Raw genomic sequence first — 451,871 nt, 5'->3', positions numbered from 1 at the left:
GCTGTGCAGCGACCTGATCGAGGCGTTGCCCGCCCAGTTCGGACGGCACCTCGGCGCTGAGTTGGATGACCTGCTTGATAATTGGGGACATGCTCGGAAACGGCGGGGGCGCAGCCTTTGGTTTCGGCCACGCGCTTGTGGTTAAATACGGCGTCTTTGTCCTGGGGGAGCCCAGGGCGCCCATCATAACAGGACGGCTCCGCCCAAGACAGCCAGCCGTCACAGGGACGCAAGCCGCTATGCAAGTGAAACACCTGCTGCTGATCGCTATTCTCGCCCTAACCGCCGCCTGCTCCTCCAAAGAGGTGGTAGACGAGAACCTGAGCGAGTCCGAGCTGTACCAGCAGGCTCAGGCCGATCTGGACAACAAGAGCTATACCAGCGCCGTATCCAAGCTCAAGGCCCTCGAGTCCCGCTATCCGTTCGGTCGTTATGCCGAGCAAGCCCAGCTGGAACTGATCTACGCCTACTACAAGAACGTCGAGCCCGAAGCCTCCAAGTCCGCCGCCGAGCGCTTCATCCGCCTGCACCCACAGCACGCCAACGTCGACTACGCCTATTACCTGAAGGGCCTGGCCTCCTTCGATCAGGACCGTGGCCTGCTCGCCCGCTTCCTGCCGCTGGACATGACCAAGCGCGACCCGGGCGCTGCCCGCGACTCCTATAACGAGTTCGCCCAGCTGACCACCCGCTACCCGCACAGCCGCTACGCACCGGACGCCAAGCAGCGCATGATCTACCTGCGCAATCTGCTGGCTGCTTACGAGATTCACGTCGCCCACTACTACCTGACCCGTCAGGCCTATGTCGCCGCCGCCAACCGTGGCCGCTACGTGGTGGAAAACTTCCAGGAAACCCCTGCCGTCGGCGATGGCCTGGCCGTGATGGTCGAGGCTTACCAGCGCCTGAGTCTGAACGACCTGGCAGCCACCAGCCTGGAAACCCTGAAGCTCAACTACCCGGACCACCCGAACCTGGTCGACGGCCAGTTCGTACCCCGCGAAGAAGAAGCAGACAACCGCTCCTGGCTGGCCAAGGCCACCCTCGGCCTGATCGAGAGCGAGCCGCCGCTGCCGCCGGGCGAAACCCGCGCCAACCAGGACGTGATCAAGCAGTACGAAGACGCCCAGGAAGAAATCCCGGACGAGCTCAAGCCCGAGAACCAGCAGGAAGTGCAGGAAGAACAGCACGAAGCCGAAGCCAACAGCAGCGGCGACCGCTCCTGGTTCAGCTACATGACCTTTGGCGTTTTCGACTGAGAACGACCGCGATGTAAAGAAGAGGCCTGCGGGCCTCTTTTTTTATCCGCACGAAACGTGCTCTTCCCTGTTTTTGCGCCTGGCCAGGGGACCTGATGCACAGCTCGCGCCCTCCCCGCTGGGCGCCGACCATCGGCTTGGCTAAACTGCGCTCCTTTCAACGACAAGTGAGCTCGACTGGGATGGTCCGCCTGCTGTTCTGGATTGTTGTGATCTTCGCCGCCGTCTGGGTCTGGCGCCGCATGAAGACGCCACCGGCGCCGCGCCCGCAGAAGCCCGTGGACGAAACCGCCAGCCCGATGGTGCGCTGCACCCAGTGCGGCGTGCACGTGCCCCAGGCCAACGCGCTGGCCAACGGCGAGCGCTGGTACTGCAGCCGCGCGCACCTGGAACAGGACACCTCCAGCGGTGAGCGCTGAAGCCCCCGCGCTGGGCAGCCAGCCGGCACGCCGCATCTTCCGCCTCTACAACATCTACCGCCTGCTCATCGGCCTGGCACTGGTGGGACTGATCTCCAGCGAGCTGGACAGCGAACTGCTCGACCTGGCCCGCGCCCAGCTGTTCCGCAATGCGTGCTGGTTCTACCTGCTGCTGAACATCCTCATCGCGCTGATGGTCCGCCATCCGAAACACATGCTGCAGGTCTTCAGCCTGGCGCTGGTGGACGTGATCCTGCTGTCCTGCCTGTTCTATGCGGCGGGCGGCACGCCGAGCGGTATCGGCAACCTGGTGATAGTTGCGGTGGCGATCGCCAACATCCTGCTGCGCGGCCGGGTCGGCTTGCTGATCGCTGCCGTCGCCGCCATCGGCATGATCTACCTGACCTTCTACCTCAGCCTCAGCCGCCCGGAAGCCGCCAGCCAGTACGTGCAGGCCGGCGCCCTGGGTGCCTTGTGCTTCGCCGCCGCCCTCTTCGTCCAGGGCATCAGCAAGCGCCTGCAACTGAGCGAGACCCTGGCCGAAAAACGTGCCGCCGACGTCGCCAACCTGGAAGCGCTCAACGCCCTGATCCTGCAGCGCATGCGCACCGGCATCCTGGTGCTCGACCCCCAGCACCGCGTAATCCTGGCCAACCAGGGTGCGCTGACGCTGCTGGGCCGCGAGGACCTGGCCGGCAAGGTCCTCGACCCGCAAAGCCCGGAGCTGGTGAAACGCCTTCAGCAGTGGCTGGACAACCCCACGCTGCGTCCCCAGAGCCTGCAGGCGGTGGCCGAAGGCCCGGTGCTGCAACCGAGCTTCGTCTCCCTGCAGCGGGGCGAGCAGCGGGACACCCTGATCTTCCTCGACGACATCTCGCAGATCGCCCAACAGGCCCAGCAACTCAAGCTCGCCTCCCTGGGTCGCCTGACCGCCGGCATCGCCCACGAGATACGCAACCCACTGGGTGCCATCAGCCACGCGGCGCAGTTGCTGCAGGAATCCGATGAGCTGACCGGCCCGGACCAGCGCCTGGCGCAGATCATCCAGGACCAGTCGCGGCGTATGAACCTGGTGATCGAGAACGTCCTGCAGCTCTCCCGCCGCCGCCAGGCGGAGCCGCAATTGCTCGACCTGAAGTACTGGCTGCACCGCTTCGCCAGCGAATTCCGCAACGCATCCGGCCCGGGCCAGACGCTGCACATCGAGACCAACAGCGGCACCATCCAGACCCGCATGGACCCGCACCAGCTCACCCAGGTACTGACCAACCTGGTACAGAACGGCCTGCGCTACAGTTCACAGAAGAACAAGGTAGGACAGGTCTGGCTGAAGCTGTTCCGCGACCCGGAAAGCGACCTGCCCGTTCTGGAAGTGATGGATGACGGCGCCGGCGTACCCGCCGAGCAGGTGCAGCACATCTTCGAGCCCTTCTACACCACCGAAAACAAGGGCACCGGGCTTGGCCTGTACATCTCACGGGAGCTGTGCGAGAGCAACCAGGCCCGTCTCGACTACAGGCCCCGCGAAACCGGAGGCAGCTGCTTTCGCATAACCTTTGCCCACCCGCGCAAATTGAGCTGACCATGACCAGACAGAAAGCACTCATCGTCGATGACGAGCCCGATATCCGCGAACTGCTGGAGATCACCCTCGGCCGGATGAAGCTGGATACCCGCAGCGCCCGCAACGTGAAAGAGGCCCGCGAGCTCCTGGCCGCCGAACCCTTCGACCTGTGCCTCACCGACATGCGCCTGCCCGACGGCACCGGCCTCGACCTCGTTCAGCACATCCAGCAACGCCACCCTCAAGTGCCCGTTGCCATGATTACCGCCTACGGCAGCCTGGACACGGCCGTCAACGCCCTGAAAGCCGGCGCCTTCGACTTCCTCACCAAACCGGTGGACCTCGGCCGGCTTCGCGAGCTGGTGGCTGCGGCCTTGCGCCTGCGCACCAGCAGCAACGGCGACACGCCGATGGACAACCGCCTGCTCGGCGACTCCCCGCCGATGAAGTCTCTGCGTAACCAGATCCAGAAGCTCGCCCGCAGCCAGGCCCCCGTGTACATCAGCGGCGAATCCGGCAGCGGCAAGGAGCTGGTGGCCCGCATGATCCACGAGCAGGGCCCGCGCCATGAAGACCCCTTCGTACCGGTCAACTGCGGCGCCATCCCGTCGGAGCTGATGGAAAGCGAGTTCTTCGGCCACAAGAAAGGCAGCTTCACCGGCGCCATCGAAGACAAGATCGGCCTGTTCCAGGCCGCCCACGGCGGCACCCTGTTCCTCGATGAAGTGGCCGACCTGCCCCTGCCCATGCAGGTGAAACTGCTGCGCGCCATCCAGGAAAAAGCCGTCCGCACCATCGGCGGACAGCAGGAAGTGGTAGTGGACGTGCGCATCCTCAGCGCCACCCACAAGGACCTGGCCGCAGAAGTGGCTGCAGGACGCTTCCGCCAGGACCTCTATTACCGCCTGAACGTCATCGAACTCAGCGTCCCTCCGCTGCGCGAGCGCCGCGAGGACATCCCGCAACTGGCCGACGTCATGCTCAAGCGCCTGGCGGCGGACAGCAGCGCCGCGGCCAGCATCACCCGCGATGCGATGGAGAAGCTCAAGAGCTACCGCTTCCCCGGCAACGTCCGCGAGCTGGAAAACATGCTGGAACGGGCCTACACGCTGTGTGAGAACGACCAGATCCAGCCTGAAGACCTGCGCCTGACGGATGCACCGGCGGCTTCCGAAAACGGCGAAGCCGACCTCGCGCAGATCGACAATCTCGAGGACTACCTGGAAGAGGTGGAGCGCAAGCTGATCATGCAGGCGCTCGAGGAAACCCGCTGGAACCGCACCGCCGCAGCCCAACGCCTGGGCCTGACCTTCCGCTCGATGCGCTACCGCCTGAAGAAACTGGGGATCGACTGATCCCCAGGCCGATCAGGCCAGCGGCTTCAAGCGCGCCGATGGCGCGTAGGGCGCCGGGTCGACGATAGGCTCACGCCCGAGCATCAGGTCGGTCAGCAGCCGACAGGACGCAGGCGCCAACACCAGGCCGTTGCGGTAATGGCCGCAGTTCAACCAGAGCCCATCGAACCCCGGGACCGGCCCTATAAAGGGAATGCCATCCGGCGAGCCCGGACGTAGCCCCGCCCAATGCCCCACCACCTCGGCATCCGCCAGGGCTGGCAGCATCTCGATCGCCGATGCCCTCAGGCTCTCCAGCGCCGACTCGGTCGGCGTCTTGTCGAATCCCTCGTGCTCCAGGGTGCTGCCCACCAGGATGTGGCCATCACGTCGCGGAATCGCATAGCGCCCCTTGGCCAGCACCATGCTCGGCAGGAAATCCTCTGCGCACTTGAACAGGATCATCTGCCCCTTCACCGGCTCCACCGGCAGGTCGAGCCCCAGCGTCGCCAGCAACTCCCCGCTCCAGGCCCCCGCGCAGAGTACAACGCGATCGGCACGGATATCGCCCTGCGCCGTGCGAACACCAACGACCTGCCCTTCCTCGTGAATGAAGCCATCGACGGCGCAATCTTCCCGAAGCGTGACGTTAGGCAGTTGAAGCAGGGCTTCGCGTAGGGCGCGAGTCAGGCGAGGGTTGCGGACGTTGGCGACGTCGGCCATGTGGATGGCGGTGGAGTAGCCCTCGGCCAATGTAGGAACAGCAACCTTGACCGAGCTGATCGCCACGCGAGAAACCGGGCGATTGCGCTCTGCGGCCCACGCCAGAGCCTGCACCTCATCGTCCAGATCGAGCCAATACAGACCCGTTACGTGAACCTCGGGATCGGTTCCGGTTTTCTGCAGCAACTCCTGACCGAGGGGCGGGTAAAAGTCCTGCGACCAATGAGCCAGGGCCGTCACGGCATCGCTGTAACGCCATGGATAGAGCGGCGATACAATTCCACCGCCCGCCCACGAGGACTCTCGACCAGCGCGCTGGCGCTCCAAAAGCACGACATGCTCTGTTTCAGCAAGCTCAAGGGCAGTCAGTAACCCTATCGCCCCCCCACCAACAATCAGGACAGACACCACAACCTCCTCTTAGAACTCCAGGGAAATGGAGAACAACACATGGACGTACACAAGCATCAGGGCCTGACCCTGCTCGAACTGCTGATAGGCCTGGCCTGCCTAGCAATACTGCTAGGCCTGGGAACACCCGCCATCACGCACATGCATGATCAGCACAAGCTTTCATCTTTCAGCAGCGAACTCTCCCACTCCATCCAACTTGCTCGGCATCAGGCGTTGGCACACAACGCGCGGACCACGCTGTGCCCGCTGGACGACGACAATCGCTGCTCCAGAGACTGGAGCGGCATCTTGAGCATTTTCGAAGACTGGGAAGGCGAGCGATTGCTCCGCAGCGAGCACAACCTCATAAGGGTTCTTGAATTGCCCGATGGACTGGAGCTCACCTGGCGAGGCATGGGAGGCGGCCATGCCCTCCACTTCAACGCTCAGGGACATACGTTCGTGAGCAACGGCACATTTCTCGTGAAATCAAAGATTTCTGGCACAAGCCGGCGAATCGTTGTCAATCGTCAAGGCAGGTCGTTTCTCAAGGAAGCAGAAGAATAGTCTGAATGAACGGCCAGGAATACCGCTCGTGCCCAACTCAATGCCGACCATCCTCGGGTGTTTGAGGTTGCCTCTCCGGCTCGCTAGCTTACAGGCTGAGCAGAGGAGCTTTCATGGAACGTACACGCGGGTTCAGTTTGATTGAATTGATGGTGACCGTCATCATCCTGGGGATAGTGGCCGCTATCGCACTCCCTAACCTTGCGGGCTTCGTCATCCGCCAGCGCGTGGGGGGGCAGGCCAGCGAGCTGATGAACGCACTAGTATTCGCTCGTGTGGAGGCCACCAAACTGAATGCCAATGTGGTCGTCCTCCCAGCGGCTAACAATGAAGACGGGTGGACCAATGGCTGGTGTGTCGGCACCACCGCCATCAACGATTGCAGCGACGCGGCCGTGATCCGTAACTTCCAGGGGTCACCGAGTGACGTCCAGATCAACTCCCCCTACCTGCAAGCCACCAACCGGCTGACATTCCGCCGCGACGGCACCTTGTTGTCCGGCATCAGCGCCCAGGCCTTCAAGGTCACCTCCAGCAAACTCAAGGCAGACGACGCCACTGCACGCTGCGTGTACGTGAACGCCATGGGCAAAGCCTCCATCAAGAAGGTCAATCGCGATGCAGATTGCTAATTTCACCCGCCAGCAACTGGGCGCTTCACTGATCGAGGTATTGATCGCCCTGGTGATCTTCGCGGTCGGACTGCTCGGCTTCGCGGCCTTGCAGCTCAATGCACTGCAAAGCTCCGGTGATAGCAGCCAGCGTACCCAGGCGACCTGGGTAGTACAGGAACTCGCGGAGCGCGTTCGTGCCAATCCAGAGGCCGCGCTGGCCAGTTACGCCAGCGCGCCCAACTGCAGCAACCTCCCGGCCCAGCGCTGCGCTGACTATTACAACCCCATCAGTGGTGCCAAGGTCAACGCGACCAACTGCACAGCTGCACAGATGGCGGCGTTCGACCGCTGGGAAGCCCAGTGTCCCTACAGCGGCAACAACACCTACTTGGCTGACGCTACCGCTCGTGAAGGCCGCTACAACAGCCGGGACTTCATGGCTCTAGCCGCGAGCGGCACTCCTCCCCTGGCCGTCGTCGCCTCTGGCACTCAGCTCACGATCACGGCGAACTGGCAGAGCAAGGCAGAGAAGAACTCCAACGGACAGAACCTGTCCGGAAGCGTGCAGGTGCAACGATGAATCACAAGTACCCCTACCACCTGTCCAAGCGCCAGGCTGGCCTGAGCCTGGTCGAACTGATGATCGGCCTGACCCTTGGGTTGATCCTGCTACTTGGTGTGATCCAGGTATTCATCGCCAGTAAACAGACGTTCGCCACCAACGACGCCATGTCCAAGCTTCAGGAGAATGGACGCTTCGGGCTGGAGTTCATCAGCCAGAGCGCCAGGCTGGGCGGCTACCTGTCTCCAGGTGCCCCGCTGGATCGCCCCCTGCCCATCGAGAAAGAGGGCTGTGGCGTCGGCGATTCCAGTAACAATCCCTGCGCTGTAAACGGTAGCGGCAGCAACTCAGATGTTGTCAGTTTCACGTTCGAGCCCCCTATCATCGACGGGGTAAAGCGCGACTGTGCGGGCGCTACCGTTCCCGATAATAACTTAGTGACTAATACTTATTTCATACTGGAGCCGGACGCCAACAACCCTCTCCCAGCGCTCGCCTGCAAATCATTCAATCGGACCACTGCATCAGTACTCACCTCGCAGCAACGACTCATCGACGGCATCGATGCCCTGCAGGTGCAGTACGGCGTGGATACCGCCGGGGACTCCAAAAGCGTCAATCAATTCGTGTCCTCGGACCGCGTAACCAACTGGACCAAGGTCATTGCCGTTCGCATCGCCTTGCTAGCCAACTCGGTCGATGTCCTGAATCCGGCACCGCCGCAGCGAAACTTCTACCTGCTGGATGGGGCTCCGCTCTCATTCAACGATGGGCGGGCGCGGCAAGTGTTCACCACCACCATCCAGTTCAAGAACAACTACTGAGGCCTGACGATGAAAGCAGTCCCCCCGCTCGCCTCTCAGGCCGGCGCCACCCTGATTGTCGCGCTGGTGTTTCTGGTAGTACTGACCGCTGCCGGCATCACGGCCGTTCGCTTTGCCACGAACGATGAACGCATGGCCAGCAGCAATCAGTTCCGCAATACGGCCTTCCAGGCAAGCCAGACGGAAATCCGCGCCCAACTTTTGCGCTTCAACGTCGTAGCCAATCGTCAACCCTTGATGTCCGCGATGGAGGCAACCGCTGTCACCAGTCCCTCCAGCGCGCCCAATGGCGAGTCTAACGCGACCATCATCGCGCGCTTCCCCAATCTTCGTGAGCTGCAGACCCTGACGACGCGGACCGCTACGAGCGCGATACCTCAAACGCCCAAGCTACGCAGCATGGGTGATCTGGATTGCGCCAGTTTCGGCCAGGGCTATTCCTTCGGTAACTACACCTGCCGCCAGTATGAAGTGAGAAACGTCGCGACCATCGGTACCAGCGGCGCCTATTCCGACCAGACCCAGGGCCTGGTCTTCTTCAACCTCAAATAAGCTTCGGAGCCAGATATGAACCTGTACACAAAGCTGAGCGCCGTTGCCTTATTGGCAGCCACTTTCGCTGCCTCGACTTCGGCGGATGAAACCCAAGAAGCGCCTCCCAAGTATGTCGAAAGCGCCATCATCATTCTCAACCTGACCAACAAGGCTGATGAAGGAGCCTCGGGCTATCTCCTCGCCACCCCTTGCACCGGGTGCGAACCACTGAAGATGCAAGTGACAAAACAGACCACTCTTTACCTTCAAGGCAAACCCAGCAGCTTTTCCGAGCTGGGAATGAAAATCGACTGGCAAGGCTCGGTGTTCTACGAACCTGGCACACCGCCAACCGTCACCGAACTTTTCCTGAATTAAATCCGAGGGACCATCATGAGCATCAAGAGACAACTCGCCATAGGCGCCTCGGCCTTCGCGTACCTGAGCCTTTCGCTAAGCACTGCACTGGCTGATGACACGGAAATCTACACGACACGTGAACTGCCTGCGGATCAGCGTGTACGCCCCAACATCCTGTTCGTGATCGATACATCCGGCTCCATGCAGAGTGGTGTCCCTGGCACCAACTGCAACTCCCTGACCCCTATCGATAGAACCTCGGACGGTATTCCTCGAGACTGGTGTACCAGCACCGAAGCCAGGACCAACCGCACCAACAACGGCCAATTGACCCGCATCCAGGTGGTCAAGGAAGTGGTCAATCAACTGGTCGATGAGTTGGCTCTCTCCAACGACTCCAATATCGGCCTCGTCCGTTTCAGCTCGGACGACGAAGGAGGATTCGTCAACGTACCGGTCCAACAGGCCGGCACCGTCGCCAATACCTTCAAGACCCAGTTGAACAGTTACTATGCCAGCGGCTCCACGCCGCTGCTGGAGACCTACCACGAGGCGGCGCAATACATGCGGGGCGCAGCCTTGGTGTATGGCAATAGTTCTCGAGGCGTAATCGAGAACGGCAAAAACACTACTACACGCAATCCTTGGAACAGTGCAACAGCATCCTATTCGGGCTCCAGCTACCTGTCGCCCATCCAGAACTCCTGCCAGAAATCCAACATTATCGTGCTGACCGACGGTCTGCCGAACAATGACAGTGGCAGCAACACAGCTATCCAGAACTTGACTCGTACCGGCACCGCCAACACCAATTACACCTCCTGTAACCGCGGCTATCCCACAGACGGTGAAGCCAACGCCGGTTGCTGGATGCCGGGCCTGGCCGAGTGGCTGGCCAATAACGACAACGGCCCCGCCTCGGTCAATGGCAAGCAGACCATTTCGACCTACACCATCGGCTTCGGCAACATCAGTGACACCCGCCTGCTGAGCGATACTGCGGCCCTGGGCCAAGGCAAGTTCTTCACCACCAATGACACATCGGGCCTGGTGACCTCGCTGAAGTCGATCATCGTCGACATTCTTGCCGAAAACACCACCTTCACGACACCAACGGTTTCGGTGAGCGCCTATAGCAACTTCGGCTACCGCAACGATCTCTACTACGCATTGTTCCGCCCTGCAAAGGGCGCCCGGTGGTTGGGCAATATCAAGAAATACAAGGCGACGTCGGACAGCAGCGGCAACCTAGTGGTGACGGATGCCAACAGCAACAACGCGGTCGACTCCGCTACCGGCTTCTTCGCGGACAGCGCACAGAGCTACTGGAGCGCCTCGCCTGACGGCAAGAATGCCGGCCTGGGTGGCGCTGCCAGCCGTTTGACGGACCCGGCCAACCGCAAGCTCTACACCTATACCGGCAGCAACCTCGAGCCGCGCACCAATGCCGGTACCACTTCGGTCAACCTGACCGGGTCCGCTCACCTGCTCCTCAACAGCAATACAGCCTTGACCAAGGCAATGCTGGGTGATGCGAGCATGACCGACGCCTACAAAGGCAACCTCCTCACCTGGGCACGCGGCACCAACCCGGCAGATAGCAGCATTCGCGCGCAGATCGCGGACGTATTGCACAACGCCCCCAAGGTCGTTGCATACACCAGCGATGAAGACATCGCGCGTATCTCCGCTGGCACGACACAGGACAAGCTCGCCCTGTTCTATGGCACCAACGAAGGCTTCATCGGCGCGATCAATCCCGCCAATGGCAACGAACTCTTTTCGTTCATCCCCAAGGAACTGCTAGGCAACCTGAAGTCCTATTACGACGATCCCCAGGGGAGCATCAACAAGAAGTACGGGATCGATGGCCAGTTCGACCTCAAGGTGGCCTACGGCACTCGCAACCCCACCACCAACCTTCGCGCAGTCAGCGGCGTCACCCTATATGCAGGCATGGGGCGTGGCGGTCGCAACTACTATTCGCTGGATATGACGCCGACCACTGCAGGCGATCCGGCAACCATCCAGCCCAAGCTGAATTGGGTCATTCGCGGCGGCTCGGGCGGCAGCACCGGTTTCTCGCGCCTCGGGCAGACCTGGTCGACCCCCAAGGTAGCCAAGGTCAAGTGGAACGGCACAGTAACCGACGTACTGATATTCACCGGTGGCTACGATACCAACCAGGATAACGATGCGACGCCGGACAACCCGAAAAACGACTCCTATGGCAACGCCCTCTATGTGGTGAACGCAAACACGGGCCAAAAACTGTGGATGGCGGGCCCAAGTGGCGATACCGATGCAAACCTCACGCTTTCCAGCATGACCAACAGCATGCCGGCAGACCCGGCGCTGGTCGACCTGGGCGGCGACGGGCTGATCGACACCATTTTCACCTCTGATACACGCGGGCAGATTTTCCGCTTTGACATCAATCAGAGCAACACCAGCGCCAGCAACTTCGCGACTGGCAACCGTATCGCCAACATCGGCGGCACTGACGCGACAAACAACCGCCGCTTCTACAATCAACCTGACGTTGCGCTGATCAAGGAGCGCGGCGGCCAGTCGTACTACACCATCAGCATCGGCTCCGGTTATCGTGGGCACCCGCTGAGCGAGGCTGCACTGGATCGTTTCTATGTAATCAGGGACAAGAACGTCTACTCGGCCCCCACCTATTGCTCCGCAACGGTGACCACCAACTGCACCGCGTCGATCACCGAAAGCAATCTGGTCGATGTGAGCAGCGTCAACCTGACCAGCGCGCAAGCCCAAGACATCCAGAACCAGATAAATACCAAGCGTGCGGAGATCGACACACTCACAGCAGCGGAAACCAACGCGCGCAATGCATTGACCGCCTACCAGACCAGTATTGGCTATACCGCTAAGCTCAACACCCTGGTGGAAACCAATACGACGATCAATCAGAAGCAAAGCGCGATCGACACCATTCTCCGAAACGACCCCTACGTGAAGGCTCATGCGGCTGAAACCGACAGCCGTACGCAGTCCCACAGCCTGGTGGTATCCGCTCAGAGCGCTCTGGCCCAGCTCAATGCACAGACTCCGACGACCCCTGCCGCCAGCAGCTTCCAGGCTGCGGAACTGGACAACGCCCAGGGAACGGATGTCGGCGCGCTTCAGGCCAGGATCACCGCCGCACTGAACGACAGCAACCTTTCCAGCCAATATGCAGCCATCATCGCCAAGCAGAACCAGATCACGGCAACCAAGGCAGCAGGGGGCGACGCCAGTGCCCAGGAAAGCGACCTGAGTACCCTGACGGAGGCCTACGAATCTTCGGCGGCCTATCAGACTCGGCAGACTCTGATAACAAACCTGAGCGGCATCAATGACAAGGTCACTCAGATCGCAGCACTGCAGGCGCAGATCATCGCCGCCTACAACCTGGGCACTCCTGCAGGAGATAGCGATGCCGCAAGCAAGCTGACACAGCTCGACGCAGCCAAAACATCGCTTACGAGCCTCCTACCCGGTGGGCTCCCGGCGGTTCCTGCCGGCACCACCAACGGTGATCTGATCGCTCGTACCGAAACCCAGAACCAGACCAACCTCGAGGCGATCAGCTCCCCGCTCGTGACCCAGGCCAATCTCCTGACCAGCCTCGAGGGCGAACGCCTGACCTTGGCTGGCCAGGCATCGACCCTGCAATCCGAGCTGCAGGCACTGGCCAACCAGGCTTACAGCGCCAGCAGCAACCTGCTGAACGCAACCCAACTCGCAGAGGCCACGGCGCAGGATCCAACGCCACCGCTCACCCAGTTCGACGCCTACAACTATCTGATCAGCAAGGCCCAGGCTGCAGCCGTTGCCGGCATTCCGACCAAGCGTCAGGAAATCAACACGTTGTATGCGCAACTGACACCGGGTGATAGCTACACGCCCAACCCGACCCTGTTGGCGAACAGCAGTGGCTGGTTCATCCGATTCCCCACGGGCGAGAAAGTCCTGTCCAGCTCGACCAGCTTCGCGGGGTCCGTACTCTTCACCACGTTCCGCCCCAGCGGCCAGCAAACGACCACCTGTGGTCCGGACGTAGGGCGCGGCCGCTTCTACGCACTGAACCTGATCGATGCCAGCGCAGTGTTCACACAGACGGTTAGTGGCACCAAAACCCCGGTACGCAGCTTCGACCTGGCCCACGGCGGCATTCCGCCCAAACCGGCGACCATCCTGCGCGACGACAATCGTGTAGGCTTGCTCTGCGGTGCCGAAGGCTGCACACCGCCTGATACAACGTGCGTGGACGGCGCGCAGATATGCGAAACCAATAAAGCGATACGCGACCTCTACTGGAGAGAAAACTGATGGTCAAACAGAAGGGGTTTACCCTGGTAGAGCTGCTTATAGTCGTAGCGATCATCGGCATTCTTGCCGGGATTGCTTACCCCAGCTATCAGAACTACGTGATGCGCACCGGGCGCAGCGATGGACAGACCTGGCTGATGCAGATCATGCAAGCCCAGGAGCGCTACTATTCGCAGAATCAGAGTTACACGACCAACCTGGGTACGGGCGGGCTCGCCTATCGCAATGCTGCAGGCATCGCCATTGCAGCGAACGGTGCAGTCATCTCGGAAAACGCGCGCTACAGCATCAACGCAAACGCCTGCACCGGCACCACCATCGATAAGTGCGTAATTCTCACCGCTACCCGCCAGGGACCACAAACCGCAGACTCCTGCGGCAACCTGACCCTGGATAGCCGCGGAACCAAAGGCGCTGCGACAACAGGCTGCTGGTAAGACAACAGAAACAAAAAAGGGCCCAACAGGGCCCTTTTTTCATTCCAGCAGGAATCACACCACCTTCAGCCGCAACTCCTTCGGCATCGAGAAGGTGACATTCTCCGGCCGACCATCCAGCTCGACAGCAACCTCGGCGCCCCAGGCGCGGAGTTGCTCGATCACGCCTTGCACCAGCACTTCCGGTGCAGAGGCGCCGGCGGTGATGCCAACGCGGGTCACGCCCTCGAACCATTCCGGCTTCATGTCCTCGGCGCCGTCGATCAGGTAGGCCGGGGTACCGATGCGTTCGGCGAGTTCGCGCAGACGGTTGGAGTTGGAGCTGTTGGGGCTGCCGACCACCAGGACCACTTCACTCTCGTCGGCGAGCTGCTTGACCGCGTCCTGGCGGTTCTGGGTGGCGTAGCAGATGTCGTCCTTGCGCGGGCCGCCGATGCTGGGGAACTTGCTGCGCAGGGCGTCGATGACGCGGCTGGTGTCGTCCATGGACAGGGTGGTCTGGGTGACGAAGGACAGCGCCTCGGGGTTGCGCACCACCAGGTTTTCGACGTCGGTTTCATTTTCCACCAGGTAGATGGCGCCGCCGTTGCTGCCGTCGTACTGGCCCATGGTGCCTTCGACTTCCGGGTGCCCGGCATGGCCGATGAGCACGCATTCGCGGCCGTCACGGCTGTAGCGCGCGACCTCCATGTGCACCTTGGTCACCAGCGGGCAGGTGGCGTCGAAGACCTTCAGGCCACGGCGGTCGGCTTCCTGGCGTACGGCCTGGGAGACGCCGTGGGCGCTGAAGATAACGATGACATTGTCCGGCACCTGGTCCAGTTCCTCGACGAACACCGCACCGCGGGCGCGCAGGTCCTCGACCACGAACTTGTTGTGTACCACTTCGTGACGCACGTAGATCGGCGGGCCGAAGACTTCCAGCGCGCGGTTGACGATCTCGATGGCGCGATCGACGCCAGCGCAGAAGCCGCGGGGGTTGGCGAGTTTGATTTGCATGCTGTCTACCTCTTGGCCTTGCGGCCGCCCTCCCCTGCGGGAGCTGAAATCACGCCGGCTCGACTGCCAGAATCTCCACCTCGAAGCGCAGCGATTTGCCGGACAGCGGGTGGTTGAAGTCGATGGTCACATGGCTGTCGTCGAAGCGCTTCACCACGCCAGGCAACTCGGTGTTGGCGGCGTCATTGAAGATGATCAGCAGGCCTTCGGAGAGTTCCATGTCCTGAAACTGGCTGCGCGGCATCACCTGCACGTTCTGCGAGTTCGGCTGGCCGAAGCCCTGCTCCGGCTCGATCGGCAGCACCCGTTTGTCACCGGCCTTGAGACCGAACAGTGCGCCCTCGAAACCCGGCAGCAGGTTGCCATCGCCGACCTTGAAGGTGGCCGGCTGGCGGTCGAAGGTGCTGTCGACGACATCACCGTTCTCCAGCTTGATGGCGAAATGCAGGGTGACCCGAGCATCCGGACCGATGCGCGACTCAGTGGCGAGAGACTCAGTCATGAGCGGGTTCTCCGGACTTCTTCGACTTGAACATATCCAGCGCCAGTATGATGGCGCCCAGGGTGATGGCGCTGTCGGCCAGGTTGAATGCCGGGAAGTACCAGCGATCCTGCCAATGCACCAGGATGAAGTCGACCACGTGGCCAAGCACCACGCGGTCATAGAGGTTGCCCAGTGCGCCACCGAGGACCATGGCCAGCGCAATGGCCAGCCAGGTTTCGTCGGCCTTCAGGCGCTTGAGCCAGACCACCAGCACGCCGCTGACCACCAGGGCGATCAGGGCGAAGAACCAACGCTGCCAGCCGGAGCTGTCGGCGAGGAAGCTGAAGGCGGCACCGGTGTTGTAGACGTGAATCCAATCGAACCAACCGGGGATGACGGTGATCCGTTCGCGGAACGGAATCACATCCAGCACCACCCACTTGGAACCCTGGTCCAGCACGAAAACCAGCACGCTCAGCAGCAGCCAGCCGAGACGGCCAAAACGGGCCTCAGGCATAGTGGCGAACCTCACCAGCACCTTCGATGTTCTCGACGCAACGGCCGCACAGCTCGGGGTGCGCGGCGTTCACGCCGACATCCGCGCGGTGGTGCCAGCAACGGCCGCACTTGGCGTGGACGGACTTGAGGATCTTCAGCTTCAGGCCCGGCACCTCGGTTTCCACTGCATCCGCCGGTGCGGCCGCCAGGGGCTGCACGTCGGCGGTGGAGGTGATCAGCACGAAGCGCAGTTCGTTGCCCAGCTTGGCCAGCTTGGTAGCCAGGGATTCCTCGGCGAAGACGGTGACCTCGGCCTGCAGGCTGCCGCCGATGGCCTTGGCGGTACGCAGGTTCTCCAGCTCCTTGTTCACCGACGCCTTGACCGCGACCACGTCCTCCCAGAAGGCGTTGCTCATCTCGAAGCCTTCCGGCAGCTCGCTCAGGCCCTGGTACCAGGTGTTGAGCATCACCGACTCACCACGCTCGCCCGGCATGAACTGCCAGACTTCCTCGGCGGTGAAGGCCAGGATCGGCGCGACCCAGCGCACCAGCGCCTCGACGATATGGAACAGCGCGGACTGGCAGGAACGACGCGCCAGGCTGTCGGCCTGGGTGGTGTACTGGCGGTCCTTGATGATGTCGAGGTAGAAGCCGCCCAGTTCCTGCACGCAGAAGTTGTGCACGCGGGAGTAAACGTTCCAGAAGCGGTACTCGCCGTAGGCCTCTTCCAGCTCGCGTTGCAGCTGCAGGGTACGGTCCACGGCCCAGCGATCCAGGGCCAGCATGTCTTCCACCGGCACCAGGTGCTGCGCCGGGTCGAAGCCCGAGAGGTTGGAAAGCATGAAGCGCGTGGTGTTGCGGATGCGGCGGTAGGCATCGGCGCTGCGCTGCAGGATCTGCTGGGAAACGGCGATCTCGCCGGAGTAGTCGGTGGACGCAACCCACAGGCGCAGGATGTCGGCACCCAGGGTGTCGATCACCGTCTGCGGCACCACGGTGTTGCCCAGGGACTTGGACATCTTGCGGCCGGACTCGTCGACGGTGAAGCCGTGGGTCAGCAGCGCGCGGTACGGCGGGTGGTTGTCGATGGCGCAACCGGTCAGCAGGGACGAATGGAACCAGCCGCGGTGCTGGTCCGAGCCTTCCAGGTACAGGTCGGCACGCGGGCCGGTGGCATGGCCCAGCGGGTGCGAGCCGCGCAGCACGTGCCAGTGGGTGGTGCCGGAGTCGAACCACACGTCCAGGGTGTCGCTGATCTTGTCGTATTGCGGGGCCTCATCGCCCAGCAGCTCGGCGGCGTCCAGCTTGAACCAGGCTTCGATGCCCTCCTGCTCGACGCGCTTGGCCACTTCTTCCATCAGCTCGACGGTGCGCGGGTGCAGCTCACCGGTGGCCTTGTGCAGGAAGAACGGGATCGGCACACCCCAGTTGCGCTGGCGCGAGATGCACCAGTCCGGACGGCCGGCGATCATGTTGTGCAGGCGCGCCTGGCCCCAGGCGGGCACGAACTCGGTCTGCTCGATGCCGGCCAGCGCGCGCTCGCGCAGGGTGGCGCCTTCGTTGGGCTGCTTGTCCATGCCGACGAACCACTGCGCGGTGGCGCGGTAGATCAGCGGGGTCTTGTGGCGCCAGCAGTGCATGTAGCTGTGGTTGATGCTCTCGTGCTTGAGCAGCGCACCGACTTCTTCCAGCTTGGCGACGATGGCCGGGTTGGCCTTCCAGATGAACTGGCCGCCGAAGAAGGGCAGGTCCTGGACATAGACGCCATTGCTCTGCACCGGGCTGAGGATGTCGTCGTTGCTCATGCCGTAGTGTTTGCAGGAACGGAAGTCGTCCTCGCCATAGGCCGGCGCGGAGTGGACCACACCGGTGCCGGCACCCAGCTCGACGTACTCGGCCAGGTAGACCGGCGACAGGCGCTCGTAGAACGGGTGGCGGAAGCGGATGTTCTCTAGCGCTTCGCCCTTGGCGGTGGCGATCACCTGGCCTTCGAGGCCGAAGCGCGCCAGGCAGGACTCCACCAGCTCTTCGGCCAGCAACAGCAGGCGCGCGCCGGTATCGACCAGGGCGTAGTTGAACTCGGGGTGGACGTTCAGCGCCTGGTTGGCCGGGATGGTCCAGGGAGTGGTGGTCCAGATGACGATGGCGGCCGGCTTGGCCAGGCTCGACAGGCCGAATGCCGCGGCCAGCTTGTCGGCGTCCTCGACCAGGAAGGCGACGTCGATGGCGTCGGACTTCTTGTCCTGGTACTCCACCTCGGCCTCGGCCAGGGCGGAACCGCAATCGAAGCACCAGTTGACCGGCTTCAGGCCCTTGAACACGAAGCCCTGCTTGACCATCTCGGCCAGGGCGCGGATCTCACCGGCCTCGTTGGCGAAGGCCATGGTCTTGTAGGGGTTGTCCCATTCGCCCAATACACCCAGGCGGATGAAATCGGCCTTCTGCCCTTCGATCTGCTCGGCGGCATAGGCACGGCAGAGTTCGCGGGTCTTGTCGGCGGGCAGGTTCTTGCCGTGGGTGGTCTCGACCTTGTGCTCGATCGGCAGGCCGTGGCAATCCCAACCCGGCACGTACGGGGCATCGAAGCCCGCCAGGGTCTTGGAGCGGACGATGATGTCCTTGAGGATCTTGTTGACCGCGTGACCGATGTGGATGCTGCCGTTGGCATAGGGCGGGCCATCGTGCAGGACGAACTTCGGGCGGCCCTCACCGATCTGGCGCAGCTTCTGATAGAGCCCAATGGAGTCCCAGCGCTGCAGGGTCTCCGGCTCACGCTGGGGAAGACCGGCCTTCATCGGAAATGCCGTTTCCGGCAGGTTGAGGGTCGCTTTGTAATCGGTCATGTCAGTCCAGGCTCATCATTGAATTGGGATGCCTTGCCAGTAGGCACGGGCTGCGGCGACGTCCGCGTCGATCGCCGACTTCAACGCCTCGAGGGAGGCGAAACGCTGCTCTTCACGCAGCTTGTGGTGGAAGGTCACGCTGATGCGCCGGTCATACAGATCGGCGGAGTAATCCAGCAGGTGCACTTCCAGGTGGGCCTTGCCATCCCCCTTCACGGTGGGACGCACGCCGATGTTGGCAACGCCGGGGCGGCGCTTGCCGTCCAGTTCGACGCTGACCAGAAAGACCCCGGAAAGGGGAACGCGCCGACGCTTGAGCTGCACGTTGGCCGTGGGCGTACCCAGTTGGCGCGCCAGCTTCTGCCCGTGCAGCACCCGCCCGGTGATGGAAAAAGGCCGGCCCAGCAGGCGCTCGGCCAGGGCGAAGTCGGCAGCGGCCAGGGCCTGGCGCACGCGCGTACTGCTCACCCGTACATCATCCAGCTCGACGGTGGCGGCAGCTTCCACGCTGAAGCCTTCGGCCGCACCGGCCATCTGCAGGAATGCGAAGTCGCCGGCGCGATCACAGCCGAAACGGAAGTCATCGCCCACTTCCAAATGCTTGACCCCAAGCCCCTCGACCAGCACCGCATGCACGAACTCGGCGGCGCTGAGTTCGCGCAGCCGGCGGTTGAAGGCCAGGCACAGCACGCGGTCGACGCCTTCGGCAGCCAGCAACTCCAGCTTGTCGCGCAGGCGGGTCAGCCGCACAGGGGCGGTATCGGGGCCGAAGAACTCGCGGGGCTGCGGCTCGAAAATCACCACGCAGCTGGGCACGCCCAACTCGGCTGCGCGCTCGCGCAAGCGTTTGAGAATGGCTTGATGGCCACGGTGTACGCCGTCGAAATTGCCGATGGTGGCAACGCAACCCCCAAGTTGGGGCCGCAGGTTATGGAGGCCTCGGACCAGCTGCATAGCACACGTCTTGTTCACAAAGTGGCCGAATTATACGCACACCCGCAGCCAGACAACAGGCGCCGCTGACGGGCCGCGCCGATGCCCGATCAGGCGGCCCCGGGAAGCTCAGATCGCACGTCGGGCGAAGTGTCGCAGGCGGAAGCCAAGCAACGCCAAGGTAGCGAAATAGCTCAGCACCCCTGCCGTGACCAACCCACCCAGGCGCAACAGGCGCACCAGCATGTCGCCCTGGTCCCAAGCCGGTAGCAGCCACATGCCGCCCACCAGCACCGCCGCCATCAAGGCCACCGCCACCAGCAGCTTGGTCAGGAACATCGGCCAACCGGGCTGCGGCTCGAACAGCTTCTGCCGGCGCAATTGCCAGAACAGCAGCGCGGCATTGAGGCAAGCGGCCAGGCCAATGGCCAATGCCAGCCCGGCGTGCTGCAGCGGACCAATGAAGACCAGGTTCATCAGTTGCGTCGCAACCAGGGTAAACAGGGCGATGCGAACCGGCGTGCGCAGGTTCTGCCGGGCGTAGAAGCCAGGCGCCAGCACCTTGACCAGGATGATCCCCAGCAGCCCCGCCGAGTAGGCGATCAGCGCACGCTGGGTCATCTCGGCGTCATGGGCGCTGAACTTGCCGTACTGGAACAGCGACACCGTCAGCGGCTCGGCGATCAGCGCCAGGGCCAGGGCACAGGGCAGCACCAGCAGGAAGCACAGGCGCAGCCCCCAGTCCAGCAGTTGCGAATAGGCCTGGCGATCATCACTGGCATAAGTCTTGGCCAGCGACGGCAGGAGAATGGTGCCCAGGGCCACGCCCAGCACACCGGACGGCAACTCCATCAGGCGATCGGCGTAATACATCCACGACACCGAGCCGGCCGCCAGGAAGGACGCGAAGATGGTGTTGATGATCAGCGAGATCTGGCTCACCGAAACGCCGAAGATCGCCGGCCCCATCTGCTTCATCACCCGCCATACGCCGCTGTCCCGCAGGTTCAGGCGCGGCAGCACGAGCATGCCGATGCGTTTCAGGTGCGGCAGCTGGTACAGCAACTGCGCCAGGCCGCCGGCCAGGGTCGCCCAGCCCAGGGCCATCACCGGCGGGTCGAAATAAGGTGTCAGGAACAGCGCGAAGATGATCATCGCCACGTTCAGCAGGGTCGGCACGAAGGCCGGCACGGCGAAACGGTTCCAGGTATTGAGCACAGCCCCGGCCAGGGACGAGAGAGAGATAAGGAAGATGTAGGGGAAAGTCACCCGCAGCAGCGAGGTGGTCAGCTCGAATTTTTCCGGCGTATCGGTGAAGCCCGGCGCCGTGGCCCAGATCACCCAGGGCGCGGCGAGCATGCCGATGGCCGTGACAATCGCCAGCACCAGCGTCAGCAAGCCGGATACATACGCCAGGAAGGTGCGGGTCGCTTCCTCCCCCTGCTGGCTCTTGTACTCCGCCAGGATCGGCACGAAGGCCTGGGAGAACGCGCCTTCGGCGAAAATCCGCCGCAGCAGGTTGGGCAGCTTGAAGGCAACGAAGAAGGCGTCGGTCGCCACGCCGGCACCGAAGATGCGCGCCACGATGGTGTCGCGAACGAACCCGAGGACCCGAGAAAGCATGGTGATGGAACTGACGGCCGCCAGCGATTTGAGCAGGTTCATAAGGTCAGGCTGCTTGCATTCCGGGGTGAACATGAAGGGTTTGCGCCCGGCGGGCGGGGCCGCAACCAGGCCAACGCGCTGGTTTTCGGAGGCCGCGAGTGTAGAGCCGGTGCAGAAATAAATCACGCTGCCCGCCGATCTGAGGTACGCTCGTCGCCCCTTTGTAGGGAAGCCGTACCTGCCCTTGACATTGCTTCATCGCATCGGCATGATTCGCGGCCTTATTTGTTTGTATCCCCCCAGTTTTCGAGGAGCTTGACGGTGGCCAATACACCTTCTGCCAAAAAACGCGCAAAACAGGCTGAGAAGCGTCGTAGCCATAACGCCAGCCTGCGCTCCATGGTCCGTACCTACATCAAGAACGTCGTCAAGGCGATCGATGCCAAGGACCTGCCCAAGGCCCAGAACGCCTACACCCTGGCTGTTCCGGTAATCGACCGCATGGCCGACAAGGGCATCATCCACAAGAACAAAGCTGCTCGTCACAAGAGCCGCCTGAACGCCCACATCAAGGCGCTCGGCCAGGCTGCTGCCTAAGCTTTGCTTCCGATGAAAGACCGGCCCCAGGGCCGGTTTTTTATTGCCCACGAAAAAGCATCGCCGAAGCGCGACCACAAAAAAGCCCGGCGAACCGGGCTTTTGATCTTCAGCGCGACTCGGCCCAAGGCAGGATCGGGATCGCCGTGACCGCATTCTGCGGACTGCCCTCGATCACCCGATCGCTGTACACCAGGTACACCAGCGTATTGCGCTTCTGGTCGAAGAAACGCACCACCTGCATGGTCTTGAACACCAGCGAGGTGCGCTCTTTAAACACCTCCTCGCCATCCTTCAATTCACCCTTGAAGTGAATCGCCCCCACCTGACGGCACGCGATGGAAGCCTCGGCACGATCCTCGGCCAGGCCGAGCCCACCCTTCACTCCGCCGGTCTTGGCGCGCGACAGGTAGCAGGTCACGCCATCCACCTTGGGGTCATCGAAAGCCTCGACGACGATCTTGTCGTTCGGCCCCACCCACTTGAACACGGTGGAGACCGAACCGATCTCCTCCGCAGCGGCCAGCAAAGGCATGCACAACACCAATGCCGACAATCCCTTGATCACGCGCATCCGAACGCTCCTTCAGACCAGAACCAGATTGTCCCGATGCACCAGCTCGGGCTCATCGACATAACCCAGCAGCTTCTCCACCTGTTCGGAGGACTGCCCGATGATCTTCTGCGCCTCCAGGGCACTGTAGTTGACCAGGCCGCGCGCCACCTCGCGCCCATCCGGCCCGACACAGACCACCATCTCGCCACGACGGAAGCTGCCCTGCACGGCCTTCACGCCCACCGGCAGCAAGCTCTTGCGATCGTCACGCAGGGCCTTCACGGCACCCGCGTCCAGCACCAGGGTGCCACGGGTCTGCAGATGGCCAGCCAGCCACTGCTTGCGTGCCGCCAGCATGCCGCGCTCGGGCGCCAGCAGGGTACCCAGGCGCTCGCCCGCCTTGAGGCGATCCAGCACCCGCTCGATGCGCCCACCAACGATCACCGTATGCGCGCCGGAACGGGCCGCCAGGCGCGCCGCACGCAGCTTGGTCTGCATGCCGCCACGCCCCAGTGCACCACCGGTGCCGCCCGCGACGGCGTCCAGCGCCGGGTCATCGGCACGGGCCTCGAAAATCAGCTGGGCATCGGGATTGTGGCGCGGATCGGCATCGAACATACCGTCGCGATCGGTGAGGATCACCAGCAGGTCGGCCTCGACCAGGTTGGCCACCAGGGCCGCGAGGGTGTCGTTGTCGCCGAAACGGATTTCGTCGGTCACCACCGTATCGTTCTCGTTGATCACCGGAATGGTACCGAGCTCGACCAGGGTGCGCAGGGTGCTGCGCGCATTGAGGTAGCGCTTGCGATCGGAGAGGTCGTCATGGGTCAGGAGAATCTGCGCGGTGTGCCGGCCATGCTCGCCAAAACTCGACTCCCAGGCCTGCACCAACCCCATCTGCCCCACCGCAGCCGCAGCCTGCAATTCATGCATGGCTTTCGGCCGAGCATTCCAGCCCAGGCGACTCATGCCCGCCGCCACAGCGCCAGAGGAAACCAGCACCAGCTCGACCCCGGCATTGCGCAGGGCCACCATCTGCTCGACCCAGACCGCCATGGCATCACGGTCGAGACCACGACCATCCGCCGTCAGCAGCGCACTGCCGATCTTGACCACCCAGCGCTGCGCGCCCGTCACCTTGTCCCGCATATCTTCCAACCTTAGCTAGAAAGCCGTGCGACCCATGGCGCACAGCCTATGGCGATCATTTGCGCCGAGCGGCGCATTCATCAGGGAACGTAGAAGATTTCCGGACCGTCGCCGTCGTCTTCGTCATCATCGAAGTCATCGTCGTCATCGTCCGCACCGGCGCTCTTCAGCCCGGCACGGCGCAGGGCACGCTGATCGTCCAGCGCCTGCAGACGGGCACGCGCCTCGTCCTCGATGCGCTGATCTAGCTCGGCGAGCTCCTCGGCGTACTCGGGCTCCTCGCTCATGCGCAGGGTGCGCTCGTCGAGGTAGCGCATGATGTCCTGGGACAGGGCTTCGGTGCCTTCGCGCTCCAGGGCGGAGATAACATAGACCGGACCCTCCCACTCCAGGCGCTCGATCACCGCCTTCAGGCGAGCCTCGCGATCCTCGTCGAGAAGCTGGTCGGCCTTGTTCAGTACCAGCCAACGGTCACGCTCGGTGAGCGCGGGACTGAATCGACCCAGCTCCTCGATGATGGTGGCAGCCGCTTCAGCCGGATCACTCTCGTCCAGCGGCGCCATATCGACGATATGCAGCAGCAGGCGGGTACGCGCCAGGTGCTTGAGGAAACGGATACCCAGGCCCGCGCCTTCGGCAGCGCCCTCGATCAGGCCAGGAATGTCGGCCACGACGAAGCTCTTGTAGCGCCCCACGCTAACCACGCCCAGGTTCGGCACCAAGGTGGTGAAGGGGTAATCGGCAACCTTCGGCTTGGCCGCGGAAACGGCACGGATGAAGGTGCTCTTGCCCGCGTTCGGCAGGCCCAGCAGGCCGACGTCGGCCAGCACCTTCAGCTCCAGCTTGAGGTCACGGGAATCGCCCGGCTTGCCGTTGGTGGTCTGGCGCGGAGCACGGTTGGTGCTCGACTTGAAACGGGCGTTGCCCAGGCCATGCCAGCCGCCCTGGGCGACCATCAGCCGCTGACCGGGCTTGGTCAGGTCGCCGATGATTTCCTGGGTGCCGGCATCGATGATGGTGGTCCCGACCGGAACGGGCAGGACCAGATCCTCACCCTTGCGCCCGGTGCAGTCCTTGCTGCCGCCGTTCTCGCCACGCTGGGCGTCGAAACGACGGGTGTAGCGATAGTCGACCAGGGTGTTCAGGTTCGGGTCGGCCTCCATGAACACGGAGCCGCCGTCACCGCCATCGCCGCCGTTGGGGCCGCCCTTCTCAATGAATTTTTCGCGACGGAAACTCATCAGGCCGTTGCCGCCGTCACCCGCTTTTACAAAGATCGATACTTCATCGACGAATTTCATCAGGACGCCTCCCGCCACGCGGGACGGGTTGAAAGAAAAAAGAACACAAGGATACAGGGAAGCCCGCGCAAATCGGAGTTTCCATCTATCAGAAACAAAAAAGCCCCGTCGCGAGACAGGGCTTTTGCAGCGGAGTCGCGATTAGGCCGCGACGACGCTCACGTACTTGCGACCGAAAGCGCCTTTGACCTCGAACTTGACCACGCCGTCCACTTTCGCGAACAGGGTGTGGTCTTTGCCCAGGCCAACGCCGTAACCGGCGTGGAACTTGGTGCCGCGCTGACGCACGATGATGTTGCCGGCCTTGATGACCTGGCCGCCGTACAGTTTCACGCCAAGGCGTTTACTTTCTGAGTCGCGGCCGTTGCGGGTAGAACCGCCAGCTTTTTTGTGTGCCATGAGTCAAATCCTCCAAAAAAGGAAATTAGGCCTGGATGCCGGTGATTTTGATTTCAGTGAACCACTGGCGGTGGCCCTGGCGCTTCATGTGGTGCTTACGACGGCGGAACTTGATGATGCGCACTTTGTCGTGACGGCCTTGAGCGACCACTTCAGCGACTACTTTGGCGCCATCAACGACCGGAGCGCCGATTTTCACGTCGTCGCCATTGCCGATCAGCAGAACGCGATCGAAGGTCACGGATTCGCCGGTAGCGATCTCGAGCTTCTCGATCTTGAGGAATTCACCTTCAGCGACTTTGTATTGCTTGCCGCCGGTAACGATAACTGCGTACATGGATTTTCTCCGTTAAACCTGCTCACCCGACGCTTTATAGAAATAAGTAGGGGTCGGCATGGCTGCATGGGGCCGGAACTGGAACCCGTGCAATTGCGTAAGGCAGGAAAATGCCCAAGGAAGTTCAGGGGCCGCGATTGTACGCAAGCCATGATTGCCGCGCAAGCACCGCTGGTACTCGCCTTGACAGCCCCCACCCTGCCCCCTAGCATGCCGCGCAACCTCAAAGGAGCACCCCTCGCTGATGCAACCCCAGGCCTTCTACCGCGTGGTGGCGGACGATTTTACCGCAGTCGACGACATCATCCGTCGGCAACTCACCTCCCGCGTTCCCCTGGTGGAAAAGATCGGCGACTACATCGTGTCCGCCGGCGGCAAGCGCCTGCGTCCGCTCCTGGTCCTGCTCAGCGGCAACGCCCTGGGCTTTGGCGGTGAGCAACTGCGCCTGCTCGCCGCCACCATCGAATTCCTGCACACCTCCACCCTGCTGCACGACGACGTGGTCGATGCCTCCGGCCTGCGCCGTGGCCGTTCCACCGCCAACGCGCTGTGGGGCAACGCGCCGAGCGTGCTGGTGGGCGACTTCCTCTATGCGCGCTCCTTCGAAATGATGGTGGAACTGGGCTCGATGCCGGTGATGCGCATCATCTCCCAGGCCACCCGCGTGATCGCCGAAGGCGAAGTGCTGCAGCTGTCGAAGATCCGCGACGCCAGCACCACCGAAGAAACCTATATGGAAGTCATCCGCGGCAAGACCGCGATGCTCTTCGAGGCCTCGACCCACAGTGCCGCCGCACTGGCCCAGGCCCCGGCCGAACAGGTCGAAGCCCTGCGCACCTTCGGTGACTACCTGGGCATCGCCTTCCAGTTGGTGGACGACCTGCTCGACTACCGCGGCGATGCCGCCACCCTGGGCAAGAACGTCGGCGACGACCTCGCCGAAGGCAAGCCCACCCTGCCGCTGATCGCCACCATGCGTGACGGCACCGCCGAGCAGGCCGCCGTGGTCCGCCAGGCCATCCAGCAGGGCGGCAGCCAGGACCTGGAAGGCGTCCGCGCAGCCGTCGAAGCCGCCGGCGCCCTGGACTACACCGCCCGCCTCGCCCGCGACTACGCCGAACGCGCCATCGCCTGCCTGGAAGTGCTGCCGAGCAACGAATACCGCGACGCCCTGATCGAGCTCACTCGCTTCGCCGTGGCACGCACGCACTGATCCAACCCCGCATCACCAGAAGCCCGTCCTCGCGACGGGCTTTTTATTGCGCCATCGCCAACTCCTTCCGAACCAGCTCACAACGCAGTGGATACGGGACGCGGGAGAAGACTCGGGCGCACCCTCCAGCGTGACCTGGATCAAGCAGACGACGAAAGGCTGCAAATCGCGCTTGCCATTTTGATAATAGGAATTATTCTCATCTCACTGCTTTTCAAGGAGATGAGCCATGACCTACCTGATCGATGCCTGGCTGGATCGCCCGCACCCCTACCTGCGCATCCTCCACCGTGAAACCGGCGAAGTGTGCGCCATCCTCGAAGAGGAAGCCCTCGACGAACTACGGGACCAGGGGGATCTCGACCTCGCCGGCCTGACGTCCAGCGAGCCCTTGATACTCAAGGAGCTGGTGCGCAGCCTGTTCCTCTTCTGCTATGCACGGGCACTGCGTCCGCATAACGAAATCCAGCTGCACTGAGAGGGGTTCAGATGACGCAGGACGCGTCATCCGCATGGTTGGTGCCCCGGGGCACCAGCCGTGCGAGCGGAGGCAAAGGCGCCTCCACCGGTTCCCGGGCCGTCAGGGACGACGCGCCCGGCAATCACCCCGAGAAGGCTCAGAGGATTTCCAGCAGCTCCACGTCGAACACCAGCACGCTGTGCGGCGGGATGCTGCCAACGCCCTGGGCGCCATAGGCCAACTCGCTGGGCACGTGCAGGCGCCACTTGCTGCCGGCGTTCATCAGTTGCAGGGCCTCGACCCAACCGGCGATCACGCCACCCACCGGGAATTCGGCCGGCTCGCCACGGTTGTAGGAGCTGTCGAACACGGTGCCGTCGATCAGGGTGCCGTGGTAGTGAGTGCGCACGGTGTCTTCGGCGGAAGGCTTGGCGCCCTCGCCCGCGACCAGTACTTCGTACTGCAGGCCGGACGGCAGCTGGGTCACGCCTTCACGCTTGGCGTTCTCCACCAGGTAGGCACGACCTTCGCCAGCGGCGGCATCGGCTTTCTCCTGGGCTTCAGCCTGCATACGCTCGCGGATCACCTTGAAGGCGGCGGACAGGGCATTGCCATCCACACGGCTCTCGATGCCGGCGAAGGCATCGCGCAGGCCGGCGACAACGGCGTCGATGCTCACGCCGGGCGGGGGATTGTCACGGATCTGGTCGCCCAGCTGGCGGCCGATGCCATAGCTGACACGGGTTTCATCGGTGGAAAATTCGAGTTCGGACATGGCCGGGGCTCCGCTCTGGAAAAAAGGTCGGCCAGACTAGCACAGCCCCCCTTCCGCGCCCTATCCCCGCATCGCACCCCGCCCGTTCAGCGGCAGGAGCCCATCGACAGCGGCACCCGCAACGCGCTGCGCCCATCGGGGGCGATGCCGCACATCTCGTCGTGCACCGACGCATGCACCAGATAGAAAGGCAGGCGCGGCAGCTCGTGCAACAGCCCCCGCGCATGCTCCACCGAGCGCAGTTGCATCGCGTGGCCACGGCCATCGTCCAGGGTGTGGCAGCGCCCATCGATATGCGCCTGCAACAGGTAGATGCCCCCTTCCATGGAGATGAGGTCGAGCCCCTCGATATGCCCGGCACGGGCTTCGCTGGAAAGGGTCTGCAGGTTCATGGCGTCACCTCGCGGTCTGTACAGGAAAAAGTTAAATACAGTTTCTGTACAGGATCAAAACCGCCGGGCAGAAACACGACCGCCCGCGAGCAGGACGCTGACGGGCGGTCATGGTGGAGCAGGAAGGCGATCAGTGATCGTGCTTGGTCATCTTGTCCAGGTAACCCATGGCGAACGCCGAGATCACGAAGGTCATGTGCAGGATCACGTACCACATGATCTTGGCGTTATCGATGTTCTGCGCATCCATGAACACTCGCAGCAGGTGGATCGACGAGATCGCCACGATGGACGCGGCCACCTTCATCTTCAGCGAGCCGGAATCCATCTTGCCCAGCCAGCTGAGCTTCTCCTTGCCTTCATCGATATCCAGCTGGGAGACGAAATTCTCGTAGCCCGAGATCATCACCATCACCAGCAGGCCGCCCACCAGCGACATGTCGATCAGCGACAGCAGCACCAGGATCAGTTCGGCTTCGGTTTTCTCGAAAACATGCGGGAGGACGTGATAGACCTCCTGGAAGAACTTCAGCGACAGCGCCAACAGCGCCAGGGACAGGCCGAAGTAGATGGGCGCCAGCAGCCAGCGCGCCGCGTACATCGTGTTTTCCAATAAGCGTTCCATGAAGCCTCGCATCCAGAATCAAAACTGGCGGCGAGTATAACGAGCACATTCCTACAGAAAAACAGGCAAGTAATGCCTCGAAATATCCCCAACAGCTGTGGATAACCCTGTGAACAGTCTTGGGAACGATGGCCCGGAGCAGGCGTAGTCGGGGCTTGTCGGGCGCTGCGCAAAAGCTGCTCAACGCGACGGCCGTCAGGTCTCCGGGCTGAACAGGAAGCTGCCCAGGCTGTGACGCCGCTCGCCGTTCAGCCGGCGCAACTCACCCTGCACATGGATACGCCAGATCATCGGGTCCGCGCATTCGCAGTAGCCCAGCTCGGCCAGGCAAGAGGCAATCGCAGACAGTACCGATTCAGCGACGAAAGGCCCGTGGAATGGGCCCTGCGCCTTGAGCGCGGAGGGCTGCGCCCCGGAGATGCCGGCCGCGCAGATAAGCGTCCAGAGTCCCTTCTCTCCAGCCAGTGGCAGGATCACGCACTCGATGCGCGTAACCAACCCCAGGCATTGACGGGTAAGGCAGAGGTTGCGGGACATAACGGCGTTCCTCGCGTAGACCTGCGGCCAGCCTACACCCGCATGCAACCGTGAGGAAGTGAGGAAACCTTATCCACGCCAGCTGTGGATAAGCCTGTGGATGGAGTGGTGAAAAGTCTGTCGGACCGGCAGCCGCGCTGGGCCGGCCCTTATCGCTCAATGACTGACCAGCCACGACGCCCGCAAGCGCCGTGACCGGTCATCGCCTGGTCAGGCCGGCCCCTGGATCTTGTCCTCGGGCGGGGTCTTCTTGCCGGGCTCCTTCTTCGGTCCCTTGCGCGGAGGCTTGGCCGGCGCCGGCGCTTTCTCCAGCGCGGCGACGGCTTCCTTGGCCGCATCGGGTTTCTCTTCCTCCTCCATGCCCATCTCGGCGATCTCGCGCAGGCGCTCCACCACCCGGGCGTTGACGCTGCCCTTGGGGAAACGGCCCTTGTCGTCCGGGCTGCCCGCCGCCTCGCCCACCAGCAGGCTCAGCGCCTCGTCGGCCTGGCGCACCGCGTAGACATGGAAGCGTCCGGCACGCACCGCCTGCAACACGCGCTCGTCGAGCATCAGGGTGGCGACGTTGGCCTGGGGGATGATCACGCCTTGTTCGCCCGTCAGGCCACGCGCCTCGCAGAGGCGGAAGAAGCCCTCGATCTTCTCGTTGACCCCGCCGACTGCCTGCACCTCGCCGAACTGGTTGATCGAGCCGGTGATGGCGAAGCACTGTTTCAGCGGCGTGCGCGACAGGGCAGAGATCAGGGTGCAGACCTCGCCCAGGGAAGCGCTGTCGCCATCGACGTAGCCGTAGGACTGCTCCAGGGCGATGCTCGCGGAAATCTCCAGCGGGAACTCCTGTGCATAACGGCTGCCCAGGTAACCGGTGAGGATCATCACGCCCTTGGAGTGGATGGGCTGGCCAAGGTTGACCTCGCGCTCGATGTCGACGATGCCCGAGCCGCCCGGGTACACCGTGGCGGAAATCCGGGCGGGAACACCGAAGGCCGAGTCGCCCACCTCCAGCACCGTGAGGCCGTTGCACTTGCCCACCGCCGCGCCATCGGTGTCGATCAAGATGATGCCCGCCAGCATGTCATCGAGGATGCGCGCCGAAACGCGCCCGGTGCGGGTCGCCTTGGATTTCAGCGCACGCTCGATGTGCTCGGCATCGGTCACCTTCTCGCCGGCCAGCTGGCGCACGAAGTCCGCCTCGCTGAGCAGCTGGAACAGGTCGCCAATCTTCGCCGAGAGGCGCTTCTGGTTCTCCGCCAGGCGCGCGCTGTAGGTGGCCAGGCGCGCCACCGCGGCAGCGCTCAACGGCGCCATGCCCTCCTCCGAGGTACGGGTCTTGAGCAGTTGGGCGAACTGTTCGAGGGTCTCTTCAGACAGCGGGATCTCCTCGTCGAAGTCCACCAGCACGCGGAACATCTCCTGGAAGTCCGGATCCAGGTCCTGCAGCGTGTAATACAGCTGGCGCGAACCGATGATCACCACCTTCAGCTGCAGCGGGATCACCTGGGGCGTCAGGGTCACCGTGGCCAGCCGGCCCAACTCGGCCAGGGGCGACTCCATCTTCAGTTGGCGCGAGTGCAGGGCGCGCTTGAGCGCGTCCCAGACGAAGGGCTCGCTCAGCAGCTTCTCCGCCTCCAGCACCAGGAAGCCGCCGTTGGCGCGGTGCAGGGCACCCGGGCGCAACTGCCGGTAGCTGGTATAGAGGGCGCCCTGGTCGGTGCCGTACTCGATGCGGCCGAACAGGTTGTCGTAGGTCGGGTGCGACTCGAACACCACCGGCGCGCCGCCGCTGGCCGGATGGCCCACCACCAGGCTCGGGCAGTACTGCTCCTCGAGCATCTCGCGGCGCTGCAGGTCCGGCTTGTCGTCGAGCATCTGGTCGACCACGGTCTTCAGCAGGTTCACCTGCATGGCCTGCAGGTAGGCGACCACGCCAGCGTTCTCCGCGTACTTCTCGGAGAGCACGCACAGCAGCGGCTGCAGGGCCTGGGTGATGGTCTCGTCGTTGAGCTGGCGCAGTTGGTTGCTGGACTCGCGCTTCCACTGCGGCAGGCTGGCCAGCTCCTCGTTGAGGCGCTCCTCCAGGCTGGAGATATCCTCGTGGAAGCGTTCGCGCTCGGCTTCCGGCAGTTGGGCGAACTCGGCCTCGTCCAGCGCCTTGCCATCCTTCATCGGGGTGAAGGCGATATTGGCACTGTCGCGGTAGAGCGCCACGTCCCTCTCCAGCGCCAGGCGCTCGATCACATCCAGGGCACGGTCGTAACGCTGGTTGAAGGCGCGGTCGATCGCGCTCTTCTTCTGCTGGAACGTGGGCGTCTCGAACACCGCCGGGAAGGTCGCCAGCAGGTTATCCACAAGCTGGCCGATGTCGGTGATGAAGGCGTTCGCCTCACCCGGTGGCAACTGCACGGCGCGGGGCTCGCGCGGCTCCTCGAAGTTGTTGACGTAGACCCAGTCCATCGGCGTTTCCAGGCGCTTGCCTTCAGCCTTGAGGTAGCGCTGCACGAAGGAGAAACGACCGGTACCCGGCTCGCCCATCACATAAACGTTGTAACCCGGGCGCGGCATGGCGACGCCGAACTGCAGGGCTTCCACTGCGCGCTCCTGGCCGAGCACGCCGCGGAAAGGTTCGAGGTCGTCGGTGGTGGCGAAGGCGAACTGCTTGGAGTCGAAGGGGCGGGTGAGCGCATCGGGCGCCAGGCGCAGGGAAGCGGCGAGGGGATCGGGCATCGGAAATCCTTATGGGTGACGCGGAAGCAATGGCCGCATTCTGGCGCCGCCTTCGTCCGCGTTGCAAGGCGTTCCGACCTCAGCGGAGCGCAGCGCGAGGCGCTTCGCAAATGCATCGGAAGGCTTGCGCAATCGTGCATTCTGGCCTTGCTTGACACCCACCCCGGGCATCGCCAAAGCTCGCCCATCCCCTCCCCAGGCGAAAGCGAGCAGTGCAGTTGAAACGGATCTTCTCCCTCCTGGCGCTCTGCACCTGTACACACCTGATGGCGGCCCCCGCCATTCCCCAGCAAACCCTGCAGCGCCTGGCGCAAGACCCCTACTGGATCGCCCTCGGCCATTACGAAACCGGCAAGCTCGGCGGCTGGCGCAGCTACGTCGACGACGAACGCTTCTTCCTCGCCGAAAACGGCGACAGCGACCCCGCCGCCGAACTCGCCGCCACGGTGAACGCCCTCTACCAGGACGCCAGCCTCGGCGATCGCCACCCGCAATGCCTCTACCCGGCGCGCACCCGCTGGCTGCGCGAACGCCTGCAGCTGACCGGGCTGTCGGCGCCGGCCTGCAGCGAATTCGCCAACTGGTACCGCGACATCAACCCCCACAGCACGGTGCTGATCTTCCCTGCGGCCTACCTCAACAGCCCCTCGTCCATGTTCGGCCACACCCTGCTGCGCATCGACCAGCCCGACGTGCAGGAGAACAACTCTGCCCTGCTCAGCTACGCGCTCAACTTCGGTGCCTTCATCGAAGGCGCGGACAACAGCATCCTCTACGCCTGGAAGGGCCTGATGGGGGCTACCCCGGCCTCTTCGCCCTGGTGCCCTACCGCGACAAGCTCAAGGAATACAGCCGCCTGGAAAACCGCGACCTGTGGGAGTACCGACTCAATCTCACCGCCGAGGAAACCGGGCGCATGGTCGAGCACGTGTGGGAGCTGCGCCAGGTGCGCTTCGACTACTTCTTCTTCGACGAGAACTGCTCCTACCGCCTGCTGGAGCTGCTGGAGATCGCCCGCCCCGGCATCGAGCTCACCGAGCAGTTCCCGCTCACCGCCATCCCCACCGACACCGTGCGCGCCATCAAGGACGCCGGGCTGGTGGAGCAGATCGACTACCGCCCCTCGCGGGAAAAGGAACTGATGGCCCGTGCCGCGCCACTGGATGGCGACGAGCAGGACTGGGTCCTGCGCCTGGCGGAAGATGAAGGCCTGCTGGACGACCCGGCCTTCCGCGCCCTGCCCGCCCCGCGCCGCGCGCTGATCCAGGACGCCGCCTTCCGCCTCGAGCGCTACCGCTCCACCGGCGAGGAACGCAGCGGCGCCCGTGCGCAACGCAGCTTCCAGCTGCTGCGGGCGATCAACCAGAACCCGCCGCCCCCGCTGCAGGCCGAACGCCCGGCGCTGCCCGAGGAAGGCCACGAGTCGCGCACCTGGCAACTGGGCGTAGGCAGCCGTGAAGACCGCGCCTACGCCGAGTACGGCCTGCGCATGGCCTACCACGACCTCAACGACAACCTCGCCGGCTTCCCCTCGGTGCGCAGATCGAAATCCTCCAGCTCAAGCTGCGCCAGTACGAGCAGAACCACTGGCAGCTGCAACAACTGGACTTCGCCACCATCCGCTCGCTGACCCCGCGCACCCAGTTGCTGCAGCCCTGGTCCTGGCAGGTGGCCGGCGGCCTGGAACGGGTGCCCGGCAAGGACGGTGACGAAACCCTGGTGAGCCACCTCAACGGCGGCGTGGGCGGCAGCTGGCAACTGGGGGACGACGCCCTCTACTACGCCCTGGCCACCGCCCGGGTGGAGCACAACCCGGATTTCGGCGCCTTCGTCGCCGGGGCCGGCGGCTTCGATACCGGGCTGCTCTGGCGCAACCCCCTGGGCACCCTCAGCCTGGAAGCGGCCGGCGACTACTTCCACAACGGCGAGGTGCGCCGGCGCCTGTCACTCAACCAGCAATGGGAGCTGGGCCCAGACCTGGGCCTGCGCCTCTCCGCCGAGCGCTCCTTCAGCCAGCTCGGCGGCAATGACAACGAAGTGATGCTGCAGCTGCGCTGGTACCACTACTGATCGAGGTAGCGCTCGGCGATGCCGCGTCCAGCGAACCAGGCCACCACGGCCTCGCGCTTGAGCAGGCGGGCGTATACCGGCGCATTCGCCCCACCGCGGATCAGCTGCCCGAGGTCCACACCCGCATCGGCCAGACGCGTCAGCAGTGCTTCGTCACCGGCCTCCACGGCGTGTTCCAGAGCGAGGCGCTGCAAGGCCGGCGCGGCCAGTAGCCGGCCGTCCTCCAGCGCACCGCGCCAGTCCTGCACCTGGGCGCTCATCCCAGCCCGCAGCCGCTGCGCCAACCCGGCATCCTCGGCGGCCAGCGGGTCCAGCGCCTCGTCCAGCTCCAGGCCGGTACCGTCGGCGCCCTCGGCAAAGGGGTCGCTGTAATACACCAGTTGGGCGAACAGCCCTTCCAGATCGTCCGCCACCCGGGCGAAGGAATCCTCGTGCAGGCGCATGGGCCAGGCCGGCGGCAGCCCCTTGCTCCAGGCATAGACAGCGCCGAAATTGTCACCCGGCTCGATGCGGACATAGATGCGCTCCAGGTACTCGAAGCCGCCCACGGGCAGGAACGCCAGGCGCCCATCCCACTCACGGCCGTCGTCCTCGGCGAACTCCCGAGCGCCCTCCTCCTCGTGCTCGACCCAGCCCCACAGGTCGTGGTAGCCGTCACTGCCGGGGAAGAACAGCTCGCTCAGGGAGAAGGGATGCAGATGGCCCTGGTAGTCCACCTGGACGTCGTAATCGAGGCGGCCACCGAAGGCGACACGCCACAGCCGCACCAGGGTCGGCGGCAGCGGGCGCCCCAGGCGCTGCTCCACCTCGGCCAGCTCGGCATCGGTGATCGGCGGCCGGGCCTCGTGAATGATGCGCCCGGCGAAAGGCACCAATCCGTGCCGGCGCAGGCGTTGCAGTTCGTCGTCGGTGAACATCAGGCCTGCCCTCCCAATCGCTCACGCACCTGCATCAAGGCGAAGCCCAGCAGGTTGAGGCCACGCCAGGTGGCAGGCTCACGCGCCGCCGCGTCCGCCTCGGCCAGGCCGATGCCCCAGACCGGGTCCACCGGGCTGGCCTCCACCAGCACCTTGGTGCCGGTGCCCAGCAGCACCCGTTGCATGTCGGGGTTCTGCTCGAACTTGCCGAGATTGCCCTCTACCACCAGGTCGAAGCTGTGGGTCCGCCAGCGGGCGTCATCGAAACCACGGACCTCGCGACCGAGCGCCTTGGCATCGGCCGGCGTACGGGCGGCGAGGATGCGCTCCAGCGCCTGCTCATCCCCGAACAGGCGTGCCTTGCCGGCCATCATCCAGTGCTCGGCGGTGGCGTAGCGCACGCCATCCAGGGTGAAGGGCGACTTGAACCACTGGCTGAAACAGGCCTTGCCCAGCGGCGCGCCGGGGGCGCTGCTGTGGCCCCAGAAGTACAGGTAATCGAAGGATTCTCCCGCCGCGCAGCGCTCGCGCAGTTGCTCGACGGAGTGAGGGAGGTTCATGGGCGGTCCTTGCTCGGCCTGTTCGAAAGGCGCACAGGATAGCCGAGCCCGGCGGCCTGGGCTGCCACCCGGCTCACGCCACGGCCGCTACCCGGCGGCCAGGTCCTTCCACTCCAGGCCGAACCGCGCCAGGTACTTGCGCAGCCGGTCGGCATCATTGGGCTGCGCCTTGGCCTGGCGCGAGACGTCATAGAGCAGCCGCCCCGCCTCGGACAGGCTGCTCGCCTCGCGGCACACCGCGACCACCGCCGCCAGCTGCAGGCGGTCGAAGCGGTCCAGCTCCACCACCCGCTCGCCGAGCAGCGCCGCCAGGCCATCATCCGCCTGCCCCTGGGCGCCCCAGGCGTAGCGCAGGCGGTCGATCTCCTCCTGCACCAACACCTCGTCGATGCGGCCGCTGTCGGCCAGGGTCGCCATGCGCGTGATCGAGGCCGACAGCTCGCGGAAGTTGCCCGCCCAGCGCGCTTCCCCCGAACAGGCGAAGGCCAGGTAGCGGCGCCGCGCCTCGACGTTGAAGCGCACCATGCGCCCCTGCTCGCGGGCGTGGCGTTCCAGTTCGAAATCGATGTTCGGCTCGATGTCCTCGCGGCGCCCGGCCAGGCCCGGCAGTTCGAAGGTCCAGAGGTTGATACGGGCATAGAGGTCTTCGCGGAACAGCCCCTCGGTCACCCGCGTGCGCAGGTCGCGGTGGGTGCCGGCGATCAGCAGGAAATCGCTTTCCACCTCACGGTCCGAGCCCATGGGGAAGAAGCGCTTCTCCTCGATGGCCTTGAGCAACATGGCCTGCTCGTCGAGGCCCAGCTCGCCGATCTCGTCGAGGAACAGCATGCCGCCGTCCGCCGCGCGCAGCAGGCCATCGCGGGCGTTCTGCGCGCCGGTGAAGGCGCCCTTGATATGGCCGAACAGCGCCGACATCGCGCCGTCGCCGCGCAGGGTCGCGCAGTTCACCTCGACGAAGCGGCCCTTGATCTGGTGGCGCGCATCCTTCAGCTCGAAGATGCGCCGCGCCAGGAACGACTTGCCCGCCCCGGTCGGCCCCACCAGCAGCATGGGCGCGCGGGAACGCAGCGCCACCCGCTCGATCTGCTCGATGCTGCGGTTGAACGCCGCGTTGCGCGTGGCGATGCCGGACTTCAGCAGCGCCAGGCTCTCCAGCATCTCGCGCTGAAAGCGCGAGGCGATATGGTCGTAGCGCGACAGGTCGAGGTCGATCAGCGAGTGGGTACCGATGGCGTGGCGATCCTCGTCGCGGCGGCGGGCCGGCGAGGTCTGCACCAGGCGCGCCGGCAGGTAACGCGCCTCGGTGAGCAGGAACCAGCAGATCTGCGCTACGTGGGTCCCGGTGGTGATGTGCACCAGGTAGTCCTCGCGCTCGGTATCGAAGCGGTAGGCACTGGCGAAGTCGTGCAGCGCCGCATACACCTCCTCGAAGTCCCAGGGGTTGTGCAGCGGCATCTCGTGCAGCACCACCTCGGTCTGCGGCGACACCTGCTCCACATCGCCCTTGATGCGCTGGGCCAGCCCTAGGTCGCGGGCATCGCTGCCGTGGATCAGCTCCAGGCGGTCCAGCAGCAGATCCGGCTGCTGGCACAGGCCGACGCTGGGGCGCCACTTGTTCCAGCGCTCGGCGCCCTTGCCCATGCGGTCCAGGGTGGCGCCGATAAAGCCGATGGCGACGGTCTTGCGCGCCATGCTCAGTGCTGCGCCACGGTGATCAGCAGGGGCGACTCGAAGATCGCCACCGGCGATACCACGGTCTCGTCCAGCGGGATGGCCTGGCCGTAGCGCTCGCGCATCTTCGCCTTTACCACCGGCGAACTCAGGTCGAAATCGCGGATGCGCTGCAGCTCGCCCAGGCGCAGGCCGAGGCTGCGCTCGTAGAGCTTCCACACCAGCTCCGAGCAATACAGGCGCTGGTCATTCCACTCGAAGGCCAGGTCATAGCGACGCCCGCGCATGCCCTCCGCCAACTGGCGCATCTGCACCAGCACGTCAGGGGTCAGCAGCTCATCGGCACGGGCCAGCCGCTTGATCACGTAGTGCCCACCCTCGCCCCGGGCGATCCAGTGCTGCAGCGGCACGTACTGCACCTTCGCCCCCGCCTCGAACACCTGCAGCGTGCCGTTGCGCGCCAGCACCAGCCCCATGTGGCTGTAGCGCGAGTGGGTGGCCTGCTGCACCGCCAGGCTCTGCGCCGAGCGCGATTGGTGGAAGATGATGTCGCCCTCGTGCACCTCGGGCAGCGGCACCGCCTGGGCCAGGCCGGCAAACAGGCTGAAGACGAGAAAAAGTGAAAAGCGCATTGGCATGTCCTTGTCGAGGGCGCGTCAGTGACGGCGATTTTATCCAAAAAGATAAATCCGTATATCAAAGAATATGAATATCCATGACGACTGCCGCCATGGAGATCCTTGGATTCAGCGGGCATAAAAATTAAATACTTATAAATCAATGAGTTAAAAATTAATTCGACCCACGAAAACGAAACTGGCACGCCGCTCGCTATATCCCTGTCAACGAAAGGACAACAGAGCGAGACGCCACCATGGCCAACACCGCACTCTTCAACACCCAGGCAGCAGGCCTGCCGCAGGTGGATGCACTGAACCACAGCCAGGCCGGCGCCTACGCCCTGCAGCCGAAGCACAAGCTGGCGCAACTGGCGATGACCGGTTGCCTGAACCAGACCTTCTACGCCGACGCTCCCGAGCAACTGGCCGAGGTCCTGGCCCTGGTGGCTCAACTGGACGCGGCCTTCGTGGCCAAGACCGCCGTGTACGCCCGTCGTGCCGGCCACATGAAGGACATGCCGGCCCTGCTGGTGGCCGCTCTGGCGGCGCAACGCTCCTCCCTGCTGCCGGCAGTTTTCGGCCAGGTGGTGGATAACGGCAAGATGCTGCGCAACGTCGTGCAGATCCTGCGCAGCGGTGTGACCGGCCGTAAATCGCTCGGTTCACAACCCAAGCGACTGGTACAGGAGTGGCTGAACACCGCCAGCGAGCGACAACTGCTGCAAACCGCGATCGGCAACCAACCGTCCCTGGCGGACGTGCTGAAGATGGTTCACCCGAAACCGAGCGAAGCCTGGCGTGAAGCCTTCTTCGCCTGGGTACTCGGCAAGCCGGCGGACGCCGACGCGCTGCCGCCGCTGACCCGCGCCCTGCTGGCTTACCGCAGCGGCGCCAGCGACGAGCTGCCGGACGTGCCCTTCCAATTGCTGGGTGACCGTCAGCTGAGCGCTGAACAGTGGCTGGTACAGGCACAGCGAATGGGCTGGCAGGCACTGCGGATGAACCTCAACACCCTGGCACGCCACGGTGTGTTCCAGTTGCGCGGCGCGGCCTACACGGTTGCCGCGCGGCTGGCGGACCGGGAAGCGGTGGCCAAGGCACGGGTCTACCCGTACCAGTTGCTGACTGCCTACAAGATGGCCGGCAGCGAAGTACCGGAGCCGGTGCGCGAGGCGCTGCAGGACGCGCTGGAAATGTCGCTGGCCAATGTGCCGGCGCTGCGGGGCAACGTGGTGGTGTGCCCGGACGTGTCCGGCTCCATGCAGAGCCCGGCCACCGGCTACCGCCCGGGCGCCACCAGCACCGTGCGCTGCATCGACGTGGCGGCGCTGATGGCCGCAGCGGTACTGCGCAAGCAGCCGATGGCGCGAGTGATGCCGTTCGAGAACCACGTGGTGAACGTGCGACTCAACCCGCGTGACAGCGTGATGAGCAACGCGCAGAAGCTGGCCTCGATCGGCGGCGGTGGTACCAACTGCTCGGCACCGCTGGCGCAGCTGGTGAAGGAGAAGGCCAAGGTGGATACGCTGATCCTGGTTTCCGACAACGAATCCTGGATCGACGCCAAGCGTCGCGGCGCCACCGAAACCATGCTCCAGTGGCAGCAGCTGAAGCGGCTGAACCCGAAGGCGAAGATGGTCTGCATCGACATCCAGCCCTACGGCACCACCCAGGCGCAGGAGAGGGCTGACATCCTCAACGTCGGCGGTTTCGGCGATGCGGTATTCGATGTGGTCGCCCAGTTCGCCAGCGGCGAATACGGCGCGCGGCACTGGGTCGAGCTGATCGAGGCGACCGAGCTGTAGCGAAAAGATGAAGGGCCCCGCAATGGGGCGGGGCCCGCAACGAGTTGAAGCGCGAGACGGCGAATGCAGCCGGGACTACATCACCGATGTCCCTGCACACCTTTGTCACCGTAGCGCGCGGCACGAATGCAGGTGGCTGTACATCGGTTGAGCCGGTTCGATTCCGGCCCGCGGCAACGCGGAACAGTCGCCTTCCATTGTCGTGCCACCTTGAGTTTTGCGACGAATGCCGGTGGAACTACACCCTTCCACGGTCGAGATGCGGGTTCGAATCCCGTCGGCTCCAATACTGCGGGGCCGTAGTTCAACGGTAGAACACGAAAACGTTTCACCACCTTTTGTCGTCGCACCTGTTTCACCACGGCCCGCATGGGCCGGCAGCGAATGCAGCGGACATTACATTGGTCGCGGGTTCGAACCCCGCCCCGGCAACGGGTAGCTCAGTGGGTAGAGCAGTCTCATGTCCGCGTCACCTCGTCGCTGCACCAGGGCCATCGAATGGCCAAAGGATCGACCCGGCGAATGCCGGTGGAACTACAGGACGTCGTGGTTGCGGGTTCGACTCCCGCCGGCTCTTCGGGGCCGTAGCTCAACGGATAGAGCGCGATGCACGTTTCACCTCAGTTGTCGCCGTTTTGAAATTGAAAGGAACGAGAACATGGAAAAGCACTACAACCTGCTGGAAGTCGCCAACGGCAAACCGATCAAGCTCTGGACCCAGGGCGTACCGGTGGAGGACGACGCGCGCAAGCAGCTGATGAACACCGCGCAGATGCCCTTCATCTTCAAGCACCTGGCCGTGATGCCGGACGTGCACCTGGGTAAGGGGTCGACCATCGGCAGCGTGATCCCCACCGTCGGCGCCATCATCCCGGCCGCCGTGGGCGTGGACATCGGTTGCGGAATGATCGCCGCGCGCACCTCGCTGACCGCCTCCGACCTGCCGGATAACCTGGCCGGCCTGCGAAGCGCCATCGAAAGAGCCGTGCCCCACGGGCGTAGCGTTTCCCGCGGTGGCCGAGACAAAGGCGCCTGGGAAGACGTGCCGGAGCTGGCGGACCACGCCTGGTCGGCCCTGGCCGGGCGCTTCAAGGTGATCACCGATAAGTACCCGCGCCTGGAGAAGACCAACAACCGCAAGCACCTGGGAACCCTGGGAACCGGTAACCACTTCATCGAGGTCTGCCTGGACGAAGCACAGCGCGTCTGGTTCATGCTCCACAGCGGATCGCGCGGCGTAGGTAACGCCATCGGCAACCTGTTCATCGAACTGGCCCAGGCCGATATGCGCCAGCACATCGCCAACCTGCCGGACCGCGACCTGGCCTACTTCGAAGAAGGCAGCGAGCACTTCGACGACTACGTGGAAGCCGTGAGCTGGGCCCAGGACTTCGCCAAGCAGAACCGAGCGATGATGATGCATGCCGTGATCGCTGCAGCACGCCAGGTGATCACCAAGCCCTTCGAGGCCAACCTGGAGGCAGTGAACTGCCACCACAACTACGTGCAGAAGGAGCAGCACTTCGGCCAGGAGGTCCTGGTAACCCGCAAAGGTGCGGTATCGGCGCAGAAGGGCCAGCTGGGGATCATCCCGGGCTCCATGGGCGCGCGCAGCTTCATCGTGCGCGGCCTGGGTAACGAGGAGGCGTTTTGCTCCTGCAGCCACGGTGCCGGTCGCACCATGAGCCGTACCAAGGCGAAGAAACTGTTCACCGTGGAAGACCAGATCCGCGCCACCGCCCATGTGGAATGCCGCAAGGACGAAGACGTGATCGACGAAATCCCCATGGCCTACAAGGATATCGACGCCGTGATGCATGCCCAGCGCGAGCTGGTGGAAGTGGTGCATACCCTGCGCCAGGTGGTGTGCGTAAAAGGTTGAAAAGCTATCTGCGCTGACTGCCTCGCCAACGTTTTTCAACATTCATGAAGGGGCGACTCATGCTGCAGAAACTGGAAAACCGCCGGGTGACGGAGCTCCAGGCCCGCCTCGACGAAGCCGGCAGCGTCTTCGACTTCGTCGTGCTGGGCCTGGATGCCACCGCCCGCCCCGGCGAGGCCGAGCACAAGGATGCGCTGCGGGTGCTGTTCGAAGGCATTCGCGAACGCTCCCAGGCATGGCGCCGCAAGCTGCTGGAAGAACACCCGCAGTACGCCAATAAACCCTGGCCGGAGCTGATCCCCGACCTGGACCGGGCCCGCCCGCAGGCCCTGGATGCCGCGCGCATCGAGGACCTGGCGCGGGACGATGGGCCGCTGTACCGGGCCCTGGTCGGCCCGCCCTATGGCAGCACGCTGCAGGTGGAGGATTTCCGCGAATGGCGCGAGGTCCTGCGGCTGCATGCCGGCGAAGGGCTGCAGGTGCTGGACTGGGTGGGCAACGCCGACGACGAACCCCAGCGCAGCGCCTGGAGCAGCTACTTCGATGACGGCAAGGAATGGTGGGGCATCTGGTGCCTCACCCTGTACAACCCGAGACGACGAACACTCAGCGCGCTGGCCGCCAGCGCCACCGATTGAAGCAGTAAAGGAACCAACGAAATGACCAGCGACCACCGCCATCCCCTCCCCGCCGCCATGCGCGAGCGGGTGCTGGAGGAACTGCACCGGGTCGAACGCGAGCGCAACGTCACCGTGCTCTACGCCTGCGAATCCGGCAGCCGCGCCTGGGGCTTCGCCTCCAGCGACAGCGACTACGACGTGCGCTTCGTCTACGTCGAGCAACCCGACTGGTACCTGCAGGTGCGTGAGCCGCGCGACGTGATCGAGCGCCCGCTGGACGACGAGCTGGACGTCAGCGGCTGGGAACTGCGCAAGGCCCTGCGCCTGCTGCGCAACTCCAACCCCACGCTGCTGGAATGGCTCGACTCGCCTCTGGTGTACCGCCAGGACGAGGCCGCCAGCGCACGCCTGCGTGAACTGGCCGAAGCCTTCTGGTCGCCCCGTGCCGTGCGTCACCACTACCTGTCCATGGCCAAGAAGAACTTCCGGGGCTATCTGCAAGACGAGACCGTGCGTTTCAAGAAGTACCTCTACGTCCTGCGCCCGCTCCTGGCGGTACGCTGGCTCGACCAAGGCCGCGGCCGCCCGCCGATGCCCTTCGAGGACCTGCTGGTGACCCTGGATGACGCTGCACTGCTGGAGGAAATACACGCGCTGCTGCAACTCAAGCGTGCGGGGACCGAAGCCACCTACGGCCCTCGCCGCGAGGTGTTGCACGCCTTCATCGAAACCCAGCTGGCCAGCGCCGGTGAAGCGCCACAGCTGCCACGGGGCGAGGGCGATGACGCCCTGCTGGATGAATTCATGCGCCACTGCGTGCGGACCCACGCCGCCTGACGCCAACGAGTAAAGGGAGAACACGGGAAATGGACTTCAAACTGCTTATCACCCTGCCGGCGCTCCTCGGCCTGGCCGCCCAGGAGCGCCAGCGGCTGGAAACCGTCGCCCTGGACGCTACAACGGCCTTCGAACTGTCGCTGCCCGCCTGCACCCAGGCGCCCTGCCCCTTCGAGCTGCGCCTGTTGCGTGGCGGCCAGCCGGTGGGCGCCCCGGCGGCGCTGGCCTGGTCGGCGACGGCTGCACCGGCCCAGCCAGCGGAGCCCGATCCCCTGTACGGCACCAGTACGCCCCTGGCGAGCGCTTCGGCCCAACCAAGGGTGTGGATAACCGGCGAGGAGGAAGGGCAGGTCAGCGCTTCGGCACGCCCGCTGCCGCTGGCGGATGGCGAGCCGGCGCTGCTGGTCACCCAGATGGCAGGCTTCGAGCATCCCAAGCGCCGCCACGCCCTCTACCTGGCAACGGCCCAGGGCCCGCGCCTGGCCTGGTCCCACGACGAAGCCCCGGGGCCGAACCAGAGTTGGGTGCTGGCCGCCACCGGTGAAAATCCGGTGCTGCTGGTGCGCTACCACGCCACGGAGAACAACGCGCCAGACCGCCTGGAAACCCGCAACCTGAAGTGGAATGGCGACCACTCGGCCCTGGCCGAAGCCGCCACTCCGCCGCCAGCGCCGCTGCTCGCGGTAATCGCCGAGCGCCACGCCAGCATCACCGCTGCCCATGCCTCACGCACCCGGCAGCCCGAGTGCCTGGGGCCCTATGCGGTCATCGACACCGGCACCCCGGGCACTACCCGCTACGCCCTGATGCAGGTGGCGGAAAGCACCTCCCAGGCCCAGGCGGAAACCACCCGCCTGGGCCACTGCGCAGCGACCCTGCGCCCACAGAGCGTGCCACTGGCACCGCTATTGAATACACCCGCCCCGACGCCATAAGCCGGCGGGACAGGGATTGGGCCTGATCCCCATCCAAGGAGAGCTCCAATGAACACAACGCAATGGCTCGCCCATTGGCGGGACCAGCTACGCGTGAAACAGGCTGCCGGCGAATACACCGACTGGCTGCGATACCGGCTGGACGAAGCCGAAACCGCCCTGGCCAACGGCGTCGCCCTCAGCGCCCGCGAGCTGCCCCGGCAGCACAACGGTTTCATCCGCGAGGGCGTGCTGCGCCGGCACCTCGAACGGGGCGACGAATCCGCTTTGGCCTATTGCCTCGTCTGCCTGAACGATTCAGTAGCGAGCCTGCGCGAGCTGGCACGGGGTGCCCTGGAACAACGTCTGGTCGCAGCGTCTGCCGAGAGCCTGCTGGCCAACCTCGACCTGCTGCTGGACCTGCAGCGCAAGATGCGCGCCGACCACAGCGTGGCCCTGGCCAGCATCCAGGAACGCCTGCGAGAGCCCGCGCTGCGCCCGACCTTGCTTCAGGCGCTGCCAGGCCTGAGCGGGCGGGAGGCACGCTTCGTCTTCAGCACCTTGATGGCGGAGGGCAACCTCGACGCCGAACTGCTCGGGACCGCCCTGGCACACCCCGATCCAACCCTGCGCACCCAGGCCATGGACGCGCTGGGCAAGGCGCCGTCCGAATTGGCCGGCCCGCTCTGGCGCCGAGCCTTGATGGACCGCAGCGGCCGCCTGCGCGCCAAGGCCCTGTATGCGCTGCTCAAGGGTGAACCCGACGCAGCAGAACTGCACAGCTGGCTGGAAACGGCCCTGCTGGACAGCTCGCCCGCCGTTCGCGACCTGGCGCGCTGGGCTGCGCCTCGCCACGGCGTCGACGCCCCGGCCGTGGTGCGACGTGCCCTGGAGCAGTTGCCGGAGGACAGGGCGCACTGGCACGGCGTGCTCGGTCAGGCCGCTGAGCTGCGCATGGAGGAATCCGTTCCGCTGGCCCACCAGGCGCTCGCCACGCCACTGCCCTCCGTACGCCGCAAGGGCCTGCAGGTGCTGATGGAGCTCGCCCCTGAACACGCAAGCGAGGCGAGCCTCGTCCTGCTGGACGACGCCGCACCGGGCGTGATCGTGGCGGCACTCCTGGCCTTGAAGCGCCTGCGCCACCCGGCATTCGAGCCGGCACTGCAGGCAGAGATCGCCCGTCGTGCCGTGGAGGACATACCGGGCAGCCTGCACCTCATCCTGATGCTGCCCTCCGGCGCTCAGTCGGAAAGCCTGCTGGACGGCCTGTGCAACGCTGCTGAAGACCAGCGCGAGCTCTGGCTACAGGCGTTCCAGTCCTGGCGTCAGCGCTGGCGACCGAACAGATACTGGGCGTCTGCCGCGCCACTCAAGGCCCGCCTGGAAGGCCTGCGCGACAGGCAACTGATACCCGAAGAAGAACTGACGGCCCTGATACGGCTGCTGTGAAAGCGCCCAAGCGGAAGCAATTGATCGGAACACTGAAGACATGAACAAGGATTTTCTCGAACTCGACGGCGCCATCGGTGGCGGCCAGATACTGCGCAGCGCGCTGAGCCTGTCGATGATCAGCGGGCGCGCGTTCCGCATCCGCAATATCCGTGCGAAGCGCAGCCGACCGGGCCTGTTGCGCCAGCACCTGACGGCGGTACTGGCGGCAGCGCAGGTGTCCGGGGCAGTGGTCGAGGGCGCGGAGCTGGGCTCGCAGACGCTGTGCTTCACGCCCGGGCCGATACGCGGCGGCGACTACCGTTTCGCCATTGGCAGCGGGGGCAGTTGCACCCTGGTGCTGCAGACCCTGCTGCCGGCGCTGCTGTTCGCCGACGGGCCTAGCACCCTGGACGTCAGCGGCGGCACCCACAACCCGCTGGCGCCGCCGGTGGACTTTCTCCAGTGCGCCTGGCTGCCGCTGCTGCGCCGCATGGGCGCCGAGGTGGAGCTGGAGCTGCTGCGCCACGGCTTCATGATGGCCGGTGGCGGCGTGGTGCGGTTGCGCATGGCACCCGGCGAACTGCAGCCGCTGCACCTGGAGGCACCGGGCGCGGTGTTGAAGCGCCAGGCACGCGCGCTGGTCGCCGGGGTTCCCGGCCATGTCGGCGAACGCGAGCTGCAACGGGTGGGCAAGCGCCTGGGCTGGAGTGAGGACGAGCTGCACCTGCAGTTCATCGACAATGACCAGGGGCCGGGCAATGCCCTGCTGCTGGAGATCGGCTGCGCGACCCTGACCGAGGTGTTCAGCGCCTTCGGCCAGCCCCGCCTGGGTGCGGAGCGAGTCGCCGACCTGGCGGTGGACGAGGCCCGTGCCTGGCTGGCTTCTGGCACCGCGGTGGGCGAGCACCTGTCGGACCAGCTGCTGCTGCCCATGGCCCTGGCCGGCGGTGGCAGCTTCAGCACCCTGGTGCTCAGCGACCACCTGGTGAGCAATATCGAGGTGATCCAGCAATTCCTGCCCGTCCGCTGTCAGATACAGAGTAAGCGGCAGGATTTCCACGACATCGCCATCACGGCGGTTTGACGAAACCACGACATCCTCCCGCCGATACTTGCGCCAGGCCGCCCCTCCCGGGGTGGCCGCCGCAATGAAATCAGCGCATGTACGCCCGGGTAACGGGCGTACGGGAGTCGAACATGGCGTCATTCCGCGCCGCCCTTGCCATCCCCCTCCTACTCGGCTGCGCCCTGCTGGCCGGCTGCGAGAGCACCCACCAACACCTGATCGCCGAAGGCTACCCACCGGCCTTCGCCGACGGCTTCCGCGACGGCTGCAGCAGTGGCCGCCAGGCGGCAGGCGTGATCACCGGCGCCTTCCGCAAGGACGTGCCGCGCTACCTCAAGGAGCGCACCTACGCCGAAGGCTGGGGCGACGGCTTCGAGCAGTGCAAGGAGCAGGTGCGCAGCGAAGAGCTACGGGAGTTCCACGAGCAGGTATCCAAGGATCGCGACGAGGACTGGGAGCGTGACAAGCGCCGCGCCATGGACCGCGCCCTGACCGGCCATTGAGCGGCCGGGCACAACCGTCGCGCAAACGAAAAGGGCAGCCATTCGGCTGCCCTTTTTCGTCGCGGATGAATCCGCTCCCACCAGGGGATGTCGCGACTCAGACCACGCCTTGCGCCAGCATGGCGTCGGCCACCTTGACGAAGCCGGCGATGTTGGCGCCCTTCACGTAGTTGATCCGGCCGTGCTCTTCGCCGTGGGCGACACAGGCATGGTGGATGTTCTGCATGATGCCGTGCAGGCGCTGGTCCACCTCACCGGCGCTCCAGTGCAGGCGCATGGCGTTCTGGCTCATCTCCAGGCCGCTGGTGGCGACGCCGCCGGCGTTGGAGGCCTTGCCCGGGGCGTAGAGGATGCCGGCCTCGACGAAGATATCCACAGCCTCCAGGGTCGAGGGCATGTTGGCGCCTTCGGCGACGCAGATGCAGCCGTTGGCCAGCAGGGTGCGGGCGTCGTTGGCGTCCAGCTCGTTCTGGGTCGCGCAGGGCAGCGCGATGTCGCAAGCCAGGCTCCAGGGGCGCTGGCCGGCGAGGAAGCGCAGGCCGGGCGCCTGCAGCTCGCTGAGGCGGCCACGGCGCACGTTCTTCAGCTCCATCACCGCTTCCCACTGCTCCTGGGTCAGGCCGCCTTCGGCGAACAGGGTGCCTTCGGAATCGGACAGCGAGATCACCTTGCCGCCCAGCTCCATGACTTTCTGCGCCGCGTACTGGGCGACGTTGCCGGAGCCGGAGATGGCCACGCGCTGGCCGTCGAAGCCGCTCTCGCGGCCCTTGAGCATTTCCTGGGCAAAGTACACGCAGCCGTAGCCGGTGGCTTCCGGGCGGATCAGGCTGCCGCCGTAGGACAGGCCCTTGCCGGTGAGCACCGAGGTGAACTCGTTGGACAGGCGCTTGTACTGGCCGAACAGGAAGCCGATCTCGCGGGCGCCGACGCCGATGTCACCGGCGGGCACGTCGAGGTCGGCGCCGATGTGGCGGTACAGCTCGCTCATGAAGGACTGGCAGAAGCGCATGACTTCGGCATCGCTCTTGCCCTTGGGGTCGAAGTCCGAGCCGCCCTTGCCGCCGCCCATGGGCAGCGAGGTCAGGGAATTCTTGAACACCTGCTCGAAGGCCAGGAACTTGAGCACGCCGAGGTTCACCGAAGGGTGGAAACGCAAGCCGCCCTTGTACGGGCCGATGGCGCTGCTCATCTGCACGCGGTAGCCGCGGTTGACCCGCACGCGGCCGGCGTCGTCGACCCAGGGCACGCGGAACAGGATGGCGCGTTCGGGCTCGACGAGGCGCTCGAGGATGCCGCCCTGCAGGTAGCGCGGGTTGGCCTCGAGGAAGGGCCAGAGGCTGCGCAGCACTTCTTCCACGGCCTGGTGGAATTCGGGCTGGTCGGGGTCACGCCGTTTCAGGCGGGCAAGATAGTTGTCGACGGATTCGGTCATGGCGTCCTGGCCTGCTCGTTCTGTTCAAAAGGGCGCTGACTCTAGCAAGGAAAATGCGCCCTACAAAAGTGCAAGATGACGCTTTATTGAATCTTTTTGGTGCAAATCTATAAAAGACGCCGCAATCGAAGGGAATAAACCCCTATGAAACGGGGATTTCGTCGAGCAAAGCTTGCACCTTGTCGGCGCAATCCAGGCTCTCAAATAGCGCATTCGCGCGAGCACCGAGCGAGCGGGGCGCTGCCGCCTGGCCTTTGTATCCACCCATTTCCACGGGAGAACTCGGCACATTCGCGCCAGTCATAGCGATGTGCCATTTCGGCACTCACTCCCAGGAGTCCATCCATGTACCGCTCGCGCATGCGTCCTTCCCTCCTCGCCGCCACCACGCTCACCGCCCTGCTGCTCGCCGGCATCGGCCAGGCCCGAGCAGGTGTCGAGATGGCAGGCTCGGCCAGCAGCTATGACAACCTCGCCGCTGTGGATAGCACCTCCCACGGGGGCCAACTGACGGAGAGCAACATCAGCGTCGGCGATCTCAAGGAGATGCAGAAGCACATCAACAAGCTGAATCAGCTGAGCAGCGATCAGGCCGACACCATCAGCGCCCTGAGGCGCCAGGTGGACGACCTCAAGCGCGACAGCGGCTCGGCCAACGACATCTCCGGCATCCAGCGCGGGCTGGATGAGCAGGCACGCAAGACCGACCAGTTGCAACGCAGCCTGGACGACCTGGCCCGCAAGGTGAAGTAAGCCGGGAGCGGAAACGAAAACGGAGCCTTTCGGCTCCGTTTTCTTTTGCGGCCCACCCGGCATCAACCGGGGGCTGACCTCAGGTCACTGGGCCAGCTTCTTGTGACGCACGCGGTGCGGCTGGGCAGCGGCATCGCCCAGGCGTTTCTTGCGATCGGCTTCGTACTCGGTGTAGTTGCCTTCGAAGAACACCGCTTGCGAGTCGTCTTCGTACGCCAGGATGTGGGTGGCGACGCGGTCCAGGAACCACCGATCGTGGGAAATCACGATGGCGGCGCCGGGGAAGTCCAGCAGGGCTTCTTCCAGGGAGCGCAGGGTTTCGACGTCGAGGTCGTTGGACGGTTCGTCGAGCAGGAGGACGTTGCCACCCTCCTTCAGGGTCAGGGCCAGGTGCAGGCGGCCACGCTCACCACCGGACAGGTCCTTGACGAACTTCTGCTGGTCGCCGCCCTTGAAGTTGAAGCGACCGACGTAGGTGCGCGACGGGATCTCGTAGTTGCCGATGCGGATCTGGTCGGAGCCGTCGGAAATCTGCTGGAACACGGTCTTGCTGCCATCCAGGTCGTCGCGGCTCTGGTCCACGCAGGCCAGTTGCACGGTCTCGCCGATCTCGATGCTGCCCGAGTCCGGCTGCTCCTTGCCCATGAGCATGCGGAACAGAGTCGACTTACCGGCACCGTTACCGCCGATCACGCCGACGATGGCGCCCTTGGGCATGGAGAACGACAGGTTGTCGATCAGCACGCGGTCGCCGTAGCCCTTGGTGACGTTCTTGAACTCGATGACCTTGTCGCCCAGGCGCGGACCGGCCGGGATGTAGATCTCGTTGGTCTCGCTGCGCTTCTGGAATTCCTGGGATTGCATTTCCTCGAAGCGCTGCAGGCGGGCCTTGGATTTCGACTGGCGGGCCTTGGCGCCTTTGCGCACCCACTCCAGTTCTTCCTTCATGGCCTTTTCATGGGCCGACTGCTGCTTGGATTCCTGGGCCAGACGGGCCGACTTGGTCTCCAGCCAACCGGAGTAGTTGCCCTCGTAGGGGATGCCCGCGCCACGGTCGAGTTCGAGGATCCAGCCGGCGACGTTATCGAGGAAGTAACGGTCGTGGGTAATGGCTACCACGGTGCCCGGGAAGTCGTGGAGGAAGTGCTCCAGCCAGGCGACGGAGTCGGCGTCCAGGTGGTTGGTCGGTTCGTCCAGCAGCAGCATGTCGGGGGCGGACAGCAGCAGGCGGCACAGGGCCACGCGGCGCTTCTCACCACCGGACAGGTGCTCGACGCGGGCGTCCCAGGCCGGCAGGCGCAGCGCATCGGCGGCGACTTCCAGCTGGCGCTCCAGGTTGTGGCCATCGCTGGCCTGGAGGATGGCTTCGAGCTTGGCCTGCTCGGCGGCCAGCTTGTCGAAGTCGGCGTCCGGGTCGGCGTAGGCGGCGTAGACCTCGTCCAGGCGAGCCTGGGCGTCCTTCACCACGCTGACCGCTTCCTCGACCACTTCGCGCACGCTCTTGTTCGGGTCCAGCTGCGGCTCCTGGGGCAGGTAGCCGATGTTCAGCTCGGGCATCGGGCGCGCTTCGCCGTCGAACTCGGTGTCCACGCCGGCCATGATCTTCAGCAGAGTCGATTTACCCGAGCCGTTGAGGCCCAGCACACCGATCTTGGCGCCGGGGAAGAACGACAGGGAGATGTTTTTAAGGATTTCCCGCTTCGGCGGAACAACCTTGCTCAGCCGATGCATGGTGAAGACGTATTGAGCCATGGGTGACCTTGGTTCTGTGATCAGGGGTGTAGGGCGGGGCGCAGGCGCTCCCGCGCGCGTGCGGCAAAGCTACCGGAATGGGCGAAACAGGGCAAACGACGCTCGTCGGCCATGCTGGCACTTCGCCTCACTTCAAGGCATGCTAGCCGGCTTGCATCAGCCGGACTACAGTCAGTCGGCAAGCACCACCCTGCCTTTTTCGTCGTCACCGCAGGATTTCGCCCAGTGCCCAAGCTTCGCCCTTCCACTACACCGCGTGCGCCCGGAGAGCCGTACGGCCCGCCGATGCATCGCTCGGTGAAGGGCCTGCTCGTGATCCTCGTGCTGTCGATGCTCGGCCTGCTCCTCTGGCAGCTGCAACAGGAGTACCACCAGCTCCAGGACAGCCAGCGACAACGCAGCCAGGAGCTGGCGCGGGAAATGTCCAGCCACCTGGAAGGCAGCATGGAGTTCAAGGCCCAGGCCGGCCTCGCCTTCCTCTCCCAGAGCGCCCGCCAGCCGTCCACCCAGCCCGAGCTGATGGACAACCTGCGGCGCATCTACCCGGCCATGCGCAGCATCGCCTGGCTCACCCCCCGTGGCGGCATCGCCGCCGACAGCGCGGAAGGCGCCGACGACGCCCTGTTCGTCGCCAGCCTCTACCAGCGCTCCGCCGGCCAGCCCGTGCACTTCGCCTTCAGCGCCCAGGCCGGCGGCCAGCTGTACCTGATCCTGCGGGACGTGCAGGCCAACGACGCCTGGCTCCTGCGCCTGGCGCCGCGTGCGCTGCACAACTGGATCCGCGAGCAGGAGCGCGCCCAGTCCGGCTGGCTGCTGGAGGACCGCTTCAGCGCCCGCGTGCTGCTGCACAGCGGCAAGCTCGACAAGGACAGCCCCATCGTCATGCCGGTGACCGCCGAGGAAGAGTCGCAGACGCTGTTCCTCGCCCCCCTCGCCCACAGTGACTGGCAGCTGCGCGCGCTCTACGACGAACGCCAGGTGCAGGCCCAGTTGCTGCCCGGGCTCATCGGCCGCTTCGCGCTGTTCCTGATCTGCGCCACCCTGGCCACCATCGCCCTGTTCGTCCTGCAGCGCGAACAGCGCAACCTGCGCGAGATCAACGACGCCTCGCGGCGCTCTCTGCGCCAGGCGGCCAGCGCCCTGGGGGTGATCGAAGAGCGCGTGGTGGTGACCTGGACCGACGGCGTGGTGTGCTACCTCAACGCCCGCGCCGAGGCGTTGTTCGGCATGAGCAGCGAAGAATCCCAGGAGTACCACCTGCTGGCCCTGCTGCCGGGGCTGGACCCGCTGCTGCTGCACGCCACCACCTTCCCCAACGACCTCGGCCCGGACCTGGTGCCCGCCGGCGTCGACGGCGAGCAGCGCCTGTTCGCCGTGACCCGCAACGACCTCAACGATGGCGCCAAGCTGATCGGCTACGTCTGGGTGCTGCGCGACGTCACCGAAGAGCAGCAGGCCCTGCGCGTGCTGCAGGAAACCCGTCGGCGCTACCAGGACATCTTCGAAGGCACCGGGGTCGCGCTCTGCGTGCTGAACCTTTCCGGCCTGCGCGAATACCTGTTCCAGCTGGGCCTGCGCGACACCCAGGCCCTTGGCCAGTGGATCACCGCGCACCCCGAGCAGCACATGGAGCTGCAGCAGCGCCTGCGCATCACCGAGGTCAACCAGTTCGCCCTGCGCCTGCTGGGCGTCGCCAGCACCGAGCAGGCCTGGCAGCAGTTGGTCGGCCACGGCCCGCTGCGCGATGGCGGCATCCGCGCCCAGCTGATCGGCGCCGTGCTCGGCAGCCAATCGCAGATCGAGCTGGAAACCCGCCTCGTCACGCCCCAGGGCACCGAGCGCCACCTGTGGGTGGTGCTACGCCTGCCGGAAATGATCCAGGACCTGCACGCCGTCACCCTGAGCATCAGCGACATCACCAGCCGCAAACGCATCGAGCTGTCGCTGATCGAGCGCGAGCGCTTCTGGTCCGACGTGGTGCTGGCCGTGCCGGACACCCTCTACGTGCACGACATCGGCAACCGCAAGGTCATGCTCAGCAACAACCGCCTCGGCCAGCAGCTCGGCTACAGCCGCAGCGAGCTCAAGGAGATGGGCGAGCGCTTCTGGGAGCAGGTGCTGCACCCGGACGACGAGGAACAGTACTGGCGCATGCGCAACCTGCAACAGGTGGTCGGCGACGGCCTGCTGCTGCAATGCCAGTTGCGCTGGCGCCATCGCGACGGCAACTGGCACTGGTTCGACATCCGCGAGCAATCCCTGACCCGCGACGAGCAGGGCCGGGTCAGCCGCCTGATAGGCGTGGCCAAGGACATCACCGAGCAGATCGAAGCCAGCGAACTGATGCGCGACAGCGAGCGGCGCTACCGCCTGCTGGCCGAAAGCATCAGCGACGTGATCTTCACCAGCGACCGCCAGCTGCAGCTCAACTACGTCAGCCCCTCGGTGCAGCCGGTGCTCGGCCTCAGCGCCGAATCGGTGGTCGCCAACGGCTTCAACACCGCCGTCGCCGACCCACGGCAGATGGCCCCGCTCTACGTGCTGCTGGACCAGGTCAGCAACGCCCTGGGCAACCCCCAGCGCCTGGCCGAACTGCGCGCCCGCCTGCCGGCCCAGCTGTTCCTCTTCGACTGCCTGCGCGCCGATGGCCGCAAGATTCCCGTGGAACTGCGCATCATGCTGATGTGGGACGAACACGGGCAGTTCGAAGGGCTGCTCGGCGTCGGCCGCGACATCAGCCAGCAACGCCGCGCCGAAAAAGACCTGCGCATGGCGGCGACGGTGTTCGAGCACTCCACCTCGGCCATCCTGGTCACCGACCCGGCCGGCTATATCGTCCAGGTCAACGAAGCCTTCAGCCGCATCACCGGCTACTCCTCGGCCGAAGTGCTCGACCAGCTGCCCTCGGTGCTCACCGCCGACCGCCAGCAGGCCACCCAGCTCAACTACATCCTCGGCCAGCTCAACCAGCGCGGCAGCTGGGAGGGCGAGGTCTGGCTCAAGCGCCGCCAGGGCGATGCCTACCCCTCGTGGATCGGCATCACTGCAGTGCACGACGAAGAAGGCGACCTGGTCAGCTACGTGTGCTTCTTCAGCGACATCAGCGAGCGCAAGGCCAGCGAACAGCGCATCCACCGCCTGGCCTACTACGACGCCCTCACCCACCTGCCCAACCGCACCCTGTTCCAGGACCGCCTGCACACCGCGCTGCAGCACGCCGAGCGGCACCAGGAGTGGGTGGTGCTGATGTTCCTCGACCTCGACCGCTTCAAGCCGATCAACGACTCCCTCGGCCATGCCGCCGGCGACCGCATGCTCAAGGACGTGGCCATCCGTCTGGCCGCCTGCGTCGACGACGACGACACCGTGGCGCGCATGGGTGGCGACGAATTCACCCTGCTGCTGCAACCTCGCGCCACCCGCGAAGGCGCGCTGAACCGCGCCATCAGCGTCGCCGAGCAGATACTCGCCAGCCTGGCCCGCCCCTTCGTGCTGGAAGGCCGCGAGTTCTTCGTCACCGCCAGCATCGGCATCGCCCTCAGCCCCCAGGACGGCCGCGAGCTGAGCCAGCTGATGAAGAACGCCGACACCGCGATGTACCACGCCAAGGAACGCGGCAAGAACAACTTCCAGTTCTACCAGGCCGAGATGAACGCCCGCGCCCTGGAGCGCCTGGAGCTGGAGGGCGACCTGCGCCACGCCCTGGAGCAGCGCGAGTTCATCCTCTATTACCAGCCGCAGTTCTCCGGCGACGGCAAGCGCCTCACCGGCGTCGAGGCGCTGCTGCGCTGGCAGCACCCCAAGCGTGGCCTGGTGCCGCCCAACGACTTCATCCCGGTGCTCGAAGAGCTCGGCCTGGTGGTGGACGTCGGCGACTGGGTGGTGCGCGAGGCCTGCCGCCAGCTCAAGCACTGGCACCAGCAGAAGATGCGCCTGCCGAAGATCTCGGTGAACATCTCCGCCCGCCAGTTCGCCGACGGCCAGTTGGTGGAACGCATCTCCGGAATCCTCGCCGACAGCGGCCTGCCGCCCGCCTGCCTGGAGCTGGAGCTGACCGAATCCATCCTCATGCGCGATGTCAGCGAAGCGATGCAGATTCTCGCCAGCCTCAAGCGCCTGGGCCTGTGCATCGCGGTGGACGACTTCGGCACCGGCTACTCCTCGCTCAACTACCTCAAGCAGTTCCCCATCGATGTGCTGAAGATCGACCGCAGCTTCGTCGACGGCCTGCCCGACGGTGAGCGCGATGCGCAGATCGCCCGCGCCATCATCGCCATGTCCCACAGCCTCAACCTCGCGGTGATCGCCGAAGGCGTCGAGACCCACGCCCAGCTGGAGTTCCTCCGCGAACACGGCTGCGACGAAGTGCAGGGTTACCTCTTCGGCCGCCCCATGAGCCCCGAGCAGTTCGAGGCCCAGTTCGGCGGTGCTGCGCTGTTCATGCTCAGTTGAGCGGCACACCAGGCCAGCATCGACCGCCTCACCAGCCGCTGTGACGGGCGTCTGGTTGCCATACGAATGAAGTTGAATATTTCCTACAGCCCTGCCAGATTTCGCTTCGCTATTTAAGTGTTGCAAAGGATTGCAAGTACGAAGCGACACCTAGACACCCTCGCCAGTATCTGCAAAGCCCCCCTGAACGCCGCTGACCCTGCCGCCAAGTCGTGGCTTTTTTTCGTGACCGGCAATCAGCGTCCCGGAGTGGCAGCCCCTCGGGTCCATCCCGCTTCGGCCGCTCTCACAGGTAGCCAGGCGCTCCACGCCCAACCGCGCACTAGGATGATTGCGCCATGACCGCTTCCCGCGCCCCGAAACACCGCGCCCCTATTGCCAGCCTGATCCGCTGCGCGGTCGCAGTGGTGCTCGCGACCCTTCTCGGCGGCTGCAACTCCACCGAATCCGAAGTCCAGAAGGTCGTCATCGACAACCTGCAGGGCAAGGCCTCGTACAGGTTCGGCACCCTCACCGAAGTCAACGGTCTCGCTGCCTGCCAGACCGTCAACACCGCCACGGCCGACGGCCGCGAAACCGGCGACATGCAGGCCTTCGTCGTCAAGAAGGGCGACACCTGGTACTTCCTGAGATTCATCCAGGCCCCCCACGAAGAATGCGTGCAGGCGGCTGCAGAAGTGGTAGCCGCCAGGTCCGGCAAGGGCTGAGCAATACCCTGAATTCCCCCAACGAAAGGAGTCATCGAATGCGTACCCAATTCCTGCAAGTCGGCCTCATCGCCGCCATGGGCCTGCTGACCGCCTGCGGCTCTTCGCCGCGTGCCCCGCAACAGCAGATCGTCGGCCAGATCCCGGCAGGCAGCCCCTTTGCCAAGGTGCAGCCCGGCATGTCCATGAAACAGGTGCATGACCTGATCGGCCAACCCACCGACAGCTACAACAACATGACCGGCAAGATGTTCATCCCCTTCTACTTCGGCAGCGACGCCATGCGCATGGAAGAGCTGTACAAGGGCCAGGGCCGTCTCACCTACACCGGCGTGGGTGCGGGCGGCGCCAACTTCAACGTCTACCAGATCACCTACGACCCGAGCGAAGACGGCTACAACAACCGTTGATACGTCACCTCAAACAAAAGCCCCGCTAGATGCGGGGCTTTTGTTTTACAGCGCGACTCCAAGCATGCGGCATCAATCCGAAACCGGCTTGACCACCAGGAAGTGCCGCACGCTGTAGTACGCCTGCGAATCCTGCCAGCCGAGGCGCGAGAGGCTGTCCATGCCGGCCTGCCAGGCGTCGTTGTCGAACAGCGCCTCTACCGTGCGCTGGTTGCTGAAGGCGCAGAAGAAGTGGCGGAACCAGTGGATGCGCGCGTCCAGCGGCTGGGCGCGGATCTGCGCCTCGATGCTGGGGAACAGCTCGGCGGGCAGCTCCGGCACCTTGCCATCGGCGCCCCGCAGGCCGAGGTTGCCCAGGTGCGCCTCGAAGCGCTGCTCGCCCACCTGCCAGGTCTCCACCATCACCTGCTCCTCGTCGACATGGCCCCACAACGCCGAGAGCAACACGTGGAAGCTGTTGCGGCAGAAGTTCCGCCAGGCGTCCTGCAGACCCGACTCGCCCTCGCCCAGGCCGACGAAGGCTTCCTGGAACTGGCGGTTGTCGTCTTCCAGCAGCACATCCACGTTCAGCCGCCCGGTCTGCTCGCCGGGGTACCAGTTGGCACGGATGGCCGGCAGCCGACCACCGGGAGCGACCCAATCGTCGTGCACGACGAACTCGACGCCATGGGACTCAAACAGTGCAGCCAGGCGCTGCGTAACGAATACCGGTTCCATCTTCGATCCTTGTGCAATAAGGCACGCCCGAGGCGGCATAGACGGGGCCCGGGAATGCCAGGCCGAAACGCCGCGTAGATTACCGCGCTTGAGCGGTCGAAGCGGCAAGCCCGTCGAGCAGGACGCACTCGCCTGGCTGCGCCGCAGGTATTCTGCGCACCCGTCCGCACACGCGGGCGCCAGGGCGTGGGATCTTCTCCACCGCTGCTGCACAGAGGGAGAACCACCGACCATGAACCGACACTTCGCCAGGCTTGCCCTGCTGCTGGCCCTGCCCGCGCTCCACGCCGAGGCCGCCGCCCCGATGGACCACCCGCTCTTCGATGCCGCCTTCAGCGAGGGCTACCAGGTGCAGGTGGAGGGCCAGGACTACCGCCTCCATACACAGGCCATCGGCGAGCTGGAGCTGCCCACCGGGCAACTGGTGGCCTGCGACCCGCTGGTGAGTTGCGACGGCCCCTTCACCCAGGCCGTGCCCAAGGGCCGCTATCCGTTGCAGCTGGCCATCGCGCGAATCGGCGATGACGAACGCGTGGCCTTCGCCCGCATCGTCTTCGCCCCCGGCCCGGCGACCCGCTGGGAGATGGCCCTGGTGAAAGGCCAGGACCCGAACACCCTGGGCCCGGACGAGTTCTTCGGCTACGGGGTGGACAGCGGCACCGGCGGCTTCATGGACGCCGCCGCCCTGCGCAGCTACGAAGCCCGCCGAGACCAGGAGGGCGAGGCCTTCGACGAGCGCCTGTTCGCCGAACTGGACAAGACCTACCAGCACACCCGCAGCTGGTACCTGCTGCCGACCGACGCCGGCAACGTGGCGTTCTTCTCCAGCGGCTACGGCGACGGCGCCTACCCCAGCTACTTCGGCTACGACGCCGACGGCCGGCTGGTAGCCGTGGTGACCGATTTCTTGTTGCTGCCTGAGCGCTGACAGCGAGCTGGAAGCTGGAAGCTGGAAGCTGGAAGCTGGAAGCTGGAAGCTGGAAGCTGGAAGCTGGAAGCTGGAAGCTGGAAGAGCCTGGGGATCGGCGGAAGCTGTCAAACCCCGGGCTTATTTTTTCGCACTCCGAACGTAGCCCGGGCTTCAGCCCGGGAAAGCCCGGCACCGGCTCGAGCGAATGGTGGACCACGCTTCACCGGTCCACCATTCGAGGTCATGCCGAACACCGCTCCACAATCGCCGCGAAACCGGTTTCGTGATCCCCGACAGGCCCGCACCGGGGGCCTTGCCGTAAGATCGCGCCATCACGGCCCAGCGCCCCGCCCGACCAGCCCGCCATTGACCGGCGACGACGAGACAAGGAGCCCGCCATGTCCTGGTGGAAACGCTTTACCCGCAACGCCGATACCCGCCAGACCACCCCAGCTGCCCCGACCGCCGACGCGCAGGCCGCCCCCGAACAAACCAGCATCGAGCTGCGCCAGGGCACCGCCGAGTTCGAGCGTTTCATCACCGAGGCCGAGCTGGAGCAGGGCAACCTCGCCCATGGCGCCGAGCACCTGGCCGAGCTGCTGAAGTTCGCCCCGGGCAACCCCGAATGGCTGGCCCTGGCCGATCGCTACTTGCAACGCGCCGGCACCCCGGCTGAAGCCGTGCTGCTGCCGCCGAGCGATCAGCGCTACGCCGCCACCGAGGCCCTGCGTTGCTGGATCATGGCCCGCGAAGGGCGGGTCGCCGACGCGATGGACCTGCTCCTGCACGTCATCGACGCCGCCCCCGAAAGCGACTACCTCGACGCCTGGGCCCTCGACTGGCTGGAGCCGGCCGGCGCCCTGGAGCAGCTGGATGCCGACCTGCAGATGCGCGTCTACGGCCGCGTCATCCAGCGCACCCCGGAAGCCCGCGAAGCCACCGCCCACGACCTCGCCAACACCCGCCGCTGGGCCGCACTGGCCAGTCGCATCCGGCCTTCGGACGATTTCGTCGCCCAATGGGCCATGCTGCACATCGGCCTGCTGCGCCGCGCCGCCCTGTTCGACCAGGCCCTGGAACTGGCCGGCCCGGTGCAGCAACAGGACTGGCACCAGGCGACCGCACGGGGCCTGGTGCTGCGCCAGCAGGGCCGCCCGGCGGAGGCCGACCTGGCCTTCAGCCAGGCCATGCAGCAGCAACCGGAAGAACTCAGCACCTACCTGGAGGCCGGCGACACCTGGCTGGAGAACCAGGGCTGGGCCCAGGCCATCAACTGGTACGACCAGGCCCTGGCGCTGCACCCGGAACATGCCTGGGCCGCCCCCTCGCGGGACTACTGCCAGTGGCGCGCCACGGGCGACGACGCCCTGCTGCAGCGGGTGATCGACGCCGCCAAGGCCGATAACGAGCGCGCCTACCAGCTGTGGTTCCTCGCCAGCGGCGCCCCGCCCCAACCCAACGACGCCAGCGCCAACGTCCTGCGCAAGATCCGCGACAGCCTGCTCGATGGCAGCTACAACGGCTCGCCCGGCGACAGCATCACCCTGCGCACCAGCTCCCTGGAGGCGCCGAGCAACGTCCTCGCCATCACCCTGGAACTCGCCGCCCATGGCCTGGCCGGTTGCAAGGTGGAGGTAACCGCCGAATCGATCGCCCAGCCCGACCCGCGCCAGCCTCTGGGCCCGGTCGCCCACCTGCTCTGGCGCTACGAGGGCGACCAGGCGCAGCCGGCCATGCCGCCGCCGGGGGAAAAGGTCAGCGCGCTGATCGCCGCGCTCGCCGCCAAGCCCTATGCCCGCGCCAACTGGGCCCAGGCCAGCCATGTGGCCACCGGCCTCACAGGTGACGAGCCGCTGCAGGTACTGGCGACCCTGGTGCACCCGCCGGCGGTGCCCGACCGCTCGATTCCCGCGCTGCTCTGGCTCACCCGTGTGCAAAGCGCCGCCGCCCAGGTACTGGCCCATCTCGACAGCGGCTGGGAAGGTTCGCGGCGCCGCGAACTGCTGCTCTGCGCCCTGTTCGGGCCCAGTGACTGGACCACGGTGGCGGCCATCCGCGTGATGGCGGCCATCGCCCACGACCAGCCGGCCCACGCGCTGGACATCCACACCTGCTTCGAACAGCTGGAAAGCCAGCGCCCCGACGACGGCTACTGCTGCTGGCTGGAGCCGCTCTACGAGAGCTGGCAGCAGCTGCCGCTGCTGTTCGACCATGAGCGCGAGACCCTGCGCCAGAAGCTCGCCCAATTGCAGGAAGACGACAGTGATTCCGCGTGAATGCCACTTGTCTGTCGTATGACCGACCTTCATGTGTCAGCCAACGACCTATGAGTTAGAATGCGCGCCTTTCCACGTACCGATCCCTGAGAGGACCGCCATGTTCAGCCGTGATTTGACCCTCGCCCGCTACGATGCAGACCTCTTCGCCGCGATGGAGCAGGAAGCCCAGCGCCAGGAAGAGCACATCGAACTCATCGCCTCCGAGAACTACACCAGCCCGGCGGTGATGGAAGCCCAGGGTTCGGTACTGACCAACAAGTACGCCGAGGGTTACCCGGGCAAGCGCTACTACGGCGGTTGCGAGTACGTCGACGTTGTCGAGCAACTGGCCATCGACCGTGCCAAGGAACTGTTCGGTGCCGACTACGCCAACGTCCAGCCCCACGCCGGTTCCCAGGCCAACGCCGCTGTCTACCTGGCCCTGCTGTCGGCCGGTGACACCATCCTCGGCATGAGCCTGGCCCACGGCGGTCACCTGACCCACGGTGCTTCCGTCTCCTCCTCCGGCAAGCTGTACAACGCCGTGCAGTACGGCATCACCGACGCCGGCCTGATCGACTACGACGAAGTCGAGCGCCTGGCCGTCGAGCACAAGCCGAAGATGATCGTCGCAGGCTTCTCCGCCTATTCGCAGATCCTCGACTTCCCGCGCTTCCGCGCCATCGCCGACAAGGTAGGTGCCTACCTGTTCGTCGATATGGCCCACGTGGCCGGCCTGGTCGCCGCTGGCGTGTACCCGAACCCGGTGCCCTTCGCCGACGTGGTCACCACCACCACCCACAAGACCCTGCGCGGCCCGCGCGGCGGCCTGATCCTCGCTCGCAAGAACGAAGAGATCGAGAAGAAGCTGAACTCCGCCGTCTTCCCCGGCGCCCAGGGTGGCCCGCTGGAGCACGTCATCGCCGCCAAGGCCGTGTGCTTCAAGGAAGCCCTGCAGCCCGAGTTCAAGACCTACCAGCAGCAAGTGGTGAAAAACGCCCAGGCCATGGCCCAGGTGTTCATCGACCGCGGCTTCGACGTGGTCTCCGGCGGTACCCAGAACCACCTGTTCCTGCTGTCCCTGATCAAGCAGGACATCACCGGTAAGGACGCCGACGCCGCCCTGGGTCGCGCCTTCATCACCGTGAACAAGAACTCGGTACCCAACGACCCGCGCTCGCCCTTCGTCACCTCCGGCCTGCGCATCGGCACCCCGGCCGTCACCACCCGTGGCTTCAAGGAAGTCGAGTGCCGCGAGCTGGCCACCTGGATCTGCGACATCCTCGAGAACATGGGCGACGAGTCCGTGGTCGACCGCGTTCGCGAACAGGTCAAGGCCATCTGCGCCAAGCTGCCGGTCTACGGCAACTAAGCGTCAGCGCTGACGAAAAAGCCCGGCTCATGCCGGGCTTTTTTATGCCTGTCGCACAGGCCGTGGGAGCGCTGCGTGGCCCTTGGCGAATGAGTTCCCCCCTACAGGCACGGGGTATCTCGGGGGTGGATGGCGCTCTTTTCATCCACCACCGGTGTTGAACCGGGCTCCGCTGCGGTGGACCGGTGAAGCGTGGTCCACCCTACACTTGCCGGACACAACGTGCCGGCGGCCCTTGGCGAATGAGTTCGCCCCTACCGGCACGGGGTACGTCGGGGTGTAGGGTGGATGGCGCTTTTTCCATCCACCAGGGGGGTTGCCGGCAGCTCCGATGGTGGGCTGAAGCCCACCCTACGCTCTAAGAATACCGGCCGTAGCCCGGGCTTCAGCCCGGGAAGGCGGCCATCAGAACCCCAGGGTCGCCGACACCAGCCAGGTGCGTGGGGTGGAGAGGGTGAGGCCGGTGGCGGTGCCGTCGGGGACGTTGGCGGAGGCCCAGTAGGCCTTGTCCATGACGTTCTCCACGCTGGCACGCAGGGTCACGTCCGTCTCGCCCACGGCGAAGGCGTAGCGCGCGCCCAGGTCGTAGCGCTGCCAGGCGTCGGCCTTCTGGGTGTTGGCCTGGTCCAGGTACTGGGCGCCGGTGTGGATGGCCCGCGCGGTGAGGGTCAGCCCCTGCACCTGGGGCAGGTCCCATTCCAGGCCGAGGTTGGCATTGAGGATGGGCGCGCCGATGGCGCGGTTGCCGTCGTTGGTGCCATTGGCGGTGCGGGTCAGTTCGGCGTCCAGCAGCATGGCGCCGCCCAGTACGCGCACGCCTTCCAGCGGTTCGCCGAATAGGTTCAGCTCCAGGCCCTGGTTGCGTTGCTCGCCATCGGGGCGCAGGTAGCCGTTCTCGGTGTAGTAGGCGGGCTTCTCGATGCGGAACAGGCTGAGGGTGGTGACGAGGCTGCCCATGTCGTACTTGATGCCTGCCTCCACCTGCTTGCTGCGGTAGGGCGCGAATACCTGGCCGGCGTTGTTGGCCGTCTCCGGGGCGGTCTGGCCCTGGGTCAGGCCTTCCATGTAGTTGGCGTAGAGCGACAGTGCCTCGGTGGTGCGCCAGACCACGCCCAAGGCCGGCGAGGTGGCGCTTTCGTCATAACGCTGGTCGGGCTCGCCCGGCTCGGAGCTGTCCACTTCAACCCGCTGCAGACGCGCGCCCAGGGTCAGCAGCACCTGGTCGTCGGCGAAGCTCAGGGTGTCGGCCAGCGCCAGGCTGGAGAGCACGCTCTCGGTGTGGGTCGGGTTGTCGGCGGCCGTGGGCGTGAGCGGCACCGGCAGGGTCACCGGGTCGAACAGGTTGCTCACGCCATTGGCGTAGCGCGCGCCGCTGTTGTCGAAGGTCATGTCGAAACGGTTGAGGCTGAGGTTGAGGGTGTGCCCCACCGAGCCCGTGGAGAACCAGTTGCGCAGGCCCACCGTGGCGGTGCGCACCTCCTCCTCACGCTGGAAGGCCCGCGGGCTGACCACGAAGCGCCCGGCGTCATTGGTCAGCTGCACCGCATGGCGGAGGAAGTCGTAGTCGCCCCGGCGCGCACCGGCGGCGGCGTAGAGCATCAGCGACTCGCTCAAATCGTATTCGCCCCGCAGGGCGCCGAAGGTGTCCTTGGCCCGGGAGTAGGTCCAGGGCTGGGCGAAGTTGTGGTGGATGTCTTCGGCGTCCGGCACCTTGACCCCGGCGTTGAGGCCGACCCGTTCCATGGGTCCGTCGACATCGCGCTCCTGGCGGCCCAGGTCGAGGGACAGGCGCACCCGCTCGGCGCGCAGGTCCAGCCCCAGCACGGCGGAATCACGCTCCAGGCTCTGGTGGTCCCACTCGGTGTCGCCGGATTGCTTCACGCCGTTGAAGCGCAGGCCGAAGCGCTGGTCGTCGCCGAAGCGCCGGCCGATGTCCACGTGCCCGCCCAACTGGCCGGAAGACGCGTGCAGGGCGGTGAACTCGGTGGTCGGTTCGTCACCCGCGCGCTTGGGTTCGATATTCACGCTGCCGCCGACGCTGCCGTTGGGTGCCAGGCCGCCGAGCAGCGCGCCCGGGCCCTTGAGGATGTCGACCCGCTCGACCATCTCCATGTCGATGGAATAGGTGGGCAATACGCCGTAGAGGCCGCCATAGGCAACGTCACTGTTGTACAGGCTGTAGCCCCGGATGGAGAACTGCTCGAAGCGCCCGGCGGAGGGGTTGGTGCTGCGCACCGAGGGGTCGCTGGCGACCACGTCGGCGAGGGTGCGGGCCTGCTGGTTCTTTACCGCCTCGCTGGTGTAGGAGGTGAGGTTGAAGGGCGTCTCCATGAAATCCCGCTCGCCCAGCATGCCCAGCCCGCCGCGACGGGAAACCTGGCCGCCGGCGTAGTGATCGGCGCTGGCGCCGCTGCCCTGCCCGGTGATGGCGATCGGCTGCAGTTGCTGCACGTTGCCGCCCTGGTCGGGCACCGGCAGCAGGGTGTAGCTGCCCTCGCCGGCCGGCTGCAGCATCAAGCCGGAGCCCTGGAGCAGACGGGCGAAGCCCTCCTCCACGGCGAAGTCGCCGTTCAAGCCGGCACTGCTGCGCCCGGAGACCAGGGACGGGTCGACGGACAGGCTGACGCCCGCCTCGCCGGCGAAACGGGTCAGCGCTGCGCCGAGGCTGCCGGCGGGGATCTGGTAGCTGCGGCGCGCACCGTCGTCGGCCCAGCTGGCGGCAGACAGGCCGGCACAGCCCAGGGCCAGAAGCAGAGGCATCGCGCAGGGACGGAAGGAAAGGACTGCAGACATCGAAAGGCTCTCTTTTTCGTTCTATTGCCAGTGATGACAGGCGAGCCGAAAAAAAGGGACAGCCCTCATGCAGGCGATTGCCGTGGCACCAGCGACACCCAGTAGCGGGTGCGGTAGTGCAGCTCGATGGGCAGGCTGGCGGCCAGCAGGGCCAGGGCCTTGTCGGTGTCTTCCAGGCGGAAGGTGCCGGTCACGGCGAGGGTTTCCAGCGCCGGGTCCCAGCGCAGCACGCCGGGTCGGTAGCGATCCAGCTCGCGCAGCACTGCACCCAGGCCACGGTTCTCGACGATCAGCACACCCTGCTGCCAGTCGGGCTGGCGGGTATCGAAGGCTTCCACCCGGCCCACAGCGGAAGCGCCCAGGCCGGCACGCTGGCCCGCCTGCAGGGTGACCGGCATGCCCTGGACAGGCTCCAGCCGCACCGTGCCGCGCGCCACCGACACCAGGCAGCCGTGGTCGAACTGGCGCACGCAGAAGCGCGCGCCCGAGGCCTGCAGGCGACCATCGCGGGTCTGCACCTGCAACTCGCTGGCGCCGTCCAGGGCGATTTCGCCGTCGACCAGGGCGAGTTGGTGGCGACCGTCGGTGAAATCCAGGTTCACCGCGCTGGCGGTGTTGAGCTGCAGGCGCGTGCCGTCGGGCAGCTCCAGCGAACGACGCTCGCCGGTGGCGGTGCGCAGGTCGGCGCTCCAGTTGGCGATGGGCATCTGCCGCCAGGCGAGCCAGCCGGCGGGTGCCAGGGCGCCGAGAGCGAGCATGCGCTTGAGAGTGGTGCGCCGCCCCAGGTCCGGGCGGTCGAGGCTGGCCAACGCCAGGGCGCCGGGTAATTGGGCGAAGCGCTGGCGCAACGCCTGGGCCTTCTGCCAGGCCTGTTCGTGGTCGCCGCTGCGGGCCCGCCAGCGTTGCAATTCGGCATGGTCGGCCTCGCGGGCGCCGCCGGACTCCAGCAGCGTCAGCCAGTGCGCCGCTTCCCGCGCCACCTGGCGCGCCTGGGCCGAGGGTTGGGCACTCACAGGTCCACCAGCAGGCAGTGCTCGTAGGCCTTGGCCATGTAGCGCTTTACCGTGCGTTCGGATACCTCCAGGCGCAGGGCGATGCTGGCGTAGTCGAGGCCTTCGAGCTGCGACCAGAGGAAGGCGCGGCGCACCGCCAGCGGCAGGCCGTCGAGCAGTTCGTCCAGCGCCTGCAGGGTTTCCAGCAGCAGCCAGCGCTGTTCGGGCGAAGGCGCTTGCGCCTCCGGCAGGCTGGCCAGGGCGTCCAGGTAGGCGCGTTCCAGGCTGCGGCGCTGGTGGTGGTTGATCAGCAGGCGCTTGCCGACGGTGAGCAGGTAGGCCCGTGGCTCCTGCAGGCGCGGCAGCGGTTTGTCCTGGTGGGCGGCGAGCACGCGGACGAAGGTGTCCTGGGTCAGGTCCGCAGCATCCCAGGCGTTGCCCAGGCGCCGCCGCAGCCAGCTTTCCAGCCAGCTGCGGTGTTCGCGGTAGAGGGTATTGAGACAGGGTTCGGGTGCCGCGACTGCATCGTTCATGGGTGGCACGCCGGAGGGGTAAATGGAATCAAATGCGAGTGATTCTATTTACTTTTCATCTGCATTCCAACCCTGCGAGTCACCCTTTCAGGCCTGCACCTCGGCGAAACCGGCGCGGATGCGCTCCTCCGGCAAGCCATCGCCAATGAACACGATCACGCTCTCGCGCGACTCGCCCTCCGCCCACTCGCTGTCCCAGTCGAAGCCGTAGAGGCGCAGCACCCCCTGGAACACCATGCGCCGGTCCTCGCCGGCGATATCCAGCACGCCCTTGTAGCGCAGCAGTGCATTGCCGTGCTCTTCCAGCAGGCCTTCCATGAAGGTGCTGAGCTTGTCGAGGTCCAGCGCCTTGTCGCTCTTCAGCACCAGGGTGGAAATTCGGTCGGTGGAGCCGGCCGGGGTCAGCGGGCGCAGGCTCAGGCCGGAGCCGATGTCGGCGTTGAGGTTGAAGCCGCGCACGTCGAGCAGCTCGGCCAAGTCGATGCGGCCGTGGTCGACCACACGGATCGGCGCACGGCGGTTGATCCGCGACAGCCGCTGGCTGAGGGCCTCGAAGTGAGCGTCGTCCACCAGGTCGCGCTTGCTCACCAGGATGCGATCGGCGAAACCGACCTGGGCCTGGGCGATGGTCTCGGCCAGGTGGCGCTCGGCGTTGGCGGCGTCCACCAGGGTGATGATGCCGTCCAGCACGTAGCGCTCGCAGAGCTCCTCGTCGGCGAAGAAGGTCTGCGCCACGGGTGCCGGGTCGGCCAGGCCGGTGCACTCGATCACCAGCCGGTCGAAGGCCAGCTCGCCGGCGTCCAGGCGCTCCAGCAACAGGTACAGGGCCTTCTCCAGCTCGACGTGGATGGAGCAGCAGACGCAGCCGTTGGCCAGGGTCATCACCTGCACCGGCTCGCTGCCGAGCAGTTGGCCGTCGATGGGCGTCTCGCTGAATTCGTTTTCGATCACCGCGATCTTCAGGCCGTGCTCGGCCTTGAGGATGTGCTTGAGCAGCGTGGTCTTGCCGGCGCCGAGAAAGCCGCTGAGCACGGTGACGGGGATGGGTGTCGGGTACATCGTGGTCTCCAAAAGACACGCGCCACGACGAGTCGTGGCGCGTGGGTAACTGTCAACCTGTCTCGCCAGGCGTCGCGAGCGCAGCAGCCTGGCGAAGCACGTTTAACAGCAGCGGATGGGTCGTCCTTTGCCGCCTCCGTAACGCGCTTCCTGGCGCTCGCGGAAGAACTCCTCGTAGCTCATCACCGGCTTGTCCGGGTGCTTGCCCCGCATGTGCTCGACGTAGTTGTCGTAGTCGGGCATGCCGACCAGCATGCGCGCGGCCTGCCCCAGGTACTTACCCATGCGGCTCAGGTCATTGAACATGCGCGTTCACTCCTCAGGCATCCGGGATCGGCTGGAAGGGCGATTCCTTGTCGGTGCGCTCCGGCTTGGCCCAGGCACTGCGTCCCACCTTGATGGCATAGAACAGGATGCTGAGGACCACGAAGAGGAAGAGCACGGTCAGGGTCGAGTTGGTGTAGGCGTTGAAGATCACGTGCTGCATCTGCGCCATGTCCTTGGCCGGGGCCAGGATCTGGCCGGCGTCGGCGGCGTCGCTGTACTTCTTGGCCAGGGCCAGGAAGCCCACCGCCGGGTTCGGGTCGAGCAGCTTGATCAGGCCCGCGGTGGTGGTGCAGATCAGCAGCCAGGTGGCCGGCACCAGAGTGACCCAGACGTAGCGCTGGCGCTTCATCTTGATCAGCACCACGCAGCCGAGCATCAGGGCGATACCGGCGAGCATCTGGTTGGAGATGCCGAACAGCGGCCACAGGGTGTTGATGCCGCCCAATGGGTCGATCACGCCCTGGTACAGCAGCCAGCCCCACATGGCCACGCAGCCGGCGGTGGCGATGACGTTGGCGGTCCAGGACTCGGTGCGCTTCAGCGCCGGCACGAAGTTGCCCAGCAGGTCCTGCAGCATGAAGCGCCCGGCACGGGTACCGGCGTCCACCGCGGTGAGGATGAACAGCGCCTCGAAGAGGATCGCGAAGTGGTACCAGAACGCCATGGTGTTCTCGCCCGGCAACACCTGGTGGAGGATCTGCGCGATGCCCACGGCCAGGGTCGGCGCACCACCGGCACGGGCCAGGATGGTGTGCTCGCCGATGTCACGGGCGGTGGCCTCCAGCACTTCCGGGGTGATGGTGAAGCCCCAGTTGCTGACGGTGGCCGCCACGCTGGCGACGTCGGTGCCGACTACGGCCGGCGGGCTGTTCATGGCGAAGTACACGCCCGGCTCGATCACCGAGGCGGCGACCATGGCCATGATGGCGACGAAGGATTCCATCAGCATGCCGCCGTAGCCGATATAACGGGCATGGGATTCGTTGGCCAGCAGCTTGGGCGTAGTGCCGGAGCTGATCAGCGCATGGAAGCCGGAAACCGCGCCACAGGCGATGGTGATGAACAGGAAGGGGAACAGGCCGCCCTTCCACACCGGGCCGGTGCCGTCGACGAACTGGGTCAGCGCCGGCATTTTCAGCTCGGGCATGGTCACCAGGATGCCGATGGCCAGGGCGATGATGGTGCCGATCTTGAGGAAGGTCGACAGGTAGTCACGGGGCGCCAGCACCAGCCACACGGGCAGCACGGCGGCGACGAAACCGTAGCCGATCAGCATCCAGGTGATCTGCACGCCGGTGAAGGTGAAGGCCGGGCCCCAGACCGGGTCGGCGGCCACCTGGCCACCGAGCCAGATCGACAGCAGCAACAGCACCACGCCCACCAGCGAAATCTCGCCGATACGGCCCGGGCGGATGTAGCGCATGTAGATGCCCATGAACATCGCGATGGGGATGGTCGCCATCACCGTGAACATGCCCCAGGGGCTCTCGGCCAGGGCCTTGACCACGATCAGCGAGAGCACCGCGAGGATGATGATCATGATCAGGAAGGCGCCGAACAGCGCGATGGTGCCGGGTATCTGGCCCATCTCCTCACGCACCAGCTCGCCCAGGGAGCGGCCGTTGCGACGGGTGGAGATGAACAGGACCATGAAGTCCTGCACCGCACCGGCGAGCACCACGCCGGCAATCAGCCAGAGCGTGCCGGGCAGGTAGCCCATCTGCGCCGCAAGTACCGGGCCCACCAGCGGGCCGGCGCCGGCGATGGCGGCGAAGTGGTGACCGAAGAGGATGTGCTTGTTGGTCGGGACGTAGTCCAGGCCGTCGTTGTTGAGCAGCGCGGGGGTCGCGCGGGTCGGGTCCAGCTGCATCACCTTGGTGGCGATGAACAGGCTGTAGTAGCGGTAAGCGACAAGGTAAAGGGCAACGGCTGCGACCACGATCCACAAGGCGTTGATCGCCTCGCCGCGGCGTAGTGCGACCACACCCAAGGCACATGCGCCGACCACCGCCAGCACTGCCCAGGGCAGGTGGCGCGTGACGCTATTGTTATTGTTCATAGGGAACTCCGAATGGATAGACAGACAAGCTGCCGCACAAGCTTAGCCGCTCCCCGGCGAAACTGAAGTCAGACCTTGGTCTAGAGCCTTCGGCCACTGTCGCCGGGGTGGTCGGACGGGGTCTATCCGGGGCATGGAGTGTGCCCTGCCAGCCCCCGTGCATGGGCATGACCGCTGAGTGGGATGCAGGTCGCTTTTTACCTCCACCAGGCGGAGTGGAGGACAGGGAAAGCGGTGGGCTGAAGCGGAGCGCCGCCCGGCCCACCCTACGCCCACCTGCGCCCACCTGCGCCCGCACAGGTCCACCTGCGCCCTGGGTCCAATATATGGGTAGGTCGGGTGCAACCCGACATTTCGGCCAAGCCGCCTGATCACCGGGCATGAAAAAGCCGGGCATCGCCCGGCTTCTTCTTTACTGCGGCCGATCAGGCCGGCTGTTTGGCGTAGCGCGCCAGTTGCTGGTCGCGGCTCATCACTTCCAGGGTGTTGGCCAGCACCTGCTCGCCGGTTACGTCCGGGGCGGAGAAGATGGTGGAGAAGTTCTCCTGGGCGATCTTGGCGAAGTGGGCGCGGTCGCCCTGCTCCACACCCAGCAGGGTGGCGTAGGCGTCCAGCGCTTCGCCCTGGCCCTGGGCCATGTCTTCGGCAATGTTGTCGAGCATGCCGTTCATGGCCAGCATCGAGCGGCCGCCGTAGCCGATCTTGGCGCCGACATCGCAGCCGTTGGTACCGGAGGTCATGCCGAAGGTGGCGTTACCCGAGGTGCCGTTGGTGGTAGTGGCCAGGAAGTGCGGTGCGAAGCCGCGCTGACCTTCGAACAGCATGTTGCCCCAGCCGCAGCCGTTACCACCGGCAGCGTCGGCATGTGCCGCCACGCTACCCACGCTCAGAAGTCCCACAATCACGCCTTTGACCAGCAGTCGGTTGTCCATTAGCTGCACTCCACAATCATCAATAGGGGTAAATCCGCCTAAGCAGCTTTGGCGACACTTGGCGAACTGTCAAACCAGGCGGCCCTGCCGTGCGCCCAATGACCATGCCGCTTGCGGGGATGTGACGAAGTTGGCGGGCAGCCCTTGCCGGCCTTGCGGATTGGGCGTCTAATCCGCCGCGAACGGGCCTCGCGCCCGGGCCACGTCACGATGAAGACCATGTACGGCCTCCCCCGCCGCTGGATCGCGGCCCTCTTCTTTCTACTCGCATTGACCGGCGGCTGCCGCGAAGAGGCGTCCCTGCCCTTCGACCAGCAACTCTACGTCTGGCAGCGCCAATGGCTGCCCGCCCACGCCGAAGCGCTCGCCGCCAGCCACGCCGACTTCTCCACCCTGCGCGTGCTCGCCCTGCAGGCCCACCCCGGTGCCGGCTGGTCGCGCATCCGCGTCGACGCCCCGCTGCTGCGCGCCGATGGTCGGCCACTGGTAGCGGTGGTACGCCTCGACGGCCAGCTGCCGCAACTGGACGCGCAACGGGCACGGGAAGAAATCACCGCGCTGCTGGCCGACTGGCAGGCCGCCGGCCTCACCCCCCAGGCGCTGGAGATCGACCACGACTGCGCCAGCGCGCGCCTGCCCGGCTACACCCGCTTCCTCGCCGAGCTGCGCCAGGCCCTGCCACCGGGCCTGCGCCTGGGCATCACCGCCCTGCCCGCCTGGCTGTCCAGCCCGGAGCTTGACGCACTGCTGGCCCAGGTGGACGGCAGCGTGCTGCAGGTCCACGGCGTCAGCGCTCCGGAGCAGGGGCTGTTCGATGCCGACAAGGCGTTCGCCTGGGCACAGCGCTGGGCCGAACGCAGCGAGCGCCCCTTCCTGCTCGCCTTGCCCGCCTACGGTGCCGGCCTCATCAGCAGTGCCAGCGGCGCCCAGGTGGAAAGCGAAGCGCCGCTGAACCTGGCCGGCGAGCGCCGCGAACTCAGCGCCGACCCGCAGCAGGTCGCCGCCGTGGTACAACGCCTGCGGGATGAACGCCCCGCCCACCTCGCCGGGCTCATCTGGTTCCGCCTGCCCCTGCCGGGCGACCGCCGCGCCTGGCCCCTGGCGACCTTGCGCGCCGTGGCCCGGGGCGAGCCCCTGGCGGCGGCACTGGCCGTCCAGGTGGAACGCCCACGGGACGATGACCTGCGCGAACTCAGCCTCACCAATACCGGCAATGCCCCCGGCCCGCTGCCGCAGCGGCTGGACATCGCCGCCCGGGACTGCCAGGCCTTCGACGCCCTGCCCGGCTACCGCATGCAACGCAGCGACACGGGCCTGGTGCTGGAGCGCCAGGCCGCCGCCGACCTCGCCGCCGGCCAGCGCCGTGCGCTGGGCTGGGCCCGCTGCTCCGAACTCGATCAAGGAGGAATCCATGTACGCCCCTGAGCGTCGCCCTGCCCGTCTCGCCCTGGCCATCGCCCTCGCCCTGCCGCTCGGCAGCGCCCTGGCCTGCGGCCCGGACTTCTCCATGCGCCTGCTGGACGACCGCGCCAACAGCCTGGCCGAACTGCCCGAAGGCAACTTCGCCTTCGAGATCAGCCGCCTGGCACCGCCCATCCCCGGGCTCAAGCAGGTCACCGAGGCCAGCCTGGTACCGCGCTGGGAGGAGGACAACGGCGCCTACCTGCAGCAGCGTGACGAGCGTGAGAAAAGCGAGCTGGGCGAAGCGATGTGGCAGCGCGTGCAGGCCCTGCGCGGCCTCGATGACGCCCAGCGGGCCGAAGCGGAAGGCCAGGACCTGCCCGCCGAAATCCGCCTCTACACCGCCGGCGCCGTAGCCTTCCAGGGCGACCCGGCGCTGGCCGTCGACTACTTCCGCCGCGTCCTCGCGCTGCCGGACGCCGAGCGTCGCACCCGCAGCACCTGGGCCGCCTACTCCATGGGCCGCACCCTGGCCGCCAGCAGCCGCTTCCTGCCTGCCAGCAACGAAGTGCTCAGCGACGAGGGAATCACCCAGCGCCTGCACGCCAATGCCGAAGCCGCCAGGGAGGCCTTCCGCCTCACCCGCACACTGGCCATCGAGGGCTTCGACGACCCGCTGGAGCTGGCCGCCGCCAGCCTGGGCGAGGAAGCCCTGCTGGCCAAGGAGGCCGGCGACTGGGGCGAGGCCATCCGCCTCTACGCCAACCAGGCGACGCTGCACTCCAACACCGGCTACAGCTCCCTGCGCCAGCTGAGCGGGGAGCTGGCGCGCATGCCCGACGAGCAACTGGTGCCGCTGCTGGCGGTGCCCGAGGTGCAACAACTGCTGACGGTGCGCCTGCTCACCCGGATCGGCTGGTTCTACGACGAACAGCCCAACGGCGAGCAGCACCTGGCCGAACTGCTGATGGCCCTCGACGCCGCCGAACTGCCCAACGCCGACCGCCTCGCCGCGCTCGCCTACCGTGTCGGTCGCTACGACGATGCCGAGCGTTTCCTGGCCAAGGCCGGGGACAGCGGCCTCGCCTGGTGGTTGCGGGCCAAGCTGGCCCTGCGTGCCGGCGACACCCCGCGCGCCGCCGAAGCCTACGCCCGGGCCGCCAAGGCCTTCCCCGAAGACGAGAAATGGGGCGCCCGGCGCACCGCCGGCTGGGAGTGGGAAACCATCACGCCGCGTTGCCGGGTGGAAGGCGAAAGCGCCATCCTCGCGCTGCAGCGCGGCGACTACCTGGAGGCTTTCGACAACCTCTACCGCAGCGGCGAGATCTACTGGATGGATGCCGCCGCCGTGGCCGAGCGGGTGCTCACCCTCGACGAGCTGAAGGGCTACGTGGACGCCAAGGTCGTCGCGCCGCCCCCTCAAACCCAGGAAGACCGCGACGCCTATCGCCCGCAACCGGTGGCCGCCTCCCTGCGCGAGCTGCTGGGCCGCCGCCTGCTGCGCGAAGGCCGCTACGACGAAGCCCCGGCCTATTTCGAGAGCGACGAGCTGCGCGCCGCCGCCCTTGAATACGGCCAGGCCCGCGAACAGGCGCAAAGCCGCTGGACCGGCATCGGTCGCGCCGAGGCCTACTACACCGCCGCCCGCCTGGCCCGCCGGCAGGGCATGGAGCTGCTGGGCTACGAGATGTCCCCGGACTTCCACGTTCTGGGCGGCAACTTCGCCTTCACCCAGGTGAACCCGCTGCAGGCCGGCGGGCTGCTTTCCGCGGACGAAGTGCAGCGGCAGAACGCCAACCTGGCCCAGCCCAATCTGCGCTACCACTACCGCTGGATCGCCGCCGACCTCACCGAGCGCGCCGCCGACGACCTGCCCCATACCAGCCAGGCCTTCGCCGCCGTGCTGTGCAAGGGCAGCGGCTGGGTGCAGTACAGCGACCTCCCCCGCGCCCAGGCCATCTACCGGCGGTACGTCGAGCACGGCCCTTTCGTGGAATGGGCCGGCAATTTCGGCATGAACTGCGAGGAGCCGGACTTCGAAAGCGCCCACGGCCGCCTGTGGGAAGAACGTGAACAGGCCATGCGCGATGGGTTCTACTCCATCAGATACGGCCTCGCTGCCGGCGCCGCGCTGTTGCTGGGTGCCGCCGGCGCCTGGCTGTGGCGACGTCGCTCCCGATGAGCGGCAGCCCCGAGCCTTGTCTATAGTTGTGTGAATTGAGCAGGAGCCATGCCATGAGTGACACAGACAACGAGCGCCGACGCTTTCACCGCATCGCGTTCGATGCCGCCACCGAGATCGCCCAGGACGAGCGTCGCTGGAACGTCGAGCTGCAGGACATCTCCCTGAAGGGCCTGCTGGTGGAGCGCCCGAGCAACTGGAACGGCGACCCCGACCAGCCGTTCCTGGCCACCGTCCGCCTCAGCGGCGACACCCAGGTGCGCATGGAGGTGGTGCTGACCCGCGTGCAGAAAGACCAGCTGGGCTTCGTCTGCCAGCACATCGACCTGGATTCCATCGCCCACCTGCGCCGCCTGGTGGAACTCAACCTCGGCGACGAGGACCTGCTGGAACGTGACCTCGCCGCCCTGGTAGAGAAGTAGGGGTCACTCGAACAGGGCATCCAGCGCCTGTTCCAGGCGCGTCACCGCAATCACCCGCAGCCCCGGGGGCGCCTCCTTCGGGGCGTTGCCCTTGGGCACGATGGCGCGCTTGAAGCCGTGCTTGCCCGCCTCCTTCAGGCGCTCCTGGCCGCTCGGTACCGGGCGCACCTCGCCCGACAGGCCCACCTCGCCGAACACCAACAGGTCATGCTCCAGCGGGCGGTTGCGCAGGCTCGACATGATCGCCGCGATCAGCGCCAGGTCGGACGCCGTCTCCAGCACCTTGACCCCGCCCACCACGTTGAGGAACACATCCTGGTCGTGAGTGGGAATGCCGCCGTGGCGGTGCAATACCGCCAGCAGCATGGCCAGGCGGTTCTGGTCCAGGCCCAGGGTGACCCGGCGCGGGTTGGCCAGGTGGCTGGTGTCCACCAGGGCCTGCACCTCCACCAGCATCGGCCGCGAACCTTCCCAGGTGGCCATGACCACGCTGCCGGGCACCGCTTCCTGGGCACGGGTGAGGAAGATCGCCGACGGGTTGGAAACCTCCTTCAGGCCCTTGTCGGTCATGCCGAACACGCCCAGCTCGTTGACCGCACCGAAACGGTTCTTCACCGCCCGCAGCAGGCGCAGGCGGCCATCGGACTCGCCCTCGAAATACAGCACGGTGTCGACCATGTGCTCCAGCACGCGCGGGCCCGCCAGGGCGCCTTCCTTGGTCACGTGGCCGACGAGGAAGATCGCCGTGCCGCTCTGCTTGGCATAGCGCACCAGCAGCGCCGCGCTCTCGCGCACCTGGGCCACGCCGCCAGGGGCGGACTGCAATTGCTCGGTGAAGATGGTCTGGATGGAGTCGATCACCATCACCTTGGGCTTCTCCACCCGGGCGGTGGCGATGATGCTTTCGATGCAGGTCTCGGTCATCACCTTGAGCTTGTCTTCCGGCAGCCCGAGGCGGCGAGCGCGCATGGCGACCTGCTGCTGGGATTCCTCACCGGTGACATAGAGCGCGGGGAAGCGCGAGGCGATGTTGCACAGGGTCTGCAACAGGATGGTGGACTTGCCGATGCCGGGGTCGCCGCCGATCAGCACCACCGAGCCGTCCACCAGGCCACCACCGAGCACGCGGTCGAGCTCGGCGGAGGCGGTGGAAAAGCGCGGCATTTCCTCGACGCTGACTTCGGCCAGGGTCTTGATCTGCGCCTGGCCACCGGCCCAGCCGGCGCGCCCGCTGGGGGCGCAGCGCCGTCGATGACGGTTTCAACCAGGGTGTTCCAGGCCCCGCAATCGCCGCACTGGCCGGCCCATTTGGGGAAGGTCGAGCCGCACTCGGTGCAGCCGTACATGCGCTTGGCCTTGGCCATCAGCGGACTCCGTCAGACGAAAGCCCGCATGATAGCGGATCAACCCTTGCAGGCGCGCCCGCAGCCGCAGCAGCCTTCCTTGCGCTCCGGTGCCTTGAGCGCCTGCAGGTTCTGTAGCAGGCCATCGCGGCGCATGCGCAGGGCCTGGAGGCTGGAACCGTCCAGCGGCTCGCTGCCCTGCTCGATGCGGCCGATGCGCTTTTCCAGCAGCTCGTACTGTTCACGCAGACGCGCCGTGCGCTCTTCGGCGCGGCGCGCCTCGTACAGGGCCTTGCGGTCACGCTCGGGGGCGGCATTGGGAAGGGTGTCGTAGACGGTCATGGCGACGGCTCCGGAAGGGGAAATGGGCGCCAGACTACCCAGCGCGCCCCCCGCCGTTTTGACGCCGATCAACGCCTCAATGGCTCTTCAGCAGCTGGGCGATCTCGTCCTTCAGGGCCACCCGCTGCATTTTCAGGCTGTGCAGGGCGAGGTCATCGAGGGCGTGCTTGCCGTCCTCCACTTCATAGATGCGGGCGTCGAGGCGCTGGTACTCCTGCGCCAGACGGGAAAAATGCACGTTGTGCTGGAGCATTTCGCGCATCGTGTCGCGATGTTCGGGGAACTCGCGGTCCAGGGGGTGATGTTCGAGCGGCATGGTCGGGCTCCTCACTGGCGAAAACTCCCTTGAGGCTAGACCAAGCAGCCGCGATGTCGCCGGCCGATGCACCACCGGGAGGTTTTCAGTGAACAGTCGTGGCTGTGCGCCGGCCCCTGGAAGCACTAGGATGGTCCGCCTGACCGAGGAGAACCCCCGATGCTGGAGCTGCGCCCTAGCTGTGAAGCCTGTTCCCGCCCCCTGCCGCCATCGAGCACCGATGCACGCATCTGCTCCTTCGAGTGCACCTTCTGCGCCGCCTGTGCCGAGCGCCTGGAGAACGTCTGCCCCAACTGCGGCGGCGGTTTCTACCCGCGCCCGGTGCGGCCGAAGGTATTGCTGAACCGCTACCCCGCCACCGGCGTGAGGGTGGAAAAACCGGTGGACAGCCGCGTCCACGCCGATTTCTGCAGCCTGTACCGGCACATGGAACCGCAACATCGCTGAGATGGCAGGGTCAGAACACTCGGTTACACTTTCAGCCCATAACCAGACCCAGGGGAGCGGTACATGAGCCTATTGAACGAATTCAAAGCCTTCGCGGTGAAAGGCAACGTGGTCGACATGGCGGTGGGCATCATCGTCGGTGCGGCCTTCGGCAAGATCGTCTCGTCCTTCGTCGGCGACGTGGTCATGCCCCCCATCGGCCTGCTGATCGGCGGCGTCGACTTCACTGACCTGGCCATCACCCTCAAGGCCGCCCAGGGCGATATCCCGGCGGTGGTGCTGAGCTACGGCAAGTTCATCCAGACCGTGCTCGACTTCGTCATCGTCGCCTTCGCCATCTTCATGGGCGTGAAGGCCATCAACAAACTCAAGCGCGAAGAAGCCGTAGCCCCCTCCGCCCCGCCGGTCCCCACCCCGGAGGAAGTGCTGCTGACCGAAATCCGCGACCTGCTCAAATCGCAGCAGCAGGACAAGCAGCAACCCTGAGCGGATTGCAGCGATGAAGAACGGCGCCCACGGGCGCCGTTCTTGTTTCATGCCCCCGTAGCCCGGGCTTCAGCCCGGGACCTCCGGCCACTCCGCTCCCCGCGCTGAAGCACGGGCTACCAACGGGGAACGCCCTTCGTAGGGCGGGTGAAACCCGCGAAGCTCATATGAAAACGGCGCCTCGCGGCGCCGTTTTCGTTTCAGGCTCAGCCCGTCTCGTCGACCGGCCTCAGCAGCAGGCGGTTGACCCGGCGCTCGCGCACCTCGGTCACCTGCAGTTCCCAGCCTTCCACCTCGAGGCGGTCGCCCACCATGGGCAGGCGGTCCAGCAGGCTCATGGCCAGGCCCGCCAGGGTCTGGTAGTCGTCCGTGGGACGGGCGCGGAAGCCCAGGCGCTCACGCAACACAGCGAGGTTCACCGCACCGCTGACCTTGTAGCCCCCCGCGCTCGGCTCGATGTCCGGGCCTTCGCTCTCACTGGCGTCGGGCAACTGGCCGGCGATGGACTCGAGGATGTCGGTCATGGTCACCAGGCCCTCGAAGCCGCCGAACTCGTTGACCACGAAGGCGATGTGGGTGGAGGCCTCGCGCATCTGCTCCAGGGCCCCCAGCACCGACACGCTCTCGGGCAGGTTGACCGGCGCGCGCAGCAGGGATTCCAGGTCCGGCTCCTCGCCACGCAGCAGCTCCTTGAACAGCTCCTTCTTGTGCAGGTAGCCCAGGGGCTCGTCCACCGCGCCATCGCGGATCACCACCAGGCGCGAGTGGGGCGCCTGCAGCAGGGCCTGGTGGATCTGCTCGCGGGTCTCGCCCAGGTCGATGCGGTTGACCCGTGCGCGGTCGGTCATCACGGTGCGGATCGAACGCTCGGCCAGGTGCAGCACGCCGCTGATCATCACCCGCTCGCGGCGGTCGAACACCGCGGTGTCGCCCTCGCCGTCCTTGAGCATGTCGGCGATGTCGTCGCCCACCTCGCCAGCGTCCACGCCACGGCCGCCGAGCAGGCGCAGCACCGCGTGGGCGGTGCGCTCACGCAGGCCACGGCTGCCCTGCAGCTTGCGCTTGCGTCGCCAGCGCACCGTCTGGTTGGCCATCTCGATGAGGATCGAAAAACCGATGGCCGCATACAGGTAGCCCTTGGGAATATGGAAACCCAGGCCTTCGGCGGTGAGGCTGAAGCCGATCATCATCAGGAAGCCCAGGCACAGCATGATCACCGTGGGGTGGGCGTTGACGAAGGCGGTCAGCGGCTTGCTGGCGACGATCATCAGGCCGATGGAGATGATCACGGCGATCATCATCACTTCCAGGTGCTCGACCATGCCGACGGCGGTGATAACCGCGTCCAGGGAGAACACCGCGTCGAGCACGACGATCTGCGCCACCACCGGCCAGAACATGGCGTAGGTGCGGCTGCCGCCCTGGTGGTGGGTATGGCCCTCGATGCGCTCGTGCAACTCCATGGTGGCCTTGAACAACAGGAACACACCGCCGAACAGCATGATCAGGTCACGGCCGGAGAAGGCCTGGCCGAACACCTCGAACAGCGGTTCGGTCAGGGTCACCAGCCAGGAGATACTGGCCAGCAGGCCCAGGCGCATGATCAACGCCAGCGACAGGCCGATCAGGCGTGCGCGGTCACGCTGCTCGGGGGCAGCTTGTCAGCGAGGATGGCGATGAACACCAGGTTGTCGATGCCGAGGACGATCTCCAGCACGATCAGCGTCAGCAGGCCCAGCCAGGCGGTGGGGTCGGCTATCCATTCCATGCTCAGGCACTCCCGGGCGAAAGACGGGCAGGCGCGAAGGCTGCATCGGCGCTAACGGGGCGCGGCAGGCGGTTCGGCATGCGGGAAGATCGCGCGGCACGCTGCCACGCTCGGGTCGGGCGCGCGCTGGCGCCAGGGGAGGAAGGGGCCACGCCCGGGGTACTCGGGGGTGGTTTACAACTGTCGCTGTCCATTGGGTTCCGGATCAAAAAAACGGACGTGCATCCTAGGACATGAATGCACGCCGTTTAATCCGGGAATTTTTACCAATCGTGTACGAAGTCGCTTAGCGCCGCCGGAACAAGGGCCTCGGCTCGATCACCGAACGCCCGTAGAGCACGCTGACCCCGGCCAGCCCCTTGAGCGCGTCGACCACGGACTTGTCCGCGCGCACGGCGAAGGCATCGAAGCCGCACTGGCGCATGTGCGCGAGCTGGTCGCGCAGCACATCGCCCACCGCGCGCAGCTCGCCGTGCCAGCCCAGGCGGCTGCGCAGCAGGTAGGCCTGGCTGTAGCCGCGGCCGTCGCGGAAGCTGGGGAAGTCCACGGCGATCAGCGGCAGCGCATCGGTCAGCAGCGGCCCCAGCGCCTCCACCTCGTCGTCCGGTTGCAGCAGCAGGCCGTCCCGGCCATCACGCTCGCGCCACAGGGCCAGCGGCAGGATCAGCCGCCCGTCGGGCAGCGCCTCGCCCGCCTCGCGCACCAGGGTCCAGGGGTCGTCCGCGATCAGCTGCGGTTCATCGTCGAGCAGGCGGATGAGGTTGTTCATGCCGGCACCTGCTCACGCACGTAGACCCGTTCCTTGAAAGGCTCGATGCCGATGCGCCCGACGGTGTCGACAAAGCGCTCCTCCAGCTCGCGGTAATCCACATAGGTGGCGACAATGCGCTCGATCACCTCCGGGACCTCGGCGGCGCTGAACGAGGGGCCGATCACCTTGCCCAGCGCGGCGGCCATGCCCTGGGCGCCGCCGAGGGTGATCTGGTACCACTCGCTGCCGCCCTTATCCACACCGAGGATGCCGATGTTGCCGATGTGGTGGTGGCCACAGGCGTTCATGCAGCCGGAGATGTTCAGGCTCAGCTCGCCCAGGTCGTGCAGGTAGTCGAGGTCTTCGAAACGCTGCTGGATGGCCTGGGCGATGGGGATCGACTTGGCGTTGGCCAGGGCGCAGTAGTCGCCGCCAGGGCAGGCGATGATGTCGGTCAGCAGGCCGATGTTCGGCGTGGCCAGGCCAACGGCCACCGCCCGCGACCAGAGCGCGTGCAGGTCGCGCTTGCGCACATCGGGCAGCACCAGGTTCTGTTCATGGGCGATGCGTATCTCGCCGAAGCCGAACGCGTCCGCCCAATCGGCCACGGCCTCCATCTGCGCGGCGGTGACGTCACCCGGCGGCGCGTCGACCCCGGGCTTGGTGGAGAGCACCACGGCGGAATACCCGGGCACCTTGTGCGGCTGCAGGTTGCGCGAGCACCAGCGGGCGAAGGCCGGGTCGCTGGCCAGTTGGCTGCCGAAGCTCAGGTCGACGTCGTCGAGGGTTTCGTACACCGGCGCATCGAAGGCCGCGGCCACCCGCTGGTACTCGTCGGCGGTGAGCTGGGCCGGGCCGTCGCGCAGGTGCTGCCACTCGGCCTCCACTTCGCGGGAGAAGGCCTCGATACCCAGCGCCTTGACCAGGATCTTGATCCGCGCCTTGTACTTGTTGTCGCGCCGGCCGTGGCGGTTGTACACCCGCAGGATGGCCTCGACGTAGGACAGCAGGTGCTGCCAGGGCAGGCCATCGCGGATCTGCAACCCGAGGATCGGCGTGCGCCCCAGGCCGCCCCCCACCAGCACCCGCAGGCACATCTCGCCCGCCGCGTCGCGGTACAGGTAGAGCCCGATGTCGTGCATCTGGATGGCCGCGCGGTCTTCCCCGGAGGCGGAGATGGCGATCTTGAACTTGCGCGGCAGGAAGAGGAATTCGGGGTTGATGGTGGACCACTGGCGAAGGATTTCCGCCAGCGGGCGCGGGTCCAGCAGCTCGTCGGCGGCCACCCCGGCGAAGGCTTCGGTGGTGATGTTGCGCACACAGTTGCCGGAGGTCTGGATGGCGTGCATCTCCACTTCCGCCAGGCGTTCGAGGATGTCCGGCACCTCGGCCAGCTCGATCCAGTTGAACTGGATGTTCTGCCGCGTGGTGAAGTGGCCGTAGCCGCGGTCGTGGTCGCGGGCGATGCCGGCCAGGGTGCGCAGCTGGCCCGACGCCAGGGTGCCGTAGGGGATGGCCACGCGCAGCATGTAGGCGTGCTTCTGCATGTACAGGCCGTTCTGCAGGCGTAGCGGGAGGAACTCCTCCTCGCTCAGCTCATCGCTCATGCGCCGCGCCACCTGGTCGCGGAACTGCGCCACGCGCTCACGCACGAGCGCGTGGTCGTAGTCGTCGTATCGATACATGCAAGGCTCCTCGGGTCAGGCATCCGCCCCTGCACCGGGGGCGGAACAACGAGGTGCAACTATGGGCGGACCCGCGCAGCAGAAACAGCCGCAGATGCGCGATCTAAAACCGGATCAGATGAGCATCGCCTGGCGGCCTTGTTCCATCTGTCAGCCATCCGATCGGCCCTGATCTGATACCCAAAAACCTCAATTATCTGAGCCTGTTTTGTTTTGGCTCGCCTTCCTAGAGTGACGACCCTGCCAGCCCCCGTACTGGCACCCCCTTCCTTGCAATCGAAAGGTTTCGCCATGAGCACTGCAACACAGGAGCCCACCTACAACTACCGGGTGGTTCGTCAGTTCGCGATCATGACCGTCGTCTGGGGCGTAGTCGGCATGGGCCTGGGCGTGTTCATCGCCGCCCAACTGGTCTGGCCGCAGCTCAATCTCGACCTGCCCTGGACCAGCTTCGGCCGCCTGCGCCCGCTGCACACCAACCTGGTGATCTTCGCCTTCGGCGGCAGCGCGCTGTTCGCCACCAGCTACTACACCGTGCAGCGCACCTGCCAGGCGCGGCTGTTCGGCGACGGCCTGGCGGCCTTCACCTTCTGGGGCTGGCAGGCGCTGATCGTCTGCCTGCTGGTCACCCTGCCCCAGGGCCTGACCACCACCAAGGAATACGCCGAGGTGGAATTCACCGGCGCCGTGTGGATGGGCATCGTCTGGGTCGCCTACGCGGTGGTGTTCTTCGGCACGGTGATGAAGCGCAGCACCCCGCACATCTATGTGGGCAACTGGTTCTTCGGCGCCTTCATCCTGGTCACCACCATGCTCCACGTGGTCAACCACATGGCCATCCCGGTGAGCTGGTTCAAGTCCTACCCGCTGTACAGCGGCGCCACCGATGCCATGGTGCAGTGGTGGTACGGGCACAACGCGGTGGGCTTCTTCCTCACCACCGGCTTCCTCGGGATGATGTATTACTTCATCCCCAAACAGGCCGGGCGCCCGGTCTACTCCTACCGCCTGTCCATCGTTCACTTCTGGGCGCTGATCACCCTGTACATCTGGGCCGGCCCGCACCACCTGCACTACACCGCCCTGCCGGACTGGGCCCAGAGCCTGGGCATGGCGATGTCGATCATCCTCCTGGCGCCCAGCTGGGGCGGCATGATCAACGGCATGATGACCCTCTCCGGCGCCTGGCATAAGTTGCGCGACGACCCGATCCTGCGCTTCCTCATCGTCTCGCTGGCCTTCTACGGCATGTCCACCTTCGAGGGGCCGATGATGGCGATCAAAACGGTCAACGCCCTCTCCCACTACACCGACTGGACCATCGGCCACGTGCACGCCGGAGCCCTCGGCTGGGTGGCGATGATCACCTTCGGCTCGCTCTACCACCTGATCCCGAAGATCTTCGGTCGCGAGCGCATGTACAGCGTCGGCCTGATCAACACGCACTTCTGGCTGGCCACCATCGGCACCGTGCTCTACATCGCCTCGATGTGGGTCAACGGCATCACCCAGGGCCTGATGTGGCGCGCCATCAACGACGACGGCACCCTCACCTACTCCTTCGTCGAATCCCTGGAGGCCAGCCACTCGGGCTTCCTGGTGCGCTTCATCGGCGGGGTGTTCTTCCTCAGCGGCATGCTGCTGATGGCCTACAACACCTGGCGCACCCTGAAGGCGCCCCAGGCCGAACGGCACGCGCTCGGCGCCACGGCCTGAGGAGACGGGCATGGACACGGATACCTTCTACGGCCTGCTGTCCCTGGGCACCCTGGTGTTCTTCTACGTCGCCACCCAGTTCAGCCTGGGTGGCAAGAGCCAGCGGCAAATCGACGAAGCCACCATGCTGCCCTTCGCCGACGACGACCCCGTGGCCCGGCGCATGGAACGCGCCACCGGGCGCAGCAGCACCGGCTGCAGCTGCCCCGGCCGTTGCGACGGCGGCTGTGCGAATCGAGGGGATGTGGAGATGTGAAGCCCGCGCCGAGCAAAAGCGCCGCCGTAGGATGGGTAGAGCGAAGCGAAACCCATCGATACGAAGTACGGCACGACTTAGGTGCCGGGCTGCCAGCATGGGTTTCGCACGGCTCTACCCATCCTACGAACGCTCGCTGGGCCAACGTCTTCTACCAATAATTCTCCACCGCCACCTGCCCGGGCTTGCGGGTCAGGGCCAGGTTCATGTCGCGGGCCTTCAGCACGGCGCGGGTGTCTTCGATCATCTGCGGGTTGCCGCAGAGCATCACCCGCGAATGCTCGGGGGTCAGCGCCAGGCCGGCGGCACGCTCCAGTTCACCGTTCTCGATCAGCGTGGTGATGCGCCCGTTCAGCGCACCCGGCACCTGCTCGCGGGTGACCACGGGGATATAGGTCAGCTTGTCGGCGACGCCTTCCAGGTGCTCCAGCTCCTTGAGCCCGGCGATCAGCGGCTGGTAGGCCAGCTCGCTTTCGTGCCGTGCGCTGTACACCAGCAGGATGCGCTCGAAGCGCTGCCACACCTCCAGGTCCTGGAGGATCGACAGGAAGGGCGCGACACCGGTGCCGGTGGCCAGCAGCCAGAGGTCACGGCCGTCGATGAAGCGGTCGAGGGTGAGGAAGCCGAAGGCCTGCTTGTCGATCAGCAGGGTGTCGCCCTCGGCGAGGCGGCTCAGCTCGCTGGTGAACTCGCCGCCGGGCACCACGATGGAGAAGAACTCCAGGTGCTCGTCATGGGGCGCAGACACCATGGAATAGGCGCGCCACACGGTGCTGCCATCGGCCTTGGTCACGCCCAGGCGGGCGAACTGGCCGGCGCGGAAGCGGAAGCCGGGGTCACGGGTGGTGCGCAGGGTGAACAGGCTCGGCGTCAGGGTCTGGACGTCGAGCAGGGTCTGGCGGGTAAACTTCTCTTCGCTGGCGCTCATTGCGGGCTCCTTGTCGCTGGAACCCTGCCAGTGTCCCGCAAAGCGCGCGCGGGAAACACCCGCGCGCGTTGTGGCTATAGACCGATCAGCGCTTGCGGTTGACGGTCTGGGCGGCGCGCAGCACGTCGGCGCCGATCTCCGCTTCGTAGGTTTTCCACAGCGGCATCAGGGCCTGGCGCCAGGCATCGCGCTCCTCGGGGGTGAGGGTGACGACCTTGGTCTTGCCGGCGGCGATGACGCGCTCGCGGTCCTTCAGGTTCATCGCCTCGGCATCCTTGTTCACCGCGAAGGTGACTTCCTCGATGATGGCTTCCAGCTCGGTGCGGGTCTCGTAGGGAATGCTGATCCAGAACTTGTGGCTGGTGATCAGCATGTAGTTCAGCGAGCCATGGTTGGTTTCCATGATGAACGGCTGAACGGTGTCGACCTTCTGGCTGGCGATGTTCGACCAGGGGCCTTCGGTGCCCTGGATGGTGCCCGCCTGCAGGGCCTTGAAGGCATCGGCGAAGGGCATTTTCACGGTCTTGGCGCCGAGCAGGCCGAACTGTGCGTCGAGCACGGAGGACGGCTGGATACGGAAGGCCAGGCCCTTGGCGTCTTCAGGCTTGCGCAGCTCGCGGTTGGAGGTCAGCACCTTCATGCCGTTGTTCCAGTAGCCCAGGCCATAGATGCCCTGCTTGGACATGGAGCGCAGCAGCTCACGGCTCTTGTCACGCTTCTGGAAGCGCTTAACGGCTTCGAGGTCGTCGAACAGGAAGGGCAGGTCGAACACCTGCAGCTGCTTGGTATAGGCCTCGAACTTGGACAGCGAGGGCGCCAGCATCTGCACCTCGCCCTTCTGCAGCGCCTGGATCTCGTCGGCGTCGCCGTACAGGCTGGAGTTCGGGAAGACCTCGACCTTCACCTTGCCGGGCAGGCGCTCCTCCACCAGCTTCTTGAACAGCAGCGCGCCCTTGCCCTTGGGCGTGTCCTCGGCCACCACGTGGGAGAACTTGATGAGGATCGGCTCCTCGGCCAGTGCGGAGCTGGAAAGGACCATGAGCGAAGCGAAGAGCGCCCCGAACAGAGACTTGTACATGTATACACCTGTGCAAATGGCAACGGCGAAGCCCGCGCCATGCGCGTCGGCTCCGTCTGGAATAAGGTTTTTTCGGTGGAACGCCCGCTCCCAACCAGCGGGTACGCACCGTTTTTTACGGCGTACCAGGTCGTTCAGGGCAGAGAAATGCCAGATGCCTGGTTATTATTGGAGCTGTTCCGGCGGAGAGAATCGCCATGGGATGGCGGGCCGAAATCAGCGGCGTGGATTGTTAGTCAAAACTGATCAATAAACAAGCACCGCTAATCCAAACCAGCTCTCACTTCCAGCAGAATCTTCGCCTTCATCCGAGTCCAGAGTTCCCGATGCCCCAACTGCTCACCCCCTTCGGCCAGCTCGACCTGGTCCGTGTTCCCGACCAGCCGAACGACCCGCTGCAGGCGTTCGACGCCGCCGACGAATACCTGCTCGCCCACCTGCATGAGCAGGCGCCCGACGCCGCCACCCGGGTGCTGGTGCTCAACGACAGCTTCGGCGCCCTGGCCGCAAGCCTCGCGCCCCATGTGCAGGTCACCAGCAGCGGCGACTCGCACCTGGGCTTCCTCGGCCTGCAGCGCAACCTGGCGCGTAACGGCCTGGCCGCCGACGCGCAGCGCTTCGTGCCGGCAAATGAAATAGTCGAGGGGCCATTCGACCGGGTGCTGATCCGCGTGCCCAAGACCCTGGCCCTGATGGAAGAACAGCTGATCCGCCTGCAAGGCCAGCTGGCGCCCGGCGCCACGGTGGTGGCCGCCGGCATGGTCAAGCACCTGCCCCACGCCGCCGGCGACCTGCTGGAGAAATACATCGGCCCGATGCAGGCCTCGCTGGCGGTGAAAAAGGCCCGCCTGCTGGTGGCCACACAGGCGGACCGACCGCGCGCCCGCTCGCCCTACCCCACCCGCTACCTGCTGGAAAAGCCGCGCATCGAACTGCTCAACCACGCCAACGTGTTCTGCCGCGAGGGCCTGGACATCGGCACCCGCGCCTTCCTCCCGCACCTGCCCAAGCGCCTGGACGCCACCCGCGTAGCCGACCTGGGGTGCGGCAACGGCGTGCTCGGCATCGCCTACGCCCTGGCCAACCCGGCGGCGCAGTTGACCCTGGTGGACGAGTCCTACATGGCGGTGCAATCGGCTGTGGATAACTGGCGCGCGGCCCTGGGCGAGCGCGCGGTGGAGGTGCGTCCCGGCGATGGCCTGGCCGAGCAGCCGGCGGATTCGCTGGACCTGGTGCTGTGCAACCCGCCCTTCCACCAGCAGCAGGTGGTGGGCGACTTCCTCGCCTGGCGCATGTTCGTGCAGGCGCGCGATGCGCTGGTCACTGGAGGCGAACTGTGGATAGTCGGCAACCGCCACCTGGGCTACCACGCCAAGCTCAAGCGCCTGTACCGTGGCGTCGAGCAGGTCGCCGCCACGCCCAAGTTCGTGATCCTCAAGGCCACCAAGTAGAGGCGCGATTCAATCGGGCGCCGATGTAGGTCGGGTGCAACCCGATATCGCCGTCACAGGGATTCGCGGGTTCCACCGCCCTGCACGAGCCGACCGTCGCGTAGGGTGGACCCCGCTTCACCGGTCCACCATCGGAGCCAGACCGGGCATCGCTGGTGGATGTAAAAAGCGACATCCACCCTACCGTCCTGCGCTCCCTGGTACCGCGGGGAGTCGCTTAACCGTAGGTCGGGTGCAACCCGACATCACCGTCACAGGGATTCACGGGTTCCACCCGCCCTGCACGAGCCGACCGTCGCGTAGATACCGTCTTGATCCCTAGTGAGCAAGGGCCAGTTTTACGTCGTACGGCTGGCCCGATTTCAAGACGCCATAAGCGATGTTCAGCAGCTTACGCATCGCTGCGCAGATGATCTGCATGCCGGTCTTGCCCTTGGCTCTGAGGCGTTCTCTCATCGCTTTGATCGCCCCGTTGTGCTGCAGGGCGCAAACGGCAGGCATGTACAGCCCAGCACGCAGCCGCGATGAGCCCATCTTGGAAATGCGGGTCTGCCCCCGGTACTTACCAGACTCCTGCAAACGCGGATTGAGCCCGGCAAAGGCGGTAATCGCGCGGCTGCTGGTGAAGCGATGAGGGTCGCCCAGCTCCGCCAGGATCAGGGCGGCTGTCTTGTCCGCGATGCCATCGATGCTGGTCAACAGATCACGTTTGCCGCGCAGATCCGGGTCATTGTCGATGTGGTTGTTGATGGCCTTGAGGGTTTCCTCGATCTGTTGCTCGATGTGCCGCAACACTGAGCGGATCGACTCCTGCACGCTGGTATCGGCCACCTCCAGGCGATTGCTCTCCATCTGCTGGATTTCCTGCAGATCCGCCAGGCGCCGCATCAGTGCTTTCAGGCGCCGTATGGCGCGAGGTTCAGGCTGCCAGGGCCGTAGCTCATCTTGGTGGCGCTCGCCGTATTCGGCGATCAGCTTGGCGTCGACCTTGTCAGTTTTCACGCGCTGCAGCTGACTGCGGGCGTAGTGAGCGATTTGCGCTGGGTTGAGGACGCAGACCCGATAGTTCTGCTCCAGCAGCCATTCGGCCAGGGCTTCATGGTGGATGCCGGTGGCTTCCATCACGACCCAGGCACCCGCCTCGCTGTGCTTGTTCAGCCACTCCTGCAGCGTGCGAAAGCCCGCCTCGCTGTTGGCCAACTTGGCCTTGGTGCGGTACTTGCCGTTCGCCTGCAGGGTGGCGATATCAAACGTGTGCTTCGCAATGTCGACACCAATGACACTGGGCATGTGTGCTCCTCCTGATCGTTCCAAATGCGATCATCACTGCACCCGGCCCAACCTTGTGAATGCGAGCTCTGGGCTCAAGATACCGTTCGGGCTGTTCGAGTGAGTGTGGAGGGGCGGAGCACTATCTACGTCGCAGGCTCAGGGCCTAAGGGTGGACACGACTTCCAGCCCCTCCCCCGATGATCAGTCGGGAACTATTACCCCTGAAGGGGTAGTTAGTCGAGATACAAGGGTGGACCCCGCCTCACCGGTCCACCATCGGAGCCAAACCGGGCATCGCCGGTGGATGTAAAAAGCGACATCCACCCTACCGTCCCGCGCTCCCTGGTACCGCAGGGAGTCGCTCAACCGTAGGTCGGATGCAACCCGATATCGCCGTCACAGGGATCGCGGGTTCCACCCGCCCTGCACGAGCCGACCGTCGCGTAGGGTGGACCCCGCTTCACCGGTCCACCATCGGAGCCGAGCCAGGCACCTTGCTCCCGCAACGTGCATCGCGAGCAGAGCTCGCTCCTACGGGAGCGAGCCCGGACCCGGCTCAGGGCGTGCTCAGCCCCGCCGCATTCATGAACAGCCGCAGCAGGTAGGACACGGCGCCCAGCGCCAGGACGCTGCCGGTCCAGATCGCCAGCAGCCAGCCCAGGCGTTGCCACAGGGGCTTCTTCTCGGGGTTATCCACAGCCATGGTCGCTCTCCTGTCCACTAGTGGTAGCCCTGGTCCGGGGTGACCTTGCCGCGGAACACGTAGTAGCTCCAGGCGGTGTACACGAGGATGAAGGGGATGATGAACAGAGCCCCCACCAGCGCGAAACCCTGGCTCTGCGGCGGCGCGGCGGCCTGCCAGATGCTCAGCGAGCCCGGCACGATGTTCGGCCACAGGCTGATGCCCAGGCCGCTGTAGCCGAGGAAGATGAGGATCAGGGTCAGCACGAAGGGCTTGATGTTGTCGTAGTTCGCCACCGAGCGCAGCAGGTAGAAGAAGGTCACCAACACCAGCAGCGGCACCGGCATGAACCAGAACAGGTTGGGCAGGCTGAACCAGCGCTGGGCGATCTCGCCATGGGACAGCGGGGTCCAGATGCTGACGATGCCGATCACCGCCAGCAGCACCAAGGCCAGCGGGCGGGCCATGTCGTGCATCTGCTCCTGCAGGCGGCCTTCGGTCTTCATGATCAGCCAGGTGCAGCCGAGCAGCGCATAGGCCGCCACCAGCCCCAGGCCGCTGAAGATCGGGAAGGGTGCCAGCCAGTCCAGGCCACCGCCGGCGAACTGGCGGTTCTCCACCGGGATGCCTTCGATGAAGGCCCCCAGGGCCACGCCCTGGAAGAAGGTCGCCGCCAGGGAGCCGCCGATGAAGGCCTTGTCCCAGATGTGGCGCTTGTGCTCCTTGGCCTTGAAGCGGAACTCGAAGGCCACGCCCCGGAACACCAGGCCGATGAGCATGAACATCAGCGGCAGGTAGAGGGCGCTGAGCACCACCGAGTAGGCCAGCGGGAAGGCCGCGAACAGCCCCGCCCCGCCCAGCACCAGCCAGGTCTCGTTACCGTCCCACACCGGCGCCACGGTGTTCATCATCACGTCGCGCTCGGAGTCGTCCTTGACGAAGGGGAAGAGGATGCCGATGCCCAGGTCGAAGCCGTCCATCACCACGTACATCATCACGCCGAAGACGATGATGATTGCCCAGATCAGAGAAAGGTCGATGCCCATGTTCAATTCCTCGCGCCCAGGTCGTCGCCACTGGCGTCATCGTCGTCCATGTTCTCGTCGGCGGCCGAGATCGGCCGTGCCGGCGTGCGTTTCTGGCCAGGGCCACCGATGCCCTGCTCCTTGCCCTCGTCGGTCTTCGGTCCTTTGCGCACCAGGCGCAGCAGGTAGCTGAAGCCGGCGCCGAACACGGCGAAATAGACCACCACGAACATGATCAGGGTGAGGCTCATCTGCGCGAAGCTGTGGTTCGACGAGGCGTCGGCGGTGCGCATCAGCCCATACACGACCCAGGGCTGGCGGCCGATCTCGGTGGTGAACCAGCCGGCGAGGATGGCGATCAACCCGGACGGCCCCATCCACAGGCACAGGTAGAGGAACGGCCGCGAAGTGAACAGCCCGCCGCGCCAGCGCAACCACAGGCTCCAGACGCCGGCCAGGATCATCAGCAGGCCCAGGGCGACCATGATGCGGAACGACCAGAAGACGATGGTGGAGTTGGGCCGGTCTTCCTTGGGGAAGTCCTTCAGCGCCGGCACCTGCTTGTCCAGGCTGTGGGTGAGGATCAGGCTGCCGAGGTAGGGAATCTCCACCTTGAAGCGGGTTTCCTCGCGCTCCATGTCCGGCCAGCCGAAGAGGATCAACGGGGTCGCCTCGCCACTGCTGTTGTCCCAGTGCCCTTCCATCGCGGCGATCTTCGCCGGCTGGTGCTTGAGGGTGTTGAGGCCGTGCAGGTCACCGATGAACGCCTGGATCGGCGCCACCAGCAGGGCCATCCACATGGCCATGGAGAGCATCTGGCGGATCGCCGGGTTGTCACGCCCGCGCAGCAGGTGCCAGGCCGCCGAGGAGCCGACGAAGAAGGCCGTGGCGAGGAAGGCCGCGGTGGCCATGTGCGCCAGGCGATAGGGGAAGGACGGGTTGAAGATCACCGCGAACCAGTCGGTGGGGATCACCCGGCCGTCGATGATCTCGAAGCCCTGGGGCGTCTGCATCCAGCTGTTGGAGGCGAGGATCCAGAAGGTGGAGATCAGCGTGCCGATGGCCACCATCACCGTGGAGAAGAAGTGCAGGCCCGGCCCGACGCGGTTCCAGCCGAACAGCATCACGCCGAGGAAGCCGGCCTCGAGGAAGAATGCGGTGAGCACCTCGTAGGTCAGCAGCGGCCCGGTGACCGAGCCGGCGAAGTCGGAGAAGGCGCTCCAGTTGGTGCCGAACTGATAGGCCATCACCAGGCCGGACACCACGCCCATGCCGAAGTTGACGGCGAAAATCTTCGACCAGAAGTGATAGAGGTCGCGATAGACCTCCCGGTTGGTCTTCAGCCACAAGCCTTCCAATACCGCCAGGTAACTCGCCAGGCCAATGGTGATGGCCGGAAAGATGATGTGGAAGGAAATGGTGAAGGCGAACTGGATTCGGGCGAGATCAAGAGCCTCCAATCCGAACATTACGGCGTCCTCATAGCTGGTTTCACGGGCACGGCCCTGGGCAGGTCACTCCGGCAATTGGAGCGCTGCTCATGGGAATTCGTTCTTTTTATGTGGAGTTTCAGGGAGATGGCGGCCCAAACGGCCGCAAGCGCAAACCCAAAGGTCGGGCATTGACGCAGATCAATCAGCAGCTAAAGAGTAGCGCTTCGCTTGAAGAAAAATGCTGTGGTCGATTGCCACGCGGCAGGTTGCCGCAGCGAGTGGATAGCTCTGGACAAACACGGAGCCGGACCGGAGCTCCGCTACAAGGTCACTGGACAGTCCTGAGCAGCCCGCTAACCCGCCTGGTGGATGGATGAAGCGTCATCCACCCTACACCCCTGGAAGCCGGTGCACGCCTACGGCCGTGGCGCGTGCCCCGAATCAAGGGCCTTGGGCGTGTCCACGTCCAGCACCACGCCGGGGTCGTCCACCTCCAGCGCCAACCAGGCCTCGCGATGGGCGGCGAGCACCGCACGGGCACCTTCGTCGCCCTGGAGGCGTTCGAGCTCGGGCCAGAAATCGCGCCCGAAGATCACCGGATGGCCGCGCAGGCCGTGGTGCAGCGGGAACAGGATGTGCTGCGCATCGGCCTGGGCCACCAACTGGCGCAGCGTCGCCTCGGCCAGCCAGGGCATGTCCCCCAGCATCACCGCCACGGCCCTGCCCCGGGCTGTGGATAACCCGCGCACGCCGGCCGCCAGGCTGTGGCCCATGCCCAGGTCGGCGTCCGCGCAGCGGATTACGGGGCAATCGTCGGGCAGGCCCAGCGCCGCCGGGTCGTCCTCAGGGCGCAGCACCACATGCACCTCATCGAACACCGCCCGCGCCCGCGCCACGCTGGCCGCCAGCAGGGTGCGCCCATCGGCCAGGCGCGCCTGGCGCTTGTCGCTGCCGAAGCGTGTGCCACGGCCAGCGGCGAGGATCAGGGCGATGACGGGGGCATGACAACTCCTGGGATCTCACAGAATGGGTGGGAGCGAATTCATTCGCGAAAGGACCGCGCAGCGGTCCCAGCAGCAAACCGATACAAAGCAGCAGCCTGTCGGCTGCCATCGCGAATGAATTCGCTCCTACAGGGTTTCCCCAGCGTTCCGTCCAGGGAATCAAACCCGCTCGCGCGGTATCGCATTGCGCACCCGCAGGATGTCGGCAAGCACCGCCAGGGCGATCTCCGCCGGGGTCTTGCTGCCCAGGTTCAGGCCGATGGGGGCGATGATGCGGTCGATCTCGGTTTCGCTCAGGCCGCCCACGCGGCGCAGGCGCTCCCGGCGCTTGGTGCTGGTGGCCATCGAGCCCATCACGCCGATGTAGAAGGCTTCGGTGCGCACCGCCTCGATCATCGCCAGGTCGTCGATGCGCGGGTCGTGGGTCAGGGCCACCACGGCGGTGTCGGCGTGGCAACCACCGTTGCGGATCACTTCGGAGGGCAGCTCGCGGCGCACCTCGACGCCCGGCAGCTCGACGCCCTCGAGCACCTCCTCGCGGGGGTCGCAGAGCACCACCTCGAAGCCCAGCGGCTGGGCGAATTCGGCGCACACCTGGGCCACCGAGGAATAGCCCGCCAGCAGCAGGCGCTGGGCAGCACCGACGCGCAGGCGGATCACCTGTTCGTTACGCTCCACCCGGGCGCCCTGCTCGCGGTCCTCCAGCAGGGTGCGGGTGCCGCCGTCGATGCGGATCTCCCGCAGCAGCCGGCGCTGGCCGGCCAGGGCGCTTTCCAGCTCGCGCAGGTGCGCCTGCACCTCGCAATCGGCCGGCAGGTTCTCCACCAGCACGTCCAGCACCCCGCCGCAGGGCAGGCTGATCTTCGAACGCTCATCGCTGCCGTCGCCGTAGCGCACCAGCGCCAGCGGCTCGGGGAATGCGCCTTCGGCGACACGTTCGAGGAAGTCATCCTCGACGCAACCACCGGACAACGACCCCACCCACTGCCCCGCCTCGTTGGCGGCCAGCAGCGAGCCCGGCGCACGGGGCGCCGAGCCGTAGGTGGAAAGCACGGTACAGAGCCAGACACGCTGGCCGGCCCTGGACCATTCGAGGGCCTTGCGCACGACGATGAGGTCGAGGTGTTGCATGGTCAGTGAACCTTTTCGCTTCGCAGTTGGGAGACGCTCTCCATACCGATGTCCCCGGGCGATCCTCCCCAGGTCTGGCGCAGGTAGTTGAGCAGATCGCGCATCCGCGCGTCATCAAGATCATGCAGGAATCCCGGCATAGGCTGCATGCGTTCGAAGCCGGTGAACTGCTGCTCGCGGATGCCATCGTCGATCACCCGCAGCAGGTTGCGCGAATCCTCCTGGCGCAGGGTGGTGTTGCCGGCCATGGCCACCGCCACGTGGGGGATGCCCTGCCCCTCAGCACCATGGCAGCCGGCGCAGAGGTTCAGGTACTCCTGGCGACCGGCCTGGCCGCTGGCGGTGAGCTCGGCCAGCGGGCGGGTGGCGATGGTCGCCGGCGCCGGCGGCTGGTCACCCATGAGGAACACCGCCATGGCCTGGTGATCCACCTCCGGCAGGTATTGCAGGCTGTGGTGCAGCACCGGGTACATCTCGTTGAACACCGAGCCCTGGCCGCTGATGCCGTGCTTGAGGAAGGTCGCCAGGTCGTCGGTGGTCCAGCCACGGGCGGCCAGCGCCTCGGCCTTCAGGCTCGGCGCCAGGTAGCCCAGGAGCACACCGCCTTCCATGCGCTGGTCCTGCTGCAGGGCACCGAGCGCGTTGCGCGGGGTGTGGCATTCGCCGCAGTGGCCGAGGGCTTCCACCAGGTACTGGCCACGCTGCCAGGCCTCGCTCTTGCCTTCCGCCGGCTGCATCTGCACGCGGTTCTTGTAGAGCATGTTCCAGAAGGCCAGGCCGAAGCGCAGGTTGAACGGGAAGGTCAGGCTGGTCTGCGGGCTCGCCTTGGGGATCGGCTCGCGGCTCATCAGGTAGGCGTAGAGGGCATCGGAGTCCTCCCGGGTGATGAGGTGGTAGGAGGTGTAGGGCATCGCCGGGTAGAGCTTGCTGCCGTCGGGCTTCTCGCCCTGGGTCAGCGCGCGGTAGAGGTCATCGGCGGTGTAGTTGCCGATGCCGTGCTCCTTGTCCGGGCTGATGTTGGTGCCATAGATGGTGCCGAACGGCGACTCCAGGGGCAGGCCGCCGGCATAGGGGGCGCTGCCCTCGATGCTGTGGCAGGCCACGCAGTCGGCGGCGCGGGAGATGTAGCGGCCGCGCTCGATCAGGGCCTTGTCGGCGGGCGCTTCGGGCGCGGCGGTGGCGGCCAGGGGCAGGAGCAGCCCGGCGGCGATCAGCAGTGCTTTCATCATCAGCCTTCCTTCACCAGACCCAGTTCCTCGACCACATCGCGCGCGGCGTTGTAGTAGCGGACGTAACCGGTGCAACGGCAGATGTGCTTGCCCAGGGCGTTGTCGATCTCACCCTCCAGCTCGCTGCGCTTGATCGGCTGGCGCTGCAGCTTCTCCACCAGCACGGTGGCGGCGTTGACGTAGCCGGGGGTGCAGTAGCTGCACTGGAAGGCGAACTGGTCGACGAACTTCTGCTGGATGGGGTTGAGGCTCTTCACCTCGCCCTTGTCGTCGAGCTGGGCGTGGCCCTCCACCGTGCGCACCTTCTTGCCGGCGAAGAAATGCGCGCCGGTGATGCAGGTGCGGATTTCCTCGCTGGTGCCGTCGGGCTTGTCGAGGATGGCCACGCAGGCGTGGCACACGCCCTGGCCGCAGCCCAGGCGCGAGCCGGTGAGGTTCAGGTACTCGTGGAGGAAGTCGATCATCATCAGGTCGTCCGCCACCTCGATGGGGCCGACGGCCTGGCCGTTGATGTTCATGCTGAGCGCGCGGTTAGCCATGGAGGGCCTCCTTGATGCGGGCCGGAGTCAGGGGAAGGTCGCGCAGGCGCTTGCCGGTGGCGTGGGCCACGGCGTTCACGATGGCGCCGACCACGGGGATCATCACCACTTCGGCGATGCCCTTGGCCGGGTCGCTGGGCGACAGCGGCGGCAAGATCTCCGCCGTCTGCGACCACACGGCGACGTCCTTCGCCCGGGGCAGCTGGTAGCGGTTGAAGTTCCAGGTGCCCTCGCCCGGGCCCCCTTCGTAGAGCGGCATTTCCTCCATCAGCGCGTGGCCGATGCCCATGGCGATGCCGCCTTCCAGCTGGCCGAGCACCAGCTCGGGGACGATCACCCGGCCGCACTCCATCCAGGAATGGTGGTTGATCACGGTGGCCTGGCCGCTGCCTTTGTTGACCTTGATCTCCACCAGGGTGGCCACCGGGCTGTAGTAGGTGACCATGGCGTTATTGAGCTGGGTTTCCGGGTAGCTGACCGAGACGCGGTCCAGCAGGTGGTAGCCGTTGCGGGTCATCAGGGCGCGCTTGCCGGCGTCGGCACCGGCGCCGTACTTCACCGCCACCGCGTCCAGCGGCAGGCTCTCGCGCACGCCGTTGATCTCGAACTCGGCCGAGGCCCACTTCCAGCGGTTGAAGCCGTGCACGCTGGCACCGGTGACCAGGCCCAGGTCATGGGCCTTCTTCGCCAGCAGCTCGAAGGGGATCGGCGGCATGCCGCCGGCGCTCAGGGCGCCATCCTTCCAGTGGGCGTCTTCGCGGCGCACCACGTAGGGGTTGAGCGAGCCGTTGTACTCGCCACGGCCCCAGATGCTCAGCGCCGCCGGCCACAGGCCGAAGTTGAAGAGGATGCGCGCCGCCTCGCGGGTGGCGTGGCCGGAGTAGTAGGCGGAGTTGGTGGCCGAGGACGGCGACGCCAGCTTGCCCACCCAGCGCGGGTTCTTCAGCGCGGCGTCCTGGTCGGCCTGGCTGATGATGTAGGGGTTACCGCTGGTGACCAGGCCCAGCTCGTGCCAGTCGGTCTCCCCGGTCTTGATCTCGTGGGCCGGCTGGCCCAGGTGGTCGGCAGCCAGCAGTGCCTGGGAGGTGGCCATGCCGGTGCCCATGTCGATGGCCACGTGGCGCAGCAGCACGCGCCCGTCGGCGGTGATCTCCAGGCTCGCCAGGGGCGCCTCGGAGCCGGTGCCGAAGTCCTTCTGGCACATGGCGAAGCCGACGCCGTAGAGGTTGTCCGGGTCCTCGGCGTCGAAGCGCTGCTTGCGCTCCGCGCGGGTGCGCCAGATTTCATGCTGGGCGGCCTTGTCGAGGATCTCGTCGAGGCGCAGGGCACCGGCGGGAATCGCACCCTGGGTGTTCTTCATGCCGGTCTTGAACACGTTCTTCCTGCGCAGCTCGATGGCGTCCAGGCCCAGGCGGCCGGCCACCTCGTCCACCATCATCTCGGTGGCGGCCATGGTCTGCAGGGTGCCGTAGCCGCGCATGGAGCCGGCCTCGACGCCGCGCGAATGGTACGCGGTGGCGGCCAGGTCGCTCTGCGGCAGGTAGTAGATGGACTGCGCCGCCGTGGCGCCGACCGCCGCCACCGAGGAGCTGTAGTTGGCGCGGCCGCCGCCGTCGACGTCCATGTGCGCGCGGAAGATCTGGAAGCTGTGGTCCTGCTTGTTCACCGCCAGTTGGTAATGCATGTCGAAGGGGTGGCGCTTGATGCCGCTCTGGAACTGCTCGTAGCGGTCGTTGGCCAGGCGCACCGGCACGCCTTCGCCGTACATCGCGGCGAGCGCGGCGTAGAAGACGAAGATGTTGTTGTCCTTGGAGCCGTAGCCCACGGTGTAGCCCGGGTGCAGGTTGAGCTTGGCCACCTTGAAGCGCGACGGCGCCAGCATGTGCGCGGTCTGCTCGGCCACCTCGAAGGGGCACTGGGTGGCGACCACGAAGTGCAGGGTGCCGCTCTCGGCGTCATACCAGCCATTGCCGTTGTCGGCTTCCAGGGCCGCCGGTTCGATGGACTGGGTGGTGAAGCGCTCGTCGAACACCAGCCAGTCTTCCGGCGGCGCCTTGAGCTGCTGCTCCATGCGTTCGGCGTAATAGAGGCCCTGCTGGGTCAGGTCGCCGTTGATCTTGGCCTGCTGGCTCCACACCGGTTTGCGCTGGCGGATGATGGGGAACAGCATGCTGTCCTTGAGGCTGGAGAACACGTCCGGCTCGAAAGCCGTCTCGCCGCCCACCCGCACGAAGCGGAAGCTGCCGTAGGGGTCGGCCTGGTACAGCTCGGCCTTGGCGCCGTAGCGCACCACCTTCTCGTTGAACTTGAGGATGTTCTTGGCCCGGCGGTAGCGGTCGAAGTCGGTCCAGATGGCCATCGCCACCGGGTGGCCGATGAACATCGGCACCTGGCCTTCCGGCAGGAAGGGATCGAGGTTGTGGCCTTCGGGGAAGCCGATGCCGTCACGGGCGAGGTCCGCCGCGGTGACCAGGCGATCGGGCTGCAGCTCGTCGCCGAGCATGGACAGGTCGAGGCCGGCGTAGAGCTGGTCGGCGCGGGTCGCCTTGATCAGCAGCGCATGGCCCTGGCGCTGGGGCCAGCCGGGCATGTCCTTGGCGCGAATGTCACGGGCGAAGACCTTGGCCCCGCAGGCCTTGGAAACGCCGTCGATGCGCGCTCGTGCCTGGCCACCGGGCGTATACCAGGGCTGCGGCGAGGCGGTGACCTTGTCCTCGAACAATGCAGCAAAGGCCTTGCTGCCCAGTGGTGCCAGCGTGATGCCGATACCTGCGATGACACTGCCCTGCAAGAAGGCGCGTCGGGATAACTCACGGTTGGACATACCCGATCCTTGGGGCGCGATCTGTGCCGGCCCCTGTTTCCTGTGCGTAGTAATCCGTCGGCCCCGAGGCTCGGGGTCGATGAGAATGGTCGAGAGGGTTTCTGACTCGAAGGTCAGATTCTAATGGAACCGAATCGGCAGACAAGAAAAAATTGGCCGCTCGGTCAGAATAAATTCCTGGTACGAAGGTGCACGCCTCGGGTGCCGGGTCGTCGCGCCGATTTTCGGCGCCGGGGCAAGGTGCTAATCTGCGCATCCGATAGCCTCCTAAGCATTTTCCCGACCTATGTCCCAGGCCCTCTTGCTGCGTCACCACCGCCCGTTCATGGCGTTCTGGTTCGCTCGCGTGTGCACCGCCAGCGGCTTCCAGATGCTCACCGTGGCCATCGGCTGGCACATCTACGAACTCACCGGCAACGTGCTCGACCTGGGCCTGGTGGGCCTGGCGGAGTTCCTCCCGCGCGTGCTGTTCATGCTGCATACCGGGCACGTGGCCGACCGCTACGACCGCCGCCACGTGGCCGCACTGTGCCAGACGGTCCAGGGGCTGATCGCCGTCGCGCTGGTACTGGGCAGCGCCACCGACAACATCAGCCGCGAGATGATCTTCCTCCTCGCCTTCGCCCTCGGCGCGGCACGCTCCTTCGAGATGCCGGCGACCCAGGCGCTGCTGCCCAACATCGTCCCGACGGAGCTGTTCCCACGTGCCGTGGCCGCGGCCGCCTCGGCGATGCAGGCGGCGACCATCGTCGCGCCGGCGGTGGGCGGCCTGCTCTACGCCTTGGGCAGCCTCTGGGTGTATGGCCCGGTGGCGGTGCTCTACGCCATCGCCTGCTGCCTGATGCTGAGCCTGTCCAGCCGCCAGCAGGTGCTGCGCAAGGAGCGCGCCTCCCTGGACTCGCTGCTGGCCGGCATCCGCTTCATCCGCAGCCGCCGCGACATCCTCGGCGCCATCTCCCTCGATCTGTTCGCCGTGCTCCTCGGCGGCGCCACCGCGCTGCTGCCGGTGTTCGCCAAGGACATCCTGCTCACCGGGCCCTGGGGCCTCGGCCTGCTGCGCTCGGCACCGGCGGTGGGCGCGCTGGCCATGTCGTTCTGGCTGGCGCGCTTCCCCATCGAACGCCAGGTGGGGCGCATCATGTTCACTGCCGTGGGCGTGTTCGGCGTGGCCACCATCGCCTTCGGCCTGTCCACCTCGTTCTGGTTCTCCCTCGCGGTGCTGGCGGTGCTGGGCGCGGCGGACATGATCAGTATGGTCATCCGTGGCGCTTTCGTGCAGTTGCACACGCCGGACGAGATGCGCGGTAGGGTCAGCGCCGTCAACGGCCTGTTCATCGGCGCCTCCAACCAACTCGGCGAGTTCGAGTCCGGCGTCACCGCCGCCTGGTTCGGCACCGTGCCGGCGGTGGTCATGGGCGGGGTCGGCACCCTGCTCATCACCGGCCTGTGGATAAGGCTCTTCCCCACCCTGGCCAACCGCGACCGCCTGCACGGCGGCGATTGATCAGAGCAGCTTGTCGGGGGTGATCGGCAGGTCGCGGATGCGCTTACCGGTGGCGTGCCAGATGGCGTTGGCCACCGCCGCCGCGACCCCGACTATGCCGATCTCGCCGACGCCCTTGGAGCCCAGGGCGTTGACCACCTCGTCCTCTTCCTCGACGAAGATCACCTCGATCTCGCCGATATCCGCGTGCACCGGGATGTGGTACTCGGCCAGGTTGTGGTTCATGTGCCGGCCCAGCGCATGGTCGGTCTGGGTCTCCTCCTGCAGGGCCATGCCGATGCCCCAGACCACGCCGCCGAGAATCTGGCTGCGCGCCATCTTCGGGTTGACCACGCGACCGGCGGCGATGGCGCTGACCACCCGGCTAACCCGCACCACGCCCAGCACCTCGTCCACCCGCACCTCGACGAAGACCGCCGAGTGGCTGGCCGTGGAATAGGCCTCGCGCTTGTCGTCCGGCTTGGCGTCCACCCGGGCTTCCAGGGCCGCGCCGCCAGCGGCACGGACGATCTCGCCATAGCCCAGCGCCAGCTCCGGCGCGCCGATGACCCGCAGTTCGCCGTCGACGAACTCCACCTGCTCCCGCGTCAGCCCCTCGAAGGGCGAGTCCTCCAGCTCCACGGCGGTCTTCAGCAGCCGGTCCTGCAGCGCCACGCAGGCCTGCTGCACCGCGCTGCCCACCGAGGAGACGGTGAAGGAACCGCCCTGCAGCGGCGCCTTCGGCAAGTGCGAGTCGCCCAGGCTGAAGGTCACCCGCGCCATGTCCAGCCCCAGGCTGGCGGCGGCGATCTGGGTCATCACCGTGTAGGTGCCGGTGCCGATATCGGTGGTGGCGCTGCTCAGGTGCAGGTGGCCGTCGCCATCGATCACCGCGCGGGCGCTGGCCGGGCTCTGCATGGCCTCCCACACGCCGGTGGCCATGCCCCAGCCGAGCAGCTCGTGGCCCTCGCGCATGCTGCGCGGCTGCGGGTCACGCGCCGCCCAGCCGAAGCGCTCGGCGCCCTGGGCGTAGCACTCGCGCAGGGCCTTGCTGGAGAAGGGCTTGCCCTCGTTCTGGTTGCGCTCGGCGTAGTTGGTCAGGCGCAGCTGCAGCGGGTCGATGGCCACGGCGGCGGCCATCTCGTCCATGGCGCACTCCAGGGCGAAGACCCCGAGGGTGGCGCCGGGGGCGCGCATGTCCAGCGGCGTGTAGACGTCCAGCGGCGCCAGGCGGTAGCCCAGTTCGACGTTGTCGCACTGGTAAAGCATCCCGGACCACTCCACCACGTGCTCGGTGAAGTCCTCGAAGCGCGAGGTCTGCCCCACCGCTTCGTGGCGCAGGGCGCGCAGCTCGCCATTGGCGGCGGCGCCCAGGCTCAGGCGCTGCAGGGTGCGCGGGCGATAGCCGAAGCTGAACATCTGCTGCCGGGTCAGGGTCACCCGTACCGAGCGCTGCAGCTTGAGCGCCGCCATCACCGCCAGCACCAGCTGGTACTGCGGACGCAGACCGGAGCCGAAAGCGCCGCCGACGAAGGGCGCCATCACCCGCACCAGGCCCGGCTCCAGGCCGAACACCCGCTCGATGTACTGCTGACTGTTCTGCGTGCCCTGGGTCTTGTCGTAGACCAGCAGCGCACCGTCGGGCTGCATGACCACCGTGGCGGCGTGGGGCTCCATGGGGTTGTGCTGCTCGATGGGCGAGCTGTAGCTCACGTCGATGCGCAGGGCCGCGCCGGCCAGGGCGCCGGCGCAATCGCCCCGGGGCTCGGGCAGCGACGCCGGGGCCAGGTGGGCGTCGTCGAGGGCGGCCAGCAGGTCGGTCTGGTGCGGCTCGGCCTGGTAGTCCACCGTCACCAGGCGCGCGGCGTGGCGTGCCTGCTCCAGGGTCTCGGCCACCACCAGTGCCACCGGCTGGCTGCTATAGAGGATGCGATCGTTGTACAGCGGGCGGAACGGCGAGCCGTCGGCGGCGTCGGCGTCCTCGTAGGGTTCGTCATAACTGGCGATGGGCGGGCGGTTGGCGTGGGTCAGCACCAGTTGCACACCGGGCACCGCCTCGGCCGCGCGGCTGTCGATGGCGAGGATGCGCCCACGGGGGATGCCGGCGTTGACCACCCAGCCATGCAACAGGCCGGGTACGGCGAAGTCGGCAGCGTAGCGGGCGCGGCCGGTGACCTTGTCACGGCCGTCCACCCGGTCATGGGCCTTGCCCAGTGGCGATGCACTCATGCCCGGGGCCCTCCCTTGGCGGCATCGGCCAGGGCGCGGACCACCGCGCGGCGAGCCAGCTCCACCTTGAAGGTGTTGCGCCCCAGGCCCTCGGCCCCCTGCAGCAGCAGGTCGGCGGCGACACGGAAGGCCGCCGGTGTGCAGGGGCGCCCCACCAGTGCCGCCTCGGCGTCCGGCAGGCGCCAGGGTTTGTGCGCCACACCGCCCAGGGCGATGCGCGCCTCGGCCACGGTGCCCTGCTCCACGCGCAGCGCCGCCGCCACCGAAACCAGGGCGAAGGCGTAGGACGCGCGGTCGCGGATCTTCAGGTAGGCGCTGTGGCGGGCGAAAGGCGACGGCGGCAGCTCGACCTCGGTGATCAGCTCGTCCGCCGCCAACAGGTTGTCGCGCTGCGGTTCGTCGCCGGGCAGGCGGTGGAAGTCGGCGAAGGCGATCACCCGGGTGCCGCCGGGGCCGGCGACGTGCACCTTGGCCTCCAGTGCCGCCAGGGCCACGCACATGTCGGAAGGGTGGGTGGCCACGCAGTGTTCGCTGGCGCCGAGTATCGCGTGGTTGCGGTTGAGCCCCACCCGCGCCGGGCAGCCGCTGCCGGGCTCGCGCTTGTTGCAGGGCGTGGCCACGTCATAGAAGTACTGGCAGCGGGTGCGTTGCAGCAGGTTGCCGCCGACCGTGGCCATGTTGCGCAACTGCGGCGAAGCCCCGGCCAGCAGCGCCTCGGCCAGCAATGGGAAATGGCTCTGCACGCGCGGGTGCCAGGCCAGGTCGGCGTTGCTCACCAGGGCGCCGATGCGCAGCCCGCCGTCCTCGCCGACCAGCACGCCGTGCAGCGGCAGCGCGGTGATGTCGATCAGCCGTTCGGGGCGCTCGACGTTCTCCTTCATCAGGTCCACCAGGTTGGTGCCCCCGGCGATGAAGCGCGCGTGGGGGCCGGCCAGCTTCAGGGCCTGGTCCAGTTCCTCGGGGCGTTCGTAGCTGAAGGGCGTCATGCGGCGTTCCCCTTGGCAGCGCCCTGGCAGGCGGGCAGCGCCTCCTCGATGGCGTCGAGGATGTTGGCGTAGGCGCCGCAGCGGCACAGGTTGCCGCTCATCTGCTCGCGGATGCCGTCGCGGTCGTGGGCGTGGTTCTCGCTGGCCAGGGCCACCGCCGAGCACAGCTGCCCCGGTGTGCAGTAGCCGCACTGGAAGGCGTCGTGGCGGATGAACGCGGCCTGCATGGGGTGCAACTCGCCGTTGCGCTCCAGGCCTTCCACCGTGGTGATCTCGGCGCCGTCCTGCATCACCGCCAGGGCCAGGCAGGCATTGATCCGCACGCCATTGCGCAGCACGGTGCAAGCGCCGCACTGGCCGTGGTCGCAGCCCTTCTTGGTGCCCACCAGGTCGAGGCGCTCGCGCAGCAGGTCGAGCAGGGTGGTCCAGGGCTCCACCTGCAGCCGATGGGGTTCGCCGTTGATGACCAGTTGGATCGGATGGCCGACGGCGGTTTGGCCACGGCGCAGGCTGGGTAGGGAACTCATGTTGACCTCAGGCTCGTCTCGTCCGGCCCCGAAGGGCGGTGCGCGGGTGTGGATACCCGCATCTTTCAGGTGGACTGGCCGGTCTTCGCCGAGGTTCAGGGTTTCTGCCCGGGCGGGCCGCACGACGAAACCCGAGCTGCCCGTCTGGTCATAAATTCACCGCCCCCAGGGGAGCTGGTATGATGCGCGCCTTTTTTGCCGGGCTGGCAGAAACGGCGCCCAACCGCAGGCGCTGTGCTTGACTGCTATCCAGTCCGGGCCAACAGACGCGAAGACGTCACGGGGAGCGAAAATGCTGGAAAAACTGTTCCAACTCAAAGCGCACGACACCAACGTACGCACCGAGGTCCTGGCGGGCCTGACCACCTTCCTGACGATGGCCTACATCCTCTTCGTCAACCCGGCCATCCTCGGTGAAACCGGCATGGACAAGGGCGCGGTGTTCGTCGCCACCTGCCTGGCCGCCGCCATCGGCTCCACCGTCATGGGCCTGATCGCCAACTACCCCATCGCCCTCGCCCCCGGCATGGGCCTGAACGCCTTCTTCACCTACACCGTGGTGCTGCACATGGGCCACACCTGGCAGGTGGCCCTGGGCGCGGTGTTCATCTCGGCGTGCATGTTCTTCGTGCTGTCGATCTTCCGCATCCGTGAATGGATCATCAACAGCATCCCCCTGGAGCTGCGCTCGGCCATCGCCGCCGGCATCGGCCTGTTCCTCGCGCTGATCGCCCTGCAGAAGGCCGGCATCGTCGCCGCCCACCCGGTGACCATGGTCACCCTGGGCGACCTGACCAAGCCCGAGCCGATCCTCGCCGTGCTCGGCTTCTTCCTGATCATCGCCCTGGAAGCCCGCAAGGTGACCGGCGCCGTGTTGATCGGCATCCTCGCCGTCACCCTCGCCGGCATCGGCCTGGGCGTTTCCAAGTTCGGTGGCATCGTCTCCATGCCGCCGTCCCTGGCGCCCACCTTCCTGCAGCTGGACATCAAGGGCGCGCTGGAAATCGGCCTGGTCAGCGTGATCTTCGCCTTCCTCTTCGTCGACCTGTTCGACAACTCCGGCACCCTCATCGCCGTGGCCAAGAAGGCCGGCCTGATGCGCGCCGACGGCCACATGCCGAAGATGGGCCGCGCCCTGATCGCCGACTCCACCGCCGCCATGGGCGGTTCGCTGCTGGGCACCTCGACCACCACCAGCTACATCGAATCCGCAGCCGGCGTCAGCGCCGGTGGCCGCACCGGCCTCACCGCCGTCGTGGTCGCCGTGCTGTTCCTCCTGGCCCTGTTCCTCTCGCCCCTGGCCGGCAGCGTGCCCGCCTTCGCCACCGCGCCGGCGCTGTTCTTCGTCGCCGTGCTGATGGCCTCGGGCCTGGCAGAAATCGAATGGAGCGACCTGACCACCGCCGCCCCGGTGCTGATCACCGCCCTGGCCATGCCCTTCACCTACTCCATCGCCGACGGCATCGCCTTCGGCTTCATCGCCTGGGCCGCCATCAAGACCCTGGCCGGCCGCTACAGCGAGCTGAGCCCGGCGCTGGTGATCCTCGCCGTGCTGTTCGTGATCAAGATGGGGTTCTTCCACTGATGAGCCGCCCGCAGTTCGATCCCACAGGCTACGCCGCGCAGCTCGCCGACAAGGCCGAGCGCCTGAAGGCACTGCTGGCGCCCTTCGACGCACCGCAACCGGACGTCTTCGACTCGCCCCGCGAGCATTACCGCCTGCGCGCCGAGTTCCGCCTGTGGCGCGAGACCGGCAGTGAGACCCGTCACTACGCCATGTTCGAAGCCGGGGACAAGTTCACCCCCGTGCTGATCGAGGACTTCCCCATCGCCAGCCGCCGCATCAACGAGCTGATGCCGCGCCTGAAAGCCGGCTGGCAGGCGAGCCAGGTGCTGTCGTTCAAGCTGTTCCAGGTGGAGTTCCTCACCACCCTGTCCGGAGACGCGCTGATCACCCTCTGCTACCACCGCCCCCTGGACGATGCCTGGAAGGCCGAGGCCGAGAAGCTCGCCGCCGACCTGGGCGTGAGCCTGGTGGGCCGCTCCAAGGGCAAGCGCATCGTCATCGGCCGCGACTACGTGGAAGAAGAGCTGACCGTCGCCGGCCGTGCCTTCCGCTACCGCCAGCCCGAAGGCGCCTTCACCCAGCCCAACGGCGAGGTGTGCCAGAAGATGCTGGCCTGGGCCTTCGAAGCCATGGGCGAGCGCGAGGACGACCTGCTGGAGCTGTACTGCGGCAACGGCAACTTCACCCTGCCCCTGGCCACCCGCGCGCGCAAGGCGCTGGCCACCGAGATCAGCAAGACCTCGGTCAACGCCGCCCTGGCCAACCTCGCCGACAACGGCGTGGACAACGTCACCCTGGTGCGCCTCTCCGCCGAAGAGCTGACCGAAGCCCTCAACGAAGTGCGCCCCTTCCGCCGCCTCGCCGGCATCGACCTCAAGGCCTACGAGTTCGGCACCGTGTTCGTCGACCCGCCCCGCGCCGGCATGGACCCGGACACCTGCGAGCTGACCCGCCGCTTCGAGCGCATCCTCTACATCTCCTGCAACCCGGAGACCCTGGCCGCCAACATCGCCCAGCTGCACGACACCCACCGCATCGAGCGCTGCGCCCTGTTCGACCAGTTCCCCTACACCCACCACATGGAATCGGGTGTGTTGCTGGTGCGTCGCTGATCCCGGCCGGGGTTACCGCCTGGTACCCCGATCGCGAATGAATTCGCTCCCACAAAAAGCCTGCCACCGCGCGGGCATGACCGCTGCGTAGATACCGTCTTGATCCCTAGTGAGCAAGGGCCAGTTTTACGTCGTACGGCTGGCCCGATTTCAAGACGCCATAAGCGATGTTCAGCAGCTTACGCATCGCTGCGCAGATGATCTGCATGCCGGTCTTGCCCTTGGCTCTGAGGCGTTCTCTCATCGCTTTGATCGCCCCGTTGTGCTGCAGGGCGCAAACGGCAGGCATGTACAGCCCAGCACGCAGCCGCGATGAGCCCATCTTGGAAATGCGGGTCTGCCCCCGGTACTTACCAGACTCCTGCAAACGCGGATTGAGCCCGGCAAAGGCGGTAATCGCGCGGCTGCTGGTGAAGCGATGAGGGTCGCCCAGCTCCGCCAGGATCAGGGCGGCTGTCTTGTCCGCGATGCCATCGATGCTGGTCAACAGATCACGTTTGCCGCGCAGATCCGGGTCATTGTCGATGTGGTTGTTGATGGCCTTGAGGGTTTCCTCGATCTGTTGCTCGATGTGCCGCAACACTGAGCGGATCGACTCCTGCACGCTGGTATCGGCCACCTCCAGGCGATTGCTCTCCATCTGCTGGATTTCCTGCAGATCCGCCAGGCGCCGCATCAGTGCTTTCAGGCGCCGTATGGCGCGAGGTTCAGGCTGCCAGGGCCGTAGCTCATCTTGGTGGCGCTCGCCGTATTCGGCGATCAGCTTGGCGTCGACCTTGTCAGTTTTCACGCGCTGCAGCTGACTGCGGGCGTAGTGAGCGATTTGCGCTGGGTTGAGGACGCAGACCCGATAGTTCTGCTCCAGCAGCCATTCGGCCAGGGCTTCATGGTGGATGCCGGTGGCTTCCATCACGACCCAGGCACCCGCCTCGCTGTGCTTGTTCAGCCACTCCTGCAGCGTGCGAAAGCCCGCCTCGCTGTTGGCCAACTTGGCCTTGGTGCGGTACTTGCCGTTCGCCTGCAGGGTGGCGATATCAAACGTGTGCTTCGCAATGTCGACACCAATGACACTGGGCATGTGTGCTCCTCCTGATCGTTCCAAATGCGATCATCACTGCACCCGGCCCAACCTTGTGAATGCGAGCTCTGGGCTCAAGATACCGTTCGGGCTGTTCGAGTGAGTGTGGAGGGGCGGAGCACTATCTACGTCGCAGGCTCAGGGCCTAAGGGTGGACACGACTTCCAGCCCCTCCCCCGATGATCAGTCGGGAACTATTACCCCTGAAGGGGTAGTTAGTCGAGATACAAGGGTGGAGGTCGCTTTTTACCTCCACCAATGCAGAGGTGAGGCGCGCTCGGAAACGGGCCGAGGTGACCGCCTGGCGCCCCGATCGCGAATGAATTCGCTCCCACAAGGGCGCGGCGTCGCCCCACACCTCCCGTAGGATGGGTCGGGCGGCGTTCCGCGAGCGCAGCGAAACCCATGCTGCTACACACGGTAATGAGCCTGCCGGGGAACAGCGGCGGCGCTGCGCGCCGCTTGGCGACTGAAGTCGCCCCTACAGAAAGCCGCTCCAAACCCACCCGCGTGCATCCTACGGAAAGTGCATGTCGCCCCCACAAAGTGGCGATTCATCACGCCCATCACCCCACGAACAGGCGATAGGCCGGGTTGTCGCTTTCGTCCCACCAGGGGTAGCCGATGGCGTCCAGCGCCCCGGGCAGCAGGTGCAGCTCGTGGTCGGGCACCTGCAGGCCGGCCAGTACGCGGCCGTCGGCGGCGCCGTGGTTGCGGTAGTGGAACAGGCTGATGTTCCAGCGCCCGCCCAACTGGTTGAGGAAGTTCAGCAGCGCGCCGGGCCGCTCGGGGAATTCGAAGCGCAGCAGGCGCTCGTGCAGGGCGCCGTCGGCACGGCCGCCGACCATGTGGCGGATGTGCAGCTTGGCCAGCTCGTTGTCGGTCAGGTCCAGCACCGGGAAGCCCTGGGCCTGCAGGCCGCTCACCAGCGCGTCGCGCGGGTCGTTCTCCGGGTGGGTCTGCACGCCGACGAAGATGTGCGCCTCGGCTTCGCTGTGGAAGCGGTAGTTGAATTCGGTGATCTGCCGCCGCCCCAGGGCCTCGCAGAAGGCGCGGAAGCTGCCCGGGCGCTCGGGAATGGTCACGGCGATGATCGCTTCGCGCTGCTCGCCCAGCTCGGCGCGCTCGGCCACGTGGCGCAGGCGGTCGAAGTTGACGTTGGCGCCCGAGTCGATGGCCACCAGGGTGCGGCCCTCGCAGCGCTCGCGGGCCACGTACTTCTTGATCCCGGCCACGGCCAGGGCGCCGGCCGGCTCGGTGATGGAGCGGGTGTCGTCGTAGATGTCCTTGATCGCCGCGCAGATTTCGTCGGCGCTGACAGTGAGCACCTCGTCCACATACTGGCGGCAGACCTCGAAGTTGTGCGCGCCGATCTGCGCCACGGCCACGCCGTCGGCGAACAGCCCCACCTGCTCCAGCACCACGCGCTCGCCAGCGGCCATGGCGGCCTGCAGGCAGTTGGAATCCTCCGGCTCGACGCCGATGACCTTCACCTCGGGACGCAGGTATTTCACATAGGCGGCGATGCCGGCGATCAGCGAACCACCGCCCACCGGCACGAAGATGGCATCCAGCTCGCCCGGCTGCTGGCGCAGGATCTCCATGGCCACGGTGCCCTGGCCGGCGATCACGTCGGGGTCGTCGTAGGGCGGCACGAAGGTCAGGCCCTGCTCCTCGGCCAGGCGCAACGCATGGGCCAGGGCCTCGGGGAAGGCGTCGCCGTGGAGCACCGCCTTGCCGCCCCGGGCCAGCACGCCCTGGACCTTGAGCTCCGGTGTGGTGCGCGGCATGACGATGGTCGCCTCGATGCCCAGCTGGCGCGCCGCCAGGGCCAGGCCCTGGGCGTGGTTGCCGGCGGAGGCGGCGATCACGCCCCGTGCGCGTTGCTCGGCGCTGAGCTGGGACACGCGGTTGTAGGCGCCGCGGATCTTGAAGGAGAACACCGGCTGCAGGTCCTCGCGCTTGAGCAGCACGGCGTTGCCGAGGCGTTGGGACAGGCGCGGCGCCGGTTGCAGGGGCGTCTGGATGGCGACGTCGTAGACCGGCGCGCGGAGGATCTTCTGCACATAGCCCTTGAGCAGTGAGTCGGTCATGCCACGGCCTCCCCGGTGACGGCATCGAGCAGGTCGGTGCCATAGGAGTTGTCCACGGCGCAGCGCCAGCTGTCGTCGGCCTGGCGGCGGAACACGTAGGTGGCCTTGCGTTCGAGGAACGACAGGAAGCCGTCGCTGGAGCGCCACTGGATGCGCGCACGGCCCATCACCAGGGCGGTGTCGCCGGTCTCCACCACCTGCAGGTCGCGCTGGCTGACCCAGAGGCTGTGCTGGAAATGCGCGGCGATGGCATCGAAGGCGCGGCGGATGCCGTCGCGGCCCTGGACGTTGAGGCCCGGGCGCACCACCAGCACGGCGTCGTCGGTGTAGAAATCCATCAGCGCATCGAAACGCCCGGCATTGATCAGCTGGTCCGCCTGTTGCACGGCCTGGACGAGGGGGGAAGGTTGCATGGCGTCTCCTGCGGTTCGCTTGGGGCCCAGGAGACAGAAAGAAGAAACCCGCCTCGAGGGCGGGTTTCTTTGTAGGTACTGGTCAACCCGCCAAGTATGTAATGGCGGTAATAATCTGTTGGCGCAGCATCAGGGAGGTCGATTTCATGGGTCTGGAAATTATTCCTGCCGCTGCGCCAAGTCAAGCGTCGGTTTTCAGGTGAGCAGTTCGGCGAAGGCCTTGTCCGCCTCCAGCACCGCCGGCAACGCCGCGAACAGCGCGTCCAGGTCCACGCCTTCCACCAGCGGGCCTTCCAGGGATTGCCGCGCCTCCTCGGTGGCGCCGCCATGGGCCTGCAGCGCCTCGCTGACCAGCACCGCCTGGGCGAGGATGCGCGGCAGCAAGGCATCGGCCGGCGCCTGCATCGGGCGCGCCTGGTAGGCGATGGCCTGCTGGATCACCGCCGGCAGCTGCCAGCGCCGCGCCAGCTCTGCCCCCACTTCCGGGTAGCCGAACCCCAGTTGCAGCGTTTCGCTGGCGGCACGCCCGGTGGCCCCGCCCTTGCCGCTGTTGAGCTTCTCGGCGAACTCGGGGGCGCCGGTCTGGATCAGCAGTTCGCCGATGTCATGCATCATCCCGCAGGTGAACGCCGTGTCCGGGTCCACGCCCTTCTGCTTGGCCAGCAGGCGGCTGATGCTCGCCACCTGGAAGCTGTGCAGCCAGAAGCCCTTGAGGTCGAAATTGGGCGAGGCCTTGAAGGCGCCGGTCACGGCCGAAGCCATCACCAGGGTGCGCAGGGTGTTGAAGCCCAGGCGCATGGCCGCATCCTCGATGCTGGTGGACTCCCGCGCCCCGCGAAAGCGCGCGGAGTTGGCCAGGCGCAGCACCTTGGCGGCGATCACCGGGTCGAGGGCGATATTGCGCGCCACGCCATCCAGGCTGGAGGTCGGGCTATCGAATTGCTGGATCAGGTCCTGCGCCACCTTGGGAATGCTGGGCAAGGTGTGCAGGTTGGAAAATAGGGCTTCTATATCCATGGGACCGCCTCCGTCATCGGCTTGAAAACCAAAGGATAGGCAAGTTTCCCAAGCCTGCCCGGCAGGCCGTCGCCCCGTGTGCGACGGCTCTGTATCAGGGCCTTTCCGGCGGCAGCGGTGCCGCTTCGTCGATGCGTTCCACCAACCCTTCGCGGATGCCGCCCCGGCGCAGCGGCTCGCTGACCTCGTCGTCCAGGTCGCCGATCAGCGCGGTGTCCGCCACCGGTTCCTGGTAGCGCGCCAGCTGCACCAGGGCCACGCCGGCCAGCAGCGCAGTGGCCACCTTGTAGGCCAGGGAGCTGATGTCGAAGTTCTGCAGGGTGCCGTCGTCCAGCCATAGGGAACCGATGCGCGCCAGGGCCAGGGCGGACTGCACCAGCAACAGCATCATCAGCGCCGCGCGCATCAGCTCGCGGCCGCGCAGGGCCCAGAGCAGGAACAGCGCCAGGCCGATCTGCAGGCCGCCGTAGTAGACGCGCACGTTGCTTACCGAGGTGGTTTCCATCAGCAGCATGCCGCTGAGGTTGGCCATCTCGTAGGGGCGGAACCAGTAGGCCAGGCCGAAACCCGCGAACACCAGGATCTGGACCACCAGAATCAGCCGGGCAAGTAGCATCGCCTTTCTCCTCCCGATCGGCAGCGATCTGCAAAAGACCCGCCGCAGCGGGTTTCGTTCGCCCAACCCATCGCAAGGTCGGGGCCGCCGGGCCAGGGCCACGGCTAGGCTCTAGCCAGGACCATTCCAAGGAGTCACCCATGCTGCCGCCCCGCCTCAGCCTGCCGCTGCTCGCCATGCTGCTGGGCGCCTGCGCCGCGCCCCCCGACGACGGCGTCACCGTCGCCCCGGCCGCGCGCACCAGCCACTACATGACCTTCAGCATCCAGCCGGTGCGTGCCCCGGGGCACCGCCAGGACCTGGAAGAACGCTTCGACAACGCCCTGCACAAGGCCCTGGAAGCCAAAGGCTACCGCTACCAGGAGCACGGCAGCGACCTGACCATCATCTACGCCCTGGGCCTGGCGCCGGAGCCAGGCGTGACCATGCGACCGGTGGTCACCCCCGGCGGCGCCCTCTACAACCAGACCGAGCTGACCCAGGACGAACGCGCCCGCCTCGCCCTGCGCATCCTCGACGGCTTCGACGAGCGGGTGCTGTTCGAAGCGCAGATCAGCCGCCAGCTGCACGACCCCAAGCTCACCCAGCAAGGCTTCGACCGGGCCGTGGCCGAGCTGCTGAAGGACTTCCCCGCACGGCCGGCGCCTTGAGGCCGCCCAGCCAACACGCGGACAGGGTCGGTACGGGTGGAGGTCGCTTTTTACCTCCACCAGGCGGAGCCGGGATCGGCACGCCGTTTTCCCTGGCGCGCCCCATTGATGGGTTTCGCTCCGCTCTACCCATCCTACGAGGGCAACGCACGCGTCCCCGGAAACGGGGAAAACTGACCCATATCAACCGGCGTACATCCCGTAACAGCCGCGGCGCGCAGCGCAGCGGCGACAGGCATAAGCTGTCGCCCATTCCACGTTCAGGAGCTTTCCCATGCGCCGCGCCCTTCTCGCCTCCCTGCTCTTCGCCCCCCTCTTCGCCCAGGCGGCGGAGACCGTTTCCATGGACGTCTACCGCGACCCCAACTGCGGCTGCTGCAAGGCCTGGATCAGCCACCTGCGGGACAACGGCATCCAGGTCAACGACCACGTCGAGCGCGACATGGCCTCGGTCAAGACCCGCCTCGGCGTGCCCCACAGCCTGGGCTCGTGCCACACCGGCGTGGTCGACGGCAAGTTCGTCGAAGGCCATGTGCCGGCCAGCGACGTGCTCAAGCTGCGGGAGCGCAAGGACCTGATCGGCGCCGCCGTGCCGGGCATGCCCATGGGCTCGCCGGGCATGGAGATGGACGGCATGCAGGACGCCTACCAGGTGATCGGCGTATCGGCGCAAGGTCAGCAGAACGTGCTGGCCGAGTATCCGGCACACTAGCGCTCCCCTACCCCACACAGCGCGGCCGCCCCTGGGCGGCCGCGCGCGTTTCCGAGGAGCAGCAATGGATTACTGGCAAGTCGATGTATTCGCCGAACGCGTGCTGGCCGGCAACGGCCTGGCGGTGTTCCCCGACGCCCGGGGCCTGTCGCCCGCTGCCATGCAGGCGCTGACCCAGGAGCTGCGCCAGTTCGAGTCGATCTTCCTAGAGCCGGGTGCCCAGCCCGGGGAGTTCGCCGCGCGGGTGTTCACCGTGGAAGAGGAGCTGCCCTTCGCCGGCCACCCGATCCTCGGCGCCGCCGCCCTGCTGCACCACCTGCACGCCCCGGGCGAGCACGCCGAATGGGCCCTGCAACTGCGCGACAAGCGCGTCACCCTGGCCACCCGCCGCCAGGGCCACGGCTTCTACGCGGAGATGGACCAGGGCATCGCCGAGTTCGGCGTCGAGCTGGACGCCCGCGCCGCCCAAGGCTTCGCCGCCGCGTTCGGCAGCGAATGGGACAGCCGCCACCCGCCGCAGGTGGTCAGCACCGGCCTGCCCTACCTGCTGCTGCCGGTGACCGGCGCCGGGCTGGCCAATGCCCGCCAGCAACGTCCGCTGGATGACGACCTGGCGGCCATAGGCGCGGCCTTCGTCTTCCTCCTCGACATCGACGCCCGCGAAGGCCGCACCTGGGACCCCCTCGGCGTGGTCGAAGACATCGCCACCGGCAGCGCCGCCGGCCCGGTCGCCGCCTGGCTGGTACAGCGGGGCCTGGAGCGCCGCGAGCAGGGCTTCGCCCTCAACCAGGGGCGCTTCCTCGGCCGCCCCAGCCGGCTGGATGTACAGGTCACCGGTGAGGGCCGCGTGCAGGTCGGCGGCGCCGTGCAACTGCTGGCCCAAGCGCGCCTGCTGCCGGAGCCGGGCCGCCTCGGCTGACGACCGGGCTGGCGCACCCCGCCGCCAGCTACGACACTCAATGCCTCGACAAGAACAAGGATCGGCACATGCGCTGGCAACGGGCGAGACGCAGCGACAACGTGGTGGATGCGCGCGGCAGCGGCAGTGGCGGCATGCGCCTCGGCGGCGGCAAGAGCATCGGGCTGGGCGGCATCGCCCTGGTGGTGGTGGTCGGCCTGCTCATGGGTGAAGACCCGCTGACCATCCTCGGCCAGCTCGCCGGCCAGGCCAGCCTCTCCACCGCGCCCCCTCATAGCGGCGCGCCACCGGGGGACGACCAGGAAGCGGAGTTCGTGCGCGCTGTGCTCGGCGATACCGAAGACACCTGGCAGGCCATCTTCCAGCAGGGCGGCCGCCAGTATCAGGACCCGAAACTGATGCTGTTCAACGGCGGCGTGCAATCGGCCTGCGGCTTCGCCTCCTCGGCGGTCGGCCCCTTCTACTGCCCCGGCGATCGCCAGGTGTACCTGGACCTGGACTTCTTCCGCGAAATGGCCCAGCGCTTCTCCGCCGCCGGCGACTTCGCCCAGGCCTATGTCATCGCCCACGAGGTGGGCCACCACGTACAGACGCTGCTCGGCGTCTCCGCCAAGGTCAATGCCGCGCGCCAGCGCGGCCAGAAGATGGAAGGCGCCAGCGGCCTGCTGGTGCGCCAGGAACTCCAGGCCGACTGCCTCGCCGGCGTCTGGGCCTTCCACGCGCAGAAACGCCTGGACTGGCTGGAGCCGGGTGACCTGGAAGAAGCCCTCAACGCCGCCAACGCCATCGGCGACGACCGCCTGCAGAAACAGGCACGCGGCCAGGTGGTGCCCGACTCTTTCACCCACGGCACCTCGGCCCAGCGGGTGCGCTGGTTCAAGACCGGCTTCGAGCGCGGCGACATCAACCGTTGCGACACCTTCACCGCACGGGACCTTTAGCCCGTTCATCACCGCGGGTTTCACCCGCCCTACGGCATGCAATCACCTGTAGGGCGGGTGCAACCCGCGAGGCAGCGCACGATACGACCCGGACCTACCGCGCCAACAGCAACAGCTGCGCGCAATCCTCGGCGTACCAATCGGTAAGCTCGGGCCAGGGGTTTTCCGGCAGGTTGACCAGCACCGTGGCGCTGCCGGCGGCGCGGCCGCAGTCGAGGTCGAAGCGGTAGTCGCCCACCATCACCATCTCGTCCGGCGCCACGGCCCAGCGCTCGGCCAGGTGCAGCAAGCCACCCGGGTGCGGCTTGGGTGGCGCCTCGTCGCGGCCGAGGATGTCGGCCGGGGCGAAGCAATCGTCCACGCCGATGGCCTGCAGCGTCAGCAGCGCCAGATCGCGGGCGTTGCGGGTGAGGATGCCCAGGCGCACGCCGCATGCGTGCAGGTGGCGCACCAGCTCCACGGCACCGGCCGCCGGGCGTGCATTCAGCGCCAGCTCGCGCTCGTGCTCCAGCAGCCAGGCGTGCTTGGCGCGGGCCTCTTCCGCCGGCAGCGCGGCGAGGTGATGGAGGATGTCATCCTCCGGGGGAATCGCCAGCTCGCGGCGGATCGCGGCGAAATCGTGAACGGCAATCGTCAGGGTGCCATCCATGTCGAACACCCAATGGCGGAACTGCGCCAGGCCCATGTCTCTACTCCGGACGGTTCGGGAAACAGCGCGCCAGGGTACACCGTCCCGTCAGTAGTTGATGATCAGGGTCACGTTGTCGATGTAGGTACCCACCGGCACGTTGGCCTGCGTGGGGTCGACGGTCACCTGGAAGTTCACCGTCTGCAGCAATCCCGTGCCTTTCTGCGACAGGTTCTGCGTGGTGGTCCACACCGTCGTCGTATTGGGGAAGTAGATGTTGTAGCCCAGGCGGTTGGCGCCGCTGGCCATGCGTCGCCAGGGCGCCTGGTAGTTCTGGCCGTTGTCGAAGCTGACCAGGTAACCCTCGTCGCTGGTGCAGGTCAGGGTGATGGCGCGGGTCACCGAGGCGAACTGGCTGACCAGCGCCTGGCTACCGAGGTCGACGTTCTGGTAGCTGTTCAGCGCACAGGCCTTGGTCACTACGATGGTCACGGTGCTGGTGGCGGTCACCCCGGTGCCCCAGTTGGTGGGCGCGCCGCAGAGGCCGAGCGGGCAGTTCTGGGTGACGCCGGGGCTGCGCTGCCAGGAGCAGGAGTTGAGCACCCCGGATTCGCAGATGGCGTAGCGCCAGGTGAACACCACATTGGTGGTGTAGGTGCCGGCGGGAATATTGGCCGCCTGGGCCTGGAAGTACAGGTTGATGCCAGTGCTGGCGTTGGTCAGCAGCGCCAGCACCGCCAGGCTGCTCAGCTGCACCGTGGAGCCGGGGGTGATCTCGGCGCCGCCGTTGGTGACGAACACCTTCAGCGGAATGCTGTTGCCGTTGCCATCGCTGAGCACCGGCGCAGTGGACTGCAGCGTCACCTGTACATAGTTGGCCGCCAGCAGGGACAGGAAGGTCGCGCAGGTCAGCCCGGCGCCCCCCAGGTTGCCCTGGGCCGAGGCGTTCATGGTGAAGGAGCTGACGCTGCCCAGGCTCACCGCCGGGTTCACCGTGGTGCAGGCCGCCCACGCGCGCCCCGCACCCAGCCAGAGCAGCGCCAGTAGCAGCAGGGAGAGGATATTGCGCTTCGCATCCATGACTCGTTCCTCGTTCGTGCAGGTCAGCGACAGGTCAGCGGGCCGATCTGCGCCAGTTCCTCGTCCAGGCTCTTCAGCTCCACCGTCACCGCACAGTGGCTGCCGTCGGGCAGCTCCACGCGCAACGCGTTACGCAGCTCCAGCCCCTCGAAATACACCAGCCCGTCCCAGCCCACATAGGCCTCCAGGTCGCGCCCCTCGACCCGGGCGATGGCGCCGCGCGGCAGCACCTCGCCACGCACGTCGATCAGCAGGATGCTCGCCGCCACCACCCGCGCCATGGGGAACTCCAGCAGGGCGCCGCTGCCTTGGTGCACGGCAATCTCCTGGGAGACATCCGGGATACGCACGTTGCCCGGCAGGCCCAGGGGGTCGATTTCGTAATTGGCGCGGTAGTAGGACGGCACCCAGGGCACCAGCAGGTGACCGCGGCTGTCGGTGTGGCCCAGCAGCTGGTGCTCGAAGTTCACCGGCACGTCGGCGAAGCCCGAGGTGCTGACCAGCACGAAGGCGTCGTTGATGCGGTTGCTGGGGAACACCCCGCCGTCCATCCACACCAGCGAGCCGCTGATATCGCCCCACTGGGTGCGCTCGCCATCGTTGTCGTACACGCCCAGCTGCATCTGCGTATAAGGCGTGCGCCAGGTGACGTCGGCCTGCGTGTAGCGGCCGCCACCGGCGGCGTAGCTGAGGTTGTAGCCGACGCCGCCCTGGCTCGGTGCGGTGCGCCCGTAGTTGACCCGCTCGCGGTACTTGCCGTTGGTGTCGCGCTCGACGCTGGCGCTGAAGGTGGAGAGCATGTCGAACGGCATGATCAGCTGCACCAGGGCTGAATAGCCCGAGGTGCCCAGCTCGCGGTTCATCGACACGTACAGGCTGCTGTTGGCCCACAGGCTGCGCGACCAGGAGAAGTTCAGCACGCGGGTGCGCTCGCCGCTGCGGGTCTCGCTGGCGAAGTAGCCGATGCCGAGGCTGCCGATCTCCTCCGGGCTCACCGAGAAGGTCACCTGGTCGGTGCGCCGCGCCAGGCCCAGTTCCTCGCGGCCCAGCTCCAGGGCGCTCACCTGGCTGACGTCGACGAAGCCCGAGCTGCGCTGCACACGCTGGAAGGCGAAGCCGAACAGCGGCGAGTAATAGCTGTAGCCGAGGCTGGCCTGATGGCCGCGCAGGCCCTCATAGGTGCTTTGGGAAAACGAGGTGCCGAGGGTGCCCCAGTTGCCCAGGCCGAAGGTGCCGCCGAGCCCGCCCAGGCGCAGTTCCTCGCCCAGCTCGGCGTGGCTCTCCAGGGTGAAGGCGTCGCTGATGCCGTAGCGGAAGGTGCCGCTGCTCACCGTGCTGCCATAGGCGAAGCTCTTCACGCCGTAGTCTTCGCGCAGCTTGCCCACACCCAGGGAGTAGTCGTACAGGCCCTTCTGCAACAGCGTGTTGGTCACGTAGAAGGGCACGTCGGTGGACACCTGGCGCCCCAGGGCGTCGGTGGTCACCACCGTGGCGGTGCCCGCGCCGCTGATGTAGGGCACGTTGCTCACGGTGAAGGGGCCGGGCTGCAGGTCGTCGCTGCTGACCCGCGCATTGTTGATGAACAGGTCCACCGTGCTCGGCACCGCGGCATCGCCGCTGAAGCGCGGCAGGGGGTAGGTGACCAGGTCCGGGCGCAGGCCGAAGTTACGCGACACCTGCACGCCGCCCACCCGCACCGCGCTGTTCCAGGTCAGCGCCCCGGTGACCAGGTCGCCCACCTGCAAGGTGCGCAGGCTCTCCTGGTCGTTGAGGGTCCACAGGGTGTCGTAGCGCACGTAGCCGTCCCCCTCGCCCTCGCTGTCGCCGAAGCTCTTGCGGTACACGCCCGTATTGCCCAGGGTGCCGCGGCTGCCGAACAGGCGCTGCTCCAGCCAGGTGCTGGCGTAGCGCTGCCCGGCATCGCTGTCGGTGTAGTAGAGGTCGTAGTTGAACAGCGCGCCGAAGTCGGCGCGGGCCGGGGTGCGCGCATACACGCTGGTATCACCCACCTCCTGGCGCGGCAGCCACTCGCTGGGCAGCGTCAGCTTCAGGCGTTGCAGCTCCTGGTCGTACTCGCTGCCCAGGCCCTCGATGGCATCCAGCGCCTGGGGCCCGCTGGCGCCCTCGGGCAGGCGCACGCCAGCGCCACGCAGGTCCTCGGCCTCGACCCAATAGCGGCCAGCACGGACGATCACCGGCACCACCTTGTCGGTAGGCATCTCGTTGACCACCAGCTCCAGGTAGAGGGTGTACTCCCCCGGCGCCGCGCCAGGGTCGGTGGCCGCCGGCTCGCCCGGGCCCGGTCCTGGGCTGGAGTCGACGGGCGCAGCTGCGGCGGCCTCGGCGGGCGGCGGGTTGGGCTCGGCCGCCCAGGGCGCGCCGCCCAGCAGCAGAACGAGCAGCAGCCCGCCCCACAGGCGCCATGCCCATGCCGTTGTGTTGCGCCCGTTGCCCCCAATATGCGCCATCCTTCGGCAGTCGCCCGGCCGCTGTTCAATGGGCCGGTATCGGCTGGGGCTCGGCCTGCTCGTTGATCCGCGCCTCCAGCACGAAATTGCCGCTCGGCGCCCGCTCCGGCAGTTGCCAGCGCATCTGCGCGCCGGGCAGCACGTAGCCCAGCAGGCCATCGGCGATCAGTGTGCTGGCGCCCCCCTGGCGCAGCGATACCTTGGACAGCCGGGCATGGGCCGGCCCCTGGTTGCTGAGGAACAGGTAGCGCCGGCCTCCTTCCTGGCGCACCTGATAGCTGAGCCTGGGCTGCAGGATCTGCACCCCCTCGCGGGGCTTGGCGCCGCTCACCGGCTCCGGCCCCGCGCCACCGCCGAACACGAACAGCGGCACCGAATAGCGCATCTGGAATTTCACCCCCAGCTGCGGGTCGACCTGGGCATCGGGGCGCAGCATCTCGTCCACCAGCACCCGGTAGGCCTGCTCGGTGCCGGCCGGCGCCGGCTGGGTGGCGATCAGGCGGATCATCTGTCGCTTGCCCGGGGCGATGGTCACCACCGGCGGGCTGCCGATGATGGTGCGCTGGGCGTCGAGCTGGTCGTCGAAGTTGCCCTGGCGCCAGGTCATCACCCGCACCTGCAGGTCGACGGGTTGCTGGCCACGGTTCTCCAGCCACAGCGCGGCGGCCTTCTGTTCGGCCTCGATGGTCGGGTTGATCGGCCAGATCAGCACCGAGCTCGCCGCCATGGCCGTGTTCGCCGCCGTCAGGCCCAGCCCCAGCAAGGCGGCGATGACGCCGGTGCGCAGGCCATGTCCTAGGGCGGTTCGGTGCATGGGCTTCCCCTTCTCAATAGGTCACGGTGACGGTCACCGTGTCGTTGTAGATCCCGGCGCTGGGCATGGTCGCCACCGCGAACAGCCGCGCATACACCGGGTAGGACTGGGTGCCGCTGGTGGCGCTGTAGGTCAGGCTCATGGCCGTGGCGCCGTTGCTGCCATCCCCCCAGACGGCGCTGTAGCCGGCGTCCTTGTACAACTGGTAACGCAGGGTCTCGGCGCCCTTGATCATGTAACGGCCGCCGGTGACGCTGGCGGTGTTGAGCCCGGCGTTGAGGGCGATGCTCAGCGAGGTGCCGGGCGTGCACTGCAGCTGGATTGAGCCGTTGCCCACCGTGCTGACCCGCGTCACGTCGCTGGGCAGGGTGCTGACCTGGCCGAAGTTGATGCTGCCGTAGGTGGTCACGTCGCTGCTGCCGCTGCCCAGGATGCAGCCGGCGGTCACCGCCGCCTTGATCTCGAACAGCTGGGTGATCTGCAGCTCGTTGAGGCCCGTGTCGGCGAAGCAGCCCAGGCCCGGCAGCAGGGCCAGGCTGGCGACCAGGGGCCGGCGCAACATCACCAGCTCACCGTCACGGTGACGGTGTCGGTGTAGGTGCCCGACAGCGGCGCGGCCTGCACCGGCACGCGGCCGTAAACCGGCAGCAGTTGGTCCTGGCCGTTGCCGGTGCCGGTGACGCCGATGCTGTTGTCCCACACGGTGGCGTAGGTGGCGGAGGTGTAGAGGTTGTAGCTGACCTGGGCCGCCGAGGGCCCGGTCATGCGGCGGGCATTGACGTTGCCGCTGCCGCCGGCGCTGATCAGTACGCGATAGGGGGTGCTGGTCAGGCAGTTGACCCGCAGTGCACCGGCTCCCGCCGTGCCGACCACGGTGACCTGCGCGGCGAGGTTGAAGTGGGTGCCAAAATCCAGGGTGCCGAACTGGCCGAGGGTCGCCGGTACCGTGCTGCCGGCGCTGCAGGCCGGCAGGACTTCAGCGGCTATTCCGATGGTGGCGCTCTTGCTGGCGGCATGGATCGACGGACAGACCGTCGTCGAAACCATCAGCACCAGCCACATCCACTTGCTGTCGCAATGGCAGACCATGGCGGTTCCTGGCTGTGAGTCTTACTTCCGTGTCGCAGTGGTCATTGCCGGGCGCCGGGCCCGGTCACAACGCTTACCAGGTGATGGTCACCTGGACGGTATCGGTGTAGGTGCCGGTGGCGGGTGTCGTCTGCGGCGGTACGCGGCCATACACCACCAGCTCCTGGTTGGCGCCGGTGCCGGTGGCGGCCAGGGCCGTGCCGCCGTTGCTGCCGTTGCCCCAGAGCGTGGTGCGCGCCGCCTCCTTGTAGAGGTTGTAGGCGATCACATCGGTGGCGCCGGCACTCATGTTGCGCTGGTTGCCGGTGGCATGCAGGCCCGAATCCAGCGCCACCGAATAGTTGGTGCCGGTGGTGCAGGTCACGCCGAACGAACTGCCCGCCGAAGCCCCCACGGACTGGGCCTCGATGATGCTGTTCAAGCTCGGGTAGGTACCGAAGGCGATGCTGCCGAATGTGTTCGCACTGCCGTTGTTGCTGCCGTTGTTCACGGTGCAGCCGGCGCCGATGACGAGTTGCACACCCAACTGCCCCTGGACCGTCCCGGCGGCCTCCAGAGTGGTGGAAAGAGGCAGAAGCACGAGGGACGAAATCAAAAACTGAGCGCGGTTCATTATGAAAACTCCTACAACACCCAAGACTCCACGAGCACTTGCGTACCAATGAATGGGACCGTAGTAGAAATTCGGCGGCGTTCAAAAAGCTGAAGGTGCCAGCACGCTGGCGCAACGTGCCATCACAGGGCCTACATGGCTTCAAACCTATGTATTGGCGCGGCTTTCAGGGCCTTGTAGGAAATAAGAGGAAGAATAAATAGCGTTTTACTTACGAAATAAAGAGCAAATAGCCAGTATGCGTTTTTAAACGCATTAGCACTGTTCGGACGGGTTTAAATTGCGATTGGCAATAAAGACTTGAGCGGATTCTCCTACAGCAAATCGCCTAATAACATCGACTCGTTGGAAATATTTCACTCAGGGTCTTACAGCGGGATAAACAAATGACGGGGAGTGGACTGCAGGCCGATCCCTACATGACAACTGCATTGCCGTCCTACAAAGCCGCTGGGTAGCTTCTCGCCCCGTCATGGCCTTGGTCATGACCGGGAGTAGAGCCCCGTACTTGCTGGTGCAGCACACACGCCATAGCAGCCCACGAGCCTGAAAATCGTCGGGCTGGCAGTCTATGGCGGACTGTGCGAGGTGGGTGCAAACCCTCCGGTTCACGCACAAGCAGACCGGGCTCTACCCTCGCACGGTCCGCCACCCTTCCCCTCGGTGGCGGCTCCACGTCCAGCACAGGAGTTCTGGAACATGCGAGCCATCCAGTCGCAACAGCGCATCACCTGCCGCCCCTCCACCCCGGAGGCGCGCCATGACTGACTACCGCATCGCCACGCGCTTCATCCGCTACCGCCGCCCCCTCAACGTCGTGCTGATCGACGGCCTGCCCTGGTTCTGCTGCCGCGACCTCGCCCGCCTCACCAACAGCCGCCTGGACATGCGCCTCACCGCCAAGCTCGACGCCGACCAGTGGCGCCAGGAAACCCTGCGCCACGAGGCCGGGCAATTCACCGACGAGCTGCTGGTGAACGAAAGCGGCCTGCACAGCCTGCTGCTGGTGAACTTCTACCACCCGGAAAACCGCAGCTTGCGCCAGTGGATCACCCAGGAAGTGCTCCCCGCCCTCCTCGACGGCCAACGCACGCCCGACCACCAGCCCCGTCGCCGCCTGCTGAAATGGCAGGGCCACCACCAGGTCAACCTCATGGAATGGCAAGGCCAATGGTGGATCCGCTACGAAGACATGCCCCGCGTCCTCGGCCAGAGCGAGGCATTGAAGCAGCAGTTGTCCTGAGGCCGGCCTTGGGGACGCCTGGGATACCGAGGTGATGGGTTTCGCACGGCTCTACCCATCCTACGAAGCACCTGCAAGGCACACGTAGGATGGGTAGAGCGCAGCGAAACCCATGCGGTGCAAAACTCGCCCAGGGTGCAGGCCGGGAACACCGATTGGTGGATGAGAAGAGCGTCATCCACCCTACCCGGGCCCGGTCGTCGTGGGGCACCGGGGCATTTCGGGCGGGTGGACATCGCTTTTTATGTCCACCAGCGGAGTCGGGCGCTACGCCATGGCCCACTCGGCGGAGCGCTTCGCGAGCAGAGCTCGCTCCTACGGGGTGGGCGCGGGGGTTATTTCCAGTCTTCGCGCACGCGGGTCAGGCCTTCCTGGGCCACCGAGGCCACCAGTTGGCCGGCGCGGTTGAAGATGCTGCCGCGGGAGAAGCCGCGGGCGTTGCCGGACCAGGGGCTGTCCATGGAGTACAGCAGCCAGTCGTCCGCGCGCAGGTCGCGGTGGAACCACAGCGAGTGGTCGAGGCTGGCCACCTGCATGAACTTCTGCCACACCGAAACCCCGTGGGGCAGCATGGCGGTGGTCAGCAGGCCGAAGTCCGAGGCATAGGCCAACACGTATTTGTGCAGGGCGCGGATGTCCGGGAGGTTGCCGTCGGCGCGGAACCAGACGTACTTGATCGGCTCGCCGGGCTTGGGGTCGTAGGGGTTGTTGGCGGTGACCGGGCGGATTTCGATGGGCTTGTCGCAGAGGAACTTGTCGCGCATGCGCTCGGAAATCAGGTGGGCGTTCTGCCGGGTGAGCTCCAGCTCCGAGGGCAGGTTCTCCGGCCCAGGCACCTGGGGCATGGTGATCTGGTGCTCGAAGCCGTTCTCGTCGGCCTGGAACGAGGCGCTGCAGGTGAAGATCGGCTGGCCCTTCTGGATCGCCGTCACCCGCCGGGTGCTGAAGCTGCCGCCGTCGCGCACCCGGTCCACGGTGTAGACCACCGGCAGGGTGGCGTCGCCCGGGCGCAGGAAGTAGCCGTGCATGGAGTGCACGTGGCGCTCCTCTTCCATCGTCTGGCTGGCCGCCGACAGCGACTGACCGAGCACCTGGCCGCCGAACAGCTGGCGGAAGCCCAGGTCCTGGCTGGTGCCACGGAAGAGGTTCTCCTCGATGGATTCGAGGCTCAGCAAGGCGACCAGATCATCCAGCACCTGGGTCATGTGGGGTATCTCCTCTGCAAGGCGGCTGCCCCGTTCAGGGTCGGGGTCGAGTTCATTCAGGATAGGCCGGTGCCGTCGTCAGGCGCTCATCCCAGCGGGCGCGGCCAAGGGTGAAATGGTAAAGACTTTGCCAGCGGCTGTCGGCAAGTCCGAGCAGTTCATGCACCGCATCGTCGAAATAACAGCCGATGCCGGTGCCGGAAAGCCCCGCCGCCTCGGCTTCCAGGTACAGCAGTTGGCCGAGCAGGCCGCATTCCCAGAACAGCCTCGGGTAGCGCCAGGCGCCCTGCTCCAGGGCCTGGTCGAAGCGCGCCAGCATGGCCAGGGCGACGCAGCCGTCGGCGGCGATGTCCTGCCCGCAGGAGAGGAAGCCCGCCAGACCCCGTGCATCACCTTCCAGCAGGCGGTACAGCGGCAGTTCGCCGGGCACCCGTCGCCAGAGGAAATCCTCCCGCAGCCCCTGCGCCAGCTCGGCCTCCGGCGCGGCGCCACGGGCCAGCCAGTAGAGGCCGGGCTCCAGGCCCTGCACGCGGTGCACGAACAGCAGCAGGTCCACCTGCGGTGCCCCCGCCAGGGCCAGGGGCACCGGCGAGTTTTCCGGCATCAGCCGGCGCAGCCAGGCCAGCAGCAAGTCGGCATGAATGCCGGTGCGCCCGTCCATGGCCTGGGCGCTGCGGCGCCGGTGCAACAGCGGACGCAACGGCAGTCCGGGGTTGTCGTCGGTCTGCCGGCCGGGGGTGAAGGCGTCGTCGCCATCGACCTGCGCCGGGGCGCGGCATAGCTGCAGCACCCGCTCCAGCTCCGGCCAGTGGCGCTGCTCGCGGGACAGACGATTGGGCGTGCCGTCCAGCTCCAGCGCGGCCAGGCCGTCGAGCAAGGTGCCCGGCAGCCGGGGCAGCGGCGCGTCCGGCGCACTTATCCACAGCAGTGCGTCGGCCCGTTCGGCCTCCTCGAAGCCGGGCCGGTCCAGCCCCAGCAGTGCATCCAGCCGCGCATCGGGCACCTGGCCCAGCAGACGCACCCGCCAGCCCAGGGCGGAGGCGGCGATGGCGATGGCCGCCAGGGCGTGGCCGAGGTCGTGCTGGCAGTAGCGGTAGGCGCGCTCGCCGTACTTCCAGGCCTCGCGCCAGTGAATGCTGGAAAGCCCCAGCAGCAAGCCGCCTGCCGGCAGCGCCAGGGCAGCGGGCAACTCGGCGCGCACCTCCAGGCCGTGCAGGTCCGGTGCGTAGTGGGCCAGCACGGCCGGGCCCTCCAGGCTGCCGGCCGGCGCCAGCAGGTAGGCTTCGGTGGGGTGCAGGTTGCCGGAGGACGGGTTGACCCGCAGCGCCCAGCGGTTGCCGCCGTCCTCCTTCCAGGCCGAGAGGGCCAGGCTGTCGTAGAGCAGCTGGCCGATGCTGGCGGCATCGAAGGGCCCGGGGGCGCCGACGGGCCCGGCGAAGGGCTGGTCGTAGCGCGGCGTCTCCTCCAGCGGCCGGCGCGGCAGGGCGATGCAACGGGCGCCCGCGTAACGGCGGAACGGCGCCGGCTGGGTCGACCACTCCAGGTGCCCGGGACCGGGGGCCCAGGCATCCGGGCGGTGCTTGCTCAGGGCGTGGTAGGCGCGAACCTCATCGCTCATGGCCGCTCCAGCCAATCCTGGCGGTGGATGCGGTAGAGGATGTGGCTGCGCAGCGGGTGACCGACTTCCACCTTCGGGTGCTCGAAGTCGCCGGCCTCGTCACGGGTCATGCCGATGCGTTCCATCACCGCGCTGGAGGCAGTGTTGGCCGGGGTGGTGAAGGCCACCACCTGGGCCAGCTGCAGGGTGTCGAAGGCGCAGGCCAGGGCTGCGCGCGCCGCCTCGCTGGCGTAACCCTGGCCCCAGTGGGCGCGGGCCAGGCGCCAGCCGATCTCGGTGGCCGGGGTGAAGGGCGCCTCGAAGCCGACCTTGCCCAGCCCGGTGAAGCCGATGAATTCGCCGTTGTCCTTGCGCTCCAGGGCCCAGAGGCCGAAGCCGTGTTCGGCGGCGTGGGCGCGGGCGCGCTGGATCAGCGCGGCGGCCTCCTCGCGGCTCTGGGTGCCGGGGAAGTAGCGCATCACCTCGGGGTCGGCGCAGAGCGCGGCCAAGGGATCGAGGTCGTCGTCGCGCCAGGCGCGCAGCAACAGGCGTGGGCTCTGCGTTTCGAGGGGCATGGTCGGTTCCTCCAAGCGTGGTGGTGCTTACGGCATGGACAGCCAGCGGGGTACTCTTGCGCCCCGGCCGATGAAAAATAGCTCCGCATTATGCCTTTGCCGCTGGTCTACCACGACGACTACAGCCCGCCCTTCCCCGACGGGCACCGCTTCCCCATGGAGAAGTTCCGCCTGCTGCGCGACCACCTGGTGGACAGCGGGCTGGTCCGCGACGAGCAGTTGCTGCGCCCCGAGCTGTGCCCGGCCGACATCCTCGCCCTCGCCCACTGCCCCGACTACATCGCCCGCTACCTGCAGGGCGAGCTGGCCCACGAGGACCAGCGCCGCCTCGGCCTGCCCTGGAGCGAGGCCCTGGCCCGGCGCACCATCCGCGCCGTCGGCGGCTCGGTGCTGGCCGCCGAGCTGGCCCTGGAGCACGGCCTCGCCTGCCACCTGGCTGGCGGCACCCACCACGCCCATTACGACTTCCCGGCGGGCTTCTGCATCTTCAACGACCTGGCGGTGATCAGCCGCTACCTGCTGGCGGCCGGCCGGGTCGGACGCGTGCTGATCTTCGACTGCGACGTACACCAGGGCGACGGCACGGCGTGCATCCTCGCCGACACACCCGAGGCCATCACCGTGTCCCTGCACTGCGAGAAGAACTTCCCCGTGCGCAAGGCCGAGAGCGACTGGGACATCCCCCTGCCGATGGGCATGGGCGACGCCGACTACCTCAGGGTGGTGGACGACGCGTTGAACTACCTGCTGCCGCTCTACCAGCCCGACCTGGTGCTCTACGACGCCGGCGTGGACGTGCACCAGGACGATGCCCTGGGCTACCTGAAGCTCACCGATGCCGGCGTCGCCGCCCGCGACGAAGCGGTGATGCGCCACTGCCTGGGCCGCGACATCCCCGTGGTCGGCGTCATCGGCGGCGGCTACAGCAAGGACCGCCACGCCCTCGCCCGCCGCCACGGCATCCTCCACCACAGCGCCGCCCGCGTCTGGCACAGCCAGGGCCTCGCCTAACCCGCCACAACGCCGGCGTAAGACGGGGCACAGGATGGCCGTAGAGCGCGGCGTAGAGCGAGGTGTGGGGGAGCGTAGGGTGGGCCGGGCGGCGCTCCGCTTCTGCCCACCGAATACACCTAATCCCAACCCCCCACTCGCAACTCCCCCAACCCCCCCACCATTCCCCCAAACACCCACAACCCCCAATCCCCGCCGCCTTCACAGAATCATGGCCACCTGCTAGCAGCCGCTCCTGCCCACTGCTAGAGTCGCCGCTTCCCCCTCACAAGGATGTCTCCATGGAAGTCCATGCCTACCAGGCACCCAGCGCCAACCTCGAAGCGGAAAGCGTGTTCTGCCGCAACTGCGGCGCCGCCATCGCGCCCACCGCGCAGGCCTGCCCGCGCTGCCATGCCGACCAGAACCTGAATTCCAAGAGCAAGATCACCGCCGGCGTACTCGCGTTCTTCCTTGGCGGCCTCGGCTTCCACCGCTTCTACCTGGGCCAGTGGTGGGGGCTGTTCTACCTGCTGTTCTGGGGCACCGGCATCCCCAGCCTGATCTCGCTGATCGAGGCCATCGTGTTCTTCTGCACCAGCGACCAGACCTGGAACGCCAAGTACGGCCGCACCAAGGGCAGTGCCTGGCTGATCGGCCTGGCAGGCGGCTTCGCCCTGCTGTTCGTGATCGGCATCCTGGCCTCCATCGCCATCCCCGCCTACCAGAAGTACGTGGAGCGGGCCAAGGCTGCCCAGGCCCGTATCGAGCAGCAATACCAGCAACAACCGCAGGCCGAGCCGCAACTGCGCCAGCAGCAGTGAGCCCGCCGGGCGCCGCCCCGCGCGGCGCCCATGCCCGCTGGCGAGGCCTGCGCTAGAATGCGCGCCAGCCCAACCTCGCCAAGCCCGCCATGACCCAGAATTCCCTCCCCGTCGCCATCATCGGCGGTGGCCCCGCCGGCCTGATGGCCGCCGAAACGCTGGCGCTCGCCGGCGTGCGGGTCGACCTCTACGACGCCATGCCCTCGGTGGGCCGCAAGTTCCTCCTGGCCGGTGTCGGCGGGATGAACATCACCCACTCCGAGCCCAGCGACGCCTTCCTCTCCCGCTATGCCGAACGTCGCGACGATGTGGCCGCGCTGCTGCACGGCTTCGGCGCCGAGGAGCTGCGCGCGTGGATCCACGGCCTGGGCATCGACACCTTCGTCGGTACCTCCGGCCGCGTGTTCCCCACCGACATGAAGGCCGCGCCGCTGCTGCGCGCCTGGCTCAAGCGCCTGCGCGAAGCGGGCGTGGCCATCCACACCCGCCACCGCTGGCTGGGCTGGGACGCACAGGGCGACCTGCGCATCGCCACGGCGGAGGGCGAACGCAGCGTCGCAGCCCGCGCCACCCTGCTCGCCCTGGGCGGCGGCAGCTGGGCGCGCCTGGGTTCCGACGGCGCCTGGGTGCCGCTGCTGGAAGGCCGTGGCGTCGCCATCGCCCCGCTGCAACCGGCCAACTGCGGCTTCGAGGTGGAAGGCTGGAGCCAACTTCTGAAGGACAAGTTCGCCGGTGCGCCGCTGAAGACCGTGGCCCTGCGCCTGGACGACGAGCCACCCCGCCCGGGCGAGTTCGTGCTCACCGCCGGCGGCATCGAGGGCAGCCTGGTCTATGCGCTGTCGGCACGCATCCGCCAGCGCATCGCCCGCGACGGCAGCGCCACGGTGCACCTGGACCTGCTGCCCAACCACCCGCTGGAGAAGGTCATCAAGGCCCTGGCCAAGCCGCGCGGCGCGCGCTCCATGGCCAAGCACCTGCACAGCCAGCTGGGCATCGACGGGGTCAAGGCCGGGCTGCTGCGCGAGCTCACCCCGGCCGAGGTGTTCACCGACCCGGCGCGCCTGGCCGCCGCCATCAAGGCATTGCCCATCACCCTGGTGCGCCCGCGCCCGCTGGATGAGGCCATCAGCTCCGCCGGCGGCGTGCCCTTCGAAGCCCTCGATGACAAGCTGATGCTCAAGGCCCTGCCCGGCCTGTTCTGCGCCGGCGAGATGCTGGACTGGGAAGCCCCCACCGGCGGCTACCTGCTCACCGCCTGCTTCGCCAGCGGCCGCCGCGCCGGGCTGGGCATGCTGGAGTGGCTGGCCCGTTAGACGTCAGGCCGGCAACGGCAGCTCGGTGGCGCTCTGTTCGCGCAGGGTTTCGAGGAAGCGCTGCAGCACCGCCGAGTCATCCCCCGCCCGGTAGATGGCGTACAGCGGCACTTCCGGCAGCGGCGGCTGCAGGCGGCGGAACACCACACCGGCCGGCGCCAGCTGCTCCAGCGAAGCCGGGAGCAGCGCCACGCCGAACCCCGCCTGGACCAGCCCGAGCAGCGTCTGCACCTCGATCACCTGCTGCAGGATCAGCGGGCTGAAGCCCACCTGCACGCAGCACTGCACGAGGAAGTTGGCGAAGCTCGACTGGTTCAGCTCCAGGGTCACGAAGAACTCCCCCGCCAGGTCGACGGGCGCCAAGGTCGCGCGCTGGGCCAGCGGGTGCTCCGCCGGCAGCACCGCGCGCAGGGGTTCGTAGAGCAGCAGCTCGTTGCGCAGGCCGGGGTCATCATGGCCGACGCGGAACACGCAGACGTCGATGCGGTGCTCCTTCAGCGCCACCAGCTGCGCCGCCGGGGTCATCTCGTGCAGGCGCCAGCGCACGTCCGGGTAGCGGGTGCGGAAGCGGTGCAACGCCTTGGGCAGCACGCCGACCATCACCGAGCTGATCATGCCGATCTCCAGTTCGCCCAGCTGGCCACGGGCGGTCTGGCGGGTGAGGTCGAGCGCGCGGTTCAGCTGCTCGAACACCAGCGGCACCTGCTGCTTGAGGGTACGGCCGGCTTCGGTCAGTTCCACCCGGTGGTGGCTGCGCTCGAACAGGCGCGTGCCCAGGGCTTCCTCCAGCAGGCGTATCTGCTGGCTCAGGGGCGGTTGCGACATGTGCAGCCGGGTGGCTGCACGGCCGAAGTGCAGTTCATCGGCGAGCACCGAGAAATAGCGCAGCAGTCGTAAGTCCATGCAGCCTCCGCAAGCCGTTCAGTTCACCCCGTTCAGCCCAGGCCATCCAGCGCCAGCGGCGTGTCCCGCAGGCGCTTGCCGGTGAGCCGGAACACCGCGTTGGCGATGGCCGGCGCCACCGCCGGGCTGGCCAGCTCGCCGATGCCGCCGGGCGTGTCCCGCGCGCCTTCGAGCACCTGGATGTCCAGCGCCGGCATGTCCGACATGCGCGCCACCCGGTAGTCGTGGAAGTTGCTCTGCACCACCTGGCCCTGGCGGATGTCGAGGCGGTCGAACAGCGCATGGCCGAGCCCCCACATCAGCCCGCCCTGGAGTTGCTCCTCCACCCCGCCGGGGGACACCGCCAGGCCGCAATCCACCACGCAGGTGAGGCGCTCCACCTGCACCGTGCCGTTGCGCCGGGCCACCTGGGCGATCACCGCGATGAAGCTGCCGTAGCCCTGGTTGGTGGCGATGCCCAGGGCCGAGTCCGCCCCCGCCGCGTGGCCCCAGCCGGCGCGCTTCGCCGCGGTGCGCAGCACCTCCACATGGCGCGGCCGTTCGTGCATGTGCGTCAGGCGGAAATCCAGCGGATCGCGGCCGCCGGCCTGGGCCAGCTCGTCCATGAAGCTCTCCACCGCGAAGACGTTGGGGATGAAGCTCACCGAGCGGTACCAGCCGCTGGGCACGCCGCTTTCGTGGCGCAGCCAGGCCAGGTCCAGGTGCGGCGCGCGGTAGGCGAAGTCGAAGGCGGAGATGGCCTCGGTGGTGCTGTAGTCCATGTGGTCCGGGCGCTCGAAGTAGCCCGGCTCCCACATTTCCGGCGAGGCCGGGGACACCGCGCGCAGCCTGAGCGCCTGCAGGGCGCCCTCGCCATCCAGGGCCCCTTCCAGGCGGTGCAAGGTGGCGGGGTGGCCGTAGAGGGCACGCATCTCGTCCTCGCGGCTGTTCATCAGCTTCACCGGCACCTTGGCCTGGGCGGCCAGGTAGGCGACCTCGAACAGCCAGTACTTGGCCTCCCGCGCGCCGAAGCTGCCGCCGGAGACCATCTCGTCGATGTGCACTTTTTCCGGCGGCAGGCCGCAGATCACCTCGGCCGCCTCCATGGCGAAGGACGGCACCTGCACGCCGCCCTTGAAGGTGATCCCGCCCGCGTCGAGCCAGGCGATGATGCACACCGGCTCCAGGGGGTTCTGCATCTTGCCGGGCATGCGGTAGTCGGCCTTGATCACCCGCCCGGCGCCGCCCAGGGCCGCAGCGGCGTCACCGGCCTGCAGCGTCGGCACCGGCGCGGCGCTGGCGGCTTCCAGCGCCTTGGCCTGGGTTGCGGCCAGGTGCTCGCTGTCGAAATCCGCCAGGCCGCCCTGCCACTCCACCACCAGCGCGGCGCGCCCCAGCTTGGCGGCCCAGTAGTCGTCGGCGAGCACCGCCACGCCTTCCTGGTTGCCGCCGAGCACCTTGTCCTGCGCGGGGATGCGGATGACCCGGTGCACGCCGGGCACCTTCAGCGCCGCGCTGTCGTCGATCCTCGCCACCCGGCCGTTGACCACCGGGCTGCGCTGCACCACCGCCACCCACATGCCCGGCACCCGGGCGTCGATGCCGTACTCGAAGCGCCCACGCACCTTGTCCGCCGCGTGGCGCTTGTGGCGCAGCTTGCCGATGTAGCGGAACTGCGCCGGGTCCTTGAGCTTCACCTCTTTGGGCGCCGGCAATTGTGCGGCGGCGTCGGCCAGCTCGCCGTAGCCCACGCGGCGGCCGCTGGCGGCATGCAGCACCTGCCCGCCACGGGTGGTGCAATCACTGGGCGCCACGCCCCAGCGCAGCGCCGCGGCCTCCACCAGCAGGGTGCGCGCGGTGGCGCCGGCCTCGCGCAGGCGCCCGTATTCCAGGGAAACGCTGGTGCTGCCGCCGGTGGAAAACACTTTCCACAGCGGGTGCCGGTAGGCCTCGAAGAAGGGGTTCTCGGGGGTGATCACCTGCACCTCCAGCGGGTCCAGGTCCAGTTCCTCGGCGACGCAGGCGGCCAGCGCGGTGTGGGTGCCGGTGCCGGAGTCGTGCTTGTGCACCACGATCCTCACCGTGCCGTCGGCCAGCACCCGCACCCAGGCGTTGGGCTCGAAGGGCGCCGTGGCCCCGGCGGCCGTGCCGAGTTCGCGCCCGGCCTGGGCGCCGCCCAGGTGGAAGCCGATGGCCAGGCCCGAGGCCAGGGTCGCCGAATGCTTGAGGAAGGTGCGCCGCGCCAGCGGCCGGGCCAGGCTCATGTGGCGTCCCCCTGTGCCGCGGCGGCACGCTTGATGGCCTTGCTGATACGCGGGTAGGTGCCGCAGCGGCAGATGTTGCCGGCCATGGCCGAGCGGATGGTGTCGTCGTCGATGGCGGTGCCGGAGGCCAGCAATGCCGCCGCCGACATCAACTGGCCGGATTGGCAGTAGCCGCACTGGGGCACGTCCTCCTCGACCCAGGCGAGTTGCAGCGGGTGGTCGCCCTCGGCGGACAGCCCTTCGATGGTGGTGATCGCATGCCCCGCCGCAGCCGCCAGGGGGAACTGGCAGGAGCGGATCGGCGTGCCGTCCAGGTGCACCGTGCAGGCGCCGCAGAAACCACCGCCGCAACCGAACTTGGTGCCGGTCAGGTACAGGCGGTCGCGCAGGACCCAGAGCAAGGGCGTGGACGCCAGCGTGTCTTCCAACTGATGGCCTGTACCGTTCACCACGATCTCGATCATGCCGGGCGCTCCTTGAACTGAGGCGAGAATTCGCGTGTAGTCGTGCCGCCCCATAGTGGGTGGGAGCTGCGGCGCCAGCCAGCGACGATTTCCGCCAACCCGTGTAAGCAGGACTTACAGCCATGTACAAGCGATACCCGTCGCTGCAGTCGATGAGCGCGTTTCTCCAGGCCGCCCGTACCGGCAGCTTCTCCCAGGCCGCCCGCGACCTGGACCTCAGCCACAGCGCCGTGAGCCAGCAGATCCGCACGCTGGAAGAATTCGTCGGGCAGCCGCTGTTCCTTCGCGAGAAGGGCCGCAGCAGCCTCACCGATGCCGGCCAGCTGTTCGCCGGGATGCTCGCCGACGGCCTGATGCAGATCGACAAGGCACTGTCCTCGGTGAGCCACCGCGAACTGCCCCGGCGCCTGACCCTGGATGTGGATGCCGAGCTGGCGCAGAGCTGGCTCAACGCCCGCCTGCCGGCGCTGCTGGAGCTGTTCCCCGGCCGCGAGATCCTCTTCCTGTCCATGCCGCGCCTGGAGCGCCAGGCGTTCGAGCGCGTCGACCTGAGCCTGCGTTACGGCTACGGCGAGTGGCAGGACTGCGAGTTCGCGCCCCTCTGCGACGACCGCGTCACCCCCGTCGTCTCCCCGGCGCTGCTGCAACGCCATGGCTTGGTGGCCCCCATCGAGCCGGCCGAGGTGCTGAAGCTGCCGCTGCTGGGCTACTCGCGGCGCTCGTGGATCCCCTGGCTCGACGCCGCCGGCCTGGAGCCCACCGAGCCTGCGGCGGTGATGGTGTTCGACAACGTCGCCAACCTGCTGGCCGCCGCCGAGGCCGGCACCGGCGTGGGGCTGGTGCGCGGCCTGCTGGCCGCCGATGCCCTGCGCGAAGGCCGCCTGGTGCGCCTGACCCGCACCAGCATTCCCGCGCACTACAACCTCTACGCCCTCTGGCCCCACGGCGGTGGCGAGAAGGTTGCGCCGATGATCGCCGCCATCCGCGACATGGCGGCGAGGACGTTCGCGGCGATCGGGTGAGCACCTGGAAGCCCGATCGCGACCGATCCTACGGCGGAGCAATGCACTCGTAGGATGGGTAGAGCGAAGCGAAACCCATGCTGGCGGAGCGAGCACCGAGCCACGGGAAAAGCGGCAACACACAGGCAGAGACATGACCGCTGTGTAGGGTGGATGGCGCTTTTTCATCCACCAGGCGGAGTCGGACCGGGCACGCCGTTATGCCTGAGGCGCCGCATTGATGGGTTTCGCGTAGCTCTACCCATCCTACAGAGGCCACTTGCGCGGTGAATTCGTGCCCAACGCGGGCATGGCGCTGTGGATAACCCCTTGCAAATCATCCTCTTGCGGGGCCGATATCCAGCGCATATCAACCCAGCGGCCAAATAGTATTGGTCGCGCTCCAAGGCCCCTCCCAATACTGCGGACCAAGCGACAGCTCAGGTCCTGTGCGCCCTGCAAGAGGCGCGGGAAGGTGCTGCGAGGCACCTAGCAATGGCCATTGCACAGGTCGATCTGTTGCGAACCGGAAGGTCTTCCTTCCCCGCACTATCAGGAGATCGAACTGTGATCATCGATATCAGTTGCTACCCCACCGATCTGGTGGACCTCGCCTGGAGGCACGACGGTGACCCCTTCACCGGCGAGCGCCTGCTGGAGATGATGGATGGCCCCTATCTGGTCAACGGCAAACCGCGCCGCATCGACAAGGCCTTCATCCAGCCGCCCCAGGGCAACACCATCTACACCTGGACCGACGGCGAGCTGTCGGGCCGCGAATCCATCGACGCCTACATGGCCTACACCCTGAAGATGGTCCAGACCTACCCGGACCGCTTCATCGGCTGCTTCGTCTACAACCCCCGCTGCGGCGTGCAGAACGGCGTCGAGGCCATCGAACGCTACGTCACCGAGCACGGCTTCAAGATGGTCCAGATGCAGGCCAACATGCATGCCTACCGCCCGGACCGCGCCCTGGACTGGGTCCGCCCGGCCTTCGAGAAATGCGCCGAGCTGGGCGTGCCGGTGAAGCTGCACACCGGTGACGGCCCCTACAGCATCCCTTCCGAGTGGGTGCCGATGATCAAGGAGTTCCCCAACGTCGACTTCATCATGGCGCACTTCGGCGTGCAGACCGGTGGCGTCTACGTGTTCGAGCCCATGCAGTGGGCCATGGAGCTGCCCAACGTCTACTGCGAGTCCGGCTGGTGCCTGCAATCGCGCATCGTCGAGTTCGCCAAGGTCCTGCCGACCCACAAGATCCTCTTCGGCACCGACACCCCGCCCAACGAGCCGGGCATGTGGCTGCGCCTGCTGGAGGTGCTGTGCATGGAGCCGCCCCAGGGGCTGGACCTGGACGAGGACACCCTCGAGGAATACCTCGGCAACAACACCGCCCGGATGATCGGCCTGGAGCCGACCCCGCCGCCGCGCAGCCTCGCCGAAGCCGAGGCGCTGCTGAAGAGCCCCGTCACCACGCAACTGGCCAGGAGCTGATGCGATGATCATCGACACCCACCTGCACCCCACCAACCTGGTCGACGAGGCCTGGCGCCACACCGGCACGCCCTTCACCGGCGAGCGCATGCTCAAGCTGATGGACGGCCCCTACATGATCAACGGCAAGCCGCGCCGCATCGACATGGGCTTCATCCAGCCGCCGCCGGGCAACACCGGCTACCGCGACGGCAACCGCCGTGGCCGCGAAGGCGTGCGCGACTACATGTCGTACATCGCCGAGCTGTGCGTGAACTACCCCGACCGCTTCATCGGCAACTTCACCTTCAACCCGCGCTGGGGCCCGGAAAACGGTGCGGCGGAGCTGGAATTCCACGTCAAGGAATACGGTTTCAAGATGCTCAAGCTGCACGCCAACATGCACGGCTACCGCCCGGACCGCGCCCTGGACTGGCTGCGCCCGGCGATGAAGGTCTGCGCCAAGTACAACATCGTGGTGCTGATCCACACCGGTGACGGGCCCTACACCATCCCGACCATGTTCTACCCGATCATCCGCGAGTTCCCGATGGTGAACTTCATCATCGGCCACTTCGGCATCCAGACCGGCGGCAACTACTCCTTCGAGGCCTTCTGGATGGCGATGGACACGCCCAACGTGTACTGCGAGTCGGGCTGGTGCTTCCAGTCGCGCATCGTCGAGTTCGCCAAGGAGCTGCCGCGCCACAAGATCGTCTTCGGCACCGACTCGCCGCCGAACGAACCGGGCATGTGGTTGCGCGAGCTGGAGGTGCTCTGCTCGCCCGCCCCGCAAGGGCTGGGCATCGACGAGGACCACCTCGAGGACTACCTGGGCAACAACATCGCCCGCCTGGTGGGCATCGACCCGACGCCGCCGCCCAAGGACCTGACGGAGGCGGAGATCCGCCTGACCACCACCTACCTCTAGGGATTCCACTGCGGTACTTACAGGCGTCCCGGGGACCGCACGCGGTCGGCCATCGGCCGGCCGCGTGCAGGGACTCGGACACCCCGCGCCCCGGGACCGCCTGCTTTTCGAGAGGTGCACCATGACCCTGCCGAGCTTTGCCACGACCCAGGATTTCCACGCGTTCATCGAGGCCTACCGCGAGCGCTTCGCCGACGACGTGCTGACCATCAAGGAACCCCTTTCCGCCGACCAGGACGTCACCGCCCTGGTCGACGCCCTGGCCGCCCGGGGCCAGCACCCGCTGCTGATCTGCGAGCGGGTGGGCAGCCTCGGCGTGCCGGTGATGACCAACCTGTTCGCCTCGCGAACCCGCATCGCCCGGCTCTTCGGCACCACCCCGGCGAAGCTCCACGAGGTGTTCCAGGCCCGCGCCAACGCCCCCGTTCCGCCGGTCTACCTGGCCACCGGCCCGGTGCTCGACGAGGTGATCGAGGGCGAGGCCCTGGACCTGGCGCTGCTGCCGATGCTCAAGCACTTCGACAGCGACCGCGGGCCCTACATCACCAACGCCATCATCGTCGCCCAGGACCCGGTCACGGACGTGGCCAACATGAGCTACCACCGCTCCATGCGCCATGCCCGCCAGGCCCTGGCCACCAGCCTGCATTCCCGCGGCCACCTGTGGCGCATGCTGCAGGCCGCCCGCGAACGCGGCGAGGAGCTGCCGGTGGCCATGGTGGTGGGCGCTCACCCGCTGTTCATGCTGGCCGCCGCCGCGCGCCTGCCCTATGGCGCCGACGAGCGCGCGGTGGCCGGCGGCCTGTTCGGCGCGCCCCTGGAGCTGGTGAAGACGCCGCGCTACGGCATCGGCGTGCCGGCCCACGCCGAGTTCGTGCTGGAGGGCGCCATCGACCCCACCGCCTATGCCGAGGAAGGCCCCTTCGGCGAGTTCAGCGGCTACTCCTCCGACCGCTCCACCAACAACGTGCTGCGCGTCGACACCCTGCTGCGCCGGCGCGATGCCTGGCTGGTGGACGTGGTGGGCGGGCGCTACGCCGAGCACCTGACCCTGGCGCGGCTGCCCCGCGAGGCGGAGATGAGCGAGAAGCTCAAGGCGCGCTTCCCGGCGGTGACCGCCGTGCACTACCCCAACTCCGGCACCCACTTCCATTGCTACGTGGCGCTGGACCAGAGCCGCGACGGCGAGGCGCGGCAGATCATGCTGGCCCTGCTCGGCTGGGACCCGTACCTGAAGACGGTGATCGCGGTGGACAGCGACATCGACATCAGCGACGACAGCCAGGTGCTCTGGGCGCTGGCCACGCACTTCCAGCCACACCAGGACCTGTTCACCATCGACGGCCTGCCGGGCAGCCCGCTGGACCCGTCCTCCTCGGCCAACGGCACCACCTCGCGCATGGGCCTGGACGCCACCCGCAACAGCGGCTTCGACGGCATCCGCGCGCAGCTCGACCCGCGCATCCAGGGGCGCATGCGTCAGCTATTGAAGGGCTACCTGCCGGGGGGCGCGTCATGACGGCCCCCCGTCGCCTGGTGGTGGGCATCAGCGGCGCCTCGGGCTTCATCTACGGCGTGCGCCTGCTGGAGCTGCTGGAACAGCTGGGGATCGAGAGCCACCTGGTGCTGAGCCGCGCGGCACAGCTGACCATGGCCCACGAGACCGACTACAAGCTGGCCGACGTCATCGCCCGCGCCAGCCACCACCACCGCGCCGACGACGTGGCCGCCGGCATCGCCAGCGGCTCGTTCCGCTGCCTGGGCATGGTGGTGGCGCCCTGCTCCATGCGCACCCTGGCGGAGATCGCCAGCGGCGCCTCCTCGAGCCTGCTGACCCGCGCCGCCGACGTGACCCTCAAGGAACGCCGGCCGCTGGTGCTGATGGCGCGGGAAACGCCGCTGACCCTGGCGCACCTGCGCAACATGACGGCGGTCACCGAGATGGGCGGGATCATCGCCCCGCCGGTGCCGGCCTTCTACGCCCGCCCGCAATCGCTTTCACAGATGGTCGACCACAGCCTCGGCCGGGTGCTCGACCTGTTCGGCCTCGACGCCGGCACCGCGCTGCGCTGGGGCGAACCCGCCCCGCAAGCCGGCGCCGACGGCGGCCATTCCGCAACCCCGAAGGAGCTCGCATGAACAGTCCATTCAACGCCCCGACGCCCAACCGCAAGATCCCGGTGACCATCCTCACCGGCTTCCTCGGGGCCGGCAAAACCACCCTGCTCAACTACATCCTCAAGGAGAACCACGGCCACAAGATCGCCGTGATCGAAAACGAGTTCGGCGAAGTCGGCATCGACGGCGACCTGGTGCTCAGCTCCGAGAGCGAGGAGATCTACGAGATGGTCAACGGCTGCGTGTGCTGCACCGCCGAGGTCCGCGAGGACCTGGTGCGCATCATCCGCGAGCTGGTGGCGCGCCCGGTGCGCCTGGACCGCATCCTCATCGAGACCAGCGGCCTGGCCGACCCCTACCCGGTGGCACAGAGCTTCTTCATCGACGACCCGATCGCCGCCGAGGTGGAGCTGGACGCCATCGTCACCCTGGTGGACGCCAAGCACGTCGCCCAGCACCTGGAGGACCTGCAGCTCGACGGCGTGGACAACCAGGCGGTGGACCAGATCGTCTGTGCCGACCGCATCATCATCAACAAGGTGGACCTGGTGAACGGCGAGGAACTGGCCGACCTGCAAGGCAAGGTGCGCAGCCTCAACGCCACCGCCGAGCTGGTGACCTCCAGTTACGCCCGCATCGACCTGGACGGCATCCTCGGCGTCGGCGCCTTCGAGGCCACCCGCAAGCTGATGGAGATCGGCGCGGAGCATCACGACCACGGCCATGACCATGACCATGACCATGACCATGACCATGACCATGACCACCCCGAGCCTGCTGCGGACACCGGCCACGAGCACGACCCCAGCGTCAGCTCGGTGGGCATCGCCGTGACCCAGGACATCGACCTGATGGCCTTCCACCGCTGGATCACCGACCTGCGCCAGCGCCAGGCCGACACCCTCTACCGCATGAAGGGCGTGCTCGCCGTGCAGGGCGAGGACCAGCGCTACGTGCTGCAGGGCGTGCACAGCCTGGTGGAATTCCGCGCCTCCACGCCCTGGGGCAACGAGCCGCGCACCAGCAAGATCGTGTTCATCGGCCGCGACCTCGATCGCGCCGCCCTCAACCAGGGGTTCGCCGCCTGCCTCGCAGGCTGACCACGCTCCGGGCTGCCGCTACGCCCGTGAGCCGGGCGACGGCCCTGGGCACACTGAACGGGTTCCCTCAGCAACAAGAACAATTCGCCAGAGGACTTACACCATGAATTCAGCCGTGCACCCGGTAGACCAGATTCTGCCGCTCCGTCAGATGCTCACCCTCGGCCTGCAACACATGGCCGTCTCGTACATCGGCGCCATCGCCGTCCCCCTGATCGTCGCCAGCGCCCTGAAGATGTCCCAGCCGGACACCGTGCTGCTGATCAGCACCACGCTGTTCTGCTGCGGCATCGCCACCCTGATGCAGACCCTGGGCTTCTGGAAGTTCGGCGTGCGCCTGCCGATCCTCCAGGGCGCCGCCTTCAGCAGCGTGGGGCCGGTGATCGCCATCGGCAGCAACCCCGACATCGGCGTCGCCGGTATCTGCGGCGCGGTGATCGGCGCCGGCCTCTTCACCATGCTGGTGGCGCCCTGGGTGGGGCGCCTGCGACGGCTGTTCCCGCCGGTGGTCACCGGCTGCATCGTCACGGTGATCGGCCTGCAGCTGTTCCCCATCGCCTACGAATGGGCCGGCGGCGGGCGCAACCACAGCGACTTCGGCGCCCCCGGCTTCCTGCTGGTGACGGTGGTGGTGCTGGCGGTGATCCTGCTGGTGACCCGCTACGGCAGCCCGCTGCTGCGCAACATGTCGGTGCTGATCGGCATGCTGGTGGGTGGCGGCCTGGCCTATGGGCTGGGCATGGGCAACTTCCACGGCGTGGAAGAGGCGCCCTGGCTGACGGTGCCGGTGCCCTTCCACTTCGGCGTGCCCACCTTCGCGCTGATCCCCATCGCCACCATGGTGGTGGTGATGATCGTGCAGATGGTCGAGTCCATGGGCCTGTTCGTGGCCATCGGCGACATCGTCGAGCGCCCGGTGGAAGACCGCCAGGTGGTCGCCGGGCTGCGCGCCAACGGCCTGTCCAGCGCCATCGCCGGGATGTTCGCCGGCTTCCCCTTCATCGCCTTCATGGAGAACGTCGGCCTGGTGATCCTCACCGGCGTGCGCAGCCGCTGGGTGGTGGCCGTCAGCGGGCTGATGATGTGCGCCGTGGCGCTGATCCCCAAGGCCGGCGCCGTCATCGCCTCGATGCCCACCGCCGCCCTGGGGGGCGCTGCCGTGGCCATGTTCGGCGTGGTCGCCGCCGCCGGCATCCAGACCCTGGCCAAGGTCGACTACGAGCGCAACCGCTACAACGTGCTGATCGTCGGCTTCACCATCGCCGCCGCGCTGGTGCCGGTGCTCTCCCCCGCCCTGTTCCATCAACTGCCCGAGTGGAGCCAGCCCTTCCTGCACAGCAGCGTGGTGATCGCCTGCCTGGTGTCGGTGGGCCTCAACGCCGCCCTCAATGGCGTCGGCGTGCCGGACACCGCGAACGGCAAGACCCTCCACGACGTGCTCTGACCGCAACCACGGGAACCTTCCATGAACGACATCCTGATCAAGAATCCCCAGGCGGTGATGACCGGCCTGCGCGGCGACCGCGCCCGCGCCGGTGGCGTCGACATCCGCATCCGCAACGGGCGCATCGCCGAGATGGTCAACGACCTGCAGCCGGTCGCCGGCGAGCGGGTGATCGACGCGCGCAACTGCCTGGTCTACCCGGGCTGGGTGAACACCCACCACCACCTGGCGCAGAACCTGCTCAAGGCCGTACCCGCCGGCCTCAACCAGGACCTGCAAGGCTGGCTGGCCAGCGTGCCCTACCCGCGCCTGTCGCGCTTCACCACCGAGCTGGTGCGCATCGCCGCGCGCCTGGGCATGGCCGAGCTGCTGCTGTCGGGCGTCACCACCTGCGCCGACCACCATTACCTCTACCACGCCCATGGCAGCACCGAGAGCGGCGACGCGCTGTTCGACATCGCCGAAGAATTCGGCATGCGCTTCGTGCTCTGCCGGGGCGGCGCATTGGAGTCGGCCAACGCCCACCCGGGCTTCTCCAAGACCGCGCTGCAGCCGGAGAGCCTGGAACAGATGCTCGGCGACATCGAGCGGCTCAAGGCGCGCTACCACCAGAACACCCCCGACGCCCTGCGCCGGGTGGTGGTCGCCCCCACCACGCCGACCTTCTCGCTGCCGCCGACGCTGCTCCGCGAGCTGGCGCAGAGCGCCCGGCGCATGGGCCTGCGCCTGCACACGCACCTGTCGGAGACGCAGAACTACGTGAACTTCTGCCGCGAGAAGTACAACTGCCTGCCGGTGGAGTTCGTCGCCGAGCACGAGTGGCTGGGGCCGGACGTGTGGTTCGCCCATATGGTCCATGCCCAGCCGTCGGAGATCCGCATGCTGGCGCAGACCGGCACCGGCATCTCCCACTGCCCGGTGAGCAATGCGCGCCTGGGCAGCGGCATCGCCCCGGTGCCGCAGATGGCGGCGGCCGGCGTGCCCATCTCCCTGGGGGTGGACGGCGTCGCCTCCAACGAGTCCGGGAGCATGGTCGGCGAGGCCAACACCGCGTGGCTGATCCACCGCGCCAACCAGGGTGCCTCGGCCACCCTGGCCGAGGACGTCATCCACTGGGGCACCGCCGGCGGCGCCACGGTGCTGGGCCTGGGCGCGGTGGGCACCCTGGAAGTGGGCCAGGCCGCCGACCTGGTGCTCTACGGCCTCGACCACCCGCGCTTCTTCGGCTTCCACGACCCGGCCCTGGCGCCGGTGCTGGCCGGCGAGCCGATGGCGGTGCGCTACAGCCTGGTGGGTGGGCGCCTGGTGGTGGATGACGGGGTGATCCCGGGGCTCGATATCGAGCGCCTGCGCCGCGAAGCCCTGGACGGCGTGCAGCAGCTGCTGCAGGGCGACTGAAGCCGGAAAGCCGCGCGGCCCTGGGCTCAGGGCGGCGCGGTGGGCGGCTCGGCGGGGCACTCGCGAAACATGGTACGAAAGTGCTAATTTTCGCATTCCCCTGCCCTTCCGAGCCCCCGCCATGGCCCTGACCTTCCGCCCCGCGACACCGGCCGATGCCCCGGCCATCGCCCCGCTGGTGTACCGCTCCGGCCCCGCCGCCTTCGACCACGCCTTCGCCCGTGGCGGGCGCAGCGCGGTGGACTTCCTGCGCTGGACCCTGGCGCGGGAGGCGGGCGAGTTCGGCTACCGCCTGCATTGGGTGGGCGAGCAGGACGGCCGCATCGTCGCCACCGGCACCGCCTTCAGCGGCGAGGCCAACCTGCGCAACAGCCTGGCGGCGCTGGGGCAGATCGTCGGCTTCTACGGCTTCGGCGCCGCCGCGGTGATCCGCCGCGGCCTGCAGCTGGAGCGCATCATCCAGCCGCCACCCGCCGCCACCTGCTACCTCGCCCACCTGGGCGTGGCAGAGGGCCTCACCGGCCAGGGCATCGGCCAGCGGCTGATCGACCACCTGCTGCACCTGGGCCGTCATGACGGCCTGCAACGCGCCGCCCTCGACGTTTCCGCCGCCAACCCCCGCGCCCAGGCGCTCTACGAACGTCTGGGCTTCGTGGTCGAGCACGAGCGCCCCTCCCCTATCCCCGGCATCGCCGCCCATCGGTTCATGACCCGGGGGATTTGAGGGGGGTCGCGGACCGTAGGATGGCGTAGAGCGAAGCGAAACCCATGCTGTGCCGTGCATGGCCTGATCATCCCATCGCGAATGAATTCGCTCCTACCAGGGCGGCGGCGCTGCGCGCCGCTTGGCGACTGAAGTCGCCCCTGCATCGATCATGCGGAGACGCGACCGTCGTGCTCCTGACGGGCTACCGGAGCGGGTATTCCTGGGTTTAGGATGCGCCTGCAGGCGTCCGCAGAGGCGCCCACCTGACCGCGACGGCCTGTTCACCGACCACAGGGATAGCCCATGAGCACGCTGGAAACCGTTGAAATGAAGGCCTTCGTCCCCGCGAAGGACTACGAACAGAGCAAGGCCTTTTACCTGGACCTGGGCTTCAAGCCCGGCGGCGTCTCCGAGGAGATCGCCTATTTCAGCCATGGCGACTGCGCCTTCCTGCTGCAGAACTTCTACGAGCAGGCCCTGGCCGAGAACCTGATGATGCACCTGCTGGTGAAGGACGTTGAGGCCTGGTGGCAGCACGTGCAGGCCAGCGGCGTGATCGAGCGCTACGGCGTGCGCGCCATCCCGCCCGAGGACCAGCCCTGGCGCATCCGCGACTTCATTCTTTTCGACCCCAGCGGCGTGCTCTGGCGTATCGGCCAGAACATCTGAGCGTAATCCCGCCGGCGCCCGTGCCGGCGAGCCCCGGGCCAGCGTCTATGCTTGCTCTGACCTGAAGTGACGGCGGTGCCGCTAAGTGATTCCCCTCCTCGTCTGCGATGACTCGATGATGGCGCGCAAGCAACTGATCCGCGCGCTGCCCCAGGATTGGCCGGTGACCATCACCCAGGCCACCCAGGGTGAAGAAGCCATGGCCGCCATTCGCCAGGGTTTGGGCCAGGTGGTGCTGCTGGACCTGACCATGCCGGTGATGGATGGCTACCAGGTGCTGGCCCAGCTGCAGGCCGAGGGCCTGGTGGCCCAGGTGGTGGTGGTTTCCGGCGACATCCAGGAAGAGGCCCAGCGCCGGGTGCTGGAGCTGGGCGCCCTGGCCTTCATCAAGAAGCCCGCCGACCCCGCCGAGCTGCGCGCCGTGCTGGTACGCCTGGGCCTGCTCAAGGTGTCGGCACCGGGTGTGCCCGCCGAGCCGGTGCCCTCCCGCGAGGACCTGGTCCTCAAGGTCAACTTCCGCGATGCCCTGCGCGAGGTGAGCAACGTCGCCATGGGCCGCGCCGCCGCGCTGCTGGCCAAGGTGCTGAATGTGTTCGTGCAGCTGCCGGTGCCCCAGGTGAACATCTTCGAGGTCAGCGAGCTGCACATGACCCTGGCCGACGCCCAGAGCGGCGAGCGGCTCAGCGCGCTGTGCCAGGGCTTCATCGGCGACGCCATCGCCGGCGAGGCGCTGCTGCTGTTCCACGACTCCGAAATCGCCGACATGGCCAACCTGCTGGGCTGGCACCCGGCCGACGACAAGGAAACCTCGGAGATGCTGCTGGACCTGGCCAGCATCATCATCGGCGCCTGCCTGGCGGGCATCGCCGAGCAGATCGACGTGCGCTTCTCCCAGGGCCACCCGCAGCTGCTCGGCCAGCATGCATCCATCGAGCGGCTGATCCACCTCAACCGCACCCGCTGGAAGAAGACCCTGGCGGTGGAGATCAGCTACAGCGTCGAGGGCCACAACGTGCACTTCGACCTGCTGCTGCTGTTCACCGAGGACTCGATCCCGCGCCTGACCCACAAGATCCGCTACCTGATGGACTGACCATGCCGGCACAGATCGATATCAAAGAGGTTCACTGGCTGCTCGACATCGTGCAGTGCATCGACGTCGGCGTGATCGTTCTCGACCGCCAGTACAAGGTGGAGGTGTGGAACAGCTTCATGGAGAACCACTCCGGCATGGGCCCGGACGAGGTCCACGGCAAGGTGCTGTTCGAGCTGTTCGACGAGATCGACGAGACCTGGCTGCGACGCAAGGTGGACAGCGTGGTGCAACTCGGCACCCGCGCCTTCAGCCTGTGGGAGCAGCGGCCCTACCTGGTGCGCTTCAAGAACTACCAGCCGATCACCGGGGAGGAGGACCTCATGTACCAGAACGTCACCCTGCTGCCGCTGATGGGCGCCAGCGGCAGCGTCGAGCACCTCTGCGTGGTGATCTACGACGTCACCGAGGTGGCGCGCTACAAGAAGCAGGTCGCCGCCCTCCGCGCCGGCGACGGCGGCCCGGCGTAACGCCCACCGATCCGTTCGTTGTGCACACGGCGAACCCTGCGTGGAGGCCTCGTAGGATGGGTAGAGCTCCGCGAAACCCATCGATGTGGAGCCTCAGGCATGACGCTGTACCGGGGCTCGACTCCGCCTGGTGGAGGTAAAAAGCGACCTCCACCCGCATGGGTCGAGCCCATCCGCCGCCCTGTGGGAATTCATTCGCGATCAACCGATCCGGTCATGCACAGACACAGGGTGGGCGTAGGGTGGGCCGGTCGGCGCTCCGCTTCAGCCCACCGTTTCTCCTCTACCTGCTCGGAGTTTCCGCGTGACGAGGTGCCGATCCTGACTCTGCGTGGGGCGTCGTCGTAGGATGGGTAGAGCTCCGCGAAACCCATCGATGCGAAGCCTCAGGCATGATGCCGTGCCGGGGCCCGACTCCGCCTGGTGGAGGTAAAGAACGACCTCCACCCTACGCAGCGGTCACGCTTGTGCGGCGGGGGCCGGCTGCTTTTGTAGGAGCGAGTTCATTGGCTATGTCTGCGTTAGCTGTTGTGGTTTTAATGCAGGCGCTCAAGCACGGTATTTTCCGGGCGCCCAAGGGTTCGTGCCGCCTCCACCGCATGGGTTTCGCTTCGCTCTACACCATCCTACGAAAGCCTGTGCGCACCACGTGGTGATGCGCTGGACGAAGAAAGTTGGAGCAGCCGCCAACGCCCCTCCAGGAGGCCGAACGCAGTCGTTGCGCCGGGGGACGAGCGGCATGGATGCCGCGAGAGGCGCGCCAGGCCATGGATGGCCCATCGCGCCGGCCCCCAGAGCGGCGATGGAGTGAGGGAACCCGACGCAGTCGGGCCGGATGATGGGGCAAGCCCTTTTGGTTCCTTTTCTGTGGTTCGGCATCCCGACGACTGAGAAAAGGGACTCGCCCGGAGGGGCGAAACCAGAAACATCACCAGAGCTCGGCAATCAGCTGGGCTCAATTCTTCTAGCAACACTTAACGCAGACAGAGCGAATTCATTCGCGATGGGGCGATCCAGCCATGCACACCACAACCACAGCATGGGTTTCGCTTCGCTCAACCCATGCTACGGGCTGTCCCAACACCTTCGCGCATCGGCATTCGGTGGGCTGAAGCCCACCCTACGGGAGGTCACTTGAGGTACCACCCCCAGGGTTCCTGGCTGCGGTACTCGGTGACCTGCTTGACCTCCAGGTAGTTGTCCAGCCCCCAGCGGCCGAGCTCGCGGCCGATGCCGCTGTGTTTCATGCCGCCCCAGGGCGCCTGGGTGAAGGTGGGTTGCGAGCAGTTGACCCAGACGATGCCGGCGCGCAGGCCGTTGGCCACCCGGGCGGCGCGGTCGAGGTCGGCGCTCATCACCGCGGCGGCGAGGCCGAAGCGGCTGTCGTTGGCCAGGCGCAGGGCGTCGGCTTCTGTCTTGAAGCGCTTGACGCAGAGCACCGGGCCGAAGATTTCGTCGCGCCAGATGCTGGCGTTGTCCGCCGGCTCGTCGAAGATGGTCGGCTCCAGGAAGTAGCCGTGGGACAGGTGCGCGGGGCGCTTGCCGCCGCTGATCAGGGTCGCCTCGCGGGTGCCCTGCTCGATCATCCCCATGACCTTCTGGTACTGCCCGGCGCTGACCAGCGGGCCCAGCAGCACGCCGCGCTCCAAGCCCGGGCCGATGGTGATGCGTCGCGCCTCGGCGACCAGGCGTTCGAGCAGGCGCGGGGCGATGCCCTCCTGCACCAGCAGCCGCGAGGTGGCGCTGCACACCTGGCCCTGGTTCCAGAAGATGCCGAACATGATCCACTCCACCGCCGCTTCGATATCCGCGTCGTCGAAGACGATGAAGGCCGACTTGCCGCCCAGCTCCAGGCTGATGTTCTTGATGTCGGCCGCCGCCGCCGACATGATTTTCGCCCCCGTGGGCACGCTGCCGGTGAAGGCCAGCTTGTCCACGCCCGGGTGCTGGCTGAGGGGCCCGCCGGCATCACCGCCGAGGCCGGTGACCACGTTGAGCACGCCCGAGGGCAGGCCGATGCGGTCCGCCGCGCTGGCCAGCTCCAGGGCGGTGAGCGGGGTCAGCTCCGAGGGCTTGAGCACGCAGGTGGCGCCGGCGGCCAGGGCCGGGGCGACCTTCCAGGCGGCCATCAGCAGCGGGTAGTTCCAGGGGATGATCTGCCCGGCCACGCCCACCGGCTCGTGGCGGATGCGGCAACTGAAGCGCGCATCCGGCAGTTCCAGCGCCTCGTCCTGGCGGCCGTCCAGTTCCCGCGCCAGCTCGGCGTAGTAGCGGAAGCAGCCGATGGCGTCGGCGATGTCCCATTGCGCCTCGGGCAGCGGCTTGCCGTTGTCGCGCACCTCCAGCACCGCGAGGGCGTCCTGGCGGCCTTCCAGCTCGCTGGCCAGGGCCTCCAGCCAGCCGGCACGCTCGGCGCCGGTGGTCTGCCCCCAGCCGCGATTGAAAGCCTGGCGCGCGGCGCGCACGGCGTGGTCGATGTCTTCCTCGGTGGCCGCCGGCACGCGCTGGATCAGGTCGCCGCTGCTCGGGTCGATCACGTCGAAATGGCCACCCAGGTCCGGGCGGACCCATTGCCCGTTGATATACAGCTGGTCACGCATGGTGTTCTCCAGGTGGTCGTCAGGCGCCGGTACGGCGGTTCTGCAGGTAGCGGGAGGTGAACAGCAACGCCAGGGAGGCGCAGATGATCACGGTCGAGATGGCGTTGATCTCCGGGGTGATGCCCCGGCGAATGGACGAGAAGATGTAGATCGGCAGCGTGGTTTCCGAGCCGGCGACGAAGAAGGCGATGATGAAATCGTCGAAGCTGAAGGTGAACGCCAGGAGGAAGCCGGCCATGATCGCCGGGACGATCTGCGGCAGCACCACGCGGCGGAAGGTCTCCAGCGGCGGCGCGTAGAGGTCGGCGGAGGCTTCCAGCAGGGCCTTGTCCAGGGACTCGACGCGGGTGCGGACGATGACCATCACCAGCGCCATGGTGAACAGCGAATGGGCGGCCACCACCGTGACGAAGCCCATGCGCAGGCGCGGCAGGCCGGTGCCGAGGATCACATCCAGCAGCGGGTTGAGCACCTCGAACAGGCTGATGAAGGCGATCAGCGTGGCGATGCCGATGACGATGCCGGGGATGATGATCGCGCAGTAGGTCAGGGCGTCGAAGAACATCCGCACGCGCCGCCCCACCCGCTGCAGGCCGAACACCGCGAGGGTGCCGAACAGGGTGGCGATCAGCGCCGAGCACAGGGCGATCAGCGCGCTGTTGCCCAGGGCCTCCATGATGAAGGGGTTGCCGAAGGCGCGGCCGAACCACTGCACCGAGCAGCATTCGAAGGACAGCCCGCTGCGCCCGGCGTTGAAGCTGAACAGGATGATCAGCGCGATGGGCGCGTAGAGGAACAGGTACAGCGAGGTGGAATAGCTGCGCAGCCACATGTCAGAGCATCCCGTCGGTGGAGCGCTTGCCGTAGCGCGCCACGAGCTTGAGGTAGAGGAAGATGATCACCAGCATCATCGCCACCAGGGTCATGGCCACCGCGCTGCCGAAGGGCCAGTTGCGCGATTGCAGGAACAGGTCGACCAGGGCGTTGCCGACGAAGAACACCTTGCCGCCGCCGAGGATGGCGGGGATGAGGAACTCGCCCATGAGCAGGATGAACACCAGCATGGCGCCGGTGATCACCCCCGGCGCGGAGAGCGGCAGGGTGACCCGGCGGAAGGTTTCGAAGGCGCTGGCGCCGAGGTCGGAAGAGGCCTCCAGCAGGCGCTTGTCGAGCTTCTCCAGGCTGACGTAGATGGGGAACACCATCAGCGGCAGGTAGCCGTAGACGATGCCGATCAGCACCGCCGTGGGGGTGTTGATCAGGCGCACGTCCTCCAGGCCGACGCTGGCCAGCAGCGCGGGAATGCCCTTGCCGCCGAGGATGAAGATCCAGGCGTAGGTGCGGATCAGGAAGCTGGTCCAGAACGGCACGATCACCAGGGTCAGCAGCAGCGAGCGGTTGCGCTGCACCTTCACCGCGAGGAAGTAGGCCAGCGGGTAGGCCGCCAGCAGGCACACCAGGGTGCCCAGCGGGGCGAGGAACAGGGTGTTGGCGAAGGCCTTGGCCCGCGAGCCGAGGTTGAGGTAGTTGTCCAGGGTCAGCGCGGCGGCGTAGCCCCCCACCGGGCTGCGCTCGCCTAGGCTGAAGACCAGGATGATCACCAGCGGCATCAGCAGCATCAGCAGGAACCACAGGGTGGAAGGCAGCAGCAGGAGCAGCGTGACGCGGCGGCCGAGGCTGCGGCTTTCGACCGGCGCGGCCTGGCCCGCATCGACCGCTGCGGGAGCGCTGAGAGCGACGTTCATGGAAGAGTCCCTACGATTCATGGAGGCGACCTGGGAGCGAGCTCTGCTCGCGAATGCGGCGTCGCGATTCACGGGTGGAGCTCGCCCCTACGACGGCAGCGACGGTCAGGCAGCCTTGAAACGCGCCATCAGTTCGGCACGCTCCGGGCTGGTGAGGGTGGCGGCGGCGCCGAATTCCAGGGCGCTGAGTAGTTCGGCGGCCGGGTACATGATCGGGTCGTCGAGCATCGCCTTGGGCAGCAGCGCATCCACGCGCTTGTCGCCGCTGGGGTAGCCGTGGGCCTCCACTTCCAGCTTGTTCACCTGCGGGTCGAGGAGGAAGTTGATCAGCGCGTAGGCGGCATCCGGGCGCTCGGCGCCCTTGGGGATGGCGAAGAAATCGCTCCACAGCTCGCCGCCTTCCTTGCCCAGGGTGAACTGCATGTTCGGCAGGTCGCGGTGCAGCTGCGAGCCGTCGCCGGTCCAGCACATGGACATCCAGGCATCACCGTTGCGCATCGAGGGCTGGTAGTCGGAGTTGATGGCGAACAGGTGCGGCTTGACCTCCAGCAGCAGCTTCTCGGCGTCGGCCAGCTCCTTCGGGTCCAGCGAGTTGAAGCTGTAGCCGAAGGACTTCAGCGCATTGCCGATGGCGGTGAGCTGGTAGTCGTGGACCATCACCCGGCCGGAGGCGTCGCCCTTGGCCAGTTCCCAGAACTCCTTCCAGCTGCTGGGTTTGGATTTGATCTTGTCGCTGTCGTAGACGAGGCCGGTGGTGCCCCAGTTCTTCGGCACGGCGTAGAGCTTGCCGTCGACGATGCCCTGCTCCATGAAGCGCTTCTCGTAGCTGGCGGCATCGAAGTTGGGCAGGCGCGCCAGGTCCAGCGGCTCGATCAGGCCCAGCTCGACGTAGGTGCTGATGGTGTAGTTGGTGGGCACGAAGAGGTCCCAGCCGCTGCCGCCGGCCTGGAGCTTGGCGAGCATCTCCTCGTTGGAGCCGAAGACGTTCATCTGCACGTGGGCGCCGGTCTTCTCGGCGAAGGCGGCGAAGTTCTCGGCGTTGTGGTAGTTCGGCCAGGTGGCCAGCACCACACGGTCGCCGATGGCCTTGTCGGCGCCATAGGCCTTGCTGGTGAGCAGCCCGGGCATGTGGGTGGCGACCACCGCGGCGGCCAGCCCGAGGCCGGTGCGGCCGAGGAATTCGCGTCGGGTGATGGAGCCGTTCTGCCAGCTGCGCATCTGTTTGATGAAGTCTTTACGGTCCATTGCCTGATACCCCGCCAGTTCGTCTGTGGTTTTTATTCACTGCAGAAGCCCCCGCGATGCCTTGCAGGGGGGGTTGAAACCTAGAGCGCCATGGCCAGGCCGGCGGCCTGGTCCCAGCCGATGCGCACCGGCGCGCCATGCTCGAAGGCCGCCTTGTCGCGCCCCGTGTGGCCCGGCACACGCACGCAGACGATGCCGAAGGGCTCGGTGCGCACGCGGTATTCGGTGAGGTTGCCCAGGTAGATGCGGTCCACCACTTCGCCGGCCAGGCTGATCTCCCGGGCCAGGGCGTCGGCGGCATTGCCGATGGCGATCTGCTCCGGGCGCACGGCGATGCAGCCGGGGTCGCTGGCGGCCAGGCGCGGGCCGGTGGGGGTGGCCGGGCTGGCCAGTTGCAGGCCCTGGGGCATGTCCAGCAGCACACGGTCGCCGTCCACCTGGCGCACGGTGCCGGTGAACAGGTTGGATTCGCCGATGAAGTCCGCCACGTAGCGGCTGGCGGGGGTTTCGTAGAGCTGCTCGGGGGTGGCGGTCTGGATGATGCCGCCGTCCTGCATGACGCTGATGCTGTCGCTCATGGACAGCGCCTCTTCCTGGTCATGGGTGACCAGCACGAAGGTGATGCCGACCTCGCGCTGCAGGCGCAGCAGTTCGGATTGCATCTCCTTGCGCAGCTTGCGGTCCAGCGCCGCCAGGGGTTCGTCCAGCAGCAGTACCGTGGGCTTGTTGACCAGGGCGCGGGCCAGGGCCACGCGCTGCTGCTGGCCGCCGGAGAGTTCGTGGGGCTTGCGCTGGCCGAAGCCCGTGAGGCGCACCATCTCCAGGGCTTCGTCGGCGCGGCGGCGCTGTTCGTCGCGATCCGGCCGCGGGTTGAGGTAGCGCAGGCCGTAGGCGATGTTCTCCGCCACCGTGAGGTGGGGGAACAGCGCGTAGCTCTGGAACACCATGTTCACCGGCCGCTGGTGCGCCGGGATGCCCGCTACGGGCCGGCCGCCGAGCCAGACCTCACCGGCGCTGGGCTGCTCGAAGCCGGCGATCATGCGCAGGGTGGTGGTCTTGCCGCAGCCCGAGCTGCCGAGGAAGGAGTGGAAGGCGCCGCGACGGACCTTGAAGCTCAGCCCGCTGACCGCGCGCACCGAGCCGTAGCTCTTTTCCACGTTGCGGAATTCGATATCGAAGACAGCCTCTGCATCGCTCACGACCAGCCCCTTTTCCAGGTGTTCCTGCTTGTGGAGCCACGCTAGCAACCGCCGTTTCGGGCTGTATATATCCCTCCGGGGATAGGGCTGGCCGGCCGCAACCAGCGCCCTGCCGGTCGCCGCAGCTATGCACAGAAGCTGTGGATAACTTTGTGGACAGAGGGTGGATGGGCGCGTGTGCACCACTCCCGGCAGGGGCCACCGCCAGCTGCTCAAAAAACGATCAATCGCTCTACCCCGGAGTGCGCCGGTGGCTAGCAGATCGAACCCTGCCGGGCAAGGGTACGAGTGCCCACAGAAACGGTGGATGAAGCTGTGGATAACTCGTCTATAACCTTCTGTAGCCCACTGGATACGGGCACCTTGCGAATATGTACAAAAAATGAACAGCGGTGCAAAACTGCGATTTCAGGTCGCAGCGGCGACGAAAAGCGCCTGCCACCCAGGCCCCGCGAAGGCAAGCTTTTTTTCTGCATAAAAAGGCTTGCCGCACAGGCCGAAATGCCGCAGGGGGTGTGGTTTTCTGCTCACATTATCTGTGGAACGGATTGTGGATAACTCGTGGACAGGCGGCCCGGGGCCAAGCGCCGCGCGGCTTCCAGCATGATGGATGGTTATTGATCAGCGCCGCTAAATTCCACTTGGCGATAAGCGAAATGCCTCAGATCGCCGCACGCAATACTGCTTCGCTGACCGCCTCGCGCTGGCCGGCGAGGTCGCGCACCAAAAGCCCGAGCAACTCCGATTGGCTGCCGATACCGAGCTTGGCGTAGATGTTCTTGCGGTGGATCTTCACCGTGCCGGGGCTGATGGCCAGGTGCTCCGCCACCGAGGCGCTGGAGTGCCCGCGCAGGAGCATCTGCACCACTTCCTGTTCGCGGGCGGTGAGCAGGTGGGCGCCGAACTGCTCGAAGGTTTCGCGGATCTTGTAGTCCAGGTCCTGGGCCGGGCGCGGCTGGTGGGCGCGGCGCTGTTCCCAGGCCTCCCCCACCACCTGCTCGACCACCGCCTGGGCGCAGTCGAGCAGTTGCATCTCGTCGCGGCTGTAGGCCGGGCTGCAGGCGCTGCGCATCAGCGAGAGCACCGCCTTGGCGCCGTCGGCCAGGTCGATGAAGAAGGCGATCTCCTCGGTGAGGCCGGTCTGCTGGTAGTAGGTGACGTAGTACTCGCCCAGGTAGAAGTGGTCCGGGGCGAACTGGCGCAGGCGCCACAGGCCGGGGGCCTGGTTGCGGGTGCAGGCGAGGTAGAAGGGGTCGAGCAGGTAGGGGCCGACCTGGTAGTCCTCGACGTAGACGTGGCGCTTGTCCGCCGGGAAGGTGTCGAACAGCGCCAGCGGCCGGTGGTTGCCTTCGTAGACGAAGAGCACGAAGTGGTCGACGTGGCAGATCTGCTGCAGCCACTGGGCGAGGCCGAGCAGGCGCGCACGGCCGGCGGGCTGTGACAGCAGGTAGGCGACACCGGTGGTCCAGTGCTTGAGTTCCTTGGGGCGCATCATGGAATCGTCTGACGTGGGACGGCGCTTCGAACGCTCTAGGCGTTCATCATTTCGCACAGAAATGCACGATTTGCGCCAATATCCCGAACTCTGGCCAATCCCGCGCCAGGCTGCGCGCCGCCTCGCTCAACGGCCTGCGCAGTGCACCTCGATGGTTCGCCGCGCCCCGCGTTGCGTCACCCGACGCTACACCGGGCGGTAGCAGTCAGCCCTTTTTCGCCTTGCCGAACCCCGGGCCCTTGCGCACGGCCTTGGCCTTCGGTGCCTCGCTGTCGATCCAGTTGCCCAGGCGCGCGCTGCCCGGCTTGCCCTGGGACTCCTTGGGTTTCTTCGGCTTCTTGGGCTTTTTCAGGATGGCGCCGGTGGCGTCGGTCTGCGGCACCCGGTGATCGGGGACGAAGCCGGGCTCGTCGCGGCGCTGCAGGGTCTGCTTGATCAGCACTTCGATGGCCGAGAGCAGCTGGACCTCATCGGCGCAGACCAGGGAGATGGCCTCCCCCGTGGCGCCGGCACGGCCCGTGCGGCCGATGCGGTGCACGTAGTCCTCGGCGACGATGGGCAGGTCGAAGTTGACCACCAGGGGCAGGTCGTCGATGTCCAGGCCACGGGCGGCGACATCGGTGGCGACGAGGATCTGCACCTCGCCAGCCTTGAAGCGCTCCAGGGCAAGCAGGCGCGAGGGCTGCGGCTTGTCGCCATGGATGGCGTCGGCGGACACGCCGGTGCGTTGCAGCTCGTCCACCAGTTCATCGACGCCCTTGCGGGTTTTGACGAAGACCAGCACCTGGCCCCAGCGGCGCTCCTGCAGCAGGTGCAGGAACAGCTCGGACTTGCGCTTCTTGTCCACGGTGGTCACCCACTGCTTGACGCTGCGGGCGGCGGCGTTGCGCGGGCTGACCTCGATGGACAGCGGGTCGCGCAGCAGCTCGCGGGCCATCTGGCGGATGGCGTCGGAGAAGGTGGCGGAGAACAGCAGGGTCTGGCGACGGCGCGGCAGCGCGGAGAAGACATCGTCCAGCTCGCGGGAGAAGCCGAGGTCGAGCATGCGGTCGGCCTCGTCCAGCACCAGCGTCTGCACCTGGTTGAACTTGACCGCGTTCTGCCGGTACAGGTCGAGCAGGCGGCCGGGGGTGGCCACCAGCACGTCGATGCCCTTGCGCAGCTTCATCATCTGCGGGTTGATGCTGACCCCGCCGTACACCGCATAGGTGCGCAGCGGCAGGTTCTGCCCGTAGACGCGGAAGCTCTCGTGAACCTGCTCGGCCAGCTCGCGGGTGGGCACCAGCACCAGGGCGCGCACCGAGTTGGCGGCCACCTGCGGGCCTTCCAGGGTCAGGCGCTGCAGCAGCGGCAGGGCGAAACCGGCGGTCTTGCCGGTGCCGGTCTGCGCCGCGGCCATCAGGTCGCGGCCCTTGAGCACGGCGGGGATCGCCTCGGCCTGCACCGGCGATGGGGTCTGGTAGCCGAGCGTGTCGAGCGCGCGCAGCAGAGGGTCGATCAGGCCAAGGGAAGCGAAGGTCATGGAGGTAACAGCCAGGGAACGGAAAGGCGCAATTCTATCAGGCCGTTGGAAAACTACCTGCGTTCCTTGGCCGGATTCCGGCCTCCCGTCAGCTCGCCTGCTGCAGCACCGGCTCCTTGGTCTTGCGCCACTGCGGCAGGCCGATCAGCACCACGGCGCTGATGATCACCAGCATCGCCAGGCCCTCCTCGCCGCCGATGTGTTCGCCGGCGAAGAGCACGCCGAGCAGCACCGCCACCGCCGGGTTGACGTAGGCGTAGCTGGTGGCCGCCGCCGGGCGCACGTTCTTCAGCAGGTAGAGGTAGGAGCTGAAGGCGATGATCGAGCCGAACACCACCAGGTAGGCCAGGGCCGCCCAGCCGGCGGGGGTGGGCAGGGTTTCCATGCGTTCGCCGCTCAGCGCACTGCCCAGCAGCAGCGCAGCGCCGCCGGCGAGCATTTCCACCGCGCTGGCCATGGGGCCGGCGGGCAGCGGCAGGTGCTTGCTCCACATGGAGCCGAAGGACCAGCTGGCGGCGGCGAAGAGGATCAGCGCGGCGCCCAGGGGGCTGGCCTGGAGGTTGGAACCGAGGTTGAGCAGGGCGATGCCGATCAGCCCGAGGACGATGCCGGCCCATTCCAGGCGCGTGGTGCGCTGGCCCCAGATAAGCCCGAACACCAGGGCGAACAGCGGCACCGTGGCCACCGCCAGGGCGGCGACGCCGGAGGCCACGCCCAGGTGCTCGGCGAGGGTGACGCCGCCATTGCCGCAACTGAGCAGCAGCACGCCGATCACCGCACCGGCCTTCCATTCACGCAGTGTGGGCATGGGCGCGCCGCGCCAGCGCAGCCAGGCGAACATCAGGCTGCCGGCGATGACGAAACGCACGCCGGCCATGAGCAGCGGCGGCCAGGATTCGACGCCGATGCGGATCGCCAGGTAGGTGGACCCCCAGATGATGTAGAGGGCGATGAAGGCGCCGATCAGCAGGAGGGGAAAACGTTGCGCAGGCATGGGAGGCTCGACGATCCGGTTGGCAGGGTGTTTATTCTATGCAAGGCCATATGGGGAAAATAAGCGACGAAACCTGCTTCAATGGCCCCTTAACTTTCGAATCAACGCCAATAAACGCTGTTTGCCTTTTTTCCTAAAAACAGCGCGTGGAGACCAACGATGGACAAGTATGATCGCCTGCTGCTCTCGGCGCTGATGGAGAACGGACGCGCCTCGTTCGCCGACCTGGCGCGCCGGGTCAACCTCTCGCCCCCGGCCGTGGCCGACCGCGTGGCCAAGCTGGAGGCCAGCGGGGTGATCACCGGCTACCACGCCGCCGTGGACCCGGCGAAGATCGGCCTGCCCATCGAGTGCGTGATCGAATTGCGCCTCGCCGACCACGACTCCAAGCGCGCCCTGGAGGCCCTGGAGAAGATCCCGCAGATTTCCCTCTGCCACCGCATCACCGGCGACGCCTGCGTATTGATGAAAGCCGCCGTGGCCACCATGCCGGAGCTGCAGGACCTGATCGACCGCCTCAGCCAGTACGGCGCCAGCAAGACCTCGCTGATCCTCTCCACCCCCTTCGAACGCCGCATCCCGGCGGAACTGCAGGTGCACACCGGCAAGGTGGAGGCGTTGCGCAAGGTGTGAGTGGCGGGTAGCCCATCGCGAATGAATTCGCTCCCACGGGGATACGCTTCGTAGGTTGGTGCCGAGCGCAGCGAGGCCCAACGCAGCGATATTCGGCCTCGCTGCGGGCAATCCTGTGGGAGCGGCTTCAGCCGCGAAAGACCCGCCGCCGGTACTGAGCTAAGGGTGGCCGGGCACTCCATCGCGAATGAATTCGCACCAGGCGGTGTGGGACTCGACATCGCCTGGTGGATGAAAAGAGCGCCATCCACCCTACGCAAAGCACCTCGCTGTGCGGGAATCCGAGCGCACCTACAACCGCTTCAGCACATCGAGGATCTTGGCGGCGGGGACTTTCTGCAGGCTGCAGAACAGCTCGTGGGAGATCCGTTGCACGCCGTGGCGGTCGCGCAGGCGCTCGGCGATGAAGAGGGTGAGGTTGGCCGCCATCTCGGCATCGGCCAGCGCCCGGTGGGCCTGGCCGGTGTGGGGCAGGCGCGCCCAGCTGTTGAGGGTGCCGAGCTTGTGGTTGGGCGCCTCCGGCAGCAGGCGACGCGACAGCAGCAGGGAGCAGGCGAAGGCCTGTCGGCGACGGCGGCCGAGGCGCGCCAGCTCGGCGTCCCAGAACTTCTGGTCGAAGGAGGCGTTGTGCGCCAGCAGCGGGATGTCGCCGACGAAATCCGCCACCTCGCCCATCACCTGGGCCGCCGGCGGTGCGGCACGGACCATGGCGTTGCTGATGCCGGTGAGGCTCTCGATGAAGGGCGGCACCCAGACGCCGGCGTTCATCAGGCTCTGGTAGCGGTCGACGATGCGGCCCTGGTCGAGGATGACCACGCCTATCTCGGTGGCGCGGCAGTTGTCCCCCGGCGTGACGCCGGTGGTTTCGAAGTCGATGACGGCTATGGGGTCCACGGGGTTTCCAGTGTTTCGCGGGGGCGGCGCGCTGTCACTTGAGCAGCAGGCCGCCCTCGATGGGTACGTAACGGCTGGCGGCACGCACCAGCGATTGAGCGGTGAGGCCGGGCACGCCATAGGCGACGGCTTCGACACCATGGTCGCGAACGCGGTCCAGCAGCAGGTCGAAGTCGCCATCGCCGGAGGCCAGGACGATCTCGTCCACCCGCGCGGCGGCGTCGAGGATATCGATGGTGATGCCCACGTCCCAGTCGCCCTTGGCCGAGCCGTCGGCACGCTGGATGAAGGGCTTGAGCTTCACGGTGAAGCCGAGGTTGCGCAGGATCTGCTGGAACTGCTGCTGGCGGGCGTCGCCCCGGTCGATGGCGTAGGCATAGGCTTCGACGATCTCGCCACGGGCGGCGATGTCCTTCCACAGCGTGGTGTAGTTGAAGTGACAACCATAGGCCTGGCGCACCGTGTAGTAGAGGTTCTGGACATCGGCGAACACTGCGATCTTCTTCACCGGTTTTCCTCGGGTGGCGGGCGTGGGTTTAAAGCAGCGAAAAAAACGTAAACGAGGCAGCGCAGTCAGTTTTTTCAACGGTCTGCTAGAGTCGGCGCACAGTATGCCAGCACCGAGGAAAGGACACCCGATATGCCGCTGAACGACCCTCTCCACGCGCCGCCCGCCCTGATCATCATCGATATGCAGCAGGGCATCGCCCGCGTCACCACGCCACGCAACAACCCCCAGGCCGAAGCCCACATCGCCGCCCTGCTCGCCCACTGGCGCGAGCACGGCTGGCCGCTGGTGCACGTGCGCCACATGTCCCGCGAGCCGGGCTCGGTGTTCGCCCCGGGGCAGGACGGCGCGCTGTTCCAGCCGGCGCTGGCGCCGGCACCCGGCGAACAGGTGCTGGAGAAGAACGTCACCGATGCCTTTACCCACAGCGCCCTGGAACGCTGGCTGCATGTGCGCGGCATCCGCCGCGTGGTGATCACCGGGGTCGCCAGCGAGAACTCGGTGGAGGCCACCGCGCGCAGCGCCAGCAACCTGGGCTTCGCTACCACTGTGGTGGCCGACGCCTGCTACACCTTCGCCAAGGCCGACTGGGCCGGCCGACCGCGCAGCGCCGAGGAAGTGCACGACATGGCCATGGCCAACCTCGCCGGCGAGTACGCCGAGGTGCTGAACAGCGAGGCCCTGCTGGCCGGACTGGTTTCGTGATCGTCGCCCACCTGCCCACGGGCTACCTGATCGGCGCCCTGCTGGAACGTCGCTTCCGCCCCGCCGCCTGCAGCCCGCGCCTGTGGCTGGCGGTGGCGCTGCTCGGGGCCTTCGCCCCGGACCTGGACATGCTCTATTTCCACCTGGTGGATGGCCGCCAGCATCACCACCACAGCTACTGGAGCCACTGGCCTGTGGTGTGGTTCGGCGCCCTGGCGCTGGCCCTCGCCTGGCAGCGGCTGGCGCAGCAAACGTGGGTGCCGACGCTGCTCGTGCTGTTCACGCTCAACGGTTGCGTGCACCTGCTGCTGGACAGCGTGGTGGGCGATATCTGGTGGCTGGCGCCCTGGGTCGACCAGGCCTTCTCCCTGGCCACCGTGACGCCGCGCTACCAGCCCTGGTGGCTGAACTTCATCCTGCATTGGTCGTTCCTGCTGGAGCTCAGCCTGCTGGGGGCGGCGCTCTGGCTGGCGCGCCTCAGGTGGCGAGGCGGATCGACGCAGGCCGCCCTCTAGCGCGTGCGGCGCCTTGGAGATGGTGCGAGGCATCGACTAGAGTTGCCTCATTGCCCTGCATTCCTATGGCGCCGTCGATGAACCCCCTGCTGCTGCTGCGCGACTCCTGGTATTTCTTCAGCCGTCACTTCGGCATGATCGCCTCGCTCTGCCTGCCGGTGATCTTGCTGGAGGCACTGGCCCTGCAACTGGCTTCCGCCTGGCTGGGCGAGACGCCTTCGGCGGCTTCCGACCTGCTCATCCGCCTGGTGTTCTACCCCCTCTACACCGGCGCGCTGATCGTTTTCCTCGACAGCCGCAGCAGCCGGGTGAGCCTGAAGAAGAAACAGATATGGGGCCTGGCGCTGCTGCGCTGGCCGTCCTTCGCGGTGCTGGCGGCCTTCAGCACGCTGCTGATCATGCTCGGCGCCTCGCTGCTGATCCTGCCGGGGCTGTGGGTCATGAGCCGGCTGGCGTTCGCCGAGTACCTGCTGGTGCTGGACGGCATGTCGCCGATGGACGCCATGAAGCAGAGCTTCCGCATGAGCGACGGGCACTTCCTCACCATCCTCTGCTGCATCCTCCTGGCGATGGGGCCGGTGTGGCTCTTCGAGTGGTGGGCCTATGGCGAGCTGGGCGAACGCCCGGACACCATCGCCAGCATCTTCGTCGACTGCCTGGATGGCTTCCTGCAACTGTTCACCAGCGTGCTGATCTTCCGCCTGTTCAGCCTGCTGGGGGAGCCGGCAGCGGAACACTGAAAGCCGGCTAGTCTTGTCGGGGCCATCGCACAGGGAGATTCATTCCATGGCCGAAAACCCCAGCATCCTTTCCCATATCTCGCTCGGCACCAACGACTTCGACCGCGCCCTCGCCTTCTACGACAAGGTGCTGCCGACCCTCGGCTGCCGCCGCGTACTGGAGCACCCCGCCGCCGTGGCCTATGGCCGCGAGTACCCGGAGTTCTGGGTGCAGAAGCCCATCGACGGCAAGCCCGCCAGTACCGGCAACGGCACCCACATCGGTTTCTTCGCAGCGGACAAGGACGCGGTGCAGGCCTTCTACCAGGCGGCCCTGGCTGGCGGCGGCAGTTCCGATGGCGAACCGGGGCCCCGCGCGGAATATGGCGCGCCCTACTTCGGCTGCTTCGTGCGGGACCCGGACGGGCACAAGATCGAGGCGGCGTTCTGGGACACCAGCCTGGACTACGAACTGGTGGTCGAACCCCACGCTCACTGAGTGGCGGGCTGGTAGCGCTTGGCGGCCTCGGCCACCCAACCCTCGTCGAGCATCTGCTGCAGGGCGGTGGCGATCCGCTTCTTTTCCTCGGTGAGCGGGTGCTGCTGGGTGAAGCCGATGAACAGCTCGGTGCGGGTCTGCGGCTGGTAGCCGGTCTTGACGATGCGCCCGGCCAGGCGCGGGTCGCGCAGCTCGTAGTCCACCTGGCAGTCGGTGCCGATCACCAGTTGCAGGCGCCCGCGCATGAGCATCTCCAGCAATTGCTGCTCGTTGTTGACCCCGGATTTGTGCAGGCCGGCATCGGAATCGAAGGGCTGGAAATACACCGACTCCAGCACGTAGCCGATGGTGGGGCCACGCAGCTGTTCGTAGCGGGTGATGCTCGCCGCCAGCTCCGGCGTGCCATACAGGCGCGGCGCGCAGGCGTAATAGGGGATGGGCAGGTAGTCGATGTAGCGCTCCCGCTCGGGGGTGCGCGCCAGGCCCGTCATCAGGTCCGCCGAGCCGCTCTGCAAGGCGGCCAGGCCACGGGCCCAAGGCGCGCGCTGCACGTCGAAACGCAGCCCGGTGCGACGCTCCAGTTCGGCCAGCAGGTCGATGTCCAGGCCATGCAGGGCACCGCGCTCGCCTTCCATGCGGAAGGGCGGCCAATAATCGGTCATCACCCGCAACGGCGCGCGCTCCTCGGCCAGCGCCGCCGTGGCGCCGAGCAACCACCCCAGCACCACGAACAGCCACGGGCCACCCCGGCGAAGGGCCGGCGGCTCGGCGGGACTGACCACTATCTGGCGATGCATGCCTGCTCCTGGAAGTCGGGACTGTCGGGTTGATCCTGCAAGACCCTTGCCTACGGGGCCGGGAATGGTAGGGCAACCCGAGGAATGCGCAAACCGGCTTTACCGGACTGCTCTGCGATCCATCGCGACAAGACAAGAATAGCGTCGCTCACGCGCCCTGACCGCTTCGCTCGGCCCTGGGTTTTGGCCAGGCCGCCTGCTCGGGTATGCTCGGCAATTCCCGGTTCCAGCCAAGCCCAGCTCCCAGCCGATGCCCCCTTACTGCGCCGCCTCCTGCTTTGCCTGCTGATCCTCGCCGTCGCCCTGGCTGCGCTGGTCTACAGCCTGACCTGGCACCCCGCCGCGCGTGAGGAGGAACGGGTGAGCTGCGTGACCGAGGCGCCGCTGCTGCAGCCCGGCCAGGCCTTGAAGGTGATGACCTGGAACCTGCAGTACCTGGCCGGCAAGCGCTACGTCTTCTACTACGACCTGCCTGACCGCGAAGGCCCGGACGAACGCCCGACCGCCGCCGACGTGGCCTACAGCCTGGACGAGGTGGTGCGCGTGCTGCGCGACGAACAACCGGACCTGGTGTTCCTCCAGGAGCTGGACGAAGGCGCCCGCGCCACCGACTACCAGGACCAGCTGGCCCTGCTGCGCGAGCGCCTCGCCGACGTCTATCCCTGCAGCACCCAGGCCTTCTACCGGAAGGCCGCCTTCGTGCCGCAGCCACACATCCTCGGCAGCGTCGGCATGAAGCTGGCGACCCTCAGCCGCCTGCGCATGGACAGCGCCGAACGCCTGCAATTGCCCCTCGCCGAAGGCGACCTGCTGCAGCGCCCCTTCGAACGCAAGCCGGCGCTGCTGGTGAGCTACCTGCCGGTGCGCGAGGGCGGGCGCCTAGCGGCGATCAACACCCACCTGGATCCCTGGGTGCCAGGCCAGGACACCGCACAACGCCAGTTGGCGATGACCCGCAGCCTGCTCGACGAACTGGAACGCGACCGCACGCCCTGGGTGCTGGGTGGCGACTTCAACCAGTTGCCGCCCGGCCAGTACCTACGCCTGGACGCCGTGCAGCGCAGCCGCTTCGCCCCGGACAGCGAGCTGGACGCGCTGAAGGCCTACCCGAGGGTGCCCGCCGCCGAGGAAACCGACGGCGCCGAGCGCCAACGCTGGTTCACCCAGTTCCCCAACGACCCGCGCGTGACGGGGCCGGACCGCACCGTCGACTATGTGTTCCACAGCCCCCGCCTGACCCGCATCGACGCACGCGTGCGCCAGCTCGATACCCTGCGCATCTCCGACCACCTGCCCCTGATCGCACGCTTTCTGCTGCCGCCGGTGCATTGAAACCGGGCGCACGCTGCACCGATGGACGCCTCGCCGCCTCACCCACAGCTGACCCAGGTCAGGGCGCGCTTGGCGGTACGCGGCATGATCGGCAACGGGCTTAGTGCCCGCCGCCATCCGCCGTTCGGGAGCCCGCCATGCATTACCTGCTGCTCAAGTTCATCCACCTGACCGCCGCTGCCTTTTTCATCGGCGGGGTGTTCTTCGAGGTGATGATTCTCAGCCGTGCCACCCCGGTGCTGGAGCAGGAACCCCGCGAGCGCTTCTCCAAGGCCCTGGGGCAACGCGCACGCAAGGTGATGCACTGGGTGGTGCTGGCACTGTTCGGTGCCGGGCTGGGGCTGGCCATGCACTATCGCGCGGCGCTGCATGCACCGCTGTCCAGCAGCTTCGGCACCTTGCTGACGCTGAAGATCATCCTGGCGCTGAGCATCCTCGGGCACTTCCTGCTGGTGGTGGTGCTGATGCGCCGTGGGCAGATGACGCCGCAGCGTTCGCGGCGCATCCACATCAGCGTGCTGGTGCACATGCTGGGGGTGATCTTCCTGGCCAAGGCGATGTTCCTCCTCAGCTGGTAAGCCGCCCCCTCACTTGCGCGGCTTGGCCCGGGCGGTGGGCTCGGCGATCAGCGGGTCGTCCGGCCAGTAGTGCTTTGGGTAGCGGCCCTTGAGGTCCTTCTTCACCTCGATATAGGTGTTGGCCCAGAAGCTGGCCAGGTCCTGGGTGACCTGCACGGGCCGGCGCGCGGGGGACAGCAGGTGCAGCTTGACCACCTGGCGGCCCTCGGCGATGCGCGGCGTGTCGGCCAGGCCGAACAGCTCCTGCAGGCGCACCGCCAGCACGGGCGTGTCTTCGCTGTAGTCGAGGCGGATGGCCGAGCCCGACGGCACGGTGATCGCGCGCGGCGCCAGCTCGTCGAGGCGCTGGGGCAGCGGCCAGGGCAGCAGGCCGGCGAGGATGCCCGGCAGCTCCAGGGCGGAGAAATGGCTGAGACGGCTGACCTTGCCCAGCCAGGGCGCGAGCCAGTCCTCCAGGGAATCGAGCAGCGCGGCATCGGAGAGGTCCGGCCAATCGCTGCTGCCCTGTCGGGCCAGGTCGAGGCGCCGCAGCAGCGCCACGCGGGCCTGCCACTGGCGCAGGTCCGGCGTCCAGTTCAACAGCTCCAGGCCCTTGCGCCGCACCAGCCCCACCAGGGCGCGGGTGCGCGCGGCTTCGTCCAGGCTGGCCAGGGGTTCGCGGTCCAGCACCAGCTCGCCGATGCGCCGCTGGCGTTCGGCCCGCAGCACACCTTCGCGCTCGTCCCAGTCCAACAGCTCCTGGGCGCTGACCTGTTCGGCGAGGGGGCCTTCGAACAGCGTCGGGTCGAGGTCGGTGGCGAGGTAGATGCGCTCCTCGCGCTGGCCCTGGCGGCTGCCGAGGTCGGCGATCACCAGCCAGGGCTCCTTCATCAGCGCATCGGGTTCGGCGAACAGCGCGGCACGGCCGTTGGCCAGGCGGTATTCGGCGCCCCCGGGGCGGCGTTGCTGGGCGATGCGGTCGGGGTAGGCGAAGGCCAGCAGGCAGCCGAGCCAGCGCGGGTGGTCCGGGTCGGCCACGGCTTCGCTGGCGGCGCCACGCAGGTAGGAGCGGAACTGCCGCGCCAGCTGGCGGGCACGCTGCACGCCGCCCTTGGCGCCACGGGCGGCACCCGCCTCGCCGGCGAGCACGGCGATGCGGCTGTGCAGGTCGGCGCCGCCACCCCGGAGGATGTCGCGCTCGCCGAGCAGCGCAGCGAGGTCGCAAGCCAGGCTGCCGAGCCCCAGCGCCTGCCCGCGCAGCAACAGGTGGGCGATGCGCGGGTGCGCCGGCAGCTCGGCCATGGCCTGGCCGTGAGTGGTGAGCGTCAGGCCGCCGCTTTCGCGCGGGGCCAGGGCGCCCAGGCGGCGCAGCAGGTCACGGGCCTGGCCGTGGGCGGCGGCGGGCGGCGGGTCGAGCCAGGCCAGTTCGCCGGGCTCCACGCCCCAGCGCGCCAGTTGCAGGGCCAGGCCGGCGAGGTCGGCCTGGAGGATTTCAGCACTGCCGTGGGCAGCCAGCTGCTGGTGCTGGGCCTCGGACCAGAGGCGGTAGCAGGCGCCCGGCTCCAGGCGCCCGGCGCGGCCGGCACGCTGGATGGCGGAGGCGCGGGAGATGCGCTGGGTGTCGAGGCGGGTCATGCCGCTGGCCGGGTCGAAACAGGGCACCCGCTCCAGGCCGGCGTCCACCACCACGCGCACGCCGTCGATGGTCAGGCTGGTTTCGGCAATATTGGTGGCCAGCACCACCTTGCGCGTGCCGGCCGGCGCGGGCTCGATGGCGGCGCGCTGGGCGGCCAGGTCGAGCTCGCCGTGCAGCGGGCAGAGCAGGACGTCGCTGCGCCCCTGCAGCTGTTCGCCGAGCTGCTCGGCGACGCGGCGGATCTCGGCCTGGCCGGGGAGGAACACGAGGATGCTACCCGGCTGGTCGGCCAGGGCCAGGAGCACCGTCTGCAGCACCCGCGGCTCGATGTATTCGCCAGCCTGGAAGGGCCGCCCCCAGTAGATATCCACAGGGAACATGCGCCCCTCGCTGCGCACCACGGGCGCCGCGTCCAGCAGGCTGGAAAGGCGCTCGCCCTCCAGGGTGGCGGACATCAGCAGCACCTTCAGCGGCGGCTCGTCACGCAGCAGCGCGCGGCCGTTGAGGGTCAGCGCCAGGGCCAGGTCGGCGTCGAGGCTGCGCTCATGGAATTCGTCGAAGATCACCAGGCCGACGCCTTCCAGCGCCGGGTCGTCCTGCAGGCGGCGGGCGAGGATGCCTTCGGTGACCACTTCGATGCGCGTGCGCGGGCCGACCTTCGACTCCAGGCGGATGCGGTAGCCCACGGTCTCGCCGACCTTCTCGCCCAGCTCGTCGGCCAGGCGCTCGGCGGCGGCCCGGGCAGCCAGGCGGCGGGGTTCGAGCATGAGGATGGACTGCCCGGCGAGCCAGGGTTCGCCCAGCAGCGCCAGGGGCACGCGGGTGGTCTTGCCGGCGCCGGGGGGCGCTTCGAGCACCGCTTCATGGCGCTGCGCAAGGGCCTCGCGCAGGGCGGGCAGGACGGCATCGATGGGTAGCGGATTCATGGGGGCTCCAACGCGGGGTGGCGATTATAGCGGCGAACTGCCAGCCCTTTCGTGTGGTCTCAACACTGCCGTGCGTTTTGCAATGAACGCCTTGGTATAGTGACGCCATTTTCTCGCCTGGAGCCGCATATGCGCATGTCTTCCCGTTTGATCGGTGGCGCCGTCGCCGCCGCCCTGCTGACCCAGCTGACCGCTTGCGGCACGCTGTTCTTCCCTGACCGCCGTGGCCAGATCGAAGGCAAGATCGACCCCGTGGTCGCCGCCCTCAACGCCGTCGGCATCCTCTTCTATGTGATCCCCGGCCTGATCGCCTTCGGCGTCGACTTCGCCACCGGTGCCATCTACCTGCCGGACAACGAGACCGCCCAGGTCGACCCGGCGCTGCTGAAAGACGCCATCGGCACCGACGGCAAGATCGACAACGCCCGCCTCAAGGCGATCATCGAGCGTGAAACCGGCCGCAACCTGCCGCTGGACGACCCGCGCCTGATCCAGCACAGCGGCAGCCTCGAGCAACTGGCCGCCTATGGCCTGAAACCGGCCGCCTGATGCGTGCGCTCGCCGGCCATTTCGACAGACTCCTGGCCTACCACGGCTGGGCCTACCGGCAATTGCTGGCGAGCCTCGCGCCCCTCGACGAAACCCGCTACCGGGCCGATCGCGGCCTGTTCTTCGGCTCCATCCACGGCACCCTGAACCACCTGGCCGTGGTGGACCGCATCTGGTTCTCCCGCCTGCTGCACCTGCCCCGCCCCTTCGAGCGGCTGGACGCAGAGGCCGCGCCGGACCGCGCTGCCCTGGCCGCAGTGCTGGCCGAAGGCATCGGCCTGTGGCGCGCCTGGCTGGCCGGGCAGGACGACGCTGCCCTGACCGCCCCGCTGGAGTACCAGAACATGAAGGGCGAGCCCTTCCGCCGCCCCCATGCGGAAATCATCACCCACCTGGTGAACCACGGCACCCACCACCGGGGCCAGGTGACCGCGGCGATGACGGCGATGGGCCTGGAAAGCCCGCCGCTGGATTTCATCTACTACCAGCCCAGCCGTTCATGAGCACTTCAGCGCAGCACGCACGCCTGTTACGCCTGGCCACCAGCGCCTCGCTGAGTGTCGCCCTGACCCTGGTGCTGGCCAAGGCAGTCGCCTGGTGGCTGAGCGGCTCGGTCAGCCTGCTGGCGGGCCTGACCGACTCGCTGCTGGACAGCGCCGCCTCCCTGCTCAACCTGCTGGCCGTGCGTTTCGCCCTGAAGCCGGCGGACGATGACCACCGCTTCGGCCACGGCAAGGCGGAATCCCTCGCCGGGCTGGCCCAGGCCATGTTCATCGCCGCCAGCGCCGTGCTGGTGGGCGTGCAGGCGGTCGAGCACCTGCGCCAGCCGGAGCCCTTGGGCAGCCAGGGCCTGGGCATGGCGGTGATGGTGCTGTCCCTGGTGCTGACCCTCGCCCTGCTGGCCTTCCAGCGCCATGTGGTGCAGGTCACCCACTCCACCGCGGTGCGGGCCGATTCCCTGCACTACCGCTCGGACCTGCTGCTCAACACCAGCATCCTCATCGCCCTGGCGCTGGCCAGCCAGGGCTGGGACCGGGTGGACGGCCTCTTCGGCCTGGGCATTGCCGCCTACATCCTCTGGAGCGCCATCAGCATCGCCCGGGAATCGGTGGCAGTGCTGATGGACGAGGAAGTCTCCGCAGAAGTGGGCGAGCGCATGCACCAGCTTGCCTGCGCGGTGCCCGGCGTGCTGGGCGCCCACGACCTGCGCACGCGCATTTCCGGCAGCCACTGGTATGTGCAACTGCACCTGGAGCTGCCGGGCGAGCTGCCGCTGTCCCAGGCCCATGCGCTGTGCGAGCGGGTGGAACAGGCGATCATCGCGGCCTACCCACGGGCCGAGGTGCTGGTGCACGCCGACCCCATCGAGGTGGTCCAGGCCGCCCGCCGCTGAGACTGCCCTCCCGGTATTCCTCCCCATTGTTGGTTGGCTTCGCAGATTTAGAGCTTTTGCTCTATATTCGCCGCGCGTCATCCCACAACAACAATTCGAGGAGCCTTTCCCATGTCGCAATCCCCCACTGCCATAGCGTTGCTCGGCCTGGTCGCCTGGAGCCTTCTGCTGGTCTTTTTACTGGTAAATCAGCGCGGCCTGCTGGTGCTCGGCGGGCGGATGAAGGTCAACGCCTTCGCCCCCGATGGCAGCAACACGCCCGGTGCACTCGGCCAGCGCCTGGTGCGCGCCCACGCCAATTGCCTGGAAAACCTGCCGATGCAGGCGGCGGTGCTGCTGTTCGCCCTGGCCACCGCACAAACCGCCATCACCGACCCGCTGGCCCTGGTGCTGCTGGGTGCGCGCATCTTCCAAAGCGTCATCCACCTGATCAGCACCAGCGCGCTGTTCGTCTGGCTGCGCTTCGCCGGCTTCTTCGTGCAGCTGGCGGTGCTGGCCTGGTGGCTGCTGCGCCTGGCCGGCCTCGTTTAAGGCCTCTCGCAAACACCCATGCTGATCCGTGCTCGGGCTCGATGGGTTTCGCCGAGCTCGCGGAACGCCGCCCGACCCATCCTACGGATTGAGCCTGTGCATCAGGTTTCTCGCGGGCAATAAAAAAGGGGGGCCCCTATTTCGGGCCCCCTTTGGGGAATCTGTCCTGTGCTGGCAATTGTGTCGCCGCTTTCATCGCCTGCCTGATTGGGCAGCGCGGACCCGGGGGCCGACTCGAACCGGTGGGTTCGGCGGCGCCGACGCGCCTGATTGGGCGGGTCGGGTGGACATGCTGTCCGGGCCGTGAAACTGAGAAGAATCTTAAGCTGCCGGGCACGACAGATGATTGCAAAGATTGCTCTGAAGATTGCCACTTGCGCAATTTTTCACTAATCACGCATCATTCCTGGCAATCCACATGGAATCCGGGTGCACAGATGGAAAAACTCGACCGCTACGACCTGAAGATCCTCGCCGAACTGCAGCGCGATGCGCGCATCTCCAACCAGGAGCTGGCCGAGCGCATCGGCCTGTCGCCCTCGCCCTGCTCGCGGCGGGTGAAGCAGCTGGAGGACGACGGCTACATCGTGCGCCAGGTGGCCCTGCTCGACCGCAAGAAGCTGGGGCTGAGCCTGACCGCCTATGTGCTGATCGGTATGGACCGCCACACCCCGGAGCGCTTCGAGCACTTCCAGTCGGTGATCGGCCAGTGCCCGGAGGTGCTGGAGTGCTGCCTGGTGACCGGCATGGAGGCGGACTACCAGCTCAAGGTGGTGGTGCCGGACATGGACCATTACCAGCAGTTCCTGCTGGGCCAGCTGACCCGCATCGAAGGCGTTACCAGCGTGCGTTCGAGCTTCGTGCTCAACCAGGTGCTGAGCACCACGGAACTGCCGCTGACCCACCTGCGCGGCTAATACGTAGGTGGTACTGGCGAGCACCGGAGCGCGGCGTATAATCGCCGCGCCTTTGCTGTGCCCCGCGTGGTTTCGCCAATAAGAGCCCCAGGCTCGCAGAACAACAACCGCAGCCCCCGCCCTCACGGCATCACTGCCCGGCGCATTCCCGCGCCGGGTCTGATTCGTTTCGCTGCTAGAGGTTGAGAATGAGCCCCGAGAAATTCGAAGAGTGGATGATGACCGCGATGATCGCCGGTCTCGTGCTGTTCATGGCGTTCATCGTCTGGGACCTCGCGAAGAAGTCCAAGGCCGGTCGCTTCGGCACCTTCATCCTGTTCCTCGCCCTGGGTCTCGGTGTGCTCGGCTTCGTCATCAAGTCCCTGGTGATCGGCGGCCTCGAAGGCATGTAAAAAACCTCCCCCGCGCTCCCCGCACAGGCAAGGTCGCCTGCGTGGGCGGCTTCGTTTTTTCTGCCTGGAGACAACATGAACGCCACTGATCGCGTCATGCAGAGCTATGGACGCTGCTGTGCCAACCCCGATTTCTTCGATGCCTTCTATCGCCGCTTTCTCGACAGCTCGCCGCAGATCCGCGCCAAGTTCACCGAGACCGATATGCCGGCGCAGAAGGCACTGCTGCGCCAGGGCATCCTCAACCTGGTGATGTTCGCCCGCGGCATGCCCGACACCAAGTTGCGCGCACTCGGCGCCACCCATTCCCGCGAGGGCTTCGACATCCGCCCCGAGATGTACGACCTGTGGGTGGAATCGCTGCTGCTGACCATCGCCGAGCACGACAAGGATCACAGCACCGAGGTACGCAGCGCCTGGTGCGAGGTGCTGAACAAGGGCATCGAAGTGATCAAGTCCTTCTACTGATCAGTTCCTGATCCAGCCGCCGGCGCTCAGTCCAGACGCGCCGGCACGTCCTTCCACTGACCGAGCCCCAGCCCGTCCAGGGCGAAGGGGCCGATGCGCACGCGCACCAGGCGCAGGGTCGGCAGGCCGACGGCGGCCGTCATGCGCCGCACCTGGCGGTTGCGCCCCTCGCGGATCACCAGTTCCAGCCAGGCCGTGGGTACGCTCTTGCGGAAGCGCACGGGCGGGTCGCGTTCCCACAGTTGCGGCGCCTCCAGCAGGCGCGCCTCGGCCGGCAGGGTCGGGCCGTCGTTGAGTTCGACGCCGTCACGCAGGCGCTGCAGCTGTTCTTCGTTGGGCTCCCCTTCCACCTGCACCCAGTAGGTCTTGGCCAGCTTGTGCTTGGGATCGGCGATGCGCGACTGCAAGCGGCCGTCATTGGTCAGCAGCAGCAGGCCCTCACTGTCACGGTCGAGACGCCCCGCGGGGTAGATGCCGGGGATGTCGATGAAATCCTTGAGGGTGGCGCGCCCTTCCCCATCGCTGAACTGGGTGAGCACGTCGAACGGCTTGTTGAACAGCACCAGGCGCGGTTCGGCCGGCGGCGCCTTGGCCACGCGGCGGGGAGCGGCAGGCTGGGGGCGGCGGGAAGAAGGGCGTGGAGAGCGCGGCGGGCGGGACGACATGGCTGGTTACGAGCGGCAGTGGACAGGGTATCGGAAGCGCATGCTAGGTTGAGCGCCCCACCACCGCAAGAGCGAGGACCACCATGCCCCGTGCGTTACGCCCCACCTGGCTGATCAGCCTGATGACCCTGGCCGGCTGTGCGGGCACGCCCTACCAGGGGCCGACCTCGGACCACTTCGACGGCCAGCGTTTCCACAACATCGAACCCAAGCCGCACAAGGACCTGTGGTCGGTGCTGAAGTGGCAGTTCAACCGCGAGAAGCAGGCGCCCTGGGTGGAAGAGCCCGCCGTCGCCGCCCCCGAGGTCGTCGAGCGGGTGCAGGGCGACGAGCTGCGCATCACCTACATCAACCACGCCACCGTGCTGATCCAGCACCGCGGCCTGAACATCGTCACCGACCCTGTGTGGTCCCAGCGCGTCAGCCCCTTCAGCTTCATCGGCCCGCGCCGCCATCAGCAGCCGGGCCTGAGCCTCAACCAGCTACCGCCCATCGACCTGATCCTGGTCAGCCACAACCATTACGACCACCTGGACCTGGAAAGCCTGCGTGGCCTGGCCGAGCGCTTCCCCCTGGCCACCGTGGCCACCGGGCTGGGCAACGGCCCGCTGATCCGCGAGACCGGTTTCGCCCGCGTGGTGGAGCTGGACTGGTGGCAGGAGCTGCCGCTGAACGACGAACTCACCCTGCACTCGGTGCCGGTGCAGCACTGGTCGGCGCGCACCCGCGGCGACACCAACCGGACCCTGTGGATGGGCTTCGTGGTCACCTCGCCGGACGGCCCGCTGCTGTTCCCCGGCGATACCGGGCTGGGGCCGGAGTTCCGCCTGATCCACGAGCGCTTCGGGCCCATGCGCTTCGCCGCCCTGCCCATCGGCGCCTATGCGCCACGCTGGTTCATGCGCGACAACCACATGAACCCGGACGATGCCGTGCAGGCCCACAAGCAGCTGGATTCGCGCAACAGCCTGGCCATCCACTTCGGCACCTTCAACCTCACCGATGAAGGCCAGTACACCCCGCCCAAGGACCTGGCCAAGGCGCTGGCGGACTGGAACGTCGAGGCCGACAACTTCCGCGTGCCGACGCCGGGCTACCAGTGGCAGGTGCCCGCCTTGGACGGCGACGCCGCAACCGGCCTCGCCGAGGCCAGCGGCAACTGAGCCACCGCCCGTAACAAACGGGCCGCATCACGCGGCCCGTTTGTTACGGAGCCCCCAGTGCGACCGGCTCCGCCAGGGCGGCGGACGGGATCTGGCGGAGCCAGCGTGAAACACCCCACTCCCCGGCGATTAAAACCAGGAGCAGGCCGAGCTGCAGCAGCAGCGCGATGTAAAACGGCTTGAACACATGGCCGACCTGGCGCTTCAGCAGGTCCAGCAGGAACTCGGCCTGGAACAGTTGCTCCACCCGCGCATCGAGCACCCCGGCCAGCACCTTCTTGTTGAGCCCGCTGTAGCTCGCCGCCTCGCTCACCGCCACCTCGCCCAAGGCCTTGCCAAGCAGGCTCGCTCGCAGACGATCGAGCAGGTCGAAGGCCACGCGCTCGGCCAGCGACGCCTCGGCTCGCGCGTCGGCCTCCTGCTGCCGCTCGCCGCGCAGGTAATCCAGCGCCAGTTGATTGAGTGCCGCTTGCACGCTGGCGCCGCGCAAGGCCTGCAGTCGCTGCTCGTCCTGAGCTTGGACATAAGCCTGGAAGTCCTGCCAGGTGTCATCGGCCAGCCGCTGCACGGCCGGCGCGTAGCTGTCCAGGTGCCGATTGATCTGTTGCTGTCCGCTGTACAGCATCCCGCCCTGGAATCCCAGCACACCTCCGGCCAGCGGCAGCAGCAGGAAATACAGCTTGAGCGTCCAGTGATGCCAGCGCTTGCTGCGGGCCAGCCAACCGCCACGGTGCAACTGGATGGCCAGCACCAGGCCGGCGATCGTGCCTAACAGCAGTGCGCCGCTGATCCAGGCGAAAAGGTTCAGGAAGCTGAACGGTTCCCAGAATGCCGTGAGTAAGTGGCGGGCCTGCTCCATCGATGTCACCTCGTTCGTCCTTGGGGTGCGGCAGCTTAAATGCAAACCTGAGCGTATTGTTGGCGAGCAACTCACCAAAGGACGTCAGACTTTTCAGTCCAGACAGAAGAAGGGCCGCATCATGCGGCCCTTGTCGTTATCCACAGCCGATCAACGGAACGGCGGCTCGTCGAAGCTGCGCAGCTTGCGCGAGTGCAGCGAGTTGAGCTGGGTGCGCAGCAGGTCCAGCGCGGCGATGCCGATGCGCAGGTGCTGGCTGACAGCACGTTGGTAGAAGGCGCTGGCCGAGCCCGGCAGCTTGATCTCGCTGTGCAGCGGCTTGTCGGAGACACACAGCAGCGTGCCGTAGGGCACCCGCAGGCGATAACCCTGGGCGGCGATGGTGCCGCTTTCCATGTCCACCGCCACCGCCCGCGACAGGTTGATCAGCGGGCGCTCCTGGGCCCAGCGCAGCTCCCAGTTGCGGTCGTCGTAGGTGAGCACGGTGCCGGTGCGCAGGCGCCGCTTGAGGTCTTCGCCATGTTCACCGGTAACCAGTGCCGCCGCGTCCTGCAGGGCCTGCTGCACTTCGGCTAGGGCCGGCAGCGGAATGTGCGGCGGCAGCACCCGGTCGAGGATGCCGTCGCGGCGCATGTAGGCGTGGGCCAGCACGTAGTCGCCGATGGTCTGCGACTGCCGCAGCCCGCCGCAGTGGCCGATCATCAGCCAGCAGTGGGGGCGCAGCACCGCCAGGTGGTCGGTGATGTTCTTGGCGTTGGACGGGCCGACGCCGATGTTGACCAGGGTGACGCCATGGCCGTCGGCAGCGATCAGGTGATAAGCCGGCATCTGGTAGCGGTGCCAGACCACGCTGTCGATCACCGCCTGCATGGTCTCCTCGTTCATGTCCCGCTCCACCAGCACGTTGCCGGGCAGGACCATGCGCACGAAGCGCGGGTCTTCGCGCAGCTGGGTGAGGCCGTGCTGGATGAACTGGTCGACGTAGCGATGGTAGTTGGTCAGCAGGATCCAGGGCTGCACATGGCGCCAGTCGCTGCCGGTGTAGTGCACCAGGCGACGCAGGGAGAAATCCACCCGCGCCGCGTCGAACAGTGCCAGGGGCAGCGGGTCGGCCTGCTCCCAGTCATAGAGCCCGTCGGCGACACCATCGGTGGCGGCGGACAGGTCGGTGCTGGGGAACACCCGCGCCAGGGCGGCGGCGGTCACGTCGGTGCCGGCCAGCTCATCGCCCTGCTCGACCACGTAGGGGTAGGGGATGTTCTGCTGGCTCACGCCCACCTCCACCTGCACGGTGAAGTCGCTCATCAGCGGGCGCAGCTGCTCCAGCAGGTATTTGCGGAAGGCCGCGGGGTGGGTGACGGTGACGCTGTAGGTGCCCGGCACCTGCATCTTGGCGTAGGCGCGGACGGTGGACGGCACCTCGCCCTGGCAGCGATAGGTGATGCGCAACTCCGGGTAGCGGAACTGCGCGCGCTGGGCGGCGTCCGGCTCGGCCCGTTCCTTGAGGTAGAGCTTGAGGGCCTGGCTCAGCGCTGAGGTGGCGCGGCCATGCAGCTCGGCCAGACGGTCGACCGCCTCTTCGGCGGTGCTGGCGATGAGAAACTCGGGGGTATCCTGGGTCACGATCGGCATCCTGTCTGTGCGAACAGGTTCTATCTTGCCGCTGTCCGGGCCCGCGGCATAGAGCCTTCGGTGCATTGCGCGACGATTGTCCCGGCAATGGCAGCCTGCACGGCCTGCGACTAGGCTTGGGCGACCCCAACGACGAGTCCTCCGCCATGGCCCGCCTTCTCTGCCTGCTGCTACCCGCCTTCTACTGCTGCTCCCTGCTGGCCGGCGAACTCGACGGCCGCTACCAGGCCAACCTCGACGGCCAGCCCACCGAACTGGTGCTGCGCCAGGACGGCCAGGCGGTAAGCGGCCAGTACGTGGAGAACGGCAGCCTGCGCCTCGACCTCAAGGGCAGCTTCGACGGCCAGGTGCTGCGGGCGGAAATCAGCGTGCCGCAATCCGGCCAGGTGGTCGCCACCCTCGCCGCCCGCTACGCCGACGCCCAGCTCGCCACCCGCATCGCCGCCCGCGACCCGCGCAACGGCCAGGTACTGGAGCGCCAGGCACTGTTCCTGCGCGCCGACCAGGCGAACGCACAGGCACAGCCCCAAAGCACGGGCGGCGGCCTGGACCCGGCCCTGGTGGGCAACTGGGTGCACGAGAAGATCATCAACAGCAGCGGCGGCACCGGCTTCGCCTCCTTCAACACCGTGATGACCCTGCGCCTCGGCGCCGACGGCAGCGTGGCGCAATGGACCCGCTCCGCCGGCGGTGGCGGCGACTGGAGTTACGACAGCCCCGGCCAGTTGCAATACAGCGGCCAATGGCGCAGCGACAACGGCGTGCTGCTGGTACGCCAGCAAGGCGCCGCCGACTACCAGCCCGCCGCCCGCTACCGCTTCAGCGACCCCTACCTGGTCACCGAGGGCACGGGCGGGAAGATGATCTGGCAGCGGCGCTGAACCGCTGGCCAGAAAGATCGCCGGGTTTCACCCGACCTACGACGCCACACGCCGAGCGTTACACCAGATGCGGCGTGCTGCGCGCCATCAGCGCTTCGACATCCACGCCGCGCGGCAGGGTGCCGTAGACGCGGCCGCCGTGGCCGAGGCGGCTGGCGATGAAGGCGTCGGAGACGGTGGCGTTGCCGGCTTCCAGCAGCAGCTTGGCCTGCAGCCCCACGGCGACGTCTTCGGTGAGCTGGCGGGCGCGGTACTGGATGTCGGCGGTGTCATGGAAGGCAGCCTTGAGGTTGCCGATGTGGGCGGCCAGGCGGGCGTCGCCGTGGCCGTCTCCCAGTTCGGCGAACAGAGCGTCGAGCACGCCGGGCTCCTTGGACAGGGCGCGCAGCACGTCCAGGCACTGGACGTTGCCGGAGCCTTCCCAGATGGAGTTGACCGGCGCTTCGCGGTAGAGGCGCGGGAGGATGGTTTCCTCGACGTAGCCGGCGCCGCCCATGCATTCCTGGGCCTCGTTGATCATCGCGGGGGCGCGCTTGCAGATCCAGTACTTGCCCACGGCTGTGACCAGGCGGGCGAACTTGTCTTCCTGCTCGTCGTGGGCGTGATCCAGGGCGCGGCCCATGCGCATGGTCAGGGCCAGCGCGGCTTCGCTTTCCAGGGCCAGGTCGGCCAGTACGTTCTGCATCAGCGGCTGGTCGGCCAGCACGCGCCCGCCGACCTTGCGGTGGGCGCAGTGGTGCGCGGCCTGGGTCAGCGCCTGACGCATCAGCGAGCTGGAACCGATCATGCAGTCGAAGCGGGTCAGGGAGACCATTTCGATGATGGTGGGCACGCCGCGCCCTTCCTCGCCGATCATCCAGGCCAGGGCGCCACGGTATTCCACCTCGCTGGAGGCGTTGGCCCAGTTGCCCAGCTTGTTCTTCAAGCGCTGGATGTAGAACTGGTTGCGGGTGCCGTCCGGGCGGTGGCGCGGCAGCAGGAAGCAGGACAGGCCCTTGTCGGTGTAGGCCAGGGCGAGGAAGGCGTCGCACATGGGCGCCGAGCAGAACCACTTGTGGCCGACCAGCTCGTAGGCCTGGCCCGGGCCGGGGATGCCGACGGGGTGGGCGCGGGTGGTGTTGGCGCGTACGTCGGTGCCACCCTGCTTCTCGGTCATGGCCATGCCGATGGTGACGCCGCTCTTCTGCTCCATGGGCAGGTTGCGCGGGTCGTACTGGGTGGAGAGGATCTTCGGCAGCCACTTTTCGGCGATATCCGGCTGCAGCTTGAGGGCCGGGACGCTGGCGTAGGTCATGGTCAGCGGGCAGGCGTTGCCGGCCTCGGGCTGGTTGTGCAGGTAGTTGAGGGCCGCGCGCGCCACCTGGGCGCCGGGACGCGGGTCGGTCCAGGGCAGCGAGGGGATGCCGGCGGCGATGGCCGAGGCCATCAGCTCGTGGTAGGCGGGGTGGAACTCCACCAGGTCGATGCGGTTGCCGTAGCGGTCATGGCTCTTGAATACCGGCTTGTTCTCGTTGGCGAGGAAACCCGCCGCCATCAACGCGCCGCCGGCCGCAGCACCGTAGTGGTCGAGCTGCGCCTCGGCCCAGCCGCCGTCGTAGCGGCGGGTCCATTCCTGCAGGGGCAGGTCGACGCGGTAGAGGTTGGCGCCGTCCAGGGACGGCACCTGGTTGAGCACGTCATGGGTCTCGGCGAACTGGTGCAGGTTCATGGCGGTTCTCCTAGGCAGGGATGGCGGCGCCAACGGCGCGCAGGCAGAAGAAAACGAGGTTGCGGCTGACCAGTTCGAGGTCGGCCTGGGATTGCCCGGGCTCACGGGCGGCGCGGGCGGGCGGCGACAAGGGGCCGACCAGGGCTTCGGCGATGGCCCCCACCAGGCAGGCAGCGGTGAGGGGCGTGGAGAGGAGGTCGAATTCGCCGCTGGCGCGCCCTTCCTCCAGCAACTCGATGAACAGCTCGGCGTAGGACTCACGATAGAGCAGGCGCTGCTCGTCCACTTCCTGGTCCACCGGCTCGGCGATCAAGGCGAAGGCCAGCCGGCGGCTGCTCCAGGCGCGGGCGGCGAACTGGTTCAGGCCTTCGGCCAGGCGCCAGGTGGGGGTGCCTGGGCCGCGCAGCAACTGGGCCAGGGTGTCCACTTCCACCTGGCTGGCACGGGCGAAGACTTCGGCCGCGAGCTCACCCTTGTTGCGGAAGTGCCGGTACAGGCTGCCGGTGGCGACGCCGGCGTCCTCGGCCAGGGCCTGCATGGTGAGTGCGGCGAAACCGCCCTCGGCCACGCGGGCCAGCGCGCAATCGAGAATACGCCGGCGCAGTTCCTGGTCACGGTCGATTCGGGTGGCGGTGACTCGGTAGGACATGGTCTGAATCCTGATTCATCTTTTTTCAGTGAATCAGGATTCAGACTTTGCAGAAAGCGGGATTAACGCCGTCGGAAAGGGGAAAAACGCCGCCTGCCGGGACTGTTCAGGCGCTGGTTTCCACCGGCCGGCAGAGCAGCCAGTCGTGCAGCAGGGTGCGCAGCTCTTCGAACTTGACCGGCTTGGCCAGGTAGTCGCTCATGCCCGCCGCCAGGCAGCGCTCGCGGTCGCCACTGTGGCTGTGGGCGGTGATCGCCAGCACCGGCAGGTCGGCATAGGTGGGCATGCCGCGCAGGGCACGGCAGGTGGCGAAGCCGTCCATCACCGGCATCTGGCAATCCAGCAGGACGCCGTCCACCGGTTCGCGGCGCAGCAGCTCCAGGGCCTCGGCGCCGTTGTCGGCGGTGCGCACGCGGTAGCCGAGCTTGAGCAGCATGCCGCGGGTCACCAACTGGTTGATGGCGTTGTCCTCCACCACCAGCACGGTGCATTGCTCGGGCCGACGCTGGGCCTGGCCGGCGGCGCGGCGCGGGGGCGTGGCCGGCAACTGCGGCTGGGCGGGCCGGGTCAGCTGCACGTCGAGACGGAAGCAGCTGCCCTGGCCGGGCTCGGATTCATGGGTGAGGCCGCCACCCAGCAGCTCCACCAGCTGCCGCGCCAGGGCCAGGCCGATGCCCAGGCCGCCATATTCGCGGGTCATGGAGCCGTCGATCTGGCGGAAGCGGCGGTAGAGCGAGCCATCGGCCGGGGTCTGGAAGCCGATGCCGGTGTCTTCCACTTCCACGCGCAGGCCCAGGTCGTCGCCGCTGGACTCCAGGCGCAACACGCGCAGGGTGACGCTGCCCCGGGGGGTGAACTTGATGGCGTTGTCCAGCAGATAGCCAAGGGACTGGGAGAGCTTGCCGGCGTCGCCTTCGAGCATGTCGGGCAGGCTTTCATCCAGCTCCAGGGAGAAGCGCAGGCCCTTGTCTTCGGCACGCGGGGCGTACTGGGCGCGCAGGCTGTCGAACAGGCCACGCAGGCTGAAGGGTTCGCGCCGGGGGTAGAGCTTGCCGGCCTGGAGTTCGGTCATGGCGAGGATGTCGTTGACCAGGCGCATCATGTCCCGCGCCGAGCTGGCGGCGGTCTTCTGGTACTGCTCCAGCTCGACGTCGAGCTTGACCGTCTGCATCAGTTCCAGGGAGCCAATCACGCCGTTCATCGGAGTGCGCAGCTCGTGGGTGACAGTGGCGAGGAATTCGTCCTTCAGGCGGTTGCTGTTGGCCAGTTCCTGGTTGAGCGTCTCCAACTTGCGCCCGGCTTCCTGGAGGATGCGCGTGCGCTCTTCCTTCATGGCGTTGATGCGGTCGGCCAGGGCCAGGGACAGCAGCCCGACCTCCAGCGCGGAACCGATCTGGCTGGCGTACATGGTGAGGAAGACATTGGGCAGGTAGCCCAGCACCATCAGGGTGTTGATGGCGCCGCCGATGAGGAAGGTGGTCCAGGCGAAGATGAAGTAGCGCGCCACCCGCATGCCCCGCAGCCAGGCGAGAACGCCTGCGGTGAAGATCACCACCGTGAAGATCAGCGCCAGGGAGGTGGCCAGGCGCAGGGCCACGCCGTAACTGGCGGCCAGCGACAGCACCATCACCAGGCCGCCCATGGCCATCAGCCCGAGCAGGGTGCGGTCCATCCACGGGCTGTGCTCGGCGGTGTGCAGGAAGCTGCGGGCGAACTGGCTGCCGAACAGCGAGGCCGAGCCGATCAGGAAGGGCGTCGCGGCGTTGGCCCACCAGGGGCTGTCGGGCCAGAAAAATTCGATGCCGGCGCCGTTCACCGAGATCTGGTAGAGCCCGAACGAGGCGATATAGAGGATGTAGTAGAGGTAACTGGTGTCGCGGACGCTGAGGAAGATGAACAGGTTGTAGATCAGCATCACCAGCAGCACGCCGTAGATGATGCCGAGCACGTAGATGCGCCCGGGCTGCTCTTCCAGGTAGGCCTGCGGCGACCACAGGGCCAGCGGCGCCTGGATCGAGCCCTGGCTCTGCAGCCTCAGGTAGAGGCGCTGGGGCTGGTTGGGCTGCAGGTTGAGGCTGAACAGGTAGTTGTTCTGCTTGATCTCGCGGCTGGAGAAGGGCAAGGCGTCGCCGGTGCGCTGGGCCAGGCGGTAGCCGCCCAGGCCGTCGGGCAGGTAGAGCTCGAGGTGATCCAGCGGCGGGTAGGCGAGCTCCAGCAACCAGGGCTGCTGGCCGCCCAGCGTGCGCGGGCGGTAGTCGAGGTCCACCCGCAGCCAGAACACCGAGCGCGAGTAGCCGGCATTGAGCACGGGTTTGTCGTGGCGACGGAAGCTGCTTTCCAGGGCGGGCGAGGTGATATCGGCCAGGCTGGCGTCGCCGCGTACGTCTTCGAATACGTCCATGTGCCGCCCGAGGGGCAGTTGGCGGGTCTGTTCGTCGAATTCGACCGCCAGCACGGACGTGGAAACCAGAAGGAGAAGAAGCAGAAGGACGCGCCGCATGAGGCCCCGCAAAGGCCTGTTGTGCGCGTCGGGAAGTCCCTTCTTCCCCTGCTGACGCGCCACACGGGGCCTGATTGTTCGAATTCGCTCACTTTAGCACAGCCCAAGGCCGCACGAAGAGGCACATTGCCATAAGCCACCAGCCGCTCTAGAACGGCACTTACAAGGTATGACACGGGAAGACGCAAGGGCGTGTTCCTGCCCCACCCTGGGGCAGGTTGTCGCAGAGACCTTTTGTCCGACAATGCGCACGGGCCGGCCGGGCTCCGGGCGTTGGAAAAGTGATAAGCTCGCGCACCATGAAAAAGCCCATCTCCCGCCCCATCGTCCTCTGTCTTTCCGGCCACGACCCCAGTGGCGGCGCCGGTCTCCAGGCGGACATCGAAGCCCTGATCGCCCAGGGTTGCCATGCCGCCCCTGCCGTGACCGCCCTCACTGTGCAGGACACCGTCAACGTTTCCGACTTCCGCGTGCTCGACCGCGAGTGGGTGCTGGCCCAGGCCCATGCGGTGATCGCCGACCTGCCGGTCTCCGCCGTCAAGCTGGGCATGCTTGGCTCGGTGGAAATGGTCGAGACGGTCCTGGAAATCATGCAGTCCCTGCCGGGCGTGCCGCTGGTCTGCGACCCGGTGCTGCGCGCGGGCGGCGGTGGCGCCCTGGGCAAGGACGAAGTCGGCTTCGCCATGCGCGAGCGCCTGCTGCCGGTCGCCACCCTGGCCACCCCCAACCTGCCGGAAGCACGCATCCTCGCCGAACTGCCCGAAGGCACCGCCGACCAGTGCGCCGAGAAGCTGTTGCCGTTCGTCCGCCACCTGCTGATCACCGGCGGCCATGGCGACGAGACCGAAGTGCACAACCGCCTTTATTCCCGCGATGGCAGCCAGCACACCTTCACCTGCCAGCGCCTGCCGGGCAGCTATCACGGCTCCGGCTGCACCCTGGCCAGCACCCTCGCCGGCCGCCTGGCCCTCGGCCAGGACCTGGTCAGCGCCGTGGAAACCGCCCTCGATTACACCTGGCGCACCCTGCGTGACGCCGAGCAGCCCGGTCAGGGCCAGTTCGTGCCGCGCCGCCTGCCCCTGGACTTCTGCTCATGAAGCTGCGCGGTCTCTATGCCATCACCGACAGCGCCCTGCTCGCTGACGGCCGCTTGCTGCCCTACGTCGAGGCGGCGCTCAAGGGCGGCACCCGACTGCTGCAGTACCGCGACAAATCCGGTGACGACGCCCGCCGCCTGCGCGAAGCCGACGCCCTGCGCGAGCTGTGCGCGCGCCATGGTGCGCAGTTGATCATCAATGACGATGCCGAACTGGCCGCGCGCCTGAGCGTCGGCGTGCACCTCGGCCAGGGCGACGGCTCCCTCGCCGCCGCCCGTGCCCTGCTCGGCCGCAACGCCATCATCGGCGGCACCTGCCACGCCAACCTGGAATTCGCCGAGGCCGCGGTGCGCGAAGGTGCCAGCTACATCGCCTTCGGTCGCTTCTTCAACTCCAACACCAAGCCCGGCGCCCCTGCCGCCACGCCCGAGTTGCTGGACGAAGCCAAACGTCGCTTCGCCCTGCCGCTGGTGGCCATTGGCGGCGTGACCCAGGACAACGCCCCCGAGCTGATCGCCCGTGGCGCCGACCTGATCGCCGTGATCCACGCCCTGTTCGCCGCCGACAGCCCCGCCGAAGTGGAGCGCCGCGCGCGCGCCTTCAGCGCCCTGTTCGATCCGGCCTGAGCCCCGTACACCCGTTTTCAGAGAGAGCCTGACATGTCCCGTTCCGAAACCCTGTTCGCCAACGCCCAGAAACACATCCCCGGTGGCGTCAACTCGCCGGTCCGCGCCTTCAAGAGCGTCGGCGGCACGCCGCTGTTCTTCAAGCACGCTGCGGGCGCCTACGTAACGGACGAGGACGACAAGCGCTACGTGGACTACGTCGGCTCCTGGGGCCCGATGATCCTCGGCCACAGCCACCCCGACGTGCTCGACGCCGTGCGCCGCCAGCTGGAGCACGGTCTCTCCTACGGCGCCCCGACCGCCATGGAAACCGAGATGGCCGACCTGGTCTGCTCCCTGGTGCCGTCCATGGAGATGGTGCGCATGGTCAGCTCCGGCACCGAGGCGACCATGAGCGCCATCCGCCTGGCCCGTGGCTACACCGGCCGCGACAGCATCATCAAGTTCGAAGGCTGCTACCACGGCCACTCCGACAGCCTGCTGGTGAAGGCCGGCTCCGGCCTGCTGACCCAGGGCGTGCCAAGCTCCGCCGGCGTGCCCGCAGCCTTCGCCAAGCACACCCTGACGCTGCCCTTCAACGACATCGACGCCGTCGAGAAGATGCTCGGCGAAGTGGGCCAGGACGTGGCCTGCATCATCGTCGAGCCGGTGGCCGGCAACATGAACTGCGTCCCCCCGGCCCCGGGCTTCCTCGAAGGCCTGCGCCGCCTGTGCGACCAGCACGGCGTGGTGCTGATCTTCGACGAGGTGATGACCGGCTTCCGCGTCGCCCTCGGCGGTGCCCAGGGCTACTACGACGTGACCCCGGACCTGTCCACCTTCGGCAAGATCGTCGGTGGCGGCATGCCCGTGGGCTGCTTCGGCGGCAAGCGCGAAATCATGTCGCAGATCGCTCCGCTGGGCCCGGTCTACCAGGCCGGCACCCTATCGGGTAACCCGCTGGCCATGGCCGCCGGCCTGACCACCCTGAAGCTGATCAGCCGCCCCGGCTTCCACGCCGAGCTGAGCGACTACACCAGCCGCATGCTCGACGGCCTGCAACAGCGTGCCGATGCCGCCGGCATTCCCTTCGTCACCACCCAGGCGGGCGGCATGTTCGGCCTCTACTTCAGCGGTGCCGACGACATCGTCACCTTCGACGACGTGATGGCCAGCGACGCCGAGCGCTTCAAGCGCTTCTTCCACCTGATGCTGCAGGGTGGCGTGTACCTGGCGCCCAGCGCTTTCGAGGCCGGCTTCACCTCCATCGCCCACGGCAATGCCGAGCTGGCCATCACCCTGGACGCCGCCGAGCGCGCGTTCGCCGAGCTGAAAAAGGCCTGACCGGCTTTACGCGGACGTTGCATCCGGGAGCCGCGCCTACGGGCCAGCGCCCGGATGCAAGGAAATCCGCGCAAAGACTTTGTAAGAAGCGCCTTGCTTATTTCATAATGTGACGGTCGGCGCGTTTCGCCGGCCGGGCCCGTCGCCCGCACTGCTTTTCGAGGCGCTGTGATTTCATGAACCGCACCGGCCGCATCCTGACCCTGGGCAGCCTGTTGCTCCTCTCCCCACTGCTGGCCGAAGCCGGCGGTAACTCCCTGCTGATCTCGGCCACCGGGCGCTGCAGCCTGAATACGCAACCCGAAGACCAGCAGGAAGCCCTCTCCAACTGCCAGCAGGCCGCCAAGGCCGGCGACACCGAGGCGCAGTACGAGCTGGGCGAGTTCTACTACGACGGCAAGCGCACCCCCCGCGACCTGCACCAGGCGCTCAACTGGTTCGAGCAAGCCTCCCTGAAGGGCAACGCCCAGGCACAGTTCCGCCTCGGCAACATGTTCTTCCGTGGCGAAGGCGTGCCGGCCAGCAACGTGCAGGCCTATATCGTGCTGAAGATGGCCGCAGTGAACGGCTCGGACGAGGCGATGGACACCGCCGACATGGTCTCCGGCCAGATGCGCGCCGACGAACTCGAGATCGCTACCCAGGTGCTAGGGCAGATCTTCCGCAACTACCTGATCGAACTGCAGACCGCCGACGGCGGCTCGCCTTTCTCGCCGTTGCCTTAGGAGCAGCTGGAAGCTGGAAGCTGGAAGCTGGAAGCTGGAAGCTGGAAGCTGGAAGCTGGAAGCTGGAAGCTGGAAGCTGGAAGCTGGAAGCTGGAAGAGCCTGGGGGATCGACGATGGTCGTCAACTCCAGGCTTTCTTGTTTTCGCAACCTGGACGTAGGGTGGACCACGCTTTATCGGTCCACCGCTCGGAGTCATGCCGAACACCGCTCCGCATGGGTTTCGCTACGCTCGCGGAACGCCGCCCGACCCACCCTACACACGACACTTCCAGCTTCAGGCTTCAGGCTTTCAGCTGCTCTTATCCGGCATCGGCATGGGGAACGGCATGACGTTGCCGGTGACCTTGGCTTCGCTGATCTTCGGGGTGCCGAGGCGTTCGACCTCGTCGATGCGGATGATGGCGTGCATGGGTACGAAGCTGCGCACCACGCCTTCGAACTGGGCCTTGAGCTTTTCTTCGCTGGGGTCGACCACCACCTGGGTGCGCTCGCCGAAGACGAATTCCTCTACCTCCAGAAAGCCCCACAGATCGCTCTGGTAGATCTGCTTGGCGTACATCTCGTACACCTGGCCCTGGTTGAGGAAGATCACCTTGTAGATCGGGTCGCGCTTGGTCATGGAGGAGGCGGCAGGAGGGGGAAGTTCGAGGGGCGCGAAGCATAGCACGGCTCCGGACGGTGGACGCTAGGAAGCCAGGCGCCTGCCGACTATAATGCGCGGTTCTTCGAACCACCCGACGAACGTGCATGGCCAAGAAGCTTTACATCGAGACCCACGGTTGCCAGATGAACGAGTACGACTCCTCGCGCATGGTCGACCTGCTGGGCGAACACCAGGCGCTGGAAGTGACCGAGCGCGCCGAAGACGCCGATGTCATCCTGCTCAACACCTGTTCCATCCGCGAAAAGGCGCAGGACAAGGTGTTCTCGCAACTGGGCCGCTGGCGTGACCTGAAGCAGCAGAACCCGCAGCTGGTGATCGGCGTCGGTGGTTGCGTGGCCAGCCAGGAAGGGGCGGCGATCCGTGATCGTGCCCCTTATGTCGACGTGGTCTTCGGCCCGCAGACCTTGCACCGGCTGCCGGAAATGATCGACGCGGCACGCAGCACCCGCGTGCCCCAGGTGGACATCAGCTTCCCCGAGATCGAGAAGTTCGACCGCCTCCCCGAGCCCCGCGTCGACGGCCCCAGCGCCTTCGTCTCGGTGATGGAAGGCTGCAGCAAGTACTGCACCTTCTGCGTCGTACCCTACACCCGTGGCGAGGAAGTCAGCCGCCCCTTCGACGACGTGCTCGCCGAGGTCATCCACCTCGCCGACAACGGCGTGCGCGAAATCACCCTGCTCGGGCAGAACGTCAACGGCTACCGGGGCACCACCCATGACGGCCGCATCGCCGACTTCGCCGAGCTGATCCGCGTGGTCGCCGCCGTCGATGGCATCGACCGCCTGCGCTACACCACCTCTCACCCGCTGGAATTCTCCGATGCGCTGATCCAGGCCCACGCCGAGGTGCCCGAACTGGTGAAGTTCGTCCACCTGCCGGTGCAGGCGGGCTCCGACCGCGTGCTCGCGGCGATGAAACGCAACCACACCGCACTGGAATACAAGTCGCGCGTGCGCAAGCTGAAGGCGGCAGTGCCGGATATCTGCATCAGCTCCGACTTCATCGTCGGCTTCCCCGGCGAGACCGAGAAGGACTTCGAAGCCACCATGAAGCTGGTGGAAGACGTCGGCTTCGACTTCTCCTTCTCCTTCATCTATAGCTCGCGCCCCGGCACCCCCGCTGCCGACCTGGTGGACGACACCCCGGACGAGGTCAAGAAGCAGCGCCTGATGATCCTCCAGGGCCGCATCCACCAGCAGGGCTTCGAGATCAGCCGACGGATGGTCGGCAGCACCCAGCGCATCCTGGTCAGCGATTTTTCCAAGAAGGACCCGGGCATGCTCCAGGGCCGCACCGAGAACAACCGCATCGTCAACTTCCGCAGTGCCAACCCGCGGCTGATCGGCCAGTTCGTCGACGTCCACATCGACGACGCCCTGCCCCACTCCCTGCGCGGCACCCTGATCAACGAGACCCTGCACTGAATTCCGAGATGCCCGAGCTTTCACAGTCGGGCACCTGGGTTTATTCTTCCTTTCCTATCCCTGCCGTTCGGCGGCCACATACAGACGACATTGAACGCACCCCTGGATTTGCACCGCTTCACCCTGGAACCCTTTGAAGCCCGTCGCTTCGCCAACCTTTGCGGCCAATTCGACGAGCACCTGCGGCTGATCGAACAGCGCATGGCCATCGAGATACGCAACCGCGGCAACCAGTTCGAACTGGTTGGCGACGCCCAGCGCACCCAGGCCACGGAAAACCTCCTGCGCCGCCTCTACCGTGAAACCGAAGCCAGCGAGCTGTCGCCGGACATGGTCCACCTGTTCCTCCAGGAAACCGGGATGGAGCAGTTGGCCAGCCCCGCCAAGGTCGACACCAGCGTCGCCCTGCGCACCCGCAAGGGCATGATCCGCCCGCGCGGCGCCAACCAGCAGCGCTACGTCAAATCGATCCTCGACCACGACATCAACTTCGGCATCGGCCCGGCCGGCACCGGCAAGACCTACCTCGCCGTCGCCTGCGCCGTGGACGCCCTGGAGCGTGAACAGGTCCGCCGCATCCTGCTGGTGCGCCCGGCGGTCGAAGCCGGCGAGAAGCTCGGCTTCCTGCCCGGCGACCTGTCGCAGAAGATCGACCCCTACCTGCGCCCGCTCTACGACGCCCTGTACGAGATGCTCGGCTTCGAGCAGGTGGCCAAGCTGATCGAGAAGCAGGTCATCGAGGTCGCCCCGCTCGCCTACATGCGCGGCCGCACCCTTAACAACAGCTTCATCATTCTCGACGAGAGTCAGAACACCACCCTCGAGCAGATGAAGATGTTCCTCACCCGTATCGGTTTCGGCTCAACGGCCGTGATCACCGGCGACATCACCCAGGTTGACCTGCCGCGCGGCACCCGCTCCGGCCTGACCCACGTGATCGATGTGCTGCGTGACGTACCGGGCATCGCCTTCACCCACTTCAAGTCCCAGGACGTGGTCCGCCACCCGCTGGTGCAGCGCATCGTCGAAGCCTATGACCGCTACGACAACCGCAACCAGCCCAAGCCCAAGCCTGCCGACAACGACCCGGGTGCGATCGACGCCGATGCTTGAACTCGACCTGCAACTGGCCAGTGAAGCCCCCGGGCTGCCCGGCGAAGCCGACTTCCGCCGCTGGTGCGAACTGGCCCTGCGTCAGCGCAGTGCCGACTCGGAGCTGACCATCCGCCTGGTAGACGAGCCCGAGGGCCGCGAGCTGAACAACACCTGGCGGCACAAGGACTACGCCACCAACGTACTGTCCTTCCCCGCCGACGTGCCCGACGAGTTGCTGGATATCCCGCTGCTCGGCGACCTGGTGATCTGCGCCCCGGTGGTGGCCCGCGAGGCCGCTGAACAGGGCAAGGCCCTGGACGCCCATTGGGCGCACCTGGTGATTCATGGCTGCCTGCATCTTCTCGGTTACGACCACATCGAAGATGAAGAAGCCGAAGAAATGGAAGCGCTGGAACGGGATTTGCTGGCTGAACTGGGCCACCCCGACCCCTACCGCGATGACGAATAAGAAGGCACCGAGCAAGGACATATGAGCGAAGATCGATCGAGCAACGGGCACAGGTCCTGGCTGGAAAAGCTGACCCAGGCCTTTGCCCATGAGCCGAAGAACCGCCAGGAGCTGCTGGAGCTCCTCCGCGAAGCGCACCAGAACAAGCTGCTGGACAGCGAAGCCCTGTCGATCGTCGAAGGTGCAATCCAGGTCGCCGACCTGCAGGTACGCGACATCATGGTGCCGCGCTCGCAGATGATCAGCATCAAGGCCAACCAGAGCCCGAAGGAATTCCTTCCGGCGATCATCGACGCCGCGCACTCGCGCTACCCGGTGATCGGCGAGGGCCTGGATGACGTGATGGGCATCCTCCTGGCCAAGGACCTGCTGCCGCTGATCCTCCAGGACCCGGAACGCCCCTTCGCCATCAAGGACATGCTGCGCCCGGCGACCTTCGTCCCCGAGTCCAAGCGCCTCAACGTCCTGCTCAAGGAATTCCGCGCCAACCACAACCACATGGCCGTGGTCATCGACGAATACGGCGGCGTCGCCGGCCTGGTGACCATCGAGGACGTGCTGGAGCAGATCGTCGGCGACATCGAGGACGAGCACGATGTCGAGGAAGACAGCTACATCAAGCCGCTGCCCAGCGGCGACTTCATCGTCAAGGCACTGACCCCGGTAGACGCCTTCAACGAATTCTTCGAAACCGATTTCTCCGAAGACGAATTCGACACCGTCGGCGGCCTGGTGATGGGCGCCTTCGGCCACCTGCCCAAGCGCAACGAAGTCACCCAGATCGGCGATTTCCGCTTCCGCGTGCTCAACGCCGACAGCCGCCGCCTGCACCTGCTGCGCCTCAGCCCGCTGTCCCGCTGAGACCAGGCCGCGCCCCGCTTCACGGCGTGGGCGCGGCCCGGCTAGACTGCGCCGCGACGAACTCCCCGGGCGCGACCGCGCCACCAAGCCCAAGGACTGTGCATGAACTGGATCACCCGCCCCGGCTGGCCGGGCAACCTGCTGGCCCTGACGGCCGGCGCGCTCACCCCGCTCGCCCTCGCGCCCTTCGATATCTGGCCACTCTCGCTGCTGTCCCTGGCGCTGTTCTACCTCGGCCTGCGCGACCTGGCACCCAAGGCCGCCTTCATCCGCGGCTGGTGCTACGGCTTCGGCCTGTTCATCGCCGGCACCAGCTGGATCTACGTCAGCATCCATGACTACGGCGCTGCCTCGGTGCCGCTGGCAGCCTTCCTCACCGGTGGCTTCAGCGCCGGCGTCGCGCTGTTCTTCGCCCTGCCCGCCATCGTCTGGGCGCGCTGGTTCCGCCGCAGCGAAGCGCCCCTGGCCGACGCCCTGGCCTTCGCCGCCCTGTGGCTGGCCCAGGAGGCCTTCCGCGGCTGGTTCCTCACCGGCTTCCCCTGGCTCTACGCCGGCTACAGCCAGCTCGACGCACCCCTGGCCGGGCTCGCCCCGGTGGGCGGCATGTGGCTGGTGTCCTTCGTCCTCGCGCTGACCGCCGCCCTGCTGGTCAACCTGGTGCGCCTGCGCACACGCCCGGGCTTCCTCGCTGCCGGCCTGGTGCTGCTGGTCGCCCCCTGGATCGCCGGCCAGGCCCTGAAAGGCCACGCCTGGACCAAACCCGCCGGCGAGCCGCTGAAGGTCGCCGCGCTGCAGGGCAACGTCGAACAGAACATGAAGTGGGACCCGGAGCAGCTCAACGCGCAGTTGGCGCTGTACCGCGACATGACCTTCAGCGCCGAGAAGGCCGACCTGATCATCTGGCCGGAAACCGCCGTGCCGGTGCTCAAGGAATACGCCGACGGCTTCCTCTCGGTGATGAACCGCTTCGCCCATGATCGCCAGGCCACCCTGATCACCGGGGTGCCGATCCGCCAGCTCAATGAGCGCGGTGAAAAGCGTTACTACAACGGCATCACCGTGGTCGGTGAAGGTGAAGGCACCTACCTCAAGCAGAAGCTGGTGCCCTTCGGCGAGTACGTCCCCTGCAGGACGTGCTGCGCGGCCTGATCGCCTTCTTCGACCTGCCCATGTCGGACTTCGCCCGGGGCCCGGCCGACCAGCAGCCGCTGCTGGCCAAGGGGTACCGCATCGCCCCGTTCATCTGCTACGAAGTGGTCTACCCGGAGTTCGCCGCCGGCCTCTCGGCCAACAGCGAACTGCTGCTGACGGTGAGCAACGACACCTGGTTCGGCACTTCCATCGGCCCGCTGCAACACCTGCAGATGGCGCAGATGCGCGCCCTGGAAGCCGGCCGCTGGATGATCCGCGCCACCAACAACGGCGTCACCGCGCTGATCGACCCCTTCGGCCAGATCACCGAAAGCATCCCGCAGTTCCAGAAGGCCACCCTGTATGGCGAAGTGGTGCCGATGCAGGAGCTGACGCCCTACCTGAAATGGCGTGCCTGGCCGCTGGTGATCCTCTGCGGCCTGCTGTTCGGCTGGGCCCTGCTGGCCAGCCGCATCGCCAAGACCGTCTGACCCCGCGCCCCGGCGCCACCGTAGCCCGGGCTTCAGCCCGGGACGCACGGAGGATCAGCGATAGACCAGCGGATAGGCGATCAGCCCGATCCACTCGTTGAGCAGCATGCCGCTCCTCCACACCGCCGGCGCTTCCGGCAGCCAGCCGCCGAAGGGTTGCGAGACCGGCACCCCGTAGGCGCCCATGGGCGCCGTCACCACCTCCAGCCCCACCTGCTCGAAGCACCAGCGCGCCCGTTGCATATGGAAGGCCTGGGTCACCAATACGACCTTGTCGATACCCTCGGCCTTGAGGATGCGCGCGCTTTCCACGGCATTTTCCCAGGTGGTGCGGCTGGTCCCATCCTGCCAGCGCACGGGCACGCCGAGCTCCTGCTCCAGGGTCCAGGCCATGATCGCCGCCTCGCTGGGCGGGGTGCCGTAGTGCAGGCCGCCGGAGGTCAGCACCGGCAGACCGCTGGCCTTGGCCAGGAACGCTGCATAGCGCACCCGCTCCATGGCCAGGAGGCTGGGCTGGTCTTCGCCCCAGGCGGGGTCGCCACGCATGCGCCCGGCACCGAGCACAACGATGGCCTGGGCACGCCCGGCCAGGCCGCTCCACTCATCCCGGGTCAAGGGCGCTTCGGTCTCCAGTGCCCGTGCCGACCACTCGACCACCACCGGCAGGCTCATCGCCCATAAGCCGCCGAAGCCCAGCACGAAGCAGCACAGCGCCAGGCGCGGGCTGCGTCGACGCAGCCACCAGCCGGCCAGCAGAAGCAGCAACAGGCCACCAGGCGGCAGCAGCAATTGTTTGAAGAAATAGCGAATGGGCATCGAGCACCTCCAAAGGTGCGCGAAGCCTAACGGGGATTACCGGTACGGAAAAGCTGCGAACCGCAGGTGGGGCAGGCCTGCACACCCTGGCCACGCTGCCAGCTGGCAGCCGCGCCGCAAAGTGCGCAAACCAGTTGCTGGCGCCGTTTGAACAGGGGTTTGGCGACACGTGGCGAGGGCGCGGGCGCCTTGGCGGCGGTGCGAGTGACCTTGGATTTGGCCGGCTGCTGCTCGATCAACGCCAGCTCTTCGGCGGCCGCGTGCCATCCACGCAGCCAGTGCAGGTCGTTGTCGAGGTAGGCGCGGATCAGTTCGAGCTCGGCGGGGGTCAGTCCCTTGAGCTCCAGCTCGCGGGGGTGTTCGTCACGCAGGCGGACGGCGGTGTCGGCTTCATCCAGGGCGAGCGCCAGGCGATGCAGCAATCGCTCGTAGAGCCCGCCCGCCGATTCCGCCCGCCGCAAATCGCCCATCTACCACCACCTCGTTACCGCATCCGACTTTTACAAAGCTAATGAATAGCTTAGCGCCAGGTGTCGAACCGGCAGGCTGCCGCGACAAACGGTGGGCCGTGCCCGGGCGGCGGACAATCAGGGTTTCCCTCAGCCGAGGGGGGTCATGTATGCTACGGCGCTCGAATTTCCTTTTCAGATCAGGCCTACCGAATCCGGGACAGCAGCGGATCTGAATGCCCTTTTCTCAGCGCAAGTAGCCATGCACGAAAACTACCAGCCCCGCGAAATCGAAGCCGCCGCGCAATCCCACTGGGATTCGCAGAAATCCTTTGTAGTCAGCGAACAGCCCGGCAAGGACACCTTCTATTGCCTGTCGATGTTCCCCTACCCGAGCGGCAAGCTACACATGGGGCACGTGCGCAACTACACCATCGGCGACGTGATCGCCCGCTACCAGCGCATGCAGGGCAAGAACGTCCTGCAGCCCATGGGTTGGGACGCCTTCGGCATGCCGGCGGAAAACGCCGCGATGAAGAACAACGTCGCCCCTGCCAAGTGGACCTACGAAAACATCGACTACATGAAGACCCAGCTGAAAAGCCTGGGCCTGGCGATCGACTGGTCCCGCGAGGTCACCACCTGCAAGCCGGATTACTACCGCTGGGAACAGTGGCTGTTCACCCGCCTGTTCGAGAAAGGCGTCATCTACCGCAAGAACGGCACCGTCAACTGGGACCCGGTGGACCAGACCGTACTGGCCAACGAGCAGGTCATCGACGGCCGTGGCTGGCGTTCGGGCGCGCTGATCGAGAAGCGCGAAATCCCGATGTACTACTTCAAGATCACCGCTTACGCCGATGAGCTGCTGAGCAGCCTGGACGACCTGGATGGCTGGCCCGAGCAGGTCAAGACCATGCAGCGCAACTGGATCGGCAAGTCCCGCGGCATGGAAGTGAGCTTCCCCTACGACGCGGCCAGCATCGGCCAGGCCGGGGTAATGAAGGTCTTCACCACCCGCCCGGACACCCTGATGGGGGCCACCTACGTGGCCGTGGCCGCCGAGCACCCGCTGGCCGCCATCGCCCTGCAGAAGCTGCCGGCCGACAAGGCTTCCGAGCTGCAGGCCTTCATCGATGAATGCAAGCGTGGCGGCGTCGCCGAAGCCGACATCGCCACCCAGGAAAAGAAAGGCCTGCCGACCGGCCTGTTCGTCGAGCACCCGCTGACCGGCGAGAAGCTGCCGGTGTGGGTCGCCAACTACGTCCTGATGAACTACGGCGAAGGCGCGGTGATGGCCGTGCCCGCCCACGACGAGCGCGACTACGAGTTCGCCGCCAAGTACGCCCTGCCGGTGAAAGCCGTGGTGCGCACCAGCGCGGGCGACGAGACCCCGGCCCCGTGGCAGCCCGCCTATGGCGAGCATGGCCAGCTGATCAACTCCGGCGAGTTCGACGGCCTGGACTTCCCCGGTGCCTTCGACGCCATCGAAGTGGCCCTGCAGAAGAAATCCCTTGGCCAGGCGCGCACTCAGTTCCGCCTGCGCGACTGGGGTATCAGCCGCCAGCGCTACTGGGGCTGCCCGATCCCGATCATCCATTGCCCGAGCTGCGGCGACGTGCCGGTCCCCGAGGACCAGCTGCCCGTCGTCCTGCCCGAGGACGTGGTGCCGGACGGCGCCGGTTCGCCGCTGGCCAAGATGCCCGAGTTCTATGAGTGCAGCTGCCCGAAATGCGGCACCGCGGCCAAGCGCGAAACCGACACCATGGACACCTTCGTGGAAAGCTCCTGGTACTTCGCCCGCTACGCCTCGCCCCACTACGACAAGGGCATGGTCGACCCGGCCGCCGCCAACCACTGGCTGCCGGTAGACCAGTACATCGGCGGTATCGAACACGCCATCCTGCACCTGCTCTACGCGCGCTTCTTCCACAAGCTGATGCGTGACGAAGGCCTGGTCAGCTCCAACGAACCGTTCAAGAACCTGCTCACCCAGGGCATGGTGATCGCCGACACCTACTACCGCACCACCGAGAACGGCGGCAAGGACTGGTTCAACCCGGCCGACGTCGAAGTCGAGCGTGACGCCAAGGCCAAGGTCATCGGCGCCCGCCTGAAGACCGACGGCCTGCCGGTGGAAATCGGCGGCACCGAGAAGATGTCCAAGTCGAAGAACAACGGCGTGGACCCGCAAGCCATGATCGACGCCTACGGTGCCGACACCTGCCGCCTGTTCATGATGTTCGCCTCGCCGCCGGACATGAGCCTGGAATGGTCCGACTCCGGTGTCGAAGGTGCGAGCCGCTTCCTGCGCCGCGTCTGGCGCCTGGGCCAGGCCCACGTCAACGCCGGCCTGCCGGGCAGCCTCGACGCCGCCGCCCTGAGCGACACGCAGAAAGAAGTACGCCGTGCCATCCACCTGGCCATCAAGCAGGCCAGCCAGGATGTCGGCCAGCACCACAAGTTCAACACCGCCATCGCTGCCGTGATGACCCTGATGAACGTGCTCGAGAAAGCCGCCCAGGAAACAGCCCAGGACCGCGCCCTGCTGCAGGAAGGCCTGGAAACCGTCGCCCTGCTGCTGGCCCCCATCACCCCGCACATCAGCCATGAACTGTGGCGCGAACTGGGCCACGCCGACGCGATCATCGATGCCACCTGGCCGAAGGTCGACGAAAGCGCCCTGGTGCAGGACACCCTGCAACTGGTGGTCCAGGTCAACGGCAAGCTGCGCGGCCAGATCGAAGTACCGGCCGACGCCAGCCGCGAGGCCGTCGAGGCCACCGCGCGGGAAAACGAGAACGTGCTGCGCTTCACCGAGGGCCTGACGATCCGCAAGGTCATCGTGGTGCCGGGCAAGCTGGTCAACATAGTCGCCAACTGATTGAGCCCGGGGCCGCGTGTGGAGCGCGGCCCCGGTACGTTCGCCAAGGGGAAAACAAAGATGAAGAAACGGAATCTGCTGGTCGTGGGTCTGGCCGTGATGCTCAGTGCCTGCGGCTTTCAGCTGCGCGGTACCGGCGACACCCGGTTCGCCCTGAAGGAAATCGACGTCACCGGCCGCAACACCTACGGCGAGACCGTGAAGCAGGTACGCGAGCTGCTGGAGAACAGCAACGTCAACGTCCACGCCGGCGCGCCCTACACCCTGGTCCTTTCCCGCGAGAAGGAAGACCAGCGCACCGCCACCTACACCGGCTCCGCGCGCAGCGCCGAGTACGAGATGAGCTACACCGTCGACTACGAGATCCGCGGCAACAACGACCTGCTGCTGCTCAGCGACCGCATGGACGTGCAGCGCTACTACACCCACGACAGCAACAACCTGATCGGCTCCTCCCAGGAGTCCACCCAGCTGCGTGAGGAAATGCGCCGCGAAGTGGTGCAGCAACTGGCCATGCGCCTGCAGCTGATCACCCCCGAGCGTCTGGACCAGCTGCAGGCAGAAGCCGAAGCCAAGGCCAAGGCGGAAGCCGAAGCCCTGGAGGCCGAGCGCCGCGCCGACGAGGCCAAGCCGCAGCAGTCTCCGCTGCAACTGCCCATCCAGTAAGGTGCACGGGGCCGCTACTGCGGCCCCGGTCATTTCCCGCCCATGAAGCTCAACGCCGCCCAACTCAGCAAGCACCTGCAAGGCACCCTCGCCCCTGTCTACGTCGTCAGTGGCGACGAGCCGCTGCTGTGCCAGGAAGCCTGCGACGCCATCCGCATGGCCTGCCGCGAGCGCGACTTCAACGAGCGCCAGGTCTTCAACGTCGAGACCAGCTTCGACTGGGGCCAACTGCATGAGGCCGGTGCCAGCCTCTCGCTGTTCGCCGACAGGCGCCTGCTCGAACTGCGCATCCCCAACGGCAAGCCGGGGGACAAAGGCGCCGCCGCCCTGCTCGAATACCTCTCGCGCCCGCCGGAAGACACCCTGCTGCTGGTGAGCCTGCCCAAGCTGGACGGCAGCACCCAGAAGACCAAATGGGCCAAGGCGCTGATCGACGGCCCCAACGCCCAGTTCCTGCAGATCTGGCCGGTGGACGCCCACCAGCTGCCGCAATGGATACGCCAGCGCCTGGCCCAGGCCGGCCTCGCCGCCAACCAGGAAGCGGTGGACCTGATCGCCGCCCGCGTGGAAGGCAACCTGCTGGCCGCCGCCCAGGAAATCGAAAAGCTCAAGCTGCTCGCCGAAGGCGGCCAGATCGACGCCGCCACCGTGCAGGCCGCCGTTGCCGACAGCGCCCGCTTCGACGTCTTCGGCCTGATCGATGCCGCACTCAATGGCGAAGCCGCCCACACCCTGCGCACCCTCGAAGGCCTGCGTGGCGAGGGCGTGGAAACCCCGGTGATCCTCTGGGCCCTGGCCCGCGAGCTGCGCCAGCTGGCCGGTATCGCCCAGCAGTACAGCCAGGGCGTACCACTGGAAAAGGCCTTCGCCTCCGCCCGCCCGCCGGTCTGGGACAAACGCCGCCCGCTGGTCAGTCGTGCCCTGCAACGCCACCCTGCCTCGCGCTGGAACCAACTGCTCAGCGATGCCCAGCGCATCGACGCGCAGATCAAGGGCCAGGCCGCAGGCGACCCCTGGATCGGCCTCGCGCACCTCGCGCTCAGCCTTGCCGGCCAGCGCCTGCCCATCCCCGCCGCCTGACACTGGACATCGCCCGCACTCGGGCGCAAGATGCGCGCGCCTGCAACCCCGCAGGCGCCCAGTGGAGAGTCGGCCATGGCCAAGCAGCGCAAGAAACCCAACAAGGCGAAAAGCATCATCGCCCAGCCCCTGTTCCGCAGCCGCCAGGAACAGCCGGCAAAAGGCAAAGGCAGCTACCGCCGCGAAGCCTCCCGTAACTGGGAGGCTTCTTCGCTTCTGGCCGCCTGAAAAGGGCCATCCGTGTTAAGGTCGCGGCTTGTTTTTACAGCTGTCGAGACCGCCCCATGCTCCTCGCCCCCGTACCCGGCCTGATCCTCCGCAGCCTAGCAGTAGCTACCACCCTCGCAGTCCTCAGCGCCTGCGCCGACACCCCGAACAACGCCGCCCCCCTGGCCAGCGCGCCCGCCCAGCCCGCCTCCACCTCCGCACAAACCACCGTGCAGCAGCTCGCGCCCGACGTCCTGCCCGACGAGACCTTCGAGCAATGGCGTGACCGTTTCCGCCAGGAAGCGCTGGCGGCCGGCATCCGCGCCACCATTTTCGACCAGGCCTTCCAGGGCGTCGAACCGGACCCCGCCGTGGTCAAGGCCGACCAGAGCCAGCCCGAGTTCACCCGCCCGGTCTGGGAATACCTGGAAGGCGCCATGTCGCCCTACCGCGTCCGCAAGGGCCAGGCCCTGCTGGCGGAACACGCCCGGATACTGGACGCCATCGAGCAACGCTACGCCGTCGACCGCCAGACCCTGGTCGCCGTCTGGGGCATGGAAAGCAGCTTCGGCCAGTTCATGGGCGACAAATCGGTGATCCGCTCCCTCGCCACCCTGGCCTACGAAGGCCGCCGCCCGGCCTTCGCCCACGCCCAACTGATCGCCGCGCTGCAGATCATCCAGCACGGCGACATCAAGCCCGGCGGCATGCGTGGCTCCTGGGCCGGCGCCATGGGGCAGACCCAGTTCATCCCCACCACCTACAACACCCACGCCGTGGACTTCGACGGCGACGGTCGCCGCGATATCTGGAACTCCACCGCCGACGCCCTGGCCTCCACCTCCCACTACCTGCAGGCCTCCGGCTGGCAGAAGGGCAAGCCCTGGGGCGCCGAAGTGCGGCTGCCCGCCGGCTTCGACTACGCCCAGGCCGACACCGAGATCCGCAAGACAGTGGCCGAGTGGCAGGCCCTCGGGGTCAAATCCCCCTGCCCGCCTCGCTCGCGCAGGAGCGGGGCTACCTGCTGCTGCCGGCCGGCTATCGCGGCCCGGCCTTCCTGGTGCTGGACAACTTCCGCGCCATCCTCAAGTACAACAACTCCTCGTCCTACGCCCTGGCCATCGGCCTGCTGTCCCAGCGCTTCGACGGCCAGGGGCTGATCGCCGGCACCTGGCCCAAGGGCGACAAGCCCCTGAGCCGCACCGAGCGCATCGAGCTGCAGGAAGCCCTGGCCAGCAACGGCTACAGCCCGGGCGCCGCCGACGGCATCATCGGCGCCAACACCCGCAAGGCGATCCGTGGTTACCAGCAGCGCCTGGGCTGGCCAGCCGATGGCTACCCCAACCAGGAACTGCTCGGCGAACTGCGCAAGGTACGCTGAGCCCCGCCTTCGCCCGGCCACCGGCCTCTCCTGCGGGTAGGCCAGTGGCCGAGGCTGACCGTCTGGTCATTTGTCTCCAGGTGGCTGCCAGTCTGTATCCACCTTTGTGATAAACTGCGCCACCCCCTTTTTTTGCCCCCGTGGCAGCCAGCTGAGCCTCTAGCGGAGCCAGTTCAGATGTCCGATACAGCCTCGCCAAAACCCGTCGCCAGTGGCGAAAAATTCCGTAACGCCGAGGGCATCACCGCGATCAAGGATGGCCAGAAGCGCCGTTCTTCGGCCGAGCCACAGGTGTTCGAGCCCAAGCCCAAGTGGCTGCGGGTCAAGGCGCCCGGTGGCAGCCGCTTCGACGCGGTCAAGCGCAATGTCGGCGAACACCGCCTGAGCACCGTGTGCCAGGAGTCCCACTGCCCGAACATGGGCGAGTGCTGGTCCAACGGCACCGCCACCATCATGCTGATGGGCTCGGTGTGCACCCGCGCCTGCCGCTTCTGCGCCGTGGACACCGGCAACCCCAATGGCTGGCTGGACAAGGAAGAGCCGCAGAACACCGCCAAGTCGGTGGAGCTGATGGCGCTGCGCTACATCGTGCTGACCTCCGTCGACCGCGACGACCTCGACGACGGCGGCGCGGCCCACTACGCAGCCTGCGTGCGCGCCATCAAAGCGCGCACCCCGAACGTAGTGGTGGAAGCCCTCACCCCCGACTTCAACGGTGACCTGCAGGCCATCGAGCGTGTGGCGGACTCCGGCCTCGAAGTGTTCGCGCAGAACGTCGAGACGGTGAAGCGCCTGACCTACGAAGTGCGTGACCCCCGCGCCGGTTACGAGAAGACCCTGCGCGTGCTGGAGCATGCCAAGCGCCATCGCCCCAGCCTGCTGACCAAGACCAGCCTGATGCTGGGCCTGGGCGAGACCGACGAAGAAGTGATCGAAGCCATGGATGACATGCGCGCCATCGGCGTCGACATCCTCACCCTCGGCCAGTACCTGCAACCCACCCGCAACCACCTGAAGGTGCAGCGCTGGGTCAGCCCGGAAGAGTTCAACCGCTTCCGCGACATCGGCCTGGAGAAAGGCTTCATGGAAGTCGCCGCCGGCCCGCTGGTGCGCTCCAGCTACCGCGCCGACCGGGTGTTCGAGAAGAACAACCTGGGCCTCGCCGCACCGGTTCCGGTACCGGGCCAGCCCCTGGATACCAACCTCATCCCCACCCTCAACCTGGGTTGAGCGGGCACGGCAAGAAGACCGCCCCGGGAAACCGGGGTGGAGTGCGATGAAGGGAAATCAGGACTTCGAAAAAAGGCGCCCACCGGGCGCCTTTTTCGTATCTGCCTAGCGCGGGTAGAGCCGGTCGCGCAGGACGCGCTCCAGCCGCTGCGCCACCTCGTCGAACGACGGCGGCGAATCGAGCAGCTCACGGAGCTGCACCATCTTCAGCCCGGCGTAGCCGCAGGGATTAATGCGCTGGAAGGGCGACATGTCCATGTCCACGTTGAGTGCCAGGCCATGGAAGGAGCAGCCGCGGCTGACCCGCAGCCCCAGCGAGGCGATCTTGTCGCCCGCGACATAGACGCCGGGGGCATCCGCCTTGGGCGCGGCCTCGATGCCGTAGCCGGCCAGCACATCGACCAGGCTCTGCTCCATGGCCGTGACCAGCTCGCGCACACCCAGGCCCAGACGGCGCAGGTCGAGCATCAGGTAGCCCACCAGTTGGCCGGGGCCGTGGTAGGTGACCTGGCCACCGCGATCCACCTGGACCACCGGGATATCCCCTGGCGCCAGCAGGTGCTCGGCCTTGCCGGCCTGCCCCTGGGTGAAGACGCGCGGGTGCTGCAGCAGCCAGATTTCATCGGGGGTGCTGCCGTCGCGCTCGGCGGTCAGGCGACGCATCGCCTCCAGGGTCGGCAGGTAATCCGCCAACCCCAGGTGACGCACGATGAGCTCAGGCGCCACTAGAGCACCATGTGCACGCGACCGGTAGCGCGCAGGTCGACGTGAATCGCCTGCAACTGGTCGACGCTGGTGGCGGTGATCAGCACCTGCACGGAGAGGAAGCGGCCATTGCGGCTGTCGCGTGCCACCAGGGTGGTGACGTCGAGGTCCGGCGCGTGGCGCTGGACGATCTCGACGACCAGGTCGGAGAAGCCCTCGCCGGCATCGCCGATCACCTTGATCGGGTAGCGCTCGCAGGGGAATTCGATTTTCGGGGCTTGTACGTCGGTTTCGTCGGTTTCGTCGGTCATGGCGGCGGCGGACTCGTGGCCCGCGATGCGGACGCCCCGCCACCCGGGTGGGGGGCGAGGCGTCGGCTCAGTAGGTCGGTGGGTGCGGCTTAGTTGAACAGGCCGTAGAAGAACAGGCGGATGCTATCCCACACGCGGCGGAAGAAGCCACCTTCCTCGACGGCCTCCAAGGCGACCAGGTCGGCGCTGTGCACCACCTTGTCGTCCAGCTTGACCTCGACCTTGCCGATCACATCGCCCTGCTTGATGGGCGCGACCAGCTGCGGGGACAGGGTCATGGCAGCCTGCAGCTTCTGCAGCTGGCCTTTCGGCAGGGTCATGGTCAGGTCGCTGGCCAGGCCGGCCTTCACTTCGCGGGAAGCGCCCTTCCATACCTGGGCTTTCGCCAGCTCGGCACCCTTCTGATAGAAGGTCTTGGTTTCGAAGAAGCGGAAACCGTAGGTCAGCAGCTTCTGGGTCTCGGCGGCACGGGCCTGCTCGCTGTTGGTGCCGAACACCACGGCGATCAGACGCTGGTTGTCACGCACGGCGGAGGCCACCAGGCAGAAGCCGGCTTCCTCGGTGTGGCCGGTCTTCAGGCCGTCGACGGTCTTGTCGCGCCACAGCAGCAGGTTGCGGTTGGGCTGCTTGATGTTGTTCCAGAAGAACTCCTTCTGCGAGTAGATGGCGTAGTGCGCCGGGTCCTCGTAGATGATCGCGCGGGCCAGGCGGGCCATGTCGTGCGCGGTGGAGTAGTGCTCCGGGTTGGGCAGGCCGGTGGCGTTCATGAAGTGGCTGCCGACCATGCCGAGCTTCTCGGCGGTGGTGTTCATCATGTCGGCGAAAGCGTCTTCGCTGCCGGCGATGTGCTCGGCCACCGCGACGCTGGCGTCGTTGCCGGACTGGATGATGATGCCGTGCAGCAGGTCGCTCAGGGACACCTGGGTGTTCACCTGCACGAACATGCGCGAACCGCCGGTGCGCCAGGCGTGCTCGCTGATGGTCACCGGGTCGTTCTCGCCGATCTGGCCCTTGCGGATTTCCAGGGTGGCGATGTACGCGGTCATCAGCTTGGTCAGGCTGGCGGGCGGCAGGCGCTCGTCACCGGCGTTCTCGACCAGGACCTGGCCACTGGCGGCATCCATCAGCACATAGGCTTTGGCAGCCAGTTGCGGCGGCGATGGGACGATCTGCTCGGCGGCCAGGGCGACCGGCGCGGCGATGAGCAGGGCTGCTGGCAGTAGAAGGCGTTTCGCAAAGCTGATGATGTTCATCCGTCTCTCTGAAGTTGCTAATGGTCTAACAGGCCCTTGCGGGCAAAGAACGAAGCCGTCAGTCCGGCTTCACCAGGGTCGGCTGGCCGAGGTTGGCCAGGCGTACGCTGTCCTGCAATTGCTGTGCTTCACCCTGCGTGTCGATCGGCCCCAGGCGTACCCGGTGCAGGATCTGCTGATTGCGCACGACCGAGCTGATGAATACCGGGGCACTCACCATCCCGCTCAGCTTGTCCTTGAGGAGCTCCGCAGCGTCCGGATTGGCGAAGGCGCCCACCTGGAGATACAGGCCAGATGCTCCGAGTGAACCGTTTTTTTTTTGCGTCGATCTGCACGGGCAGCACGGCGGCTGCGTGCTGCGCGGGCGGCGGGGTGTACTGCTCAACGGGGGCGGAGGCAACCTGCGCGACACTCGGCGCCGGCTGCGCCTTGGCCACCTGCTGCGGCTGTGCCAGCACCATGGGCACCGGGCGGCCCTGGGCAGCCCACCACTCGTTGGGATCGATGCCCTCCACCTTGACCCGCGCGGTGCCGCTCTCGGCATAGCCGAGCTTCTTCGCGGCAGCGAAGGACAGGTCGATGATGCGGTCGGAGTAGAACGGGCCACGGTCGTTGACCCGCAGGATCACGGTGCGGCCGTTGTCCAGGTTGGTCACCTTGACGTAGCTCGGCAGCGGCAGGGTCTTGTGCGCGGCGGTCATGCCGTAGAGGTCGTAGGCCTCGCCGTTGGCAGTGGCCTGGCCGTGGAACTTGGTGCCGTACCAGGAGGCGGTGCCGGTGGCCTGGTAGCGGCGCGCATCGCTCATCGGGTAGTAGGTCTTGCCGAGCACCGTATAGGGGTTGGCCTTGTACGAGCCGTAGTGCGGCATGGGCACGGCATCGGGAATCCGTGATACGTCCACGTCCCACCAGGGAGCGCCGTCACGGTGAGGGCGCGAATAGTCGCCGGGGCCGGAAATATTTCCGCCCTGCTGTACCGGCTGCGGGGTACGGCTGCTGGAGCAACTGGCGAGCATCAGCGCCAGGACACCGTAAGCAGCGATTCTTATAGGCATTGGCTGCATCTGTTAACGCCCGCCCCGTGCATTGACCAAGGATTCTGAAAGCTGATGCACCGCCATGGAATACATCACGCTGCGATTGTAGCGGGTGATCACGTAGAAGTTGGGCAGGCCCATCCAATACTCCATGCCGTCGACGCCATCCAGTCGGAAGGCCGTGACGGGGAGATCATCGCGCAAGGCGTCACCGCTTGCCCAGCCCAGGGCACGCAGTTCGCCGACATTCTTCACCGGGTCCAGGCCTTCGGTGAGGCCCTGTTCGGCATTCTCGCCACGCACCTGGGCGCGGCTCACTACCGGCTCGCCGGCTACCCAGCCATGGCGCTTGAAGTAGCTGGCCACGCTGCCGATGGCATCCACCGGGTTGTTCCAGATATCGATGTGGCCATCACCGTCGAAGTCCACCGCGTAGGCGCGGAAGCTGCCCGGCATGAACTGCGGCAGGCCCATGGCGCCGGCGTAGGAGCCTTTGAGGGTGAGCGGGTCGACCTGCTCTTCGCGCGCCAGCAGGAGGAACTCCTTGAGCTGCTTGCGGAAGAAGTCGGCACGCGGCGGGTAGTCGAAGCCCAGAGTGGATAGCGCATCGATCACCCGGTAGCTGCCGGTGTTGCCGCCATAGAAGGTCTCGACGCCGATGATGGCGACTATCACCTGGGCGGGCACGCCGTACTCTTTCTCGGCACGGGCCAAGGCGTCGGCGTGCTTGTTCCAGAAATCCACGCCTTTCTGGATGCGGGCATCGGTGATGAAGATCGGCCGGTATTCCTTCCACGGCTTGACCCGTTCAGCCGGCCGCGAGATGGCATCGAGGATCGCCTGCTTGCGCTCGACCTCCCGGAACAGGCTGACCAGTTGCTCCCCGGCGAAACCATAGTCGCGGGTCATCTCCGCAACGAACTCGGCGACCTGGGGGCTTCCTTCATAGTCGCCCGCCAATGCGGGGGCGGCTGCACCCAGCACGCCGCAGAAGCCCACTCCCAGGGCCCCTCGCATCATCCAGTTGCGCAGTATTTTCAAATTATTCACTCGTATCAAACCTGGGCGATCCACTTGCGATGGGTATGGATGGCCATCAAAACCCCAAACCCTGACAGCAGCGTAACCAGCGAAGTTCCGCCATAGCTGATGAAGGGAAGAGGCACTCCAACCACCGGCAGCAGGCCGCTGACCATGCCGATGTTGACGAACACATAAACGAAGAAGGTCATGGTCAGGCTGCCCGCCAGCAGCTTGCCGAACAGGGTCTGCGCCTGGGCGGTGATGACCAGGCCGCGACCGATCAGCAGCATGTAGACCAGCAGCAGGATGCACACGCCGACCAGGCCGAACTCTTCGCCGAGGACGGCAATGATAAAGTCCGTGTGGCTTTCGGGCAAAAAATCCAGGTGCGACTGGGTGCCCAGCAGCCAGCCCTTGCCGAACACCCCACCCGAACCGATCGCCGCCTTCGACTGGATGATGTTCCAGCCGGTGCCGAGCGGGTCGCTCTCCGGGTCGAGAAAGGTCAGCACGCGCTGTTTCTGGTAGTCGTGCATGACGAAGAACCACATCCCCACCGCGATCGGCACCACCGCCGTGACCGCGCCGAGTATCCAGCGCCACTGCAGCCCGGCCATGAACAGCACGAAGGCGCCCGAGGCGAGGATCAGCAGCGCGGTGCCGAGGTCCGGCTGGCGCACCACCAGGATGAAGGGCACCACGATCAGCGCCAGGCTCACCACAACGTGCTTCAGCTTGGGTGGCAAAGTGCGTTTGGACAGGTACCAGGCGATGGTCGCCGGCATCAGGATCTTCATGAACTCGGCGGGCTGGAAGCGGATCACCCCGGGGATGTTGATCCAGCGCGTCGCGCCCATGGCGTTGTGGCCCATGATGTCCACCACTATCAGCAGCGCCACGCCACCGACATAGCCAAGGGGCACCCAGCGGGCGAGGAAGCGGGGTTCGAACTGGGCGATCACCACCATCGCCACCAGGCCGAGGCCGAAGGAAGACGCCTGCTTCATCAGCAAGTCCCAGTGCTTGCCGCTGGCCGAATAAAGGACGAACAGGCTGCCGGCGGCCAGCAGCAACAGAAGCAGGAGCAACTGGCCATCGATGTGCAGACGCTGCAGCAGGCTGGCGCGGCGGCGCATCACGTCCTCATTGGACAGGGTGCGGTCGAAGTTGCTGTTCATCGGCTCGGGCTCTTCTCGGCGGTGAGGGGCGCCTGCGGCGACTGGAACTCGGGCTTGAGCTGCCCATCGGGGCCCAGCAGCCAGGCATCCATCACCTGCTTCACCACGGGCGCGGCGACACCGGAGCCGGACTCGCCGTTCTCCACCATCACCGCCACGGCGATCTTCGGGTTGTCGGCGGGAGCGAAGCCGATGAACAGCGCGTGGTCGCGATGGCGTTCCTGGACCTTCGAGCGGTCGTACTTCTCGCCCTGCTTGATCGCCACCACCTGCGCGGTACCGGACTTGCCGGCGATGCGATAGACCGAGGCGTCGCCGACCTTGCGCGCGGTGCCACGGGCGCCGTGCACCACCTGCTCCATGCCGATGCGGCCATAGTCCCAGAACTTGGGATCGCGCAGCGCGATGTCCGGCATCGGGTTCGGGTCTTCCGGCGGCTTGCCTTCGATGGTCTTGGCCAGGTGCGGGCGGATCCACTTGCCGCGGCTGGCCATCAGCGAGGTGGCCTGGGCCAACTGCAGGGGCGTGGCCTGCATGTAGCCCTGGCCGATACCGAGGATCAGCGTCTCGCCCGGGTACCAGGCCTGGCGGTAGCGGGCGCGCTTCCAGTCGCGGGACGGCATCAGCCCGGTGGTTTCCTCGAACATGTCCAGGGCGACCTTCTGGCCGAAGCCGAAGCGGCTCATATAGGTGTGCAGGCGGTCGATGCCCATCTTATGGGCGAGGTCGTAGAAGTAGGTGTCATTGGAGCGCATGATCGCGGTCTCCAGGTTCACCCAGCCGTCGCCGCTGCGGTTCCAGTTGCGGTACTTGTGGTCGTAGTTGGGCAGTTGGTAGAAGCCGGGGTCGAACACCCGGGAATCCGGGGTCACCACGCCAGCGTCCAGGCCCGAAACGGCCACCATCGGCTTCACCGTCGAGCCCGGCGGGTAGAGGCCGCGCAGCACGCGGTTGTACAGCGGCCGGTCGATGGAGTCGCGCAGCTCGGCGTACTGCTTGAAGCTGATGCCGGTGACGAAGGGGTTGGGATCGAAGCTCGGCTGGCTGACCATCGCCAATACGTCGCCGCTGGAGGGCTCGATCGCCACGATGGCGCCGCGACGCCCGGCGAGGGCCGCCTCGGCCGCCTCCTGCAGGCGCGTGTCGATGGTCAGCACCAGGTCCTTGCCCGGCTTCGGGTCGGTACGCTTGAGCACCCGCAGCACGCGGCCACGGGCGTTGGTCTCGACTTCCTCGTAACCCACCTCGCCGTGCAGCGTGTCCTCATAGAAGCGCTCGATACCGGTCTTGCCGATATGGTGGGTGCCGCTGTAGTTGATCGGGTCGAGCTCCTTGAGCTCTTTTTCGTTGATGCGCCCGACATAGCCCACCGAATGGGCGAAGTGCGCGCCCTGGGGGTAGTGCCGCACCAGTTGCGCCACCACTTCCACGCCCGGCAGGCGGAACTGGTTCACCGCCACGCGGGCGATCTGCTCTTCCGAGAGTTCGAAGAGGATGGGCACCGGCTCGAAGGGGCGACGCCCCTGCTTCATGCGCCTCTCGAACAGCGCCCGATCATCGGCGCTCAGCTGCAGCGCCTCGACTATCACGTCCAGGGTCTGCTCCCAGTCGCCGGCGCGCTCGCGGGTCACCGTGAGGCTGAAGCTCGGCCGGTTGTCGGCGATGATCAGGCCGTTGCGGTCGTAGATCAGGCCACGGGTCGGCGGGATCGGCTGGACGTGGACGCGGTTGTTCTCCGACAGCGTCGAGTGGTACTCGTACTGGATCACCTGCAGGTAATAAAGGCGGGCGATCAGCACGCAGGTCAGCAGCAGCACCACCACAGCGCCGACGACGACGCGACGCCGCACCAGGCGGGCATCCTTCTCGTGGTCTTTCAGGCGGATCGGCTGCGGCATCGGTACGGCTTACTTGTGATAGGGGTGGCCGGACAGCACGGTCCAGGCACGGTAGATCTGCTCGCCGACCAGGATCCGCACCAGCGGGTGCGGCAGGGTCAGCGGCGACAACGACCAGCGTTGCTCACTGCGCGCGCAAACCTCGGGGGCCAGCCCTTCCGGGCCACCGACCATGAGGTTCACGGTGCGTGAGTCGAGACGCCAGCGGTCCAGCTCCACCGCCAGTTGCTCGGTGCTCCAGGCGCGGCCTTCGACTTCCAGGGTGACGATGCGTTCCCCGGGTTGCACCTTGGCCAGCATCGCCTCGCCTTCCTGGCGGATCATCCGCGCCACGTCGGCGTTCTTGCCGCGCGTGGTCAGGGGGATCTCCACCAGTTCGAGGGCGAGTTCGGACGGCAGGCGCTTGGCGTACTCGTGCCAACCCTCCTCCACCCAGCGGGGCATGCGCGAGCCAACGGCGATCAGACGCAGACGCAAGGCGACGCTCCGTTATTCCTGGGGATGCTGGGCGCGGCTCTGCTCGGCACCCTGCCACAGGCGCTCGAGGTCATAGAACTGGCGGGTGGCGACCTGCATCACGTGGACGACCACGTCGCCCAGGTCCAGCAGGGCCCATTCGCCGCTGTCCAGGCCTTCGCTGCCCAGGGGGCGCACGCCTTGTTCCTTGACCTTCTCCAGCACGTTGTCGGCGATCGACTTGACGTGGCGGCTGGAGGTACCGCTGGCGATCACCATGAAATCGGTGACGCTGGTCTTGCCGCGTACATCGATGGTGGTGATGTCCTGGGCCTTCATGTCTTCCAGGGCCGCAAGAGCGACCTTGACCAGTTCTTCGTTTTGCATCGGTTCAACTACCTCGATCATTCAGCTCGTCGCACGGTACAGGCCGTGCTCATGGATATAGGCCAGCACCGCATCGGGGACGAGGAATCGTACCGAACGCCCGGTGGCCAGCAATTGGCGGATCTGCGTGGCGGACACCGCCAGCGGTGCCTGCCATACAAAGGAAATCTGCCCACCGCGCCCGGCCAGGGCCAGGGGGTCGGCGACACTGCGCGCCGCCAGCAGGTCGCGCAGTGCTTCCGGTGGTTCGCTGTCGGCATCCGGGCGCTGCAACACCAGGATGTGGCAGTGCTCCAGCAACTCCTCCCAGCGGTGCCAGCTCGGCAGGCCGCAGAAGGCGTCCCAGCCCAGCAGCAGGTAAAGCGAGTCGTCCGTGCCCAGCTCGGCCCGCACGGACTCCAGGGTGTCGATGGTCCAGGACGGCCGGTCGCGCTTCAGTTCGCGGTCATCCACCCGCAACGGCGGCAGGTCGGCCACCGCACGCTGGACCATTTCCAGGCGATCGGTCGCAGAAACCTGCGGCGTCTCGCGGTGCGGCGGCCTGGCGCTGGGAATCAGACGCAACTCGTCGAACCCCATCAGTTCGGCGACCTCCAGCGCACCACGCAAGTGGCCGATGTGCACAGGATCGAAGGTACCGCCGAACAGACCGATGCGTTTGCCCATCAGGTGCGCACGTGGCCGTCACCGAAGACCACGTACTTCTCGCTGGTCAGGCCTTCCAGGCCGACCGGGCCACGGGCGTGCAGCTTGTCGGTGGAAATGCCGATCTCCGCGCCCAGGCCGTACTCGAACCCATCGGCGAAGCGCGTCGAGGCGTTGACCATCACCGAGGCGGAATCCACTTCGGTGAGGAAACGACGGGCGTCGCTGAAGTTCTCGGTGATGATCGCGTCGGTGTGCTGCGAGCCGTAGGCGTTGATGTGCTCGATGGCCTCATCCAGCCCCGCGACGATGCGGATCGACAGGATCGGCGCGTTGTATTCGGTGCGCCAGTCTTCCTCGGTCGCCTCCAGCACATCGCTGCCCAGCAGCGCGCGGGTGGCGGCGTCGCCACGCAGCTCCACCTGCTTGTCGCGGTAGATGGCGGCCAGCGGCGGCAGCACGCGCTCGGCGATGCCGGCGTGCACCAGCAGCGTTTCCATGGTGTTGCAGGGCGCGTAGCGCTGGGTCTTGGCGTTGTCGGCGACGCGAATCGCCTTGTCCAGGTCCGCAGCGATGTCGATATAGACGTGGCAGATGCCGTCCAGGTGCTTGATCACCGGCACCTTGGCATCACGGCTGATGCGCTCGATCAGGCCCTTGCCGCCGCGCGGCACGATGACGTCGACGAACTCCGGCATGCTGATCAGCGCGCCCACGGCAGCGCGGTCGGTGGTCTCGACCACCTGCACCAGCTCGGCCGGCAGGCCGGCGTCGGCCAGGCCCTTCTGGATGCACAGGGCGATGGCCTGGTTGGAATGAATGGCTTCGGAACCGCCCCGCAGGATGGTGGCGTTGCCGGACTTCAGGCACAGGCTGGCCGCATCGATGGTCACGTTCGGGCGCGACTCGTAGATGATGCCGATCACGCCCAGGGGCACGCGCATCTTGCCCACCTGGATGCCCGAAGGCAGGTAGCGCATGTCGCGGATCTCGCCGATCGGGTCCGGCAGGGTGGCCACCTGGCGCAGGCCCTCGATCATGTCGTCGATACGTGCCGGCGTCAGCGCCAGGCGATCCAGCATGGCTGGCTCGAGACCGTTGGCCCGACCGTTGGCCAGGTCCTGCTCATTGGCGGCGGACAGCTCGCCACGGGCGGCGTCCAGGGCATCGGCGGCGGCCAGCAGGGCGCGGTTCTTCTGCGCGGTACTGGCACGGGCGGCCACGCGCGAGGCGGCGCGCGCGGCGCGGCCCAGGCGGGTCATGTAATCGAGAACGGACTCGGTCATGGTCTCGGCGGTCTGGCAGTTGGGAAAAGTGGGCGATTATAGCCCGCGCGCCCCGCCACGCCCAGCGGCGCCGGGCGGATGGTAAACAGCCCGTTCCGCGCCCTCCCTGCCTCCCACCCGCAAGCGCCAGCCCCCGCGGTTGCAGGGGATACGGTGACACCCACGGAAAAATACTGGCTTTTTGCCGCCCGAAGGTTGGGTAAACAAAATCGTCACCGATGTTTACCTTGAGGTCGTGCCCCGCGCCCCGACTCGCGGCGAGAACAACAACAAGGCGCCCGAGCGCCGGAGAATCGCCATGCTCTATCGCACCGGATACAGCGCAGACCTGCTCGCCTCGCCCCCCGAGAGGCTCCACATCGGCCCCTGGTGCCTGCATTACCAGGCCTGGTCCCACCAGGCAGACGACCCACGAACGCCGGTGCTCATGCTCGGCGGCGCCTTCCAGAGCTTCCGCTCCTTCGCCGCCGAGGTGGAGGAGCTGCTCGGCGAGCACCCGGTCATCCTCCTCGACCTCCCCGGCCAGGGCGGCAACCTGCAACTGGCCCCCGAGCTGGGGCTGGAGCAACTGGCCGACCTGATCGCCGACTTCGCCGAGGAACTGGCGCTGCCCCCGCTGATGCCCATCGGGCTCTCCTACGGTTCGGCCCTGGCGGCGCTGTTCGCCAGCCGCCACCCGCAACGCTGCGAGCGCCTGCTGCTGGCCGGCATCACCGCCTTCGGTCGCGACGGCGCCCGCGCGTTGCTGGAGGAAGGCCTGCTGATGCTTGCCGAAGGCAACCTCGCGGCCTTCGCCCAGGGCGTGCTGATCGGCCTGATCAACCCGCTGCGCCTGGACGCCACCGGCATCACCCCGGGCTTCCGCAAGGCCATGCTGCGCCAGCTGCAGCGCCTGTCGCCGGTGGAGCAGGAGCGCTATCGGCAGAACAGCCGGCGCCTGCTGGATTTCGGCGGCTTCGCCCAGCACCCGCGCTGCCCGACCCTGGTGCTGGCCGGCGAATACGACCACTTCACCCAGCCCTGGGAACACGCGCTGTTCGCCGCCGCCTGCGACGATGCCGACTGCGCACTGATCGAGAACGGCGATCACCTGGCCCAGTTCGAACGCCGCGACGCCTGCTCGCGCCTCTACGTGCCCTTCTTCAAGGGCAACCCACTGCCACAGCAGGCCCCCGGCGCCACGCGCCTGGCGCGGGGCATGCTCGGCAACCTGGAGAAGCGCCAGGAACCCCGCCTCGCCCCGCTCGACCGCAACGGCCACCTGTTCCACCCGGAACTGGGAGAGCTAAGCGTGGAAGTGAGCGAGCTGGGCTTCTTCGGCGGCCTGCTCCACGGCAATCTGCCGGCCACCCTCCCCACCCGGGGCTGGAGCCTGCGCGCCGGCGACCTGCCAGCGCTGGAGCTGCTGCCCCTGCGCCGCCAGGGCGACACGCTGTCGCTGGTGTTCACCCATGTCGATGCCCAGGCCAGCACCGCCCTCGCCGCCCAGGTCGGACCCTGGCAAATGGCGGCGGCAGCGGCCTGAAAGCTGGAAGCTGGAAGCTGGAAGCTGGAAGCCAGGAGTTTTCTTGAAGCTTTTGGCTTCTCGCTTCTCGCTTCTCGCTTCTCGCTTCTGGCTTCTGGCTTCTGGCTTGTAACTTGTGGCTTGCCGCTTGCCGCTTGCCACGTTTCATATAGAAGCTTCGACGACGCGGACCAGAGTCGGCCACCGCCCCATGCTCAAGCCCAGGTCGGCGCCATCCACCTGCGGGTCCAGCACCTGCACCCGAGGGAAGCCACAGCGATTGAAACCGTCGACGATGGCCGCCCCGTCGCGGTAGTGCAGCGGGTAGTTGCCGCGAGTGAAGCGGCCGACCAGGTCGACGCCCCAGCGCACCTGGCGGTAGCGCGGGTGCTCGCGCAGGTCCGGGTAGAGGTCGGTGAGGTAGGTGGCCGAGGGGAAGGCGCGCAACTGATCGGCCAGGCGCTGCCAGAAGCCCTCGATCACCGGCAGCTCGAAGTAATTGACCAACCCCTCGGTGATCACCACCACCGGCCGGTGGCGGTCCAGCCCGGCGAACAATGCATCCAGCCCCTGCCCGCCCTCGCCCGCGAGGATGTCCACGGCGCGCACCTGGTGGCGGCTGTTGAGCCAGCCCTCGCCGTGCAGCAGCAGGCGCTTGCGCGCGGCCATGGGCGGCAGGTCGGCCTCTAGGTAGCGCAGCTCCGGGTAGCGCTCGCAGAAGCGCCGGCCCCGGGGCGACAGCCCGCAGGCGATCTCCACCACCTGGGTTGTGCCACTGGCGATGGCAGCGTCGAGCCGGGCGTCGATCAGCAGGTGGCGTTGCAGCAGGAAGTTCTCGATATCCAGGCCGAAGCCCACCCGCGCGCCCCAGGTGATGGGGCTGAGCAGGCCGTGCACCCAGCGCCCGAGGGAGGTGGCGAACGCCGGGTCGGCCAGGTGATGGCGGTACCAGACATAACCGGTGTAGTGCGCGCTGGGCGTGATGTGGGCGCTGTCGGCCCGGGCGGTTCTGGACATGGCAGGACTCTTTATTGTTTTTCTCGGTGTTTCCCATCCAGCCGTTCAGCTGCCGGCCGTCGAGGCTTACGTATAATCGCCAGCCTAAGCCGCTGCGGATAGCCAAGACAGCCCATGCCCACCGTTCCCATCCTAAGTTTGCCCTGGCCGCAAGACCGCGCCCTGGGCGATGCCTTCTTCGACCGCGACGCACAACTGCTGGCCCGTGAACTGCTTGGTAAGGTCATCCGCCACCGGGTCGGCGAGCACTGGCTGTCGGCGCGCATCATCGAGACCGAGGCCTATTACTGCGCCGAGAAGGGCAGCCACGCCTCCCTCGGCTACACCGAGAAGCGCCGGGCGCTGTTCCTCGATGGCGGCCACATCTATATGTACTACGCGCGCGGCGGCGACTCGCTCAATTTCAGCGCCCAGGGGCCCGGCAACGCCGTGCTGATCAAGTCCGGCCACCCCTGGGTGGACGCGATCTCCGGCCCCGAAGCACTGACCGCCATGCAGCTCAACAACCCCGACGCCAACGGTATCCCGCGCCCGCCCGAACGCCTCTGCGCCGGCCAGACCCTGCTGTGCAAGGCCATGGGCCTGCGCGTGAAGGAATGGGATGCGCAGCGTTTCGACCCCGCGCGGCTGTTCGTCGAAGACGTCGGCGAGCGGCCGACACAGATCATCCAGACCACCCGCCTGGGCATTCCCCACGGCCGCGACGAGCACCTGCTCTACCGCTTCGTCGACGCCGACTATGCACGGCACTGCACACGCAACCCTTTGCGCCGTGGGCAGGTCGAAGGGCAGCACTATCACCTGATCGAAGGAACGACCCCATGAGCGAATGGCTCGACGCCCTCACCACCTGGCTCGGCGCCCACCCGCAGTGGCTCGGCCTGGCCATCTTCATCATCGCCTGCGTCGAATGCCTGGCCATCGCCGGCATCATCGTGCCCGGCACCGTGCTGCTGTTCGCCGTCGCCGTGATGGCCGGCAGCGGTGCGCTGGGGCTTTGGGAAACCCTGCTGCTGGGCTACTTCGGCGGCCTGCTGGGGGATGCCATCTCCTATGGGCTGGGCCGGCGCTTCCACCAGAACATCCGCCGCTTGCCGGGCCTGCGCCACCACCCGGAATGGCTGGCCGGGGCGGAGAACTACTTCAACCGCTACGGCGTCGCCAGCCTGCTGGTGGGTCGCTACATCGGCCCGCTGCGGCCGATGCTGCCCATGGTGGCCGGCATGCTCGACATGCCGCTGCCGCGCTTCATTGCCGTGAGCATGCTCGCTGCGGCCGGCTGGTCGGTGGCCTACCTGCTGCCCGGCTGGGCCACGGGCGCGGCCTTCCGCCTGCCCTTGCCGGAGGGGTTCTGGAAGGAAGCCGGTGTGGTGGTGGTCGCCGTGCTGGCGATGCTGGCGCTGATCCTCCAGGGCAGCCTGCGCGAGAAGCGCTGGGCGACGCCCCTGGCCGCCGGCCTCAGCCTGGCGCTGCTGGCGGGGCTGTTCTTCGGCTGGTCCTACCTGCACGACTTCGACCAGGGCCTGATGGCGCTGGTGCAGGAGCAGCGCAACGACACCCTCGACAGCTTCATGGTGCTGGTCACCCGCCTCGGCGACTTCCGCACCCAGCTGTTCGCCGGCGCCCTGCTCACCTCGCTGCTGCTGGTCGCCCGGCAATGGCGCCACGCGGTGTTCGCCGGCGCCACCCTGGTGTGCACGGCGCTGGCCAATGGCGGCCTGAAGCAGCTGTTCGCCCGCGCCCGGCCGGAGGTGCTGGCCGAGCCCCTGAGCACCTTCAGCTTCCCCAGCGGCCACAGCTCGGCGGCCTTCGCCTTCTTCCTGGTGCTGGGCGTGCTGGCCGGCCGTTCGCAGCCCGCACGCATGCGCCTGACCTGGCTGCTGCTGGCCTGCCTGCCGGCGCTGGCCATCGCCCTGTCACGGGTCTACCTGGGGGTGCACTGGCCCACCGACATCCTCGCCGGCGCCCTGCTGGCCGGCTGCATCTGCGCGGCCTGGCTGGCCATCCTGCAGCGTGACGAGCCGATGCCGGCGATGAGCGCGCGGGTCTGGTGGCTGGTGCTCCCGGCCTGTATCGCCCTGCTCGGCGGCGTGGCCACCTGGGCGTTGCCCGAGGCCTTCGCCATGTACCGCTACAAGTGACCGGGAGCCGGTAGCCCGGGCGTCAGCCCGGGAAGGGAGAAGCAGGCGCCTCAGGCGATCATGTCGCCCTGCAGCCTGTCCAGCAGGCCTTGCAGGTGGCCCAGACGCTGCTCGGGATCGCCCAGCGCCAGCAGTTCGAGCTTTTCCTTGAGCGAGAACGGCAGCAGGTAGGCCAGCTGGTTGGCCAGCTCCTGCTGCCCATTGGCCAGGCCGCCCATGCCCAGCCCCTGCACCAGCGGGTGCTCGGCCAGGGCATTGAGCAGCGCGGCGAGGTCGGCGTGTTCGGGTTGCAGCGGGCGCTCCTCGGCCTCGTCTAGCCACTCGATATCGGCGACCGTCAACTGGTCGGGCAGCACCTCGGCGCGGGTCACCTTGAAGCGCCGCCCGCCTTCCACGCGGATCCCCAGCAGGCTGTTGGGCAACTGCTTGAAGTCGCGGATCACCGCCTCGCAGCCCATGCCGGAGAAACGGCTGGCCGCGTCGCCCACCTCCTCGCCCTCGAGGATGCAGACCACGCCGAAGCCGGTGCCCTGCTTCATGCAGCGGCCGATCATGTCCAGGTAGCGCGCCTCGAACAGCTGCAGGTCGAGCGAGCAGCCGGGGAAGAGCACGGTATTGAGCGGAAACAGCGGCAGATTCATCGACACGACCTCAAACGACCATCGCAACGGCCAGCGGCAACAGCACCGCGGTGGCCACACCCATCAAACTCATCGCCAGCGCCGCGAAGGCGCCACACTCCTCGCCTTCCTGCAACGCCCGGGCGGTGCCCACGGCGTGGGCGGTGATGCCCAGCGCCATGCCCTGGGCCGCCGGGTGACGCACGCCGATGCGGCGCAGCAGCTCCGGGCCGAGGGTGGCGCCGATGACGCCGGTGATCAGCACGAACACCGCTGCCAGCGCCGCCACGCCGCCGATCTGCTCGGCCACCAGCATGGCGATGGGCGAAGTCACCGACTTCGGCGCCATGGTCATCAGCATCATGTGCTCGGCACCGAAGGCCCAGGCCAGGCCCACGCCCATAACCGTAGCAACCAGGCCGCCGATGAACAGGGTGATCAGCGTCGGCCAGAACAACTGGCGGATGCGCTTGAGGTTGAGGAACAGCGGCACCGCCAGGGCCACGGTGGCCGGGCCCAGCAGCAAGGCCAGCAGCGTGGTGCTCTGGCGGTACTCCTCGTAGCCGATGCCCAGGGGCACCAGCACCGCGATCACCAGGGCCATGGACACCAGCACCGGCTGCAGGAACATCAGCCGGGTCTTCTCGTAGAGGAAGATGGACAGCTGGTAGGCCGCCAGCGTCAGGCCGACGCCGAACAGCGGATGGTGGGCGATGGCCTGCCAGGCACCGTGCCAGTCGATGCTCATGGGCGACCCTCCTGGCGGGCCTTGCGGTCGATCAGGCGCTGCATCAGCCAGCCCACGAACAGCATCGAGAAGAACACCGACAGCGCCAGCGCACCGACCACCGCCCAGAAGTCCGCCCAGATCGCCTGGGCATAGACCATCACCCCCACCGCCGGCGGTACCAGCAGCAACGGCAGGTAGCGCAGCAGGCTGCTGGAAGCCACCGACAGCGGCTCACCCACTTCGCCCCGGGCGACGAGGAACAGGAACAGCAGCACCAGGCCGATGATGGGGCCGGGCAGCATGTGCAGGAAAAGGGCGTTGATCCCGGTGCCGAGCAACTGGAACAGCACCAGCCAGGTCAGGCCGCGCAAAAGCATGAAAATCTCCGGATAGGTCGAGGAAGCAAACGGCGAACCGCGCGCAAGGCCCGCTGCAGAGGGGCCGTTGCCAGGATCGCGCCATTATAGGCCCGCTCGCCACCCTCGCTATAACCCGCCATTCGCAGGGGGCATGCCAGCTTGACCCCTGGCATCCGGCCATGCTGATCTAGACGGCGATGAATCCAGGGTCGGCCAAAGACCCAGCAAGAAGAACAACAAACCACGTCCACGGAGGATGAAGCATGCCGTTCGTACCTGTATCCGAACTGAAGAACTACATAGGCAAGGACCTGGGCCACTCCGAGTGGCTGACCATCGACCAGGGTCGCATCGACCAGTTCGCCGAGTGCACCGGCGACCACCAGTTCATCCATGTTGACCCGGAGAAGGCCAAGCACACCCCCTTCGGCACCACCATCGCCCACGGCTTCCTCACCTTGTCGCTGATCCCGGTTCTCACCGAAGGGCTGCTGGTACTGCCCGAAGGCATGAAGATGGGCATCAACTACGGCCTGGACAGCGTGCGCTTCATCCAGCCGGTGAAGGTGGACTCCCGCGTCCGCCTGGCGCTCACCATCATGGACGTCACCGAGAAGAACCCAGGCCAGTGGCTGATCAAGGCCCGCGCCACCCTGGAGATCGAAGGCCAGGCCAAGCCTGCCTACATCGCCGAATCCCTCAGCCTCTGCTTCGTCTGAAGCCCCTGCCGGCGGCCCTCCGCCGGCATCCCTCCCGCTACTCGCCGTCAGGCCGTCGCGTTCGCTAGAATGCCGCCGCCAATCGGCACCCGCCTTCTCAACAAGGACAGTTCCATGACCGAAAAACGCATTCTCCCCGCCTTCCTGCTGTGCTTCTTCCTGGGCACCTTCGGCGCGCACCGCTTCTACGCCGGCAAGATCGGCACCGCCATCCTGCAGATCCTCACCCTCGGCGGCCTGGGCATCTGGACCCTGATCGACTTCATCATGATCATCGTCGGCGCCTTCACCGACAAACAGGGCAACAAGATCACCCAGTGGACCTGAGCCCCTGCACGGATGAAAAGAAAAGCCCGCAATAGCGGGCTTTTTTACGCCACACTTGCACCAGCCGTATCCACCTTCAAGGGACTGTCGATGAAACCGCTGCTGCCCCTCGCGCTCGCCCTGCTCCTCGCGGCCTGCGGAGACGGAGAACCCCTCACCCCGCCGGACGCTCGCCTGCCCGACGGCTCGCGCTACCGTGGCGCGGTGGTCGATGGCCTGCTGCAGGGCCCGGGGCGCCTGGACTACAGCAACGGCACCTGGTTCGAAGGCACCTTCAAGGATGGCCAGCCCAATGGGCGCGGCACCTGGCACGGCCCCAACGGCGTCGAGTACCAGGGCGATTTCAGCAACGGCCTGTTCGACGGCAACGGCCACATGACCTATGGCGACGGCACGCTCTACGAGGGCGGCTTCAAGGCCAACCAATTCAACGGCGAAGGCACGCTCAGCCGCGAAGGCATGGTCTACAGCGGCACCTTCCGCGACGACCGCTACCACGGCCAGGGCAAGCTCACCCTGCCCGACGGCAGCAGCTACCAGGGCCAGTTCAAACGTGGCGAACAGACCGGCCGGGGCGTGCGCACCGACGCCGATGGCTCGCGCTATTCCGGCCCGTTCAAGGCCGGCCAACTCGATGGCGAAGGCGACTACCAGGGCGCCGACGGCGGCTTCTACAGCGGTGGCTTCAAAGGCGGTCTGTTCGACGGCAAGGGCCGCTACCAGAACGCCGAAGGCTCGGTCTGGAGCGGCCAGTTCAAGGGCGGCAGCCTCACCGGCAAGGGCGAATACAAGGGCGCGGACGGCGAGCTGTACACCGGCGCTTTCCGCAACTGGCGCTACCAGGGCGAAGGCAGCCTCAGCCTCGCCGATGGCAGCCGCTACGAAGGCGGTTTCGCCGCTGGGCGCTATGCCGGCAAGGGCACCCTGACCCTGGCCGACGGCGGCCAGGAGAAAGGCACCTGGCGCGGTGGCCGGCGCATCGGCGATGAAACCGGCAAGGCGCTACCCAACCCCCTGGAGGTCGGCCTGCTGGAACAAGGCCGCCTGCTCGACGCCGCCATCGACGCCCTGCCCGCCTCCACCCCGGCGGTGGAGCTGTACTCCCTGAGCCTGGGGGGCGATGGCCGCCAGAGCGTATTCCTGCGCGAGGCCGACTACGTCGCCACGCTGCTCGATCAGCGCTTCGGCGCCCACGGCCACATCACCCTGATCAACCACCGCGACCACATGGCCGACCGCCCCCTGGCCACCCGCGAGAGCCTGGCCCGCGCCATCCAGGGCATCGCCCAGCGCAGCGGGCCGGAAGACCTGGTGTTCATCTACCTCACCAGCCACGGCTCCGCCGACCACCAACTGGCCCTCGAGCAGCCCGGCCTGCAGCTCGGCGACCTGCCCGCCAGCGAGCTGGCCACGGTGCTGGCGCCGCTGAAGGAGCGCCACAAGGTGGTGGTGATCTCCGCCTGCTATTCCGGCGGTTTCATCCCCGCGCTCAAGGACGACAAGACCCTGGTGATGACTGCCGCCCGCGCCGACCGGGTGTCCTTCGGTTGCTCCGACGACAACGAATTCACCTACTTCGGCCGCGCCCTGCTGGCCGACGCCCTGAACCAGACCGACGATCTGGAACGTGCTTTCGAACTCGCCCGCACCGAGGTTGCCGAATGGGAGAAGGCCGACGGTTTCGAACCCTCCGAACCGCAGATCTGGGCACCCAAACCGGTGCTCGCCCATTGGCGAAAGTTGCGCGCCGCCCAGGCCCAGGAGGCCCTCGCCGCGCAACCTGCAACGGCCGGCGGCAAAACCGCCGCCAGCCACTAAGCTGAAGCTGTAACAGCGGAGAAACAGCATGCATCTGACGCCCCAGCACATCCTGCTCGCCGGCGCCACGGGCCTGACCGGTGAACACCTGCTCGACCGACTGCTCAACGAACCCACGGTGGAGCGGGTGCTCGCGCCGACCCGTCGCCCCCTCGCCGAGCACAAGCGCCTGGACAACCCGGTGGGCGAGATCGCCGACCTGCTGCCGCACCTCCAGGGGCCGGTGGACACCGCCTTCTGCTGCCTCGGCAGCACCATCCGCCAGGCCGGCTCCCAGGAAGCCTTCCGCGCCATCGACCTCGACCTGGTGCTCGCCGTCGGCGCCCGCGCCCGCGAACTCGGCGCCCGCCACTACCTGGTGATCAGCGCCCTGGGCGCGGACGCCAGCTCCTCGGTGTTCTACAACCGCACCAAGGGCGAGATGGAGGGAGCGCTCAAGGCCCAGGACTGGCCACAGCTGACCCTGGTACGCCCGTCCCTGCTGCTCGGCCCGCGCAGCGAATTCCGCCTCGGCGAACGCCTGGCCGCCCCGCTCATGCGCTGGCTGCCGGGCAAGTACCGTGGCATCGGCGCCTGCACCCTGGCCCGAGCCCTGTGGCGCCTGGCCCTGGAAACCGACCAGGGCACGCGCATCGTCGAATCGGACGAATTGCGCCGCCTGGGCCGCTGAACCCGGGCGGGAATCCTCCCGCCATTGGCCGAAATCCCCGCGCCGCGCGGGGATGCGCCCTGCTAACGTGAATGCCTCGTCAACCGCAATGGACTGCCCGCCATGGGTTTCTATGATCGCCACGTCCTGCCCCGCCTGATCGACTACGCCTGCGGCATGGGCGAAGTGATGAAGACCCGCTCGAAGATCGTGCCCCAGGCCGAAGGCCGGGTGCTGGAGATCGGTATCGGCACGGGCCTCAACCTCGGCTTCTATGACCCGGCCAAGGTGCAGGTGGTGATCGGCGTCGACCCCGCCGCGCAGATGCAAGCCCTGGCTCGCCAGCGTGCCGACGCCATCACCATCCCGGTGGAAACCATCGCCCTGGAACTGGGCGAGATCCAGGCCAGCGACGCCAGCTTCGACAGCATCGTCTGCACCTTCACCCTCTGCACCATCCCCGATGCACCGGCGGCGCTGAAGGAAATGCGCCGCGTGCTCAAGCCCGGCGGGCGCCTGCTGTTCGCCGAACACGGCCTGGCACCGGACGCCCCGGTGGTGCGCTGGCAGCATCGCCTCACGCCGTTGTGGAAACCCTTCGCCGGCGGCTGCCACCTCAACCGCGACATCCCGCGCCTGATCGAGGCCGGCGGCTTCGCCATCCGCGAGCTGCACACCGGCTACCTGCAGGGCCCGCGCCCCATGACCTTCGTCTATCGCGGCTGGGCGGATTGACCGGCGCCCCCGCAACCGGGTTAGCCTTGGGCGCTTGAAAGCCAGCCCGGAACCGCCCCATGCGTACCCTCACCTCGCTCACCGGCAACAGCCAGAAACTCGACGGCGGCGCCATGTTCGGCAACGCCCCGCGCGCCCTCTGGGAGCGCTGGATGCAGCCGGACGCGCAGAACCGCATCGACCTCGGCTGTCGCGCCCTGCTGGTGCAGGAAGACGAGCGCAACATCCTCATCGAAACCGGTATCGGCGCCTTCTTCCCGCCCGAGCTCAAGCACCGCTTCGGCGTGCAGGAAGCGCACCACGTGCTGCTCGACAGCCTCGCCGAGGCGGGCCTGTCCGATGCCGACATCGATATCGTGCTGCTCACCCACCTGCACTTCGACCACGCCGGCGGCCTGCTCGCCGCCTGGGAACAAGGCCAGCCCATGCGCCTGCTATTCCCCAACGCCCGCTTCGTCACCGGCCGCCGCCAGTGGCAGCGCGCCTGCAACCCGCACCCGCGCGACCGCGCCTCCTACATCCCGGAAATGCTCGAACTGCTGGAAGCCAGCGGCCGCCTGGTGCTGATCGACGAGCAGCCCAGCGCCGAGATCCTCGGCCCCGACTGGCGCCTGCACTGGAGCGACGGCCACACCCCCGGGCAACTGCTGCCGGAGATCGCCATGCCCGACGGCCCGGTGGTGTTCAGCGGCGACCTGATCCCCGGCGCACCCTGGGTGCACCTGCCCATCACCATGGGCTACGACCGCTTCCCCGAAGGCCTGATCGAGGAGAAGGAAGCCCTGCTCGCCAGCCTGCTGGAGCGCAATGGCCGCCTGCTCTTCACCCACGACCCGAGCGTCGCCATGGGCCGCGTCACCCGCGACGGCAAGGGCCGCTACGGCCTCGACGACAACCTCGCCGCCGTGCACCAGCTGGCCGCCTGAGCCAGCCGGACAGAAATCAAGGAGCCCCGAATGAGCCTCGAATCCGTACGCGCCTTCCTCGCCGAGAAGGCCCCCGAACTCGCCATCATCGAACTGGAAACCAGCACAGCCACCGTCGCCCTGGCCGCCGAGGCCCACGGCGTCGAGCCGGGCCGCATCGCCAAGACCCTGGCCTTCCGCGTCGGCGAGCAGCACCTGCTGGTGGTAGCCCGTGGCGATGCGCGCATCGACAACCGCAAGTTCAAGGAAGCCTTCGGCGCCAAGGCCAAGATGCTCGACGCCGAAACCGTGCAGGCGCTGACCAGCCACCCCGTCGGCGGCGTCTGCCCCTTCGGCCTGGCCACCCCGCTGCCGGTCTATTGCGACCTGTCGTTGCAGGCCTTCGATGAAGTGGTCCCCGCCGCCGGCGCCATCCACAGCGCCGTGCGCATCGCCCCGCAGCACATGGCCGAACTGGTCGCCGCGCAATGGGTGGATGTCTGCCAGGACCCGGCTTGAGGCGGGCCGATCAGATACTTGTAGGGGCGAATTCATTCGCCAATCGGCCCGAAGGGCCGATCTACGGGCCCGTTGCGGATGCTGCGCATCCTTGGGCGAATGAATTCGCCCCTACAGAAAGCGCTCGCAGCGGCCTCGAAACCCACCGCTCACATAGAGCTCCTCCGTAGGATGGGTAGAGGTACGAAACCCATCACCGCGTAGCCCTACGGAGCGCCTCAATTCCCGCCGGTCACACCCAACCCCACGCCCAGCTCCGCCGCCACCGCGAACGGCAGCAACAGCGTCTCCAGCACGGCACTGAACGGCAGGTCGAGCGCCGCCCAGCCTGGCGCTTCAGCGCCGAAGCGGTCCTTGGGGCAGCAACCGCCATTGAGGGAATACCAATCCAGCCGGGTGCCGGAGTAGATGATGGGCGCGCCGGGCTTGGCCGCGTCCAGGGTGCGCACGGCGGCGCAGCCCTGGAGCACCAGCACCAGGCCGATGAGCAAGCCCAGGCGGGCGCGGCGCGGTTCAGTCATCGCTGCTCTGCAGATGGTGCTCGCCCCAGCGCGGCAGCATGTCCTGGGGAATTTCCAGCAGGTTGAGGATGCGCGCCACCACGAAGTCCACCAGGTCATCGATGGTCTGCGGCTGGTGATAGAAGCCCGGGGATGCCGGCAGGATGATCGCGCCCAGGTTGGAGAGCTTGAGCATGTTCTCCAGGTGGATGCTGGAATACGGCGCCTCGCGCGGCACCAGGATCAGCTTGCGCCGCTCCTTCAACGCCACGTCCGCCGCGCGCTCGATCAGGTTGTTGCAGGCACCGGTGGCGATGGCCGACAGCGTCCCGGTGGAGCAAGGCACCACCACCATCGCGCCCGGCGCACCGGAACCGGAGGCCGCCGGGGCCATCCAGTCTTCCTTGCCGTAGACGCGGATCTGCCCCGGCGCGGCGCCGGTGTACTCGCTGAGGAAGGCCTGCATCGACTGCGGCTTGGGTGGCAGGGTGACCTCGGTCTCGGTGGCCATCACCAGCTGCGCGGCCTTGGAAATGAGGAAGTGCACCTCGCGGTCTTCCTGCACCAGGCAGTCCAGCAGGCGCAGGCCGTACTGGGCGCCGGAAGCGCCGGTCATCGCCAGGGTGACGCGTTCGGGTCCGCTCATGTCGTCGTCCTCAGCCTTCCAGCGCCTTGGCCAGCTTGCCGTGCAGGCCGCCAAAACCGCCGTTGCTCATGATCACCACCTCGGTGCCCGGGCGCGCCTGGCCCTTCACCCGCTCGATGATCGCCTCCAGCGAATCGCAGACCACCGCCGGCACCGGGCAGGCAGCGGCCGTGGCGGCCAGGTCCCAGCCCAGGTTCGGCGGCGCGTACCAGATCACCTGGTCGGCCTGGGCCACGCTCTCCGGCAGGCCGTCGCGGTGGGCGCCGAGCTTCATGGAGTTGGAACGCGGCTCGATGATGGCGATCACCGGCGCCTCGCCCACGCGCTTGCGCAGGCCGTCGAGGGTGGTGGCGATGGCGGTGGGGTGGTGGGCGAAGTCGTCGTAAAGGGTCACGCCGTTCACCTCGGCGACCTTCTCCATACGCCGTTTGACGTTGCGGAAGGCGCTCAGGGCGGCGATGCCCAGCTCCGGCACCACGCCCACATGGCGCGCGGCGGCGAGGGTGGCCAGGGCGTTGGCCACGTTGTGCTGACCGGTCAGGGTCCATTCCACGGTGCCCTGTACCTTGCCGTCGAACTGCACCTCGAAGCGCGAGCCATCCTCGCTGAGCAGGCGCACCTGCCACTGGCCGCCTTCACCGGTGGTCTGCACCGGCGTCCAGCAGCCCATTTCCAGCACCCGTACCAGGGCCGGCTCGGTGGTGGGGTGGATGATCAGGCCCTCGCCGGGGATGGTGCGCACCAGGTGGTGGAACTGCCGCTCGATGGCGGGCAGGTCGGGGAAGATGTCGGCGTGGTCGAATTCCAGGTTATTGAGGATCGCCGTGCGCGGACGGTAGTGGACGAACTTCGAGCGCTTGTCGAAGAAGGCGCTGTCGTACTCGTCCGCCTCCACCACGAAGAACGGCGTGCCGCCCAGGCGCGCCGAGATGCCGAAGTTCTGCGGCACGCCACCGATGAGGAAGCCCGGGCTCATGCCCGCATGCTCCAGCACCCAGGCCAGCATGCTGGTGGTGGTGGTCTTGCCGTGGGTACCGGCCACCGCCATCACCCAGCGGCCCTGCAGCACGTGGTCCGCCAGCCACTGCGGGCCGGAAACATAGGGCAGCCCCTTGTTCAGCACATGCTCCACCGCCGGGTTGCCCCGCGACAGCGCATTGCCCACCACCACCAGGTCCGGCGCCGGGTCCAGGTGCGCGGGGTCGTAGCCCTGCATCAGCTCGATGCCCTGGGCCTCCAGCTGGGTGCTCATGGGCGGGTAGACATTGGCGTCGGAGCCGGTGACGCGGTGGCCGAGTTCCTTGGCCAGCACCGCCAGCGAACCCATGAAGGTGCCGCAGATGCCGAGGATATGGATATGCATGGAATACCTCTGGAAACGGGCTGCCGGAGCCCGAAAAAAACTTGCCGCAGGTTAGCACAGCGGCCCCGCCCGGAGCCTGGCCCTGCGGCATATGTAGAGCGCTGGAAGGTGATTTCATTCGCCACCCCGCAACGAAAAAGCCCCGCCGAATGGCGGGGCTCCTCGTCACGCGTTCAGGCGGTCACTGCCAGTTGGTGGCGATCACCAGGTTCAGCTCGTCGCGCTGGGCGGCGGTGAGGTTGCCCTCGGCCCCGCCGGCACGCCGAAGGCGGCCATCGCATCCACCAGCCCTTGCACCTGGCTGTCCAGCAGGGTCTTGCCGTCGGCCGACTTGAACTGGTCGAGGTGGTAGGCGCTGCCGCCGTACCAGTCCTCGATGCTTACCCGCTCGGTGCCGCCCACCAGGCTGACATCCAGGTCGTTGCCGTTCTGGCGGAACCAGAGCTGTTCGACCGAGATGCCGCTGCCGAACTGCAACAGGTCCAGGCTGCCCGCCACGCTGTCGTTGTTCTGGATGACATCCTGGCCGTCGCCCAGGCCGAAGACATAGGTATCCGAGCCGGCACCACCGGACAGGGTGTCGTTGCCGGCCCCCCCCATCAGCGTGTCATTGCCCGCGCCGCCGGACAGCCGGTTGGCCGCCGCGTTGCCCCGCAGCTGGTTGTCCAGGGTGTTGCCGGTCCCGTCTATAGCGGCCTCACCGGTCAGGGTCAGGTTCTCCACACCGAAGGCCAGGCTGTGGCTGATGGAGGCCTCGACCGTATCGATGCCCTCGTTGAGGTACTCGAAGACGCTGTCACCCAGCGAGTCGATCACGAAGGTGTCGTTGCCACGGCCGCCATAGAGGCTGTCGTTGCCCTCGCCGCCGTACAGGCGGTCATCGCCATCGCCGCCATTGAGGACGTCATTGCCGGCCCCGCCGAACAGCGTGTCGTTGCCGAGGTTGCCGTTCAGGGTGTCGTTGCCGTCACCGCCATCGAGGTAGTCCTGCCCGGAGCCCGTCACCAGCAGGTCATCACCGCCCCTGCCGAACAGGCTGTTGTTGCCGATGCCACCGTACAGCGCGTTGTTCGCATCGTTGCCGATGATGAGGTTGTCCAGATCGTTGCCGGTGCCGTTGACGGCAGCGGTGCCGGTGAGGGTGAGGTTCTCGACATTGGCGCCCAGGGTCAGGGTCAGGCTGGACTCAACGGTGTCGATCCCCCCGCCCGCGCTCTCGATCACCAGGTCACTCAGCGAGTCCACCTGGTAGGTGTCGTCGCCGGCACCGCCTTCCATGCGGTCGCCGCCCAAGCCGCCAAGCAGCGAGTCATTACCGGCGCCACCGAACAGCGTGTCGTTGCCGGCTCCGCCATCGAGGGTGTCGTTACCGGCAAAGCCGCGCAGCTCGTCCTGGCCGTCATCGCCGAAGAGGGCGTCGTCCGTGGAGTAGCCCTGCACCGTGTCGTTGCCATAGGAACCGTGCAGCAGGCTGTTGCGGATGAAGTCGCCCGTCCAGACATCGCCATTACGGAAACGAACCTCCTCGATGGAGGCTGGCCCCTTGCCATCACCGGCGAAGAAACCGACGACGGTGAGGCTGTCCAGAGTGTTGTTGCGCTCGAACACCAGGTCGTCGTCGACACGACGGAAACGGATGTGCTCGGTGTTGAAGTCGGCGAACTCGATGACATCGTGCTTGCCGATGCCGTCGTCCTGGTTGTGGATGACGTCCTGCCCCCAGTAGTTGTTGAACACATAGGTGTCGTTGCCCGTGCCGCCGATCAGGGTGTCCTTGCCCTGCCCGCCGTTCAGGCGGTCGTCGCCCGCCTCCCCGCGCAGTAGGTTGTTGCCGTCGCCGCCACGTATATCGTTGTTCAGCGCATTGCCGATGCCTTCGGTCGCCGGGCCACTGAGGACCAGGTTCTCGACGTTGTCGCCCAGGGTCCAGGAAACCCGCGACTCGACCGTGTCGATACCGCCGTCCACGCCTTCGATCACGCTGTCGCCCGCATCCACCCAGTAGCGGTCATCACCCGCGCCACCGATCAGGGTATCGACGCCGGTGTAGCCATCGAGCAGGTCATTGCCATCGCCCCCCTCGAGCAGGTCGTTGCCGGCCCCGCCATACAGGGTGTCGTCACCGGCCAGCCCGAACAGGCTGTCGTTGCCCCCCTTGCCGTCGAGGACGTCGTTGCTGGCAAAACCGACCAGACGATCATCAGTGGAGTCTCCCTGCAGCACCCGCGAGCGAAGCTGGTCCGGCAGCCACTGGGTGCCGTCGGCGAAGCGGATCTGCTCCACGGCTCCAGTCGCACCGAAGTAGCCCACCACACGGATGCTGTCGGTGCTGCCCCACAGGTTCAGCAACAGGTCGTCGCCATCGTGGCCGAGGGTGATATCGCCGGGCGCGATGCCCGTGGCGAACTCGATAGCGTCGAGGGCACCGTCGGTATCCTCGATCACGTCCTGGCCCCAGCCACGGGCGAAGCTGTAGAGGTCGTCGCCCTCGCCACCCTGCAACTGGTCGTTGCCCGCGCCGCCATTCAGCGCATCGTTGCCGGCGCCGCCCTGCAACAGGTTGTTGCCGGTGTTGCCAGTCAGGGTGTTGTCCAGGCTGTTGCCGATACCCTGGAGGTTGGCGCTGCCGGTGAGCGTCAGCTTCTCGATGCCCGCACCCAGGGTGAAGGAAACACTGGCCTCCACCGTGTCGGTGCCGCTGCTGTCGATCACCACATCGCCTGCGGACTCGACCACGAAGACGTCGTTGCCGGCTCCGCCGTTCAGGGTGTCGTTGCCTGCGCCCCCGACCAGCCGATCGTTGCCGGCGCCCCCTTCGAGCACATCGTCGCCGCTGCCGCCGTCGAGCGTGTCGTTGCCATCGCCCCCGAGGATGCTGTCATTGCCGGCACCGCCGCTGATGCCGTCGGCAGTGGCGTAGCCCGTCAGCGTGTCGTTGCCGCTGGTGCCCTGCAGCGCCAGGGCCTTGATGGTCGTCAGGGTCCAGCGGGTGCCATTGGCGAAGCGGATTTCATCCACCGCATTGGAGGTGGCGCCATCGCTCAGGAAGTAGTTGATGACATTGATGCGGTCGCCGCTGCCGCCCAGGCTCAGCACCAGGTTGGCCCCGCTGCGGGACACCTGGATATCGCTCGGCAGGATATCGGCAGCGAACTCGATGACGTCCAGGCCATTGGAGCCGGACTCGAAGTTCTGCACAGCGTCCGAACCCCAGCCCCTGGCGAAACGGTACACATCGTTGCCGACGCCCCCTTCGAGGGTGTCGTTGCCGCCCTCCCCGCTGAGGGTGTCGTTGCCGGCGTTGCCCATTAGGTAGTTGGCGCCCTGGTTGCCGGTGATCAGGTTGTTCGCGCCGTTGCCGAAGCCGGTCAGGTTGCCGCTGCCGGTCAGGCGCAGGTTCTCGATATTGGCACTCAGCGTCGAGCTGATGCTGACGCTGGACTCCAGGGTGTCGATGCCCTCGTTGGGGTTCTCCTGGATCACATCGCCGAGGGAGTCGATCACATAGGTGTCGTCACCCAGCCCGCCACGCAGGGTGTCGGAGCCGGTGCCGCCATTCAGCACATCGTTGCCGGCACCGCCGATCAGCAGGTCGTTGCCCTCCGCGCCGAAGAGCGTGTCGTTACCCGCTCCGCCGTTCAACGTATCGGCGGTACTGAAGCCATTGAGCAGGTCATCGCCATCGCCCCCCTGGAGTACCAGGCTGCGCACCTGCCCGAAGGTCCAGACCACGCCGTTGGCGAAGCGGATTTCTTCGATGCCATTGGCATTCGCACCGCTGTTAAGGAAGTACTGCTGGATCGATATGGAGTCCGAGGACCCCTTCAGGTTGAGAACCAGGTCGTCGCCCAGATGCACCGCCTGAATATCGCTCGGCAGGATATCGGCAGCGAACTGAATGACATCGACGCCACCACCCTGGTCGGCAACAGTGTCTCGGCCCCAGCCCCGGGAGAAGAAGTAGGTGTCGTTACCACTGCCGCCCATGAGCCGGTCATCACCCGCGCCGCCCTCAAGGCGGTCATTGCCCGCGCCGCCGTCGAGCACGTTGTTGCCCGTATTGCCGGTCAGTTCGTTGTTCAGCTCGTTGCCGAAGCCGTTCAGGTCCGCCGTGCCGGTCAGAACCAGGTTCTCGAGTGCACCGACAAGGCCGTAGTTGATGCTGCTGCGCACCGTATCCACGCCACCCCCGGCCATCTCGCTGATCCGTTGCTCGATCTGGCTGATGACGTAGGTGTCGTTCCCCGCACCGCCGATGAGCAGATCGGCCCCGCTTCCGGCATCTAGCCAATCATCGCCGTCGTCGCCGAGCAGGGTATCGTCGCCCGCCCCGCCGTAGAGGCTGTCGTTGCCGACACCGCCCTCCAGGGTGTCCTTGCCATCCAGGCCATACAGCCGGTCGTTTCCGGCTTCGCCCTTGAGGCGGTTATCGCCGGAGTTACCGGTGATGTCGTTGTCCAGCTGGTTGCCATAGCCGTCGATGCGAGCGCTGCCGGTCAGGACCAGGTTTTCCAGGCCGTAACCCAGCGTATGGGTCATGCTGCTGCGCACGGTGTCGATCCCGCCACCGATGTTCTCGGTGATAGCGGCGTAGCCTTGGCTGTCCACCACATAGGTGTCATTGCCCATGCCGCCAATAAGCTGGTTGTAGCCCTCCCCGCCGTCCAGCCAGTCGTCGCCATCACCGCCGATCAACAGATCGTCACCCGCACCGCCGAAGAGGCTGTCGTCGCCCGCGCCACCGTCCAGCTGGTCGTTGTCACCCAGGCCGAACAACTGGTCATCGCCCAAGCCACCGGAAAGGGTGTCGGGGACGGCCGTTCCCGTCAGGGTGTCGTTGCCGGGCGTGCCGGCGTTGAGCATCTGCAGGACCTGCAACGGCCGCCACATCTGGTCGGAGAAACGGATCTCATCGATGGCGTAGGGTGCAAGGGCATCGGCATTGAAATAGTTGCTGATGGTGATCCTGTCGCTGCTTCCCTGGCGGAGCAGGATCAGGTCATTGCCAACTCGGCTGAGCCGCACGTCTTGCGATGACACGTCGAGGATCTCGATTACATCGACACCACTATCCATGGCCTGCTCATTGATCAGCACCTGGCCCCAACTGCCCGCCAGGCGATAGGTGTCGTTACCCTGGCCGCCGATCAGGGTGTCGAACCCCTGCCCGCCCACCAGCGTGTCATCGCCCTCGCCACCCAGCAGCAGGTCATCACCGCCAAGGCCGTCCAGCATGTCGTTGCCGGCGCCGCCTTCCAGGGTGTCGGCCTGGCCAGTCCCCTGGAGGAAATCAGCGCCCGGCGTTCCCTGCAGGAACTGGCCCTGGGGGGCGTTCTCCACACGCGTCCTCACGTCATAAGGCGACCAGCGGGCACCATTGGCAAAGAAGATTTCCGCGATCTCCGGCAGGCCGACGCTGGAGAAGTAGTTGCGCAGGATGACCTGATCGTTCGAGTCCACGAGGCTCAGCACCAGGTCCACGCCGATACGCCGGCAGCTGACATCCTCCGGCAGGATGCCCACCTCGAACTCGAGGCGATTGACGAAGCCATCGCCACCGCCGTCCTCGATCACATCGCGACCGCTACCTCGGCCGAAGCGGTAGATGTCGGCCCCCGAGCCGCCCCGCAGGGTGTCGTTGCCCAGGCCGCCGGCTAGCGTATCCACGCCAGCGCCACCGACCAGCAGGTCATCCCCCTCAGCGCCATAGAACTGGTCGTCCGTATCGCCGCCAACCAGGGTGTCGTTGCCGTTTGTGCCTTGAAAATCCATACCCTCTCCTTTGATGGATCACACGATCGAACCGCCACCACCCGCGCCCCTTCGGTAGTCCGAAGAGGTATCCGCAGGTGTGGATAAATGAACGGGGGGCTGTCGCAATCAGGCGGGCTGCATCACCGAGTCGAGGCCCAGCACCTGGAGGTAGCGGGCGATGCCGCTGTCCGTCGAATAGCTCTGTGCGGTAACCACCGCCTGCCGCCTCAGGGCCTGGAAGCGCTCGGGCTCGGCCAGCGCCTGCAAGGCCTTCTCGGCGATCCGCTCGCCATCGAAGAAATCCACCAGCAGCCCGTTGCGGCCATCCTCGATCACCTCGCGCACCGGCGCGGTATCCGAACCGATGATCAGGCAACCGCTGGCCATGGCCTCCAGCAGGGACCAGGACAGGACGAAGGGGTAGGTCAGGTAGATATGCGCGGCGGATACCTGCAGCACCCGCTTGTAGGTGGCATAGGGCACCTTGCCGAGGAAGTGCACGCGCTGCAGGTCGATGGGGTTCTCCGCCAGCAGCTTGCTGCGCCAGTTGGCAGCGCCCTTGGGGCGGCTGCCATAACTCACCTCATCGCCACCGACCACCAGCACCTGGCAGGTCGGGTGCGCCTCGAGGATGCGCGGCAAGGCGCGCATGAAACTGTGGAAGCCCCGGTAGGGCTCCAGGTTGCGTGCCACATAGGTAAGGATCGGCTGCCCGGCCTTCAGCACCCGGCCATCGGGCAACTCCAGGCTGGCCTCGGGATCAGGGCCCAGGCCGGCGATATCGATGCCTTCATGGATCACCTGCATGGCGTCGCGGTAAGCCGCCGGGTGCACGCTGCGCTGCCACTGGGTCGGGGTGATGGCGAGGTCGCAGTTCTCCAGGTTGAGCAAATGCAGCGCATTGCGGCTGCGGATGCTCGCGGCGCCATTGGTGTCGAGCGGGAATTCCGGGTCGAAACCGGCATCGGCACCACGGGCCTGGTAGTAGTACTCGCAGAAGTGGATCAGCCGCGCCGAAGGGAAGGCTTCCTTCACATACAGGCTTTCACCCCAGCCCGGATGGGCGACCACCACATCCGGCCGGTAGCCCTTGCCCTTCAGGTCCAGCAGCAGGCGCAGCACCTGCTGCCCATGGAGCACGCCATCCTCGAAGGTCCGCACATAAGGGTGCGTCTGCGCACTCGCCTTGCGATGGGGCTTGTAGCGCAACAACCGCACACCCGGCAGCCCAGGCGCCTGCTCACGGCCGATGGCCAGGACCTCGACATCCTCCCGCTTCGCCAGATGGGCGGCAAGATGACGGAACTGGCCAGGGAAATTCTGGTGAATGAACAGCACACGCATCCCGCCGCAACTCCTTTTGCAGGTCTTCCATGGCTGCCACCCTCGGGTTTGCCCAGGCGAGAAGCGGCAGAAAATCATGGCACTACGCCACAGGCGAAGGATGAACCGGGACAGGGGAGCAAGGAAAGCGGGCCGCGTGATGCGGCTCACGAATGGCGGATCAATAGCCGAGCAAGGAATCAGGACCTGGCGTCCTGGATTCCCACCACCTCCAAAAACGCCTCGATCACCCGCCTCGCCCCTTGCTCCTTCAAACACACCAGCGTCTCGGTCATGCGCGGTTCGAAGTCGAGGATGGGCAGTACGTGCACGCCGCGGCTGGAGCCGAGTTCGGCGGCGGAGACGATGCCGACGCCGAGGCCGGCGACGACCATCTCGAACACCGCTTCGCGGCCTTCCACCTCGATGGCGGGGTGGGTGTCGAGGCCCAGGCGGCGCATTTCGTCTTCCAGCATCTGCCGGGTCATGGAGCCCTGTTCGCGCAGCACCAGCGGGGTGCGGTGCAGGTCGGCGAGGTGGATGGCATCGCGCCGTGCCCAGGGGTGGCCTTCGGCGACGAAGGCCACCAGCGGGCCGCTGCTGAGCACATGGGCGATCAGGCGGTCGTCGTCCACCGGGCGGCCGAGCACGGCGAAGTCGGCCTGGTAGTCGAACAGCCGGCGCAGGGATTCATCGCTGTTGCCGGTCACCAGGCGCACGCGGATGCCGGGGTAGCGCTCGCAGAAGCGCGCGATGTAGGGCAGCAGGTGCATGGGCGCGTCCACTGCCAGGGTGAGGCTGCCGCTTTGCAGGGCGCGGGAACTGGTGAGCAGTTCCTCGGCCTCGTTCTCGGCGGCGAACAGGCGCAGGGTGATGGCCAGCAGGCGCTCACCCAATTCGGTGAGCTGCACCGAGCGCTTGTTGCGGTTGAACAACAGCACGCCGAAGCGCTCCTCCAGCTTGCGCACCTGGTCGGAGACCGCCGGCTGGCTGAGGAACAGCTGCTCCGCTGCGCGGGTGAAGTTGCCGTGCACCGCCACGGCGTGAAAGGCCTTGAGTTGCGCCTGGGAAACCGACATCACCGCCCCTATTAATAAGCTCAGCTTGTTTGTGAAATACCATAAATCGATTTCATTTATTTCTAGCCAATTGCTTTGATCAGCGCCAGCCCCGACCACCGCTGGAGACGATCATGAGCAAAGCCGAATTCCCCGCATCGCATACCCCCCTCGCCGCGCCGGTCCAGGGCGAGCCCTACCTGCTGACCCCCGGCCCGCTGACCACCTCGCGCGCTACCAAGGAAGCCATGCTGCGTGACTGGGGCTCGTGGGACGCCGACTTCAACCGCGTCACCGCCGAGATCCGCCAGCAGCTACTGGCCATGGCCGGGGTGACCGACGACAGCTACGCCTGCGTGCCCTTGCAAGGCAGCGGCACCTTCTCGGTGGAAGCCGCCCTCGCCACCGCCATCCCCCGCGACGGCAAGGCGCTGATCCTGATGAACGGTGCCTACGGCCAGCGCGCCGCCAAGACCCTCGACTACCTGGGCCGCGCCCATATCGCGCTGGACAAGGGCGACTACCTGCCACCGCAACCCGAGGAGGTGGACGCCCTGCTCCGCGCCCACCCCGAGGTGACCACCGTGTTCCTGGTCCACTGCGAGACCAGCTCCGGCATCCTCAACCCCCTGCGTGAGCTGGCGGCCGTGGTGAAGACCCATGGCAAGCGCCTGATCGTCGACGCCATGAGCTCCTTCGGCGCGGTGCCGCTGACGGTGGACGAGGTGCCCCTCGATGTCCTGGTGTCCTCGGCCAACAAGTGCATCGAGGGCATACCCGGCTTCGGCTTCGTGATCATCCGCCGGGACCTGCTGGAGGAATCCGCCGGCCGCGCCCACTCCCTGAGCCTCGACCTGCTGGAGCAGTGGCGCTACATGGAGCGCACCGGCCAGTGGCGCTTCACCCCGCCCACCCACAGCGTGGTGGCCTTCCACGCGGCGCTTGAGCAGCACGCCGCCGAGGGTGGCGTGCCGGGCCGCCTGGCGCGCTACACGCGCAACCGCGACGTGCTGGTGGCCGGCATGCGCGAGCTGGGGTTCCAGACGCTGCTGGAAGACCGCTGGCTGTCGCCGATCATCACCACCTTCTTCAGCCCTGCGCACCCGGCCTTCGAGTTCAAGCGTTTCTACGACGAGCTCAAGGCCCGCCAGTTCGTCATCTACCCCGGCAAGCTGACCCAGGCCGAGAGCTTCCGCATCGGCTGCATCGGCCAGATCGACGAGCCCATCGTGCGCCAGTTGCTGCGCGCCATCGCCGAGTCCCTGCAGGCGATGGGCGTGACCCTCGAGAAAACGGCGGCCTGACCCGCCCCTTGGCCGCCCGTGCCCCGATACGGGCGGCCCCTTTTTCGACGTCAGCCGGCTATGCCGGCGAGGAGAACGCTCACCCGAAACCCGCACCATCAGCCTGACGCACGGCCTCTGCCCTTCTGACCAGGCCCGGCGTTTAGACAGCCAGGAAGTACCCAAGAACAACAACAGCCTCCCTCTCGCACTGTCGGCAAACCCATAGGGGTCAGAACCATGAACAACCAACAAGGTGTCCAAGGGCGCGGATGGCAATCCATCCAGCGCTGGCGTGTACAGATCTTCCTCATCACCTGGCTGGCCTACGCCGCCTTCTACTTCACCCGCAAGGCCTTCTCGGTGGCCAAGCTCGGCATCGCCGAGGACGCGGATTTCGAACTCGACAAATCGGTCATGGCCAACCTCGACGCCCTGTACCTCGCTGCCTACGCCATCGGCCAGTTCACCTGGGGCATCTTCGCCGACCGCTTCGGCCCGCGGGTGATCGTCTTCGGCGGGCTGCTGGTCTCGGCGCTCGCCGCGCTGGCCATGGGCACCTTCGCCACCCTGCCGATCTTCGCCACCTGCATGGTGGTCCAGGGCCTGGCGCAGTCCACCGGCTGGAGCGGGCTGTGCAAGAACATCGGCTGTTTCTTCGCCACCCGCGAGCGCGGCCGGGTGCTGGGCTACTGGAGCACCTGCTACGCCTTCGGTGGCCTGGTCTCCACGCCCTTCGCCGGCTGGTGGGCGTACCAGGTGTTCGGCGACTGGCGCGCGGCCTTCGTCTCCAGCGCCGTGGTGGTGCTGGTGGTGGCGGTGCTGTTCTGGCTGCTGCAGCGCAACCGCCCCGAGGACGTCGGCCTGGAGCCGGTCGAGGTGGAAGTGAAGACCTCCCGCGAGCTGAAGATCGAGCGCGACGGCCATTGGGCCTCGCTGCGCAAGATCATGGGCAACCGCACGGTGCTGGTCCTCGGCCTCGCCTATTTCCTGCTCAAGCCGGCGCGCTACGCGATCCTGCTGTGGGGCCCGATGATGGTCTACGAGCGCATGCCCGCCGTGGGCAAGGTCGCCTCGGCCATCGTGCCCACCGCCTTCGAAGTGGCCGGGCTGGTGGGGCCGATCCTCATCGGCATCGCCTCCGACCGCTGGTTCGGCGCGCGGCGTATGCCCGCCTGCGTCATCAGCCTGGTGGCGCTGACCCTGTGCCTGGGCCTGTTCGTGCCGGCCATGCAGAGTGGCAGCCTGTACCTGGTGGTCGGCCTGCTGTTCATGCTGGGCCTGACCCTCTACGGCCCCGACTCGATGATCAGCAGCTCCGCCGCCATCGACTTCGGCACCACCGAAGCGGCCGGCACCGCCGCCGGCTTCGTCAACGGCTGCGGCTCGGTCGGCGCCATCCTCGGCGGCCTGCTGCCCGGCTACTTCGACACCACCACCGTATTCATCGGCTTCACCGTCGCGGCCCTGCTCGCCAGCCTGATGCTGGTGCCGTTCTGGAACAGCCGGCCCAAGACCCTCAAGGTCCTCGACGGACTCATCCCCCCACCCGGCAACGACGGCCAACCCCTCGGCGCCCGTTCCTGACTTCACTCCCAAGGAGACACCCATGAACTACCAGCAACCCACCCAGCTGCAAGCCGCTGTCCTCGACTGGGCCGGCACCGTGGTCGACTTCGGCTCCTTCGCGCCGACGCAGATCTTCGTCGAGGCCTTCGCCGAGTTCGGCGTCGCCGTGAGCCTGGAGGAAGCGCGCGGCCCGATGGGCATGGGCAAGTGGGATCACATCCGCACCCTGTGCGACATCCCCGCCATCGCCGAGCGCTACCGCGCCGCCTTCGGCCGCCTGCCCACGGACGACGACGTCACTGCGATCTATGAACGCTTCATGCCCCTGCAGATCGAGAAGATCGCCCTGCACTCGGCGCTGATCCCCGGCGCCCTGGAGGCCATCGCCAGCCTGCGCGGCAAAGGGCTGAAGATCGGCTCTTGCTCCGGCTACCCGGCAGCGGTGATGGCCAAGGTGGTGGAACTGGCGGAGAAGAACGGCTACGTCGCCGACCATGTGGTCGCCACGGACGAAGTCCCCAACGGTCGCCCGCACCCGGCCCAGGCACTGGCCAACGTCATCGCCCTGGGCATCAGCGACGTGGCCGCCTGCGTGAAGGTGGACGACACCTGGCCGGGCATCCTAGAAGGCCGCAGCGCCGGCATGTGGACGGTCGCCCTGACCTGCTCCGGCAACGCCCTGGGCCTGACCTGGGAGCAGTTCAAGGCCCTGCCCGCCGACAAGCTGGAGCAGGAACGCGCACGCATCGCCCAGCAATTCGAAGGCGCCCGCCCGCATTACCTGATCGACACCATCGCCGACCTGCCGCAGGTGATCGACGCCATCAACGCCCGGCTCAAGCGCGGAGAAATGCCGCAGGGCGCATGACGAAACCCGAGGGGCACCCTGTAGGGCTGCAGGGGCGACTTCAGTCGCCAAGCAGACCGCAGGGCTGCCCCGACTCGGTGCCACAGACAGCGTCGCCTGATGGATGGAAAGAGCGCCATCCACCCTACACTCCGGTCATCTCAGTGCCTGAGCCAAGCGCAAGCACTAACCGTAGGATGGCGTAGAGCGCAGCGAAACCCATCACCAGCGGGCCCCAGACAGGCCACAGGGTTGCCATCACAGAGTGCTCCCCCGTAGCACCGCTTGGCGGATGAGAAGAGCGCCATCCACCCTACTCCCCGGTCATCTCAGTGCCTGAGCCAAGCACAAGCCCCAACCGTAGGATGGCGTAGAGCGCAGCGAAACCCATCATCAACAGACCTGAACCCGACGGAGATTCCCGGGCTGAAGCCCGGGCTACATCCGAGCCTGGCTACAAACTGCGCGTTTCGATCGAATGCTTGCGCAGCTTGCGGTACAGGGTGTTGCGGCTGATGCCGAGCTGCTCGGCGGTGCGGGTCATGTGCCAGCGCTGGCTTTCCAGGGCGGCGAGCAGGGCGCTGCGTTCGGCGTCTTCCAACGGGTGCACCACGCAGTCGTTGATGGGGGTCGGGGCAGGTGCACGGCGCAGGTCCGCCGGCAGGTCGGCGTAGCGGATGCGGCCGTCCTCGCACAGCGCCGCCAGGGTGCGCAGCACGTTGCGCAGCTGGCGCACGTTGCCGGGCCAGGCGTAGTCGAGCAGCGCCTGGCGGGCGTCCTGCTCCAGGCGGATGGCCTGGCCGCGGGCTTCTTCGTGCAGCAGGTGGTCGAGCAGCTCGGGGCGGTCGCTGCGCTCGCGCAGGGGCGGCAGGTCGATCACCAGGCCGTTGAGGCGGTAGTAGAGGTCCTCGCGGAAGCTGCCGTTGCTCACCCGCTCGCCCAGCTCTCGGTGGGTGGCGCTGATGATGCGCACGTCCACGGCCTGGGCCTCGCCGCCGATGGGCACCACCTGGCGTTCCTCCAGCACCCGCAGCAGACGGGTCTGCAGGGCCAGGGGCATGTCGCCGATCTCGTCGAGGAACAAGGTGCCGCCATCGGCCTGTTGCAGCTTGCCGCGCATGCCTTCCTTGCGCGCACCGGTGAAACTGCCGCCGCGATAGCCGAACAGCTCGCTCTCGATCAGGGATTCAGGGATGGCCGCACAGTTGAGCGCCACGAAGGGCCGCTCAGCGCGGGAACTGGCCAGGTGCACGGCCTTGGCGAAGGCCTCCTTGCCGGAGCCGGTTTCGCCATTGACCAGCACGGGCACGTCGCGCTCGTACACCTTGAGCGCACGGCGGAAGTCGGCGGCCAGCGCCGGGTCGCCCAGGCACAGGCCGGGCACGGCGGATTTCGGTGCCACCGGCAACGCACGGGCAACGGCACGCGGCTGGCCCCGCAACACGGCATAGAGGGCACGGCCATTGCGCGCACGCAGCGGCCAGCTGGCATTGGGTTGTGGTTGAGCGCGGCCGAGCAGGTCGTCCAGCCGGCAGTCGAAGAAGGCTTCCACGCTCTGCCCCAGCAGGCGCTCGCGGGCGCTGTCCAGCAGGTTGATGGCGCTCTGGTTCACCGCGCGGATGCGCCCTTCGCCATCGAAGGCCATCAATCCCTCGCTGAACAGCCCGACGTACTCGGCCTGGAGGTGGAAGCGCAGCAGCCATTCGCCCTCGAAGCGACGCAGGAAGTAGCAGCTCTCGATCATCTTCGCCGAGAGGTTGACCAGCGCCATGGTGTGGAACTGGCTCTGCCGCGACACGTCGTGGCGCGCGGAGGACACGTCGAGCACCGCCAGCAGGTCGCCCTGCGGGTCGAACACCGGGCTGGCGGAGCAGGTGAGGCCGGTGTGGCGACTACGAAAGTGCTCGTCCTGGTGGATGGTCAGTGCCTGGCGCTCGATCACGCAGGTGCCGATGCCGTTGGTGCCCTCGCGGGCCTCGCTCCAGTCGGCGCCCAGCCACAGGCCGGCACGCTCGAAAGCCTGGCGCTCGGCTCCGGCGGTCACGCAATTGAGGATCACCCCCCGGGCATCGGTCAGCAGCACCGCATGGCCGGCACCGGAAAGCTGGTGATACAGGCTGCTCATCTCGCCGCTGGCGATCTCCAGCACCTGCTGCATGCCTTCGCGGCACTCGAGCATGCGCGCATGTTCGAGCACGGTCGGCGCCATGGGCAGGGCCGGGTCGAGGTGGTAATCCTCCAGGCAGCGCAGCCAGGAGCGGGCGATGGAAGGGTCGGCGGCGGGCCCGCTGGACTGGGCCTTGCCTTGCGCCACGGTCAGCACTTGCCGAGCGTGGCGGCTCAGGTGGTCGTGCATTCTTGTCGTTCTCCATTGCGGGCTTGCGGGAGGCAGCCCGTGCCCCGATGGGCACCCGCATCGCCGCAGCATCCACCAGCACAAGCGGCTTTGCAATCGCCGGGTGACCCACCGGTCGAGCGCTGTACCGGATGCGTGACACTCTGTCACCCGGGACGTACCAGGCATGCGACAGCCCTCGCCCGCCGGCCGTTCCCCACAACGCCTGGAGCCTTCTCCCACGGGGCTTTCACCGGCCTGGCCCGGCCCTTGCTCTATGCTGCTCAAAGCGCTTCGGCGCCAACTCCCCAATAAGCACAAGAGCCAGGAGATAGACCATGCGTTACGCCCAACCCGGTACCCCCGGCGCCATCGTTTCCTTCAAGGCCCGCTACGGCAACTACATCGGCGGCGAGTTCGTCCCGCCGGTCAACGGCCAGTACTTCACCAACACCTCGCCGGTCAACGGCCAGCCCATCGCCGAATTCCCCCGCTCCGACGCCGCCGACATCGACAAGGCCCTCGACGCCGCTCATGCCGCCGCCGACGCCTGGGGCAAGACCTCGGTGCAGGACCGCTCCCTGGTGCTGCTGAAGATCGCCGACCGCATCGAAGCCAACCTCGAACTGCTCGCCGTCACCGAAACCTGGGACAACGGCAAGGCCGTGCGTGAAACCCTCAACGCCGACATCCCCCTGGCCGCCGACCACTTCCGCTACTTCGCCGGCTGCATCCGCGCCCAGGAAGGCGGCGCCGCCGAGATCAACGAGAACACCGTCGCCTATCACATCCACGAGCCACTGGGCGTGGTCGGCCAGATCATCCCGTGGAACTTCCCGCTGCTGATGGCCGCCTGGAAGCTGGCCCCGGCCCTGGCCGCCGGCAACTGCGTGGTGCTCAAGCCCGCCGAGCAGACCCCGCTGGGCATCAGCGTGCTGATGGAGCTGATCGGCGACCTGCTGCCGGCCGGCGTGCTCAACGTGGTGCAGGGTTTCGGCAAGGAAGCGGGCGAAGCGCTGGCCACCAGCAAGCGCATCGCCAAGATCGCCTTCACCGGCTCCACCCCGGTGGGCTCGCACATCCTCAAGTGCGCCGCCGCCAACATCATCCCCTCCACCGTGGAACTGGGCGGCAAGAGCCCGAACATCTACTTCGAGGACATCATGCAGGCCGAGCCGGCCTTCATCGAGAAGGCCGCCGAGGGCCTGGTGCTGGCCTTCTTCAACCAGGGCGAGGTGTGCACCTGCCCGTCCCGCGCCCTGGTGCAGGAATCCATCTACCCGGCGTTCATGGCCGAGGTGATGAAGAAAGTGAAGGCCATCAAGCGTGGGGACCCGCTGGACACCGACACCATGGTCGGCGCCCAGGCCTCCGAGCAGCAGTACGACAAGATCCTCAGCTACCTCGAGATCGCCCAGCAGGAAGGGGCGGAAGTGCTCACCGGCGGCGGCGTCGAGAAGCTCGAAGGCAACCTGGCGACCGGCTACTACATCCAGCCGACGCTGCTCAAGGGCAACAACAAGATGCGCGTGTTCCAGGAAGAGATCTTCGGCCCGGTGGTGGGCGTCACCACCTTCAAGGACGAGGCGGAAGCCCTGGCGATTGCCAACGACACCGAGTTCGGCCTCGGCGCCGGCCTCTGGACCCGCGACATCAACCGCGCCTACCGCATGGGCCGTGGCATCAAGGCCGGCCGCGTGTGGACCAACTGCTACCACCTGTACCCGGCCCATGCCGCCTTCGGTGGCTACAAGAAATCCGGCGTCGGCCGCGAGACCCACAAGATGATGCTCGACCACTACCAGCAGACCAAGAACCTGCTGGTGAGCTATGACATCAACCCGCTGGGCTTCTTCTAGAAAAGGCTCTCCTGACCTGCCGCGAACCTCGCAGGTCCAGGCCAGGAGAGGCCCCTTTTAAGTGAAAAACCAGGACCGGGCACCGATCAGGCGGCGCCCGGTCCGCTCCACCCCGGCTCCATCCGATTACAACAACAAGAAACGGTGAACACCATGTGCATCACGCCTCGCTGCTGCCCGCAGTCGGTGGTCCGTGCCCGCTCGGGCCACGCGCCGCCTCCCGCCTCTCCGATCCGTCGCCCCACTTCCCTCAAGGCAACCTCCGGAGACGCGCATGACAACCACTAACCAACTCAAACCCACCCTCGGCACCCTGCACCTCTGGGGCATCGCCGTCGGCCTGGTGATTTCCGGCGAATATTTCGGCTGGAGCTACGGCTGGGGCGCCGCCGGCACCCTCGGCTTCCTGGTCACCACGCTGCTGGTGGCGACCATGTACACCTGCTTCATCTTCAGCTTCACCGAACTGACCACCGCCATCCCCCACGCCGGCGGCCCCTTCGCCTACAGCAGCCGCGCCTTCGGTGAGCGCGGCGGCCTGATCGCCGGCATCGCCACGCTGATCGAATTCGTCTTCGCCCCACCGGCCATCGCCATGGCCATCGGCGCCTACCTCAACGTGCAGTTCCCCGAACTCGATCCCAAGCACGCGGCGGTGGGTGCCTACTTCGTGTTCATGACCCTGAACATCCTCGGCGTCAGCATCGCCGCCACCTTCGAACTGGTGGTCACCGTGCTCGCCGTGGCCGAACTGCTGGTGTTCATGGGCGTGGTGGCGCCGGGCTTCAGCTTCAGCAACTTCGTGCTCAACGGCTGGGCCGGCTCGGACACCTTCAGCAGTGCCTCGATCTCCGGCATCTTCGCTGCCATCCCCTTCGCCATCTGGTTCTTCCTCGCCATCGAGGGTGCGGCCATGGCCGCCGAAGAAGCCAAGGACCCGAAACGCACCATCCCGCGCGCCTACGTGGCCGGCATCCTCACCCTGGTGTTCCTCGCCATCGGCGTGATGATCATGGCCGGCGGCGTTGGCGACTGGCGCCAGCTGTCGGGGATCAACGACCCGCTGCCCCAGGCCATGAAGGCCGTGGTCGGCGAGAACTCCGGCTGGATGCACATGCTGGTGTGGATCGGCCTGTTCGGCCTGGTGGCCAGCTTCCACGGCATCATCCTCGGCTACTCGCGGCAGTTCTTCGCCCTCGCCCGCGCCGGCTACCTGCCCCGCGGCCTGGCCAAGCTGTCGCGCTTCCAGACCCCGCACCGCGCCATCATCGCCGGCGGCGTGATCGGCATCGCCGCCATCTACAGCGACGGCCTGATCAACCTGCAGGGCATGAGCCTGACCGCCGCGATGATCACCATGAGCGTGTTCGGCGCCATCGTCATGTACATCATCAGCATGCTCGCGCTATTCAAGCTGCGCGCCAGCGAACCGAACCTGGAGCGCACCTTCCGCGCCCCGGGCTACCCGGTGGTGCCGGCCATCGCCCTGCTGCTGGCGGTCGTCTGCCTGGTGGCCATGGCCTGGTTCAACACCCTGATCGGGTTGATCTTCCTCGGCATCATGGCCGTGGGTTTCGTCTGGTTCCAGTTCACCGCCCACCACCGCGCCAGCGCTCCCGCCGACGCGATGCTGACCCGCATCTGAGCCCCCAGGCCGGCCCCGCCGCAATGGCGGGGCCGGCACAGACAGGACGATCGACATGGCAGTTTTTTCCCACAGCGTCGGCGGCCAGACCTGGCGTTTCGACAGCCTCAAGGAGGTCATGGCCAAGGCCAGCCCGGCACGCTCCGGCGACTTCCTCGCCGGCGTCGCCGCCACCAGCGACGGCGAGCGCGTGGCCGCGCAGATGGCCCTGGCCGACATCCCGCTCAAGCACTTCCTCGACGAGGCGCTGATCCCCTACGAAGACGACGAAGTCACCCGCCTGATCATCGACGGCCACGACCGCGCCGCCTTCGCCCCGGTCAGCCACCTCACCGTCGGCGGGCTGCGCGACTGGCTGCTCGGCGACGTGGCCGACGAGGCCGCGTTGCGCGCCCTCGCCCCGGGGCTGACGCCGGAAATGGCCGCTGCGGTGTCGAAGATCATGCGCGTGCAGGACCTGGTGCTGGTGGCGCAGAAGATCCGCGTCGTCACCCGCTTCCGCAACACCATGGGCTTGCGCGGGCGCATGTCCACACGGCTGCAGCCCAACCACCCCACCGACGAGCCCGCCGGCATCGCCGCGAGCATCCTCGACGGCCTGCTCTACGGCAACGGCGACGCCATGCTCGGCATCAACCCGGCCACCGACAGCCTGTCGTCCATCTGCGCCATGCTGGAGATGCTCGACGCCATCATCCAGCGCTACGAGATTCCCACCCAGGCCTGCGTGCTCACCCACGTCACCACCTCGATCGAGGCGATCAACCGTGGCGTGCCGCTGGACCTGGTGTTCCAGTCCATCGCCGGCACCGAAGCGGCCAACGCCAGCTTCGGCATCAGCCTGGAAATCCTCCGCGAGGGTTACGAAGCCGGCCTCTCGCTGAAGCGCGGCAGCCTCGGCAACAACCTCATGTACTTCGAGACCGGCCAGGGCAGCGCGCTCTCGGCCAACGCCCACCACGGCGTCGACCAGCAGACCTGCGAAGCACGCGCCTATGCCGTCGCCCGCCACTTCGACCCCTTCCTGGTCAATACCGTGGTCGGCTTCATCGGCCCGGAGTACCTCTACAACGGCAAGCAGATCATCCGCGCCGGGCTGGAGGACCACTTCTGCGGCAAGCTCCTCGGCGTGCCCATGGGGTGCGACATCTGCTACACCAACCACGCCGAAGCGGACCAGGACGACATGGACATGCTGCTGACCCTGCTCGGCGTCGCCGGCATCAACTTCATCATGGGCATCCCCGGCTCCGACGACGTGATGCTCAACTACCAGACCACTTCCTTCCACGACGCCCTCTACGCCCGCCAGAGCCTGGGCCTGCGCCCGGCCCCCGAGTTCGAGGCCTGGCTCGAGCGCATGGGCATCGCCAGCCAGCAGGGTGGCCGCGTGCGCCTGGGCGAGCAGGTGCCGCCCGCCTTCCGCCAGGCCCTGGCACAGCTCACCTGAGGAGACCCGATGAGCGACGACAAACGCCCCGCCCTCGACAACCCCTGGCGCGAGCTGCGCAACCTCACCCCCGCGCGCATCGCCCTCGGCCGCGCCGGCACCAGCCTGCCCACCGGCGCCCAGCTGGATTTCCAGTTCGCCCACGCCCAGGCCCGCGACGCCGTGCACCTGCCCTTCGACCGCGCGGCCCTGGCCGCCGAGCTGGCCACACGCAACCGCGACAGCCTGCTGCTGCACAGCGCAGCGGCGGACCGCCACACCTACCTGCAGCGCCCGGACCTGGGCCGGCGCCTGGACGACGACTCGGCCCAGCGCCTGCGCCAGCACGCCGAGGCCAATCCCGACGGCTATGACCTGGCGCTGGTGATCGCCGACGGCTTGTCGTCCCTCGCCGTGCAACGCCACGCCCTGCCCTTCCTCCAGCGTTTCGAGGAACAGGCGGCGGAAGATGGCTGGCGCACGGCCCCCATCGCCCTGGTGGAACAGGGCCGCGTGGCGGTGGCGGATGAAGTGGCCCAATTGCTCAAGGCGAAGATGGTGGTGATCCTCATCGGCGAACGCCCCGGCCTCAGCTCCCCCGACAGCCTCGGCCTGTACTTCACCTGGGCGCCCCGCGTCGGCCTCACCGACGCCAGCCGCAACTGCATCTCCAACGTCCGCCTGGAAGGCCTCTCCTACGGCCTGGCCGCCCACCGCCTCCTCTACCTGATGCGCGAAGCCATCCGCCGCCAGCTCTCCGGGGTCAACCTCAAGGACGACTCCCAGGTGCCGATGCTCGACGGTACCGAGCAACCCGTGCGGGGGAATTTCTTGCTGGAAAGCTACCCCCCGGCGCAGTGAAGCGGCTAGCAGGTCGGGGCGCAGTGGCCCGTGAAGCTGTGCCCCGGCCGAACTACCGCATGTCATCGTCAAAGCCCCGAAACCAAGCAATGGCTGTGCGGGGTTGGAAGCTATCCGGGCAGAGCGAAGATGGCCTCGATCTCTATGCCGACTTCAGAGGAGAAAAGCCCCGCGACACGCACAAGGGAACTTGCAGGACGGGAATCTCCATAACGACGACTCAACACTTCTCGCAAAGCGGCAACATCCTCCAGGGACGTCACGTAGATCGTGATCTTGACCAGCTCCTTCATGCCAATTCCCTCGGCTTCCGTGACTCGCTCCAACTGGTCGAAGATTGCTTCCGCCTGTTCCGCCATTGGCCCACCCTGGGCCGGCGTACCAAATGCTGTCATTCCGGAAAGGTAGAGCGTCCGATCATGCCTTACCGAAACGGAGTAAGGCCCTGCGGGGGCGGGTAACGTGGCGTAGTTCGCTCGGCTCAGCGTCTCGATGGACTCTCCGTTGTTTGCAAGATCCGTGGCCGCATTGACAAGCGCCGGCAGGCTCATTCCTGCTAGCAGGCAAGTGAGCATCAGTCCATTCATTCGGCAACTCCTTTGTCGAAAGTACCGCCAGGGGCGGGTTGTGCGATTTTCGGGCGTGGGTTTCTCCCCTCCACGGTACGGCGAAGCAGGACGTAGAAAAGGGGGGTGAACAGGAGGCCGAAAAAAGTGACCCCAAGCATCCCGGAAAAGACCGTGATACCCATTGCCCTGCGCATTTCAGCTCCAGCGCCGGTGGCCAGGACAAGGGGAGCAACCCCCATGACGAAGGCGAACGACGTCATCAGGATTGGACGAAGGCGCATGCGACAGGCCTCCAGGACCGCTTCTAGCCGGTTCACGCCACACGCCTGCCTGGCCCGGGCGAACTCGATGAGGAGGATCGCGTTCTTGCAGGCCAGCCCCACCAGTACGATAAGACCGATCTGCGTGAAGATGTTGTTGTCCCCACCACTGACCACAACGCCCGCCAATGCCGAGAACAGCGTCATCGGCACGATCAGAATGACAGCCAACGGCAGGCTCCAGCTCTCATACAGGGCCGCCAGCACGAGAAAGACCAGTAGAACGCACAGTGGGTAGACCAGGTTCGTAGAGGTGCCGGCGAGAATCTGCTGGTAGGTCAGCTCAGTCCACTCGTACGCCATGCCCTGCTCCAGCTCTGTCTTCAGCAACGCCTCGAAAGCAGCCTGCGCCTGGCCGGTGCTGTAACCCGCGGCGGGGCCCCCTGTGATCTCGGCCGAAAGGAAACCGTTGTAATGCATCACCCGGTCGGGTCCTGCTGCGAGCCGAACATCGACGAAAGAGGCAAGCGGGACCAGCACCCCCTGCTCATTGCGAACCTTGAGGAGGCCGATCTGCCCTGGCTCTCCCCTGAAGCCTTGCTCCGCTTGCACATGCACCTGATAGGTGCGACCAAATCGGTTGAAGTCGTTGGCGTAGACCGATCCCATGTAGATCTGCAACGTGTCGAAGACCTCGCTTATCGCGACACCGTGGGTCCGTGCCTTGTCCCGATCAACTACGACGTCTATCTGCGGTGCGCTGATCTGGTAGCTGGAGAACATGCCCTCCAGTTCCGGTAGCTGTCGGGCCTTATCCAGAAGCCTCTGGGTCTGCCGATAAAGCGCCTCATGTCCGAGGCCAGCCCGATCCTCGATCTGGACCTTGAACCCGCCTATGGTCCCCAGGCTCTCCACTGGAGGGGGAGGCACCACAAGGACGAACGCATCCTCGATGTCCCCGTAGCGCGCATTGAGGGATCGGGCGATGGAGACATCGGAGAGGTCGCCGCCACGCTCAGCGAAGGATTTCAGCGGGATGAACATCAACCCTGCGCTAGAGCTGTTGACGAAGCCGTTTATCGATAGGCCGCTGAAGCTCACCGTATTGGCCACACCGGGTTGTTCCAGGGCAAGTTCGGACATTTTCAGGATCACCCGCTCCGTGCGCTCCAGGCTCGCCCCCTCCGGAAGTTGCGCGAAAGCGACCAGATACTGCTTGTCCTGCTGGGGAATGAACCCCATTGGAATCCGCTCGAACCCCAGATAGCCAAGGCCGACAAGCACGACGTACAGGAGCAGTGCGAGGCTTCCTCCTCGAAGAACCCGTGCCATACCGCTCACGTAAGCATCACTTGCATGCTGGAAAAAACGGTTGAAGGGGCGGAAGAGCCATCCGCCAAAGGCACGATAAATCCCCCGGCTCAGCGGATCGCGCCCCTCGGAAGGCGGCTTGAGCAACATCGCGGCCAATGCGGGAGACAACGTCAGGGAATTGATCGCGGAGATGACCGTCGAGATAGCGATAGTCAAGGCGAACTGCTTGTAGAACTGCCCCGTGAGTCCGGAAATGAAAGCCGTCGGAATGAAGACCGCGCACAGCACCAGGGAGGTCGCAATGATGGGGCCAATGACCTCCTCCATCGCCCGTTGAGTGGCTGCCTTCGGCTCCAGGCCCAGTGCGATGTTACGCTCAACGTTTTCCACGACAACGATCGCATCGTCGACGACGATGCCAATCGCCAGCACCAGGCCGAACAGTGAAAGCGCGTTTATCGAGAAACCAAGCAATTGCATCACGGCGAAGGTGCCGATCAGCGAAACGGGCACGGCAGCCAGCGGGATGATGGACGCACGCCAATTCTGCAGGAAGAGCACCACCACCAGCACCACCAGTACCAGTGCTTCCAGCAGGGTCAGGACTACAGCCTTTATCGAGCCTCGAACGAAAACGGTCGGATCGTACCCAATGGAATGCTTGATGCCCTGAGGGAACGCTTCGGCCAGTTCGGCCATGCGGTTACGGAGCTTGTCCGAGAGTTCGATCGAGTTGGCGTCGGCCTCCTGGAAGACTTGTAAAGCTGCCGATGGCTGGCCATCCAGATGCGCACTCAGTGAATACTGGTTCGCCCCGAGTTCAATGCGAGCGACATCCCTGAGGTGAACCACATTCCCAGAGCCGGCGGAACGGATGACGATGCGCTCAAACTCATCCTCTGCCACCAGACGACCCTGCGAACGTATCTGCAGTTGGAATGCCGAGCCATCCGCCGCAGGAGGAGCACCAAGCGCACCGATGGCAACTTCCCGGTTCTGGTCACGTATCGCCTGAACGACATCCATCGAACCGAGTCCGTAGGACGCGACCTTGTCCGGGTCCAACCAGACCCGTAGCGAATAATCGCCCATGCCCAACAGGCGTATGTCGCTTACACCCTCGATCTTGAAAAGCTCATCAATGATGTGGATCGTCATGTAGTTGGAGAGGTAGATCGGATCGTACTGTCCGGACGGGGAATAGAGATGAATCACCTGAGCCAACGCAGGCGAGGTCTTGTCGACCGTAATCCCGAGGCGTTGGACATCGACGGGCAACTGGGACGAGGCACGGCTGACTCGACTTTGAACCTGAACCAGCGCGCTATCGAGATCCGTACCTAGGGCGAAGGTCAGCGTCAAGGTCATGACCCCGTCTGCTGTCGACTGAGAGCTCATATACAGCATGCCCCTGACACCGGACAGTGCCTGCTCCAAGGGTGACGCCACCGTTGCTCCCAGAGTTTCAGGACTGGCACCTGGAAACTGTGCGCGCACCACGACAGTGGGAGGAACAACCTCCGGGTACTCGCTGACCGGCAACTGGAAAAGCGAAAGGGCTCCGGCGATCAGCATGAGGATCGACAAGACAGCGGCGAAGATGGGCCGACCAATGAAAAAGCGAGAGAACGCCATCTTGCTAGTTCTCCGAAGCAGACATGAGCGTCACATTGTCAGTGCGCTCATCCTGAGCAACGCCCTGTGCAACAGTTCGGGTCGAGTCGGACGGTTCTCGTATCTCGGCACTCGTTGGAACGTCATCGATCACCATCATCATCGTCCGGGGCGAGACTTTCGCACCGGGTCTGGCACGCTGCAGTCCACTGACCACGACTACATCCCCCCCTTGAGGCCACTACGTACGATACGTAGCCCTTCCTGCTTGGGCCCCAGTTCGACCTCTCGGTAGCTCAGGACCCCGTCCCCTCCCAGAACCAGCACATAGCGCTTGCCCAGATCGACACCAATGGCTTCATCCCTGATCATGGCTGCCTCATAGGATGCGAGCCCCTGCAACTTCAGCCGCACATACAGTCCCGGAATCAGCGTTCCTGCCGCATTGTCGAGGACTGCACGGGCCCTGAGAGTTCCTGTTAGAGGGCTCACCTGATTGTCGATAAAGTCCAAATGCCCCCTATGCGCTTCTCCCGCTCTTCCAGTCAGCTCAACATGTACAAGAGCGGGCTCCCCTGCATTTAGCAGTTCACTGGAAAGCCTGAGATAGGTGCCTTCGTCCATATCGAAATAGGCATAAAGATTCCTGGTTCCGAGTAGCGTCGTGAGAAGGGTGGAGTCGGCACTCACAAGGTTGCCAACCGTCACGTTCGCAGTACTGAGGCGCCCATCGATAGGGGCTGTGATGCGTGTGTACCCCAAGTTGAGACGAGCCGCCTCGACCTGGGCCTGAATCGCTGCCACCTCCGCACCAGCCTGCTCGGCGGCCGCTCGGCGAGCCTCGGCCAGCTCGGTCGACATGGCACTCCTCGCCTTGAGACGATCACCACGCCGAGCCTCGCTTTCAGTACGCGTACGTATGGCAACGGCTTGACGGAGACGCGCCTCGAGGCGCTGGACCTCGACTTCGAACGGGCGAGGGTCGATACGAAACAGCACCTCGCCTTTCCTGACGGTAGCGCCATCCCGGAACAAAACGTCCACGACAGGACCAGACACTCGTGGACGCAGCTCAACCACCTCCGGGGCTTCGAGGCGCCCCGAAAACTCCTCCCAGTCGTCGACCTTTCTTGTGACTACCTCAGCAACACCGACCACCGGGAGCTCAAGCGACACATCCTGTTGCTTAGCCTCGCAGGCAACCAGAGTGACCAGGAACGCCAGGAGCGCGAACCTCCCGGAGTGCGAACGGATCGAGCGCATGAATTACTCCTTGTGCTGTTGGTGCACCGAAAAGGGGGGAACTCCGTTCGATGCTTTATCCCTTGCTGTCAGCGGTTTGCTCTGCCAGCCAGCTATCGTGCAGCCACTTCTCGGTCTTCCTTTTTCCAGGAAAAGTGATCCACACGATGTCGCGCTCGAAGATCATCGGCTTCTCGTCGCTGCCGACGATGATCCAGAACCAGCGACCATCGGCCAGGTTGCGGGCCTTCACCTTCATTCCGGTCAACGTGACCGTCTTCTTTTGGCCGTCGCGAACTACCTCGATGGCCTCATCGTGAGGATCTATCCAACTGATCTTCATCCGGGCGAGCAGGTCAGGGGCGGATCGCTGCAGAAAATCACGCGCCACCTGCTCCGAACGCTCACGAGAGGGCAAGGGCTTTCCTGCCAAATCCAGAGAAATGTTGGCGAAGCCCTTAAGCTCACCGGTCTCGGATACAACAGTGCTGAAATGCTCGCCGCCCAACTCGGCATTGCGTCCATCCATGCGCTGATAACGAGTCAATACAACCCGCTCACCATCCATGGTGACCTCGCGAGCAGAAACGTATGCATGCGAGTTGGGGATGGAAATCGAATCCGTATCGGACTTCATTGCGTTTATCTCCTTGGACACTGACTCGGAAGCAAAGGAATTGGCCGCCACCAGGGTCGTCAGGAAAGCGGTGAATACCCAACGGTTCCATTGGTTCATGTTGGAGCTCCTTCTATTTAGTTGTTCTCGTGGCTGCCTTTCTTTGAAAGCTCGTGGCAGAGGCGAGCAGGCTCGCTCTGCACCCACAGGAGGGCACCGAGACTTATGAGAATCAGTGTCATGTGTACCGACTGTATGGCCCCTTGTTTGAGCCAATAGCCGAACCACAGCCCACCGCAGATGAAGAAAAGCCAGAGCAGAAGAAAGCAAGTCAGTGCGATCAATGCCAAGTTGCGCGCCTGATCGAGACTCGAAAGGCTACGTCGCCGCCAAGCCCGCACATACCCGAGCGCAGCAACCCATAGAAAAACCGCGATGAGCATCTGACTGGTCGCGACGACCATCAGCAACGGCTCTGCCCACTCGATCGGCCACGCTCTCGATAGAAGAGCGCCGCCGAGCACCTGCTCTTCCTTGAGCAAGGCCATGGAAAGGGTGTTGCCCAAGTGCAGGATGTTGGTATCGGGATCGAACAGGTTATTGATCACAGCGATACTCAGCCAAGAGGCCAAACCCACGAGAACGGCCAGGCGGCCGAAAATAAACGAGTGGAAGAACATATCAGCCCCCTTGCCGATCAGAAGCCGCATGCATTAACGGCCATGCCCGCAGTCTGGCTATCTCGACCAGAGCAGGATCGACAGCGACCACTCGTGGATGGCCAACACTCTCCAGAAGGGAAAGATCGGAAAGATGGTCACCGTAGGCATAGCAATCGCCAGGCTTGGCTCCCCGTTCCAGCATCAGTTGATTGGCCGCCTCCCATTTCCCAGTACCGATTGTCTGTGGAGCCGCCAACCTCCCCGTGTAGCGGCCTGCTTCTACTTCAAGGCGGGTTGCCAGCACTTCGTTCACGCCCAGGTATTCGGCCAACGGTCGGAGGATCTCCGTAAGCGAGCCCGACACGAACACGATGCCCACTCCATCTTCTTGGTGTTGCCTCAATGCCCTCAGCGTTGTGTCGACAAAGAATCCCGGCCTTTCTTTTTCTATCGAGAACCATGCATCGGCAGCCTCAATGACCCGTGACCGCTCATGCCCCTGGAAGACCTCATAGAAGGAACGGTTTACAGCAGCTCGATCAGCGCCCTGGCTCATCAGTTGCCCAAGGCGGTCGACTTCTTGCTGCTCAGCCTGTGCGCCGTTTGCAGCTCCCAGCTGGCGGAGTAGGTAGAAAGCTCGAAAACTGAACATGCTTTTGATGTCGATAAGCGTTTCATCTACATCAAAAAAAGCGAGACGAGGTAAGTTCATGGTCGCGTCCTTGCTGGCACTGACGCTTAGTCAATGCCAGCAACAGGCCCTCTCTCTGATAAGGGATTGGCTAAAGATTTACGCCGAGTGCATTCTCGACAGGCACGATGCCCAGCCGTCGACGCAGCCACTGAAGCTGGGCAGCTAGAGCGCTGGCTGCGAGCCTGCACTCTCGAACACCAATGAGCTTGGCATCCATGACGCTGAACCTAACCGTCATACCAGCAACCGCTTGCTCTCCTTGCCAGACCTCCATGTCGGCATGCACGTCCACCCGATCGGGTCGAGGCTGTGTCATCTCTAGAAGTCGATAACGGATTTCCGCCGGGAGGGGAAAGGCGAATGCCAAAAAACGCATGGCCATTTCGTTGAGCACAAAATAGCGCTCAACTGATTGGAAGTCCGCGAGGTGGAACCTCTCCGTTACCGCCAGGAACATCTGGCGACACGCTTCGGTTAACACCATCCCCTGAACGTGCTGGCCAGTCAGATGGTCGAGCATCAACTCATTGTTTGCGTCCAGCAGCAGGCCTGCGACAAAGACATCTCCACGTCGCTCGGGTGTCGAAATCAGTACGTTCTGCTTCTTGCGCTTATGCGAAAGCCGGACGCTTGCAGGCTCTTGTTCGGCCCATGCACGCCAGTGACGGAACTCTTCTACGTACCCCAGTTCAAGCGCCATGTCATGAAGCTGATCGATCTGCTCGGAGGAAAGACCTTGTCCAGCAACAAACCTCGAGCCTTTCAGCTGAACAACACCCCTGCCACCCAACGATTGGCGGAGCGCGCTGCTGGTAAGCACATTACGCTGTTTCGAGAACACCTCGAATCGATCAGCGACAACCAGATAAATGCCCATATCGAGACTCCTTGTCAGACTATCCACTGCAGCTAGCTGAGATCCGTCGGCATCCTTGATCATCTGCAACTACCTGCGCGCAGCATTGAACGATTACCGCGCACGCCTTCTACTCTCGGTGGCGCTGTACATCGCGGCAGCCGCTATGCATGACGCCAGTACCAGAAACAGAGCCGAGTCCTTCCAGGCCCCACCCAGGCGTACGACCCACGGGGCCAAGCTCGCGCCCAGGAACAGGAAAAAGGTATAGAGAGCCACGGCAAGCCCCCTCGACGCCTCCGGAGCACGTGTCGAGGTAGAGGCGATAAGACCGGGCACACTGATACCGATGCCGGCCACGAATACCACGCTGGATGCCAGCAACCAGAAGAGGCTGTGCTCCCCTACCACCGCAACAAGGAACAAGCCGAGGGCCGAAACGGCCAGACCTGAGCTGGCGACGCGGTTCGCGCCCCATCGCTGGATAGCCCCCGCAACCGCAAGAGGTGCAAAGAGTCCTGGCAAGGCAACTGCCCGCGCGAACAGCGGATCGATCCCCTGCCCGAGGCCAGAGAGCAATCGCCGATCCAGATCCACATAAAAGGCCACGAACGCCATGAGCAGCAGCGAAGCAGGGACGTAAACGCGGCGCAGCTGGGGATCGGAGAGGAGTTGGAAGAGAGGTCGGTAAATCGACAGCAAGTGCCCGGGCGCTCCGGTCTTCCGAAGACCGTTGCGACTGCTCAGCAGCGTTATGGCAGTGATGATGTAGATAGCTGACAACGGGACCATTGCCAGGCCGAATCCCCAGGTCGCAGCGACGAGGCTTCCATACAACTGCCCCAGAAGTCCTGCAGTGAGAAACGCCGTACTCAACCAGGCGACGCCCCATGCCCGCTGACGGGGGCTGCCATGTTCGGACAGATAGGCGATGGCGACAGGCGGGTATGAAGCGGCGGCGAGTCCCTGAAGGGCACGCATTGCCAGGAAAGCCTTCGAAGACGACACAAAAACCATGGCTGCAGAAGCGACAGCCAGAACCACCAAGCCGGTTACCAGCACAGCGCGGCGCCCCAACCTGTCGGACAGTGGCCCAAAGATCAAGAAGCCGCACGCATAGCAGACGCTGAACACCATCAAAGAGAGGCCAACCCCTCCGAGCGGAAGTTGGTAGTCCTGGGCCAACCGCGCGAGGATCGGTACAGGGACGTAAAGCAGTGATACAACCGCCACGGCACAAAGGATCATCTGCACAACCAAAGAGGTGGCAGGGGCCGTCGCATGACTGGAATTTATGTGCATTGCTACATATCTCTTCGAGCCAGGAGTTTCAGTACAGGTGGCCTCGCCGCGCGGAACTCCTGGCAAGGCATACGGACTTCTGAAGCTTGCTACATGCCTAGACGAATGAAACGCGGTCAGCCGGTTCCGTTGCCCGAGGTGCGCAACGCCAACGCAGGGCCCACCTTCACCATGAGCTTGGCCAAGCTGGCACGCTCCTTCTCAGTAAACGCGCTCATCAGCTCGGCTACCCACTCGTAATGTCGGGGGAGGACCCTCGCCAAGGCAGCCTCACCCTCGGGCGTCAGGCGAACGATCCACAAGCGGCCATCCAGGGGGTCTTCGTGTTTGCTGCACAGCCCATTTGCCTCCATCTTCGCGACAGCGCGGGTCATGGTCTGCGAGGCAACGGAGACGCCTTCCGCGAGCGCGCCGACCGTCAGCCCTTCCGGGTTGCGCTTGAGCAGCAGCAACACAAAGAAGTTCGTCTGTGACAGGCCGTGCCTGGCCAGGTTCTCATCGAATGCCGACAGCATCTGGTTGGTGGCCGAGGCCCAGGTCAGCCAGGTGTGAAGCCCTTCTACATCCGGGTTCCCATACTCGTCGGCAAATCGGGCCAGCGTGTCCCGGGATGGAAGGTCCTTGAGTTCGAACATGTTTTCTGTGTCCTGCTTTGTAGCTTGCTACATACCTTGAGAGGCGACTGCGGCCACGTCAACCCGTCGACAGGGGGCCGGATCGAGCACAGCCACTGCGCGTTGCCTCGCCTGCCGGTGCCCGGAACAGCGCAGCGACAGGCAGCCGGCTCGTGGCTGCGTAGTACCTGCTCCTGCCGTCGAAAGACCCGAACCAGAAGCCTGGACAGTCGTTCCCGACCTCCTGGGGTCAGTCGCCCCTTCGACTCCGGATACTGCGTCAGGGACGTCTCGGCGCATCTCCTGCCTAGCCACGGAGCGCAGATTCTCCCACCCACCGTCGAACCTTGGCCTACAGAACTGGAGCCATTTTCCAAAGACCAGAAGCGACGCCGAAGTTCCAATCCCACAGGCGCGGATCGGGCAAGCCGATCTTTTTCCCGCCCGGCAGGTCGAAAGACGGACATTGGACACACCCCGCAGTTCATCGCTGGACAAGCGCCGCGACCCAGCCATGCTGTCTGCTCGTCCCGCAGCCATTCGACAGGACTCCCCATGACCGACCTTTCCTCCTTCCCCATCACCCACAAGTGGCCCGCCCAGCATCCCGACCGCCTGCAGCTCTACTCGCTGCCCACGCCCAACGGGGTGAAGGTGTCGATCATGCTCGAGGAAATCGGCCTGCCCTATGAGGCGCACAAGGTCAGTTTCGACACCAATGACCAGCTGTCCCCCGAGTTCCTCTCCCTCAACCCCAACAACAAGATTCCCGCCATCCTCGATCCGGACGGCCCCGGTGGGCAGCCCCTGGCGCTGTTCGAGTCCGGCGCCATCCTGCTGTACCTGGCAGAGAAGAGCGGGCGCCTGATCCCCGATGACGCCGCCGGGCGCTACGAGGCCATCCAGTGGCTGATGTTCCAGATGGGCGGCATCGGCCCGATGTTCGGCCAGCTCGGCTTCTTCAATAAATTTGCCGGCAAGGACTACGAGGACAAGCGCCCGCGCGACCGCTACGTCGCCGAATCCAAGCGTTTGCTCGGCGTGCTCGACCGCCGCCTGCAAGGGCGTGACTGGATCCAGGACGACTACGGCATCGCCGACATCGCCACCTTCCCCTGGGTGCGCAACCTGATCGGCTTCTACGAGGCCGGCGAGCTGGTGGGCATCGACGGTTTCGCCAACGTCACCCGCGTGCTGGAGGCCTTCCTCGCCCGCCCGGCAGTGGCCCGTGGACTGAAGATTCCGGGGTGATCTGCGCCCCGCTACCGGACGGTGCGCGCGCCGTCCGGGAAGACGTACACTGCCAGCCCCTACCCGGTTCCCCGCCCAAGCAGGTGCCAATGGACCCGAACACCCCCAAGCCCATCCACAGGCTCAACGAGCAAGGCTACGAGCTGCTGGTCAACGCCGTGGTCGACTACGCCCTGTACATGCTCTCGCCCGAGGGCGAGATCATCAGCTGGAACGCCGGCGCGGAGCGGATCAAGGGCTACAGCGCCGAGGAAGCCATCGGCCAGCACCTGTCGATGTTCTTCACCGAGGAAGACCGCGCAGCCAACCGCCCCGCCCACCTGATCGCCACCGCGCTCAATACCGGGCGCGCCCAGGACGAAGGCTGGCGGGTGCGCCGTGACGGCACGCGCTTCTGGGCCCTAGCGGTGATGGACGTGGTGCGCGACCACGACGGGCGGATCATCGGCCTGGCCAAGATCACCCGCGACATGACCGAACGCCACGAGTCCGAGCTGCACCTGCAAGGCCTGCGCGCGCAGCTGTTCCAGGCGCAGAAGCTGGAAGCCCTGGGCCAGCTCACCGGCGGCATGGCCCACGACTTCAACAACCTGCTCACGGTGATCATCGGCGCCTCGGCGCTGGCCGGCCGCACCCAGGACCCCAAGCGCATCAAGGAACTGCTCGGCAGCATCCACGAGGCCGGCCTGCGCGGCAGCCACCTGACCCAGCACCTGCTCTCCTTCGCCCGCCAGCGCGACCAGCAACAGCAAGTGGTGCAGCTGGAAAACACCCTGCATTCGGCGCAGATGTTCTTCAGCCAGGCGCTGCCCAAGGGCATGACCCTGGAGCTGCAGCTGTGCCCGCCGCTGCACCCCATCCTGGTGGACCCGAGCCAGCTGGAGATGACCCTGCTCAACCTCATCTTCAATGCCCGCGACGCCATGGAGCAGGACGGCAGCATCGTGCTGCGCGCGGAGAACCGCACCCTGACCGGCGAGTGGGACGAGCTGACCGGCGAATTCCTGATCATCTCGGTGCGCGACAGCGGCAGCGGCATCCCGCCGGACGTGCTGCCGCGCATCTTCGAGCCCTTCTTCACCACCAAGGGGCTGGGCAAGGGCACCGGCCTGGGCCTGAGCCAGGCCTACGGCTTCGTGCGCCAGCACGGCGGAACCATCCGCGTGGACAGCGAACCGGGGCGCGGCACCACCATGACGCTGTGCCTGCCGGCGCTGCTCTACCAGGCCCCCTGAAAGGTGCCGCCGCGCACAGGAACTACTTCAGAAGGCACGACTCTATCGCTGATAGTGACCCGGCAGCGTAGAATCGCCGGGATCAAGGCCGACCCGCCCATGACCGGACGCAATGCGCAGTGCCGGCCAGCCAGGCTCCCGAGCAGGCACGTCGGCCCTCTCAAGCGAACATCCAGATGAGGCAGGCCAGAACTTGGAACAGCTAAAACGCCTTCAGAGCGGCATCGAGGGGCTGGATGCCCTGTTGAAGGGTGGCTTGGTTGCCGGCGCGTCCTACATCGTCCAGGGCCGTCCCGGATCGGGCAAGACCATCCTCGCCAACCAGATCGCCTTCAACCACGTGCGCGACGGCGGGCGCGTGCTGGTCGCCACGCTGCTGGCCGAAACCCATGAGCGACTGTTCCAGTTCCTCTCCACCCTGAGCTTCTTCGACGCCTCGCAGATCGGCGCGCAGATCCAGTTCGTCAGCGCCTTCGACACGCTGGAGAACGAAGGCCTGGACGAGGTGGTCAAGCTGCTGCGCCGCGAGATCAGCCGGCAGAAGGCCACGGTGCTGATCGTCGACGGCCTGCTCAATGCCCGCTCCAAGGCGGATACGCCGCTGGACACCAAGAAATTCATCGGTGAGCTGCAGGGCCACGCCGCCTTCGCCGGCTGCACCGTGCTCTTCCTCACCAGCGCCCGCCTCGACGACGGCAGCCCCGAGCACACCATGGTCGATGGCGTCATCGAACTGGGCGAAGAGCTGTTCGGTGCCCGCTCGGTGCGCCGCATCCAGCTGCGCAAGACCCGTGGCAGCGGTGCGCTGTCCGGCCTGCACGAGTGCGAAATCACCGACGACGGCCTGGTCGTCTACCCGCGCCTGGAAACCCTCTACAGCCGCCCCACGCGCCCCGACAGCGCCGACCTGCAGCGCATCTCCAGCGGCATCGGCGGCCTCGATGCGCTGATCGACGGTGGCCTGGCGCGCTCCTCGGCCACCCTGGTAATGGGCCCGGCCGGCGTCGGCAAGACCAGCCTCGGCATCAGCTTCCTCGCCCAGTCCACCCCCGAGGAGCCCGGACTGCACTTCGGCTTCTACGAGTCCCCAGAGCGCCTGCGCATCAAGGCACGCAGCATCGGCATCGACCTGCAGCCCCTGGAAGACAGCGGCGCCCTGCACCTGAAGTGGCAACCCACCACCGAAGGCCTGCTCGACGGCCTCGGAGCGCGGCTGATCAAGACCGTGGTTGAGAAAGGCATCAAGCGCGTGCACATCGACAGCCTCGGCGGCATGGCCCGCGTCGCCAGCAACCAGTCGCGCCTGGTGGAGTTCTTCAGCGCCCTGATGAACGAGCTGCGCGCCCTCGGCGTCACCGTCCTCGCCACCTGGGAGATGCGCGACCTGTACAGTGCCGACATCAATGCCCCGGCGCCGGAGCTGTCGAGCATCGTCGACAACCTGGTGCTGATGCGCTACGTGGAAATGAACTCTGAACTGAAACGCCTGCTGTCCATTCTCAAGATGAGGGACAGCCGTTACGACCCCTCCCTGCTGGAGGTCGTTATCCACGACCATGGAATCAACCTCGACAAGGCCTTCAAGCATGCGACGGCAGTCATGTCGGGGGCGGCAACGCCCAATCCCGGCAACTGAAACACGCCAACTGGTCAGTGCCTAATGACAACGATCCTGGTAGTCGATGACGAGTATCTGATTGCAGATATCCTGGCCTTTGCGCTGGAGGACGAAGGCTACATGGTGGTCAAGGCCGGCAACGGCCGCAGGGGGCTGGAAGTTCTCGATCGCGAGCGCCCGTCCCTGGTCATCACCGACTTCATGATGCCGATCATGGACGGCCTGGAGTTCGCCCAGGCGATCCGCGCGCGCACGCAATCCCCCGATCTGCCGATCATCCTCATGAGCGGCGCCCAAGGAAGCGTCGGCCGCGACCGCAGCGACCTGTTCGCCGCCGTCTTCGACAAGCCCTTCGACATCAACGCCGTGATCGCCACGGTCGCGCAACTGATCGGCCCCAGCGACGGCCAGGCCTGAACCGCCCCGCTCCGTCCGCCGCCCATTGCCAGCGTCACCCGCGTCCCGGAAACTGCCGGCTTTCAGCCCCCAGCGGAGACCGCCGTGTCCACCCAAGAACTCGCCAGCGACCCTACCTGGGTCCAGATCTGCCAGGCCGTCGCCCTCGACCCGCAGCGCCGCTTCACCTCCCGCCAGGCCGTGCTGGGCAGCCCCGACGCCCTCGAAGCCACGCTCTATCGCGCCGACCCCGACGATGCCGACGCCGATGAAGAAGACCTCGGCGATGCCCGCGTACTGATCACCGGCGTCTTCCAGCCCCCCGCCGAATGGAGCGACAGCGAGCGCGAGGAGTATTACGACGACAGCGACCCCGCGCAGTTCTTCAGTGCCCTGATCGAATGCATCGCCGCCCCCGCCAGCCGCGCCTACTTCACCGCCGAAGCCGGCGACCAGGTGGCCGTGAACACCCCCGAGGGCGCCATCGAGATGTACTTCCTCTACGAAATCTTCGAAGACGAAGACGGCCACCACGCCGTGCTCATCCGCGACACCGAAGCCTTGTTCTGAGGCGACGCAGCGGCGGTTTCAGGGCCGCCCTTTCGCGAATGAATTCCACAAGGGCGGCGGCGCTGCGCGCCACTTGGCGACTAAAGTCGCCCCTACAAAGGCTCTCGCCACCGCACGGGCAAGACCGCCGTGTAGGGTGGATGACGCTCTTTTCATCCACCAAGGGAGCGGTGACGGGCCATGTCGCCAGGCGCTTCGCGAGCCCGTAGCCCGGACTTCAGTCCGGGGCTCCGATCGCGAATGAATTCCCACACAAGGGCGGCGGCGCTGCGCACCGCTTGGCGACTGACGTCGCCCCTGCAGGAGCTTTCGCAGAGCTCGCTCCTACGGGCTCAACGACTCAACGGCCGCGCCCGGCCAATACGGCGGTGGCGCCCTGGGCCTTGCGGCAGTACCAGATGACGCGGCTGACGCCCCGGGTGATGGCGACATAGGCCAGGCGCAGGCTTTCGTCACGCATGGCCTGGTCGTAGCTGTTGCGGAAGAATCCGCAGCGGGCATACAGGGCGTTGCGCAGCGGGTGCGCCTCCGTGGGCAGGCAGTCGTCGACGATCACCGCCACCTCCGCCTGCAGGCCCTTGGCGCGGTGGATGCTGTAGGCCTTCACCGGCAGCGCCGGGTCCAGTTGCGCCTGGATGCTGCGCAGGGCTTCGTTGCGACGGCCGAGCAGGAGCACGGCGGTGCGCTCGCCGCTGCCACGCTCCTCGACATGGCGGCACTGGGCCTGGATGTCGGCGACCAGGTTCGGCAGCCCGGCGGCCAGGTCGAAACCCTGCACCAGGCGCACGCCGTCCTCCAGCTGGGCGACCTTCACCGCGCGGCTGCTCTTCTCCTGTTTGAAGGCGACGCCCCCGAGTACCGCCTCGCCGTCGCGCACCACCGTTTCGATGGAGCGGTAGTTGGTTTCCAGCAGCAGCACCTTGCTCTTCTTCGCCTTGCCCTTGCCGGGGAAATGGCGGTCGAAATCCATGAACAGCTCGGGCGAGCTGCCGCGCCAGCCGTAGATGGACTGCCAGTCGTCGCCGATGGCCATCAGGCTCGGTGCCCGGCGCGAGCGTGCCAGCTGGCGGTGCACGGCCTGCAGCCACTGGACGATCTGCGGGGAGATGTCCTGGAACTCGTCGATCAGCAGGTGCGTCAGCGGCTCCAGCAGCGCGGCGTCGAGGCTGCCGGCCTGCAGGCGCTGAGTGAGCTCGGCGAAGGCATCGTTGAAGGTCATCGCGCCGCGCTCGCGCAACAGCGCCTGGAAGCGCGCCCAGAAGGGCTGCAGGGCTTCGATGAACAAGCGCTCCTGGGGCGGGCAAGTGAGCTTGGCCGGCTGCAACTGATCGATGCGCAGGCCGATGCTTTCGATGAACCCGGCCTGGGCATGGAAGGCCTCGGGCAGCGGCAGCGCGGTCAGCTCGCCGGCCAGGCGCAACGCATCACGGGGCGCCTGGCCGATGGTGGCGCCCTCCTCCTCCGCCGGTTCAGCCAGCCCCAGCAGGCGGTGCACCCGCTGGCGGAACCCGGCATCGGCGGCGTAGCAGGCCTGGTAGGCCTCCTCCAGCAGGCGTTGCTGGGCCGGGCGCAGGCGGCCGGCGGCGAGGGGGTTGTCCGGCTCCGCGCTGGGGTCGCGGTCGTCCAGCTGCTCGAACCAGGCGGGGTTGCCCAGGGCCCCCTTGGCCAGCACGCCCATGGCCGAATGGAAGGTGCGCACGCACTGCCGCGCCTGGGTGGCGTCGAAAGCGAATTCCCAGAAGCCGAGCACCCGCTGCAGCTGGTCGCGCAGCTGCGCACAGGAGGCGTTGGTAAAGGAAATGACGGTGAGCTTGCCGGGCTCGATGCCCAGGTGGCAGAGCATGAACACCACCCGCAGCACCAGGGTGGTGGACTTGCCGGAGCCGGCCCCGGCGAAGATGCGGGTGACCGGCGCGCGGCCGAGGATCATCGCCCACTGCTCGTCCGAAGGCGCAGCCACCACGCCAGCGGCCACGGCGGCGGCGACCTTCTCGCGCATGGCCTCGGCGGCACCGGCGCTTTGCCGCAGGGGGCCGCCGTAGATGCCGTCGTTCTGGACCTCAGCCGCCGGCGCAGCGACCCCGCCCGGTTCCTTGGGGGTGGATTTCTTGCCGCTCGAACGGCCCTTGGGCGTGCTGGTGGCACCCTTGCGGCTGCGTCCACGGGGCTTCTTCTGCGCCTGGGCGGCCATGGCCTGCGCAGCCTCGCGCTCTTCGCGCAGGTAGGCGGTGGTACGGGGAAAATAACGCGCCAGCGCTCCGGAGAGCAGCGACTTGTAGCGCTTGACGGCAGACAGCATCCAAAGGGTCCGGGAAAGCGAATAACGGGGCGCGATGATAAGGGCTTTGCCCCTGCGCCGTCAGTTGCTGGCCCCTGGCCAACCGGCGGCAAGGCCTTGCCCCGCGCCGGCAATGCGGCGCCGCGCACATTCCCGAACAAAAGGCCGGAAGCCTTCTGCAGCGGGGCTTTCACGAATATGGCCCGATCCCTGCACCAAAGCGGCGCATCCTCTGCATCCAGGGAAAGGCCATGACCATCATCTCCAACAGCTCGCCGCTGGCGACCTACCTCGCCAGCGCCACCAAGCCGTCCACCACCGGCACCAGCGGTTCCACTTCCGGCACCACCACCGGCACCGATGGCAAGGCCACCGACAAGCCGGCGGACCCCATCGCCGAGCTGCGCCAGTTCGCCGCCAACCTGGTGGCCCAGGGGCGCGGCGGGCTGATGAACGCCATGGCCGGCAACACCAGCAACGTGCTGAGCAACGCCAGCGCCGCGACCAGGGCCGGGCTAAATGGCGGCAATGGCGCGCAGATGCAGCTGCCGGACGTCTCCACCCTGGACCGCGACGACGCCGCCAAGATGCTGACCCAGGTGCAGAAGCTGCTCGACAAGGGCCTGGAAGGCGCCTTCTCCTTCGTCGGCGTGAATGGCGACAAGCAGACCAGCTCGCTGGAGACCTACCGCGACTGGCTGCAGGCCAAGGGCGGCATCAGCATCTACGCCTGAGCCTCAGCGCAGGGCCTCGGTCAGCAGCGGCAGGTAGCGCGGGTGCAGGGAGATGTCGTTGTGGCCCGCGCCGTCCAGCACCTCCAGCCGTGCCACGCCGGGGGCGAAGGCCGCCGCCAGGCGCTCGCTGCTGTCACGGGGGATGACTTGGTCGTCGCTGGCCAGCATCAGCAACGTCGGCACGTGCAAGGCGCCGACGACATCCGCCGAGCGGTAGTGATCCCGTAGCAACCCGCGCACCGGCGCCCAGGGGAAGCGCCCGGCGGCGACGTTCTCGATGCTGTCGTAGGGCGTGATCAGCACCAGCCGGCTCACCGGCCGCTTGCCCGCCAGCTGTACGGCGACGCCCGAGCCCAGGCTGCGCCCCACCAGCGCCACCTGCTCGTGGCGGTCGCGGATGTGGTCGTAGAGCAATTCGGCATCCCGCAGGATCAGAGCCTCCGACGGCTCGCCGGAACTGCCGCCATAACCCGGGTAGTGCATCAGGTAGAGCGCGCGGTCGGGGAAGGCCTCGGCCAGCTGTTCCAGGTTCAGCGACACATCCTCGCCATTGCCACCGAAGTACAGCAGCGCCTGCGCGCCGGGCCGTGGCCGCACCGTGACCACCAGCCGCCCTTCCGGTACCGCCAACTCCAGGGTGTTCTCCGGCGCCTGCACCGCGCGGGGCTGGGGAAAGTAGAGGAGGTTGCGCTGGAACAGGAAGAGCATGAGGCAGATGGCCAGGTACAGCCCGGCGACAAGGGCGAGGGTTACGAGCAGGGTGCGCGTCATGGAGGGCTCCGAAGGTGTTCCCCCGCGCTGGGCGCGGGGGCGTTTTCAGCCTATCAGAAGCTGAAGTCCACCTTGGTCCACAGGGTGCGACCGGGCTCCTTGATCGCCTCGGGCTCGGCGGGGAAGCCGAAGCCGGCGTCACCGGCGAGGTTGAGGTGCTCGGCGTAGGCCTTGTCGAAGAGGTTGTCGACCCCGGCGCTGACCTTGATGTCACGGGTCAGGCGGTAGGCGCCATTGAGGGAGAACACCGCGAAGCCGCCGCTGCTGCCGAAGTCCTGCCCGACGACGTTGCCCTGCCCTTCGGCCACGCGGTTCTGCGCGGCCACCACGCGCCACAGGGCGCCGGCGCTCCAGGCGCCCTGCTCGTAGGCCAGGCTCAGGCGCGCTTCCAGCGGCGGCATCTGCGGCAGCGCACGGCCGTCGGAACTGTTCTTGCCCCAGGCGTAGGCCAGGGTGCCGTCGGTCTTCCAGTTCTCGTCCAGGCGGTAGGCCGCGCCCAGTTCGCCGCCCATGATGCGCGCGTCGATGTTATCGGCCCGCGAGGTGTCGCCCATCATCCCCGGGGTGTAGGTGAAGAGGATGTAGTCGCGCACCTGGCCGACGTAGCCGGACGCCCAGGCCTCCAGGTCGCCCTCGCTGTACTGCACGCCGAAGTCCAGCTGGGTGGTCTTCTCCGGCTTGACCCCATCGAAGGCGTTGCGCGAGCCGACCGGGCCCTGGTTGGGCGAGTACAGCTCCCAGTAGTCGGGGAAGCGCTGCACATGGCCGAGGCCGGCATAGAGGGTGGTGGCGCTGTCCAGATCGTGCTCGTAGCGCGCGAAGCCGCTGGGCAGGGTGTCGGCGCGGGTGTCGCCGAAGGTCGGGTTGGCCATGCCCATCATGCCCAGGGTGCGGCGGTAGTCCTTGGCATCGGAGCGGTCCAGGCGCGCGCCGGCCACCAGGCGGTCTCCCTCCTCCACGTACCAGGTCAGCTCGCCGAAGGCGCCGTAGCTGTGCATCAACGCATCACGGCTGCGGGGGAACTGGTCGGCGTCGGTGAAGGTGCCGCTCATCATCGAGTAGCGCGAGGCACGCTTGCGGTGCTCGCTGCGCATGGCGTCGAGGCCGGCCACCAGCTCCACCTCGCTCCACTTGAAGGTGGCGGCCATGCGCGCACCGAGGGTGCGGCGGTCCACCTGGGAGGCCATCGGCATGGGCATCGAGCTGGTCGGGTCGGGGTTGCGCAGGCGGAAGTTGTCCATCACGTGGTCGGCGTAGTTGTAGTAGACCTGCGCCTCCAGCTTGTCGAGCACGCCGCCGAGGTTGCTGCGCTCGAAGCGCAGGCCGAGGCTTTCCCGCAGGAACTGGCTGCCATCCATACCGCGCCCGGCGTAGCGGGACTCGCCGTTGCCACGCCCGGCGGAGAGCTCGACCAGGGTGTCGGCGTCCGGGGTCCAGCCGATGGCCACGTCGCCGTTCCACTTGTCCCAGCGCGAGGGCACGGTGTCGCCGTTGCCATCCTCGTAGTCGTCGGACTGGGAATGGTTGCCGGTGGCACGCAGGTAGCCGAGTTCGTTGCCCACGGCGCCATCCAGCACGCGGTCGAAGCGGCCGTTGGAACCGGCCAGCAGGCTGGCATGGAGGCGGCTGCCGAGCTCGCCGAAACGCTCCGGCTCACGCTCGAACAACACGGTGCCGGCCGAGGCGCCCGGGCCCCAGAGCACGGTCTGCGGGCCCTTGATCACGGTGAGCTTGTCGAAGGTCTCCGGCGAGATGTAGGAGCTGGGGGCGTCCATGCGCCCCGGGCAGGCACCGAGCATCAGGCCGCCGTTGGTGCGCAGGTTGAGGCGCGAGCCGAACATGCCGCGCAGCACCGGGTCGCCGTTGGTGCCGCCATTGCGGATGGCGGAGAAGCCGGGAATGGTCTTCAGGTAGTCGGCGCCATCGCTGGCCGGCACCGGCTGCCGAGCCTCCTTCGGGTCGGTGACGATGGTCAGCGGCGAGCTCTGCTGCACCGCGGTGATGACGGTGGCGCTGACCTCGATCGGTTCGGCGACGGGCGCGACGGGCGCCACGTGCTGCTCGTGGTCATGTTCATGGGCGACGGCGCCCGCGGCGAAGGCCAGGCCGGCGGCCAGGACGAAGGCGTGGCGCCAGCGCAGGCGCGCGGCATCGGGCTGGAAGGTGAAACGGCTGGAGCGGCAGGGGGCAGGCTGGTGCATGTGGATGCTTTCCATGATCTGAAATCGTTGGCGCCGTCACGCTCGGGCGACAGGCAGCTCGGGTCGGCGGCGTCAGCAGGACGGCCGCAGGCGCGGGGTTGTGATTTCAGAGGCAGGGAGAGGCGCGGGGATTGGCCGAGGGCCAGCAATAACGGGGGGGCGTGCGTGTACGGCGGTCCCGGGGCGGGCGCGGAAGCTCGCGGCGACGCTGGAGCCAGGACAGGCCGAGGAAGAAGAGGATGCCGAGGGTGACGGCGCTGCCCATCGGGCAGCTGAAACCGAGGCTGGAGAGCTGCGCCATGGCGCCGGACAGATCACCGTCGACGGAAGGCCCGTCGCTGCCGGTGGCCGAGCAGAAGGCGCCACCGAGCCCGCTGAGTTCCAGGCCCAATGCCTGGCCGTGGTGAATACCGCAGGCGAGCAGGTTGAACAGGACGCAGGCGTAGAGCATCCAGGCGATCAACGAGCGGTCGTGGCGGGCGGTTTTCATGGGCGGCGACTCTAGCACCGAAATTTCACGGCGAGAAAGCCGGCCCTTGTGGTGGATTGCCGCAGCCGATGTCGGATAGATCGCAGCAATCCGCTTGGCCGGAACGGCGTCACAACCGCTACAGTCGCACCTCCAATCCGCAGCGAGAACCCCGATGACCCGCCTCTACGATGCCCGCGGCAACCGCTATGTCGTCACCACACCCGAAGCGCTGCGCCAGCTCGGCATCGCCGTGCCACAGCACGCCGCCGACGCGGCGCGGCAGCGCGAGCACTGGAGCGCCGCCGCCATCGAGGCCCTCTGCACCTGGCCCGAGGGCGAGCGGCCGCAAGGCGCCAAGGGCCATCGCTCGGACGGGCTGCTGGTGGGCCCCTTCGGTGACGCTTCGCCCTGGGACCTGCTGATCGTCAACACCGACGGCAGCCTGACCGAACGCAGCGGCAACGGCATGACCCTTTTCGCCCAGTCCCTGCTCGACGACGGCCAGGTCTTGCCCAGCCAGGCCTTCGTCCTGCAGGTGCACCACGACAAGCCCGGCGGCGGCTCGCCGGTGGTCACGCCCATCGAGCCCGCCGAACGCGATGGGCACCCGGGCTTCTGGTTGCAGATGGGCGCACCGGGGTTCGGCCCCGAGGCGGTGGGTGCCGATGACGAGCATGTGGCCGCCACCGACTTCCACGGCCACCCGCTGAGCCGTGTCGACGCCCTGGCGCAGGTGAACCCCGAATGGCAGCGCAGCCAGTTCGTGCGCATCGGCAACCCTCATTGCGTGACCCTGCTGGACGATCCCGCCACGCTGCCGACCATGCCCTGGCTACGCAACGCCGACGCCCACGCGGCACTGGAGCGCATCGCCTACGCCGCGCCCATCGGCGCCGGCAACCCCTGCCCCGCCGGAGTCAACCTGCAATGGGCGGCGCGGGCAGCGGACGGCGCCATCGAGGCACGGGTGTTCGAACGCGGCGAAGGGGCGACCGAATCCTCCGGCAGCAGCGCCTGCGCCGTGGCCAGTGCCGCCTGGAAGGCCGGGCTGGTGGCGGCCGGTGATGTGCAGGTGCGCATGCCCGGCGGCACCGCGCCGCTGCGCCTGGAGCAACAGGGCGAGGCGCTGGTGGGCGTGTGGCTGTTCGGCGTGGGCACGCGGCTCGACGGCTGAGGTTCAGCCCGGCGCGGTGGCCTTGAGCCCGGCCAGCACCAGCTTCTGGTAGAGCTGCTCGCGCAGGCCACTGGGCGCGTGCAGGTCCATGCGCTGCAGGTGGCGGGTGTAGTCGGCGGGCTCCGGCAGGTCGAACAGGGTGGCCATGCCCAGTTCGAGGATCTCGCTGAGCTTGAGCTTGCTCTTCAACCAGCGCAGGGCACGCAACAGGTCCTGCTCCTCCGGCGTGAAGTCGCAGCCCAGCGGGTACTCGGCGAACAACCGGGGATGCTCGGCCTGCAACGCCAGCAGGCGCCAGGGGGTGTTCTGCCGGTAGAGCGGGTCGAGGGTGAAGTCAGCGGGCAGCTTGCCGGCCTTCTGCGCCTCGGCGATCAGGCCCTCCTGGAAGCGCGAGTCGGCGATGCGCAGCAGCGCTTCGATCACCTCGGCGTCGTTCTTGCCGCGCAGGTCGGCGATACCGTACTCGGTCACCACCAGGTCGCGCAGGTGCCGGGGAATGGTGGCGTGGCCGTATTCCCAGACGATGTTGGAACTGGCCTCACCGCCGGACTCACGCCAGCTGCGCAGCATCAGGATCGAGCGGGCGCCCTCCAGCTCGTGGGCCTGGGCGACGAAGTCGTACTGCCCACCGACGCCGCTGAGCACGCGGCCGTCCTCCAGCTGGTCGGCGGCGCTGGCGCCCAGCAGGGTGATGGTGAAGCAGCTGTTGACGAAGCGCGCGTCGCGGCGCTGCAGGCGCTTGAGCTCTTCGTCGCCGTGCAGGCGGTTGACGTAGCTGATGGCGGTCATGGCGATGCGCGACAACGGTCCGTCGCCCAGCTCGCGCAGACACTGGTAGAAGGCTTCGGGGCCGAGGAAGAAGCCGCCATGGATCAGCACCCCGCCGCGCACCTGGCCGAGCTGCTCGACCAGGGCCGCGCGGGTGGCGGCGTTCTCCACATCAGGGCTGAGCCGGCGCCCATCACCCAGCAGCAGCTGGCCACCATCGAGGCGCACGGCTTCGCCGAGCAGGCCATGGCGCTGCAGCCAGGCGAGGCTGTCGCCATCCAGCACGCGGGGCAGTTCATCGAGCAGTCCATCGAGGTCGGTCACGGCGCCGTGGGGGTCCAGCATGCCGGCGTTAGCCAGGCGTTGCAGGCGCACATCGGGGTAAACCGGACGGCGCACCACGCCCGCTTCCAGCAGCACCAGCAGGCCGAGCAGGAACATCTCGCTGTTGGCGTAGAGCCCCTGGGCAAAGGGCGCCAGGCCACCTTCTGCCTCCACCAGCGCACCCCAGCGCTGGGGCACCTCCAGGCCATCCAGCACCGCGCGGTAGCCGGCGTTATCCCCCTGGCGCGCCACCAGCGCGGCGGCCAGGCCGTCGGCCATGGCGCCGATGCCCACCTGCAGCGTGCCGCCGTCGCGCACCAGGGCGCTGGCGTGCAGGCCGATGGCATGGTCCTGCAGGCTCACCGGCATGTTGGGGGTGGAGAACAGGGTGCTGCGCTCGGGGGCATCCAGCACCAGGTCGAATTCGTCGGCGTCGATCTCCGCATCGCCCGGCATATAGGGCAAGGCCTCGTGCACCTGGGCGACGGTGAGGATGGTCTCCCCCGCCGCGCGGCGACGGCGCAGGCGCGGCAGCAGGTCGAGGGTGATATCGGGATTGCAGCTGAGGCTGAAGCACCCGGGGCTTTGCGGCCGCACGGCGACCATCTGCGCCACCAGGTTCAGGCCCTTGCGGTCGAGGTCCCGGGCCACCTGGCTGTAGTTGAGGCTGACGTAGCTCTGTTGGGCCTGGGGGTTGTCCAGCTGGCTGGCCGGCTGCAGGTAGAACTCCTCCACGCGGATATGCGCCGGCAGCTCGCCACAACGCAGGTCGCTGAGGTAATCGAGTTCGAGGTAATCGCCATACAGGCGGCGCAGGAAGGGGCCGGAGAAACGCTGTTCCAGCTCGCTGGCCGGTTGCGGCTTGGCCAGGGACAGCGCTGTGTAGAGGGTCAGCTGGCGTTCGGGCAGCGCCTTGACCCGCTGGTACAGCGCGTTGACGAAGCGGTTGGGCTTGCCCAGCCCCAGGGGGATGCCGAGGCGGATGGGCCCCTCGATCCGGCGCAGCACTTCATCCACGGCCTGTTCCAGCGAGCAGTTGGGCACCTGTCCTCTCCCTTGCAGATCGACGATGCAGGGTTGGACCGGCACGGCTGCGTTTTTGCTCAACGTGCGATGGGCTGCGATTCAAACGCTCGCTTGGATTGCGCTTTCCAGGAATTTTCAGGCAGCATCGACCGGGTGCTGGCATAGCACCTGCATTCTTACCAGCCCCAACCACCTACGCCGAGGCCTACTCATGCGCATCGTCCAAGCCACCCTGGAGCACCTGGACCTGCTGAACCCGCTGTTCGTCAAATACCGCGAGTTCTACGGCGAACTGCCCTTCCCCGATTCCTCACGCAAATTCCTCGAGAAGCGCCTGCGCCGCAAGGAGTCGGTGATCTACCTGGCCCTGGCCGATGACGACGACACCAAGATCCTCGGTTTCTGCCAGCTCTACCCGAGCTTCTCGTCCCTGTCGCTGAAGCGCGTGTGGATTCTCAACGACATCTATGTCGCCGAAGACGCCCGTCGCCAGCTGGTGGCCGACCGCCTGCTGCAGACCGCGAAGAAGATGGCCAAGGAAACCAACGCCGTGCGCATGCGCGTCTCCACCAGCGCCGGCAACGAGGTGGCGAAGAAGGTCTACGAGTCCATCGGCTTCCGCGAGGACAGCGAGTTCGTCAACTACATCCTGCCGATCCACGAAGACTGATCCACCCGCCGGGCGCCCCTCAGGCGCCCAGGCTCCGCCACAAGCCGATCACCAGCGGCACCGTAACCCGCACCACCCGGTGCAGCGGCCCTGTGGGCCTATCCAGCGGAAAACAATGGAAACAGTTGCAACCTTCATGCTGGAACAGGTGGCGACGGATGCTCGCCGTTGCCACATCGCTTGCCCCTATAATGCCGCTCGCCCGGCAGCAGAGCCGCCGCCGCAGAATCGACAAGGCGCCCCATGGATTTCAACCTGCTCGACCTGATCCTCCATCTCGACGAATACCTGAACCTGTTGGTCAGCAACTACGGCACCTGGATCTACGCCATCCTTTTCCTGGTCATCTTCTGCGAGACGGGCCTGGTGGTGATGCCCTTCCTGCCCGGTGATTCCCTGCTGTTCATCGCCGGCGCCATCTGCGCCAATGGCGCCATGGACCCCATCGTGCTCGGCGCCCTGCTGATGCTCGCGGCGATCATGGGCGACAGCACCAACTACATGATCGGGCGAACGACCGGCGAGCGGCTGTTCAACAAGCCCAACTCGAAGATCTTCCGCCGCGACTACCTGCAGCGCACCCACGAGTTCTACGACCGCCACGGCGGCAAGACCGTGACCCTGGCGCGCTTCCTGCCCATCGTGCGCACCTTCGCCCCCTTCGTCGCCGGCGTCGGCCGCATGCCCTACGGGCGCTTCCTGGCCTTCAGCGTCGTCGGCACCATCCTCTGGGTCGGCGGCCTGGTGACCCTCGGCTACTTCTTCGGCAACGTGCCCTTCATCAAGCAGAACCTGTCCGTGGGCGTGGTCGTCATCATCCTGCTGTCCCTGGTGCCCATGTTCATCGGCGTGGTGCATCGCCACCTGCGCCCGGCCGACGCCAGCGACAGCACCGAGCGCCCGGGCTGAGCCCATGTGGTCCCTGCGCAACTGGCGCCGGCGCCGCACGCTGGCGCGCAACCCGGTCGCTGACACGCTCTGGGCCGAGGTGCGCCAGGCGTTGCCGATACTCGACGGCATCAGCGCCGAAGAAGACCAGCGCCTGCGCGAACGCAGCGTGCTGTTCCTCCACGACAAGCACCTGAGCCTCCTGGGCGACGTCCAGCTCGCCCCGCGTGACCGCCTGATCCTCGCGGCCCAGGCCCAGCTGCCGCTGCTGCACCTGGGAGAACTGGGCTGGTACCAGGGCTTCCACGAACTGGTGATCTACCCCGACGATTTCGTCAGCCCCCAGCGCCACCGCGACAGCGCCGGCGTCGTCCATGAATGGGACGCCGAGCACAGCGGCGAAGCCTGGCTCCGCGGCCCGGTGGTGCTCGCCTGGCCCGGCGTGCAGGCCAGCGGCGGCTGGGAGGGCTACAACCTGGTGATCCACGAACTGGCACACAAGCTGGACATGCTCAACGGCGACGCCAACGGCCTGCCACCGCTGCACCGCGACATGCGCCAATCCGACTGGGCCGAGGCCATGCAGGCCGCCTACGACGAAATGAACGCCCGCCTCGATGAAAACGAAGACGCCGAGCTGCCCATCGACCCCTACGCGGCGGAAGACCCGGCGGAATTCTTCGCCGTCACCAGCGAGTACTTCTTCAGCGCCCCCGACCTGCTGCAGGCCGCCTACCCCGCCGTCTACACGCAGCTCGCGGCCTTCTACCGGCAGGACCCGGCCACGCGCCTGGCACGCCTGATCGACGAGCACCCGGACTATCGGAACACGACCAACGGATGAGCACGACGGCGTGGCGCCGCCCAATGAATGTGCATATAATCCGCCCACTTTTTTTGGCCCATTCCCAGGGAGTCGACCATGAGCTACAGCAAGATCCCGGCTGGCAAAGACCTGCCGAACGACATCTACGTCGCTATCGAAATCCCGGCCAACCACGCGCCGATCAAATACGAAATCGACAAGGACAGCGATTGCCTGTTCGTCGACCGTTTCATGGCCACCCCGATGTTCTACCCGGCCAACTACGGCTACATCCCCAACACCCTGGCTGACGACGGCGACCCGCTGGACGTGCTGGTCGTGACCCCGTATCCCGTCGCCCCCGGCGCCGTGATCCGCGCCCGTCCGGTCGGCGTCCTGCACATGACCGACGAAGCCGGCGGCGACGCCAAGCTTATCGCCGTCCCCCACGACAAGCTGTCCCAGCTGTACGTGGACATCAAGGAATACACCGACCTGCCGGCCCTACTGCTGGAACAGATCAAGCACTTCTTCGAGAACTACAAGGATCTCGAGAAAGGCAAATGGGTCAAGGTCGAAGGCTGGGGCAATGCTGACGCTGCCCGCGCCGAAATCGTCAAAGCGGTTGCGGCTTACCAAAAGTAAACCCCGACCTCTCATGGAAAGCCGGCCACAAGCCGGCTTTTTTATTGCCTGTGGAAAAGTCTCCAGTGCTGCGTTGTCACGCGATGGCGAGCTTTCCTACCTGTTGCAGATCCACATGCTGGCGAGCGATCCAGAGATCGTAGGCATCCTGCATGGCCAGCCAGCTTTCCGGCGAACGACCCAGCGCGACCGACAAGCGCAGCGCCATCTCGGGCGTGACACGGCTGGAACCCTTCAGGACACGGCTCAGGGTCGAGGGCGCAACACCTAGCTTTTCTGCCAATTCACGACCGCTGAAGCCGTTCGGCTCCAGATAGACACCGGTAATGAACTCACCGGGATGGGGTGGGTTGTGCATGCTCATCAGTGGTAATCCTCATAATCCAGGACATAGGCGTTGCCGTCGCGAAACTCGAAGGTCAGCCGCCAATTGCCACTCACCGTGATCGACCAGCGCCCGCGCATTTCGCCCTTGAGTGGGTGCAGGCGAAAGCCTGGAACGTCCATATCGTCAATTGTCATCGCCGTATTCAAAGCCGCCAGTTGCATCCGCAGCCGCTTGGCATGAACGGCCTGTACACCTGCCGTGCTGCCCGTTTCGAAGAGCTTGCGCAGCCCCTTGTGCTGGAAAGACTTGATCATTTCGAAAGCCTAGCATGTTGCGCAACACGCAACAAAATGAACCCATGAAGCGGTTCTGAAGCACTTCCTGGCACATCGGCTCGCCCAGCACTCCCCTCTTCCCTAAAGCCGGATCTCCACCCGCCTCTCCTCGAAATCGAGCGCCTCACCGCCCTCGATCAGCAGCCGGATGCTCGGCCCGAGCAGGTCCTGCCGTCCATCCAGCGGTTTCACTGGCAGATGTTCGAAACGCCGCTGGTTGGCGCTGACCTGTTCGAGTATTTGCCGGTCCTGGCGCAGGATCACCCCGAACAACCGCCGCAGCACCAAGCGCTTGAGCGCGGCGGGCAGCCAGCCGCGCGCGGTGGCGATGCGGGCGAACAGGCGCAGCCGGCCGTTGCCGACAGGCACGAGCCAGGCGCTGACCAGGAGGTTGAGGCCGCCCTTGCGGTCGCGGTATTCGATTTCCGCCAGCCCGGGCAGGCGGAAGCGTCCCATGCTGATGCCGCGCTCGCCTTCAAACAGCCGCGAGATCAACCCGGATTGTGTGCCCTCCTCGCTGTAGAGCGCCTCGACGCCGTCGGCCAGCGGGCGGACCCGGGCGCTGATCGCCTGCCGCTGCCGGTCGTGGCGAATCCAGCCGGCATGGACGAAGTGGGTGTGGAAGCCGTCGAGGAAGTTCTCCGCCGCCTCCAGCAGCGAGCACTCCACCTCGTCGGTGATCCAGAAGGTATCGAGCGCCTGCCGCTGCTCGGCCGGCGCCACCGGCAGGATGGCCGGCCGGTCACCTGCGGGGCTGACCCACACCAGCCCATGGGCCTCGCAACTGGGCAGGCTGTCGAGCAACGGCTTGTCGCAGCGCTCCAGTTCGGTGCCGGGCACGCGGGTGCAGCGCCCGTCGGCGGCGAAGCGCCAGCCGTGATACGGGCATTCGATCTGGCCGTCACGGACCTTGCCCGCGCTCAGTGGCGCGAAGCGGTGCGGGCAGCGGTCCGGCAAGGCGGCGGGCGTGCCGTCCTCCGCGCGGAACAGCACCAGTGGCAGGTCGTGCAACTGGCAGGCCAGGGGCTGCTTGCCGAGTTCGTGGCTGAGCGCCACCGGCCACCATCGGGCGGATGCAGTCATAGCCTGAGCTTCTTCATCATCGGCACGGCGATGCCATGCAGCAGGCGGCTGAGCAGGGTCCACACCAGGCGCCGGTGCCAGGGCAGGTGGGCAACGTGGATCAGGCTGTACTCGATCTCCGCCTGCCCGCCGCGCAGGCGCTTGAACCCGGCGGCACCGGAACTGAAGTTCAGCACCACCCGGCGCTCCACGGCCTCTTGCAGGCACAGGCGCGTCAGTTGCCGATAGAGCCCGGCCCGCTGGGGCAGCGCGGTGTCGTAGCCGACGATCGGGGCGCTGATCAGCGTCGCGTTGGCGAACCAGCCCAACGCCCCGTCGATCCGCCCGTCGGGGCCGCGCAGGGCGCGTATGTCGAGCCAGCCCTGCTCCTGGCCACGTTGCAGCCAGGCGGCGCTGTAATGGGGGTTGAGCCGGCAGTACTTGTCCAGGTACAGCAGGTTGTAGAGGTGCTCGATGCGCTGGAAATCGGCTTCGCTCAGCGCCGCGCCATCCACCACGTCATAGGGGCTGCGGCGCAGCAAGGTGGCGTCCAGGCGGGTGTTGTGATGCTTGAGGAACGCGGCTTCGCCTCCGGCACGGCCATCGAACAGGTAGACCTGGCGGCTGGGAATGCTCAGGTAGCCGAGGCCCTCCAGCCGCTCGCGCAGCGCGCGGTTGCTGGCGTCGTTGAGCGAGCGGAAACCGAAGCCGCTGTCGGGAAACTCCGCCTTCAACAATGCCGTGATCGCCGGCAACTCATCGAGGTCCCAGCCCGCCGGGTAGAGGTTGGTGGACAGCAGCCAGTTGTTCACCTGCGCCAGCCTGTCCACCTTGGCCAGGCGCAGCAGGCGGTCGACCCCCAGGGTCAGCAGGGTGAGCGGCCAGGTCAGCCAGGGCTTGCCGAGGCGCTTGATCTCTTCACGGGCGTAGCCGCTGTAGGCGGTGCGCGGTGACACCACGTAGCAATTGCCTTCCGGCTCGCCACCGTCGGTGATGCTGACGGGGAACTGCTGGGTGCCGGTATCGAGCAACGCCAGGCGCGTGGTCACATTGCCGACCAGGCGCGCACTGGCGCAGGCCTTTACATAGGTGCGCGCCAGGCTGTCACCCTCGCCTGCGGGCTCGGCCAGGAGCTGTTCGGCAGGCAGCAGCCTCATCGCGGCGCCTCGCCCAGGGGCTGGCCGTTCCATTCGATGTCCGCCGTGGAGGCGGCCAGCAGGCCGCAACGCCGGGTCAGGGCGCGGGCGATGATTTCCGACAGCCCCAGCAATTGCGTGGTCAGGGGCCAGTAGTCCCCCTGCTGGACCACCACATCGCGGGCGGCGGCGTAGTCCTGCCAGAAGGGTGCGCTGAAGGCCCGTTGCGGCGCCGCCAGCAACAGCACCGCCAGGGCGACCATGCGCGGTGCGGGCGTGGCTTCCAGCAGTTGTCCGGAGGCAGCCCCCAGGCTGGCCACCAACTGCCGGCGCTGGTCGTCGAACAGGTGCACGCCGCTGGTTGCCCGGGGGTTGCATTCCAGTACATGGAAACGCCCGGCGCGGTCTTCGATGAAGTCGAACCCCACCTGGCCGGTGTAGCCAGTTTCCCGGCCAAAGCGCTCGAGAAACTCGCGGATCGGTTGCGGCAGCTCGGGCTGGAAGTAGATACCCGAGCCCCGGCCCACCCGGTAGCGCGGGTGATAGCAGCTGTGGGCGCGCAACTCGCCGTCCACCAGCAGGCTGAAGCTGCAGAGCTCGCGCCCCTCGATGAAGCGCTGCGCCACCCAGGGCGCCGCAGCCGTCGGCTGGACCTTGCCTAGTTGTACTGCGCTGGGGCGGATCAGGGTCTGCGAGGCGAAACGCGAGTAGGCCGGCTTGAACACCCACTGCGCGGCCTCGTCGGCGAAGCGCTGCAGGGCCTGGCTGTCGGCCAGCAGATGGGTTTCGGGCGCACTCAGCGCCCAGCCCTCGGTCATGGCGGCGAAGCGCCCCTTGTGGTGCAGGCGGTGCAGCAGGGTGAAGTCACTGGTCAGCACTCGGCACAGCGGTGCCAGCCTTGCCAGGCCGTGGGAGAGGTAGAACACCTCCTCGCAGGTCGGCAGCAGCAGGTCGATGCCCTGCGCCTGGATCACCGCCGCCAGCGCTTCGACCCAGGCCGCCGGGTTTTGCCGGGGCTCCGGCAGGCGCACGAAATGCTGCGCCGAACGGCTGAAGCGGCTGAGCGGCAGGCTCAGCGAATCGCCGACGCTGACCGTCCAGCCAGCCTCGTCGAAGGCACGCGCCCACTCCAGGCAGGCCGGCGCACGGGCGCCGAGAATCAGTACGTGCATGGCAGGCCCTCGGGCAGTTCCAGGAGTTTCAATCGGCGGCGCTTGGCCTCGGGTGGCGCAGGTTGCCAGTGCCCGAACCCCAGCGCCGGTGGGCGCACGCCCAACTGGGCGCACAGCGCGCGGAGGCTGTCGCCGAGCGCCAGGCAGGCGTCGTCGTGGTCGCTGGCGGCGCGCAGGTTGACTTGCCACGCCAACCCGCGCTGATGGATCTCGTATTCCTGCAAGGCCGCCCCGTGCATCAGCAGGGTGCGGCGCAGCACATCGGGGTAGAGCGCGAGCAACTGCCGGCCCGGCAGGTCGGGCAGCCAGAGGATGTCGTCGGCGCGCCCCTCGATGGCGGCGATGGCCCGCTCGACACGCCCGCAGGCGCACGGCGCCTCGGCCACCCGCAACACATCGTTGAGGCGGTAGCGCACGATCATCTGCGTGCGCCGGGAGAAGTCGGTGATGATCGGTTGAAAGCGCGTGCGCCCGGCATCCAGCCACTCCGGCTCGATATGCAGGTGGCACTCGTTCAGGTGCAGGGTGCCGCGCTCGCAGGTGTAGCCGAGGAAGCCTTCGCTGGCCTGGTAGATCTGCTGCGGTGCCACACCGAACGCACTGCGCACCGCCTCCGCATCCTCCGCTTCGAGCACCTCGGCAACCGAGAGGATATGGCTCGGGCGGATGCTCAGGCGCCCGGCGAGCGCCGCCTCGGCTAGGCCGCGCAACACGGTGGCCGGGGCCACCAGCACATCGGGGGCATGGGCTTCGAGGCGCGCCAGCGACGGCTCCAGCCCCAGGGTCAGGTCATAGAAGCCGAAGTCGATCCGCCGGCTGGAAAGCGTGGTGTACAGGCGGCTGTTGGCACGCAGGTAGAAGGCGATGCGCAAGGCCGGGCGCCAGGGCGTCAGCAGGCGCGGCAACAGGTGCCGGGGCAGGGTCTTCGCCAGCAGGATGCCGGCCCAGCGCTGGCGCTCTTCGCTGCTGACCAGGAACACGCCCTGGTTGCCCGAGGTGCCGCTCGACAGGCCGACGGTGATATCGCCCAGAGTCGGGCTGAAATCCCGCGACGCCTCCGCCTGCCGCGCGATCGGCAACACCTCCTCCAGGCTCAGGCCGCAGCTGTTGAAGCCGGCGAAATCCCCCATCAGCGTGGCCTTGTCCATCAGCGGCAGGCTGGCCAGGTCGGTGATGGCCCGCCCCTGGAAGCGCCCGGCACGGGGCAGCACGTCCCGCAGGAAGTGCCGCAGCTGCCTGGCCTGCCAGGCCTCCAGCTGCTCGCGTCGGGTGAAGCGCAGGCGGTAACGGCTGTGGATGAAACTCGCGATGCTGCGCAGGGCGCCGAGAGCCCGCTCAGCGCTCATCCTCGAACGCCTCCCAGGCCTGGGTGCAGTGGGAAGGCAGCACGGCGACGGCGGGTTCGTTGCGGATCAACGCCCCCAGGCCGGCATAGGTCTGGCGGTACTGCCCGGCGTCGTGGCCGGCGAACCACAGCGCCGGTGGCGCCGGCAGCCGACCCGCGCGGCAGGCGGGCACCGACCAGCAGGCATCCGCCACCAGGAACACCGGGCGCCCCTGGGCATCGGGGATGAACAAGCCGAGCTGGCCCTCGCTATGCCCCGGCAGCGGCACGCCCACCAGGCTGCCATCGCCCAGCAGGTCGAAGCCCTGGTCGAAGGGCTGCATCCACGCCGGCAGATCACAGCGGCGGCACGCATCGGCCAGGCGCACGCGGGCACCGAAGTCATCGGGCAGCAGCGTCGGCAGGTGGCCGCCCAGGGTCGCGCGCCAGCGCCGGCCACGCAGGCTTTCGATATGCCGGCGGTCAGCGTCGAGCGCGATGAACGAGGCCTTGGGGAAGTCCCGCAGCCCGGCGATATGGTCGCTGTGGAAGTGCGAAATGATCACCGTGCGGATGTCGTCCGGGGTGATGCCCAAGGCCTGCAATTGCGCGTGCAGCCGCTCCTGCACCGGCAGCTCCACGGGAACCGCCTGGCGGAACAGGCGCTCGGGCAGGGCCTGGGTGGCCTGGAAGAAGTGCTCGGAGTAACCGGTGTCGTACAGCAGCCAGCCCTCCTCGGGGTGGCGGATCAACCCGCAGAGCGCCGGGAACTCGGTTTTCGCCCAGCGCCCGCCGCGGTCCGCCATGCACTCCAGGTGCCGGCACCAGCCGGCGCGCAGGATGTTGAGACTGACGGTGCGGCTCATGGGCGTACTCCTGGTTGGGCCAGCCACCACTGCGCGTGCTGGCGGATGCCTTCGTCCTGGGTGATCACCGGGCGGTAGCCCAGCTCGTCGTGGAGGGCCTGGAGGTCCAGGGTCTGGCTGAAGGCGAGCACACCGGCGCCATAGCGGGTGATCAGCGGCTCGCCACTGTCGCGCAGGCGCGCACTGGCTTCCAGGCCACGGGCAATGAGGTCCACCAACCGCCAGGGCAACCGGCGGGTGCGCAGCTCCAGCTGGAAGGCGGCGGCGACCTTGTGCAGCAGGTCTTCGAAGGCCAGCGGCGTACCGTTGCTGACGTTGTAGGTGCACAGGGCCCTGGGCAACGGCTGGTTGAGGCCCAGCCAGATCGCCTGGACCAGGTTGTCGACGCAGGTCAGGTCCAGTTGCGCGCGCCCGCCGCGCATCAGCGGAATCGGCCCACGCTGCATGACCCGCAGCAGGCGCGGCAACAGGGTGCCGTCCCAGGGGCCGAACACCGCGCGCGGGCGCAGCAGCACCGCCTCGGGCAGGCCGGCCGCGCGCACCCGCTCCTCGGCCAGGCCCTTGCTGCGGGCATATTCGTTGACCGGTGGCGGCAAGGGCTCGTCCTCGCGCACGCCGAGGCGATCGCGGAAGGCGAAGTACAGGCTCGGCGTGGAGATATGCACCAGGCGCTTCACGCCATTGGCCTCGCAGGCCTGGAGCACCTCCTCGGTGGACGCCACGTTGGCATCCGCGAACGCCTGGACCGAGCCCCAGGGCGAGGACAGCGCCGCGCAATGGACGATGGCCGCGCAGCCCTGGCTGGCCTCCCGCAAGGTCGCGGCCGCCGTCGGGGAGCCGTGCTCCACCGGCACCCAGCGCAGGGGGCCGGGGCTGTGCTGGATCACCTCGGCCGCCGCCGTGGCGTTGCGCCCCGTGAAGACCACCTCGCAGCCTTCGGCCACCAGGCGCCAGGCGATATGGCGGCCGACGAAGCCGCTGCCACCGGTAACCAGAATCTTCATCAGTACTCCAGGATCATGCCGCCGAGGGACAGGCCCGCGCCGGTGCCGATCAGCAGCAAGCGTTGCCCGCGCTGGATGCGGCCGTCGCGGATGGCGATATCCAGCGCCGTGGGCAGCGAGGCGGCGACCTGGTTGCCGTGCATGGCGAAGATGTCGATGACCTTGTCGCGTTTGAAGCCCAGGCGCCGCGTCGCGTGCTGCATGGCGCGGTGGCTGGCCTGGTGGGGGATGACCCAATCGATCTGCGCCTGGGTCAGCCCGGCCTGGCTCAGCAGCTCGTCCTTCATGGCGGGCAGGTGCTTGGCCGCCAGGCGGAACACGCCCTTGCCGTGCATGGCGAAGCTGGTCAGCGGCTCGAAGGGCACATCGATGCGCCGCGGGTGATAGCGCGAGCCGCCACCGGGTATTTCGCACAGGTGTGCGCCTTCGGAATAGGTGCGCAGGCTGGAGGCGATGATCTTCGGCCCGCCATCGCCAAGGCCCAGCACCACCGCAGCGGCACCGTCGCCGAAGATCCCGCAGACCTCCACCTGCTGCCAGTCCAACCCGCAGGAGGCGATGTCCGAGCACACCAGCAGGATGCGTCGATAACGCCCGGCACTCAGCGGCCACGACAGGGTATCGACGGCGGCGAGAAAGCCCAGGCAGCTGGCGTTGACATCCAGCGCCGGGATGCCCGACTGCCCCAGCCCCAGTTCGAGGTGCAGCAGCGCGGCGTTGCTGGGCATGCCCTGGTCCATAGTGCCGCTGGCGCAGGCGACCAGGTCCACCTGCTGCGGCTCCAGGCCGGCGGCGGCGAGGGCGCGGCGGGCCGCCAGGGCACCGAGGCTGGCAGCGGTCTCCCGGGGGCTCGCGACATGCCGCTGGATGACCCCGCTGATACGCGCCACGCTGCCAGCGCGCAGGTTGAGGCGGACATCCAGCTCGGTGCTGGTAACGATGCGTTCGGGCAAGGCGTGCCCGGAACCGAGGATGGATACGGGCCTGGCGGGCAGGTGCGCGGGGGGTGAAGTCTGCATTCAAGTTCCGTTTGGATAAGTTGAGCCGTCCCGGCGGCATGGCGCCGCCGCAGTGCCCACACAGGGGCCACTGGCAAGGGCAGATGAGCCCTGGAGAGAATCGGCCGAGCATACGGCAACGCCCCCGGCCGAAACAATTTCACCGGTCTCAATTCCCGGCCTGCGGCGAAGGATCGGAGCGGATTGTTACGCCATCCGAAAAAGCCCTTCTTCGGCACCTCGCTTTTTCCCCGGCGTGCCATGGTTTCTCATGGTGGCCATGAACCGCCCGAAGAGGAAAACACCATGAAAGCCCTTGCCTGCGGCGCCACGGCGCTGCTGTTCGTGACCATCGCCAGCGGCGCCCACGCCAGCGAGTCGACCCAGGTCGAACCCTTCGTCTATGGCATGCACCTGGACGTGGCCAGGGTCGTGTCCATCGACGAGCCCCACCCGCTCACCTGCGAACTGGTGGAGGCGACGATGACCTACGTCGACTCCCAGGGCACGACCCATGCCGTGAGCTACACCAAGCAATCCGACGCCTGCTTCAACAGCTGAGCCCACGCGCGATACGCCTCGCCCCAAGGGCGAGCGGCCCGGGGCCGGCCGGCGCATGACGGCCCCCGCCTTTGCCTCGACGGCGCCCGCTGCGTAAGCTCCGCCCTTTTGCGCCGTTGCCATGACCCTCGCCGATATCCTCTTGCTGCTGCTCGCCGGCTTCGCTGCCGGCGGCATGAACGCCCTCGCGGGCGGTGGCACCTTCTTTTCCTTCCCTGCCCTGCTGGCTGCCGGCCTGCCGCCGGTGACCGCCAACGCCACCAATGCCGTGGCCCTGTGGCCCGCCAGCCTCGCCGCGAGTTGGGCGGCACGTGACCAGCTGCGCCCGCTGGGCCGCTGGCTGCTGCCGCTGGTGGCGATCTCCCTGCTGGGTGGCCTGGGCGGCGGCCTGTTGCTGCTGGCCGGGGGCGACGAGGTGTTCCGCCGGCTGATTCCCTGGCTGCTGCTGGCCGCCACCCTGCTGTTCGCCGCCAGCCCCTGGCTGAGCCGGCTGGTCAACCGCCAGCGCGAAGCCGGCGCCCTGCCCCGCCACGGCGTCGCGGGCGGCATCGCCCATGCGCTGGTGGCGGTCTATGGCGGCTACTTCGGCGCGGGCATGGGCATCCTGCAGTTGGCGGCCTTCTCCATCGAAGGGCACCCGCTGCTGCGCGCCAATGCGCTGAAGAACCTGCTCTCCAGCACCATCTACAGCGTCGCCGTGGTCACCTTCGTGGCAGCGGGGCGAGTCAGCTGGGCGGAGCTGGCGGTGCTGCTCGGCGCCGCCAGCTGCGGCGGCTACGCCGGCGGCGCGCTGGCCAGGCGCCTGCCGAGTCGCTGGTTGCGCTGGCTGGTGATCGCCGTGGGGGCGGGAATGACGGCTTACTACTTCATTACGGCGTAGGGTTCATCCTCACAGGCGTGTTTTCCACGCTCAACGAAGAGGGTTCCGCCTCCTGCCGGAGCGACGGAAAAGCCCTGAAAACCCTCCCGTTCATTTGCCCGCAAGGGCGCGGCTCTGCTAGTGTCCGCCCGTTCCGAACTGCCCTGAGATGCCCGCCATGGCCCGCAAGAAAGCCACCCCCGATTTCGAACAGTCCCTCGCCGACCTGCAAGCGTTGGTCGAGCGCCTGGAAAGCGGCGAGCTGTCGCTGGAAGACTCGCTCGGCGCCTTCGAACAGGGCATCCGCCTGACCCGCGAATGCCAGGGTGCGCTGAGCCAGGCCGAGCAGAAGGTGCAGATCCTCCTGGAGCGCGACGGCGAGCTGGAAGAGGCCCCCTTCGACGCGGACGAGCAGGCATGATCGCGGCCTACCAGTCCCGCTGCCAGGCGCGCGTCGACGCCGCCCTGGAAACCCTGTTCGACGCCCCCCGCCCTGAACTGCAACGCCTGTACGAGGCCATGCGCTACAGCGTCACCAATGGCGGCAAGCGCGTGCGCCCGCTGCTGGTGTATGCGGCCTGCGAAGCCCTGGGTGGCGATCTCGACCGTGCCGACGGCGCCGCCTGTGCGGTGGAGCTGATCCACGCCTATTCCCTGGTCCACGACGACCTGCCGGCCATGGACGACGACGACCTGCGCCGGGGCAAGCCCACCACCCACAAGGCCTTCGACGAAGCCTGCGCCATCCTCGCCGGCGACGGCCTGCAGACCCTGGCCTTCGAAGTGCTGGCGGACCGTCGCCTCAACCCGCAGAACAGCGATGCGCGCCTGGCCATGGTCGGCACCCTGGCCCGTGCCGCCGGCCCCGCCGGCATGGTCGGCGGCCAGGCCATCGACCTCGGCTCGGTGGGCCTGCGGCTCGACCAGAAGGCCCTGGAAGTGATGCACCGGCACAAGACCGGCGCCCTGATCGAAGCCAGTGTGCGCCTTGGCGCCCTGGCCAGTGGCAATGCCGACGATTCATCGATGAAGTCCTTGCAGGCCTATGCCCAGGCCATCGGCCTGGCCTTCCAGGTGCAGGACGACATCCTCGACGTCGAGAGCGACACCGTCACCCTCGGCAAGACCCAGGGCAAGGACCAGGCCAGCGACAAGCCCACCTACCCCGCCCTGCTCGGCCTCGACGACGCCAAGGCCTACGCCCTGGAACTGCGCGACATGGCCCTGCACACCCTGCGCCCCTTCAGCGAGGCCGCCGAACCGCTGCGCGACCTGGCCCGCTACATCGTCGAACGGCGCAGCTGACCCGCGTTCCACGCCCGGCGGGAAATACCGCCACGCCAACCCGTCACCTTCCGTCCATCGAATACGCAAAAGCGCGCCCTTCCGGGGGCGCTCCTCATCTGGTGCCCGCAGAAGGGCCCAGGCTAGGTTCAGCGTCCGAAGCCCATGGCCAACGACTCTTCGGCGTGAACGATGCAGCTCGATCAGCTCCCCATCACCCCGGATCTCCCCGCCCTGCTGCGCAGCCTGGAACAGGTCGCACCGCTGCTGGACGCGATGCCGGACGTGGTGTTCTTCGTCAAGGACCTGGACGCCCGCTACGTGCTGGTCAACCAGACCCTCGCCCAGCGTTGCGGCTTCAAGGACAAGGCACCGCTGCTGGGGCGCACCGCCGAAGACGTGTTCCCTCGCCGCTTCGGCCACCTCTACACCGAGCAGGACCGCCAGGTGCTGGAGGCCGGCGACCAGCTCAGCGACCAGCTGGAGCTGCACCTCTACCCCGGCCGCAAGCCCGGCTGGTGCCTGACCCACAAGCTGGCCCTGCGCGACCCGGCGCAGCGGGTCATCGGCGTGGCCGGTATCTCCTACGACCTGCAGGCGCCACAGTCCAGCCACCCCGCCTTCCAACGCCTGGCAGCGGTGGACGCCCACATCCGCGAGCACTTCGCCGAGCCCATCAGCCTCGATGAACTCACCGCCATCGCCGGGCTCTCCGCCTCCCAGCTCGGCCGGCTGTGCAAGCGCATCTTCCAGCTCAGCCCCCGGCAAATGATCCACAAGGCGCGCCTGGGCGCCGCCACCCAGCTACTGGCCGGCGAGTTGCCCATCACCGAGATCGCCTACCGCTGCGGCTATGCCGACCACAGCGCCTTCAGCCGCCAGTTCAAGGCCCTTACCGGGCTTTCCCCGAGCCAGTACCGCGACCGCTGCCGCGCCTGAGGGCGGGCGGCCGGCTGTGCCGAACCGCGCACCGCAACCGGGCGAATCGATCAAGCCACCGGCCCGCGCCCCGTTCACAGTAGGCCCATCCACGGGGTGCAACGACGCCCCGGGGCGGCCCGCCCAGGCACCGCCCCCGCGCCAACAAGAACAAACACGCGAACGGAGAATGCGATGTCATCCATCAGCATCAGCCAGCTGGAAGTCAGCTACGGCAGCGGGATCAGGGTCATCGACGGCCTCGACCTGCACATCCCCGACGGCAGCTTCTTCACCCTGCTCGGCCCCAGCGGCTGCGGCAAGACCACCCTGCTGCGGGTGATCGCCGGCTTCATCCGCCCCAGCGGCGGGCGCCTGGCCTTCGGCGATGTCGACATGACCCAGGTCCCCGCCCACCGCCGCGGCATCGGCATGGTCTTCCAGGACTACGCCCTGTTCCCCGACAAGACCGTGTTCGACAACGTCGCCTACGGCCTGCGCGCCCGCCGGACCGACGCGGCGACCCTGCGCCGCAAGGTGGGCGAATACCTGGAGCGGGTCGGCATGAGCGGCTTCGCCGAGCGCCACCCCGCCGCCCTCTCCGGCGGCCAGCGGCAGCGGGTGGCCCTGGCCCGCGCCCTGGCCATCGAGCCCGAGGTGCTGCTGATGGACGAGCCGCTGTCCAACCTCGACGCCCAGTTGCGCTTACAGATCCGCGCCGCCATCGCCGACCTGCAGCGGGAGATCGGCATCACCACCGTCTTCGTCACCCACGACCAGGAAGAGGCCCTGGCCCTCTCCGACTGCATCGCCCTGATGCGCAAGGGTCGCATCGAGCAACTGGGCAGCCCCCAGGCCATCTACCAGTCCCCCGCCAGCACCTACGCCGCCGACTTCATCGGCTCGGCCAACCTGCTGGCCGCGCGGGTGCTGGAGCAGGCCGGCGACGCCGGCATCCGCGTGCTGGTGGCCGGCCAGCCCCTGCAGGCCCGTGCCGAGGCCGCGCTGCCACTGCCAGACGTGCACCTGGTGGCGCGGCCGGAGAGCATCCGCCTGCACCCCATCGGCCAGGGCGCCGGCAACTGCCTGGCCGGCCAGGTGCGGCGCAAGCAGTACCTGGGCAACCGCACCAGCTACCGCATCGAACTGGCCGACGCCCAGCAGCTCAACGTCGACCGCTTCGGCACCGACGGCGACGGCTTCCACGAAGGCCAGCCGGTGAGCCTGGAGTTCGACCCCGCACAGCTCCGGGTGGTGGCCCGATGAACCGGCGCCTGCCTTCCCCCTGGCTGCTCCTCGCCCTGTTCGCCCTGGGGCTGCTGCTGGTGTTCCTGCTCTGGCCCCTGGCCAACCTGCTGCACGGCAGCGTGGCCGGTGCCGACGGCAGCGGCTGGGCCCAGCTGCTGGACGACCCGCGCTACCTGCGCGCCCTCGGCAACACCCTGCTGCTGGGCGCCCTGGTGACCGGCTGCGCCAGCGTGCTCGGGGTCTCCCTGGCCTACGTCACCGCGCGCTTCGACTTCCCCGGCAAGGCCCTGGTGGCGGTGCTGCCGGTGTGCACCCTGGTGGTCCCGGAGGTGATCGTCAGCCAGACCTGGCTGATGATCCTCGGCAACAACGGCCTGCTCACCCGCGCCCTGGAGGACCACCTCGGCCTCGCCCTGCCCAGCTTCTACGGCTGGCCCGGCCTGGTGCTGGTGATGAGCCTGGTCTACTACACCTACATCTACCTCGGCACCCTGGCTGCCATCCGCGGCTTCGACGCCCAGCTGGAAGAGGCCGCCCAGAGCCTCGGCGTGCCGCCGGCCAAGGCGCGCCTGCAGGTGATGCTGCCGGTGGTGCTGCCCGCCGTGCTGGCCTCCGGGCTGCTGGTGTACACCCTGGTGGTGGGCAACTTCGCCATCGCCACCCTGCTGGGCGGCAAGGTGCAGCTGCTCTCGGTGCTCACCTACCTGAGCTTCGTCTCCGAGATGGGCACCAACGCCGGCCTGCAGAGCGCCCTGGCCACCCTGTCCATCGCCATCGTCGCCGGGGTGCTGTTCCTCCAGCGCTGGCTGGTGGGGCGCAAGCGCTACGAGATCGTCCAGGGCCGCAGCGCCCCGGCCCAGCGCCTGCGTGGGGTACGCGGGGCGCTGCTGGGCGCGGCCACGGCGCTGTTCATCCTGCTTTCCTCGCTGCCGCTGCTGACGGTGCTGGCCAGCGCCTTCACCCGCTCGCGGGGGCCGGTGATGCACTGGGGCCAGTTCTCCCTGGAGAACCTGGAGCGGGTCCTGCTGCGCAGCCCGGAACCCATCCTCAACACCCTGGCCTACGGCGCCCTGGCAACCCTGGTGGGCATCCTGCTCAGCGTGGTCATCAGCTACCTGGTGATCAAGAAGAAGAACCTGCTCACCCCAGCCATCGACTACCTCGCCATGCTGCCCCTGGCCATGTCCGGCACGGTGCTCGGCATCGGCCTGGTGATGACCTTCAACAGCGGCCCGCTGGCCCTCAGCGGCACGGCGGCGATCATAGTCGTGGCCTTCGTCATCCGCCGTTTCCCCTTCGGCGTGCGCAGCGCCTCGGCCACCCTCTACAACATCCCCGACTCCATCGAGGAGGCCTCCATCAGCCTCGGCGTGCCGCCGCTGCGCTCCTTCTTCAAGGTGGTGCTGCCGCTGATGGCGCCCGCCGTCGCCGCCGCGGCGGTGCTCACCTGGACCACCATCGTCGCCGAGCTGAGCGCCTCGCTGGTGGTGTACTCGGCCGGCCGCGAGACCATCACCATCCAGGTCTTCCGCCTGGTGGAAACCGGCCTCCAGGGCCAGGCGGCGGCCTACGGGCTGGTGCTGGTCCTGCTCACCCTGGTCCCGGTGGTCATCGCCACCCGGGTATTCCGCATCAAGGTCTTCTGAACCGCACCAAGGAGTCGCCATGAACGCCACCTGGAAGCACCGGCTGCCCGCCCTGCTGGCCGCCCTCGCCCTCAACCTGCTGCAACCCGCCCTCGCCCGCGAGCAGGCGGTGCTCTACACCACCAACAACGACTCGGCGGTGCAGGCCCTGCTGGACAGCGGCCAGCGCCTCGACCCGGGCCTGAAGATCGGCGTGGTCAACGGCTCCAGCGCCGCCCTGCTCAAGCGCATCGAGGCCGAGGGCCAGGCGGCTCGGGCCGACGTGTTCTGGAGTTCCCAGCCCAACACCCTGGGCGCCTTCACCGCGCTCTACGCGCCCTACCGCTCGCCCCAGGCCCAGGCCATCCCCGAGGCACAGCAGCACCCGCAGCAGCTGTGGAGCACCGCCAACATCCAGGTGGTGGTGATGATGGTGAACCGCAAGCAGCTCGGCGGGCTCAAGGAGCCCACCCAGTGGCGCGACCTGCTGGACCCGGCCTGGAAGGGGCGGATCATCGTCGGCGACCCCACCGCCACCTCCACTGCCTATACCGCGCTCTGGGGCCTGCGCCAGCTGCTGGGCGAGGACGACTTCCGCCGCCTGGCCGCCAATCTGGTGGTCTCGCGCAACTCCAGCGCCGTGCTCAACCAGGTGGCCCAGGGCGAATACACCGTCGGCCTGACCTTCGAGGGCAACGCCTACGCCTATGTCGCCGGGGGCCAGCGGGAGATCCGCCTGGTCTACCCGGCAGACGGCACCTTCGTCACCGAAGAGGCTCTGGTGCTGGTGAAGAATGGCCCCAACTCCGAGGCCGGCAAACGCCTCTACGACCTGCTGCTGAGCCGCGAAACCCAGATCGCTCTGCTGGAGCAGGCCTACCGCCGGCCGAGCCGCAGCGACATCGAGGTCAGCGCCCACGTCGAGCTGCCGGAGCTGAAGGACATCGCCGTCTTCCCCACCGACGAGCAGGCCGCCATCGCCGGCCGCGACGCCTTCCTCAGCGCCTGGAAAGGCCTCGACAAAGCCCTCTGACACCGGAGCCGGACATGACCGCCAGCCACCACCGCGCCACCGCCGAACACCTCGCCGATCTCGCCCGCGCCCGCCTGCAGGCCCATTGGCAGACCGCCCTGCAGGACGGCCAGCCCTTCGAGGACAAGGACGACGCCAGCCCCGTCACTGCCATCGACCGCGCCATCGAGCAGGAACTGCGAGAGGCCATCGCCCACCACACGCCCGAGTTCGGCGTGGTGGGCGAGGAGTACCCCGACCACCAGCGCAACGCCGAATACAGCTGGGTGCTCGACCCCATCGACGGCACCAAGGCTTTCATCGCCGGGGTGCCGGTGTACGGCACGTTGATCGCCCTGTGCCGCGACGGGCGCCCGGTGCTGGGGGTGGTCGACCTGCCCATCGCCGGCCTGCGCTGGGTCGGCGCGGAAGGCCAGCCCACCCGGCTCAACGGCCAGCCAGTGCGCACCCGCCCCTGCACCGAGCTGGCCCGCGCGCTGCTGGCCAGCAGCAACCCGGAAAGCCTGCCGGCCGAGCACCTGGCGGCCTTCGCCCGGCTGCGCGACGCCACACGCTGGCGCCTCTACGGCGCCGCCTGCAGCGCCTACGCCAACCTCGCCCGGGGGCGCATCGACCTGGTGGCCGACGGCGGCGGCATGGCGCCGGTGGACTACTGCGCCCTGGTGCCGGTCATCGAAGGCGCCGGCGGGGTGATCAGCGACTGGCAGGGCCGCCCGCTCGGCCTTGGCTCCGGCAGCAGCGTGCTGGCCGCCGGCGATCCCCAGTTGCACCGCCAGGCCCTGGAGCGCCTGCACCAGGCCTGAACCGCCACGATCACAAGGAGGACACGCCATGATCGCCATCCATCCCCGCATCCCCCTCGCCCTGTCACTGGCCCTCGCCATGGGCCTGGCCGAGGCGGACGGCTTCATCGACGACAGCCACGCCACCCTGTCGCTGCGCAACTTCTACTTCAACCAGGACAACCGCGACGGCCACGCCGGCCAGACCGAGGAATGGGGCCAGGGCCTGCGCCTGGACTACCAATCCGGCTACACCGAGGGCACGGTCGGCGTCGGCCTCGACGCCATCGGCCTGCTCGGCCTTCGCCTGGACGGCGGTGGCCGCGCCGGCAAGGCCGACCAGGCCCGCACCCCCAGCGCGCTGTTCCCCCTGGAGCACAACGGCCGCGCCCGCGACGAATTCAGCAGCCTCGGGCTCACCGCCAAGCTGCGGGTCGGCGCCAGCGAGGCACGGGTCGGCACCCTGATCCCGCGCCTGCCGGTGATCAAGGCCAACGACGGGCGCCTGCTGCCGCAGACCTTCGAAGGCGCCCAGCTGACGGTGCGCGACTTCGACGACCTCACCCTGCTGGCCGGCCGCCTGCGCCAGGCCAAGGGGCGCGCCCAGAGCCACCGCGACGACCTTTCCATCAACGGCGCCAACAGCCCGCGCAAGCCCGGCAACGCCGTCAGCGCGGCACCGGCCCGCTACAGCGACGCCTTCGACTTCCTCGGCCTGGACTACCAGGTCAGCCAGCAGCTGCAGGTGCAGTACTACCTGGGCCAGCTGGAGGACTTCTATCGCCAGCACTTCGTCGGCCTCAACCACGAGCAGGCGCTGCCCCTGGGCACGCTGAAGACCGACCTGCGCCACTTCGACACCCGCGCCACCGGCCGCAACGCCAGCCGCAGCGGCCGCGCCGAGGGCTACACCGCCGCCGGCTACTACGGCCCCGGCAACGGCGAGAGCGGCGCCCATCGCGGCCGGGTGGACAATCGCGCCTGGAGCGCCCTGTTCAGTTGGAGCCTCGGCGCCCACACCCTCGGCGCCGGCTACCAGCGCCTGACCGGCGACAGCCACTTCATCCAGCCCAACCAGGGCAACGGCAGCGACGTCTACCTCATCACCGACCGCCAGCTGAACAGCTTCGCCCGCGCCGGCGAACGCACCTGGCTGGCCCAGTACGGGGTGGACTTCGGCACCTGGGGACTGCCGGGGCTGACCAGCAACCTCGCCTACCTCAAGGGCAGCGGCATCCGCTCCGAACGCGGGCATTTGCAGGAGTGGGAACGGGACTTCACCCTGGCCTACGTGGTGCAGGCCGGGCCGGCCAAGGGCCTGGGCATCACCTGGCGCAACGCCAGCCTGCGCAGCCAGGCGAGCACCGACGTCGACCAGAACCGGGTCTTCCTCAGCTACAGCCTGGCGTTGTTCTAGGGCGCATGCGCAACAGGGCCCCGGTGCGCACGCGCCGGGGCCGTTCGCTGCGGTCCTACCCGAGCTTCAGCCACGCCCTACCCGCCCCGCTGTTAACGTCGTCCAGGCCCTGCCCGACCTTGGTCAACCAGCCTGGAGGCACCCATGAAGGCGATCGATATCCACAGCGCACTCGACGGCATCCGCAACGGCCGGATCATGGCCCTGGAGCCGCAGCTCCAGCCGCTCACCCAGTTGACGCCCTTCCACCCTGGCGCGGGCGCCATCCACCTGGGCCGCCTCGGCGGCGAGATGCCCTGGGAGCGCCACCCCGACGGCGACAAGCTGCTGCAGGTGCTGGAAGGCGAGCTGGACATCACCCTGCTCGCCGCCATCGGCCTGTTACAGGAAACGATCCGCGCCGGCTCCATCCTGGTCGTGCCCCGGGGCCTCTGGCACCGCCTGCAGGGGCGCGACGCCGCCGTGCTGGCGGTGGTGCCGCAGCACACCGAGCGCAGCACCCACTACCCCGCCCCGGCCAACCAGTCGGCCTGACCCCGGGCTGCCGGCCCGCCCCTCAGACGGGCTGGGCCAGCGCCAGGGCCGGCTCGTCGCGGCGCGCCTTGAGCAGCCCAAGGCGAATCAGCAGCCAGGGCATCAGTGCGGCGACGAAGCCGCCCATCACCAAGCCACGGAACGCCTGCCAGGCCTGGCCATCGAGGGAGAAGGCAAAGCCGATGTGCTTGAGCCCCCACTGCAGGCCAATGAACGACAGCGCGCCGATGGTCGCCGCCAGCACCCGCCGCCAGGTCGCCACCTCCATGGAGAAGTCCAGGTGGCGATAACCGTACAGCACCGCGATCATCAGCCCCGCCAGCAGCGGCACGTAGCTCGGCGGCTGGCCATGCCAGGTGAAGTAGGCCAGGGCGGTGGCCGCGATGATCAGCATCAGCAGCACCAGCGCCGGAATCTCGCGCCAACCCTGCCAGCGCTGCGCCAGGGCGAAGCAGCCCAGGGTCGCGGCCCCCAGCAGCGAGCCGCCGATCAGGTCCTCGATATCGTGGGCCCCCAGGTACAGGCGGCTGAAGAGGATGCCCGTCACCAGGGTGCAGGCCAGCAGCCAGAACCACAGGCGGCGCACCTCCAGGGCCAGCCAGAACCAGATCACCACCGAGATCTGCGCGTGCCCGCTGGGCAGGCCGAAGCTCTCGCCCACCTCGTGGTCCATGCGCAGGGCGATGTCCGGGCGCGGGTCCTGCCAGTAATCCTTGAGCCAGGCATTGAGCAGTGCGGTGATGGCCACCAGCACCAGCAGGCGGAAGAACACCGTGCGGTGCCAGGCCCAGTAGCCCAGGGGCAGGAAGAAGAGGATGAACTTCTCGTACCCCAGCAGGGTGAAGAAGCGCATCAGCGGCGTCAGCGCGTCGCTGCGCAAGGGCAGCACCCAGTCCAGGCTGTGCAGCAATTCGTTCATGGTCGTCCTTGAGGGCAGGGGAAGGTCGCCACAGATACTGCAGCCCGCGCCTGGCGGCAAGGTCCGATCAGGACAAAAGCCCTCACGACACGCGCAAGCTCCATCAGCCACCCTGAGAGAGGGGTATTCGTCAGGGCGAACATCGGTCCTGCAACGGGCGCGACTGTCTAGGATGAAGGCCATCCCGCGACACAACGACAAGACCAGCGCGAGGCCCCGATGAACCAAGACCAGTACCTGGCCACCCTGCGCCAGCTCCAGCACGACGCCTGGCCCACCGGCACCCCGCGCGAGCCGCAGTACCCCCTCGGCGAACGGCCGCTGACCGAATACCTGCGCGAATGGGCGCGACGCCAGCCAGGCAAGACCGCCCTGCACTTCTACGGCCACACCCTCGACTACGCGGAACTGGACCGCCTCAGCGACCGCTGCGCCGCGCTGCTGGTGGAACTCGGCGTGCGCCTGGGGGACCGCGTCGCGGTGTTCATGCCCAACTGCCCGCAGCTGCACATCGCCTTCTGGGGCATCCTCAAGTGCGGCGCCGTGCATGCCCCGGTCAGCCCGCTGTCCAAGGGCCTGGAGCTGAGTTACCAGCTCAACGACAGCGGCGCCGAGGTGCTGCTGTGCTTCGACCAGTTGCTGCCGGTGGTGCGCCAGGTGCGTGGCGAAACCGCCCTGCGCCAGGTGATCGCCACCAGCCTCAGCGAGCTGCGCCCGGCCACGCCGACGATTCCGGCGCCGGACCTGCTGTTCGCCCCGAAGGTCACGGGCGACGACCTCATCGACTTCTACCCCGCCCTCGCCGCCTGCACCGCGCCCACGCCTGCGCACCGCCCGCAGCTGGATGACATCGCCGCACTGAACTACACCGGCGGCACCACCGGCCTGCCCAAGGGTTGCATCCACAGCCACCGCGACATGCTCTACACCTGCGCCAGCTTCGTGCCCACGGCGCTGGGCATGGACGAGCACAGCGTCACCCTCAACTTCCTCCCCGAGTTCTGGATCGCCGGGGAAAACGCCGGCCTGCTGTTCCCGGTGTTCGCCGGCTGCACCCTGGTGCTGCTGGCGCGCTGGGACGCCCCGGCCTTCATGGCCGCCGTGCAGCACTACCGCGTCAGCCACTGCGGCCTGCTGGTGGACAGCGCCGCCGAGGTGCTGGACCACCCCCGCGTGGGCGAATTCGACTTCGCCTCCCTGCGCCAGGTCGGTGCCATCTCCTTCGTCAAGAAGCTCACCCTCGACTACCGCCGCCGCTGGCGCGAGCTCACCGGCTGCACCCTGTTCGAATTCAGCTTCGGCATGACCGAAACCCACACCTGCGACACCTTCACCGCCGGCCTGCAAGACAACGACTTCGACCTGCGCGCCCAGCCCACCTTCGTCGGCCTGCCGGTGCCGGGCACCGAGTTCAAGGTCTGCGATTTCGACACCGGCGAGCTGCTGCCCCTGGGCAGCGAAGGCGAGCTGTGCCTGCGCTCGCCCTCCCTGCTCAAGGGCTACTGGCAGCGCCCCGAGGCCAGCGCCGAAGCCTTGCGCGGCGGCTGGCTGCACACCGGCGATCTCGGCGTGATCAGCGAGCAGGGTTTCATCCGCTACCTCGGCCGACGCAAGGAAATGCTCAAGGTCAACGGCATGAGCGTGTTCCCCAGCGAGCTGGAAGCCCTGCTCGGCCAGCACCCGGCCATCCTCGCCAGCGCCGTGCTCGGCCGCCCGCACCCGGAGCGCGGCCAGCAACCCGTCGCCTTCGTCGTGCTCAAGCCGGGCAGCGACGAAACCGGCGCCAGCCTGGTCGAGTGGTGCAAGGCCTCCATGGCCATCTACAAGGTGCCGGACATCCGTCTGGTCGACTCCATGCCGATGACCGCCACCGGCAAGGTCAAGAAGAACGAACTGGAAGCATTGCTGTGAACCGAGCCATCACCCGCCTGCTGATCGCCAACCGTGGCGAGATCGCCATCCGCATCGCCCGTGCCGCCGCCGAGCTGGGCATCCCCAGCGTCGCGGTGTTCGCCGAGGACGACGCCGCCTCCCTGCACCTGCGCAAGGCCGACCAGGCCGTGGCGCTCAAGGGCCGTGGCGCGGCCGCCTACCTCGACATGCAGCAGTTGCTCGACGCCGCCCTGGCCAACGGCTGCGACGCCGTGCACCCGGGCTACGGCTTCCTCAGCGAGAACGCCGCCTTCGCCCGCCTCTGCGAAGGGGCCGGCGTGCGCTTCATCGGTCCGGCAGCCGACGCCCTCGACACCTTCGGCGACAAGGCCCGCGCCCGCGAACTGGCACAGCGCTGCGGCGTACCCCTGGCCGCCGGCAGCAACCGCGCCACCAGCCTGGAAGAGGCCCGCGCCTTCCTCGACAGCGGCCCCATCATGCTCAAGGCCCTGGCCGGCGGCGGTGGCCGCGGCATGCGCCCGGTGCGCGAGGCGGCCGAGCTGGAAGAGGCCTACGCCCGCTGCCAATCGGAAGCACGCGGCGCCTTCGGCAGCGACGCCCTCTACGTCGAGCGGCTGATCGAACAGGCCCGGCACATCGAGGTGCAGGTGGTCGGCGACGGTGAAACGGTGAGCCACCTGTGGGAGCGCGACTGCAGCCTGCAGCGGCGCAACCAGAAAGTCATCGAAATCGCCCCCGCACCGGGGCTCGACCCGGCGCTGCGCCAGCGCATCCTCGACGCCGCCCTGACCCTGGCCGGCGCGGTTTCCTACCGTGGCATCGGCACCTTCGAATTCCTCGTCGACGACGCGCGCGGCGACTTCGTGTTCATGGAGGCCAACCCGCGCATCCAGGTGGAGCACTGCATCACCGAGGCCGTCACCGGCGTCGACCTGGTGCAGGCACAGCTGCGCATCGCCGCCGGCGCCCGCCTCGCCGAGCTGGGCCTGGCACAGCCCGCCGCGCCACGGGGGTTTGCCGTGCAGCTGCGGGTCAACCTGGAAACCATGCAGGCCGACGGCAGTGCGCGACCGGCCGGCGGCGTCATCAGCGCCTACGAACCGCCCAGCGGCGCCGGCATCCGCGTCGACGGCTACGGGTACGCCGGCTACGCCACCAGCCCCAGCTACGACTCGCTGCTGGCCAAGGTCATCGTCCAGGGCGAGGACTTCCCCAGCGCCCTGCGCCGCGCCTACCGCGCCCTTTGCGAATTCCGCCTGGAGGGCGTGGCGAGCAACATCCATTTCCTGCAGAACCTGCTGCGCCGCCCGGAGCTGGCGGACAACCGCGTCAGCACCCGCTTCATCGAGCAGCACATTGCCGAGTTGCTGGCCCCGCAACAGGCCGCCCACCCGCACCTGTTCGTCAGTGGCACCAGCGGCCAGGCCGCGCACAACGCCGTGGCCGACGTACCGGCCGACTGCATCGCCCTGAACGCCCCCAGCCAGGGCGTGCTGGTGAGCCTGGACGTGGCCGAGGGCGACGCCATCGCCGTCGGCCAGGCCGTGGCGGTGCTGGAAGCGATGAAGATGGAGTTCGTGGTCAAGGCCAGCCACAGCGGCATCGTCCGCGCCCTGCCGGTGGCCCCCGGCGACGCCCTGTTCGAAGGCGCCGCGCTGCTCTACCTGGAACCGGCAGAGGTGAGCGGCGATGCCGTGGCCAGCGAAGAAAGCATCGACCTGGCGCACATCCGCGCCGACCTCGCCGAGGTGCTCGAACGCCACGCCATCACCCGCGACGAGCGCCGCCCCGACGCCGTGGCGCGCCGCCGCAAGACCGGCCAGCGCACCACCCGCGAGAACCTCGACGACCTGCTCGACGCCGGCAGCTTCATCGAATACGGCGCCCTGGCCCTGGCTGCCCAGCGCCGCCGCCGTTCGCTGGAAGAGCTGATCCAGCAAAGCCCGGCCGACGGCCTGGTGGCCGGGCTCGGTACGGTCAACGCCGCGCAGTTCGGCAACGAGGCCGCGCGCTGCATGGCCATCTCCTACGACTACACCGTGTTCGCCGGCACCCAGGGCGTGATGAACCACAAGAAGACCGACCGCATGCTCGGCCTCGCCGAACAGTGGCGCGTGCCGCTGGTGCTGTTCGCCGAAGGCGGTGGCGGCCGGCCGGGGGACACCGACTTCGTCGGCGTGGCCGGGCTGGATTGCCACACCTTCGTTGCCATGGCGCGGCTCTCCGGCCTGGTGCCGGTGGTGGGCGTCGTCTCCGGCCGCTGCTTCGCCGGCAACGCCGCGCTGCTCGGCTGCTGCGACGTGATCATCGCCACCCGCAACGCCAGCATCGGCATGGCCGGCCCGGCGATGATCGAAGGCGGCGGCCTGGGCAGCTTCAAGGCCGAAGAGGTCGGCCCCACCTCGGTGCAGGGCCCTAACGGCGTGATCGACGTGCTGGTGGAGGACGAAGCCGAAGCGGTGGACGTCGCCAAGCGCTACCTCTCCTACTTCCAGGGCACGGTCAGCGATTGGCGGTGCGCCGACCAGCGCGAGCTGCGCCATGCGATCCCCGAGAACCGCCTGCGCGCCTACGACATCCGCGCGGTGATCGGCCAGCTGGCCGACGAAGGCTCGGTGCTGGAGCTGCGCCGCCAGTTCGCCCCGGGGATGATCACCGCCTTCATCCGCATCGAAGGCAAGCCCTTCGGCCTCCTGGCCAACAACCCCATGCACCTGGGCGGCGCCATCGACGCCCAGGCCGGCGACAAGGCCGCGCGCTTCATGCAGCTGTGCGATGCCTTCGACATCCCCATGGTCTCGCTCTGCGACACCCCCGGCTTCATGGTCGGCCCGGAGTCTGAGAAGCACGCCACGGTGCGCCACGTCTCGCGCATGTTCGTCGCCGCCGCCAGCCTCTCGGTGCCCTTCTTCACCGTGGTGTTGCGCAAGGGCTACGGCCTGGGCGCCCAGGCCATGGCCGCCGGCAGCTTCCACTCCTCGATGTTCACCATCGCCTGGCCCAGCGGCGAGTTCGGCGCCATGGGCCTGGAAGGCGCCGTGCGCCTGGGCTTCGCCAAGGAACTCGCGGCGGTGGAAAACCTCGAAGAGCGGCAGAAGCTGTTCGACAAGATGGTCGCCAAGGCCTACCAGAACGGCAAGGCGATCAACATGGCCAGCTTCCTCGAGATCGACGCCGTCATCGACCCGGAAGAAACCCGCGCCTGGCTCCTGCGCGGCCTCAACACCGCGCCGAAACCCACCCCACGGGAAGGCCGCAAGCGCCCGTTCGTGGATACCTGGTGAGCGGTTGTTTCACCGTTCCGTAGCCCCGGTAGGATGGGTTTCGCGGAGCTCGCGGAACGTAGCCCGCCCATCCTCCAAGGCGCCAATGCACCTTCGTAGGATGGCGTAGAGCGAAGCGAAACCCATCAATTCCGAGCACAGACCTGGCTCCGATGCCGGTCCGGCAGCATGGGTTTCGCGGTGCTCTACCCATCCTACGGGGCTGTCCAAGCATCACGCGGAAATTTCCCAAACCCACCGCAACCCCTTGTTCGCTCCCAACCATCGCCCTAAGTTCGCCCGGTCGCGGTCAATATCGCGACCGGGTTTGGCGACCTGTGACCACAAGTACTCGCCGTGCAATGCGCGCGGCGGACATTTGCCAATGGTTATGGGTAAAGAAATGCATGACGCCTACATCCCCACCACCTTCCTCCGCCACGACCGCCCCCTGCGCGGTGTGATGATCGACAACCAGCCCTGGTTCTCCACCTACGACTTCGCTCGCCTGCTGGGCCTGCACCATCCACAGGCCCTGCACCGCCGCCTCAAGCCCCACGAAACCCGCCGCATCCGCCTGCATCGCCGCAGCGGTAGCGAAGAGACGATCGACGTGATGAACGAAGCCGGCCTCTACAAGGCGCTCATCCGCTTCGGCCACCCCGAATGCCAACAGCTGGATGAATGGCTCACCCGCGAGGTGATCCCTACCCTGCGCGACCAGCAAGACGCCGACACCCACGCCCCCCGCCGCGTATGGATCGGCTGGCAGAGCGAACGGCTGCTGTTGCTGGAATGGCAGGGCGAGTTGTGGATGCAGTGGGAGAAGGTGCCGCGTTACCTGGGGCTCTAGCGAGTACCAGGCTATTCCTCGGCAGCGTTGAGGCACCTTCGTAGGATGGCGTAGAGCGAAGCCAAACCCATCAATTCCACGCACAGACCTGGCTCCGGTGCCGGGCCCGCAGCATGGGTTTCGCGGGGCTCTACCCATCCTACAAAGACACCGAGGCGCCTAGGCACCTAGGCACCTCCGTAGGATGGCGTAGAGCGAAGCGAAACCCATCAATTCCGGGCACAGACCTGGCTCCGGTGCCGGACCGGCAGCATGGGTTTCGCGGAGCTCTACCCATCCTACAAAGACACCGGGGCACCTAGGCACCTCCGTAGGATGGCGTAGAGCGGAGCGAAACCCATCAATTCCGGGCACAGACCTGGCTCCGGTGCCGGGCCCGCAGCGTGGGTTTCGCGGGGCTCTACCCATCCTACAAAGACACCGGGGCACCTAGGCACCTCCGTAGGATGGCGTAGAGCGAAGCGAAACCCATCAGCCACAAGGTTTCAGGACGAATCGGTCACGCCCACCAGCCCCTGAGAGAGCAAGGCGTTCTTAGGATGGGCACGTCCATCCTCAGGCAAGGACGCCCGCCAATGACCAACTACCGCCGCGACCACACACCAGGCGCTACCTGGTTCTTCACCCTCAACCTGGCCGACCGCAGCAGCAGCCTGCTCACCGATCACATCGATCTGCTGCGGGCCAGCTTTCGCGCCGGCATGAAGCGCCACCCATGGCGCATCGACGCCATCGTCATCCTCCCGGATCACCTGCATGCGCTGTGCACACTGCCACCCGGTGATGCCAACTACGCCCTGCGCTGGCGTCTGATCAAGAGTGGCTTCTCCCGGGCACTGCCCTATGGCGAGCCGCGCTCCGACAGCCGCAAGCACAAGGGCGAACGCGGTATCTGGCAACGGCGGTTCTGGGAGCACCGCATCCGTGACGACGCAGACTTCGCCCGCCATGTGGACTACATCCACCACAACCCACGCAAGCACGGGCACGTCGAGCGGGTGGCCGATTGGCCTTGGTCGTCGTTTCATCAATACGTGAAGGCGGGCATCCTGCCGGCAAACTGGGCGGGCGCTGAAGACGAAATGGAATGCAACGTGGGGGAGCGGTGAAACGACAGGATCGACCATCAATACATCTTCGTAGGATGGCGTAGAGCGAAGCGAAATCCATCAATTCCACGCACAGACCTGGCCCCGGTGCCGGGCCGGCAGCATGGGTTTCGCGGAGCTCTACACATCCTACAAAGACACCGAGACACCGAAGCACCTCCGTAGGATGGCGTAGAGCGAAGCGAAACCCATCAATTCCACGCACAGATCTAGCCCCGGTGCCGAGCCCGCAGCATGGGTTTCGCGGTGCTCTACCCATCCTACAAAGACACCGAGACACCGAAGCACCTCCGTAGGATGGCGTAGAGCGAAGCGAAACCCATCAATTCCACGCACAGACCTGGCTCCGGTGCCGGGCCGGCAGCATGGGTTTCGCGGAGCTCTACCCATCCTACAAAGACACCGAGACACCGAAGCACCTCCGTAGGATGGCGTAGAGCGAAGCGAAACCCATGGTTGTTCAGTCATAGCCAATGCAGCGAATGGGAAACAAAAAAGGCCAGTCTCTCGACTGGCCTTTCTCTTATCTCACCCGATCACTCAGGAGTTGTTGCTCGGGAACGCGAACTGCGCGGCCTCGTGGCTGGCGCGTTGCGGCCAGCGCTGGGTGATGGCCTTGCGGCGGGTGTAGAAGCGTACGCCGTCCGGGCCGTAGGCGTGCAGGTCGCCGAACAGGGAGCGCTTCCAGCCGCCGAAGCTGTGGTAGCTGACCGGTACCGGCAGCGGCACGTTGACGCCGACCATGCCCACTTCGATTTCGTCGCAGAACAGGCGGGCGGCTTCGCCGTCGCGGGTGAAGATGCAGGTGCCGTTGCCGTATTCGTGGTCGTTGATCAGCTGCATGGCTTCTTCCAGGCTGCCGACGCGGACGATGCACAGCACCGGGCCGAAGATTTCTTCCTGGTAGATGCGCATGTCGGCGGTCACGCGGTCGAACAGGGTGCCACCGACGAAGTAGCCGTCTTCATGACCGGCAACGCGGTAGCCGCGGCCGTCTACTACCAGCTCAGCACCGGCGGCGACGCCGTCGTCGATGTAGCCGACCACCTTGTCGCGGGCGGCGGCGGTGACCAGCGGGCCCATGTCGAGGCCGCAGTTGGTGCCGGCGCCGATCTTCAGGCCCTTGATCTGCGGGACGATCTTCTGCACCAGCGCGTCGGCGATCTGGTCGCCCACGCACACGGCCACGGAGATGGCCATGCAGCGCTCGCCGCAGGAGCCATAGGCAGCGCCCATCAGCGCGCTGACGGCGTTGTCGAGGTCGGCGTCGGGCATCAGCACGGCGTGGTTCTTGGCGCCGCCCAGGGCCTGGACGCGTTTGCCGCGCTTGGTGCCTTCGGCGTAGATGTATTCGGCGATGGGGGTGGAGCCGACGAAGCTGATGGCCTTCACTTCCGGCGCTTCGATCAGGGCGTCCACGGCTTCCTTGTCGCCGTGCACCACGTTGAGCACGCCCTTGGGCAGGCCGGCCTGGTGCAGCAGTTCGGCGATGAGCAGGGTGGAGCTCGGATCGCGCTCGGAGGGCTTGAGGATGAAGCAGTTGCCGCAGGCGATGGCCAGCGGGTACATCCACAGCGGCACCATGGCGGGGAAGTTGAACGGGGTGATGCCGGCGACCACGCCCAGCGGCTGGAAGTCGCTCCAGGCGTCGATGTTCGGGCCGACGTTGCGGGTGTATTCGCCCTTGAGGATTTCCGGGGCGGCGCTGGCGTACTCGACGTTCTCGATGCCGCGCTTCAGCTCACCGGCGGCGTCTTCGAGGGTCTTGCCGTGTTCTTCGCTGATCAGGCGGGAGATTTCCGCTTCGTTCTGCTCCAGCAGCTGCTTGAAGCGGAACATCACCTGGGCGCGCTTGGCCGGCGGGGTGTTGCGCCAGGCCGGGAAAGCGGCCTTGGCCGAGTCGATGGCCTGTTGCACGGTGGCGCGGCTGGCCAGGGCGACCTTGCGGGTGGATTCGCCGGTGGCCGGGTTGAACACGTCGGCCGTGCGGCCTTCGCCGGTAACGAGCTCACCGTGGATCAGGTGCTGGATGGTGCTCATGGTCATCTCTCTTGTAGGGCTTTGTCGGGGTGGTCCTGGGGCGCGGGCAGCGGCTGCGCACCCGCCCTCTCCTCAGGGGGAGAGGGTGGACGTCATTTGATTTCGGTTTCGATGAAGACGATTTCGTGGTCGCTGCCGTTGATCACATTGTGCTCGACGCCGGCCTTGCGGAAGTAGCTCTGCCCGGCCACCAGGGGCGCGCGTTTCTCGCCCTCCGGGGTTTCCAGCAGCAGGGTGCCGCCGGTCATGGGCACTACCACGTAATCGTGGCCGTGCAGGTGGCGACCGGTCTCGGCACCGGGGGCGAAGCGCCACTCGGTGACGATGACTTCGGCGTTGTCCACCTGCACGGTGGGCACGGCCTGGGGGCGTGCACTCATCAGTTGATGCCTTGCAGGGCCTGGCCGACGGCGTCGAACACGCGGTCGAGCTCTTCCGGCTTGGCGTTGAAGGTCGGCCCGAACTGCAGGGTGTCGCCACCGAAGCGAACGTAGAAGCCAGCCTTCCACAGGGCCATGCCGGCCTCGAACGGGCGAACGATGGCGTCGCCGTCACGGGGGGCCAGTTGCAGGGCACCGGCGAGGCCGCAGTTGCGGATGTCGACCACGTGCTTGGCACCCTTCAGGCCGTGGATGGCCTTCTCGAAGTGCGGGGCCAGGTCGGCGGCCTGCTGGATGAGGTTTTCCTTCTCCAGCAGCTCCAGGGCGGCGAGGCCGGCGGCGCAGGCGACCGGGTGGGCGGAGTAGGTGTAGCCGTGGGTGAACTCGACGGCGTATTCGGGCGTCGCCTGGTTCATGAAGGTCTGGTAGATCTCGCGGCTGGCGATCACCGCACCCATGGGGATGGCGCCGTTGGTGATCTGCTTGGCCACGTTCATGATGTCCGGGGTCACGCCGAAGAACTCGGCGCCGGTGTTCTTGCCCATGCGGCCGAAGGCGGTGATGACTTCGTCGAAGATCAGCAGGATGTTGTTGGCGTCGCAGATTTCGCGCAGGCGCTGCAGGTAGCCCACCGGCGGCACCAGGGCGCCAGCGGAGCCGGCCATGGGCTCGACGATAACGGCGGCGATGTTCGACGCGTCATGCAGTTCGATCAGCTTCAGCAGCTCGTTGGCCAGCTCCACGCCGCCGGTCTCGGCCATGCCCTTGGTGAAGGCCAGGCCCGGTTGCAGGGTGTGCGGAAGGTGGTCGACGTCCATCAGCTGGCCGTACATCTTGCGGTTGCCGTTGATGCCGCCAAGGCTGGTGCCGGCGATGTTCACGCCGTGGTAGCCACGGGCGCGGCCGATCAGCTTGGTCTTGGTGGCCTGGCCTTTCAGGCGCCAGTAGGCGCGGGCCATCTTCACCGCGGTGTCGGCGCACTCGGAGCCCGAGCCGGTGAAGAACACGTGGTTCAGCTCGCCCGGGGTCATGTCGGCGATCTTCTCGGCCAGCTTGAACGACAGCGGGTGGCCGTACTGGAAGCCCGGGGAGTAGTCGAGGGTGCCGAGCTGCTTGGCCACGGCCTCCTGGATTTCCTTGCGCGAGTGACCGGCGCCGCAGGTCCACAGGCCCGACAGGCTGTCGTAGATGCGACGGCCCTGGTCGTCGATCAGCCAGCTGCCTTCGGCGGCCACGATCAGACGCGGGTCACGCTGGAAGTTGCGGTTGGCGGAGAACGGCATCCAGTGGGCGTCCAGCTTCAGTTGGCTGGCCAGGGAGGGGGTGGCGGTCTGCGGCATGTTCATTCTTGTCTGCCTCGCGATGGGGCGTGGGTTGTGGGGGAGAACCCGGTGGTTCTTGCAGTCGACATTGCCACGGGCATAAAGTCATGAAAATTCAACTTTTCATATCTTCAGATCACGGACCACTAAACTGATGAGCACCCGTCGCCCGGAAGCCCTGGCCCAGGTCAGCGACTTCGATATCCGCCTGCTGCGCATCTTCCGCAGCGTCGTCGAGTGCGGTGGTTTCTCCGCCGCCGAGAGCGTGCTGGGCATCGGTCGCTCAGCCATCAGCCAGCAGATGAGCGACCTGGAGCAGCGCCTCGGCCTGCGCCTGTGCCAGCGCGGCCGCGCCGGCTTCGCCCTGACCGAGGAGGGGCGCGAGGTGTACCAGTCGTCGCTGCAACTGCTCAGCGCCCTGGAGAGCTTCCGTACCGAGGTCAACGGCCTGCACCTGCACCTGCGCGGCGAGTTGAACATCGGCCTCACCGACAACCTGGTGACCCTGCCGCACATGCGCATCACCCATGCCCTGTCGCGCCTGAAGGAGCGCGGGCCGGACGTGGTGATCAACATCCGCATGACCCCGCCCAGCGAGGTGGAACAGGGCGTGCTCGACGGCCGCGTGCACGTGGGCGTGGTGCCGCAGACGGTGGCGCTGTCGGGCCTGGAGTACCAGCCGCTGTACGACGAGCGCTCGCTGCTGTACTGCGCCGTGGGCCATCCGCTGTTCTACGCCGACGATGCCCAGCTCAGCGATGCCCGCCTCAACGAGCAGGAGGCCATCGCCCCCACCTTCCGCCTGCCGGCCGATATCCAGGCCCACTACCAGGCGCTGCATTGCACCGCGAGCGCCTCGGACCGCGAGGGCATGGCCTTCCTTATTCTCACCGGGCGCTACATCGGCTATTTGCCGGACCACTACGCCACCTTCTGGGTGCAGCAGGGCCGCCTGCGTGCGCTCAAGCCGAGCAAGCGCTTCTACGACCTCAGCCTCGCCACCGTGACCCGCAAGGGCCGCCGCCCGCACCTGGTGCTGGAGAGTTTCCTGGAGGCATTGGCAGCGACGGGCTGAGGTGTGTTCGCGGGGGATAGCGGGCTGGCGGAGCGCTTGAGTTCCCCTTCCACTCCGCCTGGTGGACCGGTGAAGCGTGGTCCACCCTACGAAGCCGCGCTCTGAACTGAATCGTAGGATGGGTAGAGCGGAGCGAAACCCATCATCGGAGCGATGGGTTTCGCGGGGCTCTACCCATCCTACGGAGAGAATGAGCGCCACCGAACGCCCAGCAATGAAGCGGGCGACCCCGATTTGGTGCAGGAGAAACCCTTCGGTCATACCTAGCGCAGCCCATACGCCTATCCCGTAGCGCCCGCCAACCCTGGGCCTTGCAGGGTGGAAAGCGAAAAAACCTGCGCACCTGGTCAATTTTTTGCAATAGCCCGGCATCTGCCCCGGCGAGCCGCTCCGGTTCGCCGCGCCAACCTGCCGAGGCCAGCATGCACGCTGAAGAAGAACGCAACTCCGAACTCATCTACGGCCTGGACGACAAGCCGAAACCGCTGCTGGCGTTCTGCGCCGCGCTGCAGCATGTGCTGGCCAGCTTCGTCGGCATCATCACCCCGCCGCTGGTGATCGGTGGCGCGCTGGGGTTGGGGGCGCACCTGCCCTACCTGATCAGCATGGCGCTGATGGTGTCCGGCGTCGGCACCTTCCTCCAGGCGCGGCGCCCATTCGGCATCGGCGCGGGGATGATCTGCCTGCAAGGCACCAGCTTCGCCTTCCTCGGTGCGGTACTGTCGGCCGGCTTCCTGGTGAAGAGCCGCGGCGGCAGCCCGGAGGACATCCTGGCGATGATCTTCGGCGTGTGCTTCTTCGGCGCCTTCGTGCAGATCGTGCTCAGCCGCTTCATCGGTCACCTGCGCCGGGTCATCACCCCGCTGGTCACCGGCATCGTCATCACCCTGATCGGCGTCAGCCTGATCAAGGTCGGCATCACCGATATCGGCGGCGGCTTCAAGGCCCCGGACTTCGGCGCGCCGGGCAACCTGGCCCTGGGCGGCCTGGTGCTGGCGACCATCATTCTGCTGAACCGCTCGAGCAACCCCTGGGTGCGCCTGTCGTCCATCCTCATCGGCCTGGCCGTGGGCAGCGTGGCCGCCTTCTTCAGCGGCAAGCTGGTGCCCCAGGCGCTGCCCGACCTGCCCCTGGTGAGCGTGCCGCTGCCCTTCAGGTTCGGCTTCAGCTTCGACTGGACGGCCTTCATCCCGGTGGCGCTGATCTACCTCATCAGCACCATCGAGACCGTGGGCGACCTGACCGCCAACTGCATGATCTCGCGCAAGCCGTTCAAGGGCCCGGAATACGAGGCGCGGCTCAAGGGCGGCGTGCTCGGCGATGGCGTCAGCTGCATGCTGGCGGCCACCTTCAGCGCCTTCCCCAACACCACCTTCGCCCAGAACAACGGGGTGATTCAGCTCACCGGCGTCGCCAGCCGCCATGTCGGCCTGTACATCGGCGCCGTGCTGTTCGTGCTCGGCCTGTTCCCGCTGATCGGCGCGGTGCTGCAGCAGATTCCCAAGCCGGTGCTGGGCGGCGCCACCCTGGTGATGTTCGGCAGCGTGGCGGCGGCGGGCATCCGCATCCTCGCCCAGGCGCCGCTGGACCGCCGCAGCCTGCTGGTGATCGCCGGTTCCTTCGGCGTCGGCCTGGGCATCGCCGCGCAACCGACCCTGCTGCACCAGATGCCGCAGCTGGTGCAGAACCTGTTCGACTCGGCCATCACCTGCGGCGGCATCACCGCCATCGTCCTGAGCCTGGTGCTGCCGGAAGAGAAACGCGCCGCTCTGACGGACGGTGCCGCCGAACGCGCCTGAACCACGCCGCGCCAGGCCCAGGGCGGTGCCTGGCGCGGTGCACGGCACGAAAAAACCGACCCATCATGGTGCAGGCCCGACAAAACCTGTGGATAACCTGACCGCCGCAACAGTTTTGGCTTGTCGACCGCCCCGCGCTTGGGTTATCAGTGCATTCGCCCGCTTCCTGACCCCTCTGGATGACCTATGACTGTCCTGGTCCCCGCCCACAGCCCCAGCTCCACCGGCAAGCCTGCCGGCCGCATCCGCCAGAAGAACGAAGAAACCATCCTCGCCGCTGCCGAGGAGGAGTTCGCCAAGCACGGTTTCAAAGGCACCAGCATGAACACCATCGCCGTGCGTGCCGGGCTGCCCAAGGCCAACCTGCACTACTACTTCAGCAACAAGCTGGGGTTGTACGTGGCGGTGCTGAGCAACATCCTCGAACTGTGGGACAGCACCTTCAACACCCTGACCGTGGACGACGACCCCGCCGAGGCGCTGGCCCGCTACATCCGCGCCAAGCTGGAGTTCTCGCGGCGCTTCCCCCTGGCCTCGAAGATCTTCGCCATGGAAGTGATCAGCGGCGGCGCCTGCCTGGAGAAGTATTTCGATCAGGACTACCGCGACTGGTTCAAGGGCCGCGCGGGGGTGTTCGAAGCCTGGATCGCCGCCGGCAAGCTGGACCCGATCGACCCGACGCACCTGATCTTCCTGCTCTGGGGCAGCACCCAGCACTACGCCGACTTCGGCTCGCAGATCTGCCGCGTCAGCGGCCGCAAGCGCCTGACCAAGGACGACTTCGAAGTGGCCGCGCAGAGCCTCACCCACATCATCCTCAAGGGCTGCGGCCTGACCCCGCCGACACCCGCCAGCTGATGCCCTTCACCCTTGCCGCGCCCTGCGAATACCGCGAGGAAATCCGCAAAAGCCGCTTCATCGCCCTCGCCGCGCCGGTCACCAGCGCGGCCGAGGCGCAGGCCTTCATCGCCGGCGCCAGCGACCCCACCGCCTCGCACAACTGCTGGGCCTGGAAGGTGGGTAACCAATACCGTTTCAGCGACGACGGTGAACCCGGCGGCACCGCCGGGCGCCCCATGCTGGCAGCCATCGAGGGCCAGGACATGGACCAGGTCGCGGTAGTGGTGATCCGCTGGTACGGCGGCATCCAGCTCGGCACCGGCGGCCTCGCCCGCGCCTACGGAGGCAGCGCCGCCAAGTGCCTGCAAGGCGGCGAGCGCCTGCCATTGCTGCGCCTGTCGCGCTTCCGCTGCCACCTGGCCTTCGCCGAACTGGCGCTGTTCAAGGCACGCCTGGCCGACCTCCAGGCGCAGCTCGAAGGCGAGGACTACGACGCCGAAGGCGCCTGGCTGCAACTGGCCCTGCCGGAGGCCCAGCGGGAACCGCTGCAACGCCTGCTCGGCGACATCAGCCGTGGGCGCAGCCAGCTCGCCGCCATCGAGGACGACACGCCATGACCGGCAAGCTGCGCATCCACTCGCCGGCCATCCACTATTTCGACATGGTGCGCCGCTGCAACTCCATCCGCGAGGCGGCGCGCCGGCTCAACGTCGCCTCCTCGGCGGTGAACCGGCAGATCCTCAAGCTGGAGGACGAGATCGGCGCGCCGCTGTTCGACCGCCTGCCCGCCGGCCTGCGCCTGACCCCGGCCGGGGAGATCCTCACCCGCCACATCACCGTGGTGCTGCAGGACGTCGAGCGGGTGCGCTCGGAGCTGGATGCCATGCAGGGCCTGCGCACCGGCCACGTGGAGATCGCCACCGTCGAAGGGGTGACCATCGACCTGCTGCCCCGGGTGCTCAAGGCCATGCACGAGCGCTACCCACGGGTCACCATCGGCGTCACCGCCATGGGCTCCCAGGCCATCCCCGAGGCGGTGCTGAGTGGCGCCGCCGACCTCGGCCTGGCCTTCTTCCTGCCCCGCAGCGCCGAGCTGCAACAGCTCAGCGTCGGCCACTTCCGTCTCGGCGCCATCGTGCCGCGCGGGCATGCGCTGGCCTCGCTGCACGAGGTGAGCTTCGCCACCTGCGCCGAGCACGGGCTGATCCTGGCCAAGCAGGAACTGTCCATCCACCACCTGCTCGCCCCGCTGCAGAAACGCCTCAACCTGCCCGGCAAGCCGGCGCTGGAAAGCAGCTCGGTGGAGCTGGCCCGGCAACTGGTGAAACGCGGCATGGGCGTGGCCTTCCAGACCCGCATCGGCATCGAGGCCGACCTCGAGGCCGGCGACCTGGTGCACCTGCCGCTGACCGACAACGGTGGCATCTTCAACGACCTCGGCCTCTACGTGCGCAGCGGCCGCTACCTGCCCGTGGCGGTGGATGCGCTGGCACGCCAGCTGACCGAGGAAATCACCCTGCGTGAGCGCGAAGAGCGGCCACCACCCCGCAGTGCCCCCGGCAACCGGCCGTAGGCCGCATTCCCGTCTATCTTTTTCATGACTGTCCCTGTCGAGGCTCTGGACGGGGCGCCCGGCTGCAGCCCGCGCGCTAGAGCCATCGGCTTTTGCGGTTTGTACACAATCCCGCTAAAGCCCTGAAAATACTGACTTTTGAGTCAATCATGTGATGCCGAATCGGCATCGGGATGCTCTACATTCTGTTCTTTGGTGATCAATCCGGATGTGCTGATACTGCGCCCCTCGGTGCCCGAGCCCACGCATCGAGAACCCAGGAACAGGAGCCCATAACAATGAAAAAAGCACTGCAGGGAGCCACGGTCGCTCTCGCCCTCTTCTCGGCCGGCGAAGCGGCCGCACTGGAATGGATGAACAACAGCGTCGGCTTCCGCTACGGCCAGCAGTTCACCAACCCGAACAACCCGAACAAATTCGCCAAGCGCATCTACAGCTTCACCCACGCCAGCGGGTACCAGTACGGCAGCAACTTCTTCAACCTCGACGTCTTCCTCTCCGACAACCGCGACCCGCGCAAGGGCACCGACCACGGTGGCAGCGAGGTCTACGCGGTGTACCGCCACCAACTGTTCGCCTCGCGGGTGTTCGACCAGAAACAGGGCGACGGCCTGATCAAGGACTACGCCTTCACCGCCGGCTTCGACGTCAACCGCAACAACAACCGCGCCTCCTCCAACAAGCGCGCCATCGTGTTCGGCCCGACCCTCAAGTTCAACACCGTCGGCGTGCTTGACCTGAGCCTGCTCTACTACCGCGAGCGCAACCAGACCGGTATCCCCGGCGCGCGCCACGAGGAAATGACCTTCGACGGCACCTACAACCTCAACCTCACCTGGCTGCGCCCCTTCCAGGTCGGCGACCACGCCGCCAAGTTCCAGGGCTACATCAACCACGTGGGCGAGAAGGGCGAGGACTACAACAACAAGGACACCGCCGCCGAGACGCTGATGCGCACCTCGCTGATGGTCGCCGCGCGCCCGGGCAAGAACATCAAGCCCAACCTCTGGTTCGGCGTTGGCTACGAGTACTGGCACAACAAGTTCGGCGTCGACGGCGGCCGTGGCAGCCGCACCTCCACCCCGACCCTGAACATGGAATTCAGCTTCTGACCCGGCGCCCGGCGCCACCCGGTGCCGGGCCCTCCCCCGCAACACGATTGCCCCCTGCTCCCGGGCTGAATGAGGCACGGGACTTCGTAGGGTGGACCCCGCTTCACCGGTCCACCGTGCGGTGCTGCAAGTGCCCTCGGAATTCCCTCCGAACCCCATTCCCTCATTGCCCACTTTGGACCCTGCATCGTTGGGCCGCGCTGCGCTTGGCGCCAACCTACGGGAGCGTCCGGAATGCGCCTTGGAACCACCCACATAAAGCGTGGACAAGCCTGTGGATAACCTTTTGAGCAATCGCCCGGGGCGCCGCCGGCCGCCGCTTCGCCGGGGCTGCTCGTTTCGTGACCAGTGCGCGCGGGGCCCCGTGTCTACCGCGTAAGCACCTGAAGGGGCTAACTTTATTTTCACCTGCCAGAAACCCGGGCGCCGGGATACCGGCGCGGTGCACCGCCATTGTCCACACGGGCCGTGGACATTCCTGTGGATAACCTTGGGAACAACTTCTCCGCGCCAGTGGCCACGGGCGCTGCGGGGCGGTGGTCGAAATTCGTCCAATAGCCGCTGCGCCATCGGGAGCCACGGCGCCCCGAAAGCGTGCAGGAAAATGCCCCGGCAATGCCCATCGACGGCTGCATTTCCCCCGCATCGCCCAGCCACGCGAGCGCGTGCGGGCCTTCCTGACCCGGTGGCCAGCTTTTTGCTTTGTCTGGCCAGCTCTCTTTCCGGGAAAGACCACGATGAACAGCCCCACTCCCCCACCGCGCCTGGAGATGCTCGGCATCACCAAGCGCTACCCCGGCTGCCTGGCCAACGACCGCGTCGATCTGCGCATCGAGCCCGGCGAGATCCACGCCCTGCTAGGCGAGAACGGCGCCGGCAAGAGCACGCTGATGAAGATCATCTACGGCGTGGTACAGCCGGATGCCGGCGAGATCCGCTGGCAGGGCGAGGCGTTGCGCGTGCGCGACCCGGCCCAGGCCCGCGCCCTGGGCATCGGCATGGTGTTCCAGCACTTCTCCCTGTTCGAAACCCTGACCGTGGCCGAGAACATCGCCCTGGCCCTGGGCCGCGAGGCCGGCACACCCAAACAACTGGAGCCGCGCATCCGCGAGGTGTCCCAGCGCTACGGCATGGCTTTGGAGCCCGGGCGCCTGGTGCACGCGCTGTCCATCGGCGAGCGCCAGCGGGTGGAGATCGTCCGCTGCCTGATGCAGGACATCCGCCTGTTGATTCTCGACGAGCCCACCTCGGTGCTCACCCCGCAGGAGGCCGACGAGCTGTTCGTCACCCTGCGCCGCCTGGCTGCCGAGGGCTGCAGCATCCTCTTCATCAGCCACAAGCTGGGCGAAGTGCGCGCCCTCTGCCAGAGCGCCACGGTGCTGCGGGGCGGCCGCGTGTCCGGCCACTGCGTGCCGGCCGAATGCAGCGACCTGGAACTGGCACGGCTGATGGTGGGTGATGCCGAAGGCCTGGCCGCCAGTTACCCCAAGGCCAGCGGCGGCGCGCCCTTCCTCAGCCTGCAGGGGCTCGACTGGCATAACCCGGACCCGTTCGGCATGTCGCTGAAGCACCTCGGCCTCGATGTGCGCAGCGGCGAGATCGTCGGCATCGCCGGGGTCGCCGGCAATGGCCAGGACGAGCTGCTCGCCCTGCTCTCCGGCGAGCGCCGCCTGCCCGCCGCCCAGGCCGGTGCCATCCGCTTCGCCGGCCAGCCGGTGGGCCAGTTGCCGCCGGACGCCCGCCGCGCCCGCGGCCTGGCCTTCGTCCCCGCCGAGCGCCTGGGCCATGGCGCGGTGCCGGACATGAGCCTGACCGACAACGCCCTGCTCACCGGCTTCCAGCGCGGGCTGCTGAGCCGGGGCATGATCCGCCGCGGCCAGGTGCTGGCCTTCGCCAACGAGATCATCCAGCGCTTCGCGGTGAAGACCCCGGACGCCCACACCGCCGCCCGCAGCCTTTCCGGCGGCAACCTGCAGAAATTCATCCTCGGCCGCGAGATCCTCCAGCAACCGAAGCTGCTGGTGGCCGCCCACCCCACCTGGGGCGTGGACGTCGGTGCCGCCGCCGCCATCCACCGCGCGCTGATCGCCCTGCGCGATGCCGGCGCGGCGATCCTGGTGATCTCCGAAGACCTCGACGAGCTGTTCCAGATCAGCGACCGCATCGGCGCCCTGTGCAGCGGCGAGCTGTCGGCGCTCAAGCCCGTGGTCGCCACCAGCCCGCAGGAGGTCGGCCGCTGGATGGCCGGCCAGTTCGATTCGACCCAAGCCGCCTGAGCGCCCGGAGCCTTTCATGTTGCTATCCCTGGAACCCCGCACGCAGCAGTCGCGCGCGATGCTCCTGCTGTCCCCGGTGCTGGCCGGCCTGCTGACCCTGGCCTGTGGCTCGGGCTGTTCGTCGCCCTCGGCCATGACCCGCTGGAAACCCTGCACGCCCTGCTGGTGGCGCCCATCAGCGACCTCTACGGAATCTCCGAGCTGCTGGTGAAGGCGCTGCCCATCCTGCTCTGCGCACTGGGCCTGGCGGTGGCCTACCAGGCGCGCATCTGGAACATCGGCGCCGAAGGCCAGCTGCTGCTGGGCGCCCTGGCCGGCAGCGCCGTGGCGGTGCACATCATCGACTGGGAAAGCCGCTGGGCCCTGGCCCTGGTGCTGGCCGCCGGCATGCTCGCCGGTGCCGCCTGGGGTGGCCTGGCGGCCTGGTTGCGCACGCGCTTCAACGCCAACGAGATCCTCACCACCATCATGCTCAACTACGTGGCCCTGAACCTGCTGCTCTATGCGGTGCACGGCCCGCTGAAGGACCCGGCCGGCTTCAACTTCCCCGAGTCGGCCATGTTCGGCGATGCCTCGCGCCTGCCGCCGGTGCTCGAGGACCTGCGCCTGCACATCGGCCTGTACTTCGCCCTGTTCGCCCTGGTGGCGGTGTGGGTGCTGCTGCACAAGAGCTTCCTCGGCTTCCAGATCAAGGTACTGGGCCTGGACAAGCGCGCCGCCGGCTTCGTCGGCTTCCGCGAGAAGCGCCTGGTGTGGCTGGCGCTGTTGGTCAGCGGCGGCCTGGCGGGCCTGGCCGGCGTCGGCGAGGTCACCGGCCCCATCGGCCAGCTGGTGCCGCAGGTATCGCCGGGCTACGGCTACGCGGCCATCACCGTGGCCTTCCTCGGCCGCCTCAACCCCTTCGGCATCCTCGTTGCCGGGCTGCTGATGGCGCTGCTCTACCTGGGCGGCGAAAACGCGCAGATGGCCCTCAACCTGCCGCAATCCATCACCCAGCTGTTCCAGGGAATGATGCTGTTCTTCCTGCTCGCCTGTGATGTGTTGATTCTCTATCGGCCACGCTTGGCGTGGAGCTGGAAGCCGGAAGCCGGAAGCTTGAAGACGGTGCAACAGACATGAACGACGCTTTTTCTTCCAGCTTCGAGCTTCCGGCTTCCCGCTACAAAACCAGTGCTGTCCCTCCTGCTCACCTGCGACGTGCTGATTCTGTACAAGCCACGCTTCGCGTGGAGCTGGAAGCTGAAAGCCGGAAGCTTGAAAACGGTGCAATCGACATGAACGACGCTTTTTCTTCCAGCTTCCAGCTTCAAGCTTCTCGCTACAAAACTGGTGCTGTCCCTCCTGCTCACCTGCGACGTGCTGATTCTGTAACGGCCACGCTTGGCGTTGAGCTGGAAGCCGAGAGCCGGAAGCTTGAAGACGGTGCAGCCGATATGAACGACGCTTTTTCTTCCAGCTTCGAGCTTCCAGCTTCCCGCTACAAAACCGAGGTTTCCCCATGGATCTAGATCTGCTGACCAACATCCTCTACGCCATGGTCCGCTGCGGCACGCCGCTGCTGCTGGTCGCCCTGGGCGAGCTGGTGTGCGAGAAGAGCGGCGTGCTCAACCTCGGCCAGGAAGGGATGATGCTGTTCGGTGCGGTGGTGGGCTTCATCGCCGCCATCAGCACCGGCAACCTGTGGATTGGCGTGCTGCTGGCGATGGCCGCCGGCATGCTGCTGTCCGCCCTGTTCGCCCTGGTGGCCCTGGGCTGCAACGCCAACCAGGTGGCCACGGGCCTGGCGCTGACCATCTTCGGCATCGGCCTGTCGTCCTTCGTCGGTGCCGCCTGGGTGGGCAAGCCGCTGTCCGGTTTCGAGCCGGTGGCCATCCCGCTGCTCAGCGGCATTCCGCTGCTGGGCAAGATGCTGTTCAGCCAGGACCTGATGGTCTACCTGTCCTTCGCGCTGTTCGCGCTCATCGCCTGGGCGCTGCTCAAGAGCCGCATCGGCCTGGTGCTCCAGGCCGTGGGCGAGAACCCCGATGCGGCCAGCGCCATGGGCCTGCCGGTGCTGCGCGTGCGCACCCTGGCGGTGCTCTTCGGCGGAGCCATGGCGGGCATGGCCGGGGCCTACCTGTCCCTGGCGTACACGCCGATGTGGGCGGAGAACATGACCGCCGGGCGCGGCTGGATCGCCCTCGCCCTGGTGGTGTTCGCCAGCTGGCGGGTGTTCCGCGTGCTGCTCGGCGCCTACCTCTTCGGCCTGGCCAGCATCCTCCACCTGGTGGCCCAGGGCGTCGGCCTGGCCATCCCGGCCAACCTGCTGGCGATGCTGCCCTACGTGGCGACCATTCTGGTGCTGGTGCTGCTCTCCCGCGATGCCGTGCGCACCCGCCTGTTCGCCCCCGTGTCCCTGGGCCAGCCGTGGAAGGGTGGGCACTGACCTGACATCACTCCCGGGCTGAAGCCCGGGCTACAGGGTTGGGCCGTGCGAAGCGTAGCCCGGACTTCAGTCCGGGAAGCCCAGGCACACGCACTCAATAAACGGCTACTCTTGCCGGTCTTCACATGCAGAGGACCGCACATGAGCAGCACACAAACCGCATTGATCATCGGCGCCTCCCGGGGCATCGGCCTGGGCCTGGTCAAGCAACTGCAGACCGCCGGCTGGCAGGTCACCGCCACCGTGCGCAACCCTCAGGGCGCCGGCGACCTGGCCGCGCTGGAGGGCGTCGAGGTGAAAACCCTGGACCTGGACAGCGTCGCCGGCCTGGAGACCCTGGCCGGTGAGCTGGACGGCCGCGCCTTCGACCTCATCCTGGTCAACGCCGGGGTCTACGGCCCGGCGCACCAATCCGCGGTGCAGGCCACCGAGGCCGAGATCGCCCAGCTGTTCCTCACCAATGCCGTGGCGCCCATCCGCCTGGCCCAGCGCCTGCGCGACAACCTGCTGCCCGGCGGCACCCTGGCCTTCATGAGTTCGATACTGGGCAGCGTGGCCGGCAACGACGCCGGCGGCCTGGCGCTGTACCGCGCCAGCAAGGCCGCGCTGAACACCCTGACCCGCAGCCTGGTGGCCGAATGGGGCGACGCGTCACCCACGGTGCTGAGCCTGCACCCGGGCTGGGTGAAGACCGACATGGGCGGCGAGTCAGCCGAGATCGACGTCGCCACCAGCGTCCAGGGCCTGGTGCAGCAGATCGAAGCCTTCGCCGGTCGCGGTGGCCATCACTACATCGACTACCAGGGCCAGACCATTCCCTGGTGACGCACCAGCAGGCGGCGGGCAGCGCTCGCCGTGCACCATCCGCGCTCGCGGATGGTGCGCAACGCCTGCAGCGAGGGGCCTGGCACGGGGCTTTACGCGCGGCTTGTCTAGTTGGTCAATTTTTTGCAATCGCCTGGTCAGCCCACAGGGCACAGCAAAGAACAACAGACCAGGAGCCCCATCCCCCATGTTCGATTCCAAGAAGAACCTGCTGCGCACGCTCGTCGCCGCCATCGGTTTCAGTGCCACCCTCGGCGCTTCCGCCGCCGACCCGCTGAAGGTCGGCTTCGTCTATGTCGGCCCCATCGGCGACCACGGCTGGACCTACCAGCACGAGGAAGGCCGCAAGGCGCTGGTGGCCAAGCTGGGCGACAAGGTCGAGACCAGCTTCGTCGAGAACGTCGCCGAGGGCGCCGATGCCGAGCGGGTCATCCGCAACATGGCCAAGGGCGGCTACGACCTGATCTTCACCACCTCCTTCGGCTACATGAACCCCACCGCCAAGGTGGCCAAGCAGTTCCCCAAAGTCACCTTCGAGCACGCCACCGGCTACAAGCAGGACAAGAACCTCGGCACCTACCTGTCGCGCTCCTACGAGGGCCGCTACGTCGGCGGCTACCTGGCGGCGAAGATGACCAAGAGCCACAAGATCGGCTACATCGCCTCCTTCCCCATCCCCGAGGTGATCCGCGACATCAACGCCATCCAGCTGGCGCTGAACAAGTACGACCCGCAGGCCGAGATCAAGGTGGTCTGGGTCAACTCCTGGTTCGACCCGGGCAAGGAAGCCGACGCCGCCAACGCGCTGATCGACCAGGGCGTGGACGTGGTCTTCCAGCACACCGACAGCCCGGCGCCGATCCAGGCCGCCGAGCGCCGTGGCGTGTACTCCGTGGGCTACGCCTCGGACATGGCCCACTTCGGCCCGAAGGCCGTGCTCACCTCCATCGTCAACAACTGGGGGCCGCACTACATCCAGGCTGCCGAAGGCGTGATGGCCGGCACCTGGAAATCCCAGGACTACTGGGGCGGCCTGGCCGAGGACACCATCCAGCTGCCCATCAGCGACCTGGTGCCGGTCGACGTGAAGGCCGAGGCGGAGAAAATCATCGCCAGCATCAAGAGCGGCGAGTTCCACCCCTTCACCGGCCCGATCAAGGACCAGAGCGGCGCCATCAAGCTGGCCGACGGCGTGACCGCCACCAACGCCGACCTGGCCGGCATGAACTACTACGTCGAAGGCATCAAGGCGGAACTGCCGAAGTAAGCGCAGCCCCTCTCCCCAGCCCGGGGAGAGGGTGTTCTCCCAAAGGATCCAAGGATCACCGATGAACCAGCTCCCCATCATCGACATCGCCGCGCTCTACGGTGATGACCACCAGGCCTGGCAGCAGGTCGCGGCGCGCATCGACGTCGCCTGCCGCGACTGGGGCTTCTTCTACATCACCGGCCACGGCATCGCCCCCGCGCGCATCGAGGCACTGCTGGCGGCGGCCAAGGCCTTCTTCGCCCAGCCCGAGGCGGAGAAGCTGAAGATCGACATCACCCGCACGGCGCACCATCGCGGCTACGGCGCCATCGCCACCGAGCAGCTCGACCCGAGCAAGCCGAGCGACCTGAAGGAGACCTTCGACATGGGTTTCCACATGGACGCGAACCACCCCGAGGTGCTGGCCGGCAAGCCCCTGCGCGGCCCCAACCGCCACCCCGAACAGGCCGGCTGGGCGCCGCTGATGGAGCAGCACTACGCCGACATGCAGGCCCTGGCGCAGACCCTGCTGCGGGCCATCGCCCAGGCCCTGGGCATCGACCGCGACTTCTTCGACCAGCGCTTCGCCGAGCCCATCAGCGTGTTCCGCATGATCCACTACCCGCCGCGCCATACCGCCAGCTCCGCCGAGCAACAGGGCGCCGGCGCGCACACCGACTACGGCTGCGTCACCCTGCTCTACCAGGACGACGCCGGCGGCCTGCAGGTGCAGGACGTGCGCGGCCAGTGGATCGACGCGCCGCCGATCGCCGGCAGCTTCGTGGTCAACATCGGCGACATGATGGCGCGCTGGAGCAACGACCGGTACAAGTCCACCCCGCACCGGGTCATCAGCCCCCTGGGTGTGCACCGCTACTCCATGCCCTTCTTCGCCGAACCGCACCCGGATACGGAAATCAGCTGCCTGCCCAACTGCTCCAGCGCCGACAACCCGCCGAAATACCCGCCGGTGAGCAGCGCCGAGTACCTGCTCTCGCGCTTCGCCGACACCTACGCCTACCGCCGCGAAGAAACCGCCTGAGCGCCTGGGCGAGTGCCGTTCGCCAGGGGCCGCCGGGTGGCTCCTGGGGCAACACCGTTCGGGCGGCTGTTCGGCGAAATCCTGTCCGGGAAGTTAAACTTGCAGGCGACCTTGCCTGATAACGAGAAACCACCATGTACGACTGGCTCAATGCCTTGCCCAAAGCCGAACTGCACCTGCACCTGGAAGGTTCGCTCGAACCCGAGTTGCTGTTCGCCTTGGCCGAACGCAACAAGGTCACCCTGCCCTGGCACGACGTCGAAACCCTGCGCCGCGCCTACGACTTCGGCAACCTGCAGGAATTCCTCGACCTCTACTACGCCGGCGCCGATGTGCTGCGTACCGAGCAGGACTTCTACGACCTGACCTGGGCCTACCTGCAACGCTGCAAGGCGCAGAACGTCATCCACACTGAACCCTTCTTCGACCCGCAGACCCACACCGATCGCGGCATCCCCTTCGAAGTGGCGCTCAACGGCATCCGCCATGCCCTGGACGACGGCCGCAAGCAGCTCGGCATCAGCAGCGGGCTGATCCTCAGCTTCCTCCGCCACCTCTCCGAAGACGAGGCGCAGAAAACCCTCGACCAGGCGCTGCCCTTCCGCGACGCCTTCGTCGCCGTGGGCCTGGACAGCTCCGAGATGGGTCACCCGCCGAGCAAGTTCCAGCGCGTGTTCGACCGTGCCCGTGGCGAAGGCTTCCTCACCGTCGCCCATGCCGGCGAGGAAGGCCCGCCGGAATACATCTGGGAGGCCCTCGACCTGCTGAAGATCGAGCGCATCGACCACGGCGTGCGCGCCATCGAGGACGAGCGCCTGATGCAACGCATCATCGACGAGCAGATCCCCCTCACCGTCTGCCCGCTGTCCAACACCAAGCTCTGCGTGTTCGACCACATGAGCCAGCACAACATCCTCGACATGCTCGAGCGCGGTGTGAAGGTGACGGTGAACTCCGATGACCCGGCCTACTTCGGCGGCTACGTCACCGAAAACTTCTACGCCCTGCACGAACACCTGGGCATGAGCCAGGATCAAGCCCAGCGCCTGGCGCAGAACAGCCTGGATGCACGGCTGGTGAAGTAAAGGTAAAGGGCCGCGATGCGGCCCTTTTTGCGGGTGGACATGGGCCGGCTTCGCCATGGAGCAGGCGCCTATCCGCTAGCAACGCGAAATCCATGTCGTCGGCCCAACATCGCTGGGGCTCACCTCTCTCTCCATAGACAGAAGCCTCTTGCTCCGTGGGGCGGCTAGCACCGCATGGGCAATGAATAAGTCCCCCAGAGAGGCCTACAATTCCACGCAGAAAAAAGCGCTATCCGCCCTTCGGCCTTGCCTGCCGATCACGAATGAGGCCGCCATGAAAGCCACCTCCGATGAGCTCCAGCATTTCGTCAGCGTCGTCGAGTGCGGCTCCATCAGCGCCGCCGCCGAGCACCTGGGGCTGACGCCGTCAGCGGTGAGCCGCACCCTGTCGCGCCTGGAAGAGAAGCTGGCCACCACCCTGCTGAACCGCACCACGCGGCGCATGGAGCTGACCGAGGAAGGGCGCTTCTTTTTCGACAGTGCCAAGGAGATCCTCCAGCAGATGGAGGCCCTGGAAGAACGCCTGGCCCTGCGCCAGCAGAAGCCCGCCGGGCGCCTGCGCATCAACGCCGCCTCGCCGTTCATGCTGCATGCGGTGGTGCCGCATATCGGCGAGTTCCGCGCGCTGTACCCGGACATCCAACTGGAGCTGAACACCAACGACCAGATCATCGACCTGCTGGAGCACCGCACCGACCTGGCCATCCGCATCGGCCCGCTGAGCGATTCCACCCTGCACGCACGGCCCCTGGGCGCCAGCCGCCTGCACCTGGTGGCGAGCCCGGATTACCTGGCGCGCCACGGCATGCCCGACAGCGTGGAGACCCTCAAGGCCCATCGCCTGCTGGGCTTCACCCAACCGGAAAGCCTCAACCAGTGGCCGGTGCGCCATGTCTGCGGCAACCAGCTGTCGGTGCAGCCGAACCTGCGTGCCTCCAGCGGTGAGACCCTGCGCCAGCTGGCCCTGGCCGGCCAGGGCATCACCTGCCTGGCGAGCTTCATGACCGACCAGGACCTGGCCGAGGGCCGCCTGGTGGCGGTGCTGGCCGAGCACATGAGCGACTACCGCCAGCCGATCCATGCGGTGTACTACCGCAACTCGCAGCTGGCCCTGCGCATCCAGTGTTTTCTCGACTTCATCCAGGCGCGCCTGACTGGCGCCCGGGCCTAGCACAGATCCACCCGCCTTTGGGACGCGGCTCCCGGGGCGCGAAAACCGTGAACCCCGGGTCTGTCAGACCCTTCTCAGCCGCGCAGCGCGACGCTGCCGCGCAGCATGTCCAGCAGTGCGTCCACCAGTTGCTCGGCCTGTTCGGCCAGCGGGAAGCGCCCGGGCGCCAATAGCCAGTGGGCCTGGAGGCCGTCGATGTACGCGTGCAGCGTGACCGCGGCGCGGGTGCAGTCGAGCCCCTCGGGGAGTTGCCCCCTGGCCACGGCATTGGCGAGGGCGCGGGCAATGCGTTGGTCACATTCCAGGCTGAAACTCTGCATCTTCTGCCGCAGGTCGCCCAGCTCGTCGGTGAACTCGCATTTGTGCTGGAGTATCTCGCTGATGCGCCGGCTGCGCGGGTCCAGCTCCACCCGCTTGAGCAGGCGCACCAGCAGTTGGCGCATGCGGCCCAAGGGGTCGGGCTCGTCTTCGCTCTCGCTGGCGCGGGCCAGCTCCTCCAGCGGGGTGCGCAAGCGTTCGTGCATGGCCTGGAAGACGTCGACCTTGTTCTGGAAGTGCCAGTAGATGGCCCCGCGGGAGACACCCGCCCGGGCGGCGATATCCGCCAGGGAGGTACGTGAGACGCCCTTGTCGTAGAACACCTGTTCGGCGGCATCCAGGATCTGGACACGGGTCGCTTCGGCTTCTTCTTTGGTTCGTCTGGCCATGCAGGTGACTCTGAGGGTGGGGACAGCAGCGAAAGAACGCCTCACCCTCGACACATTATCTGACAGAGAGATGAGAAGATTCGTTTACAAACGTTCACGTACGTAAGTATATTCGTTAGCTGACTAAACAATCCACCCACGCTCCCTGCATGGGTACCGCCCGCCCGGGCAAACGTATCGAACGAGGTCTTTTCAGATGCAGAAGAAGCCAGCCTTCGCAGCTATGGTTTCCGCCGTCGCTCTGGCTACGCTCACACTCGCCGGCTGCAAGGAGGCCTCCGCGCCGCCGCCCGCGCAGACACCTCAAGTGGGCATCGTCACCCTGAAATCCGAGCCCTTCACGCTCACCGCCGAGCTGCCGGGCCGCACCACCGCGTTCCGCATTGCCGAAGTTCGCCCGCAAGTGGACGGCATCATCCAGAAGCGCCTGTTCAAGGAAGGCTCGGAAGTGAAGGCCGGCCAGCAGCTCTACCAGATCGACCAATCCGTGTACCAGGCGACCTTCAAGAGCGCCGAGGCGACCCTCGCCTCCAGCCGCTCCCTGGCCGACCGCTACAAGGATCTGGTGACCGACCAGGCCGTCAGCCGCCAGGCCTATGACGAAGCCCAGGCCGCGCGCCTGCAAGCCGAAGCCGCCCTGGAGAAAGCCCGCATCGACCTGCGCTACACCAAGGTGCTGGCACCGATCTCCGGCCGCATCGGTCGCTCCAGCGTCACCGAGGGCGCCCTGGTGAACAACGGCCAGGCCTCCGCCATGGCGACCATCCAGCAGCTCGACCCGATCTACGTCGACGTCACCCAGCCGACCAAGGACCTGCTGCGCCTGCGCCGCGACCTGGAGAGCGGCCAGCTGCAGAAGGCCGGCGACAACGCCGCCAAGGTCAAGCTGATGCTGGAAGATGGCAGCGAGTACGGCCACGAAGGCACCCTGGAGTTCTCCGAGGTGTCGGTGGACGAAGGCACCGGCTCGGTAACCCTGCGCGCCGTGTTCCCCAACCCCGACCACGACCTGCTGCCCGGCATGTTCGTGCACGCGCAGCTGAGCTCGGGCGTGAACCAGCAGGCCATCCTCGCGCCGCAGCAAGGCGTGACCCGTGACCTCAAGGGCCAGGCCACCGCGCTGGTGGTCAACGCCGAGAACAAGGTGGAGCTGCGCCAGCTGGAAGCGGACCGTACCGTCGGCGATCGCTGGCTGGTGACCAAGGGCCTCAACCCGGGTGACAAGCTGATCACCGAAGGCCTGCAGTTCGTCCGCCCCGGCGCCGAAGTGAAGACCGCCCCCGCGACCAACGTCGCCGAATCGAAGTCGGTGGATCCCGACCTGGCGAAAAGCCAATAAGGAGCGTCTTCCATGTCGAAGTTCTTCATCGACCGGCCGATCTTCGCCTGGGTGATCGCGCTGGTGATCATGCTCGCGGGCGGCCTGGCCATCCTCAAGCTCCCGATCAACCAGTACCCGAGCATCGCCGCGCCCGCCGTCGGCATCCAGGTGTCCTACCCCGGCGCCTCGGCGCAAACGGTGCAGGACACCGTGGTGCAGGTGATCGAGCAGCAGCTCAACGGCATCGACGGCCTGCGCTACATCTCCTCGGAGAGCAACTCCGACGGCAGCATGACCATCACCGCCACCTTCGAGCAGGGCACCAACCCTGACATCGCCCAGGTGCAGGTGCAGAACAAGCTGCAGCTGGCGACCCCGCTGCTGCCGCAGGAAGTGCAGCAGCAAGGCATCCGTGTGACCAAGGCAGTGAAGAACTTCCTGCTGGTGATCGGCGTGGTGTCGGTGGACGGTTCCATGGACAAGAACGACCTGTCCAACTACATCGTCTCCAACATGCAGGACCCGATCTCGCGCACCAAGGGCGTGGGCGACTTCCAGGTGTTCGGCTCGCAGTACGCCATGCGCATCTGGCTCGATCCCTCGCGCCTGAACAACTACCAGCTGACCCCGGTGGACGTGAAGAGCGCCATCCAGGCGCAGAACGTGCAGGTGTCCTCCGGCCAGCTCGGCGGTCTGCCCGCCTCCCCCGGCACCCAGCTCAACGCCACCATCATCGGCAAGACCCGCCTGCAGACGCCCGAGCAGTTCGGCGCCATCCTGCTCAAGGTCAACCGTGACGGCTCCCAGGTGCGCCTGCGCGACGTCGCCCGCGTCGAGCTGGGCGGCGAGAACTACGCCATCAGCGCGCAGTTCAACGGCAAGGCGGCCTCGGGCATGGCGATCAAGCTGGCCACCGGCGCCAACGCGCTGGACACCGCCAAGGCGATCCGCGCCACCATCGACCAGTTGAAGCCCTTCTTCCCCGCCGGCATGGAAGTGGTGTTCCCCTACGACACCACCCCGGTGGTCTCGGCCTCCATCGAAGGCGTGGTGCACACCCTGGGCGAAGCCATCGTGCTGGTGTTCCTGGTGATGTTCCTGTTCCTGCAGAACTTCCGCGCCACCATCATCCCCACCCTCGCGGTGCCGGTGGTGCTGCTCGGCACCTTCGGCGTGCTGGCGATGTTCGGCTTCACCATCAACACCCTGACCATGTTCGCCATGGTGCTGGCCATCGGCTTGCTGGTGGACGACGCCATCGTCGTGGTGGAGAACGTCGAACGGGTGATGGCCGAGGAAGGCCTGTCGCCGCTGGAAGCCACGCGCAAGTCCATGGGCCAGATCCAGGGCGCACTGGTGGGCATCGCCCTGGTGCTCTCGGCGGTGTTCCTGCCGATGGCCTTCTTCGGCGGCTCCACGGGCGTGATCTACCGCCAGTTCTCCATCACCATCGTCTCCGCCATGGCGCTGTCGGTGCTGGTGGCCCTGGTCTTCACCCCGGCCCTCTGCGCCACCATGCTCAAGCCCATCGCCAAGGGTCACCACGCCCCCAAGCGCGGCTTCTTCGGCTGGTTCAACCGCACCTTCGACCGCAGCGTGAACGGCTACGAGCGGGGCGTGCGCGCCATCCTCAAGCGCAAGACGCCGTACATCCTGATGTACCTGGTGATCGTCGCGATCATGGCCTGGCTGTTCACCCGCATCCCCACCGCCTTCCTCCCCGAGGAAGACCAGGGCGTGCTCTTCGCCCAGGTGCAGACCCCGGCCGGCGCCAGCGCCGAGCGCACCCAGGTGGTGGTCGACCAGATGCGCGAGTACCTGCTGGACAAGGAGAAGGACACCGTCAAATCCGTGTTCACCGTCACCGGCTTCAACTTCGCCGGCCGCGGCCAGAGCTCGGGCATGGCCTTCATCATGCTCAAACCCTGGGAAGAGCGCCCCGGCGCCGAGCACAGCGTGTTCTCCCTGGCCCAGCGCGCCCAGCAGCACTTCTTCAGCTTCCGTGACGCGATGGTCTTCGCCTTCGCCCCGCCGGCGGTGCTGGAACTGGGTAACGCCACCGGCTTCAACTTCTTCCTCCAGGACCGCGCCGGCGTCGGCCACGAGCAGCTCAACGCCGCCCGTGACAAGTTCCTCGAACTGGCCAACAACAATCCGGTGCTGACCCGCGTGCGCGCCAACGGTCTGTACGACGAGCCGCAGTACCAGTTGCAGATCGACGACGAGAAGGCGCGTGCCCATGGCGTCTCCCTGGCGGACATCAACAACACCGTGTCCATCGCCTGGGGTGCCAGCTACGTCAACGACTTCATCGACCGTGGCCGTGTGAAGAAGGTCTACCTGCAGGGCGTACCGGAGGCGCGGATGAACCCCGACGACCTCGGCAAGTGGTACGTGCGCAACGACCAGAACGAAATGGTGCCGTTCAGCGCCTTCGCCTCCGGCGAATGGGTCTACGGCGCGCCGAAACTGGCCCGCTACAACGGCGTACCGGCCATCGAGATCCTCGGTGAAGCGGCGCCTGGCCACAGCTCGGGCGAAGCGATGGCGGCGGTCGAGGAAATCATCAAGCAACTGCCGGCCGGCGTCGGTTACTCCTGGACCGGCCTGTCCTACGAGGAACGCCTCTCCGGTGCCCAGGCACCTGCGCTCTACGCGCTGTCGCTGCTGGTGGTGTTCCTCTGCCTGGCGGCCCTGTACGAGAGCTGGTCGATCCCCTTCTCGGTGATGCTGGTGGTGCCCCTGGGCATCCTCGGTGCGCTGCTGTTCACCAGCATGCGCGGGCTCTCCAACGACGTGTTCTTCCAGGTAGGGCTGCTCACGACCATCGGCCTCTCGGCGAAGAACGCGATCCTCATCGTCGAGTTCGCCAAGGAGCTGCACGAGCAGGGCATGAGCCTGTTCGACGCCGCCATCGAGGCGTGCCGCATGCGCCTGCGTCCGATCATCATGACCTCGCTGGCGTTCATCCTCGGCGTGGTGCCCATGGCCATCTCCAGCGGCGCCGGTTCGGGCAGCCAGCACGCCATCGGTACCGGCGTGATCGGCGGCATGCTTACGGCAACGGTGCTGGCGATCTTCTGGGTCCCGCTGTTCTACGTACTGGTCTGCTCGCTGTTCAAGGACAAGCGCAGCAAAGACGAACTGACCAAGGAGGCCGCCGAATGAGGCAGTCCCTGCTGTCCCTCGCGGTCGCCAGCGTCCTGCTCGGCGGCTGCTCGCTGATCCCCGACTACCAGCGCCCCGAGGCGCCGGTGGACGGCGCCTGGCCCCTGGGCGAGGCCTACACCGCCAACGCCAGCGGCGCGCAGACCACCACCGCTGCGGTGGACCTGGGCTGGCGCGAGTTCTTCAAGGACCCGGCGCTGCAACGCCTGGTGGAAACCGCCCTGGCCAACAACCGCGACCTGCGCGTCGCCGCGTTGAACATCGACGCCTACCGCGCGCAGTACCGTATCCAGCGCTCCGAGCTGTTCCCCAGCATCTCGGCCGACGGCAGCGGCACCCGCCAGCGCCTGCCGGCGGACCTGTCCAGCAGCGGCCGCGCCACTACCAGCGGCCAGTACTCGGCCACGGTGGGCGTCAGCGCCTGGGAAATCGACTTCTTCGGCCGCCTGCGCAGCCTCAACGAGCAGACCCTGGAGCAGTACTTCGCCAGCGAGGAAGCCCGTCGCAGCACGCAGATCAGCCTGGTGGCCAGCGTCGCCAACGCCTACCTGACCCTGCAGGCCGACCAGTCGCTGCTCAAGCTGACCCGCGACACCCTGAAGACCTACCAGGAAAGCTTCGCCCTCACCCAGCGCAGCTTCGACGTCGGCGTCGCCGATGCCCTGGCCCTGAGCCAGGCGCGCACCGCCGTGGAAAGCGCCCAGGTCACCCTGGCGCAGTACAGCCGCCTGGTGGCCCAGGACCGCAACGCCCTGGCGCTGCTGCTGGGCAGGGGCGTACCCGGTGACCTGCCGCAAGGCGAGGTGCTGGGCGACGACCAGTTCGCCGAAGTGCCCGCCGGCCTGCCCTCCGAGCTGCTGCAACGCCGCCCGGACGTGCTCCAGGCCGAGCACCAGCTCAAGGCCGCCAACGCCAGCATCGGTGCCGCGCGCGCTGCGTTCTTCCCCAGCATCAGCCTCACCGCCAATGCCGGGACCAAGAGCGCCGAGCTCTCCGGCCTGTTCGACGGTGGCTCCGGCAGTTGGCTGTTCCAGCCGCAGATCAACCTGCCGATCTTCACCGCCGGCCGCCTCAAGGCGAACCTCGACTACGCCGAGGTGCAGAAGGATATCCAGGTGGCGCAGTACGAGAAAGCCATCCAGACCGCCTTCCAGGAAGTCGCCGACGGCCTCGCCGCCCGTACCACCTTCGAGGAGCAGCTCACTGCCCAGCGCAACCTGGTGCGCACCTCCGAGGATTACTATCGCCTGGCCGAGCGCCGCTACCGCACCGGCGTGGACAGCTACCTGACCCTGCTCGACGCCCAGCGCCAGCTGTTCAGCGCGCGCCAGCAACTGATCAGTGACCGTCTCAACCAGCTCACCAGCGAGGTCAACCTGTACAAGGCCCTCGGCGGTGGCTGGAACGAGCGCACCGGCACCGCCCGGGCGGCACCGGCCAACCCGCAATCCTGATTCGCGTGTCCAGGCCCATGGATTGGGCCACCCTTGCTGCGCGAGGCCCCCATCAAGCTTGATGGGGGCTTTTTTATGGGCCGGGGAAAACCGCAGCAGGCGCCGAACGCTCCGCCCCCCCCGTCGCCCGCAGCCGCCCCAAGTTGATGCAGGACTGTTCGATCGGTCAGGTATGCGCGCCCATAACCGTGCACGGGCAAGCCTCCCGCAAGTCGGAAAAACCCGTTGGTCACGAAACAACCGCTTGAAACATCGGGGTTTATCCAGATAATCCCGCGCCCGGGGAAGGTGTCGGAGAAAACTGGCTCCTTTCTTGCTCTGGCAGCCAAGCCTGACCAATCAGACAACTTCTACGCAGATAGAAAGATAACCAAGCACCAGGAGCCCAACCCGAATGAACCGTACCCTCTCCGCTCTCGCGCTCGCCGGTGGCCTGCTGGCCTGCGGCCAAGCCCTGGCCGACGGCCCCCTGCTGTGGCAGAACAACAGCGTCACCTACCTCTATGGCAAGGATTTCAAGGTCAACCCGGAAATCCAGCAGACCTTCACCTTCGAGCACGCCAGTGGCTGGACCTGGGGCGACCTGTTCATCTTCGCCGACCAGATCAACTACAACGGCAAGGCCGACGCCAACGCGGGCAACAACACCTACTACGGTGAAATCTCTCCGCGCCTGTCCTTCGGCAAGCTGTTCGACCAGAAGATCGCCTTCGGCCCGGTGACCGACGTGCTGCTGGCAGCCACCTACGAGCGCGGCGAGAACCGCAACCAGAACTACCTGGTCGGCCCGGGCTTCGACCTGGCCATCCCCGGCTTCGACTACTTCCAGCTGAACTTCTACTACCGCAAGCCCGACGGCATCACCAACAACCCGTCCGGCCAGTGGCAGGTCACCCCGGTGTGGTCGTACACCCTGCCGGTGGGCGACTCCGACATCCTCATCGACGGCTTCATGGACTGGGTGTGGAACAACAAGGACGCCACCAGCAGCCGCCCGAACGACCTGCACGCCAACCTGCACTTCAACCCGCAGATCAAGTACGACCTGGGCAAGGCCCTGGACCTGGGCGCCAAGCAGCTCTACGTGGGCGTCGAGTACGACTACTGGAGCAACAAGTACGGCATCGACGACGACAGCTTCCTCGGCGACGACATCCTCGGCGGCACCGACCAGAACACCGCCAGCCTGCTGGTCAAAGTGCACTTCTGATCCAGCCCCGCCCCGCCGCCTCCACGGCGGCGGGGCACCTCGCGCGTCGGGCTCGTGCCCGCGCCGGGTTCGGTGATATGTTTGCCCGGCTTCAGTCCGTGCAGCCCGAGGGATCGATGAGCAGTAACCGCAAGATCGGCATCCGCATCAAGAACACCGAGAAGATCCTCCTGGCCGCCGAAAAGGTCTTCGCCGAGCGAGGCTTCGCCGCCACCTCCATGCAAGACATCGCCCAGGAAGTCGGCCTGCCCAAGTCCAACCTGCATTACTACTTCGCGACCAAGGAAGACCTCTACCGCGCCGTGCTGCAAAGCCTGCTGGAAGAGTGGGAGCAGGACGGCACCTGCTTCGAGATGTTCGACGACCCCAGCGTCGCGCTGACCAGCTACATCCGCGCCAAGATGAACCGCTCGCGCACCCGCCCCCATGGCTCCAAGGTCTGGGCCGCCGAAGTCATCCACGGCGCCCCGCAGCTCAAGGAAGCCCTCGACGGCCCCCTCTACGACTGGGCCAAGCTCAAGGAAGAAAAGATCCGCCAGTGGGTCGAGAGCAAGCGCATCCTCCCGGTCGAACCCTCCAGCCTGCTCTACATGATCTGGGCCTCGACCCAGCACTACGCCGACTTCGACCACCAGGTGATGGTGCTCAACAATCACCAGCCGCTGAACGACCAGCAGTTCGAACGCGCCGTGCAGACCGTCACCGCCGTCATTCTCCGCGGCATCGGTCTGGCGACTTAGAAGCAGCGACAAGCTTCACGTTGCAAGCGGCAAGAAAGGGTCCTGAGTGGCTGGGAGTGGGTGCCCAGCCTATGCATGTGAGGGGCTTGGATAGCTGGAAGCCGGAAGCGTAAAGCTGGAAGAAAAGCCCAAGCGTGGCTGGGAGTGGGTGCCCCCGTAGGGTGGGCCGGGCGGCGCTCCGCTTCAGCCCACCAGCGACGTTACCGGTGGGTTGAAGGCGGAGTCGGGCAAGAGCCAGGATGGTCACGTCGTAGCGCCCAAGCACCGCATCGATAGGTTTCGCTCCCCCCAGAATGCCGCAGCAGCCACAACCCCGCGTAGGGTGTGCCGCGCGCACCGAGAACGCCCCGCGCACCCAAAATCCACAGTGAGCCACCAAGGGCTGCGCAGCGAAGAGCGGTGGGCTGAAGCCCACCCTACGAATTACTCTGAGTGGCTGGGAGTGGGTGCCCAGCCTATGCATTTGAGGGGCTTGGATAGCTGGAAGCCGGAAGCGTGAAGCTGGAAGAAGAGCCCAGCCTCCCCGCCCCCTACCTAATACCCAATCGATAATCAGCTCAAATCACAGCCACTCGGCGTCGCCCAGGTGGTGGTGGGTTTCTGCGCCTTGACGCTGGCCGGCACGCTGATGCCCACGGCGCTGGTACCGATCAGGCTTTCCAGCTCGGAGATGCTCTTGATGTAGCTGTTCAGGCTGCCCAGGCCGGCCTGGTTGGGGATGTACCAGCTGATGGCCTTGGTCTGCCCGGTGGCGGTATCGGTGGTGACGATGGTCTTCCAGAAGTAATCCGGCGTGCGGATGCCGTGGGACGACAGGAAATAGTCGTTGGAGGCGTCGTTGTAGACCACCCCGCCATACACATAGACGGTGGCCAGGTCGCGGTAGCACTCAGCGACATTCTCGGCCGCCACCCAGATGCCCTGATTGAAGCTGGCCACCTGCGGCACGATGTTGCTCATGTAGTTGGCGCGCTTGATGTAGGTGGCGTTGTAGTCCATGTGATTGGAGGTCACCAGGTGGCCACGGTCCCAGCCCGATACCACGCTGGCGTAGGACGAGGTGCTGGTCTGGCCGGCGCAACCGCTGGGCAGGTCCGGGTCCAGGTAGAAGGACGAAGGCCTCGCCGCCGAACCGGTGTCGGTGGTCAGCACGTACTCGTAGCGCAAGGCGGTGTGGTTGTCGCAATCGTAGGTGAGGTTGTAGCCGCCCTTGCTCAGGGTGACGGTGGCGGCGAAGGCCGAAGTGAAAGGGACGCAGCAAAGCGACAGCAGGAGGGCGATACGTTTCATTGCTTTTTCTTCCTTGCAGGTGCGGGCCTCCCACGGCGGGAAGCGCTCGGGTGGAAAAAACGAAACCAGGCGATGTCTGTTGCGATTGATCTACGGCGAGGCGCCCAGGGCGGGCGCACCGTGCGGTGGGCTGCACGGTGGTGTACTGGCGGCCCGGCAGCACAGGGGAGCACTACCGGGCCGGTCAGTCACCGGGGGGAGACGATAACCTGTCCTTAGTGACAGGTTCATGAAACCTAGAGCAAGGAATACAGCACTGGCAAGCGCGCCAACATCTCGATCAACTATATGATTTTTATGGAAATAATATTTTTATCACCAATATGGTGAGCACGGTTCCAAATTGACGCACAAGTCAACCAATAGAAAAAACTGCCGATAGTCCTTGCCCGTCAGGCAGTTGCCAGCGCCCGAAGCGGGTTTGCCGGAAGTCGGGCAGGAAGGGATGCACCAGTTCGGAACCTGTTCGAGCAGTCAGAAACCACGACTGCATCACAGCTGCATACGGGGTGCGCCGGGATCGGCAAGGGGAAGAAGGGCGGGCCCTCCAGAACAGGAGGGCCCGGGATGGGTCAGTTGCCGGCGGGCGCCATCATGGCGTCGACGCTTTCACCGCGCGGGCGGCTCAGCTGCGGCAGCAGGGAGCCCAGCAGCATGCCCAGCACGCTGAACAGCAGGCCCGCCAGTTGCGGCGGCCAGAAGTCGGTTTCCTGGTAATTCATCTCCAGGAACACCCAGGAGGCCAGGCCGAAGCCGATGGCGGTCAGCGCGCCCTGGGTGGTGGCGCGCTTCCAGAACAGCCCGGCGAACAGCGGCACCACGGCGGCGACCAGGGTCACCTTGTAGGCATTGCCGACCATCTCGTAGATGCTCGCGTCCGAATACAGGGCGAACAGCGAAGTGGCCACCGTCATGCCCAGCACGCTCAGGCGCATGGCGAGCAGGAACTGGCGGTCGTCCATATCCGGCAGGAAGCGCTTGAGCACGTTCTCGGTGAAGGTCACCGAAGGCGCCAGCAGGGTGCCCGAGGCGGTGGACATGATGGCCGAGAGCAACGCGCCGAAGAACATCACCTGGGCGAACAGCGGCGTGCGTTCCATGATCAGGTGCGGGAGGATCATCTGCGCATCTTCCGCCAGCCACTTCTGCACCATCGCCGGGTCGATCATCGAGGCCGCATAGGTGAGGAAGATCGGCAGCATGCAGAAGCCCAGGTAGAAGCAGGCGCCGGCCATGGAAGCTCGTGCGGCGATGTTCTCGGTCTTGGCCGACATCACCCGGGCGTACACGTCCTGCTGCGGGATGGAGCCGAACATCATGGTCACCGCCGCGCCGAGGAAGGCGACGATGTCGCGGGGTTCGAAGCCGTGCATGAAGGCGAACTTGCCCTCGCTGGCAGCGTGGCTGATCACCACCTCGGCGCCACCGGCCATGTCGCCGATCAGCCAGGTCAGGTACAGCAGGCCGGCGACGATGATGATCATCTGCATGAAGTCGGTCAGCGCCACCGACCACATGCCGCCGAACAGGGTGTACAGCAGCACGATGCCGGTGCCGATGAGCATGCCCTGGGTGGTGGTGATGGAGCCGTCGGAGAGCACGTTGAACACCACGCCCAGCGCGGTGAGCTGCGCTGCCACCCAGCCCAGGTAGGAGCCGATGATCACCAGGCTGGTGATCAGCTCGACATTGGGCCCGAAGCGCTTCTTGAAGAAGTCGCCGATGGTCAGCAGGTTCATGCGGTACAGCGGGCGGGCGAACACCAGGCCCACCAGCATCAGGCAGCCGAAGGAGCCGAACGGGTCTTCGATGATCCCGGCGAAGCCTTCCTCGATGAAGGTGGCGGGGATTCCCAGCACCGCTTCGGAGCCGAACCAGGTGGCGAACACCATGGCCGCCACCAGCGGGAAGGACATGCTGCGGCCGCCTGCCGCGAAATCCTTGGAGTTCTTGACGCGAGTGGAGGCGTAGAAGCCAACACCGACGGTGATCAGCAGGTAGACCGCAACAAACCAGATCAGCATGTGTGAGTTCCAGTGGCTCGCCCGTCGTCTGGCCTGTCGGACCTGTGTCCACCCAGGGTCGCCGCGACTGACAGAATTTTTGTTTTAGGCGCGTCACAACCGGGCGGGATCATCCGTCATGGCTTCAGGAGCCCTGCACGGCAACCGCGACCTCCTGCCGCAACGGGCGAGCAGTCTGCCAAAGCCGTCAAATATGTCAAACAGTTACAAGCCAAATGACTACAAAAAACGACAGGCGCACCTTCGGATTGTCGGACAACCCGTTGATGTACCGATCATTTCTTCGCCAGCGCCAGCCCATCAGTTCCTTATTTTTTACAGAAGACGTTGCAAAAGCAGAACAGCAGCCAGCCCGCCAAAGCTCTGCTAGCCTCCTCCAGTCATCCATGGAGCCGCTTCATGCACGCCCTGAGCCCTGAGCAGACCCGCGCCTACCTGGCCCACATCGACCAGCCGGCCCCCACCCTCACCGACCGCGCCACCCTCGACCGCCTGATCAAGGCCCACCTAGACCGGGTCGCTTTCGAGAACGTCGACGTCCTGCTCGACCGCCCCATCCCCATCGACGCCGAGTCGGTGTTCGCCAAGGTGGTGGAGCGCAGCCGTGGCGGTTACTGCTTCGAGATCAACGGCCTGTTCGGGCGCCTGCTGCTGGCCCTGGGCTTTCGCGTCACCCCGCTGGCGGCGCGGGTGCGCTGGGGCTTGCCGGACGATGCGCCGCTGACCATCACCTCGCACCTGCTGCTGCGGGTGGACCTGGACGACGGCCCGGTCATCGCCGATGTCGGCTTCGGCTCCGCCAACCCCACCCGCTCCCTGTCCCTGCAGGGCCACGAGGACCTCGGCGAGCTGCCCTTCCGCCTGCTCCCGCCCGACGCCGGGCACGATGACCATCAGCTGGAAACCTTCCTGGGCGATGCCTGGGTGCCGGTCTACCGCTTCGACCTGCAGCCCCAGCACTGGGTCGATTACGTGCCCCGCAACTGGTACACCTCGACCCACCCGGACAGCATCTTCCGCCAGATGCTGGTGGCCGCCCGCACCCAGGGCACGGAGCGCTTCACCCTGCGCAACGGCACCTTCAACCGCCGCAGTGCCGACGGCCAGGTGAACCAGCGCCTGCTGAAAAGCGCGGACGAAGCCATCGCCGTGCTGCGCCACTACTTCCTGCTGGGCATCAGCGAAGAGGAAGAGCCCCGGCTGCGCGAGCGCCTGGAAGGCCTGCTGCGCGGCTGAACCGGCGCACCGCTACTCGGGCAACTGCACAACGGCACCCTCGTCGGCCTTCTTCTCGCCGGGCTTCTTGCCCTCGCGTGAGTGGTGCTCGATCACCGCGTTGAGCTCGGCGCCAAACAGCAGCACCGCCGCCGAGATGTACAGGTAGAGCAGCAGGATGATGATCGCGCCGATGCTGCCGTACATGGCGTTGTAGGTGGCGAAGTTCTTCGCGTAGTAGCTGAAGCCCATGGACGCCACCAGCCACACCAGCACCGCCAGCACCGAGCCGGGCGTGATGAAGCGGAACTCCTGCTTCACATCCGGCAGCAGGTAGTAGACCGACGCCACCACCATCATCAGCAGCAGCACCGCCACCGGGATGCGCAGCCAGTTCCACAGCAGCACCACCACATCCTCGATGCCCAGCTGGCCGGCCAGCCAGTTCATCACCTGCGGCCCGGTGACCATCAGCCCTGCCGCCGCCAGCAGGAAAGCCGCCACGCCCACGGTGTAGAGCACCGACAGCGGGATGCGCTTCCAGGTCGGGCGCCCTTCCTCCACGTCATAGGCGCGGTTCATCGCATCCATGCTCGAGCGGATGGCCGATGACGACGACCACAGCGCCACCACCGCACCGATGGAAAACAACCCCGGCTTCTGCGTCTGCAACTGCTCGATGGCCGGCAGCACCAGGTCCATCGCCGCCCCCGGCAGCACCAGCGTCGCCTGAGCCTGCAGCCAGTCGAAGAACTCGGGCAACTCGAGGAAGCCGATCACCGCGATCAGCAGCAACAGGAAGGGGAACAGCGAGAAGAACATCTGGAAGGCCAGCGCCGAGGCATAGGTCGGCAGCTCGTCATCGATGAACTCGGTCACGGTGCGGACCACGATGGTGCGCCACCCGACATTCCTCAACCCCAGAGAACGGATCATCTGCCTGCTCGCTATTTTCATCCCCATACAAGGGCAATGGACGGCCATAGCGGCCATTGAGTTCAGGCAACGCGCCTGGCGCGTGCCTTCCGACGGACGGCAGCAGCCCCTGGGATAGACGCCGCCGCTCCGCTTAAGGGCCGGAAATACCTGGCCGAACGCCCCTTCGCGACGCGCGCCCGTGGGCTACTTTCGTCGGAGAACGCGGAATGAACGGCGTCTTCGCCGGTCTCTAGCGGTGCACCACCTGCACAAATCGGACGTACGCCATGACCCCAATCACCCGCTCCACCTTGCGCCTCGCCAGCTGCCTGCTGCTGATGCTGGGCCTCTCTGCCTGCAGCACCCTGGCCCCGCGCGACCCGGTGCGCATCGACCTGGTGGGCATGGAGCCGGTGCCCGGCCAAGGCTTGGAAATGCGCTTCATGGTCAAGCTACGGGTGCAGAACCCCAACGACACCGCCATCCGCTACAACGGCATCGCCCTCGATCTCGACATCAACAACCAGCCCCTGGCCAGTGGCGTCAGCGACCAGGCCGGCGAAATCCCGCGCTTCAGCGAAGCCCTGGTCAGCGTCCCCGTGACCATCTCCGCCTTCTCCGCCATGCGCCAGGCCTGGGGCCTGGCCAACAGCCACGACACCGGCCGCCAACCCGGCGTCCCCTACACCGTGCGCGGCAAGCTCGGCGGCGGCTTCTGGAACACCGTGCGCTTCAACGAAGCCGGCCTGCTCAACCTGCCGGAACCGGCAACGGTGTATTGATCAACGGTAAGGAACACACAAACGGCAACGGCGCGCTCTGCTGTAGGGGCGACTTCAGTCGCCAAAGCAGGCCCCGCTGGGTGTTGCCTGCGGCCTCGCCTGGTGGATGAAAAGAGCGTCATCCACCCTCCAAAAGGCTGTCGTCTGGGAGGGGCTACTCCCCCAGCACCAGCGCCATCAACCACGAGGTCGCCTCGATCACGTCCACCTCGTCGGTGTCGATCTCGCAGTCGGCGTCGGTGGGGGCTTCGTAGGGGCTGTCGAGGCCGGTGAAATTGCTGATGCGGCCCTGCATCGCCGCCTGGTAGAGGCCCTTGGGGTCGCGGCGGGCGCAGGTCTCGAAGCTCGTGCTGACGTAGACGCAATGGAATTCGTCGACGCTGAACAGCGCCCGTGCCGCCTCGCGGTCGGCGCGGAACGGCGAGATGGCGGCGACTATCACCACCAGCCCCGCATCCACCATCAGCCGCGCCACCTCGGCGATGCGCCGCACGTTCTCCCGGCGCGCCGCATCGTCCATGCCCAGGTCACGGCACAGGCCGTTGCGCAGGTTGTCGCCGTCGAGCACGAAGGTGTGCAGGTTACGCGCGTTCAGCTCCACTTCCAGGGCGTTGGCCAGGGTGGATTTGCCGGAGCCGGAAAGCCCCGTCAGCCAGATGCAGCAGGGCCTCTGGTGCTTGATCGCCGCCCGTGCCGAGCGCGGCAGGGCGAGGTTGTAGGGGCGGATCCAGGGCAACAGGGCGGAAGGTGCGTGCTTATGCATAGCCGAGCAACTCGTAGTCACGTTGGTAAACCCGGCGCACGATCTCCCGCGTGCGCGCCGTGCAGATGTCCTTCACCGGCAGCACCTCGCGCCGTAGCGAGGGATTGGAGTGAGGCAGCGTCCGATTGCAGCCTAGCAGCTCGCAGAGCGCCGTGAAATCGCGCTCCAGGTGTTCCTGATAGCCGATGAAATCCAGCGCCAGGTGGCCGAGGGAATCCATCAGGAAGTCGGTCTGCGGGGCGAAGTGGATCTGCCGCCGCACGTTATCCACATGCAGCCAGCGGGCGACGAAGTCATCGAAGCCCTGGTAACTGCTGACCAACCGCTTGGCCGCCTGGTGGCGCGGACGCAGTTCGTTGCCACGCAGGTAGACGTAGGCCGAGAAGGCACGCTCCAGTGGGTCGCGGACGAAGCTGAACTTGAAGGCCGTGGCGTATTCGGTAGGGAACTGCTGCTCGTACCAGTACAGCGGCAGGTGCCCGGCGCGCCAGCCGCCGAACAGCGCATCGCCCACGCTGGAGCCAGCGCATTTGGGCACGTGGATGAATAGGCAGCCCTGGCGCCGGAAAGGCTCCGGGTAGCGCAGGTTGCCCGACATGGAGCGGTTGACGGCGGCGCGGTCGACCACCGCCATCCGCCCCAGCAGGAAGGCCCGCTGCGACTTCGGCATGAGCTTCCACAGGACACGTTGAAACATCGATTCCCCCCCGCAGGAACGGCAGGCACTCCATCGCCATCGGACTGGTTCCACGCCTTGTACGTCCCGGGCATGGGTTTACCTGCGGCAGGCTAGCAAGGCGGCAGCCGGGAAATATTTAGCCTTGGTCAAGCCGGTAAGCAGCCCAATACAAGGGCCATCATTACGCCACCCCCGACAGCGACCACTAAAACCTTATATAATCTGCGGTCTTTTTTTCACCCGATTGCGAGATACGCCGTGAGCACCCTGCCCCCCTGCCCCCAATGCAACTCCGAATACACCTATGAAGACGGCCAGAACCTGGTCTGCCCGGAGTGCGCCCACGAATGGTCCGCCAACGCCGCCGACGCGCCGGCCGATGAAGGCAAGGTGATCAAGGACTCCGTCGGCAACGTCCTGCAGGACGGCGACACCATCACCGTGATCAAGGACCTCAAGGTCAAGGGCTCGTCCCTGGTGGTGAAGGTCGGCACCAAGGTCAAGGGCATCCGCCTGGTGGATGGCGACCACGACATCGACTGCAAGATCGACGGCATCGGCGCGATGAAGCTGAAGTCGGAATTCGTGCGCAAGGTCTGAGCCCTTCTCAGGCAGCAAAAAGCCCGGCATATTGCCGGGCTTTTTCATGCCTGCAGAAACCGCCGCCGGGACGCCGGGCTACTCGCCCGGGCTGAAGTGCCCCATGAAGATCACTTCCTTGATCTCGCGCATGTAGGGCTGGAAGCGCGGGTCGGCGCCGTTGAAGGCGCGTGCCGCACTGAGCGCGTTCTCGTGGGACGACCACTCGGCGAGGTCGGCGAACACATGGCTGCCTTCCACCGAAATGAAGCTGCGAAAGCCCAGGAAGCCGTCGCAGGTCTTCAGGGCCTCGCGCACACCGGCACGGATTTCGGCGATGCGCTCTTCGCGGCCGGGTTTAGTCTTGAACAGCACCAGTTCCAATACCGAAGAATCTTGCATGGCGATCGCCCTTCCGTTGGTTGAGACGGCCCAGCCTATGCCTCCTCTGCTGACAACGTTCTGTCAGTGGCCTGCGCCTCTTGCACCTGCGCCTCGCAACTGCGGTGGCGCATGTAGCTGGCCAGGCTGAGGCCCTCCGGCAGCGGCGGCGCGTCGGCCAGGCGCGCCAGATTGCGGATGCGGTCGACACGGAAATCGCGGTACTCGCCGCGCAGCACGCACCAGGCGCCCACCGTCCACTTGCCCACCCAGTAGAACAGGCCGAGGGGGAAGATCACCCGTTGCGAGGCGCGTTCGTCCAGGCTCAGGTAGTCGATGCGCACCGCCGCCTGCTCGCCGATGGCACGCCGCAGGCTGTCCCAGTGGCGCAACTGCTCCGGGGTGAAGGGGCTGACGAAGGCCCGCACCGGTGCGCTTTGCGGGTCGAGGGCATGCTCGGGCACCACTGCCTGGATCTTGCTCAGCAGCGAGCGCGCGGCATCGGCCATCTCGTCGCCCACGGTGCGCGAGATCAGCTCCACGCCCAGCAGCAGGGCGTCCAGTTCGTCGCGGTTGAGCGCCAGGGGCGGCAGCTCGAAATGCTCGTCCAGCGCATACCCCACGCCGGCCTCGCCGTAGATCGGGATGCCGCTCAGGGACAGGTCGTCCACGTAGCGATAGATGGTGCGCGTGGAAACTCCCAGCCGTTCCGCCAGGCGCTGGGCGGTGATGGGCTGGTGGGTACGGATCAGGTTGACGACCTGGAACAGGCGATCGGCCTTGCGCATGGAAAGGAGCCGTATGGTGTGGGAAGTCGGCAGGCATTTGCGCATAGCGCCCGGGGAAAAACCAGCGCCGCCGAGCCGGTCCGCGCCCCGGCACCTTCACGGCGTCACCCTCGCGAACGCGCGGGCCCACTGCACGACCCGCACGGGAACACCCGCGCGCTGCGCTCGTAGGAGCCTGGCCTCGGCTGAATCCCGCTTCTTCCACTCACCACCTGCCCTACTTGCCGCCTGGCGCAACCCAGCTTGCCATCGCGGTGATGTTGTTCCGCACGCCACCCCTCCTATCCTCGCCAGACCCGCCGTCAGGGCGGACCCGAACTAGAAAAACAACAAAGGAGCAGCACCATGGCGGTCGACTACGTGACGATGTTGATTTACGTGCTGGTGATGGCGGGCCTCGGCTGGTGGGGCATGCGCAAGGCCAGGACCCGTGATGATTTTCTCCTGGCCGGGCGACGCCTCGGGCCAGTCCTCTACCTCGGCACGCTCTCGGCGGTGATGCTGGGCGGGGCGTCCACCATCGGCTCGGTGCGCCTGGGCTACCAGTACGGGGTATCCGGTCTCTGGCTGGTCTTCATGCTGGGGCTGGGCATCATCGTACTCAGCCTGGTGTTCTCGCGGCAGATAGCCCAGCTGAGGGTCTTCACCGTCACCCAGATCCTCGAACAGCGATACCAGGCCTCCTCGCGCCTGATCGGCGGCATCGTCATGGTGGCCTACGACCTGATGGTGGCCGTAACCGCCACCATCGCCATCGGCTCGGTCACCGAGGTGGTATTCGACATTCCGCGCATCCCCGCCATCCTCTGCGGCGGCGGGCTGGTGATCTTCTACTCCGTGATCGGCGGCATGTGGTCGCTGACGCTCACCGACATCATCCAGTTCGTGATCATGACGCTGGGCATCTTCTTCGTCCTGCTGCCCATCAGCGTGGGCGAGGCCGGTGGCCTGGCGGCGATGCAGGCCAACCTGCCGGCGGGCTTCTTCGAGCTGGGCAACATCGGCCTGGACACCATCGCCGCCTACTTCCTGCTCTACTTCTTCGGCGCGCTGATCGGCCAGGACATCTGGCAGCGCCTGTTCACCGCCCGCAGCGAGGGCGTGGTGCGCTACGCCGGCCTCGGCGCAGGGGTCTACTGCATGCTCTATGGCGGCGCCTGCGCGCTCATCGGTGCCGCCACCCGGCTGCTGCTGCCGGACCTGTCGGTGGCCGAGAACGCCTTCGCCGAGATCACCCGCAACCTACTCCCAGCCGGCCTGCGCGGCCTCGTGGTGGCTGCCGCCCTGGCCGCCATCATGTCCACTGCCAGCGCCTGCCTGCTGGCCGCAGCGACCGTACTCAAGGAAGACATATACAGCCGCTTTCTCAGTCGCAACGGCGAAGACCACCTGGCCAGCAGCCGGTGGATAACCTTCACCCTCGGCGCGGCGATGCTGGCCATGGCCTGCCTGGTCAACGACGTCATCGCCGGCCTCTCCATCGCCTACAACCTGCTGGTGGGCGGCCTGCTCGTACCGATCATGGGCGCCCTGGTGTGGCGCCGCGCATCCGCCGTGGGCGCGATGGCCTGCATGGTCACCGGCAGCCTCACCGTCATCGCCTTCATGGTCCGTGACGGCATCCTGGCCAACACCCCCATCTACTACGGCCTCCTCGTCAGCCTGCTGACCTTCGTGGCCACCAGCCTGCTGACCCAACCCGCTCCTGCCCTGCGCACCGCAACCGATTGAAACCATCCAGGGCGCCCACGCGGCGCCCTCTACCCGTGAGATAGAGCCCATGACCCATGACTTCCCGCAGCCGCTCGATGCCGCGCTCATACCACGCTTCGCCGGCATCCCGAGCTTCATGCGCCTGCCGATCTTCGACGACCCGGCCGACCTGCAACTCGCCCTGGTGGGTGTTCCCTGGGACGGCGGCACCACCAACCGCGCCGGCGCCCGTCACGGCCCGCGCGAAGTGCGCAACATGTCCAGCCTGATGCGCAAGGTGCACCACGTCAGCCGCATCGCACCCTATGACCTGGTGCGCATCGGCGACCTCGGCGATAGCCCCGTCAACCCCATCGACCTGCTCGATTCGCTCAAGCGCATCGAGGGCTTCTTCCGTGAAATCCACCAGGCGGGGACCGTGCCCCTGTCGGTGGGCGGAGACCACCTGGTGACCCTGCCGATCTTCCGCGCCCTGGCCCACCATCGCCCCATCGGCATGATCCACTTCGACGCGCACTCCGACACCAACGACCGCTACTTCGGCGACAACCCCTACACCCATGGCACCCCCTTCCGCCGCGCCGTGGAGGAGGGTCTGCTGGACCCCAAGCGCACCGTGCAGATCGGTATTCGCGGCTCCATCTACTCTGCCGAGGACGAAGCCTTCGCCGAGGAATGCGGCATACGCGTGATCCACATGGAGGAGTTCGCCGAACTCGGCGTCCAAGCCACCCTGGCGGAGGCACGCCGGGTCGTGGGTGACGGCCCTACCTACATCAGCTTCGACGTCGACGTCCTCGACCCGGCCTTCGCGCCCGGCACCGGAACCCCGGAAATCGGCGGCATGACCACCCTCCAGGCCCAGCAGATGATCCGTGGCCTGCGTGGCCTGAACCTGATCGGTGCCGACGTCGTGGAAGTCTCCCCGCCGTTCGACCAGGGCGGGGCGACAGCCCTGGTGGGCGCCACCATGATGTTCGAACTGATGTGCATCCTCGCCGACGCCATCGCGACCCGCTGACCCCACCGCCACGAGTTGGTAGGCTCATGCCGGGACCGCGCCACAGACGGCCCCGGCAACCGGCCTGGAGGTGGGCATGCTGGGCAACATTTCCGATATCGACCTCCGCATGCTGCGGGTCTTCTGCGCCATCGTCGACGCGGGAGGCTTCACCGCGGCCCAGGCCAGCCTCAACACCAGCCTGTCGCGCCTGAGCGTGGTGGTCCGCGATCTGGAAGAACGCCTCGGATGCTCCCTGTGCCGGCGCGGCAACAGCGGCTTCCAGCTGACCGAGGAAGGCCAGGAACTGTTCGACCTGGCACAACTGCTGTTCGGCGATATCGAACGCTTCCGCACCCAGGCCAACCGCCTCGGGGGGATGGCCAGGGAAAGCCTGCAGATCGGCACGGTGGACAGCCTCATCAGCTTCGAGCGCGCCCCCCTGCCGCTGGCCATAAGGCTGTTCCGCCAGCGCCTGCCCGAGGTACGCCTGAACCTGCACATGCTGCGCCCCGATGAACTGGAACGCGCGGTCCTGGAAGAACGCCTGCATCTGGCCATCGGCGCGTTCCATCACCAGTTGTCAGGCCTCAACTACCAGCCGCTGTTCGAGGAAGAGCAGAACCTCTACTGCTCCGCCGGCCATCCCCTGTTCCACCGCGCCGAAGCGGACCTGAGCCTGGCGGACATTTGCGCGGCGGAGTACGTAGGCCGTGGCTACCTGACGGAAAACCAGCGGCCCCACGGCCTGCACTTCACCCAAACGGTCAGCGCCTACGCGATGGAAGCCATCGCCACCCTGATTTTCTCCGGCACCTACCTGGGCTACCTGCCCACGCACTACGCCGCTCACTGGGTGGACCGAAACCAACTGCGTGCGTTACTGCCCGGGCAACTGGCCTATCGCTCGGCCTTCCACTGCATCACCCGCCAGGGCCAGGCCCCCAAGGCCGCCCTGGCAGGCTTTCTCGATGCACTGGAGAGGGCACAGCGCCAGTTGGCCAATCAAGCGTAGGTTGGACGGGGCTCGGCGAAGCCCGACAGCAGGGTCGCCCCTGTCCAGCAGCACCGTCCCCCAGCAGCCAGGAAGGCCGAACGGCAGTTCTGCCCCGGGTGGGCATGCACCCAGGGCGTCGGTACGGCTGAGCGGGCAACCGATCAGCGTGGCGTCGCGCTTGTCGGCCGCGCCCATCGGCGGCCTGCGGGGCGATGCCTTGCCCCTTGGGAACGCCACCCGCCGCACGGAAAAATCTCCCCCGCCCTTCTATGCTCCCTGGCGCCGCCAACCAGGGAACGCCCATGTCCAGCAAGACGGAAATCATCCAGCAGTTCATCGCTTCCGGCGAAGCCGACTTCGCCGAGTCCAACAGCTCCAACAGCTACTACTGCAGCCACCACCCCAGCATCACCCCGCTGGTGAAGAAGCCGCCGAAGGAGCTCGATGACGCCACCCTGCAGGCCTTCTACTACCACCTGCTGCTCAACGGCGGCACGCCGCCCGCCGCCAGCGAACACCACCTGCAATTGCTCTTCCGCGCGGCGAAGGACGCCGCCGGGGTGCTGGCCGAGCACGGCTACCCCCGCTGCCGCCTCAATCGCTGGGAAATGGTCCTGCTATTCGACGGCGAGATGACCCTCGACGCCCATGCCCGCCGCCTCGCGCTGCTGGCCCAGGTCGGCCGCTTCGCCCACCAGCCCGGCATGCTGGCGAAAAAGCAGAAGCTCAAGGACGAATTCGCCGGCGACGCCTGGCTGCACGGCGAGATCGCCCGCGTACTGCGCACCGTGCCCTTCGCCCGCCTGACCTTCGACCGCGACAACTTCGACCTCAGCCTGCCCCTGGTCGGCATGCTCTTCATCTACCTGCTCGGCGCCGACGAGGCCGAACAGCGCGAGCTGTTCGCCTGGCTCAAGCACGCCACCGACACCATGCACGACATCCCCAACTACAAGACCCGCGACCAGCTCGTGCGCAGCCTTGCCTGGGTGCTGTTCCGCTTCGCCGAAGCCGCCGACGCCAAGGTGCTGGAACAGGCCATGCTGGCCGAGTACGGCGAAACCTGGTGCCGCGAATACCAGTAGTGGCGGAAAAACCACCAGCCGCCTGAACCTCCCAGGCGGCAGGCTCCACAGCCATCCATCCAAAACTTATCCACAGCTTGCCCCACAGAAATTGTGGGCAGTGTTTTGGTAGCCCGGGCTTCAGCCCGGGAAATCCAGGCCACCCTCGTGACACACGCCCCACCGCTCCAGCGGGATTGGTTTATCCTGCCCGCCCCTTTTCACCACTGGTTCCAAGCAACATGGACGTTTCCCGCACACGCATGCTCGCTCTGCGCAGCCTCGCCTTCATCATCGACAAGGCACTGATCATCAGCCTGGTCGCTCTCCTCTACGAACAGACACGTCACGTGCTCGCGATCGTGCTGCCGGTGCTCCTGTACTTCCCGCTGTGCGAGTGGCTGCTGCGTGGCTTCACCCCAGGGAAATGGATCTGCCGGATCCGGGTCATCGCCCCCAACGGCGAGCCGCCGCAACTGATGCAGGTGCTGGTCCGCAGCGCCTTCCGCCTGGTGGAAACCAACCCCTTCATCCTCGGCTCGCTGCCGGCCGCCATCGCCGTCATCTGGTCCAGCAACGCCCAGCGCCTGGGCGATATCTGGGCCTACACCTTCGTCATCCCCACCCGCGACCTCGCCGCACTGCGCCAGCGCATGGCCGAGATGGAAGAGCCCGCCGCAACGACTGCGACGGAATGACGTGAAGGAAGTGCCATGACCTCACTACAGGGGTTCACCCCGGAAACCCGCGCCCAACTGGTCGCTCTCAAAGGCGTGGGCCCGACCGTGGTCGGCCGCCTGGAACAGATCGGCTTGCACACCCTGGAGCAACTGGCCCACTGCGAAGCCGTCGACCTGACCCTGCAGATTTCCCGGATGATGGGCTCCACCTGCTGGCACAACAGCCCCCAGGCGCGGGCAGCCATCCAGGCCATCATCGACTTCGCCCAGCAGCACGCCAGCCAGGCTTGACGAAAATTCGAGCGACCACGCAGAACTACCGCCCCGCCCGCTCCGCAGCGATCCACCCAGAAGATATCCACAGGCTGTTCCACAGAAACTGTGGACAGTGGCGGGGTCGTAGGATGGCGTAGAGCGCAGCGAAACCCATCAAATGCCCGCTCATCGCAGGGAAATTTCCCAAACCCGCCGCAACCCCTTGTTCGCCTCCAGCCCACTCCCTAAGTTCGCCCGGTCGCGGTCAATCCGCGGCCGGGTTTGACGACCTGAAGCTAACGGCGCGATGCCGCCTACGGGGCTTGCGGGAAACGGCGTACGTTTCCAGCGGGAACCGGCTCGCATGCAGTTTTCAGGACTGCATCATCTAATGGCGGATCGCGTGGGGAGACCCTTGCGGTCTGCCGGCTCCGTTTGCCCGGTTCGTCAACCCCACGCGATCCTCCACCCATCGAATGACGACGATGACGGAGGCATGGACAGGCAAACGGAGTAACGCCATGCACGACGCTTACACCCCGATCTTTTTCTACCGCCACAACCGCCCGTTGCGCGGTGTGATGATCGACGACCAGCCCTGGTTCTGCGCCTACGATTTCGCCCGCCTGCTGGGACTGCACCACCCCCAGGCGCTGCACCGCCGCCTGCGCCCCTACCAGATCCGCAGCGCCCGTTTCACCTATGCCACCGGCAGCGAGGAAGAGGTCCATCTCGTCAGTGAAGGCGGCCTCTACCAGGCCATGATCCGCTTCGGCCACCCCGAGTTGCAGCACCTGGAAGAGTGGCTCGCCCGCGACGTGGTCCCCACCCTGCGCGACCAGTACACGGGCTGCCGTCACCAGCCACGGCGCGTGATGCTGGACTGGCAATCCCGCCGGCTGGTGCTGCTGGATTGGCAAGGTGAGCTGTGGATGCAGTGGGACAAGGTGCCGCGTTACCGAGGGCTCTGAAACACCCGGGCAGGGTGCCGCCCCCCAGCATGGGTTTCGCACGGCTCTACCCATCCTACGAATCTCGCGGAGCGCCGCCCGCCCCCTTCTACGAGGGGTATGGATCGGCTCCGATGCCAAGCCCGTGAACCGACCCCGTAGGATGGTGTAGAGCGAAGCGAAACCTATCGTTGCAATGCACAGACGTGGCGCCGGTGCTGCCCCCGATCGCGAATGAATTCCCACGTCCTGCTGCTCGGTCAACCCGCCGCGACGTCGACCTTGCGCACGCGGGTGTCGGCGGCGCTGATGGGGCGGCCATTGGCGTCGCGGACTTCCAGCCGCGCCAGGGGCTGGTCGGCGGTGTCGAGCAGTTCGGAATGCACCTCGCCAGGGGCGAAGCAGTGGGCTTCGCCCCACTGGCGCAGGCTGACGACCAGGGTGAACAGGTCATGGCCCCGGGGCGTGAGCGCATAGGCCTGGTAGGCGCTGCCGTCGGCGGCCGGCTCCACACGAAGGACACCTTCGACCACCAGCTTGCGCAGGCGGTCGCTGAGGATGTTCTTGGCCACGCCGAGGCTTTTCTGCAGTTCGCCGAAGCGCTGCAGGCCGTCGAACAGGTCGCGCACGATCATCAGCGACCAGCGGTCCCCGATCACGTCCAGCGCCCGGGCCACCGGGCAGTGCTCCTCGGCTTGCGGGTCTTTCATGCACCACCTCCAGCTCGCGAAAAGTGGTTGCAGTTTAAAACCTGTATCGATAGCCTTCAAATGGTTTCATTTTGAAACCACAACAAGGACTTTCGGCATGCCCACTCTTTCCCCGATGTCGCCGGCACTGGTCTGGCTGCTGGCCGTGGCCTGCGGCCTGAGCGTCGCCAACGTCTATTACGCCCACCCGCTGCTGGATGCGATCGCCGCTGACCTGGGCATCGGCCGTGCCGCTGTCGGCGGGGTGATCACCCTCACCCAGGCGGGCAGCGCCCTGGCCCTGCTGGTGCTGGTGCCCCTGGGGGACCTGCTGGAACGGCGCCGGCTGATGGCTGGGCAACTACTCCTGCTGGTGGGCTCGCTGCTGCTGGTCGCCCTCGCCCGCCAGCCGGCCCTGGTGCTGCTGGGCATGCTCGGCCTGGGCCTGCTGGGCACCGCGATGACCCAGGGCCTGCTGGCCTTCGCCGCCAGCCTGGCCAGTGACGGGGAGCGCGGCCGGGTGGTGGGGGCCGCCCAGGGCGGCGTGGTGGTGGGCCTGTTGCTGGCCCGCAGCCTGGCGGGGCTGATGGCCGACCTGGGCGGCTGGCGCGCGGTCTACCTGCTCTCGGCCGGGTTGATGACGGTGCTGCTGCCCCTGCTCTGGTGGCGCCTGCCGGAGACCCGGCCCCACTCGCGGATGCGCTACCCGGCGTTGCTCGGGTCGATGTTCAGCCTGCTGCGCGAGGACCGCGTGCTGCAGGTGCGCGGCGTGCTCGCGCTGCTGCTGTTCTGCGTGTTCAACCTGTTCTGGGCGGCGCTGGTGATGCCCCTCAGCGAACCGCCCCTGGCGCTGAGCCACAGCGCCATCGGTGCCTTCGGCCTGGTCGGCGCAGCCGGAGCGCTGGCAGCGACGCGAGCCGGCACCTGGGCCGACCGGGGCCAGGCGCAGAAGGCCAGTGGCCTGGCGCTGCTGGTGATGACCCTGGCCTGGCTGCCGCTGGCCTTCACCGGGCAATCGCTGTGGGCGCTGCTGCTGGGCATCCTCCTGCTGGACGCCGCCGGCCAGGCCCTGCACGTGCTCAACCAGAGCCTGGTACTGAGCAGCGGCAACCCCGCCCACAGCCGGCTGATCAGCCTCTACATGCTGTTCTATGCCGCCGGCAGTGCCCTGGGCGCTTTCGCCGCCACGCAGCTCTATGCCTGGGCCGGCTGGGCCGCCGTGTGCCTGCTCGGCGCGGCTCTCAGCCTGCTGGCGCTGGCCTTCTGGTGGGTGACCCTGCCGGGCCGCGACGGCATCCGACACCATGTCTTGGGCAGGCAAAGCGGCATCAGGTAAACTGCCGCATCTTTTTGCACCCATAACGACTAGCCTGATGCCCACGACGTTCCATGAGATCCCCCGCGAGCGCCCGCTCACGCCCCTGCTCGACCGCGCGGCGACGCCGGACGAGCTGCGCCGGCTGGGTGAAGCGGAGCTGGAAACCCTGGCCGACGAACTGCGCCAGTACCTGCTCTATACCGTTGGCCAGACCGGCGGGCACTTCGGCGCCGGGCTCGGCGTGGTCGAACTGACCATCGCCCTGCACTACGTCTTCGATACGCCCGACGACCGACTGGTGTGGGACGTGGGCCACCAGGCCTACCCGCACAAGATCCTCACCGGACGCCGCGAGCAGATGGGCAGCCTGCGCCAGAAGGACGGCGTCGCCGCCTTCCCCCGCCGCGCCGAGAGCGAGTACGACACCTTTGGCGTCGGCCACTCCAGCACCTCCATAAGCGCTGCACTGGGCATGGCCATCGCCGCCCGCATGCAGGGCTCGGAGCGCAAGTCCATCGCGGTGATCGGCGACGGCGCGCTGACCGCCGGCATGGCCTTCGAGGCACTGAACCACGCCTCCGACGTGCAGGCCGACATGCTGGTGATCCTCAACGACAACGACATGTCGATCTCGCGCAACGTCGGTGGCCTGTCCAACTACCTGGCCAAGATCCTCTCCAGCCGCACCTACGCAAGCATGCGCGAAGGCAGCAAGAAGGTGCTCTCGCGCCTGCCCGGCGCCTGGGAGATCGCCCGTCGCACCGAGGAATACGCCAAGGGCATGCTGGTCCCCGGCACCCTGTTCGAAGAACTCGGCTGGAACTACATCGGCCCCATCGACGGCCACGACCTGCCCACCCTGGTCGCCACCCTGCGCAATATGCGTGACCTCAAGGGCCCGCAGTTCCTCCACGTGGTGACCAAGAAGGGCAAGGGTTTCGCCCCGGCGGAAGTCGACCCCATCGGCTACCACGCCATCACCAAGCTGGAGCCGATCAACGCCCCGGCAGCGCCGAAGAAGGCGTCCGGGCCCAAGTACTCCAGCGTCTTCGGCCAGTGGCTTTGCGACATGGCGTCGCAGGACCCGCGCCTGGTGGGCATCACCCCCGCGATGAAGGAAGGTTCCGACCTGGTGGCCTTCAGCGAGCGCTTCCCCGATCGCTACTTCGATGTCGCCATCGCCGAACAGCACGCCGTGACCCTGGCGGCCGGCATGGCCTGCGACGGCGCCAAGCCGGTGGTGGCGATCTACTCGACCTTCCTCCAGCGCGGCTACGACCAGCTGATCCACGACGTCGCGGTGCAGAACCTCGACGTGCTGTTCGCCATCGACCGCGCCGGCCTGGTGGGCGAAGACGGCCCCACCCATGCGGGCAGCTTCGACCTCTCCTACCTGCGCTGCATCCCCGGCATGCTGGTGATGACCCCAAGCGACGAGAACGAACTGCGCCTGCTGCTGACCACCGGCCACCTGTTCCCCGGCCCGGCAGCGGTGCGCTACCCGCGCGGCAGCGGCCCCAACGCCAGCATCGACAAGGAGCTGGTGCCAGTGGAGATCGGCAAGGCCGTGGTTCGCCGCCAGGGTGCCCGCGTCGCCATCCTCGCCTTTGGCGTGCAACTGGCCGAAGCCCTGCAGGTGGGCGAAACGCTGGGCGCCACCGTGGTCGACATGCGCTTCGTCAAGCCGCTGGACGAGGCCCTGGTGCGTGAACTGGCCGGCAGCCACCAACTGCTGGTGACGGTCGAGGAAAACAGCATCATGGGGGGTGCCGGCTCGGCGGTGAGCGAGTTCCTCGCCCGTGAAAACATCCTGCTGCCCGTGCTGCACCTGGGGCTGCCGGACTACTACGTAGAGCATGCCAAACCGGCACAGATGCTCGCCGAGTGCGGCCTGGACGCCAGCGGCATCGAAGCCTCGATCCGCGAACGCCTGGCCTTGCTGGAGCGCAGCGCCGGCTAGACTGCCCTTTACTGATCGCCGTGCCAGCGGGCGCGGCGCTTGTTCACCCGAGACACCCGGGCCCGGAGCCAGGCCGCCGCAGAGCGACCAGCCCAGCCCGCCACGGGGAGCCCGCAACAGGCGGTTCCGGCTCCCGGCCTCACGTGCAGGATGTCGTCGAACGACCAGAGAGTCGTCGGCGCGGTGCGGGGCGGCACGTGGAAACGGTTCTCGTCGTACGACGTGTGTTGCGGAGGGGCTGCACCGTCAAGCACAGGCGATCACCGGTCGCGCAGTCGTTCTTGTCCCGCCCTTCTCGAAAGTCATGGATCTTTTGAGGAGTCATCGATTATGCGTTCCCGTCTGGCCCTGGCCATCGCCATGGCCCCCTGCCTCGCAGCAGCCGAAGAAATCCCCCTGGACAGCCTCGACGCGCTGAAGAGCCCCTATGTGGTGGCCACTTCGGGCAACGCGCTGGAGCCCCGTTCCCAGGCCACCGCCGCCACCAGCATCTTCACCCGCAAGGACATCGCCCGGCTCAAGGCCAAGAGCGTGCCGGACCTGCTCGCCCGCGTGCCGGGCATGTCGGTCGAGCAGAGCGGCGGGCGCGGCAGCTCGGCCAACCTCTACCTGCGCGGCAGCAACGCCAACCAGACGCTGGTGCTGATCGACGGCGTGCGCATCGGCTCGCTGGTGGACGGCCTGCCACGCCTGCAATACCTGGGCATGGAGCAGATCGAGCGGGTCGAAGTCACCCGGGGCGGGCGCTCCAGCCTCTACGGCTCGGGCGCCATGGGCGGGGTCATCCAGATCTTCACCCGCCGTGGAGAGGGCGCTGGCCTGGAGCCGCGCTTCGACTTCAGCCTCGGCGACAGCGACACCAACGATAACAGCGTGGGGCTTTCCGGCGGTGACGAACGCACCCGCTTCGACCTCAACGCCAGCCTGGAAGAACTGCGCATGGATCGCAGCGACGACATCGACGGCGCCAACACCGACGACGACACCTACCGCAACCGCGGCCTGAGCATCAGCCTGGAGCACCGCCTCACCGAGCAGTGGCGCACCGGCCTCAACCTGCTCGACCAGCGCGGCAAGAGCGACATGGACGGCGACTCCGTCTGGTTCCCCGGCCAGCCCACAGACGAGTTCACCCTGAGCAGCACCTCCGCCTACCTCGAAGCGGAGTTCGACCCGCGCTGGACCAGCCGCCTGCAGGCCGGCCACGCCGAGGAAAAGAGCCACCTCGACACCGTCTACAACTTCATCACGTCACTGGAGGAATACGCCACCTACCGCGACTCGCTGGAGTGGCAGAACACCCTGCGCCTGGACGAGCACCAGCAGGTGCTGCTGGGCGCCGAATGGTACGAGGAACGCCTGCGCGCCAACGTGCCCTTCGAGGAAACCGAACGCCGCAACCAGGCCTGGTTCGCCCAGCATCGCTTCCGCGCCGCGCCCTTCGGCACCGAGCTGGGCTGGCGCCACGACAAGAACGAGCAGTACGGCAGCGAAGACAGCCTCAACGCCGCCCTGGACTTCGACCTGCCGCTGAACACCCAACTGGTGCTGAGCTACGCCGAAGGCTTCCGCGTGCCCACCTTCACCGAGCTCTATGTGCCGGACATATTCTTCCCCAACGGCAACCCCAAGCTCGAACCCGAGCACTCGAAGACCTGGGAAGCCCAACTGCGCGGCGCGCACTACGACACCGACTGGAGCTTCGGCGTCTACCGCACCGATGTGGAAGACCTGATCACCGACGTGATGGAGTTCGACCCCGTCTTCGTCCACGAGATGCGCAACGTCGGCAAGGCCCGCATCAACGGCCTGGACCTCAGCGCCTCACGAGACTTCATGGGCTGGACCACCCGCCTCAACCTGGGCCTGGTCGACCCGCGCGACCGCGACACCGGCCACACCCTGCCTGGCCGCTCGCGGCGCAACCTGGCCCTGGACGTGGACAAGCAGTTCGGCGACTACAGCTTCGGCTTCAGTTGGCTGGGCGTCTCCAGCCGCTACGTGGACGCCGCCAATACCCAGAAATCACCGGGCTACGGGCGCATCGACATCCGCGCCGGCTGGGGCTTCCTCAAGGGCCTGAAGGTGGAGACGCGGGTGGAGAACATCGCCAACAAGCAGTACTCGCAGAAGTACTACGGCAGCGGCTCCAGCTTCTCCTCCAACCCCTTCGGCGACGGCGTCCCTTACGTCGACAACGACGTGGACATCCCCGACCCGACCATCGAGGAGAACACCGGCTTCCAGGAAGAGGGCCGCAAGGTGGTGATGACCCTCAAGTGGTCGCCGCAGTTCTAGTCAGGTTGCCTCGCCCGCGCTCACCCGCAGGCCGCCCTCGCAGCAGCCCGCCACCAGGCGGGTCGCGCCGGGGGACGCCAGCAGGCACTCGGCCAGCGCCGGCTCCAGCAGCACCCGCACGCGCCGCCCCAGGTCACGGGCGCCGTAGCGCGGGTCATGGCCGAGGCAGAGCAGCTCGCGTGCGCCCTCTTGCAGCACCAGCGTGCGCCCCTGGCGTGCCAGGCGCTGGTTGAGGCGCGCCAGTTCGATGTCGAGCAAGGCCTCCAGGTGGTCCTCGCCGATGCGCTCGAAGCAGACGACGCGGTCCAGCCGGTTGAGGAACTCCGGGTCGAAGTGGCGGTGCAAGGCCGCCTCCAGCACCCGCGCCTCATTGCGTGGGGAGACCCCGAACAGGCGCCGCCAGCCACGCGAATAGCGCTCACGGAACTGCCAGGCCTCCTGGGCGCCGATATTGCTGGTGAGGAAGATCAGGCTGTTGCGGAAGTCGATGCGGCGGCTGCCGGCGCTCAAGGTCAGCTGGCCGTTCTCCAGCACCCCGAGCAGGCTGCGCACCACCTCCTTGCCGGCTTTCTCCAGTTCGTCGAAGAGCACGATGCCGGGGCGGCCGAAGCTGCCCTGGATGGCCTCGGCGTCGAACAGCGTGGCGCCCTCCTTGCTGCCCACGTAGCCCGGCGGCGCACCGGTGAGCGCAGCGACGTAGTGTTCCTGGGCCAGGGTCTGCATGTCGATGCGGCAGAAGGCGTCGGCGCGGCCATGGAGGGCCAGCGCCAGCAGGCGCACCAGCTCGGTCTTGCCGACGCCGGTGGGGCCCATGAACAGGTTCACCGCCAGGGGCCGCTCGCGGTCGCCGATGTCCGCCTTGACCACCTTGAGCAGGGCCTCCACCGCCTCCAGCGCGGCGTCCTGGCCGACGATGCGGGTGCGCAGCAGGGCCATGACGGTGTCGGGCTCGAAGAGAAAGCGCGACTGCACGCGCGCCGCCGGCACCTCGCCGCGCCCCAGGTGCTCGCGGTTGTGCTCGATCAGGTCGTTGACGAAGGGCATCCCGGCTCCTCGGTTCAGGGCATCACGGGCGGCGGGCCGCCCCGTTCACGGAGCGCCGTCGCGCTAGCCCGCGACCTGCTCGCGCCCACCATGGGGCAGCTCGCCCACCGGGCAGTCGGCCACGCCGATGGTGCTGCGGGTGAGCTTTTCCACATCGTCCCGGGCCTTCTCCGCGTCCAGCACCCAGGTGCGGTAGAACTCGAAGGGGCAATCGGCCACGCCACGGTCGCCATCGCCGGAGTTGTAGACGCCGGTGTAGCCCCGGTGCAGCAGCTTGAACAGGTGGTTCTGCGACTGGTCGTTGGCCCGCGCGTCGCGGATCTGCGAGACCGACAGCTGGGCGTACTGGATGCCCATCTCCTCCTCGCCGCATTCACCCAGGGTGCGGCCGTCGAAACCGATGATCGCCGAGTGGCCGAAGTAGCTGTAGACGCCATCGAAGCCGGCGGCGTTGGCCACCGCCACGTAGCAGTTGTTGGCCCAGGCCATGGTCTTGGCCATCAGCACCTGCTGCTCCTTGGCCGGGTACATGTAGCCCTGGCAACGCACGATCAGCTCGGCGCCCTTCATCGCGCAGTCGCGCCAGATTTCGGGGTAGTTGCCGTCGTCACAGATGATCAGGCTGATCTTCAGGCCCTTGGGCCCTTCGCTGACGTAGGTGCGGTCGCCGGGGTACCAGCCCTCGATGGGGCACCAGGGGATGCACTTGCGGTACTTCTGCACGATCTCGCCGCGGTCGTCGATCAGCACCAGGGTGTTGTAGGGCGCCTTGTGCGGGTGCTCCTCGTGGCGCTCGCCGGTGAGGGAGAAGATGCCCCAGGTCCCGGCCTCGCGGCAGGCGGCGGAGAAGATCGCCGTTTCCTCGCCGGGGATGCTGGCGGCGGTGGCCATCATCTCGTCGTGGTCGTACATGATCCCCATGGTGCTGTACTCGGGGAACACCACCAGGTCCATGCCCGGCAGGCCGAGCTTCATGCCCTTGATCATCTCGGCGATGCGCCGGGCATTGTCGAGCACCTCGGCCTTGCTGTGCAGGCGCGGCATCTTGTAGTTGACGACGGCGACGCCGACGGTATCCGGGCTGCTGGAAATATCACCGTGACGCATGGGGTTCTCCTTCCGTTCAGTGGCTGATCATCCAGGGCCGCGCGCTGGGCTTGGTCTTCAGCGCGTGGGGGTTGGCCTTGGTGGGTGCCAGGGGTTTGTTCGGCGTGCAGCAGCCGCAGCCTTTCGGGTGCTTGCGGTTCTCGCGGTACTCCTCGACCGTCTGCGGCGCGTTGGCGCTGCGCTCGTTGGCGGCGATGGCGCGGCGCTGGCTGCCGGCCAGGGTGGCCAGCCCGGGCGCGGAGAGAATCACCCGCGGCGCGCTGCCACCACAGGCCGGGCATGGGCAGGGGGCTTCGCGCTCGGCCATGGGGCGCAGGGCGGTGAAGTCGCCGCAGGTGGCGCAGTCGTATTCGTAGATGGGCATGCAGGGCTCCTCGTCTTCACTGGATGTCCGCCGCCCCGCCGGGAGGTACGCCGTCCAGAGCAACCTCCCGCGGGGCGGTGAACTCACTTGTCCGGCGCGATGGGCAGGTCGACGCTGCCGTCGAGGAAGCGGGTCGGGCCGGAGGCGTTGGGGTTGATGTCGAAGTCGAAGATTTCCGTCGGCAGCCACAGCGTGGCGCAGGCGTTGGGGATGTCCACCACCCCGCTGATGTGCCCCTGCACAGGCGCCGAACCTAGCAGCGCGTAGCCCTGGGCCGGCGAGTAGCCGAACTTGGTCAGGTAGTTGATGGCGTTGAGGCAGGCCTGCTTGTAGGCGATGTTGACGTCCAGGTAGTGCTGCTTGCCGGACTCGTCCACCGAGATGCCTTCGAAGATCAGGTAGTTCTTGTAGTTGGGCACGATGGGGCTGGGCTTGAACACCGGGTTCTTGATGCCGTACTTGGCCATGCCGCCCTTGATCAGCTCGACCTTCATGTGCACCCAGCCGGCCATTTCGATGGCGCCGCAGAAGGTGATCTCGCCGTCGCCCTGGCTGAAGTGCAGGTCGCCCACCGAGAGGCCGGCGCCGTCGACGTAGACCGGGAAGAAGATCTTCGAGCCGCGGGACAGGTCCTTGATGTCGCAGTTGCCGCCATGCTCGCGCGGCGGCACGGTGCGCGCGCCGGTCATGGCCGCCTTGTCGCGGGCCTCGCCGCGCAGCTTGCCCATGTGCGCGGTGGGCGCCATCGGCGGGTTGGCCAGGGGCGGCACGCGGGTCGGGTTGGTGTCGATCAGCGCCTGCTCGCGGCTGTTCCAGTCGGCGAGCATCTTGTGGTCCGGCAGGCAGCCGATCAACCCGGGGTGGATCAGCCCGGCGAACTGCACGCCGGGGATGTGCCGGGAGCTGGTGAACAGGCCGTGGAAATCCCAGATGGCCTTCTGCGCCATGGGGAAGTGGTCGGTGAGGAAGCCGCCGCCGTTCTGCCGCGAGAAGAAGCCGTTGAAACCCCACAGGGAATCCGGCTTGGCGCCGATGTCCAGCAGGTCCACCACCAGCAGGTCGCCCGGCTCGGCGCCCTTCACCCCCACCGGGCCGGAGAGGTAGTGCACGGTGGAGAGGTCGACGTCGCGCACGTCCGAGGCGTCGTCGTTGTTCTTGATCGCGCCGGCGGTCCAGTCGTAGGTCTCGAGGATGAAGTCATCCCCCGGGTTGACCCAGCAGGCCATGGGAATGTCGGGGTGCCAGCGGTTGTGGATCTGTTCGTTCTCGGTGGCGGCCTGGTTGAGGTCGACCTTGATCAGCGTTTCGGTCATGACGGTGCTCCTTGGGACCAAGTGTTGGACGGGCGGTCTGGGCCGCGCTGGGAGCTAGTCTTGGCCGCCTGGCCGGGATCGGGAATACGTCGAATTACGTAGGTGGGAAGCGGCCGGGCGGGCGCGCGAAAGCCGTCGCCCGTGCGCGGGCACGGGGACGGCTTGGCGGGGATTCCGGGCCGCGGCCCGGCTGCGGGCTACACCGACAGGTAGCGGCTGATGGTGGCCTCGTCGACCCGGTCGCGGGTCTCCTCGATCACGAAGCGGCCCTTCTCGATCACCAGGAAGCGGTCGGCGATCTCCAGGGTGAAGGACAGCACCTGCTCGGAGACGACGATGGTCAGGTCGCGCAGGGTGCGGATCTCCTTCAGGCTGCGGGCGATGTCCTTGATGATCGACGGCTGGATGCCCTCGGTGGGTTCGTCCAGCAACAGCACCTTGGGGTTGGTGGCCAGGGCGCGGGCGATGGCCAGCTGTTGCTGCTGGCCGCCGGAGAGGTTGCCGCCCTTGCGCGAGCGCATGTCATGGAGCACCGGGAACAGCGCGTAGAGATCGTCCGGAACCTGGCCGTTGGCCGAGGCCGGCAGGCCGGTCTGGATGTTCTCCAGCACCGTCATGTGGGAGAAGATCATCCGCCCCTGGGGCACGTAGGCGATGCCGCGCTCGACGCGCTGGTGGGTCTCCAGGGCGGAGATATCCCGGCCGTCGACGCGCACCTCGCCGCCCCATTGCGGGAGGATGCCCATCAGGCTCTTGAACAGGGTGGTCTTGCCCATGCCGTTGCGCCCCATGACGGCGACGATTTCCTGCCTGGCCACGTCCAGGTCGAGGTCGTGGAGGATCTGGCTCTGGCCGTAGCCCGAGGTGAGCTTGCTGATCTGGAACATGCTGGACTCCTGATTGAGGGCGAGGCCCGGGGCTCAATGCCCCAGGTACACCTCGATCACCTTCGGGTTGCTCTGCACCGCCTCCATGCTGCCTTCTGCCAGGACCTTGCCCTGGTGCAGCACGGTGACCTTGTGGGCGATGCTCTTGACGAACTCCATGTCGTGCTCGATGACCAGCACCGAACGCCCCTGGCTGATGCGCTTGAGCAGCTCGGCGGTCTGCGCGCGCTCGCTGACGCTCATGCCCGCCACCGGCTCGTCGAGCATCAGCAGCTCCGGGTCCTGCATCAGCAGCATGCCGATCTCCAGCCACTGCTTCTGGCCGTGGGAGAGCAGGTCGGCCTGGCGGTGCAGGTGCTCGCTGAGGAAGATTTCCCCGGCCACCGCCTCGACCCGGGCGATGACCTCGGCACTGCGCTTGAAGAACAGCGCACCGAGCACCTTGCGCCCGGCCGGGTAGGACATCTCCAGGTTCTCGAACACCGTGAGGTTTTCGTAGATGGAGGGGTTCTGGAACTTGCGCCCGACGCCGGCGCGGACGATGTCGTACTCGCGCATGCGGGTCAGCTCGCGGCCGTCGAACTGGATGCTGCCGGCGGTGGCGCGGGTCTTGCCGCAGATCAGGTCGAGCACCGTGGTCTTGCCGGCGCCGTTGGGGCCGATCACCACCCGCACCTCGTTGCGGTCCAGGTAGAGGTTGAGGTCGTTGACTGCCTTGAAGCCGTCGAAGGACACCGTCAGGCCCTCGATGGCCAGCACCGGTTTCGGGCTTTCGAATCCGCTCGGGCTCATGGTGTGCGCTCCAGTTCACGGGGGGTGCTCGGGGCCGGGCTCGGGCTCGCGGCGGGCGTCGCCACAGGTGCGGCGGGTGCCTTGGCGCGGGTGGCCAGCAGGCGCTCCAGGCGCGGGCGGCCGTGGCTCTGCCAGAGCCCGGCGAGGCCGTTGGGGAAGTACATGACCACGGCGATGAACAGGCCGCCCATCAGGTACAGCCACAGCTCGGGGAAGCTCTCGGAGAAGTAGGTCTTGCCGTAGTTCACCAGCAGCGCGCCATACACCGCGCCGAGCAGCGACATGCGCCCGCCGACGGCGGCGAAGATGACCATTTCGATGGACGGCACGATGCCGACGAAGCTCGGCGACATGAAGCCCACCTGCAGGGCGAACATGGCCCCGCCTATGGCCGAGAAGCCGGCGGCCACGCAGAACACGAAGATCTTGAAGCTGGCCACGTCGTAGCCGGAGAAGCGCACCCGTTCCTCCTTGTCGCGCATGGCCATGAGCAGGCGGCCGAGCTTGGAGGCGAGGATGAACTTGCCGATGACGATGCAACCCAGCAGCAGGAAGGCGCTGACGAAGTAGAGGATGAGCTTGGCGCCGTCGGTGCGGATGTCCCAGCCCATCAGGGTCTTCAGGTCGGTGATGCCGTTGACCCCGCCCGTGAGCCCCTGCTGGCCGATGATCAGCACCGTGAGGATCATGGCGATGGCCTGGGTGACGATGGAGAAGTACACATCCCCGACCCGCCGCTTGAACATCGCCAGGCCGATCACCGCCGCCAGCAGCATGGGCACCGCCAGCACCGCGACGAGGGTGAAGCCGAAGCTGTGGAAGGGCTGCCAGAGCAGCGGCAGCTCGGTGAGCTGGTTCCAGTCCATGAAGTCCGGGATGCCGGGGGTGGACTGGATCCTGGTGCTCTCCGGGTCCGATGCTTCCAGCTTGAGGAACATCGCCATGCAGTAGCCACCGAGGCCGAAGAACACCCCCTGGCCGAGGCTGAGGATGCCGCCGTAGCCCCAACACAGCACCAGGCCGACGGCGACGAAGGCGTAGGTGAGGTACTTGCCGACCATGCTCAGGCGGAAGGCGTCCAGCGCCAGCGGGAACACCACGAGGATAAGTGCGGCGAGGATCAGCAGGCCGATGGTGCCCTGCCGCCCGCCGAGGACGTTGTCGATTGCGTTCATCTGCCGCCCCTCATTTACGGACTTTGATGGAGAAGAGCCCCTGGGGGCGCAGCATCAGGATCAGGATCACCGCCGACAGGGTCAGCACCTTGGCCATCGAGCCGCTCATGAAGAACTCGGAGATGGACTGCGTCTGGGCGATGGTGAAGGCCGAGGCGATGGTGCCGAACAGGCTCTGCGCGCCGCCGAAGACCACCACCAGGAAGGTGTCGACGATGTACAGCGAGCCCGCCGTCGGCCCGGTGGAGCCGATGGTGGTGAAGGCCGCGCCGGCCACCCCGGCGACACCGCAGCCGAGGGCGAAGGTCATGCGGTCGACCCGCTTGGTGTTGATGCCCACCGCGCGGCTCATCACCCGGTTGAGCATGGTGGCGCGCACCTGCAGGCCCCAGCGCGAGCGGTAGAGCATGAGGAAGATCGTGGCGGTGAGCAGCACCGTGAGGCCCATGACGAACAGGCCGTTGCGCGGGATGTCGATGCTCTCGGTGGGGTTGAACGAGCCCATCAGCCATTCCGGCAGGGTGGCGCTGACCTCGCGCGCGCCGAAGATCGAGCGGAACGCCTGCTGCATCACCAGGGACAGGCCCCAGGTGGCCAGCAGGGTGTCCAGCGGGCGCTGGTAGAGCTTGCTGATCATTGCCCACTCCACCAGCCAGCCGATGGCCCCGGCGATGAAGAACGACAGCACGATGGCGAAGAAGAAGTAATAGGGCTGCATCGCCGGCGCGTAGTGGGTGGTCAGCGCCGACAGCAGGTAGGTGGTGTAGGCACCGATGGTGAGGAACTCGCCGTGGGCCATGTTGATCACGCCCATCTGGCCGAAGATGATCGCCAGCCCCAGGGCCATCAGCAGCAGGACGCAGAACACCGACAGCCCGTTGAAGCCCTGCATGGCCGCAATGGCGCCGAACTCAGATAGCCATTCCATAAGGTTCTCCGGAAGCGGGCGACAGCCTCGCCGCCCGCCGGGGTTTGGATTCAGGGTGGAACGGGGGTCGGAAAAATCCCGACCCCACTTCAGGCTTCAAGCTTCAAGCTGCTTCTCGCTTCTCGCTTGCCTCCTGCAGCTTGAAACTTGCCGCTTGCCGCTCCCCACTCACTGATACCCCTTGGGGAAGGGATTGGGTTCGATCAGGCCGGACTCGTAGACCACCTTGAACTGGCCGTCTGCCTGGACCTCGCCGATGCGGGTCTTGCTCCACAGGTGATGGTTGTCGTGGACCTTCACGTAGCCTTCCGGCGCGGTGGTCAGCTCGATGCCCGGGGAGGCGGCGACCACCTTGTCGACGTCGAAGCTGCCGGCCTTCTCCACGGCGGCCTTCCACAGCCACGGGCCGAGGTAGGCGGCCTGGGTCACGTCGCCGATCACCGCGTCCTTGCCGTACTTGGCCTTGAAGGCTTCGACGAAGGCCTTGTTGTTGGGGTTGTCCAGGCTCTGGAAGTACTTCATGGAGGCGTAGAAGCCGGCCATGTTCTCGCCGCCGATGCCGAGCAGTTCATCCTCGGTCACCGAGAGGGTCAGCAGGGTCTGCTTGGCGGCGGTGACGCCGGCGGCCTTCATCTGCTTGTAGAAGGCGACGTTGGAGCCCCCGACCACGGCGGCGAAGACCACGTCGGGCTTCTTCAGCTTGACCTTGTTGATCAGCGAGCCGAACTGGGTGTTGCCCAGCGGGTAGTACTCCTCGCCCACCACCTTGCCGCCGAGCACGTTCTCGATGTGCTTGCGGGCGATCTTCATCGAGGTGCGCGGCCAGATGTAGTCCGAGCCGATCAGGTAGAAGGTCTTGGCGCCCTTCTCCTTGGCCACCCAGTCCAGGCCCGCGAGGATCTGCTGGGTCGCCTCCTGGCCGGTGTAGATGACGTTCTTCGACTGCTCCAGGCCCTCGTAGAAGGTCGGGTAGTAAAGCAGGCCGTTCTCCTTCTCGAACACCGGCAGCACGGCCTTGCGCGAGGCCGAGGTCCAGCAGCCGAAGACGGTGGCGACCTTGTCGTTCACCAGCAGCTTCTTGGCCTTCTCGGCGAAGGTCGGCCAGTCGGAGGCGCCGTCTTCCTGGATGATCTTGATCTGCCGGCCGAGGATGCCGCCGGAAGCGTTGATCTGCTCGATGGCCAGGCGCTCGGCCTGGATCGAGCCGGTCTCGGAGATGGCCATGGTGCCGGTGGCCGAGTGCAGCTGGCCCACGGTCACTTCGGTGTCGGTCACCGCCAGGCCGGTGGTGTTGGCGTCGGCGGCCACCGCCAGCTGTCCGAATACCGCTGCGGCCATCAGCGACAGCGCGGCGGCGCCCAGCGCCAGCCGGCGCGGAAGAAAGCGTTTCGCACCCGTCATCAAGCTTGAATCCATGGTCCTGCTCCTCTGTGGTTGGCGTGGTCGGCTCGCCTTGCGGGTACCGGCCTCGGTTCGGGGCAAGGATGCGTTCGGCCAGGGGGCGGGGGTATACGCACATTGACGTAGCGGCATACGTCATCTGACGTAGTGGCCGCTGCGCCAGCTTGGGGCATGCTGCGCTCGCAGACAGGCGCAAGGACGTGCGCGCGATGACGCAGCCAACCCGGGAGGGCCGTGCCAGAGCGGTGCGCACCCGGGGCCGGGGCGGGGCATGGAAGTTGCTGCACACGCCCACCGCCGCCCAGGAGCGCCGCCGTGCAACAGACCGGTACGCAACGCATCGCCAAGATCCGCCGCGACTACAACAGCTGGGTCGCCGACGAGACGCTGGAGGACTACGCGCTGCGCTATACGCCGCGCTCGTTCCGCAAATGGTCGGAGCTGCGCATCGCCAACACCGCCCTCGGCGCCGTGTCCTTCCTCGCCCTGGAAGCCATAGGCGGTGCCCTGGCCATCAGCTACGGCTTCACCAACACCCTGTGGGCGGTGCTGGCGGTGAGCCTGGTGATCTTCCTCACCGGCCTGCCCATCAGCTACTACGCCGCACGCTACGGCGTGGACATGGACCTGCTCACCCGTGGCGCCGGCTTCGGCTACATCGGCTCCACCATCACCTCGCTGATCTACGCCAGCTTCACCTTCCTGTTCTTCGCCCTGGAGGCGGCGATCATGGCGCTGGCCCTGGAGCTGTACTTCGGCATTCCGCTGGCGCTGGCCTACGTCATCTGCTCGGTGATCATCATTCCCCTGGTGGCCTTCGGCATCACCCTGATCAACCGCCTGCAGATGTGGACCCAGCCGGTGTGGCTGCTGCTGCTGTTGCTGCCCTACGTCTTCGTCATCGCCAGGAACCCCGGGGCGCTCGGCGACCTGGCCAGCTTCGCCGGGCGCGACGGCGAGGCCGGCACCTTCAACCCGCTGCACTTCGGCGCCGCCTGCACCGTGGCCCTGGCGCTGGTGACGCAGATCGGCGAGCAGGTGGACTACCTGCGCTTCCTGCCGCAGAAGACCCGCGCCAACCGCAAGCGCTGGTGGGCGGCAATGCTCCTGGCCGGCCCCGGCTGGATCATCCCCGGCGCACTGAAGATGCTCGGCGGCGCCTTCCTCGCCTTCCTCGCCCTGCAGCACGAGATCCCCCTGGAGCGCGCCGCCGAACCGACGCAGATGTACCTGGTGGCCTTCAACTACGTGTTCGCCTCGCCGCAATGGGCGCTCGGCGCCATGGTGCTGTTCGTCATCGTCAGCCAGGTGAAGATCAACGTCACCAACGCCTACGCCGGCTCCCTGGCCTGGTCGAACTTCTTCGCCCGCATCACCCACAGCCACCCCGGCCGCGTGGTCTGGCTGGTGTTCAACGTGGCCATCGCGCTGATGCTGATGGAGCTGGGCGTGTTCGAGGCCATCGAGCAGGTGCTGGGACTCTACGCCAACATCGCCATCGCCTGGATCGGCGCCCTGGTGGCGGACCTGGTGATCAACAAGCCGCTGGGCCTGTCGCCGCGGCACATCGAGTTCAAGCGCGCGCACCTCTACGACATCAACCCGGTGGGGGTCGGCGCCATGCTGATCGCCTCGCTGCTCTCGGTGCTGGCCCATGCCGGGCTGCTCGGCAGCCTCGCCCAGGCGGCCTCGCCCATGGTGGCGCTGGTCTCGGCTATGGCGGTGGCGCCGCTGCTGGCCTGGTTCACCGGCGGGCGCTACTACATCGCCCGGGAAAGCGACCCGGCGCTGCTCTACCCGCTGCGCGAGAAGGTCACCTGTACCCTGTGCAGCAATGATTTCGAGCGCGAGGACACCGCCTTCTGCCCGGCCTACGGCGCGCCCATCTGCTCACTGTGCTGCTCGCTGGACGCCCGCTGCGGCGATGCCTGCAAACCCCGGGCACGGCTCTCGGAACAGTTCGACGACCTGGTGCGCTGGCTGCTGCCCAACGCCTCGGTGCCGCGCCTGCACACGCGCCTGGCCCACTACCTGGGGGTGCTGGCGGTGATCGTGATCCTGTTGTTCTGCGCCCTGGCGCTGATCTACAGCCAGGTTTCCCAGGGCCTGGAACAGGCCCCGGCGGACGCCGCGCAGACGCTCTACCAGGCCTTCCTCAAGGCCTTTCTGACTCTTTCGCTGTTCGCCGCGATGCTCGCCTGGTGGGTGGTCCTGACCCGCGAAAGCCGCCATGTGGCGCTGGAGGAGTCCAATCGCCAGACCACCCTGCTGATGCAGGAGATCGAGGCCCACCGCAAGACCGACGAGGCATTGCAAAAAGCCAAGGAAGCCTCGGAGGCGGCCAACGCGGCGAAGAGCCGCTACGTCACCGGGCTGTCCCACGAGCTGCGCACGCCGCTCAACAGCATCCTCGGCTACACCCAGATCCTGCAGCGCGACGGCCTCACCCCGGAGCCGCACAAGGAGGCCCTGGCGACCATCTTCCGCAGCGGTTCGCACCTGCTGTCGCTGATCGACGGGCTACTGGACGTGGCCAAGATCGAGGCCGGCAAGCTGCAACTGGAGCCCAGCGAAATCCCCTTCCCCGAATTCCTCCAGCAGTTGCAGCATATGTTCACCCCCCAGGCCGAGGAAAAGGGCCTGGCCTTCCGCTACGAACCCAGCGGGCGCCTGCCGGTGGTGGTGCGCGGCGACGAGAAGCGCATCCGCCAGATCCTCATCAACCTGCTGGGCAACGCGGTGCGCTTCACCGAGAGCGGCGAGGTGCGGCTGCGGGTCAGCTACCTGCGCGAAACCGCCACCTTCGAGATCATCGACACCGGCATCGGCATCGCGCCGGACCAGATCGAGCGCATCTTCCAGCCCTTCGAACGGGGCGACCCGCTGCGCCAGGACAACGGCGTCGGACTCGGCCTGACCATCACCCGCATGCTCATCGCGCTGATGGGCGGCGACATCCGCGTGCACAGCCGGCCGGGCCAGGGCACCTCGTTCCAGGTGCGCCTGTTCCTGTCCGAGGTGCGCGTGCCCCAGGCGGTGGTGCACGTCGAGCACGACATCATCGGCTACCAGGGCGCGCGCCGCCGCGTGCTGCTGGTGGACGACCATATCGAGCACCGCCGGGTGCTGGCCGGCATGCTGGAGCCGCTGGGCTTCGAGATCGTCCAGGCCGCCGATGGCCAGGAGGCGGTGCGCCAGGTGGCCCTGCTGCACCCGGACCTGATCCTCATGGACCTGTCGATGCCGCACATGGACGGCTGGGAGACCAGCCGCCTGATCCGCCGCAACGTGCAGTCGCGGGCGCCGATCATCGTCATCTCCGCCAACGCCTTCGCCGACGACCGCGAGCGCAGCGTGGCGGCCGGCTGCAACGACTACCTGGCCAAGCCGGTGCACACCCCGGCCCTGCTGGAGAAGATCAAGGAGCACCTGGGCCTGGAATGGCTCAAGCGTCCGCCCGTGGCCCCCGGTACCGAAGCGGACGGCGCGCGGCCCTCGCCCGCCGCCCTGGAGGCGCTGCGCGAGCTGAGCGAGATGGGCTACGTCAAGGGCATCCTCGAGCGCCTGGATGCCATCGAGCGCGAGGAGCCCGGGTGCGCCGCCGTCCTCGCCGGCCTGCGACAACGCGCGCGGCGCTTTCAGCTCAACGAATTCAATACGCTGCTGAAAGCGGCCGGCAGCCCCACCCCCGCGTCGACCTGGCGCGCGACCCGACAGGAGGAGCCCATGCACAGCTCGAGCCGTGACAGCGCCGTGGTGCTGATCGTCGACGACACCCCGGACAACCTCGCCCTGCTCAGCGATGCCCTCGACGCCGCCGGCTACAGGGTGCTGGTGGCGCTGGACGGCACCAGCGCCCTGGAGCGCGCCCAGCGCAGCCAGCCGGACGTGATCCTGCTGGATGCGATGATGCCGGGCATGGACGGCTTCGAGGCCTGCCGGCGGCTCAAAGCCAGCGGCGAGACGGCGGACATCCCGGTGCTGTTCATGACCGCGCTGACCGACAGCGAGCATGTGGTGGAAGGCTTCGCCGCCGGCGGCATCGACTACGTGACCAAGCCGATCAAGCCCGACGAGGTGCTCGCCCGCGTCGCCGCTCACCTGCGCACCGCCCGCGCCCTGCAGGCCGTGCGCAACGCCCCGGCGTCACGCCCGGCGCTGGACGACGAGCAGACCCAGGAGGCGCTGGCCTCGCGCTTCCAGCTCACCGGCCGGGAAATGGAGGTGCTGCACTGGGTGGCCTGCGGCAAGACCAACCGCGACATCGGCGACATCCTCGGCCTCAGCCCGCGCACGGTGAACAAGCATCTGGAGCACGTCTACGTAAAGCTGGGCGTAGAAACCCGCACCGCAGCGGCGGCGGTGGCCATGTCGGCGGGGCGTTGATGCTCCCTTTGAAGCCAGGCGATGCAAGGCTGGGTGCTCGCTGCGGATGGCGTCTTTCGTAGGATGGTGTAGAGCGAAGCGAAACCCATGCGGTGGAGGTGGCTGAAATTCCTGGATGCCCTGAAGCACCGTGCTCAAGCCAACAGCTAACGCAGATAGAGAATGGATTAACCCCAGAGGGGCTAATGGCGCTCAACGAGCGCTGGCGAGGCGCTCGCAGAGCTTGCGGGTGGCGTCGAGCATCTGGAAGCTGGGGCGTTCCAGGCCGCGGTCGGGCACTGGCCACACCTGGCCGGCGGCGACCGCGGGGATCTGCGGCCAGGCTCGCCAGGCGTCGGCCTGGGCCGGTTCGCTGACGAGGATGACCCGGGGCTGGCGCTGCAGGATGGATTCGATGCTGACCTGGGGCGCCGGCAGGCGCTGGTCGGCGAAGACGTTCTCGGCGCCGCAGATGCGCAGGGCATCGCTGACGATCTGCTGCCCGCCCAGGGTGTAGAGCGGCTTGTCCCACACCTGGTAGAACACCGCCAGCGGCACCTCGCGGTGGTATTTCCCACGCAGCTCGGCGAGCCCGGCGGCAAAGCGCTGGCTCAGGGCACGGCCCTGTTCGGCGCGCCCCACACGCTGGCCCACTTCGGCGAACACCCCGGCCAGGTCATCCAGTTGCCGGGGCTCCACCCGCAACTGCTCAATCGGGGTGCGCCTGAGCTGTTCACGCCCGGCAGCGCCGACGCTGTCGGGCCACAGCAGCACCAGGTCGGGCTTCAGCGCCAACAGGCTTTCGATTTCCAGCTGGCCGTAGCGGCCGACACTGGGCAGCCCCGCCAGAGCGGCCGGGCGCTCGCCACCATCGAGCACGCCCACCAGCAGGTCGGCGGCATCCAGGTCGAGCATGAGTTCGGTAAGGGAAGGGGCCAGGCTGACCACACGCAGCTGCGCCACCGCCGGCAGCGCCAGGCACAGCAGCAACGCGCCGAGCAGGCTGCGCATCAGCCCAGTTGGCGCGGGATGCGGTAGAGGCTGAAGATCACCACGCTGCCCAGGGCCAGCAGCACCAGGGCCACGGCGTTAAGGCCGGCGAACACGGCGACGGCGCCGATCCAGGCCGGCAGGCCGGCTCCGAGGAAGGCCACGCGGCGAGCGCGGGCCAGGGCGATCCAGGCGGCGGGCTCCTCTTCGCTGTCGAGGGCTTCCTCGGTGGCGATCAGGGCGCGCTTGTAGCCACGGAACAGCGGCAGGCTGATGAACATGGAGATCAGCGCCGCCAGGAACAGCGGCATCTCCAGGGCGGCGAACACCGGTTCGCCGGAGCCGAACAGCAGGTTGAGCACGAACAGCGGGGCCAGGGCGATGGCGAGGTAGGCCCACCATTCAAGGCCCAGCTTGCGGCGCACCTGGTTGCGGGTCATAGCTCGACTTCACCCTGGTGCAGGCTGCCGAGCATGTGGCCGAGCTTGCCGGCCTTGGTCGCCAGGTACTTCTTGTTGTGCGGGTTGAGGCCGGTCTGCAGCGGCACGCGTTCGGCGACGCGGATGCCGAAGCCTTCGAGGGCCTTCACCTTGCGCGGGTTGTTGGTCATCAGCTTGATGCCGGAGATGCCCAGGTGGTCGAGCATCGGCAGGCAGATGGCGTAGTCGCGCTGGTCGGCGCCGAAGCCCAGGCGCTCGTTGGCCTCGACCGTGTCGGCGCCGCCGTCCTGCAGCTCATAGGCGCGGATCTTGTTCAGCAGGCCGATACCACGGCCTTCCTGGCGCAGGTACAGCAGCACGCCACGGCCTTCCTCGGCGATGGCGCGCAGGGCGGCCTCGAGCTGGAAGCCGCAGTCGCAGCGCAGGCTGAACAGGGCGTCGCCGGTCAGGCATTCGGAATGCAGGCGGCCGAGCACCGGGGCACCATCGGCGAATTCGCCCATGGTCAGGGCAACGTGTTCCTTGCCGCTGGCCTGGTCGAGGAAGCCATGCATGGTGAACAGGCCGAAGGGCGTGGGCAGTTGGGAGGCGGCGACGAAGACGACGGACACCACGGATCTCCTGGGATTTCGAAAGGCCGGCATTGTATCAGCAGCATTAACCGGCCGGTCAGACTGAATAGTTGGGGATAAGGATCGAAACGCTTGGACGATCGAGCCTCAGATCTTCGACTCCAGCAGCAACACGCCCTGGTCCTCGCGCCAGCGCACGCGGTTGAGGAAGCTCATGCCCAGCAGCACGTCGACCGGGGCATCGCCCTCGACCACCGCGCCTTCGACGCCGAGCACTTCCAGCGGGCCGACCTTGACCCGGTCGAAGACCACCCGCCAGGCCCGCACGGTGCCGGAGGCGGTGCTGGCGGTCATCGGCTTGCCGGTCACCCGGTAGTCGATGCCGAGGATGCGCGCCTGGTTCTCGCTCATGGCGACGGTGGAGGCACCGGTGTCGACCATGAACTGCACCGGGTGGCCCTCGATGGCACCGGCCACCATGAAGTGGCCATTGTTGCCGCGGGCGATGCTCATCTGGGTCTTCTGCGGGGCGCTGGCGCCGGCCTGGTTGTACTCGCGGGAAAGCTCGTAGGTGCGCTCGACGCCGCCTATGCGCAGCACCGCGCCCCGGCTGCTGGCACTGACCACCTCGACGCCGCCGGGGCCGGTCTGGCCAACCTTCACCAGCTTGCGCTGGCCGTCGACGCTGAGCACTGCGGCATTGGGGAACAGGCCGACCACCTGCACCTGGGGTTCGGCATGGAGGGCACCACAGCAGGCCAGCAGCAGGCTGGCGCAGAACAGTTCAAGGCGACGCATGGTGGCTCTCCGGTTCCGGGTCGAAGGGGTACGGCTGCCCCCAGTGGGCGAAGACCGGGCGCAGCTCGCCATTTTCCACCAGGCGCGCCATGCGTTCGTCGAACAGCTCCGCGAATTCGCGTCCGCGTGCCGTGTCACCGAAGGCGACATAGAGCTTGAGCTGGGTGAGGTAGGTGATGCGGTAGTTTTCCGGGTTGGGGCTCTGCCGCAGGACGTCGTCGACCTCGGTGCGGGCGTCGATGTAGTAGTCGGCATGGTCGAGGTCGAGCATCGAGAGGATGCCGCCGCGCCGCTCGATCTCCTGGAAATGCGCCAGGTTCGGCAGGTAGCGCTCGTAGCCGTAACCGCGCATCCACACCAGGCGGTGTTCGCCGAGGTTGGCCAGGGTGGGCACCGGTGCCCCCTTCAGGGCCAGGGCGCTGATGCGGTCGGCGTCGTAGTTCCAGTGGGGGTAGATGGCCCAGGGCACTTCGTCACGGTAGGAGCCGACCCAGGCGTCGGCCTCGCCGCGCTTCACCAGGCCGATGGAGCGGGTGTAGGGCACCGAGCGCGTGCGCAGGTGCACGCCGACCGGTTCGAAGACCTTGCGCAGGATGTCCCAGCCGAGGCCGCTGCCGTCGGCGTCGGTGTGTGCGGCCCAGGTTTCGGCGGCGATCACGACTTCCGTCGCGCTCGCCTCGGGCTTGTTGCCCGGGGATGCGTCCGCTGCCAGCGCCCAGGGCGCCAGCATCATTGCCAGCAGTCCGACCAACCAGCCGCGCATCATCACTCCCCTTCCGCTCCCTGCCGAGTCCAGGTCTGGCGGCTAGCCCACGCCCCAGACGATCAGTTGCATCGCCAGCCAGGCGAAGACGCCGGCCAGCACATCGTCGAGCATGATGCCGACGCCGCCGTGGACGTGCCGGTCGATCCAGCGGATCGGCCAGGGCTTGAGGATGTCCATGAACCGGAATACCAGGAAGCCTAGCAGCAGCCACTGCCACCCTTCGGGCACCAGCCAGAGGGTGATCCACATGCCGACCATCTCGTCCCAGACGATGCCTTCGTGGTCGTGCACGCGCAGGTCGTCGGCGACCTTGCCGCACAGCCAGAAGCCGAACAGCATGGTCAGCCCGAGCATCAGCCAGTAGCCCCAGTCGGGCAGCATCTGCCAGAGCGGGATGAACGGCAGCGCCACCAGCGAACCCCAGGTGCCGGGGCCTTGGGCAGGGTCCCGGAACCGAAGCCGAAGGCGAGGAAATGCCAGGGGTTGCGCCAGACCGAGGGCGGGGCCGGTGGCACCGGCTCTTGCTGCGGATGATCAGTCACCTTGACTCCCGAAATGTTGAAAGCCCCGTGCCGGCGGCCGGATATCCCCGCCATCGGCGTCGAGCAGGTGCACGCCCTGGCCCGCTTCGACGCGGCCGATCACGGCCACCTCGGGCCAGGCGGCCTGCAGGGCGGCCAGGTGCTGCGGCGGCAGGGTGAAGGCCAGGCGGTAGTCGTCGCCACCGGCCAGTGCATGGTTCAGGGCCGGCTCGCGCGGGTAGAGCGCACGCAGGCCGGCGGACAGCGGCAGGCGCTCGCGCTCCACCATCAGTGCGACAGCGGAGGCGGCGGCGATGTGCCCGCAATCGGCGAGCAGGCCATCGGAAATATCCAGCGCCGCGCTGGCCTTGCCGCGCAGGGCGATGCCGAGGCCGAGCTGCGGCGGCGGCGACCAGTAATGGGCGAGCAGCGCACGGGCTTCATGACTGTGGTCATCACGCTCGCCGAGCACCAGGGGCAAGGCGCCGGCACCGTCACCCAAGCTGCCGCCGACGCAGAGCAGGTCGCCCGGGCGGGCGCCGGCACGGGTCAGGGCCTGGCCGGCGGGCACGCGGCCGAACACGGTAACGGTCATGCTCAGCGGGCCACGGGTGGTGTCGCCGCCGATCAGGGCGATGGCGCAGTCGCGGGCCATGGCATCGAGGCCACGGGCAAGCCCCTGCAGCCAATCCGCATCGGCGGCCGGCAGGGTCAGGGCGAGGGTGAAACCGACGGGCGTGGCGCCCATGGCGGCCAGGTCGCTGACGGAAACCGCCAGGGCGCGCTGACCGAGCAGGAAGGGGTCGCAGTCCAGGGGGAAGTGCACCCCGGCGACCAGGGTATCGGTGGAGACCGCCAACTGCTCGCCGGCGGGGAGTTGCAGCAGGGCACAGTCGTCGCCGATACCCAGCGCGATGCCCTCGCCAGCCGCTGCACAGGCAGCGGCGACGAAGTAACGGCGGATCAGCTCGAACTCACCCATTCCTCGGTCAGCGCTTGGCGCCACGGACCTCGGCGGCACGCAGCAGCGGTGCCAGCTTGTCCAGCACGCCGTTGACGAACTTGTGTCCGTCGGTAGCGCCGAAGACCTTGGCCAGCTCGATGCCTTCGTTGATCACCACACGGTAGGGCACGTCGACGCGGTTGCGCAGCTCGTAGGTTGAGAGGCGCAGCACCGCGAGTTCGACCGGGTCGACTTCCGCCAGGGGCCGATCCAGGCAAGGCGTGAAGGCCTCGTCGATCTCGGTCACCTGGCGCGGTACGCCGTGGAGGATCTCGTGGAAGTAGGCACCGTCGACCGCCGAGAAATCGTTGTCGACGCGGAACTGCGCCTCGATTTCATTGAGCGTCTGGCCGGCGATGTGCCACTGGTACAGGGCCTGGACGGCCAGGCTGCGGGCCTGGCGGCGCGCAGCGGTCTTGCCCTTGGCGACGGGCTTGTTGGCTTCGTCCGGGTTGTCGATGTCGCTGTTGAAACTCACTTGGCCTCCAAGGCCGCCAGCAGGCTGACCATTTCGAGGGCGGACAGGGCAGCTTCGGCGCCCTTGTTGCCGGCCTTGGTGCCGGAGCGTTCGATGGCCTGCTCGATGGAGTCGACCGTCAGCACGCCGAAGGCAACCGGTACGCCGAACTCCATGGACACCTGGGCCAGGCCCTTGGTGCACTCACCGGCGACGTATTCGAAGTGCGGGGTGCCGCCACGGATCACGGCGCCGAGGGCGATGATCGCTGAGTACTCGCCGCGCTGGGCGACTTTCTGCGCCACCAGCGGGATTTCGAAAGCACCCGGGGCACGGATGATGGTGATGTCGCTTTCATTCACGCCGTGGCGTACCAGGGCGTCTACGGCGCCGCTCACCAGGCTTTCTACGACGAAGCTGTTGAAGCGGCCGACCACCAGGGCGAAGCGGCCTTTGGGGGCGATGAAGGTACCTTCGATGGTCTTCAGGGTCATGGCGGGTTCTCGTTCATTAAAGAGCGAGGGCGCGTTCACGGCATGTGGCGCGCCCTACGGGTCATTCAGCGGGCAGGTATTCTACAACTTCCAGGTCGAAACCGGATATCGCATTGAACTTCATCGGCGAACTCATGAGGCGCATCTTGCGCACACCGAGATCGCGAAGAATCTGCGAGCCGGCCCCGACTGTGCTGTAGGTGGCGGGGTTGGTGACCTTGGCATCGCTGCCCAGCTGGCGCTCCAGATGCGCCAGCAACTGCGGGCCGGTCAGCGGGTTGCCCAGCAGCAGCACGACGCCGCTGCCGGCCTTGGCCACTTCCTTCATCGCCGCGCGCAGGCTCCAGCGGCCTTCCTGGTTGACCATGAACAGGTCGCGCAGGGGGTCCATGTTGTGCACGCGCACCAGGGTCGCCTCTTCCGGGCTGATGGTGCCCAGGGTCAGCGCCATGTGCACGTCGCCCTCGACGGCGTCGCGGTAGGTGACCAGGTTGAACTGGCCCAGCTCGCTGTCCAGCGGCTGCTCGGCGATGCGCTCGACGGTGCGTTCGTGGATCAGCCGGTAGTGGATGAGGTCGGCGATGGTGCCGATCTTGATCCCGTGCTCGGCGGCGAAGGCCTCCAGCTCGGGGCGACGGGACATGGTGCCGTCGTCGTTCATCACTTCGCAGATCACCCCGGACGGCTCGAAGCCGGCCATGCGCGCCAGGTCGCAGGCCGCCTCGGTGTGGCCGGCGCGGGCCAGCACGCCGCCGGGCTGGGCCATCAGCGGGAAGATGTGGCCGGGGCTGACGATGTCGTCGGCCTTGGCGCCCTTGGCGGCTGCAGCCTGCACGGTGCGTGCGCGGTCGGCGGCGGAGATGCCGGTGGTGACGCCTTCGGCGGCCTCGATGGAGACGGTGAACTTGGTGCCGAAGCCGGAGCCGTTGCGCGGGGCCATCAGCGGCAGCTTGAGGGTCTCGCAGCGCTCGCGGGTCATGGGCATGCAGATCAGGCCACGGGCGAAGCGCGCCATGAAGTTGATGTGCTCGGCCTGCACGCACTCGGAGGCCATGATCAGGTCGCCTTCGTTCTCGCGGTCTTCGTCATCCATGAGGATGACCATCTTGCCCTGGCGGATGTCTTCGATCAGTTCGTCAACGCTATTGAGAGCCATGGGCCCTCCTTTTGAATTCAGTGTTTGAGGTAGCCGTGTTCGGCGAGGAAGCTTTCGGTCAGGCCCGAGGCGGCGGGCTCGGCGGCCTTGTCGCCCAGCAGCAGGCGCTCCAGGTAACGCGCCAGCAGGTCGACCTCAAGGTTGACCTGCCTGCCCGGCCGGTAGTCGGCCATGATGGTTTCATCCAGGGTGTGCGGAACGATGGTCAGCTCGAATTCGGCGCCATTGACCGCGTTCACCGTCAGGCTCGTGCCGTCGACGGTGATCGACCCCTTCAGGGCTATGTACTTCGCCAGTTCACGCGGTGCGCGGATCCTGAATTGCACGGCACGGGCATTGTCTTCCCGCGCCACTATCTCGCCCACACCGTCGACATGACCGCTGACCAGGTGCCCGCCGAGGCGGCTGGTGGGGGTCAGGGCCTTTTCCAGGTTGACCTTGCTGCCGGTCTTCAGGTCGATGAAGGCGGTACGGGCCAGGGTTTCGCGACTGACGTCGGCCCAGAAGCCGTCGCCAGGCAGTTCCACCGCGGTGAGGCAGACGCCGTTGACGGCGATGCTGTCGCCGAGCTTCACATCGCCCAGGTCGAGCTTGCCGGTGGCCACGTAGACGCGCACGTCACCGCCCTTGGGGGTGATGGCGCGGATGCTGCCGATCGCTTCGATTATGCCGGTGAACATGGGACCTCCACTGCAACAGGATGGCCGGTGCGCAAGGCCCGGGAGCGCATTATAGGCGCCCGGGATGCGCTCGCGGTCATCCACGCAGACGATGCTGCGAGAGCCGGGAGAAAGGTATGGGACATCGTTGAACTCCTGTTTATGAAAAAACAGGGCACGTTGGATCGAAAGGGACTTCGCAGGCGCGCAGAAACACGCCCAGGCAGGCAATCCCGTTCTCTCTTCATCCGGACTATGACCGTCGGCCCCGGAATCACACCGGGTCTGCTGACCTTGCGACTAAGCAAGCGCTCGCGGGCTATGCGCAACGCGCAATTACCGCCGGTGGGGACTTTCACCCCGCCCTGAGAACGATTCGGCCACTGGCGTGGCCGAGGCGGTTTTTTAACACAAGGAGGGGAAGGCGCCAAGCTGGAAGCTGGAAGCTGGAAGCTGGAAGCGACAAGTGTGCCGGCTTCAGGCTTCAGGCTTCAGGCTTCAGGCTTCAGGCTTCAGGCTTCGAGCTTGCGACCGGCACCGCAATGATCCGCCAGTCATCCCCGACCGCGCGCATCTCGACGATCTTCAGCTGCGGCGCCTCGGCCATCCGTGCCAGGGGCCAGTCCAGCAGCGGGCGGGCGCTGGAGCCGAGGATGCGCCCGGCCATGAAGATCTGGTACTCGTCCACCAGCCCGGCACGGGCGAAGGCGCCGGCCAGGCGGGGGCCGGCTTCCACCAGCACTTCATTGGCGCCGCGCGAGGCCAGCTCGGCCAGCAGGCGCTTGAGGTCGACGTGGCCATTGCTGCCCGGCACCGCCAGCAGCTCGTGGCCATCGTCCTGGAAGCGGTCGCGCGCGGCGGCGGCAGCGCAGGTGGCCACCAGTGCCGGGCCGGCCTGGAAGAAGGGGGCGGACAGCGGCACGCGCAGGCGGCCATCCACCAACACGCGCAGCGGCGGGCGATCCAGCGCCAGGGCGGTGAGCTCGGCATTCAAGCCCAGCTCGTCCGGGCGCACGGTGAGGCGCGCGCCATCGGCGAGCACGGTGTCGGCCCCGGTCAGCACCACGCTGGCGCGGGCGCGCAGGCGCTGCACGGCGGCGCGGGCATCGGGCCCGGTGATCCACTGGCTTTCGCCACTGGCCATGGCGGTGCGGCCGTCCAGGCTCATCGCCAGCTTGACGCGGACGAAGGGCAGGCCCTGTTCCATGCGCTTGATGAAGCCGGCATTCAGCGCACGGGCTTCGGCTTCCAGCACACCGCTCTGCACGGCGATGCCGGCCTGCATCAGGCGCAGCAGGCCACGGCCGGAGACTTCTGGGTTGGGGTCCTGCATCGCCGCCACCACCCGCGCCACACCGGCATTGACCAGGGCATCGGCGCAGGGCGGCGTGCGGCCATGGTGGCTGCAGGGTTCGAGGGTGACGTAGGCGGTGGCGCCACGGGCCTTGTCGCCGGCCTGGCGCAGGGCGTGGACTTCGGCATGGGGCTCGCCGGCGCGGGCATGCCAGCCTTCGCCGACGATGCGCCCGTCCCGGACGATCACACAGCCGACGCGGGGGTTCGGATGGGTGGAATACAGGCCCTTGCGGGCCAGCTCGAGTGCGCGGGCCATGAAGGCCTGATCGTTCTGGGTCATGCCTTAGTCTTTCGAGGGCTCACGGGCCAGGCGCTCGATTTCCTCGCGGAACTCGTTGAGGTCCTGGAATCGGCGGTAGACCGAAGCGAAACGGATATAGGCGACTTCGTCGAGCTTCTGCAGCTCCAGCATCACCAGTTCGCCGAGCACGCGGGACTTCACCTCGCGCTCGCCGGTGGCGCGCAGCTTGTGCTTGATATGGGCGATGGCCTCTTCGAGGCGCTCGATGCTCACCGGGCGCTTCTCCAGCGCGCGCTGCATGCCGGCGCGGAGCTTTTCCTCGTCGAAGGGCTGGCGGCTGCCGTCCTGCTTGATCAGCCGGGGCATGACCAGTTCGGCGGTCTCGAAGGTGGTGAAGCGTTCCTCGCACGCCAGGCATTCACGGCGGCGGCGGACCTGATCGCCTTCGGCGACCAGTCGCGAATCGATCACCTTGGTGTCATGGGCGCCACAGAAGGGACAGTGCATGGTGGGCGACAACTGCGGAAAAAGAAGGCCACATGGTAGCGCATCTCCCCCGCAAGACAAGCCGCGGGCTTTGCGTTATAAGGCCGCCCAGAGCCCTCCGCAACAAAGGCCAGGAGTCATCGATGCGTGCCCTTTCCGTCCTTTCCCTCGCCGCCCTGCTGGTCGCCTGCTCCAGCGAGCCGCCCGTCGCGCCCACGTCAGCCTCCAAGCCGGCCGCGCCTCGCCAGCAGGCCGAAGAACCCACGCCCGCCCACCTGCGCGAGCTCAGGGGCCAATTGCTCGGCGCCCCGGCCGGCAGCGAAGTGGAAATGGCCCTGCTGGTGATCGACGACCGTGACCGCCCGCAGCAGCTGCTGGCCAGCCTGCGCCTCTCCGGCACCGGCCAGGCCCTGCCCTTCAAACTGACCTTCAACCCCGAGGTGTTCCCCCAGGGCCGGCGCGTCGAGCTGCGCGCCCGGGTCAGCCAGTCCGGCCAGTTGGTGCAGCGCCTGGCACCGCAGCGCATCCTCCAGGCCGAGAGCCAGGCCCTCGGCCCGTTGCAGCTGGAGCGCGCACCATGACACCCCCCGAAGGCCTGCAGCGCGCCCTCGGCGACCTGCTCGGCGACGCCCGCCTCAGTGCCGAGACGCTGCCGGGCACCGACCTGCGCCTGTGGCTGATCGACGGCGCCAACATGGACCGTGCCTTCAACCCCGAGGAAACCCGGCGCATCCTCGAAGAGCCGCCCTACTGGTGCTTCTGCTGGGCCAGCGGCCTGGCCCTGGCGCGCTGGTTCGCCGAGCGCCCCGACTGGGTGGCCGGCAAGCGCGTGCTGGACTTCGGTGCGGGCTCCGGTGTCGCCGCCATCGCCGCGGCCAAGGCCGGCGCGGCGGAAGTGGTGGCCTGCGACCTCGACCCGCTGGCCCTGGAGTCATGCCGCGCCAACGCGGCCCTCAATGGCGTGGAACTGGGCTACTCCGAGGACTTCTTCGCCGAAGCGGACCGCTTCGACCTGATCGTGGTCGCCGACGTGCTCTACGACCGCGCCAACCTGCCCCTGCTCGACCACTTCCTCAGCCGTGGCCGCGAAGCCCTGGTGGCCGACTCCCGCGTCCGCGACTTCGCCCACCCGCACTACAACCGCCTGGCCATGCTCGAAGCCTGCACCTGGCCGGACCTGGCCGAGCCCGAGGAATTCCGCCACGTGAGCCTGTATCACGCAGTGAGATAACGACGAGCCCCGGTAGGCGGCTGCAAGCGGCAGCCGTATCATTCGCCCATCCCTTGCGCACTCGAGAACCCCGATGAGCGACACGCCCTATATCTTCGATACCACCGCCGCCGACTTCGACCAGGCGGTGATCCAGAACTCCTTCCACAAGCCGGTCCTGGTGGACTTCTGGGCCGAGTGGTGTGCGCCCTGCAAGGCGCTGATGCCGCTGCTGGCGCAGATCGCCGAGTCGTACCGGGGCGAGCTGCTGCTGGCCAAGGTCAACTGCGACATCGAGCAGGACATCGTCATGCGCTTCGGCATCCGCAGCCTGCCCACGGTGGTGCTGTTCAAGGACGGCCAGCCGGTGGACGGCTTCGCCGGCGCGCAACCGGAATCGCAGATCCGTGCCATGCTCGAACCCCATGTGCAGCAGCCCGCACCGGCCGCTGCCGACCCGCTGGAAACTGCCCAGGCGCTGTTCACCGAAGGCCGTATCGGCGATGCCGAAACCCTGCTCAAGCAGGTGCTGACCGAAGACAACAGCAACGCCGCCGCGCTGATCCTCTATGCGCGCTGCCTGGCCGAGCGCGGTGAGCTGGGCGAAGCCCAGGCGGTACTGGATGCGGTGAAGAGCGATGAGCACAAGCAGGCCCTGGCCGGTGCCCGCGCCCAGCTGACCTTCCTGCGCCAGGCCGCCGACCTGCCGGAAGCCGCCGACCTGAAATCACGCCTGGCACAGAACGCCGAGGACGACGAGGCCAGCTACCAGCTGAGCATCCAGCAACTGGCCCGCCAGCAGTACGAGCCGGCGCTGGACGGCCTGCTCAAGCTGTTCGTGCGCAACCGCAGCTACGCCGAAGGCATCGCCCACAAGACCCTGCTGCAGGTGTTCGACCTGCTGGGCAACGACCACCCGCTGGTCACCACCTACCGCCGCAAGCTGTACCAGGCGATCTACTGATCGCTCGACCCACGTAGGTTGGGCTGAGGTACGAAGCCCAACGCAGCGAAGCCCACATCCATCACGTTGGGCCTCGCTGCGCTAGGCGCCAACCGACGGCGCTTACCCCTTCCAGATATAGACGGGCGCGTCGCCGCCCATCTCCAGCTGCACCTGCTCGCTGTGGCGCAGCCGCACCAGCAGGCGTTTGCCCGCAGCGGCGCCACCGGCCAGGGCTTCCAGCTCCACCAAAAGGCGCGGCCCCTCGATGCGCCCGGCGCCCTGCAACAGGCCCAGCGCGGCATCCCACAGGGCATCGTTGCGCTTCGGCGCGGCAGGCGTGGCGACAGGGGCAGGAGCCGACGGCGCCTCGACGCTGACCTGCAATTGCCCGCCCAGGCGCTGCCAGTCCTCCTCGTCCATCTCCACCGTCAGGTCGACCGGCCAATCGCCGATCCGTCCACGAATTCGCAGCATGTCCAGTTCCCCGGGTTTGAATCGGGCAATGCTCCCACGCCCCTCCACAAGGCGCCAAGCAGCACTGGCATGGCCAACGCAAAGTTGTTATAACGTAACACCTCATTTCAGCCCCCACCCCGGAGTGCCCCATGCGCCGCCTGCTGATCGCCCTGCCCTTCGCCCTGCTGCCCCTGGCCACCGCCCAGGCCCATGACCACGAACACGAGGAACACGGCAGCCTCGGCGCCCACGAACACGGCGTGGCGCGGATGAACGTCGCCCTGGACGGCAACAGCCTGGAGCTGGAGCTGGAAAGCCCGGCCATGAACCTGGTGGGCTTCGAGCACGCCGCCAACAGCGACGCCGACAAGGCCAAGGTCGCCGCCGCCCGCGCCCAGCTGGAAAAGCCCCTGGAGCTGTTCGCCATTCCCCTGGTCGCCGGTTGCAAGGTCGCCGGCCAGGAGCTGGAAAGCCCGCTGTTCGGCAATGCCCCGGAACACGAGCATGAACACGAAGACGCCGACCACGATGAAGCGGAAGGCCACGAGCACCACCACGAGCACAGCGAGATCCACGCCCACTACCAGCTGGAATGCGCCAAGCCCGAAAACCTCAAGACCCTGGACCTCAAGGCGCTGTTCACGCGCTTCCCCGCCACCCAGAAAATTCAGGTACAACTGATCGGCCCGCAGGGCCAGCAAGGCGCCGAACTGACCCCTGCCAGCCCTTCCCTGAGCTTCTGAACCCGATGAACCGGCCGGGGCAACCCGGCCGGCACCCCATGAGCCAGACACTGATCGAAATCACCGACCTGGGCTTCGCCTGGCCGGGCCACGCCGAATTGCTCGACATCCCCGCCTTCGCCCTGCAAAGCGGGGAGACCCTCTTCCTCAAAGGCCCCAGCGGCAGCGGCAAGACCACCCTGCTGGGCCTGCTGGGCGGCGTGCAGACCCCCGGCCGTGGCAGCGTCAACCTGCTGGGCCGCGACCTGGGCAAGATGGCCTCCGGCGCCCGCGACCGCTTCCGCGTCGACCACACCGGCTACATCTTCCAGCAGTTCAACCTGCTGCCCTTCCTGTCCGTACGCGAGAACGTCGAGCTGCCCTGCCACTTCTCGCGCCTGCGGGCCCAGCGCGCCCAGCAGCGCCACGGCAGCGTGGCCCAGGCCGCCACCACCCTGCTCGGCCACCTGGGCCTGGCCGCCAGCCTGCTGGAGCGCCGCGCCGATGCCCTGTCCATCGGCCAGCAGCAGCGCGTCGCCGCCGCCCGCGCACTGATCGGCCAGCCGGAACTGGTGATCGCCGACGAACCCACCTCGGCCCTGGATGCCGACGCCCGGGAAAGCTTCCTCCAGTTGCTCTTCGGCGAATGCCGCGAGGCCGGGGCCAGCCTGCTGTTCGTCAGCCACGACCAGAGCCTGGCAGCGCTCTTCGATCGCAGCCTGTCGCTGCTGGAACTGAACCGCGCTGCGCGCCCGCAGGAGGCCTGAGATGTATCTGTTCCGCCTGGCCCTGGCGAGCCTCGCCAACCGCCGCTTCACCGCCCTGCTCACGGTCTTCGCCATCGCCCTTTCCGTCTGCCTGCTGCTGGCGGTCGAGCGGGTGCGCACCGAGGCCCGTGCCAGCTTCGCCAGCACCATCAGCGGCACCGACCTGATCGTCGGCGCTCGCTCCGGTTCGGTGAACCTGCTGCTGTATTCGGTATTCCGCATCGGCAACGCCACCAACAACATCCGCTGGGACAGCTTCGAAACCCTCGCCCACAACCCCAAGGTGAAGTGGGCCATCCCCATCTCCCTGGGTGACTCCCACAAGGGCTACCGGGTGATGGGCACCAGCGAAGCCTATTTCGAACACTACCGCTACGGCCGCGCCCAGCCGCTGAAGCTGGCCGAAGGCAAACCCTTCGCCGACATGTTCGACGTGGTACTCGGCGCCGAAGTGGCCGAAGCCCTGAAATACAAGCTGGGCGACAAGGTGGTGCTGTCCCACGGCGTCAGCACCGTCAGCCTGGTACAGCATGACGACAAACCCTTCACCGTGGTCGGCGTCCTCGAACGCACCGGCACGCCGGTGGACCGTACCCTGCACATCTCCCTGGCGGGGATGGAGGCGCTGCACGTCGACTGGCAGAACGGCGTGCCCGCCCGCGGTGCCGGCAAGGTCAGCGCCGAGCAGGCCCGCGCCCTGGACCTGCAACCCAAGGCCATCACCGCCTTCCTGCTTGGCCTCAACAGCAAGATCGCCACCTTCGCCGTGCAACGGGAGATCAATGAATTCCGTGGCGAGCCGCTGCTGGCGATCCTCCCCGGCGTCGCCCTGCAGGAGCTCTGGAGCCTGATGGGCACCGCCGAGAAGGCGCTCTTCGTGGTCTCGCTGTTCGTGGTGCTCACCGGGCTGATCGGCATGCTCACCGCCATCCTCACCAGCCTCAACGAGCGCCGCCGCGAGATGGCCATCCTGCGCTCGGTGGGCGCACGCCCCTGGCATATCGCCAGCCTGCTGGTGCTGGAAGCCTTCGCCCTGGCCCTGGCCGGTGCAGTGCTCGGCTTGGTGGTGCTTTACCTCGGTATCGCCCTCGCCCAGGGCTACGTGCAGGCCAACTACGGCCTCTACCTGCCGCTGGCATTGCCAAGCCGCTATGAGTGGACGTTGCTGGGCGGTATCCTGGCCGCCGCCCTGCTGATGGGCGCCGTGCCGGCTTGGCGCGCCTATCGGCAATCCCTGGCCGACGGCCTGTCCATTCGCCTGTGAGCCCACGATGAAACGCGCCCTGCTGGCCCTTCCGGCCCTGATCCTGCTGACCGCCACCGGCCTCTGGGCCGGTGAGGTCCGTGAACTGACCTGGTCCGAGCTGATCCCCGCCGACGCTCCGCCGCCACCGCCCCCCGCGCCCATCCACGACCTCTCGCAACTGGCCGACTCCCTGGCCGCCGAGGCGGGCCCGGCCGCCACCCAGCAGTCGCCGACCGCTCCGGTGGTGCCGACGCTGGATGGCCTGGAAGTGAAGCTGCCCGGCTATATCGTGCCGCTGGACGTGACCGAAGAAGGCCGCGTGACCGACTTCCTGCTGGTCCCCTACTTCGGTGCCTGCATCCACGTGCCGCCACCGCCGTCGAACCAGATCGTCCACGTCACCAGCGAACTCGGCGTGCTGATGGACGCGCTCTATCAGCCGTTCTGGATCGAAGGGCCGTTGCAGGTGAAATCCAGCACCAGCGAACTGGCCGAGGCCGGCTACCAGATGGAAGCCAGCAAGATCTACCCCTACGAGATCCCCGAGAGCTGATAAGCAAGCCTGCTAACGAACTCACCACGGCATTGAGCTAGATCAAGGTGCCGTGGTTCGCGCTCCCCGAAACTGAGCCCAGCCAACACAAGCTCATGACCTCGGAGCCAATAAATGAAAACGCCGTTCCTAGCCGCCTCCCTTCTCGCCCTCGCTGTGGCCGCCCCTCTGGCCCAGGCGCACCAGGCGGGTGACATCCTCGTTCGTGCCGGTGCCATCACCGTCAACCCGAAAGCCGACAGCTCCAGCGTCCAGGTGGACCGCGGCGCCCTGGCCGGTCTCGACCTGGGTGGCAAGGCCACCATGGACAGCGACACCCAGCTGGGCCTGAACTTCGCCTACATGCTGACCGACCACTTCGGCCTGGAACTGCTGGCTGCCACCCCCTTCGAGCACGAAGTGAAGCTCAAGGGCACCGGCCTGGACGCCGCCAACGGCAGCCTGGGCTCGCTGAAGCACCTGCCGCCGACCCTGAGCGTCGTGTACTACCCGCTGGAATCCCAGTCGGCCTTCCAGCCCTACGTGGGCGCCGGCATCAACTACACCTGGATCTATGACGAGCACGTGGGCAGCGGCGCAACCGCAGCCGGCTTCGACAACTTCCGCGTGAAGAACTCCTGGGGCCTGGCCTGGCAGGTCGGCGCCGACTACATGCTGACCGACAGCATCATGGTCAACGCCCAGGTGCGCTACATCGACATCGACACCACGGCCTATGTCGACAACACCGCCCTGAACGTACGCGCCAAGGTGGACGTGGATGTCGACCCGTGGGTCTACATGGTCGGCCTGGGCTACAAGTTCTAAGCCCAACCGCACTGAACAAAGGCGCCTTCGGGCGCCTTTTTCGTTGGCATCACCGGCCCATCTGGTGGGATGAAAAAAGGCTTTTTGCGGTAAGTGTTGCTAGAGGATTTGAGCCCAGCTGATTGCTGAGTTTTGCTAGTACTTCTGGTTTCGCCCACCCGGGCGAGTCCCTTTTCCAATCGCTGGAACGCCAGCCCGGTGAAAAGAAACCAAAAAACTTGGCCCTCCATACGGGTCTGGCGGCTGCTCCAGCTTTCTTCGCCCAACGCATCACATCGATGTGCGCCCCCAGCGCGCACGTAGTGGCGGCAGCTTTCGTAGGATGGCGTAGAGCGAAGCGAAACCCATGCGGTGGAGGGCGTCCGGAAGACACCGTGCTTGAGCCCTTGCTTTAAAACCACAACAGCTAACGCAGACAGAGCCAAAAAAGGCGCCTCGCGGGCGCCTTTTCCATTCGGCTCAGCGGCCCAGCAAGTGGGCCAGGCCGACCGCCAGGGGCGTCGGCTCGGGGAAGGCGAAGCGCTCCAGCAGGCGACCGTTGTCCGCCAGGGAGTGGCGGATGTCACCAGAGCGCGCTTCGGCGTAGCTGATGGCCGGCAGTTCGCCCACCACGCTGCCAATGGCGGCGAGCAGGTCCTTGAGGCTGGTGGAGCGCTGCAGGCCGACGTTCACTGGGCCGGCTTCGACGCTGGGGTTTTCCAGGGCCTGCACCAGCACCTGCACCAGGTCGCCGACATAGACGAAGTCACGGGTCTGCTCACCGTCACCGAAGAGGGTGATCGGCGTGCCGGCCAGGGCGCGCTCGGTGAAGATGCTGATCACCCCGGAATAGGGCGAGGACGGGTCCTGGCGCGGGCCGAAGATGTTGAAGAAGCGGAACACCGCCGGCTCCAGGCCGTGCTGGCGACGGTAGAAATCCAGGTACTGCTCGCTGGCCAGCTTGTCCACCGCGTAGGGGGTCAGCGGCGCGGTGGGAGTGTTTTCGTCGATGGCCTGGCCTTCGCCGTTCTGGCCGTAGACCGAGGCGCTGGAGGCGAACACCACGCGCTTCACGCCGTGCTCGCGCATGGCTTCGCACACATTGAGCGTGCCGATGAAGTTGGCCTGGTGGGTGGCCACCGGGTCGTCCACCGAAGCCGGCACCGAGGCCACCGCGGCCAGGTGCGCCACCGCCTTGCAGCCGGCCATGGCACGGCTTACCAGCGCAGCGTCGGCGACGTTGCCTTCGATGAGTTCGACGCGGGAATCGTGCAACGGCAGGTTGTCGCGCTTGCCGGTGGACAGGTCGTCGAGGATGCGCACGGAATGCCCGCGCGCCAGCAGCGCGTCCACCAGGTTGGAGCCGATGAAGCCGGCGCCGCCGGTAACGAGGATGGGGGAATCAGCCATGGCGGTAGTAACGATCCAGGAGAGCGGGCAACGCCGCGCGCCAGGCGCGGGGCTTGATGCCGAATGTATGGAGGATTTTCTTGCAGGCCAGCACCGCGTGCTGCGGCTCGTCCGCCGCATCGGGACGGGCGGCGTGGGCCTGGGGAGTGATTTCCTGCACCTTCAGCGTGTGCAGGTTGCGGGCTTCGGCCAGCACCGCCTGGCCAAGCGCCAGGGTGGTGGTCGCCTCGTGGCCACCGTAGTGGTAGGTGCCCCAGAGCGGCGCCGCGCAGTCCAGCTGCTTGAGCACCGCAAGCATCACCCGCGCGGCATCATCCACCGGCGTGGGGTTGCCACGACGGTCGTCGGCCAGCATCAGCTCGTCGTCCCGCTCGGCCCGGGCGAGGAAGCGCCCGAGGATGCCTTCGTTGCTGTCATCCAGCAGCCAGCCGAAACGCAGCAGCACGTGCTTGGGGCACACCGCGCGCACGCTCTGCTCGATGCGCCACAGGGACTGCCCGCGCAGGCTGAGGGGGATGGTCTCGTCCTTCTCGTTGTAGGCGGTGGCCCGGGCGCCGTCGAAGACGCGGTAGCTGGAAGGCTGCAGCAGGACGATGCCGTGGTGCTGGCAGAGCTCGGCCAGGCGCTCCACCGCGCGTTCCTGCGCGGCGAAGCGGCCCGCGCTGGCCTCTTCGGCCTGGAACCAGTCGAAGTAGTAGGCGAGGTTGATCACCGCATCGGGGCGGGTGTCGTCGAGCAGCTGGGTCAGGCTGGCGGCATCCCAGCCCTGTTCGGGCGGGCGCGGGGCGAGGAACCCTACATCATCCTCGGCCCCCAGGCGGATAAGCGCCTGGCCAAGGGCATTGCCACCGCCCAGGAGCATCAAGCGCATACGCATAGACAGAAGGTCGCTTAAAGCCAGTGGGTGTTAACGATCAGCCGTCGTCCCGCGATAGCGCCCTCCCTGTGACCAGGAAGATCGCCGTGACGGGGACATCGGGCACGCAAGCCAGCGGCCGTTTCCGACCGGGAAAGACGCATTCTGCTTATTTCCCGGCGCTGCGTCACTAGTGGCGCGCCATGCGGCACGCCACTTCAGCCCTGTGGAGGCTCCGTTGGGCGGTAGAGGTGGGCGTGATCGGGGTGGTAGAGCGAGGAATCGGTGAAGCCTTCGGCAGCCAGCACCCGCCCCACGAGGATCAGCGCGGTGCGGCGGAAATCCTTCTGCGCCACCCGTGCCTCGATGTCCGCCAGGGTGCCGGTCACCCAGTCCTGGTCGGGCCAGCTGGCGCGGTGCACCACGGCCACGGGGCAATCGGCGCCATAGTGCGGCAGCAGTTCTTCGACGATGCGCGGCAGGTGGCTGACGCCCAGGTGGATGGCCAGGGTTGCGCGGTGCTGCGCCAGCTCCGCCAGGGATTCGCCCTCGGGCATCCGCGTGCGGGTGGCGAAGCGGGTGAGGATCAGCGTCTGGGAAATATCCGGCAGGGTCAGCTCGGTGCCGAGCAACGCGGCGCAGGCGGCGGTGGCGGTGACGCCGGGCACCACCTCATAGGGAATGCCCAGCGCGCGCAGGTGGCGGATCTGCTCGCCGATGGCGCCATACAGCGAGGGGTCGCCGGAATGCACCCGGGCCACGTCCTGGCCACGCCCGTGGGCCTCGGCCAGCAGGGCGACTATCGCCTCCAGGTGCAGCTCGGCGGTGTTCACCACCCGCTCGGCGCTATGCCCATCCAGCACCGCTTCCGGCACCAGGGAACCGGCGTAGAGGATCACCGGGCAACTGCGGATCAACCGCTGGCCCTTGACCGTGATGAGTTCCGGATCGCCGGGGCCGGCGCCGATGAAATAGACCGTCATGGGGTATCCACATCCTCAAGGGGGCAGGCCAGCGCACAGGTGGCGTTGGCACTGCGGCGTTTCTCCACCAGCAACCGCGCCGGGCGGCCGGCCAGGGCCTCGGCCTGTACCAGCGCGGCGGCTTCGGCGATGCCGGGGCTGCCGGTTTCCCGCAGGGCGATGGCCGACAGGCCGGACAAGCGCCCCTCGCAGGCCGCCAGCTGCGCCGCCGGCAGCAGCGCCAGGGGCAAGCGAAGGGTCAGCGCCAGGGCCTGCAACCCCGGCTCATCGGCTTTGCTGTCGACACTGGCCAGGGCGCTGAGATCGCCGGGTACAAGTTCGTACTCGGCCAGGGCAGCGTCGAGCAGCGCGCGCAGCTCCTGCTCCGAGCAGCCGCGCCGGCAACCGAGGCCGGCCACCAGGGTCATCGCCCGGCCTCACAAAACAAAACCCCGCGAAGGGCTGGGCCCTGCGCGGGGTCGATCGGCAGCGAAGCCCGGCTCACGCCAGGTCTTGGCTCGCGGAGCGCTGGTACAGCCAGGCAGCGGCCCAACCCAGGGCGCCCCAGAACAGCGCGTTGGTCACCAGCGAGGCGGCGATGAACTCGTGCTCCAGCGCTTCCGGCGCCAGGCTCGCATGCACTTCAGGCTGCGGTGCGCCGACCACATGGGGGATCACCAGCAGCGCCAGGCCGACGATGCGCAGGACCCAGTTGCGGCCGAAGGCGATCAGCGCCAGGCCAGCGGCAGTGGAGGCGGCGGTGCCGATCCACCAGACCTGGCGCTGGGCCAGGTCGGCGGCTGCGGTACCCGGCAGCTCCGGCGGCAGGCCGAGGGACGGCGCCAGGGCGAAGGTGGCGAAACCGGCCAGGCCCCAGAGCAGGCCCTGCCAGGCGCGGGTCGGGCCGCGCAGGCTGAACAGCGCGGCCAGCAGCAGGGCGAAGCCGACCGCCACCACCAGGTTGGCGCCACCGGTGGACAGGGTGCGCTGCCAGCCGTCTTCCGGCGCCCAGGCTTCGGCGTCGTGTTCATGGGCGGGCGCGCCGGCGGCGTGCTCGTGGGCGTGTTCGGTCTGCTCGGCCGATGCCGAATTCTCGAAGGTTTCCGCATGGAGAATCAGCGGGGTGACCCACAGGCTTTGCAGCAGGGTCAGCACGATGGCGGCGAAGAGACCGGCGAACCCGGCGGTCTGGGCGATGCGCTTGATCACGGTTGCGCCCTCAGTGGCAGGGGAAGGCGGAGCTGTGACGGGTATCGTGGGCAGCGTTGTGCACCGCCTCGATGTGCGAGAAGCCGGCGAAGTACACCAGCGACAGGCCCAGGAGGCTGGCACCGATGGCGATGGCCAGGCGTTTGGACAGGGGGACGGCGGCGGCCGAATGGCTCAGTGTGCTGCTGGACATGGTGCTTCCTCTGCGATGCGGGTGAGTCGGCAAGAGGAACGCGTGCGAAGAAAGCGGCCGCGCGGGGACCGCATTTCCGGCGTGCGCCCGCCCACCGCGGGTTGCCAAAAGAGTGATCAGGCCGGTCTCCGGGCTTGCGACGCCAGCCATGGCTGGTCGGGTTTGCCTTCCCATGTCCGCCGGACACAGTGGCTTACAGATCCCTACGTGCGCTTACCGTTGCGGGGGCAGCGTCGGACTCGCCCTGGGGCACACCGACTTCCCGTTTCACCTCGCGCGCGACGGCGCGAGACACCTGAAAAAACCGCACAAGAACATCACGAGTCCGACTGGCCGTCAACCGCCGCGATTGACCGCCGCCCCCGCCCTGCGTAGCCTTCGGCCCTTCGAGGTTCCGCGGCCGTGCGCCGCGGCTAAGAGGGAACACGGCCAAGCCGTGGCTGCCCCCGCAACTGTGAACAGCTGAGGTCCTATCCACAGCCACTGCCCATCGGGCGGGAAGGCGGAAGGACGGCGCATCGCGCCAGGCTGTGAGCCAGGAGACCTGCCTCGGCGAATTTCCAGACAACCGGGCGGGGTGATCCGGTGGCGAATCGGGCCCCCAGTGCCCTCGTCCCGCGCGCCCGCCGATCCGATCGACTCCCAGCAAAGGGCTGCCGCGCATGAAAACCCTGGCCAAACTCCCCGTCACCATCGTCACCGGCTTCCTCGGTGCCGGTAAGACCACCCTGCTCCGCCACATGCTCGACAACGCCGAGGGCCGCCGCATCGCGGTGATCGTCAACGAGTTCGGCGAGCTGGGCATCGACGGCGAAATCCTCAAGCAATGCTCCATCGGCTGCAGCGAGGAAGAGGCCGTGGGCCGCGTCTTCGAACTGGCCAACGGCTGCCTGTGCTGCACCGTGCAGGAGGAGTTCTTCCCGGTGATGCGCGAACTGGTGGCCCGCCGTGGCGACCTCGACCAGATCCTCATCGAGACCTCCGGCCTGGCCCTGCCCAAGCCCCTGGTGCAGGCCTTCCAGTGGCCGGAGATCCGCAGTGCCTGCACCGTGGACGCGGTGATCACCGTGGTCGACAGCCCCGCCGTCGCCGCCGGCACCTTCGCCGCCCACCCCGAGCAGGTGGACGAGCAACGCAAGCAGGACCCGAACCTCGACCACGAGTCGCCCCTGCACGAACTCTTCGAAGACCAGCTGGCCAGCGCCGACCTGGTGATCCTCAACAAGGCCGACCTGCTCGACGCCGACGCCCTGGCCGCCGTGCGCGCCGAAGTGGCCGAGGAGCTGCCGCCGGCGGTGAAGATCGTCGAAGCCAGCGCCGGCAAGCTGCCGCTCTCCGTGCTGCTGGGCCTGAACGCCGAAGCCGAGGCGCACATCGGCAGCCGCGCCACCCACCACGACCACGAAGGGCACGAGGACCACGACCACGACGAGTTCGACTCCTTCCACGTCGACCTGCCGGAAGTGGAAGAGGCCGCCCTGCTGGCCGCCCTCGGCCAACTGGTGGAGCGCCACGACGTGCTGCGCATCAAGGGCTTCGCCGCCATCCCCGGCAAGCCCATGCGCCTGCTGGTACAGGGCGTCGGCAAGCGCTTCGACAAACACTTCGACCGCAAGTGGCTGGCCGACGAAACCCGCGCCACCCGCCTGGTGGTGATCGGCCAGGAGCTGGACCCGGCCACCATCGCCAACGAACTGCGCACTGCCCTGGCGTAACCGCCGAACCGGCTCCTCTCCCCCGGGAGAGGGCCGCACCACCGAGCCAAGGCCCGAGCCATGCACCTGCTGCGCACCCAACCTGGCGGCTTCGTCCCCGACGACGGCATCGCCCACCTGGCCCAGACGCCCGCCGAGCTGGTGATCCTCTGCAGCGGTGATTCGCACCTGGCGCTGCTGGCCGAGGCCGCCCGCGAGCTGCCGGCGGACTACCCCAGCCTGCGCCTGGCCAACCCCATGCAGCTGCAGAACCACGCCTCGGTGGACCTTTACGTCGACGAGGTGCTGCAGCACGCCAAGGTCATCCTCATCTCCGTGCATGGCGGCGTCGGCTACTGGCGCTACGGCATCGAGCAACTGGTGGCCCTGGCCGAGCGCGGCACGCAGCTGATCCTGGTGCCCGGCGACGACCGCCCCGACCCGGAGCTGGCCCGCCTGTGCAGCGTCCCGGAAGAAGACGCCGAGCGCTGCTGGCAGTACCTGCGCCAAGGCGGCCTGGATAACGCCCGGCAGCTGTTCGCCAGCCTCGCCAGCCGCTGCCTGGGCCGCGACTACCCGTGGCAGGCGCCCAGCACCCTGCCCCGCGTTGCCGTGCATCACCCGCACCAGCGCCCCGCTCATCTCGACCACTGGCGCGCCGACTGGCGGGAGGGCCAGCCGGTGGCGGCCCTGCTGTTCTATCGCACCCACCTGCAGGCGGCGAACACCGCCTTCATCGACGCCTTCTGCGAGCGCCTCGCCGCCGTCGGCATCAACCCGCTGCCCATCGCGGTGGCCAGCCTCAAGGAAGCCGAGTGCCTGGCCGTGGTCGAGGACTGGCTGGACGCCGTCGATGCCGAGCTGATCATCAACACCACCGGCTTCGCCCAATCCAACCCCGACTCACCCGGCCAACGCCCGTTCCGCCGCGACGTGCCGGTGCTGCAGGCCATCTGCTCGCTGGACAACCAGCCGCTCTGGGAAGAGAACCCGCAAGGCCTCGGCCCGCGCGACCTGGCCATGCACATCGCCCTGCCGGAGCTGGACGGGCGCATCATCACCCGCCCCATCAGCTTCAAGGGCCTGGCCTGGCGCAGCGAGCGCAGCCAGAGCGACGTGGTGTGCTACCTGCCCCACCTCGAACGCATGGATTTCGTCGCCGAACTGGCGCGCCGCTGGCTGCTGCTGGGGCGCAAGGCCAACGCCGACAAGCGCGTGGCGCTGATCCTCGCCAACTACCCCACCCGCGACGGCCGCATTGGCAACGGCGTGGGCCTGGACACCCCGGCCGCCGCGCTGAACATCCTCCGCGCCCTGGAGGCCGAGGGTTACCCCTGGCCGGTCTGCCGGAGAGCGGCACGGCACTTATCCACAGTCTGCTGGGCGGCGTCAGCAACGACCTCGACAGCCTCGACGCACGCCCCTGCGCCCAAAGCCTGGCGCTGGACGCCTACCTGGCCTGCTTCGCCCGCCTGCCCGAGGCCAACCAGCGGGCGGTGACGGAGCGCTGGGGCGAACCGCAGCAGGACCCGATGTTCCGTGCCGGGCGCATGATGATCGCCGGCCTGCGCTTCGGCCTGGCCTTCGTCGGCATCCAGCCGGCGCGTGGCTACCAGCTGGACCCGGCAGCCATCTACCACGACGCCGCGCTGGTGCCGCCCCACGGCTACCTGGCCTTCTACTTCTGGCTGCGCGAGGTGTTCGGCGCCGACGCGCTGGTGCACGTCGGCAAGCACGGCAACCTGGAATGGCTGCCGGGCAAGGGCGTCGGCCTCTCCGCCGAGTGCTGGCCGGATGCGGTGATGGGCCCGCTGCCGAACATCTACCCCTTCATCGTCAACGACCCCGGCGAAGGCGCCCAGGCCAAGCGCCGCGCCCAGGCGGTGATCATCGACCACCTGATGCCGCCGCTGACCCGCGCCGAGAACTACGGCCCGTTGCGCGACCTGGAGCGCCTGGCCGACGAGTACTACGACGCCTCGCTGCTGGACCCGCGCCGCGCCGTGCAACTGCGCGGCGAAATCCTCGAGCTGGTGAAGGCCACCGCGCTGGACCGCGAGCTGGAGCTGAGCATCAGCGACGACCCGGAAAGCTGGCTGCCGCAGCTGGATGCCTACCTCTGCGACCTCAAGGAATCGCAGATCCGCGACGGCCTCCACGTGTTCGGCGAATCCCCCGTCGGCGGCCTGCGCGACGACACCCTGCTGTCCCTGGTGCGCATCCCCCGGGGGGACGGCAAGGGCGCCAACGCCAGCCTGCTGCGTGCGCTCGCCACCGACCTGCAACTGAGCCGCGACCCGCTGGACTGCAACTGGGCCGAGCCCTGGGAAGGCCCGCGCCCGGCGCTGCTGGAGCGGGTCAGCATCGATCCCTGGCGCAGCAACGGCGACACCCGCGAGCGCCTGGAGCTGCTGGCCCTGGAGATGATCCGGGCGACTGATCATCCGTCGGTGGGCCCCGCCAGCGACCTGGTTATCCACAGCCTGCGCCAGGTCGTCGCCCCGGCCCTGGACGCCTGCGGCCCCGCCGAAATCGGCGGCGTGCTGGCCGCCCTGGAAGGCCGCTTCGTGCTGCCCGGCCCCAGCGGCGCCCCCAGTCGCGGGCGCCTCGACACCCTGCCCACCGGGCGCAACTTCTTCACCCTGGACGTGCGCAACCTGCCCACGCCCACCGCCTGGCGCCTGGGCTTCCAGTCCGCCAGCCTGCTGCTGGAACGCCACCTGCAGGACGAGGGCGACCACCTGCGCCAGCTCGGCCTTTCCGTCTGGGGCACCGCCACCATGCGCACCGGCGGCGACGACATCGCCCAGGCCCTGGCGCTGATGGGCGTGCGGCCGGTGTGGCAGGCCGGCAGCCAGCGCGTGGAAGACTTCGAGATCCTGCCGCTGTCGCTGCTCGACCGCCCCCGGGTGGACGTGACGCTGCGGGTATCGGGCTTCTTCCGCGATGCCTTCGCCAACCTCATCCGCCTGTTCGATGCCGCCGTGCAGGCCGTAGCCGAACTGGACGAGCCCGAGGACATGAACCCCCTGGCCGCGCGGGTGAAACTGGAAAGCGCCCGCCTCGCCGCCGAAGGGCTGGCCGTGGACGACGCGCGGTTGCAGGCCGGCTGGCGCATCTTCGGCGCCCAGCCCGGGGCCTATGGCGCCGGCGTACAGGGCGCCATCGAGGAGCGCCAATGGCAGGACCGCGCCGAACTGGCCGAGGTGTATTTGAACTGGGGTGGCTACGCCTACGGTGCCCAGGATGCCGGCACGCCCGCGCGGGCGCGCTTCGCTCAACGCCTGGAGCGGCTGCAGGCGGTGCTGCAGAACCAGGACAACCGCGAGCACGACATCCTCGACTCCAACGATTACTACCAGTTCCAGGGCGGCATGCTCGCCGCCGCCGAGACCCTGCGCGGCGAGAAAGTGGCCAGCTACCACGGCGACCACAGCCAGCCGGACCTGCCACGCATCCGCTCGCTGAAGGAAGAGCTCGGCCGCGTGGTGCGCTCGCGCGCAGCCAACCCCAAGTGGATCGCCGGCATGAAGCGACACGGCTACAAGGGCGCCTTCGAGCTGGCGGCGACCGTGGACTACCTGTTCGCCTTCGACGCCACCAGCGAGCTGATCGACGACCACCAGTACCAGCTGCTGGCCGACGCCTACCTGATGGACGCCGACACCCGCGACTTCATCCAGCAGCACAACCCCGACGCTCTGCGCGACATCGCCGAGCGCCTGGTGGAAGCCCAGCAACGCGGCCTCTGGGAACACCCCGGCGACTACCGCGAGGCCATCGAGAACCTGCTGCTGGATATCGAGGAGCAGTAGCCCCCGGCGCGCCCCCTCACCACAACCCCGGCGCCCTTGTAGGAGCGAGCTCTGCTCGCGAACACCCCCGGCACGAAGCCCCACCGGCACACGCGGGTTTCACCCGCCCTACGCTCGAACCGGCGGGGCAACGCCCCGCCCACCGATGATTACCCGCGCAACCGCGCCGCCGCCTCCCGCAGGATGCGCTCGGTGCCGTCCCAGCCCAGGCAGCCATCGGTGATGGACACGCCGTAGCTCAGGTCGCAGGACAGCGACTGCGCGCCGTCGAACAGGTGGCTCTCGATCATCACCCCGCGCAGGGCGTCCTGGCCGGCCAGGCGCTGGTCGATCACGTCCGCCAGCACCGCCGGCTGACGCAGCGGGTCCTTGCCGCTGTTGGCATGGCTGCAGTCGACCATGATGCGCGGTGCGATACCGAGCTTCTCCAGCCCCGCACGTGCCGCCGCGACACTGGCTGCGTCATGGTTCGGGCCCTGGTGGCCGCCACGCAGTACCAGGTGCGTATCGGCGTTGCCGGCGGTCTGCACCAGCGCCGGGCGGCCCTGGTCGTCGATGCCGAAGTGCTGGTGTGCGTGGGCCGCCGAGCGCATGGCGTCGGTGGCGATGCCGAGGCTGCCGTCGGTGCCGTTCTTGAAGCCCACCGGCAGGTCGAGGCCGCTGACCATCTCGCGATGCACCTGGGATTCGCTGGTGCGCGCACCGATGGCGGCCCAGCCCAGCAGGTCATCGAAGTAGCCGGCGGCCAGGGGTTGCAGCAATTCCGTGGCCACCGGCAGCCCCAGCTCGATCATCTGCAGCATCAGCCGGCGGCTGAGCGCCAGGCCGGCCGCCATATCGCCACTGCCATCCAGGTGCGGGTCGTACACCAGCCCCTTCCAGCCCACCGTAGTGCGCGGCTTCTCGACGTAGGCGCGCATCACCAGCAGCAACTGGTCGCTCACCTCCGGCGCCAGCGCGGCGAGGCGGCGGGCGTAGTCGAGGGCGGATTCGGGATCGTGGATGGAACAGGGGCCGACCACCACCAGCAGGCGCGGGTCGTCGCCATCCAGCACCGCGCGCACGGCATCGCGCTGGGCACGGACCTGGCGGGCCAGGGCATCGTGCAGCGGCAGGCGCTGGCGCAGTTCGGCGGGGGTGGGCAGCGGTTGGGTGCTGCGCGAGGGGGACGCCAGGCTTTCCAGCGGCAGGGCGTGGAGGGGCTGGGCGGCGATGGGCGATACGGAAACGGAATTCATGACGGGCATCCTCGGCCGGCGCGGTTCGGTCCGCGCGCGGCGCTCTAACTGGGTGTTCGATTCAGGGGTGTGAGTGCGGCGGCGAAGCGGCTAAATCGCCAGTCGGAGTTGCGGTAATAGGTGGCGTAGGTGCGGTAGCTGATCATGGTGCGATCCTCGGATTACGTGCGTTTGGCCTTGTGGGCCCTGGAAAAACAAAAACCCCCGGGCGGGTTGCCGACCGGGGGTTTTGTGGAGCTTTGGTTGGCGACCCTGCTGGAGTGGGCCGCCTGATCAGGTATCAGGCCAGCCCGTGGCTAAACCAATACCCATAGAAATAGCTGGCCGCAGCAGCCACGCGCGCACGTGCCGGGCGCTGGGCCTGGCAAGCGGTGAGCGGAGTGGAAGCGAGCTGCGGCATGACGATCTCCAAAGCGAATGCTGGCCAAATTACTGCATCGCCGGCCGCCGTTCAATCACTGATTTCTATCGGCGCGTTCGGCCTTTCGCTACCATGCCGCGATGCGTTTTCAGGAACCCGTCATGTCCGAGCTCCCCCACTTCCCCTTGAGCGCCGTGGTCGCCGCCGACGAGCTGAAGCTCGCGCTGTACCTGGCAGCCATCGACCCGGCCATCGGCGGTGTGCTGATCGAAGGCCCGCGCGGCATGGCCAAGTCCACCCTGGCCCGGGGCATCGCCGACCTGCTGCCGCAAGGCATCTTCGTCACCCTGCCCCTGGGCGCCAGCGAGGAACGCATCGTCGGCACCCTCGACCTCGACGCGGCCCTGGGCGAAGGCCGTGCGCAGTTCTCCCCCGGCGTCCTGGCCAAGGCCCACGGTGGCGTGCTCTATGTCGACGAGGTGAACCTGCTGCCCGACCACCTGGTGGACCTGCTGCTGGACGTCGCCGCCAGCGGCGTCAACCTGGTGGAGCGCGACGGCCTGTCCCATCGCCACGCCGCGCGCTTCGTGCTGATCGGCACCATGAACCCCGAGGAAGGCGAGCTGCGCCCGCAACTGCTGGACCGCTTCGGCCTCAAGGTCACCCTCGACGGCCAGCCGCAACCGGCCGAGCGCGCCGAAATCGTGCGCCGCCGCCTGGCCTTCGACGCCGACCCGCAGGGTTTCATCGCCCAGTGGGACGCCCCGCAGCAGGCCCTCGCGCGCCGTTGCCAGGACGCCCGCGAACGCCTCGCCACCATCCCCCTGGATGACAGCGCCCTGGACCGGATCGCCCAGCGCTGTTTCGCCGCCGGCGTCGACGGCCTGCGCGCCGACCTGGTGTGGCTGCGCGCCGCCCGCGCCCATGCCGCCTGGCGTGGCGCGCCACGTATCGAGGCGGAGGATATCGACGCCGTCGAGCACTTCGCCCTGGCCCATCGCCGTCGCCACGCAACGCCACCCTCGGCCCCGCCGGCACAATCGCCCGCCTCCGCGCCGGCGCCCAGCGATGCCGCCGGCGCCGAAGGCCAGTGGGGCGAGCTGCCCGCGCAACCCGTGCCCACCGACACCCGACGCGAGCTGCCGGGCTGGCCAAAAAAGCCCTGAGCATCCGCCCGCGCCGGGTCATGGGCGCGGATGCCAGACCAGGCCCCGGGACACTCGCCAACGGCCGCAGCGGCCCGGCCCGTGGCGGGCGCGACGGTGCCATCCAGTGGCTGCCGACCCTGCTGCGCGGCCGCCCGCGCAAGGCCGACGACCTGGTCCGCCGCCCCCGAGGCCAAAGCCCCGATGCACTCTGGCTGGTGCTGGTGGACGCCTCCGCCTCCACCCGCCGCCACGGCGCCCTGTCACGCGCCAAGGGCCTGCTGGCCGGGCTGTTCGAATCCGCCTACCGCCAGCGCGCCCGCCTCGCCGTGCTCCACGCCACCGGCCGCGAACCGCGCTGGCTGTGGCAGGGCAGCAAAGCCTCGGCGCCACTGCATCAATGGCTCGACGGCCTCGGCGCCGGCGGCGGCACCCCGCTGATCGAGGCCCTGCACCTGGCCCGTGACTGGTTGCAGCGCCGCCAACGACAGAAGCCCTCGGAGCACCAGCGCGTGCTCATCCTCACCGATGGCCGCCTCAAGGACTGGCCCGCCCTGGAGCCGCTGGGCTGCGACACGCTGCTGGTGGATATCGAAGGCGGCCCCATCCGCCTCGGCCGCGCCCGCCAATTGGCCGAGGAACTGGGTGCGGAATACCGGGTGCTGTCGGACTGAGCCGGATGCGCTCGGAATAGGCACCGCTTGGTGGACATAAAGAGCGATGTCCACCCTACCCGCGGGGGAACCCCGTGAATGGCATGCGACTTCGGGTGGACCACGCTTTACCGGTCCACCAATGGGAGCCAACTCGGCAAGCACGACAGCAAGGAATGAGCATGAGTAACGACGAACAGTTGCGAGCGGTGACCGCGTCCCGCCTAGCCGGCGGGTCACGGATGGAGCTGCACCACCTCGACTACGACCTCGACAGCCTGACACTGCGGCTTCGGGACCTTGGCACACAGAGGGTGGTACAGGTCCGTATCTCGGCCGTGGAAGGTTTCCGGATGCTGGATGAAGGCGACCTCCTGGAGTTCTGGCCGCAGTGTTCCGATGGCTGGCTGCACGAGATCACTGCCGGCGGCTGGTTCGATCAGGAGCGCCTGCGCCCGGGTTTCCTCAGTGACGACCGGGCGCTGAAGGAGTATCTGGTCTCCGGCGTGGACAGGTGCCTGAGCGTCCTAGCCTGGGAAGCCCCCGTCATTCTCCAGGCTTGAGTTTTCCACCGCCCCCCTGAACCACCCGCGCCCTGGATCGTCCATCAACCAGATGGTCGAACGTCGCCCGCCCCGGGTGCGTGTTAAGGTCCGCCCCTTTTCTTTGCGGAATGCCCGATGAACCAAGCCGTGCCCTGCGCCGACAGCTCAGCCACCCGCCTCGCCACGCGCCTGGCGTTCTTCGTCTCCGGCTTCGGCATGGCCTGCTGGGCGCCGCTGGTGCCTTACGCCAAGGCACGCCTGGGTATCGAGGAGGCGGTGCTGGGGCTGTTGCTGCTGTGCCTGGGAGCCGGTTCGATGCTGTCCATGCCGGTGGCCGGTGTGCTGGCCGGGCGGATCGGCGCACGCCCGGTGATCCTGGTGGGCGGGGTGGGCCTGTGCTGCGCCATGCCGCTGCTGGCCGGTGCCGACTCCAGCCTGGTGCTGGCCCTGGCCCTGGCCTTGTTCGGCGCTTCCCTGGGGGCCATGGACGTAGCGATGAACATCCACGCCGTGGAGGTGGCGAACGACGCACCGGTTCCCTTGATGTCGGGCTTCCACGGCCTGTTCAGCCTCGGCGGTTTCGTTGGCTCCCTCGGCATGACCGGGCTGCTGGCCGCCGGGCTGGCACCGCTGCCGGCGATTCTCGTCGCCCTGCTGGTGGTCATCCTCGGGCTCGCCCTCGCAGCACCGCGCCTGTTGCGCACCCGTTCGGGCAGCGAAGGGCCGCTGTTCGTGCTGCCACGCGGAATCGTTCTGCTGCTGGGGGCACTGACCTTCGCCATGTTCCTGGCCGAAGGCGCGCTGCTGGATTGGGGCGCCATCCTGCTGGTGGAGACCCGCCAGTTCGACCCGGCCCAGGCCGGGATCGGCTACGCACTGTTCTCCCTGGCGATGCTCAGCGGCCGGCTGACGGGCGACCGGGTGATCGCCCGCCTGGGAGAGTACCGCGTGCTGGTGGGCGGCGGCCTGCTGGCCACGGCCGGCTTCGCGCTGATGCTGCTGGCCCCGCACAGCGTTCTGGCGCTGGCGGGCTTCCTGCTGGTCGGGCTGGGCGCGGCCAATATCGTGCCGGTGCTGTTCACCGCCGCCGGCCGCCAGAGCGCCATGCCGCCCAACCTCGCGGTGGCCGCCGTGACCACCGTCGGCTACGCCGGCGTACTCGCCGGGCCTGCGCTGGTGGGCTTCGTCGCCCAGGGCCTGGGCCTGGTCACGGCCTTCATGATCCTCGGCGCGCTTATGCTCTCGGCACCGCTCACGGCGGGTCGCTTCGCGCGGTGAGCGCGGCTCCACAAGGCCTATGGACAAGCACACCGCCAGCCTCTAGCCTGCTCGCCCTGTTCATCATCGGCGCCTCGGCCTGGACGCTCTATCGCTTGAGCGAACCCGCCCTGCCGGCACGAGAAGCACAACCCGGCTGAGCCATCAGAAGCGGCGCACGCCATCGCTGAACACGCCGTGCTCGTCCACATGCCGGTTGTAGGCGGCGATGGCTTCACGGTTGGCCAGCAGCCAGGCTTGCGCCCTGCTCACTTGAGTCGTATCAGCCCTGTTCCGGGCGTCTTTCCGCGTGTCGTCGCGTTTCATCGATCTCTCCTTCAAAGCGGGCCCGGGCTGGTCAGCATCTCCGGCACCGCCCGCTCCTCGACTATTCGTTCCTGCACCCAGCGCAGCACCTCCGCTTCATCGCGGATGCGGTACCACTCGCCTTCCGGGTAGAGGCTGGCGGTGGGGCCGAGGTCGCAGGGGAACTGGCATTGGGTGCGGGTGATGTGCACGCCGCCTTCGCACTCCAGCTTGCCGGCGGCCTTGAGGGTTTCCCGCAGTTTCTTCCACAGCGGCAGCGCACCACGGCGGGTACAGCGCGGGCCGTTGCACAGCAGCAGGCGGCGGGCGTGGGGCGGGATGCAGGACCAGGCGTGGCTGCCCGGCAGCTCCGGTACGCCGACGCAGGCCAGGTGCAGCTCGCGGCGCTCGACCAGGGCGACGGCGGCGCCGGCCGGGTCGCTGTCGTACTGGCCCAGCAGGCTGGCGACGAAGAGTTGCTCGGCGGCGTCGAGACGGCCCAGTTCGCCGCGCAACCAGTCGAGGTGCTGAGCGCTGGACTGCGGGTCGAGGTCGATTACCAGCAGCGGGCGCGGGCTGGCCTGCACGGCGTTCAGCAAGGCGTCGTGACCGGCACCGGTGTCGACGATATCGGCGAGTGCCGCCTCACCACGCAGGGCACTCAGCTGGCGGCGGAACAGCTCGGCGAAGGAGCCGGTGTCGAGGTCGGGCCCGGCGAACAGCACGCGAGCGTAGGAAGTGGCGGTCATGGTGTTTCCAGGTAGGGGACGAGGGCCTGCCAGAGGCCGTCGAGCGAGTCGAATTCACGGGTGACGGGAGGCAGCTCGGGGCGCTTGAGGATCAGCACCGGCAGGCCACGCTCGCGGGCCACCTGCAGCTTGGGTTCAGTGGACTGGCTGCCGCTGTTCTTGCTGATCAGCACGTCGCTGCGCAGCCGCTCGAACAACGCACGCTCCTCATCCAGAACGAACGGGCCACGGGCGCCGATCACCTCGAAGCGTTCACCGGGCGCCTGGCTTTGCAGGCAGCGCACCGTCCAGTGCTGGTGGGCGGGGATTTCACCCAGGTGCTCCAGGGGTTCGCGGCCAAGGGTGAAGAAGGGGCGCTGGAAGGTGGCCAGGGCGTCGAGCAGCTCGGCCCAGCCGACCACCTCGCGCCAATCGTCACCCTCGCCGGCGCGCCAGCCGGGGCGACGCAATGCCCAGCAGGGCACGCCAGCAAGCTCGGCAGCGCGGGCGGCGTTGTGGCTGATCTGTGCGGCATAGGGATGGGTGGCATCGAGCAGCAGGCCGATGCCGTTGTCCTCGATGTAGCGCGCCAGCCCCTCGGCACCGCCGTAGCCGCCGACACGCACCTGGCAGCTCAGGTCGGCCGGCACCTTGCCGAGGCCGGCGAGGCTGTAGGTGTGTTCGGGGCCCAGGCGCCGGGCCAGGGCCAGGGCCTCGGTGACCCCGCCCAGCAGCAGGATGCGTGTCATGGGTGCTCCAGGGCCTGGCCCACCAGGTTGCCCTGGCGGTCGATGGCGAAGACTTCCAGGCTGACGCCGGCGGGTACGGTACGACGGGCGAAGGCCAGGGCGTGGGCGCAGACCGTATCGCCCAGGGGCACCCCGGCGGCGTGGGCCAGCGCCAGTGCCTGCTGGCTGGTGTTGGCGCCGCGCATGGCGTCCTGCAGCTCGGCATCGGCGCCCAGGCCGGCGGCCCATTCGGCGAGCAGCGGCAGGTCGATGCTGGAGTGGCGGCTGTGCAGGTCCATATGGCCGGCGGCGAGCTTGCTGATCTTGCCGAAGCCACCACAGAGGCTGAGCTTCTCCACCGGGGCCTTGCGCAGGTGCTTGAGCACGGCGCCGGCGAAGTCGCCCATCTCGATCAGTGCGGTGTCGTCGAAACCATAGCGGTGGCGCATGGCGTCCTCGCTGGCGTTGCCGGTGCAGGCGGCCAGGTGGGTGAAGCCGTTGGCGCGGGCGACGTCGATGCCCTGGTGGATGGAGGCGATGTAGGCCGAGCAGGAGAAGGGCCGGACGATGCCGGTGGTGCCGAGGATCGACAGGCCACCGAGGATGCCCAGGCGCGGGTTCATGGTTTTCAGCGCCAGCTCGGCGCCGCCCTGCACGCAGACGGTGACCTCGAAGCCGCCGGCGTGACCGCGCTCCTGGGCCAGGCGCGTGAGGTGCTCGGTCATCATCCGCCGTGGCACCGGGTTGATCGCCGGCTCGCCCACCGCCTGGGTCAGGCCCGGTTTGGTGACGGTGCCGACGCCGGGCCCGGCGTGGAAGCGCACCCCCGGCTCGGCGGCCAGGCGCACCTGGGCGTAGATCAGCGCGCAGTGGGTCACGTCCGGGTCATCGCCGGCATCCTTCAGGGTGCCCGCCTCGGCGCCGCCATCGATCAGGCGGCAGAACTCCAGGCGCATGAGCACCTGCTGGCCCTTGGGCAGGACGATCTCCACCGCGTCGCTCGCCGCGCCGCCCAGCAACAGGCGCGCCGCCGCCAAGCTGGTGGCGGTGGCACAACTGCCGGTGGTGTAGCCGCTGCGCAGGGGCGCCGGCTGTTCAGGGGTTTCATCACGCATGGCGGGGTCGTGCAGGGCAGGACTCGGCGGCGCTCGGCGCCAACCTAGGCATCCTTGAGCACCTCGAGCAGGGTGATGGGCAGTGCCGAGCGCCAGGTGTCGAAGCCGCCCAGGGGCTGGGCCTGGGCGATGGCGATGCGGGTCAGCTCGCCGCCATGGGCTTCGCGGAAGGCCACCAGCACCGCCTCGCTCTGCAGGGTCACGGCATTGGCCACCAGGCGGCCGCCGGGCTTGAGCTGGCTCCAGCACCGCTCCAGCACACCGGGTTCGGTGACGCCGCCGCCGATGAACACCGCATCGGGCGCGGGCAGGCCGTCGAGGGCGGTGGGGGCCTGGCCGGCCACCAGTTGCAGGCCGGGCACGCCGAGGGCGTCGCGGTTGTGGCGGATGTGCGCCTGGCGGCCCTCGTCGGCTTCGACGGCGAGGGCGCGGCAGGTGGGATGGGCGCGCATCCATTCGATGCCGATGGAGCCGCTGCCGGCGCCCACGTCCCAGAGCAGTTGCCCGGGTTGCGGGGCCAAGCGTGCGAGGGTGATGGCGCGAACGTCGCGCTTGGTCAGCTGGCCGTCGTGGCGATAGGCGTCGTCGGGCAGGCCGCAGGTGAGCGGCAGGCGCCGGGCCTGCTCGCCGGCGCGGCAGTCGATGGCCACCAGGTTGAGGGCGGCGACCTCCATGGCCGGCCACTCGCCGGCGATTCCATCGATGCGCCGCTCGGCCGGGCCACCCAGGTGCTCCAGCACGGTCATGGCGCTGGGGCCGAAGCCGCGTTCGTTCAGCAGGCCAGCGATAGCAGCGGGGCTTGCGCCGTCGTTGCTCAGCACCAGCAGGCGGGCGCCGTCATGCAGGTGCAGGTTGAGTGCAGCGAGGGGCCGCGCCACCAGGGAGACCAGGCTGGTGTCCTGCAGCGCCCACCCCAGGCGCGCGGCGGCCAGGGAGGTGGACGAGGGCGCGGGTAGCACACGCAGCTCGTCGGCGGGCAACTGCCGCGCCAGGCTGGCGCCGACGCCGAACAGCATCGGGTCACCGCTGGCCAACACGCAGACCGGCGCGCCACGGCGTTGCAGCAACGGCTCCAGGGAGAAGGGGCTGGGCCAGGCAGTGCGCCGGGCGCGAATGCAATGGGGCAGCAATTCCAGCTGGCGCGGGGCGCCCACCACCTCCTCGGCGGCCAGCAGCGCGTGGCGCGCGGCCTTGCCCAGGCCGGCGTAGCCGTCCTCGCCTATCCCCACCAGCGTCAGCCAGGGCTGCATGCGTTTTTCCTCGTATCCGACCGTGCCGCGTCCGTTGGGCATCCGACAACCAGCCGCATCCCACAGCCGCGCAAAGCGGGCATAATAGCGCCCTTCACCGGTTGCCGGAGCGCCCACTGCGCCCGGCCTAAGAGGGAACACGGTCCAAGCCGTGGCTGCCCCCGCAACTGTATGCAGCGAGTTCTCGCGATCCGTGCCACTGGGAAACCGGGAAGGCCGCGACGGACACTGACCTGCCAGCCAGGAGACCTGCCGGTGACACCAGTCGCGTGTGCACGCATCGAGCGGGGTGTCTCGGTGCCAGGGTTCCCCGTGCGGGGAACACGGTCGCCGCGGCAACTGACCCGGTGACCACGGTGAAACAGGCTCCCTCCAGCGCTCCATCCGTCCGCCCCTCGGCCTGCCCGGGGTTGCTGCGTATCGTCCCGGCGAAGGATGGCGGAATCTGCCGCATCAAGCTGCCCTGCGGTCGCCTGCAGGCCGGCACGGCCGAAGCCCTGTCGATCGCCGCCCATGGCCATTCCGGCGGCGTGCTGGAAGCCACCAACCGCGCCAACCTGCAGATCCGTGGTGTGACCCCGGGCAACGAACAGGCGCTGATCGCCGAGCTGCTGGCCATCGGCCTGGGCGCCGCCACGCCGGGCGCGGACGATGTGCGCAACCTGATGGTCAGCCCCGCCGCCGGGCTCGACCCGCAGGCGCTCCAGGACATCCGTCCCCTGGCCGCGCGCCTGCTGGCCCTGCTGGAAGACAACCCGCGCTTCCACGTGCTTTCGCCCAAGTTCGCCCTGCTGCTGGACGGCGGCGAAGCCCTGGCGATGCTCGACCACCCCAACGACATCTGGCTGGCCGCCATGGAGCCCGGCAAGGACGGCCTGTTCGCCTTCGGCCTGGCCGGCTGCCCGCCCCGCGAAACCGGCGACGCCCCTGCCCTGGCGGCGGTACCCGGCGCCCGGGTGCCGGCCCTGGTGGAGGCGCTGCTGGACCTCTTCCTCGAACTGGCCACGCCGCAGCAGGCCCGCATGCGCGACCTGCTCGGCAGCCTCGGCGCCGAGCGTTTGCTGGCCGAACTGCGCCAGCGCCTGCCCTTCCCGTTGCATGAAGCCGGCAACTGGCGCCGCGCTGCCAGCGACCTGCGCCCCGTTGGCGTGCTGCCGCAACTGCAGGCCGGCCTGTACCTGGTGGGCGCCATCCCGCCCCTGGGGCGCCTGCAGGCCAGCCAGTTGCTGACCCTCGCCGAACTGGCCCAGCGCCACGGCGACGGCAGCCTGCATATGACCCCCTGGCAATCGGTGCTGCTGCCCAACGTACCGGGGCAGGAAACCGCCCCGCTGCTGGCCGAGCTCACGGCCCTGGGCCTGTGCACCGATATCGACGCGCCCCTGGCGCGCATCCAGGCCTGCACCGGTTCCGCCGGTTGCGCCAAGGGCCTGGCCGACACCAAGGCCGACGCCCTGACCCTGGCCGCCGTGCTGCCCGACGGTGCCCAGGTGCACCTGTGCGGCTGCCCGCGCTCCTGCGCCGCCGCCAACGTGGCGCCGCTGACCCTGCTGGCCACGGGCGACGGCCATTACGACCTCTATCGACGCGACGACGGCGCCGGTGGCTTCGGCCGCCCGCTGGCGCGCGACCTGGACATACACGCGGCGGCCGCCTGGCTGGCCGCCACGCCTGACAGCTGGAGCTCCACCGAATGATCGATTACATCCGCGATGGTCAGGAGATCTATCGCCACTCCTTCTCCATCATCCGCGCCGAGGCGGACCTCTCCGCCATCCCGCCGGACCTGGAGAAGCTCGCCGTGCGCGTGATCCACGCCTGCGGCATGGTCGACGTGGTGCAGGACCTGCGCTTCTCCCCCGGTGCCGGAGCCGCCGGCCGCGCCGCCATCGCCGCTGGCGCGCCGATTCTCTGTGATGCACGCATGGTGGCCGAGGGCGTGACCCGCGCGCGCCTGCCGGCGGACAACAAGGTCATCTGCACCCTCAACGATGCCGGCGTGCCGGAGCTGGCCCGCGAGCTGGGCAATACCCGTTCGGCGGTGGCACTGGAGCATTGGCGCGAACACCTGGAAGGCAGCGTGGTGGTGATCGGCAACGCACCCACCGCGCTCTTCTACCTGCTGGAGATGCTCGATGCCGGCGCGCCGAAGCCGGCGCTGATCCTCGGCTTCCCGGTGGGCTTCGTCGGTGCGGCGGAATCCAAGGACATGCTCGCCGCCGACAGCCGTGGCGTGCCCTACGTGATCGTGCGTGGTCGTCGTGGCGGCAGCGCCATGGCGGCGGCGGCGATCAACGCCCTGGCCACGGAGGTGGAGTGATGGGTGCGCAGGAACATTCCGGCAAAGGCCGGCTGATCGGCCTGGGCGTGGGCCCCGGCGACCCCGAACTCATCACCCTCAAGGCCCTGCGCCTGCTGCAGTCGGCCCCAGTAGTCGGCTACTTCGTGGCCAAGGCGAAGGCCAACCTGGGCCAGGGCGGCAATGCCTTCGGCATCATCGAGCAGCACCTGGTGGAGTCGCAGCTGCGCATGCCCCTGGTCTACCCGGTGACCACCGAAAAGCTGGAGCCGCCGCTCTCCTACGAGGATGTGATCAGCGACTTCTACGACACCGCCGCCCAGCAGGTGGCCCAGCACCTGGACGCCGGCCGCGACGTGGCGGTGATCTGCGAGGGCGACCCGTTCTTCTACGGCTCCTACATGTACCTGCACGACCGCCTGGCCGAGCGCTACGAGGCCGAAGTGGTGCCGGGCGTGTGCTCCATGCTGGGCAGCGCCGCGGTGCTCGGCGTGCCGCTGGTGTACCGCAACCAGAGCCTTTCGGTGCTCTCCGGCGTGCTGCCGGAAGCGGAGCTGAAGGCGCGCCTGGCGGACGCCGAGGCGGCAGTGGTGATGAAGCTCGGCCGCAACTTCGACAAGGTGCGCCGGGTGCTCGGCGAGCTGGGCCTGGATGGCCGCGCCCATTACGTGGAGCGCGCCACCATGGGCAACCAGCGCATCCTGCCGCTGCACGAGGTGGACCCGATGGCCTCGCCCTACTTCTCCATGATCCTGGTCCCCGGCCAGAAGTGGAGAGGGTGATGGACGCACGCAAGGCCCCGGCCATCCTGCTGCTCGGCCAGGGCGGCCTGCCCGTCGCCCGGCGCATCCAGGCGCTTTATCCACAGGCCCGCGTGCTCGGCCTGGCCGGGCGCGTGGCAGGCGCCGACGAAACCTGCGCCGAATTCGGCGAGACCCTGCGCGGGCTCTACCGCGACGACAGGCCGATCATCGCCCTGTGCGCCGCCGGCATCCTTATCCGCAGCCTCGCTTCGCAACTGGCCAGCAAGGGCGCCGAGCCGCCGGTGCTGGCCGTGGCCGAGGACGGCAGCGCGGTGGTGCCGCTGCTGGGCGGGCTCGGCGGGGTCAACCGCATGGCCCGCGAGATCGCCGCGCAACTGGAGGTGGCCCCGGCCATCACCACCAGCGGCGAACTGCGTTTCGGCACCTGCCTGCTGGAGCCGCCGCCGGGCTATGCCCTGGCCGATATCGAGCAGGGCAAGCGCTTCGTCTCCGACCTGCTGGGTGGCGAGCCCGTCCGCGTCGAGGGCGAGGCGCCCTGGCTGGAGAGCGCCAACCTGCCCCTGGCGGAGCAGGCGCAGCGGGTTATCCACATCACTGCCGAGCAACGTCCCGATGCCGCTGACGAGCTGCTGATCCACCCCCGCGTGGTGGCTGCGCGCCTCGACGAGGCAGCGGACGCCGGTGCCGTGCGCCAGGCCCTGGCAACCGCCGGGCTGGCCAGCGGCGCCCTCGCCTGCCTGCTGGCCGCCCCCGAACGCATGACCGACGCCACGCTGGCCGCCTGCGCCGACGAACTCGGCGTGCCATTGCGCTTCGTGGTCAACGAACAGGCACTGCCGCCCCTGCACCAGCACCTTTCCGGCATCCGCCTGTACCGCGCGGAGCGGCCGCTGGATGTGGAGCGCATCGGCCAGCGCCGTGGCCGCCTGACGGTGGTAGGCCTGGGCCCGGGCGCCGCAGAGTTCATGGTCCCGGCCACGCGTCGCGCCCTGGACGAGGCCGAGGACCTGCTGGGCTACGAGACCTACATCCGCATGGCCGGGCCCTTCCGCCCGGAGCAGGTGCTGCACTGCACCGACAACCGCGAGGAGCTGCAACGCGCCCGCCACGCCTTCGAGCTGGCGGCCAGCGGGCGCCGGGTGGTGGTGGTGTCCTCGGGTGATCCTGGGGTGTTCGCCATGGCCGCCGCCGTGCTCGAAGCCCTGGACGACAACCGCGACCCGCACTGGCAACGGGTGGAGCTGCAGGTGTTCCCCGGCGTCTCCGCCGCCCTGGCCACTGCCGCCAAGGCCGGTGCGCCCCTGGGCCACGACTTCTGCCTGATCTCGCTCTCGGACAACCTCAAGCCCTGGGAGGTGATCGAGCAGCGCCTCGACCACGCCGGCGCCGCCGACCTGGCCATGGCCTTCTACAACCCCATTTCCAAGGCCCGCCCCTGGCAGCTGGCCCGCGCGCTGGAAATCGTCGCCCGCCACCGCCGCCCGGAAACCGTGGTCGTCCTGGGCCGCGACATCGGCCGCCCGGCCGAGGCGCTGACGCTCACCAGCCTCGGCGAGCTGCGCCCGGAACAGGTGGACATGCGCACCCTGGTGATCATCGGTTCGTCACTGACCCGGCGCATTCCCCGCCCCGACGGCCAGGACTGGGTGTACACCCCGCGCTGGTATCGCTGAGGCGGCACCAGCACCTGGCAGGACGCGAAGCAAGGGCGGACGGTTCGACATGACCGGCCGCCCTTTTCCTGCACGCCAACGTTGCAAATCCCTTCGCGCATCAAGAAAATGCGATTAATTTTCATTTGCTACCGATTCTTCGGTGACCCCATGTCGTCTCCCCATCTCAGTGTGCAACGCCTCTACAGCGACCATCACGGCTGGCTGAAGAACTGGCTGCGCGGCCGCCTCGGCAACGCCGCCGATGCCGCCGACCTGGCCCAGGACACCTTCCTGCGCCTGCTCGCCCGCCGCGAGCAGCTGGAGATCGCCACGCCGCGCGCCTTCCTGCGCACCGTCGCGCGGGGGCTGGTGATCGACCACTGGCGCCGCGAGGAACTGGAGCGGGCCTACCTGGAATCCCTCGCCCACCTGCCGGAGGCGCAGACGCCGAGCCTGGAGGAACGCGAGCAGATCCTCGAGTTGCTGGAACGCATCGCGCGCATGCTCGATGGCCTGAAGCCGAAGGTGCGCACCGCCTTCCTGTTGGCCCAGTGCGAGGGGCTGACCCATGTGCAGGTGGCCGAGCGCATGGGCATCTCCCTGCGTTCGGTGGAGCGCCATGTCGCCGACGCCCTGTTCCATTGCTACCAGCTGCGCTTCGCCGAATGAGCGCCTCATCCCAGGCCGATGCGCAGGTGGTGCGCCAGGCCATCCACTGGCTGGTGCGCTTGCGCTCCGCCAGCGGTGATGCCGAGCTGCAGCGCGCCTGCGAGCACTGGCGCGCCGCCCACCAGGACCACGAACAGGCCTGGCAGCGCGTGCAGGTGCTGGACGACGAACTGTCCAGCTCGCTGAAAGCCGTGCCCGGCGCCGGCACCGTGATGGAGACCCTGGAAACCTCGGCCCAGCGCCTGCGTCGCCGCCAGGCCCTGAAGCTGCTGTCGGCAGCCATGGTCAGCGGTTCCGCGCTGTGGCTGGCCCGCGACCTGACGCCCTGGCCGCGCCTGACCGCCGATTACGGCACCGCCGTTGGTGAACGCCGCCACGTGGCGCTGGCCGATGGCACGCAACTGCACCTGAACACCGACAGCGCAGTGGATGTACGTTTCGACGAGCAGCAGCGCCTGCTGCTGTTGGACCGTGGCGAGATCCTCGTTGACAGCGGCCCTGATGCCACGACGGGCCTCCCCCGCCCCCTGCGCGTGCGCACCCGCCATGGCCTGCTGGAGAGCCTGGGTGGCCGCTTCGTGGTGCGCCAGGAGCAGGCCTCCACCCGCCTGAGCGTCGCCGAAGGTGCCGTGAGCATCGCCCCATTGGCCGGCACCGGCGCCCTGGTCGCTCGCGCCGGACAACGCTTCGATATCAACGAATACGCCGCGCGCCCGCTGGAAGCAGCGGACATGGACGCAGCCGCCTGGGCCGATGGGCTGATCGTCACCCGTGGCATGCGCCTGGCCGACTTCCTCGCCGAAGTCTCGCGCTACCGCAACGGCCGCCTGGCATGCAGCGAGGCCATCGCCGACCTGCGCCTCTCAGGCGTGTACCGCCTGGACGACACCGACAAGCTGCTGGAGCTGCTGACCCGCACGCTGCCGGTGGAGGTGCAATACCGCACCCGCTGGTGGGTGACGGTACAGGCCAGGGCCTGAAATCTTTTTTGGCGGGTTTTTCCGCAACGCCCGGCAAAGGGAATGAATCCCATTAACCTTTGCCTTTCACGGAAGCCTTCATGACCGCACCTCGCGCCTCCCGCCTCGCCCTTGCCGTACGCGGCGCCCTGCTTTCCGCCGCACTGGCCGCCCCGCTACTGGGCGCACCGGCCTTCGCCGAGGAGGCCACGGCCAGCGCCAGCCGCAGCTACGCCATCCCCGCCGGGCCGCTGGACGAGGTGCTCAACCGCTTCGCCCGTGAGGCCGGGATCAACCTCTCCGCCACCCCGGAGCAGACCCGTGGCCTGCAGTCCCCCGGCCTGAGCGGCATCTGGTCGGTGGAAGGCGCGCTGGGCCAGCTGCTGGGCGGCACGCCGCTGCAGGCCGAGAGCCTGGGCGATGGCAGCTATGTGCTGCGCGAGGTGAAGACCCAGGGCGCGCTGGAGGTGCCCTCCACCCAGGTGTTCGCCCTGGGTAACGCGCTGGGCAGCGAAGAGGGCTACCTGGCCACCCACAGCCAGATCGCCACCAAGACCAGCAAGGCGCTGCTGGAAACCTCGCAGACCGTCTCGGTGGTGACTCACGAGCAGATCGAGGACCAGGGCTCGAAGACGGTGCAGCAGGCGATCCGCTACACCCCCGGGATCTTCACCGGCCAGGTGGGCGCCTCGAACCGCTACGACTACATCGTCATGCGCGGCTTCGCCGACAACAGCGTGGACAACGTCTACCTCGACGGCCTGAAGACCATGGGCGACAGCGGCACCTACAGCTCGCTGCAGGTGGACCCGTACTTCCTCGAGCGCATCGACGTGCTCAAGGGCCCCTCCTCGGTGCTCTATGGCCGCAGCCTGCCGGGCGGCCTGGTGGCGCTGACCAGCAAGAAGCCGCTCTACGAGGACTACCACCAGGTGCAGGCCACCGTGGGCAACATGGGCCAGAAGGGCGCGGGCTTCGACTTCAGCGGTCCGCTGGACGAGGACAAGCGCATCGCCTATCGCGTGGTGGGCTTGGGCGAGGGGTCGGACACCCAGTTCGACCACATCAAGGAAGAGCGCTACGCCATCGCGCCGACCCTCTCCATCGACTTCAGCGAAGACACCAGCCTGACCCTGCAGAGCTACCTGCAGCACGACCCGAACGGCGGCTACCACGGCGGCGTACCGGCCGAGGGCACCCTTTACCAACGCAGCGGCCAGCGCATCGGCCGTGACTTCTTCGACGGCGAGCCGAGCCTGGAAGCCTTCGACCGCACCCAGCGCATGTTCGGCTATCAGCTGGAGCATCGCTTCGACGACGTCTGGACCGCGCGCCAGAGCTTCCGCTACCTCAGCTCCGACGTGAGCATGCAGCAGGCGTACGCCTATGGCTGGGCCTCGCCCACCGAGCTGAACCGCTACTACACCGATGCCACCGAGGACCTGAAGGCCTACATCGTCGACAACATGGTCCAGGCCGAATTCGACACCGGCGCCCTGCGTCACACCCTGCTGATGGGCCTGGACTACCAGAACCGCAAGACCAACGTGGAATGGGGCTCCGCCGCCCTCGCCCCGATCGACGCCTTCAACCCGGTGTACGGCAACGATGCGCTGGTGGGCTACGGCCAGGTGGAGCACGACCGCCGCCTGGAGCAGACCGGCCTCTACCTGCAGGACCTGATCGACCTGAACCAGTGGCGCTTCTCCATCGGCCTGCGCGAGGACTGGGTGGAGGTCTCGGACAAGAACCTGACCGCCGGCAGCAAGTCGGACGAGCGCCGCAGCAAGTTCACCGGCCGCCTCGGCGCGCTGTACCTGTTCGACAACGGCGTGGCACCGTACATCAGCTATTCCGAGTCCTTCAACCCCAACGCCTATTCGGACCAGGCCGGCAAGCCGCTGGAACCCACCGAGGGCACGCAGTGGGAAGCCGGGATGAAGTTCCAACCGGTGGGCAGCGACAGCCTGTACACCGCCTCGCTGTTCCACATCGTCCAGCAGAACGTCGCCTCCAAGCTGCCGCAGCAGGACTGGTACACCCCCGTGGGCGAGGTGCGCTCCCAGGGCCTGGAACTGGAAGCCAACACCCAGGTGACCAAAAACCTCAAAGTGCTGGCCAGCTACACCTTCACCGACATCACCTACTCCAAGTCGCTGGACGGCACCCAGGGCAACACGCCGAACCAGGCGCCGCGCCACATGGCCTCCATCTGGGGCGAGTACAGCTTCGACGCCGGCGCCCTGGACGGCCTGCGCACCGGCCTCGGTGCGCGCTACGTCGGCCAGAGCTGGGCGGACAGGGCTAACACCCTGCACGTGCCCTCCTACACCCTGATCGATGCGCTGGTGGGCTATGACCTGGGCAAGGTGGGGCTCAAGGGCATGGACCTCAGCCTGAACGCCAACAACCTGCTGGACGAGGACTACATCGCCTCCTGCTACAGCCTGGACTTCTGCTACTTCGGCGAGCAGCGCAACGTCACCGCCACCCTCAGCTACCAGTTCTGACCGGTGCTTGAACGAGCCCGCCCCGGCACCGGGGTGGGCTCGTACGTTTGCGTGATCGACTTATCCACAGGAGAGCATCCATGCGCCCTCTTCTCGTTCTGCTACACCGCTACCTCGGCCTGGCCACCGCGCTGTTTCTCGCCCTCGCCGGGCTCACCGGTAGCCTGCTGGCCTTCCAGCACGAGATCGACGAATGGCTGAACCCGGCCTTCTACCACGCGCCCGCACAGGGGCCGCTGCTGTCCCCCGGCGAACTGGTGCAGCGTATCGAGGGCGCCGAGCCGCGCCTGCAGGTCTGGTACATGGAGGTCCCGGACGAGGCCGGCCATGCGGCGCTGATGGCTGCGGTGCCGCGCACCGACCCGGCTACGGGCGCACCCTACGACCTGCACCACCGGGTGATCTACCTGGACCCGGTGAGCGGCGCCGAGCTGGGCATGCGCCAGTGGGGCGCCTGCTGCCTGCAGGCGCAGAACGTCATCCCCTTCCTGCTGGAGTTCCACTACAACCTGGCGCTGCCGGGCAACTGGGGCCTGCTGCTGATGGGGCTGGTGGCGATCCTCTGGGTCATCGACTGCTTCGCTGGCGCCTGGCTGACCCTGCCCCGTGGCCGGCCCTTCCTGAAGAAATGGTGGACGGCCTGGACGCTCAAGCGCCGCGCCGGCCGCTACCGGCGCAACCTCGACCTGCACCGGGCCGGTGGGCTCTGGCTGTGGCTGCTGCTCCTGCCGGTGGCGGTGAGCAGCGTGGCGATGAACCTGCCGGAGCAGGTGTTCAAGCCGGTGGTGTCACTGTTCTCCGAGGCGCCGCCGAGCACCTACCAGCAGCGCAGCCAAATGCCCCGCGAGGCGCTGGGGGAAACGCGGCTGGACTACCAGCAGGTATACAAGCTGGCACAGACGGAAGGAGCGCGGCTTGGCATCGAGGGCGAAATCGGCGAGCTGTACTACAGCTTCGAGTACAACTTCTTCGGCGCCGGTTTCGGGGGCCACGAGGCCAACCCGCTGGACAAGTCCTGGCTGTTCTTCCATGGCACCGACGGCAGCTTGATCGGCGAGGAGATCGCCGGGCGCGGCACGCCGGGTGAACGCTTCTACCGGCTGCAGGCACCGATCCACGGCGGGCGCATCGCGGGGTTGCCGGGGCGCATCGTGATCGCGCTGCTGGGGCTGGCCATCGCCGGGCTGAGCGTCACCGGCGTGGTCATCTGGTGGCGCAAGCGGCAGGCCCGGCGCGCCAGTGCGGCCCGCGCCCGCGAGGGGCGGCGAGCCGCTTTCGGTCAGAACTTATAGCTCAGGCCGAGGGCCGTGCTTTCGTTGTTCTTGTCACGACCGGGCAGGTTGGAGTCCTTGTCCTTGTGCTCGTAGCTGACGGTCATCACCAGGTCCTTGGTGAGCTTGTGACCGAGGTTGACGACGTGCTTGGTCTCGTCCTCTTCCTTGCCGGAGGGGTCGTGCTCGAAGTCGGTGTGACGGCGGCTGTAGGCGACGCTGGCGAAGCTGTCCCAGGGCAGCTTGCGGGCGTAGCTGATCTTCCAGCCCTCCTGCTCCTTGTCCTTGTTGCGCGTGTCGTTGTCTTCCACCTTGGGCGAGTAGCTGAGGTCGAAGCTGTCCTTGCCGGTGGGCTTGAAGCGGGTGCCGACCTTGAAGGTGTCGACTTCGATGTCCAGCGGGCTGTCGTTTTCCAGGCCACGGTTCTCGTAGTTGTAACGGGTGTACAGCTCCAGCACGCGGTTCAGCTTGTGGCTGGCGCCCAGTGACCAGATGGTGCTGGAGAGGTCGTACTGGTGGTCCTTGTAGAGCTGCAGGTAGGTGACGGCGGCGTTGAGCTTCAGGCGCCAGGCCGGTATGACGAAGGTGGGGCCGGTGGAGACCGCCCAGGTCTGCCGGTTGAGTTCGTCGCGGTCGTCCTGGCGGGCCTGGGCGATGTTGGCGCCGAGGTTCCAGCGGCTGCCACGGTCGTCGAAGCCGTAGCCGTAGTGCAGGCTGCCGGCGGCCTGCCAGCGGTTGTCGTGGACGGTGGACTTGGGCTTGGCGACCGGGGTGGGCGCGGTGTCGTCGTCCTCCTCGCCGTCGTCGGCCAGGTCGTCCTCGTCCAGGTCGATGTCGTCGAGCAGGTCGTCGAGGCTGTCGTCGTCCTCGAAGGCCATGTCGTCCATGTCTTCGTCGTCCTCGTCCTCGTCATCGAACGAGGGGTCCTGGGTCATGCCCGCGCTGGCGTTGGCAGTGTCGGTGTCATGCACCCGGGCCACGGCGACGCGGCCGCCGAAGGTGTGGGTCTTGAGTTTCCTGGCGATGCGCTTGGCCAGCTTGGCGCCTTCCTTGGCCTCCGCGGAGTCGGGGGCGTCCTGCTTGAGCCGCGCCAGCTCGGCCTTGGCGGCCGGGTAGTCGAGGGCGTCGGCATGGACCTTGGCCAGGGCCAGGCGCGCGCGGGGGTGGCTGGCACTCAGGCTCGGGTCGGCGAGGATGGCGCGGTACTGCTCGGCGGCACTGCCGAGCAGGCCCCAGCGGGCACTGCTTTCCGCGTCACGGGCGAGGGTCTGGTAGGGGCTGGCGATGCTGCACAGGGGCAGGCCGGCCAGAAGCAGAACGGCGGTCAGTCCGTTGAGTTTCATGGTGGGTTCCGGGAAGGCGGTCGATGGAATGGTGGGCAAGCCTATAGAGGCGGTTTGCCAGCGTCCAGAGCCCGGCCCGAATGTGATGTTGCATTCACAAAGTCCCGTACCACGCGGGCTGCAGGCTGATCCGACAGCCGAAAGCCGGCTGTGGATAACCGAGGCGTCGGGTGCCGTTTTCCTCCTCCCGAAACGAAAAAGGCGCAGCCGGGGGGCTGCGCCTTTGTCTGTGCCGAAGGGCTCGAATCAGAACGGAATGTCGTCGTCGAAGCTGTCGTAGTCCGGCGCCGGTTGGGCGGCGGGCTGCGGAGCCGGGCGCTGCTGTTGCTCGCGCGGGGCGGACTGTTGCGGCTCACGCTGCGGGCGCGGGGCACGCGGGGCGGAGTCGCCATCGTTGCCGGGACGGCCGCCGAGCAGCTGCATCTGGCCGTTGATGTCGACCACGATCTCGGTGGTGTAGCGCTTGACGCCGTCCTTTTCCCACTCGCGGGTGCGCAGGGTGCCTTCGACGTAGACCTGCGAGCCCTTGCGCAGGTACTCGCCGGCGATTTCGGCGAGACGGCCAAAGAACACCACGCGGTGCCACTCGGTACGTTCCTGCTGCTGGCCGGTCTGCTTGTCCTTCCAGCTTTCGCTGGTGGCCAGGGTGACGTTGGTCACGGCATTGCCGTTGGGCATGTAGCGAACTTCGGGATCACCACCGACGTTGCCAACCAGAATGACTTTGTTAACCCCACGGGCCATAACGTTCTCCTAGGCTTCAGCACGTTCGGGCGCCGCGTTGATCAGGCGCTCCAGGGACGTGCGGTCCAATTGTTCGGTATCCAACTTGATATAGATGGCGCCTTCTTCGGCCACCACTACGGCATCGGCCACTCCGGGCGTTGCCAGCAATCGCGCCACCAGCCCGGCATCGCCGAGGGCCGCTGCTGAGAGGGGCAGGCGCAGGCTGGTGACATACGGAGGCTCGCGCATAGTAACAGCAATGGCGAGCCAAATCGCACAGACAACGGCGCAGCCGATGAATACCACCGACAGCCCGCCATGCTGGAACAACCAGCCCCCCAGGATGCCGCCAAGGGCCGCGCCGAGGAACTGGCTGGTGGAGTAGACGCCCATCGCGGTGCCCTTGCCGCCGGCCGGGGCGACCTTGCTGATCAGCGACGGCAACGAGGCTTCCAGCAGGTTGAAGGCGGTGAAGAAGACGATGGTGCCGATCACCAGCGCCTGCAGGGTGTCGCCGAAGGCCCAGAAGTACAGCTCGCAGGCCAGCAGCACGCTGACGGCCCCAAGCAGCACGCGCTTCATCCGGCGCTTTTTCTCGGCGTAGATGATGAAGGGCACCATGCCGAAGAAGCCCACCAGCAACGCAGTGAGGTAGACCCACCAGTGCTGCTCCTTGGGCAGGCCGGCCTTCTCCACCAGCGCCAGCGGCAGCGCGACGAAGCTGGCCATGAGCACGGCGTGCAGGGCGAGGATGCCGAAGTCCAGGCGCAGCAGGTCGGGGTGCTTGAGGGTGGGCAGCAGCGCCTGGCGGGCGACCCCGGACTCGCGGTGCTGCAGCGGGTGGTCGGCGCGCGGCACCACCAGGGCGATGATGGCGATGCCCACCAGCGCCATCACGGCGGTCACCCAGAACAGCCCGGAGAGGCCGAAGGCACGGGTGACCAGCGGGCCGACCACCATGGCGACGGCGAAGGAGACGCCGATACTCATGCCGATCATGGCCATGGCCTTGGTGCGGTGCTGCTCGCGGGTGAGGTCGGAGAGCAGGGCCATCACGGCGGCGGAGATGGCCCCGGCGCCCTGCAGCACGCGGCCGGCGATCACACCCCAGATGGAGTCGGCGTTGGCGGCGAGCACTGCGCCGGCGGCGAAGATCAGCAGGCCGATATAGATGACGGGCAGGCGGCCGATACGGTCGGAAACGATGCCGAAGGGGATCTGCAGCACCGCCTGGGTGAGGCCGTAGGCGCCGATGGCCAGGCCGATCAGCGCGGGGGTCGCGCCGGCCAGGTCCTGCCCGTAGGTGGCCAGGACCGGCAGCACCATGAACATGCCGAGCATGCGGAAGGCGAACACCAGGGCGAGGCCGCTGGCCGCTCGGGTCTCGCGGCCGCTCATGCGTTCGGAATGGGAGTCGTGCATAGATTCCTCATGGGAAACGGATACGGGGAAATGCGTCGTGCCCCTCGGCGGCGCACGCACCCGACCCTGGGTGCCCGGCCTGTGCCGGCGCCAAAAAATGTCGCGCATTCTAACAGTCCCGATGGTCTACAGCACAGTCGCGCGCCTTTGCCGCAGGCTAGGCACGCCCCGTATAATCGCGGGTTTCCCGCACGCCAAACGAGGCAGCAGTGGACAAGATCCTGATCCGTGGGGCCCGTACCCATAACCTGAAGAACGTCGATCTCACCCTGCCGCGCGACAAGCTGATCGTGATCACCGGCCTGTCCGGTTCCGGCAAATCCTCCCTGGCCTTCGACACCCTCTACGCCGAGGGCCAGCGCCGCTACGTGGAGTCGCTGTCGGCCTATGCCCGGCAGTTCCTGTCGATGATGGAAAAGCCGGATGTCGACACCATCGAAGGGCTGTCGCCGGCCATCTCCATCGAGCAGAAGTCCACGTCGCACAACCCGCGCTCCACCGTGGGCACCATTACCGAGATCTACGATTACCTGCGCCTGCTCTATGCCCGTGCGGGGACGCCGCGCTGCCCGGACCATGACGTGCCGCTGGAAGCGCAGACCGTGAGCCAGATGGTCGACCAGGTGCTGGCGATGCCCGAGGGCCGCAAGCTGATGCTGCTGGCACCGGTGATCCGCGAGCGCAAGGGCGAGCACCTGGCGGTGTTCGACGAACTGCGCGCCCAGGGCTTCGTGCGGGCACGGGTCAACGGCCGCATCTACGAGATGGACGAGCTGCCCAAGCTGGACAAGCAGAAGAAGCACTCCATCGATGTGGTGGTGGACCGCTTCAAGGTCCGCGCCGACCTGCAGCAGCGCCTGGCGGAATCCTTCGAGACGGCGATCAACCTGGCCGACGGCATCGCCCTGGTGGCGCCGATGGACGACGAGCCGGGCGATGAGACCATCTTCTCCGCGCGCTTCGCCTGCCCCCATTGCGGCCACTCCATCAGCGAGCTCGAGCCCAAGCTGTTCTCCTTCAACAACCCGGCCGGCGCCTGCCCCACCTGCGACGGCTTGGGGGTGAAGCAGTTCTTCGACGCCAAGCGCCTGGTCAACGGCGAGCTGACCCTGGCCGAGGGCGCGATTCGCGGCTGGGACCGGCGCAACGTCTATTACTTCCAGATGCTCGGCTCCCTGGCCGCGCACTACGGCTTCAGCCTGGAGAAGCCCTTCGACGAACTGCCGGCCGAGGACCAGAAGGCGATCCTCTTCGGCAGCGGCCGCGAGGACGTGGACTTCCGCTACCTCAATGACCGTGGCGACATCGTCAAGCGCTCGCACCCGTTCGAGGGGATCATCCCCAACCTGGAACGTCGCTACCGCGAGACCGAATCGAACACCGTGCGCGAGGAGCTGGCCAAGTTCCTCAGCACCCAGCCCTGCCCGGACTGCCGGGGCACTCGCCTGCGCCGCGAAGCGCGCCATGTGTGGGTGGGCGAGAAAACCCTGCCGGCGGTCACCGGCCTGCCGGTGGGCGATGCCGCCGACTACTTCGGCGAACTGAGCCTGCCCGGCCGCAAAGGCGAGATCGCCGACAAGATTCTCAAGGAGATCCGCGAGCGCTTGCAGTTCCTGGTCAACGTCGGCCTCGACTACCTGACACTTGACCGCAGCGCCGACACCCTTTCCGGTGGCGAGGCGCAGCGCATCCGCCTGGCCAGCCAGATCGGTGCAGGCCTGGTGGGCGTGATGTACATCCTCGACGAGCCCTCCATCGGCCTGCATCAGCGGGACAACGAGCGTCTGCTGGCCACCCTCACCCACCTGCGCAACATCGGTAATACGGTGATCGTGGTCGAGCACGACGAGGATGCCATCCGCCTCGCCGACTATGTGGTGGACATCGGCCCGGGCGCCGGCGTGCACGGTGGCCGCGTGGTTGCCGAAGGCACCCCGGACGAGGTGATGTCGCACCCCGACTCGCTGACCGGCAAGTACCTTTCCGGCCGGGTGAAGATCGCCGTACCGGCCAAGCGCACCCCGCGCGACAAGAAGAAGTCGCTGCTGCTCAAGGGTGCGCGTGGCAACAACCTGCAGAACGTAAACCTGGAGATCCCGGTCGGGTTGCTGACCTGCATCACCGGCGTATCGGGCTCGGGCAAGTCGACGCTGATCAACAACACCCTGTTCCCCATCACCGCCACCGCGTTGAACGGTGCCACGACGCTGGAGGCGGCGCCGCACGACAGCTTCGACGGACTGCAACACCTGGACAAGGTGGTGGACATCGACCAGAGCCCCATCGGCCGCACACCGCGCTCCAACCCGGCGACCTATACCGGGCTGTTCACGCCGATCCGCGAGCTGTTCTCCGGCGTCGCGGAGTCACGCTCCCGTGGCTATGGGCCGGGGCGCTTCTCCTTCAACGTGAAGGGCGGTCGCTGCGAGGCCTGCCAGGGCGATGGCGTGATCAAGGTGGAGATGCACTTCCTGCCAGACATCTACGTGCCCTGCGACGTGTGCAAGGGCAAGCGCTACAACCGCGAGACCCTGGAGGTGCGCTACAAGGGCAAGAGCATCACCGAGGTGCTGGACATGACCATCGAAGAAGCGCGGGAGTTCTTCGATGCCGTGCCGGCCATCGCGCGCAAGTTGCAGACGCTGATGGACGTGGGCCTGTCCTACATCCGCCTGGGGCAGTCGGCGACCACCCTGTCCGGCGGCGAGGCACAGCGGGTGAAGCTGTCCCGCGAGCTGTCCAAGCGCGACACCGGCAAGACGCTGTACATCCTCGACGAGCCGACCACGGGCCTGCACTTTGCGGATATCCAGCAGTTGCTCGATGTGCTGCACCGCCTGCGTGACCACGGCAACACCGTGGTGGTCATCGAGCACAACCTGGATGTGATCAAGACCGCCGACTGGCTGGTGGACCTGGGTCCCGAGGGCGGCTCCAAAGGTGGCCAGATCATCGCCACCGGTACGCCGGAAGACGTGGCGAAGATGAAGCAGTCCCACACCGGGCACTTCCTCAAGCCGCTGCTGGAGCGTGATCGCGCCTGAGTCCAGCGCACAATGAAAAGCCCCTGCCACCGCGAGGTGACAGGGGCTTTTTCATGCCCGGTGAAGTGTTAGCCGAGCTGGACGCCCAGCGCCTTGGCGATGCCTTCGCCGTAGGCCGGGTCGGCCTTGAAGAAGTACTGCAGCTGGCGCTGCACCACATCCTCGGTGACACCGGCCATGGCGCCGGCGATGTTGCTGATCAGCAACGCCTTTTGCTCGGCGCTCATCAGGCGGAACAGCGCGCCGGCATGGCTGTAGTAGTCGCTGTCCTCACGATGATCGTGACGGGCCGCGGCACCACTCAACTGCAGCGGCGGCTCGGCGTACTGCGGTGCCTGCTTGGGGGCATTCGCGTAGCTGTTGGGCTCGTAGTTGGGCGCAGCGCCACCATTGCTGCCGAACGCCATGGCGCCATCGCGCTGGTAGCTGTTGACCGGCGAGCGCGGCGCGTTCACCGGCAGTTGCTGGTGGTTGGTGCCCACGCGGTAGCGGTGCGCATCGGCGTAGGCGAATACGCGGCCCTGCAGCATACGGTCCGGCGACAGGCCGACGCCCGGAATCATGTTGCTCGGCCCGAAGGTGGCCTGCTCGACCTCGGCGAAGTAGTTCAGCGGGTTGCGGTTGAGCTCGAGTTCACCCACCTCGATCAGCGGGAACGCCTTCTGCGACCAGGTCTTGGTCACGTCGAAGGGGTTCTCGTGGTGCGCTTCGGCCTGGGCCTCGCTCATGATCTGGATGCACACGCTCCACTTGGGGAAGTCACCGCGCTCGATGGCGTTGAACAGGTCGCGCTGGGCGTAATCCGGATCGGTCCCGGCCAGGCGGGTCGCTTCGGCCGGCGCCAGGTTCTTGATGCCCTGCTGGGTCTTGTAGTGCCATTTGACCCAGTGGCGCTCTCCCTGGGCGTTGACCAGGCTGTAGGTGTGGCTGCCGAAGCCGTGCATGTGACGGTAGCCATCCGGGATGCCTCGGTCGGAGAACAGGATGGTGATCTGGTGCAGCGCCTCGGGCGAGTGCGACCAGAAGTCCCACATCATCTGCGCGCTCTTCAGGTTGCTTTGCGGCAGGCGCTTCTGGGTGTGAATGAAGTCGGGGAATTTCAGCGGATCGCGGATGAAGAACACCGGGGTGTTGTTGCCGACGATGTCCCAGTTGCCCTCTTCGGTATAGAACTTCAGGGCAAAGCCGCGCGGGTCGCGCTCGGTGTCAGCCGAGCCGCGCTCACCCCCCACGGTAGAGAAACGCAGGAAGGTGGGCGTCTGCTTGCCGACGGTATCGAACAGCTTGGCGCTGGTGTAGCGGGTGATGTCGCGAGTGACGGTGAAGGTGCCGTAAGCACCCGATCCCTTGGCGTGAACGCGACGCTCGGGGATGTTCTCGCGGTTGAAGTGGGCGAGCTTCTCGATCAGGTGGAAATCGTCGAGCAGCAGCGGGCCGCGCGGGCCGGCAGAACGAGAATTCTGGTTGTCGGCGACAGGGGCGCCAGAGGCGGTGGTCAGGTAGGTCTTCTTGTCCATCATCTTGCTTCCTCACGGATAGTTACTAGCCAACGAGGAACAGGATGAAGCAGCCGGCAATGCAGAGCCAATGCATTAATGGAAAGCGATCGATAGATATTATCTTTCGATCTGTAGGCCCGAATCGATTATTTCCAACGAGGTCCCGGAGCCCTTCCAGGCAGGATGCGAAGAGAAGAAAACCATAGGACTGAAACGAAAAAACCGGGCACTAGGCCCGGTTTTCTCTTGTAGCGTACGACTTACTCGGCAGCTTCTACTGCTGCGCCGCCGACCGGACGGTCGATCAGCTCAACGTAGGCCATCGGAGCGTTGTCGCCAGCGCGGAAGCCGCACTTCAGGATGCGGAGGTAGCCGCCCTGACGGTTGGCGTAGCGCTTGCCCAGATCGTTGAACAGTTTGCCAACGATGGCTTTCGAACGAGTGCGGTCGAAGGCCAGACGACGGTTGGCAACGCTGTCTTCCTTGGCCAGGGTGATCAGCGGCTCGGCAACGCGGCGCAGTTCCTTGGCTTTCGGCAGGGTGGTTTTGATCAGTTCGTGCTCGAACAGCGAAACCGCCATGTTCTGGAACATGGCCTTGCGGTGTGCGCTGGTGCGGCTGAGGTGACGGCCACTTTTACGATGACGCATGGTTCAATTCCTTACCAAACTCACGTTCGGTGATTACGACGATCAGGCAGTCGCCTTGTCGTCCTTCTTAAGACTTGCCGGCGGCCAGTTGTCGAGGCGCATACCGAGGGACAGACCACGGGAGGCCAGGACGTCCTTGATCTCGGTCAGGGACTTCTTGCCCAGGTTCGGAGTCTTCAACAGTTCCACTTCGGTGCGCTGAATCAGATCACCGATGTAGTAAATGTTCTCCGCCTTGAGGCAGTTGGCCGAACGTACGGTCAGCTCAAGATCATCAACCGGGCGCAGCAGGATCGGATCGATCTCGTCTTCCTGCTCGACTACTACGGGCTCGCTATCACCTTTGAGGTCGACGAACGCTGCCAGCTGCTGTTGCAGGATGGTAGCGGCACGACGGATGGCCTCTTCAGGATCCAGGGTACCGTTGGTTTCCAGATCAATGACCAGCTTGTCCAGGTTGGTACGCTGCTCGACACGGGCGTTTTCCACCACGTAAGCAACACGACGGACCGGGCTGAACGAAGAGTCGAGCTGCAAGCGACCAATGCTGCGGCTCTCGTCTTCATCGCTCTGACGCGCGTCAGCCGGCTCATAGCCGCGACCACGAGCCACTTTGAGCTTCATGTTCAGTGCGCCGTTTTCCGCCAGGTTAGCGATCACGTGGTCGCCATTGACGATCTCGACATCATGATCCAGCTGAATATCGGCAGCAGTGACCACGCCCGAACCCTTCTTGACCAGGTTCAGCGTTACTTCGTCACGACCGTGCAGCTTGACAGCCAGACCTTTCAGGTTGAGCAGGATTTCGATGACATCTTCCTGAACACCTTCGATGGCACTGTACTCATGGAGTACGCCGTCGATTTCGGCCTCGACTACTGCACAGCCAGGCATGGAGGACAACAGGATGCGACGCAGCGCGTTGCCCAGGGTATGGCCGAAACCGCGCTCGAGAGGCTCGAGCGTGATCTTGGCGCGGGTCGGACTGACCACCTGCACATCAATGTGGCGGGGGGTCAGGAACTCATTTACCGAACTCTGCATGGATGCACCTATTTTCTAGCCCTTACTTGGAGTAGAGCTCGACAATCAGGTTTTCGTTGATGTCGGCGGACAGATCAGCACGTGCCGGAACGCTTTTGAACACACCGGACTTCTTCTCGCTGTCGACTTCAACCCACTCAACGCGACCGCGTTGGGCGCACAGTTCAAGGGCTTGAACGATACGCAGCTGATTCTTCGACTTCTCGCGAATTGCTACCACGTCACCAGCTTTGATCTGGTAGGACGGGACGTTCACGGTCTGACCGTTAACGCTGATGGCTTTGTGCGATACCAGCTGACGGGATTCGGAGCGGGTAGCACCAAAGCCCATGCGGTATACGACGTTGTCCAGGCGGCACTCGAGAAGTTGCAGCAGGTTCTCACCGGTAGCGCCCTTACGGCTGGCAGCTTCCTTGTAGTAACCGCTGAACTGACGCTCCAGAACACCGTAGATACGACGTACTTTCTGCTTCTCGCGCAGCTGAGTACCGTAGTCGGACAGGCGACCACGGCGAGCGCCGTGCTGGCCAGGAGCCGATTCGATGTTGCACTTGGATTCGAGCGCGCGGGCACCACTCTTCAGGAAGAGGTCAGTACCTTCACGACGGGACAGTTTGCATTTGGGACCAATGTAACGAGCCATTTCTCACTGTCTCCTATTACACGCGACGCTTCTTCGGCGGACGGCACCCGTTATGCGGGATCGGCGTCACGTCGGTGATGCTGGCAATCTTGTAGCCGCAGGCGTTCAGAGCACGCACGGCGGATTCGCGACCCGGACCCGGACCCTTGACGTTGACGTCGAGGTTCTTGAGGCCGTATTCGAGGGCAGCTTGACCAGCACGCTCAGCAGCTACCTGGGCAGCGAACGGAGTGCTTTTACGGGAGCCGCGGAAACCAGAACCACCGGAGGTGGCCCAGGACAGGGCGTTACCTTGACGGTCAGTGATGGTCACGATGGTGTTGTTGAAAGACGCGTGGATGTGGGCGATCCCATCAACCACTGTCTTTTTGACTTTCTTACGGGGACGAGCAGCAGGCTTAGCCATGACTTAGTTCCTGTCGATTCGCGGGCGCAATTACTTGCGGATCGGCTTACGCGGGCCCTTACGGGTACGCGCGTTGGTCTTGGTACGTTGGCCATGAACAGGCAGGCCACGACGGTGACGCAGGCCGCGGTAGCAACCCAGGTCCATCAGACGCTTGATGTTCATGTTGATTTCGCGACGCAGGTCACCTTCAGTGGTGAGCTTCGCGACTTCGCCACGCAGCTGTTCGATCTGCTCGTCGGAGAGATCCTTGATCTTTACCGCCGGATTTACGCCGGTGGTTGCACAGATGCTCTGTGCAGTGGTGCGACCAACACCGTAGATGTAGGTCAGCGAGATAACAGTGTGCTTGTTATCTGGAATGTTGACGCCTGCAATACGGGCCATTCAGTGAAACTCCAGTTGACAGCTACCTACGCCCCGGAAGCCAAGAAATAGGGCGCGCGATATTAACGCTGTAGAAACGAATAATCAACCCGGCAGCGCACTAGCTGCCGGGCTCATAACGCGTGAATCACACTCAGCCTTGGCGCTGTTTGTGACGCGGTTCCGCGCTGCAGATCACGCGAACAACACCTTCGCGGCGAACGATCTTGCAGTTACGGCACAGCTTTTTCACCGATGCACGAACTTTCATCAGTAACTCCTAGAACCTTACGGAACCGGGTCAGCGGAGCATTCCGCCGCCGTAGCCCTTCAGGTTGGCTTTCTTCATCAGGGATTCGTACTGGTGCGAAACGAGGTGGGATTGTACTTGGGCCATAAAGTCCATAACAACCACGACAACGATCAGCAACGAGGTCCCGCCAAGGTAGAACGGAACGTTGGCTGCAACCACAAGGAACTGGGGAAGCAGGCAAACAGCCGTCATGTACAGAGCACCGAACATGGTCAAGCGGGTCAGTACGCCATCGATATAGCGTGCAGACTGCTCACCCGGACGGATACCCGGAATAAAGGCACCGGACTTCTTCAGGTTCTCCGCCACGTCTTTCGGGTTGAACATCAGCGCTGTGTAGAAGAAGCAGAAGAAAACGATCCCTGCACTAAACAGCAGAATGTTCAACGGCTGACCGGGGGCGATCGCCTGCGACAGGTCCTGGAGCCAGCCCATTTTTTCGGACTGACCGAACCAGGCTCCCAGCGAAGCCGGGAACAGCAGGATGCTGCTGGCGAAAATGGCCGGAATTACGCCCGCCATGTTCACCTTCAGCGGCAGGTGGCTGGTCTGCGCAGCGAAGACCTTGCGGCCCTGCTGACGCTTGGCGTAGTGCACCGCAATGCGACGCTGACCACGCTCAATGAACACCACGAAACCGATGATCGCTACCGCCAGCAAACCGATGGCGACGAGGGCAAAAATGTTGATATCGCCCTGACGTGCAGACTCGAAAGACTGCCCTATCGCTCTCGGAAGACCGGCCACGATGCCTGCAAAAATCAGCATCGAGATACCGTTGCCGACACCGCGCTCGGTGATCTGCTCGCCAAGCCACATCATGAACATCGCACCAGCCACGAAGGTGGTGACAGCCACGAAGTAGAAGCCGAAATCAGTCGAGAAAGCGACGCCCTGACTGGCGAGGCCGACGGACATGCCGACTGCCTGCACCAGTGCCAGGACTACAGTGCCGTAGCGGGTGTACTGGCTGATCTTGCGACGGCCAGCTTCACCTTCCTTCTTCAACTGCTCCAGCTGCGGGCTGATAGCGGTCATGAGCTGCATGATGATCGACGCCGAGATGTACGGCATGATCCCCAGTGCAAAAATGCTCATGCGCTCCAGCGCGCCGCCGGAAAACATGTTGAACAGGCTAAGAATGGTCCCCTCGTTCTGCCGGAACAGCTCGGCCAGCCGGTCAGGGTTTATCCCGGGCACTGGAATGTGCGCGCCAATCCGGTAGACGATGATCGCCAGGAACAGGAAACGCAGTCGAGCCCAGAGCTCGGATAACCCGCCATTGCTGAGCGCGGAGAGAGCACCTTGCTTAGCCATTTAGTCCTCGAACTTACCGCCAGCTGCTTCGATAGCCGCACGCGCACCCTTGGTGGCGGCGATACCTTTCAGGGTGACTGCGCGAGTAACGTCGCCCGACAGCATGATTTTCACACGCTGTACGTTCTGGTTAATCACGTTGGCATCCTTCAGCGACTGCAGGGATACGACATCGCCTTCAACCTTGGCCAGTTCGGAAGTGCGCACTTCTGCGCGATCCATGGCTTTCAGGGAAACGAAGCCGAACTTCGGCAGACGGCGATGCAGCGGCTGTTGACCGCCTTCGAAGCCCGGAGCGATGGTGCCACCGGAGCGGGAGGTCTGACCTTTGTGACCACGGCCACCAGTCTTGCCCAAACCGCTGCCGATACCACGGCCCGGACGGTGCTTCTCGCGACGGGCACCCGGCGCGGAACGCAGATCGTTCAGTTTCATGGATTAACCCTCGACGCGCAGAAGGTAGTAAGCCTTGTTGATCATGCCGCGATTTTCAGGGGTGTCCTGAACTTCGACGGTGTGACCAATGCGACGCAGGCCGAGACCCTTGACGCAAGCTTTGTGGTTAGCCAGACGGCCGCTAACGCTCTTGATCAGCGTTACTTTGACAGTTGCCATGATTAGAGAATCTCCTCGACGCTCTTACCACGCTTGGCTGCAACGGACTCCGGGGACTGCATGTTCTTCAGCCCCTTGAAGGTGGCGTAAACCACGTTCACCGGATTGGTCGAGCCGTAGCATTTGGCCAGAACGTTCTGCACACCAGCCACTTCCAGGACAGCGCGCATGGCGCCGCCGGCGATGATACCGGTACCTTCGGAAGCCGGCTGCATGTACACCTTGGAGGCGCCATGAGCGGACTTGACGGGGTACTGCAGGGTGGTGCCGTTCAGGTCTACCTGGATCATGTTGCGGCGGGCTGCTTCCATCGCTTTCTGGATAGCGGCCGGCACTTCGCGGGACTTACCGCGACCGAAGCCAACACGACCTTTACCATCACCTACCACGGTCAGCGCGGTGAAGGTGAAGATACGGCCGCCTTTAACGGTCTTGGCAACGCGATTAACCTGAACCAGCTTCTCGATGTAGCCTTCGTCGCGCTTTTGCTCGTTATTTGCCATAACTTAGAACTCCAGCCCGCCTTCACGAGCAGCATCAGCCAGCGCCTTGACGCGGCCGTGGTACTTGAAGCCAGAACGATCGAACGCCACCTGAGTGACACCAGCTGCTTTCGCACGCTCGGCAACCAGCTGACCAACCTTCTTGGCCGCGTCGACGTTGCCGGTGGCGCCGTCACGCAGTTCTTTGTCCAGGGTCGAGGCGGTGGCCAGAACCTTGGCGCCGTCGGCCGAAATGACCTGGGCGTAGATGTGCTGGGAAGAGCGATACACGCAGAGGCGTACGGTTTCCAGCTCGCGCATTTTCAGGCGTGCCTTGCGAGCGCGACGCAGACGAGTTTCTTTCTTTACGCTCATTTGCTATGCCCTACTTCTTCTTAGCTTCTTTACGACGGACGACTTCGTCGGCGTAACGCACACCTTTGCCTTTGTAAGGCTCCGGCGGACGGAAGTCGCGAATCTCGGCCGCCACCTGACCAACCAGCTGCTTGTCGATACCTTTGATCAGGATATCGGTCTGGCTGGGGGTTTCGGCGGTAACGCCTTGCGGCAGTTCGTAATCCACCGGGTGCGAGAAGCCTAAAGCCAGGGACAGCACTTGACCTTTGGCTTGCGCCTTGTAACCAACGCCCACCAGCTGCAGCTTGCGCTCGAAGCCTTGGCTGACGCCGACTACCATGTTGTTGACCAGCGCACGGGTGGTACCGGCCATGGCCCTGTTCTGTTGGTCGCCGTTGCGAGCAGCGAAACGCAGCTCACCAGCTTCCTGCAGAACTTCCACGGACGGATGCACGTTCAGTTCGAGAGCGCCCTTGGCACCCTTCACCGAAAGCTGCTGACCGGCGATCTTGATTTCGACGCCAGCGGGCAGCTTGACGGGGTTCTTAGCAACGCGAGACATGCTTATCCCCCCTTAGAACACAGTGCAAAGCACTTCGCCACCAACGCCAGCAGCGCGAGCAGCACGATCAGTCATCACACCTTTGTTGGTGGAAACGATCGATACGCCCAGGCCGCCACGAACTTTCGGCAGCTGATCGACGGATTTGTACTGGCGCAGGCCAGGACGACTTACGCGCTTGAGTTCCTCGATGACCGGACGGCCTTCGAAGTACTTCAGCTCGATAGACAGCAGAGGCTTGATGTCACTGCTGATCTGGTATCCCGTGATGTAGCCTTCGTTCTTGAGAACGCTGGCCACTGCCACCTTCAGTTTGGAGGACGGCATGCTTACGACAGACTTTTCAGCCATCTGGGCATTACGGATACGAGTTAGCATGTCCGCTAACGGGTCCTGCATACTCATGGGCTAGTTGCTCCTAAATACAAAAGAAATAGCCTTGCGACTAGAATCGCGACAAAGCGCAGGCAAACAAGGCCTGACTCCGGCGAGCCGAATATTCTAGAGATTGATCAAAAACGAATCAAGCCCCAAAAGGGGCTTGATTGATACCACTCGGCGGAGGCCGGGACTTGCATCCCGACATCCAGAGCGACATTACCAGCTGGCTTTGACCAGGCCGGGAACGTCACCACGCATGGCGGCTTCACGCAGCTTGTTACGGCCGAGGCCGAACTTGCGGTAAACGCCGTGCGGACGACCGGTGATGCGGCAGCGGTTACGCAGGCGCGAGGCGCTTGCATCACGGGGCTGCTTCTGCAGAGCTACCTGGGCTTCCCAACGAGCTTCCGGAGTGGAGTTCGGGTTGGCAATGGTAGCTTTCAGCTCAGCGCGCTTCTTAGCGAACTTCGCAACCGTTTGCTGACGCTTCAGCTCACGGTTCTTCATGCTCTGTTTGGCCATGTTCCTACTCCAATCAGTTGCGGAACGGGAAGTTGAAGGCGCGCAGCAGGGCACGACCTTCATCATCGTTACGGGCAGTGGTGGTCAGGGTAATGTCCAGACCGCGCAGTGCATCGATTTTGTCGTAATCGATTTCCGGGAAGATGATCTGCTCTTTCACGCCCATGCTGTAGTTGCCACGACCGTCGAAGGACTTGGCATTCAGGCCGCGGAAGTCACGCACGCGCGGCAGGGAGATGGCCAGCAGACGATCCAGGAACTCGTACATACGATCGCGGCGCAGGGTTACCTTGACACCGATCGGCCAACCTTCACGGACTTTGAAGCCCGCAACGGATTTCTTGGCGTAGGTCACAACGACCTTCTGACCGGTGATCTTCTCAAGATCAGCTACAGCGTGTTCGATGACTTTCTTGTCACCGATCGCTTCGCCCAGACCCATGTTCAGGGTGATCTTGGTAATGCGCGGAACTTCCATCACGTTGGAAAGCTGAAGCTCTTCTTTCAGCTTGGGCGCGATTTCTTTCCGATAAATCTCTTTTAGTCGTGCCATGGTCTTCTACCTAGCAGTGCTCAAGCATCAACCGCTTTTTGGGTCGACTTGAAGACACGAATTTTCTTACCGTCTTCTACTTTGAAACCAACGCGATCAGCCTTGTTGGTTTCAGCATTGAAGATGGCGACGTTGGAGACGTGCAGAGGCGCCTCCTTCTCGACGATACCGCCCTGTACACCGGACATGGGGTTCGGCTTGGTGTGGCGCTTCACCAGGTTGATCCCACCAACGACCAGACGGTCGTCAGTGAGAACCTTGAGCACCTTGCCACGCTTGCCCTTGTCTTTGCCGGCGATGACGATGATCTCGTCGTCACGACGAATCTTTTGCATGACGGCTTCTCCTTACAGCACTTCGGGGGCGAGCGAGACGATCTTCATGAACTTCTCGGAACGAAGTTCACGGGTCACGGGCCCGAAGATACGGGTACCGATGGGCTCTTGCTTGTTGTTCAGCAGAACAGCAGCGTTGCCATCGAAGCGAATGATCGAGCCGTCAGGACGGCGTACGCCGTGCTTGGTACGGACCACAACAGCGGTCATTACCTGGCCTTTCTTCACTTTGCCGCGCGGAATCGCTTCCTTGACGGTGACCTTGATGATGTCGCCGATACCGGCATAACGACGGTGCGAACCACCCAGGACCTTGATGCACATAACGCGACGAGCACCGCTGTTGTCAGCGACGTCGAGCATGGATTGAGTCTGAATCATATCTTTCTCCGACCCTTAGTCCTTAGACTTCCACGGCACGTTCTACGACTTCCACCAGTGCCCAGGACTTGGTCTTGGCCAGCGGACGGGTCTCGCGGATGGTGACCTTGTCGCCGATACGGCACTGGTTGGTTTCGTCGTGAGCATGCAGCTTGGTCGAGCGCTTCACGTATTTACCGTAGATCGGGTGCTTTACGCGACGCTCGATCAGGACGGTGATGGTTTTGTCCATCTTGTCGCTGACGACACGACCGGTCAGCGTACGGACAGTTTTCTGAGCTTCAGCCATGATTACTTACCTGCCTGCTGGTTCAGCACAGTCTTGACGCGAGCGATGTCGCGCTTCACTTGCGAGAGCAGGTGAGACTGCCCCAACTGGCCAGTTGCTTTCTGCATACGCAGGTTGAACTGGTCGCGCAGCAGGCCGAGCAGTTGCTCGTTCAGCTGCTGTACGGATTTTTCACGAAGTTCATTCGCTTTCATCACATCACCGTCCGCTTAACAAAGGAGGTGGCGAGCGGCAGCTTTGCAGCAGCCAGGGCGAATGCCTCACGCGCCAGCTCTTCGGAAACACCCTCGATCTCGTACAGGACTTTGCCCGGCTGAATCTGAGCTACCCAGTACTCGACGGCGCCCTTCCCTTTACCCATACGAACCTCGAGAGGCTTTTTGGAGATGGGCTTGTCGGGGAACACACGGATCCAGATCTTGCCGCCACGTTTAACGTGACGGGTGAGCGCACGACGTGCGGACTCGATCTGACGAGCAGTGAGACGACCACGAGCGACAGCTTTCAGGGCGAATTCGCCGAAGCTGACCTTGCTACCGCGCTGAGCCAGGCCACGGTTGTGACCAGTCATCTGCTTGCGGAATTTTGTACGCTTAGGTTGCAGCATTTTGCGTACTCCTTACTTAGCAGCTTTTTTACGAGGAGCGGGCGCTTGGGGCTTGAGCTCTTCCTGGCGGCCACCGATGACCTCGCCTTTGAAGATCCAAACCTTCACACCGATCACACCGTAGGTGGTGTGCGCTTCGTAGGTTGCATAGTCGATGTCGGCACGCAGGGTGTGCAGGGGCACACGACCTTCGCGGTACCATTCGGTACGAGCGATTTCAGCACCGCCAAGACGACCGCTTACCTGGATCTTGATGCCCTTGGCACCAATGCGCATGGCGTTCTGTACAGCGCGCTTCATGGCGCGACGGAACATAACGCGACGCTCCAGCTGCTGAGCTACGCTCTGCGCAACCAGCATACCGTCGAGCTCCGGCTTGCGGATCTCTTCGATGTTGATGTGCACGGGCACACCCATTTGCTTGGTCAGGTCCTGACGCAGCTTCTCAACATCTTCACCTTTCTTACCGATCACGATGCCGGGACGAGCGGTGTGGATGGTGATGCGTGCGGTTTGAGCCGGGCGATGAATATCGATACGGCTTACGGACGCGCTTTTTAGTTTGTCTTGGAGGTACTCACGAACCTTCAGGTCGGCAAACAGATAGTCGGCATAAGTGCGCTTATCTGCGTACCAAACGGAGGTGTGCTCCTTGACGATTCCCAGGCGAATGCCAGTGGGATGTACTTTCTGACCCATCTGATCGACTCCGTTACTTGTCCGCAACCTTGACAGTGATATGGCAAGACCGCTTGACGATGCGATCAGCGCGGCCTTTGGCACGCGGCATGATGCGCTTCAGCGAACGCCCTTCGTTGACGAAAACGGTGGAGACCTTGAGATCGTCCACGTCTGCGCCTTCGTTGTGCTCGGCGTTGGCCACGGCCGATTCGAGCACTTTCTTCATGATCTCAGCGGCTTTTTTGCTGCTGAAGGTCAACAGGTTGAGCGCTTCGCCCACCTTCTTCCCGCGGATCTGGTCGGCGACCAAGCGGGCTTTCTGGGCGGAGATTCGAGCGCCCGACAGCTTAGCGGCTACTTCCATCGTTCCTTACCCCTTAACGCTTGGCTTTCTTGTCAGCTGCATGCCCGCGGTAGGTGCGGGTAGCGGCGAACTCGCCCAGTTTGTGACCGACCATGTCTTCGTTCACGAGAACGGGTACATGTTGACGGCCATTGTGTACAGCGATGGTCAGACCAACCATCTGCGGCAGAACGATGGAACGGCGCGACCAGGTTTTCACCGGCTTGCGATCGTTCTTTTCTACCGCTACTTCGATCTTCTTCAGTAGGTGAAGATCGATAAAAGGACCTTTTTTCAGAGAACGCGGCACTGTCGTATCCTCGATTATTTACGGCGACGGACAATCATATTGTCGGTGCGTTTGTTCGCACGGGTCTTCGCGCCCTTGGTCGGGAAGCCCCACGGAGACACCGGATGACGACCACCAGAGGTACGACCTTCACCACCACCATGCGGGTGGTCGACCGGGTTCATGGCAACACCACGAACGGTCGGGCGAACGCCACGCCAGCGCTTGGCACCAGCTTTACCCAGCGAACGCAGGCTGTGCTCGGAGTTCGAGACTTCGCCCAGGGTCGCACGGCACTCAGCCAGTACTTTGCGCATTTCGCCGGAGCGAAGACGCAGGGTTACATAGGCACCTTCACGAGCGACCAGCTGAGCCGAAGCACCAGCGGAGCGAGCGATCTGAGCACCTTTACCCGGCTTCAGCTCAACACCGTGAACGGTGCTACCAACCGGGATGTTACGCAGCTGCAGGCTGTTGCCCGGCTTGATCGGCGCGTGAGCACCAGAGATCAGCTGGTCGCCAGCGCTCACGCCTTTCGGCGCGATGATGTAGCGACGTTCGCCGTCGGCATACTTCAGCAGAGCGATGTGAGCAGTACGGTTCGGATCGTATTCGATGCGTTCAACGGTGGCAGGAATGCCATCCTTGTTGCGACGGAAGTCGACCAGACGATAGTGCTGCTTGTGACCACCGCCGATGTGGCGAGTGGTGATGCGGCCGTTGTTGTTACGACCACCGGACTTCGACTTTTTCTCAACCAGCGGTGCGTAGGGGGCGCCCTTGTGCAGCTCTTGGTTGACAACCTTGACCACGAAACGGCGGCCTGCGGAAGTCGGTTTGCATTTAACGATTGCCATGATGCACCCCTTTACTCAGCGCTGCTGGCGAAATCGAGATCTTGGCCCGGCTGGAGGGCGATGTACGCCTTTTTCCAGTCGTTGCGCTTGCCCAGGCCGCGAGCGGTACGCTTGGTCTTGCCCTGTACGTTGACAGTGCGGACAGCTTCTACCTTCACGCTGAACAGGCTTTCTACGGCCTTCTTGATTTCCAGCTTGGTTGCATCAGTGGCAACCTTGAAAACGAATTGGCTTTTGCCATCCGCCAGGACGGTAGCCTTCTCGGAGATGTGCGGACCAACCAGCACTTTGAATACGCGTTCCTGGTTCATCCCAGCAGCTCCTCGAATTTCTTCACGGCGGACACGGTGATCAACACCTTGTCGTAGGCGATCAGGCTTACCGGGTCGGAACCTTGCACGTCACGAACATCAACATGCGGCAGGTTGCGAGCAGCCAGGTAGAGGTTCTGATCGACATCATCGGAAACGATGAGGACGTCAGTCAGACCCAGGCCATTCAGCTTGCCCAGCAGATCCTTGGTTTTCGGCGCTTCAACTGCGAAGTCGGCAACCACGATCAGACGGTCCTGACGAACCAGCTCGGAGAGGATGGAGCGCAGAGCTGCGCGATACATCTTCTTGTTGAGCTTCTGGGAGTGGTCCTGCGGCTTGGCAGCAAAAGTGGTACCACCGGAACGCCAGATGGGGCTGCGGATGGTGCCAGCACGAGCACGACCGGTGCCCTTCTGACGCCAGGGCTTCTTGCCACCACCGGACACTTCGGAACGGGTCTTCTGAGCACGAGTGCCCTGACGACCACCAGCCATGTAGGCGACGACAGCCTGGTGAACCAGGGTCTCGTTGAACTCGCCGCCAAAAGTGCGCTCATCAACTTCGATAGCTTGAGCGCCATTTACATTCAATTGCATCTCAGCTTCCCCTCTTAACCGCGAGCCTTGGCAGCCGGACGCACAACGACATCACCGCCGGTAGCGCCGGGAACGGCACCTTTAACCAGCAGCAGATTACGTTCTGCATCGACACGCACAACTTCCAGGGACTGCACGGTCACGCGCTCAGCGCCCAGATGACCGGACATTTTCTTGCCCTTGAAGACACGACCAGGAGTCTGGCACTGGCCAATGGAGCCCGGGGCGCGGTGGGAAACGGAGTTACCGTGGGTATTGTCTTGACCACGGAAATTCCAGCGCTTGATGGTACCGGCGTAGCCTTTACCTTTCGACTGACCGGTAACGTCGACCAGCTGACCAGCCTGGAAAACTTCGGCAGTGATCTGATCGCCAGCCTGGTATTCGCCGTCTTCGAGACGGAATTCCCAGACACTGCGGCCAGCGGCAACGTTTGCCTTGGCGAAATGACCAGCCTGAGCGGCGGTCACGCGCGAAGCACGACGCTCACCGACAGTGACTTGCACTGCACGATAGCCATCGCTTTCTTCAGTTTTGAACTGGGTGACGCGATTCGGCTCGATCTCAATGACCGTAACCGGAATGGAGACACCTTCTTCGGTGAAAATGCGGGTCATGCCGCACTTACGACCGACTACACCAATAGTCATGTTGTAAACCTCATGAGTGTACGGGGCTTTCACCCGCTATGGCCGCCCATTTCAGAGCGTTACACGACTAAGAACCCGAAGGTTATTAGCCGAGGCTGATCTGCACTTCCACGCCTGCCGCAAGGTCGAGCTTCATCAGCGCATCGACGGTTTTATCCGTCGGCTGGACGATGTCCAGAACACGCTTGTGGGTACGAATTTCGTACTGATCGCGCGCGTCTTTGTTGACGTGCGGAGAAATCAGAACGGTGTACCGCTCTTTGCGAGTAGGCAGAGGAATCGGACCACGCACCTGAGCACCAGTACGTTTCGCGGTTTCCACGATTTCCTGGGTGGATTGATCGATCAGGCGATGGTCAAAAGCCTTCAACCGAATACGGATTTGTTGGTTTTGCATTTTGACCTCAGACTCTATCTCTGCTTCCCCAACGGACGGACTACGCCCGTTAAAAGGAGGCGTGATTGTACGGATGCTCCGGAAAGGTGTCAACTTTTGACCAACCAAAAGAAAAGGGGCCCCGAAGGGCCCCTTTCCTCAACAGGATCTTCGATTACTCGAAGATCTTGGCAACCACGCCGGCGCCAACGGTACGGCCGCCTTCGCGAATCGCGAAACGCAGACCGTCTTCCATGGCGATCGGAGCGATCAGGGTGACAACCATCTTGATGTTGTCGCCCGGCATTACCATTTCCACGCCTTCCGGCAGCTCGCAGTTACCGGTAACGTCGGTGGTGCGGAAGTAGAACTGCGGGCGGTAGCCCTTGAAGAACGGGGTGTGACGACCACCTTCTTCTTTGGACAGTACGTACACTTCGCACTCGAACTTGGTGTGCGGCTTGATGGTGCCCGGCTTGGCCAGAACCTGACCACGCTCTACGTCGTCACGCTTGGTGCCGCGCAGCAGGATACCAACGTTCTCACCAGCACGACCTTCGTCGAGCAGCTTGCGGAACATTTCAACGCCGGTGCAGATGGTTTTGGAGGTATCACGGATACCAACAATTTCCACTTCTTCCTGGACCTTGACGATGCCGCGCTCAACACGACCGGTAACCACGGTACCGCGGCCGGAGATGGAGAACACGTCTTCGATCGGCATCAGGAACGGCTGGTCGATGGCACGAACCGGCTCCGGAATGTAGGTATCCAGAGTCTCTACCAGCTTACGAACAGCGGAAACGCCGATTTCGTTGTCGTCCTTGCCTTCCAGCGCCATCAGCGCGGAACCGATAACGATCGGAGTGTCGTCGCCCGGGAAGTCGTAGGTGTTCAGCAGATCGCGAACTTCCATTTCGACCAGTTCCAGCAGCTCGGCGTCGTCAACCATGTCGGCCTTGTTCAGGAACACGACGATGTAAGGAACGCCTACCTGACGGGACAGCAGGATGTGCTCGCGGGTCTGCGGCATGGGGCCGTCAGCAGCGGAGCAAACCAGGATCGCGCCGTCCATCTGAGCAGCACCGGTGATCATGTTCTTCACATAGTCAGCGTGACCGGGGCAGTCAACGTGAGCGTAGTGACGGATCGCCGAGTCGTACTCAACGTGGGAGGTGTTGATGGTGATACCGCGAGCTTTCTCTTCCGGCGCGTTGTCGATCTGGTCGAACGCACGAGCAGAACCACCCCAGGTCTCGGAGCAGACTTTGGTCAGAGCAGCGGTCAGAGTGGTTTTGCCATGGTCAACGTGACCAATGGTGCCAACGTTGACGTGCGGTTTGTTACGTTCAAATTTTTCTTTAGCCACGACAGTAAACCTCTTACTTAAAGGGCTGAATCAACCTTGTTTTTTAACCAGGGCTTCGACGACATTCGACGGAGCTTCGGCGTATTTGGAGAATTCCATGGAGTAGCTCGCGCGACCCTGGGACATGGAACGTACGTCGGTCGCATAACCGAACATCTCGCCCAGCGGAACCTCGGCACGAATTACCTTACCGGAAACGCTGTCTTCCATCCCCTGAATCAGACCACGACGACGGTTCAGGTCACCCATCACGTCACCCATGTAGTCTTCAGGAGTTACCACCTCTACCCGCATGATCGGCTCAAGCACTTTACCGCCGCCCTTCTGGGCCAGCTGCTTGGTCGCCATGGAGGCAGCGATCTTGAACGCCATCTCGTTGGAGTCGACGTCGTGGTACGAACCATCGAACACGGAGGCCTTCAGGCCGATGAGCGGATAGCCGGCAACAACGCCGTTCTTCATCTGCTCTTCGATGCCCTTCTGGATCGCCGGGATGTATTCCTTCGGAACCACACCGCCAACGACTTCGTTGGTGAACACCAGACCTTCGGTGATGTTGCCTTTCTCGTCCACATCGGCAGCCGAGAAACGGATCCAGCAATGACCGAACTGACCGCGACCACCGGACTGACGAACGAACTTGCCTTCGATCTCGACGTTGTCCTTGGTGATGGTTTCACGGTAGGAAACCTGCGGCTTGCCGATGTTGGCCTCGACGCCGAACTCGCGCTTCATGCGATCGACGAGGATGTCCAGGTGCAGCTCACCCATACCGGAGATGATGGTCTGGCCGGTTTCTTCGTCGGTCTTGACGCGGAACGACGGGTCTTCCTGGGCCAGTTTGCCGAGGGCGATACCCATCTTCTCCTGGTCAGCCTTGGTCTTCGGCTCAACAGCTACCGAAATAACAGGCTCCGGGAAGTCCATACGCTCGAGGATGATCGGCTTCTCGATGTCGCACAGGGTGTCACCGGTGGTGACGTCCTTCATGCCGATCAGAGCGGCGATGTCGCCAGCGCGCACTTCTTTGATCTCGTCACGCTGGTTGGCGTGCATCTGCACCATACGACCAACGCGCTCTTTCTTGCCTTTCACGGAGTTGACGACCGACTGGCCGGACTCCAGAACGCCCGAATAAACGCGAACGAAGGTCAGGGTACCAACGAACGGGTCGGTAGCGATCTTGAACGCCAGCGCCGAGAACGGAGCAGCGTCATCAGCATGACGCTCGTCGTACTGCTCTGCGGTGACATCTTCCTTCGGAGTGTCGGCCAGATCAGGATGGATACCCTTGATCGCCGGAATCTCGGTCGGAGCAGGCAGGAAGTCGATGACGGCATCGAGAACCAGGGGCACGCCCTTGTTCTTGAAGGAGGAGCCGCAGACAGCAGGAACGATTTCGCAGGCGATAGTACGCTGACGCAGGCCGGCCTTGATCTCTTCGATCGTCAGCTCACCCTCTTCCAGGTACTTGTTCATCAGCTCTTCGTTGGCCTCGGCAGCAGCCTCGACCATGTTGTTGCGCCACTCGCTGGCCAGCTCAACCAGATCCGCAGGAATCTCTTCCTCGCGGTAGGAGGTGCCCTTGTCGTCTTCGTTCCAGTAGATGGCCTTCATCTTCAGCAGGTCGACCTGCCCTTGGAAGTCATCTTCTGCACCGATGGCCAGCTGAACCGGAACCGGGGTGTGACCGAGACGGTTCTTGATCTGACCAACGACGCGCAGGAAGTTGGCGCCAGCGCGGTCCATCTTGTTCACGTAGACGATACGCGGAACACCGTACTTGTTGGCCTGACGCCATACGGTTTCGGACTGAGGTTCAACACCGGAAGTGCCGCAGAACACCACGACAGCACCGTCCAGTACGCGCAGGGAGCGCTCAACTTCAATGGTGAAGTCTACGTGGCCGGGAGTGTCGATGACGTTTACGCGGTACTTGTCGTACTGACCGCGCGAACCTTCCCAGAAGGTAGTGATCGCAGCGGAAGTGATGGTGATACCACGCTCCTGCTCCTGCACCATCCAGTCGGTGGTAGCAGCGCCGTCGTGTACTTCACCCATCTTGTGGCTGAGACCGGTGTAGAACAGGATCCGCTCGGTCGTGGTGGTCTTGCCCGCGTCAACGTGGGCACAGATACCAATGTTCCGGTAGCGGTTGATTGCTGTATTACGAGCCATAAAGCCCTCGCAGAAAAATAGATGCCGTTATTAGAAGCGGTAGTGCGAGAACGCTTTGTTGGCCTCGGCCATACGGTGTACGTCTTCACGCTTCTTGACAGCAGCGCCTTTGCCTTCAAAGGCATCCAGCAGCTCGCCAGCGAGACGCAGGGCCATGGACTTCTCGCCACGCTTGCGGGCGGAGTCAACGAGCCAGCGCATGGCCAGTGCATTGCGACGGGACGGACGAACTTCGACCGGAACCTGGTAGGTAGCACCGCCTACACGGCGGGACTTGACTTCGACCAGCGGAGCGATGGCGTCGAGAGCTTTCTCGAAGATCTCCAGGGGATCGGTGTTCTTGCGGGTTTTGACGGTATCCAGAGCACCGTAAACGATGCGCTCGGCTACGGCCTTCTTGCCGCTTTCCATCACGTGGTTCATGAACTTGGCGAGGATCTGGCTTCCGTATTTCGGATCGTCCAGGATCTCACGCTTGGCTGCTACACGACGTCTTGGCATTGATAAGCCCTCAAACGGTCTTCAGGTTAGCCCGGAACCATAACCACTCGGTTACGTCCGACCTTACTCTTATCGACTCAATAAAATTGAAAATCAGTGAGCGAACCGAATTACTTCGGACGCTTGGTACCGTACTTCGAACGGCCCTGCTTACGGTCTTTGACACCGGTGGTGTCCAGAGAACCGCGAACGGTGTGGTAGCGAACACCGGGAAGGTCTTTTACACGACCGCCACGGATCAGCACTACGCTGTGCTCTTGCAGGTTGTGACCTTCACCACCGATGTAGGAGGTGACTTCAAAACCGTTGGTCAGACGAACACGGCAAACCTTACGGAGTGCGGAGTTCGGTTTTTTCGGCGTAGTGGTGTACACGCGGGTGCACACGCCACGACGTTGCGGGCAGTTCTGCAGCGCAGGAACGTCGGATTTTTCGACGATACGCTTGCGCGGCTGACGTACCAGCTGGTTGATAGTTGCCATCTATAAGCTCCACTGTTGTCTTTCGACGCTATTGCCCTAAAGCAAAATGGCAGGGCGCTTGCCCTGCCAAATTTAGGGGTGCATGAGTCTAAAGAGACTAATTCCCCCAGTCAAGACAAAGCCCCGGACGACATAGGTCGCCCGGGGCTTTGCACTCAATTGCCGCTGGAGTTCAGCGCTTCGGTCAGCGCCGCTTCCACTTCGCTCGCGCTTACACGGACCGGCTTGCCGGCTTCGCGTTGACGCTTGCGCTCGCTGTGGTAGGCCAGGCCGGTACCGGCCGGGATCAGACGACCCACTACAACGTTCTCCTTCAGGCCACGCAGGTAGTCGCGCTTGCCAGTAACCGCCGCCTCGGTGAGGACGCGGGTGGTTTCCTGGAAGGACGCTGCGGAGATGAACGACTCGGTCGACAGCGATGCCTTGGTGATACCCAGCAGGACGCGCTCGAACTTGGCGATGAAGCGATCTTCGGTCGCCAGACGTTCGTTCTCTTCCAGGACCTGGGTCAGTTCCATCTGGTCACCCTTGATGAAGCTGGAGTCACCCGACTCGGCGATCTCGACCTTACGCAGCATCTGACGCAGGATGGTCTCGATGTGCTTGTCATTGATCTTCACGCCCTGCAGGCGATACACGTCCTGGATCTCGTTGACGATGTACTTGGCCAGAGCGCTGACACCCAGCAGACGCAGGATGTCGTGCGGGTTGCTCGGGCCGTCCGAGATTACTTCGCCGCGGTTTACCTGTTCGCCTTCGAACACGTTCAGGTGGCGCCACTTCGGAATCAGCTCTTCGTACGGATCGGAACCGTCGGTCGGAGTGATGACCAGGCGACGCTTGCCCTTGGTCTCTTTACCGAAGGAGATCGTGCCGCTGATTTCCGCCAGGATCGACGGTTCTTTCGGACGACGCGCTTCGAACAGGTCGGCAACACGCGGCAGACCACCGGTGATGTCGCGGGTCTTCGAAGTCTCTTGCGGGATACGGGCGATAACGTCACCCACGCCCACTTGAGCACCGTCAGCAACGCCTACCAGGGCGTTCGCCGGCAGGAAGTACTGGGCAGGTACGTCGGTACCCGGCAGCAGCAGCTCCTTGCCATTGGCGTCGACCAGCTTCACGGCCGGACGGATGTCCTTGCCAGCCGCCGGACGATCTTTCGGATCGAGGACTTCGATGTTGGTCAGACCGGTCAGTTCGTCGGTCTGACGCTTGATGGTGATGCCCTCCTCCATGCCGACGAAGGTAACGGTACCCTTCATTTCGGTCACGATGGGGTGGGTGTGCGGGTCCCACTTGGCGACGATTGCGCCCGGATCGACCTTGTCACCTTCCTTGACGCTGATTACAGCACCATAGGGCAGCTTGTAGCGCTCACGCTCACGACCGAAATCATCGGCAATGGCCAGCTCGCCGGAACGGGAAACGGCAACCAGGTGACCGTTGAGGTTCTCGACGTGCTTCAGGTTGTGCAGGCGGATGGTACCGCCGTTCTTGACCTGGACGTTGTCGGCTGCGGAAGTACGGCTGGCCGCACCACCGATGTGGAAGGTACGCATGGTCAGCTGGGTACCCGGCTCACCGATGGACTGGGCGGCGATGACGCCGACCGCTTCACCGATGTTCACCTGGTGACCACGAGCCAGGTCGCGACCGTAGCACTTGGCGCAGATGCCGTAGCGGGTTTCGCAACTGATCGGCGAACGCACGATCACTTCGTCGATGCTGGCACGCTCGATGAACTCGACCCACTGTTCGTCGACCAGGGTACCGGCCGGGACGATGACTTCGTCCGAACCCGGCTTGAACACGTCACGGGCGATCACTCGACCCAGTACGCGCTCGCCCAGAGGCTCGACCACGTCGCCGCCTTCGATATGCGGAGTCATCAGCAGGCCCTGTTCGGTGCCGCAGTCGATCTCGGTCACTACCAGGTCCTGGGCCACGTCGACGAGACGACGAGTCAGGTAACCGGAGTTCGCGGTCTTCAGTGCGGTATCCGCCAGACCTTTACGAGCACCGTGAGTGGAGATGAAGTACTGGAGTACGTTCAGGCCTTCACGGAAGTTCGCGGTGATGGGGGTTTCGATGATGGAGCCGTCCGGCTTGGCCATCAGGCCACGCATACCGGCGAGCTGACGGATCTGGGCCGCGGAGCCCCGCGCACCGGAGTCAGCCATCATGTACATGGAGTTGAAGGACTCCTGATCGACTTCCTTGCCCTCGCGATCGACCACCTTCTCTTTCGAGAGGTTGGCCATCATTGCCTTGGACACTTCGTCGTTCGCCTTCGACCAGAGGTCGATCACCTTGTTGTACTTCTCGCCCTGGGTAACCAGGCCGGAGGCGTACTGGGATTCGATCTCTTTCACTTCCTCGGTGGCCGCGTCGATGATGCGGGCCTTCTCATCCGGGATGACGAAGTCGTTCACACCGATCGAGACGCCGGAAATGGTGGAGTAGGCAAAACCGGTGTACATCAGTTGGTCGGCGAAGATGACGGTGTCCTTCAGGCCAACCACGCGATAGCACTGGTTGATCAGCTTGGAGATCGCCTTCTTCTTCATCGGCTGGTTGACCACGTCGAACGACAGGCCGGCCGGAACCACCTGGAACAGCAGCGCGCGGCCGACAGTGGTGTCGACGATGCGGGTGTTCTTGGTGACGGAGCCGTCGCGGTCGTTCACGGTCTCGTTGATACGGACCTTCACGCGGGCGTGCAGGGACGCTTCGCCAGCGCGGAATACGCGGTCGACTTCCTGCAGGTCAGCGAATACGCGACCTTCACCCTTGGCGTTCACCGCTTCACGGGTCATGTAGTACAGACCCAGTACCACGTCCTGCGACGGCACGATGATCGGCTCGCCGTTGGCGGGGGACAGGATGTTGTTGGTGGACATCATCAGCGCGCGCGCTTCCAGCTGGGCCTCGAGGGTCAGCGGGACGTGAACGGCCATCTGGTCACCGTCGAAGTCGGCGTTGTACGCCGCGCAGACCAGCGGGTGCAGCTGGATCGCCTTGCCTTCGATGAGCACCGGCTCGAACGCCTGGATACCCAGACGGTGGAGGGTCGGTGCGCGGTTGAGCAGCACGGGGTGTTCGCGGATGACTTCGGCGAGAACGTCCCAGACCTCGGGCAGTTCGCGCTCGACCATCTTCTTGGCCGCCTTGATGGTGGTGGCCATGCCACGGGCTTCGAGCTTGCCGAAAATGAACGGCTTGAACAGCTCGAGGGCCATCTTCTTCGGCAGGCCACACTGGTGCAGGCGCAGGGTCGGGCCCACGGTGATCACGGAACGACCGGAGTAGTCCACGCGCTTACCGAGCAGGTTCTGACGGAAGCGACCTTGCTTACCCTTGATCATGTCGGCCAAGGATTTCAGCGGGCGCTTGTTCGAGCCGGTGATGGCACGGCCACGACGGCCGTTGTCCAGCAGGGCGTCGACAGCTTCCTGCAGCATGCGCTTTTCGTTGCGCACGATGATGTCCGGAGCAGCCAGGTCGAGCAGGCGCTTCAGGCGGTTGTTACGGTTGATGACGCGACGGTACAGATCGTTCAGGTCCGAAGTCGCGAAACGACCGCCATCCAGCGGAACCAGCGGACGCAGGTCCGGCGGCAGCACCGGCAGGACGGTCAGCACCATCCACTCGGGATGGTTGCCGGAGCCCTGGAAGGCTTCCATCAGCTTCAGGCGCTTGGACAGCTTCTTGATCTTGGTTTCCGAGTTGGTCTGCGGAATCTCTTCACGCAGGCGACCGATCTCGTGCTCCAGGTCGATGGCATTCAGCAGCTCGCGAACAGCCTCGGCACCCATGCGGGCGTCGAAGTCGTCACCGAACTCTTCGAGGGATTCGAAGTACTGCTCGTCGTTCAGCAGCTGGCCCTTCTCGAGGGTGGTCATGCCCGGATCGATCACCACGTAGCTCTCGAAATAGAGCACGCGTTCGATGTCACGCAGGGTCATGTCCAGCAGAAGGCCGATACGGGACGGCAGGGACTTCAGGAACCAGATGTGGGCGACTGGCGAAGCCAGCTCGATGTGGCCCATGCGCTCGCGGCGCACCTTGGCCAGGGCGACTTCGACGCCGCACTTCTCGCAGATCACACCGCGGTGCTTCAGGCGCTTGTACTTACCGCACAGGCACTCGTAGTCCTTCACCGGGCCGAAGATCTTGGCGCAGAACAGGCCATCGCGCTCCGGCTTGAAGGTACGGTAGTTGATGGTCTCCGGCTTCTTCACTTCACCGAAGGACCAGGAGCGGATCATCTCGGGCGAGGCCAGGCCAATACGGATGGCATCGAACTCTTCGATTTGACCCTGGTTTTTCAACAGATTCAGCAAGTCTTTCAAGGCCTTTCCTCCTCACGGACCCGCTGCGACCGGCCTTGACCAGCCGCAGCGTGTGGGCGTCTCGTGTTATTCGGTTTCCAGTTCGATGTCGATGCCGAGCGAGCGGATCTCTTTGATCAACACGTTGAAGGACTCGGGCATGCCGGCCTCCATGCGGTGATCCCCGTCCACGATGTTCTTGTACATCTTGGTACGGCCGTTCACGTCGTCCGACTTCACGGTCAGCATTTCCTGCAGGGTGTAGGCGGCGCCATAGGCTTCCAGCGCCCAGACCTCCATCTCCCCGAAACGCTGGCCACCGAACTGCGCCTTACCACCCAGCGGCTGCTGGGTAACCAGGCTGTAGGAGCCGGTGGAACGTGCGTGCATCTTGTCGTCGACCAGGTGGTTCAGTTTGAGCATGTACATGTAGCCGACGGTGGTCGGGCGCTCGAACATGTTACCGGTACGACCGTCGAACAGGCGCATCTGGCCGCTTTCCGGCAGATCGGCCAGCTTTAGCATGGCCTTGATCTCGCGTTCCTTGGCACCGTCGAACACCGGGGTCGCCATGGGCACGCCGGCACGCAGGTTCTTCGCCAGGTCGAGGATTTCCTGGTCGCCCAGTTCGTCCAGATTTTCCTGACGGCCACCGATCTCGTTGTAGATCTCGTGGAGGAACTTGCGCAGTTCGGCGACCTTGCGCTGCTCTTCGAGCATGCGGTTGATCTTCTCGCCCAGGCCCTTAGCCGCGAGGCCGAGGTGGGTTTCGAGGATCTGGCCCACGTTCATACGCGACGGTACGCCCAGCGGGTTGAGGACGATGTCCACCGGAGTGCCATTGGCATCGTGCGGCATGTCTTCGACCGGCATGATCACGGAGACCACACCCTTGTTACCGTGGCGGCCCGCCATCTTGTCGCCCGGCTGGATGCGACGCTTGATGGCCAGGTAGACCTTGACGATCTTCAGTACGCCCGGAGCCAGGTCATCGCCCTGCTGCAGCTTGCGCTTCTTGTCTTCGAACTTATCGTCGAGCAACTGACGGCGGTCGGAGAGGTAGGCCTGAGCCTTCTCCAGCTGCTCGTTCAGCGCGTCATCGGACATGCGCAGCTTGAACCACTGGCCGTGCTCGAGGCCGTCGAGGAAGCCGTGATCGATCTCGGCGCCTTTCTTCAGGCCAGCACCACCTTCAGCCTTGGCACCAACCAGGGCGGAACGCAGGCGCTCGAAGGTTGCACCTTCGACGATACGGAACTCTTCGTTGAGGTCCTTGCGGATCTCGTCGAGCTGCATCTTCTCGATGGCCAGTGCGCGGCTGTCACGCTCGACGCCGTCACGGGTGAAGACCTGAACGTCGATGACAGTGCCCTTGGTGCCGGTCGGCACACGCAGGGAGGTGTCCTTAACGTCGGAAGCCTTCTCACCGAAGATCGCACGCAGCAGCTTCTCTTCCGGAGTCAGTTGGGTCTCGCCTTTCGGAGTGACCTTGCCAACCAGAATGTCGCCAGCGCCAACTTCGGCACCTACGTACACGATGCCCGCTTCGTCCAGCTTGTTCAGTGCCGCTTCACCCACGTTCGGAATGTCGGCAGTGATTTCTTCTGGGCCGAGCTTCGTGTCACGCGCCACACAGGTCAGTTCCTGGATGTGGATGGTGGTGAAGCGATCTTCCTGGACCACACGCTCGGAGAGGCAGATGGAGTCTTCGAAGTTGAAACCGTTCCAGGGCATGAACGCGACGCGCATGTTCTGACCGAGAGCCAGCTCACCCATGTCGGTGGACGGGCCGTCGGCGAGGATGTCGCTGCGCGAAACCTGATCACCCTTCTGCACCAGCGGACGCTGGTTGATGCAGGTGTTCTGGTTGGAACGGGTGTATTTGGTCAGGTTGTAGATGTCGACGCCGGCTTCACCGGTTTCGACTTCGTCATCATTGACGCGAACAACGATACGGCTGGCATCGACGGAGTCGATTACGCCACCGCGACGCGCCACGACGCAGACGCCGGAGTCACGGGCGACGTTGCGCTCCATGCCGGTACCGACCAAGGGCTTGTCGGCACGCAGGGTCGGCACGGCCTGACGCTGCATGTTCGAGCCCATGAGTGCACGGTTGGCGTCGTCGTGCTCGAGGAACGGAATCAGCGAGGCAGCGACGGATACGACCTGCTTCGGCGATACGTCCATCAGGGTGACGTCTTCCGGCGCCTTGACGGTGAATTCGTTCAGGTGACGTACGGCAACCAGCTCGTCGACCAGTTGACCCTTCTCGTTCATCGTTGCCGATGCCTGGGCGATGACGTGGTCGGCCTCTTCGATAGCGGAGAGGAAGACGATCTCGTCGGTCACCTGAGTGCCATTGACCACACGGTACGGGCTTTCCAGGAAGCCGTACTGGTTGGTGCGGGCATAGGTTGCCAGGGAGTTGATCAGACCGATGTTCGGACCTTCAGGGGTCTCGATCGGGCACACGCGACCGTAGTGAGTCGGGTGTACGTCGCGGACTTCGAAGCCAGCGCGCTCACGGGTCAGACCACCTGGGCCGAGTGCAGAGACGCGGCGCTTGTGGGTGATCTCGGAGAGCGGGTTGTTCTGGTCCATGAACTGGGAAAGCTGGCTGGAGCCGAAGAACTCCTTGATCGCGGCAGCCACTGGCTTGGCGTTGATCAGGTCCTGCGGCATCAGGCCTTCGCTTTCGGCCATCGACAGACGCTCTTTGACCGCGCGCTCTACGCGCACCAGGCCAACGCGGAACTGGTTCTCGGCCATTTCGCCAACGCAACGCACACGACGGTTACCCAGGTGGTCGATGTCGTCGACGATGCCTTTGCCGTTACGGATGTCGACGAGAGTCTTGAGGACCTCGACGATATCTTCCTTGCTCAACACGCCCGAACCTTCGATCTCGGTGCGACCGATACGACGGTTGAACTTCATGCGGCCAACAGCGGACAGGTCGTAACGCTCGGCGCTGAAGAACAGGTTGTTGAACAGGGTCTCGGCGGCTTCCTTGGTCGGCGGCTCACCGGGACGCATCATGCGGTAGATCTCTACCAGGGCTTCCAGTTGGTTGCCGGTGGAGTCGATCTTCAGCGTATCGGAGATGAACGGACCGCAGTCGATGTCGTTGGTGTACAGGGTCTCGATGCGGACGACCTGAGCCTTGGCGACTTTCACCAGGATGTCGGTGGTCAGCTCGGTGTTGCACTCGGCGATGATTTCGCCGGTAGCCGGATGCACGATTACCTTGGCGGTAGTGCGGCCCAGGAGGTAGTCCAGGGGGACTTCCAGCTCCTTGATACCGGCCTTTTCCAGCTGGTTGATGTGGCGCGCAGTGATACGGCGGCCCTGCTCGACGATGACCTTGCCGCTCTCGTCCTTGATGTCGAACACGGCGATCTCGCCACGCAGACGCTGGGGAACGAGCTCCAGGTTAAGGTTTTCACCTCTGACGTGGAAGACGTTGGTCGCATAGAAGGCGTCGAGCACTTCTTCGGTGCTGTAACCGAGCGCGCGCAGCAGTACCGATGCCGGCAGCTTGCGGCGACGGTCGATCCGCACGAACACGCAGTCCTTCGGGTCGAACTCGAAGTCCAGCCAGGAGCCGCGGTAAGGGATGATACGAGCGGAGTACAGCAGTTTGCCCGAGCTGTGGGTCTTGCCGCGGTCGTGATCGAAGAACACGCCCGGCGAACGGTGCAACTGGGAGACGATGACACGTTCGGTACCGTTGATGATGAAGGTACCGTTCTCGGTCATCAGGGGGATTTCCCCCATGTAGACTTCCTGCTCCTTGATGTCCTTGATCGCTTTGTTCGACGACTCTTTGTCGAAGATGATCAGACGGACTTTCACTCGCAGCGGCACGGCGAAAGTTACGCCGCGCAGCACGCATTCCTTGACATCGAAAGCCGGCTCGCCCAGGCGATAGCCGACGTATTCCAGAGCGGCGTTACCGGAATAGCTGATAATCGGGAATACAGACTTGAAGGCCGCGTGCAGGCCGATATCACGAAACTGGTCCTTGCTCGCGCCTGCCTGCAGGAATTCGCGGTACGAATCCAGCTGGATGGCCAGGAGGTAGGGTACATCCATGACGTCCGGCAACTTGCTAAAGTCTTTGCGGATACGTTTTTTCTCAGTGTATGAGTAAGCCATCAGCGTTCCCCAGCTTGGTCACCTGCTTGTTTGGCTCCCCGACGGGAGTAGCCAGAAAATCGTGCAAACCCCTTGGTTTGCGCCACCTCTCGGGTGGTTTTTCACGTCCTGAACGGGGCATGCGCCAACCATCTAGAACGGAAAAAGGCCGGTGGCATAAGCCACCAGCCATCAGCCTCGCGCGAGTCGCTCGGGCTGTAGACGCAAAGTCGTCGCTTACTTGAGCTCGACTTTGGCGCCAGCTTCTTCCAGAGCCTTTTTGGCAGCTTCGGCTTCTTCTTTCGAAGCGCCTTCTTTGACCACGCCCGGGGCGCCGTCAACAACTGCTTTGGCTTCTTTCAGACCCAGACCGGTCAGTTCGCGAACGACTTTGATGACGTTCACTTTCTTCTCGCCGGCTTCGGTCAGAACGATGTTGAACTCGGTTTGCTCTTCAGCAGCAGCAGCGGCAACAGCCGGGCCAGCAGCAACGGCGGCAGCAGCGGTCACACCGAACTTCTCTTCCATCGCCTTGATCAGTTCAACAACTTGCATCACGGACATTTCGGATACGGCGTTGATGATGTCTTCGTTGGTCAGAGCCATGACTCTAATTCCTGTATTGATGGACGGCCTTTGGTGGCCATCGGATTAAACGAGTTTACGTAGAAGAAGCAGTGCGCCTGGATCAGGCAGCAGCGCTTTCCTTCTGGTCGCGAATTGCCGCCAGAGTACGAGCCAGCTTGCTGGTAGCGCCTTGAATCACGCTCATCAGCTGCGATACGGCCTCGTCGTAGGTCGGCAGGGTTGCCAGTACGTCGATCTGGTTAGCTGCAATCAGCTTGCCTTCGAACGCGGCAGCCTTGATCTCGAACTTGTCCTGACCCTTCGAGAATTCCTTGAAGATACGAGCGGCAGCGCCCGGATGTTCATTGGAAAATGCGATCAGGGTCGGGCCTTTGAACACGTCGCCGAGGACTTCGAAAGAAGTACCTTCAACGGCGCGACGAGCCAGGGTGTTACGCACGACTTTCACGTACACACCAGCCTCGCGGGCCTCTTTACGGAGTCCGGTCATGGCTCCCACAGTCACGCCACGGGCATCAGCCACGACAGCGGAGAGGGCAGCTTTGGCAGCCTCGTTGACTTCAGCGACGATGGCCTTCTTGTCTTCGAGTTTAATTGCCACGGGTTCACTCCTGGATGTTACCGGTTCGTCCAGCCGAGGCCGGACGGCGTTTTGGTGTCTGATTCGGTAAACGAATCGGGAGCACCATCTGCGTAGGCTCGGGAATCGCTTCCCGGTTTGAGGCTTTCACCGCCTACGGTCTTGGATAGCCCCCGCCAGGCAGGGACCCCAATACCTGCGCAGCGGGCAAGCCCGCTGCGACTTCATTCTTTAGGCTTCCAGGGAAGCCTGATCGATCTGCAGACCCGGGCCCATGGTGGTGCTCAGGGTCACGCGCTGAACGTAAACACCCTTGGAGGTGGACGGCTTCAGACGCTTCAGGTCAACCAGCAGGGCCTCGACGTTCTGCTTCAGCTTGACCGGTTCGAAATCGATCTTGCCAACAGAGGCGTGGATGATGCCGTTCTTGTCAGTACGGAAGCGCACTTGACCAGCCTTGGCATTCTTGACGGCAGTGGCCACGTCCGGGGTCACGGTACCGACCTTCGGGTTCGGCATCAGACCGCGCGGACCGAGGATCTGGCCCAGTTGACCGACGACACGCATCGCATCCGGGGAGGCGATAACAACGTCGTAGCTCAGGTCGCCGCCTTTCATCTCGGCAGCCAGTTCGTCCATGCCAACGCGATCAGCGCCAGCGGCCAGAGCGGCTTCAGCGCCCGGGCCCTGGGTGAACACGGCAACGCGAACGCTTTTGCCGGTGCCGTTCGGCAGCACGGTGGCGCCACGAACAACCTGGTCGGATTTACGCGGATCAACGCCCAGGTTGATAGAGATATCAACGGACTCTTTGAACTTGATGGTCGACAGCTCAGCCAGCAGCTTGGCCGCGTCTTCGAAACCGTATTGCTTGCCGGCTTCGATTTTCTCAGCGATAGCCTTCTGGCGCTTGGTCAGCTTAGCCATTTACACACCCTCCACGTTCAGGCCCATGCTACGAGCGGAGCCGGCGATGGTACGCACGGCCGCATCCAGGTCAGCTGCAGTCAGATCAGCCTGTTTAGCCTTGGCGATATCTTCCAGCTGGGCACGGGTAACAGTGCCGACCTTCTGGCTGTTCGGGCGAGGCGAGCCGCTGGTGATGCCAGCCGCTTTCTTCAGCAGCACGGAAGCCGGGGTGCTTTTGGTTTCAAAAGTGAAGCTGCGGTCGCTGTACACAGTGATGATCACGGGAGTCGGCAGACCGGGCTCCATACCCTGGGTCTTGGCGTTGAACGCCTTGCAGAATTCCATGATGTTCACGCCGTGCTGACCCAGAGCCGGGCCGACGGGCGGGGACGGGTTGGCTTGAGCAGCCTTCACTTGCAGCTTGATATAAGCCTGAATCTTCTTAGCCATCTATAACTCCAATATCGGGTTCAAACGCCTTGAGGCTCCCCGCTTGCTTTCGCGTTTATCCCAGTGACGACAAAACCCCGCAACCGATGGCTGCGGGGTATGGGATGCCTATTTCAGCTATGCCTTTTCGACCTGGCTGAACTCCAGCTCCACCGGCGTGGAGCGGCCGAAGATGAGCACGGCAACATGAATCCGGCTCTTCTCGTAGTTAACTTCTTCAACGACACCATTGAAGTCCGCAAACGGACCATCAATGACACGAACCGTTTCGCCCGGCTCGAACAACGTCTTGGGCTTGGGCTTGTCACCGCTGTCCGCAACGCGACGCAGGATAGCCTCAGCCTCTTTATCAGTAATCGGAGCAGGCTTGTCGGCAGTACCGCCAATGAAGCCCATGACACGAGGGGTATCCTTGACCAAGTGCCAAGTACCCTCGTTCATTTCCATCTGAACCAACACATAACCAGGGAAGAATTTGCGCTCACTTTTGCGCTTCTGGCCGTTCCGCATCTCAACTACTTCTTCAGTAGGGACGAGAATCTCACCAAAACCATCTTCCATGCCGGCAAGCTTCACGCGCTCGACCAGCGACCGCATTACGTGCTTCTCATAACCGGAGTAGGCATGCACAACGTACCAACGCTTAGCCACGGCGCACCCTTAACCTACAATCATCGAAACGAGCCAACCGAGCAGGGAATCAAGACCCCACAGCAGCAGCGCCATTACCAGAACAACAGCCACGACAATCAACGTGGTCTGCGTGGTTTCCTGACGAGTCGGCCAGACAACCTTGCGAATCTCCGCACGGGCCTCTTTAGCCAAAACAAAGAATGCTTGCCCCTTGGCAGTCTGCAGCGCTACAAATGCAGCACCCGCACCAAGAACCAGCAAAACGAGAACGCGATAAATGATCGGCTCAGCAGAGAAATACTGATTACCAACCACACCCACCGCGACAATTGCAGCCACAACGATCCACTTCAGAACGTCGAAGCGTGTTTCTTTGGCTTCAGCCTTGGCATTCATCAGCTAGGACCTTGTGAATATTTGCCAAACTTCCTTTCTGGAAATTTGGCAGGCCAGGAGGGAATCGAACCCCCAACCTGCGGTTTTGGAGACCGCCGCTCTGCCAATTGAGCTACTGGCCTGTAACGAAGTCAGGCCGACCATTATGCCGGCCTGACGGAGTTAGATCAATCGATTACTCGAAGATCTTGGCAACCACGCCGGCGCCAACGGTACGGCCGCCTTCGCGAATCGCGAAACGCAGACCGTCTTCCATGGCGATCGGAGCGATCAGGGTGACAACCATCTTGATGTTGTCGCCCGGCATTACCATTTCCACGCCTTCCGGCAGCTCGCAGTTACCGGTAACGTCGGTGGTGCGGAAGTAGAACTGCGGGCGGTAGCCCTTGAAGAACGGGGTGTGACGACCACCTTCTTCTTTGGACAGTACGTACACTTCGCACTCGAACTTGGTGTGCGGCTTGATGGTGCCCGGCTTGGCCAGAACCTGACCACGCTCTACGTCGTCACGCTTGGTGCCGCGCAGCAGGATACCAACGTTCTCACCAGCACGACCTTCGTCGAGCAGCTTGCGGAACATTTCAACGCCGGTGCAGATGGTTTTGGAGGTATCACGGATACCAACAATTTCCACTTCTTCCTGGACCTTGACGATGCCGCGCTCAACACGACCGGTAACCACGGTACCGCGGCCGGAGATGGAGAACACGTCTTCGATCGGCATCAGGAACGGCTGGTCGATGGCACGAACCGGCTCCGGAATGTAGGTATCCAGAGTCTCTACCAGCTTACGAACAGCGGAAACGCCGATTTCGTTGTCGTCCTTGCCTTCCAGCGCCATCAGCGCGGAACCGATAACGATCGGAGTGTCGTCGCCCGGGAAGTCGTAGGTGTTCAGCAGATCGCGAACTTCCATTTCGACCAGTTCCAGCAGCTCGGCGTCGTCAACCATGTCGGCCTTGTTCAGGAACACGACGATGTAAGGAACGCCTACCTGACGGGACAGCAGGATGTGCTCGCGGGTCTGCGGCATGGGGCCGTCAGCAGCGGAGCAAACCAGGATCGCGCCGTCCATCTGAGCAGCACCGGTGATCATGTTCTTCACATAGTCAGCGTGACCGGGGCAGTCAACGTGAGCGTAGTGACGGATCGCCGAGTCGTACTCAACGTGGGAGGTGTTGATGGTGATACCGCGAGCTTTCTCTTCCGGCGCGTTGTCGATCTGGTCGAACGCACGAGCAGAACCACCCCAGGTCTCGGAGCAGACTTTGGTCAGAGCAGCGGTCAGAGTGGTTTTGCCATGGTCAACGTGACCAATGGTGCCAACGTTGACGTGCGGTTTGTTACGTTCGAATTTTTCTTTAGCCATCGAGAACGTCTCCCATCAAAGAGTTGAGCGAGTCACGCCACCATTAAAACAAAGGCAGATATTTACATATCTGCCTTTGTTGAGATGGAGCTCATGAGCGGAATCGAACCGCTGACCTCACCCTTACCAAGGGTGTGCTCTACCAGCTGAGCTACATGAGCCAAACACATTGCACAAACGGCAAACTTGGAGCGGGTAGCGGGAATCGAACCCGCATCATCAGCTTGGAAGGCTGAGGTTCTACCACTGAACTATACCCGCGGAGCCTGTCGCTCACGCTTGAATCTGGTGGAGGGAGAAGGATTCGAACCTTCGAAGTCTATGACGTCAGATTTACAGTCTGATCCCTTTGGCCGCTCGGGAATCCCTCCATTTGGGAGGCGGCATTTTCAACTTCTGCCACCCTGCTGTCAAGCTTTTTCTCATTTAAATCTTGAGGTTAGCTAACTCTGACAGCAGCTTCGCAGTCCCACTTTTTCAGCCTGCCTGCGAAGCGGGCGCCATTCTATTCAAACTATCTAGAGGATGCAACGTTTTCGCACGGCATTATTTTATGCTGCAATCCACCGAAGTCCCGAGCCAGCTCACCGAGCAACGCGTCATCCGCAAGGCGCCTGCTTTCCGGGGCGATTCTGACCCAGAAATCTCGATGCGAGCGTGACAATTCGCGCATTGCAGGCTCGTACCCTGCGTCCTTCAAACGAGCCATTACGCTCTCGGCGGAATCCATTCGCGGGAAAATCCCGAGTGAAATCCCATTCTGCAGGTCACCCTGGCTGATTATATAGCTATCAATTTTCCGAGCCTGGAGCTCCTTCAGCTGGCGCAAGGAGGCCTGCCGGGAAGCAAGGGGAGCGAGATATACCCAATAATCGACCCCTGCCGCCGCATCGACCTCTTGCACCTTGCTCTGGATATCCAGCGCAATGAGCCGCTGCTCAACCTCCTTGGCCTGAGCTTCTTGCTCGAAACTTCCCAAGAAAAGGCATGCGGTCTCCGGAGCAGAAGCAGGAGAGCCAGGAAGCTCTTCGCGCCGAGGCCTTGCATCCTTCGACTCACTCAACAAGCGAATGTCTTGCTGCCCGCCCTTATAGAGGGAGAGTGTCTCCACCTCCTTTGCGCGAAGAGGGGCCTGCTGCTGATGCCAGACATAGTAGAAAAGGTTAAGAACCAGGAGCAGTAGAAACATCCAGCGCATGACTAACCTCAAGAGAGCGGGCAGGCAATCGCCAAACCAACAAACACCAAATCCGGAAGAACTTTTGCCTGGGGAAACGCGTCCTTGACCATAAATGCGTCTCCACCTGTTAGATACAGCTCGTAAGCCCCACCCAACCACTCCTCGGCCTGCTCGACCTGCGTCTGCACGAACCCCTGCAGCATCAGCAGGCAGCCCCGCTCAACGGCCTCAACCGTGGAGCGTCCAGGCATCATCTTCTGCAAAGCCCGTTCGGCAGCATCATCGCCATACCGGATGCGGCGAGTGTGTGTGCGCAACTGATTGCGCATGAGCGGCATGCCAGGACAGATGAAGCCACCTAGATGACTGCCTTCCGCAGTAACGAAGTCAGAAGTTACCGCAGTGCCGAGATCCAGCACCAAACAGGCACGCCCGGACAAGTGATAGGCGCCCAGCACGGCAAGCCAGCGATCGAGGCCGAGACGCTGGAATTCGTCATAGCCATTACGGACCCCCGCCATCTCCTGCGCCGACTCCGCACAAACCGAGTCTATGGAGAACGCCCGCTGGAGCTTGCCCGTCAATTGCTGGGTCTCTTCATCACTACGGACACTTACTAGACGGCAACGACTTAGCTCCACCCCGGGAGATGAAGACAGCACCTGCAGCAACTCTTCATCCGAGCCGACTACGCCTCCCGCCACAACGCGCGCCTCGGGATTAGATATCACGCGCCATTTGATGAAGCTGTTACCGCAATCAAGCTCAAGAATCATCACGCAGCCTCAAACTGAGCTCTCCACCACTAAAGACACTTTCAACACCCTCTACATCCATACGTAGGGCGCCGCTATCGTCTACACCTAACACCACGCCATCGATACGACGCTGCCCCGCCACCAGAGAGGCGCTGCGCCCTTGCCAAAGATGATCAGCCTCCCACTCAGCGCGCAGCGTCTTGAATCCGCCATAGGCACTCTGCGCCAGGCAAAGGTCCAATTGCTCTAGGACACTCACAGCCAGCTCGCTCCGATCGACCAGCTCTCCTCCCTCAAGGAGCATTGAGGTCCAGGGCTGATCTATCTGCACATCAGGACTGCGCATGTTGACGTTAATGCCAATGCCGATGATGACACTGCAGATATCCGCAGGATCACCTATGAGTTCAAGGAGTATTCCCGCGATCTTGCGATTACCGACCAGAATATCGTTAGGCCATTTAAGCCCAACCCCCGAAAGCCCTTTCGCACGTAGCACTCGAAGGACGGCAAGCCCCACAACAAGGCTGAGCCCCTCCAGCTGACGCGCCCCACCCTCGATCCGCAACCCGACACTGCAGTAAAGGTTCTGGCCATAAGGACTGACCCACTGCCGCCCTCTCCTGCCGCGACCGCCACTCTGATGCTCCGCCAGAACAGCAAAGGGAGGTTCTTCTCCAGCGGCAATCCGTCGCATGACTTCTGCATTCGTGGAATCGATGGTCTCCACAACGGTTTTAGTCCAACCAGGGACAGCATCGTTCAGCTTGAGAGGATCAAGAAGGCTGAGCGGTGATGCCAGCCGATACCCTTTGCCACGCAGCTTATGAATCGGCAGGTCGTAATCGAGTTCGAGTTGCTGCAGCTGTTTCCAGATAGCACTGCGACTTATGCCGAGCACACGCCCCAAGGCCTCACCGGAATGGAACTGGCCATCCTGTAGAAGTTTCAACAAGGTAAGCATGCGCGCACCGCCTCAGAATGAGGCAGGCATCATAGCCATGCAGGTAGGGATTGCATAGAAAATGCGCAGATCGAGATGAAGCGATATAGCCCTGAGGCTATATACGGGAGATGCTAGAAGCCAACTTTTCTGCCGCGCAAAGTCAAACCCCCGACCTTCTGTCGAAGATCGGGGGTTTGGTATAGGTGCTTGACGATGACCTACTCTCACATGGAGAAACTCCACACTACCATCGGCGATGCATCGTTTCACTACTGAGTTCGGGATGGGATCAGGTGGTTCCAACGCTCTATGGTCGTCAAGCAATTCGGTTGGGGTATCGTCCAGGACGCGACCCCGAATGGGTATGTGATAAGGCTTTGCAAGTTCTGGCCAATTTTCGGCTAAGTCGACTTCACCTTATAACAACAATCGTCAGATTGTTTGGGTGTTATATGGTCAAGCCTCACGGGCAATTAGTATTGGTTAGCTCAACGCCTCACAGCGCTTACACACCCAACCTATCAACGTCGTAGTCTTCGACGGCCCTTCAGGGAGCTCAAGGCTCCAGTGAGATCTCATCTTGAGGCGAGTTTCCCGCTTAGATGCTTTCAGCGGTTATCTCTTCCGAACGTAGCTACCCGGCAATGCCACTGGCGTGACAACCGGAACACCAGAGGTTCGTCCACTCCGGTCCTCTCGTACTAGGAGCAGCCCCTCTCAAATCTCAAACGTCCACGGCAGATAGGGACCGAACTGTCTCACGACGTTCTAAACCCAGCTCGCGTACCACTTTAAATGGCGAACAGCCATACCCTTGGGACCGGCTTCAGCCCCAGGATGTGATGAGCCGACATCGAGGTGCCAAACACCGCCGTCGATATGAACTCTTGGG

At 66.4% G+C, this 451,871-nt stretch carries 416 protein-coding genes, 4 tRNA genes, 2 rRNA genes, 10 pseudogenes and 4 riboswitches (2 of these 436 running past the window's edge); of the genes and pseudogenes, 194 read left to right on the top strand and 238 right to left on the bottom strand.

Features of this window, described 5'->3' with window-relative positions; translation table 11 throughout:
* Positions 1-91, bottom strand: partial view of a 23S rRNA pseudouridine(1911/1915/1917) synthase RluD gene (gene rluD, locus PSm6_RS15550; protein WP_021219356.1) — the beginning only. Its footprint begins 881 nt before the window's first position; 91 of the gene's 972 nt are visible here — the first part of the coding sequence; its start codon is at positions 89-91; its stop codon lies beyond the left edge, outside the window.
* A 148-nt stretch (positions 92-239) separates the two neighbouring features.
* Between rluD and PSm6_RS15545 the strand changes: the two genes are divergently transcribed.
* The 4 genes from PSm6_RS15545 (at position 240) to PSm6_RS15530 (ending at position 4,597) form a co-directional block, all read left to right on the top strand.
* Positions 240-1,259, top strand: a complete 1,020-nt coding sequence (locus PSm6_RS15545) for an outer membrane protein assembly factor BamD (RefSeq protein WP_021219357.1) — start codon at positions 240-242, stop codon at positions 1,257-1,259.
* A 182-nt stretch (positions 1,260-1,441) separates the two neighbouring features.
* Positions 1,442-1,678: a PP0621 family protein gene (locus PSm6_RS15540; RefSeq protein ID WP_021219358.1), complete on the top strand. Its 237-nt coding sequence runs from the start codon at positions 1,442-1,444 to the stop codon at positions 1,676-1,678.
* The gene (locus PSm6_RS15535) at positions 1,668-3,260 is read left to right on the top strand and encodes a sensor histidine kinase (RefSeq protein WP_043243744.1); all 1,593 of its coding nucleotides are present in this window, start codon (positions 1,668-1,670) and stop codon (positions 3,258-3,260) included. Before PSm6_RS15540 ends, PSm6_RS15535 begins: the two co-directional genes overlap by 11 nt.
* A gap of 2 nt (positions 3,261-3,262) precedes the next feature.
* Positions 3,263-4,597 (top strand): sigma-54-dependent transcriptional regulator, encoded by a 1,335-nt coding sequence (locus PSm6_RS15530; RefSeq protein WP_021219360.1) that lies wholly within the window; start codon positions 3,263-3,265, stop codon positions 4,595-4,597.
* Between the two features lie 12 nt (positions 4,598-4,609).
* Here the strand turns inward: PSm6_RS15530 and thiO are convergent, their stop codons facing one another.
* Positions 4,610-5,707 carry a glycine oxidase ThiO gene (gene thiO, locus PSm6_RS15525; protein ID WP_265167690.1) on the bottom strand — a complete coding sequence of 366 codons (1,098 nt, stop codon included), beginning with the start codon at positions 5,705-5,707 and terminating at the stop codon, positions 4,610-4,612.
* 42 nt (positions 5,708-5,749) lie between these two features.
* On the opposite strand from thiO, the gene PSm6_RS15520 reads away from it, so the two are divergent.
* The 8 genes from PSm6_RS15520 (at position 5,750) to PSm6_RS15485 (ending at position 13,928) form a co-directional block, all read left to right on the top strand.
* Positions 5,750-6,259 carry a GspH/FimT family protein gene (locus tag PSm6_RS15520; RefSeq protein WP_184488762.1) on the top strand — a complete coding sequence of 170 codons (510 nt, stop codon included), beginning with the start codon at positions 5,750-5,752 and terminating at the stop codon, positions 6,257-6,259.
* A 113-nt stretch (positions 6,260-6,372) separates the two neighbouring features.
* Positions 6,373-6,891 carry a GspH/FimT family pseudopilin gene (locus PSm6_RS15515; protein ID WP_043243741.1) on the top strand — a complete coding sequence of 173 codons (519 nt, stop codon included), beginning with the start codon at positions 6,373-6,375 and terminating at the stop codon, positions 6,889-6,891.
* Complete coding sequence (pilV, locus tag PSm6_RS15510) at positions 6,878-7,453, top strand: type IV pilus modification protein PilV (protein ID WP_265167689.1); 576 nt, start codon at positions 6,878-6,880, stop codon at positions 7,451-7,453. Before PSm6_RS15515 ends, pilV begins: the two co-directional genes overlap by 14 nt.
* On the top strand, positions 7,450-8,259 hold the full coding sequence (locus PSm6_RS15505; RefSeq protein WP_265167688.1) for a PilW family protein: 810 nt from the start codon (positions 7,450-7,452) through the stop codon (positions 8,257-8,259). Before pilV ends, PSm6_RS15505 begins: the two co-directional genes overlap by 4 nt.
* A 9-nt stretch (positions 8,260-8,268) precedes the next feature.
* A complete protein-coding gene (locus PSm6_RS15500; protein ID WP_265167687.1) occupies positions 8,269-8,811 on the top strand; it encodes a pilus assembly PilX family protein in 543 nt (180 codons plus the stop codon).
* Positions 8,812-8,826: 15 nt separating this feature from the next.
* Positions 8,827-9,171 carry a hypothetical protein gene (locus PSm6_RS15495; protein WP_265167686.1) on the top strand — a complete coding sequence of 115 codons (345 nt, stop codon included), beginning with the start codon at positions 8,827-8,829 and terminating at the stop codon, positions 9,169-9,171.
* A 15-nt stretch (positions 9,172-9,186) separates the two neighbouring features.
* Complete coding sequence (locus tag PSm6_RS15490) at positions 9,187-13,491, top strand: PilC/PilY family type IV pilus protein (RefSeq protein WP_265167685.1); 4,305 nt, start codon at positions 9,187-9,189, stop codon at positions 13,489-13,491.
* Positions 13,491-13,928, top strand: coding sequence for a type IV pilin protein (locus PSm6_RS15485; protein WP_265167684.1), 438 nt, complete (start codon positions 13,491-13,493; stop codon positions 13,926-13,928). Before PSm6_RS15490 ends, PSm6_RS15485 begins: the two co-directional genes overlap by 1 nt.
* A 54-nt stretch (positions 13,929-13,982) precedes the next feature.
* On the opposite strand, the gene ispH is transcribed toward PSm6_RS15485, so the two are convergent.
* From ispH to murJ, 6 genes are all read right to left on the bottom strand, one after another.
* On the bottom strand, positions 13,983-14,927 hold the full coding sequence (gene ispH / locus PSm6_RS15480; protein ID WP_265167683.1) for a 4-hydroxy-3-methylbut-2-enyl diphosphate reductase: 945 nt from the start codon (positions 14,925-14,927) through the stop codon (positions 13,983-13,985).
* Between the two features lie 49 nt (positions 14,928-14,976).
* On the bottom strand, positions 14,977-15,429 hold the full coding sequence (locus tag PSm6_RS15475; RefSeq protein WP_043243724.1) for an FKBP-type peptidyl-prolyl cis-trans isomerase: 453 nt from the start codon (positions 15,427-15,429) through the stop codon (positions 14,977-14,979).
* Positions 15,422-15,928 (bottom strand): signal peptidase II, encoded by a 507-nt coding sequence (lspA, locus tag PSm6_RS15470; protein ID WP_265167682.1) that lies wholly within the window; start codon positions 15,926-15,928, stop codon positions 15,422-15,424. Before lspA ends, PSm6_RS15475 begins: the two co-directional genes overlap by 8 nt.
* On the bottom strand, positions 15,921-18,752 hold the full coding sequence (gene ileS, locus PSm6_RS15465; protein WP_265167681.1) for an isoleucine--tRNA ligase: 2,832 nt from the start codon (positions 18,750-18,752) through the stop codon (positions 15,921-15,923). The genes lspA and ileS overlap by 8 nt, the downstream gene beginning before the upstream one ends.
* A gap of 15 nt (positions 18,753-18,767) precedes the next feature.
* Entirely contained in the window at positions 18,768-19,706 is a 939-nt protein-coding gene (gene ribF / locus PSm6_RS15460) for a bifunctional riboflavin kinase/FAD synthetase (RefSeq protein WP_265167680.1), read from the bottom strand.
* 108 nt (positions 19,707-19,814) lie between these two features.
* Positions 19,815-21,350 carry a murein biosynthesis integral membrane protein MurJ gene (murJ, locus tag PSm6_RS15455; RefSeq protein ID WP_265167679.1) on the bottom strand — a complete coding sequence of 512 codons (1,536 nt, stop codon included), beginning with the start codon at positions 21,348-21,350 and terminating at the stop codon, positions 19,815-19,817.
* 261 nt (positions 21,351-21,611) lie between these two features.
* On the opposite strand from murJ, the gene rpsT reads away from it, so the two are divergent.
* Positions 21,612-21,887, top strand: a complete 276-nt coding sequence (gene rpsT / locus PSm6_RS15450) for a 30S ribosomal protein S20 (protein ID WP_031287647.1) — start codon at positions 21,612-21,614, stop codon at positions 21,885-21,887.
* A gap of 109 nt (positions 21,888-21,996) precedes the next feature.
* Here rpsT and PSm6_RS15445 read toward each other — a convergent pair whose 3' ends face one another.
* From PSm6_RS15445 to rplU, 5 genes are all read right to left on the bottom strand, one after another.
* Complete coding sequence (locus PSm6_RS15445) at positions 21,997-22,461, bottom strand: CreA family protein (RefSeq protein ID WP_263400622.1); 465 nt, start codon at positions 22,459-22,461, stop codon at positions 21,997-21,999.
* Positions 22,462-22,473: 12 nt separating this feature from the next.
* Complete coding sequence (proB, locus tag PSm6_RS15440; protein WP_265167678.1) at positions 22,474-23,592, bottom strand: glutamate 5-kinase; 1,119 nt, start codon at positions 23,590-23,592, stop codon at positions 22,474-22,476.
* Positions 23,593-23,672: 80 nt separating this feature from the next.
* Positions 23,673-24,893 (bottom strand): Obg family GTPase CgtA, encoded by a 1,221-nt coding sequence (gene cgtA, locus PSm6_RS15435; protein ID WP_265167677.1) that lies wholly within the window; start codon positions 24,891-24,893, stop codon positions 23,673-23,675.
* 141 nt (positions 24,894-25,034) lie between these two features.
* On the bottom strand, positions 25,035-25,292 hold the full coding sequence (gene rpmA, locus PSm6_RS15430; RefSeq protein ID WP_031287649.1) for a 50S ribosomal protein L27: 258 nt from the start codon (positions 25,290-25,292) through the stop codon (positions 25,035-25,037).
* Positions 25,293-25,317: 25 nt separating this feature from the next.
* The gene (gene rplU, locus PSm6_RS15425) at positions 25,318-25,629 is read right to left on the bottom strand and encodes a 50S ribosomal protein L21 (protein WP_021219380.1); all 312 of its coding nucleotides are present in this window, start codon (positions 25,627-25,629) and stop codon (positions 25,318-25,320) included.
* Positions 25,630-25,873: 244 nt separating this feature from the next.
* On the opposite strand from rplU, the gene PSm6_RS15420 reads away from it, so the two are divergent.
* Both PSm6_RS15420 and PSm6_RS15415 read left to right on the top strand, forming a co-directional pair.
* Positions 25,874-26,842, top strand: coding sequence for a polyprenyl synthetase family protein (locus tag PSm6_RS15420; RefSeq protein ID WP_021219381.1), 969 nt, complete (start codon positions 25,874-25,876; stop codon positions 26,840-26,842).
* A gap of 229 nt (positions 26,843-27,071) precedes the next feature.
* Complete coding sequence (locus tag PSm6_RS15415; RefSeq protein ID WP_021219382.1) at positions 27,072-27,320, top strand: PA4570 family protein; 249 nt, start codon at positions 27,072-27,074, stop codon at positions 27,318-27,320.
* A 139-nt stretch (positions 27,321-27,459) separates the two neighbouring features.
* Here PSm6_RS15415 and bamJ read toward each other — a convergent pair whose 3' ends face one another.
* The 5 genes from bamJ to PSm6_RS15390 form a co-directional block, all read right to left on the bottom strand.
* Positions 27,460-28,077 (bottom strand): BamJ family beta-barrel-assembly machinery protein, encoded by a 618-nt coding sequence (gene bamJ / locus PSm6_RS15410; protein WP_021219383.1) that lies wholly within the window; start codon positions 28,075-28,077, stop codon positions 27,460-27,462.
* Between the two features lie 86 nt (positions 28,078-28,163).
* Positions 28,164-28,469, bottom strand: a complete 306-nt coding sequence (locus PSm6_RS15405) for a DUF6482 family protein (RefSeq protein WP_043243713.1) — start codon at positions 28,467-28,469, stop codon at positions 28,164-28,166.
* Positions 28,470-28,599: 130 nt separating this feature from the next.
* Positions 28,600-29,094, bottom strand: coding sequence for a TIGR00645 family protein (locus PSm6_RS15400; RefSeq protein WP_031287650.1), 495 nt, complete (start codon positions 29,092-29,094; stop codon positions 28,600-28,602).
* A 195-nt stretch (positions 29,095-29,289) separates the two neighbouring features.
* Positions 29,290-29,631: a PA4575 family protein gene (locus tag PSm6_RS15395; RefSeq protein ID WP_021219386.1), complete on the bottom strand. Its 342-nt coding sequence runs from the start codon at positions 29,629-29,631 to the stop codon at positions 29,290-29,292.
* Positions 29,632-29,841: 210 nt separating this feature from the next.
* The gene (locus tag PSm6_RS15390; RefSeq protein ID WP_043243711.1) at positions 29,842-32,355 is read right to left on the bottom strand and encodes a Lon protease family protein; all 2,514 of its coding nucleotides are present in this window, start codon (positions 32,353-32,355) and stop codon (positions 29,842-29,844) included.
* 281 nt (positions 32,356-32,636) lie between these two features.
* Here PSm6_RS15390 and PSm6_RS15385 point away from each other — a divergent pair.
* A pseudogene (locus PSm6_RS15385) lies at positions 32,637-34,425 on the top strand (Lnb N-terminal periplasmic domain-containing protein).
* On the opposite strand, the gene PSm6_RS15380 reads toward PSm6_RS15385, so the two are convergent.
* The 4 genes from PSm6_RS15380 to PSm6_RS15365 form a co-directional block, all read right to left on the bottom strand.
* The gene (locus tag PSm6_RS15380; RefSeq protein ID WP_052351347.1) at positions 34,419-35,342 is read right to left on the bottom strand and encodes an SMI1/KNR4 family protein; all 924 of its coding nucleotides are present in this window, start codon (positions 35,340-35,342) and stop codon (positions 34,419-34,421) included. The pseudogene PSm6_RS15385 and the gene PSm6_RS15380 sit on opposite strands and share 7 nt — an antisense overlap.
* Positions 35,342-35,902 (bottom strand): riboflavin biosynthesis intermediates N-glycosidase, encoded by a 561-nt coding sequence (gene ybiA / locus PSm6_RS15375; RefSeq protein ID WP_263400631.1) that lies wholly within the window; start codon positions 35,900-35,902, stop codon positions 35,342-35,344. The genes PSm6_RS15380 and ybiA overlap by 1 nt, the downstream gene beginning before the upstream one ends.
* 87 nt (positions 35,903-35,989) lie before the next feature.
* Positions 35,990-37,594: an RNA repair transcriptional activator RtcR gene (gene rtcR, locus PSm6_RS15370; RefSeq protein WP_021219391.1), complete on the bottom strand. Its 1,605-nt coding sequence runs from the start codon at positions 37,592-37,594 to the stop codon at positions 35,990-35,992.
* Positions 37,595-37,596: 2 nt separating this feature from the next.
* Positions 37,597-38,205, bottom strand: a complete 609-nt coding sequence (locus tag PSm6_RS15365; protein ID WP_184488584.1) for a YiiX family permuted papain-like enzyme — start codon at positions 38,203-38,205, stop codon at positions 37,597-37,599.
* Between the two features lie 242 nt (positions 38,206-38,447).
* Here PSm6_RS15365 and PSm6_RS15360 point away from each other — a divergent pair, with 242 nt between their 5' ends.
* The 8 genes from PSm6_RS15360 to PSm6_RS15325 all read left to right on the top strand — a co-directional run bounded on the left by PSm6_RS15360 (position 38,448) and on the right by PSm6_RS15325 (position 47,251).
* Complete coding sequence (locus PSm6_RS15360) at positions 38,448-39,998, top strand: TROVE domain-containing protein (protein ID WP_043243703.1); 1,551 nt, start codon at positions 38,448-38,450, stop codon at positions 39,996-39,998.
* Between the two features lie 658 nt (positions 39,999-40,656).
* On the top strand, positions 40,657-41,880 hold the full coding sequence (locus PSm6_RS15355; RefSeq protein ID WP_043243702.1) for an RtcB family protein: 1,224 nt from the start codon (positions 40,657-40,659) through the stop codon (positions 41,878-41,880).
* 59 nt (positions 41,881-41,939) lie between these two features.
* Positions 41,940-42,518 (top strand): hypothetical protein, encoded by a 579-nt coding sequence (locus PSm6_RS15350; RefSeq protein WP_043243700.1) that lies wholly within the window; start codon positions 41,940-41,942, stop codon positions 42,516-42,518.
* 21 nt (positions 42,519-42,539) lie between these two features.
* Positions 42,540-43,337, top strand: a complete 798-nt coding sequence (locus PSm6_RS15345; protein WP_043243698.1) for a nucleotidyltransferase domain-containing protein — start codon at positions 42,540-42,542, stop codon at positions 43,335-43,337.
* Positions 43,338-43,366: 29 nt separating this feature from the next.
* Entirely contained in the window at positions 43,367-44,272 is a 906-nt protein-coding gene (locus PSm6_RS15340) for a hypothetical protein (RefSeq protein ID WP_265167675.1), read from the top strand.
* Between the two features lie 48 nt (positions 44,273-44,320).
* Positions 44,321-45,700, top strand: a complete 1,380-nt coding sequence (locus tag PSm6_RS15335) for a HEAT repeat domain-containing protein (protein ID WP_265167673.1) — start codon at positions 44,321-44,323, stop codon at positions 45,698-45,700.
* Between the two features lie 40 nt (positions 45,701-45,740).
* On the top strand, positions 45,741-46,766 hold the full coding sequence (gene rtcA, locus PSm6_RS15330) for an RNA 3'-terminal phosphate cyclase (RefSeq protein ID WP_265167671.1): 1,026 nt from the start codon (positions 45,741-45,743) through the stop codon (positions 46,764-46,766).
* 113 nt (positions 46,767-46,879) lie between these two features.
* On the top strand, positions 46,880-47,251 hold the full coding sequence (locus tag PSm6_RS15325; RefSeq protein ID WP_021219400.1) for a hypothetical protein: 372 nt from the start codon (positions 46,880-46,882) through the stop codon (positions 47,249-47,251).
* Positions 47,252-47,348: 97 nt separating this feature from the next.
* Here PSm6_RS15325 and gdhA read toward each other — a convergent pair whose 3' ends face one another.
* Complete coding sequence (gene gdhA / locus PSm6_RS15320) at positions 47,349-48,683, bottom strand: NADP-specific glutamate dehydrogenase (RefSeq protein ID WP_265167670.1); 1,335 nt, start codon at positions 48,681-48,683, stop codon at positions 47,349-47,351.
* A gap of 345 nt (positions 48,684-49,028) precedes the next feature.
* Here gdhA and PSm6_RS15315 point away from each other — a divergent pair, with 345 nt between their 5' ends.
* Entirely contained in the window at positions 49,029-49,436 is a 408-nt protein-coding gene (locus PSm6_RS15315; RefSeq protein WP_021219402.1) for a hypothetical protein, read from the top strand.
* Positions 49,437-49,520: 84 nt separating this feature from the next.
* Here the strand turns inward: PSm6_RS15315 and ettA are convergent, their stop codons facing one another.
* Positions 49,521-51,188 (bottom strand): energy-dependent translational throttle protein EttA, encoded by a 1,668-nt coding sequence (ettA, locus tag PSm6_RS15310; protein WP_021219403.1) that lies wholly within the window; start codon positions 51,186-51,188, stop codon positions 49,521-49,523.
* 285 nt (positions 51,189-51,473) lie between these two features.
* Here ettA and PSm6_RS15305 point away from each other — a divergent pair, with 285 nt between their 5' ends.
* The 3 genes from PSm6_RS15305 to PSm6_RS15295 all read left to right on the top strand — a co-directional run bounded on the left by PSm6_RS15305 (position 51,474) and on the right by PSm6_RS15295 (position 56,757).
* A complete protein-coding gene (locus PSm6_RS15305; RefSeq protein ID WP_265167669.1) occupies positions 51,474-55,640 on the top strand; it encodes a bifunctional diguanylate cyclase/phosphodiesterase in 4,167 nt (1,388 codons plus the stop codon).
* Between the two features lie 338 nt (positions 55,641-55,978).
* On the top strand, positions 55,979-56,347 hold the full coding sequence (locus PSm6_RS15300; RefSeq protein ID WP_021219406.1) for a hypothetical protein: 369 nt from the start codon (positions 55,979-55,981) through the stop codon (positions 56,345-56,347).
* 38 nt (positions 56,348-56,385) lie between these two features.
* Positions 56,386-56,757, top strand: coding sequence for a hypothetical protein (locus PSm6_RS15295; RefSeq protein ID WP_265167668.1), 372 nt, complete (start codon positions 56,386-56,388; stop codon positions 56,755-56,757).
* A gap of 72 nt (positions 56,758-56,829) precedes the next feature.
* Here the strand turns inward: PSm6_RS15295 and PSm6_RS15290 are convergent, their stop codons facing one another.
* Positions 56,830-57,474 (bottom strand): DUF6348 family protein, encoded by a 645-nt coding sequence (locus tag PSm6_RS15290; protein WP_043243689.1) that lies wholly within the window; start codon positions 57,472-57,474, stop codon positions 56,830-56,832.
* A 232-nt stretch (positions 57,475-57,706) separates the two neighbouring features.
* Between PSm6_RS15290 and PSm6_RS15285 the strand changes: the two genes are divergently transcribed.
* The 3 genes from PSm6_RS15285 to glyA all read left to right on the top strand — a co-directional run bounded on the left by PSm6_RS15285 (position 57,707) and on the right by glyA (position 62,014).
* Positions 57,707-58,402 (top strand): DUF4241 domain-containing protein, encoded by a 696-nt coding sequence (locus PSm6_RS15285; protein ID WP_201769962.1) that lies wholly within the window; start codon positions 57,707-57,709, stop codon positions 58,400-58,402.
* A gap of 380 nt (positions 58,403-58,782) precedes the next feature.
* A complete protein-coding gene (locus tag PSm6_RS15280) occupies positions 58,783-60,660 on the top strand; it encodes a tetratricopeptide repeat protein (RefSeq protein ID WP_265167667.1) in 1,878 nt (625 codons plus the stop codon).
* Between the two features lie 100 nt (positions 60,661-60,760).
* Complete coding sequence (gene glyA / locus PSm6_RS15275) at positions 60,761-62,014, top strand: serine hydroxymethyltransferase (RefSeq protein WP_021222882.1); 1,254 nt, start codon at positions 60,761-60,763, stop codon at positions 62,012-62,014.
* Between the two features lie 405 nt (positions 62,015-62,419).
* Here glyA and PSm6_RS15270 read toward each other — a convergent pair whose 3' ends face one another.
* The 7 genes from PSm6_RS15270 to PSm6_RS15240 all read right to left on the bottom strand — a co-directional run bounded on the left by PSm6_RS15270 (position 62,420) and on the right by PSm6_RS15240 (position 70,709).
* Entirely contained in the window at positions 62,420-64,807 is a 2,388-nt protein-coding gene (locus PSm6_RS15270; RefSeq protein WP_265167666.1) for a TonB-dependent receptor, read from the bottom strand.
* A 65-nt stretch (positions 64,808-64,872) separates the two neighbouring features.
* The gene (locus PSm6_RS15265; RefSeq protein ID WP_043244481.1) at positions 64,873-65,820 is read right to left on the bottom strand and encodes a FecR domain-containing protein; all 948 of its coding nucleotides are present in this window, start codon (positions 65,818-65,820) and stop codon (positions 64,873-64,875) included.
* Complete coding sequence (locus PSm6_RS15260) at positions 65,817-66,332, bottom strand: sigma-70 family RNA polymerase sigma factor (RefSeq protein ID WP_043244482.1); 516 nt, start codon at positions 66,330-66,332, stop codon at positions 65,817-65,819. The genes PSm6_RS15265 and PSm6_RS15260 overlap by 4 nt, the downstream gene beginning before the upstream one ends.
* A gap of 87 nt (positions 66,333-66,419) precedes the next feature.
* Positions 66,420-67,391, bottom strand: coding sequence for a GTPase (gene yjiA, locus PSm6_RS15255; protein WP_021218786.1), 972 nt, complete (start codon positions 67,389-67,391; stop codon positions 66,420-66,422).
* Positions 67,392-67,493: 102 nt separating this feature from the next.
* Positions 67,494-67,697, bottom strand: coding sequence for a YbdD/YjiX family protein (locus PSm6_RS15250; RefSeq protein ID WP_021218787.1), 204 nt, complete (start codon positions 67,695-67,697; stop codon positions 67,494-67,496).
* A 13-nt stretch (positions 67,698-67,710) separates the two neighbouring features.
* Positions 67,711-69,777 (bottom strand): carbon starvation CstA family protein, encoded by a 2,067-nt coding sequence (locus tag PSm6_RS15245; protein WP_043244483.1) that lies wholly within the window; start codon positions 69,775-69,777, stop codon positions 67,711-67,713.
* Positions 69,778-70,202: 425 nt separating this feature from the next.
* Entirely contained in the window at positions 70,203-70,709 is a 507-nt protein-coding gene (locus PSm6_RS15240) for a DUF3015 domain-containing protein (RefSeq protein WP_021218789.1), read from the bottom strand.
* Between the two features lie 219 nt (positions 70,710-70,928).
* On the opposite strand from PSm6_RS15240, the gene PSm6_RS15235 reads away from it, so the two are divergent.
* From PSm6_RS15235 to PSm6_RS15225, 3 genes are read left to right on the top strand one after another with little or no spacing between them, the layout of a single operon-like run.
* Positions 70,929-72,134 (top strand): DUF3142 domain-containing protein, encoded by a 1,206-nt coding sequence (locus tag PSm6_RS15235; RefSeq protein ID WP_052351365.1) that lies wholly within the window; start codon positions 70,929-70,931, stop codon positions 72,132-72,134.
* Entirely contained in the window at positions 72,121-74,292 is a 2,172-nt protein-coding gene (locus PSm6_RS15230; protein ID WP_043244486.1) for a hypothetical protein, read from the top strand. Before PSm6_RS15235 ends, PSm6_RS15230 begins: the two co-directional genes overlap by 14 nt.
* A 53-nt stretch (positions 74,293-74,345) precedes the next feature.
* Positions 74,346-74,714, top strand: coding sequence for a PilZ domain-containing protein (locus tag PSm6_RS15225; protein WP_021218792.1), 369 nt, complete (start codon positions 74,346-74,348; stop codon positions 74,712-74,714).
* Positions 74,715-74,717: 3 nt separating this feature from the next.
* Here the strand turns inward: PSm6_RS15225 and radA are convergent.
* From radA to PSm6_RS15210, 3 genes and pseudogenes are all read right to left on the bottom strand, one after another.
* Positions 74,718-76,078: pseudogene (gene radA, locus PSm6_RS15220) on the bottom strand (DNA repair protein RadA).
* Between the two features lie 39 nt (positions 76,079-76,117).
* Positions 76,118-76,399, bottom strand: coding sequence for an HP1242/YdcH family protein (locus PSm6_RS15215; RefSeq protein WP_021218794.1), 282 nt, complete (start codon positions 76,397-76,399; stop codon positions 76,118-76,120).
* Positions 76,400-76,475: 76 nt separating this feature from the next.
* On the bottom strand, positions 76,476-76,715 hold the full coding sequence (locus tag PSm6_RS15210; RefSeq protein ID WP_043244487.1) for an HP1242/YdcH family protein: 240 nt from the start codon (positions 76,713-76,715) through the stop codon (positions 76,476-76,478).
* A 159-nt stretch (positions 76,716-76,874) separates the two neighbouring features.
* Between PSm6_RS15210 and PSm6_RS15205 the strand changes: the two genes are divergently transcribed.
* Complete coding sequence (locus PSm6_RS15205) at positions 76,875-77,162, top strand: DUF1272 domain-containing protein (RefSeq protein ID WP_043244489.1); 288 nt, start codon at positions 76,875-76,877, stop codon at positions 77,160-77,162.
* 63 nt (positions 77,163-77,225) lie between these two features.
* Positions 77,226-77,648 carry a large-conductance mechanosensitive channel protein MscL gene (mscL, locus tag PSm6_RS15200; RefSeq protein WP_031287489.1) on the top strand — a complete coding sequence of 141 codons (423 nt, stop codon included), beginning with the start codon at positions 77,226-77,228 and terminating at the stop codon, positions 77,646-77,648.
* Positions 77,649-77,854: 206 nt separating this feature from the next.
* Here mscL and PSm6_RS15195 read toward each other — a convergent pair.
* The 3 genes and pseudogenes from PSm6_RS15195 to nirA form a co-directional block, all read right to left on the bottom strand.
* Positions 77,855-79,416, bottom strand: a pseudogene (locus tag PSm6_RS15195) (TerC family protein).
* A 286-nt stretch (positions 79,417-79,702) separates the two neighbouring features.
* Positions 79,703-80,185 carry a DUF934 domain-containing protein gene (locus PSm6_RS15190; protein WP_265167665.1) on the bottom strand — a complete coding sequence of 161 codons (483 nt, stop codon included), beginning with the start codon at positions 80,183-80,185 and terminating at the stop codon, positions 79,703-79,705.
* Entirely contained in the window at positions 80,182-81,852 is a 1,671-nt protein-coding gene (gene nirA, locus PSm6_RS15185; protein ID WP_021218800.1) for a nitrite reductase NirA, read from the bottom strand. Before nirA ends, PSm6_RS15190 begins: the two co-directional genes overlap by 4 nt.
* A gap of 291 nt (positions 81,853-82,143) precedes the next feature.
* On the opposite strand from nirA, the gene ccoN reads away from it, so the two are divergent.
* Positions 82,144-83,568 carry a cytochrome-c oxidase, cbb3-type subunit I gene (gene ccoN, locus PSm6_RS15180; protein WP_021218801.1) on the top strand — a complete coding sequence of 475 codons (1,425 nt, stop codon included), beginning with the start codon at positions 82,144-82,146 and terminating at the stop codon, positions 83,566-83,568.
* Positions 83,569-83,578: 10 nt separating this feature from the next.
* Positions 83,579-83,824, top strand: coding sequence for a cbb3-type cytochrome oxidase subunit 3 (locus PSm6_RS15175; RefSeq protein ID WP_021218802.1), 246 nt, complete (start codon positions 83,579-83,581; stop codon positions 83,822-83,824).
* 151 nt (positions 83,825-83,975) lie between these two features.
* Here the strand turns inward: PSm6_RS15175 and PSm6_RS15170 are convergent, their stop codons facing one another.
* Both PSm6_RS15170 and PSm6_RS15165 read right to left on the bottom strand, forming a co-directional pair.
* On the bottom strand, positions 83,976-84,752 hold the full coding sequence (locus PSm6_RS15170; RefSeq protein ID WP_021218803.1) for a ferredoxin--NADP reductase: 777 nt from the start codon (positions 84,750-84,752) through the stop codon (positions 83,976-83,978).
* Positions 84,753-84,837: 85 nt separating this feature from the next.
* The gene (locus PSm6_RS15165; RefSeq protein ID WP_043244494.1) at positions 84,838-85,830 is read right to left on the bottom strand and encodes a TRAP transporter substrate-binding protein; all 993 of its coding nucleotides are present in this window, start codon (positions 85,828-85,830) and stop codon (positions 84,838-84,840) included.
* A 326-nt stretch (positions 85,831-86,156) separates the two neighbouring features.
* Between PSm6_RS15165 and PSm6_RS15160 the strand changes: the two genes are divergently transcribed.
* Positions 86,157-87,281, top strand: a complete 1,125-nt coding sequence (locus PSm6_RS15160) for a methyltransferase (protein WP_265167664.1) — start codon at positions 86,157-86,159, stop codon at positions 87,279-87,281.
* A gap of 318 nt (positions 87,282-87,599) precedes the next feature.
* Here the strand turns inward: PSm6_RS15160 and PSm6_RS15155 are convergent, their stop codons facing one another.
* From PSm6_RS15155 to PSm6_RS15115, 9 genes are all read right to left on the bottom strand, one after another.
* Positions 87,600-88,571, bottom strand: coding sequence for an IS110 family RNA-guided transposase (locus PSm6_RS15155; protein ID WP_265167663.1), 972 nt, complete (start codon positions 88,569-88,571; stop codon positions 87,600-87,602).
* A 538-nt stretch (positions 88,572-89,109) separates the two neighbouring features.
* A complete protein-coding gene (locus PSm6_RS15150; protein WP_021218806.1) occupies positions 89,110-89,256 on the bottom strand; it encodes a DUF2474 domain-containing protein in 147 nt (48 codons plus the stop codon).
* 17 nt (positions 89,257-89,273) lie between these two features.
* Positions 89,274-90,281, bottom strand: coding sequence for a cytochrome d ubiquinol oxidase subunit II (cydB, locus tag PSm6_RS15145; protein WP_021218807.1), 1,008 nt, complete (start codon positions 90,279-90,281; stop codon positions 89,274-89,276).
* Positions 90,282-90,283: 2 nt separating this feature from the next.
* Positions 90,284-91,729: a cytochrome ubiquinol oxidase subunit I gene (locus PSm6_RS15140; protein ID WP_021218808.1), complete on the bottom strand. Its 1,446-nt coding sequence runs from the start codon at positions 91,727-91,729 to the stop codon at positions 90,284-90,286.
* 380 nt (positions 91,730-92,109) lie between these two features.
* Positions 92,110-92,685: a nucleotidyltransferase family protein gene (locus PSm6_RS15135; protein ID WP_265170533.1), complete on the bottom strand. Its 576-nt coding sequence runs from the start codon at positions 92,683-92,685 to the stop codon at positions 92,110-92,112.
* A 171-nt stretch (positions 92,686-92,856) separates the two neighbouring features.
* Complete coding sequence (locus tag PSm6_RS15130) at positions 92,857-93,828, bottom strand: XdhC family protein (protein WP_021218810.1); 972 nt, start codon at positions 93,826-93,828, stop codon at positions 92,857-92,859.
* A gap of 2 nt (positions 93,829-93,830) precedes the next feature.
* Positions 93,831-95,054, bottom strand: coding sequence for a cytochrome c (locus tag PSm6_RS15125; RefSeq protein WP_031287490.1), 1,224 nt, complete (start codon positions 95,052-95,054; stop codon positions 93,831-93,833).
* Positions 95,055-95,056: 2 nt separating this feature from the next.
* Complete coding sequence (locus PSm6_RS15120) at positions 95,057-95,596, bottom strand: (2Fe-2S)-binding protein (protein WP_021218812.1); 540 nt, start codon at positions 95,594-95,596, stop codon at positions 95,057-95,059.
* A complete protein-coding gene (locus PSm6_RS15115) occupies positions 95,589-98,420 on the bottom strand; it encodes a xanthine dehydrogenase family protein molybdopterin-binding subunit (protein ID WP_265170482.1) in 2,832 nt (943 codons plus the stop codon). The genes PSm6_RS15120 and PSm6_RS15115 overlap by 8 nt, the downstream gene beginning before the upstream one ends.
* A 286-nt stretch (positions 98,421-98,706) precedes the next feature.
* Between PSm6_RS15115 and PSm6_RS15110 the strand changes: the two genes are divergently transcribed.
* The gene (locus PSm6_RS15110; protein WP_021218814.1) at positions 98,707-99,924 is read left to right on the top strand and encodes an MFS transporter; all 1,218 of its coding nucleotides are present in this window, start codon (positions 98,707-98,709) and stop codon (positions 99,922-99,924) included.
* Here the strand turns inward: PSm6_RS15110 and PSm6_RS15105 are convergent, their stop codons facing one another.
* From PSm6_RS15105 to PSm6_RS15095, 3 genes are read right to left on the bottom strand one after another with little or no spacing between them, the layout of a single operon-like run.
* Positions 99,925-102,132, bottom strand: a complete 2,208-nt coding sequence (locus PSm6_RS15105) for a xanthine dehydrogenase family protein molybdopterin-binding subunit (protein WP_021218815.1) — start codon at positions 102,130-102,132, stop codon at positions 99,925-99,927.
* Positions 102,129-103,118 carry an FAD binding domain-containing protein gene (locus PSm6_RS15100; protein WP_021218816.1) on the bottom strand — a complete coding sequence of 330 codons (990 nt, stop codon included), beginning with the start codon at positions 103,116-103,118 and terminating at the stop codon, positions 102,129-102,131. Before PSm6_RS15100 ends, PSm6_RS15105 begins: the two co-directional genes overlap by 4 nt.
* Positions 103,115-103,645, bottom strand: a complete 531-nt coding sequence (locus PSm6_RS15095; protein WP_021218817.1) for a (2Fe-2S)-binding protein — start codon at positions 103,643-103,645, stop codon at positions 103,115-103,117. The genes PSm6_RS15100 and PSm6_RS15095 overlap by 4 nt, the downstream gene beginning before the upstream one ends.
* A 292-nt stretch (positions 103,646-103,937) precedes the next feature.
* Between PSm6_RS15095 and PSm6_RS15090 the strand changes: the two genes are divergently transcribed.
* Positions 103,938-105,230 (top strand): NCS2 family permease, encoded by a 1,293-nt coding sequence (locus PSm6_RS15090; RefSeq protein WP_021218818.1) that lies wholly within the window; start codon positions 103,938-103,940, stop codon positions 105,228-105,230.
* Positions 105,230-106,324: a tRNA (uridine(54)-C5)-methyltransferase TrmA gene (trmA, locus tag PSm6_RS15085; protein ID WP_021218819.1), complete on the top strand. Its 1,095-nt coding sequence runs from the start codon at positions 105,230-105,232 to the stop codon at positions 106,322-106,324. Before PSm6_RS15090 ends, trmA begins: the two co-directional genes overlap by 1 nt.
* A 106-nt stretch (positions 106,325-106,430) precedes the next feature.
* Here the strand turns inward: trmA and PSm6_RS15080 are convergent, their stop codons facing one another.
* The 5 genes from PSm6_RS15080 to PSm6_RS15060 all read right to left on the bottom strand — a co-directional run bounded on the left by PSm6_RS15080 (position 106,431) and on the right by PSm6_RS15060 (position 111,541).
* Positions 106,431-107,402, bottom strand: coding sequence for an IS110 family RNA-guided transposase (locus PSm6_RS15080; protein WP_265167663.1), 972 nt, complete (start codon positions 107,400-107,402; stop codon positions 106,431-106,433).
* A gap of 566 nt (positions 107,403-107,968) precedes the next feature.
* Positions 107,969-109,495 (bottom strand): threonine ammonia-lyase, biosynthetic, encoded by a 1,527-nt coding sequence (gene ilvA, locus PSm6_RS15075; RefSeq protein ID WP_265170481.1) that lies wholly within the window; start codon positions 109,493-109,495, stop codon positions 107,969-107,971.
* Positions 109,492-109,908 (bottom strand): YybH family protein, encoded by a 417-nt coding sequence (locus tag PSm6_RS15070; RefSeq protein ID WP_021218821.1) that lies wholly within the window; start codon positions 109,906-109,908, stop codon positions 109,492-109,494. The genes ilvA and PSm6_RS15070 overlap by 4 nt, the downstream gene beginning before the upstream one ends.
* Positions 109,909-110,103: 195 nt before the next feature.
* Positions 110,104-110,925, bottom strand: a complete 822-nt coding sequence (locus PSm6_RS15065; RefSeq protein WP_021218822.1) for an HDOD domain-containing protein — start codon at positions 110,923-110,925, stop codon at positions 110,104-110,106.
* 94 nt (positions 110,926-111,019) lie between these two features.
* Positions 111,020-111,541, bottom strand: coding sequence for a DUF4345 domain-containing protein (locus PSm6_RS15060; protein ID WP_021218823.1), 522 nt, complete (start codon positions 111,539-111,541; stop codon positions 111,020-111,022).
* 140 nt (positions 111,542-111,681) lie between these two features.
* Between PSm6_RS15060 and PSm6_RS15055 the strand changes: the two genes are divergently transcribed.
* From PSm6_RS15055 to ypfJ, 4 genes are all read left to right on the top strand, one after another.
* Entirely contained in the window at positions 111,682-112,191 is a 510-nt protein-coding gene (locus tag PSm6_RS15055) for a DUF4136 domain-containing protein (RefSeq protein WP_021218824.1), read from the top strand.
* 274 nt (positions 112,192-112,465) lie between these two features.
* Positions 112,466-112,903, top strand: coding sequence for a DUF411 domain-containing protein (locus PSm6_RS15050; RefSeq protein WP_265170480.1), 438 nt, complete (start codon positions 112,466-112,468; stop codon positions 112,901-112,903).
* Positions 112,904-112,967: 64 nt separating this feature from the next.
* Positions 112,968-113,822: a PhzF family phenazine biosynthesis protein gene (locus tag PSm6_RS15045; protein WP_265170479.1), complete on the top strand. Its 855-nt coding sequence runs from the start codon at positions 112,968-112,970 to the stop codon at positions 113,820-113,822.
* Positions 113,823-113,890: 68 nt separating this feature from the next.
* Positions 113,891-114,763 (top strand): KPN_02809 family neutral zinc metallopeptidase, encoded by an 873-nt coding sequence (gene ypfJ / locus PSm6_RS15040; protein WP_265170478.1) that lies wholly within the window; start codon positions 113,891-113,893, stop codon positions 114,761-114,763.
* A gap of 94 nt (positions 114,764-114,857) precedes the next feature.
* Here ypfJ and PSm6_RS15035 read toward each other — a convergent pair whose 3' ends face one another.
* The 7 genes from PSm6_RS15035 to PSm6_RS15005 form a co-directional block, all read right to left on the bottom strand.
* Complete coding sequence (locus tag PSm6_RS15035) at positions 114,858-115,448, bottom strand: HAD family hydrolase (RefSeq protein ID WP_265170477.1); 591 nt, start codon at positions 115,446-115,448, stop codon at positions 114,858-114,860.
* A 51-nt stretch (positions 115,449-115,499) separates the two neighbouring features.
* On the bottom strand, positions 115,500-116,471 hold the full coding sequence (locus PSm6_RS15030; RefSeq protein ID WP_265170476.1) for a Csu type fimbrial protein: 972 nt from the start codon (positions 116,469-116,471) through the stop codon (positions 115,500-115,502).
* Positions 116,472-116,494: 23 nt separating this feature from the next.
* Entirely contained in the window at positions 116,495-118,939 is a 2,445-nt protein-coding gene (locus PSm6_RS15025) for a fimbria/pilus outer membrane usher protein (RefSeq protein WP_265170475.1), read from the bottom strand.
* Positions 118,940-118,964: 25 nt separating this feature from the next.
* A complete protein-coding gene (locus PSm6_RS15020) occupies positions 118,965-119,753 on the bottom strand; it encodes a fimbrial biogenesis chaperone (protein ID WP_021218831.1) in 789 nt (262 codons plus the stop codon).
* A gap of 13 nt (positions 119,754-119,766) precedes the next feature.
* On the bottom strand, positions 119,767-120,315 hold the full coding sequence (locus PSm6_RS15015; protein WP_021218832.1) for a Csu type fimbrial protein: 549 nt from the start codon (positions 120,313-120,315) through the stop codon (positions 119,767-119,769).
* A complete protein-coding gene (locus PSm6_RS15010; RefSeq protein WP_265170474.1) occupies positions 120,315-120,842 on the bottom strand; it encodes a Csu type fimbrial protein in 528 nt (175 codons plus the stop codon). The genes PSm6_RS15015 and PSm6_RS15010 overlap by 1 nt, the downstream gene beginning before the upstream one ends.
* 73 nt (positions 120,843-120,915) lie before the next feature.
* Positions 120,916-121,362: a Csu type fimbrial protein gene (locus PSm6_RS15005; RefSeq protein ID WP_263403929.1), complete on the bottom strand. Its 447-nt coding sequence runs from the start codon at positions 121,360-121,362 to the stop codon at positions 120,916-120,918.
* 853 nt (positions 121,363-122,215) lie between these two features.
* Between PSm6_RS15005 and PSm6_RS15000 the strand changes: the two genes are divergently transcribed.
* Complete coding sequence (locus PSm6_RS15000) at positions 122,216-122,698, top strand: BRO-N domain-containing protein (RefSeq protein WP_021218835.1); 483 nt, start codon at positions 122,216-122,218, stop codon at positions 122,696-122,698.
* A gap of 335 nt (positions 122,699-123,033) precedes the next feature.
* Here PSm6_RS15000 and tesB read toward each other — a convergent pair whose 3' ends face one another.
* The 3 genes from tesB to PSm6_RS14985 are packed head-to-tail and all read right to left on the bottom strand — an operon-like array spanning position 123,034 to position 126,075.
* Positions 123,034-123,903 (bottom strand): acyl-CoA thioesterase II, encoded by an 870-nt coding sequence (gene tesB / locus PSm6_RS14995; protein WP_184492074.1) that lies wholly within the window; start codon positions 123,901-123,903, stop codon positions 123,034-123,036.
* Positions 123,904-123,955: 52 nt separating this feature from the next.
* A complete protein-coding gene (locus PSm6_RS14990; protein WP_265170473.1) occupies positions 123,956-125,521 on the bottom strand; it encodes a SagB/ThcOx family dehydrogenase in 1,566 nt (521 codons plus the stop codon).
* Positions 125,518-126,075, bottom strand: coding sequence for a GNAT family N-acetyltransferase (locus PSm6_RS14985; RefSeq protein WP_021217548.1), 558 nt, complete (start codon positions 126,073-126,075; stop codon positions 125,518-125,520). Before PSm6_RS14985 ends, PSm6_RS14990 begins: the two co-directional genes overlap by 4 nt.
* 90 nt (positions 126,076-126,165) lie before the next feature.
* On the opposite strand from PSm6_RS14985, the gene PSm6_RS14980 reads away from it, so the two are divergent.
* The 3 genes from PSm6_RS14980 (at position 126,166) to PSm6_RS14970 (ending at position 129,202) form a co-directional block, all read left to right on the top strand.
* Positions 126,166-127,086, top strand: coding sequence for a histone deacetylase family protein (locus tag PSm6_RS14980; protein ID WP_265170472.1), 921 nt, complete (start codon positions 126,166-126,168; stop codon positions 127,084-127,086).
* A gap of 281 nt (positions 127,087-127,367) precedes the next feature.
* Positions 127,368-127,889: an NINE protein gene (locus tag PSm6_RS14975; protein ID WP_021217546.1), complete on the top strand. Its 522-nt coding sequence runs from the start codon at positions 127,368-127,370 to the stop codon at positions 127,887-127,889.
* Positions 127,890-127,978: 89 nt separating this feature from the next.
* Positions 127,979-129,202, top strand: a complete 1,224-nt coding sequence (locus PSm6_RS14970) for a TIGR03862 family flavoprotein (protein ID WP_021217545.1) — start codon at positions 127,979-127,981, stop codon at positions 129,200-129,202.
* 3 nt (positions 129,203-129,205) lie between these two features.
* On the opposite strand, the gene PSm6_RS14965 is transcribed toward PSm6_RS14970, so the two are convergent.
* Genes PSm6_RS14965 through PSm6_RS14955 form a run of 3 tightly spaced genes read right to left on the bottom strand, consistent with a single transcriptional unit; the run spans position 129,206 to position 132,812 of the window.
* Entirely contained in the window at positions 129,206-130,105 is a 900-nt protein-coding gene (locus PSm6_RS14965; RefSeq protein WP_265170471.1) for a LysR substrate-binding domain-containing protein, read from the bottom strand.
* Positions 130,106-130,137: 32 nt separating this feature from the next.
* Positions 130,138-132,348 (bottom strand): xanthine dehydrogenase family protein molybdopterin-binding subunit, encoded by a 2,211-nt coding sequence (locus PSm6_RS14960; RefSeq protein ID WP_265170470.1) that lies wholly within the window; start codon positions 132,346-132,348, stop codon positions 130,138-130,140.
* Positions 132,345-132,812, bottom strand: a complete 468-nt coding sequence (locus tag PSm6_RS14955; protein ID WP_043245040.1) for a (2Fe-2S)-binding protein — start codon at positions 132,810-132,812, stop codon at positions 132,345-132,347. The genes PSm6_RS14960 and PSm6_RS14955 overlap by 4 nt, the downstream gene beginning before the upstream one ends.
* 122 nt (positions 132,813-132,934) lie before the next feature.
* Between PSm6_RS14955 and PSm6_RS14950 the strand changes: the two genes are divergently transcribed.
* The 12 genes from PSm6_RS14950 to PSm6_RS14895 all read left to right on the top strand — a co-directional run bounded on the left by PSm6_RS14950 (position 132,935) and on the right by PSm6_RS14895 (position 145,218).
* The gene (locus PSm6_RS14950; protein ID WP_021217541.1) at positions 132,935-133,834 is read left to right on the top strand and encodes a LysR substrate-binding domain-containing protein; all 900 of its coding nucleotides are present in this window, start codon (positions 132,935-132,937) and stop codon (positions 133,832-133,834) included.
* 546 nt (positions 133,835-134,380) lie between these two features.
* Complete coding sequence (locus tag PSm6_RS14945; RefSeq protein ID WP_043245037.1) at positions 134,381-135,310, top strand: amidohydrolase family protein; 930 nt, start codon at positions 134,381-134,383, stop codon at positions 135,308-135,310.
* A gap of 4 nt (positions 135,311-135,314) precedes the next feature.
* Complete coding sequence (locus tag PSm6_RS14940) at positions 135,315-136,220, top strand: amidohydrolase family protein (RefSeq protein ID WP_265170469.1); 906 nt, start codon at positions 135,315-135,317, stop codon at positions 136,218-136,220.
* Positions 136,221-136,341: 121 nt separating this feature from the next.
* On the top strand, positions 136,342-137,739 hold the full coding sequence (locus PSm6_RS14935) for a UbiD family decarboxylase (RefSeq protein ID WP_265170468.1): 1,398 nt from the start codon (positions 136,342-136,344) through the stop codon (positions 137,737-137,739).
* On the top strand, positions 137,736-138,359 hold the full coding sequence (locus PSm6_RS14930) for a UbiX family flavin prenyltransferase (RefSeq protein ID WP_043245034.1): 624 nt from the start codon (positions 137,736-137,738) through the stop codon (positions 138,357-138,359). The genes PSm6_RS14935 and PSm6_RS14930 overlap by 4 nt, the downstream gene beginning before the upstream one ends.
* Positions 138,356-139,438: a CobW family GTP-binding protein gene (locus PSm6_RS14925; RefSeq protein ID WP_265170467.1), complete on the top strand. Its 1,083-nt coding sequence runs from the start codon at positions 138,356-138,358 to the stop codon at positions 139,436-139,438. Before PSm6_RS14930 ends, PSm6_RS14925 begins: the two co-directional genes overlap by 4 nt.
* Before the next feature lie 103 nt (positions 139,439-139,541).
* The gene (locus tag PSm6_RS14920) at positions 139,542-140,882 is read left to right on the top strand and encodes a nucleobase:cation symporter-2 family protein (RefSeq protein WP_021217535.1); all 1,341 of its coding nucleotides are present in this window, start codon (positions 139,542-139,544) and stop codon (positions 140,880-140,882) included.
* Between the two features lie 21 nt (positions 140,883-140,903).
* Positions 140,904-142,280: an amidohydrolase family protein gene (locus PSm6_RS14915; protein ID WP_265170466.1), complete on the top strand. Its 1,377-nt coding sequence runs from the start codon at positions 140,904-140,906 to the stop codon at positions 142,278-142,280.
* 121 nt (positions 142,281-142,401) lie between these two features.
* On the top strand, positions 142,402-143,004 hold the full coding sequence (locus PSm6_RS14910) for a GNAT family N-acetyltransferase (RefSeq protein WP_021217533.1): 603 nt from the start codon (positions 142,402-142,404) through the stop codon (positions 143,002-143,004).
* 285 nt (positions 143,005-143,289) lie between these two features.
* Positions 143,290-143,655: a VOC family protein gene (locus PSm6_RS14905; RefSeq protein ID WP_263403912.1), complete on the top strand. Its 366-nt coding sequence runs from the start codon at positions 143,290-143,292 to the stop codon at positions 143,653-143,655.
* Positions 143,656-143,740: 85 nt separating this feature from the next.
* Positions 143,741-144,748, top strand: coding sequence for a response regulator (locus tag PSm6_RS14900; protein ID WP_265170465.1), 1,008 nt, complete (start codon positions 143,741-143,743; stop codon positions 144,746-144,748).
* 2 nt (positions 144,749-144,750) lie between these two features.
* The gene (locus PSm6_RS14895) at positions 144,751-145,218 is read left to right on the top strand and encodes a PAS domain-containing protein (protein ID WP_043245029.1); all 468 of its coding nucleotides are present in this window, start codon (positions 144,751-144,753) and stop codon (positions 145,216-145,218) included.
* A gap of 1,130 nt (positions 145,219-146,348) precedes the next feature.
* On the opposite strand, the gene PSm6_RS14890 is transcribed toward PSm6_RS14895, so the two are convergent.
* From PSm6_RS14890 to yedA, 8 genes are all read right to left on the bottom strand, one after another.
* The gene (locus PSm6_RS14890) at positions 146,349-147,818 is read right to left on the bottom strand and encodes an aldehyde dehydrogenase family protein (protein ID WP_184489665.1); all 1,470 of its coding nucleotides are present in this window, start codon (positions 147,816-147,818) and stop codon (positions 146,349-146,351) included.
* A 19-nt stretch (positions 147,819-147,837) separates the two neighbouring features.
* Positions 147,838-148,650 carry an ABC transporter permease gene (locus PSm6_RS14885; protein ID WP_265170464.1) on the bottom strand — a complete coding sequence of 271 codons (813 nt, stop codon included), beginning with the start codon at positions 148,648-148,650 and terminating at the stop codon, positions 147,838-147,840.
* A 1-nt stretch (position 148,651) separates the two neighbouring features.
* Positions 148,652-149,563 (bottom strand): ABC transporter permease, encoded by a 912-nt coding sequence (locus tag PSm6_RS14880; RefSeq protein WP_021217527.1) that lies wholly within the window; start codon positions 149,561-149,563, stop codon positions 148,652-148,654.
* Between the two features lie 105 nt (positions 149,564-149,668).
* A complete protein-coding gene (locus PSm6_RS14875) occupies positions 149,669-150,808 on the bottom strand; it encodes an ABC transporter substrate-binding protein (protein ID WP_265170463.1) in 1,140 nt (379 codons plus the stop codon).
* 80 nt (positions 150,809-150,888) lie between these two features.
* Positions 150,889-152,007: an ABC transporter ATP-binding protein gene (locus PSm6_RS14870; protein ID WP_265170462.1), complete on the bottom strand. Its 1,119-nt coding sequence runs from the start codon at positions 152,005-152,007 to the stop codon at positions 150,889-150,891.
* A 661-nt stretch (positions 152,008-152,668) separates the two neighbouring features.
* Entirely contained in the window at positions 152,669-153,499 is an 831-nt protein-coding gene (locus tag PSm6_RS14865; RefSeq protein ID WP_265170531.1) for a response regulator transcription factor, read from the bottom strand.
* A 208-nt stretch (positions 153,500-153,707) separates the two neighbouring features.
* On the bottom strand, positions 153,708-155,024 hold the full coding sequence (gene rhlE1, locus PSm6_RS14860) for an RNA helicase RhlE1 (RefSeq protein ID WP_265170461.1): 1,317 nt from the start codon (positions 155,022-155,024) through the stop codon (positions 153,708-153,710).
* Between the two features lie 88 nt (positions 155,025-155,112).
* On the bottom strand, positions 155,113-156,018 hold the full coding sequence (yedA, locus tag PSm6_RS14855; RefSeq protein WP_265170460.1) for a drug/metabolite exporter YedA: 906 nt from the start codon (positions 156,016-156,018) through the stop codon (positions 155,113-155,115).
* Positions 156,019-156,177: 159 nt separating this feature from the next.
* Here yedA and PSm6_RS14850 point away from each other — a divergent pair, with 159 nt between their 5' ends.
* A complete protein-coding gene (locus PSm6_RS14850; RefSeq protein ID WP_021217521.1) occupies positions 156,178-156,651 on the top strand; it encodes an Lrp/AsnC family transcriptional regulator in 474 nt (157 codons plus the stop codon).
* Between the two features lie 291 nt (positions 156,652-156,942).
* On the opposite strand, the gene PSm6_RS14845 is transcribed toward PSm6_RS14850, so the two are convergent.
* Both PSm6_RS14845 and PSm6_RS14840 read right to left on the bottom strand, forming a co-directional pair.
* Positions 156,943-157,545 carry a 3'-5' exonuclease gene (locus tag PSm6_RS14845; RefSeq protein WP_265170459.1) on the bottom strand — a complete coding sequence of 201 codons (603 nt, stop codon included), beginning with the start codon at positions 157,543-157,545 and terminating at the stop codon, positions 156,943-156,945.
* Between the two features lie 34 nt (positions 157,546-157,579).
* Positions 157,580-158,053 (bottom strand): NYN domain-containing protein, encoded by a 474-nt coding sequence (locus PSm6_RS14840; protein ID WP_265170458.1) that lies wholly within the window; start codon positions 158,051-158,053, stop codon positions 157,580-157,582.
* A gap of 132 nt (positions 158,054-158,185) precedes the next feature.
* Between PSm6_RS14840 and PSm6_RS14835 the strand changes: the two genes are divergently transcribed.
* The 4 genes from PSm6_RS14835 to PSm6_RS14820 all read left to right on the top strand — a co-directional run bounded on the left by PSm6_RS14835 (position 158,186) and on the right by PSm6_RS14820 (position 160,491).
* The gene (locus tag PSm6_RS14835; RefSeq protein ID WP_265170457.1) at positions 158,186-158,758 is read left to right on the top strand and encodes a cysteine hydrolase family protein; all 573 of its coding nucleotides are present in this window, start codon (positions 158,186-158,188) and stop codon (positions 158,756-158,758) included.
* Positions 158,755-159,273, top strand: coding sequence for a metal-dependent hydrolase (locus tag PSm6_RS14830; RefSeq protein WP_021217620.1), 519 nt, complete (start codon positions 158,755-158,757; stop codon positions 159,271-159,273). Before PSm6_RS14835 ends, PSm6_RS14830 begins: the two co-directional genes overlap by 4 nt.
* A 77-nt stretch (positions 159,274-159,350) precedes the next feature.
* A complete protein-coding gene (locus PSm6_RS14825; RefSeq protein WP_265170456.1) occupies positions 159,351-160,013 on the top strand; it encodes a YciC family protein in 663 nt (220 codons plus the stop codon).
* A 46-nt stretch (positions 160,014-160,059) separates the two neighbouring features.
* On the top strand, positions 160,060-160,491 hold the full coding sequence (locus PSm6_RS14820; RefSeq protein WP_265170455.1) for a VOC family protein: 432 nt from the start codon (positions 160,060-160,062) through the stop codon (positions 160,489-160,491).
* On the opposite strand, the gene PSm6_RS14815 is transcribed toward PSm6_RS14820, so the two are convergent.
* On the bottom strand, positions 160,485-161,288 hold the full coding sequence (locus PSm6_RS14815; RefSeq protein ID WP_081711577.1) for a substrate-binding periplasmic protein: 804 nt from the start codon (positions 161,286-161,288) through the stop codon (positions 160,485-160,487). The two genes, PSm6_RS14820 and PSm6_RS14815, sit on opposite strands and share 7 nt — an antisense overlap.
* 360 nt (positions 161,289-161,648) lie before the next feature.
* Between PSm6_RS14815 and PSm6_RS14810 the strand changes: the two genes are divergently transcribed.
* Together PSm6_RS14810 and PSm6_RS14805 are read left to right on the top strand one after the other, a co-directional pair.
* Complete coding sequence (locus PSm6_RS14810) at positions 161,649-162,620, top strand: endonuclease/exonuclease/phosphatase family protein (RefSeq protein ID WP_371877102.1); 972 nt, start codon at positions 161,649-161,651, stop codon at positions 162,618-162,620.
* 137 nt (positions 162,621-162,757) lie between these two features.
* Positions 162,758-163,198, top strand: coding sequence for a CopD family copper resistance protein (locus PSm6_RS14805; RefSeq protein WP_021221987.1), 441 nt, complete (start codon positions 162,758-162,760; stop codon positions 163,196-163,198).
* Between the two features lie 9 nt (positions 163,199-163,207).
* On the opposite strand, the gene hrpB is transcribed toward PSm6_RS14805, so the two are convergent.
* Positions 163,208-165,739 (bottom strand): ATP-dependent helicase HrpB, encoded by a 2,532-nt coding sequence (gene hrpB, locus PSm6_RS14800; RefSeq protein WP_265170454.1) that lies wholly within the window; start codon positions 165,737-165,739, stop codon positions 163,208-163,210.
* Positions 165,740-165,868: 129 nt separating this feature from the next.
* Here hrpB and pmcY point away from each other — a divergent pair, with 129 nt between their 5' ends.
* The 7 genes from pmcY (at position 165,869) to PSm6_RS14765 (ending at position 169,989) form a co-directional block, all read left to right on the top strand.
* Positions 165,869-166,288 (top strand): periplasmic Zn2+ metallochaperone PmcY, encoded by a 420-nt coding sequence (gene pmcY, locus PSm6_RS14795; protein WP_184489652.1) that lies wholly within the window; start codon positions 165,869-165,871, stop codon positions 166,286-166,288.
* On the top strand, positions 166,288-166,791 hold the full coding sequence (locus tag PSm6_RS14790; RefSeq protein ID WP_265170453.1) for a DinB family protein: 504 nt from the start codon (positions 166,288-166,290) through the stop codon (positions 166,789-166,791). The genes pmcY and PSm6_RS14790 overlap by 1 nt, the downstream gene beginning before the upstream one ends.
* Entirely contained in the window at positions 166,788-167,681 is an 894-nt protein-coding gene (locus tag PSm6_RS14785; protein WP_184489651.1) for a cation diffusion facilitator family transporter, read from the top strand. The genes PSm6_RS14790 and PSm6_RS14785 overlap by 4 nt, the downstream gene beginning before the upstream one ends.
* 111 nt (positions 167,682-167,792) lie before the next feature.
* Positions 167,793-168,212, top strand: a complete 420-nt coding sequence (locus PSm6_RS14780) for an MAPEG family protein (RefSeq protein WP_021221992.1) — start codon at positions 167,793-167,795, stop codon at positions 168,210-168,212.
* A 437-nt stretch (positions 168,213-168,649) separates the two neighbouring features.
* The gene (locus PSm6_RS14775) at positions 168,650-169,129 is read left to right on the top strand and encodes an Lrp/AsnC family transcriptional regulator (protein WP_021221993.1); all 480 of its coding nucleotides are present in this window, start codon (positions 168,650-168,652) and stop codon (positions 169,127-169,129) included.
* A gap of 188 nt (positions 169,130-169,317) precedes the next feature.
* A complete protein-coding gene (locus tag PSm6_RS14770) occupies positions 169,318-169,521 on the top strand; it encodes a DUF2788 domain-containing protein (RefSeq protein ID WP_021221994.1) in 204 nt (67 codons plus the stop codon).
* A gap of 75 nt (positions 169,522-169,596) precedes the next feature.
* Positions 169,597-169,989, top strand: coding sequence for a globin (locus PSm6_RS14765; protein WP_043245004.1), 393 nt, complete (start codon positions 169,597-169,599; stop codon positions 169,987-169,989).
* A gap of 26 nt (positions 169,990-170,015) precedes the next feature.
* Here PSm6_RS14765 and PSm6_RS14760 read toward each other — a convergent pair whose 3' ends face one another.
* A complete protein-coding gene (locus tag PSm6_RS14760) occupies positions 170,016-170,585 on the bottom strand; it encodes a pseudouridine synthase (RefSeq protein WP_021221996.1) in 570 nt (189 codons plus the stop codon).
* A 152-nt stretch (positions 170,586-170,737) separates the two neighbouring features.
* Between PSm6_RS14760 and PSm6_RS14755 the strand changes: the two genes are divergently transcribed.
* A complete protein-coding gene (locus PSm6_RS14755; protein ID WP_021221997.1) occupies positions 170,738-171,817 on the top strand; it encodes an MBL fold metallo-hydrolase in 1,080 nt (359 codons plus the stop codon).
* 43 nt (positions 171,818-171,860) lie between these two features.
* Here the strand turns inward: PSm6_RS14755 and PSm6_RS14750 are convergent, their stop codons facing one another.
* Entirely contained in the window at positions 171,861-172,676 is an 816-nt protein-coding gene (locus PSm6_RS14750) for a hypothetical protein (RefSeq protein WP_265170452.1), read from the bottom strand.
* A gap of 150 nt (positions 172,677-172,826) precedes the next feature.
* Positions 172,827-174,308 (bottom strand): AMP nucleosidase, encoded by a 1,482-nt coding sequence (gene amn / locus PSm6_RS14745; protein WP_021221999.1) that lies wholly within the window; start codon positions 174,306-174,308, stop codon positions 172,827-172,829.
* A gap of 146 nt (positions 174,309-174,454) precedes the next feature.
* Between amn and PSm6_RS14740 the strand changes: the two genes are divergently transcribed.
* The gene (locus PSm6_RS14740; RefSeq protein ID WP_031288738.1) at positions 174,455-175,189 is read left to right on the top strand and encodes a cell envelope integrity TolA family protein; all 735 of its coding nucleotides are present in this window, start codon (positions 174,455-174,457) and stop codon (positions 175,187-175,189) included.
* A gap of 58 nt (positions 175,190-175,247) precedes the next feature.
* Here the strand turns inward: PSm6_RS14740 and PSm6_RS14735 are convergent, their stop codons facing one another.
* The 3 genes from PSm6_RS14735 to PSm6_RS14725 all read right to left on the bottom strand — a co-directional run bounded on the left by PSm6_RS14735 (position 175,248) and on the right by PSm6_RS14725 (position 180,046).
* Positions 175,248-176,897: an acyl-CoA dehydrogenase family protein gene (locus tag PSm6_RS14735; protein ID WP_265170451.1), complete on the bottom strand. Its 1,650-nt coding sequence runs from the start codon at positions 176,895-176,897 to the stop codon at positions 175,248-175,250.
* A gap of 10 nt (positions 176,898-176,907) precedes the next feature.
* Positions 176,908-177,546, bottom strand: coding sequence for a TetR/AcrR family transcriptional regulator (locus tag PSm6_RS14730; protein ID WP_021222002.1), 639 nt, complete (start codon positions 177,544-177,546; stop codon positions 176,908-176,910).
* A gap of 106 nt (positions 177,547-177,652) precedes the next feature.
* Positions 177,653-180,046, bottom strand: coding sequence for a hybrid sensor histidine kinase/response regulator (locus tag PSm6_RS14725; RefSeq protein ID WP_265170450.1), 2,394 nt, complete (start codon positions 180,044-180,046; stop codon positions 177,653-177,655).
* A gap of 299 nt (positions 180,047-180,345) precedes the next feature.
* Here PSm6_RS14725 and PSm6_RS14720 point away from each other — a divergent pair, with 299 nt between their 5' ends.
* The 4 genes from PSm6_RS14720 (at position 180,346) to PSm6_RS14705 (ending at position 183,817) form a co-directional block, all read left to right on the top strand.
* Positions 180,346-181,143, top strand: a complete 798-nt coding sequence (locus tag PSm6_RS14720; RefSeq protein WP_021222004.1) for a hydroxymethylpyrimidine/phosphomethylpyrimidine kinase — start codon at positions 180,346-180,348, stop codon at positions 181,141-181,143.
* A complete protein-coding gene (thiE, locus tag PSm6_RS14715; protein ID WP_021222005.1) occupies positions 181,140-181,769 on the top strand; it encodes a thiamine phosphate synthase in 630 nt (209 codons plus the stop codon). The genes PSm6_RS14720 and thiE overlap by 4 nt, the downstream gene beginning before the upstream one ends.
* Before the next feature lie 33 nt (positions 181,770-181,802).
* Positions 181,803-183,092 carry a glutamate-1-semialdehyde 2,1-aminomutase gene (gene hemL / locus PSm6_RS14710; protein ID WP_021222006.1) on the top strand — a complete coding sequence of 430 codons (1,290 nt, stop codon included), beginning with the start codon at positions 181,803-181,805 and terminating at the stop codon, positions 183,090-183,092.
* Between the two features lie 176 nt (positions 183,093-183,268).
* The gene (locus tag PSm6_RS14705) at positions 183,269-183,817 is read left to right on the top strand and encodes a tetratricopeptide repeat protein (RefSeq protein WP_021222007.1); all 549 of its coding nucleotides are present in this window, start codon (positions 183,269-183,271) and stop codon (positions 183,815-183,817) included.
* Between the two features lie 291 nt (positions 183,818-184,108).
* Here the strand turns inward: PSm6_RS14705 and PSm6_RS14700 are convergent, their stop codons facing one another.
* On the bottom strand, positions 184,109-184,438 hold the full coding sequence (locus PSm6_RS14700; protein WP_021222008.1) for a DUF1820 family protein: 330 nt from the start codon (positions 184,436-184,438) through the stop codon (positions 184,109-184,111).
* A 128-nt stretch (positions 184,439-184,566) separates the two neighbouring features.
* Between PSm6_RS14700 and miaB the strand changes: the two genes are divergently transcribed.
* From miaB to lnt, 5 genes and pseudogenes are all read left to right on the top strand, one after another.
* Complete coding sequence (gene miaB / locus PSm6_RS14695) at positions 184,567-185,907, top strand: tRNA (N6-isopentenyl adenosine(37)-C2)-methylthiotransferase MiaB (protein WP_043244993.1); 1,341 nt, start codon at positions 184,567-184,569, stop codon at positions 185,905-185,907.
* Positions 185,908-185,997: 90 nt separating this feature from the next.
* A complete protein-coding gene (locus PSm6_RS14690) occupies positions 185,998-187,020 on the top strand; it encodes a PhoH family protein (protein WP_037022330.1) in 1,023 nt (340 codons plus the stop codon).
* Positions 187,013-187,471, top strand: a complete 459-nt coding sequence (ybeY, locus tag PSm6_RS14685; protein WP_265170449.1) for an rRNA maturation RNase YbeY — start codon at positions 187,013-187,015, stop codon at positions 187,469-187,471. Before PSm6_RS14690 ends, ybeY begins: the two co-directional genes overlap by 8 nt.
* Before the next feature lie 21 nt (positions 187,472-187,492).
* A complete protein-coding gene (locus tag PSm6_RS14680) occupies positions 187,493-188,332 on the top strand; it encodes a CorC family transporter (RefSeq protein WP_021222012.1) in 840 nt (279 codons plus the stop codon).
* Between the two features lie 102 nt (positions 188,333-188,434).
* Positions 188,435-189,954 (top strand): annotated as a pseudogene (gene lnt / locus PSm6_RS14675) (apolipoprotein N-acyltransferase).
* A 54-nt stretch (positions 189,955-190,008) separates the two neighbouring features.
* Here the strand turns inward: lnt and PSm6_RS14670 are convergent.
* Entirely contained in the window at positions 190,009-190,770 is a 762-nt protein-coding gene (locus tag PSm6_RS14670) for a YdcF family protein (RefSeq protein WP_265170448.1), read from the bottom strand.
* A gap of 26 nt (positions 190,771-190,796) precedes the next feature.
* Positions 190,797-191,240, bottom strand: a complete 444-nt coding sequence (locus PSm6_RS14665; protein WP_265170447.1) for a hypothetical protein — start codon at positions 191,238-191,240, stop codon at positions 190,797-190,799.
* Between the two features lie 241 nt (positions 191,241-191,481).
* Here PSm6_RS14665 and leuS point away from each other — a divergent pair, with 241 nt between their 5' ends.
* From leuS to lipA, 6 genes and pseudogenes are all read left to right on the top strand, one after another.
* Positions 191,482-194,103, top strand: a complete 2,622-nt coding sequence (gene leuS, locus PSm6_RS14660) for a leucine--tRNA ligase (RefSeq protein ID WP_265170446.1) — start codon at positions 191,482-191,484, stop codon at positions 194,101-194,103.
* A 60-nt stretch (positions 194,104-194,163) separates the two neighbouring features.
* Positions 194,164-194,769, top strand: coding sequence for an LPS-assembly lipoprotein LptE (locus PSm6_RS14655; RefSeq protein WP_021221478.1), 606 nt, complete (start codon positions 194,164-194,166; stop codon positions 194,767-194,769).
* A 42-nt stretch (positions 194,770-194,811) separates the two neighbouring features.
* Positions 194,812-195,849 carry a DNA polymerase III subunit delta gene (gene holA / locus PSm6_RS14650; protein WP_021221479.1) on the top strand — a complete coding sequence of 346 codons (1,038 nt, stop codon included), beginning with the start codon at positions 194,812-194,814 and terminating at the stop codon, positions 195,847-195,849.
* A gap of 75 nt (positions 195,850-195,924) precedes the next feature.
* Positions 195,925-196,077 carry an alternative ribosome rescue factor ArfA gene (gene arfA / locus PSm6_RS14645; protein ID WP_021221480.1) on the top strand — a complete coding sequence of 51 codons (153 nt, stop codon included), beginning with the start codon at positions 195,925-195,927 and terminating at the stop codon, positions 196,075-196,077.
* Positions 196,078-196,133: 56 nt separating this feature from the next.
* Positions 196,134-197,437 (top strand): annotated as a pseudogene (locus tag PSm6_RS14640) (lytic murein transglycosylase).
* Between the two features lie 177 nt (positions 197,438-197,614).
* Complete coding sequence (gene lipA, locus PSm6_RS14635; protein WP_265170445.1) at positions 197,615-198,667, top strand: lipoyl synthase; 1,053 nt, start codon at positions 197,615-197,617, stop codon at positions 198,665-198,667.
* 105 nt (positions 198,668-198,772) lie between these two features.
* On the opposite strand, the gene lipB is transcribed toward lipA, so the two are convergent.
* From lipB to PSm6_RS14580, 11 genes and pseudogenes are all read right to left on the bottom strand, one after another.
* A complete protein-coding gene (lipB, locus tag PSm6_RS14630; RefSeq protein WP_021221483.1) occupies positions 198,773-199,393 on the bottom strand; it encodes a lipoyl(octanoyl) transferase LipB in 621 nt (206 codons plus the stop codon).
* Complete coding sequence (locus PSm6_RS14625; RefSeq protein ID WP_265170444.1) at positions 199,393-199,683, bottom strand: DUF493 domain-containing protein; 291 nt, start codon at positions 199,681-199,683, stop codon at positions 199,393-199,395. Before PSm6_RS14625 ends, lipB begins: the two co-directional genes overlap by 1 nt.
* Positions 199,684-199,772: 89 nt before the next feature.
* Positions 199,773-200,936 (bottom strand): D-alanyl-D-alanine carboxypeptidase family protein, encoded by a 1,164-nt coding sequence (locus PSm6_RS14620; RefSeq protein ID WP_021221485.1) that lies wholly within the window; start codon positions 200,934-200,936, stop codon positions 199,773-199,775.
* A 58-nt stretch (positions 200,937-200,994) separates the two neighbouring features.
* A pseudogene (locus PSm6_RS14615) lies at positions 200,995-202,000 on the bottom strand (septal ring lytic transglycosylase RlpA family protein).
* Between the two features lie 3 nt (positions 202,001-202,003).
* Positions 202,004-203,014 carry a lytic murein transglycosylase B gene (gene mltB / locus PSm6_RS14610; RefSeq protein ID WP_031288487.1) on the bottom strand — a complete coding sequence of 337 codons (1,011 nt, stop codon included), beginning with the start codon at positions 203,012-203,014 and terminating at the stop codon, positions 202,004-202,006.
* 14 nt (positions 203,015-203,028) lie between these two features.
* On the bottom strand, positions 203,029-204,132 hold the full coding sequence (gene rodA, locus PSm6_RS14605; RefSeq protein WP_169708471.1) for a rod shape-determining protein RodA: 1,104 nt from the start codon (positions 204,130-204,132) through the stop codon (positions 203,029-203,031).
* A 38-nt stretch (positions 204,133-204,170) separates the two neighbouring features.
* The gene (gene mrdA / locus PSm6_RS14600; protein ID WP_021221489.1) at positions 204,171-206,072 is read right to left on the bottom strand and encodes a penicillin-binding protein 2; all 1,902 of its coding nucleotides are present in this window, start codon (positions 206,070-206,072) and stop codon (positions 204,171-204,173) included.
* 9 nt (positions 206,073-206,081) lie between these two features.
* Entirely contained in the window at positions 206,082-206,549 is a 468-nt protein-coding gene (rlmH, locus tag PSm6_RS14595) for a 23S rRNA (pseudouridine(1915)-N(3))-methyltransferase RlmH (protein ID WP_021221490.1), read from the bottom strand.
* 12 nt (positions 206,550-206,561) lie between these two features.
* Complete coding sequence (gene rsfS / locus PSm6_RS14590) at positions 206,562-206,915, bottom strand: ribosome silencing factor (protein WP_031288488.1); 354 nt, start codon at positions 206,913-206,915, stop codon at positions 206,562-206,564.
* Between the two features lie 21 nt (positions 206,916-206,936).
* Positions 206,937-207,581, bottom strand: a complete 645-nt coding sequence (nadD, locus tag PSm6_RS14585; RefSeq protein WP_021221492.1) for a nicotinate-nucleotide adenylyltransferase — start codon at positions 207,579-207,581, stop codon at positions 206,937-206,939.
* Positions 207,581-208,846 (bottom strand): glutamate-5-semialdehyde dehydrogenase, encoded by a 1,266-nt coding sequence (locus PSm6_RS14580; protein WP_021221493.1) that lies wholly within the window; start codon positions 208,844-208,846, stop codon positions 207,581-207,583. Before PSm6_RS14580 ends, nadD begins: the two co-directional genes overlap by 1 nt.
* Before the next feature lie 298 nt (positions 208,847-209,144).
* Here PSm6_RS14580 and PSm6_RS14575 point away from each other — a divergent pair, with 298 nt between their 5' ends.
* Complete coding sequence (locus PSm6_RS14575) at positions 209,145-210,371, top strand: alpha/beta fold hydrolase (RefSeq protein WP_265170443.1); 1,227 nt, start codon at positions 209,145-209,147, stop codon at positions 210,369-210,371.
* 144 nt (positions 210,372-210,515) lie between these two features.
* Here PSm6_RS14575 and PSm6_RS14570 read toward each other — a convergent pair whose 3' ends face one another.
* Complete coding sequence (locus PSm6_RS14570) at positions 210,516-211,367, bottom strand: class I SAM-dependent methyltransferase (RefSeq protein WP_043245940.1); 852 nt, start codon at positions 211,365-211,367, stop codon at positions 210,516-210,518.
* Between the two features lie 114 nt (positions 211,368-211,481).
* Here PSm6_RS14570 and PSm6_RS14565 point away from each other — a divergent pair, with 114 nt between their 5' ends.
* Positions 211,482-212,192 (top strand): DNA-3-methyladenine glycosylase, encoded by a 711-nt coding sequence (locus tag PSm6_RS14565; RefSeq protein WP_043245939.1) that lies wholly within the window; start codon positions 211,482-211,484, stop codon positions 212,190-212,192.
* Positions 212,189-213,508, top strand: a complete 1,320-nt coding sequence (locus PSm6_RS14560) for a bifunctional DedA family/phosphatase PAP2 family protein (RefSeq protein WP_021221497.1) — start codon at positions 212,189-212,191, stop codon at positions 213,506-213,508. The genes PSm6_RS14565 and PSm6_RS14560 overlap by 4 nt, the downstream gene beginning before the upstream one ends.
* Positions 213,509-213,558: 50 nt before the next feature.
* Here PSm6_RS14560 and PSm6_RS14555 read toward each other — a convergent pair whose 3' ends face one another.
* Genes PSm6_RS14555 through PSm6_RS14545 form a run of 3 tightly spaced genes read right to left on the bottom strand, consistent with a single transcriptional unit; the run spans position 213,559 to position 215,235 of the window.
* Complete coding sequence (locus tag PSm6_RS14555; protein ID WP_043245938.1) at positions 213,559-214,149, bottom strand: LON peptidase substrate-binding domain-containing protein; 591 nt, start codon at positions 214,147-214,149, stop codon at positions 213,559-213,561.
* Positions 214,150-214,159: 10 nt separating this feature from the next.
* Positions 214,160-214,870 carry an LrgB family protein gene (locus PSm6_RS14550; RefSeq protein ID WP_265170529.1) on the bottom strand — a complete coding sequence of 237 codons (711 nt, stop codon included), beginning with the start codon at positions 214,868-214,870 and terminating at the stop codon, positions 214,160-214,162.
* A 2-nt stretch (positions 214,871-214,872) separates the two neighbouring features.
* Positions 214,873-215,235, bottom strand: a complete 363-nt coding sequence (locus PSm6_RS14545; protein WP_021221500.1) for a CidA/LrgA family protein — start codon at positions 215,233-215,235, stop codon at positions 214,873-214,875.
* 245 nt (positions 215,236-215,480) lie between these two features.
* On the opposite strand from PSm6_RS14545, the gene PSm6_RS14540 reads away from it, so the two are divergent.
* The 7 genes from PSm6_RS14540 (at position 215,481) to PSm6_RS14510 (ending at position 220,889) form a co-directional block, all read left to right on the top strand.
* Positions 215,481-215,936, top strand: coding sequence for a MaoC family dehydratase (locus PSm6_RS14540; RefSeq protein WP_021221501.1), 456 nt, complete (start codon positions 215,481-215,483; stop codon positions 215,934-215,936).
* A gap of 114 nt (positions 215,937-216,050) precedes the next feature.
* Positions 216,051-216,263 (top strand): TM2 domain-containing protein, encoded by a 213-nt coding sequence (locus tag PSm6_RS14535; RefSeq protein ID WP_021221502.1) that lies wholly within the window; start codon positions 216,051-216,053, stop codon positions 216,261-216,263.
* A 90-nt stretch (positions 216,264-216,353) separates the two neighbouring features.
* On the top strand, positions 216,354-218,081 hold the full coding sequence (locus tag PSm6_RS14530) for a C13 family peptidase (protein ID WP_265170442.1): 1,728 nt from the start codon (positions 216,354-216,356) through the stop codon (positions 218,079-218,081).
* A gap of 28 nt (positions 218,082-218,109) precedes the next feature.
* Positions 218,110-218,751: an oxidoreductase gene (locus PSm6_RS14525; RefSeq protein ID WP_265170441.1), complete on the top strand. Its 642-nt coding sequence runs from the start codon at positions 218,110-218,112 to the stop codon at positions 218,749-218,751.
* A 102-nt stretch (positions 218,752-218,853) separates the two neighbouring features.
* Positions 218,854-219,465, top strand: a complete 612-nt coding sequence (locus PSm6_RS14520) for a class I SAM-dependent methyltransferase (protein ID WP_021221505.1) — start codon at positions 218,854-218,856, stop codon at positions 219,463-219,465.
* A gap of 59 nt (positions 219,466-219,524) precedes the next feature.
* Positions 219,525-220,391 (top strand): MBL fold metallo-hydrolase, encoded by an 867-nt coding sequence (locus PSm6_RS14515; protein ID WP_043245936.1) that lies wholly within the window; start codon positions 219,525-219,527, stop codon positions 220,389-220,391.
* Between the two features lie 30 nt (positions 220,392-220,421).
* Positions 220,422-220,889 carry a YbaK/EbsC family protein gene (locus PSm6_RS14510; RefSeq protein ID WP_184489622.1) on the top strand — a complete coding sequence of 156 codons (468 nt, stop codon included), beginning with the start codon at positions 220,422-220,424 and terminating at the stop codon, positions 220,887-220,889.
* 218 nt (positions 220,890-221,107) lie between these two features.
* Here PSm6_RS14510 and PSm6_RS14505 read toward each other — a convergent pair whose 3' ends face one another.
* The 6 genes from PSm6_RS14505 to PSm6_RS14470 form a co-directional block, all read right to left on the bottom strand.
* Positions 221,108-221,410 (bottom strand): YceK/YidQ family lipoprotein, encoded by a 303-nt coding sequence (locus PSm6_RS14505; protein WP_021219332.1) that lies wholly within the window; start codon positions 221,408-221,410, stop codon positions 221,108-221,110.
* A complete protein-coding gene (gene ubiX, locus PSm6_RS14500; protein ID WP_043245935.1) occupies positions 221,403-222,035 on the bottom strand; it encodes a flavin prenyltransferase UbiX in 633 nt (210 codons plus the stop codon). The genes PSm6_RS14505 and ubiX overlap by 8 nt, the downstream gene beginning before the upstream one ends.
* A gap of 10 nt (positions 222,036-222,045) precedes the next feature.
* Positions 222,046-223,398 (bottom strand): UDP-N-acetylmuramate:L-alanyl-gamma-D-glutamyl-meso-diaminopimelate ligase, encoded by a 1,353-nt coding sequence (gene mpl / locus PSm6_RS14495; RefSeq protein WP_043245934.1) that lies wholly within the window; start codon positions 223,396-223,398, stop codon positions 222,046-222,048.
* Positions 223,399-223,608: 210 nt separating this feature from the next.
* Complete coding sequence (locus PSm6_RS14485) at positions 223,609-229,170, bottom strand: calcium-binding protein (RefSeq protein WP_286672679.1); 5,562 nt, start codon at positions 229,168-229,170, stop codon at positions 223,609-223,611.
* Positions 229,171-229,278: 108 nt separating this feature from the next.
* Complete coding sequence (locus tag PSm6_RS14475; RefSeq protein ID WP_265170440.1) at positions 229,279-230,496, bottom strand: glycosyltransferase family 4 protein; 1,218 nt, start codon at positions 230,494-230,496, stop codon at positions 229,279-229,281.
* A 179-nt stretch (positions 230,497-230,675) separates the two neighbouring features.
* Complete coding sequence (locus PSm6_RS14470; protein WP_265170439.1) at positions 230,676-231,554, bottom strand: LysR substrate-binding domain-containing protein; 879 nt, start codon at positions 231,552-231,554, stop codon at positions 230,676-230,678.
* 113 nt (positions 231,555-231,667) lie between these two features.
* On the opposite strand from PSm6_RS14470, the gene PSm6_RS14465 reads away from it, so the two are divergent.
* From PSm6_RS14465 to phnX, 3 genes are all read left to right on the top strand, one after another.
* Positions 231,668-232,837: a 2-aminoethylphosphonate--pyruvate transaminase gene (locus PSm6_RS14465; protein ID WP_265170438.1), complete on the top strand. Its 1,170-nt coding sequence runs from the start codon at positions 231,668-231,670 to the stop codon at positions 232,835-232,837.
* A gap of 219 nt (positions 232,838-233,056) precedes the next feature.
* Positions 233,057-234,403, top strand: coding sequence for an MFS transporter (locus PSm6_RS14460; protein WP_021219339.1), 1,347 nt, complete (start codon positions 233,057-233,059; stop codon positions 234,401-234,403).
* A 22-nt stretch (positions 234,404-234,425) separates the two neighbouring features.
* Positions 234,426-235,253, top strand: a complete 828-nt coding sequence (gene phnX, locus PSm6_RS14455; RefSeq protein ID WP_043245928.1) for a phosphonoacetaldehyde hydrolase — start codon at positions 234,426-234,428, stop codon at positions 235,251-235,253.
* A gap of 433 nt (positions 235,254-235,686) precedes the next feature.
* Here the strand turns inward: phnX and PSm6_RS14450 are convergent, their stop codons facing one another.
* Positions 235,687-237,588: a sigma-54-dependent Fis family transcriptional regulator gene (locus PSm6_RS14450; protein ID WP_021219341.1), complete on the bottom strand. Its 1,902-nt coding sequence runs from the start codon at positions 237,586-237,588 to the stop codon at positions 235,687-235,689.
* 317 nt (positions 237,589-237,905) lie between these two features.
* Here PSm6_RS14450 and exaC point away from each other — a divergent pair, with 317 nt between their 5' ends.
* The 4 genes from exaC (at position 237,906) to eutC (ending at position 243,361) form a co-directional block, all read left to right on the top strand.
* On the top strand, positions 237,906-239,426 hold the full coding sequence (gene exaC, locus PSm6_RS14445; protein ID WP_265170437.1) for an acetaldehyde dehydrogenase ExaC: 1,521 nt from the start codon (positions 237,906-237,908) through the stop codon (positions 239,424-239,426).
* Between the two features lie 274 nt (positions 239,427-239,700).
* Complete coding sequence (gene eat, locus PSm6_RS14440) at positions 239,701-241,071, top strand: ethanolamine permease (protein ID WP_021219343.1); 1,371 nt, start codon at positions 239,701-239,703, stop codon at positions 241,069-241,071.
* 55 nt (positions 241,072-241,126) lie between these two features.
* Positions 241,127-242,521, top strand: a complete 1,395-nt coding sequence (locus tag PSm6_RS14435; RefSeq protein WP_265170436.1) for an ethanolamine ammonia-lyase subunit EutB — start codon at positions 241,127-241,129, stop codon at positions 242,519-242,521.
* Positions 242,522-242,530: 9 nt separating this feature from the next.
* A complete protein-coding gene (eutC, locus tag PSm6_RS14430) occupies positions 242,531-243,361 on the top strand; it encodes an ethanolamine ammonia-lyase subunit EutC (protein WP_265170435.1) in 831 nt (276 codons plus the stop codon).
* A gap of 110 nt (positions 243,362-243,471) precedes the next feature.
* On the opposite strand, the gene PSm6_RS14425 is transcribed toward eutC, so the two are convergent.
* The 9 genes from PSm6_RS14425 to PSm6_RS14385 all read right to left on the bottom strand — a co-directional run bounded on the left by PSm6_RS14425 (position 243,472) and on the right by PSm6_RS14385 (position 253,125).
* The gene (locus PSm6_RS14425) at positions 243,472-243,948 is read right to left on the bottom strand and encodes a RidA family protein (protein WP_265170434.1); all 477 of its coding nucleotides are present in this window, start codon (positions 243,946-243,948) and stop codon (positions 243,472-243,474) included.
* Positions 243,945-247,139, bottom strand: a complete 3,195-nt coding sequence (locus PSm6_RS14420; protein WP_265170433.1) for an efflux RND transporter permease subunit — start codon at positions 247,137-247,139, stop codon at positions 243,945-243,947. Before PSm6_RS14420 ends, PSm6_RS14425 begins: the two co-directional genes overlap by 4 nt.
* Positions 247,140-247,337: 198 nt before the next feature.
* The gene (locus PSm6_RS14415; RefSeq protein ID WP_265170432.1) at positions 247,338-248,381 is read right to left on the bottom strand and encodes an efflux RND transporter periplasmic adaptor subunit; all 1,044 of its coding nucleotides are present in this window, start codon (positions 248,379-248,381) and stop codon (positions 247,338-247,340) included.
* A 55-nt stretch (positions 248,382-248,436) separates the two neighbouring features.
* Complete coding sequence (locus PSm6_RS14410; RefSeq protein ID WP_265170431.1) at positions 248,437-249,096, bottom strand: hypothetical protein; 660 nt, start codon at positions 249,094-249,096, stop codon at positions 248,437-248,439.
* A gap of 17 nt (positions 249,097-249,113) precedes the next feature.
* On the bottom strand, positions 249,114-249,686 hold the full coding sequence (locus tag PSm6_RS14405; protein WP_236206087.1) for a DUF2165 family protein: 573 nt from the start codon (positions 249,684-249,686) through the stop codon (positions 249,114-249,116).
* Positions 249,658-250,350, bottom strand: a complete 693-nt coding sequence (locus tag PSm6_RS14400) for an HAD family hydrolase (protein ID WP_265170430.1) — start codon at positions 250,348-250,350, stop codon at positions 249,658-249,660. The genes PSm6_RS14405 and PSm6_RS14400 overlap by 29 nt, the downstream gene beginning before the upstream one ends.
* Positions 250,351-250,420: 70 nt before the next feature.
* The gene (locus PSm6_RS14395; protein ID WP_265170429.1) at positions 250,421-251,272 is read right to left on the bottom strand and encodes an AfsA-related hotdog domain-containing protein; all 852 of its coding nucleotides are present in this window, start codon (positions 251,270-251,272) and stop codon (positions 250,421-250,423) included.
* 30 nt (positions 251,273-251,302) lie between these two features.
* A complete protein-coding gene (locus PSm6_RS14390; RefSeq protein ID WP_265170428.1) occupies positions 251,303-252,490 on the bottom strand; it encodes an MFS transporter in 1,188 nt (395 codons plus the stop codon).
* Positions 252,491-252,606: 116 nt separating this feature from the next.
* Positions 252,607-253,125 (bottom strand): MarR family winged helix-turn-helix transcriptional regulator, encoded by a 519-nt coding sequence (locus tag PSm6_RS14385; protein ID WP_265170427.1) that lies wholly within the window; start codon positions 253,123-253,125, stop codon positions 252,607-252,609.
* A 534-nt stretch (positions 253,126-253,659) separates the two neighbouring features.
* On the opposite strand from PSm6_RS14385, the gene PSm6_RS14380 reads away from it, so the two are divergent.
* The 5 genes from PSm6_RS14380 to PSm6_RS14360 all read left to right on the top strand — a co-directional run bounded on the left by PSm6_RS14380 (position 253,660) and on the right by PSm6_RS14360 (position 258,174).
* Positions 253,660-254,355 carry a glutathione S-transferase N-terminal domain-containing protein gene (locus tag PSm6_RS14380; protein ID WP_021219350.1) on the top strand — a complete coding sequence of 232 codons (696 nt, stop codon included), beginning with the start codon at positions 253,660-253,662 and terminating at the stop codon, positions 254,353-254,355.
* 89 nt (positions 254,356-254,444) lie between these two features.
* Positions 254,445-255,590 carry a two-component system sensor histidine kinase NtrB gene (locus PSm6_RS14375; RefSeq protein WP_043243798.1) on the top strand — a complete coding sequence of 382 codons (1,146 nt, stop codon included), beginning with the start codon at positions 254,445-254,447 and terminating at the stop codon, positions 255,588-255,590.
* 193 nt (positions 255,591-255,783) lie between these two features.
* On the top strand, positions 255,784-257,226 hold the full coding sequence (locus PSm6_RS14370) for an ATPase domain-containing protein (RefSeq protein WP_021216741.1): 1,443 nt from the start codon (positions 255,784-255,786) through the stop codon (positions 257,224-257,226).
* A 24-nt stretch (positions 257,227-257,250) separates the two neighbouring features.
* Complete coding sequence (locus tag PSm6_RS14365; RefSeq protein ID WP_021216742.1) at positions 257,251-257,625, top strand: response regulator; 375 nt, start codon at positions 257,251-257,253, stop codon at positions 257,623-257,625.
* 84 nt (positions 257,626-257,709) lie between these two features.
* On the top strand, positions 257,710-258,174 hold the full coding sequence (locus tag PSm6_RS14360) for a hypothetical protein (RefSeq protein WP_021216743.1): 465 nt from the start codon (positions 257,710-257,712) through the stop codon (positions 258,172-258,174).
* Between the two features lie 340 nt (positions 258,175-258,514).
* On the opposite strand, the gene PSm6_RS14355 is transcribed toward PSm6_RS14360, so the two are convergent.
* Positions 258,515-260,473 carry a DEAD/DEAH box helicase gene (locus tag PSm6_RS14355; protein WP_265170426.1) on the bottom strand — a complete coding sequence of 653 codons (1,959 nt, stop codon included), beginning with the start codon at positions 260,471-260,473 and terminating at the stop codon, positions 258,515-258,517.
* 230 nt (positions 260,474-260,703) lie between these two features.
* Here PSm6_RS14355 and PSm6_RS14350 point away from each other — a divergent pair, with 230 nt between their 5' ends.
* The gene (locus tag PSm6_RS14350; RefSeq protein ID WP_021216745.1) at positions 260,704-261,186 is read left to right on the top strand and encodes a hypothetical protein; all 483 of its coding nucleotides are present in this window, start codon (positions 260,704-260,706) and stop codon (positions 261,184-261,186) included.
* A 3-nt stretch (positions 261,187-261,189) separates the two neighbouring features.
* On the opposite strand, the gene PSm6_RS14345 is transcribed toward PSm6_RS14350, so the two are convergent.
* The 3 genes from PSm6_RS14345 to PSm6_RS14335 all read right to left on the bottom strand — a co-directional run bounded on the left by PSm6_RS14345 (position 261,190) and on the right by PSm6_RS14335 (position 264,648).
* Positions 261,190-261,957 carry an alpha/beta hydrolase gene (locus PSm6_RS14345; protein WP_265170425.1) on the bottom strand — a complete coding sequence of 256 codons (768 nt, stop codon included), beginning with the start codon at positions 261,955-261,957 and terminating at the stop codon, positions 261,190-261,192.
* A 53-nt stretch (positions 261,958-262,010) separates the two neighbouring features.
* The gene (locus PSm6_RS14340) at positions 262,011-264,158 is read right to left on the bottom strand and encodes a TonB-dependent copper receptor (protein ID WP_265170424.1); all 2,148 of its coding nucleotides are present in this window, start codon (positions 264,156-264,158) and stop codon (positions 262,011-262,013) included.
* 106 nt (positions 264,159-264,264) lie between these two features.
* A complete protein-coding gene (locus tag PSm6_RS14335) occupies positions 264,265-264,648 on the bottom strand; it encodes a DUF2946 family protein (RefSeq protein WP_263404124.1) in 384 nt (127 codons plus the stop codon).
* A gap of 154 nt (positions 264,649-264,802) precedes the next feature.
* On the opposite strand from PSm6_RS14335, the gene PSm6_RS14330 reads away from it, so the two are divergent.
* On the top strand, positions 264,803-265,804 hold the full coding sequence (locus PSm6_RS14330) for a diaminopimelate epimerase (RefSeq protein WP_265170423.1): 1,002 nt from the start codon (positions 264,803-264,805) through the stop codon (positions 265,802-265,804).
* A gap of 3 nt (positions 265,805-265,807) precedes the next feature.
* On the opposite strand, the gene PSm6_RS14325 is transcribed toward PSm6_RS14330, so the two are convergent.
* On the bottom strand, positions 265,808-267,940 hold the full coding sequence (locus tag PSm6_RS14325) for an acetyl-CoA hydrolase/transferase C-terminal domain-containing protein (RefSeq protein ID WP_265170422.1): 2,133 nt from the start codon (positions 267,938-267,940) through the stop codon (positions 265,808-265,810).
* 193 nt (positions 267,941-268,133) lie between these two features.
* Between PSm6_RS14325 and PSm6_RS14320 the strand changes: the two genes are divergently transcribed.
* The 4 genes from PSm6_RS14320 to ppa all read left to right on the top strand — a co-directional run bounded on the left by PSm6_RS14320 (position 268,134) and on the right by ppa (position 270,930).
* A complete protein-coding gene (locus tag PSm6_RS14320; protein ID WP_021216750.1) occupies positions 268,134-268,592 on the top strand; it encodes a GNAT family N-acetyltransferase in 459 nt (152 codons plus the stop codon).
* 243 nt (positions 268,593-268,835) lie between these two features.
* A complete protein-coding gene (locus tag PSm6_RS14315; RefSeq protein ID WP_021216751.1) occupies positions 268,836-269,501 on the top strand; it encodes a DedA family protein in 666 nt (221 codons plus the stop codon).
* Between the two features lie 4 nt (positions 269,502-269,505).
* On the top strand, positions 269,506-270,324 hold the full coding sequence (locus PSm6_RS14310; RefSeq protein ID WP_021216752.1) for a M90 family metallopeptidase: 819 nt from the start codon (positions 269,506-269,508) through the stop codon (positions 270,322-270,324).
* 78 nt (positions 270,325-270,402) lie between these two features.
* Positions 270,403-270,930: an inorganic diphosphatase gene (gene ppa, locus PSm6_RS14305; protein WP_021216753.1), complete on the top strand. Its 528-nt coding sequence runs from the start codon at positions 270,403-270,405 to the stop codon at positions 270,928-270,930.
* 76 nt (positions 270,931-271,006) lie between these two features.
* Here ppa and PSm6_RS14300 read toward each other — a convergent pair whose 3' ends face one another.
* The 9 genes from PSm6_RS14300 to PSm6_RS14260 all read right to left on the bottom strand — a co-directional run bounded on the left by PSm6_RS14300 (position 271,007) and on the right by PSm6_RS14260 (position 279,176).
* Positions 271,007-271,294: a HigA family addiction module antitoxin gene (locus PSm6_RS14300; protein WP_265170421.1), complete on the bottom strand. Its 288-nt coding sequence runs from the start codon at positions 271,292-271,294 to the stop codon at positions 271,007-271,009.
* Positions 271,294-271,572 carry a type II toxin-antitoxin system RelE/ParE family toxin gene (locus PSm6_RS14295; protein ID WP_265170420.1) on the bottom strand — a complete coding sequence of 93 codons (279 nt, stop codon included), beginning with the start codon at positions 271,570-271,572 and terminating at the stop codon, positions 271,294-271,296. The genes PSm6_RS14300 and PSm6_RS14295 overlap by 1 nt, the downstream gene beginning before the upstream one ends.
* A gap of 102 nt (positions 271,573-271,674) precedes the next feature.
* On the bottom strand, positions 271,675-272,676 hold the full coding sequence (locus PSm6_RS14290) for a Rieske 2Fe-2S domain-containing protein (RefSeq protein ID WP_265170419.1): 1,002 nt from the start codon (positions 272,674-272,676) through the stop codon (positions 271,675-271,677).
* The gene (locus PSm6_RS14285; protein ID WP_265170418.1) at positions 272,673-273,812 is read right to left on the bottom strand and encodes a hypothetical protein; all 1,140 of its coding nucleotides are present in this window, start codon (positions 273,810-273,812) and stop codon (positions 272,673-272,675) included. The genes PSm6_RS14290 and PSm6_RS14285 overlap by 4 nt, the downstream gene beginning before the upstream one ends.
* On the bottom strand, positions 273,809-274,963 hold the full coding sequence (locus tag PSm6_RS14280; RefSeq protein WP_265170417.1) for an ATP-grasp domain-containing protein: 1,155 nt from the start codon (positions 274,961-274,963) through the stop codon (positions 273,809-273,811). The genes PSm6_RS14285 and PSm6_RS14280 overlap by 4 nt, the downstream gene beginning before the upstream one ends.
* Positions 274,951-276,309 (bottom strand): F390 synthetase-related protein, encoded by a 1,359-nt coding sequence (locus tag PSm6_RS14275; RefSeq protein ID WP_265170416.1) that lies wholly within the window; start codon positions 276,307-276,309, stop codon positions 274,951-274,953. The genes PSm6_RS14280 and PSm6_RS14275 overlap by 13 nt, the downstream gene beginning before the upstream one ends.
* A complete protein-coding gene (locus PSm6_RS14270; protein WP_265170415.1) occupies positions 276,299-277,153 on the bottom strand; it encodes an MBL fold metallo-hydrolase in 855 nt (284 codons plus the stop codon). Before PSm6_RS14270 ends, PSm6_RS14275 begins: the two co-directional genes overlap by 11 nt.
* Positions 277,150-278,157: an NAD-dependent epimerase/dehydratase family protein gene (locus PSm6_RS14265; protein WP_265170414.1), complete on the bottom strand. Its 1,008-nt coding sequence runs from the start codon at positions 278,155-278,157 to the stop codon at positions 277,150-277,152. The genes PSm6_RS14270 and PSm6_RS14265 overlap by 4 nt, the downstream gene beginning before the upstream one ends.
* Complete coding sequence (locus tag PSm6_RS14260) at positions 278,157-279,176, bottom strand: beta-ketoacyl-ACP synthase 3 (RefSeq protein WP_021216762.1); 1,020 nt, start codon at positions 279,174-279,176, stop codon at positions 278,157-278,159. Before PSm6_RS14260 ends, PSm6_RS14265 begins: the two co-directional genes overlap by 1 nt.
* Positions 279,177-279,461: 285 nt before the next feature.
* Between PSm6_RS14260 and PSm6_RS14255 the strand changes: the two genes are divergently transcribed.
* From PSm6_RS14255 to PSm6_RS14205, 11 genes are all read left to right on the top strand, one after another.
* Complete coding sequence (locus PSm6_RS14255) at positions 279,462-279,716, top strand: DUF2790 domain-containing protein (protein WP_021216763.1); 255 nt, start codon at positions 279,462-279,464, stop codon at positions 279,714-279,716.
* A gap of 121 nt (positions 279,717-279,837) precedes the next feature.
* Positions 279,838-280,596 carry a sulfite exporter TauE/SafE family protein gene (locus PSm6_RS14250; protein WP_021216764.1) on the top strand — a complete coding sequence of 253 codons (759 nt, stop codon included), beginning with the start codon at positions 279,838-279,840 and terminating at the stop codon, positions 280,594-280,596.
* A 157-nt stretch (positions 280,597-280,753) separates the two neighbouring features.
* The gene (locus PSm6_RS14245; RefSeq protein ID WP_021216765.1) at positions 280,754-280,996 is read left to right on the top strand and encodes an exodeoxyribonuclease VII small subunit; all 243 of its coding nucleotides are present in this window, start codon (positions 280,754-280,756) and stop codon (positions 280,994-280,996) included.
* A complete protein-coding gene (gene ispA / locus PSm6_RS14240; RefSeq protein WP_021216766.1) occupies positions 280,993-281,880 on the top strand; it encodes a (2E,6E)-farnesyl diphosphate synthase in 888 nt (295 codons plus the stop codon). The genes PSm6_RS14245 and ispA overlap by 4 nt, the downstream gene beginning before the upstream one ends.
* Positions 281,881-282,051: 171 nt before the next feature.
* Positions 282,052-282,798, top strand: coding sequence for an AraC family transcriptional regulator (locus PSm6_RS14235; protein ID WP_043243770.1), 747 nt, complete (start codon positions 282,052-282,054; stop codon positions 282,796-282,798).
* A 174-nt stretch (positions 282,799-282,972) separates the two neighbouring features.
* Positions 282,973-284,043 carry an ABC transporter ATP-binding protein gene (locus PSm6_RS14230; protein WP_043243769.1) on the top strand — a complete coding sequence of 357 codons (1,071 nt, stop codon included), beginning with the start codon at positions 282,973-282,975 and terminating at the stop codon, positions 284,041-284,043.
* Positions 284,040-285,671 (top strand): ABC transporter permease, encoded by a 1,632-nt coding sequence (locus PSm6_RS14225; RefSeq protein WP_043243767.1) that lies wholly within the window; start codon positions 284,040-284,042, stop codon positions 285,669-285,671. Before PSm6_RS14230 ends, PSm6_RS14225 begins: the two co-directional genes overlap by 4 nt.
* Before the next feature lie 19 nt (positions 285,672-285,690).
* Positions 285,691-286,683, top strand: coding sequence for an extracellular solute-binding protein (locus PSm6_RS14220; RefSeq protein ID WP_052351352.1), 993 nt, complete (start codon positions 285,691-285,693; stop codon positions 286,681-286,683).
* A 14-nt stretch (positions 286,684-286,697) separates the two neighbouring features.
* On the top strand, positions 286,698-287,486 hold the full coding sequence (locus PSm6_RS14215) for an inositol monophosphatase family protein (protein ID WP_043243766.1): 789 nt from the start codon (positions 286,698-286,700) through the stop codon (positions 287,484-287,486).
* 28 nt (positions 287,487-287,514) lie between these two features.
* Positions 287,515-288,882 (top strand): OprD family porin, encoded by a 1,368-nt coding sequence (locus tag PSm6_RS14210; RefSeq protein ID WP_043243765.1) that lies wholly within the window; start codon positions 287,515-287,517, stop codon positions 288,880-288,882.
* 144 nt (positions 288,883-289,026) lie between these two features.
* Positions 289,027-289,416 (top strand): cupin domain-containing protein, encoded by a 390-nt coding sequence (locus PSm6_RS14205; RefSeq protein WP_052351351.1) that lies wholly within the window; start codon positions 289,027-289,029, stop codon positions 289,414-289,416.
* Positions 289,417-289,438: 22 nt separating this feature from the next.
* On the opposite strand, the gene PSm6_RS14200 is transcribed toward PSm6_RS14205, so the two are convergent.
* The gene (locus PSm6_RS14200) at positions 289,439-290,335 is read right to left on the bottom strand and encodes a phosphatase PAP2 family protein (protein WP_021216774.1); all 897 of its coding nucleotides are present in this window, start codon (positions 290,333-290,335) and stop codon (positions 289,439-289,441) included.
* Between the two features lie 219 nt (positions 290,336-290,554).
* Between PSm6_RS14200 and PSm6_RS14195 the strand changes: the two genes are divergently transcribed.
* From PSm6_RS14195 to PSm6_RS14180, 4 genes are all read left to right on the top strand, one after another.
* Positions 290,555-292,246 carry an AMP-binding protein gene (locus PSm6_RS14195; protein ID WP_021216775.1) on the top strand — a complete coding sequence of 564 codons (1,692 nt, stop codon included), beginning with the start codon at positions 290,555-290,557 and terminating at the stop codon, positions 292,244-292,246.
* Positions 292,243-295,512, top strand: a complete 3,270-nt coding sequence (locus PSm6_RS14190; protein ID WP_265170413.1) for a carboxyl transferase domain-containing protein — start codon at positions 292,243-292,245, stop codon at positions 295,510-295,512. The genes PSm6_RS14195 and PSm6_RS14190 overlap by 4 nt, the downstream gene beginning before the upstream one ends.
* Positions 295,513-295,894: 382 nt before the next feature.
* The gene (locus tag PSm6_RS14185; protein ID WP_043243762.1) at positions 295,895-296,344 is read left to right on the top strand and encodes a BRO-N domain-containing protein; all 450 of its coding nucleotides are present in this window, start codon (positions 295,895-295,897) and stop codon (positions 296,342-296,344) included.
* A gap of 575 nt (positions 296,345-296,919) precedes the next feature.
* The gene (locus PSm6_RS14180) at positions 296,920-297,453 is read left to right on the top strand and encodes an REP-associated tyrosine transposase (protein WP_265170412.1); all 534 of its coding nucleotides are present in this window, start codon (positions 296,920-296,922) and stop codon (positions 297,451-297,453) included.
* Between the two features lie 540 nt (positions 297,454-297,993).
* On the opposite strand, the gene PSm6_RS14175 is transcribed toward PSm6_RS14180, so the two are convergent.
* From PSm6_RS14175 to aptA, 3 genes are all read right to left on the bottom strand, one after another.
* On the bottom strand, positions 297,994-299,493 hold the full coding sequence (locus PSm6_RS14175; RefSeq protein WP_043243761.1) for a CoA-acylating methylmalonate-semialdehyde dehydrogenase: 1,500 nt from the start codon (positions 299,491-299,493) through the stop codon (positions 297,994-297,996).
* Between the two features lie 92 nt (positions 299,494-299,585).
* Positions 299,586-299,873, bottom strand: coding sequence for a cupin domain-containing protein (locus PSm6_RS14170; RefSeq protein WP_265170411.1), 288 nt, complete (start codon positions 299,871-299,873; stop codon positions 299,586-299,588).
* A complete protein-coding gene (gene aptA, locus PSm6_RS14165; protein ID WP_043243759.1) occupies positions 299,873-301,219 on the bottom strand; it encodes an omega-aminotransferase AptA in 1,347 nt (448 codons plus the stop codon). The genes PSm6_RS14170 and aptA overlap by 1 nt, the downstream gene beginning before the upstream one ends.
* A gap of 130 nt (positions 301,220-301,349) precedes the next feature.
* Between aptA and PSm6_RS14160 the strand changes: the two genes are divergently transcribed.
* The 15 genes and pseudogenes from PSm6_RS14160 to PSm6_RS14090 all read left to right on the top strand — a co-directional run bounded on the left by PSm6_RS14160 (position 301,350) and on the right by PSm6_RS14090 (position 317,667).
* Positions 301,350-302,270, top strand: a complete 921-nt coding sequence (locus PSm6_RS14160) for a LysR family transcriptional regulator (protein WP_021216782.1) — start codon at positions 301,350-301,352, stop codon at positions 302,268-302,270.
* Positions 302,271-302,692: 422 nt separating this feature from the next.
* Positions 302,693-304,069 carry a uracil-xanthine permease family protein gene (locus PSm6_RS14155; protein ID WP_265170410.1) on the top strand — a complete coding sequence of 459 codons (1,377 nt, stop codon included), beginning with the start codon at positions 302,693-302,695 and terminating at the stop codon, positions 304,067-304,069.
* 186 nt (positions 304,070-304,255) lie between these two features.
* Positions 304,256-304,927, top strand: a complete 672-nt coding sequence (locus PSm6_RS14150) for a TetR/AcrR family transcriptional regulator (protein ID WP_021216784.1) — start codon at positions 304,256-304,258, stop codon at positions 304,925-304,927.
* Positions 304,927-305,526: an IMPACT family protein gene (locus tag PSm6_RS14145; RefSeq protein ID WP_265170409.1), complete on the top strand. Its 600-nt coding sequence runs from the start codon at positions 304,927-304,929 to the stop codon at positions 305,524-305,526. The genes PSm6_RS14150 and PSm6_RS14145 overlap by 1 nt, the downstream gene beginning before the upstream one ends.
* Positions 305,523-306,482, top strand: a complete 960-nt coding sequence (locus PSm6_RS14140) for a LysR family transcriptional regulator (RefSeq protein ID WP_265170408.1) — start codon at positions 305,523-305,525, stop codon at positions 306,480-306,482. The genes PSm6_RS14145 and PSm6_RS14140 overlap by 4 nt, the downstream gene beginning before the upstream one ends.
* Positions 306,483-306,760: 278 nt before the next feature.
* Positions 306,761-307,594: a hypothetical protein gene (locus PSm6_RS14135; protein WP_043243755.1), complete on the top strand. Its 834-nt coding sequence runs from the start codon at positions 306,761-306,763 to the stop codon at positions 307,592-307,594.
* Positions 307,595-308,331: 737 nt separating this feature from the next.
* On the top strand, positions 308,332-309,870 hold the full coding sequence (locus tag PSm6_RS14130) for an ABC transporter ATP-binding protein (protein ID WP_265170407.1): 1,539 nt from the start codon (positions 308,332-308,334) through the stop codon (positions 309,868-309,870).
* A gap of 16 nt (positions 309,871-309,886) precedes the next feature.
* A pseudogene (locus PSm6_RS14125) lies at positions 309,887-310,989 on the top strand (ABC transporter permease).
* Complete coding sequence (locus tag PSm6_RS14120; RefSeq protein WP_148304386.1) at positions 310,986-311,378, top strand: hypothetical protein; 393 nt, start codon at positions 310,986-310,988, stop codon at positions 311,376-311,378. Before PSm6_RS14125 ends, PSm6_RS14120 begins: the two are co-directional and overlap by 4 nt.
* Positions 311,369-312,295: an ABC transporter permease gene (locus tag PSm6_RS14115; protein ID WP_043247085.1), complete on the top strand. Its 927-nt coding sequence runs from the start codon at positions 311,369-311,371 to the stop codon at positions 312,293-312,295. Before PSm6_RS14120 ends, PSm6_RS14115 begins: the two co-directional genes overlap by 10 nt.
* A gap of 141 nt (positions 312,296-312,436) precedes the next feature.
* The gene (locus PSm6_RS14110) at positions 312,437-313,120 is read left to right on the top strand and encodes an SDR family oxidoreductase (protein ID WP_043247087.1); all 684 of its coding nucleotides are present in this window, start codon (positions 312,437-312,439) and stop codon (positions 313,118-313,120) included.
* A 187-nt stretch (positions 313,121-313,307) separates the two neighbouring features.
* Positions 313,308-314,387 carry a BMP family ABC transporter substrate-binding protein gene (locus PSm6_RS14105; protein ID WP_043247089.1) on the top strand — a complete coding sequence of 360 codons (1,080 nt, stop codon included), beginning with the start codon at positions 313,308-313,310 and terminating at the stop codon, positions 314,385-314,387.
* Between the two features lie 61 nt (positions 314,388-314,448).
* Complete coding sequence (locus PSm6_RS14100) at positions 314,449-315,411, top strand: 2-oxoglutarate and iron-dependent oxygenase domain-containing protein (RefSeq protein WP_265170406.1); 963 nt, start codon at positions 314,449-314,451, stop codon at positions 315,409-315,411.
* A gap of 134 nt (positions 315,412-315,545) precedes the next feature.
* Positions 315,546-316,496: an adenosine deaminase gene (locus PSm6_RS14095; protein WP_021216794.1), complete on the top strand. Its 951-nt coding sequence runs from the start codon at positions 315,546-315,548 to the stop codon at positions 316,494-316,496.
* A gap of 274 nt (positions 316,497-316,770) precedes the next feature.
* Positions 316,771-317,667, top strand: a complete 897-nt coding sequence (locus tag PSm6_RS14090) for a LysR family transcriptional regulator (protein ID WP_021222358.1) — start codon at positions 316,771-316,773, stop codon at positions 317,665-317,667.
* A gap of 74 nt (positions 317,668-317,741) precedes the next feature.
* Here the strand turns inward: PSm6_RS14090 and PSm6_RS14085 are convergent, their stop codons facing one another.
* Positions 317,742-318,374: a TetR family transcriptional regulator gene (locus tag PSm6_RS14085; RefSeq protein ID WP_021222359.1), complete on the bottom strand. Its 633-nt coding sequence runs from the start codon at positions 318,372-318,374 to the stop codon at positions 317,742-317,744.
* Between the two features lie 196 nt (positions 318,375-318,570).
* Between PSm6_RS14085 and PSm6_RS14080 the strand changes: the two genes are divergently transcribed.
* The 5 genes from PSm6_RS14080 (at position 318,571) to PSm6_RS14060 (ending at position 326,267) form a co-directional block, all read left to right on the top strand.
* A complete protein-coding gene (locus PSm6_RS14080) occupies positions 318,571-319,713 on the top strand; it encodes an efflux RND transporter periplasmic adaptor subunit (RefSeq protein WP_031288879.1) in 1,143 nt (380 codons plus the stop codon).
* 12 nt (positions 319,714-319,725) lie between these two features.
* Positions 319,726-322,863 (top strand): efflux RND transporter permease subunit, encoded by a 3,138-nt coding sequence (locus tag PSm6_RS14075; protein WP_265170405.1) that lies wholly within the window; start codon positions 319,726-319,728, stop codon positions 322,861-322,863.
* Positions 322,860-324,317 (top strand): AdeC/AdeK/OprM family multidrug efflux complex outer membrane factor, encoded by a 1,458-nt coding sequence (locus PSm6_RS14070; RefSeq protein ID WP_265170404.1) that lies wholly within the window; start codon positions 322,860-322,862, stop codon positions 324,315-324,317. Before PSm6_RS14075 ends, PSm6_RS14070 begins: the two co-directional genes overlap by 4 nt.
* Before the next feature lie 394 nt (positions 324,318-324,711).
* Entirely contained in the window at positions 324,712-325,527 is an 816-nt protein-coding gene (locus tag PSm6_RS14065; protein ID WP_021222363.1) for an outer membrane protein OmpK, read from the top strand.
* Between the two features lie 116 nt (positions 325,528-325,643).
* Positions 325,644-326,267, top strand: a complete 624-nt coding sequence (locus PSm6_RS14060; protein ID WP_043247406.1) for a TetR/AcrR family transcriptional regulator — start codon at positions 325,644-325,646, stop codon at positions 326,265-326,267.
* A 552-nt stretch (positions 326,268-326,819) separates the two neighbouring features.
* Here the strand turns inward: PSm6_RS14060 and PSm6_RS14055 are convergent.
* Both PSm6_RS14055 and PSm6_RS14050 read right to left on the bottom strand, forming a co-directional pair.
* Positions 326,820-327,557 (bottom strand): DNA/RNA non-specific endonuclease, encoded by a 738-nt coding sequence (locus PSm6_RS14055; protein WP_184489564.1) that lies wholly within the window; start codon positions 327,555-327,557, stop codon positions 326,820-326,822.
* Between the two features lie 572 nt (positions 327,558-328,129).
* A complete protein-coding gene (locus PSm6_RS14050; protein ID WP_043245962.1) occupies positions 328,130-329,581 on the bottom strand; it encodes a high affinity choline transporter 1 in 1,452 nt (483 codons plus the stop codon).
* 399 nt (positions 329,582-329,980) lie between these two features.
* Between PSm6_RS14050 and PSm6_RS14045 the strand changes: the two genes are divergently transcribed.
* On the top strand, positions 329,981-330,817 hold the full coding sequence (locus tag PSm6_RS14045) for an arylamine N-acetyltransferase family protein (protein ID WP_043245961.1): 837 nt from the start codon (positions 329,981-329,983) through the stop codon (positions 330,815-330,817).
* Positions 330,818-330,829: 12 nt separating this feature from the next.
* On the opposite strand, the gene PSm6_RS14040 is transcribed toward PSm6_RS14045, so the two are convergent.
* A complete protein-coding gene (locus PSm6_RS14040) occupies positions 330,830-331,732 on the bottom strand; it encodes a YihY/virulence factor BrkB family protein (protein WP_043245960.1) in 903 nt (300 codons plus the stop codon).
* A 269-nt stretch (positions 331,733-332,001) separates the two neighbouring features.
* On the opposite strand from PSm6_RS14040, the gene PSm6_RS14035 reads away from it, so the two are divergent.
* A complete protein-coding gene (locus tag PSm6_RS14035) occupies positions 332,002-332,496 on the top strand; it encodes an LEA/WHy family protein (RefSeq protein ID WP_265170403.1) in 495 nt (164 codons plus the stop codon).
* A 154-nt stretch (positions 332,497-332,650) separates the two neighbouring features.
* Here the strand turns inward: PSm6_RS14035 and cysC are convergent, their stop codons facing one another.
* A complete protein-coding gene (gene cysC, locus PSm6_RS14030; RefSeq protein WP_021219691.1) occupies positions 332,651-333,259 on the bottom strand; it encodes an adenylyl-sulfate kinase in 609 nt (202 codons plus the stop codon).
* Positions 333,252-333,956, bottom strand: a complete 705-nt coding sequence (locus tag PSm6_RS14025; RefSeq protein WP_043245964.1) for a sulfotransferase family 2 domain-containing protein — start codon at positions 333,954-333,956, stop codon at positions 333,252-333,254. Before PSm6_RS14025 ends, cysC begins: the two co-directional genes overlap by 8 nt.
* A 240-nt stretch (positions 333,957-334,196) precedes the next feature.
* Here PSm6_RS14025 and PSm6_RS14020 point away from each other — a divergent pair, with 240 nt between their 5' ends.
* Complete coding sequence (locus PSm6_RS14020) at positions 334,197-334,538, top strand: zinc ribbon domain-containing protein YjdM (RefSeq protein ID WP_021219689.1); 342 nt, start codon at positions 334,197-334,199, stop codon at positions 334,536-334,538.
* 78 nt (positions 334,539-334,616) lie between these two features.
* On the opposite strand, the gene PSm6_RS14015 is transcribed toward PSm6_RS14020, so the two are convergent.
* Positions 334,617-334,919, bottom strand: a complete 303-nt coding sequence (locus PSm6_RS14015; protein WP_184489557.1) for an antibiotic biosynthesis monooxygenase family protein — start codon at positions 334,917-334,919, stop codon at positions 334,617-334,619.
* A 35-nt stretch (positions 334,920-334,954) separates the two neighbouring features.
* Positions 334,955-335,686: a helix-turn-helix transcriptional regulator gene (locus PSm6_RS14010; protein ID WP_021219687.1), complete on the bottom strand. Its 732-nt coding sequence runs from the start codon at positions 335,684-335,686 to the stop codon at positions 334,955-334,957.
* 345 nt (positions 335,687-336,031) lie between these two features.
* Here PSm6_RS14010 and PSm6_RS14005 point away from each other — a divergent pair, with 345 nt between their 5' ends.
* From PSm6_RS14005 to PSm6_RS13975, 7 genes are all read left to right on the top strand, one after another.
* Positions 336,032-337,417 (top strand): sodium:solute symporter family protein, encoded by a 1,386-nt coding sequence (locus PSm6_RS14005; RefSeq protein WP_184489555.1) that lies wholly within the window; start codon positions 336,032-336,034, stop codon positions 337,415-337,417.
* A 49-nt stretch (positions 337,418-337,466) separates the two neighbouring features.
* The gene (gene speB, locus PSm6_RS14000; RefSeq protein WP_021219685.1) at positions 337,467-338,420 is read left to right on the top strand and encodes an agmatinase; all 954 of its coding nucleotides are present in this window, start codon (positions 337,467-337,469) and stop codon (positions 338,418-338,420) included.
* 76 nt (positions 338,421-338,496) lie between these two features.
* Positions 338,497-339,414, top strand: a complete 918-nt coding sequence (locus tag PSm6_RS13995) for a LysR family transcriptional regulator (protein ID WP_265170402.1) — start codon at positions 338,497-338,499, stop codon at positions 339,412-339,414.
* Between the two features lie 284 nt (positions 339,415-339,698).
* Entirely contained in the window at positions 339,699-340,481 is a 783-nt protein-coding gene (locus PSm6_RS13990) for a hypothetical protein (protein WP_265170401.1), read from the top strand.
* Positions 340,482-340,702: 221 nt separating this feature from the next.
* On the top strand, positions 340,703-341,158 hold the full coding sequence (locus PSm6_RS13985) for an RDD family protein (RefSeq protein ID WP_081711630.1): 456 nt from the start codon (positions 340,703-340,705) through the stop codon (positions 341,156-341,158).
* 15 nt (positions 341,159-341,173) lie between these two features.
* Positions 341,174-341,431 (top strand): DUF4332 domain-containing protein, encoded by a 258-nt coding sequence (locus PSm6_RS13980; protein ID WP_043245951.1) that lies wholly within the window; start codon positions 341,174-341,176, stop codon positions 341,429-341,431.
* 485 nt (positions 341,432-341,916) lie between these two features.
* On the top strand, positions 341,917-342,366 hold the full coding sequence (locus tag PSm6_RS13975) for a BRO-N domain-containing protein (RefSeq protein WP_043245950.1): 450 nt from the start codon (positions 341,917-341,919) through the stop codon (positions 342,364-342,366).
* Positions 342,367-342,605: 239 nt separating this feature from the next.
* Here PSm6_RS13975 and PSm6_RS13970 read toward each other — a convergent pair whose 3' ends face one another.
* On the bottom strand, positions 342,606-343,055 hold the full coding sequence (locus PSm6_RS13970; protein WP_021219678.1) for a winged helix-turn-helix transcriptional regulator: 450 nt from the start codon (positions 343,053-343,055) through the stop codon (positions 342,606-342,608).
* 97 nt (positions 343,056-343,152) lie between these two features.
* Here PSm6_RS13970 and PSm6_RS13965 point away from each other — a divergent pair, with 97 nt between their 5' ends.
* The 3 genes from PSm6_RS13965 to PSm6_RS13955 all read left to right on the top strand — a co-directional run bounded on the left by PSm6_RS13965 (position 343,153) and on the right by PSm6_RS13955 (position 348,610).
* Positions 343,153-344,370 carry an MFS transporter gene (locus PSm6_RS13965; RefSeq protein WP_265170400.1) on the top strand — a complete coding sequence of 406 codons (1,218 nt, stop codon included), beginning with the start codon at positions 343,153-343,155 and terminating at the stop codon, positions 344,368-344,370.
* A 37-nt stretch (positions 344,371-344,407) separates the two neighbouring features.
* On the top strand, positions 344,408-346,312 hold the full coding sequence (dxs, locus tag PSm6_RS13960) for a 1-deoxy-D-xylulose-5-phosphate synthase (protein ID WP_021219676.1): 1,905 nt from the start codon (positions 344,408-344,410) through the stop codon (positions 346,310-346,312).
* A gap of 330 nt (positions 346,313-346,642) precedes the next feature.
* On the top strand, positions 346,643-348,610 hold the full coding sequence (locus PSm6_RS13955) for a TonB-dependent receptor plug domain-containing protein (protein WP_265170399.1): 1,968 nt from the start codon (positions 346,643-346,645) through the stop codon (positions 348,608-348,610).
* Here PSm6_RS13955 and PSm6_RS13950 read toward each other — a convergent pair whose 3' ends face one another.
* From PSm6_RS13950 to urtA, 9 genes are all read right to left on the bottom strand, one after another.
* Positions 348,611-349,654 carry an AAA family ATPase gene (locus tag PSm6_RS13950; RefSeq protein WP_265170398.1) on the bottom strand — a complete coding sequence of 348 codons (1,044 nt, stop codon included), beginning with the start codon at positions 349,652-349,654 and terminating at the stop codon, positions 348,611-348,613.
* 63 nt (positions 349,655-349,717) lie between these two features.
* Positions 349,718-350,761: an aliphatic amidase gene (locus PSm6_RS13945; RefSeq protein WP_265170397.1), complete on the bottom strand. Its 1,044-nt coding sequence runs from the start codon at positions 350,759-350,761 to the stop codon at positions 349,718-349,720.
* Positions 350,762-350,777: 16 nt separating this feature from the next.
* Positions 350,778-351,125, bottom strand: a complete 348-nt coding sequence (locus PSm6_RS13940) for an FmdB family zinc ribbon protein (protein ID WP_265170396.1) — start codon at positions 351,123-351,125, stop codon at positions 350,778-350,780.
* 83 nt (positions 351,126-351,208) lie between these two features.
* Positions 351,209-352,438 (bottom strand): formamidase, encoded by a 1,230-nt coding sequence (gene fmdA / locus PSm6_RS13935; RefSeq protein WP_184489541.1) that lies wholly within the window; start codon positions 352,436-352,438, stop codon positions 351,209-351,211.
* 197 nt (positions 352,439-352,635) lie between these two features.
* Positions 352,636-353,325: an urea ABC transporter ATP-binding subunit UrtE gene (gene urtE / locus PSm6_RS13930; RefSeq protein WP_021219670.1), complete on the bottom strand. Its 690-nt coding sequence runs from the start codon at positions 353,323-353,325 to the stop codon at positions 352,636-352,638.
* A 33-nt stretch (positions 353,326-353,358) separates the two neighbouring features.
* Positions 353,359-354,117: an urea ABC transporter ATP-binding protein UrtD gene (gene urtD / locus PSm6_RS13925; protein WP_021219669.1), complete on the bottom strand. Its 759-nt coding sequence runs from the start codon at positions 354,115-354,117 to the stop codon at positions 353,359-353,361.
* On the bottom strand, positions 354,114-355,292 hold the full coding sequence (gene urtC, locus PSm6_RS13920) for an urea ABC transporter permease subunit UrtC (protein ID WP_021219668.1): 1,179 nt from the start codon (positions 355,290-355,292) through the stop codon (positions 354,114-354,116). The genes urtD and urtC overlap by 4 nt, the downstream gene beginning before the upstream one ends.
* Positions 355,293-355,302: 10 nt before the next feature.
* Complete coding sequence (gene urtB / locus PSm6_RS13915; protein ID WP_021219667.1) at positions 355,303-356,220, bottom strand: urea ABC transporter permease subunit UrtB; 918 nt, start codon at positions 356,218-356,220, stop codon at positions 355,303-355,305.
* A 168-nt stretch (positions 356,221-356,388) separates the two neighbouring features.
* A complete protein-coding gene (gene urtA, locus PSm6_RS13910) occupies positions 356,389-357,621 on the bottom strand; it encodes an urea ABC transporter substrate-binding protein (protein WP_021219666.1) in 1,233 nt (410 codons plus the stop codon).
* A 315-nt stretch (positions 357,622-357,936) separates the two neighbouring features.
* Between urtA and PSm6_RS13905 the strand changes: the two are divergent.
* Positions 357,937-361,296: pseudogene (locus PSm6_RS13905) on the top strand (ATP-binding protein); the annotation flags it as partial.
* Positions 361,297-361,347: 51 nt separating this feature from the next.
* Positions 361,348-362,007, top strand: a complete 660-nt coding sequence (locus tag PSm6_RS13900) for a response regulator (RefSeq protein ID WP_021219664.1) — start codon at positions 361,348-361,350, stop codon at positions 362,005-362,007.
* Positions 362,008-362,199: 192 nt separating this feature from the next.
* On the opposite strand, the gene PSm6_RS13895 is transcribed toward PSm6_RS13900, so the two are convergent.
* The 13 genes and pseudogenes from PSm6_RS13895 to nrdR form a co-directional block, all read right to left on the bottom strand.
* Entirely contained in the window at positions 362,200-362,997 is a 798-nt protein-coding gene (locus tag PSm6_RS13895) for a cobalamin-binding protein (RefSeq protein ID WP_021219663.1), read from the bottom strand.
* On the bottom strand, positions 362,997-363,416 hold the full coding sequence (locus tag PSm6_RS13890) for a hypothetical protein (RefSeq protein WP_021219662.1): 420 nt from the start codon (positions 363,414-363,416) through the stop codon (positions 362,997-362,999). The genes PSm6_RS13895 and PSm6_RS13890 overlap by 1 nt, the downstream gene beginning before the upstream one ends.
* Positions 363,413-364,027: a GTP cyclohydrolase II gene (ribA, locus tag PSm6_RS13885; protein WP_021219661.1), complete on the bottom strand. Its 615-nt coding sequence runs from the start codon at positions 364,025-364,027 to the stop codon at positions 363,413-363,415. The genes PSm6_RS13890 and ribA overlap by 4 nt, the downstream gene beginning before the upstream one ends.
* A gap of 108 nt (positions 364,028-364,135) precedes the next feature.
* A complete protein-coding gene (locus PSm6_RS13880) occupies positions 364,136-364,786 on the bottom strand; it encodes a retropepsin-like aspartic protease family protein (protein ID WP_021219660.1) in 651 nt (216 codons plus the stop codon).
* Positions 364,773-365,549 carry a substrate-binding periplasmic protein gene (locus PSm6_RS13875; protein WP_148304274.1) on the bottom strand — a complete coding sequence of 259 codons (777 nt, stop codon included), beginning with the start codon at positions 365,547-365,549 and terminating at the stop codon, positions 364,773-364,775. Before PSm6_RS13875 ends, PSm6_RS13880 begins: the two co-directional genes overlap by 14 nt.
* Before the next feature lie 42 nt (positions 365,550-365,591).
* Positions 365,592-366,094 (bottom strand): annotated as a pseudogene (locus tag PSm6_RS13870) (phosphatidylglycerophosphatase A family protein).
* Positions 366,087-367,055 (bottom strand): thiamine-phosphate kinase, encoded by a 969-nt coding sequence (thiL, locus tag PSm6_RS13865; protein ID WP_021219657.1) that lies wholly within the window; start codon positions 367,053-367,055, stop codon positions 366,087-366,089. Before thiL ends, PSm6_RS13870 begins: the two are co-directional and overlap by 8 nt.
* Positions 367,056-367,062: 7 nt before the next feature.
* Complete coding sequence (nusB, locus tag PSm6_RS13860; protein WP_021219656.1) at positions 367,063-367,554, bottom strand: transcription antitermination factor NusB; 492 nt, start codon at positions 367,552-367,554, stop codon at positions 367,063-367,065.
* Positions 367,551-368,027 (bottom strand): 6,7-dimethyl-8-ribityllumazine synthase, encoded by a 477-nt coding sequence (gene ribH / locus PSm6_RS13855; RefSeq protein ID WP_021219655.1) that lies wholly within the window; start codon positions 368,025-368,027, stop codon positions 367,551-367,553. The genes nusB and ribH overlap by 4 nt, the downstream gene beginning before the upstream one ends.
* Before the next feature lie 61 nt (positions 368,028-368,088).
* Positions 368,089-369,183, bottom strand: coding sequence for a bifunctional 3,4-dihydroxy-2-butanone-4-phosphate synthase/GTP cyclohydrolase II (ribBA, locus tag PSm6_RS13850; protein WP_021219654.1), 1,095 nt, complete (start codon positions 369,181-369,183; stop codon positions 368,089-368,091).
* Positions 369,184-369,200: 17 nt separating this feature from the next.
* Positions 369,201-369,863, bottom strand: a complete 663-nt coding sequence (locus PSm6_RS13845) for a riboflavin synthase (protein WP_021219653.1) — start codon at positions 369,861-369,863, stop codon at positions 369,201-369,203.
* Between the two features lie 210 nt (positions 369,864-370,073).
* Positions 370,074-370,219, bottom strand: a riboswitch (FMN riboswitch).
* Positions 370,220-370,347: 128 nt separating this feature from the next.
* Positions 370,348-371,478 (bottom strand): bifunctional diaminohydroxyphosphoribosylaminopyrimidine deaminase/5-amino-6-(5-phosphoribosylamino)uracil reductase RibD, encoded by a 1,131-nt coding sequence (gene ribD / locus PSm6_RS13840; protein ID WP_021219652.1) that lies wholly within the window; start codon positions 371,476-371,478, stop codon positions 370,348-370,350.
* A 3-nt stretch (positions 371,479-371,481) separates the two neighbouring features.
* Positions 371,482-371,946: a transcriptional regulator NrdR gene (gene nrdR / locus PSm6_RS13835; RefSeq protein WP_031287756.1), complete on the bottom strand. Its 465-nt coding sequence runs from the start codon at positions 371,944-371,946 to the stop codon at positions 371,482-371,484.
* Positions 371,947-372,068: 122 nt separating this feature from the next.
* Here nrdR and PSm6_RS13830 point away from each other — a divergent pair, with 122 nt between their 5' ends.
* The 3 genes from PSm6_RS13830 to trxA all read left to right on the top strand — a co-directional run bounded on the left by PSm6_RS13830 (position 372,069) and on the right by trxA (position 374,099).
* Positions 372,069-372,506 carry a YbaY family lipoprotein gene (locus tag PSm6_RS13830; protein ID WP_021219650.1) on the top strand — a complete coding sequence of 146 codons (438 nt, stop codon included), beginning with the start codon at positions 372,069-372,071 and terminating at the stop codon, positions 372,504-372,506.
* Positions 372,503-373,156: a class I SAM-dependent methyltransferase gene (locus tag PSm6_RS13825; protein ID WP_021219649.1), complete on the top strand. Its 654-nt coding sequence runs from the start codon at positions 372,503-372,505 to the stop codon at positions 373,154-373,156. Before PSm6_RS13830 ends, PSm6_RS13825 begins: the two co-directional genes overlap by 4 nt.
* Positions 373,157-373,229: 73 nt before the next feature.
* Positions 373,230-374,099, top strand: a complete 870-nt coding sequence (trxA, locus tag PSm6_RS13820) for a thioredoxin (RefSeq protein WP_021219648.1) — start codon at positions 373,230-373,232, stop codon at positions 374,097-374,099.
* Between the two features lie 102 nt (positions 374,100-374,201).
* Here the strand turns inward: trxA and PSm6_RS13815 are convergent, their stop codons facing one another.
* Positions 374,202-374,555, bottom strand: a complete 354-nt coding sequence (locus PSm6_RS13815; protein ID WP_021219647.1) for a hypothetical protein — start codon at positions 374,553-374,555, stop codon at positions 374,202-374,204.
* A 131-nt stretch (positions 374,556-374,686) separates the two neighbouring features.
* Between PSm6_RS13815 and PSm6_RS13810 the strand changes: the two genes are divergently transcribed.
* The 5 genes from PSm6_RS13810 (at position 374,687) to PSm6_RS13790 (ending at position 378,632) form a co-directional block, all read left to right on the top strand.
* The gene (locus PSm6_RS13810) at positions 374,687-375,280 is read left to right on the top strand and encodes a DUF2796 domain-containing protein (RefSeq protein ID WP_021219646.1); all 594 of its coding nucleotides are present in this window, start codon (positions 374,687-374,689) and stop codon (positions 375,278-375,280) included.
* 38 nt (positions 375,281-375,318) lie between these two features.
* Positions 375,319-376,026: an ABC transporter ATP-binding protein gene (locus PSm6_RS13805; protein WP_021219645.1), complete on the top strand. Its 708-nt coding sequence runs from the start codon at positions 375,319-375,321 to the stop codon at positions 376,024-376,026.
* A gap of 1 nt (position 376,027) precedes the next feature.
* Complete coding sequence (locus PSm6_RS13800; protein WP_021219644.1) at positions 376,028-377,290, top strand: ABC transporter permease; 1,263 nt, start codon at positions 376,028-376,030, stop codon at positions 377,288-377,290.
* Between the two features lie 7 nt (positions 377,291-377,297).
* Positions 377,298-377,825, top strand: coding sequence for a DUF3299 domain-containing protein (locus tag PSm6_RS13795; protein ID WP_021219643.1), 528 nt, complete (start codon positions 377,298-377,300; stop codon positions 377,823-377,825).
* A gap of 114 nt (positions 377,826-377,939) precedes the next feature.
* Positions 377,940-378,632 (top strand): OmpW/AlkL family protein, encoded by a 693-nt coding sequence (locus tag PSm6_RS13790; protein ID WP_021219642.1) that lies wholly within the window; start codon positions 377,940-377,942, stop codon positions 378,630-378,632.
* Positions 378,633-379,091: 459 nt separating this feature from the next.
* On the opposite strand, the gene PSm6_RS13785 is transcribed toward PSm6_RS13790, so the two are convergent.
* The 6 genes from PSm6_RS13785 to PSm6_RS13760 form a co-directional block, all read right to left on the bottom strand.
* On the bottom strand, positions 379,092-380,021 hold the full coding sequence (locus PSm6_RS13785; RefSeq protein ID WP_021219641.1) for an NAD-dependent epimerase/dehydratase family protein: 930 nt from the start codon (positions 380,019-380,021) through the stop codon (positions 379,092-379,094).
* The gene (locus PSm6_RS13780; protein WP_021219640.1) at positions 380,014-380,898 is read right to left on the bottom strand and encodes a sugar nucleotide-binding protein; all 885 of its coding nucleotides are present in this window, start codon (positions 380,896-380,898) and stop codon (positions 380,014-380,016) included. Before PSm6_RS13780 ends, PSm6_RS13785 begins: the two co-directional genes overlap by 8 nt.
* Positions 380,899-381,095: 197 nt before the next feature.
* Positions 381,096-381,860, bottom strand: a complete 765-nt coding sequence (gene cobM, locus PSm6_RS13775; RefSeq protein ID WP_021219639.1) for a precorrin-4 C(11)-methyltransferase — start codon at positions 381,858-381,860, stop codon at positions 381,096-381,098.
* Complete coding sequence (locus tag PSm6_RS13770; RefSeq protein ID WP_021219638.1) at positions 381,857-382,267, bottom strand: cobalamin biosynthesis protein; 411 nt, start codon at positions 382,265-382,267, stop codon at positions 381,857-381,859. The genes cobM and PSm6_RS13770 overlap by 4 nt, the downstream gene beginning before the upstream one ends.
* 73 nt (positions 382,268-382,340) lie before the next feature.
* Positions 382,341-383,048 carry a CbtA family protein gene (locus PSm6_RS13765; protein WP_265170395.1) on the bottom strand — a complete coding sequence of 236 codons (708 nt, stop codon included), beginning with the start codon at positions 383,046-383,048 and terminating at the stop codon, positions 382,341-382,343.
* 10 nt (positions 383,049-383,058) lie between these two features.
* A complete protein-coding gene (locus tag PSm6_RS13760) occupies positions 383,059-383,241 on the bottom strand; it encodes a CbtB domain-containing protein (RefSeq protein ID WP_021219636.1) in 183 nt (60 codons plus the stop codon).
* A gap of 102 nt (positions 383,242-383,343) precedes the next feature.
* Positions 383,344-383,555: riboswitch (cobalamin riboswitch) on the bottom strand.
* A 58-nt stretch (positions 383,556-383,613) separates the two neighbouring features.
* A riboswitch (cobalamin riboswitch) is annotated at positions 383,614-383,807 on the top strand.
* Positions 383,808-383,903: 96 nt separating this feature from the next.
* Here PSm6_RS13760 and cobW point away from each other — a divergent pair.
* Together cobW and cobN are read left to right on the top strand one after the other, a co-directional pair.
* Positions 383,904-384,956 (top strand): cobalamin biosynthesis protein CobW, encoded by a 1,053-nt coding sequence (gene cobW, locus PSm6_RS13755; RefSeq protein WP_021219635.1) that lies wholly within the window; start codon positions 383,904-383,906, stop codon positions 384,954-384,956.
* Positions 384,957-385,016: 60 nt separating this feature from the next.
* Positions 385,017-388,750 (top strand): annotated as a pseudogene (gene cobN, locus PSm6_RS13750) (cobaltochelatase subunit CobN).
* A 149-nt stretch (positions 388,751-388,899) separates the two neighbouring features.
* Here cobN and PSm6_RS13745 read toward each other — a convergent pair.
* Entirely contained in the window at positions 388,900-389,988 is a 1,089-nt protein-coding gene (locus PSm6_RS13745; protein WP_021219633.1) for a 3-deoxy-7-phosphoheptulonate synthase, read from the bottom strand.
* Between the two features lie 522 nt (positions 389,989-390,510).
* On the opposite strand from PSm6_RS13745, the gene PSm6_RS13740 reads away from it, so the two are divergent.
* From PSm6_RS13740 to PSm6_RS13725, 4 genes are all read left to right on the top strand, one after another.
* Entirely contained in the window at positions 390,511-391,515 is a 1,005-nt protein-coding gene (locus PSm6_RS13740) for a magnesium chelatase ATPase subunit I (protein WP_021219632.1), read from the top strand.
* 20 nt (positions 391,516-391,535) lie between these two features.
* A complete protein-coding gene (locus PSm6_RS13735; protein ID WP_021219631.1) occupies positions 391,536-392,168 on the top strand; it encodes a vWA domain-containing protein in 633 nt (210 codons plus the stop codon).
* Between the two features lie 161 nt (positions 392,169-392,329).
* The gene (locus PSm6_RS13730) at positions 392,330-392,710 is read left to right on the top strand and encodes a hypothetical protein (RefSeq protein WP_021219630.1); all 381 of its coding nucleotides are present in this window, start codon (positions 392,330-392,332) and stop codon (positions 392,708-392,710) included.
* 117 nt (positions 392,711-392,827) lie between these two features.
* Entirely contained in the window at positions 392,828-393,970 is a 1,143-nt protein-coding gene (locus PSm6_RS13725; RefSeq protein WP_021219629.1) for an MFS transporter, read from the top strand.
* A 144-nt stretch (positions 393,971-394,114) separates the two neighbouring features.
* Here PSm6_RS13725 and PSm6_RS13720 read toward each other — a convergent pair whose 3' ends face one another.
* The 5 genes from PSm6_RS13720 to PSm6_RS13700 are packed head-to-tail and all read right to left on the bottom strand — an operon-like array spanning position 394,115 to position 398,076.
* The gene (locus PSm6_RS13720) at positions 394,115-394,276 is read right to left on the bottom strand and encodes a type II toxin-antitoxin system CcdA family antitoxin (protein ID WP_081672228.1); all 162 of its coding nucleotides are present in this window, start codon (positions 394,274-394,276) and stop codon (positions 394,115-394,117) included.
* 11 nt (positions 394,277-394,287) lie between these two features.
* On the bottom strand, positions 394,288-395,004 hold the full coding sequence (locus tag PSm6_RS13715; RefSeq protein WP_021219627.1) for a (2Fe-2S) ferredoxin domain-containing protein: 717 nt from the start codon (positions 395,002-395,004) through the stop codon (positions 394,288-394,290).
* Positions 395,001-395,732 carry a cobalt-precorrin-6A reductase gene (locus PSm6_RS13710; protein WP_021219626.1) on the bottom strand — a complete coding sequence of 244 codons (732 nt, stop codon included), beginning with the start codon at positions 395,730-395,732 and terminating at the stop codon, positions 395,001-395,003. The genes PSm6_RS13715 and PSm6_RS13710 overlap by 4 nt, the downstream gene beginning before the upstream one ends.
* Positions 395,729-396,826 carry a cobalt-precorrin-5B (C(1))-methyltransferase gene (locus PSm6_RS13705; protein ID WP_021219625.1) on the bottom strand — a complete coding sequence of 366 codons (1,098 nt, stop codon included), beginning with the start codon at positions 396,824-396,826 and terminating at the stop codon, positions 395,729-395,731. The genes PSm6_RS13710 and PSm6_RS13705 overlap by 4 nt, the downstream gene beginning before the upstream one ends.
* 44 nt (positions 396,827-396,870) lie before the next feature.
* Positions 396,871-398,076 carry a bifunctional cobalt-precorrin-7 (C(5))-methyltransferase/cobalt-precorrin-6B (C(15))-methyltransferase gene (locus PSm6_RS13700; protein WP_021219624.1) on the bottom strand — a complete coding sequence of 402 codons (1,206 nt, stop codon included), beginning with the start codon at positions 398,074-398,076 and terminating at the stop codon, positions 396,871-396,873.
* A gap of 81 nt (positions 398,077-398,157) precedes the next feature.
* A riboswitch (cobalamin riboswitch) is annotated at positions 398,158-398,347 on the top strand.
* Positions 398,348-398,432: 85 nt separating this feature from the next.
* Here PSm6_RS13700 and cobG point away from each other — a divergent pair.
* The 8 genes from cobG (at position 398,433) to PSm6_RS13660 (ending at position 408,224) form a co-directional block, all read left to right on the top strand.
* Entirely contained in the window at positions 398,433-399,773 is a 1,341-nt protein-coding gene (cobG, locus tag PSm6_RS13695; protein WP_081672226.1) for a precorrin-3B synthase, read from the top strand.
* Entirely contained in the window at positions 399,770-400,396 is a 627-nt protein-coding gene (locus PSm6_RS13690) for a precorrin-8X methylmutase (RefSeq protein WP_021219622.1), read from the top strand. Before cobG ends, PSm6_RS13690 begins: the two co-directional genes overlap by 4 nt.
* Positions 400,396-401,157 (top strand): precorrin-2 C(20)-methyltransferase, encoded by a 762-nt coding sequence (locus PSm6_RS13685; RefSeq protein WP_021219621.1) that lies wholly within the window; start codon positions 400,396-400,398, stop codon positions 401,155-401,157. Before PSm6_RS13690 ends, PSm6_RS13685 begins: the two co-directional genes overlap by 1 nt.
* Complete coding sequence (gene cobJ / locus PSm6_RS13680; RefSeq protein ID WP_021219620.1) at positions 401,157-402,812, top strand: precorrin-3B C(17)-methyltransferase; 1,656 nt, start codon at positions 401,157-401,159, stop codon at positions 402,810-402,812. The genes PSm6_RS13685 and cobJ overlap by 1 nt, the downstream gene beginning before the upstream one ends.
* Before the next feature lie 150 nt (positions 402,813-402,962).
* The gene (locus tag PSm6_RS13675; RefSeq protein ID WP_031287750.1) at positions 402,963-403,463 is read left to right on the top strand and encodes a sigma-70 family RNA polymerase sigma factor; all 501 of its coding nucleotides are present in this window, start codon (positions 402,963-402,965) and stop codon (positions 403,461-403,463) included.
* Positions 403,460-404,443, top strand: a complete 984-nt coding sequence (locus PSm6_RS13670) for a FecR domain-containing protein (protein ID WP_021219618.1) — start codon at positions 403,460-403,462, stop codon at positions 404,441-404,443. Before PSm6_RS13675 ends, PSm6_RS13670 begins: the two co-directional genes overlap by 4 nt.
* An 80-nt stretch (positions 404,444-404,523) precedes the next feature.
* Positions 404,524-406,932, top strand: coding sequence for a TonB-dependent siderophore receptor (locus tag PSm6_RS13665; protein ID WP_265170394.1), 2,409 nt, complete (start codon positions 404,524-404,526; stop codon positions 406,930-406,932).
* Positions 406,933-407,012: 80 nt separating this feature from the next.
* Positions 407,013-408,224 (top strand): PepSY-associated TM helix domain-containing protein, encoded by a 1,212-nt coding sequence (locus PSm6_RS13660; protein WP_021219616.1) that lies wholly within the window; start codon positions 407,013-407,015, stop codon positions 408,222-408,224.
* Here PSm6_RS13660 and PSm6_RS13655 read toward each other — a convergent pair.
* The 3 genes from PSm6_RS13655 to PSm6_RS13645 form a co-directional block, all read right to left on the bottom strand.
* Positions 408,212-409,546 (bottom strand): hypothetical protein, encoded by a 1,335-nt coding sequence (locus tag PSm6_RS13655; RefSeq protein WP_265170393.1) that lies wholly within the window; start codon positions 409,544-409,546, stop codon positions 408,212-408,214. The two genes, PSm6_RS13660 and PSm6_RS13655, sit on opposite strands and share 13 nt — an antisense overlap.
* 246 nt (positions 409,547-409,792) lie before the next feature.
* A complete protein-coding gene (locus PSm6_RS13650) occupies positions 409,793-410,290 on the bottom strand; it encodes a single-stranded DNA-binding protein (RefSeq protein ID WP_021219615.1) in 498 nt (165 codons plus the stop codon).
* Positions 410,291-410,299: 9 nt separating this feature from the next.
* Positions 410,300-411,694 carry an MFS transporter gene (locus PSm6_RS13645; protein WP_265170392.1) on the bottom strand — a complete coding sequence of 465 codons (1,395 nt, stop codon included), beginning with the start codon at positions 411,692-411,694 and terminating at the stop codon, positions 410,300-410,302.
* Between the two features lie 209 nt (positions 411,695-411,903).
* Here PSm6_RS13645 and uvrA point away from each other — a divergent pair, with 209 nt between their 5' ends.
* Entirely contained in the window at positions 411,904-414,738 is a 2,835-nt protein-coding gene (gene uvrA, locus PSm6_RS13640) for an excinuclease ABC subunit UvrA (protein ID WP_021219613.1), read from the top strand.
* 68 nt (positions 414,739-414,806) lie between these two features.
* Here the strand turns inward: uvrA and PSm6_RS13635 are convergent, their stop codons facing one another.
* From PSm6_RS13635 to PSm6_RS13385, 51 genes are all read right to left on the bottom strand, one after another.
* A complete protein-coding gene (locus PSm6_RS13635; protein ID WP_265170391.1) occupies positions 414,807-416,255 on the bottom strand; it encodes a catalase in 1,449 nt (482 codons plus the stop codon).
* 242 nt (positions 416,256-416,497) lie between these two features.
* Entirely contained in the window at positions 416,498-416,887 is a 390-nt protein-coding gene (rplQ, locus tag PSm6_RS13630) for a 50S ribosomal protein L17 (protein WP_021219611.1), read from the bottom strand.
* A gap of 42 nt (positions 416,888-416,929) precedes the next feature.
* The gene (locus tag PSm6_RS13625; protein ID WP_021219610.1) at positions 416,930-417,931 is read right to left on the bottom strand and encodes a DNA-directed RNA polymerase subunit alpha; all 1,002 of its coding nucleotides are present in this window, start codon (positions 417,929-417,931) and stop codon (positions 416,930-416,932) included.
* A 22-nt stretch (positions 417,932-417,953) separates the two neighbouring features.
* Positions 417,954-418,574: a 30S ribosomal protein S4 gene (rpsD, locus tag PSm6_RS13620; RefSeq protein WP_021219609.1), complete on the bottom strand. Its 621-nt coding sequence runs from the start codon at positions 418,572-418,574 to the stop codon at positions 417,954-417,956.
* Between the two features lie 16 nt (positions 418,575-418,590).
* The gene (gene rpsK, locus PSm6_RS13615; RefSeq protein ID WP_003093689.1) at positions 418,591-418,980 is read right to left on the bottom strand and encodes a 30S ribosomal protein S11; all 390 of its coding nucleotides are present in this window, start codon (positions 418,978-418,980) and stop codon (positions 418,591-418,593) included.
* Positions 418,981-419,010: 30 nt separating this feature from the next.
* A complete protein-coding gene (gene rpsM / locus PSm6_RS13610; protein WP_021219608.1) occupies positions 419,011-419,367 on the bottom strand; it encodes a 30S ribosomal protein S13 in 357 nt (118 codons plus the stop codon).
* Between the two features lie 133 nt (positions 419,368-419,500).
* Entirely contained in the window at positions 419,501-419,617 is a 117-nt protein-coding gene (rpmJ, locus tag PSm6_RS13605) for a 50S ribosomal protein L36 (protein WP_014854209.1), read from the bottom strand.
* Positions 419,618-419,647: 30 nt separating this feature from the next.
* Entirely contained in the window at positions 419,648-420,976 is a 1,329-nt protein-coding gene (secY, locus tag PSm6_RS13600) for a preprotein translocase subunit SecY (protein WP_021219607.1), read from the bottom strand.
* The gene (rplO, locus tag PSm6_RS13595) at positions 420,977-421,411 is read right to left on the bottom strand and encodes a 50S ribosomal protein L15 (protein ID WP_021219606.1); all 435 of its coding nucleotides are present in this window, start codon (positions 421,409-421,411) and stop codon (positions 420,977-420,979) included.
* Between the two features lie 3 nt (positions 421,412-421,414).
* A complete protein-coding gene (gene rpmD, locus PSm6_RS13590; RefSeq protein ID WP_021219605.1) occupies positions 421,415-421,591 on the bottom strand; it encodes a 50S ribosomal protein L30 in 177 nt (58 codons plus the stop codon).
* Between the two features lie 2 nt (positions 421,592-421,593).
* Positions 421,594-422,094, bottom strand: coding sequence for a 30S ribosomal protein S5 (rpsE, locus tag PSm6_RS13585; RefSeq protein ID WP_021219604.1), 501 nt, complete (start codon positions 422,092-422,094; stop codon positions 421,594-421,596).
* Positions 422,095-422,097: 3 nt separating this feature from the next.
* Positions 422,098-422,448: a 50S ribosomal protein L18 gene (rplR, locus tag PSm6_RS13580; protein ID WP_021219603.1), complete on the bottom strand. Its 351-nt coding sequence runs from the start codon at positions 422,446-422,448 to the stop codon at positions 422,098-422,100.
* Positions 422,449-422,458: 10 nt separating this feature from the next.
* Positions 422,459-422,992 carry a 50S ribosomal protein L6 gene (gene rplF / locus PSm6_RS13575; RefSeq protein WP_021219602.1) on the bottom strand — a complete coding sequence of 178 codons (534 nt, stop codon included), beginning with the start codon at positions 422,990-422,992 and terminating at the stop codon, positions 422,459-422,461.
* A gap of 12 nt (positions 422,993-423,004) precedes the next feature.
* Entirely contained in the window at positions 423,005-423,397 is a 393-nt protein-coding gene (rpsH, locus tag PSm6_RS13570; protein ID WP_021219601.1) for a 30S ribosomal protein S8, read from the bottom strand.
* 192 nt (positions 423,398-423,589) lie between these two features.
* The gene (gene rpsN, locus PSm6_RS13565) at positions 423,590-423,895 is read right to left on the bottom strand and encodes a 30S ribosomal protein S14 (protein ID WP_021219600.1); all 306 of its coding nucleotides are present in this window, start codon (positions 423,893-423,895) and stop codon (positions 423,590-423,592) included.
* A gap of 13 nt (positions 423,896-423,908) precedes the next feature.
* Positions 423,909-424,448: a 50S ribosomal protein L5 gene (gene rplE / locus PSm6_RS13560; RefSeq protein ID WP_021219599.1), complete on the bottom strand. Its 540-nt coding sequence runs from the start codon at positions 424,446-424,448 to the stop codon at positions 423,909-423,911.
* A gap of 20 nt (positions 424,449-424,468) precedes the next feature.
* Positions 424,469-424,783 carry a 50S ribosomal protein L24 gene (gene rplX / locus PSm6_RS13555; RefSeq protein WP_021219598.1) on the bottom strand — a complete coding sequence of 105 codons (315 nt, stop codon included), beginning with the start codon at positions 424,781-424,783 and terminating at the stop codon, positions 424,469-424,471.
* A gap of 12 nt (positions 424,784-424,795) precedes the next feature.
* The gene (gene rplN, locus PSm6_RS13550) at positions 424,796-425,164 is read right to left on the bottom strand and encodes a 50S ribosomal protein L14 (protein WP_003448734.1); all 369 of its coding nucleotides are present in this window, start codon (positions 425,162-425,164) and stop codon (positions 424,796-424,798) included.
* A 22-nt stretch (positions 425,165-425,186) separates the two neighbouring features.
* Positions 425,187-425,453, bottom strand: a complete 267-nt coding sequence (gene rpsQ / locus PSm6_RS13545) for a 30S ribosomal protein S17 (protein ID WP_021219597.1) — start codon at positions 425,451-425,453, stop codon at positions 425,187-425,189.
* A 2-nt stretch (positions 425,454-425,455) separates the two neighbouring features.
* The gene (rpmC, locus tag PSm6_RS13540) at positions 425,456-425,647 is read right to left on the bottom strand and encodes a 50S ribosomal protein L29 (RefSeq protein ID WP_016490538.1); all 192 of its coding nucleotides are present in this window, start codon (positions 425,645-425,647) and stop codon (positions 425,456-425,458) included.
* The gene (gene rplP, locus PSm6_RS13535; RefSeq protein ID WP_021219596.1) at positions 425,647-426,060 is read right to left on the bottom strand and encodes a 50S ribosomal protein L16; all 414 of its coding nucleotides are present in this window, start codon (positions 426,058-426,060) and stop codon (positions 425,647-425,649) included. The genes rpmC and rplP overlap by 1 nt, the downstream gene beginning before the upstream one ends.
* A 12-nt stretch (positions 426,061-426,072) precedes the next feature.
* The gene (gene rpsC, locus PSm6_RS13530; RefSeq protein WP_016490536.1) at positions 426,073-426,759 is read right to left on the bottom strand and encodes a 30S ribosomal protein S3; all 687 of its coding nucleotides are present in this window, start codon (positions 426,757-426,759) and stop codon (positions 426,073-426,075) included.
* Positions 426,760-426,772: 13 nt separating this feature from the next.
* The gene (rplV, locus tag PSm6_RS13525) at positions 426,773-427,105 is read right to left on the bottom strand and encodes a 50S ribosomal protein L22 (protein ID WP_007161246.1); all 333 of its coding nucleotides are present in this window, start codon (positions 427,103-427,105) and stop codon (positions 426,773-426,775) included.
* A 13-nt stretch (positions 427,106-427,118) separates the two neighbouring features.
* Positions 427,119-427,394: a 30S ribosomal protein S19 gene (gene rpsS / locus PSm6_RS13520; RefSeq protein ID WP_016490535.1), complete on the bottom strand. Its 276-nt coding sequence runs from the start codon at positions 427,392-427,394 to the stop codon at positions 427,119-427,121.
* 14 nt (positions 427,395-427,408) lie between these two features.
* Entirely contained in the window at positions 427,409-428,230 is an 822-nt protein-coding gene (gene rplB / locus PSm6_RS13515; RefSeq protein ID WP_031287737.1) for a 50S ribosomal protein L2, read from the bottom strand.
* Positions 428,231-428,241: 11 nt separating this feature from the next.
* A complete protein-coding gene (gene rplW, locus PSm6_RS13510) occupies positions 428,242-428,541 on the bottom strand; it encodes a 50S ribosomal protein L23 (protein WP_021219593.1) in 300 nt (99 codons plus the stop codon).
* Positions 428,538-429,140 (bottom strand): 50S ribosomal protein L4, encoded by a 603-nt coding sequence (gene rplD / locus PSm6_RS13505; RefSeq protein WP_021219592.1) that lies wholly within the window; start codon positions 429,138-429,140, stop codon positions 428,538-428,540. Before rplD ends, rplW begins: the two co-directional genes overlap by 4 nt.
* A gap of 14 nt (positions 429,141-429,154) precedes the next feature.
* Positions 429,155-429,790, bottom strand: coding sequence for a 50S ribosomal protein L3 (gene rplC, locus PSm6_RS13500; protein ID WP_021219591.1), 636 nt, complete (start codon positions 429,788-429,790; stop codon positions 429,155-429,157).
* Between the two features lie 85 nt (positions 429,791-429,875).
* Positions 429,876-430,187 (bottom strand): 30S ribosomal protein S10, encoded by a 312-nt coding sequence (gene rpsJ / locus PSm6_RS13495; protein WP_003243886.1) that lies wholly within the window; start codon positions 430,185-430,187, stop codon positions 429,876-429,878.
* Between the two features lie 154 nt (positions 430,188-430,341).
* Positions 430,342-431,535, bottom strand: a complete 1,194-nt coding sequence (tuf, locus tag PSm6_RS13490) for an elongation factor Tu (RefSeq protein WP_184492125.1) — start codon at positions 431,533-431,535, stop codon at positions 430,342-430,344.
* A gap of 30 nt (positions 431,536-431,565) precedes the next feature.
* Entirely contained in the window at positions 431,566-433,713 is a 2,148-nt protein-coding gene (gene fusA, locus PSm6_RS13485; RefSeq protein ID WP_043246680.1) for an elongation factor G, read from the bottom strand.
* A gap of 30 nt (positions 433,714-433,743) precedes the next feature.
* Entirely contained in the window at positions 433,744-434,214 is a 471-nt protein-coding gene (rpsG, locus tag PSm6_RS13480) for a 30S ribosomal protein S7 (protein WP_021217015.1), read from the bottom strand.
* A 110-nt stretch (positions 434,215-434,324) separates the two neighbouring features.
* Positions 434,325-434,696 carry a 30S ribosomal protein S12 gene (gene rpsL / locus PSm6_RS13475; RefSeq protein ID WP_021217014.1) on the bottom strand — a complete coding sequence of 124 codons (372 nt, stop codon included), beginning with the start codon at positions 434,694-434,696 and terminating at the stop codon, positions 434,325-434,327.
* A 155-nt stretch (positions 434,697-434,851) separates the two neighbouring features.
* Positions 434,852-439,051, bottom strand: a complete 4,200-nt coding sequence (gene rpoC / locus PSm6_RS13470) for a DNA-directed RNA polymerase subunit beta' (protein WP_021217013.1) — start codon at positions 439,049-439,051, stop codon at positions 434,852-434,854.
* Between the two features lie 66 nt (positions 439,052-439,117).
* A complete protein-coding gene (rpoB, locus tag PSm6_RS13465) occupies positions 439,118-443,191 on the bottom strand; it encodes a DNA-directed RNA polymerase subunit beta (RefSeq protein WP_031286914.1) in 4,074 nt (1,357 codons plus the stop codon).
* Between the two features lie 216 nt (positions 443,192-443,407).
* Positions 443,408-443,776, bottom strand: a complete 369-nt coding sequence (gene rplL, locus PSm6_RS13460) for a 50S ribosomal protein L7/L12 (protein WP_021217011.1) — start codon at positions 443,774-443,776, stop codon at positions 443,408-443,410.
* 82 nt (positions 443,777-443,858) lie between these two features.
* Complete coding sequence (rplJ, locus tag PSm6_RS13455) at positions 443,859-444,359, bottom strand: 50S ribosomal protein L10 (RefSeq protein WP_021217010.1); 501 nt, start codon at positions 444,357-444,359, stop codon at positions 443,859-443,861.
* Between the two features lie 210 nt (positions 444,360-444,569).
* Positions 444,570-445,265, bottom strand: a complete 696-nt coding sequence (rplA, locus tag PSm6_RS13450; RefSeq protein ID WP_021217009.1) for a 50S ribosomal protein L1 — start codon at positions 445,263-445,265, stop codon at positions 444,570-444,572.
* On the bottom strand, positions 445,266-445,697 hold the full coding sequence (rplK, locus tag PSm6_RS13445) for a 50S ribosomal protein L11 (RefSeq protein WP_021217008.1): 432 nt from the start codon (positions 445,695-445,697) through the stop codon (positions 445,266-445,268).
* Positions 445,698-445,814: 117 nt separating this feature from the next.
* Positions 445,815-446,348 carry a transcription termination/antitermination protein NusG gene (nusG, locus tag PSm6_RS13440; RefSeq protein WP_031286913.1) on the bottom strand — a complete coding sequence of 178 codons (534 nt, stop codon included), beginning with the start codon at positions 446,346-446,348 and terminating at the stop codon, positions 445,815-445,817.
* Between the two features lie 9 nt (positions 446,349-446,357).
* The gene (gene secE / locus PSm6_RS13435) at positions 446,358-446,726 is read right to left on the bottom strand and encodes a preprotein translocase subunit SecE (protein ID WP_021217006.1); all 369 of its coding nucleotides are present in this window, start codon (positions 446,724-446,726) and stop codon (positions 446,358-446,360) included.
* A 46-nt stretch (positions 446,727-446,772) separates the two neighbouring features.
* A tRNA-Trp gene (locus PSm6_RS13430) sits at positions 446,773-446,848 on the bottom strand.
* Between the two features lie 53 nt (positions 446,849-446,901).
* Positions 446,902-448,095 carry an elongation factor Tu gene (gene tuf / locus PSm6_RS13425; protein ID WP_184492125.1) on the bottom strand — a complete coding sequence of 398 codons (1,194 nt, stop codon included), beginning with the start codon at positions 448,093-448,095 and terminating at the stop codon, positions 446,902-446,904.
* 85 nt (positions 448,096-448,180) lie between these two features.
* Positions 448,181-448,256 (bottom strand) — tRNA-Thr (locus PSm6_RS13420).
* 26 nt (positions 448,257-448,282) lie between these two features.
* Positions 448,283-448,356: transfer RNA gene (locus PSm6_RS13415), tRNA-Gly, on the bottom strand.
* A gap of 25 nt (positions 448,357-448,381) precedes the next feature.
* Positions 448,382-448,466: transfer RNA gene (locus tag PSm6_RS13410), tRNA-Tyr, on the bottom strand.
* A 143-nt stretch (positions 448,467-448,609) separates the two neighbouring features.
* Positions 448,610-449,293, bottom strand: a complete 684-nt coding sequence (locus PSm6_RS30730) for an SPOR domain-containing protein (protein WP_021217515.1) — start codon at positions 449,291-449,293, stop codon at positions 448,610-448,612.
* An 8-nt stretch (positions 449,294-449,301) separates the two neighbouring features.
* The gene (locus PSm6_RS13400) at positions 449,302-450,051 is read right to left on the bottom strand and encodes a pantothenate kinase (protein WP_021217516.1); all 750 of its coding nucleotides are present in this window, start codon (positions 450,049-450,051) and stop codon (positions 449,302-449,304) included.
* Entirely contained in the window at positions 450,041-450,997 is a 957-nt protein-coding gene (birA, locus tag PSm6_RS13395) for a bifunctional biotin--[acetyl-CoA-carboxylase] ligase/biotin operon repressor BirA (protein WP_021217517.1), read from the bottom strand. The genes PSm6_RS13400 and birA overlap by 11 nt, the downstream gene beginning before the upstream one ends.
* A 187-nt stretch (positions 450,998-451,184) precedes the next feature.
* Positions 451,185-451,300: ribosomal RNA gene (gene rrf / locus PSm6_RS13390) — 5S ribosomal RNA — on the bottom strand.
* 131 nt (positions 451,301-451,431) lie between these two features.
* Positions 451,432-451,871, bottom strand: a 23S ribosomal RNA gene (locus PSm6_RS13385) (it continues 2,452 nt past the right edge of the window).

The organism is Pseudomonas solani (assembly GCF_026072635.1).
Classification (GTDB): domain Bacteria; phylum Pseudomonadota; class Gammaproteobacteria; order Pseudomonadales; family Pseudomonadaceae; genus Metapseudomonas; species Metapseudomonas solani.
This window is presented reverse-complemented; position numbering and strand designations above follow the sequence as displayed.

Bases quoted from the DNA above. Each gene is read 5' to 3' on its own strand.
- PSm6_RS15545 (WP_021219357.1), top strand. From the start codon at position 240: ATGCAAGTGAAACACCTGCTGCTGATCGCTATTCTCGCCCTAACCGCC.
- PSm6_RS15540 (WP_021219358.1), top strand. From the start codon at position 1,442: ATGGTCCGCCTGCTGTTCTGGATTGTTGTGATCTTCGCCGCCGTCTGG.
- PSm6_RS15530 (WP_021219360.1), top strand. From the start codon at position 3,263: ATGACCAGACAGAAAGCACTCATCGTCGATGACGAGCCCGATATCCGC.
- PSm6_RS15520 (WP_184488762.1), top strand. From the start codon at position 5,750: ATGGACGTACACAAGCATCAGGGCCTGACCCTGCTCGAACTGCTGATA.
- PSm6_RS15515 (WP_043243741.1), top strand. From the start codon at position 6,373: ATGGAACGTACACGCGGGTTCAGTTTGATTGAATTGATGGTGACCGTC.
- pilV (WP_265167689.1), top strand. From the start codon at position 6,878: ATGCAGATTGCTAATTTCACCCGCCAGCAACTGGGCGCTTCACTGATC.
- PSm6_RS15505 (WP_265167688.1), top strand. From the start codon at position 7,450: ATGAATCACAAGTACCCCTACCACCTGTCCAAGCGCCAGGCTGGCCTG.
- PSm6_RS15500 (WP_265167687.1), top strand. From the start codon at position 8,269: ATGAAAGCAGTCCCCCCGCTCGCCTCTCAGGCCGGCGCCACCCTGATT.
- PSm6_RS15495 (WP_265167686.1), top strand. From the start codon at position 8,827: ATGAACCTGTACACAAAGCTGAGCGCCGTTGCCTTATTGGCAGCCACT.
- PSm6_RS15490 (WP_265167685.1), top strand. From the start codon at position 9,187: ATGAGCATCAAGAGACAACTCGCCATAGGCGCCTCGGCCTTCGCGTAC.
- PSm6_RS15485 (WP_265167684.1), top strand. From the start codon at position 13,491: ATGGTCAAACAGAAGGGGTTTACCCTGGTAGAGCTGCTTATAGTCGTA.
- ispH (WP_265167683.1), bottom strand. From the start codon at position 14,927: ATGCAAATCAAACTCGCCAACCCCCGCGGCTTCTGCGCTGGCGTCGAT.
- PSm6_RS15475 (WP_043243724.1), bottom strand. From the start codon at position 15,429: ATGACTGAGTCTCTCGCCACTGAGTCGCGCATCGGTCCGGATGCTCGG.
- lspA (WP_265167682.1), bottom strand. From the start codon at position 15,928: ATGCCTGAGGCCCGTTTTGGCCGTCTCGGCTGGCTGCTGCTGAGCGTG.
- ileS (WP_265167681.1), bottom strand. From the start codon at position 18,752: ATGACCGATTACAAAGCGACCCTCAACCTGCCGGAAACGGCATTTCCG.
- ribF (WP_265167680.1), bottom strand. From the start codon at position 19,706: ATGCAGCTGGTCCGAGGCCTCCATAACCTGCGGCCCCAACTTGGGGGT.
- murJ (WP_265167679.1), bottom strand. From the start codon at position 21,350: ATGAACCTGCTCAAATCGCTGGCGGCCGTCAGTTCCATCACCATGCTT.
- PSm6_RS15445 (WP_263400622.1), bottom strand. From the start codon at position 22,461: ATGCGCGTGATCAAGGGATTGTCGGCATTGGTGTTGTGCATGCCTTTG.
- proB (WP_265167678.1), bottom strand. From the start codon at position 23,592: ATGCGGGACAAGGTGACGGGCGCGCAGCGCTGGGTGGTCAAGATCGGC.
- cgtA (WP_265167677.1), bottom strand. From the start codon at position 24,893: ATGAAATTCGTCGATGAAGTATCGATCTTTGTAAAAGCGGGTGACGGC.
- rpmA (WP_031287649.1), bottom strand. From the start codon at position 25,292: ATGGCACACAAAAAAGCTGGCGGTTCTACCCGCAACGGCCGCGACTCA.
- rplU (WP_021219380.1), bottom strand. From the start codon at position 25,629: ATGTACGCAGTTATCGTTACCGGCGGCAAGCAATACAAAGTCGCTGAA.
- PSm6_RS15420 (WP_021219381.1), top strand. From the start codon at position 25,874: ATGCAACCCCAGGCCTTCTACCGCGTGGTGGCGGACGATTTTACCGCA.
- PSm6_RS15415 (WP_021219382.1), top strand. From the start codon at position 27,072: ATGACCTACCTGATCGATGCCTGGCTGGATCGCCCGCACCCCTACCTG.
- bamJ (WP_021219383.1), bottom strand. From the start codon at position 28,077: ATGTCCGAACTCGAATTTTCCACCGATGAAACCCGTGTCAGCTATGGC.
- PSm6_RS15405 (WP_043243713.1), bottom strand. From the start codon at position 28,469: ATGAACCTGCAGACCCTTTCCAGCGAAGCCCGTGCCGGGCATATCGAG.
- PSm6_RS15400 (WP_031287650.1), bottom strand. From the start codon at position 29,094: ATGGAACGCTTATTGGAAAACACGATGTACGCGGCGCGCTGGCTGCTG.
- PSm6_RS15395 (WP_021219386.1), bottom strand. From the start codon at position 29,631: ATGTCCCGCAACCTCTGCCTTACCCGTCAATGCCTGGGGTTGGTTACG.
- PSm6_RS15390 (WP_043243711.1), bottom strand. From the start codon at position 32,355: ATGCCCGATCCCCTCGCCGCTTCCCTGCGCCTGGCGCCCGATGCGCTC.
- PSm6_RS15380 (WP_052351347.1), bottom strand. From the start codon at position 35,342: ATGTTCACCGACGACGAACTGCAACGCCTGCGCCGGCACGGATTGGTG.
- ybiA (WP_263400631.1), bottom strand. From the start codon at position 35,902: ATGAACCTCCCTCACTCCGTCGAGCAACTGCGCGAGCGCTGCGCGGCG.
- rtcR (WP_021219391.1), bottom strand. From the start codon at position 37,594: ATGGCGCGCAAGACCGTCGCCATCGGCTTTATCGGCGCCACCCTGGAC.
- PSm6_RS15365 (WP_184488584.1), bottom strand. From the start codon at position 38,205: ATGCGCTTTTCACTTTTTCTCGTCTTCAGCCTGTTTGCCGGCCTGGCC.
- PSm6_RS15360 (WP_043243703.1), top strand. From the start codon at position 38,448: ATGGCCAACACCGCACTCTTCAACACCCAGGCAGCAGGCCTGCCGCAG.
- PSm6_RS15355 (WP_043243702.1), top strand. From the start codon at position 40,657: ATGGAAAAGCACTACAACCTGCTGGAAGTCGCCAACGGCAAACCGATC.
- PSm6_RS15350 (WP_043243700.1), top strand. From the start codon at position 41,940: ATGCTGCAGAAACTGGAAAACCGCCGGGTGACGGAGCTCCAGGCCCGC.
- PSm6_RS15345 (WP_043243698.1), top strand. From the start codon at position 42,540: ATGACCAGCGACCACCGCCATCCCCTCCCCGCCGCCATGCGCGAGCGG.
- PSm6_RS15340 (WP_265167675.1), top strand. From the start codon at position 43,367: ATGGACTTCAAACTGCTTATCACCCTGCCGGCGCTCCTCGGCCTGGCC.
- PSm6_RS15335 (WP_265167673.1), top strand. From the start codon at position 44,321: ATGAACACAACGCAATGGCTCGCCCATTGGCGGGACCAGCTACGCGTG.
- rtcA (WP_265167671.1), top strand. From the start codon at position 45,741: ATGAACAAGGATTTTCTCGAACTCGACGGCGCCATCGGTGGCGGCCAG.
- PSm6_RS15325 (WP_021219400.1), top strand. From the start codon at position 46,880: ATGGCGTCATTCCGCGCCGCCCTTGCCATCCCCCTCCTACTCGGCTGC.
- gdhA (WP_265167670.1), bottom strand. From the start codon at position 48,683: ATGACCGAATCCGTCGACAACTATCTTGCCCGCCTGAAACGGCGTGAC.
- PSm6_RS15315 (WP_021219402.1), top strand. From the start codon at position 49,029: ATGTACCGCTCGCGCATGCGTCCTTCCCTCCTCGCCGCCACCACGCTC.
- ettA (WP_021219403.1), bottom strand. From the start codon at position 51,188: ATGGCTCAATACGTCTTCACCATGCATCGGCTGAGCAAGGTTGTTCCG.
- PSm6_RS15305 (WP_265167669.1), top strand. From the start codon at position 51,474: ATGCATCGCTCGGTGAAGGGCCTGCTCGTGATCCTCGTGCTGTCGATG.
- PSm6_RS15300 (WP_021219406.1), top strand. From the start codon at position 55,979: ATGACCGCTTCCCGCGCCCCGAAACACCGCGCCCCTATTGCCAGCCTG.
- PSm6_RS15295 (WP_265167668.1), top strand. From the start codon at position 56,386: ATGCGTACCCAATTCCTGCAAGTCGGCCTCATCGCCGCCATGGGCCTG.
- PSm6_RS15290 (WP_043243689.1), bottom strand. From the start codon at position 57,474: ATGGAACCGGTATTCGTTACGCAGCGCCTGGCTGCACTGTTTGAGTCC.
- PSm6_RS15285 (WP_201769962.1), top strand. From the start codon at position 57,707: ATGAACCGACACTTCGCCAGGCTTGCCCTGCTGCTGGCCCTGCCCGCG.
- PSm6_RS15280 (WP_265167667.1), top strand. From the start codon at position 58,783: ATGTCCTGGTGGAAACGCTTTACCCGCAACGCCGATACCCGCCAGACC.
- glyA (WP_021222882.1), top strand. From the start codon at position 60,761: ATGTTCAGCCGTGATTTGACCCTCGCCCGCTACGATGCAGACCTCTTC.
- PSm6_RS15270 (WP_265167666.1), bottom strand. From the start codon at position 64,807: ATGTCTGCAGTCCTTTCCTTCCGTCCCTGCGCGATGCCTCTGCTTCTG.
- PSm6_RS15260 (WP_043244482.1), bottom strand. From the start codon at position 66,332: ATGAACGATGCAGTCGCGGCACCCGAACCCTGTCTCAATACCCTCTAC.
- yjiA (WP_021218786.1), bottom strand. From the start codon at position 67,391: ATGTACCCGACACCCATCCCCGTCACCGTGCTCAGCGGCTTTCTCGGC.
- PSm6_RS15250 (WP_021218787.1), bottom strand. From the start codon at position 67,697: ATGTTCAATGACCTGAGCCGCATGGGTAAGTACCTGGGGCAGGCCGCG.
- PSm6_RS15245 (WP_043244483.1), bottom strand. From the start codon at position 69,777: ATGAACAATAACAATAGCGTCACGCGCCACCTGCCCTGGGCAGTGCTG.
- PSm6_RS15240 (WP_021218789.1), bottom strand. From the start codon at position 70,709: ATGGACAACCGACTGCTGGTCAAAGGCGTGATTGTGGGACTTCTGAGC.
- PSm6_RS15235 (WP_052351365.1), top strand. From the start codon at position 70,929: ATGTACGGCCTCCCCCGCCGCTGGATCGCGGCCCTCTTCTTTCTACTC.
- PSm6_RS15230 (WP_043244486.1), top strand. From the start codon at position 72,121: ATGTACGCCCCTGAGCGTCGCCCTGCCCGTCTCGCCCTGGCCATCGCC.
- PSm6_RS15225 (WP_021218792.1), top strand. From the start codon at position 74,346: ATGAGTGACACAGACAACGAGCGCCGACGCTTTCACCGCATCGCGTTC.
- PSm6_RS15215 (WP_021218794.1), bottom strand. From the start codon at position 76,399: ATGACCGTCTACGACACCCTTCCCAATGCCGCCCCCGAGCGTGACCGC.
- PSm6_RS15210 (WP_043244487.1), bottom strand. From the start codon at position 76,715: ATGCCGCTCGAACATCACCCCCTGGACCGCGAGTTCCCCGAACATCGC.
- PSm6_RS15205 (WP_043244489.1), top strand. From the start codon at position 76,875: ATGCTGGAGCTGCGCCCTAGCTGTGAAGCCTGTTCCCGCCCCCTGCCG.
- mscL (WP_031287489.1), top strand. From the start codon at position 77,226: ATGAGCCTATTGAACGAATTCAAAGCCTTCGCGGTGAAAGGCAACGTG.
- PSm6_RS15190 (WP_265167665.1), bottom strand. From the start codon at position 80,185: ATGAACAACCTCATCCGCCTGCTCGACGATGAACCGCAGCTGATCGCG.
- nirA (WP_021218800.1), bottom strand. From the start codon at position 81,852: ATGTATCGATACGACGACTACGACCACGCGCTCGTGCGTGAGCGCGTG.
- ccoN (WP_021218801.1), top strand. From the start codon at position 82,144: ATGAGCACTGCAACACAGGAGCCCACCTACAACTACCGGGTGGTTCGT.
- PSm6_RS15175 (WP_021218802.1), top strand. From the start codon at position 83,579: ATGGACACGGATACCTTCTACGGCCTGCTGTCCCTGGGCACCCTGGTG.
- PSm6_RS15170 (WP_021218803.1), bottom strand. From the start codon at position 84,752: ATGAGCGCCAGCGAAGAGAAGTTTACCCGCCAGACCCTGCTCGACGTC.
- PSm6_RS15165 (WP_043244494.1), bottom strand. From the start codon at position 85,830: ATGTACAAGTCTCTGTTCGGGGCGCTCTTCGCTTCGCTCATGGTCCTT.
- PSm6_RS15160 (WP_265167664.1), top strand. From the start codon at position 86,157: ATGCCCCAACTGCTCACCCCCTTCGGCCAGCTCGACCTGGTCCGTGTT.
- PSm6_RS15155 (WP_265167663.1), bottom strand. From the start codon at position 88,571: ATGCCCAGTGTCATTGGTGTCGACATTGCGAAGCACACGTTTGATATC.
- PSm6_RS15150 (WP_021218806.1), bottom strand. From the start codon at position 89,256: ATGGCTGTGGATAACCCCGAGAAGAAGCCCCTGTGGCAACGCCTGGGC.
- cydB (WP_021218807.1), bottom strand. From the start codon at position 90,281: ATGGGCATCGACCTTTCTCTGATCTGGGCAATCATCATCGTCTTCGGC.
- PSm6_RS15140 (WP_021218808.1), bottom strand. From the start codon at position 91,729: ATGTTCGGATTGGAGGCTCTTGATCTCGCCCGAATCCAGTTCGCCTTC.
- PSm6_RS15130 (WP_021218810.1), bottom strand. From the start codon at position 93,828: ATGCAACACCTCGACCTCATCGTCGTGCGCAAGGCCCTCGAATGGTCC.
- PSm6_RS15125 (WP_031287490.1), bottom strand. From the start codon at position 95,054: ATGAAAGCACTGCTGATCGCCGCCGGGCTGCTCCTGCCCCTGGCCGCC.
- PSm6_RS15120 (WP_021218812.1), bottom strand. From the start codon at position 95,596: ATGGCTAACCGCGCGCTCAGCATGAACATCAACGGCCAGGCCGTCGGC.
- PSm6_RS15115 (WP_265170482.1), bottom strand. From the start codon at position 98,420: ATGTCCAACCGTGAGTTATCCCGACGCGCCTTCTTGCAGGGCAGTGTC.
- PSm6_RS15110 (WP_021218814.1), top strand. From the start codon at position 98,707: ATGTCCCAGGCCCTCTTGCTGCGTCACCACCGCCCGTTCATGGCGTTC.
- PSm6_RS15105 (WP_021218815.1), bottom strand. From the start codon at position 102,132: ATGAGTGCATCGCCACTGGGCAAGGCCCATGACCGGGTGGACGGCCGT.
- PSm6_RS15100 (WP_021218816.1), bottom strand. From the start codon at position 103,118: ATGACGCCCTTCAGCTACGAACGCCCCGAGGAACTGGACCAGGCCCTG.
- PSm6_RS15095 (WP_021218817.1), bottom strand. From the start codon at position 103,645: ATGAGTTCCCTACCCAGCCTGCGCCGTGGCCAAACCGCCGTCGGCCAT.
- PSm6_RS15090 (WP_021218818.1), top strand. From the start codon at position 103,938: ATGCTGGAAAAACTGTTCCAACTCAAAGCGCACGACACCAACGTACGC.
- trmA (WP_021218819.1), top strand. From the start codon at position 105,230: ATGAGCCGCCCGCAGTTCGATCCCACAGGCTACGCCGCGCAGCTCGCC.
- PSm6_RS15080 (WP_265167663.1), bottom strand. From the start codon at position 107,402: ATGCCCAGTGTCATTGGTGTCGACATTGCGAAGCACACGTTTGATATC.
- ilvA (WP_265170481.1), bottom strand. From the start codon at position 109,495: ATGACCGACTCACTGCTCAAGGGCTATGTGCAGAAGATCCTCCGCGCG.
- PSm6_RS15070 (WP_021218821.1), bottom strand. From the start codon at position 109,908: ATGCAACCTTCCCCCCTCGTCCAGGCCGTGCAACAGGCGGACCAGCTG.
- PSm6_RS15065 (WP_021218822.1), bottom strand. From the start codon at position 110,925: ATGGATATAGAAGCCCTATTTTCCAACCTGCACACCTTGCCCAGCATT.
- PSm6_RS15060 (WP_021218823.1), bottom strand. From the start codon at position 111,541: ATGCTACTTGCCCGGCTGATTCTGGTGGTCCAGATCCTGGTGTTCGCG.
- PSm6_RS15055 (WP_021218824.1), top strand. From the start codon at position 111,682: ATGCTGCCGCCCCGCCTCAGCCTGCCGCTGCTCGCCATGCTGCTGGGC.
- PSm6_RS15050 (WP_265170480.1), top strand. From the start codon at position 112,466: ATGCGCCGCGCCCTTCTCGCCTCCCTGCTCTTCGCCCCCCTCTTCGCC.
- PSm6_RS15045 (WP_265170479.1), top strand. From the start codon at position 112,968: ATGGATTACTGGCAAGTCGATGTATTCGCCGAACGCGTGCTGGCCGGC.
- ypfJ (WP_265170478.1), top strand. From the start codon at position 113,891: ATGCGCTGGCAACGGGCGAGACGCAGCGACAACGTGGTGGATGCGCGC.
- PSm6_RS15035 (WP_265170477.1), bottom strand. From the start codon at position 115,448: ATGGGCCTGGCGCAGTTCCGCCATTGGGTGTTCGACATGGATGGCACC.
- PSm6_RS15030 (WP_265170476.1), bottom strand. From the start codon at position 116,471: ATGGATGCGAAGCGCAATATCCTCTCCCTGCTGCTACTGGCGCTGCTC.
- PSm6_RS15025 (WP_265170475.1), bottom strand. From the start codon at position 118,939: ATGGCGCATATTGGGGGCAACGGGCGCAACACAACGGCATGGGCATGG.
- PSm6_RS15020 (WP_021218831.1), bottom strand. From the start codon at position 119,753: ATGCACCGAACCGCCCTAGGACATGGCCTGCGCACCGGCGTCATCGCC.
- PSm6_RS15015 (WP_021218832.1), bottom strand. From the start codon at position 120,315: ATGTTGCGCCGGCCCCTGGTCGCCAGCCTGGCCCTGCTGCCGGGCCTG.
- PSm6_RS15010 (WP_265170474.1), bottom strand. From the start codon at position 120,842: ATGGTCTGCCATTGCGACAGCAAGTGGATGTGGCTGGTGCTGATGGTT.
- PSm6_RS15000 (WP_021218835.1), top strand. From the start codon at position 122,216: ATGACTGACTACCGCATCGCCACGCGCTTCATCCGCTACCGCCGCCCC.
- tesB (WP_184492074.1), bottom strand. From the start codon at position 123,903: ATGACCCAGGTGCTGGATGATCTGGTCGCCTTGCTGAGCCTCGAATCC.
- PSm6_RS14990 (WP_265170473.1), bottom strand. From the start codon at position 125,521: ATGAGCGATGAGGTTCGCGCCTACCACGCCCTGAGCAAGCACCGCCCG.
- PSm6_RS14985 (WP_021217548.1), bottom strand. From the start codon at position 126,075: ATGCCCCTCGAAACGCAGAGCCCACGCCTGTTGCTGCGCGCCTGGCGC.
- PSm6_RS14980 (WP_265170472.1), top strand. From the start codon at position 126,166: ATGCCTTTGCCGCTGGTCTACCACGACGACTACAGCCCGCCCTTCCCC.
- PSm6_RS14975 (WP_021217546.1), top strand. From the start codon at position 127,368: ATGGAAGTCCATGCCTACCAGGCACCCAGCGCCAACCTCGAAGCGGAA.
- PSm6_RS14970 (WP_021217545.1), top strand. From the start codon at position 127,979: ATGACCCAGAATTCCCTCCCCGTCGCCATCATCGGCGGTGGCCCCGCC.
- PSm6_RS14965 (WP_265170471.1), bottom strand. From the start codon at position 130,105: ATGGACTTACGACTGCTGCGCTATTTCTCGGTGCTCGCCGATGAACTG.
- PSm6_RS14960 (WP_265170470.1), bottom strand. From the start codon at position 132,348: ATGAGCCTGGCCCGGCCGCTGGCGCGGCGCACCTTCCTCAAGCATTCG.
- PSm6_RS14955 (WP_043245040.1), bottom strand. From the start codon at position 132,812: ATGATCGAGATCGTGGTGAACGGTACAGGCCATCAGTTGGAAGACACG.
- PSm6_RS14950 (WP_021217541.1), top strand. From the start codon at position 132,935: ATGTACAAGCGATACCCGTCGCTGCAGTCGATGAGCGCGTTTCTCCAG.
- PSm6_RS14940 (WP_265170469.1), top strand. From the start codon at position 135,315: ATGATCATCGACACCCACCTGCACCCCACCAACCTGGTCGACGAGGCC.
- PSm6_RS14935 (WP_265170468.1), top strand. From the start codon at position 136,342: ATGACCCTGCCGAGCTTTGCCACGACCCAGGATTTCCACGCGTTCATC.
- PSm6_RS14930 (WP_043245034.1), top strand. From the start codon at position 137,736: ATGACGGCCCCCCGTCGCCTGGTGGTGGGCATCAGCGGCGCCTCGGGC.
- PSm6_RS14925 (WP_265170467.1), top strand. From the start codon at position 138,356: ATGAACAGTCCATTCAACGCCCCGACGCCCAACCGCAAGATCCCGGTG.
- PSm6_RS14920 (WP_021217535.1), top strand. From the start codon at position 139,542: ATGAATTCAGCCGTGCACCCGGTAGACCAGATTCTGCCGCTCCGTCAG.
- PSm6_RS14915 (WP_265170466.1), top strand. From the start codon at position 140,904: ATGAACGACATCCTGATCAAGAATCCCCAGGCGGTGATGACCGGCCTG.
- PSm6_RS14910 (WP_021217533.1), top strand. From the start codon at position 142,402: ATGGCCCTGACCTTCCGCCCCGCGACACCGGCCGATGCCCCGGCCATC.
- PSm6_RS14905 (WP_263403912.1), top strand. From the start codon at position 143,290: ATGAGCACGCTGGAAACCGTTGAAATGAAGGCCTTCGTCCCCGCGAAG.
- PSm6_RS14895 (WP_043245029.1), top strand. From the start codon at position 144,751: ATGCCGGCACAGATCGATATCAAAGAGGTTCACTGGCTGCTCGACATC.
- PSm6_RS14890 (WP_184489665.1), bottom strand. From the start codon at position 147,818: ATGCGTGACCAGCTGTATATCAACGGGCAATGGGTCCGCCCGGACCTG.
- PSm6_RS14885 (WP_265170464.1), bottom strand. From the start codon at position 148,650: ATGTGGCTGCGCAGCTATTCCACCTCGCTGTACCTGTTCCTCTACGCG.
- PSm6_RS14880 (WP_021217527.1), bottom strand. From the start codon at position 149,563: ATGAACGTCGCTCTCAGCGCTCCCGCAGCGGTCGATGCGGGCCAGGCC.
- PSm6_RS14875 (WP_265170463.1), bottom strand. From the start codon at position 150,808: ATGGACCGTAAAGACTTCATCAAACAGATGCGCAGCTGGCAGAACGGC.
- PSm6_RS14865 (WP_265170531.1), bottom strand. From the start codon at position 153,499: ATGCGCCCCAAGGAACTCAAGCACTGGACCACCGGTGTCGCCTACCTG.
- rhlE1 (WP_265170461.1), bottom strand. From the start codon at position 155,024: ATGACCTTCGCTTCCCTTGGCCTGATCGACCCTCTGCTGCGCGCGCTC.
- yedA (WP_265170460.1), bottom strand. From the start codon at position 156,018: ATGCCTGCGCAACGTTTTCCCCTCCTGCTGATCGGCGCCTTCATCGCC.
- PSm6_RS14850 (WP_021217521.1), top strand. From the start codon at position 156,178: ATGGACAAGTATGATCGCCTGCTGCTCTCGGCGCTGATGGAGAACGGA.
- PSm6_RS14835 (WP_265170457.1), top strand. From the start codon at position 158,186: ATGCCGCTGAACGACCCTCTCCACGCGCCGCCCGCCCTGATCATCATC.
- PSm6_RS14825 (WP_265170456.1), top strand. From the start codon at position 159,351: ATGAACCCCCTGCTGCTGCTGCGCGACTCCTGGTATTTCTTCAGCCGT.
- PSm6_RS14820 (WP_265170455.1), top strand. From the start codon at position 160,060: ATGGCCGAAAACCCCAGCATCCTTTCCCATATCTCGCTCGGCACCAAC.
- PSm6_RS14815 (WP_081711577.1), bottom strand. From the start codon at position 161,288: ATGCATCGCCAGATAGTGGTCAGTCCCGCCGAGCCGCCGGCCCTTCGC.
- PSm6_RS14805 (WP_021221987.1), top strand. From the start codon at position 162,758: ATGCATTACCTGCTGCTCAAGTTCATCCACCTGACCGCCGCTGCCTTT.
- hrpB (WP_265170454.1), bottom strand. From the start codon at position 165,739: ATGAATCCGCTACCCATCGATGCCGTCCTGCCCGCCCTGCGCGAGGCC.
- pmcY (WP_184489652.1), top strand. From the start codon at position 165,869: ATGCGCATGTCTTCCCGTTTGATCGGTGGCGCCGTCGCCGCCGCCCTG.
- PSm6_RS14790 (WP_265170453.1), top strand. From the start codon at position 166,288: ATGCGTGCGCTCGCCGGCCATTTCGACAGACTCCTGGCCTACCACGGC.
- PSm6_RS14785 (WP_184489651.1), top strand. From the start codon at position 166,788: ATGAGCACTTCAGCGCAGCACGCACGCCTGTTACGCCTGGCCACCAGC.
- PSm6_RS14780 (WP_021221992.1), top strand. From the start codon at position 167,793: ATGTCGCAATCCCCCACTGCCATAGCGTTGCTCGGCCTGGTCGCCTGG.
- PSm6_RS14775 (WP_021221993.1), top strand. From the start codon at position 168,650: ATGGAAAAACTCGACCGCTACGACCTGAAGATCCTCGCCGAACTGCAG.
- PSm6_RS14770 (WP_021221994.1), top strand. From the start codon at position 169,318: ATGAGCCCCGAGAAATTCGAAGAGTGGATGATGACCGCGATGATCGCC.
- PSm6_RS14765 (WP_043245004.1), top strand. From the start codon at position 169,597: ATGAACGCCACTGATCGCGTCATGCAGAGCTATGGACGCTGCTGTGCC.
- PSm6_RS14755 (WP_021221997.1), top strand. From the start codon at position 170,738: ATGCCCCGTGCGTTACGCCCCACCTGGCTGATCAGCCTGATGACCCTG.
- PSm6_RS14750 (WP_265170452.1), bottom strand. From the start codon at position 172,676: ATGGAGCAGGCCCGCCACTTACTCACGGCATTCTGGGAACCGTTCAGC.
- amn (WP_021221999.1), bottom strand. From the start codon at position 174,308: ATGCCGATCGTGACCCAGGATACCCCCGAGTTTCTCATCGCCAGCACC.
- PSm6_RS14740 (WP_031288738.1), top strand. From the start codon at position 174,455: ATGGCCCGCCTTCTCTGCCTGCTGCTACCCGCCTTCTACTGCTGCTCC.
- PSm6_RS14735 (WP_265170451.1), bottom strand. From the start codon at position 176,897: ATGAACCTGCACCAGTTCGCCGAGACCCATGACGTGCTCAACCAGGTG.
- PSm6_RS14730 (WP_021222002.1), bottom strand. From the start codon at position 177,546: ATGTCCTACCGAGTCACCGCCACCCGAATCGACCGTGACCAGGAACTG.
- PSm6_RS14725 (WP_265170450.1), bottom strand. From the start codon at position 180,046: ATGCGGCGCGTCCTTCTGCTTCTTCTCCTTCTGGTTTCCACGTCCGTG.
- PSm6_RS14720 (WP_021222004.1), top strand. From the start codon at position 180,346: ATGAAAAAGCCCATCTCCCGCCCCATCGTCCTCTGTCTTTCCGGCCAC.
- thiE (WP_021222005.1), top strand. From the start codon at position 181,140: ATGAAGCTGCGCGGTCTCTATGCCATCACCGACAGCGCCCTGCTCGCT.
- hemL (WP_021222006.1), top strand. From the start codon at position 181,803: ATGTCCCGTTCCGAAACCCTGTTCGCCAACGCCCAGAAACACATCCCC.
- PSm6_RS14705 (WP_021222007.1), top strand. From the start codon at position 183,269: ATGAACCGCACCGGCCGCATCCTGACCCTGGGCAGCCTGTTGCTCCTC.
- PSm6_RS14700 (WP_021222008.1), bottom strand. From the start codon at position 184,438: ATGACCAAGCGCGACCCGATCTACAAGGTGATCTTCCTCAACCAGGGC.
- miaB (WP_043244993.1), top strand. From the start codon at position 184,567: ATGGCCAAGAAGCTTTACATCGAGACCCACGGTTGCCAGATGAACGAG.
- ybeY (WP_265170449.1), top strand. From the start codon at position 187,013: ATGCTTGAACTCGACCTGCAACTGGCCAGTGAAGCCCCCGGGCTGCCC.
- PSm6_RS14680 (WP_021222012.1), top strand. From the start codon at position 187,493: ATGAGCGAAGATCGATCGAGCAACGGGCACAGGTCCTGGCTGGAAAAG.
- PSm6_RS14670 (WP_265170448.1), bottom strand. From the start codon at position 190,770: ATGCCCATTCGCTATTTCTTCAAACAATTGCTGCTGCCGCCTGGTGGC.
- PSm6_RS14665 (WP_265170447.1), bottom strand. From the start codon at position 191,240: ATGGGCGATTTGCGGCGGGCGGAATCGGCGGGCGGGCTCTACGAGCGA.
- leuS (WP_265170446.1), top strand. From the start codon at position 191,482: ATGCACGAAAACTACCAGCCCCGCGAAATCGAAGCCGCCGCGCAATCC.
- PSm6_RS14655 (WP_021221478.1), top strand. From the start codon at position 194,164: ATGAAGAAACGGAATCTGCTGGTCGTGGGTCTGGCCGTGATGCTCAGT.
- holA (WP_021221479.1), top strand. From the start codon at position 194,812: ATGAAGCTCAACGCCGCCCAACTCAGCAAGCACCTGCAAGGCACCCTC.
- arfA (WP_021221480.1), top strand. From the start codon at position 195,925: ATGGCCAAGCAGCGCAAGAAACCCAACAAGGCGAAAAGCATCATCGCC.
- lipA (WP_265170445.1), top strand. From the start codon at position 197,615: ATGTCCGATACAGCCTCGCCAAAACCCGTCGCCAGTGGCGAAAAATTC.
- PSm6_RS14625 (WP_265170444.1), bottom strand. From the start codon at position 199,683: ATGACCGACGAAACCGACGAAACCGACGTACAAGCCCCGAAAATCGAA.
- PSm6_RS14620 (WP_021221485.1), bottom strand. From the start codon at position 200,936: ATGAACATCATCAGCTTTGCGAAACGCCTTCTACTGCCAGCAGCCCTG.
- rodA (WP_169708471.1), bottom strand. From the start codon at position 204,132: ATGCGCCGCCGCGCCAGCCTGCTGCAGCGTCTGCACATCGATGGCCAG.
- mrdA (WP_021221489.1), bottom strand. From the start codon at position 206,072: ATGCCGCAGCCGATCCGCCTGAAAGACCACGAGAAGGATGCCCGCCTG.
- rsfS (WP_031288488.1), bottom strand. From the start codon at position 206,915: ATGCAAAACGAAGAACTGGTCAAGGTCGCTCTTGCGGCCCTGGAAGAC.
- nadD (WP_021221492.1), bottom strand. From the start codon at position 207,581: ATGGGCAAACGCATCGGTCTGTTCGGCGGTACCTTCGATCCTGTGCAC.
- PSm6_RS14580 (WP_021221493.1), bottom strand. From the start codon at position 208,846: ATGACCGAGTCCGTTCTCGATTACATGACCCGCCTGGGCCGCGCCGCG.
- PSm6_RS14575 (WP_265170443.1), top strand. From the start codon at position 209,145: ATGCTCTATCGCACCGGATACAGCGCAGACCTGCTCGCCTCGCCCCCC.
- PSm6_RS14570 (WP_043245940.1), bottom strand. From the start codon at position 211,367: ATGTCCAGAACCGCCCGGGCCGACAGCGCCCACATCACGCCCAGCGCG.
- PSm6_RS14565 (WP_043245939.1), top strand. From the start codon at position 211,482: ATGCCCACCGTTCCCATCCTAAGTTTGCCCTGGCCGCAAGACCGCGCC.
- PSm6_RS14560 (WP_021221497.1), top strand. From the start codon at position 212,189: ATGAGCGAATGGCTCGACGCCCTCACCACCTGGCTCGGCGCCCACCCG.
- PSm6_RS14555 (WP_043245938.1), bottom strand. From the start codon at position 214,149: ATGAATCTGCCGCTGTTTCCGCTCAATACCGTGCTCTTCCCCGGCTGC.
- PSm6_RS14545 (WP_021221500.1), bottom strand. From the start codon at position 215,235: ATGCTTTTGCGCGGCCTGACCTGGCTGGTGCTGTTCCAGTTGCTCGGC.
- PSm6_RS14540 (WP_021221501.1), top strand. From the start codon at position 215,481: ATGCCGTTCGTACCTGTATCCGAACTGAAGAACTACATAGGCAAGGAC.
- PSm6_RS14535 (WP_021221502.1), top strand. From the start codon at position 216,051: ATGACCGAAAAACGCATTCTCCCCGCCTTCCTGCTGTGCTTCTTCCTG.
- PSm6_RS14530 (WP_265170442.1), top strand. From the start codon at position 216,354: ATGAAACCGCTGCTGCCCCTCGCGCTCGCCCTGCTCCTCGCGGCCTGC.
- PSm6_RS14525 (WP_265170441.1), top strand. From the start codon at position 218,110: ATGCATCTGACGCCCCAGCACATCCTGCTCGCCGGCGCCACGGGCCTG.
- PSm6_RS14520 (WP_021221505.1), top strand. From the start codon at position 218,854: ATGGGTTTCTATGATCGCCACGTCCTGCCCCGCCTGATCGACTACGCC.
- PSm6_RS14515 (WP_043245936.1), top strand. From the start codon at position 219,525: ATGCGTACCCTCACCTCGCTCACCGGCAACAGCCAGAAACTCGACGGC.
- PSm6_RS14510 (WP_184489622.1), top strand. From the start codon at position 220,422: ATGAGCCTCGAATCCGTACGCGCCTTCCTCGCCGAGAAGGCCCCCGAA.
- PSm6_RS14505 (WP_021219332.1), bottom strand. From the start codon at position 221,410: ATGACTGAACCGCGCCGCGCCCGCCTGGGCTTGCTCATCGGCCTGGTG.
- ubiX (WP_043245935.1), bottom strand. From the start codon at position 222,035: ATGAGCGGACCCGAACGCGTCACCCTGGCGATGACCGGCGCTTCCGGC.
- mpl (WP_043245934.1), bottom strand. From the start codon at position 223,398: ATGCATATCCATATCCTCGGCATCTGCGGCACCTTCATGGGTTCGCTG.
- PSm6_RS14485 (WP_286672679.1), bottom strand. From the start codon at position 229,170: ATGGATTTTCAAGGCACAAACGGCAACGACACCCTGGTTGGCGGCGAT.
- PSm6_RS14475 (WP_265170440.1), bottom strand. From the start codon at position 230,496: ATGCGTGTGCTGTTCATTCACCAGAATTTCCCTGGCCAGTTCCGTCAT.
- PSm6_RS14470 (WP_265170439.1), bottom strand. From the start codon at position 231,554: ATGTCGGTTTCCCAGGCGCAACTCAAGGCCTTTCACGCCGTGGCGGTG.
- PSm6_RS14465 (WP_265170438.1), top strand. From the start codon at position 231,668: ATGAGCAAAGCCGAATTCCCCGCATCGCATACCCCCCTCGCCGCGCCG.
- PSm6_RS14460 (WP_021219339.1), top strand. From the start codon at position 233,057: ATGAACAACCAACAAGGTGTCCAAGGGCGCGGATGGCAATCCATCCAG.
- phnX (WP_043245928.1), top strand. From the start codon at position 234,426: ATGAACTACCAGCAACCCACCCAGCTGCAAGCCGCTGTCCTCGACTGG.
- PSm6_RS14450 (WP_021219341.1), bottom strand. From the start codon at position 237,588: ATGCACGACCACCTGAGCCGCCACGCTCGGCAAGTGCTGACCGTGGCG.
- exaC (WP_265170437.1), top strand. From the start codon at position 237,906: ATGCGTTACGCCCAACCCGGTACCCCCGGCGCCATCGTTTCCTTCAAG.
- eat (WP_021219343.1), top strand. From the start codon at position 239,701: ATGACAACCACTAACCAACTCAAACCCACCCTCGGCACCCTGCACCTC.
- PSm6_RS14435 (WP_265170436.1), top strand. From the start codon at position 241,127: ATGGCAGTTTTTTCCCACAGCGTCGGCGGCCAGACCTGGCGTTTCGAC.
- eutC (WP_265170435.1), top strand. From the start codon at position 242,531: ATGAGCGACGACAAACGCCCCGCCCTCGACAACCCCTGGCGCGAGCTG.
- PSm6_RS14425 (WP_265170434.1), bottom strand. From the start codon at position 243,948: ATGAATGGACTGATGCTCACTTGCCTGCTAGCAGGAATGAGCCTGCCG.
- PSm6_RS14420 (WP_265170433.1), bottom strand. From the start codon at position 247,139: ATGGCGTTCTCTCGCTTTTTCATTGGTCGGCCCATCTTCGCCGCTGTC.
- PSm6_RS14415 (WP_265170432.1), bottom strand. From the start codon at position 248,381: ATGCGCTCGATCCGTTCGCACTCCGGGAGGTTCGCGCTCCTGGCGTTC.
- PSm6_RS14410 (WP_265170431.1), bottom strand. From the start codon at position 249,096: ATGAACCAATGGAACCGTTGGGTATTCACCGCTTTCCTGACGACCCTG.
- PSm6_RS14405 (WP_236206087.1), bottom strand. From the start codon at position 249,686: ATGCGGCTTCTGATCGGCAAGGGGGCTGATATGTTCTTCCACTCGTTT.
- PSm6_RS14400 (WP_265170430.1), bottom strand. From the start codon at position 250,350: ATGAACTTACCTCGTCTCGCTTTTTTTGATGTAGATGAAACGCTTATC.
- PSm6_RS14395 (WP_265170429.1), bottom strand. From the start codon at position 251,272: ATGATCAAGGATGCCGACGGATCTCAGCTAGCTGCAGTGGATAGTCTG.
- PSm6_RS14390 (WP_265170428.1), bottom strand. From the start codon at position 252,490: ATGCACATAAATTCCAGTCATGCGACGGCCCCTGCCACCTCTTTGGTT.
- PSm6_RS14385 (WP_265170427.1), bottom strand. From the start codon at position 253,125: ATGTTCGAACTCAAGGACCTTCCATCCCGGGACACGCTGGCCCGATTT.
- PSm6_RS14380 (WP_021219350.1), top strand. From the start codon at position 253,660: ATGACCGACCTTTCCTCCTTCCCCATCACCCACAAGTGGCCCGCCCAG.
- PSm6_RS14375 (WP_043243798.1), top strand. From the start codon at position 254,445: ATGGACCCGAACACCCCCAAGCCCATCCACAGGCTCAACGAGCAAGGC.
- PSm6_RS14365 (WP_021216742.1), top strand. From the start codon at position 257,251: ATGACAACGATCCTGGTAGTCGATGACGAGTATCTGATTGCAGATATC.
- PSm6_RS14355 (WP_265170426.1), bottom strand. From the start codon at position 260,473: ATGCTGTCTGCCGTCAAGCGCTACAAGTCGCTGCTCTCCGGAGCGCTG.
- PSm6_RS14350 (WP_021216745.1), top strand. From the start codon at position 260,704: ATGACCATCATCTCCAACAGCTCGCCGCTGGCGACCTACCTCGCCAGC.
- PSm6_RS14345 (WP_265170425.1), bottom strand. From the start codon at position 261,957: ATGACGCGCACCCTGCTCGTAACCCTCGCCCTTGTCGCCGGGCTGTAC.
- PSm6_RS14340 (WP_265170424.1), bottom strand. From the start codon at position 264,158: ATGCACCAGCCTGCCCCCTGCCGCTCCAGCCGTTTCACCTTCCAGCCC.
- PSm6_RS14335 (WP_263404124.1), bottom strand. From the start codon at position 264,648: ATGAAAACCGCCCGCCACGACCGCTCGTTGATCGCCTGGATGCTCTAC.
- PSm6_RS14330 (WP_265170423.1), top strand. From the start codon at position 264,803: ATGACCCGCCTCTACGATGCCCGCGGCAACCGCTATGTCGTCACCACA.
- PSm6_RS14320 (WP_021216750.1), top strand. From the start codon at position 268,134: ATGCGCATCGTCCAAGCCACCCTGGAGCACCTGGACCTGCTGAACCCG.
- PSm6_RS14315 (WP_021216751.1), top strand. From the start codon at position 268,836: ATGGATTTCAACCTGCTCGACCTGATCCTCCATCTCGACGAATACCTG.
- PSm6_RS14310 (WP_021216752.1), top strand. From the start codon at position 269,506: ATGTGGTCCCTGCGCAACTGGCGCCGGCGCCGCACGCTGGCGCGCAAC.
- ppa (WP_021216753.1), top strand. From the start codon at position 270,403: ATGAGCTACAGCAAGATCCCGGCTGGCAAAGACCTGCCGAACGACATC.
- PSm6_RS14300 (WP_265170421.1), bottom strand. From the start codon at position 271,294: ATGAGCATGCACAACCCACCCCATCCCGGTGAGTTCATTACCGGTGTC.
- PSm6_RS14295 (WP_265170420.1), bottom strand. From the start codon at position 271,572: ATGATCAAGTCTTTCCAGCACAAGGGGCTGCGCAAGCTCTTCGAAACG.
- PSm6_RS14290 (WP_265170419.1), bottom strand. From the start codon at position 272,676: ATGACTGCATCCGCCCGATGGTGGCCGGTGGCGCTCAGCCACGAACTC.
- PSm6_RS14285 (WP_265170418.1), bottom strand. From the start codon at position 273,812: ATGAGGCTGCTGCCTGCCGAACAGCTCCTGGCCGAGCCCGCAGGCGAG.
- PSm6_RS14280 (WP_265170417.1), bottom strand. From the start codon at position 274,963: ATGCACGTACTGATTCTCGGCGCCCGTGCGCCGGCCTGCCTGGAGTGG.
- PSm6_RS14275 (WP_265170416.1), bottom strand. From the start codon at position 276,309: ATGAGCGCTGAGCGGGCTCTCGGCGCCCTGCGCAGCATCGCGAGTTTC.
- PSm6_RS14270 (WP_265170415.1), bottom strand. From the start codon at position 277,153: ATGAGCCGCACCGTCAGTCTCAACATCCTGCGCGCCGGCTGGTGCCGG.
- PSm6_RS14265 (WP_265170414.1), bottom strand. From the start codon at position 278,157: ATGAAGATTCTGGTTACCGGTGGCAGCGGCTTCGTCGGCCGCCATATC.
- PSm6_RS14260 (WP_021216762.1), bottom strand. From the start codon at position 279,176: ATGCAGACTTCACCCCCCGCGCACCTGCCCGCCAGGCCCGTATCCATC.
- PSm6_RS14255 (WP_021216763.1), top strand. From the start codon at position 279,462: ATGAAAGCCCTTGCCTGCGGCGCCACGGCGCTGCTGTTCGTGACCATC.
- PSm6_RS14250 (WP_021216764.1), top strand. From the start codon at position 279,838: ATGACCCTCGCCGATATCCTCTTGCTGCTGCTCGCCGGCTTCGCTGCC.
- PSm6_RS14245 (WP_021216765.1), top strand. From the start codon at position 280,754: ATGGCCCGCAAGAAAGCCACCCCCGATTTCGAACAGTCCCTCGCCGAC.
- ispA (WP_021216766.1), top strand. From the start codon at position 280,993: ATGATCGCGGCCTACCAGTCCCGCTGCCAGGCGCGCGTCGACGCCGCC.
- PSm6_RS14235 (WP_043243770.1), top strand. From the start codon at position 282,052: ATGCAGCTCGATCAGCTCCCCATCACCCCGGATCTCCCCGCCCTGCTG.
- PSm6_RS14230 (WP_043243769.1), top strand. From the start codon at position 282,973: ATGTCATCCATCAGCATCAGCCAGCTGGAAGTCAGCTACGGCAGCGGG.
- PSm6_RS14225 (WP_043243767.1), top strand. From the start codon at position 284,040: ATGAACCGGCGCCTGCCTTCCCCCTGGCTGCTCCTCGCCCTGTTCGCC.
- PSm6_RS14220 (WP_052351352.1), top strand. From the start codon at position 285,691: ATGAACGCCACCTGGAAGCACCGGCTGCCCGCCCTGCTGGCCGCCCTC.
- PSm6_RS14215 (WP_043243766.1), top strand. From the start codon at position 286,698: ATGACCGCCAGCCACCACCGCGCCACCGCCGAACACCTCGCCGATCTC.
- PSm6_RS14210 (WP_043243765.1), top strand. From the start codon at position 287,515: ATGATCGCCATCCATCCCCGCATCCCCCTCGCCCTGTCACTGGCCCTC.
- PSm6_RS14205 (WP_052351351.1), top strand. From the start codon at position 289,027: ATGAAGGCGATCGATATCCACAGCGCACTCGACGGCATCCGCAACGGC.
- PSm6_RS14200 (WP_021216774.1), bottom strand. From the start codon at position 290,335: ATGAACGAATTGCTGCACAGCCTGGACTGGGTGCTGCCCTTGCGCAGC.
- PSm6_RS14195 (WP_021216775.1), top strand. From the start codon at position 290,555: ATGAACCAAGACCAGTACCTGGCCACCCTGCGCCAGCTCCAGCACGAC.
- PSm6_RS14185 (WP_043243762.1), top strand. From the start codon at position 295,895: ATGCATGACGCCTACATCCCCACCACCTTCCTCCGCCACGACCGCCCC.
- PSm6_RS14180 (WP_265170412.1), top strand. From the start codon at position 296,920: ATGACCAACTACCGCCGCGACCACACACCAGGCGCTACCTGGTTCTTC.
- PSm6_RS14175 (WP_043243761.1), bottom strand. From the start codon at position 299,493: ATGAGCACCATCCAGCACCTGATCCACGGTGAGCTCGTTACCGGCGAA.
- PSm6_RS14170 (WP_265170411.1), bottom strand. From the start codon at position 299,873: ATGAGTGCACGCCCCCAGGCCGTGCCCACCGTGCAGGTGGACAACGCC.
- aptA (WP_043243759.1), bottom strand. From the start codon at position 301,219: ATGAACATGCCGCAGACCGCCACCCCCTCCCTGGCCAGCCAACTGAAG.
- PSm6_RS14160 (WP_021216782.1), top strand. From the start codon at position 301,350: ATGAGCACCCGTCGCCCGGAAGCCCTGGCCCAGGTCAGCGACTTCGAT.
- PSm6_RS14155 (WP_265170410.1), top strand. From the start codon at position 302,693: ATGCACGCTGAAGAAGAACGCAACTCCGAACTCATCTACGGCCTGGAC.
- PSm6_RS14150 (WP_021216784.1), top strand. From the start codon at position 304,256: ATGACTGTCCTGGTCCCCGCCCACAGCCCCAGCTCCACCGGCAAGCCT.
- PSm6_RS14145 (WP_265170409.1), top strand. From the start codon at position 304,927: ATGCCCTTCACCCTTGCCGCGCCCTGCGAATACCGCGAGGAAATCCGC.
- PSm6_RS14140 (WP_265170408.1), top strand. From the start codon at position 305,523: ATGACCGGCAAGCTGCGCATCCACTCGCCGGCCATCCACTATTTCGAC.
- PSm6_RS14135 (WP_043243755.1), top strand. From the start codon at position 306,761: ATGAAAAAAGCACTGCAGGGAGCCACGGTCGCTCTCGCCCTCTTCTCG.
- PSm6_RS14130 (WP_265170407.1), top strand. From the start codon at position 308,332: ATGAACAGCCCCACTCCCCCACCGCGCCTGGAGATGCTCGGCATCACC.
- PSm6_RS14120 (WP_148304386.1), top strand. From the start codon at position 310,986: ATGAACGACGCTTTTTCTTCCAGCTTCGAGCTTCCGGCTTCCCGCTAC.
- PSm6_RS14115 (WP_043247085.1), top strand. From the start codon at position 311,369: ATGGATCTAGATCTGCTGACCAACATCCTCTACGCCATGGTCCGCTGC.
- PSm6_RS14110 (WP_043247087.1), top strand. From the start codon at position 312,437: ATGAGCAGCACACAAACCGCATTGATCATCGGCGCCTCCCGGGGCATC.
- PSm6_RS14105 (WP_043247089.1), top strand. From the start codon at position 313,308: ATGTTCGATTCCAAGAAGAACCTGCTGCGCACGCTCGTCGCCGCCATC.
- PSm6_RS14100 (WP_265170406.1), top strand. From the start codon at position 314,449: ATGAACCAGCTCCCCATCATCGACATCGCCGCGCTCTACGGTGATGAC.
- PSm6_RS14095 (WP_021216794.1), top strand. From the start codon at position 315,546: ATGTACGACTGGCTCAATGCCTTGCCCAAAGCCGAACTGCACCTGCAC.
- PSm6_RS14090 (WP_021222358.1), top strand. From the start codon at position 316,771: ATGAAAGCCACCTCCGATGAGCTCCAGCATTTCGTCAGCGTCGTCGAG.
- PSm6_RS14085 (WP_021222359.1), bottom strand. From the start codon at position 318,374: ATGGCCAGACGAACCAAAGAAGAAGCCGAAGCGACCCGTGTCCAGATC.
- PSm6_RS14080 (WP_031288879.1), top strand. From the start codon at position 318,571: ATGCAGAAGAAGCCAGCCTTCGCAGCTATGGTTTCCGCCGTCGCTCTG.
- PSm6_RS14075 (WP_265170405.1), top strand. From the start codon at position 319,726: ATGTCGAAGTTCTTCATCGACCGGCCGATCTTCGCCTGGGTGATCGCG.
- PSm6_RS14070 (WP_265170404.1), top strand. From the start codon at position 322,860: ATGAGGCAGTCCCTGCTGTCCCTCGCGGTCGCCAGCGTCCTGCTCGGC.
- PSm6_RS14065 (WP_021222363.1), top strand. From the start codon at position 324,712: ATGAACCGTACCCTCTCCGCTCTCGCGCTCGCCGGTGGCCTGCTGGCC.
- PSm6_RS14060 (WP_043247406.1), top strand. From the start codon at position 325,644: ATGAGCAGTAACCGCAAGATCGGCATCCGCATCAAGAACACCGAGAAG.
- PSm6_RS14055 (WP_184489564.1), bottom strand. From the start codon at position 327,557: ATGAAACGTATCGCCCTCCTGCTGTCGCTTTGCTGCGTCCCTTTCACT.
- PSm6_RS14050 (WP_043245962.1), bottom strand. From the start codon at position 329,581: ATGCTGATCTGGTTTGTTGCGGTCTACCTGCTGATCACCGTCGGTGTT.
- PSm6_RS14045 (WP_043245961.1), top strand. From the start codon at position 329,981: ATGCACGCCCTGAGCCCTGAGCAGACCCGCGCCTACCTGGCCCACATC.
- PSm6_RS14040 (WP_043245960.1), bottom strand. From the start codon at position 331,732: ATGATCCGTTCTCTGGGGTTGAGGAATGTCGGGTGGCGCACCATCGTG.
- PSm6_RS14035 (WP_265170403.1), top strand. From the start codon at position 332,002: ATGACCCCAATCACCCGCTCCACCTTGCGCCTCGCCAGCTGCCTGCTG.
- cysC (WP_021219691.1), bottom strand. From the start codon at position 333,259: ATGCATAAGCACGCACCTTCCGCCCTGTTGCCCTGGATCCGCCCCTAC.
- PSm6_RS14025 (WP_043245964.1), bottom strand. From the start codon at position 333,956: ATGTTTCAACGTGTCCTGTGGAAGCTCATGCCGAAGTCGCAGCGGGCC.
- PSm6_RS14015 (WP_184489557.1), bottom strand. From the start codon at position 334,919: ATGCAAGATTCTTCGGTATTGGAACTGGTGCTGTTCAAGACTAAACCC.
- PSm6_RS14010 (WP_021219687.1), bottom strand. From the start codon at position 335,686: ATGCGCAAGGCCGATCGCCTGTTCCAGGTCGTCAACCTGATCCGTACC.
- PSm6_RS14005 (WP_184489555.1), top strand. From the start codon at position 336,032: ATGGCGGTCGACTACGTGACGATGTTGATTTACGTGCTGGTGATGGCG.
- speB (WP_021219685.1), top strand. From the start codon at position 337,467: ATGACCCATGACTTCCCGCAGCCGCTCGATGCCGCGCTCATACCACGC.
- PSm6_RS13995 (WP_265170402.1), top strand. From the start codon at position 338,497: ATGCTGGGCAACATTTCCGATATCGACCTCCGCATGCTGCGGGTCTTC.
- PSm6_RS13990 (WP_265170401.1), top strand. From the start codon at position 339,699: ATGTCCAGCAAGACGGAAATCATCCAGCAGTTCATCGCTTCCGGCGAA.
- PSm6_RS13985 (WP_081711630.1), top strand. From the start codon at position 340,703: ATGGACGTTTCCCGCACACGCATGCTCGCTCTGCGCAGCCTCGCCTTC.
- PSm6_RS13980 (WP_043245951.1), top strand. From the start codon at position 341,174: ATGACCTCACTACAGGGGTTCACCCCGGAAACCCGCGCCCAACTGGTC.
- PSm6_RS13975 (WP_043245950.1), top strand. From the start codon at position 341,917: ATGCACGACGCTTACACCCCGATCTTTTTCTACCGCCACAACCGCCCG.
- PSm6_RS13970 (WP_021219678.1), bottom strand. From the start codon at position 343,055: ATGAAAGACCCGCAAGCCGAGGAGCACTGCCCGGTGGCCCGGGCGCTG.
- PSm6_RS13965 (WP_265170400.1), top strand. From the start codon at position 343,153: ATGCCCACTCTTTCCCCGATGTCGCCGGCACTGGTCTGGCTGCTGGCC.
- dxs (WP_021219676.1), top strand. From the start codon at position 344,408: ATGCCCACGACGTTCCATGAGATCCCCCGCGAGCGCCCGCTCACGCCC.
- PSm6_RS13955 (WP_265170399.1), top strand. From the start codon at position 346,643: ATGCGTTCCCGTCTGGCCCTGGCCATCGCCATGGCCCCCTGCCTCGCA.
- PSm6_RS13950 (WP_265170398.1), bottom strand. From the start codon at position 349,654: ATGCCCTTCGTCAACGACCTGATCGAGCACAACCGCGAGCACCTGGGG.
- PSm6_RS13945 (WP_265170397.1), bottom strand. From the start codon at position 350,761: ATGCGTCACGGTGATATTTCCAGCAGCCCGGATACCGTCGGCGTCGCC.
- PSm6_RS13940 (WP_265170396.1), bottom strand. From the start codon at position 351,125: ATGCCCATCTACGAATACGACTGCGCCACCTGCGGCGACTTCACCGCC.
- fmdA (WP_184489541.1), bottom strand. From the start codon at position 352,438: ATGACCGAAACGCTGATCAAGGTCGACCTCAACCAGGCCGCCACCGAG.
- urtE (WP_021219670.1), bottom strand. From the start codon at position 353,325: ATGTTCCAGATCAGCAAGCTCACCTCGGGCTACGGCCAGAGCCAGATC.
- urtD (WP_021219669.1), bottom strand. From the start codon at position 354,117: ATGAGCCCGAGCGGATTCGAAAGCCCGAAACCGGTGCTGGCCATCGAG.
- urtC (WP_021219668.1), bottom strand. From the start codon at position 355,292: ATGAACGCAATCGACAACGTCCTCGGCGGGCGGCAGGGCACCATCGGC.
- urtB (WP_021219667.1), bottom strand. From the start codon at position 356,220: ATGGAATGGCTATCTGAGTTCGGCGCCATTGCGGCCATGCAGGGCTTC.
- urtA (WP_021219666.1), bottom strand. From the start codon at position 357,621: ATGACGGGTGCGAAACGCTTTCTTCCGCGCCGGCTGGCGCTGGGCGCC.
- PSm6_RS13900 (WP_021219664.1), top strand. From the start codon at position 361,348: ATGCACAGCTCGAGCCGTGACAGCGCCGTGGTGCTGATCGTCGACGAC.
- PSm6_RS13895 (WP_021219663.1), bottom strand. From the start codon at position 362,997: ATGCGCAGCCTGCTCGGCGCGTTGCTGCTGTGCCTGGCGCTGCCGGCG.
- PSm6_RS13890 (WP_021219662.1), bottom strand. From the start codon at position 363,416: ATGACCCGCAACCAGGTGCGCCGCAAGCTGGGCCTTGAATGGTGGGCC.
- PSm6_RS13880 (WP_021219660.1), bottom strand. From the start codon at position 364,786: ATGCGTCGCCTTGAACTGTTCTGCGCCAGCCTGCTGCTGGCCTGCTGT.
- PSm6_RS13875 (WP_148304274.1), bottom strand. From the start codon at position 365,549: ATGCGCGGCTGGTTGGTCGGACTGCTGGCAATGATGCTGGCGCCCTGG.
- thiL (WP_021219657.1), bottom strand. From the start codon at position 367,055: ATGGGTGAGTTCGAGCTGATCCGCCGTTACTTCGTCGCCGCTGCCTGT.
- ribH (WP_021219655.1), bottom strand. From the start codon at position 368,027: ATGACCCTGAAGACCATCGAAGGTACCTTCATCGCCCCCAAAGGCCGC.
- ribBA (WP_021219654.1), bottom strand. From the start codon at position 369,183: ATGGCTCTCAATAGCGTTGACGAACTGATCGAAGACATCCGCCAGGGC.
- PSm6_RS13845 (WP_021219653.1), bottom strand. From the start codon at position 369,863: ATGTTCACCGGCATAATCGAAGCGATCGGCAGCATCCGCGCCATCACC.
- ribD (WP_021219652.1), bottom strand. From the start codon at position 371,478: ATGACCCAGAACGATCAGGCCTTCATGGCCCGCGCACTCGAGCTGGCC.
- nrdR (WP_031287756.1), bottom strand. From the start codon at position 371,946: ATGCACTGTCCCTTCTGTGGCGCCCATGACACCAAGGTGATCGATTCG.
- PSm6_RS13830 (WP_021219650.1), top strand. From the start codon at position 372,069: ATGCGTGCCCTTTCCGTCCTTTCCCTCGCCGCCCTGCTGGTCGCCTGC.
- PSm6_RS13825 (WP_021219649.1), top strand. From the start codon at position 372,503: ATGACACCCCCCGAAGGCCTGCAGCGCGCCCTCGGCGACCTGCTCGGC.
- trxA (WP_021219648.1), top strand. From the start codon at position 373,230: ATGAGCGACACGCCCTATATCTTCGATACCACCGCCGCCGACTTCGAC.
- PSm6_RS13815 (WP_021219647.1), bottom strand. From the start codon at position 374,555: ATGCTGCGAATTCGTGGACGGATCGGCGATTGGCCGGTCGACCTGACG.
- PSm6_RS13810 (WP_021219646.1), top strand. From the start codon at position 374,687: ATGCGCCGCCTGCTGATCGCCCTGCCCTTCGCCCTGCTGCCCCTGGCC.
- PSm6_RS13805 (WP_021219645.1), top strand. From the start codon at position 375,319: ATGAGCCAGACACTGATCGAAATCACCGACCTGGGCTTCGCCTGGCCG.
- PSm6_RS13800 (WP_021219644.1), top strand. From the start codon at position 376,028: ATGTATCTGTTCCGCCTGGCCCTGGCGAGCCTCGCCAACCGCCGCTTC.
- PSm6_RS13795 (WP_021219643.1), top strand. From the start codon at position 377,298: ATGAAACGCGCCCTGCTGGCCCTTCCGGCCCTGATCCTGCTGACCGCC.
- PSm6_RS13790 (WP_021219642.1), top strand. From the start codon at position 377,940: ATGAAAACGCCGTTCCTAGCCGCCTCCCTTCTCGCCCTCGCTGTGGCC.
- PSm6_RS13785 (WP_021219641.1), bottom strand. From the start codon at position 380,021: ATGGCTGATTCCCCCATCCTCGTTACCGGCGGCGCCGGCTTCATCGGC.
- PSm6_RS13780 (WP_021219640.1), bottom strand. From the start codon at position 380,898: ATGCGTATGCGCTTGATGCTCCTGGGCGGTGGCAATGCCCTTGGCCAG.
- cobM (WP_021219639.1), bottom strand. From the start codon at position 381,860: ATGACGGTCTATTTCATCGGCGCCGGCCCCGGCGATCCGGAACTCATC.
- PSm6_RS13770 (WP_021219638.1), bottom strand. From the start codon at position 382,267: ATGACCCTGGTGGCCGGCCTCGGTTGCCGGCGCGGCTGCTCGGAGCAG.
- PSm6_RS13760 (WP_021219636.1), bottom strand. From the start codon at position 383,241: ATGTCCAGCAGCACACTGAGCCATTCGGCCGCCGCCGTCCCCCTGTCC.
- cobW (WP_021219635.1), top strand. From the start codon at position 383,904: ATGAAAACCCTGGCCAAACTCCCCGTCACCATCGTCACCGGCTTCCTC.
- PSm6_RS13745 (WP_021219633.1), bottom strand. From the start codon at position 389,988: ATGAATTCCGTTTCCGTATCGCCCATCGCCGCCCAGCCCCTCCACGCC.
- PSm6_RS13740 (WP_021219632.1), top strand. From the start codon at position 390,511: ATGTCCGAGCTCCCCCACTTCCCCTTGAGCGCCGTGGTCGCCGCCGAC.
- PSm6_RS13735 (WP_021219631.1), top strand. From the start codon at position 391,536: ATGGGCGCGGATGCCAGACCAGGCCCCGGGACACTCGCCAACGGCCGC.
- PSm6_RS13730 (WP_021219630.1), top strand. From the start codon at position 392,330: ATGAGTAACGACGAACAGTTGCGAGCGGTGACCGCGTCCCGCCTAGCC.
- PSm6_RS13725 (WP_021219629.1), top strand. From the start codon at position 392,828: ATGAACCAAGCCGTGCCCTGCGCCGACAGCTCAGCCACCCGCCTCGCC.
- PSm6_RS13720 (WP_081672228.1), bottom strand. From the start codon at position 394,276: ATGAAACGCGACGACACGCGGAAAGACGCCCGGAACAGGGCTGATACG.
- PSm6_RS13715 (WP_021219627.1), bottom strand. From the start codon at position 395,004: ATGACCGCCACTTCCTACGCTCGCGTGCTGTTCGCCGGGCCCGACCTC.
- PSm6_RS13710 (WP_021219626.1), bottom strand. From the start codon at position 395,732: ATGACACGCATCCTGCTGCTGGGCGGGGTCACCGAGGCCCTGGCCCTG.
- PSm6_RS13705 (WP_021219625.1), bottom strand. From the start codon at position 396,826: ATGCGTGATGAAACCCCTGAACAGCCGGCGCCCCTGCGCAGCGGCTAC.
- PSm6_RS13700 (WP_021219624.1), bottom strand. From the start codon at position 398,076: ATGCAGCCCTGGCTGACGCTGGTGGGGATAGGCGAGGACGGCTACGCC.
- PSm6_RS13690 (WP_021219622.1), top strand. From the start codon at position 399,770: ATGATCGATTACATCCGCGATGGTCAGGAGATCTATCGCCACTCCTTC.
- PSm6_RS13685 (WP_021219621.1), top strand. From the start codon at position 400,396: ATGGGTGCGCAGGAACATTCCGGCAAAGGCCGGCTGATCGGCCTGGGC.
- cobJ (WP_021219620.1), top strand. From the start codon at position 401,157: ATGGACGCACGCAAGGCCCCGGCCATCCTGCTGCTCGGCCAGGGCGGC.
- PSm6_RS13675 (WP_031287750.1), top strand. From the start codon at position 402,963: ATGTCGTCTCCCCATCTCAGTGTGCAACGCCTCTACAGCGACCATCAC.
- PSm6_RS13670 (WP_021219618.1), top strand. From the start codon at position 403,460: ATGAGCGCCTCATCCCAGGCCGATGCGCAGGTGGTGCGCCAGGCCATC.
- PSm6_RS13665 (WP_265170394.1), top strand. From the start codon at position 404,524: ATGACCGCACCTCGCGCCTCCCGCCTCGCCCTTGCCGTACGCGGCGCC.
- PSm6_RS13660 (WP_021219616.1), top strand. From the start codon at position 407,013: ATGCGCCCTCTTCTCGTTCTGCTACACCGCTACCTCGGCCTGGCCACC.
- PSm6_RS13655 (WP_265170393.1), bottom strand. From the start codon at position 409,546: ATGAAACTCAACGGACTGACCGCCGTTCTGCTTCTGGCCGGCCTGCCC.
- PSm6_RS13650 (WP_021219615.1), bottom strand. From the start codon at position 410,290: ATGGCCCGTGGGGTTAACAAAGTCATTCTGGTTGGCAACGTCGGTGGT.
- PSm6_RS13645 (WP_265170392.1), bottom strand. From the start codon at position 411,694: ATGCACGACTCCCATTCCGAACGCATGAGCGGCCGCGAGACCCGAGCG.
- PSm6_RS13635 (WP_265170391.1), bottom strand. From the start codon at position 416,255: ATGGACAAGAAGACCTACCTGACCACCGCCTCTGGCGCCCCTGTCGCC.
- rplQ (WP_021219611.1), bottom strand. From the start codon at position 416,887: ATGCGTCATCGTAAAAGTGGCCGTCACCTCAGCCGCACCAGCGCACAC.
- PSm6_RS13625 (WP_021219610.1), bottom strand. From the start codon at position 417,931: ATGCAGAGTTCGGTAAATGAGTTCCTGACCCCCCGCCACATTGATGTG.
- rpsD (WP_021219609.1), bottom strand. From the start codon at position 418,574: ATGGCTCGTTACATTGGTCCCAAATGCAAACTGTCCCGTCGTGAAGGT.
- rpsK (WP_003093689.1), bottom strand. From the start codon at position 418,980: ATGGCTAAGCCTGCTGCTCGTCCCCGTAAGAAAGTCAAAAAGACAGTG.
- rpsM (WP_021219608.1), bottom strand. From the start codon at position 419,367: ATGGCCCGTATTGCAGGCGTCAACATTCCAGATAACAAGCACACTGTT.
- rpmJ (WP_014854209.1), bottom strand. From the start codon at position 419,617: ATGAAAGTTCGTGCATCGGTGAAAAAGCTGTGCCGTAACTGCAAGATC.
- secY (WP_021219607.1), bottom strand. From the start codon at position 420,976: ATGGCTAAGCAAGGTGCTCTCTCCGCGCTCAGCAATGGCGGGTTATCC.
- rplO (WP_021219606.1), bottom strand. From the start codon at position 421,411: ATGAAACTGAACGATCTGCGTTCCGCGCCGGGTGCCCGTCGCGAGAAG.
- rpmD (WP_021219605.1), bottom strand. From the start codon at position 421,591: ATGGCAACTGTCAAAGTAACGCTGATCAAGAGCGTTAGCGGCCGTCTG.
- rpsE (WP_021219604.1), bottom strand. From the start codon at position 422,094: ATGGCAAATAACGAGCAAAAGCGCGACGAAGGCTACATCGAGAAGCTG.
- rplR (WP_021219603.1), bottom strand. From the start codon at position 422,448: ATGAGCGTAAAGAAAGAAACTCGTCTGCGTCGCGCTCGCAAGGCACGC.
- rplF (WP_021219602.1), bottom strand. From the start codon at position 422,992: ATGTCTCGCGTTGCTAAGAACCCCGTCAAGCTGCCCGCTGGCGTCGAA.
- rpsH (WP_021219601.1), bottom strand. From the start codon at position 423,397: ATGAGTATGCAGGACCCGTTAGCGGACATGCTAACTCGTATCCGTAAT.
- rpsN (WP_021219600.1), bottom strand. From the start codon at position 423,895: ATGGCCAAACAGAGCATGAAGAACCGTGAGCTGAAGCGTCAGCAAACG.
- rplE (WP_021219599.1), bottom strand. From the start codon at position 424,448: ATGGCACGACTAAAAGAGATTTATCGGAAAGAAATCGCGCCCAAGCTG.
- rplX (WP_021219598.1), bottom strand. From the start codon at position 424,783: ATGCAAAAGATTCGTCGTGACGACGAGATCATCGTCATCGCCGGCAAA.
- rplN (WP_003448734.1), bottom strand. From the start codon at position 425,164: ATGATTCAGACTCAATCCATGCTCGACGTCGCTGACAACAGCGGTGCT.
- rpsQ (WP_021219597.1), bottom strand. From the start codon at position 425,453: ATGGCTGAAGCTCAGAAAACTGTCCGTACGCTGACCGGTCGTGTCGTC.
- rpmC (WP_016490538.1), bottom strand. From the start codon at position 425,647: ATGAAAGCGAATGAACTTCGTGAAAAATCCGTACAGCAGCTGAACGAG.
- rplP (WP_021219596.1), bottom strand. From the start codon at position 426,060: ATGCTGCAACCTAAGCGTACAAAATTCCGCAAGCAGATGACTGGTCAC.
- rpsC (WP_016490536.1), bottom strand. From the start codon at position 426,759: ATGGGTCAGAAAGTACATCCCACTGGCATTCGCCTGGGAATCGTCAAG.
- rplV (WP_007161246.1), bottom strand. From the start codon at position 427,105: ATGGAAGTAGCCGCTAAGCTGTCGGGCGCTCGAATCTCCGCCCAGAAA.
- rplB (WP_031287737.1), bottom strand. From the start codon at position 428,230: ATGGCAATCGTTAAATGCAAACCGACTTCCGCAGGCCGCCGTTTCGTG.
- rplW (WP_021219593.1), bottom strand. From the start codon at position 428,541: ATGAACCAGGAACGCGTATTCAAAGTGCTGGTTGGTCCGCACATCTCC.
- rplD (WP_021219592.1), bottom strand. From the start codon at position 429,140: ATGCAATTGAATGTAAATGGCGCTCAAGCTATCGAAGTTGATGAGCGC.
- rplC (WP_021219591.1), bottom strand. From the start codon at position 429,790: ATGACTATTGGTGTAGTCGGTCGTAAGTGCGGCATGACCCGCATTTTC.
- rpsJ (WP_003243886.1), bottom strand. From the start codon at position 430,187: ATGCAAAACCAACAAATCCGTATTCGGTTGAAGGCTTTTGACCATCGC.
- fusA (WP_043246680.1), bottom strand. From the start codon at position 433,713: ATGGCTCGTAATACAGCAATCAACCGCTACCGGAACATTGGTATCTGT.
- rpsG (WP_021217015.1), bottom strand. From the start codon at position 434,214: ATGCCAAGACGTCGTGTAGCAGCCAAGCGTGAGATCCTGGACGATCCG.
- rpsL (WP_021217014.1), bottom strand. From the start codon at position 434,696: ATGGCAACTATCAACCAGCTGGTACGTCAGCCGCGCAAGCGTATCGTC.
- rpoB (WP_031286914.1), bottom strand. From the start codon at position 443,191: ATGGCTTACTCATACACTGAGAAAAAACGTATCCGCAAAGACTTTAGC.
- rplL (WP_021217011.1), bottom strand. From the start codon at position 443,776: ATGGCTCTGACCAACGAAGACATCATCAACGCCGTATCCGAAATGTCC.
- rplA (WP_021217009.1), bottom strand. From the start codon at position 445,265: ATGGCTAAGCTGACCAAGCGCCAGAAGGCTATCGCTGAGAAAATCGAA.
- rplK (WP_021217008.1), bottom strand. From the start codon at position 445,697: ATGGCTAAGAAGATTCAGGCTTATATCAAGCTGCAAGTGAAGGCTGCT.
- secE (WP_021217006.1), bottom strand. From the start codon at position 446,726: ATGAATGCCAAGGCTGAAGCCAAAGAAACACGCTTCGACGTTCTGAAG.
- tuf (WP_184492125.1), bottom strand. From the start codon at position 448,095: ATGGCTAAAGAAAAATTCGAACGTAACAAACCGCACGTCAACGTTGGC.
- PSm6_RS30730 (WP_021217515.1), bottom strand. From the start codon at position 449,293: ATGCGCTGGATGTTTCTACTGCTCCTGGTTCTTAACCTTTTCTACTAT.
- PSm6_RS13400 (WP_021217516.1), bottom strand. From the start codon at position 450,051: ATGATTCTTGAGCTTGATTGCGGTAACAGCTTCATCAAATGGCGCGTG.
- birA (WP_021217517.1), bottom strand. From the start codon at position 450,997: ATGCTTACCTTGTTGAAACTTCTACAGGATGGCCAGTTCCATTCCGGT.